Below are 461,373 nucleotides of genomic sequence, written 5' to 3'. Positions count from 1 at the left end.
TGAACTTGACGCCATCGCCGCGGCCGTCATCGGCGGCACGTCGCTCGCCGGCGGCGCTGGCCGCATCACTGGAACGGTTATCGGCACCATCATTCTCGGCGTCATGACATCAGGCTTCACCTTCCTCCGGGTGGACGCCTATTACCAGGAGATCGTCAAGGGTCTCATCATCGTCGCCGCTGTTGTCGCCGACGTTTACCGCCAGAAGAAGCGCGCAAAGCGTTAAATCCTCCTCCCTCCCGGACTTGGGGCAAGCTTTCGGGCTTGCCCCTTTTTTTATGGCCGGATGAATGAGGGATCGGCGAAGGTTCAGACCTTGCTGTTGCGGTAGTCGTGAACAGCCTTGCCAAATGCCTCGAACAGCGCGCGCGAGGGCGCATCCGTCTCGGCCCAATATTCCGGATGCCATTGCACGCCGACGGCAAAGCCCTTGGCGTCGATGACGGAGACGGCCTCGATGGTGCCGTCCGCGGCCGTCGCTTCCACCTGCAGGCGCGGCGCGGTCTCGGCAATAGCCTGCCGGTGCAGCGAATTGATCTGGATTTCGCCCGACATGCCGAGATGCTGCGCAATGCAGGAGCCTTCGCGCACATGCACCGGCTGACGGATGGCGAAGGCGACATCACGGTCGTCATGTTCCGGCTTGCGGTGGTCCCATGTTCCGGGCTGTTCCTGAATTTCGGAAGCCAGCGTGCCGCCAAGCGCCACGTTCAGCTCCTGAATGCCGCGGCAGATGGCCAGCATCGGAATACCGCGCTCAATGGCGCGACGGATGAGCGGCAGGCTGGTGGCGTCGCGGGCCGGGTCGAAGGGGCCATCACTTTCCTGCGCCTCTTTGCCGTAGAGGGAAGGGTGCACATTGGTGGCGGAGCCGGACACGAGCAGGCCATCCACCCGGTCGAGAATGGCGTCCACCTCGTTCCCGTCCTCGAAGGCCGGAATGATGAAGGACATGACGCCTGCCACTTTCAATGCGGCTGAGACATACTGGTTCTGTGCGGCGTGCCAGTCGGCTCCGGTGAAATGCCTGATGTCGGCGGGGACGGCGATGATGGGTTTTGGCATGGTGGCTCCGGGACGAATCTCCGAAATTTGTGCGACTGCCGGTGGGCCAAGTCAAGCGTGTGTTTTGCGTTCCATCGGTCATATATGCGCCTAAAGTATAAGGCGCCGCCCGGATATTTCAGTTGCAAATAAAATACGAAGGGGAAGTCCTGAAAATTCCCGAAACAGTCGGTTTTTCCGAGATTAATTCTTGGAACGGGTGCTTGTCAGCCGGGCTGGAACCGTGCTTACTTCGCTACGATGCCTGAACAGCGACGAGGGGAATTCAAAGCTGCGGGCAGCGTTCATATCTGGGAGGATATAGATGGATCGCCGTTCCTTTATGAAAAAAGGTGCGCTTGCGGGAGCTGCCACGGCTGCTCTGGCCGCGCCTGCCATTGCACAGCAGAATACCAAGATCAACTGGCGCTTGACGTCGTCGTTTCCGAAATCGCTCGACACGATCTATGGCGGTGCCGAGGATATTGCCAAGCACGTCGCGGCCGCAACCGACGGCAATTTCACCATTCAGCCCTTTGCCGCCGGTGAAATCGTGCCCGGCCTGCAGGCGGCCGATGCCGTGTCTTCGGGCACAGTCGAAATGTGCCACACCTGCTCCTATTATTACGTCGGCAAGGACCCGACCTTCGCCATCGGCACGGCTATACCCTTCGGCCTCAATGCCCGCCTGACGAATTCCTGGTTCTACGAAGGCAACGGCAACAAGCTGCTCAACGAATTTTATGCCAAGCATAATCTCTACGGCATGATCGCAGGCAATACCGGCGCCCAGATGGGCGGCTGGTTCCGCAAGGAAATCAATACCGTCGACGATTTCAAGGGCGTGAAGATGCGCATTGCCGGTCTCGCCGGCAAGGTGGTGGAAAAACTCGGCGTCGTGCCACAGCAGATCGCCGGCGGCGATATCTATCCGGCGCTGGAAAAAGGCACCATCGATGCGGCTGAATGGGTCGGTCCTTATGACGACCACAAGCTCGGCTTCCAGAAGGTCGCGAAGTATTATTATTATCCGGCCTTCTGGGAAGGCGGCCCGGTCATCCATTCTTTCGTCAATCTGGACAAGTGGAACAGCCTGCCGAAGAACTATCAGATGGTGCTGCAGGATGCCTGCGCTTTCGCCAACACCAGCATGATGGCGAAATACGACGCGAAAAATCCGATCGCCATCAAGCAACTAGTGTCGGAAGGTGCGGTGCTCCGGCCCTTCAGCCAGGAAATCCTCGAGGCCTGCTACAAGGCCGCGCTGGAAGTTTACGCCAACATTTCGGCGTCCAACCCGGATTTCAAGAAGATCTACGAGGACCAGGTCGCCTTCAAGCGCGAGGGCTATCTGTGGATGCAGCTTGCGGAATACACTTTCGATACGTTCATGATGATCCAGCAGCGTAACGGCAAGCTCTGATTATTCGGTAACGGCGGCGGACCGGGCAAAGGCCTCGGAGATTTCGGTCTCCGGGGTTTTTGTTGTGTGCTTATGCCTTCACGAGCCCGTCAATAAAGGATGATTTACGATCAGGTCCGTGGGAGCAGAAGCGGCAGGCTCCGAGACCAGCTGGAGTGTCGGCGGGGATTGGCCACGCCGACCTCGGCAAAGGCCCTGCTCTTACGTGTGGAGGTGATGCGATGTGGAGAACGCTGAGCATTGCAGTCGGCATTAGGAGAAACCGGACAGGCTGGTCAGTGACTGTCCGGTTCAATTCTAAAGAAAATAAACGGAAGGCGGGGGGGCACCCTGTCTCCACTCTGCAATCACAGGCGTTTCGCCAACTCCTCACAAGATGCGCGTTAAGGCCCGATCTTTGGCGGTTCGCCGAGATTAGGCACCCCGGGCAACCCGCCCGGCTGGCCGAAATTGGGCATGGTGTTGCCGCCCTGGTTGCCGAAGGCGGGAATCTCGATCTTGATGGAGTTCAGATCGACCGCAGGTGCCTTGTCCAGCCAGTAGGTGACCGATTCCGGCCAGAAGATCACGATGGCAACGAGGATGAGCTGCATGCCGAGCCACGGGATGGCGCCCATGTAGATATCCGATGTCTTGACCGAGCGCGGTGCGATGGAGCGCAGGTAGAACAGGGCAAACCCGAAGGGCGGATGCATGAAGCTCGTCTGCATGTTGATGCAGATCAGCACGCCGAACCAGATCAGGTCGATGCCGAGCGACTGGGCGATCGGCGCCAGCATCGGAATGACGATGAAGGCGATCTCGAAGAAATCGAGGAAGAAGGCGAGGAAGAAGATGAAGATGTTGACGAAGATCAGGAAGCCGATGGGGCCGCCCGGAATGCCCGACAACATGTGCTCGATCCACAGCGAACCGTCCATGCCCTGGAAGACGAGTGAGAAGCAGGTGGCGCCGACCAGAATGAACACCACCATCGACGTGATGTGCATGGTGGAATGCATGCCCTGTTTGACGAGATCCCAGCTGAGGCGGCGGTGGGCGGCAGCCAGCACCATGGCGCCGACGACACCGAGCGCACCCGCTTCCGTCGGCGTTGCGAGGCCGAGGAAGATGGTGCCGAGCACCAGAAAGATCAGCACGATGGAGGGGATCATGCCTGCCAGCACGCGGAACACCAGCGCCCGGTTGAGCTCACCGCGTGCCTCCGGCGGCAGCGCCGGCAGGTCCTTGGGCCGGACGATCGACATCAGCAGGATGAACAGCATGAAGATCGTCACCTGCAGGATCGAGGGGCCGATCGCGCCAAGATACATGTCACCAACTGACTTGCCGAGCTGGTCGGCGAGAACGATGAGGACGAGGGAGGGCGGAATGACCTGTGTGATCGTTCCCGATGCCGCGATGACGCCGGTGGCAAGCCGCGGATTATACCCGTACTTCAGCATGATTGGCAGCGAGATGACGCCCATGGTGATGACGGAGGCCGCAACCGTGCCGGTGATGGCGCCGAGGATCGCGCCGACGATGATGACGGCGTAGGCAAGACCGCCGGGAATGGCGCCGAACAGCTTGCCGGTTCCCTCAAGCAGATCCTCCGCAAGGCCACATCGCTCAAGGATCGCGCCCATGAAGGTGAAGAAGGGAATGGCGAGCAGCAGGTCGTTCGAGACGATGCCGAAGATGCGCAACGGCAGGGCCTGAAGAAAGGCCGGAGAAAAATGCTCGGTGAAAATGCCGATGACGCCGAAAACGAGGCCGACGGTGGCGAGTGAGAAGGCAACCGGGAATCCGTAAAGCATGAAGATGATCATGCCGAGGAACATCAGTGGTGGAAGAATACCATATTCAAACATGGGAAATATCCTGAAGGTTCAGATCGGCGTGATCATTGCAGGGGCTTTTCGTACTTCGTATCCAGCGCATAAAGCCCGTTGAGGGCGCCGACGCGCTTGATGAGTTCGGAAAAACCCTGAAGAACCAGCAGGGCGAAACCGGCGAAGATGACAAGTTTCACGGGCCAGCGGATGAGACCGCCGGCATTTGAGGACATTTCACCCTGATGCCAGGACAGCGTGAACATGGGCCAGGACAGCCAGGCGAGGTAAAAGCAGGCGGGTATCAGAAACAGCACGATGCCGATGATGTCCACCCATAGGCGGCTTCGCGGAGAGATGGCACCATAGATGATGTCGACCCGCACATGTTCGTTCATGCGCAGCGTATAGGATGCGCCGATCAGCACGATGAAGGCGAACATGTACCACTGGATTTCCAGCCAGCCGTTTGAACTATAGTTCAGTGCGTAACGGACCATGGCATTGCCGGCGCTGACGAGGCAGCAGATGAGCACGAGATAACCGGCAACCTTGCCCAGAGCTTCGCTCACGAGGTCTATCAGCGCGCTTAGTTTTAAAAGCGATTTCATTACTTTCCCCTCTTCCCTTTTGCGGGCCCTTTGCGGGTTTATGGCGGAGAGCAAAGTCCGGTATCCCTACGGCGGCCGCGCCTCCACGCGCATCCGTTGCCACAGGTCCCAGAGTTCCTCCCCACAGAATCCCGTGTATGGTCAGGCGGTTCGAAAAGCAACCAAAACCGCCATGAAACAGCGCGGCAAAGCCCCCTTTTCAACCGTTTGCGAAAGAATGTTGCCCTATGGCACGCTTTGCCCGGGGGAGTAGTCATGATGTATGCCGTTGCCGCTCTTTCGCGCGGAACGCATTGCGCTTTTCGGCGACTTCATGTTACGTCTGGCTCCGGAGAATCCGGCATGGACCTGTGATCGTCCGCGGGCAAATCGTCTCGCAGGACAGGCATGGCGGATGGAGCAAAGGGGAAGCGGAATGAGCGAACATCACACGGGTCCGGTCGAAGTTGGCGCCGAGATGAACTACGCCGAGCACGAAAAGACCTATAACGGTTTTCTGGCCATGACGAAGTATGGCACCATGCTGCTGTGCGTGCTGATGCTGGCCATGACCGCAGGTTTCTTCACATCCGCGGGCTTCCTTGGCGGTCTGGTCGTTTTCCTGGCGCTTTCGGCTGCGGGTTTCGTTCTGCTGCGCTAAGCGATTTCGTTCATGAGCGGTTCCCGGTATGGGAACCGGGGCGATGCCGGATAACCGGAAAGGCCAAGCCATGAAGCGTCTGGTATATTGCCTGTTCCTGCTGATGGCGATTGCGCATCCTGTCTGGTCGCGCGATCTTTCGCCTGCTGAACAGGATGGTCTTCGCATGCAGATAGAGCGGTTCAGCACGGCGTTGAATGCGCAGGATTTCGGAACTGTCAGCAAGACGGTGCCGCCGAAAGTCTTTGAATTCATCGCAAGCGAGGCGGGTATCACCGTGGAGCAATTGCGCGGCGCCTTGACGGCGCAGATGCAGATGGCGCTCGCGGCGGTCAAAATAACCGAATTCACCATGGATACGCAGGCGATCAGCCTCGCGCAAACGCCTGATGGAACGCCCTATGCGCTGGTTCCGACGAAAACGGTCATGGAAACCGGTGGCCAGACCATCGAGGCGAAATCCCATACGCTGGCACTGATGGATGGTGCGGAGTGGTATCTTCTGCGGATCAGCGACCAGCAGCAGGTCACTATCCTGCGCAAAGTCTATCCGTCCTTCGCAGAGGTGACGTTTCCTGATGATTCCATGCAGTAGGTGAAGTAGGCGGGGCCTTTCCTCTCAGGAAAAGCGCCCCGGCCGGAACGGGTCGATCGAGATTGCCGTCTCCTCGCCACTGGCCAGCTGCGTCACCAGACGGGCCGTGGCTGCCGATTGTGTCAGCCCAAGATGGCCATGGCCGAAGGCATAGATGACGGAGGGCGTGGCACGGGCCGTGCCGATGACGGGAAGACAGTCCGGCATGGACGGGCGGAAACCCATCCATTGCTGCCCACCCTCCAGCTTCAGTCCGGGCAGGAAACGCCCGGCCTTCTTCAGCATCGCTTCGGCGCGCCGGAAATTCGGTTTCAGTTCGAGCCCGCCAAGTTCGACAGCGCCGCCGACACGGATGCCAGTCGATAGCGGGGTGACGACGAAGCCATGATCATTGAAATAAAGCTGGCGCGTGAGGTTGAAAGCTCCAGCGGGCAGGGTGGTGTTGTAACCGCGTTCGGTCTCCAGCGGCACGATGTTGCCGAGCGTTGCGGCAAGCTTTCTCGACCAGGCACCACCAGCGATCACCACTTTGTCGGCGTCGATCTTGTCGCCGTTTTCGAGCGTCACGATCGTGCTTTCGCCCACGGCATCGATGCGTTCGGCCTCACCCTTGCGCAGGCTGGCGCCACGGGCAATCACCAGATCGAAAATGGCGCGGGTGAAATCATAGGGGTCGGAGACTTGCAGGCCATCGGGAGAGAATATGGCGTGGCGGAACTGCGGCGCGAGACCCGGCTGCAACGCATCGATCTCGTTGCGGCCGACACGCTCAAAGGTGAAACCGGCACTTTGTTTTTCGTCCCAGTCCCTGCGAGCGGCGTTGAGGCTTGCCTCGCTGTCGTAAAGATCGAGCGTTCCGGTTTTTGAAATGAGGTGTGAAAGCTCCGGCATGGCGGCAACATGGACCATTTCCAACGCCGCCAGCCGGTTGATTTCCGTGAGTGACTTCAGCCCGTGGCGGAAGTTCCGCTCGGCGCTGGCGCGCCAGAAGCGCCACAACCAGGGCGCAATTTTCGGCGCATAGGCCGGTGGCACACTGAGAGGGCCAAGCGGATCGAACAGCCAGCGGGGCGCTTTTTTCATGATGCCGGGCGCAGGGATGGGAATGATCTCGGGAAAGGCCAGAATACCGGCATTGCCGGAACTCGCCCCCCGGGCAACCTCGCCGCGTTCCAGAAGCACGACGTCGCGTCCGGCATTTTGCAGATAAAGCGCGGCCATGGAACCGATAATGCCGGTGCCGACCACCAGCACATCGCATTTCAGGGTTTTGGTCATCGGCGCTCCTGCAATACAAGTCTTTCACCCGCCATAACAATGAATGCCGTTTGGATGAAAGGCCGCATCGCGTCGTTGACGCAGAAATATCAGCACTGTGGCAAATAAGCGGTTCGAAATAAACAAGGCGAGTATTTCAGCGGCAAAGCATATCGACAGTCGACAGAAGACTTGGACCTATAGTTATGAACCATCATTAATCGCAATTTAACGGTGTCCGGCTAGTTTCGCTCGCAGGCAGGCTGGCCGGTTTCATCCTTATATTTAAGGAGTGAAGGGGTCCGCATATTGGTTACTGTTGGGGTTTCAAGCATATGTCTCACTTTTCCAAATTCGGTCTGGATGCTTCTGCGGTGCTTGACGCGCTCAGCCGTTCACAGGCCATCATCGAGTTCGATCTGACCGGTAAGATTTTGAAAGCGAACGATAATTTCTGCAAGGCTGTGGGCTATCAGCCGTCTGAAATCGTCGGTCGCTCCCACAGCATGTTCCTGTCTTCCGAAGACGCTGCCTCGCCGGAATACAAGGCATTCTGGGCAAAACTGTCGCGCGGCGAATACGATCAGGGTCAGTACCGGCGCCTGGCTAAAAATGGCGATGAAATCTGGATCGAAGCCTCCTACAATCCGGTGTTCCGTTTCGGCAAACCTTACAAGGTGGTCAAGATCGCAACCGATATCACCGTGATCAAGCGCAAGAGCGCTGAGGATGATGGCAAGCTTGCCGCGCTCTCCCGGGCGCAGGCCATGATCGAATTTACACCAGATGGGAAAATCCTCGGCGCCAACGAAAATTTCCTCGCGACGCTTGGTTACACGGCGGAAGAAATCATCGGCAAACATCATTCGATCTTCTGCGAGCCGGCCTATGCCCATTCCCAGGATTACCGAGATTTCTGGAAGGAACTTGGCAAGGGCCGGTTCTCGACCGGGCAGTTCATGCGACTTGGCAAAGATAACAAGCGGGTCTTTATTCAGGCATCCTATAATCCGATCATCGATGACCGTGGTCGCGTCTTCAAGGTGGTGAAATTTGCTTTTGATGTGACGGAAAGGGTGCATGCCGTTGAGGAGCTTGGGGCTGCGCTCGAGCGCCTGTCTCAGTGCAATATCCGCGTCACGCTGGATAAACCTTTCGTCGGCGAATTCGAAAGGCTGCGGCAGGATTTCAACAAATCCATAGCCGAATTCCAGAAGACGCTGGAGAATGTTCTCGGCCAGACTGGTGATCTGACACGCAGCAGCCAGGAAGTCAGCGAAGCCTCCGTCAATCTCGCCGAACGGTCGCGTGAGCAGGCGGTGGCGCTCGAAGAAACCTCGGCCGCACTCGAAGAAATCACCGCGACCGTTCGTTCCTCGACGGAAAACATGAAAGAGACGCGCAAACTCGTTCAGAGCGCGCGGTCCTCCACCGTTGCCTCCACCGAGGTCGTGGAGCGCACGGTCGATGCCATGCAGCGCATCGAGACGGCATCGCGGGAAATCAGCCAGATCATCGGCGTGATCGATGAAATCGCCTTCCAGACCAACCTTCTGGCGCTGAATGCCGGCGTGGAAGCCGCGCGTGCGGGCGAAGCGGGCAAGGGCTTTGCCGTGGTTGCGCAGGAAGTGCGTGAACTCGCACAACGTTCGGCCAAGGCCGCCAAGGAAATCAAGGCGTTGATCAACAATTCCGGCAGCGAGGTTCTCGAGGGCGTGAAGCTGGTTGGCGAGACTGGTGAGGCGCTGAAGCAGATCGATGCACTGGTGCGGCACATTGATGGCAATGTCGATATGATCTCCAAGGCGGCGGACGAGCAGGCCGCCGGAATCAGCGAGATCAACAAGGCCGTCAACCGGCTGGACCGGATGACGCAGGAAAATGCGGCGATGAGCGCTCGCACGACGGTCATCAGCACGACACTGGCACAGGGCGCCGATGCGCTGGCACAGCTTGTCAGCCTGTTCAAGCTGAACCGCCGCACTGCTTCGCGCGAAGACGGGCCGTCCATACGGCCGGATACTTCAAATACCGTCCGGCGCGATCAGACCTCCGCAAGGGCGGCCGCATAAAGGGAGCGGCCCCCGGTCCGCTTTTCATGAACAGGATTTGGTGGACGCGGATGCCTTTGGTCGGGCATCCGCATGTCGTTATCCCCGCAGGGCCGGTCGCGTGATACCGAGGTGGTCACGCAGCGTAGACCCTTCGTAATCCTTGCGGAACAGGCCGCGCTCCTGCAGAAGCGGCACGACCTCGCGGTTGAATTCCTCCAGCCCGCCGGGGAAGTAGGGCGGCATGACGTTGAAACCGTCGGCCGCACCGTTTTCGAACCATTCCTGCATCCGATCCGCAATATCCCTGGCCGTGCCCATCACGATATGGTGACCGCGGCCGGCAGCGACGCGCAGCGCCAGTTCCCGGATCGTCAGCTTTTCGCGGCGTGCCAGTTCCGTTAAGAGTTCCGCGCGGCTGCGCAGCTGGTCGGAGATCGGCAGGTCCGGCAGCGGGCCGTCAAGATCGTAATCGGCAAGGCTGTGGCCGATGCGTTCTTCAAGCAGTGGCATGGCGCTCTTGATGTCAGTCCAGCGGTTCAGCTCCTTCAGTTTCTCGCCGGCCTCTTCGAAGCTCCTGCCGATGATCGGCATGAAACCCGGCATGACGGCGACGCTTGCCGGATCGCGGCCGAATTTCGCCACGCGGGCTTTAAGGCTCGTATAGAAGGCCTGCGCTTCGGAAATCGCCTGCTGGGCGGTGAAGACGATATCGGCCGTGCGGGCGGCGAGATCCTGTCCCGGTCCCGAAGAGCCTGCCTGAATGAGAACGGGGTGTCCCTGCGGTGAGCGCGGAATGTTGAGCGGGCCCTTGACCGTGAAATATTTGCCTTCGTGGTCGAGAATATGGACCTTTTCGGGATCGACATAACGTCCCGCCTGCTTGTCCTTGACGAAGGCATCGTCATCCCAGCTGTCCCACAGGCCGCGAACGACATTCACATATTCTTCCGCCACCGCATAACGCTCGTCATGCTCGGGATGGCTTTTGGAAAAATTCGCGGCCGTGCGGGCATAGGAGGTGGTGACGATGTTCCAGGCCGCGCGGCCATGGCTCAGATGGTCGATGGACGCGAAGGCGCGGGCGGTGTGATAGGGCTCGCCATAGGTGGTGGAGGCGGTGGCGGCCAGACCGATCTTGTCGGTTACCATGGCAAGCGCTGACAGTAATGTCAGCGGCTCGAAGCGGGCGATCATCGACGGATGGGCATCGACACCGCTTGTCAGCCCGTCGGCGAGGAATACCATGTCGAACTTTGCGGCTTCCGCCATTTTCGTGACGCGGGTAAGCAAGTCGAAATTCTCGCTGCCGGCCTCCGCATCGGGGTGACGCCAGCCGGAAACGTGGTGCCCGGCACCCTGCAGGAAAAGGCCGAGATGCATCTGTCTTTTGCGGGTCGTAGTGGTCATGGGGATCATGCCTTCATATCGGTCAAGTTATATTTGAGACACCAGAAGCGCTTCGAGCTTCCTGAGGTCGGCTGCGGTCTTCATGCTCCGCACCAGTGCCGGAATCCCGGCGAATTTCTCATTGCCGCCGGTGGCGTCGGCGAACTTCTCCGTCGGATCGTCAATGCCCGGCAAGCCGTCTGTGCGGCGCGAGAAGACCGTGCCGTCCTTTTTCGTCACATCGATGACCACAAAACGGGTGGTCGGATCGGGCGAGAGGCGGCGGGCGGTCTCATCGTGCCGGCGCGAGACTCTTGCCGAAAGTGCGAGCAGATCGGCACGCGCCGGGCGTTCGTCGAAATGGCCGATGCCGAGCGCTCCATCGGCAAGGGCTGCAGCAAAGACATATTCGGGGCTGAAGCGCGCATCGATGCCGGTGGCGGGTGTGGCCGGGCCGACGAGGGCGGCATCGCCGCCCGGCGGGAAGGTGATGATAACAGTTTCAATCTCGTCCGGTGTCAGATCGTGGGCGCTGCGCAGCGCAAGCGCGCCGACGGCGACGGGGTGGGCGGCGGTGCAGCAGGGAAAGGCCTTGAGGGTGAGGCCGGGCGAAACGATCTGCCAAGGCGCGCCCCAGCCGGAAAGAACCCGTTTCGGCTGCTCGGCGCCGAAGGCGAAGGCGGAATAAAAGCCGATGGGATTTTCGAGAAAATCCGGCGCGCCCTGAAAACGTGATCGTGCCAGCCGCGCAGCGGTAAGGCCGGCGCGTGTGGCAAGCCCGGCATGCAGCGGCTTGGCATCGAACCCGAATTGCAGACGAAGGCCGGCCGATTGCGTGGCGGCGAGGCCGAGTGCCACGGCCGTGGTTTGCGGATCGAATTTCAGAAGATGGGCGATCGCCGCCGCAGCGCCGATGGGGCCAAGAGTGGCGGTGGCGTGGAAGCCGTTTTCGTAATGTTTTGTGCCGAGTGACAGGCCAATCCGCGCCATGGTCTCCAGCCCGACGATATAGGCGGCGATGAAGGCATCCGCCGTCGAACCTTCCTCGACCGCGACAGCCAAAAGGGCTGGGATGATGGCGACGGTAGGGTGGCCGCGCACGCTGCCATGGACATCGTCATAATCAAGCACATGGCCGGCATGACCGTTGATGAGGGTGGCGGTAAAGGCATCCGTGCGCAGATCGTGGCCAATGATGCCTGCTGTGCCCGATGTGCCCGGAATAAAGGTGTCGATCAGGATTTTCGTGCTTCTGTCGGCAGCGCCGCCCAGCACGCAGGCGAAAAAATCGATCAATGCCGTGCGGGCGATCCTCACCGCTTCGTCGTCACGCAGCGGATCGGAGGCGGCGATGGCCTCGGCCAGATGAAGGGTGAGTTTTTCGTCGGCGGTCATGACGTCAGATCCCTTCGCCGTCGGTCACCCGTGCCACCTGTCCTCCGAGACCTTTGACGAAGGCGTTGATACGCGGGTTGGTCGACCTGTAGAAGATGTGTTCCGGTGTGCCCTGATCGACGATCAGGCCATTTTCGGTAAAGACGATATTATCACTGATTTCCTCGGCAAAGCGCATCTCGTGGGTGACGAGAATGCTGGTCATGCCATCATTGACGAGATCGCGGATGACGGCGAGCACTTCGCCCACGGTTTCCGGGTCGAGCGCAGAGGTGACTTCATCGAACAGCACCAGTTCCGGCCGCATGGCGAGTGCGCGGGCAATGGCCACACGCTGCTGCTGGCCGCCGGAAAGCTGGCCGGGATAGGCATCGACTTTCTGGGAAAGACGGACTTTTTCCAGCAATTCGCAGGCATGACGCTCGGCTTCCGCCTTCGGCGTGCCGAGAATCTTGATCGGCGCGATGGTGATGTTTTCCATCACAGTCAGATGCGGGAAGAGGTTGAACTGCTGGAAGACGATGCCGATGCGCTTGCGCAGCGCGATGCGCTCAGCCTCGGTTTTCAACTGGTCGACCCGGGTGCCGCCAACGGTGATCTTGCCGGATTGCGGGATGAGCAGGCCGTTGATGCAGCGCAGGATGGTGGACTTGCCCGAGCCGGAAGGTCCGATGATGGAGACGGCGTCGCCCTTGTTGACCGTGAGGTCGATACCTTTCAGGACCTGGTTATCACCGAAGGAGAGATGAATCCCTTCGAGTTCGACAAGCGCTTCTGTGACAGGGGCTTTTGCGGCGGTTTGTGGTGCGGGTGCGGACATGGCTTGTTCCAATCAGCGGGAAGCGAAGCGCCGTTCCAGGCGCTGCGTGAAACGGGAGACGGGATAGCAGAACAGGAAGAACGCCATCAGGACGGTGAGATACACCACGACGGTGAAATCATTGCGCTGCACGGCGGTGCTGGCGTCGGTTGCCGCATGCAGAAGCTCATGCACGCCGACCAGCGAGGCGAGCGCCGTGCCCATGGTGATGGATGCATAAAGGTTCATCCATGGCGGCAGCGAACGTTTCACGCATTGCGGCAGGATGATCCAGCGCAGCGTCTGGTTACGGGAAAAGCCAAGACCCTGCGCCGCTTCCCATTGGGCGGTCGGAATGGACTGGATGGCGCCGCGGGTGATTTCGGCGATATGGGCGCTTGCCGGAATGGCAAGCCCGACCACGGCCTTGATCCAGTCCGGGAAGGGAATGTAATTGCCGAAGGCGACGATCTCGAAAGGGAAGATGTAAGTCGCCGCAAAAATCAGCACCAGATGCGGGGCGTTGCGGAAGACCTGTACATAGGTCAGCGCTGGCGCGCGCACGAGACGGTAAGGCGCAAGCTCCATGATGCCGAGCAGGACACCGATGAAGGTGCCGATGGCGATCGCCAGAATGCTGATCAGCACATTCATGGCGAACCCCTTGGCCAGATAGGGCAGCCATTGCAGCAGCACCTGACCGAGTGAGGGGTCGAGGATCAGCCACAGAATGACTGATATCACCACGCCAAGCAGCAGAATGGTGCCGAAGGGCGGCTTCTTTGCCGCCCGCGTTTGAGAAACAACCGCGCTCATTGGCCAAACCCCGGAACCGCAAGACGTCGTTCAAGCCAGAGACCGGCCCGTGCGACGATGAAATTGATGACGCTGAAGAAGAGGAGGATGACGAGCATCAGCTCGACCACATTGTCGCGCTGGGTCCAGATCAGGATCGAGGCATAGGTGATTTCGCCCACCGCAATCGCAGAGCCGACCGTGGTGAGCTTCACCAGGTTGACGAGATTGTTGATGATCGAGGGCAGGGCGGTACGGATCGCCAGCGGAAACTCCACGTAACGCAAAATCTCCAGTGAACTGAAACCAATGGCGCGCGCCGCCTCAATGGTGGTGGCCGGCACCGCCTCGATACCGCCGCGCAACGCTTCGGCATGGAAAGCGGCAATGTGCAGACCGGTGATGGCAACGACCCAGAAAAAAGGTGTCAGCGGATTGTTCTGCGCACCACCCAGCGCATTGGAAATCAGCATGTTGAGCACGAGGAAACCACACATCAGCTGCACCAGCGTCGGCGTGTTGCGGGTCAGTTCCACATAGGCGCGCACGGGACCGGCTAGCCAGGTCTTGCCTGATGTCAGCATGGCCGCGAAAATGAAGCCGAAGACGAGGCTGAGCGGCAAAGTGACTGCGACGAGGATGAGCGTCATCTTCATGCCATCAAGCCAGATCTGAACCTCGTAACCGCTGTTCAGAAAATCATAGTTGAGGCCGAGATGCGCGGCGAGTTCAATGAAGCGCGCTGTAAATGAATCCTGCATCGGAAATCCATGCTGTTATTGCGGGTGCCGCCGGGCGGGCGGCGCCAGAATGGCCTGCCTTGTTATAAAGCAGAAAAGAACGGCAGGCGAAACCGGCCGTTCTCTAGGGTTGGCGTAAAACGCGTTTAAGGCAGACGCCCGCCATCACGTTAAGGTGACGGGACGAGCCAGATTGCCGGTCGCTTTATTGCGCGGCGGAAAGCTTCTTCTGCTGCTCTTCCATGTAGCCGATGCTGGGCAGGCGGTTGGCCTTGGCGAATTCGATCATCTTGCCGGAAGCGTGCAACTCCTTGACAATCTTGTCGAGTGCGGCCTGCGTGTCGGCCTCGCCCTTGCGCAGCCAGATCACGGAATCGGAAGGGATGAGATCGGTGGGGATAAGGATGCCGTAATCCTTCCACTCATCGGCGCGGTCCTGAAGCATCAGGCTGATCGTACCGTTGACGTGAACGGAGACGTCGCAATTGCCGCCCTTCAGCGCCAGCAGCGATTCCGGCTGGCTCGGCAGCGCCTTCACCTGCGCGCCGTACTGTTCAATCAGCGGCTGGGTGTAGTTCGAGCCCTGCGACACGCAGGCGATCTTGCCCTTCAGGTCCGGCCAGTCCTTGATGCCACTGTCCTTGCGGCCGATGGCAGCGCCGCCCTGGCGGTCATAGGGGGTGGGCACGTAATCGAGCGTTTTGGCGCGCTCTTCCGTGTACTGCATGTTGGCGATGAGAATATCCACCTTGCCCTGCTGCAGGAACTGCACGCGGTTGGGCGGGGTCACGGTTTCGGTGACCAGCTCGACGCCGAGACCGGCGGCCAGCGCCTTGGCGACATCGATGTTGAGACCCTTCTGTTCCTGCGTCTTCGGATCGATGAAACCGAAAGGCGCGCCGGAGAGGATGACGCCGACGGTGAGCTTGCCGCGACCCTTGATGCGGTCAAGCGTTGCATCCGCGTGGGCGGCAGTCGCCATCGAAGCGATGACGACGGTTCCGGCAATGAGTTTTGCGGCAAATCTGGAGAAAGAGAGGGCCATGGGTATTTCCTTTTGCTTGTGGCTGGAACCTACATGACGGACCCGCAGAGAGCGAGAATTGGTATTGCGCAAAAAATACTATGAAGAGAAATGAGTTCCAATAAAGTCTGCAGGCGGAAAAAATATCCTAATAATTTAAAATCGTAGAATCTTGTTCTTTAGGTTTTAGAGGGGTGCGGCTTGTTTCAACCAAAAGGCGAGAAGCAAGCCGCACGGGCTGTCAGTTATCGCCCGGCGTTATAGGCCGCGATCGCCGCCATGTTGACGATATCGCTATCTTTCGCCCCCATCGAGGTGATTTGCACGGACTTGTCGAGGCCAACGAGGAGCGGACCGATGACGGTGGCACCGCCCAGTTCCTGCAGCATCTTGGTGGAGATGGATGCGGAATGGATGGCGGGCATGACCAGGACGTTGGCCGCACCGGAAAGGCGGGCAAAGGGATACTGGCTCTGCATGCGGTGATGGTTCAGCGCCACATCCGCCGACATCTCGCCGTCCACCTCGAAATTGACATTGCGCCTGTCGAGGATTTTCACCGCCTCGCGCACCTTGTCGGAGCGTTCACCGACCGGCTGGCCGAAGGTGGAATAGGCGAGCATGGCGACGCGCGGCTCATAACCGAAACGGCGGGCGAGGTGGGCCGCCTCTTCGGCGATATCGGCAAGGTCTTCCGCATTCGGCATGTCATGCACGGCGGTGTCGGCCACGAAAACGGTGCGGTTGCGCGAGACAACAAGGGAAACACCGATGACGCGATGGCCGGGCTTGGTGTTGATGCAGCGACGGATATCCTCCAGCGCTGTCGAATAATTACGGGTAACGCCTGTCACCACGGCATCCGCATCGCCCATTGCCACCATGCAGGCGGCGAAGTGATTGCGGTCGTTGTGGATCAGGCGCTGCACGTCGCGCAACAGGAAGCCGCCGCGCTGCAGCCGCGCATAGAGATAATCGACATAGGCATCGACACGGCTGGAGAGGCGGGCATTGGTGATTTCGATATTGGTGCGGTCGAGATCGATGCCGGCGCGTTCTGCATTGGCCTTGATGATATCGTCGCGGCCGAGCAGGATGGCGGTGCCAAGCCCTTGTGCGGTAAACGAAATCGCTGCGCGCATGACCTGCTCTTCTTCCGCTTCGGCAAAGACCACGCGCTTGGGCGAACGGCGCACGCGCTCGTAAAGGCGCTGCGTCGTCGAGGCCATCGGGTCGCGGCGGGCGGAGAGTTCGCGGGCATAGGCGTCGAGATCGGGTATTTCGCGCTGGGCGACGCCGGTTTCGATAGCGGCCTTCGCCACGGCGACCGGAATGGCCGAGATCAGACGCGGATCGAACGGAACCGGAATGATATATTGCGGCCCGAAACGCGGGCGGTTGCCCTGATAGGCGGCGGCCACATCATCAGGCACATCTTCACGGGCAAGATCGGCCAGCGCCTGTGCAGCGGCAATCTTCATAGCATCGTTGATCTGGCGGGCACGCACGTCGAGCGCGCCACGGAAGATATAGGGGAAGCCGAGGACGTTATTGACCTGGTTCGGGTAATCGGAACGTCCGGTCGCCATGATGGCGTCGTCGCGGATGCGCGACACTTCTTCAGGCGTGATTTCGGGGTCCGGATTGGCCATTGCGAAAATGATCGGCTTCGGCGCCATGGAGCGGATCATCTCTTCGCTGAAAGCGCCCTTCTGCGAGAGGCCGAACACCACGTCCGCGCCCCTCATGGCTTCCGCCAGCGTGCGGTTATTGGTCTTCACCGCGTGGGCGGATTTCCACTGGTTCATGCCTTCCGTGCGGCCCTGATAGATCACGCCCTTGGTATCGCAGAGTGTGATGTTTTCCGGGTTGAAACCCATGGCCTTGATGAGATCCATGCAGGCAATCGCCGCAGCGCCCGCACCATTGCAGACCAGCTTCGTGGTCTTGAAATCGCGGCCGGTCAACTCGATGGCGTTGATGAGGCCGGCGGCGGCGATGATGGCGGTGCCGTGCTGGTCGTCATGGAAGACGGGAATATCTATCAGTTCGCGCAGGCGGCTTTCGATGATGAAACATTCCGGCGCCTTGATGTCTTCGAGATTGATGCCGCCGAAGGAGGGGCCGAGATAACGCACGCAATTGATGAATTCGTCCGCGTCTTCGGTATCGACCTCAAGGTCGATGGAATCGACGTCGGCGAAGCGCTTGAACAGAACCGACTTGCCCTCCATGACCGGTTTGGAGGCAAGCGCGCCGAGATTGCCGAGGCCGAGGATCGCCGTGCCGTTGGAGATGACGGCGACCATGTTGCCGCGCGTCGTGTAATCGTAAGCACTCGCCGGATTTTCGGCGATGGCTTTCACCGGCACGGCCACGCCAGGGGAATAGGCAAGCGACAGGTCCCGCTGCGTCGCCATCGGCTTGGTCGGCGTGATTTCCAGTTTGCCCGGCCTGCCTTGCGCGTGGAAATCCAGGGCTTCCTGATCCGTTACCGATGTTCTTGTGCTGGCGGGTTTCGTCGTGTCGGACATGGGCTGAGCGTGCTTTCCTGTCGTTATCAGTATAAAAATATTCGTTGTTGTTATGGTATTTTTTGCAGGCCTGCCAAGCCTTGAATGTTGTTCAGTGCAGCAAATTTAAGCGTGATGAAATTTACGGCCGATTTAATCGATTAAGTCCGCATGTTCGTTGTCAAAGGCTTGGCTGATAAGCCTGGCGGGCCATATTCACGAAGGCATCGACGTGGAGGGCAAGCGGACCGCGCCGGACGACCAGCACGCAGTCAGACCATGCGTCGGCGCTGTCGAGCGGCACGCCGGCAATGCCGCGTGTGGAACGCACGGTGCTTTCCGGCAGGATGGAAATTCCCGCACCCGCTTCCACCAGGGCAAGGATGGTATTGATATTGGCGATACGCATGCCGATTTGCGGTTCGCAGCCAGCATCCTCAAAAAGCGTGAGCGCGCTGCTGCTGAGGCCGAGGCCGATCTCGTCGATAGGCAGCAGCAGTTTTTCCCGCACGATATCGCCAGCCGAAATTCTGGGGCTGGAGGCCAGCGGATGACGTTCCGACAGCGCAACGCACAGTTTCGAGCGGTCGAAGGGCATGGCCCTCAGGGTCTGGGGCAACGGGGGAAGGGGCGCACGGATGAAAGCAATATCGGTCTTGCGCGTTTCCACCTGCTCGATCAGCTGTTCCATCGTCATGCCGGGCAAAAGCTCCAGCGTCACATCCCTGTGCTCATCACCATAGCGGGTGATGAGCGTCGGCAGCTTCCGCTCGGCCATCACACTGGTACCGTAACCGATGCGCAGCGTGCCGAGCTCACCGCGCCGGATCTGCTGCGCCTTTTCGAGCGCGCCTTTGGTGCGGGCAAGGATTTCTTCCGCCTCGATGAGCATGGATTGCCCGGCCGGAGTGAGTTCCACACCGCGATTGATGCGGTGAAAGAGCTTGAAGCCCAGGTTCTCCTCCAACTGCCGGATGCGCTGGGTAACGGCTGGCTGGGCGATACCGAGTTGGAGGGCGGCGGCCCGGAAGTTTCTGGCCCTAGCGGCTTCCACAAATATGGTGAGCTGGCGAGTATCCATGGCGGAGAGGTCTTTGTGTTGTCGGGCTTTGCGTGATATAAGTGCAGCTTATCAAAATTGCCTGTCTTTCGCATTGTCATCTTGTCGCAGGCGACGTTATACCGCAACTCAGGATCGTGAGCGTCTTTACCGCCTGTGCAGGTGAGGGCGATCCGGACCGGGGAGGATTTGTTCGAGCATATTGTCCGTCGTCCATGGGGCCGGCGGGAACCTGCAGTGAATGGGTCGAAATGACAGTCACGACGGAAATCTTCCCCACTATTGTTCCCCGTTCAGCCGCGCCGCCACCGGCGCATCTTCGCCTGGCCGCATTGGCGGCGAACTGTCCGCGCTCTGCCGGACACTGAACGATCATCGGGCCTCAGCCTTTTAGGCGGCTCTTCTAACCGGACATTCACTCATGGGTAATCCAGCAACTTCATTGTCGCTCCCGGCCAGATTATGGCTGTTGGTGCTCGGCGCGGTCATCATCGCTGCGGGCCTGTTCTTCGCCATTGGCGGCTGGCAGCTCGCAGCCCTCGGTGGCAGCCCCTATTTCATCACCGCAGGTATCGCGCTTATCGTTTCCGGCCTGCTCATCCTGTTGCGCAAGCCTGCAGGCGCGCTTCTTTTCGGTCTCGTTTTCATCCTCACCGGCGTCTGGGCGGTATGGGAAGCAGGCGTTCACTTCTGGCCGCTGATTTCCCGCCTGCTGGCCGTCGGCGTGGGGGCAACAGTCGTTGCCCTGTCATACCCGCTGTTGCGCCGTGCAGCCGGCAAAACGCCGGCATACGGCTCGTCCTTTGCGGTAGCCGCCATTCTCGCCATCGCTTCCGGCGCTGGCTTTGCCGGCATGTTCGTGGCGCATCCGACCGTTGCCTTCAATGGCGAGCCGACGGCGCTGACGCCCGTAAAGCCGGAAACGGAACAGAAGAACTGGGAACATTACGGCAATACCGCAGGCGGCAGCCGTTTCGTTGCGCTTGATGAAATCACCCGCGACAATGTCAAAAACCTCGAAGTTGCCTGGACCTACCACACCGGCGACACCCCGATCAGCCCCGGTGCAAACGGCGCGGAAGACCAGCAGACGCCGCTGCAGGTGGGTGATACCGTGTTCCTGTGCACGCCGCACAATAATGTCATCGCTCTGGACGCGGATACCGGCGCTGAAAAGTGGAAGGCGGAAATCAATTCGAAATCCTCCGTCTGGATGCGTTGCCGCGGCCTTGCCTATTTTGATGCCAAGGCGCCGCTGAAGCAGCCGACTGCACCGGGCTCCACGCCCGTCACGCCGGCGTTGGTGGCCGAGGGTGCACTTTGCCAGCGCCGTATTCTGATGAACACCATCAATGCGGAACTCATCGCGCTCGATGCCGACACGGGCGCGTTTTGCCCTAACTTCGGCACGAATGGCCGCGTCGATCTGAAGATCGGTATGGGAGATGCGCCGGACCCGCAATATGTGCTGACCTCGGCACCCACACTTGCCGGCACCACCGTCGTTGTCGGCGGCCGTATCGCTGATAACGTACAGGTGGATATGCCTGGCGGCGTGATGCGCGGTTTCGACGCGGTGACGGGTGAACTGCGCTGGGCTTTCGACCCCGGCAACCCTGATATCACCAAGCTGCCGCCTCCGGGCCAGACCTATACACGTTCCACGCCAAACGTCTGGGCATCCATGTCCTACGATCCGGACCTGAACACGGTCTTCATGCCCGTCGGCAGCCCTTCGGTCGATCTTTATGGCGCGACACGCACGCCGCTCGACCATAAATATGGTGCCTCCATGCTGGCGCTCGACGCCACGACCGGCCGCGAAAAATGGGTGTACCAGACGGTTCATAACGACCTCTGGGACTTCGACGTGCCGATGCAGCCGAGCTTCGTCGATTTCCCGAAGGCTGACGGAACGACCGTTCCGGCGCTCGTCTTCGGCACCAAAGCGGGGCAGATCTATGTGCTCGACCGCGCGACCGGCCAGCCGCTGACCAAGGTGGAAGAGGTTCCGGTCAAGGCCGGCAATATTCTCAATGAGCCCTATGCACCCACTCAGCCGCGTTCCGTCGGCATGCCGCAGATCGGTGCGCAGACACTGACGGAAGCCGATATGTGGGGTGCGACCCCGTTCGACCAGCTTTTGTGCCGTATCGCCTTCAAGGGCATGCGTTATGAGGGCCTTTATACGGCGCCCGGCACGGATCTCTCGCTCGCCTTCCCAGGTTCGCTCGGCGGCATGAACTGGGGCGGTCTTTCGATCGACCCGACCACCAACACCATCTTCGTCAATGACATGCGTCTTGGTCTGTGGATCGAGATGAAGGAAGCTGCCCCCACCAAGGCCGTTGCCAGCGGTGGCGAAAGCGTCAATACCGGCATGGGGGTCGTTCCCATGAAGGGCACGCCCTATGCGGTGAACAAGAACCGCTTCCTGTCGGCTCTCGGCATCCCTTGCCAGGCTCCGCCCTATGGCACCATGACCGCAATCGACATGAAGACGCAGCAGATCAAGTGGCAGGTGCCGGTCGGCACCGTCGAGGATACGGGTCCGCTCGGCATCAAGATGGGCCTGCCGATCCCGATCGGCATGCCGACGCTCGGCGGTACGCTCGCCACCCAGGGCGGTCTCGTCTTCATCGCCGGTACGCAGGATTATTATCTGCGCGCCTTCGATACGGCGACCGGCAAGGAAGTCTGGAAGGCCCGCCTTCCGGTCGGCAGCCAGGGCGGCCCGATGAGCTACAAGTCTCCCAAGACCGGCAAGCAATATGTCGTCATCTCGGCTGGCGGTGCACGCCAGTCTCCCGATCGTGGCGACTACGTCATCGCTTATGCGTTGCCGAACTGATCCTTGTGGTCCAACGGTTTGAAAAGGAAACCCCGGGAGATGATTCCGGGGTTTTTCTCTGTCTGCATTCAGGATAACCGCTTTTTCGCGCGGAACCTCACCCTCGTCCTCGCGTTAGGAAAACGGGCCTGCCGGCAATACCCCGCCGTTCACCAAGCTTTCACGAGGCGTATTTATGAGCTTGAACTTATCCGCCCGTGAACCGATGATGGCGGTATTTCGAAATATGTATATTGTCCGGCGCGCCGGGAAATTTTTTAGAGTTGGAAAGGTTTTGTTGTGAACGAACAATCTCGAAAGATCACGCCGGTTCTTCTTGCTGGCGGTGCTGGCTCGCGGCTTTGGCCGGTATCGCGCGATCAGTTGCCCAAGCAGTTCCAGCCGCTGGTCGGCAATCTTTCGACCTATCAGCAGACCTTGAAGCGGGTTGGCGACAAGGGACTTTATTCAGAGCCGCTGGTCATCACCAACGAGGATTTCCGTTTCTTCGCCCGCCGTCAGGCGGAAGAGATCGATCTGCCGGCAACAGTGGTACTTGAACCCGCCCGTCGCGACAGCGCCGCCGCCATGGCCGCCGCCGCCGTGCTGGCCGAGCGCCGTGAGCCCGGATGCTTGGTGCTGGCCCTTGCCGCCGATCATGTGGTGCTGGATGTCGACACGTTTTCCGATGCCGTGAAGCTCGGTGCGAAAGCCGCCGACCAGGGCAATATCGTGGTCTTCGGCCTGGTGCCGACTGAGCCGCGCACCTCCTATGGTTATATCAAGCCGGGTGATGCGATCGACGGCGAAAAAGACCTCAGCACCGTCGATGCCTTCGTGGAAAAGCCTGACGTGAAGACGGCCATCTCCTATCTGGAAAAGGGTTATCTCTGGAACTCCGGCAACTTCCTGTTCCGTTCCGATGTGATGATCGCCGAACTGAAGGCTTTCGCACCGGAAATTCTGGCGGCGGTGACGCAGGCGGTCGAGCAATATGAAAGCGACCTCGGTTTCGTACGCCTGCATCAGGCAAGCTTCGAAGCTTCCCCCAAAAATTCCATCGATTATGCGGTGATCGAGAAGACCAAGCGCATGGCTGTCGTGCACGGCCATTTCCGCTGGTCTGATATCGGCAGCTGGGACGCGATCTGGGAGATCGCCGAAAAGCACGACAATGACAATGCGCTCGAGGGCGATGGCGTCTTCATCGATTCCGAGGGCTGCCTGATCCATTCCACGCAATTGCTGACGACGGTGGTTGGCGCCAAGGATCTGGTGGTGGTGGCCACCAAGGACGCGGTTCTGGTGGTGCCCAAAAACCGGGTGCAGGACGTGAAGGGACTGGTCGACACGCTGAAGGGCGGGGACCATGCGCCGCAGACCCAGACCCACAAGCGCGTCTACCGCCCATGGGGTTACATCGAGCACATGTATGTCGATGAGCGCTACCGCGTCGGCCACATCACGGTCGATCCTGGCCATCGCATCTCTTTCCAGAAACACTACCACCGTTCCGAACACTGGATCGTCGTCAAGGGCACAGCGACTGTCACGATTGGCGAGGAAACCCGGCTGCTGACGGAAAACCAGTCAGTCTACATCCCGATTGGTCAGCCGCACCGGCTGGCCAATGAGGGCCAAATCCCGCTCGAGCTCGTGGAAATCCAGACTGGCGCCTATATCGGCGAGGATGATGTCATCCGCATCGAGGATGATTATAAGCGTCAATAGTAGATAGCCTTTTAAGATAGCACGGCAGAGGCGAGGCGGGAGGTATTCCGCCTCGCTTTTATGTTTTCAAGGACGAGCACCTGCTACTCAAATGCGGATGCAGCAGTGGCCTCCCTTTCAAAAATGGAGGGAACGACAGGACGTAGCATGCCGCCGCGCGCGGATTTTGCCGGATTTCGGGTCGCGAGGGATGTCTAAAATAGCCACATCGAGATTCGCATTTTAAGCGGTTGCTTAATCAAAAATCTTCGCATACGTTCCAACTGCAACGTTTCAGTGAGGGAGGAGACTCATGCGAATGCGTGTTATTTCTGCGGCCTTTTTGGCCAGTGTGATGATTCCAGCGGGTATTGCCGGGGCCACCGATCTTGAGGTGACCCATTGGTGGACATCGGGCGGCGAAGCCGCCGCGGTGGCCGAACTGGCCAAGGCTTTCGATGCGACAGGCAATAAATGGGTGGACGGCGCCATTGCCGGTTCGGGCGGTACGGCCCGGCCGATCATGATCAGCCGTATCACCGGCGGTGACCCGATGGGCGCTACCCAGTTCAACCACGGCCGGCAGGCGGAAGAGCTGGTGCAGGCCGGTCTGATGCGCGATCTGTCCGACGTTGCCGCAAAGGGCAATTGGAAAGATGTAATCAAGCCGGCAAGCCTGCTCGACAGCTGCACCATCGACGGCAAGATTTATTGCGCGCCGGTGAATATCCATTCCTGGCAATGGCTCTGGCTTTCCAACGCCGCCTTCAAGAAGGCCGGCGTAGAGGTTCCGAAGAACTGGACGGAATTTGTCGCAGCCGCACCGGCGCTCAAAAAGGCCGGCATCCAGCCGCTCGCGCTCGGTGGGCAGGCATGGCAGGCCAACGGCCTGTTCGACACGCTGACGCTTTCGATCGGCGGCAAAGACCTCTATCAGAAGGTCTATGGCGACAAGGATGCCGAAGCGGCGGCCGGCCCTGATATGGCCAAGATTTTCGCGGCGGCTGTTGAAGCGCGCGACATGGCCAAGGGCACCAATGTTCAGGACTGGAACCAGGCCACCAACATGGTCATAACAGGCAAGGCTGGCGGCCAGATCATGGGTGACTGGGCGCAGGGCGAATTCCAGCTGGCCAATCAGAAGGCCGGCGTGGATTATTCCTGCCTGCCGGGTCTAGGCCTCAATGACTATATCACCACTGGCGGCGACGCCTTTTATTTCCCTGTTCTGAAAGACGAGGCGAAGACCAAGGCGCAGGACGTACTGGCTGAAACCATCGTCGATCCGAAGACACAGGTTGCTTTCAACCTGAAAAAGGGCTCGCTGCCGATCCGTGGCGACGTGGACCTCAATGCAGCCAATGACTGCATGAAGAAGGGTCTGGCAATTCTGGCCAAGGGCAATGCGCTCACCAGTACCGACCAGCTGATTTCCGCCGATACGCAGAAACAGAAGGAAGACCTGATGGCGGAATTCTTCGCCGGCTCGATGTCTGCGGCAGATGGGCAGAAGCGCTTCGCGGACCTTATCGGTTCTGCTGACTGATTGTGATCTCTCCGGGTGGGGAGCGGTTTGCCGTTCCCCATTCCAACGTCCGGTCCGTGCAATAATCACCAGCATGGGCAGGAGTTTCATGCGGTAAGGTTTTTTGCCTGACCGTTGACTGTAACGTTACAGGAGGAGGTAACATGGCAGCTCAAACACGCTCCAGGCGTCCCAATCAGCTTTTCCGCAATCTGAATTCGAAGATTGCCTCCGTTCCCATGATCTTGACTGCGATGGTGATTTTCCTCGGTGGCACGGTCTGGACGGTGATTTATTCCTTCACCAATTCCAAGCTTCTGCCGCGGGCGAGCTTCATCGGTTTTGACCAGTATGAGCGGCTGTGGGCAGCACCACGCTGGATCGTTTCCATCCAGAATCTGGCGATCTACGGCATTTTGTCTTTGATTTTCAGTCTCGTCATCGGCTTCGTGCTGGCGGCGCTGATGGACCAGAAAATCCGCTTCGAAAACACCTTCCGCACCATCTTCCTTTATCCCTTCGCTTTGTCCTTCATCGTCACCGGCCTTGTCTGGCAATGGCTGCTGAACCCGGAATTCGGCATCCAGTCCGTGGTTCGCTCGATGGGCTGGGAAAGCTTCACCTTCGATCCGCTCTATAATCCACAGATCGTCATCTACGGCATCCTGATTGCGGCGCTCTGGCAGGGCACGGGGCTCGTCATGTGCCTGATGCTGGCCGGTCTTCGCGGCATCGACGAGGATATCTGGAAGGCGACGCGCGTCGACGGCATTCCGATGTGGAAGACCTATATCCTCATCATCATTCCCATGATGCGGCCGGTCTTCATCACCACCCTCGTCATCATCGCCAGCGGCATCGTCAAGGTTTACGATCTTGTCGTGGCGCAGACCAGCGGCGGACCGGGCATCGCGTCCGAAGTGCCGGCAAAATACGTCTATGACTACATGTTCCAGGCACAGAATCTCGGGCAGGGCTTTGCCGCCTCGACCATGATGCTCATTACCGTTGCGATCATCGTCATTCCATGGGCCTACCTCGAATTTGGAGGCAAGAAGCGTGGCTAATATCAGCACCTTGAATACAGTCGCCGCCACCACCGATGCGGTTGCCGGTGATCTTTCCGGTCCGCGCGGCAGAAAGCCGAGAAAGACCTTTTCCCGCCGCAACATCATTCTTTACGGCACGCTTTTTGTCGCCGCCGCCTATTACCTGCTGCCGCTTTACGTGATGGTCGTCACCTCGCTGAAGGGCATGCCGGAAATCCGGCTCGGCAATATCTTTGCGCCGCCGGTGGAAATCACCTTCGAACCCTGGGTCAAGGCCTGGGCGAATGCCTGCACGGGCTTGAACTGCGACGGGCTTTCGCGCGGCTTCTGGAACTCGGTGCGCATTCTTGTGCCCTCCGTCGTCATTTCCATCATCGTCGCTTCCGTCAGCGGTTACGCCATGGCCAACTGGAAGTTCAAAGGGTCGGAGCTGTTCTTCTCGATCCTGATCATCGGCGCCTTCATCCCCTATCAGGTGATGATCTATCCGATCGTCATCGTGCTGCGTGAGCTGGGCATCTATGGCACGCTGACCGGCCTCGTCATCGTGCACACCATCTTCGGCATGCCGATCCTGACGCTGCTGTTTCGCAATTACTTCGCGTCGCTGCCGGAGGAATTGTTCAAGGCGGCACGCATCGATGGCGCCAATTTCTGGCAGATTTATTTCCGCATCATGCTGCCCATGTCGCTGCCGATCTTCGTCGTCGCGATGATCCTGCAGGTGACCGGCATCTGGAACGACTTCCTGTTCGGCGTGGTGTTCACGCGGCCGGAATATTACCCGATGACGGTGCAGCTCAATAATATCGTCAACTCCGTGCAGGGCGTGAAGGAATACAACGTCAACATGGCCGCAACCCTTCTCACCGGGGCCGTGCCGCTGATCGTTTATTTCGTCTCCGGCAGGCTTTTCGTCCGCGGCATTGCCGCAGGCGCAGTAAAAGGTTGAGCTTTATGAACAAAAGCGTTTCCATTCGCGATCTTTCCCTGTCCTTCGGTGCCGTTACCGTGCTGAAAGACCTCAATCTCGATATTTACGACGGCGAATTTCTCGTGCTGCTCGGCTCTTCCGGCTGCGGCAAGTCGACACTTCTCAACTGCATTGCCGGGCTTCTGGAACCGACTGACGGGCAAATCTTCATCAAGGATCGCAACGTCACCTGGGAGGAGCCGAAGGATCGCGGCATCGGCATGGTGTTCCAGTCCTATGCGCTTTATCCGCAGATGACGGTGGAGAAGAACCTGTCCTTCGGCCTTCAGGTCGCAAAGATTCCGAAGGATGAAATCGAGCGGCGCGTCAAAAGGGCGGCTGGCATCCTGCAGATTGAGCCGCTGCTAAAGCGCAAGCCGGCCGAGCTTTCCGGCGGCCAGCGCCAGCGCGTGGCCATCGGCCGGGCGCTGGTGCGGGATGTGGATGTGTTCCTGTTCGATGAGCCGCTTTCGAACCTCGACGCCAAGCTGCGCTCGGAACTGCGCGTGGAAATCAAGCGGCTGCACCAGTCGCTGAAGAACACCATGATCTATGTGACGCACGACCAGATCGAGGCGCTGACGCTGGCGGACCGCATCGCCATCATGAAAAGCGGCGTTATCCAGCAGCTGGCCGACCCGGTCACCATCTATAACAAGCCGAGAAACCTCTTCGTCGCCGGCTTCATCGGCTCACCGTCGATGAATTTCCTGCGTGGCGAGCTGATCGAAAAAGACGGCAAGGTCGTTTTCACCACCAATGGCGTCACCTTTTCGCTCGACGGTTATCATGCGGAAACACCGCTTGCCGCCGGTCGCGCCGTGGTTCTCGGGGTGCGCCCGGAACATGTCCGCGTCGATGCCGATATCGTCAGTGGCGAAGTGCATGAGGCCATCGTCGATATCGAGGAGCCGATGGGCGCCGATAATCTGATCTGGCTGAAACATGCCGGGCATACGCTCTCTGTGCGTGTCGGTGGCCACCGGCGGTTTTCGCCGGGCACCAAGGTCCGCCTCGGCCTCGACCTGACAATGGCCTCGCTGTTCGACGCGCAGAGCGAGGATCGGCTTTAGACGCTGCAACTATTCCCCCACACAATCCCAAGCCCCACATCTCTATGGAGGAGACAATGACAGAACTCGGTTTCCAGCTTTATAGCGCCCGCAATTTCCAGCCTTTTTCCGATATTCTGAAGAAGGTTTCGGCGGCGGGTTATAAACAGGTCGAAGGTTACGGCGCTATGTACGCCTCTCTTGATGATGCCGGGCTGAAGGGCCTGCGCGCTGAACTCGACGCCAACGGTCTTTCCATGCCAACGGGCCATTTCGGTCTCGACCTTCTTGAAGGAGACCCGAAAAAGGCGTTGAATATTGCCAAGGTTCTGGGCGTGGAGGCGATCTATTGCCCTTATCTGATGCCGGATCAACGTCCAACGGATGCGGCCGGTTGGTTCGCCTTCGGCAAACGCCTGCAGGAAGCCGGCAAACCTTTCGTCGATGCAGGGCTGGTCTTCGGCTGGCACAATCATGATTTCGAGTTCAAGGCGCTTGCCGATGGCTCCACGCCGCAGGAGCAGATTTTTGCCGGTGGGCCGGATCTGAAATGGGAGGCGGATATCGCCTGGATTATCAGAGGCAATGCCGATCCGTTTGCCTGGATCGAAAGTTATGGCAAACGCATCACTGCCGTGCATGTGAAGGATATCGCACCATCAGGTGAAAATGCGGATGAAGACGGCTGGGCCGATGTCGGCCATGGCACCGTGGACTGGAAGGGCCTCGTCACTGCGCTAAAGGCGAAATCCGCCACGAAACATTTCGTGGTCGAACACGATAATCCAAAAGACATCGACCGGCTGATAGCCCGCTCGATCGCCTCGTTCAAAACCTACTAAGTCTCACATTTCGGAGTTTCATCATGGCCAGAGATCTTGGCGTCGGCATCATTGGATGCGGCAATATCTCGTCTGCATATTTCTCGCTGGCACCGCTCTTCAAGGGCATCAAGGTGCTTGCCTGCGCCGACCTCAACCGCAACGCAGCGGAACTGAGGGCGGAAGAATTCGGTGTTGTCGCGCAGTCCATCGAGGAACTGCTCGCCAACCCCGAAATCGATGTGGTGGTGAACCTCACCATTCCCGCCGCGCATTTTCCGGTGTCGAAAGCAGCCCTGGAGGCGGGCAAACACGTCTATTCGGAAAAGCCGCTGGTGCTCTCGTTGGAGGAGGGCGAGGAGTTGCGGCGTATCGCCCGCGAGAAGAAGCTTTCCGTCGGCTGCGCGCCGGATACGTTCCTCGGCGGCGCACATCAGCTTGCCCGGCAATATATCGATGAGGGCAAGGTCGGGCGCATCACGTCAGGCACCTGCCATGTGATGAGCCCCGGCATGGAGATGTGGCACCCCAACCCGGGCTTCTTCTTCCTGAAGGGCGGCGGGCCGATCCTCGATCTCGGGCCCTACTACGTTGCCAATCTCATCAACCTCATCGGCCCGGTCAAGCGCGTCGGTGCGCTGACGTCAATGGCAAACCCCACCCGCACGGTGACCAGCCAGCCGCTGAACGGCGAGATCATCCCTGTCGAAACACCGACCAACATCCACGCGCTCTTGGAATTCGTGAACGGCGCGACGATCACGCTTTCAGCGAGCTGGGACGTGTGGTCGCATCGCCACGCCAATATGGAGCTTTACGGTACAGAGGGCTCAATCTACGTGCCGGACCCGAATTTCTTCGGCGGCGTGGTGGAAGCGAGTGGGCGCGACAAGAATATCCAGCCGCTGGAAGACTGGGCGCATCCCTTTGGCATCGCCAATCAGGAAAGCCCGAACGGCCCGCGCGCCAATTACCGCACGGCCGGCCTTGCCGATATGGCGATTGCCATTCTGGAGGGCCGCGATGCCCGCTGCTCGCTGGATCGCTCGCTGCACGGCATCGACGTGATGACCTCGATCCTCAAATCCGGGGAAGAGGGCCGCTTCATCGAGATGACCACGACCTGCACCCAGCCGGCGGCCCTCGGCATCGAGGAGGCGCAGGCGCTGCTGCGCTGATGTGACGGCTGATCAAACAGGCGGTGGGGGAGACTCCGCCGCTTTTTTGTTTTCAGCGGCAACGGCGCATCCGCGCTCTCATCTTAAAGCTCTTCACAATCCCTTCGCTTTGGTTTAAAGCCGCGCCGTATCCGGTCGCAGCCCACCCGGTCAAAACAAGGGATCCCAACTTATGAAAACCATCGTCATCTGCTCCGGCGGATTGGACTCCGTTTCGCTTGCGCATAAAATTGCGGCTGAACACGAACTTCTCGCTCTCGTTTCTTTCGATTACGGCCAGCGCCACAAAAAGGAACTGGATTTCGCCGCCGATTGCGCCAAACGGCTCGGCGTGCCGCATCATGTCATCGATATCCGCCCCATCGGCGCACATCTCACCGGCTCGGCACTGACCGACGACATCGCTGTGCCCGACGGACATTATGCGGAGGAGACCATGCGCTCCACCGTGGTGCCGAACCGCAATGCCATCATGCTCACAATCGCCTTCGGGCTCGCCGCTGCGCAGCAGGCGGATGCGGTGGCGATCGCCGTGCATGGCGGCGACCATTTTATCTACCCCGATTGCCGACCGGGCTTTATCGACAGCTTCAATGCCATGCAGGCCCATGCGCTTGAAGGTTATGCGAACGTTACCCTGTTTGCGCCCTATGTCACCGTTTCCAAGGCGGCGATCGTTACCGATGGCGTGAAATACGGCACGCCGTTTGGTGAAACATGGTCCTGTTACAAAGGCGGCTCTCGCCATTGCGGTCGCTGCGGCACCTGCGTGGAGCGGCGCGAAGCTTTTCATCTGGCGGGTGTCACCGACCCCACCGATTATGAAGACCCTGATTTCTGGGTGGCCGCCACCCATGCCTACGCGGCGCAGGAGGTGCGCTGATGTTCCGCATCACCAAGGAATTTCATTTTTCCGCCTCGCATCAGCTGAAAAGCCTGCCGTCGGATCACCAATGCAACCGCCTGCATGGACATAACTACATTGTCGAGGTGGAACTGAGCGGCGAAGAGTTGAACGAGCACGGTTTCGTTCGTGATTATCACGAGCTTGCGCCGCTGAAGCGTTATATCGACGATCATTTCGACCATCGCCATCTGAACGACGTGCTCGGCCATGACCGGGTGACTGCGGAATATCTGGCGAAGCATTTCTACGACTGGTGCAAGGATAGTCTTCCCGAAACCAGCGCCGTGCGGGTCAGCGAAACCGCCAAGACCTGGGCGGAATACCGGCCATGACGGCGGCTGCACGGAAGGTCGCAGTGAAGGAAACCACGATCCGCATCAGCGAAATCTTCGGCCCGACCATTCAGGGCGAGGGACTGCTGATCGGGCTGCCCACCGTCTTTGTGCGCACCGGCGGCTGCGATTACCGCTGTTCCTGGTGCGATACGCTGCATGCTGTCGATAGCGATTACCGCGATACGTGGAAGCCCATGGCGGTTGATGCGATCTGGCAGGAGGTGCGGCGGCTTTCCGGCGGCGTGCCGCTGACGGTGTCGCTGTCAGGCGGTAATCCCGCCATTCAACCGCTTGGTGCTTTGATCGCGAAGGGGCAAAGCGAGGGGTATCATTTCGCGCTGGAAACGCAGGGCAGCGTCGCAAAAGACTGGTTTGCCGATCTCGACCATCTGGTTCTGAGCCCCAAGCCGCCATCGAGCGGGATGGAAACGGACTGGCGGGCTTTCGAAGACTGTCTTGCTGCTGCCGGTAAGCGACCACAGGTGGCACTGAAGATCGTGGTATTCGACGATACGGATTATGCCTATGCCAAAGCGGCATCGGCGCGGTTTCCGCATCTGGCCGTCTATCTCCAGCCCGGTAACCACACCCCGCCGCCGCCGGATGACGACGATGCGCGCGTGGACATCGATGGGGTCATGGACCGGATGCTGTGGCTGGTGGACAAGGTGAGCGAAGACCGCTGGTTTTCCGCCCGGGTACTGCCGCAGCTGCATGTTTTGCTGTGGGGGAATAAGCGCGGCGTTTGAGGGGGTATAAGTTTCCCTCCGTCATGCCGGATTTGATCCGGCATCCAGCCACGGCGCGTCTGCGCCGTGAAAAGAGTCTTTTGCGATCAAAGACTTGATCGCGCTGGGCCCCGGATCAAATCCGGGGTGACGGAGAGAGAGGAGCGCGCTTTGCAGCGATCCATGCGGCGGCTTGCCCCGCCGCACTTCCGCAAATCAAGCCGAAACGGCCAGTTCCCGCCTCTCCCGATCCGCGATGATCGACAGATCAAGTACCTTCTGCAAATTGGCGGCATGGCGGAAGTCGGGATCGGCGACGCCGCCTTCCATGACCGCCTTGGCGAATTTTTCGTAATTCGTCGCCACCGGATCGACATCGATGGTCTTCCAGATCGCCTTTTCTACATCTTCACCGATGCAGGTACGCAGGCTTGAATATTCCGGCGTGTGGATGACTTCCAGCGCACCCTTGTCGCCATGGATGCGCAGGCGAAGTTCGTTGAGGTGGCCCGTTGCCCAGCGGCTGGCGTGGATGACGCCCATGGCGCCGTTTTCCAGTTCGGCGGTCATGGTGAAGCTGTCATTGGCGTCGAGGTCGTAGACGCCGATCTTGTTGCCCTCGTATTTGTCGAAGGTCTTCAGCCGCGTGAAGATGCGCTCCACATCGCTGCCCGCGCCGTAAGAGGCGAAGTCGAGAATGTGGATGCCGACATCGCCCAGCACGCCGTTCGAGCCGTGCTTGGTGGAAAGCCGCCACAACCACTTGCTCTCCGTCATCCAGTCGCCCCAGGCCTTGGAAACCAGCCAGCTCTGGAGATAGGAGGCTTCCAGATGCCGCACCTTGCCGATCTTGCCTGCCAGCACCATCTCGCGCGCCGCCTGCAAGGGGGCGACGTTGCGATAAGTGAGGTTGACCATGGCGACGAGGCCGGCTTTTTCGGCGGCATCGGCCATTTCGGCAGCCTTGGCGTAGTTTTCCGCCAGAGGCTTTTCGCAGAAGACGTGCTTGCCGGCTGCAAGTAGCTTCAGACTGGTCGGGTGATGGATGCTATCAGGCGTGACGTTCGCCGCCGCATCAAATTCGCCCCAGGCAATCGCGTCATCCAGAGAGGTGAAGGAGAGCGGGATGTTGTGGCGAAGCGCAAAGCCCCTCACCACCACATCGTCCACATCCACCGCCGCCACCAGTTCGACGCCGGGGATTTGCGAGAAATATGTGGCATGGTTGTTGGCCATGCCACCGGTTCCGAGAATGAGAAGTCTCATGCCAGTTATCTCCAAGCCCTTACCTGTAACCTGCTTCGCCTGCCTTGTGCAGCTTGGGGCCGCGTTCCTCGATCGGCTCCAGCGCCTTGTCGACGGGGACATTGGGGGCAGCGTGGACGCTCGTCAGTGCGCCCGCCGGATTATAGGCCCATTTCACCGAATTGCTGATGACCTTTTGCACATTGGCGTCGTGATAGGTCGGATAGGTCTCGTGGCCGGGGCGGAAATAGAAGATGTTGCCAGCACCACGGCGCCAGGTGAGGCCCGAGCGGAAGACTTCGCCGCCCTGGAACCAGGAGATGAACACGGTTTCCAGCGGCTCCGGCACGGAGAACTGCTCACCATACATTTCCTCGTTTTCCAGCTCGAAATGTTCGGGCAGGCCGGCGGCAATCGGGTGGCGCGGATTGATCGTCCACAGGCGTTCACGCTCGCCCGCCTCACGCCATTTCAGCGCGCAGGGCGTGCCCATCAGCCGCTTGAACGGCTTGGAGAAGTGGCCGGAATGCAGGACGATAAGGCCCATGCCTTCCCAGACGCGTTTGGCGACGCGCTCGACGATCTCGTCCTGCACCGCGCCATGGTCCTTGTGACCCCACCAGACCAGCACGTCGGTCTTGTCGAGGCGCTCCTGCGACAGGCCATGTTCCGGTTCCTGCAGCGTGGCGGTGGTGGCGTTGATCTCGGGGTTCGTATTCAGCGCGTCGGCAATGGTGTTGTGCATGCCGTTTGGATAAATCGAACGCACCGTCTCATTGATGTGTTCGTGGATATTTTCGCCCCATACAACGGTGTTGATGGTCATTGTCATGCTCCTCGGTGAAAGCCGGGACCTTGGGTGATCCCGGCGAAAGTTGAAATTTCAGGCGGCACCCCGGGCGGGGTTGCGTGCAAGCGCGCGGCCTTCGGTATCGAAACGATGGATCTGCGTCGCATCCGGCACGAGGGCGATGCGCTCGCCTGCCTTGCGGTCGGTCACGCCTTCCTCGCGAACGACGACGGGTTCACCGGCGCCGATCTCGACATAGATGTAGCTGTCCGATCCGAGCATTTCCGAATGCACGATTTCGCCGCTCCAGCCGCTGCCGTCGGTGGTGATGGTGATGTGTTCGGGGCGGATGCCGATTGTTTTAGCGCCTTCCACCTCGGCATATTTCCCGGAGAGGAAGTTCATCTTCGGAGAGCCAATGAAGCCTGCGACGAAGGTGTTAACAGGGCTTTCGTAAAGCTCCAGCGGCGTGCCGATCTGCTCGACCCGGCCGTCACGCAGCACGCAGATGCGGTCGGCGAGCGTCATGGCCTCGACCTGATCGTGGGTAACGTAGATCATCGTCGTGTCATGCATCGAGCGGTGCAGCTTGGCGATTTCCAGGCGCGTGGCAACGCGCAATGCCGCATCAAGGTTGGAAAGCGGCTCGTCGAACAGGAATACCTTCGGATCGCGGACGATGGCGCGACCGATGGCGACACGCTGGCGCTGGCCGCCGGAAAGCTGTTTCGGCAGGCGTTCCAGATAGGGCGTGAGTTGCAGCATTTCGGCTGCCGCTTCCACGCGCTTCTTACGCTGTTCCTTGTCAGCGCCTGACAGTTTCATGCCGAAGGCCATGTTCTCGAACACGGTCATATGCGGATAAAGCGCATACGACTGGAAGACCATGGCGACGCCGCGCTTGGCGGGCGGCAGGCGGTTCACCGTCTCGCCATCGAAGGAGAGTGTACCGCCGGAAATTTCCTCCAGCCCGCAGATGAGGCGCAGAAGCGTGGACTTGCCGCAGCCGGAAGGGCCAACGAAAACCATGAACTCGCCGGAGCGGATATCCATGTCGATGCCCTTGATGACATCGAAGGCGCCGAATGATTTGCGAAGATCGCGCAGTTGAATGGTGGTCATTGATTTTCTCCTAGCCTTTGACGCCGCCGGCGGTGAGGCCGGAGATGATGCGTCGCTGGAAGATCAGAACGAGGACGACGAGCGGGGCGGTGACGATGACGGAGGCCGCCATGATCGTTCCCCAGGGTATTTCGAACTGCGAGCCGCCCGACAGGAGCGCGATGGCGACAGGCACCGTGCGCTGCTCGTTCGATGAGGTGAAGGTGAGCGCGAAGAGGAACTCGTTCCACGCCGCGATGAAGGCGAGAAGCCCGGTCGTGACGAGCGCCGGCCACATCAGCGGCATGAAAACCTGGGTAATGATGACCCATGGCGTTGCGCCATCGACGATGGCCGCTTCCTCGATTTCGATCGGCAGGTCACGCATGAAGGTTGTCAGCACCCAGACCGTGAAGGGCAGGGTGAAGATCATGTATGAGAAAATCAGCGCCAAGGGCGTGTTGAAGATGCCCGCCCAGCGGATCAGTTCGAACAGGCCGGCGAGAACGGCGATCTGCGGGAACATGGAAACCGACAGGATGGTGAGCAGAAGCAGTGAGCGGCCCCGAAACCGGACACGCGCCAGGGCATAGGACGCCGTTACCGCAAGGAACAGCGATAGTACGACGACGGAAGATGCAACGAACAGCGAATTGCCGAGATTGCGCAGGAAAGTGCCGTTGCCGATGACGAAGCTATAATTGGTCAGCGAGAATTCACGCGGCCAATAATTGACCTGGAACAGCGCCGAGCCGGATTTCAGGCTGGTCAGGATCGCGTAATAGAACGGGAATACCGAGATCACCATGATGACGGCGACCAGCGCATAAAAGGCGGTGGTTTTCAGGATGCTTGGCAGGGTCATCGCGCGGCTCCATCGGTGTTGACGCGCCCGAGCCACATATAGATGACCGTGATCGAGGCGATGATGAGGAACAGCATGGTGGAGGCGGCAGCGCCGTAAGCGAACTTGTCGAAATCGAACAGGTTCTCACGCGCCAGAACGGACATGGTGCGGGTCTGGGCGTTATTCGGCGTAAGAATGTAGATGAGGTCGAAAACGCGCATCGCATCCAGCATGCGGAAGATGACGGCGACCATCAGCGCGGGGCGGATCATCGGCAGGGTGACGCGGAAGAACACCTTGACCGGGTGGATGCCATCCACCTTGGCCGCCTCATACATGTCCTTCGGCACCATCTGCAGACCGGCGAGAATGAGCAGCGCCATGAACGGCGTCGTCTTCCAGATGTCGACGATCAGCACGGCGACCATCGCGGTGTCCGGATTGGCGGTCCATGCGATCTTTTGGGAGATCAGCCCGAGATTGAGGAACAGGTCATTCAATATGCCGAACTGGTCGTTCAGCATCCATGCCCACATCTGCGCCGAAACGATGGTGGGAATGGCCCATGGCACGAGAATGGCGGCGCGCACGAGGCCGCGCCCTTTGAACTCGGCATTCAGCACCAGCGCGACGATGAGGCCGAGCACGGTTTCGAAACTGACGGAGAGAATTGTGAATTTCAGCGTGTTGAGAACCGCGCCCCACCAGGCGGGATCGGCCAGCAGGCCGCGATAGATCGTGCGGCCGCTGCTGAGCGTGATCCAGGTGAGGTAGTTCTTGAGGCCGACGAATTGCGCTCCCTCAAGGTTGGTGAGTGAGGCGTCGGTGAAGCTGAACCATACGGTGCGTACCAGCGGCCAGCCGGCCACCAGCGCCAGCACCAGAAATGTGGGGGCAAGGAACAGCCAGGCGGATTTCAGTCGTTCCGAATGCAGATCGGAGCCGGTGCCGGAGGCCGCGACCGGTCTTTGTAGAGCGATGTCGTTCATGGGATATCTCACGGTTGGAGCGCGGGAGACGGCCAAGTGAGACCGCCTCCCGCGCGGGCCGGGTTACCAGCCGTTGCCTTTGAGATCGGTCAGTTCAACCTCGAGCAGTTCGAGATTTTCAGCCGCCGTGCCGTTACCGGAGAGCGTGTTGTGCACAGCACCCCAGAACTTGGCCGAAACCTCGTTATATTTCACCTTGGCCGAGGCGGACGGACGCGGAACGGCGGTCTGGAAGATCGGCTTCCATGTCGGCATGAAAGGCTGGGCGGCCGCGACATCCTTGTCGTCGTAAAGCGAGGCGATCGTCGGCATGTTGGACAGCTGAACCGCACGCATCTTCTGGGTTTCCTTGGATGCGATAAACTTCACGAGCTGAATAGCCGCTTCCTGATTGTCGGAATATTTCGATACAGCAAGGTTCCAGCCGCCGAGTGTCGAGGCAGGGGCTTCACCTTCTGCGCCAGCCGGCAACGGGGTGACGCCGAACTTGTCCTTGATGGCGCTGTCGGCACCGTTTCCAAGGGCATAGGCATAGGGCCAGTTGCGCATGAAAACGGAATTACCCGTCTGCCAGACGCCGCGCGCTTCCTCTTCCTTGTAGGCGAGAACGCCCTGCGGCGCGATGGTGCCAACCCAGCCCTTGGCGGTTTCGATGGCTGCCGCGGCCTTCTCATTGTTGATGGAGATATCGCCGTTGCTTTCAACGATATGGCCACCGCCGGCGGATGCGATCCATTCCAGCGCGTTGCAGGTCAGGCCTTCATAGGCGCTGCCCTGGAAAACAAAGCCCCAGAGGTCCTTCCGGCCGGCCTCGCGCTCTTTGTCTTGAACTTCCTTGGCGGTTTCGCCCAGTTCCTTCCAGGTTTTGGGCGGCTGCTTGCCGTATTTTTCCAGAAGGTCCTTGCGATAGAAAAGCGCCGGCGCATCGGTGAACATCGGCATGGCGACGAGCTTGCCGTCCACCGTCTGCGAGGCGACGATGGAGGGGAAATGATCGCCGATGACGTCCTTGGTTGCTGCGGTCAGATCCACGAACTGGTCGGCCAGCTGCGGCGCCCAGATCACGTCGGTCTGGTAGACATCGACATCCTTGTTGCCGGCGGCAAGCCACAGCCGGTACTGGCTGAACTGTTCGCTTGATGAAGAAGGCATCGTGACGAGATTGACCTTGTGGCCGGTCTCTTTTTCGAAAGCGGCGATGCGTTCGCGGAAGAACGCGACGTTCTTGCCGGTCGAATTGGCGGCGATGGAAAGCTCGGCCGCCTGAGCCGAAACGGCGGCAGAAAATACGCTTCCGCACAGGAACAAAGTCTTCATGGAAATATTCATTGTCAAACTCCTCCGTTGACGCTCCCGATTGTCCTCAAAATTGAAAGCGCTTTTGACTGACGCGAGGCTCTCAAAAGCTGAGCAATCTGTCAATACTCTTTCTATTTCCCCGGAAATCGGCCGTTTTTGTTCGAAATTTTTCGGTGTTTGCCTTTCGGAATGATCAACTGTAAGGTTTCAGGTGGAGGAAAATTGAAATCGTTTTCAATTTTTGTCGGCTTGAAAAATCCGCGGCGGCGACGCATGCAGGGGCAAATTGGCAAAAAACATGAAGCTCAAGGAATTCGCAGCAAAGGTTGGGCTCTCGCCCACCACCGTCAGCCGGGCGCTTGGCGGCTACCCCGAAGTGCGCGAGGAGACGCGCCAGCGGGTGATGGAGGCTGCGCTGAAATATGGCTACCGGCCGAATGCCAACGCCGTCAGGCTGGCAACGGGCAGGGCAGGCGCCATCGGCGTCGTCATGGGTCGTTCGGGCGGCGGGCATTTCTTTTCGGAATTCATGGGCGGTATGGCGACCCGGCTGGAACGGGAAGAAACAGACATTCTCGTCAGCGTCACCGTCGACAATAATCTCGATGAGGAACTGGCGATCTTCAGCCGGCTGGCGGCGAGCGGCCGCGTCGATGGCATCATCGTGCATTCGCCGCGCCCGGAGGATGAGCGTATTGCGCTGCTGAACCGGCTGGGCGTGCCCTTCATCGTGCATGGGCGCTCAAAGACGGCTTTTGAGCATGCGTGGCTTGATATTGACAACCACGATGTGACCTATCGTCCGACGATCCATTTTCTGGAGCGCGGCCATCGCCGTATCGCCCTTATCAACGGTCCTGTCGGACGCACCTTCGTGCAGGATCGTGAACAGGGTTTTCGCGATGCGCTGGCGACCCACGGAATCACGCCCGATCCGCGTTTCATTATGAGTGAGCACTTCAGCGAGGAGACGGCCTTCCGCTTCGCCCGCTCGCTTCTGGAACAGACGCCGCGCCCGACGGCCTTTGTGGCAGGCGCGATGATGACAGCGCAGGGTGTGTATCGCGCCGCCACGCAGATGGGGCTGACGATCGGCAAGGATGTCTCCGTCATCGCCCATGATGACGTGTTTCCCTATCTCACACCGGAGAGCATGATGCCGCCGCTCTCCACCACCCGCTCGTCCATGCGCATGGCGGGCATGCGGGTTACGGACCTGCTTTTGCAGATCGTTGGTGGCCGTCCTGTCCGCGAAGTTCAGGAATTGTGGCCGGTCGAGCTGATCTTGCGTGAATCGGTCGGCCCAGCCTGAGCCGGTTGCCATAGCTCACTGATTCCACTCCATTTTGTGAACGTCAGTTGATAACGTTCGCCTTTCGTCATCTATACGTTAATCCCTTCTGATGTATAATCGGAACAGTCACGGCGGTATGGAACAGGCCCCGTGCCGGCGCGTTGAGGGGATGCGTCGAAGGAGGATGACGGATGTTTGAATTTTTAAAGCCGCAACAGCAGACTGTGATCGACGACGTCGAGGCGACCGGCACCTATGCCGATGCGCTTCTCAACGTTCCAAGCCCGGAACTCACCCGTTCGACCGCTCGCGAGCATGGTCATGAAGCTCATTCCCGCGATTATTGCGAAAACCGCGATATTTCACGCAGCGCGCTCGGTTTCGTCTGAGCGGTAGCAAAAACCTTCCTAAAAAACGGAACGGAGCCGCCGTCCCCGCGTTTTCCTGTACGACCCGCAGGGCGGCGCGACCTGTACCGAAGGGACCTTACCGGCATTTGACCGATGGGCGAATTGGATGTTGCGCCGCCTGAATGGCGACGGCGCAAAGGCGTTGTCCCGAGAGATTGGAGCGTTGCCGCAATAGGCTGGCGCGTTCATGTCAGGAGGCCGCAATGCCGACCGTTCCCTTCGAGCCTTATCCCGAACCGCCGATGCCCGTGCCGCCGCAGCCGGATATTCCACCTGTGGAAGAGCCAGAGCCCGACCGCTTGCCGGATGAAGTGCCGACGCCCAATCCCGATGAAAATGACGAGCCGCCGAAGATCTTTTAGAAAACCGGCGGTACGGGTGATTCCTAGAGTGGCCCACTCTCGAATTTCTTACTGACGAAAGCCGAGCCTCTCAACCCGAAACGCCAGGGATAATCTACAGCACGGCTGATGCCGATGCGTCTGCCGGTGCTGATGGCCGCGGCTTCCTTCGGCAACCGTAGGAAAAACGGTGGTGCGTTGAGCGGTGCGCCGTCCATCTCCCCGGTAATCGCGAGCGCCTGAGAGAGCTTGCCCGGACCTGAGCAGAGAAGTTTCAGCTCGTCAGTTCCCCGCCGCAGTTTCATCATCTCTATACCGGTTAGCGGCTCGATGGCTCGCAGAAGCACGGCAGAGCCGGGGGCGCAGACGAAGTTGGCGCACCAGTGGATGCCGTAGGACCGGTAGACATAAAGATGGCCGGCCGGGCCGAACATTGCCCTGTTGCGCGGGGTCTGCCCGTTGAAACTGTGGGATGCCGGGTCGTCCGGATGATAGGCTTCGGTTTCCACGATGGTGCCGCCGGTATTGCCGATGCGGAATTCCGCACCGATGAGGGCGCGGGCCACGTCAACCGCATCGCGCAGGAAGAAACTTTCCTGCATTTCCAGACCAAAGGCCTCGTCCATCCGGAACCCCTTCCGCTCTGTGTCGTTCTGAAGTCAGCTTCTATTTGTTTCCAGCATCGGTTTTTGCCGGTGCTTTCCCAGCCGGAGGGCATGTCATGCAACTTTCGACGACCTATGTAAAACACAATAACGGAGTTATCTCCGTCGAGTTCATCGGCAGCGACGGCGATCAGGTTTCCGTTCGGCTTGCCGATGGTCTCGAAGGGATCGACGATGCGGAGGCGATCAAGCGGGCGAGTGCCGTGATGGTGCAGCTGACCGCATTCGGAACGCGCCACGGCGCAGATGCACCCGCGCAATTTTCCGCCCTTGGCACGGCGCAGGATGAGGCCCCGCGTGGCCAGGCCAGCGCCCGAACATCGAAGGACCGCGACATCCTGGAAGAGGAGCTGGAGGAGGGTCTCGAAGACAGCTTTCCTGCGAGCGACCCGGTCTCGGCGACGGTGACGTCGATCGCGTCCCGAAAGGGAGGGCTGTGATCGTGGCTGATCGTAAAGTGGCGCTCATCACCGGTGCCGGCTCTGGCATAGGGCGGGCTGCCGCACTTCATCTGTCTGCGGCGGGTTTCTCGCTCGGCCTGCTCGGTCGCACCCAATCGGAATTGAATGATGTCGCACGCGAAACAGGCAATGCATCCGGCTCTTCAAAGGTTCTTGTCGCCGATGTGGCGGATGAGGCAGCCATGCGACATGCGGTCGCAACGCTTGTCGAGGATTTCGGTCGTCTGGACGTCGTCGTGGCCAATGCCGGTGTCAACGGGGTGTGGGCACCCATCGATGAGTTGATGCCTTCCGAGTGGGACGATACGATCCGCATCAACCTGCGCGGCACCTATCTCACCATCCATGCCAGCGTGCCGCATCTGAAGGCAACGGGCGGTGGCTCCATCGTCATCGTCTCGTCGATCAACGGCACCCGTACCTTCACCTCACCCGGTGCGACCGCCTATTCCGTGACCAAGGCCGGGCAGCTTGCCATGGCGCAGCAACTGGCGCTGGAGCTTGGCCGCCACCGGATTCGCGTCAATGCGGTGTGCCCGGGAGAGATCAAGACGGCGATCGACGAGAACACCGACATCCGCGGGCGGGAAAGGACGGAGGTGCCGGTCCGTTTTCCGGCGGGTGACATTCCGGTGACGGGCGGCGTTGCAGGAACGAGCGAGGATGTTGCCGAGTTGATCGGTTTCCTCGCCTCGGATGCATCACGTCACATTACCGGTACGCCGGTGTGGATCGACGGCGGTCAAGGCCTTCTCCGATAATCTAGCTCCGAGCGCTGCTCCGTCGGCATCACGGGCTTGTGTGCCTATGATTAACGAAAGGGTAACGTCTGTTCACGAGACTTTGTCCATGGCGAGGTTGCCGTGTTGTGGCCACCTTCGGTAGTTAAGCGTCTGCCCGAAAGGCGGGCAAATCAGGCGGGTAGAACGATCCATGGGCATGCAGGCATTGCTGGGTTTCGCGGTTGCGGGGTTGCGGCAAAAACTTAGGACAGGGGCAAGAATAGCTGCGGTCGTCGCGATCGGTGGCACTCTTGCCGCGTGTACCTCGATGGGCCTCGACAGCGTGAAGAAAGACCCGCCGAAGCTGTCCTCCAAGATGATGGCGCAGATGTCTGCCAAGAGCATGCGTCCCGAAAGCCCGGTTCTCGTTCGCATTTTCAAGCAGGAAAGCGAGCTTGAGGTCTGGAAGGTCGACAAGACAGGAAATTACGCGCTGCTCAAGGCTTATCCCATGTGCCGGTGGTCCGGAAAGCTCGGTCCCAAGATGAAGACGGGTGACCGGCAGGCGCCTGAAGGTTTTTATCATGTCTCGGCCGGCATGCTTAACCCGAATTCGCAATATTACGTTTCCTTCAATCTCGGTTATCCCAACCGGCTGGAATCCGCGCTGGGTTACACCGGTGAGGCGCTGATGGTGCATGGCGCCTGCTCGTCTTCCGGCTGCTACGCCATGACCGACAGCCAAGTGGGCGAGATTTATGCCATCGTCGCGCGGGCACTTCAGGGCGGGCAGGATCGCTTTCAGGTGCAGGCCTATCCCTTCCGCATGAGCGCCCGCAACATGGTGGCGCATCGTGACGATCCCAACATGCCCTTCTGGAAGACGCTGAAGGAAGGTTATGATTATTTCGAGGTGACGCGCCGTCAGCCCAAGGTTTCCGTCTGCGGCCGCCGTTATGTCTTCAACAGTGAATTTGACGGCGGCGAGCCCGCCGATCCGCTGGCGGCCTGCCCACCCGCCATCAACCAGCTGGATGCGCAGGTGGCGTCTAAGCTGGCTGAAGAGCAACAAAAACTTGCCGCGGCGATGAGCGAGGGAACTTCTGCCCCGCTTAGCGCGTATGTAGACGGCGGCATGCATCCGAGCTTCCGGGCCCTCCTGAAATCCAGCGGCGCCAAGGTCATGGCATCGCAGGTTTCCGGCACGAAGTACCCTATCAGCCGTCCTGAGGCGGCGCTGGCAGACCCCTTTGCCAGCGTGAGATGATGTAAATGAGGTTTTTCAATTGAACGAGACGACGACCCGGCGGGGTTTCCTGCTTGGAGCAGGCGGTTTGGCGCTTGCCGGCCTTGCAGGCTGCAACACCACGGCGCGTGAGGCCACGAAGCCTGCCGCACCTGCCGAGGATCCGATGTATGCGCTGATGTACGGCCCCAAGCCGGACGAGCAGTTTCCGCTGCCGGAGATTCCCTATAAGCGCATTCCGCGCCAGTTCCTGCGGCAGATGGTGGCGAACCCGACCGGCGAGCGTCCCGGCGTCATCGTGGTCGATACCGCCAATCATTTCCTCTATCTCACCTATGAAGATGGTCAGGCCATGCGTTATGGTGTCGGCCTCGGCCGTGCCGGTTTCGAATGGGCCGGGCGCGGTGTGATCCAGTACAAGCGGCAATGGCCGCGCTGGACGCCGCCCGACGAGATGATCGCCCGCCAGCCGGAACTGGAACCCTATAGCGGCCGCAATGGCGGCATGGAGCCGGGCCTCAAGAACCCGCTAGGCGCGCGTGCGCTCTATATCTTCAAGGACGGTAAGGACACGATCTACCGTCTGCACGGCTCGCCGGAATGGTGGACCATCGGCAAGTCGGTATCGTCAGGCTGCGTGCGCCTGCTGAACCAGGATATCGTCGATCTCTATAGCCGCGTGCCGGACGGCACGCCAATCGTGGTGACGGCGCTCGGCCCGGCACAACAGGGCGTGCCGATCGGGCAGGCGGGCGTTCCGGTGGCGCAATATGGCAATGGCGTGATCGGCGACGGCCTGTCGCAACCGGCACAGGCCTATTGACAACAACAGGTCCGCTTCAAGGCGCAGACGAATTGAAAAATGCCGGCTTGAGGCCGGCATTTTTCTGGTAGAAATTCCCTCGTTTCACAATCGCTTCATGCAACCCGGCGTGCCTCTTCCCCGCCGCCGGCAATTTCCATATCCAGATGGAAACGCGATACGAGCGCGCGCAACCTCGCCGTTTCGGCGGCGAGTGTCGCGGAGGCGGCGGTGGATTGTTCCACCATGGCCGCATTTTGCTGGGTTGCCTGATCCATGGCGTTCACCGCCGCGTTGACTTCGGCAAGACCGGTCGATTGCTCGGCGGACGATGTGGCGATGGCATTCATATGGCGGTCGATGCCGGCGATGCGTTCGCCTATATCCTTCAGCGCCGTGCCGGTCTCAAGAACCAGCTTCACGCCGCTTTCCACCTCCGCGGATGATTGCCGGATATGATCGCGGATTTCGCTTGCGGCCTTTGCCGCGCGCTGGGCGAGATCGCGCACCTCCTGCGCCACCACGGCGAAGCCCTTGCCGGCTTCGCCGGCGCGGGCGGCCTCCACCCCGGCATTCAGCGCCAGGAGATTGGTCTGAAAAGCGATCTCGTCGATCGCGCCGATAATGCCGGTGATCTGCCGTGACGAGGCCTCGATGCGGCGCATCGCCTCTTCGGCATGCGCTACCACCTCGGCCGATTGCAGTGCGCTCTGGTTGGCATCGGTCGCGGCAAGCCGCGCTTCGGCGGCGCGCTTGTTGGCGTTCGACACATTGACGGTGATTTCATCGAGTGCGGCCGCCGTCTCTTCGAGGGAAGCGGCCTGATTTTCCGTGCGGCGGGAAAGGTCGCCGGCGCCGGCGGCGATCTCCCGGCTGCTGCCGTCGATCGTGCCTATGCCGTCGGAAATGGCGAAGAGGGTCTCGGCCAGTTGCCGGACCGAGCTGTTGAAATCGTGACGCAGGGCCTCAAATTGCGGAGCGAAGGCCTCATTAAGCTGGAAGGCCAGATCGCCGGAGGCGAGCCGCTTGAGACCCGCTGCGAGACCGGAAGTTGCGATGCGCAGTCTTTCCGAAGCGTCCTCTTCGGCCTGACGGCGGGTCGCCTCCTGATCGGCTTCCGCCTGCCGGCGTGCCATTGCCGCCTGTTCCTCGAGCACCCGGTTGGCGATGGCCGCCTGCCGGAAAATCTCGACTGCGCCGGACATGGAGCCGATCTCGTCCTTGCGATCGATGCCGGACGGCGGCTGTGATGTGTCACCGCCCGCCAGGGACTCCATATTCTTCGACAATTGCAGGATGGGGCGGATGATCGATTTGCGGGTGAGAAGGAAAAGCCCGGCAGAGAAAAGCGCTGCGAGAACCAGAAGTCCCTTCAGGATGAGATTAATCGCCGCCTTGGTCTTTTCGCTTTCGGCCGATGCCGCGTCGGAGAGCGCCTGAATCTGGTCGCCTGCGGCTTCCATCGCATTTTCGAGCGCGGAGAATTGCCGCATGAATTCCGGCATCAGCTTGATGGCCTCTTCCGGGCTTGAGCCGGCAAGGCCGATCACCGCATTGGCAGCATCCATATAGGTGAAAAGCGGTTTTTCGACGCCATCTACGACGGCTCTGACATTGGTGCCGGCCGACAGTGACTTGTTTGCCTCGATCATCTCGCGGAAACTGGCCTCGTGTTCGGCAAGGTCGGCTTTAACGGCCTTGAGGTCGAGACCTATTCTGGTGTCGGCGGAAAGAATGGCAGCAAGCACGTCGGACCGCAGCGCGTCATGCATCATATCCGCCTGCATGTGGTTGCGAAGCACATTGGCCGAAAGCGCCACATATTCACTGTTACGATTGAGCTTCTCTGTCGCCCATATGCCGACGCTGGCGGCGCTGCCGGTGATGGAAAAGATTGCAATGCTTGCCAATATTATCTTTTTTTGAATCGATGCCATCGGAGCGTTCCCGCGCTATTGTTATACTTCAGGAACATAATGGAACATGCTTAAAAAATGATATATTTTCCCTCAAAATTGATAAAAGCAAAAAAAGGCTGCAATTTGTATTGCAGCCTTTTCCCTATTAGAGATTTACACTCTTTATTGTGCGCGCTTGAGTGCCTCGCCAAGGATGGAAACAATATCGTCGAAATGGGATTTTTCGGCGATCAGCGGCGGTGAAAGGGCGATGATGTCGCCGGTGACGCGGATGAGCAGGCCGCGCTCGAAGCAATCCACAAAGACATCGTAGGCGCGTGCGCCGACAGCACCTTCGCGCGACTGCAATTCAATGCCGGCGATGAAGCCGATGGTGCGGATGTCGATGACATTCGCCGCGCCTTTGAGTGAATGAATGGCGTCATGCCAGACATCCTGCAATTCGGCCGCGCGGGTGAAGAGACCCTCATCGCGATAGATATCAAGGGTCGCAATGCCGGCGGCACAGGCGACCGGATGACCGGAATAGGTGTAGCCGTGGAACAGCTCGATCTGGTTTTCCGGGCCGTGCATCAGCGCATCATGTACCTTGCGGCTGGTGAAGACGGCGCCCATGGGGATAGCGCCATTGGTCAGGCCCTTGGCCGCGGTGACGATGTCAGGCGTAACACCGAAATAGTTGCTGGCGAAGGATGAGCCCATGCGGCCGAAACCGGTGATGACCTCATCGAAGATCAACAGGATGCCATGCTTGTCACAGATCGCACGCAGGCGCTCCAAGTATCCCTTCGGTGGCACCAGCACGCCGGTCGAGCCGGCCACGGGCTCCACGATGCAGGCGGCGATGGTTTCCGCGCCATGCAGGGCGACCAGCCGCTCCAGATCGTCGGCAAGCTCCGCGCCGTGTTCCGGCTGACCCTTCACGAAGCTGTTTTTCGAAAGATCATGCGTGTGGCGCAGGTGATCGGCGGGGATCTGCGGGAAAACGCGACGGTTGTTGACGAGGCCGCCGACGGAGATGCCGCCGAAACCGACGCCGTGATAACCGCGCTCGCGACCGATGAGGCGGCTGCGAGTGCCCTGGCCGATGGCGCGCTGATAGGCGATGGCGATCTTCAGCGCCGTATCGACCGATTCCGAACCGGAGCCGGTGTAGAACACGCGGTCGAGCTTGCCGCCTTCCGGTCCCGGTGCGATTTCCGCCAGCCGTTCGGCGAATTCAAACGCAACGGGATGGCCCATCTGGAAGGAGGGCGCGTAATCCATGGTCGAGAGCTGGTGCTTTACGGCGGAGGCGATCTGCTGGCGCCCGTGGCCGGCATTGACGCACCACAGGCCTGCCGTGCCGTCGAGAACCTGGCGGCCATCATTGCTGGTGTAATACATGCCCTCGGCACTCGTCAGCAGGCGGGGATTGGCCTTGAACTGCCGGTTGGCGGTAAAGGGCATCCAGTAGCTGTCGAGTGAGGTGGAATTGGATCGGCTGGGGTTGTCCATAGTGGTTCTCCTGTTCGTTGCCGCCGATTGAAAGCTATTTTAGCGACTGAACAAGCCCTTTTCTCCCTGTGGCCAAGCTATTGAAAATGCTGTAGGCGTGAAGGCATATTTTCGATATTTCGAACAAGAGCAACGGGGGCTCATGCATGTCGGTGGATATAGGCGGGCGTTTGCGGCATTTGCGGCTGCGCCACAATATTTCCCAGCGCGAACTGGCGAGACGCGCCGGTGTTACCAATTCGACGATTTCGCTGATCGAGAGCAATACCTCCAACCCATCCGTCGGCGCGCTGAAACGTATTCTCGACGGCATACCGATCGGTCTTGCCGAGTTTTTCGCTTTCGAGCCGGAGACCAGCCGTAAGGCCTTTTACCGGGCGGATGAACTCGTTGAGATCGGCAAGGGGCCTATCTCCTTCCGGCAGGTGGGTGAGAATGTTTTCGGCCGTAGCCTGCAAATACTGAAGGAATGTTACCAGCCGGGCGCCGACACCGGCAAGGTTCCGCTGGTTCACGATGGCGAAGAGGGCGGCATTATCCTCTCAGGGCGGCTGGAAGTGACGGTTGAGGAGGAAAGGCGGGTGCTGGGTCCGGGCGATGCTTATTATTTCGAAAGTCGCAGGCCGCACCGCTTCCGCTGCGTCGGTCCCGTGCCCTGCGAGGTGATCAGCGCCTGCACGCCACCAACCTTCTGATTCCACCGGATTTGGTGCGTTGTGACGCTCCGGAGACGGCAAAATCCCGCCAGGCCAAGAAAAACGCTCGCCAGCTACGGCATTTTTGCGTGGCTGCTATGACAAGATGCGGTTCCTTGCCACTCTTTTGCCGTCTTTGCGCCTCTGTTGCGATTTTTCCATCGCTTTTTATTGGCGCAGCGGCAATGGCCGGCAAAAAAATCCCGGCCAATATGTCAAATTTTATATGCATTGCCACAATCTTGCTGCGATGCAAAAAACTTTAATAGTCTGTCACGGACATAGCTCTTCTTCGCGTTCCTGTCTCATCTCCGCAAGTCATAAGAAACACATAAGAAAAGACTGTCGACGGTGCAAAACCCAATACATGAGGCGGCGATACCCATGCTCTCAACACATGGCCATCGGCACATTTGTTGCTTTTTTATGCAACCGTTAATATTGCCCGGGGGTTGATCGGCCGCTCGCGCAAGAAATCGCATAGACGGTTATGGGCAATGTGCCTTACAAAAAATCTATTAGCATCAAATTCCGAACACAGACTTGTTATCTCTTTTAGACGGAAAGACGCGCCTCCGGGCACCGACCAATCGCAAAACATAAATGGAGTTCTCTCTATGAAGTCCGCGACCCAATCGGCTGAACAGACATTCAGCAGCTCCGAAGATTTCGATGTCAGTTTCCCTATCGGGGGCATCGCAAAACGCAGCTTCGATATGACATCGGCTGCGCTTGCGCTGCTCATCTTCAGCCCGATATTCCTGTTGATTGCCGTACTGGTGAAACTTTCCGATCCCGGTCCGATCTTTTATGGTCACCGGCGTGTGGGACATAATGGCCGCTATTTCCATTGCCTGAAATTCAGGACGATGGCGATGAACGGCGATGAGATGTTGCGGCAATATCTTGCCGCCAATCCGGAAGCCGCCGAGGAATGGCGCGCGACCCGCAAGCTCAAGAACGATCCGCGCGTCACCGCTGTTGGTGCCGTGCTGCGCAAGCTCTCCCTCGACGAGTTGCCGCAGCTTCTCAACATCATCCGTGGTGAAATGAGCGTGGTTGGTCCGCGCCCCGTCGTCGACGAGGAGCTGAGCTATTATGAAAACGCTGCCGCTTATTATCTCAGCACCCGTCCGGGCCTGACCGGCCTGTGGCAGATCAGCGGCCGCAATGACGTATCCTACAAGACCCGCGTGGCTTTCGACACGCAATATGTCCAGAACTGGTCGATGCGGCGGGATGTGTTCATCATCGTCAAGACCATTCCTGCCGTGTGCATGTCACGCGGAAGCTACTGAAAACCGATATTGAGTTCGGCTTTATCGATCTTCGTTTCGACACGCACCCTGACCGGGATCCCAAGTCCGGTTTTCGGGTGCGTTATTGGTGCTAACAATACCGGCCGCTTTTGCGGCGCTGCGCGACCGGCCATGTCCGGTTGCGCCACGGCCTGATCGCCCGCGCGGCGATCCGCTAACAGGGAGTTTCCCGATGAACGGCCTTTTTGCCGCCCGCCGCCCGTTTGTGGCTCTCGTCCTTGCCGCTTCCGTTGCCTTTGCCGCGCCTTTATCCGCAATGGCGGCGGAAGGCGCCCAATATAAGCTTGGTACCGCAGACAAGCTGCGTATCCGCGTTGCCGAGTGGCAGCCGGCCGATGGCAGCATCCGCAACTGGGATGTCATCAACGGCGATTATTCCGTTGGTCCCTCGGGTACCTTGTCATTGCCCTTCATCGGCCAGCTCGATGTTGCCGGCAAGACGCCCTCCGAAGTCAGCGATGAGATAGGTGCGCAGCTTCAGAGCAAATTCGCCCTCCGCAACCTGCCTTCAGCTTCCGTCGAGATCGCCCAGTTCCGGCCGATCTTCCTGAGCGGCGATGTGCAGACACCGGGCGAATATCCCTATGCACCCAATATCACCGTGTTGAAGGCCGTCAGCCTTGCCGGTGGTCTGCGCCGTTCCGACGCCGGGCAGCGTTTTGCCCGCGACTTCATCAATGCTCGTGGTGACGCCGCCGTCTACGACAACCAGCGGGCAAGGCTGCTCGCCCGCCAGGCGCGGCTGATTGCCGAGGTCAAGGGTGATCAAGCCATCACCAAGACTCCGGAAATGGAAAAGATCACCGAGATCGATACGCTTCTGGCCAGCGAAAGCGCGCTGATGAAATCGCGCACCGATCGTTACACCCTGCAGCTCAAGGCGCTGACGGACCTGCATGCGCTTCTGGAAAGCGAAGTGGAATCGCTGAAGAAGAAATCGGAGACGCAGAACCGCCAGCTCCAGCTCGCCAATGAGGATCGCGACCGCGTCAACCGGTTGAACGAGCAGGGGTTGGCACTGTCGCAGCGGCGTATTTCCGCAGAAGAGCGCGCGGCCGAGGTGGAATCCACCCTTCTCGATATCGACACGCAGTCGCTGCGCGCCAAGCAGGACATCAACAAGGCGACCCAGGACGAGATCAACCTGCGCAACGACTGGGTGGCCCAGCGCTCCAAGGAATTGCAGGATACGGAAGCGGAACTCGACAAGCTCAATCTGCAGCTGACCACAAGCCGCGAGCTGATGTCGGAAGCGCTGGCGCAATCGGCCGAGGCGATCCGTTTTGATCCCTCGGGCAAATCCGCCACCATCGGCTATGTCGTGGTGCGCGAGGAAAATGGCAAGCCGAAGGAGCAGAAGGTGGATGAAAACACGCTTCTCCAGCCCGGCGATGTCATCAAGGTCTCGTCTGAAATCCTGATGCAGTGAGGTTTCAATGCGGATCGCCAAATCGGCGCTGATCGATCCCGAATGCAACGAGGTTTACGGAATGGCGGCCATCGCGCTGTCATTCTTCGTTTTCGCCTATTCGTCGCGCTTCGGAATGGTTTCGGTTCTGGCCTATTATGGCTTGTGGCTGCCGCTTGTCGTGGTGGATTACCGGCGCGTGCTCGGCAATTATCCGCGTTATCTCTGGATATTCGGTTTCGGCATTTTGACCGTGCTGTCCAGCTTCTGGTCGGAAGCCGCCTCGGTGACCATGCGCGCCTCTATCCAATATATGACGCATATCGTCTGCGCGCTGATCGCCATGCGGGTGATCTCCATCCGCACGCTGACACGCGGCGCATTGATCGGCATCACCCTTGTTCTGCTCTATTCGCTGCTGTTCGGTATCTATCTCTTCGATGCGCTTGACGGTACCTATAGTTTCGTCGGTGCTTTTTCGTCCAAGAACCAGCTCGGCTTTTACGCCTCTCTGGGCGTCATCTTCGCTGCCTCCTCGGTGCTGGTCCTGAAACAGAGGGGCATCTGGCTGCCGATCGCCGGCGTTACCGGGCTGTTATCGGCCTATAGTCTCGTCGCGTCGCAATCGGCCACATCCGCCATCACCACGGCGGCGGTGGTGGCCCTTATCATCGGTTTCATTCCAATCGGCATGCTATCGCCGGCAAATCGCAAGATGACGTTCTTTGCGCTTGGCGGCCTCGGTGCATTGCTGGTCATCGCTTCCCTGCAATTCGGCCTGCTCGATGCCATTCTCGGCATTTTCGGCAAGGATTCGACGCTGACCGGGCGAACCTATCTCTGGCAGCAGGGCATCGAGGCGGGAAAACAGACACCCATTCTCGGTGTCGGTTATCAGGGGTTCTGGGTGGTGGGTTTCGCCGATGCCGAACGGCTGTGGAACGATTTTTTCATTACCGGTCGCAGCGGCTTCCATTTCCACAATACCTATATCGAGACGGTGGTGGAAAACGGCATGGTTGGCGTGCTGCTGCTTGCCATGGTGCTCTACGGAACGCTGCTCGGGCATTTGCGCTCGGTGCTGATGCGAAAGAGCGATCCGCAGGGCGTCATCCTGTTCGCGATCTGCGCCCAGTTCGTTGTCCGCTCCTTCGTGGAGATCGACATCATCTTCCCTTACCAGATCGGCTCGTTCCTGCTTTATTTCGCGGCCGGGAAACTGTGCCTGCCGGCGAGGTCTGTGCAGGGTGGAATGCAATTATCTGGAGTTCGTGACGCCTCCTCCCACCGTCATCCCGGCCTTGAGCCGGAATCCAGCCAGCCCAAGTCCCTGGGCTGAAAAGACTTCTCCCGCGCGCAGGCAGTGTTCCGGCACAAGGCCGGAATGACGGAAGAGAGCTACTTCCAGCCGTCAACTCTATAAATAATTTGCTGAAACATGCGGGCTGGCGTGGATGAAACTCCACATGTCCTTGCTGACCGCGACGATATCGGCGATCGACTTTTCGAGGTGCTCGATTTCCTTCTCATCCATGCGCTCGACCTTGCCGTAACGCACCTGACTGTCATCCTCCACCAGCCGCATCAGTTGCGTGCTGGCGACATCGCCTTTTTCATCGAAGGAATAGATGCAGTGATTATATTTGTTGCGCGTCCTCGCTTCCTTCTTCAGCCGCGCCATGATGGAGAGGATGGTCTTGCGGTCCTTCGCATCGGTGGAAGGAAGCTTCGCCAGGCGCTCGATCAAATCCATGCGCGCCCGCGTGGTATTGAGCGTCAGGAACACGACAATGGCCGCTTCCTTCTCCACTTTCAGGAGATGGACGATCAGATAGATCATCAGGCTTTCCGTGTTGGTCCACACGTAGTTCAGCCTGCCCACCAGCAGCAATACATCCGACATCGCCGCCATGCCGCTTCTCCCGCCCTGACGAATAGACCGATATTATATGTCGACCTATCCGGGAATGACAGTATTACGCCGCTGTTATTTCTTCATCTTTCCTTGAAGGCGCGCGACATGCTGTCGGCGATCGGCTTGGTCAGATATTCGAAGAAAGTCCGCTCCGAAGTCTGGATGAGAACGTCGGCCGGCATGCCGGGCACGGGGTGGAAATTATGCACCTTGGCGATTTCCTCGTCGGAGATCTGCACGCGCACGATATAGACGTCTTTCACCTGAAGACCGGCATTTTCCTCGATACTGTCTGCCGAAACATAAAACACCTTGCCGTTCAGAACCGGCGTGGTGCGGCGGTTGAGCGCGGAGAGGCGAATTGCGGCGGTCTGGCCCTCATGCAACTGGTCGATGGAGGTTCTGAGCACCTGCGCTTCCAGAATCAGGGGAACATGGGCCGGCAGGATTTCCATGATCGGCTTGCCCGTCGTGATGACGCCGCCCGGCGTATGGTAATAGGCGCGCACCACGGTGCCGTTGACGGGGGAGCGGATGACGGTGCGTTCCAGCACTTCGGCTGCGCCGCGCACCTGTTCGCGCACGCTGTCGAGATCGGATTCCGCGATCTCCAGCGCGTCCAGTGCCGCCTGCTTGTTGGCATTGACGGCAATGACTGCTTCCTGGTTGAATTTGGCGATTTCCGCCTCGCTCTGGTTCATTTCCCCGGTCAGCCGGGCGATATCGCCCATGGCGTCGGCAATGGCGCGTTCGAGCGCCAGCATGTCGGTCTTGCGGATGACGCCATCCTTGGCGAGCCTTTCCTTGGAATCCCGTTCCTGGGTCAAAAGCGCCAGTTGCCGGTCGAAGGACTGTTTCTGCCCGTCATAGCCCGCAAAGCGAAACTCCAGCGACTTGATGTTCTTGTTGATCAGATTCAACTGTTCTTCCAGCTTGACGAGCTTGCTGTGGAACACGACGTTCTGGCTCTGGATGATGGATTTGATATCGGGATCGCTCGCTTCCTTCATGACGATCTCGGGCACCTTGAAGCTCTTTTCGCCCTGGGCTTCGGCGCGCAGGCGCGTGACGATGGTTTCGAGGCGAAGGCGCCTCAATTGGAACATGCGTTCATTGGCAAGCGCCGTCGTCTTGTCGAGGGTCAGAAGAACGTCTCCGACCTTGACCGTGTCGCCCTCGCTGACCATCATTTCCTTGATGATGCCGCCTTCCAGATGCTGGACCACCTTGTTGTTACCGGTGGCGACGAAGCTGCCCTGGGCGATGATGGCGGAGGAGAGCGGCGCGGTGCCGGCCCAATATCCGAAACCGCCGAAAGAGGCGAGCAGCACCGCAAGACCGATTGAGCTGTGCAGCCGTATCGAGCGCGGCACTTCGCTGTACCATTCCAGCTGGCCCTGGGGTTTGATTTCGGCGATGGCGTTTTTCTTCTTGAACATGATGATCCTCAACCCTCGATCTGCGGCGACTGGCTGGCCGGGCGGCCATTGCCGGAAAGCGCCTTCAGCACGTCCATCCTTTCGCCGAACATGGCGACCGATCCGTCCTTCAGCACCATGATCTTGTCGACGCATTGCAGGAGCGCCGGTCGCTGGGTGATGGTGACTGTCGTGATGCCCTGTTTCTTGGCGTGCAGCAGCGCCTTGGCCAGTGCCTGTTCGCCCTGCGTATCGAGGTTGGAGTTCGGCTCGTCCAGCACCACGAATTTGGGATCGCCGAAGAAGGCGCGGGCAAGCGCGATGCGCTGTTTCTGGCCGCCGGAAAGCGGCGCGCCATCGGCGGCGACGACGGTCTCATAACCCTGCGGGAAACCGGCGATCAACTCGTGGACGTCGGCCAGCACCGCAGCTTCGTAAATCTGCCGGTCCTCGATATCGTCGCGCATACGGCAGATATTGGCCTTGATGGTGCCGGGGAAAAGCTGCACATCCTGCGGCAGATAACCGATGCTTTCGCCGAATTGCCGCTGATCCCAATTGCGCAGATCCATGAGGTCGAGACGGACATTGCCTGAGGTGGGTAGGATGGAACCCACCAGCATCTTGCCGAGCGTCGTCTTGCCGGAGCCGGAATTGCCGATGATGGCGAGCGATTCCCCCTTTTTCAGCGAAAAGGAAATCCCGTTCAAAATCACCTTCTTCTGCGGCGGGGGCACGAAAAGGATGCGCTCCACATCGAGACGCCCTTCCGGATTGGGCAGACGCAGGCGAGGGAAGTTGAGCGGCGAATTGATGAGAAGCTGCTTGATGCGGCCATAGGCGGCGGCGGATTTGTTGAACTGATGCCAGCCTTCGATTGCGCCTTCGATGGGGGCGAGGGCCCGGCCGGAAATGATGGAGGCTGCGATGACCATGCCGCCCGTCAGTTCGCCTGATAGCGACAGATGCGCACCCCAGCCTAAAAGCGCTATCTGGGTGACCATGCGCGCTGCCTTGGAAACGCCCGAGAACATGATGTTGCGGTCCTGCGCAGCCACATGGGATTTCAGGGAACCAGCGGTTTCACGACCCCACATCTTCACGGCTTCAGGGATCATGGCGAGCGCATTGATGATCTGCGAATTGCGCGACATGGAATCGAGGTGGAAATTGGCGCGGCTGAGATAGCCCGAGGCTTCGGAGAACTGTCGTGCAGTGAAGCGCTGGTTGAGCCAGGCAATGCCGAAAAGCACCACGCAGCAAACCATGATGATGATGCCGAGATGCGGGTGGACGAGATAGACAACCACGATGAAGAGCGGCATCAGCGGTGCGTCGAGAAAGGCGATCAGGGTTCCCGATGTCAGGAAGGAACGCAGCTGCTGAAGGTCCTGCAATGTCTGGTAATCCTTGCCGCTGCCGTGGAGCGAGGCGCGGGCGGCCGCAGACAGGATCGGTGCCCCGAGCTGCACTTCGAGCTCGACGGCGGTGCGCATCAGGATGAAGCGGCGAATGGCATCCATGAAGGCCTGCAGCAGAACCGCGCCGAGAACGGCGACTGTCAGCATGACAAGCGTGTCCATGGAGCGGCTGGTCAGAACCCGGTCGGAAATCTGGAACAGATAAAGCGGTATGGCGAGCAGCAGGATGTTGATGGCGACGGTGAACAGCATCACCACCACCATGTTTCGTCTGACCGCAGCGATACCCTTGGCGAGACTTGCGGCGAAATTGATCGGTTCGCTGCGCTTATGGAAGCCGCTATGGCTTCCACCGCCGCCGCCACCACCGCCGCCATGATCCTCCGGCTCCTTTCCGCCGCCACCGCCGCCGGTAACGGGCCTGCGCTCATTTTCGCGGATCGGCCCGTCATTATTGTCGATGGTTTTGACGAAAGGTAGATCGGGCGCAGTTTTCAGTTCCGTATTGTCGGTCTTTGCTGCCGGTTCCGGGGTTGGCTCGGGTTGCCGGCCCGGTCGGGCCTCGGGCTCTATCGGCGGAACATCCCGCATCTGCGGGGACTGAATGGTCGTCTGGGAGGTCTGTGGCGGTGTAGTCGCGGCGACGGGCACCGCTGCCTTTGACGGTTCATCCGCGCCGGACAATTGGCGCAGGTTCTCAACGGCTTCATTGATGGCTGAAATACAGGCGTCCGTCAGTTTGCTGTCTTCTGCCTCTTGATCCAGCGGCAAGTCGAGCGAACGTCCGTCGGCAATGGTTTTTCTTGAAATATGATCCATTTATATCGGTCCCCTCGATGATCTTGCGGCATCTGCGGTTTTGCTGGCAGCATTGCCGCCGGCAAAACCTATGCGGTGACCGCTTGCATGACGTCGGATGAATGGGCGTTCGACCACGACATGTCGTGACCGGCATTGATGACGCCATTGGATTCGTTTTCGATGGTTGCGGGGTCGTCGTGCAGAAATGCGATGACCTCATTGGCCAACTGGCCCGGCTGGGCGGGCTGCGACGTATCGTTTTCGATGATGCCGCCCTGTATCAGTATCGCATCGGAATAGACGCCGCCGGCGACATAGGTGGTGGAGCCGAAACTGTCGTAATCGATTATCTGCGCCAGATTGATCACGGCGTTGCTGCCGGTATCGATATGAACGGTGGCATCGTCGTTGTTTTCGAGAACCTTTGCCGCGGCCTGGGTCACGTCATCGGAATCGCCGAGTACGCTGACCTGTTTGATGATGCTGACGTCATAAAGGTTGCCAGTGATGTAGAGGACGTTCAGTCCCTCATAGCCGGCAAAGTTCGCGTCATGAGCCAGCGCATTGGGCATATTGGGGTCACGCTCGTTGATCGCGTTCACCGTCTGCTGCATGTAATCCGGCATGGTCTCGAACCGGTCGTTGCCGCCGACATTGTGAATCGAGGCGTCATTCCAGAGCAGGTTGTTACCGGATTGAATGGTGGCGCCATCAGGCGCATTGGAATTGGCGCGTGCCCAGTCATTGTCATAAAGCACGGCGATCTGGCTGATGAGGTTCATGTCGAGCACATTGCCGCCGACGATGATCAGATCGTATTGCATGCCGATGCCGAGGAAATTGGCGATGTTGAGGGCGGCATTGCCCCCCGTCAGCAGGCTGACGCTCGCGCCTGAAGTGGTGATCGTCATCGTGTCGTTGTCGCTGACGAACTGGTACTGCTCGATCCAGTGGACGAAGGAGACATCCCCCTCCAGCACGCTGACACGCCAGGCCGTTGGGAATATTGGCGGTTCACCCGTCTCATGGCTGTCCGCTGCGGCATTTTCCGCGCCGGGATAGATGCTGCGCTGGAAGCTGGCGATATTATAGGCGGCTGTTTCGGCCTGATCTTCGGAGCGGGTGAAGACGGACGAAATCTCGTCCCGGTCGCTATAGATATAGGCTTGGGTGATAGCGTCGATCTGGTGATAGTCGCCCATGACCGCGGTCACTGAGGTCATGACGCCGGTATTGACCAGCGTGGCGATGTTGGCGACGACATTGGCGCCTGCGGCCACATCAAGGCTGTTGCCGGCAGGGCTGTCCTCATGCAGCGGCACATCGCTCTTTTCCGGCTCTTCCGGTGGCTTGGCGATACCGCGATCGGGCATGTAGTCGTCAAGAACAGGCTTTTCGCTGGCTGCAACGCCGTTGATGTAGAGGCCGTTGATATCGTTACCCGCCAGAACGAAATCCTGGTCGGCACCGGTGCCGAGCGAGGTCACGTCGTTTTCGCGGGCGTGGTCGATGTAATCATGTGCGGATTTGGCGAGCGCCTGCAGTGCGTCGTAACTGTCGGTGCGCTGGAAACCGGCAAAAGGCGTGAAGACGGACGCTTCATTGTAGAACTCGACGGTGCGTGCGGTCACGAAACTCGTGTCGCGGGCCACATTGGGACCGTCAGTCATGTTCAGATAGTCGTCATCCTGAAGGATATTGACTTGTGCGGCATGGGCGATCACTGAGCCGGGGCCCGTATGGATCACCAGTTCGCGCTCGTCCTCGAAGGAGAGACGACCTGGAAAACGGAAGTTGGCGGCGGAAATATCGACGGGTATCGCATTTGCAAGCTGCTGCATGTCGTGTTCGACCATGCGCGCGAAATGCGGTTGCAGATAATCGAAATCATAATAGCCGGCGCGATATTTGACGCCGGGATCGTAATCCTCAAGCGGAACGTCGTAGTTTTTGTCGAGAAGCTTTGCGGCTTCATCGTCCGGCAGACGGTCCGGATTGGAATGCGCCGGGCCTTCGCTGTAGTTGCTTCTCAGACGCGCTTCCTCGATCACCGTGTCGAACAGGCCGATGAAATGCGCGATCATGTCTGAAATTCTGTCGATAGACATTGCAGGTCCCTCCCTGATCATCGCGGCAGGACCTTGGAGTGGCGGGCACACATCTCAGAGGCGGTGCTTCATTTCGCCAAGTCAGGTCTTTTAACCGCGAACTGCACCGGCGGGTGCCGGTGCAGCTCTTTTCGTAGAGAGGTGACTATCAGGAGTGATCTTCACCGACATCGGACACATGCGAGTTACCGCCTGTGATCGTGACATCAACGGCATTGGAGAGCATGTTGGCGCCCTGCACCAGTTCCAGATGGAAGCCGGAATTTGCAAGGATTGCCGATGCATCTGCAGTGCTGGTACCTGCTGCGTCGTCGCCGGCCTTGAGGTCCCATCCCTTGCCGTCGATGCCTTCGGCGCCATAGGCGTCGCCTGCATTGGCGCTCAGGTGGTTTTCAGCGCCACCGTTCTGCATCTTGATGTCATAGGCGACATCCTGATCGGCCAGGTGGTTGGCCTGTACCATGCTGAAGCCAGTGTCGTTGCCATCGCCATTCAGCGAGGAGTTGAGGATATTGTCGACGTCGAGGGTGAAGGAGAAGTCGTCACCCAGGTTGAAGGTGAGATCCCCACCGGCGATGCCGAGATTGCCGACATCCTTGACGCCGGTGATGTTCCCGAAGTCGTCATCCGACTTGTAGAAACTGTCAGCGGAATTGAAGCTGTCGGAGGTCGTCGTGGTCTTGGTGGAGGTGTCGTTGTCGGAATAGGAGAACGTCTTGTTGTCCGTATCCGTGACCGTCTTCACATTGGTGTCGTTGTCGCTGTACGACTTGCTTTCGTAGCTCCAGTCGTAATCGGTCTTGATGTCGGTATTGGTTTCAGTGCTGGTCTTGGTCGTCGTGTCGTTATCGCTGTACGACTTGCTGTCATAGCTCCAGTCATAGTCGTTGTCGCGATTGTCACCATTGCCCACAGCGACGTCCACCTTGGCGTCGATATCGACATCCGTGTTGGTGCTGTTGTCGCTGTTGTCGTTGTTGCGGTTTTCGCCATTTGCGGTGCCGACATTGCTGTCTTCAACCTTGGCGTCATTGGTCGAGGTGTTGGCAAAACCCTCGGAAAGCGCGCCGATCTTGGTGATGTCGTCGCCAGCTGGCTGTGGATTGTAACCCATTTCGATTTCCTCCGAAAAAGCTCGGAGCAGCTTTCGAAATCCCTCTCATCTCAAACGGGATTTTTTCGCGCTTGCTCCGGTCGCACATATGGATTGATATTTGCAGATGCACTCGGTACGCATCATCTGCGGCTCGGTATCGGCCCGTGACCGGGCTCTCGTCGTTCAGCCCTTTGTGCGCTACTCGGTAAAAAGGCGCACAAATCCGTTCCTCGCTCCAAAGGGGAGCGCGGTGGCTTCGTCTTTTTTTGCTTGCATGTTTCTTGAAAAGGGACCGGCGTTTTCAAACACACGTTAAAGCCGGCAATGTCTTTTCATCGGTCGCCGTTGAGCGACGGTCAGACTGTGCCGCAGAAAAATTGCGCTTCCTAGATATCAATTCGGGCTAAACACATCGGCGTTTTACTCCGAATATATATGTCGCCGGGGCGGTGATAGGGGGCTGTTCGTCAAGTCGGAGGCAAAGAAAGCCTGTTTGGGCAGGGCAGGACGGCTGTTTCTGAAAACATGGTTTATTTCGGCGGGAAAGCGCCCGCATCCCAAAAAGAAACAGCTTCGGACGTCGTTCGCCGACGAGCTATGTAAATGGATATCAACTAAAAGTTATATTTTACCGGATTGCAAAACCACAGCGAAAGCTTTTCCGATGTGTTTGTTTTTGCAGCGGTTCCGGGATGAATGATTCTATCTCGCTGTAACCTGTTTTGTATGTCAATTGTAAAAAATAACCCGTTTGGGCCATTTATTTACACAGCTTTTCGTATTAGCTTGCGTTAATTAACGGGTAATTAATGATAGTTGACATGGCCTGAGGTGGGAAAAAGCCCCTAAGTATCCAGGGGGAGGCCCGACGGACGACAGACTGCACAACCAAAAAGAAAGTAATGCGTAAGCGCTTTAGGGAGGCGTCAATGTTCATGGGAACGTCAGATTATTCAGCAAAACAAAAAAATGCCGTTGCTCCTATAAATGGAACTTTATTGATCATAGCGGACCCGGATCTGTTTTCCGAGTGCCTCACGGAGGCGTTGGGCAAAAAGTTCCCCACGTTCGCGGTGGTGAGCATAAAGTCGTCGGCGGAGATCGATGATGATTACGGCAATAGTGTCCGCCTCGTCTTGCCTTACCGGATGTCGGGTGAACGGCTTCACACCGTTCTCTCGGAGGTTCGGGAAAAGCACCCCGACGCGCCGATCGCACTTGTCGTCGAAACCATCGATAAATTCGAGGAGCCGCTGAAGCGGCTGGTGGGGATGCGCGTCATCGATGGCGTGCTGCCGCTCAATCTCCGGCTCGATGTCTTCATGGCCGCCGTCGATCTGCTGATGAAGGGGGGAGAGCATTTTCCCGCCGCTCTTCTTGGCAAGCTCACGCCTTATTCGCCGTCCGTCAGCGGCAAAAGCGTTCAAAGCAATGCCGTGATCGCCAACCGCGCCGATGCCCTTGCCGCAGGTAGGAGCGAAGCGGCGGCGCTGACGACACGCGAAGTGCAGATCCTCGACCTTTTGTGCAAGGGCACGCAGAACAAGATCATCGCTGATCGCCTGCATCTGTCCGAGAACACGGTCAAGGTTCACGTTCGCAACATCTATAAGAAAATGAACGTGCGCAACCGCACGGAGGCGGCATCGCGCTTCTTCCACAAGGATGAAGACGCAAGCTTCTCCGGCTGGAAGAACTGAGCGTCAGGCCGGTCTTGGCCGACCGGACGCCAGTTGCTTCCAAGGTTTCTGCCCGAGGCTCAGGGCCTCAGGAAGCAGCGGGATTTCTGCCCGAATCCGCTCGGTGAGCAGATATAGGGAGAAGAACCGAAATAGGCGTGCCGTGATACGGCGGGCGTATCCGAGGCATCGGCAACAAGCGTAACGGCGGCGTTGCCCGTTTTTTGATAACCGTAGGACGCCTTCGCCGGAGCAACCCGGCTCTTGATCGTGGTGGTATCGGAAGACGCGGTCTTGATGAGAACGGCGTCTTCGACAACGGAGCATGACGCCGTCGCGAAGGTGAAAGTCACGAGTGCTGCGGCAACAAGCGCGAAGCGACAATGGCGGGCTGCTTTGCCGCTATGGGAATAAGGCATTTCATTCGTCATGTGTGTCCCCTGAAATCGACTGTCTGTCGCATCTCGCCGGGCGGTTTTGTTCCCGGTGGACCGAGCCTTACAAAACCAGGATAGCCCCGACTGGTTGAGCGAAGCTTGCGCTAATGCTCAATAAGAAAGGCATAATGGAGGCATAGTTAAAAAGTATTAAATCAAGGGGCTATTTTGAGTAATTTTGGGTAATCAATTGTAATATTTCGACAAAATGAAGTTGACCTGTTTTCCTCTGCGCCTATCATGAAAGTTGAAATTTATCGAATCGAAATATTAAAACCTCCAGAAGAAGTAAAAACCGGAGGATGATATTCAAGATATCGCACAATCGGGAGTTTGATCCAGTTTAGTTGAATCAGCCGCGCTGATTCCTCATGGGGAGGTGTGTGTAATGCGTAATTTCGTTCCCAATGATCATGACAACGGTGTCACCATCTACTCTGAATGGAGGCCCGGGCAACGGGTTCTCGTTAATGGTGGCGCCGGTTTCCTCGGTTCCCATCTCTGTGAGCGTCTGCTCAGTTGCGGTCACGAGGTTATCTGTCTCGACAATCTTTCGACCGGCCGCACCGCGAATGTGGAGCATTTACGGAATAATAAGCGGTTCTTGCTGGTCGAGCACGATGTGCGCAAGCCCTATGACATTGACGTATCGCTGATCTTCAACTTTGCCTCGCCGGCATCGCCGCCCGACTATCAGCGCGATCCCGTCGGCACGCTTCTCACCAATGTGCTCGGCGCGGTCAATGTGCTGGAGGTGGCGCGCAGATGCGGTGCAACCGTCGTGCAGTCCTCGACATCCGAAGTCTATGGCGATCCCCATGTCAATCCGCAGCCGGAAACCTATTTCGGCAATGTAAATACAATCGGGCCGCGAGCTTGTTACGATGAGGGCAAACGCAGCGCCGAAACATTGTTTTTTGATTATCATCGCTGCTACGACGTCGATATCAAGGTGGGGCGCATCTTCAACACCTATGGGCCGCGCATGCGCCCCGATGACGGACGCGTGGTTTCGAACTTCATCGTCCAGGCGCTGAAGGGCGACGACATCACCATTTACGGCGATGGCAGCCAGACCCGTTCCTTCTGCTATGTCGATGACCTGATCGACGGTTTCCTGCGCTTCTCGGCCAAACCGAAAGATTGCAACGGACCGATCAATCTCGGCAATCCCGCAGAAATTCCGGTGCAGCAGCTGGCCGATATCGTCATCCGCATGACGGGTTCGCGGTCGCGCATCATACATCTGCCCGCCGCGATCGACGATCCGCAGCAGCGCCGCCCCGATATTTCGCGGGCAAACGAGCTGCTGAGATGGCAGCCGCGTGTACCGCTCGAAATCGGCCTGGAAAAAACCATCGTCTATTTCGATGCGCTGCTCGCCGGCAGACAAGTGGCGGAGGCCGTATGAGATGCCCCGCACAATCCTCGTCACGGGCGGGGCCGGATTCATAGGCAGCCACATCTGCAAGGCGCTGGCACGATCCGGCTTCAAGCCCATCGCTTACGACAATCTCTCGACCGGTCATGCGGATTCCGTTCGCTGGGGGCCGTTCATCCAGGGTGACATTCTTGATGGCGCGCTGCTGAAAGCGACGCTTCGCGAGTTCTTGCCGGCCTTCGTCATCCATTGCGCGGCCAACGCCTATGTCGGCGAATCCGTCGAGGATCCACGCAAATATTACCGCAACAATGTCGGCGGCAGCCTGTCGCTGCTGGATGCCTGTCTCGACCAGAATATTGGCGGGCTGGTGTTTTCCTCCAGCTGCGCCACCTATGGTGTGCCCCAGCAATTGCCGATCCGTGAGGAAACGGCGCAGATGCCGGTCAATCCTTACGGGCGCACCAAGCTGATCTTCGAAATGGCGCTGGAGGATTATGCCGCCGCCTATGGTCTGCGTTTCGTGGCCCTGCGCTATTTCAATGCAGCCGGCGCCGATCCGGACGGTGAGCTCTACGAACGCCATGAACCGGAGACCCATCTGATCCCCCGGGCGCTGATGGCCGCCGCTGCACGGCTGCCGCAACTCGATGTTTTCGGCGCGGATTACGACACCAGCGACGGCACCTGCATTCGCGACTATATCCATGTGAGTGATCTCGCCGATGCCCATTTGGCCGCCGTCAATTATCTTGCCGATGGTGGCGAGACGCTGCGTGTCAATCTCGGCTCCGGTCACGGCACATCGGTCGGCGATATCATCCGGGCGATCCACCGGGTGACCGGGCAGGAAGTACCGGTGCATTTCGGCGCAAGGCGCGCCGGCGATCCGCCCGCGCTCTTTGCTGACATAAGACGCGCGGAAGAGACGCTGGGCTTCACCCCGAAGCGTTCGGACATCGACACCATCATCCGCACGGCCGGCCCCGGTTTCGGACTGGAGGTGCGGTCATGAAGACGCACTCGACGCCATCAGTGCCATCGGCCCGCGCGATCGCTGCGACCGGCGATCTGCGGATGCAGCCGGTTTTCAGCGGCTGGAACCGCATGGCCTATCGTCTCGGCATTGGTGGCTGGCTGGTGACCCTCGCTTATTTCTGGATCTGGTGGCTCGATCGCGATCGCGTCATCGACTGGCCCTATTATACGGTCGTCACGATAACGCTCGCGTGGATCACGCTTCTGCCGTCCTATTTCATCTTCATCTTCCTGAATGCGAAGATCGTCGATCCGCAGTCGCCGCTGCCGCGGGGCAGGGTGGCTATGGTTGCCACCAAGGCGCCGTCGGAACCCTTTGCCGTGGTGGAAAAGACACTGCTCGCCATGCTGGAGCAGAAAGGACTGGAATTCGATGTCTGGCTGGCCGATGAGGCCCCGGATGCGCACACACTGAAATGGTGCGGGGCGCACGGCGTTTTCGTCTCCACTCGACAGGGCGTTGCCGACTATCATCGCAAGACCTGGCCGCGGCGCACGCGTTGCAAAGAGGGCAATCTCGCCTATTTCTACGATCACTATGGTTACGAGCGTTATGATTTCGTCGCCCAGTTCGATGCCGATCATGTGCCTGAACCGGATTATCTGCGTGAGATCATGCGTCCCTTTGCCGATCCGACAGTGGGATATGTCTCGGCCCCGAGCATCTGCGATGCCAATGCCGACCAGAGCTGGGCCGCGCGTGGTAGGCTTTATGCCGAGGCGAGCCTGCACGGCGCGCTGCAGCTGGGCTACAACAACGGCTGGGCACCGCTTTGCATCGGTTCGCACTATGCCGTGCGCACGAAGGCCCTGCGGGAGGTCGGCGGCCTTGGGCCGGAGCTTGCCGAGGATCATTCCACCACGCTTCTGATGAATGCCGGTGGCTGGCGCGGCGTCCATGCCGTCAACGCCATCGCCCATGGTGACGGGCCGGTGACCTTTACCGATCTCATCGTGCAGGAATTCCAGTGGTCGCGTAGCCTGATGACCATTCTGCTGCAATATTCGCGGCACTACGTTCCGAAGCTGCCCCTGCGGCTGAAGTTCCAGTTCCTGTTTTCGCAGCTCTGGTATCCGTTGTTCTCCGGCTTCATGGCCCTGATGTTCGTGCTTCCGGTCGTTGCACTGGTACGAGGCCATGTGCTGGTTAACGCGTCTTATCCGGCGTTCCTGACGCATTTCCTGCCGGTTTCGCTGATCATGATCGTGTTTGCCTTCTTCTGGCGGGCCACGGGCGCCTTCCGTCCGCATGATGCGAAGCTTTTCAGCTGGGAAGCCATGGTGTTCCTGTTCCTGCGCTGGCCCTGGTCGCTGATGGGTGTGCTGGCGGCGATACGCGACACGGTCCGTGGCGAGTTTGTCGATTTCCGCATTACGCCGAAGGGCACGCAGGCAAAACCGCCGCTGCCGCTGCGGGTTGTAGCGCCTTACATGGTGCTCGCGGCGCTCAGCCTTCTCGCCATGGTTCTGGCGCCGCGGGAAAACGGGGCGGAGGGGTTCTTCATCTTCGCCGCCATCAATGTGGCGATTTATGCGGGTCTGTCGGTGTTTCTGCTCATCCGCCATGCAATGGAAAACGGTTTGCCGAGGCTGCCGGCCCTGCGTGGGGGAGCAAGTGCTGCCGCCTGTTCCCTGCTGCTGGTGGTCGGAAGTGCTGCCGAACTCCGCTCCCATGCGATTGGTGGGCTGGAAGCCCTGTCGCACGGGCAACCCTATGTCAGTTTTACCGAAACGCGGTTCACGGTCGCCGGTGCGGGCGTGGAAGGCGCGAGGTCGGTACGCCTGAAACTGCGCATCGTCCTGCCGATATCGCGTGGACCGCAGGAAATGCAGGCGGAACCCATCGTTGTGCCGCCACCGGCGGTGGCAACGGGAGAAATCATGCTGGCCGACAATAGGGTCGGACAATGAAGGAGGAGGCTGTGATGAAAACAACAATAAGCAAATGCGGATTCTCCGCTTTCGTACTGTGTCTTGCAGTGGTTGCGCCAAGCGCCGTCCATGCTGCAGGCGGCACGAAGACGCCGAAACCGCTCAGAACCAGTGAAGTCGTGGACATGTACTTCGACAAGACCTGGAAGTGGGATACGGGCGGCGGACGCTTCATCGCCGACGGCCGTAGATTCCTCGCCGCAACGGAAGAAAAGGGCAAGAAGTCCGTCGGTGAAGGCCGCTGGACTGTCGATGCCAACGGCACACTGTGCATGCGGGCCACCTGGAAAGCCGAGGCGGGAAGCGGCAAGGCCGATACCTGCTTCGACCACGGCCGCATCGGCAAGGTGCTCTACCAGCGCAAGCAGGGCGGGCAATGGTACGTGTTCCGGCACAATCCGCCACGCCCTGGCGATGAATTCCTCAAGCTCGTCCGCAAGGACGATGTAACGCCGCAGATCGCCGCTTACGACAAGGCGATGACGGCAACAAGGTAAGGAGTAAGGTGTCATGCAGATAACAAGAAGAACACTTCTGTTCGCAAGTGGTGCCGCCGCAGCCTTTACCGCCGGCATGTATCCGGTGCTCAAGCTCGACGCACAGGGTGTCGCCCCCATGACCTCTACGGGCATGAAGACACTTGCCGACAAACGTCCGACGTTGCATGCGGATGGCATTCGTTTCGGCGCCTATGACCCGCATGGTGATTTCACCGGACAGACCGGGGTGGCAACGGAACATCTGTTCCTGCCCTGGGAAGACGTGGATCTCGACAGTCTGGCGCTTGCGGATGCCTATGCCATGGAGCGCAAGCGCAACGTGCTGATCACGGTCGAACCATGGTCCTGGGACGTCAACTGGCGGCTTTCGTCCGACGAGTTGCGGCGCAAGGTGCTGAGCGGCGATTACGACAAGAACATGCAGGCGATCGTCGCCCGCATGTCGGCGATGAAGAGCCCGCTGATCCTGCGCTGGGGACAGGAAATGGAAGACACGTCCGGCCGCTTCTCGTGGTCGGGCTGGAACCCGCGTGATTACATCACCGCCTATAAACGAATGGTGGACATGACCCGCAAGGCGGTTCCCGGCGTCAAGGTGATGTGGTCACCCAAAGGTCTGGATGGCCTGCGGGCCTACTACCCCGGCGACAACTACGCGGATCTCGTCGGTCTCTCGGTCTTCGGCCTCGAGGATTATGACAAGATCGAATATGGCGGGCCGAAGACGTTCACGGACCTGCTGCGCAAGGGCTATGGACTTGTCGAGACCTTCAACAGGCCGGTCTGGGTTGCCGAACTGGGCTATGAAGGCGGCGATTCCTATGTTCGTCCGTGGATGAACGACGTGACGTTGAAACAGGCGGATTTTCCGAAGCTGGAAGAGGTCGTCTATTTCAACGACAAGGATGTGCATTCCTGGCCGCACAATCTCGGCAAACCGGACTGGCGCGTCGTGCGTCCGGCCAAGGCTTGACTGATCTCTGAAACCGGCGAGCGGCCAATGCCGCTCGCTTGGTGGGCGAGTTTATTGCTCCGCTGCCAGCACGGCCTCGGCCTCATAGATGGCGCAGACGATGTGATAGAATGTACTTGCCGGCGCGGGCTCGTCGAGCATCGGCTTGTCGGCTGGCCATTTGTCGAACCACAGGCCCCTGACCGGCGTGTCGAGGAAAGGTTGCAGCGCGCCGATGGCACGCAGGCCCGAGGTGAGGTAGCGCTGCCGCTCCTCGCCATCAGTGACGCTCGCAAGCCGCACGGCCGCTTTCAGCCATTCCGTCTGCGGCCACAGCCGCGCCAGCCCGTCATGCACCGAAAAATCGTCGTAAAGGCTCATGATCGCCACCTTGCGGCGCGGGCAAATGCCGTGCTCTTCGCCGATCTCGAACAGGCGTCTTGCCTTCCCGATCGCTTCGTCGTTTCCGCGCAGGCTGCCCCAGCGCACCAGAAGCCAGGCCCATTCGAACTGGTGGCCCGGCTCCATGATGCGACCCTTCTCGCCCTCATGGGGTGTCCAGTCATGGGCGAAGAACTCGCGTAGCCCGCCATTGTTGTCATCAATGAAGCGGGTGAGTGCAAGGCCGGCAATCTCATCGGCCAGCGCCGACCAGGGGCCTTGCGGGTCCTGCGCTTCCCAGGCCAGCATCGCCTCGAAAAGATGCATGTGCGGATTGGAACAGAGCGGGGTGCGCGGTGGGTTTTCTTCCTCAAAGCCAGCGACGGGATGCCTGTAGTCGCGCTCGAGGACGGCGAGGATATCAAGCGCCCTGCCGCGCATCTCGTCCTTGTGTTCGGGAAGGCTTGCGGCCGCCTGTGCCGCGGCGAAAAGCGCGAAAGCCTGATTATAAAGATCGAAGGAGGGATCGATCAGCCGGCCAGTCTGGTCGGCAAGGTTGCCGTAGAGGCCGTTTTCAAGCCGATAGACCTTCTCGAACCAGGAGAGGCCATGCGAGAGCGCGTCTTTCCACGGCCCCTGCCAGCCATGCTGGCCGGCGGCGGCGAAACAATAGGCTTGACGCGGCTGCACGCGGGCGCGGCGGTCATCGGAAAAAACCGGTTTCGCATCCTGGCTGAGACGCTCGTAAAAACCGCCATCCGGACGCGCCGATCCCGCCTCCCACCACAAGGGCAGGGCGTCTTCGTCAAGCCATTTCCGTAATGTTCCGATCTCTTCGGCAAGCGCCTGCGAAATGCTCGGAAATTGCACTGTCATACGATAACTCTCTGTTTTTACAGTTTAATTAAAAAATTGACCAATAAAAATACGTAATAATAGACGCAAGTAGACCATGGGACATATTGCGCTGCAACCGTAAAATTATCGGCCCGACAGGAAGCCAACCCCTGGCGCCGCCATTGGTTCCCCGCTCGTTGGTGCAGATATGGGCCGCAATAGCGATTCGCGATTCATAAAGTGTCAGAAATTACAATGCAAATTTGAGATTGCTTATTCGTAGTCCTCACGTATTTCGTAACAATGATCTGGTCATTAGTGATTCGGTTTCCTTTTAACCTGGGCGGTGTTGGGGAAATAAAGGGGCGCAAGGCAGTGAGATTTTCTGCCTATACTTCATTGCTGTTCTCCGTTGCGGTTCTTTCGGCCTGCAATACTCCCGCGGGCGTTCGGTCGTTCGGGGGCGCGCAGATGGCATCTCCTTCCGAAGCGCTGATTTTCCCGCCGCCCGGTGGTCCCGAAATCGTCGCCGTGGTCAATCGCACCTATTCCAACGCCGTAGCGCAGCAGGTCATCTTGCGTTCCGAGGCCGCCACGCCGGGGCAGAATTATCTCAAGGCCGAGTTTTTCGGTCCGCAACAGGCGGGCGATACCGATCGTGACGCTCTGACTTTCAAGGGGTTCAGGGCGTCCTCCGTCGCCCGGGAAATCCGCGCCGAGTTTCCGGGTGAAAACATCGCCATGTCGGCAAATTATCTGCAGAATGGTTATGGCGCATTTTCCTATGCTGCCGGTAGCGGCCGCGGTGGTGATACCTGCCTTTTTGGCTGGCAGGACATACGCTCGCCGGAAAGCATGCGGCAGGATTATCGCAATCTCGGACGCATCAAGGTGCGGTTGCGGCTTTGCCAGTCGGGCGCGACTGTCGAGCGGCTGCTGGCGGTCATGTATAATTACACGATCACCGGCACCTACGCTTCGCCAAGCTGGAACCCCTATGGCACGCCGCAGGCGGTGGATCAAAATCTCGGCCGACCCGGCCACCCGGTCTATCCCCTGAAGGCGCAGGATGTACCGATGCTGCCGGGCGGCGAGGTGACGGCCAGTGTGCCGCCCCGGCCGGCGCGTCGCGTGACGGCCGTCGTGCCCGCGCAGCCGGAACCACAGCCGCTGCCGCCCGTTGCTGCTGTCAGTATTCCTTCGCCCACATCGGCGGGTGCGCCATCCCAGCCTGCGCGGCCCTCGGTGGCAGGCGGGCAGGTTGATGGCAGGCAGATCAATAGCCGTCCGGTAGAAAGCGGCCCGCAACTGTCGCAGGTTCCGCAGGTGTCCATTCCCTCGCCAGCTTGCCTGTCCGGTTCGGGAGCGGCAACCGGATGCAGGTGATCGGCGGAGCCAACGGGGAAGGGAGCGCCGAGGCGCATATCACGAAATTTCCGGGCCGAAATTCCGGACGGGGAAGAGAACGGAAAGTTTCTGGATGAACAAGGCCATTACCGTCATTGTCTGGTTGCTTGTGTCGCTTTGCGTTCTGGCCATCATCACGATGCCGGTGAGCCTGCAGACGCATCTGGTCGCGACCGCGATTTCCCTCATCCTTCTGGCGACGATCAAGAGCTTCAACGGGCAGGGGGCCTGGCGGCTGGTGGCGCTCGGTTTCGGCACGGCCATCGTTCTGCGTTATGTCTACTGGCGCACGACGAGCACGTTGCCACCCGTCAACCAGCTCGAGAACTTCATTCCCGGCTTTCTGCTTTATCTGGCGGAAATGTACAGCGTCGTGATGCTGGGCCTCAGCCTTGTCATCGTGTCCATGCCGCTGCCGTCGCGCAAGACGCGACCCGGCTCTCCCGACTATCGGCCGACGGTCGATGTCTTCGTGCCGAGCTATAATGAAGACGCCGAACTTCTCGCCAATACGCTGGCGGCGGCCAAAAACATGGATTATCCGGCCGACCGTTTCACCGTCTGGCTGCTGGATGATGGCGGCTCGGTGCAGAAGCGCAATGCCGCCAACATCGTCGAAGCGCAGGCCGCGCAGCGCCGCCATGAGGAACTGAAGAAGCTCTGCGAAGATCTCGACGTGCGCTATCTGACACGCGAGCGCAACGTCCACGCCAAGGCCGGCAATCTCAATAACGGCCTCGCCCATTCCACCGGCGAACTGGTGACCGTGTTCGACGCCGATCACGCGCCCGCCCGTGACTTCCTTCTGGAAACGGTTGGTTATTTCGAAGAGGACCCCCGGCTCTTCCTGGTGCAGACGCCGCATTTCTTCGTCAATCCGGATCCCATCGAGCGCAACCTGCGCACCTTCGAGACGATGCCGAGCGAAAACGAGATGTTTTACGGCATTATCCAGCGTGGTCTCGACAAGTGGAACGGTGCGTTCTTCTGCGGCTCCGCCGCCGTGCTTCGACGGGAGGCGCTGCTGGAAACGGACGGTTTCAGTGGTGTCAGCATCACCGAGGATTGCGAAACCGCATTGGCGCTGCATTCGCGCAGCTGGAACAGCATCTATGTCGACAAGCCGCTGATCGCCGGGTTGCAGCCGGCCACCTTCGCAAGTTTCATCGGCCAGCGCAGCCGCTGGGCGCAAGGCATGATGCAGATTTTGATTTTCCGTCAGCCGCTGTTCAAGCGTGGTCTCTCGTTTACGCAGCGCCTCTGCTACATGTCGTCGACGCTGTTCTGGCTGTTTCCGTTCCCGAGGACCATCTTCCTGTTCGCGCCGTTGTTCTATCTGTTCTTCGACCTGCAGATTTTCGTGGCGTCGGGCGGCGAGTTCCTGGCCTATACGGCGGCCTATATGCTCGTGAACCTGATGATGCAGAACTATCTCTACGGCAGCTTTCGGTGGCCGTGGATTTCGGAACTGTACGAATATGTGCAGACCGTTCACTTGCTGCCGGCCGTGGTTTCTGTGATCTTCAATCCCGGCAAGCCCACCTTCAAGGTGACGGCGAAGGATGAGTCCATCGCCGAGGCGCGGCTCTCGGAAATCAGCCGGCCGTTCTTCGTCATTTTCGCGCTGCTGTTGGTGGCGATGGCCTTTGCCGTATGGCGCATCTACAGCGAACCCTACAAGGCGGATGTCACGCTGGTGGTTGGCGGTTGGAACCTGCTCAACCTCATCTTTGCGGGCTGCGCGCTGGGTGTCGTCTCCGAGCGCGGCGACAAATCGGCGTCGCGACGCATTACGGTCAAGCGGCGGTGCGAGGTCCAACTGGAGGGCAGCGATAGCTGGGTCCCCGCTTCTATCGATAACGTGTCGGTGCACGGCCTGCTGATTAATATTTTCGACAGTGCCACAAACATCGAAAAAGGCGCGACGGCCATCGTGAAGGTCAAGCCGCATAGCGAGGGCGTGCCGGAAACGATGCCTTTGAACGTGGTGCGAACGGTGAAGGGCGAAGGTTTCGTCTCAATCGGCTGCACCTTCTCGCCGCAGCGAGCTATTGATCACCGCCTGATCGCCGATCTGATCTTCGCCAATTCTGAACAGTGGAGCGAATTCCAGCGCGTGCGCCGCAAGAACCCGGGGCTCATCCGTGGCACGGCGATCTTCCTGGCGATCGCGCTCTTCCAGACGCAGCGCGGCCTTTATTATCTCTTGCGCGCAGGTCGCCCCGCTCCCAAAAGCGCCAAACCTGTCGGAGCCGTGAAATGATCGGCCGCAAACCCATCCGGGATTCTTTGACAGTATTGATATGCGCGGTTGCCACCGGTGCGATGGCGCAGTCCTCGCCTTTCGATATGACGCCCGAAAGGCCGGCGCAGACTTCGCCCGCACCCGTGCCGCCCACTATTCCGCCCGTCGCGCCACCGCGGCAACCACCTGTCCAGATGCCAGCCCCGACGCCGGGCCAGCCCTCGGCTCCGCCGCCCTTTGCGGTTCAGCCGTCGCAGCGCCCGGCCGCTCCGCCATCGCCGCCCGCTTTGGTTCCTCCGCGCCAGGAAGGTGTAAGACCGGTTCCGGCGGCGGCCTCGTCGCCTAATGCGGACAGCCGGCGTCGGTATATCCTGCCCTATGAAAAGCTCAGCCTTTCCGGTGAGATCGATCGCCGGCAATGGAGCATCTATCTGACGCCGGAGCAGGCGAATGCCGCCGTTTCTCTCAATATCGGCTATCAGAATGCGATCGTGGTCGCGCCGGAAAGCTCGAATTTTCAGGTGAGCCTGAACAATGTCGCGCTGGATGCGGCACGGATCGAAGCGCCTGACGGCGAAGGCATTGTCGCCCTGAAGATACCGCCCGGCGTCTTGCAGGTGGGCTCAAACGTCGTGACGCTCGGTGTGCAGCAGCGCCACAGAACCGATTGCACGATCCAGTCCACCTACGATCTGTGGACCGATGTGAACCCTTCGAACACCTATATCGGCTTTGACTCGGATGTCGCCGGCAGCTTTGCCAATATCGACGATATTCAGGCAACCGGGCCCGATGGCAAGGCGATGACCTCGATCGAGATCGTTGCGCCGGCACTCGGCAATCCGGCATTTGCGGATTCTCTCCTGCGTCTTTCGCAGGCGCTGGCGCTCAGAACCCAGATGCCGAACCAGACGATCCGTTTCGTTACCGCCCCTTCCACCGAGCACAAGGCGGGCACGCTGACGGTTTTCGTCGGCACGGTCCGGGAGATTGCCGGCGTGGCTGGAGCGCTGCCGCCCGAGGCGTCGGCGGGGGCCTTTGCTGGTTTTGGCGCTGCCGGTCCCGGCAATTCCTCGCCGCTTTTTGTCAGCGGCCCGACGCCGCAGGCAGTCCAGTCGGCCATCGAGACGCTGTTCTCCTCGATATCGCGCACGCCCGGCGCCCAGAGAACGACGTTTTCGACCCGCAGCTGGCATGCTCCGGATGTGCCGCTTGTCATGTCGGACCGCCGTATCGCGCTTTCCGAACTTGGTCTGCAGAGCACCGAATTCAGCGGCCGGCGTTTCCGCACTGAGTTTTATGTCGGCATGCCCGCCGATTTTTATGCGTCGGCCTATGGCGAGGCGTCGCTGCTGCTCGATGCAGCCTATTCCTCGCAGGTCTTGCCCGGCAGCCATGTCGATATCTACGTCAATGACCAGATCGCCTCGACCGTGCCGATCTCCAACAATGGCGGCGGCATTTTCCGGCATCTGCCGATCAATGTGACGATGCGCCATTTCAAGCCGGGGCCGAACAAGGTGACCCTTGAGGCGGTGCTGATGACGGCGCAGGATCAGGCCTGTGCGCCAGGCGCACCCGCCAGCGCGACCCCGCGTTTTGCCCTGTTCGACACTTCGGAAATTCACATTCCTAATTACGCCCAGATCGGCCGCAAGCCGGATCTCGCTGCGATGGCGGGCGCCGGCCAGCCCTACCGCACCGGCGGGCCGGTTGCATTGTCGCTCGACCGCTTCGATACCGACACCATGTCTGCAGCCGCTACGCTGGTCAGCCGGCTTGCCAGCGTTTCGGGACATCCGATTGATATCGAGACCGTTGCCTCGCCGCTGGTGATCGGTGACCGCGATGCGCTTTTCGTGGGTACGATCTCGCAATTTCCGCAAGCATTGATCAGTCAGTTCAATCTCGTTCCCTCCAGCCAGATATCCTGGAAAATGGGAACCGGCGTGCAGGTTCCCGCCCAAAACAGCGACACTCTGTTCAACGATTGGCGGGAGCGGGTGGATGGCGGCATCTGGCAGGGGCAGGTGTCCTCTTTCGAGGAGTGGATGAAGCGGAATTTCGATCTGAGCTCGGATACGTTGCGCTTCCTGCCGGCGGCGGAACAGCCCTATGCGCCGCCCGGCAATGTCTCCTTCATGCTGACCCAGGGCCTCAGCCCCTCGGGCGATGGGGTATGGACGCTGGCGACGGCACCGACATCGGCGGAACTTCTCGACGGCATGCAGGCAATGACGCGGGAAAACCGCTGGCGCGACGTCACCGGGCGTGTTGCCGCCTACGATGCCGCAGCCGAAAAGATCGAAACGGTGGAAGTGGAGCGGCCCAATCTTTATGCTACCCGGCCATTTTCAGTCTCGAACTGGAGGCTGATCGCAGCCAACTGGCTGTCGTCCAACGTTCTTTCCTATTCCTTGGCATTCATTGGCTTCGTGTCACTGCTCGGCCTCGCGACCTTCGTGATGCTGCGCCTGATGGGGCGGCATAGATGACGAACGGGATTTCGAAAATTGCCGGGATTTTTTGCCTGTCGGTCATGATGCTTTTTGCCGGCCTCTCGGCCAGCCGCGCCGCTTCGATCTCGCCGGATGCATGGGCCGCCTATAAGGGTGCGTTTCTCGATCCCGGCGGCCGTATCATCGATACCGGCAACGGCAATATCAGCCACAGCGAAGGGCAGGGCTATGGCATGTGGCTCGCCGTGCTTGCCGACAACCTGTCCGACTTCGAGCTGATCTGGAGTTTCACACGCACCGAATTGCTGGTGCGCGATGATGGGCTTTCCGCCTGGAAATGGGATCCGCGTACCAGACCGCATGTAACGGACATCAACAATGCCACGGATGGCGACATCCTGATCGCCTATGCGCTGGCGCTGGCGGCAGGGCAATGGAACCGGCAGGATTATGCCGAAGCATCTGCCGCCATCGCATCCGTCATCCTCAAGAAGACCGTAGTGCAGCGGGGCGGGCGTACGCTGCTTCTGCCAGCCGCCAGCGGTTTTGGCGAGGGTGACAGGGCCGATGGGCCGGTGGTCAATCCGTCCTATCTGATTTTCGAAGCCTTTCCGGTTCTCAATCTCGTCGCGCCGTCGCCACTCTGGAAAGCGGTGGCCGATGATGGCGCGGTGCAGATCGGCGCCTTCGCGTTCAGTGACAGAAAACTGCCCGCCGACTGGGTGTCGGTGAAAACGAAACCGCAGCCGGCATCGGGCTTTCCGCCGGAGTTCGGATACAATGCGGTGCGCATACCGCTTTATCTGGCACGGGCGAATATGGGCTCGCCTGAGTTGCTTTCCCGGCTGAAAGACGGAATGACGCTGGAAAGCGGTGCTGCCGGCACCTTCGATCTGAAGAGCGGCGCGGTGAAGGATGTTCTGTCCGATCCCGGTTATCGCATCATACCGGCGCTGGCCGCCTGCATGGCCGGTGGTCCGGCCGTTTCCGCCGAACTTAAAAGTTTCCAGCCAACACTTTATTATCCTTCCACATTGCATCTTCTGGCATTGTCGTTTCTGGCAAGGAATAACGGGGAATGCCGATGAACAAGCCACTGTCGACCTCGGCTCTCATCCTGCTTCTGATTGCGCTTGCCGCCTTCCACTGGCGCGACAGCATTCTCGGGCGTGTGTCGGACGTGCATACATCGGCGGTCGGCGACAACCGGGCGCTACAGCGCATTTCACCGTCGGCCAATCCGGCGCAGATCAGTGCTTTCGTCAAAAACCGTGAGATGGCGCAGGCAACGATGCCTGTCACCACACCGCCAGTCACCGTTCCTGCGAGCGATCCGTTGCCGGTGACGCAGGCTGGCGGGCAGCCGCCGCAAACACAGACGGCGCAGGCCCCGCGCGCACCCCAGCCTGCATCGGCCGATATGCCCGAGGTCGATCTCAGCGCGCTGCGCTATTTTGCAGCCCGTGGGGATACGCAGCGCCTTCAGGCCGAAATCGCGCGTCTTCGCACGCTTTATCCCAACTGGACGCCACCGGCCGATCCTCTCGCCATTCCCGAAAACGGCGACCCCAAGCTCGACGCCATGTGGCAGCTTTATACCGACGGCCGTTATGCCGAGGTGCGGAAGGCGATTGCCGACCGCCAGCAGGCCGAGCCCGACTGGCAGCCACCCGACAATCTCATGGGCATGCTCTCACTTGCCGAAGCCCGCCAGCGGCTCGTCAATGCGTCCGATCTCAGGCAATATTCAGCGGTGGTGGATACGGCAGCAAACAATCCCGGCCTGCTGACCTGCGGCGAGGTCGATGTCCTGTGGCGGGTTGCCGATGCCTTTGCCAATACCGAGCGGATGGCACGGGCGCGCGACGCTTATCTCTACATCCTCAACAATTGCACGGCCGCCAGCGACAGGCTCGCAACGGTGCAGAAGGCATCGGCGCTTTTGCCGGCCGAGATGATGGCCGAGTTGCTCGCCAAGGAAAAACCGGGTGCGGACGGTCAGCTGGAATTCGAGCCGGTCAAGAACGATCTCGCCCGCCAGTTCGTGGCCAAGGCGGGGGAAAAACAAAAAGAGGGCGAAAAAGAGAGCGTAACCGTAACCGTTCCCTCCGCCTATCTGATGCGGCTTGAAAGGCTTGCCGAGACCGACAAGCTCGCAAGCGACGCCCTGCTGCTCGGTTGGTACAATATCCGCCAGAAGAACATGGCGGAGGCAGAAAAGTGGTTCCGTAGGGCGCGTGAGGAAGAAAACAGCGCGTCGGCCTCACAGGGTTTGGCGCTGGCGCTGATCGATCGTAACGAGCCGCGTGAGGCCGAAGACGTGATGTATAAATGGCGCACGGCCTCCGATGATGCGCTTGCGACCTATCTTGCGGCGACAGCCAACCTTCTGGCGCTGGAGCCGCCGGTCGTTCTGCCACCGGATGTGCTGCAGCGCATTGCCGGCGAAACGGTGGCGCGCAAGGATGCGGCTACCGCGCAGCAGTTCGGCTGGTATTCGCTTGCTTTCCGGCAGACGCCGCTTGCTTTGCAATGGTTCAGCACGGCCCTTGGCTGGAAACCCGACGATGAGCCTTCAGCCTATGGCATGGCCGTCAGCTATCACGATCTGCGCAATCTTGCCGGTCTGCGTGGCGTCCAGCAGCAATGGGCGAGCCGCTCTCAACGTATCGCCGATGTGGGGACGGCGCGGATGGTGGACCAGTCCGGGCAGGTAGTTGCCCCCGTTAGCACACCGCCTGTTGCCCAGCAGGTTACGGCACCCTTGCCGACCTATGCGCCTCAGGTCGGGACGGCGGTGGTCTATGACCAGCCTGTCGTCCAGCAGCAGCTTGAGCCATCGCGCAAGCAGGCGCGCCGGCCGACGCAGACGCAGGCGCAAAGGGAAACCAGCGCCGCGTCCCGCCCACGGTCCTGCGCCGCCTATCCCGATCCGCAGCGTCTGTCGCCGCAGCAGGCGCTCGACCTCGGCTGGTGTTTGATGGAAACGAACCGCCCGGCAGAGGCGCTGAAAGCCTTCGAATCCGCGATTGAAGGCGGCCAATCGACGGTGAAAAGCGATGCGGCCTATGGCCAGAGCCTTGCCTACCTGCGCATGGGGCTGACGGACCATGCAGCCGTCTCGGCGACGAAATCGCGCATGGATCGCCCGCGGGCGACCGAATTGCAGGTCTCGATCCTTGCCGACAGGGCAGTTTCCGCTTTCCAGACCAAACGTTATGCAGAAACGCTTCTGCTGCTCGACCAGCGGGCGCGGTTGGCAGACGAGCGCGCGGACCTGATGGTGCTGCGTGGCTATTCCTACCTTGCCATGCGCCGGTATGGCGATGCGGCGCAGATTTTCGAAAGCCTGACAGCCATCGGAAATCAGGATGGCATCAAGGGGCTGGCGGCCGTGCGCGCGGCCCGGCCGAGCAACGGCCCGCAGGGCGGCTGACGGCGACGCAAGGCTGGCCGTTGCTATTCCACGTTTGTCAGATTGCGGATGATGCGCATGAAGATGCGCGCGCCGATGCCGATCAACGCGTCAGGAAAGTCATAGTCGGGATTGTGCAGGTTGGGATAATCCCTGCCTGCCCCGAGAAAGAACATGGCTGATGACGAGACGGAGTGGAAACGGCCGAAATCCTCGGAGGCTCGCATGGGAAGACCTTCCGAGTCATGCGGGATTTTCTCCTCGTCGAGTGCCTGCCTTATATGCCCGACCGCCTCGGGCGTATTTTCGCAATGCAGGAAAATATCGTCATAGGTGATGTCGAGTGTCAGCTGGTGCTCGCCTGCCACCTTTTTCGCCAGTGATTCCGCAGCTGCGCAGAGCTTTTCCATCCGGTCGTCGGTCAACGTTCTGAGCGTCGCCCAGATTTCCGCATCGGCAGGAGAAATACCGAAGGCGGCTTCGCCCATCACGGCATGAGTGATTGTCACCATTGAAAAATCGGGTTCGGGCGGGAAGCCGGAACCCAGTTCGGCCAGAGCCGGCATCATCAGGGATATCGCTCGCATCGGTGAAACGCCGTGTTCCGGTGACGAAGCATGCGCCGTCTTGCCCGAAAGGCGGATCTTGATGCCGCGCGATGCGCAATTGACCGGCCCTTTCAGCACACTGACATGGCCGAGTGGCAGGCCGGGCAGGTTATGCAGTGAGAAGGAATAGTCCGGTTTTATTTCGTGAAAACGCGGGTCGGCGAGGACGGCGGCGGCACCTGCGCCGGTTTCTTCTGCGGGCTGGTAGAGAAGGATGACGCGACCGGTTTGCGGCCTTTGTCTGGAGAGGCCGAGCGCCAGTGCCGTCAGGATGGTGGAGTGACCATCATGGCCGCAAAGATGGCCCTTGCCGTCGGTGCCGGAGCGATAATCGGCCTCGCTCTTTTCATGAATCGGCAAGGCATCGAGTTCCGAGCGAATCAAGATCGCCGGACCGCTTTTACCGCTGTCATAGACTGCCGCCACGCCATGGCCGCCGAGATCGGCAAGAAGCCGGTCGGGTTTTGTCTGCGCGAGGAAAGTGCGGATACGCCGCGCGGTTTCCTTCTCCTCCCCGGAAATTTCCGGATGGCGGTGCAGATCATGGCGAAGCTCGACGAGATCGAGCATGTCCTTGTTGGTCAGAAACATCTGAATTCCTTGCAAGTCGGCGGACGGGTTTCTCCTGCCGCAACTTACAGGGCGATGCCTTTAATGCAAAACTTTTGGCGGGTGCCAGCGCTTGGCCGTCGTTTTCGGTTTGGCAGCGAGCGTGACGACATCGGGCGGAAGCGGGGCCGTGGTCTTTGCCTGTTCCAGCCGCGCAAGGGCGGCACGGGCTTTTTCGGCGTATTCCAGATGCGCCGCATCGTCGGAATGATAATGCTGCAGTCTTTCCAGGATTTCTGCCGCCTCCATCTGTCGTTCGGCGGCAATCAGTGCCACCGCGCATTTGTAAAGTGCTTCGCGGTGGAAGGGCGCGCGGTTGGTCACTTGGCGGAAGGCCTCGGATGCCTCGTGATAGTGCTGCTGCGCCAGCCGCGTCTCGCCGATGCGCAGCCACAGGACGAGTGGTTCCTGGCCTGCTGCCAGAAGGCTGAGAAAGGCAATTTCGGCTTCCCGGAATTCACCGCGGTCGAAGGCGAGATTGGCAAGCCCGAACTGCGCGCCGAGATGGTCCGGCGCTGCGGAAAGAACCTGACCGAAGGCAATGTTGGCCTCGCTTTTCTTACCGCTCTTGTAGAGTTTCAGGGCCTGTTCGTAGACGAAGCGGACGCTGCGCGGGTGGAGCGTGCCGCCGAGATTGTCGCCCGAGCGGGTGCGGAAAAGTGTGCAGCTTAGCTTATGCTCTTCCGGGCCGAAGAAGTATTTATAGGGCTCGTTGCCGCGCAGGAAATCATAGGTCTTGAAGCCCTGCTCGATCGCTCTGCGGATGCAGTGACCATGCAGCACGAGACCGGGGGAAGGTGTTTTCCAGTTCTCGTCGCGGCCTGTGATGTAGAACAGGACCGATTTTTTCTGCCGGTCGATGATGTTGGCGAGTGCGCCGAGCGGCTGATCGCCGAACCAGAGCACCGGCACTTCCAGATCGCCGCGCAACCAGACATCCATCAGCATCTGCCGCGTCGCGCCGATCAGGAGTTCAGTACGTTCCTTGCCCTTGTGTGGCGCCCAGCGAATGCGCCAGAAATCGAACAGGATGTCCATGTCCCGTTTGATGGTATCCTTTGTCGCGAAGGTGAAACGGTATTCGTCACCGCCCTCCACCTTTCGCAGGAAGCGTCTGAGCTTCTGCCGGGTCTGGCTGCTCATATGGCTTTCGAGATAGCCGTCGAACGTCTCGGGCAGGCTCACCACCGGGCAGATGCAATTGTTGATGTTGTAGGAGTTAGTCGGCATGTTATCGCGGAACATGACGAGCGGTCCCTGAAGGGCGCGGATCATCGCATCGCGCCTTTCCGGCGGGCCGGAGAGGTAGTCGAGCTTTAGCTCGGTCCAGTTCTGCTGGCGTATAAAGGAGCAGAAACCGGCAACGGCGTGGTTTTCGTAGTCCGGCAGGGAGATGAAGCCGGTGTAATCCGCCGCCGCATTGCCGGCCATGACGATGCTGTCGTGAAAGCGGCCGGTCTTCTTGTCCGGTTCGGTAACGATGCGGAGCGGGAAAAACGCCACATAGGGCGAGCCTTCCGGGCGCTCGCGCAGTGCCAGGATGAACCAGCGCCTGCGGCGCGGCATATAATCCCTCAGCCAGCCCCAGGACAGGAAATGCCGGGCGTGGGGATCGGCCATGAACACCGCGTCCCAGTTTTGCCTGATCGCCTCGAAGCCGGCGTCGGTGTCGATGATATCGATGCGCATTGTTGCCCCCTCCCAATACTGATCACACATTCGGGAGGCTTCATTTTATGGGTAAACGGCTGGCTTCAAATATTCCCTTCGGGTGAAAGCCCGGCATCAAATGGGATTAACCCATTGCCCTTAACCGATTGGCCGCGCCGCGACAAAAAAGACCTTGTCAGCCGGTTGCAGCACTCTAACATGCGGCGCTGAATGCATGTCCGGATCAACGGGCCGCATGGCACGGGAGTTCTCATATGGCTGTTCCTTTCATGCTTCTGACCGGCGCAAGCCGCGGAATAGGGCATGCCACCGTCAAGCTTTTTCAGGAAAAGGGCTGGAGGATTCTCACCGTTTCTCGGCAGCCCTTTTCCGAGGAATGCCGGTGGCCATCGGCGCGAGAGAGCCATATCCAGGCCGATCTCGAGAATTTGTCGGGGATCGATGACCTGGCAGACGAGGTGCGCTCGCGCCTTCCGGAAGGCAAACTTGCCGCCCTCGTCAACAATGCCGGCATTTCACCCAAGGGCGAAGGCGGCAGCCGTCTCGGCGTGGTGGACACCACGGCCGACATCTGGACACGCGTGCTCAACGTCAATCTCGTTTCCACGGCGCTGCTCGCCCGCGCGCTTCTGCCGGAACTGGAGGCCGCGAGAGGCTCTATCGTCAATGTCACCTCGATTGTCGGCTCGCGTGTACATCCGTTCGCCGGCGTGGCCTATGCTACATCGAAGGCAGCCCTTGCGGCGTTGACCCGCGAGCTTGCGCATGAATTCGGCCCGCGTGGCGTGCGCGCCAACGCCATTGCGCCGGGCGAAATCAATACCGCCATTCTGTCTCCCGGAACGGCAGAACTCGTGGATGCGCAGGTGCCGCTCGGCCGGCTCGGCACCACAACAGAGGTGGCGCAGACCATCTATTTCCTGTGCTCGGAACAGTCGAGCTACATCAACGGCGCGGAAATTCACATTAATGGCGGCCAGCACGTCTGACGCCACAGCCATCAACCGAAACGGAGCCCTTATCGATGACCATCCTGCCCAATTCCGTCGAGGCACGCGATATCGCCTATCAGATGCACCCGAACGTCAACCTGCGCAAATTCGAAAAGACCGGCGGTCTGGTGATCGAAAGCGGCGAGGGCATCTATGTCACCGATAGCAGCGGCAAGCGCTATATCGAGGCGATGGCGGGGCTTTGGTCGGTGGCGCTCGGTTTCGGTGAACAGCGGCTGGTGGAAGCGGCAACGAAGCAGATGCAGAAGCTGCCCTATTACCACACCTTTTCCTATAAGACCCATGGCCCGTCCGTCGATCTGGCCGAACTGCTGATCGAGCTTTCACCGGTGCCGATGTCCAAGGTGCATTTCACCTCCTCCGGCTCCGAGGCCAACGATCTCGTTGCCAAGATGGTCTGGTATCGCTCGAATGCGCTGGACAAGAAGCACAAGAAAAAGATCATCGGCCGCATCAAGGGCTATCATGGCGTGACGATCGCATCCGCCTCGATCACCGGCCTGCCGCGCAACCATGAGAGCTTCGACCTGCCGCTCGATCGTATGCTGCATACGGCCTGCCCGTCTTATGTGCATTTCGGAAAGGAAGGGGAAAGCGAGGCGGATTTCACCGCGCGTATCCTGAAGGAGCTGGAAGACCTGATTCTCCGCGAAGGTCCCGAAACCGTTGCCGCCTTCTGGGGTGAGCCGGTGATGGGTGCCGGCGGTGTTCTCCTGCCGCCGGAAGGGTATTGGGAAGGCGTGCAGGCGATCCTGAAGAAATACGACATCCTGCTTGTCGTGGATGAAGTCATTTGCGGTTTTGGCCGCACCGGCAAGATGTTTGCCTGCGAGACCTATGACATCAAGCCCGACGTGCTTGTCGTCTCCAAGCAGATTTCGTCGTCCTATATGCCGCTTTCGGCGATCATCATGAACGACAGTTTCTACCAGCCGATCGCCGATGAATCAGACCGTATCGGCTCCTTTGGTCATGGTTACACCGCCTCTGGCCATCCGGTCGCGACGGCGGTGGGCCTCGAAAACCTGAAGATCATTCAGGAGCGCGATCTCGTCGGAAATGTCGCCCGGCTGGAGGGCAAATTCCTCGATCATCTGAAGGCGCTTGCCGATCACCCGCTTATTCATTCCTCGCGCGGCATCGGCCTTCTCGGTGCGCTGGAGGTGAAGCCATGGGAGGACACGAAACCGGGCGATACGACGCTGGCGCTGGCCGCGGCGATCGAGAGCGAAGGTGTCATCACCCGGCCGATCGGTGAATCCATCTGCTTCTGCCCGCCGCTGATCATCACGGCCGAGCAACTGGATGAGCTGTTTGCCGGCGTCAAGCGCGGTCTCGATAACGCACTGGCGGCAAGGGGCTGAGGACTTGGGAATCGCATCGGCCGGTATCCGGCCGATGCTTTCTATCCCCTGTAGGCCACAAGCACCGCACCGCAGGCAATCAGCACGACGCCGAGCCAATTGGGCAGCGACAGTCTTTCTCCCAGAAACAGTACCGCAAAGACGGCGACGAAGACGACGCTCAGCTTGTCGATGGGCGCGACGCGGGCGGCATCGCCAATCTTCAGCGCCCGGAAATAACATATCCACGATGCGCCGGTCGCCAGACCCGAAAGCACGAGGAACAACCAGGTCCGCCCGGAAATGCTGGAGGGTTGCTGCCAGTTGCCGGTGATATAAACCATCAGGCCCGCGGCGGCGAGAATAACGATGGTGCGGATGAAGGTGGCGAAATCGGAATTGACGTTTTCGATGCCGATCTTGGCGAAGATGGCGGTCAGTGCCGCGAAAGCCGCAGATAGCAGCGCCCAGAATTGCCAGGCCAGAAACACGTTCTTCATGCGGCCACTCCGTTTATCGTATTGCGCCCTGTCTGGCTCTATAGCATCGTCAGGTCGATAAAACTGTTTTCGTTCAGGGCCGGAACGATGAAAGGCCGGTGCATCCACAGGATACACCGGCCTTCATGCGAGGCCTGTCCGGACGGACCGGAGCAGGCAGGACCTTGGGAGGTCGTATTATTCGGCGGGCTGAACCGAAGCCGGAAGCTGGTCCACATCCGCGATGCTCGTGAATTCTTCCTTGCCGCTCAGGACGCGCGAGAGCTGGTCCTGATCGAGTTCGCCTTCCCAGCGGGCAACGACGATGGTGGCAACCGCATTACCGACGAAGTTGGTGAGCGCGCGGCATTCCGACATGAAGCGGTCGATGCCGAGGATCAGCGCCATGCCGGCGACCGGAACCGAAGGCACGACTGACAGTGTGGCCGCAAGCGTGATGAAACCAGCGCCGGTGATGCCGGCAGCACCCTTGGAAGAGAGCATGGCCACGAGCAGCAGCAGGATCTGTTCGCCGAAGGACAGGTGGATACCGGTTGCCTGGGCGATGAAGAGGGCGGCCAGCGTCATGTAGATGTTGGTGCCGTCAAGGTTGAAGGAATAACCGGTGGGAATGACGAGGCCGACGACGGAGCGCTTGCAGCCCGCCTTTTCCATCTTGCTCATCAGGCCGGGCAGGGCGGCTTCGGAAGACGATGTGCCGAGAACCAGCAGCAGCTCTTCCTTGATGTAGCGGATCAGCGCGACGATGGAGAAGCCGTTATAACGGCAGACTGCGCCCAGAACCACGAACACGAACAATGCGGACGTGATGTAGAAGGTGCCGATCAGCATGGCGAGGTTGGTGACGGAGGAGATGCCGTATTTGCCGATGGTAAACGCCATGGCGCCGAAAGCACCGATGGGGGCGGCTTTCATCAGGATCGCGACCAGCTTGAAGATCGGGTACATCATGGCATGCATGAAATCGGTGACGGGCTTGCCCTTTTCACCGACGATGCCGAGCGCGATGCCGAACAGAACCGAGAAGAACAGCACCTGCAGAATGTCACCGCTGGCAAATGCGCCGACGATGGTGGTCGGGATGATGTTCATCAGGAAGCCGGTGATGGTCTGCTCATGGGCCTTGTCGGCGTAGGTCGCGACGGCCTTGGCATCCAGCGTGGACGGATCGATGTTCATGCCGGCACCCGGCTGCACGGTATTGGCGACGATGAGGCCGACAACCAGCGCGAGGGTGGAGAAGACCAGGAAGTAGATCATGGCCTTGCCGGCCACGCGGCCAACCTTCTTCATGTCATTCATGCCGGCAATGCCGGTTGCGACGGTGAGGAAGATGACGGGAGCGATGATCATCTTGACGAGGCGGATGAAGCCGTCGCCGAGCGGCTTCAGCTGTTCGCCGAAGGCCGGATAGAAATGGCCGAGCGCGATACCGGCGATGATGGCCACGAGAACCTGAAAATACAGGTGCTTGTAAAATGGCTGCTTGGCGTGGCCTGCGGCCACGGCTGTCGTATCGATCATGTTTTTTCCTCCTCGGCCTCACCCTGCCTTTATTGGCCTCCCGGGATCGCCGTGTCGTTGACGGCTTCGTGCCGATTGCGGAGTCATGTGCAATGCGCATGCCAGACTTGCTTATTTGCCGTAACCGGCTGATTTCAAAAGTAGTTTTTATTGAAGCTTCGCCGGCTCGCGGCCGTTTGTGCGGAATTCCGGACAAAATCTCTTGCGGTCCGTGTGTAAATCCGCACAATCATCCCATGACCTATCAGGATCAGGCACCTCATTCCCAGGCGAAACGGCGGGCGCAATGGCTGGCGCTGGCCGGCCTGTGGCTGCTGGTCAGCCTGGGTGCTCTGCTGGTGGCCGATGAATTCGCCCGTCGCCAGGCGATACGTACCGCCGCCTCCGAGGCCTCCACGGATGCCGAACTGAAGATCGCGCTTTTGAACGTCGCGCTGGAGCGGCCGCGCGCCATTCCGCTGGTCCTGTCGGGTGATCCCGATCTCGCCGCCGCGCTTGATGGCGGTGGTCCGCCCGCCCTCGACCGGCTGAACCGCAAGCTGGAAGGCCTGATCGAAGGCACGCAGTCGTCGGTGATCTATGTCACCGGGCCGACCGGGTTGACCATTGCCTCCAGCAACTGGCGGCAGGACGACAGCTTCGTTGGTTCTAATTATGCCTTCCGCGAATATTTCCAGGCGGCGATGAAGACGGGCATGTCCGAACATTATGCGCTGGGCAATGTCAGCCGCCGGCCGGGTCTTTATATTTCCCGCCGCATCGATGCCGGCGACGGGCGGCCGCTCGGCGTCGTCATTGCCAAGGTGGAATTCAACCGCTTGGAGGCAGACTGGAACATCGGCGGCAAACCGGTCTATGTGGTCGATAGGAACGGCGTCGTGCTGATGACGAGCGTGCCGGAGTGGCGTTTCAAGACCGTTGCGCCCATCGACGAGGCGCAGCGGAAGATCATCGCCGAAAGCCTGCAATTCGGCAATGAGACGCTTGCGACCCTGCCATTTAGGGCGGCCCGGTCGTCGGGCGATGGCGTTCCACTCGTCCATGTCGATGGACCGGGGCGCGAGCGCGGCGATTATCTGCAGCTGGAAATGCCGGTGCCGACGACTTCATGGACCCTGCATTATCTGCAGCCCGTCGCACCGGCGCTGAATGCCACAATCCGCGAGGGCAGGGTGGTGGCGCTGGCGACATTGATGCCGCTGATGGCGCTTTCCGCACTCTGGCTGTGGCGCAGGCACAAGGCGCTCAGGGAAAAAGAAGAGGAACAGCGCGCCCGCACTGAACTGGAAATGAAGGTGCAGGAACGAACCCGTGACCTGACGAAAACGCGCGATCATCTGCAGGCCGAAATCACCCTGCATGAAAAGACCACCGGCGAGTTGCGCAATGTGCAGCACGAACTGGTGCAGGCCAACCGCCTTTCCATTCTGGGCCAGGTGGCGGCAGGCGTGGCGCATGAAATCAACCAGCCGGTGGCGACCATCCGCGCTTTTGCCGACAACGCCCGCACGTTGCTGAAACGCGATCGTCTGGCCGAAGCCACCGAAAATCTGCAAGACATCGCCGCTCTCACCGAGCGTATCGGCACCATTACCACCGACCTTAAGATACTGGCGCGCAAGGGCCGCACCGCTGCCGAACCCGTGAGCGCCAGGCTGGTTATCGAAGGCGCGGTCGTGCTGTTGCGCAGCCGTTTTTCCGGGCAGATGGATGCGCTGGATATCGCCTTGCCGGATCAGGATCTGAAGGTGCTAGGCAGCCGTATCCGGCTCGAGCAAATCCTCATCAATCTCCTGCAAAACGCGCTGGAAGCCACGGAAACGATTGACACCGCGCATGTCGAGGTGCGCGTGCGGGAGGAGGGCGACATGGTCGTGATTTCGGTCAGCGATAATGGCACCGGCATTCCGGAAGCCATCCGTGCCCAGCTTTTTTCACCTTTCAATACATCAAAGGAAAGCGGCCTCGGCCTTGGCCTCGTCATCTCCAACGATATCGCTTCCGATTATGGCGGTCGTATCGAGGTGATGAGCAGCGGGGCGGGCACGTCTTTTTCCGTATATCTGAAGCGAGCGTGACATGACGGCGAATGGAACCATATTCCTTGTGGATGACGACTCGCAGCTGCGCAAGGCGATGGTGCAGACGCTGGAACTCGACGGATTGCCGGTCACCTCCTTTTCCCGCGCCGAGCAGGCGCTTGCGGCCCTGAATGAGGATTTTGACGGCATCGTCATCACCGATGTGCGCATGCCGGGCATGACCGGGCTCGAATTCTTCGACCATGTCCGCAAGATCGATGCCGATCTGCCAGTCATCCTCATCACCGGCCATGGCGATGTGCCGATGGCCGTCGATGCGCTTCACAACGGCGCCTATGATTTCATCGCGAAACCCTTTCCCGCCGAACGCATGGTGGAAAGCGCACGTCGCGCGCTGGAAAAGCGCCGTCTCGTACTGGAAAACCGCGCGCTTCGCCGGGCTGCGGGACAGGCGGAGGACGATCTGCCGTTGATCGGCCAGACGCCCGCCATGGAACGCCTGCGCACCACGCTGCGTCACATTGCCGATACGGATGTGGATGTGCTGGTCGCGGGGGAAACGGGCAGCGGCAAGGAAGTGGTGGCAACGGCGCTACACCGCTGGAGCAAGAAACGCGCGAAAGGCAATTTCGTGGCGCTGAATTGCGGCGCGCTGCCGGAAACCGTGATCGAAAGCGAGCTTTTCGGCCACGAGCCGGGGGCTTTCACCGGTGCGCAGAAAAAGCGTGTCGGCCGCATCGAACATTCCAGCGGCGGCACGCTGTTTCTGGACGAGATCGAAAGCATGCCGCTTGCGGTTCAGGTGAAGATGCTGCGCGTGCTGGAAATGCGTGAAGTTTCGCCGCTCGGTTCAAACGAGGAGAGGCCTGTCGATATCCGCGTGGTGGCGGCGGCCAAGGTCGATCTCGGTGATCCGGCCGAGCGCGGCAGCTTCCGCGAGGATCTCTATTACCGGCTGAACGTGGTGACGCTGTCCATTCCGCCGCTGCGCGAACGCAAGGCGGATATTCCGCTGTTGTTTTCCCATTTCGTCACCAAAGCCGCCAACCGTTTCAACATGCCGGTGCCGCAGATCAGCGCCGGCACGTCCCGCCGCCTTCAGGACCACGACTGGCCGGGCAATGTCCGAGAACTCGGGCATTTCGCCGAAAGGGTGGTGCTGGGGCTGGAGGCAGAACCGGTGGCTGCGCCCGCCTCGCAAGCCGCAATTCCCGCTTCCGGCACCCTGCCGGAGCGCATGGATGAGATCGAGGCGCGTATCATCCGCGAAACACTGGAGCAGTCCAACGGAGACGTGGCGGAAACCATCGCAACGCTCGGCATTGCCCGCAAGACCTTTTACGACAAGCTGCAACGTCACGGTATCAACCGGACGGATTATGTGAAGAACGGCACGGCGTGAAATGGCGCGGATGCAGACGGAAAAGCCGCGAACGTTTCAGTCCGCGGCCTGACAATAACGGCTATATCCGTGTTGAAGGTCTTCCCGATCAACCCGCTACGCAGAAATGGCGCTGGCCGTCATAATCCGTATACGTGCCGGTGCGGGAGTTGAAGCTGCGGTAACGCTGCGAGCAATAGTCGTACCAGGCGTTGGTCCAGGGTTCGATGGTGCGATAGGTGGCGCGCTGGCCATAAACCGGGCGGCTGTCATAAACAGGCTGCGGGCGGTAAACCGGTGCCGGACGATAGACCGGAGCGGGCCGATAAACCTGCTGCGGCTGATCGTAGCGGTAGTCGGGCTCTTCATAGACATAGCTCGGCTCATAACGGCGGGGCGGGTCGATATAGACGCGTTCATCATCCACCGGTGCCGGGCGGGACATTGCGGAGCCGACGGCGACACCGGCAGCAAGACCGAGCACACCGCCCAGAATGGCGGCGTCCCGACGGTTGCGGCGGTCCCAGTCGCCGGCGGATGCGCTGCTGAAGGGAACGATCGTGGCGGCGGCGACAGCGATCGTCAGAACTGTTTTAGCTGCAAAGGACGACATGGTGTTTTCTTCCATCCAAGTGGCAGGGCGCTGCCAGTTGCAAATTCGATGGTTAAGGAAATACCGCCCGGCTGCTGAACGGGCGCTGAATGAATTGTGGCGGACCGGCGGCGGCTCGCAATTCCTGTTTGCGCGCGCCGTACTTCGCGCTAGAACTTGAGAGTAAACAGGACGCCCCGATGAGCCTTTCCCATATAACCGTCAATCCCGATTCCTCGCATGAAGACCGTGCACAGGCCATTCGCGATACGCTGCGTGATGCCATTGTCGACCGGCGGCTCGCACCGGGAACGAAGCTGTCGGAAGCGGAAGTGGGAACCCTGTTCGAGGTCAGCCGCACGGTGGTGCGCGCAGCCCTTCAGATGCTGGCCTACGAGGGTCTGGTCAAGGCCGAGCGTAATCGCGGCGCCTTTGTTTCCAACCCCACGCCGGATGAGGCGCGGCAGGTTTTCGCCTCACGCCGGCTGATCGAACCGGGTGTCGTGGATGCGGCAATTGAAAAAATCACGCCCACGGCGGCGAAGCGGCTGAGGGAACATCTGGTTGAGGAAAGCCGCCATCAGCTTGAGCGCGGCCCAACCGCCAGACGTGCGGAGATCAAGGCGTCGGGCGATTTTCACCTGATGCTCGCCTCGCTTGCCGGCAATGCCATTCTCGAAAAATTCATGGATGAGCTGGTGGCGCGGTCATCGCTGGTCATCGCGCTCTATGGTCGCTCGGGTGTCTCGAGCTGCGGTCATAATGACCATGCCGACCTTCTGGATGCGCTGGAGGCGAAGGATGCGGCAAAAGCCCGTGCGCTGATGCTGCGGCATCTCGACCATATCGAAGCCGATCTCGACCTTCGCATGAAGGAAGGGCTGGCGCTCAAGGACGCGCTGGCGCTTTGATTACTGCCCATCCCGCCTGGCCGGCGGGACGGGGCTCTTCTACTTCGCCTCAGGCGGCGTAACGGCTGATGGCCAGATCGTGCGTGTCGATCTCCGGCTTGTTCCCGCTGATCAAATCGGCAAGCACCCGGGCCGAGCCGCAGGACATGGTCCAGCCGAGTGTGCCGTGACCGGTGTTGAGATAAAGATTGCTGTAGCGGGTGGCGCCGATGACGGGCGTGCCATCAGGCGTCATCGGGCGCAGACCGCACCAGAATTTCGCCTGGCTCTGATCACCCGCGCCGCCGAACAGGTCTTCCACCGAATGGGCGAGCGTTTCCTGGCGTGCGGCCGGCAAATCCTTGCTGAAACCGGCGATTTCCGCCATGCCGCCGGCGCGGATGCGTGAGCCGAGACGGGTGATCGCCACCTTGAACGTCTCGTCCATGACCGTGGAGACGGGCGCGCGCTCCTCCTTCACAACCGGAACCGTGATGGAATACCCCTTCACCGGATAAACCGGCAGGGTCAGCCCGAGTTGCCGCACGAATTGCGGCGAATAGCTGCCAAGCGCCGCCACGAAAATATCCGCCTCCATCAGCCCGCGCGTGGTTTCCACGGCCTTGATGCGGCCGCCTTCAACGATGGGGCGCATGATGCCGGTATCGTAAAGGAAGGTGACGCCCGCCTCTTCGGCCATGCGGGCAAGCTCCGTGGTGAACATGAAGCAGTCGCCTGTTTCGTCGCCGGGCAGTCGCAGGCCGCCGACGATCTTTTCCTTTGCGGGTGCAAGGCCCGGTTCGATGGCGGCGCAGCCATCGCGGTCGAGAATCTCGAAAGGCACGCCGCCCGCCGTCAGCACGTCCACATCCTTGCCAATGGCGTCGAACTGCTTCTGGGTGCGAAACACCTCCAGTGTGCCCTGCATACGCTGGTCGTATTCGATGCCGGTGTCTTCGCGCAGCGCCATCAGGCAATCGCGGCTATATTCGGCAACGCGCACCATACGGCTCTTGTTGATGGCATAACGTGCCGAGGTGCAATTGCGCAGCATCTGGCTCATCCAGCGCCAGGCGGCCGGATCGGCTGTCGGACGGATGATCAGCGGTGCATGTTTCATGAACAGCCATTTCATCGCCTTCATCGGAATGCCGGGGGCAGCCCAGGGCGAAGAATAACCGGGGGAAACCTCGCCGGCATTGGCAAAGCTGGTTTCAAGTGCTGCGGCCGGCTGGCGGTCAATCACCGTCACCTTGTGTCCGGCTTTGGCCAGATACCAGGCAGATGTCACGCCGACGACGCCGGCTCCGAGGATAGTGACGTTCATGATCGTCTCACTTGTGATTGACTGATGTTGAAGCGGTTGCCGGGCTCATGCCCGGCTGAATGTAGTTGCGGCGGTAACGGCGACCGAGGCCGGTCAGGATCTCATAGGCGATCGTACCCGCGTCCTCGGCAATGTCTTCCAGCGTCTGGTCTGGCCCGATCATCTGCACGAGGCTGCCCTGGGTCAAATCTCCCTCGGGCAGGGCGGATATGTCGAGAATGATGCTGTCCATCGAAACGCGCCCGGCAATCGGCAGACGAACGCCATTATACCATGCCGCGCCGCGATTGCTGAGCGAACGCGGCAGGCCATCGGCATAGCCGGCAGCGATTGTCGCAAGCCGCGTCGGACCGTTCGCCGTAAAAGAGCCGCCGTAACCGACCAGCGAGCCGGCGGGGACGGTGCGGGTCTGGATGACGGCGAGATCAAGACGGACGACCGGCTTCATCGGGTTGGGGCCGGCAGCGGAAGGCGCACCGCCATAAAGCGCGATGCCGGGGCGCAGCAGAGCGTTATGATAATCACTGCCGAGAAAAATGCCGCCCGAATTGGAAAAACAGACCGGCGTCTCGGGAAAGGCGGTGGCGGACTTGCGCATCACGGCGAGCTGCGCGGCATTGGAGGCATGATCCGGCTCGTCGGCGCAGGCGAGATGGCTCATGACGAAGGCGATTTCAATTCCATTGAGCAACTGCGGCTGGGCGGAGAGGATTTCAAGCTCTTCGGGGGAGAGCCCAAGGCGGCACATGCCGGTATCGATCTGCACGGCGGCAGTGAGCGTCTTGCCGAGCTTTTTGGCATGACTCGACCATTGGGCGATCTGTTCCAGCGAATTCAGAACCGGGGTGATGGCCATGGTGGCGCAGGAGGTCTCGTTGCCGGGCTGAAGGCCGTTGAGGACAAAAATCTGCGCTTCTGCCGAAAGCCGGAGCCTGAGCGCCAGCGCCTCATCGATATGAGCAACAAAGAAATTGCGGCAGCCTGCCTCGAACAGGGTCTGCGAGACGATATCGGCGCCGAGACCATAGGCATCGGCCTTGACGACTGCCGCCGTTTGCGATGCTGGCGCCATCGCCGCAAGGGTTAGATAGTTGTCGCGCAATGCGCCGAGATCGATGCTCAGATGGCCGCTTGCACCACCGGCTGCCTGCTGGCGGCTGATCTGCATATCCATGGTCGTTCACCCTCATTTTTATCCTCTGAGGGTATTGCAACGATTACCGAATTTCTTGGCGATTATTCGAAGGAAATGCGATAGAATGTGAAATCACGCAATTTTCGTCGACCAATTGGAATTTTCTATGTCGTCACTTGATGCGACTGACCGCCACATCATCCGCATGCTTCGGCTGAATGCCCGCATCAGCAACGCAAAGCTTGCCGCAGAGGTCGGGCTTTCGCCGTCCGCGTGCTTGCGCCGTGTCGATATTCTCGAGCGGGAAGGCATTATTCGCGGTTATACCGCCCTGACCAGCGGCCTTGCCGGTGGCGAGGTGATTTCGGTCATCGTCCAGATCACGCTCGACCGGCAGACGGAGGATTTTCTCAACCGTTTCGAGAATGCGGTGCGGCGGTATCCGGAAATCCGCGAATGTTATCTTATGACCGGCGGCTCGGATTACTTTCTGCGCTGTGAGGCGGAAAGTGCGGGGGATTTCGAGCGGATTCACAAGGAGATCCTGTCGAAACTGCCGGGGGTTTCGCGCATTCATTCGAGCTTTGCGATCCGGAATGTGCTGGCGACGCCGAAGGCGCGGTGAGGGGGCGGAGTGTGCGGCCACCCCCCTCTGTCCTGCCGGACATCTCCCCCTCAAGGGGGGAGATCAGATGGGGCGGTCGCTCGGTCCCAAGCGGCGATTTCACTACAGGATACCGGGGCTCACTGAATGCGGGGAGCAAGCCGCTTGTCGATCTCCCCCCTTGAGGGGGAGATGTCCGGCAGGACAGAGGGGGGTAAGTCCCGCGCCCCACCCATCGATATCACCCCCACCACCGATAAAAATGATGCACCGGCCCCCGCCCGGACCCAACGGCAAGCCCCCGCCCGGCATCGAGCGCCCCGTTAAGATAATCCTTCGCAAGCCCAACCGCCTCCCGCAATTCACATCCCATCGCAAGATGGGCCGTAATCGCAGCGGCCAATGTACAACCGGTGCCGTGGTCGTTTTTCGTCTCCACCCTCGGCGCAGAAAGCGCCTGCATGGTACCATCCGCAAACAGATAATCCGTGCTTTCAGGCCCATCGCCGTGGCCGCCCTTGATGAGTACGGCCTTCGCGCCGGCCTTCAGGATCAGCTCCGCCTGGCGGGTAATCTCCTGCTCCGTCTCCGCAATATGGGTCCCGGTCAGCAACGCTGCTTCGGGCAGGTTCGGCGTGACGATGGCGGCGAGCGGCAGAAGCTCGCGCCGCAACGTCTCGATGGCATCTTCATGCAGCAGCCGGTCGCCGGAGGTCGCGACCATGACGGGGTCGAGCACCACCGGCTGCGATTGCTGCCGAAGCCGTTCCGCGATGGCGGCGATGGTTTCTATCCGCGAGACCATGCCGATCTTTACCGCATTGACGGCAAGATCGGAAAAAACCGCATCCATCTGCGCGACGATGGTGGCGACCGAAATATCCTCCACGGCCGTCACGCCCCTGGTGTTCTGGGCGGTGATGGCGGTAATGACGCTCGCGGCATAGGCGCCAAGTGCGGAGAAGGTCTTGATATCGGCCTGAATACCGGCGCCGCCGCCGCTGTCGGAGCCGGCAATGGTCAATGCAATTGAAGTCATGGTTCTCTCGCTTTCAGCGCCGCGTCAATTACGGAGCGGAAGTCCTTGGCTGCGCTGGCGATATCGGCTGCACGGAAGATGGCGGAAATGACGGCGACCCCATCCGCGCCGGCGGCCACGACGGTGGGCACACTGGCAAGATCGATGCCGGCAATCGCGCCCACCGGCATATCCGGCTGCCACTCCTTCAGCAGGGCGCGCAGCGTCGTAAAGCCTTCGATGCCGACCGGCTTGTCCGGGTTGACCTTTGAAACGGTCTCGAACACGCCGCCGATACAGGCATAGTCGATGGGCATGGAGGCCGCCCTTTCGGCATCGGCGCGGTTCTTGACGGTGAGGCCGATGATCGCCTTTTCGCCGAGAATGCGCCGTGCGGTCTCTGCGTCCATGTCGTCGGCGCCGAGATGCACGCCATCGGCCCCCGAAGCGAGCGCCACGTCCACCCGGTCGTTGATAACAAGCGGTACGCCGGTGCCGGCGATGGCCTCGCGGATGGCACGGGCATTGTCGATCATCTCCCGCGTCGAGCCGTGCTTGTCGCGATATTGCAGGATGGTTGCCCCATTGAGCGCAGCCGCCAGAGCCAGCTCCGGCAGCGGCGCGACATCGGCAAGACTGGCATCAACCAGCGCGTTGAGGCGGTAATCAACCTTGTTCATGCTCAATCCTCGCATGATTTATGATGTCTTCACCGGAGATTTCGGAAAGCGCATCCAGAAACGCCGGTTCGAATGTGCCGGGGCCTTTGGCGTGTTTTGCGGCCAGTTCGGCGGAAACGCCTGTCACGGCAAGGGCGGAAGCCGCCGCCGTCAGCGCGTCTTTTTCCACTGCCATGAAGGCGGCGATGACGCCGCCGGAAAGGCAACCCGTGCCTGTCACCTTCGCCATCCAGGGGTGACCATTGACGATCCTGACATCACGCGTCGTATCGCCGAGATGATCCACCGGTCCGGTTTCGATCCGCACCACATCAGGTGCATCGCCGATCAGGCTCATTTCTGCGCGGTTGCCACGGACGATCGTGGGGGAAAGGGCAATGAGTTCACGCGCAAACTCCAGCCGCGAGGGTGAATAATCGACATGAACGGGGTCGACGATCCACGGCTTGCCGGATTTGTTGGCGATCTCGATCGCCAGCCGGATGACCTTGCGTCGTTCGGCGTCCAGCGTGCCGAGATTGACGGTCAACGCATCTGCCTTGGTGACGAAGCTCTCGATTTCTTCCAGCGAGGTCGTCATCGAGGGAATGCCGCCGATGACGGTGATGCCGTCGGCGGTGAATTTCTGTACCACGGTGTTCATCAGGCAATGCACGCGCGGGCGCGTCTGCCGCACGCGCTCCAGAATTTCGGCGGCCTTTGCCGCTGTCGGAAAATTGCCGGTCATGGCTGTTGCAGCTCCACGGCGATATCGTCCGCTGGGGGGACCTGCTTGATCAGCTGCATCTCCTGCATGAAGGCGCCGAAACGGGCGTAGCGGGCACGGTCGAGTGCTGCGGGGCGCTTGGCGAAACGTGGCAGCGTGTCGAAAAAGGCCTGTTTGTTCAGGGCATCGTCAAGGTTCGGATAGGCCTTGATGAAAAGCTGCCAGGCGTCCTGCGGATGGTTGGTGATGAAGATCGCGGCCTGTTCCACAGCGGAGAGGAAACGCGGCAGGCGGCTGTCCTTTACGAGATCGCGGTGGGTGACAAAGATCAGCTCGTCATAGGCCGGCACGCCATGTTCTTCGGGGAAGAAGGAGCGGCCCTCATGCCCTTCGAGCTTCATCTGAGTCAGTTCGAAATTGCGAAAACCGCCGAGCGTGGCATCCACCTTGCCGGCGATGAGGGAAGGCGAGAGCGAGAAATTGACGTTGACCAGTTCGACGTCGTCCTTCGTCAGCCCGTCCTTCTCCAGCATGCGCTTCAGCATCGCATCCTCGAAACCGGAAACGGAAAAACCGACCTTCTTGCCCTTCAGATCCTTCAGGCTCTTGATCGGCCCGTCGGCGAGAACCGTGACGGTGTTGAGCGGGGTTTCGACCAGTGTGCCGAAACGCACGAGCGGCAGGCCGGCTTCGTGGTCGAGATAGAGGTTCGGCTGGTAATGCACGCCGATATCGGCCTGTTTTGCCGAGACGAGGCGCGGCACGGCGGAAGGGTCAGCCGGAGGAACCAGCTCCACTTCCAGTCCCGCATCGGCAAACAGGCCGCGCTCCTTGGCGATCACCATCGGTGCATGATCGGGGTTCACGAACCATTCGAGCAACACGGTTAGCTTGTCGGCGGCCTCAGATTGCATGGGCGCAAGCACGCTTGCCGCTGCGATGGCGAGGGAAAGAAGAGTTCGTTTCATGGTGCCGAAAGTCTCCGTAAATATCTGAAAGGAATGGTGTGTTCTGTTTCTTTGGCCCAGGGGGCGAGATTGGCTGTCGCCAAGTCGACGATCAGTCTGAGCAGCACGGCCATGACGGCCAGAATGGCCATGGCGGCGAACATGGTATCGGTCTGCATACGGGCATTGGACTGGATCATCACGAAACCGAGCCCGGCCGATGCGCCCACCCACTCGCCGATGACGGCGCCGAGCGGGGCAAGTGGCGCCGCCACCCTCAAGCCCGAAATCAGCGAGGGAAGCGCCAGCGGCACGCGCAGCCGGGTGAGGATCTGCCAATGGCTCGCTTCGGTCAGCGAGGCGGCGTCGAGGATGGCGCGATCGGTGCGGTTGAGGCCATCGGTGAAGGCGGAGGCGACGGGAAAGAAGATGATGACTGCGGTCATGACGACTTTCGAGGCCACGCCGAAGCCGAACCAGAGGACGAGGATGGGGGCGAGCACGAAGACCGGAAAGGCCTGCAACACCAGAACCATGGGCCAGACGAGGCGGCCGAAGCGCGGGATGGCGGCAATGGTGAAGGCGACGAGAACACCGGCGGTAATACCTGCCGCGAGCCCGAGCGCCATTTCACCAAACGTCACCAAGGCCTGTCCCAACAGGAAGCCCGGCTGACGCAGGAAGGCGGCGGCGACATCGGCGGGCGATGGCAGGATATAGCGCGGCGGCGCAAACAGCCATGTCCCCGCCTGCCAGAGAAGGAGCAGAAGACCGACACCGCTCAGCGCATGGGTGGCACGCATGAGCCGGGCCTCAAACGCAAACGCACCATGTGCGAAGGACGGAAGGTTTCAGCATCATCGGTCGTCTCCAGATGTGACAATCTCGAAGATCAGGCATAGCGGAGAAGAGAAAGGGCAGCGCCTTCAAGGCGCGACAGTTCCGTTCCTACGCCGGCATGACCCGGATCAGGTTCAAGGGTCCGGCTCATCGCCATCTCAGCACCGTCAGGTGCTCCCCTCGGAAGAGCTTGTTTTGTAGGTCAAGTTTTAAAAATGTCAACGGTCCATGGCTGGCCGGCTATCGGTGGCCGACTGTTATGGTGCGGCGAGAAATATAGTTATTAGTTATATCGAATTTATCGACAATTAGTTATGTCATTAAACTATATCGCAATGACGTTCGGCTAGCTATGGCCCCGCATTCATAGAAGCGCGGAGACGAACTTGAAAAGCATCTGGCGGGACAAGTCTGGAAATTTTGCCATCCTCAGCGCCTTGCTGATAATACCGCTCATCGGATCCGCCGGCGTTGCGCTCGACATAACGCGCGGCCTGGGCGTCAAATATGATCTGCAGATGGCCGCGGATTCCGCAGCTCTGGCGGCGGTTGCCGATAGTTCGGCAAGCGCTCAGGCCGCAAAGAGGATGGTAGGCGACGGCGTCATTGCTGTCGGCGAGAAAGAGGCCGCAGCCTTCTTTCACGAAAATCAGCGGGGGAACCCGGACTACAGGCTTCTGTCTCTCGATGTATCGGTGATCAAGCGCGGGACCATTATCGAGTCGTCAGTGAGCTTCAGGGCTGCGGTGAATACGACGCTTTCCCAGGTGCTGGGCAAGGATTTGGTCACGGTTGCGGGCGGTGCGACGGCCAAATACGAAACGGAGACTTTTACCGATTTTTATCTCGTCCTCGACAATTCGCCTTCCATGGGTGTGGGCGCCACGCCCGCCGATGTCGCGGTGATGCAAAAGACGATCGGATGCGCTTTCGCCTGTCATCTAACCACAAAAGACGGCACGTCAGATCCGAACAGCACCTATTTCAGGATCAAGAACAAAGACCCCGACTCCAAGGATCGCATCAACGCCACCACGCGCATCGATGTGGTTGCCAAGGCAACCGCGAGCTTGATGGATACAGCAGCGAGCACGCGCAAGAGCAATGACCAATATCGCATTGCCGTCTATACGTTAGGGAAGACCGCAGATGATGCCTTACCGGGCAGGGACCTGCTCGAAGTTGTGTCGCGCACGTCGGATTTGAAAGCGGCCAAGAAAAAGGTCGCCGAAATCGAGCTCATGTCGGTTCCCAGTCACGGACATAACCGTGACCAGCACACCAATTTCGATCGGGCCCTTACCAAGATAGAAGACAAGATGGGAACCTCCGGCAGCGGTGCCAGTTCCGCCACCCCGGAGAAAGTCGTATTCTTCGTTTCAGATGGCGTGGGTGACAGCTACAAGCCAGATAAGTGCACAAAACAAACGACGCAGGGAGGCCGGTGCCAGGAGCCGATCGACACAAGGCTTTGCACCGAGCTCAAGAAAAAGGGCTTCCGGATCGCCGTGCTTTACACCACCTACCTGCCATTGCCGGGTAATGGCTGGTACAGGCTCTGGATACAGCCGTTCGAGACGGAAATCAGCACGCGCATGCAGGACTGCGCTTCTCCGGGGCTGTTTTTCGAAGTCAGCCCTTCCCAGGGCATCAGCGAGGCGATGTCGGCGCTTTTCAAAAAGGCGATCAGCACGCCGCGCCTGACGAGTTGAGCCTTGCGCCCGGCAGCGTTTTGCCCTCTGCCTGTGCTTCCCATTGCCATGACGGAAACATTTTCGATTGCAATGTTAGTTATTTAGGAAATTAGATTTATCGAAAATTAGTTATCCTTTGAAACTGCATTTCAATAGTATTTGTTTAAGTCTCGCCTCCACAAGGGTTTCGGGGGCGAATTTGAAAAATATCTGGCAGGATAAAACAGGGAATTTCGGTATTCTCAGCGCCTTGCTGATGGTGCCGTTGATCGGGGTTGCCGGGGTGGCCCTTGATGTGACGCACGGCATGACCGTCAAATCGGACCTGCAGATGGCGGCGGATGCGGCAGCGCTTGCGGTGGTTGCCGATACGTCCGCGAGTGTTCACAAGGCGAAGGAAATGTCGGGCGATGGCGTCATCACGCTGGGCGGCGATGAAGCCTCGGCCTTCTTCGACGCGAACAAGCGGGCCAATACCGACTACAAGCTCCTGTCTCTCAATGTGTCGGTGATCAAGCACGGAAACGCCATCGAATCCTCCGTCGACTTCAAGGCATCCGTCGGAACGACGCTTTCGCAGATACTTGGAAAAGATCTCATCACTGTTTCGGGCAGCGCGACGGCCAAATACGAGACGGAGACCTTCAGCGACTTCTACGTCCTGCTTGACAACACCCCTTCGATGGGTGTCGGCGCCACGCCGACCGATGTTGCCACCATGGTTGCGAATACGAGCGACAAATGCGCTTTCGCCTGTCATGTCGTGAAGGACGGGGTGGTGGATACGAACAGCTATTATTACAAGGCCAAAAGCCTTGGGGTGACCACGCGCATCAACGTGGTCGCAAAGGCGACAGCGAGCCTTATGGATACGGCAAAGTCCATGCGCAAAAGCAGCAATCAATATCGAATGGCAGTTTATTCCTTCGGAGAGAAAGCCGAAGATACAAAGCTGCTTGAAGTCGTGCCGCTGACATCGGATCTGGCGATAGCGAAGAAGAAAGCCGCTGAAGTCGACCTGATGTCGATCCCCAAGCAAGGGTTCAACAACGACCAGCAGACGGATTTCGACCGGGCACTGACCCAGATTGGCGACAAGATCGGCTCTTCGGGCACGGGTGCGAGTTCGGCGAGCCCGGAGAAGATCGTTTTCTTCGTGACCGATGGCGTTGGCGATAGCTACAAGCCGTCCAGCTGCACCAAAAAAACGACTGGCGGTCGCTGTCAGGAGCCGATCGACCTCAAATATTGCACGAAGCTCAAGGAAAAGGGTTTTCGCATCGCGGTGCTCTACACCACCTACCTGCCGCTGCCGACCAACGACTGGTATAATAGCTGGATCAAACCGTTTCAGCCGGAAATCGGCGCACGCATGCAGTCCTGCGCTTCGCCGGGGCTGTTTTTCGAAGTCAGCCCGTCGCAGGGCATCAGCGACGCGATGACCGCCCTTTTCAAGAAGGCCATCACATCACCCCGCCTGACGGGGTGATGACAAGGACAAAACTTTTAGGCCTTCAGCCGATGGCGCGAAGCTGTTCGAACAGCCGGTGATGGCTGCTATCGGAACGATAGAACACCGCCGGCTCGCCGAGTGGTGCTTCGACGGTGATGTCTCGCCCGCCGGAATGACGCTTGCCGCTCCATAGATGCACCCATTCGCCGTCGCCCGGAAGGTAGAGTGAGCGCTGCGTTTCGCCCTCTTTCCAGACGGGTGCGACAAGCATGTCCGATCCGTAGAGATAGCAGTCCTGAATGGCGTAGGTCTGCGGCTCATTCTCGTAATGCAGGAAAAGCGGACGCTGTACCGGCAGGCCCGTCTTCGCCGCCTCGGCGGAAAGCGATTTCAGATAGGGAGCGAGCGCGACATAGGTCGCCGTCATGCGGGCGAAATGGGCGAGAACCGTTTCATCCTGATCGATCTGCAGATTGTCCCGCGGCCGGTTGCCCTCATGGGTGCGCATGACAGGGGTGAAGGCGGCCATCTCCGTCCAGCGCATGATGAGTTCGGCCGTCCGGACATTGCCGAACAGGCTGGTATAACCGCCGATGTCTGAGTGATGATAGGCATTGCCCATGAGGCCGGAGGAAAGCGCGCCGCAGATGACGGTGACAAGTCCGTCGTGACGGGAGAAGTCGACAGACTGGTCGCCGCCCCAGATCAGCGGGCAATGGGCCTGCACGCCGGTGAAGCCTGCGCGCATGAAGAACAGTGCCTCGCCGGTCTTGCCGCGACTTTCGACGCCCTTCGCATTGACCTCGGCCCAGAGCGTGGGCCAGGCATTGTGCATCAGCTTGGCGTCGACGCCGTTCGACAGTTTGATGTCGATCGGCAGATATTCGCCGAAATCTGCCATCCACCCGGAAAGGCCGAAATCCAGCATGTTTTTGCCGATAATTTCTTCGGCGAACCAGTTGGCGGCGGCCGGATTGGTGAAATCGACCACGCCGCAATCGAATTCGCCGAAGTCCACCAACGCCGTCTTTCCATCCGCATCGGTGGCGAAATAACCCGCCGCTTGAGCGACGGGAAACAGCGGGCCGTCCACGCAGAGATAGGGGTTCACATAGCCCAGGAAACGAATGCCCTGATCGGCCAGCTCGGCGATCTTCTGGCGCAGATGCGGGTAGCGGGTCTCATTCGCCTGCCAGTCCCAGAAGAGGCGCGCGCCGAAGGACGTCTGGCGAAGCCCAACCCAGTCCTCGCACCACAGGCCGGAGACCTTCGTTCCGGCAGCACGGATTTTCTCCAGCCGGGCAAAGGAGTTGACGCCATCCTTCAACCCGATGATCGCGCCGTTATAAACCCAATCAGGCAATTCCGGCTGGCGTCCGAACCGCAGTGACAGGGCGGAGACGATATCGGTGAAACTGTCACCCGCGAAGAATTCGATCTTTTCGGGGATCGCCCAGATTTCGATCTCATGGAAATCGCCATTGCGGAAGTCGAAGACCGAATAGGCGGTCGTTCCCACATGCAGCGCGTATTTGCGCGACGAGAGCCAGGTCGGCTGCGGATAGTTGGTGTTGTAATAATCACCACCCGCCTTGCCGCTGACATCAGACTTGAAGGTGATTTCGGTGGTCTTGTCTCGGCCTACCCCGGGCTCAGAGGTCCAGAGAGGGAAGCGCCGGCCGCGCATGTCGAAATAGGACATCTGCTCGCCGCCGCCCCAGACATGCTCGTCCGTTTCCGCGACGACGCGTAGCCAGAGGCGGTTGACCGTCTCATCCAGCGCCGTCAGCCTGATAGCGTTGCCGTCGAGCGTCAGGCGAAGGCGCGGCGCTTGTCCTGGCGAGGATGAGAGCGTGACTCTGTCGCCGCTGACCTCGGCATGGCGCAGGGCGGTTCTCTCGATGACATAGTCTTCGATATCGAAATTGCCGCGATACATATCCATCCGCTCCTTGCCGAAACCGGCGAAGAAGGCCGGATTATCGGGTGAATGGGAAAGGATGGTGCGGTTGCCGATCGCGAGCGTGAAGCCGTCTTTGGTCGTTTCGAAATGCATGACTTAACCTTTTTAGCCCTTGAGACCACCGGCGGTGAGGCCCGAGACAACCCGTTCCTGGAAGATGACGATCAGAATGGCGACCGGTACGATGCCGACCACCAGCGCTGCCGAAATGACCGGCCAGGGGAAGGCGAATTCACCCTGGTAAAGCTGGATGCCGACGGGCAGGGTGCGGAGCGCCGGGTTGGAATTGAAGGAGAGCGCCAGCAGGAACTCGTCCCAGGCATTCACGAAGGCAAGAATGCCGGCGGTAAAGACGCCGGGCGCGCAGAGCGGCACCACCACCTTGAACAGCGCGCCGATACGGGTGCAGCCATCTATCATGGCGGCGTTTTCGAGATCGCGCGGAATGCTTTCGAAGAAGGAGACAAGCATCAGCGTGCAGACCGGCAGCGAAAGCACCGTGTAGGGCAGGATCAGCGCCGTCCAGCTGTTGAGCAGGTTGAGCGCGCGCATGATTTCGAACAGCGGCACCAGAAGTGTGACAAGCGGGAAGGTGGAAACGGCGATGATGAGCGAGAGGATCAGCGCCCGGTATTTGAGGTTCAGTCGCGCAAGTGCATAGGCCGCCAGCACCGAAATCAGGATGGTGAGTGCGGTGGAGAGCAGCGCCACCATGAAGCTGTTGAACAGGAAGAGATGCAGCGGCTGATCGGAAAAGGCCTGCATATAATTGGCAAGCGTCGGCGCGTGCGGAAACCAGGTGATGGGTTTCACGGTCAGTTCCGCTTCGGTCTTCAGCGAGGTGAAGAGAATCCAGATCGCAGGGAAGAGGCCATTCACCAGAAGAATGGAGGCGGCGATGAAGCGCAGCGGCTTGCCCGAGAAGAAGGAGGACAGACCGGAGGAGGCGGCAGCGGTGCTCATGGGTTAGTCCTTCGTCCTGATAATGCGGAGGTAAACGGCGGTGACGCACATGGAGAGCGCAAACATCATGACCGCCAGCGCCGAGCCGTAACCGAGATCGAGGAAGGAGACGGTGTTCTGGTGAATATACATGGCAAGGGTCGTGGTGGATGTGCCCGGGCCGCCTCCGGTCATCATGTAAGGAATATCGAAGGTCTGAAGCGCCGTGATCGTGCGGAAGATGAGCGCGACGACGATAGAGGGTTTTAGCAGCGGCAGAGTAATTTCGAAGAACTGCCGGATCTTGCCGGCGCCATCCACATCCGCTGCCTCGTAAAGCGAGCGCGGAATGGTCTGCAGCCCGGCGAGGATCATTAGCGCCATGAAGGAGGAGGTCTTCCAGATGATCGTCAGGCAGATGGCCGCAAAGGCCCAGTTTGGCGAGTTGAACCAGATGATGCCTTCAATGCCTAGTCGGTTCAGCACATCATTGACCACGCCATATTCGTAATGGAAGAACCACGCGAAGATAAGGCCGGCAAAGGAGAGTGGCAGCGCCCAGGGAATGAGAAGCGAAAGCCGCATCGGCCATTGCATCGAGAAAGGCAGGTTGGCGAGTAGCGCGAGGCCAAGGCCCATGAAGAGCGCGCCGGGCACCGTGATCAGCGTGATGAGAACCGTATTCCAGGTCGTTTCCCAGAAGATCGGATCGTCGAACATGGCGGTGTAGTTTTCAAAGCCGATGAATTCGGCCGGCACGCCTGAGGTCAGCGACAGGCTGAAAAACGAGGTATAAACGAGCCGCGCCACCGGATAGATGATGATCAGCGACAGGAGAATGGCAGCAGGCGCCAGCAGAAGCACGGCAAGCGACCGGTCGCCGAGATCGAGCCACCGCGTCCAGCGCGGCAGCTGCTTTTCGTCCACCCGGACCATGGTTCTTTCCGGCATTGTCACACCTGCCACTCCCGCAACTGGATTCACGTCATCGTCTCCCGATCGGACCGGTTGATATCCGGCCCGTTTATCGCGCCGCTCGGGCGCGTTTATTCCTGTCTGTCGAAGCAGCCGGAAAGGGCATGGCAGTCATGCCGCTTTCCGGCCTTGAAGTTTAGCGCAGAACGCGCCGCAGACGGCTTTCCATCTGCTTTGCGCCGTCCTCTGGCGTCATGACGCCGGCAAGTACGCCGTTGACGGTGGTGCGGATCGTCTCGCTGACCTCGTTGTAACGCGGCGTCACGGGGCGGGCCTTTGCCGTTTCCACGACTGGCAGGGCATCCGCGAACCACGGGATTGCCTTGGTCACATCGGCATCCTTGTAGAGTGCGGCATAGGTGGGCAGAAGGGCAGCGTTGATCGCCATGAACTTCGACACATCCTGACCGGAGAGATATTCGACAAGTTTCTTGGCTTCATCCTGCTGCTTGGAATAGGCGGAAACGCCGAATTCCCAGCCGCCGAGGCAGGTCGTCTGCTCGCCACCCTTGACGGCCGGCAGGCGGGCGACGCCGACCTTATCGTTCACCTGCGATTCCTTGCCCTGAAAATGCGTCCAAGCGTAGGACCAGTTGACGGCGAAGAGAACCTTGCCGGCCTGGAATTCCTTGCGAGTGTCGTCGGTCGCGACTTCGGAAATGTTCTTCTTGGAAATGCCGTCGTCAACAAAGCTCTTCCAGAGCTTCAGCGAATCCACCGCAGCCTTGTTGTCGAAATTCAGCTTGCCGTTTTCGACCAGAGACTTGCCCTCGCTCCAATAGGGCAGGAGGAAGGTGCAGACCGCGCCTTCGATCGCCTTGCCCTGGAAGGACAGGCCCTGAAGATCGGGGTTCTTTTCGCCTTCCATGACCTTCTTGGAGGCTTCCTTCAGCTCATCCCAGGTGGTCGGCGGCTGGATACCGTATTTGTCCAGCAGGTCCTTGCGGTAATAGAGGAACATGGAGTCGGCGAAGGCAGGCAGCGCCACGATCTTGCCGTCCACCGTGTTTGCTTCGGCATAGGTCGGCAGATAGGCCGACATGTCCTTGCCGGAAAAATCGCTGGTCCAGCCGGCGGTGGCGAATTGCGCGGGACGGATGACGTCGAGCATCAGCACGTCGAGGCTCGAATCCTTGGCGGACATCACGGTGTTGAGATATTGCGCCTGCATTTCCGAGGTATTGCCGCCGGTCTCGATCGCCACCTTCACGCCTGGCGTCTTCGCCTCATATTGGTCGAGTGCCTTGCGCCAGACATCTGGCTGATGCTGGCTGGACACGAAAATTTTCAGTTCGGCATCGGCAAACGCCTGTCCCGAAAAAGCAAGCATGGTTGCGCAAAGCGCTGCGCCAACGAGGGCTTTGCCCCTGATGGTTTTGAGTGTCATGTGTTCCTCCCGTTATTAAACTCTTGGCCGCAGCGTTTTTCGCCCGGCAATCAGTGAATCGAGCGTTCCGTCGCCGCGTCGAAAAGATGGACCTTGGACGGATCGACACCGATCCGCAGTTCCTCGTTCGGCGTTGGCCGAAGCTGCGGCGGCATGCGCGCGGTCAGCGCCGCATCGCCAAGGCTGAAATGGACGAGCGTGTCCGAGCCTAGCGGCTCCACCACCTGCACCCTGACGGCAAGCTGGCTGTCGAAGCCCTCGGCGGGGCCGAAATGTTCCGGGCGAATGCCAACGATGACTTCGCGGCCTTCGAGTCCCGTTTCACGCGATGGTCGGATGGCCGCCATCGGCAGGGAATTGCCGTCGAAAAATGTCAGCCGGTCGCCATTTACCTTGGCGCGGGCGAAATTCATGGCGGGTGCACCGACAAAACCACCGACGAAGACGCTTTCCGGCCGGTTATAGACCTCGTCGGGCGTGCCAACCTGTTCGATATCGCCGCCGCGCAGGATGACGATGCGGTCGGCGAGCGTCATGGCTTCCACCTGGTCGTGGGTGACGTAGATGATCGTCGTGCCGAGCTGCTGATGCAGGCGCTTGATTTCGGTACGCACCTGTCCGCGCAGCTTGGCGTCGAGGTTGGAAAGCGGCTCATCGAACAGGAAGACCTGCGGGCGGCGCACGATGGCGCGTCCCATGGCCACACGCTGGCGCTGCCCTCCTGAAAGCTGACCGGGCCGGCGGTCGAGGAGATGCTCGATGCCCAGCATCTTTGCCGCCTCGTCGATGCTGGCATTGGCCTGCGACGCGCTGACACCGCGCACCTTCAGGCTGAAACCCATGTTTTCGCGCACCGTCTTGTGCGGATAAAGCGCATAGTCCTGAAACACCATGGCGATGTCACGCTCGCGCGGCGGCAGCCGGTTGACGACACGGTCGCCGATCATGACCTCGCCGCCGCTGATGCTTTCCAGCCCCGCGACCATGCGCAGCGTCGTGGATTTGCCGCAGCCGGAAGGGCCGACGAACACGACGAATTCGCCATCGTTGATTTCAAGGTCTATGCCCTTGACGATGCGAAGCGCACCGTAACTCTTGTCCAGCTTGCGCAGGCTGACCGAAGCCATATTTTCCTCCTCACGACCGGCGCGCCCGGAATTTGAATGGACGCAATAGCCGGTATCAACCTTCAAGTTCCCCGTATCGCGTCTCCGAAAATCGATCCCGATTGTCTGGCGATATCGTGGGATGGCGAAACGCCTGTCTCCCTGAGGTCGTGATATTACCTTTCATAAAAAGGAAATCAATAGTGTATCAATTTTATTTCTGACAGAAATCAAAAACTACTAACTTGTTGATTATAAGAAATATAACTACAAAATCATCCGCCGGGCAGGCCGCAACTTGCTTGCCTCCCGTCAAATTCCTTCATCCATGTGGATCACGCGAAATTTGCGCAATCTCAACGTATGCGAGAAACGTAGCGGGCGACGGTATGGTCAAACCAGGTCCAGGAAACCTCGGCCACCGCGCCATCCTGCGCCTGGCTGAGGCGCAGCACCCGCGGCACAGAGGTGCCAGCTTTCTGGCCAAAGACCTCGGGCGTCCATTCGGGCACGTCACCGAGATCGATGCGATCCTCCGCCTTCGATATCCAGAGATTGAGGCGGGTGCGGTAATAGAGGTAGAGGGATTCCGACATGTTCTCGATGGCGATTGTGTCGACATAGGAGCCATCAAGCCAGATCTCCTCGATGGCTGCAGGTTTGCCGGCGATGCGTCGCAGACGGCGTATCCTGTGCCCTTCCGCCGAGGTGCCGAAGGCGGGCAGGTCGGCGGGCTTGGCAAGGCGGGCCACATCCAGAACCTCCGCAGTCGGCAGGCCGCCGCCCTCGATCAGTTCAAGCCGGAAGAAGGCGTAGACGCTTTGCGGGTCACTGACGGCACGGATGTAATTGCCTGACCCTTGCACGCGCTCGAGAAGGCCGCGCTCCTGCAATTCGGCGAGCGCCTTGCGTAGCGTGCCGACGGCAATGCCGAGATCGGCCGCCATATCGCGCTCCGGCGCCAGCTTTTCGCCGTCGATCAGCCGGCCGGCAGCCACCTCGCGCACCAGCATTTCGGCGATCTGCATATACATGGGCAGGCTGCCGCCAGTGTGTTTCATGATGCAGTTCCTCCCCCGAAACAAAAATTGATACATCATTGATTTACATATTTCTTGATGTTATGCAAGAAAAACGAGAGCGGCCCTGAGGAGGAATTGCATGACCGTCGTACCCGTTACATCCGCTGATCTCGATGCTGCTGAGGTCTCCTGGTTTTCCGCTTTGTGTTCCGATGATTACGCCTATCTGGGCGTGCCGGATGGTAGCCTGCGCTCCAGCTTCGAACATTGCTCCGATATCGTCAAAAAAGCCGAGGAACTCGGTTTTCGCAACATTCTCTGCCCTTCGTCCTATCAGGTCGGGCAGGACACGTTGAGCTTCGTTGCCGGCTGCGCGCCGATCAGCGACCGCATCAATTTCCTGGCGGCTATCCGCTGCGGCGAAATGCAGCCGATCATGCTGGCGCGGACCGTGGCAACGCTCGACCACATGCTGAAAGGTCGCCTGACGCTCAACGTCATCAGCTCGGATTTCCCCGGCGAAGTCGCCGACAGCGCTTTCCGTTACAAGCGCAGCCACGAGGTCGTCGAGATTTTGCGTCAGGCCTGGACGCGCGACACCATCGACCATGACGGTGAAATCTACCAGTTCAAGGGTGTGTCGACTGAACCGGCAAGGCCCTACCAGCAGAATGGCGGCCCGCTTCTCTATTTCGGCGGTTATTCGCCGGATGCACTGGAACTCTGCGGCGCACAGTGTGACGTTTATCTGATGTGGCCGGAAACGAAGGACCAGCTGGCAGACCGCATGCGCGCCGCCCATGAGCGCGCCGCCGCCCATGGCCGCACGCTGGATTACGGCCTGCGCGTTCACATGGTGGTGCGCGATACCGAACAGGAAGCCCGCGAATATGCCGAACATCTGGTCTCGAAGCTCGATGACGAATATGGCCAGCTGATCCGCAACCGCGCCCATGACAGCGGCTCGCTCGGCGTCTCGCATCAGGCGCGCGCCCGTGAACTGGCCGACAAGTTCGGTTATGTCGAACCCAATCTATGGACCGGTATCGGCCGGGCGCGCTCCGGCTGCGGTGCGGCGCTGGTCGGTTCGACGGATCAGGTTCTTTCGGCATTGGAGGAATACCAGAAGATGGGTATCCGCGCCTTCATCCTCTCCGGTTATCCGCATCTTGACGAGGCGGAACATTTCGGCACCAAGGTGCTGCCGCAGATGAAAACCTGCTCCCTGCCGCATGCTTACGGCCGGGTGCCTTCTGAAACGCCTGCCACGCCGCTCGGCAACGGGGAACGCCACTGATGGAACGTATCGCTCTTTCTGAAACACTCGAACTCAGCCGCATCGTCTACGGCATGTGGCGTATCGGTGACGACGCCGATACATCGCCGGCGCATGTGCAGGCGAAGATCGAGGCTTGCCTGGCTCAGGGCATCACCACCATGGATCAGGCGGATATCTACGGCGGATACACGGCGGAAGCCATTCTCGGCGGCGGCCTGAAGGCTGCGCCCGGACTGCGCGACAAAATCGAAATCGTTACCAAATGCGGCATCGTCGCGCCGGCCGGACGTCACTCCGCCGCCCGCGTCAAACATTACGATACGACGGCTGGCCACATCAATGCCTCGGTCGAAGCATCGCTGCGCGACATGGGAACGGATCATGTCGACCTGTTGCTCATTCACCGTCCGGACCCGCTGATCGATGCGGAAGAAACCGGCAAGGCGCTCGATGCGCTGGTCGCCTCCGGCAAGGTCAAGGCGGTGGGCGTTTCCAACTTCCGCCCGTGGGACTTTTCGCTGCTGCAATCGGCCATGAGCAACAGGCTCGTGACCAACCAGATCGAAATGAGCCTTCTTGCCACCGATACCTTCACCAATGGCGATCTCGCATACCTGCAGGAAAAGCGCGTTTCGCCCATGGCCTGGTCGCCGCTCGGTGGCGGTTCGCTGTTTTCAGGCGCGCATGGTGGGACAATGGCTGCCCTGCAGCGCATCGGCAAGGAACAGGGCATCGACGCGACGGCTGTCGCGATCGCCTGGCTGCTGCGCCATCCGGCAAAGATCGTGCCGGTGCTCGGCACTAATAATATCGAGCGGATCAGAACCGCTGCCGATGCGCTCAGCGTGACGATGGACCGCCAGACCTGGTTCGAACTCTACACCCTTGCGATTGGAAAAGAGGTGCCGTGATGACAGTGGCAGAGGCGATGAAAATGCCCAATGAGCACGTATTCGTTCCTGGCGGCGACAACAGCCGCAGCTTTCGCAATGCGCTCGGCGCTTTCACGACAGGCGTGACTGTGGTGACGGCCACGACGCCGGAAGGTCCGATCGGCATGACGGTCAACAGCTTTGCGTCGGTTTCTCTCGATCCGCCGCTGGTATTGTGGTCCCCGGCGAAAAGCTCGTCACGCCATCCGGCTTTCAGTGAGGCGACCCATTTCGCCATTCATGTGCTGAGTGCCGATCAGGATGTGCTGAGCGCCCGCTTTACCCGCAATGGCCGTGCTTTCGATGATCTGGAATGGGAAATCAACGACGAAGGCGTGCCGGTCATTCCCGGAACGCTCGCCCGTTTCGAATGCCGGCGTGCTGCGGCTCATGATGGCGGTGACCATACGATCATCATCGGTGAGGTGCTGCGCGCCGCCCATCGTGATGGTGATCCGCTGTGCTTTTCTGGCGGGGCCTTCGGTCGTTTTTCCCGGCAATAACAGAGCTTCGCCGGGACCGTCACTTCCAGGTTCCGGTGGAGTATCGTTACTCAACCGATCTTCTGGCTTATTTTACGGAGCACGCCGGTCGTGCTCCGTTTTGTCTTTCTCCAGGCAGTAAAAAATAGATTTTACGCTGTTCTTACTGGAAATCATCTTCCAAACTGGCTTAGTTGACTTTATTCGAGGCGATCGATTCGCCGAATCGAAGAAAGTCCGCTTTCTGCGTGGATAAGGGAGATTGAATGTCCGCTTGTTTCTGCCATGGCTCGGAAGGTCAAAGCCGTCCGACAGCGGAAATGCGCGGAGCGACGGTGCGCAGGTTTGTTACCGGCGGTGGAGCGGTTTTTTTTACCCTTTCGGTTTTTGCTGCGCCCAATGCTGCAGCCGAAACATTACTTTGGACAGGTTCCGGCGGCGAGGACTGGTCTACGGCCGCGAACTGGGCGCTCTCGCGACGTGTGCCTGACGCTGGTGATAATGTTTTCATAGATAGATTCGGGCCGGCGATCACGATCGGCACAAGCGCCGAAGCGAATGAAGTCTCCATTGGCGTCAGTATCGGCGGGAACGGCACGCTGGTGGTGCTGGGCGCTTTGGAGACGAAATCATTCTACCTTGGTGTCGCCGACGGGTCTTCTGGCGCCGCGACTTTTTCCGGTGCGACCTGGAAAAACGACGATGACAAGATCGTTTCTGTCGGCGGTAGCGGTACGGGTGTCCTTGTGCTTTCGCACGGTACGACGGCATCGTCTGGAACGGTCAAAATCGGTGGAATCGGGACGGGAAACGGCTCCCTCACGCTTGATAATTCATCCAGCCTCACAAGTTCCGATACTGTTTTCGTGGGTTTCGGCAGCGGGTCGTCGTCCGGCAGCGGTGGAGCCGGCAGTCTGAATGTGCTTGCAGGCAGCAAGCTGGATAGTGTCCGTGGCGTTGTCGCCGAGGATGAAGACACAACAGGAACTGCAATCGTTTCAGGCCAAGGCAGCCGCTGGACAACCTCGGGCGAGATGGTGGTCGGCGACGCCGGTGTCGGCACACTCACTATTACCGGCGGCGGAACCGTCATCAGCCAGACGACGACGGTGATCGCCAATCTGGAGTCGGCGGACGGCAGCGCCGTCACGGTCAGCCGTCTGGGCTCGTCGCTGCAAAGCCGTGACACGCTGATGATCGGCAATGGTGGAGCCGCGACGCTTCTGGTCGAGGCGGCAGGCTCCGTCGACAGCGGCAACGCGGTTATCGGCCGCCATTCGGTAAGTTCGGCGACGGTGACAGGTAACGGTTCGAACTGGAAGACCGGCGATCTGCAGATCGGCGGCGATACATCCGACCCTAGCGGGACGGCGGGCAACGGGAGGCTGAATATTGCGGCGGGTGGCACGGTGCAAACCACAGCTGCGCAGCTTGGCGCGGTTGCCGGGGCAACAGGCGCTGCCGTTGTCGACGGTCGGGGGTCGGCATGGACCATCGGTAGCGGTGCTCTCGACATCGGCGCCAAGGGCGCGGGATCGTTGGCTGTCACCGGCGGCGGCCTCGTCGACGCTCGAAACATCGTGCTCGCCACCAATGCCGGCAGTAGCGGCTCGGCCCGGATTTCCGGCGCAGACAGCACGCTGCGCAGTGGTGGCGGCCTCACCGTGGGGCGCGGCGGCAATGGCGCGTTGGTGGTCGAAACTGGAGGCACTGTCGAGAGCAATAACAGTGTCGTCGCTGCGCTCAGTGGTTCCTCTTCGTCTGTCACCATTACCGGTGACGGTTCCAGCTGGAAGGTGACCGGCACCCTGATAGCCGGTTATCAGAATACATCCTCGGCCGATGTCACGGTCAGTGCCGGTGGAGACATTCGGGCGGGGCAAGTGATGCTTGGCGATCTGGCCGGCTCTTCCGGGACGATGACCATCACCGGCGCAGGCTCGAATGTTACTGCCTATGTCGATAGAGGCCTCGGCACTTCCGGTCGCCTCACTGTCGGGCAATCCGGTTCCGGCGATCTGACGGTCACGAATGATGCATCGCTTGATGCCTATCAGCTTTATGTCGGTTCTTCGGCGGGGTCGGATGGAACCGTGTTCGTCAGTGGCGCAGGTTCGCGCGCTTCGGTCAGTGACATGCTGGTGATCGGCGCTGCCGGAAGCGGCTCCGTCGAGGTGACGGGCGGGGCGGCGTTTGCAGCACCCACCATCGTGATCGCCTCGGCGGCGGGTTCGACCGGGGTTTTGAACATTGGCGCCGCTGCCGGGCAGACCGCTCGTTCGGCTGGCGCGGTGGATGCTCGGACAATCAGCTTCGGCGCTGGTAATGGCAGGATGGTGTTTAATCATTCCGAGACGGCTTATTTGCTCGCCGCCGATATTTCTGGGGCGGGCAGCGTCGTTGCGCAAAACGGCATCACCCGGCTTTCCGGCAATAACAGCTATTCCGGCGGCACCACGATTTCGGGCGGCACCTTGCAGGGGACGGCGCGAAGTTTCGGCGCCGGCGATATCGTCAATAATGCACGGCTCGTCGTGGATGGGGCCGGTACGTTTTCGAACGTGATGAGCGGCAGCGGCAGTTTTGAAAAGACCGGTGAAGGTAATCTGGTTCTGACGGCGGACAACACCTATTCGGGCCCGACTGCGGTTTCGGCTGGAAAACTCAGCGTCAATGGTTCGCTCGCAAGCGTCGTTTCGGTGGCGGGCGGTGCGACGCTCGGCGGCTCAGGCACGATTGGTGGCCTGATGGTCGGCTCGCGCGGCACGCTTGCACCGGGCAATTCGATCGGCACGCTGACCTCTACGGGTAATGCGACATTCGCGAGTGGCTCGACCTATGCCGTTGAAATAGACGCCAATGGCAATTCCGACAGATTAGCCGTGACCGGCACCATCACCATCGATAACGATGTCAACCTTGTCGTCACTCCCTTGACGAACCATTCGGCCTTCAGTCTGAAGACGCGATATTCGATCTTGAGCGCGACGGGCGGGATTGCCGGCACATTCTCCAACATCGATGAGAATTTCGCCTATTTGACCGCCGGCCTCACCAAGAGTGCCGATGGCGGTGTCACCTATCTGTCCTTCAGCCCGGCATCCATGGGTGCCGGTTTCCTTACTGCTTCAACCTCGACAGCCAATGCGCGCGCCGCCGCCAATGCCGTAGAGGCGCTCGCAGAAAGCGCGCCTTTGTACGAGGCGGCCGTCTTTCTTCAGCAGGGCGAAACGCAATCAGCCTTTTCACAGCTTGCGGGGGAGATTCACCCGTCGCTCGCCATGGCCCTGATCAATCGCAGCGGGCAAACCCGCGATGTCATTCTCAACCGGCTGCGCAGCGCCTTCGAGGGGGTCGATGCGCGGCCGATCCTGCCGGTCGCTTATGCGGAAGGCGGTCAGAACCCCCTAGCCTTTGACGAAGGGGCGCTTACCTTCTGGTCAAGTGGTTTCGGTTCTCGCGGACGTATCGATAGCGACGGCAATGGTTCATCTGCCGATATGAGAGGCGGTGGCGTTCTCTTTGGCCTCGATGGAGAACTGAGTGATGGCTGGCGTGCCGGGGTGGCGGCCGGTTATGGCCATGACGATATCAACCAGACCGCGCTTGTCGCTTCGGCCGATGTGGACAGCTACTATCTGGCCACCTATGCGGGTACGACGATCGGCCCCGCCTCTTTGCGACTTGGTGCAATCCACGCTTTTCAGGATGCCGAAACCCGCCGGTCGATTTCCTTCTCCACGCTGGAGGAGAGCCTTTCCGCGAGCTATGGCGGTTCCACATCGCAGGTCTTTGCCGAAGCCGCCTGGCGGTTCGATTTTGACCTCACCCATATCGAGCCTTATGCGAATATTGCCTATGTGAACACTCGAACGGATGCCTTCCAGGAAAAGGGCGGCATTGCGGCGGTTTCCGCCGGCTCCGCACGTTACAATCAGCTTTATACGACACTCGGTGCGCGGATCACCCGTGATATCGCGCTTGAAGGCATGCTTGGCCGCGCGATGTTCGATCTGGCGTGGCGTCACAATTATGGCGATGCGGCCGTGGGCAGCAGCCTGTTCTACGAGGGTGGTGGTGCGTTCTCGGTCGCGAGTACCGCGAGTCCGCGCGATGAGGCGATATTAAATCTGGGGCTGAGCTACGATCTGACGCCATCGGCCACTTTGACATTCCGTTATGGTGCGGTTTTCGGGGCTGGCGTTCTGGATCAATCCGCTGCCGCCGAACTTGGAGTTCGTTTCTGATGGGACACAATCAAAGCTGCATCGCGAAAGCGGGGCTTGCGGTTTTTCTTTGCGCCGGTGCCGCGGTGGGTGATGCGGCTGCGCAGGAGGCGGCGAAAACGCCATTGCACGAGGTTCACGGAAGCTGGCAGCTTGCCTGTGCGGCTGCTGCAAAAAAAGACGGTGCCGATATCGCACCCTCCACAGGGGGAGAGACGAAGCCGGCTTGCGCCATCGCCCAGGTTCAGCTTGAGGAAAAAACCCGCAAGCTGGTCGTTTCCGTGGAGTTCCGGCTGGACGATGCCACGACGCCCGAGAGACTTACCGGCACCATGGTGCTGCCGTTCGGTCTGGCCGTCACCAAGCTGTTTTCGGTGAAATCGGGAAATATGCGCTTGCAGGAAGTGCAGGTCAGCACCTGCCTGCCGGTGGGCTGCATCGTGTCCTTCACGCCCTTCATCGAACTGATCTCGGCGCTGAAGGCGGAGCAGACGCTCACTATCGAGGCGCCTGATCTGCAGGGCCGCACCGTGTCGTTCCAGCTGCAGGGCAAAGGTTTCCCCGAGGCGCTGAAACGCCTCGGGGAGGTGCGTTAGGCTGCGACCGAATCCGGTTCGGTCTTGCCTTGCGGTTTTTCCTGTTCGGCATGGGGCTCAACGTTTTTCCTGCGGGAAAATAACCCGGTGAGGAAACGGCCGAAGCGGTCCATCTCCACGAAGATCACAGGTGTGATGAACAGCGTCAGCAATTGCGAAACGATGAGACCACCGACCACGGCGATGCCGAGCGGCTGGCGCAGTTCCGAACTTGCGCCGGAGCCGAGCGCGATGGGCAGCGCGCCCAGCAATGCGCAGAAGGTGGTCATCATGATCGGCCGGAATCGGCGCACGCAGGCTTCGTGAATGGCGGTTGCGGGCGGTTCCGCTTTTTCGCGCATCAGTTCCACCGCCACGTCGATCATCATGATCGCGTTTTTCTTCACGATACCGATCAGCATCAGCAGGCCGATGAGTGCGATGATCGAGAAATCCATGCCCATCACCTTCAGCGCCACCAGCGCCCCGAAGGCGGCGGCCGGCAGGCCGGAGAGGATGGTCAGCGGGTGGATGAAGCTTTCATAGAGCACGCCCAGCACCACATAGATGGTCAGCACCGCCGCCAGAATGAGGATGCCGGTGTTGCCCTGGCTCTGCTGGAAGATCGCCGCCGTGCCGCCATAGCTGGTGAATACATCCTGCGGCAGGCCGATCGTGGTCTTGATCTGGTCGATCCGGCTTGTGGCATCGGAAAGTGCCACGCCATCCGGCAGGTTGAAGGAAATCGTGGTGGAGACGAGCTGGCCTGTCTGGTTAATGGTAACCGGTGCCTGTGTACGGGTCAGCGAGGCGAAGTTGGACAGCGGAACCAGAACCCCGGATTTCGCGGAAAGAATGTTGATATCGCTGAGGAAATCATCATTCCAGGGCTTTGAGCTGTCGAATTCCACGATGACGTCGTAACTGTCGCCGGTCGACTGGATTTGCGCCGCCGTATAACCGCCGAAGGACATTTCCAGTGTCTTGCGCAGCTGGTCATTGGTGATGCCGAAGGCCGCCGCTTTTTCTGAATCGACAGAGATCGTGGCGGCAATCGCACCATTCTGGGCGTCGGAGGTGACTGACGTAAATGTATGGTCGCGGCGCATCGCCTCCATCAGCTTGTTCGACCATTCATTGGTCGTATCGGCGTTCAGGCCCTGAACGACGAGCTGGTACTGGCTGGCAGAACTGCGTCCGCCGAAACGCAGGCTCTGCTGTGGGTTGATATAGGTGCGGATGCCCGCCACCTTCGACGTGGCCTGCCCCAGTTCGGTCAGCACCTGACTGAGCGGCGCGCGTTCTTCCTTGGGTTTCAGTTCAACAAACATCGAACCGTTGTTCAGCGGATTGCGTGAATTGCCGCCGACGATGGAGGTGACATGCACGACGGCCGGGTTCTTGCGAATCTGATCGGCAACCTGCGCCTGAAGATCGCGCATCGCCGTGTAGGAAATATCCTCACGCGCCTGTGTCGAGACCGAGAGACGGCCGATATCTTCCTGCGGGAAGAAGCTCGAGGGCAGCGTTTCGAACAGGTAGAGCGAGGCAGCGACCGAGGCGAGAAACGAGGCAAGCACGATGCGGCGGTGGGAAAGGCACCAGCCGACGGCCTTGCCGTAAAGGCGAAGCGTGCGCTCGAAGCCAGCATCGAACCAGCGGATGATGGCCGGCGGCCGGGAGGAATGGCCCGACAGGCGAGAGGCGAGCATGGGCGTCACCGTCAGTGAAACCAGCGCCGAGGCCATGATTGCCAGCGTGACGACCATGCCGAACTCGTTGAAGAGCCTGCCGATCACGCCGCCCATCAGCAGAATGGGAATGAAGACGGCCACCAGCGAGACGGACATGGACAGGATGGTGCCGCTGACCTCTGCCGCGCCTTGCAGGGCCGCCTCCCGCATCGGCAGGCCTTTTTCATGCAGGCGCAGGATATTTTCCAGCATGACGATGGCGTCATCCACCACCAGGCCTACCGATAGCGTCAACCCCAGCAGCGAGATATTGTCGATGCTGTAGCCTAGAACATACATCATGCCGAAAGCGGTGATGAGCGACAAAGGCACGGCAAGGCCCGGAATGATGGTCGCCGTCAGGTGCCCGGTGAAGAGATAGATGACCGCAACCACCAGCCCGATGGTGAGGAACAGGGTGAACTGGACGTCCGAAATTGCATCCTTGATGGCGGTCGAAGCGTCATTCATGACGTGAATATTGACGGATGGTGGCAATTGCTGATGAAGCGCCGGCAGCTTGGCCTTGATGGCATCGACCACTTCGACGGTATTGGCATCCGGCTGCCGCTGCACGGCGAGAATGATGGCCTGTTCGCCATCGAACCAGCTGCCGGCATTGGTATTGTCGATGCTGTCGGTGACATTGGCGATATCGCCGAGATGGATCGGCGCACCATTATTCGTCGAGACGACCAGCGAACGGAAGGCGGCTGCATTGGTGCGCTGGGTATTGGCCTCGATGGTCAGGCGCTGATTGTCGGTCTGCAGGGCGCCCACGGGCACCTGATTATTCGCCTGGGCGATGGCCGTTGTGACGGTATCGACACCGAGCCCTCTTGCCTGAAGCTGCGTCGGATCGAGGCCGATGCGCACGGCATAGGTTTGCGCACCATAGATGCTCACCTGCGCGACGCCCGAGATGGTGGAGAGAAGCGGCGAGATGATGTTCTCGGCGATCTCATCCACCTTGCTGGTCGGCATTTCCTTGCTGTTGACGGCGAGCAACAGCACCGGCGCATCGGCCGGATTGGTCTTGCGATAGCTCGGCGTCGTCGTCATGTTGCTCGGCAACTGCCGTTGCGCGCGCGAAATGGCGGCCTGAACATCGGCCGCCGCAGCGTCGATATCGCGGTTGAGATCGAACTGCAGCACGATCGAGCTGTTGCCGAGCGTGTTGGTGGCGCTGATTTCGCTGACGCCGGGAATGGTCTCGAACTGTTTGACCAGCGGTGTGGTGACCGATGTGGCCATGGTTTGCGGCGAGGCGCCTGATAGCGACGAGGACACGTTGATCGTCGGAAAATCCACCTTTGGCAGGGCGGCGACCGGCAGCAGGCGGAAGCCGGCAAGCCCGGCCAGCACGAGGCCGATGGCGAGAAGTGTGGTGGCGACGGGTCGGTTGATGCAGAAATTAGGGATCATTGGCCGCCAACCTGTTCCTGCGGAATGTTGGCGGCCACATTGGCAGCCGCACCGCCCTTGTCGGAAAATTGCTCGACCACGAACTGGCCATCGGCAAGTTCGGACTGACCCTCGACGATGATATGTTCGCCACCATTGAGGCCGCTGGCAATGGCGGTGAGATCGCCATTCGAGCGGGCAACTTCCACCGGTGTCATATGGGCATGGTGATCGCTATCGACGGTATACACGAAATTGCCCTTCGGCCCGGGCCGCACGGCGACCGTCGGCACCACGATCATTTCATCGTCCGAGACGAAATGGGCCGTGACGTTCACAGACTGGCCGGGCCACAGAAGACCACGATCATTCTTGAACTCCGCTTTTGCCAAGACGGTGCCCGAGGTCTGGTCCACCGTATTGTCATAAAAACGCAGGACGCCACGCATGGGTTCGCCACCCGTCGCCGCCGGATCGACATCGACAGCGGTATCTTTTGTCACGCCTTCACGCAGTTGCGGCAGGTAGCGCTGGGAAAGCCGGAAACTGACCGAGATCGGGTCATATTTGGTGATCGTCACGATATTGATGCCTGCGCTGAGATAAGCGCCGGGGCTGACAGTGATATCGCCGAGCCGCCCGTCGAACGGGGCCCGGATTTCCATATGTTCGAGCGTCACCTGATCTGAGGCGAGCGTTGCCTTGTCGGCGTCGATCTTGGCGCTGGCGCTGTCGCGCGCTGCCCGTGCCTGATCCAGCACCTGCTGGGATTCTGCACTTTGCTTGACCAGATTGGCGGCGCGCTGGAAGGCTGCTTCCGTCTGCTCCAGCGTCGCCTGGTCGGCGGCGATATTGGCCTTGTCCTTGTCGACGGCGGCAAGGGCAATACGATCATCCAACTTGAGGATCAGATCGCCCGCCTTGATATGCTGGCCGTCCTTCGCGCTGATTTCCGTGACGAGGCCGGCCTGAAGCGGCGCGATATTGGTGATATCGGCCGCAACCGCCCACCCCGTCGCCGTTGCATCCATCGGCAGCGTCGCCTTGGCGACGGCGATGGTGCTGACCGTGGGTGGCCCGCCATTGCGCCTTCCGCCACCTTGTCTTTGTCCCGACTGCCGGGCGGGCTGGCCGTTCTGGGAGGACTGCGTTGCAGTTTCGGCGCCGGGCTGCGGAGACGCACTGGAAAATTGTTTGAGATAAGGGATTTGATCGAGCGGCAGGCGATCCCTAAAATACCAGGTAGCGGCGGCTGCAATGGCAAGAACGCTAAGGGCGGTCCAGAAACGTTTCATCTGACGATTCCGCGTAATGAGAGTACATGTTTCCCGAACATGTGCGGCAAGCCTTGGGAGCAGCTTTCCCCCACAAGACACCCAATGCGCTGTGAAATCACCTTAAACTTTTGTAATGGCGGCGACAATGCCCACAGCTGCATCGCCTTGCCACGCAGGGGCTGGAGCACTTTCGGGCAAGTCACCCGGTCCGAAGCCCCATGCCCGGTCATCGCCATGTTCGCCGCCGGGGCCGGCCAACGAAAAAAGCCGCCTCGTTTCCGGGCGGCTTTGATGGGGCGGCGGGATGACGAGCGTCAGAAGGCCCGGATGGCGTTGCGTGTCGTAAGCACATCCTCTGCAACATTGCCCGTGGTTGCCGGAACGGAGCCGACGAGATCCAGGAACTTGTAAAGTTCTGTCGCCTGCGAATTGGTGACGTAGATGATGTCGCGATCCTGCATCGGGAACTTCGTGGTGGCAAAGAAGGTCGACGGATCGCGCAGGTTGGCGCGGAAGATGACCGGAATCTCCTGCCCGGGGAATTTCGACGTATCGATGCCGAGCTTCACGAGAAGATCGCGCCTCACGGTACGATAAATATAGACCTGCGCGGGGTCCGCACGGGAATCGAGCAGGCCGCCGGCTTTGCCGAGCGCATCCGAAAGCTTCAGACTGGCGTCCTCGAACTCGAAACGTCCGTTCAGGCCGGAAGCGCCGAAGGCGAGATAGGTGCGGCGCTCACGCTCCACCATGATTGTGTCACCCGGAACCACATAGATGTTTTCCGATGGCGTGCTGACGAGGTGGTTGTAGTTGATGCGGGCGGTCTTGCCGCGGCGGATCAGCGTGACGTAGGATTCGATATTCGGCGCACTCAGGCCCTTTGCATAGGAGATGACGTCGAGAACACGATCGCCCGCTTCCGAAAGCTGAACCTTTGTCGGCTCCTTGACGTCGCCCAGCACGGAGGCCTGTGCGGAGCGGCTGGAAATCTTGGTGATGAGAACCTGCGGTTCGATGGCGCGGTTGGCGAGCCGTTCCTCGATTTCACTCTGCACATCCTCGACATTGCGGCCGGTGGCGCGGATCTTGCCGGCATAGGGAACGCTGATATTCCCCTCACGGTCCACCGTCTGGTTCGGCAGGCTGATGAAATTGCCGGGACGGCTGCCGGCGTCATTTGGAATGAACAGGCCACCCGCCTGGCTTTCGAAGATCGCAACCTGCACCACGTCGCCGACACCCATCGGCAGCGCCGGCACGCCACCCTTGCCGCCGCCGAAGCTGCCGAGCAGGGTGGTGTTGGTGGTGTCTCCGACGTAGTTGAGAACGGCGCTGTTGACATCGATCAGGGCGTAATCGACGCCTGCGGTCTTGTGTTTGTCCTTGGACGCAAATTTTACGGAAGCGTTGGATTCGATCGTCGCCGCATCAGGGCCGGAGGCCGCAGTGACCGTGCAACCCGAAAGTGCTGCAGAGGCAAGCAGAATCGAAACATTCAATAAACGCATTTGGTCCTCAAAATGAATTCCGTCCGAAAAAGTGGAAATAATCCGGACACCGTATAATTTTTTAAAAACAAGCACTTCTTACATGATGCCGGTAAAGGAAATCCAAACCGGTATTACATCCCTTCAGCGGAATCGCATTCCGAGATGTTTACATCTCCCAATCAAGCCTATGCCTAATTTAAAGCGATGCTTCAAGTTCTTCATCTCTCAATCGCACCAGAAAAATCCGGAACAGGTGCGATATTTGAATTCCCTGATGGTGTCAGTATTGTCGCTCTTCAATATTCAATTTTCGTCATAATCTCTTTGATTGCTGCATTGCGCTAGTGCAGTTTTGTCACGCTTGCACGGTTTCTTTTTCAGCTGACTTCAGTGGTGCCTAATCAATTGTTCTATATATTTTTTTTACGGTGTCAGGAATAGGTGCTTCTGAAACAAGGAGCTTCAGGATGACGTTTAGTCATTTTTTAGTTCCGGAATGGCGAATGTTGCGTCTGCGTTAATCGGTTTCTCCGGCTGCTCTGAAGCAACATCGCGTCGGCGATGCGCCGAGGCAGGCAGGGCCACCCATTCATATATCCCGAAACGTATAGCGGCCATTTGAACAATGGTGGGCAGGGCAATGCCAATGATCGTCGTGATCGCCAACAGGCTAGCCATGTCTGTTACGTGGAGCAACTTTACCGCGATAGCCCGGCCAAAGCCGATTGCGATGATATGCATTACATAAACGCCGACGGACAGCTGGCCCAGTGTCTTGAGCATTAGCGAAATCGCGTTCTCGCGAATAACCAATCCTTGTGAAATTGCGATAACCAAGAATATGCCAAGGATCGCGGATAAAAAAGGAAGCCGTTCGGGGATTTCAATTTGCCACGAGAAACAGGTGGAAATCGCAAAGGCGGTCAAAAGCGCCAGAAACGAGCGCGTCGTGTATCGCCACTGCTGAAAGCCATATTGCTTGGCAACAATGCCAAGCGTGAAATAGATGAAGCCGTAGGCGATGTCCCACTGGACCGGCTGGCTGTGCAGATAAATGAAGATGAAGAGGACAAGCGCGACTACCATGCGGACAAGGGCGGGTACCCTTGCGAACAGATAGGATGCGAGTTGGCAGAAAAAGAGTGCGTAGAGAAACCAGAAGGGGCTAATCGGACTCCATAGAATTTCCAGCACTCTAGTGAAATCAATAGTCGTGTTTGTGAGACCCAAATGCCCCATTATCACCATTAGGCTACCATGCAGGACCGACCAAAATAGATAGGGATACGCGATATTTTTTCCGAGCTTGGCGAAGAAATCCTTAGGTGCGGTATTTTGTCCGGCGAAGAATAATCCCGACACGAAGAAAAAAAACGGCATATGGAAGGTGTAAATTGCATAGTCGGCAAAGCCGATGAGGCTGAAGTGCGGGGGCGCGCCAGAACCATTTAGGCCTCTTTCCGCGTGGCCGAAAACAACAAGGACAATACACAGGCCTTTGGCAATATCATAACTGTTGTCGCGCGGTGTTCTAGGTCCCATGTGAGCCCTCAACAGGAGTTGTTATTGAGGACAGATGCAGACTGAGGGCGCTGCGTCATCACGCCCGCTCAGCCAGTGCGAAATTCACGGTATCTGCGAATTCCCTGAGGAAGCGCTCGCGCGAGAAGCGGGCGGCATTGTCGATGCAGGCGCTCTTGTCGAAACTGTCGGAATTCTCGACGAATTCCTGAACCGCTGCACAGATTGCCTCCGGTGTCTGCTCGCCGAAATAAAGGCCGGTCGGCTGGTTTGAGGCGCCGAGCGGAACGACGGTTTCCAGCACGCCGCCCTTGCCATAGGCGATGACCGGCGTGCCGAGCGCCTGGGATTCGACCGGCACGATGCCGAAATCGTCTTCCGCGGCAAAAACGAAAGCCTTGGCTTCCGCCATGTATTTGTGAAGCTCCTCATTGCCGACAAAGCCGAGGATTTCGACATTCGGCGCAGCGATTTCGCGGATGCGTTTCATGTCCGGACCGTCGCCGATGACGACAAGCCGCTTGTCGGGCATCTTCGCAAAGGCCTCCACGATCAGGTGCACCTTCTTGTAAGGCACCAGCCGTGAAGCGGTGACGAAATAATCGCCTTTCCAGTCGGAAGGGGAAAGATGCGCGGTATCGACAGGCGGATAGATCACCGTAGAATCGCGCCCATAACATTTGCGCACGCGGCTGCGGATGAATTTGGAATTCACCGTCATCAGATCGACGCCATGGGTGGTGCGGATATCCCACATGCGGATGTAGTGGAGAATGGCGCGCGCGATCCACGAGGCGAAGCCGCGATTGAGCCGGGTTTCCTTGAGATATTGATGCTGGAGATCCCAGGCATAACGAATGGGGCTGTGGATATAGGAGACGTGAAACTGGCCCGGACCGGTGATGACGCCCTTGGCGACCGCATAGCTGGATGAGATGACGAGATCATAGCCGCTGAGATCGAACTGCTCGATGGCGAGCGGCATCAGCGGCAAATAGGAGCGATATTTTTTCCTGGCGAAGGGCAGCTTCTGGATGAAGGAGGTGTTGACCGGACGCCCGCCGAGAAAGCCCCGGTCGCGCTCGCTCATGAAATCGACGAGGCAATAAAGGTCCGCGTGAGGATAAATCTCGAGAAGGTTGTGAAGCACTTTTTCGGCCCCACCTCTGTCGGTGAGCCAGTCATGCACAATTGCCGTCTTCATAATTTCCTCAATAATTTCAACGTAATAAAAAAGTATTGTCTGCTTTTGAATAAGCTCGGCGGTATTGAATATCAGGTCTGTCTGCAGCCCTTAAAAACACGGCTGCGGGAAGGTGAATAAGGTAACGATAAATAAGAATGGGCAGTTGTGTCTGTCCCAGTCCAATCTTTAATAGCACTTTGTTCGCAAGTGCGAAACATCCAACCTGCGTAATTCTCCGCTGCCGTTTCCCTTCGAACGCGCCCAGCAATGTCAGCGGTGCCGTTTCGCTTCTTTTCGTTTCCCTGAAAAATCCTGTTTCCAGTTCGCCGATACCGGAAATCCGTCATTGCGCCGCATGGTCATTGACAAGGCGTCTTATCGAGATATTCTGTTATAAAGATGCATATAACATAATAATGGAACATCGAGTTAGAACGAAGAGCTGGGAGCTTGACCATGAGACGTAAACTTGCATTTCTCGCCACCGCCGCACTGTTGCTGGCGCCGGGTGTGATGATGGCTGCGGAAAAGGGTGGCGTCATCAACGTCGCGACGATCGGCGAGCCGCCGACACTCGATCCCATGGCCTCGACCGCCGATCTGGTCGGCATCGTCACGCAGCATATTTTTGAGACTCTCTACACCTTCGACAAGGGCTGGAAGGTGACGCCGCTTCTCGCTGAAAGCCTGCCTGAGATCAGTGCGGACGGAAAAACCTACACGATCAAGCTGCGCCAGGGTATCAAGTTCCATGACGGCAGCGACATGACCTCGGAAGATGTCGTCGCCTCGCTCGGCCGCTGGATGAAGATCGCCTCGCGCGGCAAGCAGGCCGCCGGTTTCATCGACAATATTTCCGCGCCCGATGCCGGAATGGTGACGATCACCCTCAAGCAGGCCTATGCGCCGCTGACCTCGCTTCTGGCTTTCAACAACTCCGCCGCCATCATTCTGCCGGCTGAAAAGCAGGCCGAGCCGATGGCCGAGTTTGTCGGCACCGGACCCTATATGCTGAAGGAACGCAAGGCGGATCAATATATCCAGCTCGTGCGTTTCGACGGCTACAAGTCCCGTGATGGCGAAAGCGATGGTTATGGTGGTGCACGCCATCAATATCTCGATGAAATCCGCTTCGTTCCGGTGCCTGATCCGAATACCCGCGTGGAAGCCGCTGTTTCCGGCCAATATGACTATGTCGATTCCATCCCGGTGGAATCCTTCGACAAGGTGAAGTCCTCGTCGGCCTCGCAGCCGATGATGCTAAAACCATTCGGTTTCCCGGTCTTCGTGTTCAACACCAAGGAGGGGCTTGCTTCCAAGCTCGAGGTCCGCAAGGCCGTAACCGAAGCGCTGAACATGGAAGACATGCTCGCAGCCGCTTTCGGCAGCACGGATTTCTACGCGCTGGACGGTGCCTATTACCCCGACAATTTCTCCTGGCACACGGAAGAGGGTGTCGAGGGCAATTATAATGTCGGCAACCCGGAGGCCGCCGCCGAAAAGCTGAAGGCAGCCGGTTATAATGGCGAGCCGTTGCGCATCCTCACCAGCCGCCAATATGAGTTCCATTACAAGATGGCGCAGGTGGCGGCGGAATATCTGAAGCTTGCCGGTTTCAAGGTGGATATGCAGGTGGTGGACTGGGCGACGCTGACGCAGCGCCGCGCCGATCCGAAGCTTTGGGACATCTATATCAGCCACAGCCCCTTCCTGCCGGAACCGGCGCTGATGGGCGCGCTGTCCACCAGCTCGCCGGGCTGGTGGGATACGCCGGCACGCAAGGCGGCAGTAGACGCCTTCACGTCGGAAGCCGATCCGGAAAAGCGCCTCGCGCTTTGGGCCAACGTGCAGAAGACGATCTATGCCGAGCTGCCGCTCATCAAGATCGGCGACTTCAATGCCGCAGCGGCCAAGTCCAACAAGCTTGATGGTGTCGACCCGGCTCCGTGGCCGTATTTCTGGAACGCTTCGGTTACGAAATAGGATCAGCTTGGTCTCGGGGTGCTGGGTGCTATAGCCGCACCCGTCATCCCGGCCTTGAGCCGGGATCCAGCGCGATCAAGTCCTTGATCACAAGGGACTCTTTCACCACGCGGACGCGTGGTGGCTGGATGCCGGATCAAGTCCGGCATGACGGAAGTAAGCGTTTTTCCCGATCCTGAGCGCCGGAATTGCCGGCACCCATCTTTAACTCAGTTCAACCGTCGCCTGGTCGCGGCCTATCACACGCTTCGGAGCCTTGATACGTGATACGGTATATTTTCCAAAGACTTGCAGGAATGATCGTGGTGATGTTCCTCGTCGTCACCATCGTTTTCGTCATCCTGCGCGTCACCCCCGGTGATCCGGCCGCCGTGATGCTGGGGCCGGATGCTTCGGCGCAGGATATTGCCGAGCTGCGCACCCGCCTCGGTCTCGATCAATCACTCGGCGTGCAATATGTCTATTATATCGGCCAGTTGCTGAAGGGCGATCTCGGCCAGTCGATCTTTCTCAACATGCCGGTTGGATCGGCGCTGCTGGACCGGGCGGAACCAACCTTTTTCCTGACGATCTTTTCGCTGCTGATTGCCAGCGTCATCGCACTGCCCATCGGCATCTATGCCGCTTACCGGCGCGGTTCCTTCGTGGACCAAGCCGCGACCACCATTGCGATGCTGGCGGCGAGCATTCCGAGCTTCTGGCTCGGCCTCATCCTCATGCAGTTCTTCGCCGTCCGGCTCGATCTGTTTCCGGTGTCGGGATATGGCGGTCCGGGCGCAAGCTTCCTTGAGCGCATGTATCACCTGACGTTGCCGGCGATTGCGCTCGGCCTCGTTTCCTCAGCGCTCATTCTACGCTTCACCCGCGCCTCGATGCTGGATGTTCTCGGTGACGATTATGTCCGCACCGCCAGAGCCAAGGGCGTTAGGGAGCACCGGGTGGTGATGAAACATGCGCTGAAGAATGCGCTCATTCCCATTCTCACCGTGCTTGGCCTCACCGCCGCAGTGCTGATTTCCGGCGCTGTCGTCACGGAAACCGTCTTCGGCCTGCCGGGTGTCGGCAATCTTGTCGTGTCGGCCGTGCTCCGGCGTGATTATCCGGTCATTCAGGGCGCGCTTCTCGTCATCGCCGGGCTTTACGTGCTCATCAATTTTGCAATCGACATGCTCTATTTGCTGGTCGATCCGAGGGTTCGTTACTGATGGCCAATATTGTTTCCACCACCCCGCCGGCGCGCAACCCGACCATCCTGTTCATTCGGCGTCTCCTGAAACGCAAGACAGTCGCTGCCGGTCTCATCGTGCTTTTCATCTTCGTGCTGCTGGCGGTTTTCGCGCCGATGATTGCGCCTTATTCGCCGTCGAAACTGTCGATCGTGAACCGGCTGAAGCCGCCGAGCGAATTGTACTGGTTCGGCACCGACGAATTTGGCCGCGATGTGTTTTCCCGCACCATCTATGCCGGAAGACTGTCGCTTCTGGTTGGCGCGGCCGTTGTTTTTCTCTCGTCGGTCATCGGCATCACGCTCGGCCTGCTTGCCGGCTTCTTCCAGAAGCTGGATACGCCGATTGCGCGCCTGATCGATGCGATGATGGCATTTCCGGATATTCTGCTGGCCATTGCGCTGGTCGCGGCACTCGGCCCGTCGCTGACGACTGTCATCATCGCGCTTGCAGTCGTTTATTCGCCGCGCCTTGCCCGCATCGTGCGCGCCTCGACACTGGTGATCCGTGAGTTGCCCTATGTGGAGGCGGCGAAGGCGCTTGGCATTTCCACCTTCCACATCATGACGCGGCATGTGCTGCGCAATCTGGTCTCGCCCATCCTCGTGCAATGCACCTTCCTTTTCGCCAGCGCCATGCTGGCCGAGGCGGGGCTTTCGTTTCTGGGGCTCGGTGTCAGCCCCGAAATACCCACCTGGGGAACCATGATCTCGGCAGGCCGCCAATATATCGGCCAGGCTGACTGGATGACCTATTTCCCCGGCTTTGCCATCATTCTTTCCGTGCTGTCGCTGCAAATGGTCGGCGACGGGCTGCGGGACATGCTCGATCCAAGACTGCGAAGGGATTTGTAATATGTCGTCCGGCGAACAGGCAAAAACGCCTTTTCAAGCTCCCATTCTTCTCACCAATGTCAAACCCGTCGGTTTCGGAAAGGGTGCGTCACATGCCCCGACCGATATTCTGATCGGCGGCGACGGCAAGATCGCAGCCGTTGGCTCTGCCCTGCAGGCGCCTGCGGATGCGCAGCGTATCGATGCCAAGGGCGCCTTCATTTCGCCCGGCTGGGTCGATTTGCATGTGCATATCTGGCATGGCGGCACCGATATCTCCATTCGTCCCTCCGAATGCGGCGCGGAGCGTGGCGTGACCACGTTGGTGGATGCCGGTTCGGCTGGCGAGGCGAATTTCCATGGTTTCCGCGAATATATCATCGAACCTTCGAGAGAGCGCATCAAGGCCTTCCTCAATCTCGGTTCCATCGGCCTTGTCGCCTGCAACCGGGTGCCGGAACTGCGCGACATCAAGGATATCGACCTCGATCGTATCCTCGAATGTTACGCCGAAAACAGCGAGCATATTGTCGGCCTGAAGGTGCGGGCGAGCCATGTCATCACCGGCTCCTGGGGTGTAACGCCGGTCAAGCTCGGCAAGAAGATCGCCAAGATCCTGAAAGTGCCGATGATGGTGCATGTGGGCGAACCGCCGGCACTCTATGACGAGGTGCTGGAAATCCTCGGCCCCGGTGATGTCGTGACCCATTGCTTCAACGGCAAGTCGGGCTCCAGCATCATGGAAGACGAGGACCTGTTCAACCTTGCCGAACGCTGCGCCGGTGAAGGCATCCGGCTGGATATCGGCCATGGCGGCGCCTCCTTCTCCTTCAAGGTGGCGGAAGCGGCGATTGCACGCGGCCTGTTGCCCTTCTCGATCTCGACGGATTTGCATGGCCATTCGATGAATTTCCCGGTCTGGGATCTGGCGACGACCATGTCGAAGCTCCTGTCGGTTGATATGCCCTTCGAAAATGTCGTCGAGGCCGTTACCCGCAATCCGGCCTCCGTCATCCGCCTCGATATGGAAAACCGTCTCGATGTTGGCCAGCGCGCCGACTTCACCATTTTCGATCTCGTGGATTCCGATCTGGAAGCGACCGATTCAAATGGCGATGTGGCGCGCCTGACGCGTCTGTTCGAGCCGCGTTACGCGGTCATCGGTGCCGAGGCGATTGCCGCCAGCCGTTATATTCCAAGGGCGCGCAAGCTGGTGCGCCACAGCCATGGTTATTCCTGGCGCTGAACCCGAATGGAATGGCGGGGCATACCCTCCGCCTTCCGCAGACATTACGGGATACCCGTCCCGGCATTATGAGGAATTCGCGTGAAACAGTCTTCGCTTGATGCAGAAGGGCACCTTTCGCCCTATGACCGGCTCGCTGCGCTCGGCATCTCCCTGCCGCCGCCGCCGCCGCCAATTGCCAATTTCGTCACCCATGTGGTGGAAGGCAACATGCTTTATCTCTCGGGCCAGGGGCCGCGGGAAGAAAACGGCCGTCTCTATGCCGGCAAGGTGGGCGCGGAAATCGGGCTGGAAGAGGCCTATAATCATGCGCGTCTCACCGGCATCAATCTGCTTGCCGTCATGCATGAAGCGCTGGGTGATCTGTCGCGTGTGAAAAAAGTCGTCAAGCTGCTCGGCATGGTCAATGCCGTCAGCGATTTCCGCGATCATCCGAGCGTTATCAATGGCTGCTCCGATCTCTTCATCGATGTGTTCGGCGATGCGGGGCAACATGCCCGCTCCGCCGTGGGTTTCGGCTCATTGCCGGGCAACATCACCGTTGAGATCGAAGCGATCGTCGCGCTCAAAGGTTGAGGCTATTCAGTGGTTGCGCCAGCCCATCAGCTTTTCGATCCGTTCCGCCGAGACCCTGACCTGTTCGGTGTAATGGTTTTCGTCCGCCAGCACCTTCTGTTCCGGCAGCACGATGGAAATCGTCGCAACGCATTCGCCCCTGTTATCGCAGATCGGCGAGGCGATGCAGGCGACGGCGTAATCGGATTCGGCGACCTGTATCGACAGCCGGTCATGGAAAGCGGCGCCTGCCGATTGCGACAGGGTCTCCGGGTTGATTTCCGCGCGGCCGGTGGGCGAGGTGCGGGCGCAGCGCTTGAACAGTTCGACACGCTCCGCCTCCGGCAAATGACCGACGAGCAGGCGGCCCGACGCCGTCCAGTTCAGGGGAACGCGGGTGCCGACGCGCGATGCGACCTGAAAATGGCTCGGACCATCGGCCATGGCAAGCACCAGCATATGGTCGCCATCGCGGCCGCAAAGCTGCACGGTCTCGCCCGCATGGCGGCACAGATCGTGCATTTCGTGGGTGGCGACACCCATGAAATCCAGCGAGCGGGCATAAGCAAGGCCATAATGGTAAAGCCGCGCGCCGAGCCAGATGTTGCCATCGGCGTTGCGCGCCAGCATGTTCTTTTCGACGAGATCGTCAATGATCACATAGACGGTGGAAAGCGGCGCCTTAATCGCCTTGGCAATCGCGTAAGCGCCGGCTGGCGATCCGGTTTCGTAAAGGTAATCAATAACCTGAAGCGCACGGTCGATGCCGCTGACGCGCGAGCGCTTGGCCGTCTTCGCGTCCGGATTTTCCTCCGTGGGAGACACGGCGGTTGAAGGCATTTCGTCCAGTCTATGGGCGTCCAATTTTGGCTCCTCATCGGTTTTGAGAAGCTATTACATTATTATGGCATATATGTCGATGCCTATCGCATCGCAAAGACAGGAGAAAGACATGACCGAGGATATCAGAAGCAGGATCGGCCTTCGCCCGGTCATCAACGTCTCGGGCACCATGACCTCGCTCGGCGCGTCGATTGTCGTTCCCGAGGCCGTGCAGGCCATGGCGGCCATCCTGCCGCAATTCGTCGAGATCAATGATCTGCAACGCAAGGCAAGCGCGATCATCGCGAGGCTGACGGGCGGCGAGGCTGGTTTCGTCACGGCGTCCTGTTCCTCCGGCATCAGCCTTGCGGTGGCGGGCGCCATTACCGGCAATAATCTGCTGGCCATCGAAAAGCTGCCCGATGTCGCGCCTGAGAAGAACGAAGTTCTGGTGCAAATGGGGCATGTGGTGAGCTATGGCGCGCCGGTGGATCAGGCAATCCGCCTCGGCGGCGGCAAGGTGGTGCTGGTCGGCCAGGCGACATCGACCCATCGTTTCCACATGGAAAACGCCATTACCGAAAAGACGGCTGCGGCGGTTTATGTCGTCTCGCACCATGTGGTGAATTACGGTCTGCTGCACCTTTCCGAATTCGTCGAGATTGCCCACGCCAAGGGCGTGCCTGTTATCGTCGATGCGGCGTCCGAATATGACCTGGAGCTGTTTCTGGCGACGGGCGCGGATGTTGTCCTCTATTCCGGCCACAAGTTCCTTGGCGGTCCCACTTCCGGCATCGTCGCCGGCAAAAAGGAACTGGTGCGCAATGCTTTCCTCCAGAATATGGGCATCGGCCGCGGCATGAAGGTCGGCAAGGAAAGCATTTACGGCGTCATGGCGGCGCTGGAAACCTGGGAAAAGCGTGACCATGACGGCATTCGCGAGCGCGAAACCGGCTATCTCAACCTCTGGAAAAAGACGCTGGACGGACGCCCCGGCGTGACGGCGCTGATCGAGCCCGATCCGACCAACAATCCGCTCGACCGGCTGCGCGTCATCATCGATGCCGAAGAAGCGCATATCACGGCATGGGACCTGACGACGGCGCTGGCCAGAGGCAATCCGCCGATCATTGCCCGCGATCACGAGGTTGAACACCGTTATTTCTATCTCGACCCCTGCAACCTGCATCCCGGCCAGGAAACCATCGTGGCTTCCCGCCTGGCGGAAGAACTGGATAAGGCGCGCGCCTCCAACGAGGTGATCGCTACACCGTTCGAAGACCGCAGCCGCCACCGCTTCGACGGCATGCTGCGCTGGCCGGACTAATAACGACTGCATATGGAACGAGCGGGTGCCGCGAGCTTCTTCTCCCCGCCGGGGAGAAGGTCGCGGCAGCGGGATGAGGGGGCAAGGGTGCTGTCAATCGCTGACGTTGCCCCCTCATCCGACCCTTCGGGCCACCTTCTCCCCGGCGGGGAGAAGAAACAAGCCGCCACGCCGTGCCTGAGTTCAAACGAGAAGAAAAGAAGGGAACGATCATGACCATGCCGCAGGCAGTACCGCTTAGTGTAGAAGATGCCGTGCTTTCCGTCCGCAATCTCACCACGTCCTTTCACGTGGATGGCGGCTGGAAACCCGTGGTGCGTGATATTTCCTTTGATGTCGGGCCGGGCGAGACGGTTGCGATCGTCGGTGAAAGCGGGTCGGGCAAAAGCGTGACATCGCTTTCCATCATGCGACTGCTGGATCGGGAAAGCAGCAGGGTTCAGGGTGAAATCCTGCTCGGCGGTCGCAACCTGCTCTCGCTTTCCGAGGACGCCATGCGGCGGGTGCGGGGCAATGAGGTGGCGATGATCTTTCAGGAGCCGATGACCAGCCTCAATCCGCTGTTCACCATCGGCGACCAGATTTCCGAAGCCCTGCTGTGCCATCAGCCGATGTCGAAAGTGGATGCGCGGGCCGAGACGATCCGCCTGCTGGAAAAGGTCCGCATCCCCTCCGCCGCCTCGCGTTTCGATGAATATCCGCACCGCTTTTCCGGCGGCATGCGTCAGCGCGTGATGATTGCCATGGCGCTCGCTTCCCGGCCGACGCTCCTGATCGCCGACGAGCCGACGACGGCGCTCGATGTGACCATTCAGGGCCAGATTCTCGACCTCATCAAGACGCTTCAGGAAGAGGAGGGCACCTCCGTCCTGTTCATCACCCACGATATGGGCGTGGTGGCTGAGATCGCCGACCGTACCGTCGTCATGTATCGTGGCGAGCAGGTGGAAGTGGGCGCGACGGCAGATATCTTCCATCGCGGCAAACATCCCTATACCCGGGCGCTTCTGTCCGCCGTTCCGGTTCTGGGGTCGATGAAGGGCGAGGAAAGGCCACTCCGGTTTCCCATCGTCAACACCACCACGGGGGAAACGCAGGAACCGGCACGCCCGGCCGATACCGTTGATGTCAGCGCCCAGCCGGTGCTGAAGGTGGAGGGTCTGACCAAGCGTTTCGACATTCACTCCGGCCTGCTGGGACGGCTCAGCGGCCGCGTCCACGCGGTGGAGAATGTGTCCTTCGATCTGAGGGCCGGGGAGACTCTATCGCTGGTGGGCGAGAGCGGCTGCGGCAAGTCGACCACCGGTCGTGCCATCATGCGGCTGATCGAGCCGGATGCCGGTTCGGTGGTGGTGAACGGCGAGAATATTCTCGCCCTCGACAAGATGGGCATGCGCGAAATGCGCAAGACGGTGCAGATGATCTTTCAGGACCCTTTCGCCTCGCTCAACCCGCGCATGACAGTGGGTGCGGCGCTTGCCGAGCCGTTTCTGGAGCATCGCATGGGCAGCGCCCGCGAGGCGAAGGAGGTAGTGGCCGACATGCTGGAAAAGGTCGGTCTCTCGCCGGATATGGCGGCGCGTTACCCGCACGAGTTTTCCGGTGGCCAACGCCAGCGCATCTGCATTGCCCGCGCGCTGGCGCTGCAGCCGAAGGTCATCGTCGCCGATGAAAGCGTCTCGGCGCTGGATGTCTCGATCAAGGCGCAGGTCATCAACCTGATGCTGGATCTGCAGCAAAGTCTCGATCTTGCCTTCCTGTTCATATCCCATGACATGGCTGTGGTGGAACGCGTCAGCCACCGGGTGGCGGTGATGTATCTCGGTGAGATCGTCGAAATCGGCCCGCGTGCTGCCGTTTTCGACAATCCGCAGCACGACTATACCCGCAAGCTGATGGCCGCCGTGCCGGTGCCGGACCCGGACCGCCGCAACACAAGGCGCGGTGCGGCGAATGACGAGCTGAAAAGCCCGATCCGAGCGGTCGATTATGTCGTGAAGCCGCGTGAGTATCGCGAAGTCTCGCCCGGCCATCTCGTCGCCTGTTAAAGTCCCGGCACATCCGACGTTGCGAAGGGGACGCGATAACCGCGCTTAAAACTTTCCCGCTGTCCAAGCTGGCGATACCACCGCTGTACCGCCGGAAAATCATCGAGATTGATTTTGTGGCGCGCGAAACGCGAGACCCATGGCCAGATGGCGATATCGGCGATGGAAAAATCTCCAGCCACATATTCCCGCCCCGTTAAACGGTCGTTCAATGTCCGGTAGAGGCGCTCCACATCCGCGGTAAAACGCGTCTCGGCAAAGGGGGCCTCTCTGGCATGATAGGTCAGGAAATAATGGGCATAACCGAGTGTCGGGCCGAAATTGGCGGCCTGCCACATCAGCCATTCGGTGACTGTCAGTCGCTCGGCGCTAGAGGCGGGCAGGAGCCGGCCGGCCTTTTCGGCGAGATAGAGGAGGATCGCGTTTGATTCCGTCAGGACGGTGCCGTTGTCATTGTCGACGATTGCCGGAATTTTCGAGCCGGGATTGATGCGGATATAATCGGCCGCGAACTGCTCGCCTTTTTCGATGTCGATGGCGTGGCTGCGATAGGGCAGGCCGAGTTCTTCCAGCGCAATCGAGATTTTGAGGCCGTTGGGCGTGATCCAGGTGTAGAGGTCGATCATAGGCTAGTCGAACATCGCTTCATCGAGCGGCAAAGCGCGCCTGCCTTTCTTGCCCGTCACATCGGAAAGGTCGGTGTAAAGACCACGCAGGGTCAGAACCAGCTCGATAATGCGCGGGTCGGTGACGCGATAGATCACCGCCTTGCCTTCACGCGAACCTTCGATCACACCGGCGTCGCGCAGTTCGGCTAGCTGCTGGGAAAGTGTGGGCTGTTGAATGCCGAGTTCGTATTCAAGTGCTGAAACGGACGCTTCCGTTTCCATGAGGTAACAGACAATGGCCAGACGGTTGGCGTTGGCGACAAGCTTCAAAAGTTCGCTTGCTTCCACCACACTGCGGCAGATGAGATTGGAAACCGGTTTCGTCACAACTAAAGGCCCATGTTTCAGACTATAAAAAAGTAAAATGTATAACGATAAATTTCAATGGTTTGATGGCGCGAACTTTCTGGCGGTTTCAGAATTTTTAAAATCTACCGGATTGATAGATTTCTCTTTCGCTTTCCGAAAGAGGATCGCCAAAACGTTCCTCGAAAACACTCTATAAAAAAGTAGATTGATTGCGAAATGAGGTGTCGACATGAAAATCGGGGTCCATCCCAACAATCTGCATTTACGGCTCGCCCGGCTCTGGCCCGGCGCTTTCGAGCAATTTAATCCGGAATTCGTGACCTATCGCGAAGGACGCGATACGGCGGCTCTGCTGGAAAAGGGCGACATCCATTTCGGTGGCACCGGCTCGACGCCGCCCATTGAAGCGGACGCGCGCGGGCTTGCGGCGGTCTATATCGCCGCTTCCGCGCCAAGGCCCGCCAATGGCGCAATCCTCGTGCGGCGCGACAGCCCGATCCGCTCAGCCGCTGATCTCTCGGGAAAGCGCATATCGCTGATCGATGGGTCGTTTCACACCTATCTTCTGGCGCGCAGCCTGGAAGGGGCGGGTCTTGGTCTTTCGGACGTGACGCGGATTGAAAGCGGTGACAGCGACAGCCTGCTTGACCTCGTGGAAGGCCGTGTCGATGCCTGGGTAACGATGTCGCCACGGCTGGAAAAGGCTCTGACCCATGAGGAGATCAGCCTTCTGGTCCGTTGTGGTTCTACCATTCCCAACCGATCGCTGTTCTGGACGCTGGCGCGTCACAATATAGCGCAGGAAACACGACAGGCGATTGCGGCCGAACTGGACCGCGTCGGCCGCGCCGTCATGGCGGATATCGACAGGGCTGCAGCGCTGCTTGCCGCCGAACCGGGCAGTGAGGGTGATGCGGCATCCTGGGCGAAGGTGCTGCGCTCACGCGATCTTTCCGTGGTGCCCGCCGCTGAAAATATCCTTGCCGAACAGCAGGAGGAGGCCGATACGCTTTACAGGCACGGCCACTTCTCTTTACCGGTCTCTTTGCCGGTTCTGGCCGGGCAAAACCCGGCCCCGCAATCAGCCAGCGTCGGAGGCGACAGATGAATGTTTTCTGGTACATGTGCGCGCCCGACGGCGCCTATCCCTGGCACCCGGAAGGCTCCCGCAAGGTCGATCTCGGTTATTACAGGCAGCTGGCGATGGCTTACGATCAGCTGGGTTATACCGGCGCGCTGTTTGCCACCGGCGCGCATGATGTCTGGGTTCTGGCGGGTGCGTTGCTCTCCTATACCGAGCGGCTGAAGCTGCTGGTCGCCATCCATCCGGGCCTGATTGCGCCGACGCTGCTTGCCAAGATGGCGGCGACGCTTCAGGAGTTTTCGCGTGGCCGTCTGCTGATCAATGTCGTCTCTGGCGATGCGAAAATGCTCGGCGCTTACGGCATGACCATGCCGCATGACGAGCGTTACGATATGGCGGATGAATATCTGCAGATCTGGCACCGGCTTTTCGCCGGCGAGACGGTGGATTTCAAGGGGCGGCATTTCCAGACCGAGGGGGCGAAGCTCGCACTGCCGGTGGGGCAGGGCATAGAGCCGCCGCCCTTGTGGTTCGGCGGTTCTTCGGACAAGGCCATCGATGTTGCCGCCAAACATGTCGAGACCTATCTCTCCTGGGGTGAAACGCCCGATCAGATCGGCGCGAAGGTCGACCTCGTCAAGGCGCGGGCGGAGCAGCTTGGCCGCGAACTGGAATATGGCATTCGGCTCTATGTCATCGTGCGTGACACGGATGAAGAAGCATGGGCGGCGGCCGCCGACCTTTACGGGCGCATGGATGAGCGCGCGATTGCCGCCAACCAGCGTTTTGTCGGCAAGACCGATTCCGTCGGCCAGCAGCGCATGACGGCGATGCATGGCGGGCAGAAGCCGGAAAACCTGCACGATCTGGAAATCGCTCCCAATCTCTGGGCCGGCATCGGGCTTGTCCGTCCGGGCCCGGGAACCGCGATTGTCGGTTCGCCGGATACTGTCATCCGCACGCTGGAGGCCTATAAGAAGGCGGGTGTGAACACCTTTATCCTATCCGGCATGCCATTGCTGGAGGAAGCCTTCCGCTTCGGCGAAAAGGTTCTGCCACGTCTCGATGTATCGCGGGAAGTGTCAGCGGCGAAACAATTCACCTGGTCGACCCTGTTCGACCGCGACCTCTCGGCCAAGGCCTCCTGAGCATGGTGCGGGAGTGGAGAAGAACAACATGACGGCAAGTCCGGCAACAACAATCGCGCAACGGCGCTTTGGTCCACAACGTGTGGCCGAACGGGCGCTTGCCGTTCTGGACAAGGCGCTCGGTGCGGTTGCCGCCGCAATCCTTGCGACGCTGCTTGTGGTGGTGCTGGTCAATGTCGCCCTGCGATACCTGTTCCATACCGGTTTCATCGGCGCGGAAGATCTGGGTATCTGGCTCAATGTGGCGATGATTGCGGTCGGCGCGCCGCTCAGCCTCAAGAGCGCTCTGGCCATGCGGCTGGATGTATTCGTGCGCTTCCTGCCGGAACGCTTTCATGCCGCAACCGAAGTTCTGGCCGATGCCTTTTCCTTCGTCGCAGCCCTCATCCTCGCCTTCGGCGGGGTGGAGATCGCGGCCATGCTGGGCGGCACGTCGCCAACGCTTGGCCTGCCGGAATGGGTGCGCTTCGGTTTTCTCGGAGCGGGCGGCGCGCTGATCTTTGTCTATCTGGCGCTTCAACGGGTTGGTGAAGGCAAGGCGCTTGCCGTTCTGCTCTCCGTCGCCATCGCGGTCGTTTCTTATGTCGGCCTGCCGGAACTGTTTATCGATACGAGCCTGCCGCCAAGCCTGTTTCTGGCGCTGACGGCGGCACTGGGGCTGGTGCTGGCGGCACCGCTCGCCCATGCCTTCCTTGCCGCCGCTTATGTGGCGATCGCCTTCGGCAGCACCTTGCCGGAACCGGCCATCGTATCCTCGACGGTGACGGGCATGTCGAAATTCCTGCTGCTGGCCATTCCCTTCTTCCTTTTGGCCGGAAGCCTGCTGACGGAATCGGGCGTCGCCAACCAGTTGGTCCGTTTCGCCGCCTCCATGGTCGGCCACCGGCGGGCAGGGCTGGCACAGACGACGCTTCTGACCAGCGTGCTGTTTTCCGGCGCATCCGGCTCTTCGGTCGCCAATGCCGCCTTCGGCGCGTCCACCTTCCAGCCGGAACTCGTTAAGCACGGATATCCGCCCGCGCAGGCGGGCGCGATCATCGCCGCCACCTCGGTGCTTGATAATGTCATCCCGCCCTCCATCGCGTTTCTCATCCTCGCAACGGCCACCAATCTTTCGGTCGGCTCGCTGCTGGTCGGCGGTTTCTTTGCCGGCGGGTTGATGGCGATCTGCCTTGCGGTGGCGATCCATTTCAGTGTGCGAAGCGTCGATACCTTGCCGCGCGCGACGGGCGCCGAGCGCTGGCGCTCGGCCATCGCAGCCATACCGGCCTTCGGTCTTGGCGTGATCGTCGTGGTCGGCATCCGCATCGGCATTGTCACGACCACGGAAGCCGCAGCGCTTGCGGCGCTTTACACGCTACTTCTCGGCTTTGGTTACCGGCTGGGGGCAGGGCGCATTTTTGCAACCTTCCGACAATCCGCTGGAGAGGCAGCGGCCATCGGTCTTCTGATCGGTACGGCCGGGCCTTTCGCCTTCCTCTTGGCGGTTGATAATGTCTCAGGCCTCGTCACGGATTTCGTGACGTTGCTCGGCGGCAGCAAGATCGCGGTGCTTCTGCTTTCCAACCTCATCCTGCTCGTGGTGGGACTGGTGCTGGATATCGGGGCGGCCATCCTGCTGTTCGGGCCGATCCTGCTGCCTGCTGCCGTGGCGGCCGGCATCGATCCGATCCATTTCGGCGTCATCCTGGTGGTCAATCTAATGATCCATGGCCTGACGCCACCGCTCGGCATGCTGATCTTCGTGGTCAGCGGCGTCACCCGCATTCCGGCCACCGCACTTTTCCGCGCCGTGGTTCCTTATCTTGTCTCTCTTCTCGTTTCCCTGGCCATTCTGTGCGCCTGGGCCATTTTCTTCTAAATCCGGGGCTTTATTCATGACTATTATCGATCGCCGCAATCTCCTGAAACTCTCCGCCATCGGTGCGGCGACGCTGGCCGCACCCGCCTTCGTCCGTACGGCAAATGCCAGAACCCGCAGCATCACCGTTGCCTCGCTGTTTGCCGACGACAAGCCGGAGACGAAAATCTGGGTGAAGATCAGCGAACTGGTGGAGGCGAAGTTGCCCGGCCGTTTCCGTTTCAACATCGTCAAGAGCGGTGCGCTGGGCGGTGAAAAGGAAGTGGCGGAAAATATCCGCCTGGGCTCGGTTCAGGCGAGCCTTTCCACCGTTTCCTCGCTCTCCGGCTGGGTGCCGGAACTGCAGATTCTCGATCTGCCCTTCCTGTTCCGCGATGCCGATCATGTGCGCAAGGTGGTGACGGGCGAGACAGGCACTGATCTGAAGACGAAGCTCGCCGCCCAGCAATTCATCGCTGCCGATTTCATCAATTACGGCGCGCGCCATCTGCTGACCAAGGAACCGGTAACCCGCCCGGAGCAGCTGGAAGGCAAGAAGATCCGCGTCATCCAGAGCCCATTACACACCAAGCTGTGGAGCGCCTTCGGTACGACGCCGGTCGGTATTCCGATCACGGAAACCTATAATGCGCTGGCGACAGGCGTGGCCGATGCCATGGATCTCACCAAATCCGCCTATGCCGGCTTCAAGCTTTATGAGGTCGTTCCCTATCTGACGGAAACGGGCCATATCTGGGCGTCAGGCGTCGTCTATTATGGTGCGACCTTCTGGAACCAGCTGGACGACGAAGAGAAGAAAGTTCTCTCGGAAGCCTCCAGCGAAGGTGCGCAATATTTCAATCAGCTGATCGTCGAGGACGAGGTAAAGTCGGTCGCACTTGCTCTTTCGAAGGGCGGGAAGGTTCTGCAGCCGGAGGCTCTGGATGAATGGCGCAAGGGCGCGCAGGGCGTCTGGCAGGATTTCGCCGGTATCGTCGGCGGTATCGGGAAGATCGAGACGATCCAGTCGGCCTAAGCTTATCGGGCCGAACGATGAACGGGGGAGGCGCGTGAGCGTCTCCCCCTTTTTTTATTAGCGGATATCCTGCGGCAGAACGTCGGAAGGGATGTTCTGGTAGGAAACCGGGCGCATGAAGCGGCGGATCGACATGGTGCCAACAGAGGTGGCGCCGAAGTTCGTGGAGGCCGGGTAAGGACCGCCGTGAACCATGGCTTCGGACACTTCCACGCCGGTCGGGAATCCGTTGGCGAGAACGCGGCCGGCCTTGCGCTCCAGGATCGGCAGCAGCTTGCGGCCGAGTTCGGCATCGCCGGCGTCGAGATGCATGGTTGCCGTCAGCTGGCCTTCGAAGCTCTTGGCGACCTCAAGCATTTCTTCGGTGCTGTCGACCGTTACGATCAGGCCGAGCGGTCCAAATACTTCTTCTGCGAGTGCGTGGTTGGCAACCCAGTCCTTGCCGGAGACCCGGTAGAGATAGGGCGTCGCATTGCGCAGATTGCAGGTGGTGGTCAGCACATCGCGCACGCCATTGCCGGCAGCGATACGGTCACGGCCGTCGCGATAGGCGGCGGCGATGCCATCCGTCAGCATGACCTGCGGGCCGACTTCGGAAAGAGCCGCGCGGGCGGTTTCAGCCACGGCGTTCGCCTGCTCGGAGAGAATGACGGCGATGCCGGGATTGGTGCAGAACTGGCCGGCGCCCATGGTGAGCGAACCCGCCCAGCCCTTGGCGATGGCTTCACCACGGGCGTTAACCGCTTCCGGCAGCAGGAACATCGGGTTGACCGAACCCAGTTCGCCGAAGAAGGGGATCGGTTCGGGGCGCTGGGCGCAAAGATCGAACAGCGCGCGGCCGCCGGCAAGCGAACCGGTGAAGCCGACCGCCTTGATGCGCGGATGCTGCACGAGCGCGGAACCGACATCGCGGCGACCGCCCTGGATCAGCGAGAAAACGCCGGGATGCAGATTGTGCTTCTTGACGGCGGCCAGAACGGCTTCGGCAACGATTTCGCCGGTGCCGGGATGGGCGGAATGGCCCTTGACGACGACGGGGCAACCGGCAGCCAGTGCAGCAGCGGTGTCACCACCGGCCGTGGAGAAGGCGAGCGGGAAGTTCGACGCGCCGAAGACGGCGACCGGGCCGATCGGGCGCTGCATCAGGCGGATATCCGGGCGCGGCAGCGGCTGGCGATCCGGCAGCGCTTCGTCGTGCCGGCGATCAAGATAGTCACCCTTGCGGATATGCGAGGCGAAAAGACGGAGCTGGCCAACGGTGCGGCCACGTTCGCCCTGCAGGCGTCCTGCGGGCAGGCCGGTCTCGGACGAGCCGATTTCGGTGATGGCGTCGGCGCGTGCTTCGATCTCATCGGCGATGGTGTCGAGGAAAGCGGCGCGCTCTTCGCGGGTGGTGTAACCGTAGCTCCAGAAGGCCTCTTCGGCTGCTTCTGCGGCTGCATTCACCAGATCGACGGTGCCGACCGAAAAATCGAAAGCTTCGCCATGTGCAGGTTCGCTGCGGAATTTCGCTTCCGTTGCGACCCATTCTCCTGCAACCAGATGTTTGCCGTGCGGCTTGAAACTCATTGTGCTCATCCCTGAAAATCTGATCCTGTGTGGAAAATCCACCCGACACCGTGACATCGCACCGAAAGGCGACAGCGTGAACGCCATCAGCCGCGATCCGCGTCCGGTTGCCTTCTGCCTTAGCCCGTGTGGGGCCTGAACGAAAGCCGGTTTTTGAACTATCTGAGCAAAAAGTGTGATTAATTGGGCGAGGCGTGAAAAAGTCCCGCTTCCGTTTCCCAGGGCGGCACTCTATTGTTACGCCATGATGACAAACAGACTCCCGAAATATGTCGCCTGGTCGGTTCTCCTGCTGATCGTGATCGTTACAATCTGCCCGATCGGCTTTCGTCCGCACACGCTGACAAGTGTTGGTCTCGACCGGGCCGCCGCCTTCGCCTTCTGTTCGGCGGCCTTCGTGCTGGCCTATCCGCGTTACTGGCTGGCAGTCATCCTCGCGGGTATTTTCGCGGCTTTCGGTATCGAGGCACTGCAATTCCTGTCGCCCACACGTCACCCGCATCTGATGGACGCCGCCGTGAAAGCCGCTGGAGCGATTGCCGGCGGACTGGCGACCTTCTCCTATCTCATTTTTCGGGCACGGTTGGCCGCAGGCTGACGAAACGGCCCACGGTCAATTTCCCGGCTCAGCCTTGCCGTTCGCAAGGCCGAAACGGCTGTGCGAAAGCGTGCGTTCGATGCCACGCAGTTCCGCCAGCCCCTTCAGCCGGCCGATGGCAGGGTAACCGGGCTGCGCGCCGCGCGTCAGGTCGTCGAGTATTTCCTGGCCGTGGTCGGGCCGCATCGGAATGGTATGGTCGTCGCGGCCCTCCGCCCGGCGTCGGGCCTCTTCGGTAACGAGTGCGGCGATGACGGCGACCATATCCGTCCCGCCTTCGAGATGCTCGTCCTCGAAGAAGGAGCAGGGTATGGTGTCGGTATCGCGCGTCACATTGCGCAGATGCACGAAATGAATACGATCGGCAAAACGGTTGGCAATGAAGGGTAGATCGTTATCCGCCCGTGCGCCGAGGGAACCGGTGCATAGCGTCACGCCATTGGCGCGGCTGTCGACTTGGGACAGCATATGGGTGTAGTCCGCTTCCGTTGAAAGAATACGCGGCAGGCCGAGCAACGGCCATGGCGGATCGTCGCCATGGGCGCAGATGTTGATGCCGACGTCTTCGGCAACCGGCGTCACCGCGGACAGAAAGTCGATCAGGTTCTGTTGCAGTCTTTCCCGGTTGATGCCGTGATAGGAGCGCAGTTTTTCGAGAAGCTGGGCGAGCGTGTAACCATCCGCCGAACCGGGCAGGCCAGCACCTATATTGCGCCCGAGCGCGGCGATTTTGGTGTCCGGCATCTCGGAGAAGCGTTTTGCCGCTTCCTCCAACAACCAGTCCGGATAATCGGCCTTCGCGTCGGGGCGCTTCAGAATATGGATGTCGAAAGCGGCGAAATCGGTGAGATCGAAACGCATCGCCCTCGCGCCATGTCTGGTTTCCCAGCGCAGGTCGGTGCGGGTCCAGTCCAGCACCGGCATGAAATTATAACAAACGGTGCGGATGCCGGAGGCGGATAGGCGGCGCAACGTTTCCTGCCAGTTGGCGATATGGGTTTTCCAGTCGCCGGTTTGGGTCTTGATATCCTCCGAAACCGGCACGCTTTCCACGACATCCCAATAAAGCCCGCCGGCCTTGATCGCCTCATGCCGTCTGGCGATCTCGTCCACCGGCCAGACATCACCGGTGGCGATGTGATGCAGCGCGCTGACGATACCTTCTGCGCCCGCCTGAGCCGCATCCTGAACCGTGACCTTGTCGACTGGACCGAACCAGCGCCATGTATGTCTCATCTTTAATCCTCAAATATCAGTCTGCGGAAAATGTCAGTTGCACCTTGCAGGCGGCGGAACGGTCTCCGGCCTGTTCGAATGCGGCTTTTGCCTCGCCAAGCGGGAAGCTGTGGGAAATGATCGGCCGCACGTCGATCTTGCGGGTGGAGATGAGCTCGGCGGCAATGGCGAATTCGTCGTGGAAACGTTGCGAGCCGCGCCAGACAATTTCCTTCCCAACCAGCGCATTGAGCGGAATGGTGATGTCGCCCGTTACACCCACCTGCACGATGGTGCCGCGGGGGCGCACGCAGGCGAAGGCGCTGCGAAGCGCAGGACCGGCTGCGGAGCAATCGAAAATGACGTCGAAATAGCCCTTGTTGTCCTGATAGGGCAAAAGCGCCTCAGTGTCCTTCGCGACATTGATGGTGCGGTCGGCACCCATGGCGGGTGCGCGTTCAAGCGCTGCATCGGTGAGATCGGTGGCGACGATGATGCCGGCGCCGGCATGGCGGGCGGCGGCTATCGTCAAGAGACCGATGGGGCCGGCGCCGGTCACCAGTACCTTCGCGCCTGCCAGATCGCCAGCCTGTGCGACGGCATGCAGGCAAACCGCAAGCGGCTCGGTACAGGCGGCCTCGGCGGGCGAGGTGGCGTCTGAAAATGTCGCGCATTGTTTTGCCGGAACCACCAGCCGGTCGCGGAACATGCCCTGTTCGTGCGGCAGGCGCATGGCGCTGCCCATGAAGCGCATGTCGAGGCAGTGGATCGGCTGGCCCTTCAGGCAGAAATGGCAATGGCCGCAGGGCTGCGAGGGGTTGACGGCGACGAGCTGACCGATGGCAAGCCCGCTGACACCTTCTCCCAGTGCTCGCACATGACCGGAAGCCTCGTGGCCGCAGATGATCGGCTCGCGCACCCGCACGGGGCCGAAACCACCATCCTGATAATAATGCAGATCGGAACCGCAAATGCCGCCTGCCGCCATGGCCAGCAGCACTTCACCGGGGCCGGGGCCCGCCACCTCCTGCGTTTCGACGCGGATATCTTCACGGGAGTATAGACGTGCCACGCGTGTCTGCATGACGATGCCCTCATATTTTATGGAATGATCGAACCCGCGCGGCGAACCGCGCGGGCAGGGGATGTTTGTCTTAGCGGATCAGGCCCATTTCGGTCGGCAGCCAAAGCGTGATGGCCGGAATGAAGGTGATCAGCAGCAGAGCCACGAACAGCGGCACCAGCCAGGGCAGAATGGCGACAGTGGTGCGTTCGACGGAGAGTTTCGCCACGCGCGAGAGCACGAACAACACCATGCCGAGCGGCGGGTGAAGCAACCCTATCATCAGGTTAAGCGTGATGATCAGGCCGAAATGCACCGGGTCGATGTTGAACTGCAGCACCAGCGGCAACAGGATCGGCACGAGGATGGTGATCGCCGCAATCGTATCGAGGAAGCAACCGACGAACAGCATCAAGAGGTTGACCAGCACGAGGAAGATCCACTTGCTGTCGGTGATCGTCAGGATCGCTGCCGACAGAAGCTGTGCCGCCTGACTGACGGTCAGCAGCCATGCGAAGACGGAGGCCGCCGCAACGATGAAGAGCACCGAAGCGGTTGTTTCGATGGTGTCGAAGGTCGATTTCGCCAGTGTCTTGAAGGTCATCGTCCGATAACGGACAAGCCCGAGGAACAGCGACCACAGAACGGCGGCGACGGCTGCCTCCGTCGGCGTGAACCAACCCATGGTCATGCCGCCGATCAGGATGACAGGCGTCATCAGCGCCATGACGGCGGAGAAGTCGAAATACCAGTCGCAGGCAAGCAGGATGACCAGCACGATCAGGATCGACAGGTTGAGCGACAGGCCGAATGCCGTGAGGATATAGATGCCGAGCGGCACCATCATAACCACGAAGACTTCGATCGATGCACCGAAGATGGTCCTGAGACTGAAGGGCGTATCGGAGCCCCAGCCCTTGATATAGGCAAAGACCGCAACCGTGATCATCATCAGCAGCGTCATGACGACGCCGGGCACGATGCCGGCCATGAACAATGCGCCGATCGAGACATTGGCCATCATGCCGTAGATGACGAAGGGCAGAGACGGCGGAAAGATAGGCCCGAGCGTTGCGGAAGCGGCGGTGACGCCGACGGCCGCTTCGACCGGATAACCGTGATCCTTCATGGCCTTGATTTCGATGGTGCCGATGCCGGCGGCATCGGCAAGCGCCGTGCCCGACATGCCGGAAAAGATCACCGAGCCGATGATGTTGACCTGTGCGAGACCACCCTTCATCCAGCCGACCAGCGCGACAGCGAAGGAATAGATGCGTCCGGTCACACCCGCCGTGTTCATCAGGTTGCCGGCAAGGATGAAGAAAGGAACCGCTAGAAGCGGAAAGCTTTCCACACCCGCGATCAGGCGTTGCGCCGCGATGATATCAGGCGCGACGTTGTAAAACACGATGTAGAGCAAGGAGGCCGAGGCCATGGAAATGGCGACCGGCAGGCCGATTACCATCAGCAGAAGAAATGAGCCGATAAGAAGCAGCATCTGATCAATCCCCCGCGCTCTGGAATTCTTCGGGCCGTTCCAGAACGGAATAGCCGCGCTGCATGTTGGCGATGAACACCTGCACGGACCGGAAGAACATCAAGACAAATGCCGCCAGGACCGTGTAGAAAACGATGTTGCGCGGCAGCGCGACGGTCACCATTTCTTCATCCGCGACAATTTCCAGATAACGCCACATCAGCCAGGATGTGTAGGCGAAGAACAGGATGCGCAGCACATCGACAAGGATCGACATGGCGCGGGCCACCTGTGGCGGCACATAATGATAAAGCACATCCACCTGGATGTGGCGCGACATGCGCACGCACATGACGGAGCCTAAAAACACCACGCCGATCAGGCAGTTGACGGCAATTTCCTCCGTCCAGGCGTAGCTGTTGTTGAGCACGTAGCGGGTGAAGAACTGAAGGAACACACAGCCGGTCATCAGCCAGAAGAGGCCGAGCGTGACCCAGTCCTCGAATGAATAGACCTTGAGATCGACCTCAGGCGGCGCCTCGTCGAACGTGTGGGCGAGTTCCTCAGGCGTAACCTGAGTATGGATTTCCTGCGACATTGAGATATCCCGTCTGGAGAGAAAGGGCGGTGCGGCAAAGGGAGCCGCACCGGATCTTGGCTCACTTGACGGCGCGAATGGCTTCCCAGTCGGCCTTGTCGTAACCGAAGTCCTCGAACTTAACTTTTTCGATGACGTTCTTCTCGAAGTCGGCCTTGTCGACCTCAGCCACGGTCAGGCCACGCTTCTTGAAGTCTTCCACGAGGCTTTTCTCGCGTCCCTCGATGGTCTTGGTGGTCCGCTCGGCGGCCTGCTGCATGACCTCGGTGAAGATTTTCTTGTCTTCATCGGAAAGCTTGGACCACAGGTTCTTCGAGATCACCGTGTTGAGATGGTCGACGATGTGGCCCGTCAGCACGATGTTCTTCTGCACTTCGAAAAACTTCTTTGCCTCGATGGTGGTCAGGGGGTTTTCCTGCGCATCGACGGTGCCGTTCTGCAGCGCCAGATAGACTTCCGCAAATGCAATCGGTGTCGTGTTGGCGCCGCAGGCGCGGGGCATTGCGAGATAGGCGGGAACGTCGGGAACGCGCATTTTCAGCCCCGCCATGTCGGCGCAGGCGGCAATCGGCTTGTTGGATGTGGTGTGGCGCGTGCCGTAATAACTGACAGCGGCGATGTGGTTGCCGGTCTTGTCTTCGTAACCCTTGGCGAGACGTTTGAAGATATCGCTCTTGGTATAGGCGATCAGATGGCTCGGATCGCGGAAGATGTAGGGGAAATAGGTGACGCCGATCGGCTTGAAGTCACGCGCGGCGAAGCTCGAGCCGGAGATGATGATATCCACCGTGCCGATCTTCAGGCCCTGGTTGATATCAGCTTCCTTGCCAAGCTGAGAGGCCGGGAAGACATCGATCTTGTAGCGACCATCGGTGCGCTTGGCGAGTTCTTCCGCAGCCCAGACCGAATCCGTGTGGAACGGCTCGGAGGTTTCGTAAACATGGGCCCATTTCAGCGTGGTCTGTGCCTGCGCAGCCAGTGCGGAAAGCAGGATGGCGGCTGTTGCGCCCATCAAAGTCGACAATCTGATTTTCATTCTTAACTCCTCCCGAATTAAAGCCAGATGTGTTGTTTTTTCCGTCGCCGGTCGCGGCAACGGTCACTCTTCTCCGATCGTTTCCTCCCCGAAACTCTCGGAAAATCTCTTTTGCGACAGCGTCAGATGCTGCCGCATCGCCTCGCGAGCCCCTTCCGGATCGTTGGCGGCAATGGCGTCGCGGATCGCGCGGTGTTCCTGCACGGCGAGGTTCCAGGTGTGCGGGCCTTCAAAATAGCTGGCGAGCTTTTCAAAAAAGGGCGACAGGCTGCGCTCGTCATAGATCAGGCCGGTAAAGCGATTGAGCGCCGAATTGCCGATGATGTCGGCAATGGCGGTGTGGAAGGCCCGGTCGAAATTGAGCGCCTTTGGCGAGCTGTCGAGCGCGCCGGCCATGCGTTCGATGATGTCGTCGAGCTTGGCGATGCATTCCGGCGTGGCAAGCCGCGCGGCTTCCTCGGCAATCGCGCTCTCTATGATGCAGCGCGCCTGCAGGATTTCGAATGGACCATGCGCGTCCGGCACCGGCGCCTTTTCCCTGGCCTGTCTGGTCGCAGAGCTGACGTAAACGCCGGAACCCATGCGGATATGGATGTGGCCCTCCACTTCCAGAACGATGAGGGCTTCGCGAACGGTCGGGCGGGAAACGCCAAAGCGTTCCGCAAGGTCCCGTTCCGCCGGCAGGCGCTGACCTTCGGTCAGCTCCCCGCTTTCGATGAGCAAGCGAATTTGTTCCGCGACCAGCCGGTAAAGGCGGCGCGGCTCCAGAGCCACAAACATGATATCCCTCCCAGCGCGAAGGTCTCCCCCCGTTCGCGCAAGCGGTAAGATGGTCTTACCAATTTTATTAGGACGCATTTCTGCGGGGCTGTCAATTAGCCGTTTTGGAAAAGCTTATGGTTATTCTTGAGGACGGTTCAGCGGGTCGGTGGTCGCCGGCAGCTCTTCAGCCTCCGCTGCTTGCCAGCTTCAGGCTGCCATTCTCACCAATCACCACATCCAGCTCGCCGTAACCGCCGATGGAAAGATGCGGCGTTTCGATCGGGTGGGAATGGGTCACGTTGATGACCACCACCGCAGCCCCCATGCGTTCACCGGCTTGAATGCCGGCTGGAGCATCCTCGAAGACCACGCAGCTTTCCGGCGCAACGCCAAGCCTTTCGGCGGCCTTCCGGTAACCTTCGGGATCGGGCTTGCCGTTGACCACATCGTCGGCACAAATCATGACGGGTGGCGGTGTGATGCCGGCTGCGGTGAGCCGACGCTCAGCCAGTTCGCGAACGGCTGAGGTGACGATGGCCCACTTTCCCGCCGGCAAAGACGCAAGAAAGTCTGCGGCGCCCGGTATCTGAATGATGCCCTCAACATCATCCATCTCGGCGCGCAATATCATGTCCGCCTGTTCATCCACATCGAGACCGGGGACCGCCTCACGACGGATAACCTCAGATGCCCGCATGCCGTGAATGCGCTGCAGGAAAGCAATCGGCTCAATGCCGTTTGCAACGGCCCACTCCCGCCAGACGCGCTCGACGACAGCGATCGAATTGACCAGCGTTCCATCCATGTCGAACAGGAAGGCCCCAAACTCTTGCGAAAATATCTGGTTCTGCGGCGGGACTTTGCTGTGCATCTCATTCTTCCGTTGGAACTATCGGTACAGCCCGTATCTACAGTATCGGGAGACATAACGGAATCGCTTTTCGGCTGCCAAAGGCAGATGGTTATCTTCTGAGCGTTGCAGGCACGTTGTTCCAGAATCGGACGCTGCGTGATGCCCGCGAGTCGAGCCGGGAAAGTGGGGGAGGTGGGGAGAGCTTAACCGCAAGAAGGCGTCAGCTTGCAGCAAGGATGCACTGCTATCATACGCCTTCATTCGCGAGGCAGTTACATGAATTCAAGCTTTAACAGGTGTTTTTGAATGTTTTGCATGAAGGCTTTTGCGTGAGGAATTTTATTAACGAATTCACCGCGTCAGGGCGCGCGTTAACCATTTGTTAACCATATTCGAGGTACCTAATTGTCAACGATTTGTTTACCAAGATGACCAAAGTGCTAACAGACCAGCGTTCGATCCGTATCAAAGGCCGCTCCTTCCTCGCGGTCGTCCTGTCCCCCGAATCTCCGGTCGATCAATGGCTGGAAAGGCTTGATGATCTGGCCGCTCGTTCGGCCGGTTTCTTCCTGTCGCGGCCTGTGGTTCTCGACGTGTCGGAGCTGTCGCTCGACAAGGCGGGCCTGAAGGAATTGCTGGCGGCGCTGAGAGAACGCAATGTCGGCATCATGGGTATCGAGGGTGTTCGCCCGTCGATGATCGAACCGGGCATGCCGCCTTCGTTGAAGGGTGGCAAGCCAGCTTCCGATGTCGAAGTGGAGCCGGTCGCCGTCGCTACCGAATTGCCGGAAGGTAAACCGCACGCTTCGGGCGAGGTCCGGGCCGTCGTGCAGTCACTGGTCATCAATGAACCGGTTCGCTCCGGTCAGTCGATCATGTTTCCCGAGGGGGATGTCACCGTCATCGGCTCGGTTGCCTCGGGTGCGGAAATCATCGCTGGCGGTTCGGTGCATATTTACGGCGCGCTGCGCGGGCGGGCCATGGCCGGTTCGCTCGGCAATGTCTCGGCACGCATCTTTTGCCGCAAGCTGGAGGCCGAGCTTCTGGCCATCGATGGCGTCTACAAGGTCGCCGAGGACATTGACGACAAGCTGCGTGGCCAGCCCGTTCAGCTCTGGCTGGAAAACGATACGATCAAGGCCGCAAAACTCGGCTGATAACAGAGAAACGAACAGGAACAGGAGAGAGCCATATGGGGAAGGTAGTCGTTGTAACTTCCGGCAAGGGCGGGGTCGGCAAGACCACCTCGACCGCAGCGCTTGGCGCCGCATTGGCGCAGAACAAAGAGAAGGTCGTGGTTGTCGATTTCGATGTCGGCCTGCGCAATCTCGATCTGGTCATGGGTGCTGAACGCCGCGTGGTTTATGACCTCGTCAACGTCATTCAGGGCGACGCCAAGCTGACGCAGGCGCTGATCCGTGACAAGCGCCTCGAGACGCTGTTTCTGCTGCCTGCCTCGCAGACGCGCGACAAGGACAATCTGACGCCGGAAGGTGTCGAATGGGTCATCAACGAGTTGAAGAAACATTTCGATTGGGTGATCTGCGACAGCCCGGCCGGCATCGAGCGCGGCGCGACGCTGGCCATGCGCCATGCGGATGTCGCCGTCGTCGTCACCAATCCGGAAGTTTCCTCGGTGCGTGACAGCGACCGCATCATCGGCCTGCTCGATTCCAAGACACTGAAGGCCGAGCGCGGCGAGCGCATGGAAAAGCACTTGCTCCTGACGCGTTACGATTCCGCCCGCGCCGAACGCGGCGACATGCTGAAGGTGGATGACGTTCTCGAAATCCTCTCTATACCGCTGCTCGGCATCATTCCCGAAAGCACGGATGTGCTGCGCGCTTCGAACGTCGGTGCGCCTGTCACGCTTGCGGATGCCCGTTGCGCGCCCGCCATGGCCTATTTTGACGCCGCCCGCCGCCTCTCCGGCGAGGATATCCCGGTCGTCATCCCCGGCGAGAAGCGTGGCATCTTCTCCAAGATCTTCGCAAGGAGGGCTGCATGAGCATCTTCAGTATCTTCCGCAAACAGAAGTCGGCACCGCTTGCGCGGGAGCGCCTGCAGGTGCTGCTCGCCCACGAAAGGGCGTCGTCGGGAACCGATCTCGTCGCCGTTCTCCGGGAAGAAATTCTCGCCGTCATCGCCAAGCATGTGCAAATCGATGGCGACCGTGTGCATGTGAAGATGGATCGCGACGAACATTTTTCCATATTGGAGATCGACGTCGAAATCCCGCTGAGTGCCGATCTGCGCGCTGCGTAAGAAATTTCATAAAAACGCCGCCCACCTTGGAGCGGCGTTTTTTATTCCGCTGTCGTATCGACTGGTCTTCGAAACGCCTCGGCCAGATCGCCAGGCAGAGGACGCTGGAGGTTCATCCCGTTCGGCGGGATCGGCGCGTTGAACCATTTGTCGTAGATTCTCTCGATTTCGCCGCTTGCATAAATCTGCCCCAGCGCTTCGTTGACGGCGTCCCGGAAACCGGTATCGCCGTGCCGCAGCATCAGGCCATAGGGCTGTGGCGGGGCGAGATATTCGTTCGAAATGACATAATCTTCCGGCCTGCCGGTCTCGGCGACAAAGGAACGCAGGAGAATATCGTCCATGACGAAGGCAGAGGCGCGGTTTTCCGTCACCATGTCGAAACTGCCCTCGGTGCTGTCATTCTGCAGGACGGCGATGTTCATTCCCAGTTTGCGATTGAGCACGTTGAGCTGGCTGATATTGATGGTGCCCGTCGTCACCACCACCGTCCGTCCGGCGAGATCGGCGACGGTGTTCAGGCCGCTCGATTTCAGCGCGACATAACGCGTGCCGGTGATGAAGTGGCTGTAGGAAAACCAGACGGCCTTGCGTCTTTCCTCCGTATTCGTGCTCGCCACGCATTCCATGTCCATGGTGCCGTCATTGAGAAGCATGATGCGGTTGCTGGGCGTGCGTTTAACGAACTCGACCTTCAGCTCCGGTAAGCCCAGCTTTTTCTTGATCGAATCCGCCACTCTCAGGCACAGTTCGATACTGTAGCCGATCGGTTCCGGGGCGGTGCCCAGATAGGAAAAGGGAACGTTGCGGTCGGCATAGCCGAGCCGGATCGTGCCTGTTCTGGCAATGGTTTCAAGTGTTGGCGGTTGGGCATCGTCGCTGGCCGCCTCTGCGGGCAGAAGACTGAGGAAAAACAACAAAAGCCACAATGTCGATCTCTGCATCGCGCATCTCCAGCTAAAATAATCCGTTAAAACATCGTCATCAAATCAATGCGGTTTGGCGTCTTGCGCTTTCAGTCCTGGTATTCACTCGGATGGTCGTAGGCCTGTTTCAGGGAGGCGGCCATCGGCAGGTTCAGGTTCATGCCATTCGGCGGAATGGGTTTGGTGAACCATTTTTCATAAAGGCCGTGAATGGTTGAACTGGTGAAGATATGCCGAAGACTATCATTGACCGCCGCCTTGAACGCCGGGTCGTTCCGCCGGAAAACCAGACCGTAGGGTTCGGGAGCGCTCAGGGTTTCTTCGGAAAGTGCATATAGGTCCGGATTTTCCGAGGTCGCCGCCAGCGCCGCCAGCAATATGCCGTCCATCACGAAGGCGGAGGCCTTGCCGGCAACAACAAGCTCGAAGGCTTCTTCATTGGTCTTGGTCGGCATTACCGAGATATTGAGGTTCTTCGCGCGGTTTATGGCGTTTAGCTGTTCGATATTGACGGTGCCGGAGGCGGATGTGACGGATCGCCCCGCGAGATCGGCAAGGCTTTTCAGATTGTCCTGCTTGCGGGAGAGAAACTGCGTTGCGGTCATGAAGTTGGGATAGGAGAAATCGACGATCTTGCGGCGTTCGCTATTATTGGTGGTGGCGGCGCATTCAATGTCGATCTGGCCGCTGCGGACAAGGATGAAGCGGGTCGCGGGCGTTGCCTTGACGTATTCGAGTTCGATCTTGTCGAGCTTGAGCTTGCTGCGAATATCCTCGCTGATCGCCCGACAGAGATCGGTCGAAAAGCCGGTAACCTCGCCATTGGGCAATTGATAGGAAAAGGGCGGCTCCGCCTCGCGATAGCCGATGCGGATTTTTGCGGTTCTGGCAATCTGCTGAAGCGTGTCGCCTGCTTCGGCTGCCTGCAAGGCAGTAACAGGGGCAAAGCATGTGAGGAAAAGGCAAAATACTGAAAGGCGCATATTATGTCCTTTTGGCCGGCGGCCGGTTTCTCAAATCGCTTTTTGTGGTGGGTGATAGGCGTTGCGTACTGACTGACCGACATCGTCGATCTCGTCCTTCGCGACCGGGGTGATAACGGCGCGATTCCTGAGTATCCGGGCAAGCGGCGCGGGTTCGGCAAAATAGTAGCCCTGCGCTTCATCGCACCCCGAAAGCTTGAGGGCCTCGAGCTGATCCATGTTTTCAACGCCCTCGGCGGTCACCTTCAGGCCGATCTGCTCGGCCATGTCGATGATGGTGTTGACGATGGCCGAACACATGGGATTGGCGGGCAGGCCGGAGACGAATTCGCGGTCGATCTTGATCTTGTCGAAGGCGACGTGGGTCAGCGTGCTGAGCCCGGCATAACCGGTGCCGAAATCATCAAGTGCTAAACGGACACCTCTTTCCTTCAGCAGTTTCAACGCTTTCGTACTGCTGTCTCGCTCCAGCATCGCGGTTTCCGTGACTTCCAGTTCGAGCCGCTCGGCCGGGAAGCCGGATTTTTCGAGTGCGCGGTCGACAACAGGGACAATATCATCATTGGAGAGCTGAACGGCGGACAGATTGACGGCGAGCCTGATATCTTTCGGCCAGCGCATCGCATCTGCGCAGGCCTGCGCCAGCACCCATTCGCCCAACGGCTTGATGAAGTTGTTTTCTTCCGCAAGGGTGATGAAGCGGTCCGGGGTGATGAGGCCGAGTTTGCTGTGCCGCCAGCGGGCCAGCGCCTCATAAGCGACGATGCGGCCGCTCTGCAGATTGACCACGGGCTGGTAATGCAGCTCGAATTCGTGGTTTTCAAGCGCGGATTTCATGTCGATTTCCAACGCATGCTTGTGCTTTGCCGCCATGTCCATGCCCGGCTCGTAGAAGACGAAATAACCGCAGCCCATGGATTTTGCACGGTAAAGGCCGAGATCGGCATGTTGCAGGAGCTGCGTGGCGGATGTGCCGTGACCCGGCGCGCAGGCGATGCCGATGCTGGTATCGATGCTGATATCGCTGCCTTCGAGGTTGAATCTGCGCGAGACCGCATGCACCACCCGCGCTGCCAGCATCGCCGCGTCGCTCTCGCAATCGCCTTTTGTGGTTTGGATAATCGCGAATTCGTCGCCGCCGAGACGGCTCACCATGTCGTTTTCACCGAGCACGGAAGAAATGCGCGAGGCCACCGCCACCAGCAAGGCATCGCCGGCGGCGTGTCCCAGCGTGTCATTGACGGCCTTGAAGCGGTCGAGATCGAGCAGCATGACATTGAATGGCTGGCCTGACGCGGCAAGATGTTCGAGACGGTTTTCCAGCGTCTTCATCAGCAGCACGCGGTTGGGCAGTCCGGTCAGTGCATCGTGATGCGCCATATGTTCGAGCTGCTGCGCCATATCGCGTATCTGCCGCAGGCGTCCGCGTTCCAGAACCGCTTCACGCAGTGTTTCAATGGCGGTCGCCATGTCGCCGATTTCGTCCCGTCGTTCCTGAAACGGTGTGACGACATCGGTTTCTTCACGGGCAATTCGAAGTGTTGCCTGCACCAGCGCCGGGACCGGTTTGAGGAAATGCCGGGCAATGACGGTCACAAGCACGCCGGTAACGGTCAGGACCACGATCAGCGCGGCGAGCGAATTATAGATCAGCTTGCGCTGTGCGCCGTAAAGCGCGTCCGAACCGCCGATACTGACGGCGACCGCGCCGATGGGTTTCTTCGTTTCCGTGCTGATGATCGGCAGCAGGCCGATATAGTGGCTGGACTCGCCGATGGTGGCAAAACCGGTGGAAAAACGCGCGGCAACCGCATCTCTGGAAAAGATGGGATCGGTGGCAAGCGGCTTTTCGCCGTCATCGGTGGCGTTGTCAAAGGCGGTAGCGATCTGGCGAAAGCCGGAATCTGCCTCGTCATAACGGAAAAGCCAGACGGCATTCTTGGTCTGTGCGCCAATAAGCGCGAGAACGTCACTGGGGTTGAAGCCGGTGACGAGAATGGAATCATCATCGCCAATCGGTTTGTCGGTCAATATGCCATTGACCTGCCCGTCCGCATCGGCGGTGACGCTGACATAGGTGTAGATGCTGCGAAGCGTGGCGCTGGCAATCTGCGAGTTGACGCGGGCCTGGTTGAGCCATTGCTCGCCCGCAGCGGCGACGAACATGTACCAGCCGACGAGTGCGCCAATGCTGTAGGAAAAGATTACGCCGCCCAGAAAGATGAGGGTTATCTTGCTGGCAAGTGACCGCCGCCGCGAAAACCGGCCTGTTTCCGGTTGCGTCGGTGAGCGAAGCTTCTGGCCCGGTTCAACCTGTCTATCTGTCCCCTGATAGGCAGTCTCTTCCATTCGCGATAGTCCCCCGCGATGTCGCGTTATGATTGTTTTATGGAATTTTTATAGGGCATGTATTTCAGCGGTGTCTGCTAAATAATTCAACAAAGTTTAGATGCGATTAAGAATTAGTCCGTCTTTTTATAGTCGTTGCTGATATACGGCGTGACAGGCCTATACCTGTGGTTGAAAAAACTAGCCTGCCGGAAACGGAGCGCGGGCTCAGGATTTTGCGCCGCCCGGATGACCGTGGCTGTGGTGATTGGCCTTGCCAAGTGGCCGAGAAACGGCATGTTGGGCGCGACATGCGGGTTTCAGGGAAGATATCATGGCTCATCGGGGCAAAAACATCGCGCAGCTTTCCATTCTTATCCAAAGCGGCCATCTCGATCCGCGCGCTTTGGCGGAGGAGACGCTCGATGCGATCAGCAAAGAGGATGACCAGGCGATCTTTGTCAGCCTGACGTCAGAGCGGGCCATGGCGGAGGCGGAAGGTGCCTCGAAACGCATTCGTGAGGGCCGTTCCTGCGGCGTACTTGATGGTATTCCGGTGGCCTGGAAGGATCTGTTCGATCTCGAGGGCATTGCCACCACCGCCGGATCGAAGGTGTTGGCTGATGATGCGCCCGCATCCCGCGATGCGGATGTGGTGGCGGCCCTGAAGCAGGCAGGAATGGTTTCCATCGGCCGCACCAATATGAGTGAGTTCGCTTTTTCCGGTCTTGGCATCAACCCGCATTACGGCACACCGCGCAATCCTGTTTCCACGGACGGCCATCGCCTGCCGGGCGGTTCGTCATCGGGGGCGGGCGTTGTCGTAGCAGCCGGTCTGGTGCCGGTGGCGATCGGTACGGATACGGGCGGATCGGTGCGCATTCCGGCCGCCTTCAATGGCGTGGTGGGGTATAAGGCGAGCCGTGGCCGCTATTCGATGCGCGGGGTTTATCCTCTGGCGAAAAGCCTCGATTCGCTCGGACCGCTTACCCACACCGTGCAGGATGCCATCTGGGTGGATGCCGCGATGCGCGGCAGGACGGCTGCCGATCTGGTGCGCATGCCTTTGTCTGGCGTGTCGCTGGTGGTGCCGGAAACGGTGGTTTTTGATGGCATCGAGGCGGGTGTCGCGGCCGCATTCGAACAGGCGGTGGAGCGGCTAGCGCGCGCCGGCGCTTCGGTGCGGCGGCAGGCATTCCCGGTCTTTTCGGAATTGTTCGATCTCATCAGGGAAAAGGGCGCGCTGGTGACGGCGGAAGCCTTTGCCCTGCACAAAACCCGTCTGGAAGGTGCTGAAGCGGCGCGCATGGACCCGCGCGTTGTCGTGCGAACAAGGCTCGGAGCGAATATCTCCATGCCTGACTATATCGCCATCATCGAGGCGCGCGAACGGATGACGGCGGCGTTTTCCGCCATGATCGGCAGGGACGAGCTTCTGGTGTCACCGACATTGCCGCATGTCGCGGCGAAGGTGGCGCCGCTCGTGGAAAATGACGACGCCTTTTTTGCGATGAACGCCAAGACCTTGCGCAACACCCAGATCGGTAATTTCCTGGACCATTGTGGCGTGTCGATCCCCTGTGGAACAGGCGACGCGGGAATGCCGGTCGGCCTGCTGCTTTCCGGCCTGCATGGGACGGATGATCACCTGCTGGGTATGGCGACGGCGGCGGAAGAGATTATACGCGACTGGTGAGATGGAGGAGCGGTCTTTCAAGACCGCTCCCGCTGCAACCGTTACCGCGCCGCCCAGTTCGCGCCGCGGCGGAACATGGTCTTCATCTGCGGCACGGAAAATTCCTTGGCCTGATGGCCGAGTGCCGAATAAAAGACGCGGCCCTTGCCGTATTTGCGCTTCCAGACCACCGGCATCACCACGCCGTCGATCCACCACGCGTGATCGCCGGTGAATTTCGTTGTCGCCAGAACCTCGTTCGAGGGGTCGACATGCATGTAATATTGTTCCGACGTATAGGGGAAATCGGAAATACCCTCCATCAGCGGGTCGTCCGGCCGGGTGATGTTGACCGTGTAATCGATGATATTACCGGGATGGGCGACCCACTGGCCGCCGATCATGAACTGATATTCCACACATTCGCGGAAACTGTCGCCAGCGCCGCCATGGAAGCCGGCAATGCCGACGCCGTTTTCGACGGCGGCTGTCAGGTTCTTGATCTCTTCCTTCTCGATCTTCGACATGGTGACGATCGGCACCACGAGGCTGAGATCATGTACTGAGGGATCGGCAAAGGCTTCCGTGCTGTGCTCGACATAGACCTTGAAACCGTCTTCCTCCAGCATGTCCTTGACGATGGTGGCGCATTCCTGTGGCTCGTGGCCGCTCCAGCCGCCCCAGACGATGAGTGCTTCGCGCATTTATTTCCTCCTCAGGATTATTTGCCGAGCTGGCCGTCGACCAGCGATGTTTCAAGCGGAGCAGGGCGCTCCACCTTGGTGGTGATGGAAACGGTGGTGCCGCTGTCCGATGCCGTCTGGAAGGCTTCCATGACTTCCAGCACATGCAGGGCAAGGTCGCCGTTGGCGCGGTGCGGACGGTTCTCGCGGATGGCATAGGCCATGTCGGCGACGCCGATGGAACGGTAATTGCCGTCAGCATAGGGCGAAGAGAGTGCCTGCGGTTCGAACTGGCCGCCCTTTTTCAGCAATTGCACCTCGCCGCCGAAGTGGTTGGGGTCGGGCACGATCAGCGTGCCTTCCGTGCCGTAAATTTCCAGCGGCACATGTTTATGGCCGGCGACATCGAAGCTCATGCCTACCTGCACCACGGCACCATTCTCAAAAGCCAGAATGCCTGACACATGTGTCGCGACATGGACCGGGATTTTCTCGCCGTTCTTCGGTTCACTGGTGATGAGGCGCTCGTTGCGCGGTGCAATGGCAAAGCCTGCGACCTTGGCCACCGGGCCAAACAGGTTGACGAGGTCGGTGATGTAATAAGGTCCCATATCCAGCATCGGCCCGCCACCAACCTCGTAATAAAAGGCGGGGTTGGGGTGCCAGCGCTCATGGCCGGGGCACATGAAAGTGGCCGTTCCGCCAACGGGCTGGCCCAGCACGCCTTCGTCGATCAGGCGGCGTGCGGTCTGGTGTCCGCCGCCGAGGAATGTATCCGGCGCCGAGCCGATGCGCAGACCCTTGGCCTTTGCCGCATCCGCAAGGTGTTTGCCTTCCGCGAAATTGATGCCGAGCGGTTTTTCGGAATAGGCATGTTTGCCGGCGTCCAGCGCCCGCAGACCCACTTCCACATGCGCCTTGGGGATCGTCAGGTTGACGATGATTTCCACCGAAGGGTCAGAAAGAAGCGCGTCGACGCTCGTTGCCTGAAGGCCGAATTCTGCCGCGCGGGCCTTCGCCACCTCCTCGTTCATATCCGCAAGACCGCGAATATCGAGAATCGGAAACGAGGCCATGGCCTTGAGATAGGCGCTGGAGATGTTGCCGCAGCCGATGATGCCGATACCGACCTTTTTCATGTGATTCCTCCCGTAAATCAGAAATGCCGAATCCCGTGCTCAACCTTGTGGGCTAAAGCGCCGGCCCCGTGGTGTTCCATGGCGATTCGTAAAGTTCGTAAAGCGCGACGGCCGCAGCCCCCTGCGCCCATAATTCGTCGCTCGCAACGTCGAAAACCAGCTCGGCTACGCCGGCCAGCGATGGCGGCACGGCGGCGTTGTAGCTGTCGCGGATGCTGGTGATGAAGGGTTCGCCAAGCTCCAGACTGGAGCCGGTGATGATGACCCGCGGCGGCGCAAACAGCGTGACGATATTGGCAAGCGTCAGGCCGAGTGCGGCACCGGCGCGCAAGGCTGCCGTGATCAGCTCATTGTCTTCAGCCGCAATCAGCGCATGGGCATGCTGCATGCCGCGACCGAGCCGGATGGCCTCGGCAAAACGCCCGTCCACCGGGCGCGAGCCAAGAATGGCATTTTCGCCCGCCTGGCTCGCCAGCCGCACCGTGCCTTCATTGGCGAGGCCGATGACGAGATCGCCGAGATTGTGGCTGAGGCCGCCCGCGCCGCGAAAGAGCTGGTTTTGATGCAGCACGCCAAGCCCGAGCGTCTGTTCGAGCGAAATCAGCACCATGTCTTCCAGATCGCGCGCATGGCCGAACCAGTGGTGGGCGAGCGTAATGGCGTGGGCGTCGCTTTCGATGATGGTCGGCGAATTCAGCCGCGCCGTCATTTCCTCGGCGAAGTTGACATTCACTTCCCGGAGAATAGGGCTGCTGCGGATTTTGCCGGTGCGATGTTCGATGACGCCGGGTAGGCCAAGACAGACCATGTCCACATCCTCGAGCGAAAAGCCCGCATCGACGACGCAGCGGCGCACCCCGTCCTCCACCAGATCGGCGATGACGCCAATCGGCTGGCGGTCGACGCGGATCGGCAAGGAAAGGGTAGACAGCACGTTGCCGCAGAAATCGGTGACGACGAAAACCATGCGGTTTGCGGCGATCTTGGCGCCCACCACACGGGCGGCATCCGGGTTCAGCTCCAGCATCACGCGTGGTCTGCCGCGTGCGCCTTCGGTGCGGATATCGCCGATATGGCGGGTGAGGATAAGCCCGTCATCCAGCAGCGAGGCGGTGATCGCCGACACGGTCGTGGTGGAGAGTTGCGTTCTTTCGCTGATTTCCACCCGCGAGATTGGTCCATGGCGGCGGATGCTGTCCAGCACGCTCAGCCTGTTGATCGCGCGCATCAATTCTGGGTCTGCGGTCTTCATAGGGTCCTGCGATCAATGCCGTTACGTCCCGATTTATATCGGAATGCGGATTAAATAACGGAGTGGGGGTGGGGTGTGTCAAGCACAAAGCGCAAAAAATCGGCGCCGCGCCTTGACAATGAGCGAACCCTGATATGAATTAATCCGCATTGGGGAATAAATGAGGAAATCCCCGAGGGAGGATCACCATCATGACGATTTGGCACGCAGGCGCAAGCCTGAGCGGCAGGCTGACAGGCTTTGCCGCAACGACAAGCATTGCTCTCATGCTCGGCGCCGCCAGCGCCTCGGCCGCGACGGTCGTTAAATGGATGCATGTGGAACTGGACCCCAAATCCGTGGCTGTCTGGGAGGAAATTGCCAAGGAATATGAGGCCAAGCACCCCGATGTCGATGTTCAGCTGCAGTTCCTCGAAAACGAGGCCTTCAAGGCAAAATTGCCGACGCTGCTGCAATCCAACGACGTGCCTGACTTCTTTTACAGCTGGGGCGGGGGCGTCCTTGAGGAGCAGTCCAAGACCGGCGCGCTGAAGGACCTGACCGAAGTTTTCGATGCCGATGGCGGCAAGTTGCGTCAGGCCTATAATGCCTCCGCAATCGATGGTCTGTCTTTCGATGGCAAGGTCTGGGCCGTGCCTTACAAGGTCAGCCTCGTCAGCTTCTTTTATAACAAGGAGCTGTTTTCCAAGGCCGGCGTGAAGGCGGAAGACATCAAGAGTTGGGATGATCTCGGCACAACGGTCAAAAAGATAAAGGAAGCCGGCATCGTGCCGATTGCCGGTGGCGGCGGTGAAAAATGGCCGATCCATTTCTACTGGAGCTACCTCGTCATGCGCAACGGCGGCCAGGCCGTCTTCGATGCCGCCCGCAAGGGCGAAGGCGAAGGCTTCATGGACCCGGCCATCATCAAGGCGGGTGAGCAGCTGGCCGAGTTCGGCAAGCTCGAGCCCTTCCAGCCCGGTTATCTCGGTTCCACCTGGCCACAGGCGCTCGGTGTCTTCGGCGACGGCAAGGCCGCCATTATTCTCGGCTTCGACAATACCGAAGCCAACCAGCGCAAGAATGCCGGCGACGGCAAGGGGCTTGCCCCTGAAAATATCGGCCGCTTTGCCTTCCCGGTCGTTGAAGGTGGTGCTGGCAAGGCCACCGACACCCTGGGCGGGTTGAACGGCTGGGCGCTCACCAAAAACGCTTCCAAGGAAGCGATCGATTTCGCAACCTTCCTGACCAGCAAGGAAAGCGAGGAGAAAATGGCGACCGCCGGCATGATCCTGCCGGTTGCCACGGGTGCTGCCGGTGCGGTGAAGAACCCGCTGCTGGCAGATTCGGCCAAGCAGCTTGCCGCTTCCACCTGGCACCAGAACTTCTTCGACCAGACATTGGGTGCCGCCGTCGGCCGTGTCGTCAACGATGTCTCGGTTGAGATCGTGTCCGGCCAGATGACCGCGGAGGAAGGCGCCCAGCAGATTCAGGACGCATTCGAACTGCGCTGACCTGACGATTTCCATGGCGGCGCCGCCAAATATGCGGCGCTGCTTATCTGCCTCCATGAAAGCGGATAGAGATGACGGATATTTCCATGACTTCTGCGTCCATACCGGCGCGCGGCGCGACAAAGGCCAAGCGCAAGCAAAGTTCGGTCGCGCATGACCGGGCGCTGACCCTGCTGGTGTTTCTGCCGCCAGCACTTCTGCTCTTTACCCTGTTCGTCATCCTGCCCATGGGCGAGGCGGCGTGGTACAGCCTTTACCGCTGGAACGGTTACGGCACGCCGACCGATTTCGTGGGTTTGAAGAATTTTCAGGTCCTGTTCGGCAATGCCGCCTTCTCGCAGGCCCTGATCAATAACGGACTGATCATCCTCATCTCGATCCTGATCCAGATTCCGCTGGCGATCTGGCTCGCCATGATGCTGGCGCACCGCATTCCCGGCGTCGTCGCCTTCCGGCTGGTGTTCTTCCTGCCCTATGTTCTGGCTGACGTCGCGGCAGGTCTGATCTGGCGTTTCGTTTATGATGGCGATTATGGACTTTTCGCCGCCATCTCCAATTTCTTCGGCTTCGCCAATCCTTATGTGCTGGCCGACAAGGATGTGGCGATCTATGCCGTGCTCGGCGTCATCGTCTGGAAATATTTCGGTTTCCACATGATGCTCTTTATCGCCGGCCTTCAATCCGTCGACAAGAACGTGCTGGAAGCGGCTGAAATCGACGGCGCGTCCGGCTGGCAGAAATTCCGTTACGTCACGTTGCCGATGCTCGGCTCCACGGTGCGCCTGTCCGTCTTCTTCGCGGTCATCGGCTCGCTGCAGCTTTTCGACATGATCATGCCGCTTACCGGCGGTGGCCCGTCCAACTCCACGCAGACCATGGTCACCTTCCTCTACACCTACGGCGTCATGCGCATGCAGGTGGGGCTTGGCAGCGCGGTCGGCGTCGTTCTCTTCGTCATCTGCGTGACGCTCGCCTTCGGTTACAAAAGGATTTTCATGCGCCATGACTGACACATCCACTTCCATGCGCATGCCGCTGCAAACCAAGCTTTATCTTTATATATCGCTGAGCCTGATCGCGGCCATCGTGCTCATCCCGTTGCTCACCACCGCACTTGGCGGCTTCAAGACGCTGGGAGACCTGCGCGTGAACCCCTTCGGCATTCCGGCCGAATGGCAATGGGCCAATTACGGGGACATTCTGCTCGGCAAGCGCTACTGGCTGCAGATCTTCAATTCACTTGTTATCGCGCTCTTGACGGTGTTCCTGACGCTAACGGTTTCGGCCATGGCGGCCTTCACCTTCGCGCACGTAAAATTCTTCGGCTCGTCCTTCCTGCTCAATTATTTCCTGCTGGGGCTGATGTTCCCGGCGGCCACCGCGATCCTGCCGCTCTTCATCCGCATTCGCGATCTTGGCCTGCTCGATACCTATTGGGGCGTGGTCCTGCCGCAGGTGGCCTTCGGGCTTGGCATGAGCATTCTTCTGTTCCGCAATTATTTCCGTAATCTGCCCGAGGAGCTGTTTCAGGCCGCCTTCGTGGATGGCTGCGGTTATCTGCGCTTCTTCTGGCACATTTCCATGCCGCTCTCGCGGCCGATCGTGGCGACTGTTGGCATCGTCTCGTTCGTCGGCAGCTGGAACAGCTACATCCTGCCGCTGATCATGTTGAATTCGGAATCGAAATATCCCTGGCCGCTTGGCATCATGGTCTATCGCGGCGAATTCGGCACCGAATGGCAACTCGTGCTCGCCTTCATCACGCTGACGATCCTGCCGACCGTCATCGTCTTCTTCCTCGCACAAAAACACATCATCGCGGGCCTGACGGCCGGTGCCGTCAAATCGTGACGTGAAAGGAGCAAAACATGGCTTCCGTCGAACTTAGGGATATCCGCAAGTCCTATGCCTCGCTCGATGTCATTCACGGCATCTCGCTTGATATAACGGACGGCGAATTCATCGCGCTGGTTGGGCCTTCCGGCTGTGGCAAGTCCACGTTGCTGCGCATGATCGCCGGGCTGGAGGAAATCACCGATGGGGATATCCTCATCGGCGACAAGGTGGTCAATGGCATGACCCCGCGTGAGCGCAACATCGCCATGGTGTTCCAGTCTTACGCGCTTTATCCGCATATGACGGTGGCCGAAAACATGGGTTTCAACCTGAAGCTTGCCGGCCAACCGAAAAACGTCATCGAAGAGCGTGTGGCGGAAGCCGCCCGCATGCTCGATCTCGGCAAGCTTCTGGACCGCAAGCCCTCGCAGCTTTCCGGCGGCCAGCGTCAGCGCGTCGCCATGGGGCGCGCGGTGGTGCGCAACCCTGCAGTCTTCCTGTTCGATGAGCCGCTCTCCAACCTCGATGCCAAGCTGCGCGTGCAGATGCGCAGTGAAATCAAGGCACTGCATCAGAAGGTCGGTACGACCTCCATCTATGTCACCCATGACCAGATCGAAGCCATGACGCTGGCAGACCGGGTGGTGGTGCTCAATCACGGTCGCATCGAACAGCAGGGCACGCCGCTCGAGCTTTACAAGACACCCGCCAATCTCTTCGTCGCCGCCTTCATCGGTTCGCCCGCCATGAACCTCATCGAAGGCGTGGTCGATGGCGAGGGCGACCAGCCCGCCGCCCGGCTGAAGGATGGAACCGCGATCCGCATTGCCGCCTCCAGAAAGGTCAAACGCGGCCAGCCGGTGACGATTGGCTTGAGACCGGAACATATCGGCTCGATCATCGGCGGCGATATCTCGCTCTCCGGCAGGACGGTGCTGGTGGAACCGACCGGCGCGCAGACCCATGTGGTCTTTGAACTGGCGGGTGATCAGGTGACGGCGGTGGTGGATGGCGAGCAACCGGTGAAGGTCAATACGCCCTTTGCCGCCACCGTGCATCATGAACGTGTGCATGTCTTCGACAGGGCCAGCGGCCTGGCGCTTTAGGCTTGTTTCGTTTTTTAGTGAAATAGCGAAATTCTCTCGCTCCCCGGCATTTGGGGCTTGTCTGAAAATTATGAGCGGTTAGCTTGGCAAAATGGGAGCCAAAGCGGTTTTACCGCTGAACTGTATCGATACAGGAGGAGATTTTTATGAAAACGATCAAGGGACCGGGTCTTTTTCTCGGTCAGTTTGCCGGTGATGCTGCGCCTTTCAATACATGGGACGGCATTACCAAATGGGCCGCAGAAAAGGGTTATGCCGGCGTGCAGGTTCCCACCTGGGCCGGGCAGTTGATCGATCTGAAAAAGGCCGCGGAATCCAAGGATTATTGCGATGAATTTGCGGGTGTGGCGCGCCAGAACGGCGTTGAGGTGACCGAGCTTTCCACCCATTTGCAGGGCCAGCTGGTTGCCGTTCACCCCGCCTATGACGAGGCCTTCGATGGTTTTGCAGCACCTGAAGTGCGCGGCAATCCGAAGGCTCGCCAGCAATGGGCGGTGGAGCAGGTGAAGCTTGCGCTGAAAGCCTCGAGAAATCTCGGCATCAACGCACATGCGACCTTTTCGGGCGCTCTTGCCTGGCCCTTCATCTATCCGTGGCCGCAGCGCCCGGCCGGTCTTGTGGAAACCGCCTTTGACGAGCTGGCAAAACGCTGGACGCCGATCCTTGATTACGCCGATGAGCAGGGCGTGGATGTCTGCTACGAAATCCATCCCGGCGAAGATCTGCATGATGGCATAACCTTCGAGATGTTCCTGGAGCGGGTGAAGAACCATCCCCGCGCCAACATGCTCTACGACCCCTCGCACTACGTGCTGCAATGCCTTGATTATCTCGACAATATCGACATCTACAAGGATCGCATCAAGATGTTCCACGTCAAGGATGCGGAGTTCAATCCGACCGGACGGCAGGGTGTTTATGGCGGTTATCAGGGCTGGGTGAACCGTGCCGGCCGGTTCCGCTCGCTGGGCGACGGGCAGGTGGATTTCGGTGCGGTCTTCTCGAAAATGGCGGCCAATGATTTCGACGGCTGGGCCGTGGTCGAGTGGGAATGCGCGCTGAAACACCCTGAAGATGGCGCGCGCGAAGGTGCTGAATTCGTCAAGGCGCATATCATCCGCGTTACGGAAAAAGCCTTTGACGATTTCGCATCTGGTGGCACCGACGATGCGGCCAACCGCCGTATGCTTGGGCTTTGAAAGCATTTCAGGGGAGATATTATGGCTATTGAAGGAAAGACAACCGACAGGGCGAACAAGCGGATTCGCCTTGGCATGGTCGGCGGTGGTTCGGGTGCCTTTATCGGCGGCGTTCACCGCATGGCGGCGCGGCTCGACAATCGCTTCGATCTCGTGGCAGGGGCCCTGTCCTCGACACCGGAAAAATCTCTCGCTTCCGGCCGTGAACTGGGGCTCGACCCTGAGCGTTGCTATGGCTCGTTTGAAGAAATGGCCGAAAAGGAAGCGCTGCGCGAAGATGGTATCGAGGCAGTGGCCATCGTCACCCCTAACCATGTGCATTATCCGGCGGCGAAGGCCTTTCTGGAGCGCGGCATCCATGTCATCTGCGACAAGCCGCTGACCTCCAATCTGGACGATGCGAAGAAGCTGAAGGACGTGGCCGACAAGGCCGATACGCTTTTTATCCTGACGCATAACTACACCGGTTATCCGATGGTGCGGCATGCGCGCGAGTTGGTGGAGGCCGGTGAACTCGGCACGATCCGTCTGGTGCAGATGGAATATCCGCAGGACTGGCTGACGGAAGCAGTGGAACAGACCGGCGCGAAACAGGCGGTCTGGCGCACCGATCCGGCCCAATCCGGCGTAGGAGGTTCCACCGGCGATATCGGCACCCATGCCTATAATCTCGGTTGCTTCATTTCCGGTCTGGAAGCGGATGAGCTGGCGGCGGATGTGCACACGTTTGTCGAAGGACGCCGTCTGGATGACAATGCCCATGTGATGATGCGCTTCAAGCCAAAGGGCGGCAAGCAGGCCGCCAGGGGCATGCTCTGGTGCAGCCAGGTGGCGGTCGGCCATGAAAACGGATTGAAGATCCGCATTTATGGCGACAAGGCCGGTCTCGAATGGACGCAGGCCGATCCAAATTATCTGTGGTTCACGAAGCTCGGCGAGCCGAAGCAGCTGATCACCCGCGGTGGTGCCGGGGCAGGGGCCGCAGCCGCCCGCGTCACCCGCATCCCGTCGGGCCATCCGGAAGGATATCTCGAAGCCTTCGCCACCATCTATACCGAGGCTGCACATGCCATCGAGGCGCGCCGCACCGGTTCGGCACTGGACAAGGCGGTCACCTATCCGACGGTGGATGACGGCGTCAAAGGTGTTGCCTTCGTCACGGCCTGCATCGAGTCAGGTAAGAAGAATGGCGGCTGGGTGAAGCTGTAAGGCGACGTTGCTGCTTGGTTTCTTCTCCCCGCCGGGGAGAAGGTGGCTCGAAGGGTCGGATGAGGGGCAAGGTTGCCGGATTTCGGAGAGCTCGCCCCTCATCCCGCTACCGCGGCTTCTCCCCGACGGGGAGAAGAGGCAAGCGGAACTCGCTCGCTTCCTCTGCGGCGATCACCTCCGAGTTCCGTAGCCCAGTCGGACACCACCTGACGGCCACATCAATTAACGCGTGTCGACTGCTGCTGCGTCCGCTCTGTCACCGGGCAACCATCCTCGATCTTGGTCCAAGAGGAAACGTTGAGCTTCATCTCGCAGCGTGCAAGATAAGAAACGCCATCGACCTTCAGGCAGGATGTCTGGCCGAGTTCGAACATGGTGCCGCGATTACGGCATTTGCAATTATGGGCATCCGCCAAAGCGGGGCTAAGGGCCACTATCAGGCCGGGTACGAGCACTCCAAGACGCATGGCTGAGGCTCCCAAGGATATGCGTCAATTTATACCTGTCCGGCGGCATAGTCAAAACGGCCTCTGCCTGATGATGCCGCGACCGGACGGGAGAGCCGGCTCGGACGCTTCCGCATTCACCCGATCAAAATCGCCCTGATATCATTCACATTCGTCAGGGTCGGACCGGTCACGACAAGATTGCCTGCCTCCTTGAAAGCGGTATAGCTGTCGTGGTTCACCAGCGACTGGCGCGGATCGACACCGGCGGCGCGCATACGCTCCAGCGTATCCGGTGTCACCACGGCACCCGCCGCATCTTCGACACCGTCTATGCCGTCGCTGTCGCCGGCAATAGCCCATATGTCGGCTGCGCCTTTCAGCGTCAGCGCGAGGCTCAGCAGGAACTCCGTGTTGCGGCCGCCCTTGCCTGTCGGTCCCTTGCCGCCAATGCCCTTGTTCAACGTGACCGTGGTTTCTCCCCCAGAGAGCAGCACGGCCGGGCCTTTGACCGGCAGACCCTTGCGGCTGGCGGAGAGGGCGATGCCGGCCATGACAGCACCGACATCTTTTGACTCACCCTCCAGCGAATCTCCGAGGATAAGTGGCGTAAGTCCGAGCTTCACAGCCTCATCCGCCGCCGCCTGCAGGGCGAGCGAAGGAGCCGCGATCAGCCGGATATCCTCTTCGATATCGCCGGACTTCGGGGTTTCCTCACCCTTTTCCAGCACCTTGCGCACATTTTCAGGAAGATCGAGTGCATATCGGGCGACGATTTCCCGCACGGTCGCGATATCGCTCGGATCGGCAACCGTCGGGCCGGAGGCGATCTCGGAGGGGTCGTCACCGGGAACGTCGGAAATCAGCAGCGAAACAACTTTCGCCGGTTTGGCGGCCAGCGCCAGCCGCCCGCCCTTGATGCGGGAGATATGTTTGCGTACCGCATTCATTTCGGAGATGGTCGCACCGCTGGCCAGAAGGGAACGATTGACAGCCATCTTGTCGGCAAGCGTCATGCCTTCGGCCGGGGCCACCATCAGCGCGGAACCGCCGCCGGAAATCAGCGCGATCACCATATCGTCGGCAGTCAGTCCTTCGACGGTGGCGAGAATGCGTTTCGCCGCTTCCGCACTTTTGTCATCAGGTACGGGATGGGAAGCCTCGATGATCTCGATACGGGAGGTTGGGACGGCATGGCCATAACGCGTCACCACCACACCGGAAAGATCGACATGCGGCCATGCCGCTTCCAGCGCTGCGGCCATGGCGGCGGAGGCTTTGCCCGCACCCACCACCACACAGCGGCCCTTGGGCGGAGAGGGGAGATGCTGTTGCAACACCCTTGCCGGATCGGCGCTTGCGACTGCCGCCATGAAAATCCGGTTGAGGGCGTCTTTGGCGCGGCTGTCGTTCCATGCGGTCATCGGTTCATACTCCAATCCAGAGCGCGCCAAGCGCCAAAAGGGCGGGCAGCGCCTGAATGAACAGGATCTTCATGGTATTGGCGGTGATGGCGCCGAAAATACCGGCTACCAGAACGCAGGTGAGGAAGAAGACGTTGAAGCTCAGCCCGGTATCGCCCTGCATGAGCCCATAGATCAGCCCGGCTGCCAGAAACCCGTTATAAAGCCCCTGATTGGCGGCCAGCACTTTCGTCTGCCGGGCAAAATCCGCCGAAAGACCGAAGGCCTTGCGGCCGGCCGGCTTCTCCCACAGCAGCATTTCCAGAATGACGATGTAAATATGGATGGCCGCAACCACGGCAATCAGAATGCTGGCGATCATCGGCGGTTCCTCCAAACCATGATGCCCTCCGCCGTGGTTTTCAGAGGGCGAACGGACCATTCCGTTTTAACGGCGAGGCGAAGGGCTGCAAGGCCAGAATCTCCTCTTTCCGTGCAAACTGTTGAAGACCGGCAGCCTGTTGCTTGACTCTTTGCTGAAATAGGAACAAAACAAGAACAATAAAGATGAATAACTGGAATTGAAACCTGTCATGCCATGCAAAAACGCGCGGACCAGTTGCTCGTTGTCGAAGAGCTGCGTGAAAGGCTGGAAAGGATCGGTAACGGCCCTGAGCGGCTGCACGAGACCTTGCCTTTCGGCGTGGATGCCATCGACCATCACCTGCCGGGAGGCGGGCTGAAGCTTGGTTGCCTGCATGAGCTGAGCGGCGGCGGCAATGGCGCTGCCGATGGCGCGGCGGCAGCGCTGTTTGCAGCCGGTGTGGCGGCACGGCTTTCCGGTAAGGTTTTATGGTGTGTCACCCGTCGGGACCTGTTCATGCCGGGTCTGACACAGGCCGGCCTGTCGCAGAACCGGCTCATCATAGTCGAATGCCGCGATGAAAAAGGCGTGCTCGACTGTTTTGAGGAGGGACTGCGCTGCAATGGTTTCGGCGCGGTGATGGGTGAATTGGCAAAGTTGCCGATGACCGCCTCGCGACGGCTGCAACTGGCAGCGGAAACCTCTGGCGTGACCGGCATTGCCATCCGCCGTTTCCGGCGTCCGGCCGATGCGGCGCTGTTCGGCGAGCCGACGGCGGCCGTCACCCGCTGGCGTGTCTCTGTGCGGCCCTCTTCGCCCCTGCCGGTGCCGGGGGTGGGCAGGCCGCGCTGGCTTCTGGAACTCTTGCGATGTCGCGGCGGCGAAAGCGCTGAATTTGAAGTGGAAGCCTGTGATGCAAAGGGTCGTCTCGCTCTACCTGCCGACATGGCCGACGGATCGCTTCCGGCGTCTTTCGGGCAAGGACGCGCCGCCGGTTGAAAAGCCGCTGGTCATGATCGGCCGTCAGGGCAGCCGCCGGCTGGTGCTGGCGCTCGACAGGGCGGCCAAGGCAGCGGGCATCCGGCCCGGCACGCCGGTCAGCAAGGCGCAGGCGCTGGTGCCGGGCCTGCTCGTCGAAAATCTGGACGCGGCGGCCGATGCCCGCGCCCTGCAGCAACTGGCCTTTCATTTCCTGCGCATCTATGCCCCGATCGTCGCCGCTGATCCGCCTGACGGGCTGGTGCTTGATACGGTGGGTGCGGACCATCTGCATGGCAATGAGACGCTGATGCTGAGCGGCATGGTCAACCGCCTGCATGCCGCAGGCTTTACCGCCCGCGCCGCCATTGCCGATAGCTGGGGTGCGGCCCATGCGCTGGCGCGTTTTGGCCGTGAGGAGATCAGCATCATACCGCCGGGCGGCCAGAGAGCGGCGATCAGCGGTCTGCCGCTTTCCGCGTTGAGGCTGGAGGAACGGATCGTTTCCGGGCTGAAGGTGCTCGGTTTCCGCACCATCGGTGAGCTTGCCGAAGCCCCGCGCGCGCCGCTCACCCTGCGTTTCGGCCCCGAACTCGTCCGCCGTCTTTCCCAGGCTTTCGGGGAGATCGGCGAACCCATCGAACCGGTGCGGGTGGCCGAACTGGTGGAGGTGCGGCGCGTCTTTCCCGAACCGATCGCGGCGGCGGAGACGATTGCCCGTTATAGTCAAAAGCTGGTAACGGCGCTTTGCGCCGCGTTGGAAAAGCGCGGTCTCGGCGCTCGCCGGGTCGATCTGGTGCTGCACCGGGTGGATAGCGGTCTGCAGGCCATACGGGCTGGCACGTCCAGACCGGTACGTGATGTCAAACAGCTTGTCCGGCTCCTGACCGACCGTATCGACACCATCGATCCCGGCTTCGGTATCGAGATGATGGTGCTGACCGCCACCCATGCCGAGCCGCTTGTCGCCGCGCAGGCCCGCTCCTCGCTTCTGGAGGAGGAGCGTGCGGAAATAGCCGATACGGTTGATGTCATCCTTAATCGCGGCCACAGGGTCTATCGTTATGCGGCGGTGGCAAGCGACGTGCCGGAACGCTCCATTGCCCCTGTTGCGGCGCTTGCGCCTGAGGATACGCTCGGTTGGCCCGGCCACTGGCCGCGCCCGGTCAGGCTTTTTGCAAGGCCGGAACCCATCGAGACGCTGGCGCTGCTGCCGGACTACCCGCCGCGTTATTTCCTCTGGAAGGGCGTGCGCCATAATGTGCGGCGCGCCGACGGGCCGGAGCGCGTGTTCGGCGAATGGTGGAAACGCGACCGGGAAAAGGCCGCCGTGCGCGATTATTTCACGGTGGAAAATGAAGGCGGAGAACGCTTCTGGATTTTCCGCTCCGGTGATGGCGAACATGCCGAAACGGGTTCGCAGGGCTGGTTCATCCATGGGGTCTTTGCATGAATACGCCCCGTTATGCCGAACTTCAGGTGACCACGCATTTTTCCTTCCTGCGCGGGGCAAGCTCCTGCGAAGAGCTTTTCGAACAGGCCAAAAGCCTCGGCATCGAGGCGCTTGGTATCGTGGACCGCAACAGTCTTGCGGGCATTCCCCGCGCTTACGAAGCCGCCAATAATCATGGCATCCGCCTCGTCATTGGCTGCCGGCTCGATCTGGATGACGATCTTTCCGTGCTCGCCTATCCCATGGATCGCCCGGCTTACGGCCGGCTTTGCCGGCTGCTGTCCGTCGGCAAGAAAAGGGGAGGCAAGGGCAAATGCCGGCTGGCTTGGGACGATCTCGTTGCCTATGGCGAAGGCCTGATCGTCGTGTTGCTCGCTGACCTCGCGGATGATCTTTGCGCACTGCGGCTGCGACGTCTCAAAGCTGCTTTTGCCGACAGGGCCTATATGGCCCTTAGCCTCAGACGCAGGCCGAACGACCAGATGCGGCTTTTCGAACTGTCCGACATGGCTCAAGCCTCGGGCGTGCCGACCGTGGTGACCAATGACGTGCTGTTTCATGTGCCCGAACGGCGCATGCTGCAGGATGTTGTCACCTGCATAAGGCACAATTGCACCATCGACGAGGCGGGTTTCCGCCGCGAGCGGCATGCCGACCGCTATATGAAACCGCCGGAAGAAATGCACCGGCTGTTTGCCCGTTACCCCGAGGCGCTCTCCCGCAGTCTCGAAATCGCGAAGCGCTGCACCTTTTCGCTGAAGGAACTGGTCTATCAATATCCCGAGGAGCGGAGCCTGCCGGGACTGACGGCGCAGCAGGCGCTGGAGAAGATGGTATGGGAAGCGGTGCCGGGGCGTTATCCGAAGGGTTTGCCTGAGAAGGTGGAAAAGGCGTTGCATCATGAGCTTGGCCTGATCGGCAAGCTGGAATACGCCCCTTATTTCCTGACGGTGAATGCCATCGTCCAATTTGCGCGGGGGAAGGATATTCTCTGTCAGGGACGCGGCTCGGCGGCCAATTCCGTGGTGTGTTACGTGCTTGGCATCACCGCCATTGATCCCCTCAAGGTTGACCTCCTGTTCGAACGTTTCGTCTCGGAAGAACGGCGCGAACCGCCTGACATCGACGTTGATTTCGAACATCAGCGGCGCGAGGAAGTCATCCAGTGGGTTTATGACACTTACGGTCGCGACAAGGCCGCGTTGTGTTCGGTCGTCACCCGTTATCGAGGGCGCGGGGCGCTACGCGATGTCGGCAAGGTTCTAGGCCTGCCGGAAGACCTGACGAAACTCCTCTCCTCGCAGGTCTGGCGCTGGAGCGAAGGGGTGGGCGAAAAGCAGGTGAAGGAACTGAATCTCAATATGGAGGATCGCCGTCTTCAGCTTGCCTTTGAACTTGCCAATCAGCTCGTCGGCACACCGCGCCACCATAGCCAACATCCTGGCGGCTTTGTTCTGACCCATGACCGGCTGGACGAGTTAGTGCCGATCGAACCCGCTGCCATGGACAAACGACAGATCATTGAATGGGACAAGGACGATATCGATATCATGAAGTTCATGAAGATGGATTGTCTGGCGCTCGGCATGCTCTCCTGCATGAAGCGCGGCTTCAATATGCTGGAGGAGCGTTATGGAGTGAAATACGACCTCACTTCCATGCCTGATGATGATCCTGCAACATTTGAAATGATCAAGAAGGCCGATACGCTTGGCACCTTCCAGATCGAAAGCCGGGCGCAGATGTCGATGCTGCCCCGCCTGAAACCGGCAAAATTCTACGATCTCGTTATTCAGGTCGCCATTGTTCGCCCCGGTCCCATTCAGGGGGATATGGTGCACCCCTATCTTCGTCGCCGCGATGGAAAAGAGGAAGAGCATTATCCGAAAGAGGAGCTGAGAGGTGTGCTTGGCAAAACCCTTGGCGTGCCGCTGTTTCAGGAACAGGCCATGCGCGTCGCCATCGAATGCGCCGGTTTCTCCCCCGGCAAGGCGGATCAGCTCCGCCGAGCCATGGCCACCTTCAAGAATGTCGGCACCATCTCCAAATTCAGGCAGGACCTGATCGACGGCATGGTCGCGCGCGGTTATGAAAAGGAATTCGCCGAGCGCATCTTCAAGCAGCTCGAAGGGTTCGGCAGTTATGGTTTCCCCGAAAGCCACGCGGCCTCCTTCGCGCTCATTGCCTATGCCTCCTCATGGCTGAAATGCCATCATCCCGATATTTTTTGTACTGCCATTCTCAACTCGCAGCCGATGGGGTTTTACGCTCCGGCGCAGATCGTGCGCGATGCGCGTGACCATGGCGTGGAAGTGCGCCCGGTCTGCGTTAATAACAGTCGCTTCGATTGCACGCTGGAGCCCACGGGCAAAAAGAACGATAAGGGTGAGGAACGGTTTGCCGTGCGGCTTGGCCTGCGCATGGTGAAGGGGCTCTCCAACGATCACGCCGCGAAAATCGTTGCAGCCCGGCAGGATAGGGCTTTTGCTTCCGTCGATGATCTTTGGCGAAGGGCGGGTGCTCCGGCTGCTGCTCTCGTCTGTCTCGCGGAAGCCGATGCCTTCCTGCCGTCGCTTCGTCTTGCCAGACGCGAAGCGCTCTGGGCGATCAAGGCCCTGCGGGATGAGCCGCTGCCGCTTTTCGCCGCCGCTGCCATCAGGGAAAACGCCGTTATCGAGGAGCTTCAGGAGCCCTCCGTTGCGCTTCGGCCCATGACTGACGGTGGTGAGGTGGTGCAGGATTACGGCCATGTGGGGCTGACCCTGCGCGAACACCCCATGACCTTCCTACGGCGCGATCTTTCCCGCCGGCGCATCGTCACCTGCGCGGAGGCGGTACGTGTCCGCGATGGCACATGGCTGGAAACGGCGGGTCTGGTGCTGGTGCGCCAGCGCCCCGGTTCGGCAAAGGGCGTGATCTTCATGACGCTGGAGGATGAGACGGGCATTGCCAATGCAGTGCTGTGGGTCAAAACCTTCGAAAAATACCGGCGCGTGGTGCTGTCCGCCGGCATGGTCGGCATTTACGGCAAAATCCAGCGGGAAGGCGAGGTGGTGCATCTGGTCGCTCACCGGCTGACCGATCTTTCGGAGGCGCTGGACAGCGTGGGCGAGCGTAACCACGCCTTTCCCCTGCCGCACGGGCGTGGTGACGAGTTCCACCATGGCATGCCGCCGGAAGATCATCGCGCGATCAGCAAACGTCCCCAGCCTGTCCTGGAGGATGACGACGCCGTCGAGCGGATAAAGGTCATTTCACGCAATTTCCACTGAGAAGCCTTTATGCGGCATCTTCCAGCAGGGCCTTATCCTTCTTGCGAAACTGGCTCGGCGGCGCGCCTATCACCCGTTTGAACGCACGGCTGAAAGAGGCCTCGGAATCGTAACCCAGTCTTTCCGCGGCGAGTGTCACGCGCATGCCTTCCCGCAGCCACAGCCTTGCCTGGTGCATGCGTACCCGCACCACGTAACGTGCCGGGCTTTCGCCAACAATACGGGTGAAACGTTCGGCGAAGCTGGAGCGGGATGCGCCCATCAGCGAGGCGAGTTCCTCCACGCTCCAGTCCTTTTCGGGGTTGAGATGGATGGCGGCCAGCACCCGCCCAAGTTCGGGGTTGCGCACGGCGGCCAGCCAGCCGCTGGAATCGCCGCAGCCATGCTCCACCCATGTGCGGATCAGGGTTGCGGTCAATACATCGGCAAGCCTTGCCAGAATGCCACCCGCGCCGACGCGGTTCAGTTCCACCTCGCGCGTCATGGCCTCCAGCAAATGCGGAATGGCCGGGTCACTTTTGGCCAGATCGCTGGTCAGCATAACATCCGGCATCAGTTGCAGCAGCGGATGCAGATTGTCCATGTTGAAACGCATCGAAGCGGTAAAGGCCACGGTATCACCGCCGGCGCTCGCGCATTGCAAGTCGAAAACACCCTGACAGACTTCCTTTTTGCCGAAATGGTCAAAGGGAGACGGCATCACATTCTCACCACTGCCCAGCACATGGGCGTGGCCACGGGGCAGAAGAACGGCATCGCCGCATGTCAGCGTCAGCCATTCCCCGGAAGGTTTCTGCAGTTTCGCCTGACCGACCCCGATGAAATGAAACCGCGCCGCGTCCTGTTCGGGAAAAGCCGTCGCCCAGGGTGTCGCCATGCGGCAGCGGCCATATTCCACGCCGTCTAACCTCAAGCCACGCAGCATTTCTGTCAGGGCATCATTCATGGCTTTCTCGCAAATTCGGACAATTGGTTAAGGAATATGGATTTTTTAGCATGGAAACGCCGGGCTGTCACGCATAGCTTGCGAAGCATTGATTTGCAGTTGTTGATCCGGCCTCCCACCGGCTTTCACCGCGCGCCTCCGTCTTCGCCTTTCTGTTTCAGGGCGTATTCGGGGAATGCGCATCAGGAGATTTTCATGAATAACCGGACCATAAACGAACTCGAATATGTGCCGCGTCCGGCAGAGCCGGATGCGAAGTGGGCCGCCGTGGTTTCGCTTGCCCTTGGCGTCTTCGGGTTGGTGACGGCGGAATTCCTGCCGGTCAGCCTTCTGACGCCGCTTTCGGCCGATCTTGCCGTCAGCTCCGGCATTGCCGGTCAGTCCATCACCGTCACGGCGCTGGTTGCGGCGGTTGCCGGCCCCGGCATCGTCATCGGCACACGCAGTATCGACCGCCGCTGGACGTTGCTTGGGCTCACCACGCTGCTGATCATTTCCAGCACGCTCGCCGCCCTTGCTAATGGTCTCGTCATGCTGTTCACCTCGCGCGTTTTGCTCGGCATCGGCCTTGGCGGCTTCTGGGCCATGTCGGCGGCGCTGGCGCTCCGGCTCGTGCCGCCTGATAAAATGCCGCGCGCCATGGCCATCATCCTGACAGGGGTTTCCGTCGCCACCGTCTGTGCCGCACCGGTCGGCGCGTGGATCGGCGCGACGCTCGGCTGGCGTGCGGCCTTCGTCGTTGCGGGTGCGCTCGGCGTCATCGCCCTCGTCGTGCAATTGCTGACCGTGCCCTCGCTGCCGCCGGCCGGTGCTCCCGGGCTTTCCACCATGTTCCGGCTGTTGCAGCGTCCGCAGGTCCGCATCGGTCTTCTGACGACGCTCTTCATCGTTGCGGGCCACTTTGCCGGCTTCACCTATGTCCGCCCGTTCCTGGAAGATGTGACGGGGCTTGGCGTAGAGGTTATTTCTCTCGTGCTTCTGGCTTATGGTATCGGCGGCTTCTTTGGCAATCTCTTCGGTGGTTTCCTCTCCGAAAAGAACACGGCATGGGCGGTAACCTTCGCCGCGACCCTGATCGCCGCATCGGCTTCCGTTCTGGTCATTGCGGGTGCATCGCCCCTGATTGCGGGCTTTGCCATCGCCGCCTGGGGTTTTGCCTTCGGTGCGCTGCCGGTCAGCGTGCAGAGCTTCATCACCAGGGCTGCTTCCGATGAGGCGGAAAGTGCCGGTGCGCTGCTGCTCACCACGTTCCAGATCGCCATTTCCAGCGGTGCGGTTCTGGGTGGTCTGCTGATCGATCTTCATGGCGCGACCATGGTCTTCGTCTTCGTTGCGATCTCCGCCCTTCTCGGCGCATCGCTGATGGCATCACGCCGGGGCGTGGTGCCACAGGTCGAGGCCTCGCAGGGCTAAGATACGGCTTGAAAAAGCGGACCCGCATTCGTGCGGGTCCAAAGAGTTGCAAAGACGTTGCCGCTCTGCCTAGGCGTCGCGCCTTCAAACCGTCTTGATTGCGTTCTGCGTCCGGTCCTTGCCCACCTCGATCACATGCCGCATCGCTTTCACCGCCGCATCCGCATCGCGCGCGGCAATCGCATGCACGATGCGCAGATGGTTGGAGGCGATCTCGGCGATGGTGCCGGGCGAGGCGGCGGGCGAGGAAAGCTGGAAGGAAATCGCAAGGGCCGCTTCAATCAGCCCGCTTGCCGAGCGCATGAAGGGATTGCCGGACATATGCGCCACGGCCAGGTGAAATTCGAGATCGACCTTGGCGATGGTTTCCGGCGTATGTTTCGGATTGTCGAATTTGGCGGCGATGACATAGAGCGACACGATATCGTCATTGGAGGCCTGCAGGGCCGCCGCAGCTGCCGCTGCCGGCTCCAGCGCGAGGCGGATTTCCGCCAGATGCTTGACGAATTCCTGGTCGATGCCGGCTTCGCAGCGCCAGCCCAGCACGTCGGGATCGAAGAAGTTCCAGCTTGAACGATCAAGAACGCGGGTGCCGACCTTGGCCTTTGGTTCCACCAGCCGCTTGGCCGCCAGTGTCTTCATGGTTTCGCGCAAAACTGTGCGCGAAACGCCGAAACGCATGGAGAGTTCGGCATCATTGGGCAGCAGTGAACCTTCCGCAATCCTGCCCGAGACGATGGCGCTGCCGAGTTCGGAGACCACATGGGCGTGGCTGTTCCGGCGTTTTCGTCCGCTTATCGTCGTTTCGAGCAGCCCCAACAAAGCCTCCGTTTTCGGTTATGCCGGATGTGGTCCGGCCAGTCTCCTGTTTGAATACCAGATGATTGCGCGCTGCAACACGATGAAGACGAAAAGCAGCACGCCAATGACGATTTTCGTCCACCAGGAGGACAAGGTTCCGTCAAAAACGATGTAGGTCTGGATCAGCCCCTGGATCAGCAGGCCGATGAAGGTTCCTGCCACCAGTCCCGTGCCGCCTGTCAGCAGCGTGCCGCCGATGACGACTGCGGCGATGGCATCCAGCTCCACGCCAACAGTCGCCAGCGAATACCCTGACGAGGTATAGAGCGTGTAGACGATGCCGGCTAGGCCGGAGAGGAAACCGGAAAGCGCATAGATGCCGATCGTCGTCGCCCCGATCGGCACGCCCATCAGTTCGGCCGATTGCGGGTTGCCGCCAAGCGCATAGATGTTGGCGCCGAAGCGTGTGCGGCTGGCAATCAACATGCCGGCGGCAAAAACGATGAGCATCAGTATGGCGAGCGCCGTCAACCTGCCACCGCCCGGAAAGCGGAAATAGAAGCCCTGGATCTCGTCGATGAAGGGGTGCGAAATCGGCACCGATTGCGTGGAGATCAGATAGGCTGCACCGCGCGCCAGAAACATGCCCGCCAGCGTGACCACGAAAGGCGGTATGGACAGGAAACGTATCATCGCCCCCATCAGGCAACCGAACAGCGTGGACACCACGAGCACGATGGCGAAGGCCAGAAGAGGATGAATATTATAGGTGCCGACCATCACGGCGACGAAAACGCTGGTGAAGGCGATCACCGAGCCGATGGACAGATCGATGCCGCCCGACAGGATCACGAAGGTCATGCCAACGGCAGCGATGCCGAGAAACGCATTGTCGGTCAGAAGATTGCCGATCACCCGTGTCGACAGGATCGCCGGATATTGCAGCACGCACAGAAGATAGGCGATGAGGAAAATCGTCAGTGTGGTGAGAAAGGGAAGATTGCGGCTATGGATCATCGCGCTGTACCTTCCTTGGTCATTCCGTTGGCAGCGGCCGGTTTTGCGTGCGGCTTGGGCGTTCTGACGAAGCCCAGAACCGCCATGATCGCCGGCGATTGCAATGTCAGCACCACCATGATGATGCCCGCCTTGATGATGAGGTTGAATTCCGGTGGGAAACCGGAAACCAGAATGCCGGTATTGATGGTCTGGATGATCAGCGCGCCGATCAGCGATGCGGTGATGGAGAAGCGGCCGCCATTCAGCGATGTGCCGCCGATCACCACCGCCAGGATGGCGTCGAGTTCCAGCCACAGCCCGGCATTATTGGCATCCGCGCCACGAATATCCGCAGTGACGATCATGCCGGCAATCGCCGCACAGAGGCCGGAAACGGCATAGACAAAAAACAGCAGGAAGCGTGCCCGAACCCCGGCAAGTGCCGCGGCACGGCGATTGATGCCGGTCGCTTCGATCAGGAAACCGAGCGCACTTTTGCGCACCAGAATGCCGATCACCAGAGCCGCTGCTACCCAGATGATGACGGGCAGGGGAACGCCCGCAAAGGAACCGGAGCCGATGGCGGAGAAGCTGTCATCGTTGAAGGTGAGAATGACACCTTCGGTGATGAGCTGGGCGATACCGCGTCCGGCCACCATCAGGATCAGCGTGGCGATGATCGGCTGGATGTCGAGAAGGGCGACCAGCACCCCGTTCCACAGGCCGCAGGCAATGCCGACAGCAAGCGAGACGGCAAGGACAGTGGGAATGGAATGGCCGTTGCTGATGAGCGTGGCGGCAACGGCACCGCAAATGGCGATCACCGCGCCGATCGACAGATCGATACCCTTGGTCGCGATCACCAATGTCATGCCGATGGTCAAAAGTGCGACGGGAGCGGCGCGCACGAGAATATCGATCAAACTGCCGTAGAGCCTGCCATTCTGAAGCGAGACATTCAGAAAACCAGGCGAAATGATTGTAATCGCTGCCAGAATGATGAAGAGGGCGGCGAGCTGGGGTGCAAGTCTCTTCGGGCGTCGTGTCAGGGCCACCATCATGCCGCCTCCGTTTTCGCCGCATCGGCGATCGCCCGCATGATGTTGTCGGCGGTGACTTCGCCCCCCTTTAATTCGCTGACGTGGCGGCGGTCGGACAGCACGACGACGCGATGGGCAACGGCGGTAAGCTCTTCCAGTTCGGAGGAGATGACCACGAGCGACATGCCCTCGGTACAGAGTTTTTCGATCATTTTGAGAATTTCTGCATGTGCGCCGATATCGATGCCGCGGGTCGGTTCATCGAGGATCAGAAGCCGGGGATGGGTGGCGAGCCAGCGTGCCAGAATGGCCTTCTGCTGGTTGCCGCCGGACAGGAATTTTATCGGCCGGTTGGGATCGGCCGGGCGGATATCGAGCGATTTGATGAAGCTTTCGGCAAGCTCCGCCTTCTGCCGGCGTGAAAGCGGCCGCGCCCAACCCTGACGGGCCTGAAGCGCCAGCGCAATATTGTCGGTCACCGAAAAATCGCCGATGATACCATCAGTCTTGCGTTCTTCCGGGCAGAAGCCGAAGCCGGCGGTGATGGCGGCTTCAGGTGAGGAAATCGCCACCGTCTTTCCGTCGATCGTGGCCTTGCCGGTGTCGGGCTTGTCGACGCCGAACAGCAGGAAAGCCGTTTCGGTACGGCCGGAGCCGAGAAGACCGGCAACGCCAACGATCTCACCGGGGCGAATGCCGAGATCGAACGGCGCGATGCTGCCGCGCTTGCCATAACCTTCAAAACGGATCGGCGGTTCGCCATCGACAACCGTATCGTCCGCCGCCTGATGCTCGTGGGTGATGTGCTGAAGTTCTCGGCCCAGCATCATCGCGATGAGTTCGGATCTGGGCAGGCTGCCGATATCGCGCGTGCCGACGAGGCGGCCGTTGCGCAGAACCGTCACGCGGTCGGCGATATCATAGACCTGATTGAGGAAATGCGTGATGATGATGATGCCGATGCCGCGCGCGCGCAGGTTTCTCAGCACTCCGAACAACATCTCGACCTCATGGGCATCGAGGCTGGCGGTCGGCTCGTCCAGCACCAGCACTTTGCCGGAAAGATCGACGGCGCGGGCAATGGCAATGATCTGGCGGATGGCGACGGAATAGCTGGAAAGCAGGGCGTTGACGTCGATGGAAAGCCCGTATTGGGAAAGTAGCGCCCGGGATTGCTTCTGCATCGACGCCCGGTCGATCATGCCGAAGCGGTGCGGCTGGCGGCCAAGAAACAGATTTTCCGCAACCGTGAGATTTTCGAGAAGGTTCACTTCCTGATAAACGGTGCCGATGCCGAGTGCCTGTGCCTCGCCGACATTGGCGGGCGAGATCTCGCTTCCGTCGAGAAAGATCGAGCCGCTGTCGCGGTGGTACACGCCGGTCAGGATTTTGATGAGGGTTGATTTGCCCGCACCGTTTTCGCCGAGAAGCGCATGGATTTCACCGCGTCCGAGCGAAAAATCAACGCCGTCCAGCGCCGTGATCCCCAGAAAGGATTTACCGATGGCGCGTGCTTCCAGAAGTGGTGCCGTTTCGGACATTGATGAGGTCCCGGATAAGAATGCGACGACGGAGCGGCACGGGGAGGTGCCGCCCCTTTCGAAGAAATGGCTTAGTAGCCCAGGCCCTTCTTCGCCTCGTAGACCTTCATCGGGTCATCCGACGCCGTGTAGAGCTTGGATTCGGTCTGAATCCACTTTGCCGGCGCCTTCTTGTCTTTCAGATAGGCTTCAAGCGCGTCGAAAGCGGGGCCCGCCATGTCGGGCGTCAGTTCCACCGTGGCGTTGGCTTCACCGGCCGCCATGGCCTTGAAGATATCAGGAACGGCATCGATGGAGACGACCTTGATGTCGGTTCCGGGCTTCAGACCTGCTTCCTTGATGGCCTGGATTGCGCCGACGGCCATGTCGTCATTATGGGCGTAGACGGCACAGATATCCTTGCCGCCGCCTTCAGCCTTGATGAAGCTTTCCATCACTTCCTTGCCCTTGGTACGGGTGAAGTCACCCGTCTGCGAGCGTGCGATCTTGATGTTTTTGTGCGAAGCAATGGCTTCTTCGAAGCCCTTCTTGCGGTTGATGGCAGGGGAAGAGCCGGTGGTGCCCTGAAGTTCGACGACCTTGCAGTCCTTCGAACCGACATCCTTGACCAGCCAGTCGCCGGCAACCTTGCCTTCGTGAACTTGGTCCGAGGTGACCGCGGTCAGATAAAGATCGTCAGGCGCTTCGATCTGGCGATCGAGCAGGATGACGGGGATTTTTTCTTCCTTTGCTTCCTTCAGCACGGCGTCCCAGCCGGTTGCGACGACAGGTGCGATCAGGATCGCATCGACGCCCTGCGCGATGAAGCCGCGAACGGCCTTGATCTGGTTTTCCTGCTTCTGCTGAGCGTCGGCGAATTTCAGCGTGACGCCGCGTTTTTCGGCCTGCTGCTTGGTGACAGTGGTTTCAGCCGCACGCCAGCCGGATTCCGAACCGATCTGCGAGAAGCCGACGGTGAGCGATTTTGCGGAAACACTGGATGCAAGGCACAGCGAAACGGCGACAGTGACTGTCGCGAGAGCTTTTCTCATCTTATTCCTCCCAGAGATGATGTCAGCGTGACGGCCACACTATGAGCATATAGTAATACTCTTGAAAAGAGGCATTTTCGCATATTTTAATTTTAAAGTGGCTCCAAAATCATGGGATTCCGAAATAAATCGATAAAAATCAATAATATAAGATATTCACGTTTTCTGATTCGAGCAGTGGGCATCGCCACTTTGTCAAGTGCTATATCGCTTGACAGAATGCGATAATGTCTAATAGTAATACAAATAAGAAGATGATTTTTGTCGGGATTTTGGGTCGCAGGACCCATGATTGAACCGGCGAAAGAGGGAGGGAGATTCCGTTGCGCAATCCCGCGATGGCCGTAAATACCGAAAAATATTCGGTTAAAGCCGAAGAGCAGCCCGATGCCACTCGTCTGGGCTCGCACTGTCGGTTATGCGTGATCTCCGAGACGCTGATTCCATTTTTCTTGCGCGCAACATAAGCTTGTCGCATTTCGTAATATTTTACCGTTGGCCACTTCCGGCTGGAGACCCGCATCATGACGACATCTGATAATCTTCCTGCAACTCAGGGCAAGCTCCGCTCGCGTGCCTGGTTCGACAACCCTGCCAATGCGGACATGACCGCGCTTTATCTCGAGCGTTACATGAATTTCGGTCTCAGCCAGGCCGAGCTTCAGTCTGACCGCCCGATCATCGGTATCGCGCAGACCGGTTCGGACCTTTCGCCCTGCAACCGTCACCATCTGGAACTCGCTAACCGTCTGCGCGAAGGCATCCGCGAAGCGGGCGGCATCGCGATTGAATTCCCGGTGCATCCGATCCAGGAAACCGGCAAGCGTCCGACCGCCGGTCTCGACCGTAACCTGGCTTACCTCGGCCTCGTGGAAGTGCTTTATGGCTATCCGCTCGACGGCGTCGTTCTGACCATCGGTTGCGACAAGACCACGCCTGCCTGTCTTATGGCGGCGGCCACCGTCAATATTCCGGCCATCGCCCTTTCCGTCGGCCCCATGCTGAACGGCTGGTTCCGTGGTGAGCGCACCGGCTCCGGCACCATCGTCTGGAAGGCCCGCGAACTGCTGGCGAAGGGCGAGATCGATTATCAGGGCTTCGTCAAGCTCGTTGCCTCGTCTGCCCCGTCCACCGGCTATTGCAACACCATGGGCACGGCAACGACCATGAACTCGCTGGCCGAAGCGCTCGGCATGCAGCTTCCCGGCTCCGCCGCCATCCCGGCCCCTTACCGTGACCGCCAGGAAGTCTCCTATCTCACCGGGCTGCGCATCGTCGAAATGGTCAAGGAAGACCTGAAGCCTTCCGATATCATGACCAAGGATGCTTTCATCAACGCCATCCGCGTCAATTCCGCCATCGGCGGCTCCACCAATGCGCCGATCCATCTGAACGGGCTTGCCCGCCATGTCGGCGTCGAGCTGACCGTGGATGACTGGCAGACCTATGGCGAAGACGTGCCGCTGCTCGTCAACCTGCAGCCAGCAGGTGAATATCTCGGCGAGGATTATTACCATGCCGGCGGCGTTCCCGCTGTCGTCAACCAGCTGATGACCCAGGGATTGATCATGGAGGACGCCATGACGGTCAACGGCAAAACCATCGGCGACAATTGCCGTGGCGCGATCATCGAGGACGAGAAGGTCATCCGCCCCTATGAGCAGCCGCTCAAGGAGCGTGCCGGTTTCCGCGTGCTGCGCGGCAACCTGTTCTCCTCGGCCATCATGAAGACAAGCGTGATCTCGGAAGAGTTCCGCGGCCGTTACCTCTCCAACCCGAACGATCCGGAAGCCTTCGAAGGCCGCGCCGTGGTGTTCGATGGTCCGGAGGACTACCATCACCGCATCGACGATCCGTCACTGAATATTGACGCCAACACTATTCTGTTCATGCGCGGCGCCGGTCCGATCGGTTATCCGGGTGCGGCGGAAGTGGTGAACATGCGCGCGCCGGATTATCTTCTGAAGCAAGGCGTCAGTTCGCTGCCCTGCATCGGTGACGGCCGCCAGTCCGGCACGTCGGGCAGCCCGTCCATCCTCAATGCTTCTCCGGAAGCGGCGGCCGGTGGCGGTCTGTCGATCCTGCAGACGGGTGACCGCGTCCGCATCGATGTGGGCCGCGGCAAGGCCGATATCCTGATATCCGGTGAAGAACTGGCGAAGCGTTACGAGACGCTGCATGCGGAGGGTGGTTACAAGTTCCCCGACCACCAGACGCCATGGCAGGAAATCCAGCGCGGCATCGTCAGCCAGATGGAAACCGGCGCGGTTCTGGAACCGGCCGTGAAGTATCAGCGCATCGCCCAGACAAAGGGCCTGCCGCGCGATAATCACTAAAGGCAGGGCCGTTTCGGCCGGCCGCTTTCAAAAATCAGCCCCGGGGCGTCGTCCCGGGGCTGAAATATTTTCGGACATTCGACAAGCATCGCTCTTCAAAACCGCCGCAATGTTCCTGATGTGTGAGGCATACAGCGCCTCGTCGCCCGCCTGCCTACTCCTTCGAGGGGGAGAGCGGCTTTCCCAGATAAGGCAGGAAGAACATGTAGAGCCCGCTGAAGACAAGCAAGGTCAGCGGAAGAAGCGGGGCATAAACGATCACCGGCGGTGTCGGGCCGAAAGCCATCGAAGCGAAGTTCGCCAGAATGGTGACGGTCAGCAGAATGCCCAGCCACCGATGGCTCTGCCTTATCCAGTTTCGCAAGATCAAAGTCGCCCCCGAGAAAAAGCATCCATGATGGAATGTGACACACGGTTGCCTCAACGGGCCTGAACGAGCTTCCAGCCATTGCCGGAAGGGTCGCGGAAACTCGCATCCACTGATCCATAGCGGGCGATTGGTTCCTGGGTGAATTCGACACCGCGTTTGTGCATGGCGTCAAAGGCCTTCTGACAATCCTCGACCACCAGAACCAAAGGCGGCATGGCGCCCTTGGCCACGGCTTCGTTCAGATCCTGCGCCGTCGCCTCGTCAACGGTCGGGGCCTGCGGCCGAAACAGGCCGAGCTGGAAATCCGGCTGGTCCGGATGCTGCACGGTCAGCCAGCGATAATCGCCGTTGCGTGCGTCCGTATGCACACGAAATCCAAGTTTTTCGACATAAAATTGCAGCGCCTCGTCCTGGTCATGAACGTAAAGCCCGACGACTTGAACACCATTTTTCATGAGCTATCTCCCTTTCACTCACCGTGCCTACCGCCTTTCGCCTGTCGGCGCTTCTCCGAAACTGCGATTGTGAGATGGGGGCGGTGGGCGGCGCTGACGAAGCAATGGGGAACCTGTTCGAGATCGGCAGGGGAAAGCCGCATTTGTCGCCGCACTTCTCTAGGGTTCTCCCCGGTTACATCGCGGAAAACGCGGCCAAATGTGCCGATGCTGTTCCAGCCGGTCTGCAAGGCGATGTCGATGACTGGAAGATCGGTGTCGCGCAAAAGCGCCACGGCGCGCTCCACCCGGCGGGTCAGCAGATAGCGGTGAGGGGGTATGCCGAAGGCATCGCGAAACGATCTTGCGAAATGCGCCTGCGAGGCGCCGCTGACTTTTGCAAGGCGTGAAACGGGCCATGCCTCATGCGGTGCCGCGTCCATATGATCCCTGGCGCGCAGCAGGCGGCGCAGGAGCAACAAGTCTCTGTTTGCAGAGTTCTTTTCATTTCCAGAAGGCATGTGGCAATCATTGAATGAACCTGCCGTCCTTGGCAAGGTTCATGCCGGCGAGCCGCTGCGGGTGATTTAGATCACCGGATAAAGCGACCAGAAGAACAGTTCATATTCCTGGTCACGGTCGTCATCATGCTGTTCGTCGTCCGGTCTGCGCGGTGTCTTGTCCTGAAACTCGGTCTCCACCCGCTCATTGATGACGGGCATTCTTCGGCCGATGCCAAAGAGGTCAAAGGAGAGCATGTTGAACCCTGCTACCATGGCCAGTTCCCTTCTTCACGCGAGTTAACGGTGTGTTAAGTTTCGCGCGTTGCCATGATTTCGTCAAGATTGGCCGGGGAATTTGTCTACTATTTTTAACAACAATGCCGTGATTGGCATTCCAACGGTGCCGGATTTCACGCAATGAATGTTTACCCGTGCCGTCAAACGTCTTTCGAAGCGGCTTCGGAATAGCTCTTTGCGGCCGCTTCCAGCGCGGAATCGGTATTTGCGGCATGGCCGAGGGTCTTCAGGGCGTTTGCGACGGCGGCGATATTGGCTTTCACCGCCTCCGGATGCGCGCGCCGGCCGGTGTGGTTGAGCCTTATCAGCCGCTCCGTGCCGGGGCCGACGCCGGCGGAAATATCCGCGCCATGCTGTCTGGATACAGCGGCGTGAAACGCTCCGGCTTCGACGGTATCCGGCAGGATCGCCGTGGAAACGAGGGCTGACGCGTGCGCGTCTTCCACCCAGTTGGCGATCCCGAGCTCCCTGATGCCATGACGGGTGGCCGCTGCTGCCCGCTCGTGGCGCGCGTTGGCGGCATCCAGCCCCTCCGCCTCGATCCTGTCGAGCGCCGCCTCCAGCGCATAAAATTCCAGAGGTGCCGGCGTTCCGGGCAACGCGCCGCGGCCCGCATCCACCCAGAGCTTCTTCTGGTCGAGAACCGAAAGCACGGAATTGGTGGGCGCCTTGTCGTGCGAAAGAAGTTCCCACGCTTTTGGGCTGATCGAAATGGCCGATATGCCGGCCGGGCCGGCCAGCGCTTTCTGCGGGCCGATGACGGCGATATCGATGCCAAGCCGGTCAACGTCAAAGGCGTGGCCGCCAATCGAGGCCACGGCATCAACCAGCGTGACGACGCCTCTGTCTTTCGCGAGCGCGGCAATGGCGGGCAGGGGGTTGAGAATGCCGCTTGCCGATTCCGCATGCACGATAGCGAGAAGATCGAACCCCGGCCCTTCATCCAGCGCCCGTTCCACCTCGGCGAGCGTCACCGGCTTTGCCGGGCTGGCCGTCAGGTTGCGTACCGTCGCGCCGCCCCTCTCCAGCCAGCCGCCGAACCATGCGCCATAGGGGCTGGTGACGATGTTAAGCGCCTTCAGCCCCGGCCGCGCGAGGCTGGTGGCCGCCGCCTCGAGCGCGAGTACAGCCTCGGCCTGTATCAGCAGCACATCGTTTTTCGTGCCCATCAGGGCGGCCAGCCGATCGGCCAGCACGGCGTAACGCTCGGCGGGGAAGGCGGGCGGGTCGAGAAGCAATGCGTAATCCGGGGCGGGCATGTCTTATCCTTGCATGGTGGTGGTGAGCCGCGGTGCGGCGTCGATCAGGCTTCTGGCGATCGAGGATTGCGGGGCGGAAATGATAGCTTCGGTCCCGCCGATTTCGACGATCCGCCCCGCCTCCATGATGGCGACACGGTGGCAGACGGCGCGGATGACCGCGAGATCGTGGGAAACGAAAATACAGGAAATCGCCGTTTCCTGCTGGATTTCCACCAGTAGTTCGAGAATCTGCCGGCGAACCGAAACATCGAGCGCCGAAACCGCTTCGTCCATAATGAGAAGCGACGGCTTGAGCGCAATGGCGCGGGCAATCGCCACACGCTGCCTCTGCCCGCCCGAAAGTTCGAAGACGGAGCGACCGGCATAGGCACCGGGCAGGCCGACACGCTCGAGAAGGCGGCGTATTTCCGCCGGGCGCTCGCGTCTCTGAACGATGCGGTGAATGCGCAGCGGCTCGCTTATGGCATCCTCGACGGTGGCGCGTGGGTTGAAGGCGCCATGCGTATCCTGAAACACCATCTGCATCTGCTGCCGGGCGGTGCGCAATGCACTGCCGCCAAGCGAGAGCCAGTTGCGGTTTTCGAAACGGACCGTGCCTTCGTCGGCGGGGATCAGCCGCATGAGGATGCGCGCCAGTGTCGATTTCCCGCAGCCGGAGGGGCCGGCAAGGCCCAGCGTCTCGCCGCGCTTGAGCGAAAACGAGATATCGGAAAGCGCCGCCACCGTTCTTGCGCCGGTGCGGTAGGTCTTGGAAAGGCCGTCCACGCTCAGAAGGGTTTCATTCATGGCACGGCCTCGCTGACGAGCAGCGGGGTCGAAAGATCGAGATAATCGGCAAGCAGCGCCCGGGTATAGGCATGCGCGGGCGCGGAAAGCACCCGCCGCGCCGGGCCGTGTTCCACCAGCTCGCCGGCGCTTAAAACAGCGATGTCGTCGGCAAGGCTTGAGGCAAGGCCGATATCATGGGTGATGAACACAAGCGTTCTTTCTTCCTCGCGCACGAGATCGTCGAGAAGGGTGGCGATGGCCGCCTGGGTTACCGTGTCGAGCGCGCTCGTCGCCTCGTCGGCAATCAGGATCGAAGGGCGCGCTGCAATGGCGGCGGCAATCGCCACACGTTGCCTCTGCCCGCCGGAAAGCTGGTGCGGATAGGCGGAGAGCAGATGGGAGGGATGCGGCAGCCGCACCCGTTCCAGAAGATCGCGGGCAAGATCGCGCCCCTGCCGCCAGGAGAGACCGAGATGCCGCACGGCGCCTTCCGCCACCTGTTCGCCGATGGTCAGAACCGGGTTCAGCGTCGCGCCGGTATCCTGAAAGATCGTGCCGATATCGCGGCCCGGCAGCGGTCTGCCGGTGAAAAGACCGCTGTCGCGGCTCCAGGAAATATCGCCCGAAACCTGCGCGCTTGCGGGCAGAAGCCCGGCGATTGCCTTGCCGAGTGTGGATTTGCCCGAGCCGCTTTCGCCGATGATCGCCAGCCTTTGTCCCTGCCGTATCGTCAGTGAAACCTTGCGCAGCGCCGGTGCGTCGGCCGCTCTATAACGGACGCTGAGATCGTCGATCCGGCAAAGGGCGTTGCCGCTCATGGTGCCTGCCTCCTCGTCGCCATCGCCTTGTTGATGCCTTCTCCGAGAAGATAGACGCCGAGCACCGTGACCAGCAGGCCGATGCCGGGGATGACGGACAGGAACGCGGCTGAGCGGAGCACGTTGCGTCCTTCCGCGATCATCGACCCCCAGGTGACGATATTGGGATCGCCAAGCCCGAGGAAGGACAGCGCCGCCTCGGTGAGGATAGCGGCGGCGACGATGATGGCGGCGAGCGCCAGAACCGGCGGCAGGGCATTGGGCAATATTTGCCGGAAGGCGATTTCCAGCGGATGCATGCCGATGGCGCGGGCGGATTGCACATAATCGCGCTCGCGGATGCTCAACACCTGCGCCCGCATCAGCCGCGCCGGATCAGCCCAAGCACCGAGCGCTATGGCCAGAATGACGATGGGCATGGAAGGGCCGATGGTGCTGACGAAGGCGAGCGCCAGCAAGAAATTCGGCACGATCTGGAAGGCATCGGTGACGCGCATCAGCGCTTCATCGACGAGACCGCCGGCAAAACCGGCGATCGTGCCGATGACGGTGCCAATCACAAGTGCTGCGGCGGCCGCACCGATGCCGACGAGAAGGGATGCCTGCGCGCCGTGGGCAAGTTCGGCCAGCACATTGCGGCCCAGCCGGTCAGTGCCGAGCGGCAGGGTCGCATCCGTGAAAGGTGCAATCAGCGGCTCGCTGATAATGGCCAGCGGATCGCCGGGAAACACAAGCGGAGCGGCGAGCGCGGTCACCACAAGCAGTGCGAGAATGATGAAGCCAGTCACGCCTTCGAAACTGCGCAGGAGCCGGAGAGCGAAACTCATGCCGCACTCTCCCCGCTGCCGATGCGCGGATCGAGAACGGAATAGAGAATATCGACGGCGAGATTGACGAGGATGACGAAGACGGCGCTGGTTAGGATAATGCCCATCAACAGCGGCGTATCTCGGCCACTGACGGCCTCCTGCGCCAGCCGGCCGAAACCGGGAATGGCAAAGACACTTTCGATCACCACGCTGCCCCCCAGCATGGTCGCGGCCTGCAGGCCAAGCACGGTAACGAGCGGAAGCGCCGCGTTGCGGGCAACGTGACGCAGCACGACCCGCCCTCTGGAAAGCCCCTTGGCCTCTGCAAACAGCACGAAATCCAGCGGCCAGACGGCCGCCATGGCGGTGCGCATGACGCGCAGGAACAGGGCCAGATAGATGAGGCCGAGGCTGGCGACCGGCAGGACGAGATGGCGGGCGATATCCAGCGCCCTTGCAAAACCCTGCTTGCCCGAGGCGATTGTTTCGATGCCTGAGGTCGGCAGCCAGCGAAGCTGCACGGCAAAGACGATGGCAAGCACGAGGCCGAGCCAGAAACCGGGCGTGGCGTAAAGTGCAAGCGAAAGCGTTGAAAGGACACGATCCGTCAGCCCGCCGAGGCGCGCGCCGGCGATGATGCCGAGCGCGGTGCCGGCGATGAAGGCGAGTGCGGTCGCGCTGCCCATCAGGAGCAGTGTATTCGGCAGCCGCTCGAGGATCAGCCCCAGCACCGGCCGGTCAAAGGCGAGCGACCAGCCGAAATCGAGCCGCAGCACCGAACTGGCATAAAGCCAGAAACGCGCCAGCATCGAACCATTGAGGCCATATTGCTCGCGCAGCGCATCCCGCAGCCCGGCATCGCCGCCGCCAATGGAAACGAGATAGGCATCCACCGCATCACCGGAGGCATTTTCAAGCAGGACGAAGGTGAAGATGAGAACGATCAGCAGCACCGGAATGGCGCTGATCGCCCTTCGCCGCAGCAATGTCGCCGTGCGTCTCACGGCGCTGCCTCAGCTATCGACCGCCGTATCCGCCCAGTTGGAAACCGCCCAGCGCGGATTGCTGGCGACATGTTTGACCGTGTCGCGCGCCACCGTGATGAAACCCCATTCGGCGACATTGATCAGCGGCAGATCGGCGACGACCTGTTTCTGGAAATCCTTGTAAAGTGCTGTCCGCGCAGCCGTATCCACGGTTTGCGCTGCCCTGTCGATCAATTCGTCCAGCGTCTTGTTCTCGTATCCGCCCTGATTGGAAAAACCAACGCCTGCCGGAATGCCGGAGCGCACGAGAATGGTGGTCGAGATCGCCGGATCGCCGCGGAACACCGGCGGTGCAATGGCGAGATCGAAGGCGTGGTCGGTATAGACGGCCTTCTGGTGTGCGGCGGCGTCATTATTGACCAGCTCGGCATCGATACCGATCTCCTGGAGCGCCTGACGCAGATAGGAGCCGAACTGCTTGGTTTCATTGAAATAGGGTGCGGGCAGCAGCTTCAGCGAGAAACGCGTCCCGTTCGGTCCGCGCGCATAACCGGCCTCGTCCAGCAGGGCGTTGGCCTTGGCGACGTCGAAATCATAGGTCTCGACATCGTCGGTATAAAATTCCGGGGCGTTTTTCGGCACCGGCCCTGTCGATGCCGTGGCATAACCCAGGAACACCTTGTCGATGACGAATTTCTTGTCGATGGCATGGGCGATGGCCTTTCTGACCTTGAGGTCGGCCAGTTCCTTGCGGCGGTGGTTGATTTCCACCACCAGCTGATAGGTCAGCGCCTCGTAGCCGTCGGCGATCACCTTGATGCCGGGCTGCTTGGCAATGCGGGCAAGATCAGCCAGCGGCACGGCGGAGAAGGCGGCCAGCTGGATTTCTTCCGCTTCCAGCGCCGAGGCCGCGCCCGCGCGGTCCGGCAAGACGCGATAGATGATCTCGTCGAGCTGCGGCTGGTTCTTAGCCCAGTAATTGGGATTGCGGGTCAGGCGGTAATATTCGCCGGGCTTATATTCGGCAAACACGAAGGGACCAGTGCCGACCGGTTTGGTATTGGCCTGATTGGCGGCAATATCAGTGCCCTCATAGAGATGTTTCGGCACGACGCTGGTGACCACCGGCAGCGCATTGCGGATGAGCTGGAACGGCGTGGGTTTGGAGAAATGGAAGACGGCCGTGTGGTCATCGGGCGTTTCCACCTTTTCGAGATTGGCGAAGACCAGCCGCCCAAGGTTCTGCAGCGGTTTCCACACGGAGAGCGCCGAAAACGCCACGTCCGCCGAGGTGAAGGGCTTGCCGTCATGCCAGGTCACGCCCTCGCGCAGCTTGAAGGTGGCGCTGAGGCCATCATCCGATCCCTGCCATTCGGTGGCAAGCCGCGGTTCCAGCCCGTCCTTGCCATTAAAGGAGGCTTCCGCCAGCGGCTCGACGATCTTGCTGGCGATATAAAACACGCCATTGGAGGCGACGATGGCCGGGTTGAGGTTTTTCGGCTCGGAATCGGCCGCGACGATCAGCCTTCCCCCGGATTTTTCCTGCGCTGCGGCAATTCCTGCCAATCCCGTGGTTGCGGCAAGAGCAAGCGAGGTCTTGAGAAGCGAGCGGCGGGACAGCTGGACAGGCGACATGAATTTCACTCCGAAATGAGGGCGAGACGGCGTTGTTGCGACAATGGCGGTCAGGCCGATCCTAAAGCCGCAACCTCGGCAGTGTCCACGTTAAATCACTGGCTTTACAGCAATGTTTTTACGTTGCGGCGCTGTTTGGGGAAACAGTATGCTTTACACGCAATCAGCTTGCGAGACTGCTGGAGGCGATCCTCAATACTCGACGTTATCCTCGGGCTTGTGAGGGAGGCTTCATTGCAAGGCCCCACAGCCGCCTTGCAATCTTGCGGGCACCCCGGGCGGTATGCTCGTCGCGACTGCACAGCACACAGCACTCCCACCTATTTCGCCGCCTGCCGCCACAACTGGCCGACAATGCGGCTTTCCGTGTGGGCAGATTCGGAAAACACCTCGTCCGCCAGTTCAAGGCCTTCGGCACGCAGCGCCTGCTGCCGCTCTATGATCGCTGCGAGTAGCAGGGCCAGCCGCTCGCCATTGCCGAAACGGTCCGGCTCCCGGTCGGCGATGGCGGCGAGGACGGAGAGATCATGCTCGTGGCCGAGAATATCGACCAGCCGCTTGGTGTCGGCGCGCTTGGCGCGCATGGCGGAGGGCCAGATGCGGCGCATCAGGCCAAGATGCATCCAGTAGGTCTGGCCCGCCTTGCGCAATTCATGAAAATGTTCGACATCCGCCTGCTCGCGACAACAGGAGAGCGCCTTGCGCGCTTTGCCCCTCTGTTTCGCCCAGCTGGTTTTCACCAGTCTTGCGGTCCTTTTCACGTCGTCCGGCAGGGAAACGGCTTCCAGCCTTTCGCGTCCCGCCTCGCAGCCAGTGATAGCCGCTGCAATCGCCTCATCGAGACCTGCTTCGTGGTCAAGGGCATCGTCGCGGCGTTCGCGCAGCATGATGGTGACTGACCGCAATGCCTCGCCCTGCGTGTCGGAAAGCGCAAAAGCCTCGAGATATTCTGCGGTTTCCACGAGCGCCGTCGCATCGCGCGCAAAGGCGAGCGAGCGGGCGATATCTCGGAAGCGGGCATTTTCCTCGCGGGCGAAATCGGGAGCAGCCTTGCGGATCAGGCGGTAGAGCGCCCGCAGCCGCTTGAAGCGCTTGCGGGCATCGTGCACGGCCTCACGCGATCCCGATGGCTGGTCGCGCAGGATGGTGACTGCATCGCCGATCAGCTCTAGTCCGGCCCGGCGGATCTCATCGCCGAAGGGCTTTTTCGGATCAATTCTGAAAGGCATCCGACAGGTCTCCGTTCGGACAGTCCATGGCGAGCGACTGGTTGGAGAAGCGCTTGTCTCCTGTTACTTCCCTGCCCAACCAGGATGGCAGATCGGGAGTGGCGTTCTCATCATTCATCTCGACTTCCGCCACGACCAGGCCGCGATATTTTCCTTCGAAAACATCCACCTCCCAGGTGAAACCGCCATGGTCCACGGTGTGGCGCGTCTTCTCGATCACCACGCCCGGTGCGCTCGCCATCAGCTCTTCCGCGTCTTTGAGGGGAATTGAATATTCATATTCATCGCGGACAAGCGCGCTTGCGCCGATCTTGATGGTCAGTGTCGCATCACGCCCGTCGACGATCCTGACCCGGACCGAGCGATTTTCCAGCGAAGCGACATATGCCTGCTGAAAAGCCATGCTATGCGTCACCTCATCGCGCCATTCACCGCCTGCAACAAGAAACTTCCGTTCGATTTCCTTGGCCATGCTGTCTCCGCAAACTGGGGGGCCAGATTATCGCAAGAGGACGACATGAAGAAGCGAATTGATTGAAGTATCTGGACAAAAAATGGCCCCGCCATGCCTCGACATCAAAGCCGGGGCAGGCTAATCGGTAAACGGGATTTCAATCGTTTCAATCGCGCAAGGAGGCTCGTCTTGGCCCAGGATTCCGAAAAACTTCTCTCCATCCTCAAACTGCAGCCGGTCGTGCCGGTGCTGATCGTGGATGATGCCGCTTCCGCCGTGCCGCTCGCGCGCGCTTTGGTCGCAGGCGGCCTGAAGGCAATCGAGATCACCATGCGCACACCGGCGGCGCTCGATGCCATCCGCGCGGTTGCCGCGGAAGTGGAAGGCGCCCATGTCGGTGCCGGCACCATCCTGAACGCCAAGGATTTTGAAGCGGCGGCCGAAGCCGGCTCCACCTTCATCGTTAGCCCCGGCATCAACAAAAGCGTGCTGGAAGCCGCGCGCGGTTCCAAGGTGCCGCTGCTTCCGGGTGCGGCCACCGCCAGCGAAGTCATGGCGCTGCGCGACGAGGGCTACAAGGTGCTGAAGTTCTTTCCGGCCGAACAGGCCGGCGGCGCGCCTTACCTCAAGGCGCTGTCTTCGCCGCTTGCCGGCACGGTATTCTGCCCGACCGGCAGCGTGTCGCTGAAGAATGCCAATGACTACCTGTCGCTGCCGAACGTCGTCTGCGTCGGCGGCTCCTGGGTTGCCCCGCGCGAACTGGTGGCGACCGGCGACTGGGCAGGCATCACCAAGCTTGCCGCCGAGGCGGCTGCCCTGCGCGGCTGATTTGTATCCTGTCAAACCCGTTCACGAAGGCGTGAGCGGGTTTGACATTTATATTCGGCCCACGGCTTCCTATCTCCCCTGTAGATTTGACCCTTACAGGAGATTTTGATGTTCGACGCCAAGAAGCTTCTTGAACAATTCCTCGGCTCGCAGGTGCCGGGCCTTTCGGGAAGCGTCCGTGACAGAGCCGGGCAGGCCGCCGATATCGCCAAAAACAATCCGATGAAGGCCGGAGCGCTCGCCGCCGCCATTTTCGGCACCAAGACTGGCCGCAAGCTCGCCGGCAATGTCGCCACCATCGGCGGTGTCGCTGCCATCGCAGGCCTCGGTTATCTCGCCTACAAGAATTACAAGTCCGGCCAGGCTCCGGACGCTGCACCGAAACCCGAGCCGGAGCTTCTCGCCCCGCCCACCGATTCCGCCTTCCATCCCCAATCGCCCGCCCTTTCCAATGATTTTGCGCTGAAGCTCATCCAGGCGATGATCGCTGCCGCCAAGGCCGACGGTCACATCGATGAAAAGGAGCGCGCCAATATCATGGACAAGGTGCAGGTCTCTGGCCTCGATAGCGAAGCCGAGCGGTTCCTTGAAAAGGAACTCGCCGATCCGCTCGACATCGACGCGCTGGTGGCCGCTGCCCGGACGGAAGAGCAGAAGGTGGAGCTTTACACGGCTTCGCGGCTTGCCATTGAGGCGGATACGCGGGCGGAGCGGGGATATCTTGATCTTCTCGCCGGGCGTCTGGGGCTGCCGGATGCGCTGGTGGATCATATTGAGGCGACTGTGGTGGCGGCGAAGGTGTAAGTCGGAGTTTGGGGTTCACCCCCCTCTGCCCTGCCGGGCATCTCCCCCTCAAGGGGGGAGATCGACCCGAGGCGTGCTCTCGGCCATCCTCAACGTTGCGAGTGAGCGAGCGTTACCTGCTGGCTGATCTCCCCCCTTGAGGGGGAGATGCCCGGCAGGGCAGAGGGGGGTGAGCCACAGGCTCTGACGCCATCTTCATGCCCCATATCCACTGTTGTCATCCCGCCCCGCTTGCCCTAATCCTTCTCCCAGCAAATGGGGAAGAGAATGCGCGATCTGAATGATTTTAGAGGATGTCCGGCGCCCAAGCCGGTAGTGCTGAAGGGCCGTTATGTAACCGCCGAGCCGTTCGATAGCGAAAAACATCTCGCAAAACTCTGGGCCGCGCTCGGCGGCGAGGGCGTGAATGCGCTGCTCAAATATTTCCCGCAAAGCGCCTTTCCCGATGCCGAAGCCTTTGGTGACTGGCTGATCGGTGCGGGCGAAAAGCTCAACTGGGTCACGCTGATCTTCATCGAAAATGCCACCGGCGAGGTCGTCGGTATGGCGAGCTACATGCGGCCCGATCCCGCCAATGGCGCGGTCGAAGTCGGTTCCGTTGCCCACGGCGCGAAGATGAAGCGCTCGCCGCTCGCGACGGAGGCGCATTACCTGATGGCGAAACATGTGTTCGAGGATCTGGGGTATCGCCGTTACGAGTGGAAATGCCACAATGAAAACGAGCCTTCCAAGATCACCGCGAAACGCTATGGTTTCACTTTCGAGGGCGTTTTCCGCCAGCATATGGTCTCGAAGGGTAAAAACCGGGATACGGCGTGGTTCTCGATGATCGACGGCGAATGGCCGCTGATCGGCAAGGCCTTCGAAGCCTGGCTTTCGCCTGACAATTTTGCGGCCGATGGCAACCAAAAGCGCAAGCTTGAGGATATCCGCGCGGAGCTGACCGATGCCAGCGCCTGAGAAGCCGACATCTGCAAAGCCGACCAAGGGCAAGAAGGATTGGTCGCCGGCCATCGCCGCCGCCCTCATCATCATCGGCTTCGGGATCGTCTTCTTCGTCATGCCGAAGATCATGTTGTGGCTGGGTGATTATTCGCCCTGGCTTGCAGCCGGCTTCGGCACGGTGGCCGTGCTGTGTTTTTTCCTGCTGTTCTGGCTGCGCGCCCGTTACCAGCGCCGCCGCGACGGGTAGAGCACTAAAATGCTTCAGAACTGAAGCGACGCGCCGAGCAGTAACAGCCCCATGATCAGCACGAAAAGCGCGCCGGCGATTTCGATCGCGTGGCTGATACCGGCGGCCTTGCGGCTGCCGGGACCGGCGAAGCGCACGGCAAGCCCCTTGGCGGAAACGGCCATGATGGCGAGAGCCGATACCGTGATGGCGGTGCCGAGCGACATGGCGAGCACGGAAAGCACGCCGCCGAGATAAAGCCCGTTCAAAAGCGCAAAGCTCATGACGATGATCGCACCCGAGCAGGGCCTGAGCCCGACGGCGATGATGGCCGACCATGCCTCGTGCAGGCTGAAATTTTTGCCCTTTAACAGCATGGGGTCAGGCGCGTGCGACTTTCCGCAGGCGGTGCAGAGATCGCCGGTGCCGTTATGGTCGTGATCTGCGAAAACCGGTTTGCCCTGGAAACGCAGCCCCGTGCCCATGCCGGTGGTTCGGGCCATGGCGGTCTCGCCCGCCGTGGCGAAGACGGGAACCGGTTCGCGCCGGATACGCAGCGACCAGAGCTTTCGCACCAGCAGCCAGGCGCCGAACAACGCCACCATGGCGAAGCTTGCGATCTCCATCGCCTGCGTCGCCTTGGTCATGGTGATGGAGGTGCCGCGCAGCACCAGCCATGCCGCGCCCACAAGGCCGATGGCCATCAAACCCTGAATGAGCGCCGAAACGAAGGAAATCAGTATGCCGCGTCTCAGCTGCGTTTCATTGGCGATCATATAAGACGAGATGACCGCCTTGCCGTGGCCGGGGCCAGCGGCATGGAACACGCCATAAGCAAAGGAGAGGCCGATCAGCGAACCGAGCGCCCAGCCATCCTCACGCATGGCCTTCAGCGCGCCGGTCAGCGCCCGGTAGAACATCTGCTGGTGCACGTTGATCCACTGCATCAGCGGTGCAAAAGGTCCACCGACGGAAAAAGACGGTTCGGCCGAACCGATGCCGAGCGGGGACTGCGCATGGGCCGCGTCGGCCACCGCGATGAGGCCGATGGCGACGGCGGCAAGGCTTGCCCTGCGGCTCAGCATGATATCTCCAGCCGGGTGGCGAAGAGCTTGGTCATGTCGGTGCCGGTCGGATCGTTGAAGAAGGCGTCGGTGAGCGAACTCTGGTTCTGCGAGATCACCTCGTCGGGATCGGGGCGCACGATATGGTGCTTGCAGGCATTCAGATCCTTGCCCTGCGTCGCGATATCGCCGTCCTTGGCAAAATCGATCGCCGTATACATGGTCGGATCCCAGGCGCCGAAACTGAGCTTGCCCTTGATGGCCAGAGGCTTGGTCGGCTTTACCGAGAAGAACATCAGGATCTGCTGATCCTTATAGTCCACATGAATGGCGTCAGGTTTCCCAAATTCGACCGGTTTCCCGTTGGCGGTGATGAAGGTGTAATAGGAGTATTCAGCAAGCGATTCCTTGACCGTATTGCCGATTTCGGCCAGTTCGTCCTTGTCCAGCTTAAGGTCGCTGTTCTTGTCGTAGTCCATCACCACGCTTGCCGAGAACATCTCGTCGAAACGCCAGATATTACGCACTTCCTGGATGGTGCCGTTCGGCCCCTCGACAACTTCCATGCGGGCTTCCGCAAAGATGTGCGGATGGGCCGAGGCGGCCAGGGGAATGGAAGTCAGGCCAGCCGCAAGGAGCAATAGTCGTCTGTTCATTATCCGGTCTGTCCCGCCTTCGAATCTCGAAGGCACGACTCTAGCAGAAATTGGGACCGAATTTCGACCTGATCCCGCGCGGCTCCCGAGAGATGTCAGAAGGTGCCGCTGAAACGCGATGTGATGCTGGAGCCGTCATAAGCAAGGTCGGTATCGCGCTCGCCATGCAGCAGGCGATTGAATTCCAGTTCGAGCTTGCTGTTCTTGCCGGTATCAAAGGTCAGCGTTGCCACCAGCCTGCGCTCGCTGCTGTCGTAATTGTAGTAGATCCAGTCTTTCTGAACGCGCCGCAGGGCAAGATCGAGCCCCACTTTTTCGGTGAGCCTGCTTTTCATGACGAGCTGCCAGCGGCGGTGAAATTCGGCGATGGAATCGTCCGGATCAAAAAGCGCATAATCCTGCGAGTAACCGACGCCGAAGGCGAGGCGTTCCGAGGCTTTCATCTCCGCTTCGGCGCGCAGATAAGGCCGGGTGCGTTTCACCTTGTCGCTTATCTCGTCGCCGGAGATGCTGGTGAGACCCGCCTCGGCCAGAACCGCGAAACGTTCGGAGAACTTATAGCCATAGGCCAGCGAGCCACGCAGCGTATTGGCCGGGAAGCGCTCATATCTTTCCTGCTGGCCTTCCGGCACGAGAATGCGGTCATAGGCAATGGTCAGTCCGGCTTCGCCGCCGGCGAGCGGGCGCACATGTTCGGCCTTCAGCGATAAAAGCGCCTCGTTCGCTTCCAAGCGGGTGGGCATGAAATATGCCGGGCGGAACCGCGCCTTGCCTTTCATCAGGCTGGCATAACTTGCCGTCAGCGTGTTCTTGCCGCCGAGAGCGAGGATGCCGAGCTGGGAAGAGGCTTCCAGCTTGTGATCCAGCCGCCGGTAACCGATGTCTTCTTCCGGCAGATGCAGGAATATATCGCCCGCATCGCTGCGGGTGCCGCGCAGCTCGACGGCCCATTCCAGCTTGTCGGAAAAGCGTTTCGTCAGCCCCAGTGCCGCGATGGTGTTGTGTTCATTGGCGAAGCTATAGCGGGGGAGGCGGACCTCTTCATGCTCGAGCGAATAACGCAGCTCCGCACCCTCAAGCACGACCTTGCCATTGAGCCCCAGGCCGGCGCGCAGCGAAATTGCGCTCAACCGATTGGTGTCGGCGAAATAATTGCTGTCATAGGCGATGCCGGACTTGTAGGTGACATTATGCTCATCGGCGCTTTCACCCGCCCGCGCACCGGGGGCGCAGGTAAGCCCGAGAACAAGCGCGATATATCCCCCCAGCCGCATTCGCATCTCCGGTCTCTAATTAAGCAATATCTTATATTTGGATGGTTAATAAAGTGTCTTGCGCCGTTTTACTGTTGTAACGCCGCTGCAGGGCATCGATGCTGAAATGGAGGCAGGGGAAGAGAAAGCTTGATATGTAAAATTCTATTAAAATCACCAGTATTAAAGTTAATTATTTATTGTAATATTAGCCTTTGCTTGAATTAGAATCCTCTAAATATACAGTTCAGTTACGCCAGATGGCGTGATCAAACATAAGAGGAGAGAGAAATGATTGCTAAATTTGCTTGTGTCGCCGCTATTCTTACTGTCGCTTCCGTTGGTCAGGCCAATGCGGGCGGTCTTCTGGGTGGCATCCTGTCGGGTAACAGCAACAAGGGCGGCGCCCTTGTCGTCGTCTCGCCGAGCATCGATCTCGGGGTCAACGGTATCCTGTCCAATAACGGGATTCTGAACGGCAACAAGACCGGCATCCTGAACGGCCTGCTGAACGGCAACAAGACGTCCGTCGATGTCATCGACAACAAGAATGACGGCGGCAAGAAGCGCCGGCACTGAGGGACGAAGAAAGGGATCGCGAAACCCCAGGCTTTCGCCATCCCGCTCTGAAGCAATGGCTCGGAAATCGACAGGGATTTTCGACACAGACGGTGCGCGCAGCACATGGACCGGCAAAGACCCGAGTTGCGCATGTATGGCGCATGGCGCTGCCGGCAATAACAAACGGCGCATCGCATGACTGAAAGGGGGCCTTTGGGCTCCCTTTTTTTGTTCAGTATCATCGGGGAGTGGGAGATTTTCATTCCGAACCCATAGCAGTTTCGTGTGCTTACCGATCAAGTAATGCTGCTTATCTTTGTAGTTATATTTATATATACTAATTTATTTATTTTAAATAAATGAAAATATGAGATGTATATGGAATTTTTATTTAAAAATACTTTAATTGGTCCGTTTTTGTTACTTGATTTTAACTTATGATTGTTTCAATTAGCGCGTGTCTCGGACTCGCCATTTTCGATTGTACTTTCGGTGGCGGGTATGTTCACGGTCCGCATTTCGGCGGTAAGAGGTTTTCAAGGAGCTATTTATGTTGAAACAATCATTTCTCGCCCTCGCCGCGCTCGGCGTTCTTTCCAGCATAGCCGTTGCCGCTGACGCCGTGAGCGATGTTCCGGCTGCGCCGGTCGTCGAAGATGTTGCACCTGCCTTCTCCTGGGGCGGCTTTTATGCTGGTGTTTCGGGTGGCTATGGCTGGGAGCGCGTAACGGCGTCAGTCGATGGCGAAACCGTTAAAGGAAACTTCAACGGTGGGCGTTTTGCAGGCTTTACCGGTTATAACTTCGAGGTAGCCCCGTCCGTCATTCTTGGCGGTGAGGCCGATGTCGGTTACGCTTGGGGCAACAAAACCGTTGATGGTGATAAAGTATCCGCGGGTCTAAACGGTTCGGTTCGCTTGCGTGCGGGCTATGCCTTCGACCGTGCCCTGATTTACACTGCAGGTGGTTACACGGCGACGGATAGCGAAGTGAAGAGCGACGCATTCGGCAAAAGCAGCAGGGTACTTCACGGCTGGACTGTTGGCGCAGGTGTGGACTATGCCTTCACCGATAATGTCTTTGGTCGGTTGGAATATCGCTATAACGACTTTGGCAAAGAGACTTACACAATTGCCGGCGAATCTTTCCGCGGCGGTCTTAGCGACCATGTTGTCAACGTCGGCCTTGGCGTGAAGTTCTGATCAGCTGTTCGTCATTGCAGATTACGGGCAGGACCTCCCCGGCGTCTGCGAGGCTCTGGCATCAATATGGATAACAACCAGCCCGGTAAAGAGGCTATTCCCGGGCTGGTATTTTTGAACGGCCAAGACAATAGTTTTTCGAGGAACGGAGACCTTCTGCGATGGGTGGGGTGCGCAGCACAGGTGCGCGACCCTGCTTCGCAGGGAACGAAAACACACAACGCCTTCCGGCTGGGCTTGAACAGCACACCCTTTTGATGTGATGGTGGCTCCAATCCACTCCCGCTGCCCAGTCTCCAGTCGATTCCCATGCTACAGAAAAGCACGTCGCCGGGCGCTTTTGATCGTCAGGCCTATTTGATCGCGCTGCTGGTTTTCATCGCCGGCAGCACCAATGCCGCCATTGTGCCGTTTATCGGTTTCTACATCATACAGGTGCTTGGCCATCCGCCGGCTACGCTCGGTCTTTATAGCGTGACGGCGGCGCTCGCCTCGATCATCGCCAGCCGCATCTATGGCGAGCGGGTGGATGCCGGTGTGCGGGTTAGGCCGTTGCTGCTGCTGTCCGTCGCCGGGGCCTTTGTGGCAGCGGCTGCCGCCAGTTTCGGGCATCTGGCGCTGCTGGTGGCGGTAACCGCGACGGGTATGGGGCTTTCCAACGCGGCCACAACGCTTGTCTTCAGTTATGGGCGTTATCACGGACGGGTCGAGGCGCTCGATACCATCGCTTATAATGCTTTCCTCAGAATGATGGTGTCGCTGGCATGGATGCTGTTGCCGGCCGCCGCCTTTCTGATCGTCGATTTTGCCGGCGCAAAGGCCGTATTCGTGAATGCGATGCTGATGGCGGCCATCTGGGGCGCGCTCGCGCTGGCCATCGTGCCGCGCAGCCAGACCTGCCCGATGGAGCGGCGCAATGAAGGGACTGGAGAGGGCGCGCCCAACCTGCCGCTGCTGATGGCGGCGGCGGCGAGTTTCTGCATGTCCTTTGCCCATGCGCTGTGCGCCTCGGCTTTACCGGTGTTTCTGGTGCGTGAGGTGGGCCTGCCGGATTATGCGCCGGGCCTGTCGCTCAGCGTCAAATGCGCCATGGAAGTCCTGCTTATCCTGCTTGCACCGCGCATCATGCGCCGGGTCAGCGCACGGCTGCTTCTGAGCGGTGCGGCGGTGACGGCGATCATCGCCTTCAACATCATTGCTTCGGTAAAAACTCTGCCGGCCATGCTGGTCGGTGCTGCGATCGAAGGGGCCTATTACGGCCTTTTCGCCGGCACCTGCCTCACCTTCGTGCAGGGCTTTGCCCGAGGACGCACTGCGCGGGCGACGGCGCTCTACATGAATTCGATCTTTCTTGCGGCACTTTTTGCCGTGCCGCTGATGGGGTTCGTATCGCAATATGCAAGCTTCGGCACCTCGATCCGGCTGGCTTCCGCCGGCGCCGGTGCGGCGCTGCTACTGCTCTTTTTGACGCGGCGGCAGGTGGCGGAATAGGGTATTCCGGCGGAAGTGAGGTGGATTCATCTGGCCTTCAGCCCGCACAACCTCATTCCTGTATTGAGGACAGGAATGAGGGTTATCGCGGCCTTCAGGCCGAAATATCAATAATCCCGCAATCGCCCGCTTCCGAGGCAAAGGCGAGCAGATTGCCGGTGGCGCTCCAGTCCATGGCTGTGATCGCGCCCTTGCCGGGGCGGCGCAGCAGGGCTTCCTTGCCGTCCGCGAGCCGCACGCCGAGGATCATGCCGTCGATGAAGCCGATGGCGAGCACGTCTTCAACGGGGTGGAAGGCGACATTGGTGGCCATGATGTTGGCGCGGCTGCCGAGTTCTTCCGGGGCCTTGCCCATCGGGCCATCCTTGCCGGAGAACGGCCAGACGATGGCGGCCGGCGCGCCCGAAGAGGCGAGCCATTTGCCCTTTGCCGACCAGGACACGGATTTGACCTTGGCGGGATAACCCGTCATGCGCATGTGGCGCGCTTCCATGCCGCCTTTGGTGGCTTCCATCTTCCAGCCATGCAGGGCGTTTTCCTGCATGGTGGTGACCAGGAACTTGCCGTCGGGCGAGAAGGTGACGCCGTTATGCGCACCCTTCCATTCGAGATCGACGGGATCGCCCGCGGTTGCCACCCAGTGGAGTGTCACGCCGTTATAACGGGCAACGGCAATGCGCAGGCCCTTCGGCGCAAAGGCGATCGCCTCCACTGTGCGCTCTTCCTTGAATTCCTTGACCGTGCCGTCAGAAAGCCGCACGAAGCTGGACTTGCCGACGCCATAAGCAACCGCCTTCTGCGGCCCGCCGGCAACCACGCTCACCCATTTGCGCGGCACATTGGCGATTTCGCTGATGCTGCCATCATGGCCGATGCGCAGAACGCGCCCGTCTTCGCCGCCGGAAAGCAGCGTGGCGCTATAGGGGTCACGCACGCAGGTCAAAAGCCCGTCATGCGCCTCAGTCACCTTCTCGCCGCCATCCAGCCGATGAATGGTGCCGGCAGCGGTGGCAAACAGCGGAATGTCACCGAGAAAATGGGTCGAGACCACATGGCCTTCGATATCAAGCGGGGCAACAGTCGGCATGGGGCATCGGTCTTTCGTATGTGTGTCTGATGGGACGACGACGCGCCGGCCCGGCGGTCGCCATAGTTCTATGAGGATTGTTTGCGCCCGTCGAGTCGTAAGTCTTATCCGTCATTCCGGCGATTAGCCAGAAGCTGGAACGATCAAGCCATTGATTGGAAAATGCTTATCGCTCACGATACGGATGCGCCGCAGCATCACCCCGGCTCAAGACCGGGGTGATGGAGGGACGAGGATCAGGCCGTCGCGAGGCAGGCGTTGAAGCTCTTTTCCAGCTTCTCGCGGTCCAGTTCGCGGCCGATGAAGACGAGGCGGCTTTCGCGCTTTTCGTCTTCCTTCCAGGGGCGCTGGTGATCGCCCTCGATGATCATGTGCACGCCCTGCACCACGTAACGTTCCGCATCGCCCTTGAAGGCGATGATGCCCTTGAGGCGCAGAATGTTCGGGCCGTCGGTCTGGGTGACCTTCTGGATCCAAGGGAAGAACCGCTCGGGGTTCATCTCGCCGCCGCGCAGCGAAACAGATTGCACAGTGACGTCATGGATCGGGGAGACCGCGCCATGGTGGTGATCGTGGCCATGATCATGATGGTGGTGATGATGCCCGTGATCGTGATCATGATGATGGTGGTCATGGCCGTGATCGTGGTGATGATGGTCGCAATCGGGGCCGCAGGCATGATCTTCATGGCCGTGCTCGAGGAAATGCGGGTCGTTTTCGAGCGCACGTTCCAGATTGAAGGCGCCCTGATCGAGAACCCGTGCCAGATCGACGCCGGAACGGGTGGTCTTGTAGATGCGGGCTGAAGGATTGATGGCGCGCACGATATCTTCGATGCGGGCCACTTCCTCAGGCGAAACGAGGTCGGTCTTGTTGACGACGACGACATCGGCAAAGGCGATCTGGTCTTCGGCCTCGCGGCTGTCCTTCAGGCGCAGCGGCAGGTGCTTGGCATCGACGAGGGCAACGACGGCATCAAGCTCGGTCTTGGCACGCACATCGTCATCCATGAAGAAGGTCTGGGCGACGGGCACCGGGTCGGCAAGGCCTGTCGTCTCGACGATAATGCCGTCGAAACGGCCGGGACGGCGCATCAAGCCTTCCACGACGCGGATAAGGTCACCGCGCACCGTGCAGCACACGCAACCATTGTTCATTTCGTAGATTTCCTCATCGGATTCGACGATCAGATCGTTGTCGATGCCGATCTCGCCGAATTCATTGACGATGACAGCGTATTTCTTGCCGTGGTTCTCGGAGAGAATGCGGTTGAGAAGCGTCGTCTTGCCGGCGCCGAGATATCCCGTCAGGACGGTGACTGGAATGGGCTTGGCTGTTGCTGTTTCGGTCATGGAAACCTCGTGTGGAGCAAGGCCGGTTGCGGCCTTAAGGAGAAGTGTCGTCGTCCATATAGGCGCGATATCAGGGCAGTTCAAAGAGATTTTGGCCGAATCCGGCCAAGTGGCTCAAATTTTGTTATGAAATAACGTTATGTCAAAAGCGTGGACATCTTCAAGCAGTTCGACAAGGCCGTTGACCGCGTGGGAAATGAGCCTTTCGCCCTTTTCCGCAGAGGCGGCGGCGGCGTTTCCGGCAACGCCGTCAGGGTTGAGATCGCTCATCAGCCAGCCGAAGGCGTGGGGGCCATAGGCGCGCAGATGGCTGAAGCGCTGCGCGAAATCGCTCTGGCGCGAGGGGAAATTCGCGGCCTTTTCCATCGCCACAAATTCGGGATGAAGCGCCAGCATGACGGAGGTTTCGATATCGCCGCCATGGATATCGACCGCCTTGTCCTCCGACCTCACGATATCGGCCGGCATGCCGAAACGGGTCCAGCTGGTGGCGACCGCCAGCATGCCGAAGCGGGCGCGGGCCTCGGTGGCGACGATGGTCATCAGCGGTGAATTGCCGCCATGGGCGTTCAGCATCACGAATTTGCGCACGCCTTTTTCATATTCCGCCTTCGCAATGCCGAGCCAGCGCTCGATGGCCTCGTCATAACGCAGGGTCTTCGTGCCGGGAACATCCATGTGCTCGATTGAATAACCGACGGGCTCCACCGGCAGGAAGGAGACCGGCAGATGCGCCGGCAAAACGGCGGCGAGGCGCGAGACGATGCCCGCCGCAATCAGCGTATCGGTCTCGAAGGGCAGGTGAGGGCCATGCTGTTCTTGCGCTCCGAGCGGCAGGACAGAAATTGCACCTGTTGCGTGAAGATGAGGGTCTGTTACGTTTTCGTCGTGATAATGCGTGTATGAGTTTGGCATCTGGCAGTCCGCGCGTGCATTCGGTAAGGATTTCCAGCAACATATATCGGTTCCGCCACAGGGTAAAAGGCACTCGCATATGAGCAAGGACAAATCCGGGCATAAGGACAAAAGCGCCAAGAAGGAAAAGGGCAGCAAGAAGGTAAAGGACGTCAAAAAAAGGGATGAGAATTTCAACCCGGAGGAACTGGCGCAATCCATCACCCAAGCCGCCCGCTCCATGCGCACGGCGCTGAGCCACAGCCTTTCCGAAAGCGGGCTTTATGCGGGCCAAGACGGCGTCATCCTGGCGCTGGCGCAGGAAGGCAGCCTGACGCCGGGGCAGATCGCCCAGAAACTCGGCGTCAAGGCGCCAACCATGACGCGCACCATCGGCCGCATGGAGGCCCAAGGTTTCGTGGAACGCAGCGGCGACGACGAAGATGGCCGTGTGACGCTCGTGAAGCTGACGGAAACAGGCCTGAAGAGCGTCGAGCACATCAACACATCAATAGCGGATTGCGGAGCGCGCGCCATAGAGGGGCTTTCGGCCAAGGATATTCGCAACGTTGTTAAACTTCTCAAGGCAATCGACGCCAATCTTCAATAATTTGTTGAAATTTTTAAACGTGCCCTCTGTTTTTATGGATATTCCTTAAACAGGTTGCGGATTTTGTTTAAATTGTTTAATTGCGATTTAAACAGGGACATCCGTCGCTGACATGCGTTTGGGGAGGAATGCCATGGCACAAAAGGTTAAACTGTCGACGATTGCCGAAAGTCTTGGTCTTTCGACCGCCACCATTTCGCTGGCATTGCGCGACAGTCCGCTGGTTGCTTCCGATACACGCGACAAGATCAAGGAACAGGCGCGGGCGCTGGGTTATATCTACAACCGCCGCGCCGCCAGCCTGCGCACTTCGCGCTCCGGCATTGTCGGCGTGGTGTTCCACGATGTGATGAACCCCTTTTACGGCGAAATCCTGAAAGCCATTGAAAGCGAGCTGGACCGCAGCCGCCAGACCTTCATTCTTTCCAACCACTATGATTCGGTGGAAAAACAGCGCACCTTCATCGAAACGCTGCTGCAGCTCGGCTCTGATGGAATCATCATGTCGCCGGCGATCGGCACGCCGATCGAAGATATGACGCTGGCCGAAGAAAACGGCATGCCCGCCATCCTCGTGGCCCGCTCCATGGACGGCGTCGACATGCCGACCTATCGCGGTGACGACAGCTACGGCATTTCGCTTGCCACCAACCATCTGATCAGCCTCGGCCACCGCACCATCGCCATGGTTGGTGGCACCGACCAGACCTCGACGGGGCGCGACCGTTACCAGGGTTATGTCAACGCGCTGCGCAAGGCCGGCATCGAAGTGGATCCGAACCTGCGCATTCCTGGCCCCCGTTCCAAGCAGGGCGGTTTCGAGGCCGCCGTGCATTTCCTCTCACTGCCGCAGAAGCCGACTGCCGCCGTCTGCTGGAACGATCTCGTCGCCATCGGTCTCATGAACGGCATTTCCCGCGCTGGCCTGGTGCCGGGTGTGGATATTTCCGTCACCGGCTACGACGATCTGGAAGAGGCGGCGATTGCCACGCCGGCTCTGACCACGGTTTCCAACGGTCAGGCCGAGGTGGGGCGTCTCGCGGCCCGCGCGCTGCTGGACAGGCTGGCGGGCAGCCATGAGCCTGACGGCATTCACCTCATCAAGCCGGAAATGCGTATCCGGCAATCGACCGGGCCGGTGCGGCCGCGGGTTTGAGTACATCGCCCGGGAGCATGGATGCGGCAGGCTGCATGTTTCTGGTTGTTCGCGACGTTTCCTTCTTCCGTCATTCCGGCCTTGAGCCGGAATCCAGCCACCGCGTGTCCACGCGGTGAAAAAGACTCTCTCAGCCCCAGGACTTGGGCTGGCTGGATGCCGGATCCAGTCCGGCATGACGGAAATGGGGCGCAAAAAAATCGGCATGAAACTTCCGTCTGCCCCCATAGCATCCCCTTATTGCCCTTTTCACGGCCGCCGTTGTTTGAAAAGATCCCCGCCCAGGGGAGTGGGATGGCGAAAGGTTCGCCTGAAACCCGCTCCGGCTATTGGAATGTTATCAGGAGGAATATCCGCTCATGTCTGACAAAAAGGCCGTTGTTCTCGTTCCCGGCAAGATAAACCCGCGCGTTCTCGAGCGCCTCGAAGGCAAGGTTGAGATAGTGGCCGTGCCTGCCGGTGCCGAGCCGGTTCTGCCTGATGGTGCGGCGGAGCGCGTCAATGCCATCGCCGTTTCCGGCGTCGTCAACGCCAAATGGATCGATGCGCTGCCGAAGCTCGAGATCATCGCCAATTTCGGCGTGGGTTATGACGGCGTTGACGCCAGACATGCCGCTACGCGCAACATCGTGGTGACGAATACGCCTGATGTGCTGAACGACGAGGTGGCCGATACCACGATTGCGCTTTTGATCAACACCGTGCGCCGGCTCTATCAGGCCGAAACGTGGTTGCGCGATGGCAAATGGGTTGGCGAAGGCCCGTTCGCGCTGTCGCCGTTTTCGCTGCGCGGCCGCAAGGTTGGTCTCTTCGGCATGGGCCGCATCGGCCAGGAAATCGCCAAGCGGCTCGAGCCCTTCAAGGTTGAGATCGGTTACCACACCCGCAGCAAGCGCGATGAGCTCTCCTACACCTATTACGGCTCGCTGAAGGAGATGGCGCAGGCCGTCGATATTCTGATCTGCATCGTGCCCGGCACGCCGGAAACCCACAAAGCGATCAATACCGAAATCCTGACGGCGCTTGGGGCCCAGGGCGTGTTCATCAATGTCGGCCGCGGCTCCAGCGTCGATGAGGATGCGCTGCTGCAGGCGCTGGAGAGCGGTGCGTTGGGTGCTGCCGGTCTCGATGTGTTTTATGCCGAGCCGAAGGTGCCGGAAGCATTTTTATCGCTGCCGAATGTTTCCCTGTTGCCGCATGTCGCTTCCGCCTCGATCCCGACGCGCAACGCCATGGCCGATCTGGTGGCGGATAATATTCTCGGCTGGTTCAGGGATGGCAAGGTGCTGACGCCGGTGCCGGAGACGCCGGTCAAGGGGTAATAACTTACCGCCACACGCCGTCACCCCGGACTTGATCCGGGGTCTAGCATGATCAAGTCTTTGATCATAAAAGACTCATGTCACGGCGCAGACGCGCCGTGGCTGGATGCCGGATCAAGCCCGGCATGACGGAAGAGACGTTTTCGCCCTTTGTCGACGTCCTATTCCGCAATCTCCTCCGTCCTCACCCATCGCCCTTCGGCAAAGGATCGGGCCATGGCGTGGATACTGCGCTCGATCTTCAGCCCTTCCTCGAAATCGATGATATGGGCCTTCTTGCCCTCGATCGCCGCAACCAGCTCCCGGCATTCGATCACCTTCAGATCGTTGAAGCCGAGGCCGTGGCCGGGGGCGGGGATGAAGCGATCATAGGGCTTGTGGTGGGGGGCGGTGAGGATGGTTCTGAAACCCTGCTCTTCCGGGCGTCCGTCCGTGGTGTAGAGCTGGAACTCGTTCATCTGCTCCTGATCGAACAGGATCGAGCCTGTTGAGCCATAAATCTGGATGGCGATGCGGCCCTTGCGGCCCCAGGCGGAGCGGTTGGCGATGAGCACGGCGGAAATGCCGCCTTCGAGCTTCAGGAGAACGCTGGCTAGATCATGCGTCTCGACAGCGCGTTCGCCGCCGCCGGCAAGCGGACGGGTCTCATAAGGTTTGACCATGTCGGTGATGGCGCTTTGCGCGTGGCCGAACAGGGCGTAGAGCAATGACAGCGGGTGCACGGCAAAATCATCCAGCGCGCCATAACCGGAAGAAGCCTCGCTCTTCCAGTAGAAGGGCTGGGTAGCGTCGGCCATGAAGTCCTCGTCCATTTCGGCGCGGACGTGATAGACATTGCCGATCGCGCCTTCGTCGATCAGACGGCGGATATGGCGGATGACGGGGTTCTGAATGTAGTTGTAACCCATCGCCGCCGCCTTGCCGGACCGGCGGGCGGCATCGCGCATCTTCACCGCATCTGCAAAGGCGGGCGCCATCGGTTTTTCGCACCAGACATGCTTGCCGACCTCAAGGGCGGCAATCGCCATTTCCGGGTGGAAGGCGTTGGGTGTGGTGACCGAGATCACGTCGATCTCGGGATCGGCCAGCAGGTCGCGCCAGTTGCCTGTCGAGCGGGCAAAACCGAACTCAGCGGCTTTCTTCGCCGCCAGCTCCGGGTTGACTTCCGCCAGCGTCACGAGGCGGGGGCGTTCCACGTCGCCGAAGACACTCGTGACGTTGTTCCACGCGAGCGCGTGGCATTTACCCATGTAACCCGTGCCGATAAGGCCCACGCCAAGAGCGGCCATGGTCTCTCCTCCCAAATTTTTAAAGTGAAATATAACTGTCAGGGATTGTCGCGCTTGAAAATCCAGTCGTGATCGGGATGATTCTTGAAGCGCCATTTGCGCATCGGCCCCGCCATCACGTTCAGATAATACATCTCGTAACCATAGGGCGCGCCACAGGGGTGGTGGCCCTTGGGCACCAGCACGACATCGCCGTCAGACACGGCCATGGTCTCATCAAGCGAGCCATCTTCGGTGAAGACGCGCTGGAAACCGAAACCCTGCGCCGGGTTGAGGCGATGATAATAGGTCTCTTCCAGATAGGTCATGTCAGGATAATTATCCTCGTCATGCCGGTGCGGCGGATAGGACGACCAGTTGCCCGATGGCGTGAAGACTTCCGTTACCAGCAGGCTGTCGGCCACGTCGCGCTCTTCCATGGCGATGGGGAAGATATAACGCGTATTGGCGCCCTTGCCGCGTTCCGTCAGCTGCACGCCGGCCGGGCCGATCTGCTGCGCCTCGCGGCTGCCTTTTTCGCCGGGTGCGGTGCAGACGCCGACGGTGCAGTCACTCGTGGCCGTCAGCGACCATTCGGAGCCGGCCGGAACATAAACGCAATGCGGCGGCTTGCGTTCGAACACGTTCAAGCGGTCGCCGAGTTCGCCGAAGTCCTTGCCCCCGGCGGAAACCGTCGCCTTGCCTTCGACGAGCACGAGGATGACTTCGGTATCGCCGGTGTTCTCAGCGGCGGTTTCGCCCGGCTTCAGGCGGTAAAGGCCGAAACCGACATAACCCCAATCCGCGCTTTGGGGCGTGATATCGTGCACCTTGCCGCTGGTCGCGACCGGCTTGCGCAGAAGTGAGGTCATGGTGGTGTTCCTTTTTGGTCAGTCGTTCGTCGGTTATTGCCGTCTCGTCACCCCGGCCTTGAGCCGGGGGTCAGCCGACGCGCGTCCGCGCGGCGGGGAGAGTCTTTTCAGCCCAATGACGGGGGCTGGCTGGATACCGGCTCAAGGCCAGTACGACGGGCGCGGGGAAGGCCGCGCCCGTTCGTCAATTCCGTTCAAGCAGCCTCAGCCTTGTCCAGCCCCGCCTCGCGCGCAAAAGCCTTCAGGGATTTCAGCCCAAGGCTCTGATATTCGAACGGGTTGCGTACGTCAGGGTCCTGTTCCGCCTCGATCACCAGCCAGCCGTTATAGCCATGCTCGGCCGCCACCTTCAGCACGGGCGGGAAGTTCACGCCGCCTTCGCTGTCGCCCGGCACGGTGAACACGCCGCGGCGAACGCCTTCGAGGAAGGAGAGCCGCTCGCCCCGAACCTGATCGGCAATGACCGGACGCACGTTCTTGGCATGGATATGGCCGACGCGGCCCATATATTTCTGCGCGACGCGCACGGGATCGCCGCCGCCGAACAGGCAATGGCCGGTATCGAGTAGCAGATGCGTCTTCGGGCCGGTATGCTTCATCAAGAGGTCGATCTCGTCTTCGCTCTCGACCACCGTTCCCATGTGGTGGTGATAAACGAGGGTGATGCCCTGCTCGGCGGCAAAGGCGGCAAGAGCCTCGACACCTGCGCCGAATTTCGCCCAGTCCTCGGCCGCAAGGCGCGGACGGTCAACCAGCGCTGTGTCATCAGCGCCGTGAATGGCATTGGAGGTCTCGCAGACGATGATGACCTTCGAGCCCATGGCCTTCAAGAGATCAAGCGCCGGCTGCATGGCCTTCTTCTCGGATTCGATGTCGTCAGTCAGAAGGTTCAGCGAATGCCAGCCGGAGACGAAGGAGAGGCCGCGCGGCGAAAGCACGCCTTTCAGGCCTTCCGGCTCCGTCGGGAATTTGTGCCCCTTCTCGATACCGTCGAAACCGATCTTCGCGGTTTCATCGAGGCATTGCTCCAAGCTGATATGCGCGCCGAGCGTGCGGTCGTCGTCGTTGGACCAGGCAATCGGGTTGGTGCCGTAACGGATCATCTTACTGTCTTTCCTTGACATGGTTTTCATAACGGGCGCGGGCCGGGCCGATTTCGGCGCGGTCGGAAACTTCAGGCACCGCGACATCCCACCAGTGACCACCGGCCTGCGGGGTCGGATAGGGGTCGGTATCGATGACGATGACGGTGGTGCGGCTGGAAGCGCGGGCGGCGGCGAGCGCCTCTTCCAGCTCGGTTATGGTGGAAACCTTGCGCGCATCCGCGCCCATCGAACCGGCATGGGCCACGAAATCGATGGCGATCGGGTTGACGTTGGTATGGGCGTAGAGATTGTTGAACTCCGCGCCGCCGGTTTCCATCTGCAGGCGGTTGATACAGCCATAGCCCCTGTTGTCGGTGATGACGAGGGTGATCTTGACGCCCATGGCAACCGATGTGGCAAGCTCGGAATTCATCATCATGTAGGAGCCGTCGCCGACCATGACGATCACGTCCCGGTCCGGTTCCGCCATCTTGATGCCGAGACCGCCGGCCACTTCATAACCCATGCAGGAGAAGCCGTATTCCATGTGATAGGAGAGGGGCAGCTTGGATTTCCACAGCTGGTGAAGCTCGCCCGGCATGGTGCCCGCCGCGCACATGACGACGGTATTGTCGCGCGACTGGCGCTGCACGGCGCCGATGACCTGCATGTCGGTGGGCAGGCTGTTGGCGTTGTCCTCGCCCGGTGCCGCCGTGTCGGCATCGGCCTTTTCGAACCATGCAGCCTTGAGACCGGCATCCGGTGCCGCAAAACGGTGGCTACCAAGCGCTGCGGAGAGTTTCTCAAGCCCGATCTTCGCATCCGCCGTCAGGCTGATGGCATCATGCTTGGCGCTGTCATATGGCTGGACATTGAGCGCCAGGATCTTGCGGTTCGGGTTCTTGAACAGCGCCCAGGAACCCGTGGTGAAATCCTGAAAACGGGTGCCGACGCCGAAGACCAGATCGGCCTTTTCGCTGATGATATTGGCGCTTTCCGCACCGGTAACGCCGACGGGACCGAAATTCAGATCATGATCCCATGCGAGCGCCGATTTGCCGGCCTGCGTTTCGACGACGGGAATGGAGTGGGTTTCGGCAAAGCGCTTCAGCGTCTCGGTTGCGCCGGCAAAATGCACGCCGCCGCCGGCGACGATAATAGGGTTCTTCGCTGCCTTGAGCGTAGCGACCGCCTCTTCGAATTCCACGACATCCGGCTCGGGACGACGTTGGCGCCAGACCCGCTTTTCGAAGAAACTCTCGGGGTAATCATAGGCTTCCGCCTGCACATCCTGGCAGAAGGCGAGCGTGACGGGGCCGCAATCGGCCGGGTCCGTCATGGTGCGCATGGCGCGGGGGAGCGCCGTCAGCAACTGCTCCGGCCGCATGATGCGGTCGAAATACCGGCTGACCGGGCGGAAGCAGTCATTCACCGTCATGGTGCCATCGCCGAAATCTTCGAGCTGCTGCAGCACGGGATCGGGGCCGCGATTGGCGAAGACATCGCCGGGGATCAACAGCACTGGCAGGCGGTTGACATGGGCAAGGGCTGCCGCCGTCACCATGTTTGCAGCACCCGGGCCGATGGAGGAGGTGACCGCCATGGCGCGGCGGCGGCGCAGTTGCTTTGAATAGGCAATGGCCGCGTGGGCCATGGATTGCTCGTTCTGGCCTCGATAGGTCGGCAGTTCGTCGCGGATACCATAAAGCGCTTCGCCGATGCCGGCGACATTGCCATGACCGAAAATGGCCCACATGCCGGCAATATAGGTTTCGCCATGCTCGTTCATCTGCGCTGCCAGGTAACGAACCATGGCCTGCGCAGCCGTCAATCTGATTGTTTTCACGCTGCCTCTCCCTTTTTGGCGCGCGCCTCATCCCAAATACGGCACAGGCTGGTGTAACGCTGCGTCATATCCTTCACCGCTTCCTCGTCGGTTGTCTTGCCAGAAAGCCAGCCACGGGCGGCGTCCGCAAAGATCGTGCGGCCAACGGCGAAACCTTTGACCAGATCGAAACCGGCCGCAAGGCGGAAGCTTTCCTCCAGCTCGCTTTGCGGGGCGTCGAGACCGAGAACGACGATGCCTCGCACATAAGGATCGTTACGATGCACGGCGTCGCAGGCATTCTTCCACGCGGCGCGGGTCTTCATCGGCTCCAGCTTCCACCAGTCGGGGTAAACGCCAATCTCGTAAAAACGCTCGATGATGCGGGCGGCGGTCAAATCGTCGGTCGGGCCGACCTTGGAGGGAATGACCTCCAGCAGCATTTCCAGCCGGTTGCGCCGTGCCGCCTCGAACAGGCGCATCACGGTCTCTTCCTGCGCAGCGCGCATCTCTTCGGTGTCATCGGGGTGATAGAAGCAGAGAACCTTGACGACATTTTCGAGCGGCCATTCCGACAGGCCGCCGAAATCCTTGCCGAGATCGGGTTCCAGCGTCAGCGGGCGCGAGCCCGGCCATTCCACAGGGCGGCCAATCCAGAGGCCAGAACCGCTGGCGGCAAAGAGCGCATCGCGGCCAAGGCGGCCATCGCAGAGAATGCCGTATCCCGCCTCACCACCGGCAACTTGCTGCGCAGCCTGAAGGCAGAGCTTCTTGAAAGCGCCGATCTGCTCGTGCTTGACGCCAAGCTCATCGGCGATGGCTTCCAGCTGCATGCGGTGATCAAAGGCGAAGACGCGCATCGTCTCCCATTCACCCTTGCGGTTGGTGGACCAGTGCACCTGCTCCAGCGCCTCGTCCTTGCGCAGCGCCTTGTTGCGAATGCCTGCCTTGAAGAAATATTGCAGCTCTTCCCAGCTCGGATAGGCGGGTGTGCAGCCATGGCGGGAGACGGCGAAAGCGCCGCAGGCATTGGCGTATTTCAGAGTCGTCGGCCAGTCCTCGCCGCGCAGCCAGCCGCGGAACAGCCCGGCCATGAAGCCGTCACCGGCGCCGAGAACGTTGAAGACCTCGATCGGGAAACCTTCGCCAGTCTCGCCATCATCAAGGCTGGCAGGAATATCGCCGGCGAAAACCGAAGCACCCATCGGCCCGCGCTTGCACACCAGCGTCGCATTGGAAACCTTGCGCACGGCCTTCAACGCCGCCAGCGTATCGGTGGAGCCGCCGGCAATGTGGAATTCCTCTTCCGTGCCGACGATCAGATCGAAGAGATGCAGGGTGGATTGCAGCTTGGCGGTGACCTTCTGCGATTCCACGAAGCGGCTCTCACCGTCGCCATGGCCGGCCACACCCCAAAGATTGGGGCGGTAATCGATATCGAGCGCGGTCTTCGCACCGTTTTCACGGGCGAGTTTCAGCGCCTTCAGCACGGCCGCTTCCGTTTTCGGATGCGACAGATGCGTGCCGGTGGCGCAGATGCAGCCGGCGTCGGCGATGAAGGCGGGATCGATGTCTTCTTCGCTGAGCGCCATGTCGGCACAGTTTTCGCGATAGAAAATCAGCGGGAACTGGTTCTGGTCGCGAATGCCGAGCAGCACCAGCGCGGTCAGCCGCTCCGGGTCGGTCTTCACGCCGCGCACGTCCACACCTTCACGCACCAGCTGTTCGCGGATGAAACGGCCCATATGCTCGTCACCCACACGGGTGATGACGGCGCTGTTCAATCCAAGGCGCGCAGCGCCGGCTGCGATATTGGTGGGCGAGCCGCCAATATATTTGGCAAAGGAGGCCATGTCCTCCAGACGGCCGCCGACCTGCGAACCGTAAAGGTCGACAGACGAGCGTCCGATCGTGATAAGATCAAGTTTTTTCAAAAGGTTCCTCCTTAGCACCGCACGCTGGCGCGGTCTGCCTCATGTGTGTCGAGCGGATCAGGCAACCATGCCGCCGGCCATTGCCATCCCGCTCCGGTGAGCCTCCTCCGCTCACTTGTCCCGTCACGAGACGGACAGTCGTGGAATGTCCGTTTCATGGATTTGGATCATAAATTCTATTTTTTCCATTTTCAATAAAAATATTCAGGCCGTCTTGCGTGTTCCCACAGCAACTGCCAGCGTGATGGCGAGACAGAGCGTGGCCGAAAGCGAGCGGAATGCGCCGAAATCGATCTCGGTGACGGTCAGCAGCGTTGCGCCGGATTTTCGGAGCGGATTGACGGCGGAATCGGAGAGCGCCACGACCGGAATACCGTTGGCGCGGGCGTTTTCCGCCAGTTCCAGCGTCTCTGTGGAATAGGGGGAGAAGGTGATGGCGATCAACGCGTCGTCGCGGGAGATGGCGCTGATATTGCTGAGCCCGCCAACGGCGCTGTGCAGCACCGCCGGCACCTTCATCTTCTCGAAGGCATAGGCCAGATAGCTGGCGATGGGGAATGAGCGGCGCAGGCCCATGATGTGCACGGTCCGCGCCTTGGAGAGCGCTGAAACCGCCTCGTCAAGCTGCTTCGTATCGACCGATTTTAGCAGCATTTCGAGCGAAGAACGGCCGGCTTCAACGAATTCCGCCAGCAGACCGGAGGCGCTCTCGTCGCCCTTTTCACGCAGGTGGTCGAGTCGCGTGGCATAATCCGGCCAGCCGCCGACATAGGAATCACGAAACAGACGCTGCATTTCCGAAAAGCCGGAAAAGCCCATGATCTGACAGAAACGCATGAAGGCCGAGGGCTGCACGCCGGCGCCATCCGCCATTTCGGCGACGGTGGAAACGGCGATGCGATCCTGATTGGAGGCGACATAGTCGGCGCATTGCCGCAACCGCTTCGGCAGGCCCTCCGCCACTTGGAGCAACCGCTCCTCAAAAGCCTTCACCGAATCTGGCGCCTCGATTGCCGTCATTGTCGTTCCTTTGTGCAGACTGAAATCGTGTGCACTTTAGCCCCAATGGAATTTTTATTCCATTGAGTTTTTTGGAAGCCGACGAATGAGGGTGAGGGGGCTTAGTGCAGCCCGCCAACCCCGAGATGCGTATCGATAATACCAGGGTTCTCAGAAAGCTCGCTCGACGGTCCTTCCCAGACGATGCGGCCGCGTTCCATGATGATGGCGTGGTCGGCGAAGTCTATGGCCATCTGGATGCGCTGTTCGATGAGAAGAATGGTCATTTCGCCGGATTGGGCGAGCTTGGAGAAGGCGGCCATCAGTTCTTCGCAGATGACCGGGGCGAGGCCTTCAAGCGGTTCGTCAAGCAGCAGCACGCGCGGCTGGCCGAGAATGGTGCGGGCCGTGGAGAGCATTTGCTGTTCGCCCCCGGAAAGTTGCGAGCCGAGATTGCGGCGGCGCTCTTTGAGGCGCGGAAACAGGGTGTAGGCTTCTTCGATGGCCGATTTCGGCCGGGTCTTGAGGCCGACGAAGAGGTTTTCCTCGACGGTCAGCGTCGGGAAAACATCCCGCGTTTGCGGCACATAACCAAGGCCGGCTTTGGCGCGGGCAGCACTCGGCAGGGCGGCGATGTCCTGCCCGCCGATACGGATATCGCCGGCAAAGCGTTTCGTCTGGCCGGCCAGCGTGGCGAAGAGGCTGGTCTTGCCGACGCCGTTGCGGCCGAGCACGGCAAAACGCGAGCCCGATGGCACGGAAAGCGACAGGCCCTCAATGACCCTTGTCGGGCCATAACCGGCGGTCAGATTGGCGATTTCAAGCGGCGCTGCGGGCATCGGCGTAACTTCCCAGATAAGCTTGGCGGACTTCCGCATTGCTGGTGACGTCTTCAGGCGAGCCGTCGAAGATGACGGCGCCGGCCGCCAGAACCACGACGCGTTTGGCGAAACGGAAAACCAGATCCATGTCGTGCTCGATCATCAATATGGCGAGGTCGGCGGGGAGCCTGTCGAGCGCCTGTTCAATGCGCGCCGTTTCCGTGGAAGGTACGCCGGCAGCCGGTTCGTCGAGCAGCAGGATTTTCGGGCGAAGCGCCATGGCAAGCGCGATCTCGATCAGCCGCTGCTGACCATAGGCGATTTCGCGCACCCTTGTTTCGGCAAGCGGCAGAAGGCCGAGCGTACCGAGAATATCGTGGGCTTCGCTCATGACCGAGGGCATGGCGCGATAACGGCCGAAAATCCGGCCGGTTTTGCCTTCGCGCTGGAGAATGGCCAGCGCCACATGTTCTTCCGGCGTCATATCCTGAAACAGCCGGGTGACCTGGAAGGAGCGCACAAGGCCGCGCTTCACCCGCTGGCTGGCGCTGAGGCCCGTCACGTCCTCACCGGCGATGCGCACCGTGCCGGCCGAAGGCTTGATATTGCCGGTGACGAGATTGACGAAGGTGGTCTTGCCGGCGCCATTCGGGCCGATCAGCACCGTGCGGTCTCCCGGCGAGAGCGACAGCGAAACGTTGTTGGTGACGACGAGGCCGCCGAAATTCTTCTGCAGGCCGGAGACTTCGAAAATGGCGCTCATGTGCGACCTCCCCGCAGGCGGGCGATGATCTGTTCACCCGCGCCGTAAAGCCCGCGTGGTGCGAAGAGCACGACGGCAATCAGCAGTAGACCGACAATGGTGAGCCAGTGGAACGGATTGGCGGCGGAAACGACATCTTCGAACCACATGAAGGTGACGGTGCCGATCAGCGCGCCGTAAAGCGAACCCGCGCCGCCGAGCACCAGCATGACCAGCGCTTCGGCCGAAAGCGTGAAGCTGAGGCTGTCGAGGCCGACGACCTGGGTGGAAATGGCATTCAGTGCGCCGCCAATGCCGGCGACGACGCCCGATATCACGAACATCTTCAAAATCGTGCCGTTGACAGCGCCGCCCATGGCCTGAATGCGGATGCTGTCCTGCTTGACGCCGCGGCATAGCATGCCGAAGGGCGAGTGCACCACGACCCTGAGGGCGAGGAAGACGAGGAGCAGCAGACAGACGCCGTAAACATAGGCGGTGCGGCCGAAAAGATCGAATTCGAAGGTGCCGAACAGGGCGTCTGGGGAAACGCCTGATAGCCCGTCGCTGCCGCCGGTCCAGCCCGACGCCTTGTTGGCCGCCTCGTGGAACAGGTGAACGACGGCGATGGAAAGCACCAGTTGCGGCAGACCGTGGGCGCGCAGCAGCACCGTGCCGGAAAGCAGCCCGGCCACGCCGCCCGCTGCCGCGCCGATGACGGTCATCAGCAGCGGATCGGTGATCTCGAAATGTGCGGCGGCGATGCCGGCGGCATAGGCACCGGCGCCGAAGAGTGCGGCATGGCCAAGCGTTGCAACGCCGCAATAGCCGGTGACAAGATCGATCGACAGCACCAAAAGCGCAATGGCGATGATGCGGGTCAGAAGCGCCAGATTGTCAGGGAAGAGATAATAACCGGCAATTGCTGCGGCGATGATGAGGAGCGGCCCCGCGATAGCACGCAGGGGCGAGCGCGCCTTTGGGATATCTGCCGTTTCAGTCACGTCGTTCATGAGCACCGCCATCTCATTTCGCCCTTCCAAGAAGGCCGCGCGGGAACAAGGTGATGATCACGATGACCGCCAGATAAAAGAAGAACTCGCCATATTCGGGGGCGAGATACCGCCCGGTCGTATCGATCGCGCCGAGCAGCAGGCAGGCGATCAGCGCGCCGGGAATGGAGCCTGCGCCGCCGACGGAGACCACCACGAGGAAGGTGACCATGTAGCGCAGCGCGTAATAGGGTTCGACCGGTAGCAGCTCCGCGCCGATGACGCCGCCCATCGCGGCAAGGCCGACGGCGATGGCGAAGCTGACGGCATAGATGATTTCCGTGCGCACGCCGAGTGCGGCGGCCATGGCGGCATTATCGACCGCCGCCCGCAGCTTGATGCCGAAGGCGGTCTTTTCGAAGGTGAACCACAGCGCACCGGCCACGGCCAGCCCGCAGGCAATGGCGAAGATGCGGTGGGTGGCGATGGTGCGGAAGCCGAGGTCGGTCGGGCCGGCGAGCTGCTGCGGCAGCGGAATGGTCTTCAAAGTGGGTCCGAAGACGAAATTGGCGATGCCGATGATGCAGAAGGTGATGCCGATGGTCATCAGCACCTGCGTCAGCTCAGGCGCGCCATAGATGCGGCGATAAAGGAAACGCTCAAGCGGAATGGCGATGACGATCGTGCCGACGATGGCGACGAGGATCGCCGCCGCATAACCAAGGCCGAGGCCATGGGCGGCATAGGAGGCGAGATAACCGCCAATCATGGCGAAGGCGCCATGCGCCAGATTGACCACCCGCATCAGCCCCATCGTGACCGAAAGGCCGATGGAGATGATGAACAGGACCATGCCATAGGCAAGCGCATCGATGAGGATGCTGAAAACCGTCTGCATGCTGAAAAACTCCTCCCGGTGCTGTCTGCCCATCCGGGCTGGAGACGGGCCGCTTCTGGCGGCCCGACAACGTCGCTAAAGCAGCCTTTTATTTCGCAGCGGCGAGACCCGGATCGCCCTGCTTTTCGAAGGTCTGGACTTCCTTGTTGTAATAGGTGCCGTCAGCGCTCTTGGCCACTTCGCGCAGATAGATGTTCTGCGTGATGTGGCGGCTTTCCGGATCGATGCTGACAGGACCGCGCGGGCTTGTCCAGGACAGCCCCTTCACCGCGTCCACCGCCTTTTCCGCATCCTGTTTGCCGCCGGTCGCCTCGATCATCTTGCTGATGACATACATGCCGTCAAAGGCGCCGACCGCAGGGAAGGACAGTTCCTTCGGATTGCCGATCGCCTTGGCAGCGGCTTCCACGAAGGTCTTGTTCTCAGGGGAATCATGCGAGACGGCGTAATGGAAGGTCGTCTGCATGCCAAGTGCGGCCTCGCCCAGTGCGGGCAGGTCGGATTCCTGTGTCAGGTCACCCGGTGCGAAGAGCTTGACGCCTGAAGATTTCAGGCCGTTATCGTTGAAGGCCTTGACGAAGCCGAGCGTCGTCGGGCCCGACGGCAGGAAGGCGAAGACGCCCTGCGCGCCGGAATCCTTCACGCGCTGCATGATGGGGCTGAAATCATTGGTGGAAAGTGGCATGCGGATGGTTTCCACCACCTCGCCGCCGGCAGCGGTAAAGGCGGCCTTGAAGGCGTTTTCGGCATCGACGCCAGGGCCGTAATCGCTGACCAACGAAATGACCTTCTTAACGCCGCCGTCAAAGGCCACCTTGGCGATGGGGGTGGAGGTCTGCCAGGTGGTGAACGAGGTGCGCACCACATAGGGGCTCTTGGTCACGATGGCCGAAGTGGCGGCATTCATGATGACCATCGGCACATTGCCCTGCTTCAAAAGCGGCGTCACGGCCATCGCGTCAGGGGTGAAATAGAAGCCGGCGAGATATTGCACGCCTTCCTTCACCACCAGCTCCTGCGCCAGCGCCTTGGACTGCGCGGGATCGGCCTGCGGCACGTCGCGATAGACGACCTCGACCGTGTCATCGCCGACCTTGTTGCCGTGAAGGGCAAACCAGGCGTCAATGCCGGCCTTGAAGTTCTTGCCCTGCAGCGCAAACGGGCCGGAGAACGGACCGACCACGCCGACCTTGATCGTCTCGGCATAGGCAGCAGTGCTGAAGCAGATGGCCGCGATTGCGACGGTGATCCGAAATTTCATGGTTTCCTCCCAGTTGATCCGTGGCTCCCATCCACCGATCCAGACTTGCCAGATTGATGATTAAGAATATCAAAGTAAAATGAAATAAGGGGGGTAATAGATAACCTGACGGTTATCAATACCCGCGTGTTTGTTCTCTCCTGCCGATCGCTCGCCACGCCCTGGCATATGAGCCCCGGTGGCCTTCGCACCTCGGTTCGGCTCGATGTCCGAATGATGGCGGACGCTGCGACCGCCGTCGCAAAGGCGCGGGTTTTGTCGATGAGAACAGTTTCGCGCAAACTCAACGCGGGATAGTGCCGGTGTGGAGACGAACCAATGCCTTAACCAGTTCTAAGGGGATTGTTCGTAGTCTCGCGAAGCATATTGTGAACTTTATTCGGTGTCTGATGGGCGAATATCAAAATAGAGTTGTTGAGTTGATGCGAGATCGTGTCGGCGAAAGTATACTCAACAACAAGATCGAGCGCCGCGAAGCATTTCTTCGCAAGGCGCTGGCGCTGTATCGCGTCATGGGCGGAGACGGGCAAGGCATGCACGCTGCGGTGGAGGATGTGGTCAATCTGCAAAAGCCGAGTGTTGATGTCGCTATTGGCGACGTGATGCATGAGCTGGCAGCAATCGGTCACGTTGCCGATCTCGATATTATCCAAGCCGGGTACAACAAGCTTGATGCCGCTAATATGCATATTCTGAGCAAGGGCAAGAGGCTTTTGCAGAAGCAGCGGGACCAAAAACTCGCCGGCACGGCAGGAAAATAGGCCGCCCATCGAGGGCGGCCTGCAATATCAGGCCACTTCCCTGACGAGAATCTCCTGCCAGGCATCATAGGCCGAAAGCACCGTTTCCATCTGTGCGGTGTGGCCGGTGATGAAGTCGTTGCCATAGATCGTTTCATCGGGATATTCGGTAATCAGCGTCATCGGCACGGTGTGGCGGTCGTCGATGGACGACAGGCACGGAAAGCCGTTGATGATGCGGAAACCGGTTTCCCCGGCGTGGATTTCATAAAGCGCGATCTGGCGGTTGTTGTAGTCGAGCAGGCCGGGAATGGCGCCGAGATGGCGGGTCACCTTGTCGAGCAGGGCTTCCGCCTGACTTTCCCAATCCGCATGGTGGCGGATGATGAGGAAGAAACCCTTGGGTAACGTCCACATGGCGAAATTGCGCGGCACGTAACCGGAAAGAGGCCGGGTCCATTCATGCGAGGGATAACCGTGCAGGTTCACATGCAGGCTGGCGCCGCTGATCTCCTGCGCCTTGAAGCGGATTTCCTTCTCGTTCAGATGCGCGCCTGAATTTTCCGCCGTGCGGTATTCGAGATCGTCGCCCAGCGCCGTATAACGTGCCGCATGGTGCATATGACGGGGATTGTCGACGCGAAGCCGCTGGTGCAAAGCGTAACCATCAGGGTTTTCCAGCGGCGAGATGGTGAAATGCGCGCCCTTCCGCTTAGCGAGTTTGCGGGCCGCACGGATTGCGCCGACGATGCCTGTCGTCTCGTTGGGGTGCTGGCCGCCGCTCACCATCACGGCGGCATCGCTGCCGGCGACATAACGGGCGGCAAGGATGCGGCCGGAGCGGGAGCGGGCCTCGAAGGCCGCGCCGCCAATCTCCGAAAGCAGTTTGGCTAGCTGGTCTGCTGCGACCGGTTCGCGGGCGGTATCGATCTGCTGTTCGCGGCCATCAAGGAAGGTGGTGGTGAGCGGACGGGTCTCGATGCGGACGGAGACTTGGCCTTGGCTTTTGGCGATCTCCGGCACGATCTGGCCGGGTTTCAGGCCCCGGTCGCCGAGTGGCCGGCCGGACTTCTTCTGGAAGAATTCCAGCAGGGAGAAATAGAAATCCTCATGCAGGGCTTCTCGCAGGCTGACGACCTCATCGCCGAGGGAGAGCGGCAGATCTTCGGCGGGATGCGCGACACGGATGTTCAGTTCCTCGAAATAGGGCTCTTCATTGCCCCAATCGTGGTTGGCGACGGCATGGATCGCCGCTTCGAAAAGCCGCTCGTAATCCGTCTCCAGCCGTTCGCCTGCTTCACCAGAAACGCGGAACCAGCCGGTGGGAGAGACATTGGTTTCCCCGACGATATCGGTATGAACCCGGTTTGGGGCTAGAACCTTCAGGGTTTCCTGCTTGCCGTTACGGCTCAGTGCCACGTCGTAATGGAAGGCGTCGTCGTCGCGGGCGATGAAATCGATCTTCGCATCGCCCACCAGTGACGCCAGCGGATAGGCCTCCAGCCGGAAGCGGTTGGCGGGGGCGTTGGCGTGCACGGGGTAACGCACCTCGATGGTATCAACGCCATCCAGATTGATCTCTTCCAGAAAGGTGAAGAGAAGCGGTTTATAGGCGCTGCGGATGCGGGCGCTGACGCCCTTTTTCTTCAGCCTCTCTTCGGCCTCGCGGCGGCTTTTGGCGTCATCAAAGGTCCATGCCTCGAAGGACTGGCCGGGTGTCGCGCGGCTGACGAGGGCATCCAGAGTACGCTCGAAGGTCTGTTCGAAAATCTGGCTCATCTGGGTTACCTCGAGGTTCTGCCGGTGGGGTCAAGGCTGTCGCGCAGCCAGTCGCCGAGAAGGTTGAGGCCGAGCACAGTCAGCAGAATGGCAAGACCGGGGAAGACGCTGACCCACCATGCCGTCTGCAGATAGGTGCGGCCATCCGCCAGCATGCCGCCCCAGCTCGGAATGGTCGGATCGACGCCGAGGCCGAGGAAGGTGAGGCTGCTTTCCAGCAGGATGTTATTGGCGACATTAAGTGTCATCAGCACGATGACGGGGCCGATGAGGTTCGGCAGCAGGTGCTGGAGAATGATGCGCCAGTCCTTCACGCCGATGGCGCGGGCGGAAAGAATGAATTCCCGCTCCCGCAGTGTCAGCACCGAGCCGCGCACGAGGCGGGCATATTGCACCCATTGCGAGATGATCAGCAGGATGATGGTGTTGGTAAGGCTGCCGCCGACGATGGCGATGAAGGTGATGGCGAGCAGGATGAAGGGCATGGCGAGCTGGATATCGGCAAAGCGCATGACCAGCATATCCCAGAAACCGCGGTAATAACCGGCGACCAGACCTACGGCGACGCCGAAGACTACGGCGCCGATGACCGAGGTGAAACCGACCAGCAGCGAAATCTTGCCGCCGGCGACGACGCGGGCAAGCACATCACGCCCAAGCGGATCGGTGCCGAGTGGATGGGCGGCATTGGCAAATGGCTTGGCAAGGCGCGCCATCAGGTCGATCTTGTCGGCTCCGCCCGGAAACAGCACGTCGGAAAAGAGGACGGCAAGGCAGATGATTGTCGTGAGCGACGCGCCGAGGACGAATTCGAGATTGGTGAAGCGCGCGAGACGCGAGGTTTTGGCAGCCATCGTCACTTACTCCGTGCGGATGCGCGGATCGACAAGCCCGTAGGCGATATCGACCAGAAGGTTGATGCCGACGATCATCAGCGACAGCACGGTGATGACGGCCTGTAGCACGGGATAATCGCGCGCCCCGACCGCATCGAAAGCCAGCGTGCCGAGGCCCGGCCAGTTGAAGACGCGCTCGATGACGACGATGCCGCCGAGCAGCCCGCCAAATTGCAGGCCGAAATAGGTGATGAGCGGAATGGCGCAGTTGCGCAGCGCGTGTTTGTAGAGAACCTTGCTTTCACTCAGACCCTTGGCGCGCGCCACCATGACATATTGCGAGCGCAGCGTGTCGAGCATGGCGGTACGCACGAGGCGGACATTGGTGGCGGTGAGGATAACGCCCATGGTCACTGATGGCATGATGTAGCTGGCAAAACCGCCCATGCCGCTGGGCGGCAGCCAGCCGAGCGTGATGGAGAACAGCAGCACCAGCATGGTGGCCAGCCAGAAATTCGGGAAGGACAGGCCGACGAGCGAGAAGATGCGGATTACCTGATCGGCCGTCTTGCCGCGCGAGGTCGCCGCCTTGATGCCGAGCGGAATGGAAAGCGCGATCGACACCGCCATGGAGATGAAGGCGAGCAGCAGCGTGGCGGGCAGGGCATCGGCGATGAGGCGCGAAACCGGCGTGCTGCCGGTGAAGCTGCGGCCGAAATCGAGTGTCACGAGGCCCTTCAGGAAACTGAAATATTGCACGAAGAACGGCCGGTCGGTGCCGAGCGCCGCGCGAATGCGCGCCAGATCGTCTTCCGTCATGCTGCCGCCGCCCTGGAACATGGTGACAGCCGGATCGCCGGTGAGGCGAATGGCGAAAGAAACGAGAAGGGTGATGGCGATGACGACAAAAATCGCCTGCAGCAATCGCTTGATGAGGAAACCGGCCACGTTTTTTACCTTGAAGAGAGACCCGGCCTTGCCCGCATTGCGGCGGGCAAGGTGTGTTGATCAGAAAACCAGCCTGATTATTCGACGGTGACGTCGGTCAGCTTCAGGCGGTTATCCGGCGGTGCGACGAAACCCTTGACCCGCTTGTTGATGCCGTAAATGGCATTGGTGTTGTAAAGCGGAATTTCCAGCGCGCGTTCGGCGGTATAGCTGCCGATTTCCTTGAGGATCTTTTCGCGCTCGGCACGGTCGGTCAGCGGACGCTGGGATTCCAGCAGCTTGTCCAGCTTTTCGTCCTTGTCGTAAGGGTTCCACTTTTCGCCCGAGTGGTACATGGAATAGGCCGTGTTGTCGTAATCGAAGGTCCAGCCGCCCCATTTCTGCTGGAACATCGCGCCGGTCTTACCCTGCGGGATGATGTCGTTCAGCAGAACGTTGGTTTCATAGGGCTTGATGGTGGCGGTGATGCCGACCATGGACAGATAGCTGGAAATGACCTGCGCCACTTCATTCATCGTCGCGTCATTGCCGCGGATATCGATCTGCAGCGCCGCGCCTGCCTTGACGCCGGCTTCCGCGAGCAGCTTCTTTGCACCTTCGGGATCGTAAGGCAGCGGTTTCAGATCGGCGTCGTAACCGAAGGACAGCGCGCTCTGGAAGCTGGCGATTTCCGATGCCTGACCGGCGAGGATCGACTTGACGATCGTGCCGCGGTCGACCGCCATGATGATGGCCTTGCGCACCTTCGGATCGGCGGTGATGCCGTCACGGGTGTTGAAACGCAGCGCATCCACCGTCGGGCCGGGAACGCTGACGATCTGAAGCTTGGAATCGCCTTCGATGACCGGGATCATGCCGATCGGAATGGTCGGCGGAATGACGAGATCGACGCGGCCGGCCTGAAGTTCGGCAACGGCGGTCGAGGGCTCAGCGATGAAGCGATATTCAAGCTCGGAGAGTTTTGGCGCGCCGCCCCAGTAATCCGGGTTGGCTTCGAGCTTGATGTTGTTTTTCGGTGCATAGGAAACGAATTTGAATGCGCCGGTGCCAACGGGGTTGAGGTTGAAATTGTCCTCGCCCTTTTCCTGAATGTATTTCGGCGGCACGATCATGCCGCCATAACCGGCAAGCTTGGTCAGCAGCACCGGATCCGGCGCCTTCAGCTTCATGTCGACAGTGTAGTCGTCGATGACATCGACGCTTTCAATGGCGACATAGTTGGAGCGCTGTGGGCCCTTGGCACCCTGTTCGCCGAGAAGGCGCTCGAAGGTGAACTTGACGGCGGCGGCGTTGAAGGGCTCGCCATTGTGGAACTTGACGTTCTGGCGCAGCTTGAAGCGGATGCGCTTGCCCTCATCCAGCTCTTCCCAGGATTCGGCAAGGCCGGGCACAACCTTCAGGTCCGGGCCGCGATAGGTCAGGCCATCGAAGATGTTGGTGGCGACGGCCGCCCACTGCACGAGGAAGGTGTCGATCGGATCCCAGCTGCCGGGGTCCTGCGGGCTGGAAATGGTCATCTTGCCGGTGGCGAAAGCCGGTGCGGCGGTGAAGGCCGTGGCGGCCATGGCAAGTGCGACGAACGTTGTCGTCATCCCCTTCTTGATCATTGTCATCTACCTGTTCCTCTTCAGATGGTTGCAGTTCTGGTTGTTATTCAGGCGCTCTTCGCGATGAAGTGGCCCGGATTGATTTCCTCATGGGCGAGAATGGCCGGCTCGTCGCCGACACGGCGCACGGGATTGGGTATTTCGCCCTCGATCATGGCGATGCGGCGCTCGATGGTCGGATCGGCAACCGGCACGGCCGAAAGCAGACGGCGGGTATAATCATGCGTCGGCGTTTCGAACACCTGCCGGCGGCTGCCCATTTCCATGATCTGGCCAAGATAAAGCACGGCGACGCGGTGGCTCATCTTTTCCACGACAGCCATGTCATGGCTGATGAAGAGATAGGCGAGCCCGCGCTCGGCCTGCAAATCCATGAACAGATTGATGATCTGCGCCTGAATGGAGACATCGAGCGCCGAGAGCGCCTCATCGGCAATGATGAGCTTCGGATCGGAAGCGAGCGCACGGGCAATGCAGACACGCTGGCGCTGGCCGCCGGAAAACTCGTGCGGATAACGCGTGGCGTGTTCGGAGCTAAGGCCCACACGTTCCAGCAATTCATCCACGCGCCGGCGTACGGCCTTCTGATCATTGATCAAACCATGGGTGTTGATCGGCTCGGCAATCGAGAACCCAACCGTCTTGCGCGGATCGAGCGAGGCGAAGGGATCCTGGAAGATATATTGCACTTCCTGGCGCATGCGGAAGCGTTCCGCCGCTGACATCTGCGAATAGCTGCGGCCATTAAAGGCAATCTCGCCTGATACCGCCGATTGCAGCTGCTGGATGGTGCGGCCGATGGTGGATTTGCCGGAACCGGATTCACCCACCAGCGCCAGCGTCTCGCCGGCATGAATATCGAAGCTCACCTTCTGCACGGCGCTGCAACGGTGCGTCGCCTTGCCGAATAGGTTCTTGCGGATATCGAAACGCACGAACAGGTCCTTGACCGACAGCAGTGGCTTGTCGTCATATTTCGCGGTGTTTTGCACGCGCTCTTCACCGATGACCACCGGCTGGCCATCCTGTAGCACGGTGAGCGGCAGTCGCTTCGGGAACGCTTCGCCCTCCATGCTGCCAAGACGCGGAACGGCGGAAAGCAATGCGCGCGTATAGGGGTGCTGCGGGTTGGTGAAGATATCCTTGACCGGACCTTCCTCGACCTTCTTGCCCTTCCACATGACGACGACGTCATCGGCCATTTCCGCCACCACGCCCATATCATGGGTGATGAAGACCATGCCCATGCCGAGCTTCTTCTGCAGGTCGCGCATGATGTTGAGGATCTGCGCCTGAATGGTGACATCAAGCGCCGTCGTCGGCTCGTCCGCGATCAAAAGCTTCGGCCGGCAGGCGAGCGCCATGGCGATCATCACGCGCTGGCGCATGCCGCCGGACAGCTGGTGCGGATACCGTTTCAGAAGCTCGGCCGCATCGGGCAGGCGCACCATTTCGAGAAGTTCGCGGGCTTGCGCCATGGCAGCCGTCTTGCCGAGCTTCTCATGCAGAACAAGCACTTCGCAGATCTGGTCGCCGATGGTGAAGACGGGGTTGAGCGAGGTCATCGGCTCCTGGAAGATCATGGCGATCTCCTTGCCGCGGATCGATCGCATCTCTTTCTGCGAAGCCTTCAGCAAGTCCTTGCCTTCAAACAGGATTTTGCCGGTGGGGTAGGTCGCGCCCATCATATCCGCAAGACGCATGGTGGAGAGCGAGGTGACCGATTTTCCCGATCCCGATTCGCCGACGACCGCAACCGTGCGGCCGGGCTCGACGCGGAAGGAAATATCGTCCACGACGCGGCTGTCGCCAAACTCGACGCTCAGGCCTTCGACGGACAGGAGGGCGTTTGCGTTTGCGGCAGTCATATCATCGTCTCCGGCATGGCCTGCGCAGCAAGTCTGGCGCAGTCATCTGAAATGGAAAAGGGGAAAAGGTCGCAGGGAAGCATGCGCTGAGCAACGCCATGCGGAAAGAACAGGGATGTCACGCGGGGCTGCATATTTCAGGCCGCTTTGCCTGAGGAAGGCGCCTTGGCCGTCGCCCAGCAATATAAGGCCGGCGATGCCGTCGAAGCGCCGCTGGTGCCCTCACAGGCACCATCAGGATAATTTGCGTCGGCCGCAGATTCGACGATGCGCATGAAACTCTATTCCCCCACCCTTGTTTTGTCGAAAAAGCTAACAAAACAGAACAATCATGTCCAGAGTGTTGAACAATTTTTGTGTACTGCTCTACAAATGTGCAGGCGCATCGATTTTGAGCGTCAATTTGCACCGAAGGCCGCGAAAGATGCCTGTGTCGCGGAATTGCTGTCACTAAAAGCCGTTTTCCTCTGCGCAGGCAGGCGGATAAATTTATGGTGAGCTTGCAAAGCTGAGGGAGCGTGGCGATATCCACGTTCCATCCAATCGGGGTGAGCGCGGAGAGCGCTGCCCGCGGGGTGGATGAAGAGCGATGAGGAATGGAAATGTCAGGCATGAACAACGAGGCAGGCAGGGTCAGGCTGAGCGGTTTTCTGCGGTGCTTATCGGAAGATGATGTTGAACTGGTGCGGCACCATCTTCCAGAACATATTCGCCTGACGAGAGCGGAACCCGGTTGCATTTCTTTCGAGGTGTCTCAGACCGACGATCCGCTGATCTGGCGGGTGGAGGAGCTTTTTGCCGATCGTCCTGCCTTTGATTTTCATCAGCAGCGGACGCGGGCATCTGCCTGGTTCACAGCGACCTCCGCCATTCCACGGGATTATGAAATAACGACTTTGGCTTGAATGAAAACGGGCCGCAGCGGCATTTCTGCCGACTGCGGCCCGATCGGATTTTGGTGCCGGGACTTATTCCTTCGGCATGCCAACCGGCGGCGCAAGGCGTCGCTGGGCGGCGATGCGGAAGGGGGCGTTCATTGCGCCATAACCGCTGTAAGCCCCGCGCCGTTCGATGATTTCGAAGAAGAAACCTTCCCCGAAGGTGCGGCTGTAGATCTGGAAATATTCGCCATTGTCGTCGCGGTCATAAAGAATGCTCGCTTCCCGCAGCGCATCGGAAAATTCCGGTTCCAGGCCCAAGCGGGCTTCGAGATCATCGTAATAATTGCGTGAGATCGGGAGGGCGTGGAAGCCGCGCGCCTGCATCGCCCTGGCCGTTGCGAAAATGTCGTCGGTGGCGAAGGCGATGTGCTGGATGCTGGTGCCGAAACCTTCAGCCAGAAATTTGCCGGCGAAGGTCTTGCGGTTGTCCGCGCCATTCATGGTCAGGCGGAAATGCGGCGAGGGCACGCTTTCAATCGCCTGGCTGCGCACCAGCCCGCCCGGATCGACCACATCGACCATCGGGGTACGCCGGGAGGAAAACAGCGAGGTGTAGAACAGAAGCCAGGTCAGCATTTCATCATAATGCGTTGTTTGCGCGAGATGATCGATGCGCGTCAGGCCGGCATCGCTCACCGCCTTCTGCCCCTGCGTCGGCACAAATTCCTTGTCCCAGATGGAGGCGAGCGCCGGCGAAGCATCGAGGAAATAGATGACGCCATTGCCCACGCCCTGAATGGCGGGAACGGCGACTTCGCCTGTCTTGCGCGGTTCCGCGAAGGTCGGTGCGCCGAGCACTTCGGCCCGCGCCAGCGCTGCCTTGGCATCGTCGACCTTCAGTCCGAAGGCATAGGCATTGGTGCCGTGGATAGAATAGGAGGCACCGGCGAAGCTGTCGCCGTCATCGCCGGTATTGATGACGATGCGGATATCGCCCTGGGTATAAAGATCGACCGTGCGGTTGCGGTGTTGCGCCGCTTTTTCAAAACCGAGCGTGGCGAGCAGCGCTTCCAGATTGGCCTTTTCCTCCGGCGCCGTGGTGAATTCGACGAATTCCACGCCCTGCGTCTCTACCCGTTCCGGCATGGCAGGCACATCGATGCGGATATCGGGTTCGAGACGCCGCACCTGGTCCATGAGGTTGATCAGCGAGCGGTGGCCATCTTCGGCAAGCAGCCGGGCCGAGCCGCCGCGGAACTGGTCGTTGAAGATTTCCAGCGACAGCGGGCCGCTATAACCGGTCGCGGCCACCGCGCGCATGAAATCCACGACAGGCAGATCGCCTTCACCCGGCATGTTGCGGAAATGGCGGCTCCAGTAGAGCAGGTCCATGTCGATCAGCGGCGCATCGGCCAGCTGCACGATGAAGATCTTGTCGCCGGGGATGGAGCGGATCGAATTGGGATCGATCTTGCGTGACAGCGTGTGGAAACTATCAAGGATGATGCCGACATTGGCGTGATCGGCGCGGCGTACCACCTCCCAGGCATCGCGGTGATCGCTGATGTGGCGGCCCCAGGCCAGCGCCTCGTAACCGACACGCACACCATGTTTTGCGGCCAGTTCGCCCAGTTGGTGGAAATCGGCCGCGGCGCGGTCGATGCCGCCGAGCGAGACCGGCGAGACATTCGAGCAGATCAGCATCAGATCGGTGCCGAGTTCGCCCATGATATCGAATTTCCGCTCAGCCCTCTCGAAAGCACGGGCGCGGTGCGGCTCCGGCATGCCCTCGAAATCGCGGAACGGCTGGAAAAGGGTAATGTCAAGCCCGTGATCGGCTGCCAGCGCCTTCACCTCGCGCGGGGAGGCGTCATAGGTCAGGAAATCATTCTCGAAAATCTCTACGCCGGAAAAGCCGGCCTTGGCGATGGCCGCCAGTTTTTCGGGGAACTCGCCGCTGATGGACACGGTTGCGATGGATGTGCGCATTGGCATGCCGTGTCTTCCTGTGTCATAGCTCGCCATATTGCCTTCCTTTTCAGCCTTATGTACTAATTGGTTAATAAGCAGGGCGTGACCTTAAGGCCGCCCGCCGCATCGATGGAATGGATGATGACCAAAAGCGCGACTTCGAACCCAACCCGAGAAACCCGGCAGGCGAAGCGCGATCCGGAAGGGGTTCGCCGCGACATTCTTTCCGTCGCCATGGAGGAGTTTTCGCAGAACGGCCTCTCCGGCGCGCGCATCGATGAGATCGCGGCGCGCACGCGCACGTCCAAGCGCATGATCTATTATTATTTCGGCGACAAGGAAGGCCTCTACAAACGCGTCCTGGAGGCGGCCTATGCGCAGGTGCGCGGCGGCGAAGGCAACCTTGAGCTGGATGATCTGGAGCCTATTGCCGCACTCGAGAAGCTCTGTCGGTTTACCTTCGAGCATCATCGCCGCAACCCCGCGTTCGTCCGGATGGTCATGACGGAAAACATTCACCACGGCAGGCACATCAGGGTTTCGGAAGCGATCCGCAACGTCAACCGACCGGCCATCGAAATCATGCGTCGAATATTGAAGCGCGGGCAGGATACTGGCCTGTTCCGGCCCGGATTGGACGCTCTTGAACTGCATTGGCAGATCAGCGCATTGTCGTTTTACAACGTCTCGAACACCGAAACCTTTTCGTTCAATTTTGGCGATACGCTTTTCAGTGAGGCCGGCCAGGAAGCGCTGTCCGCGCATGTGGCGGAGATGTTGCTGCGCTATGTGCTGAAGCCCGAGCATATTACGCGGATCGGGAAAGACGGTTGATAAGGTGGCGTAGCGCCACCCCGTAACCTTCGATGCCGAGACCGGCGATCACGCCTTCGGCACGGGTCGAGACATAGGAATGGTGCCGGAAGACCTCGCGTTTATGGATGTTGGAAATATGAACTTCGATGACCGGCGCCTCGAAAGCGTTCAGCGCATCGAGGATCGCCACTGACGTGTGGGTAAAGGCGCCGGGATTGATGACAATGCCTGCGGACTTGCCGCGGGCTTCGTGGATCCAGTCGATCAGCTCATATTCCCGGTTGCTCTGGGCAAAAAATAGAGCGTGGCCGGTGGCTTCGGCGATTCCACGGCAATCGGCCTCGACATCGGCGAGTGTCTCGTAGCCGTAGATTTCCGGCTGGCGCTGGCCGAGCAGGTTGAGGTTCGGGCCGTTCAGGATCGTGAAAAGGCTCATGCCACACCCTCCGCCATGCAAAGTTCGGTGAAATGCGCTGTCATGCGCTTCGCATCCGGCTCGTGGCCGCAGAAGAGGCGAAATGCGCCGACGGCCTGGAACACGGTCATGCCGCCGCCGGGCAGGGTGCGGCACCCCTTGCTGGCCGCGGTCGCCAGAAGCTCGGTCACCAGCGGCATATAGACGATATCGGCGACCCAGTGCTTTTGTTGGATCAGCTCGGCCGCAACCGGCATGCCGGGATGGGCCGGCATGCCCATCGGCGTGGCATGGATGAGACCATCGGCAAAGGGCAGCGAGTCGGCCGGGTCTTTGACCGCGAAGGCACGGCCTTCGCCAAAACGGGCATTGAGCTCGTCGGCCAAACGGTCTGCTCGTGGAAAATCCCGGTCGACAATATCGAGCCTGATAATATCGAGCTTCAATGCGGCATGGGCCACCGCAACGCCGGCCCCACCCGCGCCGACCAGAAGTGCCCGGTCGCGCTTCGCATCCGGCAGGCCGCGCACAAAGCTTTCGTAAAAACCGTACCAGTCGGTATTGTGGCCGATGCGGCGTCCGTCCCGGAAGACGACGGTGTTGACCGCGCCCAGCATGCGGGCATCGTCGGAGAGTTCATGCAGATGCGGAATAACGGCCTGCTTGAAGGGATGGGTGATGTTCGTCCCGGCAAAACCGCGCGCCTCCAGCTCGTCGAGAAGAGCGGGAAGAGCACTCTGCGGCAGTTTGCGGACGGTGACATCCACAAGCTCATAGGAATAATCGAGGCCGTGGGCCGCACCTTCGCGCATATGCAGCGCGGGCGATTTGGAAAGCTGGATATCGGCGCCTATCAGGCCGACCTTGAAGGATGTTTTTTCTGTCATGATCAGGTGTCGCTCATCGGACGGTGTGGGAGAGGCGGGACAATCCCGCCCGCCTTAAGAGCGCGCGAACCTCAGTGGTGGGCGAGAATTTCGCCGAGGAACGTGCGCGTACGCTGGTGCTTGGGATCGCGGAAGAATTCTTCCGGCGGGCCTTCCTCGATGATCTCGCCTTCCGACATGAAGACCACGCGGTCGGCCACCTGCCGGGCGAAACCCATTTCATGGGTCACGCAGATCATCGTCATGCCGTCACGGGCAAGGCCGATCATGGTGTCGAGCACTTCTTTCACCATTTCCGGGTCGAGCGCCGAGGTTGGCTCGTCGAACAGCATGGCCTTCGGTTCCATGCAGAGCGCCCGGGCGATGGCTGCACGTTGCTGCTGCCCGCCGGAAAGCTGTGCCGGATATTTGTCGGCCTGGTTAAGGATACGCACGCGCTCGAGATATTTGCGCGCCGTCGCCTCGGCATCGGCCTTGGAAAGACCCTTCACCCGCATGGGGGCAAGGGTACAGTTTTCCATGATGGTCTTGTGCGGGAAGAGATTGAAGCTCTGGAACACCATGCCCACTTCGCGGCGAACCGCATCGATGGCGCGGCTGGAATCCGACAGCGTGGTGCCCTCGACGGTGATCTTGCCCTCCTGGATTTCCTCCAGATGATTGATGCAGCGGATAAGGGTGGATTTGCCCGAACCCGACGGGCCGCAAAGAACGATCTTCTCGCCCTTGCGAACCGTCATGTTGACGCCTTTCAGCGCATGGAAGGCTCCATACCACTTTCCAACCCCTTCAAGGGCGATCAGCGGAGCCTGTGCGGCGGAGGATTGCGACATGGAACTTTCCTTCATGCTTTGCAGCAGCGTTTAGTTGATGGTGTAGGGAATGTCGGGAAGCGAGGCCGGGAAGTCCGGAACCGGGCGCTTCATCCATTTGGCATAGACTTTTGCGAGATCGCCATTGGCCTTGGCCTTGTCGAGCCAGGCGTTGAGCGCTTCGTTCCAGTCCTTTTCACCGGGGCGCGTGGCGGCGCTGTTGTAGAGGGTCACGAGGTCGAACTTCACCTCGTAATCCTTGCCGCCGGCCGCCGCGAGACGGTCGCCATAAAACTGGTTGCCGCCGATCGCCTCGATCTGGCCCGACAGGATCGCCTGGATGGTGGCGGCGTCGTCATCGAAGCGCAGAATATTGGCCTTGGTGCCGGCACCTGCGGTCAACGCCGTATCCATCGGACTGGATTTCGGCGCGCCGACGGTCATTCCCGTGAGATCGTCGAAATTGGCGATCTTCCTGTCTTTCGTGGCATAGACCGACATGACGTTATGCGCGTAAGGCTGCGCATATTGTACATTCTTCGCACGTTCCGGCGTCATCCCCATCGACGCGAACAGGGCATCGACCTTACCGGTGCGGAGCGAAGGAATGCGGTTGGCTACGGCAAGCGGCACGAATTCCACTTTCAGTCCAAGATACTCCGCAAAACCCCTGGCCAGATCGGCATCGTAGCCTTCCTGCACGCCGGATGAATTGATGAAGCCCCAGGGCGCATTGTCGCCCTGAATGCCGATCACGATCTTGCCGCTGGCTTTTGCTTCTTCCAGCGTTCGTGCATTTGTCCCTGCAGGCGTCAGGATCGGCAGCAATGCTGCCAATCCGACTGCGAGGGCCGTGCGCCAACGTGTCTTTGTCTCAAAGATTCCCATTGGTTGCTCCTCCCAATATACCTGTCCCGGTGTTTCACTTCACGGTGAAAGGAATATCCGGCAGGCTTTCAGGGAAGGCCGGAATGTCACGCTTCATCCACTTGTCGTAGATCTTGGCGAGCTGGCCATCCGACTTGATCTTGTCGAGGAAGGCATTGATGGTCTCGTTCCAGTCCTTTTCGCCTGGACGTGTGCCGGCGCCGTTATACATCGTCGTCAGATCGAACTTCGATTCGTATTTGCCCTCGGCGGCCTTGTTCAGCCGGTCGCCGTAAAACATGTTGCCGCCGACCGCTTCGACCTGGCCGGAAATCAGCGCCTGAATATTAGCGGCGTCATCATCGAAGCGCAGAATATTGGCCTTGGAACCCGCGCCGGCGGTGATGGCCGTATCCATGGCGCTCGATTTCGGCACGCCGACGTTGAGGCTGGTCAGATCGTCAAAGCCGGCGATCTTTTTGTCCTTCGGGCCGTAGACGGAAAACACGTTGCCGACGTAGGGCTTGGAATATTGAATGCTCTTGGCGCGTTCGGCGGTCATGGCCATGGTGGCGAAAAGCACGTCGACCTTGCCGGTCAAAAGTGCCGGGATGCGGTTGGCCACGGCGAGCGGCACGAATTCCACCTTCACACCGAGATACTCGGCAAAGGCCTTGCCGATATCTGCATCGAGACCATCCTGCACGCCGGTGGAATTGACGAAGCCCCAGGGCGAGTTATCGCCCTGAATGCCGATGACGACCTTGCCCTTGGCCTTGGCCTCTTCCACCGTGCCGGCGAAAGCATCGACCGGTGCGACGAAAGGCAGGGCAACCGTTACCGCGGCGAGCGCGAGCAGGGCGCGGCGTGAGAATTTCATATTGGTAGTTTTCATCTTTTGCTCCTCCTTACAAAGCTGATGAGATGATTTTTGATGATTAGCGGGACGCGGCCTGCAGCCGCTTTTCAACGCCGGCGCCCCACAAGGAAAGCGGCCAGCAGATCAGGAAATAGATGATGCCGACGATGGCGAAGACGGTGAGCGGACGGAACGTCTGGTTGGAGACGATCTGGCCGGCGCGCGACAGCTCGACGAAGCCGACGATTGCCGCAAGCGAGGTGCCCTTGATGAGCTGCACGAGGAAACCGATGGTGGCCGGCAGCGAAATCTTGAAGGCCTGCGGCAGAACTACGTCCTTCATGCGCGACACGTAGTGCAGGCCGAGCGCATTGGCGGCTTCCGTCTGGCCCTTCGGTACCGCCTGGATGCCGCCGCGCCAGATTTCACCGAGAAAGGCGCTGGCATGCAGGGTAAAGGCGATGGCGACCGCGATCCAGGCATCGACATTGAGGCCCGCAAGCGCCACGCCGTAATAAACCACGAAAAGCTGCATCAGGAGCGGCGTGCCCTGGAAAACGGCGATGAAAGCCGTGCTGGCACGCTGGATTGCCGGGCTGTCCGCGACGCGGGCAAGCGCCACGCAAAGGCCGAAGACACCGCCGCCGATGAAGCCGATCAAGGTCAGCGCAAGGGTCCATTTCAGGCCTTGCATCAGGAAGAAGAGTTCGTTGGGACCGATGGATGCCATTGTCTTCTCCTCACTTGACCGGATAGCTGAAGGATGCGCGCGAGATGAGCGCGAAAATGCCCATCATCAGCGAGGAAATGACCAGATAAAGCAGCGTGATCGAGAAATAGACCTCGAAGGAACGGAACGTATCCGCCTCGATCTTCTGCGCCACCGAGGTCAGCTCGTAAGCCGCGATCGACGTACAGACCGAGGTGGTCAGCGTCAGCATGATGAACTGGCTGGTGAGCGAGGGATAAACCGCCCGCAGCGCCGGCTTTAAGATGATGTGGCGGAAAATCTGCGCGCGGTGCAGGCCGAGTGCCAGCCCCGCTTCCACCTGGCCCTTGGGAATGGAATCAACCCCGCCGCGAATGATTTCAATCGCATAGGCGCCACCGTTGAGAGCGAGCGCGATGATGGCGGTGACCGTCGGGTTGAGCTTGATGCCGATCTGCGGCAGGGCGAAGAAGATGAAGAATATCTGCACCAGAAACGGCGTGTTGCGGATGGCTTCCACAAAACCGATGACGAGCCCGCGCAGCAGCTTGAAGCGCGAACGGCGGGCAACGACGCCGAGAACGCCGATGACTGTCGCGAGCGACATGCCGGCAATCGCCAGGCCGATTGTCGCAAGACAGGCCAAAAGCAGCTCGGGCAGGCGCTCGATGACCGCCGAAAAATCGAGACTGTAAGACATTCTTCCTCCCAACCCGTTCGGGTCCGGACAGGCGTTTTTGCCTTGTCCGCATCGCTCTGGAGCCTTGCGGCGTCAGAGCCCTCCATTTTTATTTGCTCCTGCCGTCGGAGGCCTTAGGTCCTCGTCACCGGCATGGTGTTAATCCTAATGTTTGTACCAGTTAGTTCATTTTTGTGTCAAGTATTTTGTCCGGTTAAAAAGCAGCTTTTGTGCTGTTTTTTCATTTCTTTTATTTTCAATTAAATGGTTTATTATCAATGGCTAAGGAGCAAAACCACAAGCGCTTTCCACGCGCGGTCAACTCGCCTCCGGCATGCTTTCTGGCAGTGCCGGAATCCCCTTTTCGTGCTCAAAACAAACCCGCCCTGCGGCTAGTTTTCGTCTGTGCCGAGCCTGTCTATCTGCGCTGCCAGTCGTTCGGCGATCAGCAACGAGGCACCCGTTGCCGTCACCATTTGCGGAAGCGACAGCCATTCCAGCATCCAGCCCGCGCCGGATCGTTCCTGCTCATGCACGAGCGACTGGTGCAGCGCGGAGATTTGCACCGCATTAAAGCGGGCGAGCGCCACCAGCGTTTCGGCATTGACCGGATTTTGCTTGTGCGGCATGGCCGAAGAACCGCCGCCGCCGGACAGGCGGATTTCCGTACCGAGTTCGGCCATCAGGGCGATATCCTGCCCGAACTTGCCGAGCGCTCCGGTGACGAGCGAGAGAATATTGCTGAATTCGGCGATACCGTCGCGCTGGCTCTGCCATTGCGGCCTGTCGGCAAGGCCGAGCCGCCTGGCGAGATCGGCGCGTACGGTTCCGGCCTTGTCGCCGAACTTTTCCAGCGTGCCGGCAGCGCCGCCAAATTGCAGGGCAAAACCGCTCTGCGCGAAGGTTTCGAGCCTGAGCAGGTGGCGCTCAAGCGGCGCGATCCAGCTTGCCGCGCGGTCGTCCACCGTGATGCCGATGGCGGCCTGCATGCGGGTATAACCGGTAAGCGCGTTATGGCCGTCGCGGGAGGCGAGGTCGCCCAGCGTGTCGATGAGACGGCCAAGCCGGACGGCGATGATTTCGGCTGCAGCCTTCAGCCGGAGCATCAGGCCGGTATCGATGACATCCTGGCTGGTTGCGCCGAAATGCACCTTTTCCGCCGCCTTGCCGGCGACGGTTGCCCGCATCTGCCGCACGAGTTCAGGCACCACCACGCCGTCTTTCGCGACGCCATGACGAAGGGCGGTCATATCGGCGGCAAACTCCGAAAGCCCCGAGACGATTGCCTTCGCCACATCCTCGGAGATGATGCCTGTCCCGGCTTGCGCCTGCGCCAGAGCCGTCTCGAAACGGACCATGGCGTCGATATCCGCCCTTGCCGAAAACAGCTCGACGATCTCACTATCGCCGAAAAGGCCTGACAGGAACGGATGCTCGAAGGGGGAAAGGCTCATTGTCCGTCTCGCTTTCTTTTGCGCATATCGTCGTCGCAAAACCGCTGCACACTTTTGCGCGATATGCGTCAGATATCGAAAAACACGGTTTCGCCTTCGCCCTGAAGGCGGATATCGAAACGATAGACGTTGCCTTCCTCCTTTTTGGCGACAAGCGTGGGGATGCGGCTTTTCTGCTCGATGCGGGCAAGAACCGGGTCGGCCGCATTGGCCTCCTGTTCCTCCGGGAAATACATGCGGGTCTGCAGGCCGATATTGATGCCGCGGGCAACGATCCAGAAGGTGATGTGCGGCGCCATCGGCCGGCCATCGCGGAACGGCACCGTGCCGGGCTTGATGGTCTCGAAGACGAATTCGCCGGTGTCCATGTCACCCGGCGAGCGGCCCCAGCCGATGAAGTTCGGGTCGGCCTTGCCGCGGGTTTCGCTGGGGCTGTTGTAATAACCGTCGGTATCCGCCTGCCAGATTTCGATCAGCGCGTCCTTCAGCGCCATTCCTGCGCCGTCATAGACCGTGCCGCGCACACTGATGCGCTCACCGCGCGCCTTGTCGTTATAAAGCGGACCGGAACCCAGATCCTTTTCGAAGACGCCTTCGATGCCGACGAAATTCGGCGTGCAGCCGATATGCACATAGGGGCCTGCCGTCTGCGAGGCGGTTTCCTTGAAATAGTTGAGCGGCTGAACCATGCTCAGTTGCCCTCCATGCGGTTTTCGAAAAGGGTCGAGCGGCGGCCGCGCAGAACGATATCGAACTTATAGGCCAGCATATCCATCGGCAGTGTCGCATTCATGTCCAGCGGCGCGATCAGCCTTTTGATCGCATCCTCGTCCGGAATGGTCTTTACGATCGGACATTTCCAGATCAGCGGATCGCCCTCGAAATACATCTGAGTGATCAGCCGCTGCGCAAAGCCATGGCCGAAGACCGAGAAATGGATATGAGCCGGCCGCCAGTCATTGACGCCGTTCGGCCAAGGATAAGCGCCGGGCTGGATGGTCTTGAACCAGTAATAGCCGTTCTCATCCGTGATCGTCCGGCCGACGCCGCCGAAATTCGGATCGATGGCGGCGAGATAACTTTCCTTCTTGTGGCGGTAACGACCGCCGGCATTGGCCTGCCAGAATTCCACCAGCGCGCCATCCACGCCGCGGCCGCGCTCGTCCAGCACCCGGCCATGTACCAGAAGGCGCGGGCCGATGGGCATTTCGCCGGGGCGGGCATAGTTGAGGATGAGATCGTTATCCAGCGGGTTCAGCATGCCATGGCCGAAGACGGGGCCGGTAATCTCGCTTTTGGTGCCCTCAAGCGAAATCAGAGCGCGCTGCGGCGAGCGCAGGATCGAGGTCTTGTAGCCGGGCGCATAGGCGAGTGGATGAATATCACGGTTGCGCGCGAAGAAAGGCCCGGTTTCAGGCGGCTGATTGCTCATTTCGTCTCCTCCCCATCGCCAGAATTATCAGGAGAACTATCGGCCTTCATGCTAGCCAGGGCAAGCTTGGCAATCTTGAAAGCATGGTTGGCGGCGGGAACGCCCGCATAGATCGCGACATGCAGCAGCGCCTCGCGAATATCCGCCTCCGTGGCGCCGGTATTGACGGTGGCGCGCACATGCATGGCCAGTTCCTCATCCTGCCCCAGTGCTGCCAGCAGGGCGATGGTGACGATCGAGCGTTCGCGCTTCGTGAAGTGGTTGCCGGACCAGACCGTGCCCCATGCACCCTCGGTGATGAGTTGCTGGAAAGGCTGGTCGAAGCCGGTCGTCAGGGTCTGTGCGCGGTCGACATGGGCGTCGCCCAGCACCGCGCGGCGGGTTTTCATGCCCTGTTCGAAACGTTCGTTGTTGTCGATATGGTCCGCCATCGGTCAATGCTCCGGCAAGGTCTTCAGAAAAATGGAAGCCGCCCGCGCGTAGGCGAGCGGTTGTTCAAGGCAGGGAATGTGGCCGCAGCCGGCGATGGTGACGAAGCGGCTCGCGGGGATGAGGCCCGCCAGCGCCTGCACCAGCTCCGGCGGGGTGGAACCGTCCTGATCACCCGCAATACAGAGCGTCGGCGCGGCGATGCGCCCGGCCGCTTCGGTAAAATCCGCATCGCGAATGGCGGCGCAGGTGCCACTGTAGCCGGCCTCCGGCTGTTGCGAGAGCATGTTGCGGGCACCGGCATAGGCGGCGTTCTCAGGCTCGCGGAAGGCGGGCGTGAACCATCGCTCCATGACAGGATCGACCAGCGAGGCGAGGCCATCGGCGGCGATCTTGTCGATACGGGCATTCCACATCTCAGTCGTGCCGATCTTGTGGGCGGTATTGCTGAGCACCAGTGCACGGACGAGATCGGGCCGGTGCGCATAAAGCCCCTGCGCAATGAGGCCACCGACCGACAATCCCCAGATGACGGCGTTTTTCACGCCGAGATGATCGAGAAGCGCAATCAGGTCGCCGGCGTGATCGTCTATCGAATAGGGAGTGCGCCCGACATCGGAAAGCCCATGGCCGCGCTTGTCGTGCAGCACATAGGCATAGTCATCGCCGAGCGCTTCGATCACCGTATCCCAGATGCGGAAATCGGTGCCGAGCGAATTGATGAAGGCGATGACAGGCTTACCGCTGTCCAATCCCTTGACGCGATAATGGATCACAGTCTCGCCGCAGCGCAGAAAATGCATGGCATGCTCCTCCTGCTAAGAATATTGCAAGCCGGTTCCGGTTAAGTAAAATGACATTATCGATGAAAATCATAACCACTGGATTATATGAGCTATGGTCGACCAGCGTATCAAGTTTCGCCACCTGCAGACTTTCGTGGAGGTGGCCCGGCAGAAAAGCGTCATCCGCGCCGCCGAAATCCTGCATGTCAGCCAGCCGGCGGTGACGAAGACCATTCGCGAACTGGAAGAGATTCTCGGCGTCTCGCTTTTCGACCGGGAAGGGCGCGGCATTCGCATCAGCCGCTACGGGGAGGTCTTCCTGCGCCATGCCGGTGCGACGATGACGGCGCTGCGGCAGGCGGTCGATTCGGTATCGCAGGAGGCGGCCCGCGCCGGCCCGCCGGTGCGAGTTGGCGCTCTGCCGACCGTGTCCGTCCGCATCATGCCAAAAGCGATGGCCGGTTTTCTCGCGGAAAAGACCGGTAGCCCGGTGAAGATCGTGACGGGTGAAAACGCCGTTCTGCTGGAGCAGCTGCGGGTCGGCGATCTCGATCTCGTCGTTGGGCGTCTCGCCGCGCCGCAGAAAATGGCGGGCTTTTCCTTCGAGCATCTTTATTCGGAAAAGGTGCGCTTCGTGGTGCGCGCCGGTCATCCGCTTTTATCGCCTGGCCTCTCGGTGTTCGATCACCTGCATGAATATCCGGTGCTGATGCCGACGCGGCAATCCGTCATCGGCCCCGTCGTCGAGCAGTTTTTGATCGCCAACGGCGTTCCAGCGCTGCCGATCCGCATCGAAACCGTATCGGACGCCTTCGGCCGCGCCTTCCTGCGCACCAGCGATGCTATCTGGATCATCTCGGAGGGCGTGGTGGCGGCGGATGTGGCTGACGGCATTTTGGCTATCCTGCCAGTCGAGACCGGCGATACCAGCGGCCCGGTGGGGCTGACGGTCCGGGCCGATACGCAGCCCTCGCTGCCGATGTCGCTGCTGATGCAGGCCATCCGCGAGGCGGCGGGCGAGTTGCTGGATGGGAAGACGGAGGCCACCCCTCAGTAAGGAAGCCCGACATAGTTCTCCGCAAGCGCGGTGGAGGCGGCGCGGGAGTGAACGAGATAATCCAGTTCCGCCTCCTGGATGCGCTGGCCGAAATCCTCCGTATCGGGAAAACGGTGCATCATCGTCGTCATCCACCAGGAGAAACGCACAGCCTTCCAGATGCGCGACAGCGCCTTCTGCGAATAGACATCAATGCCGGCTTCAGACCTGTCGCGATAAAACTCGATCAGCGCCTCGCTCAGATAATGCACATCGCTGGCGGCGAGGTTCAGGCCTTTGGCGCCGGTGGGCGGCACGATATGGGCCGCGTCTCCCGCCAGAAACAGTCGCCCGAACCGCATCGGCTCGCTGACGAAGGACCGGAGCGGCGCGATGGATTTTTCAAAGGATGGGCCAGTGACCATGGCATCCGCATGGTTTTCCGGCAGGCGGCGGCGGATTTCATCCCAGAAGCGCTCGTCGCTCCAGTCTTCCAGCCGGTCATCCAGCGAACATTGAATGTAATACCGGCTGCGCGTATGCGAGCGCATGGAACAGAGGGCAAAACCGCGCGGGTGGTTGGCGTAGATCAGTTCGTGGTTGACCGGCGGCACATCGGCGAGAATGCCGAGCCAGCCGAAGGGATACACCTTCTCGAATTCCTTGATCGCACCTTCAGGCACGGACTTGCGGCTCACCCCGTGGAAGCCGTCGCAGCCGGCGATGAAGTCGCAATCGATCCGGTGGCTTACGCCGTCTTTCTGATAGGTTACATAGGGGCTTGCGCCATCGAAATCATGCGGCTCGACATTGGCGGCGTCGTAGATGGTGACGAGGCCCGCCGCCTCGCGCACATCCATCAGATCATGGGTCACCTCGGTCTGGCCATAGACCATCACGCGTTTGCCGCCCGTCAGATCGAACAGATCGATGCGGTGGTCGCGGCCGTCGAAGGTCAGCGAAAAACCGTCATGCGGCAGGCCTTCCCGGTGCAGGCGCTTATCCGCGCCAACCTTTTCCATCAGCTGCACGGTGCCTTCTTCCAGCACGCCGGCGCGGACGCGGCCGAGGATATAATCCTTGCTGACCCGGTCGAGAATAACGGTCTCGACGCCTGCTCCTGCCAGAAGCTGGCCAAGCAGCAGTCCCGATGGGCCGGAGCCGATGATGACGACCTGTGTGCGCATTCTTTCCTCCCGAACTGGTCTCCCATCGAGAAATTGACCATGGCGGCCCACAAGCTCAATGGACTTTCCGGTCCGTAAATTGCACAATCCGACCATTATACGGAGGAGTGGGGTGAGATGCGGGTTGCTGCCAATGACGGGCTTTATGGCGATGAAGCCGCGCAAGGCACCGATTTTCGCTTCCATTGCGAGACGCTTTTCTCGAGAAGCAGCCTGCACCGTTTCGAAATCGGCCTGCACCATCATTCCGCCTTTCTGCAAATCTTGTACATTTTCGGCGGCGAGGGCGATGCGTTGCTGGACGGCCGCATCGAGCCGATCCGCCCGCCGGTCGCCATCATTGTGCCCCCGGGTTTCGAACATGGCTTTCGTTTTTCCCGCGATATTGGCGGGGTGATCGTTACCATGCTGCCCGGCGCGCTGCCGGCATCGGTGCAGGCCTTGTTACTGCGCAATTTCCAGCAGCCGGTGCTTCTGCCCTTGCGGGATTTCACCGAGAAAGAAGGCCTGCGCAGCGGGTTCGAACGGATTTCCGCGGAATATGAGGTGCGCGAGATTGGTCGCGATGCGATGATCGAAGGCCAGCTCGCCACTGTGGTCTCGCTTCTTTCACGGGCGGCGCGGCCGCTTCTCGAAACGAGCGGCGAAGGTCTTGCCGAACAGCGTTTCGAACGGCTGCTATCGCTGATCGCCCGCCATATCCGCGAGCCGCAGAAAGCCGGGTTTTATGCCAGGAAGCTCGGCCTTTCCGAAACCCATCTCAACAGGCTCGTCCGTTCGGTCTCCGGCCTCAGCCTGCAGCGGCTGATCGCTAAGCGTCAGATCGAAATCGCCCAGCAGGAACTGGTCTTTACTGTCTCCAGCGTGCAGATGATCGCCGAAGGGCTTGGTTTTGCCGATCCCGCTTATTTCAACCGCTTCTTCAGGCGGGAGACCGGCATGACGCCGCGTGCCTGGCGTCTCGCTGAACAGCGCAAAATGGGTGATATAGGCGCGCGGTTGACACCGTCCCAGTCTCAGACCAGCATTCGCGCCAGCTCCCGCTGAACGGAAAGAAGCGCCGGCAGATAACGCTCCACCAGATCCTCCATTGAGGCGACTGAAGCGGCAAGCCCGACATTGAGGGCGGCAACTGTCTGGCCGCGCATGGTTTTCAGCGGCACCGCGATGGAGCGAAGGCCGATCTCCACCTCCTGATCGATCAGCGCATAACCGCGATGGCCGGTCGCCTCGATTTCGGCGAGCAGAGCGTCCATGCCGGTAATGGTCTTTTCCGTGCGCGCCACCAGCCGGGAGGCTTCGAGAATGTCGCGCTGCCGCTCGGCCGTCTGAGCCGAAAGAAGAACCCGGCCCATGGAAGTGCAATAGGCGGGCAGGCGCGAACCCGGCATCAGCGCAATCGACATGACCCGCTGCTGGGCGGCGCGCGCGACGTAGACGATTTCGGTCTCGTCCAGAATCGAAGCGGAGGTACTCTGGCCTATCTCTTCCGAAAGACGGTCGATGAGCGGCTGCACGATCTTCGGCAGCGGCATGGTGGCGAGGCAGCCGGTGCCAAGCCGCAGCACCTTCGGCGTCACGGTGAAGAACTTGCCGTCATAAGCTGCGTAACCAAGCTCCGAAAGCGTGAGCAGACAGCGGCGCGTCGTGGCGCGGTCCAGCCCGGCAATCTCGGCGGCATCGGAAATGGAAAGCCGCGGCCGCTCGGCGCTGAAGGCTTCGATGACCCGCAATCCCTTGGCGAGACCGCCCATCATGTCTCTTTCGCTGACGGCCATGTCACGACTCCATTTGTGCGATATACGAACAAAAATCATATAGCGCACAAAATCCTTGCCGTCGAGGCAGTTTCGGCTTTACCTCATGGCCACGCAGCCTTGCCGGTTCCATCCGCTTGGCTGGATGGAGGTTTTGAGAATGGACAAGACAATCAAGAGTGCGGAAGAGGCGCTTGCCGGCATCGGCGACGGTGCGACGATCATGATCGGCGGTTTCGGCGGCTCCGGCGCGCCCATCGAGTTGATCCATGCGCTGATCGACAGGGGACCGAAGAACCTCACAGTCATCAACAATAATGCCGGTAACGGGCGCATCGGCATCGCGGCGATGATCGACGCAGGCATGGTCAAAAAAATGATCTGCTCCTTCCCGCGCTCTTCCGATCCGCGCGCCTTCACCGACAGATATCTGGCCGGTGAAATCGAGCTGGAACTGGTGCCGCAGGGCACGCTTGCCGAGCGCATCCGCGCTGGCGGTGCGGGCATTCCGGCCTTCTACACCCCGACGGGCTTTGGCACGGAACTGGCCAACGGCAAGGTGATCGCGGAATTTGACGGCCGCTCCTATGTGCAGGAACGCTGGCTGAAAGCCGATTTCGCCATCGTCAAGGCCGAGCTTGGCGATACCTACGGCAACCTCACCTACAACAAGGCGGGGCGCAATTTTAACCCCCTGATGTGCATGGCCGCGAAGACCACCATCGCGCAGGTCTCCAGGATCGTCGCCGCCGGCGAGATCGACCCGGAGCATGTCGTGACACCAGGCATTTTTGTGAACGGCGTTGTGGAAATCCCCGATCCGCAACAGGAAGAAGTCCTCATTCGCGCCGGAGTAGCCTACGCATGACCACGACCATCGACACCCGCGAAGACATCAAGCTTTCCAACGCCCAGATTGCTTGGCGTGCGGCACAGGACATCGAGGACGGCGCCTACGTCAATCTCGGCATCGGCTTTCCGGAAATGGTGGCGCGTTACCAGCCGCCCGGCCGTCAGGCGATCTTCCATACCGAAAACGGCATCCTGAATTTCGGCGAAGCGCCACCTGAGGGAGAAGAGGACTGGAACCTCATCAATGCCGGCAAAAAGGCCGTGACGCTGAAGCCGGGTGCCGCTTTTTTTCACCACGCCGACAGCTTCGCCATGGTGCGCGGCGGGCATCTGGATGTGGCGATCCTCGGTGCCTATCAGGTGGCGCAAAATGGCGATCTCGCCAATTGGCGCGTCGGCTCCAAGGGCGTGCCGGCCGTCGGCGGGGCCATGGATCTGGTGCATGGCGCCAAGCAGGTCTTCGTCATCACCGAACATGTCACCAAGAATGGCGAGCCGAAGCTCGTTGAGAAATGCGCCTTCCCGCTGACCGGCGTTGGCTGCATCACCCGCATCTATACCAGCCATGCGGTGATCGACGTGGTGGACGGCCGTTTCGTGCTGCGCGAAAAGCTGCCGACGATGACGTTTGAGGAATTGCAGGCCATGACCGGCGCGCCGCTCAGTGTGGATGGCGCGGTAGCCGATCTCGTTGCACCGGAACTTTGAGGAAACACCGATGACCGAAGCCTATATCTGCGATTATATCCGCACGCCCATCGGCCGCTTCGGCGGCGCGCTCTCTTCCGTGCGGGCCGACGATCTCGGCGCGGTGCCGCTGAAGGCGCTGATGGAGCGCAACCCTTCCGTCGATTGGGAGGCCATCGAAGATGTGATCTTCGGCTGCGCCAATCAGGCGGGCGAGGACAACCGCAATGTGGCGCGCATGTCGCTGCTGCTTGCGGGCCTGCCGGTTTCCGTGACCGGAGCGACGATCAACCGGCTGTGCGGCTCCGGCATGGATGCTGTCATTGCGGCCGCCCGCGCCGTCAAATCGGGCGAGGCGGAACTGATGATCGCCGGCGGCGTGGAAAGCATGAGCCGCGCGCCCTTCGTTTTGCCCAAGGCGGAGAGCGCCTTTTCGCGTAATGCCGAAATCTACGACACCACCATCGGCTGGCGCTTCGTCAACCCGCTGATGAAAGCGCAATATGGCGTCGATTCCATGCCGGAAACGGGTGACAATGTCGCGGTCGATTATCAGGTCTCGCGCGAGGATCAGGATGCCTTTGCCGTGCGCAGCCAGCAGAAGGCGGCTGATGCACAGGCCAATGGCCGTCTCGATAAAGAGATCGTCTCGGTGACGATCCCGCAGCGCAAGGGCGATCCGCTTGTTGTCGCCAAGGACGAACATCCACGCGCGACCAGTCTCGAAGCACTGGCGAAGCTCAAGCCCGTCAACAAGCGCGAAGGCGCGACGGTGACGGCGGGCAATGCGTCTGGAGTCAATGATGGTGCGGCCGCGCTCATCATCGCTTCGGCGGAAGCGGCGAAGAAATATGGTCTCACCCCCATTGCCCGCATTCTCGGCGGTGCCGCCGCGGGTGTGCCGCCACGCGTGATGGGCATCGGCCCGGCGCCTGCCTCGGCCAAGCTTTTGGCCCGGCTGGGGTTGAAGCAGGAACAGCTTGACGTGATCGAGCTGAACGAGGCCTTCGCCAGCCAGGGCCTTGCGACGCTGCGCCAGCTCGGCATTGCCGATGACGATGCGCGGGTGAATGCCAATGGCGGCGCGATTGCTCTTGGTCATCCGCTTGGCATGTCGGGTGCCCGCATTGCCGGCACGGCAGCGCTTGAGCTCTCCTTGAGAGGGAAGCGGTTGGCGCTTGCAACCATGTGCATTGGCGTCGGGCAGGGTATTTCCGTGGCGCTGGAACGGGTGTGACGGGATAACGACATTCGGCATCGTGATACGGTGTGAATGCCGTGCCGGAGTTTCCTTACGCGTCACAGCGGCTATTCAGGCCACTCGGCAGGCGGTTTTCCCGCCTTTTGGCATATGCCACACTCCTCATTCCTGTGACAAGCACAGGGATGAGGAGAGGCGTGGTGGACTAGTAAAGCAGGCGCCGCGCTGGGCGCGGCCTAAGCATTCCTGCCGTGACGCTCCCCGCTCATATCTCTTCGCGCATGTTGGATTCCATCATGATCCGTGAGATGTTTTGCGAGATATGACGGGAATCTTTCCGCCTCCGGGGTGTCCACATGAAGCGTCCGACCATCACCGATGTTGCAAAAGCCGCCGGCGTCAGTGTCGCCACCGTCGACCGGGTGCTGAACGGTCGCCTGCCGGTGCGGGAGGAAACGGCGCGACGGGTGTTCGAGGCGGCGGAGAAGATCGGCTTTCATGCCGCCAACATCATTCGTCAGCGCATGCTGGCCGATATGCCGTCCTACAGTCTCGGCATCACCCTGCGCAAGGAACGGCACGCCTTTTACCAAACCTTTGCCGACGAGCTGGAGCTTGCGGCGCGCAACATCCGGGACCGCCACATCACTCTGCGCATCGAGTTCGCCCAGTCGGGTGAGCCAAGTGAGCTTGCAGCGCTTCTGAATGGCATGAAAGGCCGCGTGCAGGCTGTGGCCGCCACGGGGCCGGATCACCACGATGTCACGGCCGCCGTCGAGGCGCTGAAGGCCAAGGGCATACCGACGTTTTCGCTGCTGTCAGATTTTGCCCAGGGCGTGCGGGAAGCCTATCTCGGCGCCAACAACATGAAGGTCGGGCGCACGGCGGCGTGGATGATCTCCCGGCTGGCGCGCGGCAAGGGCAAGGTGCTTCTTCTGCTCGGCGGCCACCGTTTCCATGGCCATTCCCTGCGTGAGACGGGATTTCGCAGCTACATGCGCGAATATGCGCCGGAATTCGAGGTGATGGACGCGCTGATTACGCTGGAGACGCGTCGCCTGACCTATGAACTGGTCATGGACACCATCGCCAAGCACCGGGATCTCGTCGGCATTTATTGCGTCGGCGGCGGCATGGAAGGGGTGATCGAGGCGTTGCAGCAGGAAAACCGGCAGGAGACCATCGTCTGTCTTGTCAATGAACTGACGCCCGAATCCCGTCAGGCGCTGCTGGAACGACGCATCAGCGGCGTCTTCCAGACCCCGCTGCGCGAACTCTGCACCGATCTTCTGGCCACTATGGTTCACAGCATCGAACACGGCATGGCGGAAACGCCGGGGCAGCGTTTCGTGCCTGCTCATCTGTGGGTTCCTGAGAGCCTGTGATGGTTTGATAGATTCTATCATAAATCTAGCGCCTGTTTCTATCAGGCTTGATGGTTTCGCCGGTCTCTGACGCGTTGACGCCGCGACCGGACTAGGAAATCTTGGCCACCTGTGGAGCGGGTAGGAGGCCGACCTCCACGACATTAGATTATTTCAGGGTTGCTTGACGCCGCAAATTTTCCTTTGCGGCGAAGGGGCAGCTTTTGCCGGAAAGCCATGACAGCACAACGTTTGCGAGATGGTGCAACCGGTTCTTTTCAAAGGGTTTTGGAGGAGGACGACATGAAAAGACATTTCGCAATTGCAGCTTTTGCCGCCATGCTGGCGACGAGTGCATCGGCTCAGACCGTCGGGGTTTCGATGGCGCTGTTCGACGATAATTTCCTGACGGTGCTGCGCAACGGCATGGTCGATTATTCCAAGGGCATGAGCGGCGTTTCGTTGCAGGTCGAGGATGCGCAGAACGATGTCGGCAAGCAGCTGAGCCAGGTGCAGAACTTCGTCGCCGCCGGCGTTGACGCCATCATTGTCAATCCTGTCGATACGGACGCGACAGTGGCGCTTTCGCAGGCTGCTGCCGCCGCCGGTATTCCGCTTGTCTATGTCAACCGCCAGCCGGTCAATCTCGATAGCCTGCCGGACAAGCAGGCCTTTGTCGCCTCCGATGAAAAACAGTCGGGCACCCTGCAGACGCAGGAAGTCTGCCGGCTCTTGAAGGAGGCGGGCAAGACGGAAGCCAAAGCGGTGGTGATGATGGGTGAGCTTTCCAACCAGGCGGCCCGCATGCGCACGCAGGATATCAAGGATGTGGTCGCCACGCCCGAATGTAGTTTCATCAAGCTTGTCGAGGAACAATCCGCCAACTGGTCGCGCACGCAAGGCTCGGATCTGATGACCAACTGGCTTTCTGCCGGCGTGGAGTTCGATGCCGTCATTTCCAACAATGACGAAATGGCCATCGGCGCTATCCAGTCTCTGAAGGCGGCAGGCCGGTCGATGGACAGCGTCATCATCGCCGGCATCGACGCCACGCAGGATGCTCTTGCCGCCATGGCGGCGGGTGATCTGGATGTCAGCGTTTTCCAGAACGCCGCCGGTCAGGGCAAGGGTGCCCTGGATGCGGCGCTGAAAATCGCCAAGGGCGAGACCATCGACAAGAAGGTCTTCGTGCCCTTCGAACTGGTGACGCCTGACAACCTCAAGAACTATCAGGCCAAGAATTGAGCCATGGCCGTGTCCAGGCGGCTTCTCCGCTCCCGGGGAGTGCCGCCGGGCAGGCCGAACGCGCCGGAGCCGGGACATGACCGGCTCCGGCGAAGGGTGCCGTTCGAACTCGTTACCCCGGAAAACATGTCCGCCCACGCGAAATAAGCCGGTGCTTCGGCCCCCGTCCATTTATCCCTCCACTGGAAACAGCCATGAAACATACGCTCGATCCCCACATGTTCCGGCACCTTTCGTTGCCGGAGACCTGCCGCAAGGTCGCAGACCTCGGTTATGAGTACGTCGAACTTTCGCCCCGCCCGGATTTCCTCTCCTGGTGGACACGCCCGAAGGTCTATCCCGAACGCGTCGCTGAATTCAAAAGGGCGCTGAAGGACCACGGCGTCGGCCTTGCCACGCTGCAACCCATGTATCGCTGGGCGAGCCCCTATCCGGACGAATGGGAGGTGGCGATAGACAACTGGAAACGCGCCATCGAGATTGCCGTCGAGATGGAATGCCCGATGTTCGTTTCGGAATTCGGCCGTGGCGGCTCGCCGGATCGCAGCCTTAACGATCGTTCCGGCCTGCATCGCCCGGAAACCTGCGAGGCGCAGTTCTTCCGCGCCATGGATATTTTGGTACCGATCCTCGAGCGGGAAGGGCTGGTGCTGTCGCTGGAGGCGCATCCCGAAGACTGGATCGAGGAGATCGCGCCTGCCATCGATATCATCAAGACCATCAATTCCAAGGCGGTAAAGGCCTCCTTCATCGCGCCGCATACGTTCTTTTACGGGCCGGACATGGTGGCTAACCTGCGCGAGACCGAAGGACATCTGGTGCATGTGCGCCTTGCCGATACCTATGACCACAACAAGTCGTCGCAGCTGCGCTACATCGTCAATCCGCCCGGCTCCAAGGTCAGGGTGCACCAGCACACCGATTTCGGCCAGGGCGAGATCGACTGGGAGACCTTCTTCGCAACGCTTGCCGATATGAAATTCGATGGCGTGCTGTCGAACTGCGTTTTTGCCTGGGAAGATCGCGTCGATGAAAGCGCGCGGTTCATGCTCAGCGAAACCCGGCGATACGTCGCCAAATACTGGAAATGAGGTTTTTCAGATGACTGTGAGAATTGGTGTCGTCGGCACCGGCGCAATCGGGCGTGATCATGCCCGCCGTATCAACAAGGTTCTGGGCGGCGCGAAGATCGTTGCGCTGAGCGACGTCAACCGCGCCTCGGCCGAGGCGGTCAAAAATGAGATCGCCCCGGATGCCGTCGTTTTCGCCACCGGCGAAGAGCTGATCGCATCGCCTCATGTGGATGCCGTGCTCGTCACTTCATGGGGCGCGACCCATGAGCAATATGTGCTGGAGGCCATTGCCGCCGGCAAGCCGTGCTTTTGCGAAAAGCCGCTGGCGACCACGGCGGAAGGGGCGAGGCGCATCGTCGAGGCCGAGGTTGCGTATGGCACGCGGCTGGTGCAGGTGGGCTTCATGCGCCGCTACGATGCCGGTTACGTGGCGCTGAAAAAAGCCGTGGATACGAAGATCGGCGCGCCGATCATGGTGCATGCCGCCCACCGCAACCCGGCGGTTCCTGAGCAATATGTGACGCCCATGGCGATCCACGACACCATGATCCATGAGATCGACGTGCTACGCTGGCTGCTCGATGACGATTATGTTTCGGCAAGGGTTCTCTTCCCCCGCTCCGCCGCCCGCAGCCACGCAAGGCTGAAGGACCCGCAGATCGTCATTCTGGAAACCGCCAAGGGCACGATCATCGACGTCGAAATCTTCGTCAATTGCCATTATGGCTATGATATCCAGTGCCAGGTGGTGGGTGAGGACGGCATTGCCAGCCTGCCAGATCCGATGTCCATTCAGACGCGTCTTGGCGCGAAGTTGCAGAATGACATTCTGACCGACTGGAAAGATCGCTTCATCGCGAGTTACGATGTTGAATTACAGGATTTCATCCACGCGGCGGCGAAGGGAACGGCATCGGGACCGAGTTCCTGGGATGGCTACGTGGCCGCCATTACCTCCGATGCCTGCGTTGCCGCGCAGGAAACGGAAGGGGCCGCGGTCGCCATCGAGCTGCCAGCCCGTCCTGCCCTTTACAAGTGAGGTTTTTATGCGTTTTGCCATCAACCACATCACCGCGCCGAAGCTTTCCCTCGAGGAATTTTTCGCGACCGCCCGCAGGCTCGGTCTCACCGAAGTCGAAATCCGCAACGACCTGCCTGATATCGTTGGCACAATGAACCCGGCTGCGGTGAAGGCGGCCGCCGAAAAAGCGGGCGTGTCGATCATCTCGATCAACGCGCTTTATCCCTTCAACGTCTGGTCGGGTGACCTGCCGAAACGGGCGGTCGCCATGGCCGATTATGCGGTGGCCAGCGGTGCCAAGGCGCTGGTGATGTGCCCGCTCAATGACGGCACGGCGGTGCCCTTCGATGATCTCGTGACCGCGCTGAAGGCCATGAAGCCGATCCTCGAAGAACGCGGCCTGACCGGCCTTGTCGAACCGCTCGGCTTCCCGGTCTCGTCGCTGCGCACCAAGGCCGAGGCCATCAAGGCCATCGACGCTGCTGGCGGCGGCGATGTCTACAAGCTGGTGCACGACACCTTCCACCATCACCTTGCGGGCGAGACCGTGTTCTTCCCCGAACGCACCGGCCTCGTGCATATTTCCGGCGTTACAGACCCTGCCGTCTCCGTCGCCGACATGCTGGATGCCCACCGCGTTCTGGTGGATGGCGACGACCGGCTGGAGAATATTGCCCAGATCAGGACGCTCGAGGCGGCCGGTTACAAGGGGCCTTACAGCTTCGAGCCTTTTGCGACTGAGGTGCATGAACTGAATGACCCTGCCGCTGCCGTGCGGGATAGTATCGGGCATATCTCCCAGGCGCTCTGACCGCAGCACCGCCCGCGGTTCGCCGCGGGCGGCGCTGATGGCCGGGGATAAACGAACGGCAAAAACCCAAAGAAATCAATTCCGGATTTACGGATGATGCTGTAGTCTTCCAGCGACTAGAGAACAGCAAACAGGCACGGGTATTCTTCAGACCGACTGCGTGACGCAGGCTTTCTGCCCGCACCGTCCGAAGAAGAGTGGTTGGATTTCCCCTTTATGAAAATAGACCGGAAAACGACGCTTAAGGACGTGGCGCGGGAGGCGAATGTTTCGCTGAGCACTGCTTCGCATGCCATCAACGGCACTGCGCCCTTGACCACGCAGGTTCGCGAGCGGGTACTGGAGGCGGCGCGCACGCTCGGTTACCTCGAAAACCGCCGGCAGAAGGCGACGATCGCCACTTTGCGCGTCGTGCTTCTGGCCATGACCAATGACGCAGCCCCTCAGAGCGACCTCAACATGGTCAGCTGGACGATGCTGAACGGTTTTCGGCGCGAATGCGAGCGGCGCGGCATTCGCATCGTTCCCTATGTCAGCGCGACGAGCCGGATTGATCCGGTCGCCGTGGCGGGGGCTGCGGATGCCGACAATGTCGATGGTATCGTGGTTCTCAATGATGACAGGCCGCAGCTGGTTGAGGCGCTGTCGGCGCTTGGGCGGCCTGTGGTGCTGATCAATGGCGAAGACCCGGCCATGATCGTCGATACGGTGACGGCCGAAAACCGTTTTGGCGCGCGGCTCGGCATCGAGCATCTGCTGTCGCTCGGGCATCGCAATATCCTGCATATCACCTGGAAGGGGCGCACGACGATCCGCCGCCGTTATGATGGTTTTAGCGACGCGTATCTCGCGGCGGGCCTTGTCGTGCCTTCGGATATGGTGGTCGAGGTCGACAGCTATGAGCCGCAATGGGGCGAGGCCGCCATTCGTCGGCTGCTGGCCGAGGAACGTCCGCTCAGAAATGCGACGGCGATCTTCTGCGCCGCCGACAATCTGGCGCTCGGCTGTCTGAAGGCGCTGACGGAAGCCGGAATACGGGTTCCCGATGATGTCTCGGTGCTGGGTTTCGACGATATCATGCCAGCGGCCTTCAGCGCGCCGCCGCTCAGCACCATTCAGTTGCCGGCTGACCGGTTGGGCGGTGCGGCGCTTGCGCTGCTGGAGCAGCGGCTGGTGGCAGCCGATCCGACACGTCCGGCGCATCGGCTGGAACTTGGTTGTCGGCTGGTGTTGAGAGGCAGCATCGCGCCGCCCCCCAGGTGATGTCGGGGATTATTTCATTCCCGTGCCGGCAATGCCTGTTGTGATGTAACGCTGCAGGAACAGGAACACGACGGTGACGGGTGCCAGGCTTAGGAAGGTCATGGCGAGAATATAGTGCCATTGCACCGAGAACTCGCCCTGAAAGGCGTTCAGTCCCACTTGCAGCGTGAAGTTCTCGCGGCTGCTGAGAACGATCAGCGGCCAGAGGAAGTCGTTCCAACGCCAGAGCACCGAGAAGATGGCGAGAACCGCGAGAGCCGGGGCTGTCAGCGGCAGGATGATGCGCCAGAAGATGCGGAATTCGCTTGCCGCATCCACACGGGCGGCCTCGATCAGCTCGTCGGGAATGGTCAGCATATATTGCCTGAGCAAAAACACGCCGGTCGGAGTCGCGACGGTGGGGATGATGACGCCCCAGAGATTGTCCACGAGGCCGACGCCGACGATGACGAGATAGGCCGGCACCATGACGACGGTGAGCGGGATCATCAGGGTGGAGATGATCAGCACGAAGATCGCCTTCTCGCCGCGGAAGCGGTATTTCGACAGTGCGAAGGCCGCCATGGCGTTGACGATCAAGGTCAGAACAGTCGCGACGAGGGTGACGAAGACCGAGTTCTTGAGGAAGGTCAGGAAGCTGAACTGGGTCAGGGGATCGGTGAAGTTCTCCGTCGCGATGGTCAGTTTCTGAACCGGCGTTATTTCGCGTGTATCGACGCTGACGGGCGGGCCGGGATTGGCGGGGTCCACCATCTGAGCTTTGAGGCCGACACGGCGGATCATGGCCATTTCCCGCTCCACGTCATCGATGGTGGCTTTCCATAGGCTGAGCGGTTTATCGTACCCTTGCACCTCCACCTGCACGGCGGCGCGGGGCAGAAGGCTCGGCGGAAACCGGGTGATTTCGGCTTCCGGCTTCAGCGATGACATGGCGGCCCAGACGACCGGGATGAGAACGGCGAGCGTGCCGCCGATGAGCCAGACCCAGGAGAGGATGTCGGTGAGGCCGATCCGGCCGGGGCGGCGGGTACGCGTGAGGAACGCGACGGCGTTGGACATGGTCAGGACTCCATCTTTTTGCCAAGGCGCAACTGCACGAGGGTGAGTGCGAGAAGCACAAGGCCCATGAGAACCGATGCGGCGGAGGCAAGGCCAAACAGCCTCAAATCGCTGCCAAAGGCCATCTGGTAGATATATTGCACCACGAATGTATTGGCCGTGCCCGGCCCGCCGCCATTGGTGAGAACCCAAGCCTCATCAAAGATTTGCACCGAGCGGATCATCAACAGGATGAGCACAACGAGCAGGTTGGGGCCGAGAAGCGGTAGGGTGATGCGGAAAAGCGTGCGCCGTGGCGATGCGGCATCGATGGCGGCGGCCTCATAGAGATCCTTCGGGATCGCCTGAAGGCCGGCGAGCAGGATCAGCGTATAAAAGCCCATATGGAACCAGACCGAAACGACGACCACGAAGAAGCGCGACCAGCCGACATCCAGCAGGAAGATTTCCGGCGGCACGCCCAGCATCTGGAAAAAGGCGTTGAGCAGGCCGTTGCGGTCCAGAAACCATTTCCAGATGAGGCCGATGACGACGGGCGACAGCAGCACCGGGTAAAAGAACATGGCGCGGAAGAAACCGCGCGCGGCGATCGCCCGGTTGAGGATCAGCGCCGTGATGAGCGCGACCAGCAACGTGGCGACGACATTGAAGGCGACGAACCACAGCGTGTTCCAGATCGCTGTCCAGAACAGCGATTCCCGGCAGCTTCCAGGGTCCATATAGCTCTGGCAATCCAGCAGCTTGCCGAAATTCTCCAGACCGACAAAGGGGCGGTCGGAGATCAAAAGTTCCGTACCGCCGGTAAAGGCGTAGCCGACGGCAATCGCAATCGGCAGGAAGGTGAAGATGCCGAAAAGAACGAGGTTCGGCATCAGGAAGATATAGGGCATGCGCCTTTTGCCGATCAGCCGCTCGATGAAGTTGAGCGGAACTTCGGCGATTGCCATCACGGCATCGAGCGCACGGTCGGACAGTCTCGCAAGCGTCGGATTGGCCATGCTAACCTCTCCTTTCGCTCTCAAGACGCGGCAGCGCCAGTTCGGTGGCGGGATCAAAGACATGCACCTTTTCCCGTGCCGGCATGATCTTCAGAACGGAGCCGGAAGCGGGCGCGAAATGACCCGCCTGATGCACGATGATCTGCTCCTTCTCACCCTTGATATTGCCATAGAGATAGGTCTCGGTGCCGAGGCTTTCGTGGTACTGCACCTCGAAGGGCAGACCGGTATCCGCGATGGTGAAATGCGAGGGGCGAATGCCCGCCAGAACCGCCTGTCCGGGACTGACCGCGGCCGGATCGGCAAGGCAGGGGAGCGACACACCGTAGCCGGCATCGATGGCAATGCTGCCGTCTTCGCCCTTGATAATGGTGCCCTTCAGCATGTTCATGCGTGGCGAACCGAGGAAACCGGCAACGAAGAGGTTGCGCGGATTGTCGAAAAGCTCAAGCGGGCTGCCCACCTGTTCGATACGCCCGGCGCGCAGCACCACGATCTTGTCGGCCATGGTCATGGCTTCCACCTGGTCGTGGGTGACATAGATCATCGTGGTCTTGATATCGCGGTGTAGCCGCGTGATTTCGGCGCGGGTCTGCACGCGCAGTGCGGCATCGAGGTTCGACAGCGGTTCGTCGAACAGGAAGATGTCAGGCTCGCGCACGATGGCGCGGCCGATGGCGACACGCTGGCGCTGGCCGCCGGAAAGCTGTTTCGGCTTGCGGTCGAGATAAGGCTCGATGGCGAGCATACGCGCGGCCTCATTGATGCGGCTTTCTATTTCCGCCCGCTTGAAACGCAGGTTTTCCAGGCCGAAGGCGAGGTTCTTGCGCACGCTCATATGCGGATAAAGCGCATAGGACTGGAACACCATGGCGATCTTGCGCTCGGCCGGCGACAGCGCGCTGACATCGCGTCCGCCAATGCCGATGGTGCCGGAGGAGACGTCCTCAAGCCCCGCGATGATGCGCAGCAGGGTGGATTTTCCGCAGCCCGAAGGGCCAACGAAAACGACGAACTCCCCATCCTCGATCTCAAGATCGATATCATGCAGGACATGAACGGCACCGAATGCCTTGTTGAGGTTCTCTAGCTTCAGACTTCCCATTACCTGCTCCCTTCGGGCAAGCTCGCCGTCGCGACGATCTCTTCGATATTCCAGCCCTCGGGCAAGGGCGTCATTCTCCTGATGGCGACATCATGCGCCGAAAACCCGTGAACGCCCGCAAGGTAAATCGCGGGCATGCCGCCCGGATAATCCTCCATGCCGACGATCCGGCCCTGTGCATCCTGCGTCCAGGCATTGGCGCGGCCAGCCGCATCGGCGCTTGGCGCTATGTCGGCATTGGTGGGGCGAAGGTCATATTGCAGGCCGGTGCCGAGCTTGCCGGGCTGCTGCGCAAGCGTGATGCGCTCCAGCCGGACATTGTGAATGCCGGCCGCCGAGGTGGAGACAATGTTGATTGCTCCCTCCATCGAACCGCTCAAGTCTTCCACGACCAAATTGTCCACGCTGCCGGCCTGCCGTTCGGGGCGACGGTCGACGACCGTGACGGTCACCGCTTCACCGGAGCCCCAGAAACCACCCGGCGTTTCCTGGCACTCGGCCTCGATCCGCGAAAAGCGGATGTTGCGCATGGCGCCGCCATCGCGGGAGAACAGGCCCATGCCGCGATTGGACTGCACGACCTTGCAATCCTCGAACACCACATTGATGAAATCGCCGAAGGATTCGGTGCCGAGTTTCAGCGCGCAGCTCATGCTGGAAACGGTGCAGCGGCGCACGGTGATATCGGCGCAGACCCCCACGGCCTTGCCATCCGGCCCGGCGCTGGTTTTCAGGCAGATGCCGTCATCGGCGGTCGAGATAAAGCAATCCTCGATCAAGGCGCGCCGGCAGGCATCGAGCACGATGCCGTCGGTATTCGGCAGGCGGCGGTCGTTTTCGATGCGCAGGTTGCGGAAATGGAGGTCCTCGCAATCGACCATATGCAGCGTCCACATGGGGGAGCCGCTGACGTGGAGGTTTTCGAGGCGCACGTTGCGGCAGGCTTCCAGCACCATCGCGCGTGGGCGTTTTTTCGCCGGGATATAGGTTCCCATGGCCGCGTCATCGCCGATGATGAAGTTTTCACCGCCGGCCTCGATACGGCCGGGACCGGTGACGGCGATATTGCTTGCGCCCTTGGCAATGATCATCCCGCGATCGGAGTCTTCGGCAATCACCGAAACCCGGGTGAGCGCATAAGCGTCGTAATCGGAAACGGGGGCAAGCACCGCATCTTCGGCAAGGTGCAGTTCCACGTCGCTTTTGAGATGGAGGCCGGCGCTGACATGACGCCCGGCCGAGAGAGACACCCGCCCGCCGCCTGCCGCTGACACGGTGTCGATCGCCTGCTGGATGGCCGCCGTGGCATCAAGGCCACCTGCCGCAACTGTGATGTCCTGACTGATGTTCATAATGCTCACGATGCCCTCGGCCTTTTCAGAAAAACGTCGATCAGAAGCAGCATGGTCAGCGCCTGCCCGTAGGGCGTGGGCAGGTTGGGAATACGGCGGTAGAAATCGAGATCGTGGCCCATCGGCGTGCCGTCGGAAACGCCGTGAACGACGCCTTCATCGTCGATATTGCCAAGCACCGCCTTCAGAGCGCGTTCCGCATGCGGCCGGTTCTCTTCGCCGAGAATGCCGGCCTCGATGCCGCGCAGGATGCCGTAGGCGATGCCGGCGGTTGCCGATGTTTCGACCGGCGAGGTCGGGTCATCAAGCAGCGTATGGAACATGCCGTCTTCACGCTGATATTTTCTCAGCGACCGCACCTGGCTCGAAAGCACGTTGGCGAGGAAACGCTTGTCCTTTTCGGCAAGCGTCGGCGCCAGCTCGAAAAGCTCGGGAATGGCGACGGTGATCCAGGAATTGCCGCGCGCCCAGAAAGCGTCCGCGAAATTGTGGCGGCCGTTGAAGGTCCAGCCGTGATACCAGAGCCCGGTGATGGGGTCGGAGAGATACCGCGCATGGATCATGAACTGGTAGACGGCCTCGTCGATCCAGTCCTGGCGTTTGCAGACCACACCGGCGCGGGCGAGGAACAGACAGGCCATGAACAGCGTGTCGTCCCAGAGTTCGCCCTCGTTCAACCGCTCCTTGACGACATGCTGGAAGCCGCCATCTTCTGTTTTCGGCAATTCATGCACCAGCCAGTCGGCCCAGTCTTCCACCAGCGCGCGGAAATCCGGCCGGTCGACATGTTCTGTCAGGATGACGAGCGGCAGCATCGGCGCGGAACTGTTGATCTGGCGCGGCGGCAGGCCGCGGTCGATCTGCCAGCCATACCATGTCACGAGGTCGTCCAATGCCTTCTGGTCATTGGCGGCGAGCGCCCGGCGCAGGAAGCCGTAAAGGCCCACACCCACTTCCCAGTCCCATTCATCGAACTGGATCTTGCCATCGGAACCGCCGCTGACCAGACCTTCCTGAATGCCCTTGAGGCGGCTGAAGGCGGCGGCGACATTGTCGATGGTCGTCCTGAGAGTGTCTTTTTCCATGCTTGGCTGGGTCATCTGTCAATTCCGCTAGGAGTAAAAGGGGCGTGCCGCGCCATCCGAGGTGGGATCGGCGCTGTCGAAGGTGATTTTCGGTTGCGGTTGGTCATGGTCAAAGGCCATGGCCTGTCCGCCGATGGTGAAGCTGCCGTCCCAGGTGAGCGTTAGGTCTGGCCCGCCGGGTGGTGTGACTGTGAGCAGCCGGTTTTCGGCATCGAAGGTGATCTGAGTGGCGAGAATTTTCTCTCGGAAGCCGGCGAACGCCTGCCCGTCGCCGCAGCCGATGACGCCGATCCAGCCGGCGCGGCGGCCGGGCGATCTGATCTCGCGGTTGGCGGTGGCGCCAGCGGTGATGGGCTGAAGCCCGTTCGTCGCATAAAGTGCCGCAAAACCACGGCCCGAACGGGTGATGACCCAGTTGCCGTCCATTACCACCTCGTCCAGCCCGTCGCGGCCGAGATAGGCATGGGTCCAGTCATTGCGGTGATCGTCCGTGTCGAAGATCAGCATTGCGATATCGCGGTGCTGCGCCACGCGCGGCAGGATGCCGCTGCCGGCCCAGTAGGAGGGGCGTTGCGTACCCCAGGGATCGTCCTCGCCGGGATGATTGACCCAGAGCCGCGCCATCGGATGGCCGGCAAGCTTGATGTCCATGACGTGTTGCTGGTGACCCTTGCGGCCGGTCTTGTGGTCCACCACGGTGGAAAGCTGGGCGGCCTCGTTCTTGAACAGCACGAGCTTGCCGGGCTCCAGCCCCTGCGCATAACGTGCCTCGACCATGCGGCCAGTCTCGAGTTGGGAGAGGGCGGCAAGATGCGCCGGCGGCAGGTAATCGCCGCAGCAGAACATCGGCAGCGAGGCGACGCCATTGTTGAGCCAGCCAATGCCGAAAGCGACCTCAGCAAAGGGCGCCAGCTCCGTCAGCGGCCCGGCGCGCAGTTCCTTGTCATAGGCTCGCCCTTGCGAACCGGAGGGAACGCCGCCGAGCGTGTGCAGCGCGATCATTTCGAAAATGAGATCAAGCTGGTAGCGCGCGCGGGCGGCAAGCTCCGGCCCCGCCCAATGTTCGATGGCGAGGAGGCCGATGAAATCCACGGGGTAATAGGCGGCCGAATTCCACTCCGCGAGGCCATGCGCCTCGACGCTGTCGAACCAGCGCTCCAGCCGGTCCGCTGCCAGCGCCGCCTGCTCTCTGCCGGTGCGGCCCGAGGCGGTGAAGGTGGCGTCGGGCCGATAGTGCCCGGCGAGCAGCTGGCTGGTATGGAAGCAGAGGACGTGGTTTTCGCTCCAGAACCACATGACGTCGTTGCCCGGCTCGTCCACCCAGTAGCGATAACCGAGGATTGAGGCATCGATGCGCGCCCGCATGTCCGCCGGCAGCCGGTCACCATGGGCGCGCACCAGCCAGAGCAGTGGTATCATGATGAAATCGGAGCAGTCTTCGCGTCGGTCGATGGAGTGCAGCGTGGCATCAACGATGCCGCCGATCGTCTTGATGTCATCGCTGCCGGTGGCGACCATGGCGAGCGCGCGGCCGATCCGCCAGGCGCCGAAACGGGCGCTGAAGGAGAGGGCCGCCTTCTTCCGCTCGTTGATATCGCCGAAGGATGCTTCCGGCGCGATATCGCGCATGAAGGCGGCGTCGATGACGCGGGTGACGGTGCCGGATCCCGATCCGAGGGTGATCCTGACGCCATGATACCCGTCCGCGATGCCAATCGTCTCGGGGATCGTCAGCGAGGATTGCCCGGCCTTCAGCACGGTGTTGACATCGGCGAGTGCGGCGCGCTCATGGCCATGGCTTTTGACAGCGATATACACCGGCAGGTCGTACGCAGGTGCTGCGCCGAAGACAAGCTCGAGCGCGCTGCCGGAAAACACGTCGCGGGCGGGGTGCACGTCGCGCACCAGCGCGGCGAGACGTTTCGTCTCTTCGCGGTCGAGAGGGACCGGCAGCACCACGGTCAGCGGTACGGCGTCGATGACCTCGAGCTCGAAGAACCAGATGATGTCGCGCTCCGCCAGGTCCTCGCAGAGCAGCAGCACCTCATTGTCGCCCGCCGCAAGCGATAGCGTAACATCACGGCTGCTTTCGACATTGCGGATGAAGGGTTCGAAGCGCAGCTGTTCGACGCCGTTTACCCAGATGCGAACGCCGCCGCAGGTGCGAAGCCGCAGATGCGCCTGCCTTGCCGCATCGCTGCGGAAGGTGCCCTTCAGCCAGCGCTGCACATGGGTGGGAACGTGCCAGAAGCCGGTGAATTCGACGCGGCGGTTGGAGCCGGGCAGGTTGAGATGCGACACCGGCCAATCCGTGTCGGGCGTGATGTCGCGGCCGATCATGGTCTGCTGGAAGGCCTTGCGGCAGGGCAGGTCGCCGACATCGACGAAACCGTTGATGAAGCGGTAATTGACCCGATCCTCTGCCGGAGCCGGCGTGCCCGCAAACGATCTTTCCATCAGATCCGAAACGATCCAGGCCGTCACCGTTTCGCCATTGGCGACGCTATAGGTCGGCTGCGAGGCGCTTGCCGCAAATGCTGCATTCGTCATATGGATCGCCTCCCGTCGATCTATTATGAAATTATTTTCATGAACTGATCTTCGCTTTTCCGCGTCGATTTGTGCGATTTACGCAAAACAAACAGCTTGACGTTTATTCTGTCAAGTCGCAAAACATTATAAATCGAATTTGGCAGAGGAGCTTTTGTTCGGTTTGTGAAAATGTTTTCATTGGGAGGATGAGCATGATGAAATTGTTTTCAGGGGTAAGCGCCCTTGTATTTGCCTCCGTCGCCGGTCTTTCGGCCGCCCAGGCAGAGACCCGCACGATCACGTTTCTTTTTACGGATGACGACCAGGGCTACGTGCAGCGCATGGCTGCGCTCAGCAAGGAGTTCGAGGCAGCCAATCCGGATGTGAAGATCAATTTCGTATCGTCGGGTTATGATGCGGTTTCCAAGCAGCTGCCGGTGCAGCTGGCGGTGGGCGAGGGTCCTGATATCGCCAAGATCACCGACTGGCAGCTGGCGCCCTATTATCTCGACATGCGGCCTTACATGAAGGATGCGGAAGCCTTCGCGAAACTGCACGGTTCCAGCCTCGATCAGCTTCGCCTGCCCAATGTCAACGATCCGAAGTCGATCAACGGCTATATGGCGTCGCAGACGCTGAACCTGCCCTTCGTCAATAAGACGCTGTTCGAGCAGGCCGGCGAACCCTTGCCCGGCCCGACCGCGAAATTCAGCGAGATCGTCGAGGCATCCGCCCGTGTCGCCAAGGCGACCGGTGTGCAGATCCCCTTCACCATGGACCGTTCCGGCCACCGTTTCTCCGGCGGCGCCTTCTCTTATGGCTCGACCTATGTGAAGGACGGCAAGTTCAGCTTCCCTGACGATGCAGCCAAGAAATATATCGCCGATCTCTTTTCATGGACGCAGAATGGCAGCTTTCCCAAGGAAATGTGGGGCGCGGCCGGCGGTTCGCAATACAAGAACATGGGTGACGAGTTCGTCAACGGCAATGTCGTGACGTATCTGGCCGGTAACTGGATGGTCAATCCGTTCCAGAACAAGATCGGGGATACCTTCGAGTGGACCGCGATCAATGCGCCTTGCGGCGATGCTGGCTGCTACGCCATGCCCGGCGGCACCGCGATCGTCGGCTTCAAGCGCACCAAATATCCTGAAGACGTGGCCCACTTCATCGAATTCCTCGGCTCCGAGAAGGTGCAGCGGGAAATCGCCGAAAACTACGTCATCCTAACGGGTGCGGAGATCGCCAATCCGCAATACAAGCTGAAGAGCGAAAACGCCAAGGCGGCGATGCAGGTCTTCCTCGACAACAAGAAGAACGTGCCGCAGGCCGCCCGCGAATTCGAGCGCGCCAAGGGCGGCAGCGCCATGTATCAGCAGATCGTGCAGCGCATGAGTCAGCTGATCGTTGGCGAACTCACGCTCGACCAGACCTACAAGGTTCTGGAAGACGATATCGCCAAGATCAATGAGGCCGTCGCGGTCAAGAAATAATCGCCACTCGTCCGGCCTTGCCGGAAAAGCGAAGCCATCGAAGACCATGCCCGGAGCCTCTCTCCGGGCATATCCATCCCCTCATTGCAGGCGGATATTGCCGCATACGCTGTCTCGATCAGCCCCATCGAAAAACTGAAATAAGCGCCGTTTAAACCTGATGACGAGGCGCGCGGAAAACCGCGTCGCCTGTTTTCGTCACGCGTCACTCGCTGCAAATCATAGGATTCGTCATGGCCAAACTGAATATGTCGTCTTTTCCGTCTGTACGCGCAACGCTGCTTGCCTCCGCCGCATTGCTGGTTCTCGTTCAAGGCGCTCAGGCATTCGATCGCAACGGACCGGCGGGTCAGGGGTATGCCATCACGGTGCCGGAGCCCGCCGCGACCTATCCGCTGCCGCTTGCCGACAATTATCGCAACCAGACGGGCAAGAATGCCAAAGGCGAGGAGGTTCGCGCCTATGACGATCGGGACAATCCGATCATCGACATCCTCTCCGGTTTCAACCGCATCTGGACACTCGGCGATCAAAAATGGGCGGATGGTGGCGCCAATGGCGATGGTCCGACGGATTTCAGCCATGTGAAGATCGTCAATCCCGCCGTATGGCAGGAAAACATGCGCTACGTGCTGTCCGTAACGGGCAACAACCGCACCCGCGCCGCCGCTGTCGAAGCCTATATGAACGACCGCCGTTCGCAGGGTTACAGCGTCATCGACGGCTTAGGCCCGCTTGCCGGCTGGTATCGCGAAGGGGCGGGCGCGACGACGACGATCAATCATACGCTTGCCGATTTCGACCCGAACGAGGTTATTACCCGCAAGGAAGACGACAAAGGTACCGAGGCCGGTGCGGCCGATAGCGAGCTGAAGGATTTCATCGCTTTCATGAAGGTGATCCGCGGCCCCGAAGGCACGACATCGCCGGCGAAATATTTCTATTCCACGCCACGGCCCTGGCGCATGAACGACAAGGGCGAGGTGATCGAGACCGGCAAGGAAACCATCGGCGACCGTAGCTTCGAAAGCCATGACAGCGATCCGGGCGTCATCGTGCCGGCGCTGAAATATGCCCGCGAAAATCGCGGCCGTGGCAAGGATGGCGGTTTTCCGAGCGGGCACACCAATGCCGCCTATCTCGCCGCCATCGCTTATGCCTATGCCGTGCCGGAGCGCTTTTCCGAATTGCTGACGGCGGCTTCCGAACTGGGTGAAAGCCGCATCGTCGCCGGCATGCATTCACCGCTCGACGTGATCGGCGGCCGTATCACGGCAACCGCCATGGCCGCCGCCATGTTGCGGGATCCGAAAAATGCCGAGGTGAAGAAGGCCGCGCATGACGCCGTGCAAGCCTATTTCGCCAAACGCCTGCCGCAGGGCCAGTCCCTCATCGATTTTGCCCATGGCTCAAAGCCTGACGTCGACCGTTTTGCCGATGCGGCGAAGAATGGCGCGGATTATCGCCGGCGCATGACCTTTTCCTTCAGCCGCGATAAGGTCGCAGGTGATGCGCCGATGGTGGTGCCGAAGGGGGCCGAGGTTCTGCTGGAAACACGACTTCCCTATCTAGATGCCGCAGAGCGGCGCGCCGTGCTGTTTTCCACCGGCATCGAGGCCGGTTATCCGCTGCTTGACGACAGCAATGGTTGGGGCCGGATCAATCTGGTGGCCGCTGCCGGTGGTTATGGCGCGTTTAACGGCGATGTCCAGGTGACGATGGATGCCGCCGCCGGTGGTTTCAATGCCGCAGACCGGTGGACGAACGATATTGCCGGGGCAGGGCGTCTCGTCAAATCCGGTAGTGGCACGCTGACGCTCAGCGGCAACAACAGCTACAGCGGCGGTACGATCGTTAAGGACGGCACGCTGGTGGCGTCCTCCGCCGATGCACTGGGAACCGGCGGCGTGCTGGTCAGCGGCGGCACGCTTTCGCTCGGCGGAGAGACGGATCTTGTCATCGGCGGCGACTATGCGCAGTCGGGCGGCACGCTGGCGGTCGATCCGAAAAAGGCTGCGCTTCGGATCAAGGGCAATGCGGTGCTGGACGGCGCTACGCTGAAGCTCGTTTTCGATGGCGGCGCGCCGGCCGCCGGCACGCGGCTCGACGTGATCTCCGCCAACGGCCTGAACGGGACATTCGCGACGATAGATGCGGGCAATGTGAAGGTGCGGCCGGTCTATACCGGTTCGGCACTGTCGGTGGTGGTCGAATAGGCCGATGCAAGAGGCCTGCCGGGCGCGGTTTAAGCCGCCGCGCCCGGTGGTTTCCGTTTAGGAGTGCTGCCGCCGCATCAGCAGGAAGATGACAGGTGCGGCGAGCAGGGAGACGATGGCGGCCAGCGCGAAGGAGGCCTGATAGCCGAATTTTTCGGCAATCGCGCCGGCCCCCAGCCCGCCCGCCATGCTGACGATGCCATCCATGCACTGGAACAGGGTGAAATCGACGCCGGCCTGTCGTGGGTCAGACCAGCCCATGAAGCAGGCGTAAAGCGCGACGAAGCCGATGGACATGATACCCGAAGAGCTTGCCACCGCCACCGCCATGACAACCCATTGCGAGACATCACGGTGGGTGCTGAAATAAGCGAAGACGAATAGCAATGCCGTCTGCACGAAGATGGCGACCAGCAGCACGCGTGACGGGCCATAGAGCCGCACCAGCGTACCGCCGAGCAGCGCGCCGGCGAAACCGACGATCATGCTGCCGACGCCATTGAGCGCGCCGATGGTCGCGAGATCAAAGCCATAATCGACCAGAAACGGGCCGAGCATCGCCAGCCCCCATTTCTGCGCGGCGACATAAACGGCCGCGACCAGAAGGCCGGTGCGGACTTCCCGCCGCTGCAACGCATTTCTGATGGATGGCAGGTGGTCGCGGGTCTGCGTCACCGTCTTTGCCGCCGGACCCAACAGGAAGGGCAGGGCCAGCAGGATGACCAGCCCGGCCATGACCAGCGTGGCGCTCATCCAGCCGGAGCGCTCCACCAGCACCAGAAACAGGCCGGCGCCGATGGCGGAGCCGAGATAGGAGCCGCCTACCTGGGCGGCATTGCCCCAGCCATGATGCTCTTCCGCCAGCGTTTCGACCGCATAGCCGTCGCAGGCGATGTCGACTGTCGCCGTCACCAGCGCGATTACCGACAGGATGGCGATTGCGACGGAAACCGGCGACGGGCCGGTGAAAGCAAGAACAGCGAGGCCGCAGGCGCAGGCGGTGATGCCAGCGCCGACGATGACCCGCGAGCGGTTCCTGCCGACCGGCGGCAGGCGGTAACGCTCCACATGCGGCGACCACAGGAATTTCAACGCCCAGGGCAGAACGACGAGATAAAGCAGGCCGATCTGGTCCAGCGGCAGCCCGGCGGTTCTGAGCACCGCCGGCAGGCCGAGAAAGGTCAGCCCGCCAATCACGCTCTGGCCGACATAGAGCCCCCCGACTGCCACGAAGACGGCGGCCGGCGACGGCTTTGTTGCGACGGGGTTCTTCTGCAGCATCAGAAACGATACCGGATGCTGCCGACGATCTTGCGGCCTTCGTCATAATAGCAGAAGCCCGTGGTGCACACCTGCTTGACCTCATCGAGAAGGTTGGTGGCATTGATCTGCAGCTTCACGCCTTCCAGCGAAGGCAGGGCCTTGCCGAGATCGTAGCGCAGCGAGGCATCGACGAAGGTGCGGGCCTCATTGTCGAGAATGGGCGTGTGCTGGTTGTCGCCGAAGCTCGATCCGACATAACGCAGGCCCGCGCCGATGCCGAGGCCTTCGAGCGCGCCATCCTGGAACTCGTAATCGGCCCAGAGCGAGAAGGTGTGATAGGGGGAGGAATTGAGCTGCTTGCCCACCGTTTCCGACGTCAGTTTGGTGATTTCAACGTCGTTATAGGAATAGGAGCCGATGAGGCTCCAGCCATTGTCGAGCGAGGCCGTGGCTTCGAGTTCCACGCCGCGCGAGCGCAGGTCGAGCTGGCGCAGCAGGTTGATGCCAGACGAGGTCTCATAGACCGTCGCATTGTCCTGATCGAGATTGAAGAAGGCGGCGCTCAGCAGGGCGTTATATTGCGGCAGGGCGTATTTGACGCCGAGCTCATATTGCTTGCCGACCGTCGGCTGCGCCTGGCCCGTAACCGTTCCCGTGGTGATGATGACGCCGGGATTGGCGACGAAGGAGGTGCCGTAGCTGACATAGGGCATCACGCCGCTGTCAAAGACATAACCGAGGCTGGCGCGGCCGGTCGTCTTGGTTTTATCGCCGTCATAGGTGGGGGCCGTTGCGTCTCCGACGGTCTGGGCCTGATATTCGGTATCCAGCCAGTCGTGACGAATGCCGGCCGTCAGGCGCCAGCGGTCGATTTCGACCTGGTCCTGCGCATAGATGCCGAGCGTGTTCATCCGCTGCTTCAGTATCAGCGATACGTCGGGCACATAGGTGAAGGTGTCGGTGAAGGGGCTGGCGCCGTTGCCCTGTTTCGAGGTGTAGGACATATGGCTGAAGTCGATACCGGTCAGCAGCGTGTGTTTTGCCGGGCCGGTCTCGAATTCGGTCTTCAGGTAATTATCAGCGGAAACGCCTTCATTCTCCTCGATGGTGATGCCGGGATAATTGGCGAAGACCCATTGCTGGTCGGCCGAAAGCCCGGAATACCGCGCCTTGCTGTAGAAGGTGACGTTGTCGTTAATTTCGTGCTCGAACTCATAGCCGATACGCCATTGTTTTTGTTCGAAATCATTAAAACGGGAATCGCCACCATAAACCGATGTCGCACCGATGGAAGTGCCGCTCGCGCCATATTTGTTGATGTAGCCCCAGGTGCCGCCGGTGGTGCTGTCCATATATTCGCCAAGCAGCGTCAGTTTGGTGCCGGCATCCGGCTGGAATGTGAAGGCGGGCGCGATGAACAGCCGGTCGTCCTTGATGGTGCTGATTTCGTTGCGGCTGTCGCGGGCCACACCTGTCAGGCGGTAAAGCATGGTCTTGTCGTCATTGACGGCGCCGGAAAGATCGAAGGCGCCCTGCACGCGACCAAAGGAGCCATATTGAAGTTCAACCTCACGCAGCGTCTCTTCGGTCGGGCGCTTCGAGACGATGTCGACGATGCCGCCGGAGCTGCTTGCGCCATAGATGGAGGCGGCAGGGCCACGCAGGATGGAGACGGCTTCCACGCCATAGGGTTCCAGCCGGGCGCTGCCATTCTGGCTACTGACCTGCCGCAGCCCGTCGCGGAAGATGCCGGTGGTGCTGAGATCGGTGCCGCGCACCTTGAAGGCATCGAAACGCGGCTCCGCACCATATTGGCCGATGCGCGCGCCGGGCGTGTAGTTCAGTGCTTCCGAGAGGTTCTGCGGCTTCAGGTCATCAAGCTGCTTGCGGCTGACGGTGGTGATCGACTGGGCGGTTTCGGCAATTGGCGTGTCGGTCTTGGTGGCGGTGCGGCCGGATTTGCCGACATAGCCCTTGCTTTCCAGAATGCCCTTGGCGCCTTCGAGACCATTGCCCTGCACGGTGATGGGGGCGAGCAGGGTGGTGCCGGCGGCGGCGGAGCCGCTGCTTTCCGCTGCCTGGCTGGCGGGATCGAAAATGCGGACCGTGTTGCCGCCGGCCAGAGTATAGTTCAGTCCCGATCCGGCCAGAAGCCCGCTGACGGCGGCTGGGACACTGAGCGTGCCCTTGACGCCAACCGTGCTGCGCCCCTTGGTGATGGCGGACGGATAGACCATGCGCAGATTGGCCTGACGGCCGAAGGTGAGGAGGGCGTTTTCCAGCGGTCCGGCGGGAATGGAGACCGTGACCGTTGCGGGCGCACCGCTTGCGGCAGGCGGTGTCTGCGCTCTGGCGGCGCTGGCGCCGGGACCTGCCGCAACGATGCCCCCGATGATCGCCGTCGTCGTCAGCCAGAACCAACCGCGTGCCTGCTTGCCCAAATTCATGTCATTCCCTCTCACTCGTGATCTCATGCCACCCGCCAAAACGGGTGCTGATTGACTAGAGTGAAAAGGCAGCCCGCCTCCTGACGTCGGAGCCGCAAAAAATTACGTTTTATCGCGAGCGGACAAAAACCAGCATGTCCGAAAGCCGCGACACCGAGACGGGAAGGCTTTCTTCGAGAATGGTGAGTGCCTGATCGGTATCCTTCAGGTCGAAGATGCCGGATACGCGCTGTTTTGCCGCCGCCTCATCGAGGATGACGATGCGGCCTCGGCGATATTGCGAGAGAATATCCAGAACCTCGCGCAGCGGCTGGCTGGAAAAGATGAGCTTGCCCTCACGCCAGGCCATGCTGCTGGCGACATCCTTGCGGGCGCGCAGCAGCTTGCCATTGTCGCCAAGCGTCACGGTTTCGCCGGGGGTGAGAACGGCGACATCGGTATCCGTCGTCACCTCGACGCGGCCTTCCTCTACCTGCACCTCCTGCGGCAGCGCGCCGCTGCCGGCGCGCACCGAATAATGGGTGCCGAGCGCCTTTGCCGTCATCGATCCATCTTCGACGATGAAGGGGCGCTCCGGGTTTTTCGCGACATCGAAATAGGCCTCGCCGCGAAGCAGGGTGATGCGCCGTTCGTTTTGCGAATAATGCACGGTAATCGCCGTGTCGGTATTCAGGCTGATGCGGCTGCCGTCTTCCAGCGCCAGCATCCGCGTTTCGCCGATTTCAGTGTAATAATCCGCCTGCCAGCGGTCCGTTAGTCCGCTTTTCTCCGCAAACAGGGCCGCAAGTCCGATGAGGCAGAGACCGGCCACACCCGCCAGCATCGCCCCGCGAGGCCCGCGCCGTTTTTTCGGTTCGGCCGGTGCAAGCTCGATCTCGCCGAGTTCTCCCCAGAGATGTTGCATGTCCTCATAGGCGGCGGCATGGGCGGCGTCGGCCCGCAGCCAGATATAGAACGCTTCACGCTCTGCTTCCGTCGCGTCTGCGGATTGCATGCGCGCCACCCACAGAGCGGCTTCCTCGGCCAGGCCGTGATCTGTCAAGCCGTCGTCGTTCAGGCCGTCCGGGCGCTTATTCATGTCCTGATCTGCCGTTTTCTTTGCGTGCTTTGCATATTCCCTTTCCCTTATAGAGTGAAAAAGGATGCGAACACCTGATGCCGGATTACATTTTTATTTGTGCGCGGAGCTGACGGCAGTGCAGCAGCGCCTTGATGATGTGTTTTTCCACCATGTTGCGGGAAATGCCGAGCCGCGCGGCGATCTCGCCATTGGACTGGCCATGCAGCCGGCTGAGCACGAAGACCTGCTGGCAACGTTGGGGCAGTGCCTCGATGGCCCTTGCCATCAGGATGAGATGCTGCCGGGCGGCCACGATCCGTTCCTGCCCGGGTTCCTCGCAGACTACGGCAAGACCTGCCTCATAGGGTACGAATAACGGCCTCTCACGCGACTGGCGGATGACCGTAAGGCGCGCGACGGACCGCGCGATCTGGAAGAGATAAGCCTGCGGATTGTCGATGAACGTCGCATGCGAGACTTCCAGCGCCCGCAGGAGGGTTTCCTGCATTGCATCGGCGGCATCTTCACGGTTCTGCAGCCGTCGGCGGAAAAACCGCATCAGGCGGTTTTCTTCCTTGGCATCGAGAACCTCAAACAGGGCTTTGCTCATCAATCGACCCGGTGACGTATCGGCGTGACGCAAGAGGCGGGCGAGGGATATGCGCACCGCATCACGTCGATATAAACATGACTATTGCTGTCATATTTACTGTCTTCGGGCGCTTGCTGCCAACCCGTAAAAAACCGGGGGGGGCGGATCAGGCTCACGTTTCCGTGATGATTGTTGCGGGATTACATCAGCCTGTAGGGGTTGCCCGCTACTGGAAGTAGCGCACCCGAAGCGGCAGCAGCGCAGCGCCAATCGCGGATGGATCGCCCTGCGTCTCGCTGAGAACCAGCTTCGCCTCCTTCGGGCCGACGCCGTAACGGTGTTCGCGCTGGGAGGGCATGTGCGTGCGTTCGATCATCATGCGGCCGAGCGCACGCGGCAATTGCCCGCCAAAGACAATCGCCTGAGGATCAAGTACCGCGATCAGGCTTGCCACCAGCCGGTCCACCTGCGGCATGGTTTCGGTCAGCCATTCCTCGACGCCTGGCCACGCCGGATCAAACTGTCGATAGAGTGTTTCAATCGAATGGATATCGACCCTGTTTTTCTGCAGGGTGGCGATCAGATATTGCAGTGCCGGGCGTTTGGGCGATTCATCGGGGCTGTATATGCCGCTGAATTCGCCGGCATTGCCATGGAAGCCGTGGAACGGTTGCCCGCCGAGGATCAAACCGCCGCCGAAGCCGTAATTGAAGGACAGATAGGCGAAGGTCTGGCACCAGGAACCGACACCGCGAAGACTTTCGCCGATCGCGCCGGTGGTGGCGTTGTTCTCCAGCCAGACAGGCAGTTGGAACCGTTTCTCAAGGATAGGCTTCAGGTCCATCAGCGACCAGTCGCGCAGGGGTTCGGGCGCATTAAACGCGCGGTCTTCCGACACGAAGAAGCCCGACATGGAAAAACCGAGACCAAGCAGGCGCTCGCGCGGAACGCCATGTTCCGCCAGCAGCCGTTCGAGGGCCAGCGCCAATGCGGCGAGTGTCCTCTCCCGGTCTTCCGGAAGCATGGCAAGTTTTTCCTCGACAATCACGTCGCAGCGGAAATCCGCGATGCAGATCACCACGGAGTCGGTGTTGATGGAAATGCCAAGCGAATAAGCCGCTTCCGGCACGAGTTCGATGGTGGGGCTAGGCTGGCCGCGCGTGCCCTTGAGCGGTGCGCCGGTGCGCAGAAGCCCGCGCTCCAGCAGGCCGTCGATCAGTCGGTGTACGGATTGTTGCGTCAGGTTCGTGTGACCGGTGATCGAGGCGCGCGCAATGGGACCCTGGCGGCGCACGATATCCAGAATGAGACGCTCATTCTCGCTGGCAAGCGGCTGACGGTCGAAGGTTTGGTGCGGCGTCTGATCTGTTGTCATGACCTTTTGGATAACGGCTGCGCGAGGCGGCGGCAACATGGAGCATCCGGTCGCGCTCGCATTTTTCACTGGACTGTCACAAATATTACACTTAGAGTGTATTAATAAGGGGTCGGTCAACAACAGCTCCCGAGGAGGAACCATTCAATGCGCATGAAATTTCTTGCGATCGCCGCGCTTGCGCTGGCGACGACGGCAGCGCCGTGTCTATCGGCTGACAGCAACATGAAAAATCTCGACTTCGATCTGTCCAAGGTCACCCGCGACAATTTTTACGACATCGTCGTTCCCGCTGCCAAAGCCGAAGGCACGGTAACGATGTATAATTTCGCCGGCAGTTTCGCCGATACTTGGAAGGAACTGATTACCCGTTTCGAAGCCAAATATGGCATCAAGGTCGCGTACAGTGACGTGAAGGGCGATCAGGCGAACCAGCAGCTGATCGCGGTACAGGCGGCAGGGCAGGATTCGCCTGTCGACGCCTATTTCGCCGGTGGTGGCAGCTATCCGCTGCTGTCTGCCAAGGGTGTCGTCGGCAATATTGCGCTGACGAGAATCCTGCCGAACATGGCCAATTACAATCCGGAAATGGCCGAGACCGTTTTCGGAAAGCCGCATGGCGGCAGCTTCCCGCTGGTGCACCTCAACCAGACCGCCATCGGTTATGACTCTGCCTTCGTGAAAGCCGAGGATGTGCCGAAGAGCTTCGAGGATCTTCTCGTCTGGGCAGAAAAGAACCCCAAGCGTCTCGGCGTCACCCTGCCGGCCAAGGGTGGTTCGGGCGGCGGCTTCATCTATTCGGTCGCACTCAATTATCTTACCGGGGACTGCCGCAAGCAGCTGACCGACTATACCCAGACGCTGCAGCAGGCCGAAGACTGGGCGATGGAGTCCGAGTGCCTCACGCCCGTCTGGGATTATTATCGTCGTCTTCTGGCCGTGGCCGAACTGACCAACGGCAATGCCGATACGCTCAACCTCATCAACAACCAGCAGCTTTATATGGGCACCGTCTGGGAAGATCAGGTCATGAGCTTCCTCGGCACCAAGCAATTACCCGACAGTTTCCGCGTCACGCTTCTGGAAAAGGGTCAGGTCGGCTCTGGCGACGCGATGTTCGTGCCTGCCAATGCGAAGAACGTCGCCTCGGCGCTGCTTCTGATCGACATGGCGATGAGCAAGGAATTCCAGCTCTGGAAGCTGGAAAACAAGGCCTCCCGCTCTCCGCGCACCGATGTCACCAACGATCTGATGCCGAAGGCCGTGCAGGAGCATGTTCTGCCGCAAAGCGTCTATCCGCGCCTGTCGCTGCCGGCTTTCTGGGACATGTCGACAGCGCTTGCCGAAGCGCTCGATGAAAAAGTCCTCAACCAGTAACGCCGTTGGGATCACCGGACTGTGCGGCCGCAAGTGCCAGCACGGTCCGGATACCCTTGGTCAAAAAATATGAGGGAGGCTCGTCATGAGTGAACTCGAGATCAGCAATATCAGCAAGGATTACGGCGCGAGCCGGGCGCTTCATCCCGTGTCGATCACCGTGGAACGGGGCGAATTCGTCACTATTCTCGGCCCTTCCGGCTGCGGCAAGTCCACGCTTTTGCGCATCCTCACCGGCATCAGCCAGCCTTCGGGCGGTGAAATCCGGCTAGGTGGCAAACGCATCGATCAGGCGCCGCCGGAAGCGCGCGACATCGCCTTGGTTTTCCAGTCCTATGCGCTCTTCCCGCATATGTCGGTCGCCAAAAATCTCGGCTTCGGGCTGAAGATGAAGAAGGTCGCGAAGGATGAGCGGGTCCGCCGCATCGCCCATGCGCTTGATATCTGCAATCTCACCGGGCTGGTGGATCGCATGCCCCGGCAATTGTCCGGCGGCCAGCAGCAGCGTGTGGCGCTGGCGCGCGCCATTGTCATGCAGCCAAGCCTGCTTCTGTTCGATGAGCCACTCTCCAATCTCGATGCTAAACTCCGCGATACGCTGCGCCACGAGCTGACCGAGCTTCACCGCCGCATTGGCGCGACCAGCCTTTATGTGACACATGATCAGGCTGAGGCGATGGCGATGTCGGACCGGATTGTCGTCATGAATGCCGGCCGGGTGGTCGAGATCGGCACGCCGCGTGAGCTTTACCGGTCGCCGAAACATGCCTTCACCGCCGGCTTTCTCGGCCAGACCAATCTTCTGCCCGTATCCGCCGAGGGCCAGCAGGCGCAATTGCCTTGGGGCCAGTCCGTGACATTGGATCAGGCGGCGGCCGGTAATGTGCAGATTTCCGTTCGCCCGGAAAACATCCACATCCGCGCCGATCAGACCGGTGACGGCACGGTTTCCGCCGTTTCTTTCATGGGCGCCAATGCGCTCTATACGGTCGAGATCGGCGGCCGCCAGATAAGGGTCAGCCAGTCCGGTGCGGAAACTCTGATTGACGCCGGGCAAAGGGTCGCGCTGCAGTTTCCCGGTTCGGTCCATCTTCTCGATGACAGGATGGCGGAGGAGGCGGCATGATGGCCGGGCTCCTTCGAAACAGGCGCTCCCAGCTTCTATTCCTGCTTTTGCCGGGTGTTGGGTATCTTCTGGTCTTCTTCGGCGGGCCGCTGCTCTCGGCGCTGATCGGCAGTTTCCGGCAGGAGGATGGCGGCTTCACGCTGATGTTCTACCAGCGGATTTTCACCCGCGCGTCGATGATCCGGGGGCTCACGACCTCTATCTATTACGGCGTCATGCCGGTCATCGTCTCGCTTGCGGCCTCGGTGCCGCTGGCGCTTCTGATCCGCAAGAGCTTTCTCGGTCGAAAACTGTTCAGCGGCCTTTACAAGCTGCCGATGGCGGTGCCGGGCATCATCGTCGGCCTGATGGTGATCGTCGTCTTCGAAAGGGGCGGTTTTCTCGACCGGCTGGTCGCGCCGCTCGGGCTCGAACTGCCTAAGCTCGTGCGTGATGACTGGGGCATCGGCGTCATTCTCGCCAGCGTCTGGAAACAGATACCCTTCGTGACGCTGATCATCACCAGTGCCTTTGCCGCCATTCCCGAGGATATCCGTTATGCCTCGCGCACGCTTGGCGCTTCGCGGTTGAAGACCTTCTTCTTCGTGGAAATACCGCTTGCCATGCCCGGCATCACCGCCGCCATTCTTCTCACCTTCATCGGCTCCATGGGCTCCTACGCCATCCCTGACATCGTCGGCCCGCCGACGGCCCGGCCGCTTTCGGTGCTGATGATCCAGGAGTTCAACCAGGGCCGCTTTAATCAGGTCTATGCCATGGGCATGGTGCTGAGCCTCTTCGCGGTCTCCGTCCTCATTCTCTATTATTCGCTGACATCCCGCATCGGCCCCGGCCAAACCCGCGGAGACGCATGATGAGCGCTATCACCATTGAACCTACCCTCACTCCTCGTCGCCGTGCCTTTACGCCAGAGGACAGGATTTTCGTCTCCATCGGGCTTTATGGCGCGCTGACGCTCGCCATCGCCGTGCCGCTGGCGCTGATGTTCCTGTGGAGCATTGCCGACGGCTGGTCGCCGCCGCTTCTCGTGCCGGAGCACTATACCTCGGCGCGCTGGGCGGGCATTCTCAGTGATGCAAGCCTCGTCCGCGCCGCGATCAACAGTATCCTGATTGCCATTGTCGTCACCTTCCTGACGGCGGCCATCGCGTTACCCACGGCCTGGGCCATGGCGCGTTTTCCCTTCCGGCTGAAACGGCTGGTGGAGATTTTCATTCTGGCGCCGATCATCATTCCGGGGCTGGTTGTCGCCGTGGGCATCGGGCAGGTGTTTCTTCTGTTCGGTCTCGCTTATTCGGTAACGGGGGTCATTCTCGTGCAGATCGTCGGCACCCTGCCGCTGATGATCCGGCTGATGACGGCGGCACTGGAAACCATTCCCGATGACCTCATCCACGCCGCCCGCTCGCTTGGCGCGGGAACGGTCGGCATTGTCCTCCACATCATATTGCCGCTAGCGGTGCCAGGTCTTCTGGCTGGTGGGCTGATGTCTTTCATCGGCAGCTTCGAGGAATTCGACAAGTCCTTCATCGTTGGTGCGCCCGTTGTCGAGACCTTGCCGATCAAGCTCTACATGTATCTCGACCCCTATTCGATGCAGCTGCCGCTCGCCGCCATCGTCTCCTTCATCCTGCTTCTTCCCGCACTCATCGTCTTCATCATCGCCGGCCGCATCCTGCGCGACGATCTGATGGCGGCGGGCATGGGGAAAATCTGATCCGGGCGCTCAAACCCGGTAATTGCAACGTCCGAAAGTGAAAACCATGCACCAGACCTTTGCCACCTCCCGAAAGATCTCCACTCCCTGCAATGTTCTCGCGCTCTGCTCGCGCGACAATCCAGCCATCCTGACCATCGCCCATCGTGGTTTCTGGACTGCCACTGCGGAAAATTCGCTCGCCTCCGTCCGCGCCGCTGTCGCGGTCGGCGTCGAGATGATCGAGATAGACACGCAGGCGACAGCCGATGGCCGCCTCGTCGTCATTCACGATGAAACGCTTGACCGCACCACGACGGGCAAAGGGACCGTGAGCGCGCTGCCTTTCGAGGTGGTTCGCGCAGCGAAGCTGAAGGCCGGTGCTGGTGGTGACGGCGCTGGTCTGACCGATGAATGTGTGCCGACGCTGGAGGAATTACTGGAAGAGGCGCGCGGCAGGATCACCGTCAATATCGATACCAAATTCACCCGCGATCTGCCGCAGGTCATGGAAACCGTGCTGCGGCTCGGCGTCGAGGATCAGGTGCTGGTGAAAACCGATATCGATCCTGAGGCGAGCCGTTTCGAGGTGCTGGAGACCGACTGGTTCGGCAAGATCCCGCATATGCCGATGTTCCCGGTGAGAAAGGGCAGGTTCGCCGAGGATCTGCGCCGGATCGAAGCCTTGAAGTCGCCGATGATCGAAGTGAAATTCACTGACATTGCCGATCTGGCCGAAGGCCGTGCGGAGATGGAGCGTCAGAATATCCGCCTCTGGATCAACTCGCTCGATGTTTCCCATTGCCTTGATTTTAATGATACGCGGGCGCTGTCCGATCCCGAAGCCGTCTGGGGTGCTCTTGCCGAGGCGGGCGTGGGCGCGATCCAGACCGATGAAGTCGAAGCGTTCACCGGCTGGCTGAAGACGGGCGCCGGCGAGACGGGCAGGGCGTGGACACGATGAGCGAGCGTCTCGACCGCGCCGTCGCCATCATCGAGGAAGCGATGGGCCTTGCCCTTCGCTTTTTCGAGGCGCGCGACGCCATTGCCACCCGGACGAAGGGTCTTCAGGATTTCGTCTCGGAAGCCGACACCACGGTCGAAAAGCTGGTCCGTGACCGTCTGGCGGAAGCCTTTCCCGGTGAAACCGTGCTGGGCGAAGAAATGGGCGGTGTGGCCGATGACGCCTACTGGATCATCGATCCCATCGACGGCACTGCCAATTTTCTGCGCGGTTCGCCGCTCTGGGGCATCTCGCTCGGCTTCGTGCGCAATGGCCGGCCGGAACTCGGCGTCGTCGCCATGCCGATCTTTAAGGATATCTATGCCGCGGCCGACGGGACCGGACTGATGCTGAACGGCAAACCACTTGCCCGCCATGTACCCTTCGACGATGTGCAGGTCATGTCGCTTGGCGACAGCGCCGCCGCCGATGCGGAAGAAGTCGCTGCTCTGAATGTAGGGCTCCGGCATGCGGGCTGGGTGGTGGAATCCATCCGTTCGACGTCGATCGGTCTCGCCTTTGCCGCACGCGGCATCTTCGACGGCCATCTACAGAAGCTGACGACCATGTGGGATATCGCCGGCGGCTTCGTTCTCGCGCGGGAAGCCGGCCTGGATGTCCGTATCGGAACCCGCCCCGGCAGTGGCATTCCGTGGGTCGCTGTGGGAACGCCGGCGCTGATGACGGTGACGGAAGGGCTCTGGCCGGAGATTGCTGGATAAGTGCAGGCCGAAATTGGGTGAACTTTTTGAAAAGCAGATGCCGGATGCTCTGAGACACCCAGCATCTTGCTGTTCTCTGAACCTCAGTTTTTGTGGACCAGAGCAACGGCGTCCGCGCCTGCTGGAAAATGGAGCTGCCCCGACGTGTCATGCACCGCGCCCCACACCGCTTCGGCAACATCGGTTTCACGGGTCGTCAAAGCCGGTGTGGCAAAAGCCTCGAGAACTGGCCTTGCGAAGGCCGCGTAATCATCGGGAAGCAGCTGCTCAAGCGGCAGGATGGCGTTGTTCGTGAAACCGGTTGTCGGGGCGTAACCTGGCTCTACCAGCTTCACGTTGATGTTGAAATGAGCCAGTTCATGCGCGAGGGAACCGGTAAAACCCTCGATTGCCTGCTTGCTGGCGGTGTAAGCGGCGGCAAGCGGGAAAGAAGCAAGCGTAACACTGGACGTGACGTTGATGATCTTGCCGGACTGGCGCTTTCTCATCTGCGGAATGACAGCCTGCGTCATGGCCATTACACCGAAGCTGTTGGTGTCGAAGATCGTGCGAACTGCCGACATCGGCGTTGCCTCAAAGGCGCCGACCATGCCGATGCCCGCATTGTTCACCAGAACGTCAATCGGGCCGGCGGCATCAACCGCCGCTGCAATGCTCTCCTCGTCCGTCACATCCAGCGGCAGCACCCGCAACCGGCCGTTATCGCCGGCGAAGCGGGCAGCTCCCGGGCGCCGCATGGTCGCGATAACATTCCAGCCGCGTGCGAGGAACAGTTCGGTAATCGCTTTGCCATAACCCGACGACGTGCCGGTAATGAGGATGGTGTTGGTCATCTTAAATCTCCTTTGTTGATGCGCAGGAGATAGACGGTCGTGATTAGATGATATATGCTCAAACGGCTATTATTTGTTATTGATCGTCCAATATGGATCCTTTGAGCGATATCGTCGACCTTTTGCGACCCAGCGCCGCCGTCTCGAAGCCGATTTCCGGCAAGGGCAGATGGGGAGTGCGCTATCGCGCCCATGATGCACCGGGTTTTGCGCTTGTTCTGGCCGGTGCGGCTTGGGTGATGATGGAAGGCCGTGATCCTCTCCGGTTGGAACGTGGCGATTTCCTGCTTTTGCCCACGACGCCCGCTTTTTCGCTTTGCAGTGAGACCGATGTGGAATGTCTTCCGGTCGAACCGCAAGATCAGCCCGTCCGCCATGGCGAGCAGGAGGGGATGCCCGATTTTCTCGCGCTGGGCGGAAGCTTCACGTTTGAACGTATCAACGCTTCGCTTCTCCTGTCGCTGATGCCCGGTCTGATCTACGTGCCGGCCGCGGAAAAGGGGGCATCCCGGCTGGCGCGGCTGATCGAGTTGTTGTCTGAGGAATGCGCAAGTGAAGATCCGGGCAAGGAACTGATCATCCGGCGCATGCTGGAGGTTCTTCTGGTCGAGGCGCTGCGCCAGCCGGACGTTGGCAATGAAGCAATTCCTGCGGGATTGGTGAAGGGAATGCGTTTGCCAGGGCTTGCGCGTGCATTATCGGCCATGCATGCGGATGTCCGTACGGGCTGGACGGTTGCGGAACTGGCGGGGATCGCTGGCATGTCGCGCTCGGCATTCTCGGCGCGCTTCCTTGAAATGGTGGGCTGCGCGCCGATCGAATATCTGGCCCGCTGGCGGATGGCGCTCGCCAGAGACGCGCTGATGCGCGGTGTAAAGTCCCTCGATCATATCGCGGAGGAGATCGGTTATGAATCCGCCAGCGCATTCAGCACAGCTTTCCGCAAAAGAAACGGTGTCGCTCCGGGAATTTTTGCCCGCGCAAATGGGGACAGACGCCGGCAGGTAGGTTTTCTCTAGGCGCGCTCGCTCCACAGGTGCAGACAGCCGTCAACTTAATCCGTTACTGGGTAAGAAGGCTGCTGTCTAACAGCGGCTAGGCCCAACCCTTCAGCGCCCGGCCGGAATAATAGCTTGGCGTTGTGGCGCGGTAGATCGGTATGCTGGCGGCGCCGAGATGGGGTAGGTCGCTCATCATCGATTTGCGTATTTCCGGGGGCTCGACGAAAAAATCCTCGCCCAGCATTTCAAGCGAGCCGATGCGCTGCACGATATGTTCAAGAATCCAGTCGGGTAGCGATCCGCCAAAAATGATGGCACCGGGGTCGATCGTTCGGGCAACGGTCAGTGCGAGCAAACGAAGCTGGTCCGTCGCCCTTTCAAGCCAGGCAGCCACGGCCGGGTGATCGGAATAACTTTCATCAATATCCTTCAAACGCCTGATGTCCATGCCGTGAGCGGCCAGAGTGTCGCAAAGGTCCTGTCCCGAAGGACGCGCATGGGGTTTTGGAAACAGGCCGCCAAACTCACCCGCATTGCCGTTCGTCCCGCGATAGAGGTGGCGCTGCACCACCACCGCTCCGCCTATGCCATATGTGAGCCAGATCATTGCAAAATTACGGATGCTTCGGCCCGCTCCATAATAAAGCTCCGAGAGAATAACGGTATTGCCGTCGTTTTCATGAAAGACCGGAAAATCGAAATAGGGCTGGAAGTCTTTGTCGACATCGATGTCATGCCAGCTCTCGAATTGTCTGATGCGGAAGACATGGCCACGGTCTCTTTTGAAGTGGCCCGGAAAGCTGATGCCGCAGCCAAGCACATCCTTCTTTTTGACCTTTGCTTTTTCAAGCGCCTGGCGTGCGGCGGCCTTCGCCGTCTCCATGATGTGCTCGAAGCTGTAGTCCTCCAGGTCAGATCTGACTTCGTGCCGTATCGTGCCATTGAGATCTGCGATGCAGACCCGCAGGTCATCCGGATTGAAGTAGACCCCGATTGTGAAAAGGCCGTTCGGATTGATCTCGATCGCGGTAGACGGTTTCCCACGCTTGCCGTCGTTGCGCGCTTCCTCAGCCTCGATGATGAGGCCGGATTCAAGAAGGCTGGATGTCAGACGCGTAAGGGTCGGTGCCGACACATCCATCTCGCGCGCCAGCTCTATACGGGACATGCCACCCTTGCCGCGCAAAATCTCGAGCAGACGCCGTTCATTGTAGCCGAGGTCGATCAAGCTATTCTCCCGCGAGATGTTACGTCGGATGAATAGCGCAAACGACGCGATTGTACAGCAAATTTCCCGTTGTGAGTTGAGGGGCGATGCTGCGGTAATATTAGAATGCATTTGTTTATCAGCGGGATAGTTCATTTTAATTTTTGTAATGAATTCGCGCTTGACATATTAATTTACGTAAAGAAAATAAATTGCAGACAGCGAGCTGCGACGACAAAACCAGTAAAAAATTAAGTCGCGGGACATCGTGGTCAGGGAACAAAAAAACGGAGAGCCCTTTATGCGTCAATCATGCACTATTTTCGCGCGCCTTGTTGCTGGCGCAACCTTCCTTGCCAGCGCGGCTTTCGCCCACGCGGAAGGCACTGTCGTGGTCTATTCGGCAGCGCCGCAGCAGCTCATGGACGAGTTGTTGCCCCTGTTTGAAAAGAAGACCGGCACCAAGGTCGAACTTGTCAAGGCCGGGTCCGGTGAGTTGATGAACCGCATCAAGGCGGAAAGCGGCAAGGCGGCAGGCGACGTGATCTGGAGCGTTGATGGCACCGTCATCGATTTTTCCGCCGATCTCTTCGAACCTTACAAGCCTGTCGAGGCAGCATCGATCAACCCAGCCTTTTCGCCGAGCACCAACTGGGTTCCTTTTACCGCAGTCGTCACGGCCTTCATCGTCAACAAGGAAGCGCTGAAAGGCGCGCCGGTTCCGACATCGTGGGCCGATCTTGCCAAGCCAGAATATAAGGGCCTGATTTCGTCCGCCCGTGCCGATCAGTCCGGCTCCGCCTATATCCAGATGGCGACGGTTTTGCAGGATTTCGACAGTGAGGAGAAGGGCTGGGAAGTCTATACCGGCATTCTCGGCAACTCCGTTCTGTCCACCTCTTCAGGCGCGGTTCCGCGTTTCGTCAATGATGGCGAGCAGGCGGTTGGTATCACGCTCGAAGACGCCGCCCTGCGCTACAAGCTTGGCAGCGCCCCGGTAGAGATCGTTTATCCGAAAGAAGGCACGGCAATCGCGCCTGACGGCATGGCGCTCGTCAAGGGCGGCCCCAACGCCGAAAACGGCAAGGCGTTCATCGATTTCATCGTCTCCAAGGAAGCGCAGGAAGTGGTGGTAAAAGCAGGTCGGCGTTCCGTCAGAACCGATGTTCCGGCCAATGCGGCACTTGTTCCGCTGTCCGATGTTCCGGATGCGAAATACGACTTCAAGTGGGCTGCGGACAACCGCTCGCGCCTGATGGAAAAATGGAACGAGATCCTACTCGACGTCCAATAAGACGTTAAGGCGGCGGCGAAGGCCGCCGTCCCCACGGTATCGCATTCATACTCGCATTTTGTCTCGTCCGCCGTGGTCGTGTGCCGCGCAGGATATGTCATGGAGCAGCACATGGCCGCCGTAGAAATTACCAGCATCAAAAAAAGTTACCGGGATGTCGTTGCTCTCTCCGACATCAATATCTCCATTCCATCAGGATCGTTTTTTACGCTTCTTGGACCGAGCGGTTGTGGCAAGACCACGCTTCTGCGTACGATTGCCGGTTTTCATCAGCAGGATAGCGGCAGCATCAGCATCGAAAGACAAGCGATAGAACATGTGCCGGCCCATAAGCGCGATGTCGGCATGGTGTTTCAGGATTACGCGGTGTTTCCGCATATTTCGGTGTTTGACAACATCGCCTTCGGCCTGAAGCAGCGCAAGGCGTCTTCAGCCGAGATCCGCGAGCGGGTCGGCAAGATTCTCGATGTGGTGCAGCTTGCTCCCTATGCCAATCGAATGCCGCACGAACTCTCCGGTGGTCAGCAGCAGCGTGTGGGTCTCGCGCGCGCACTCGTCATCAACCCGAAAGTGCTGTTGATGGACGAGCCGCTGTCCAACCTCGATGCCAAGCTTCGCGTGGACCTGCGGCGGGAGCTGCGTGAAATCCAGCAGGCCATGAACATCACCACCGTCTATGTCACGCATGATCAGGAGGAGGCGCTTGCCATGTCCGATCTGGTTTGCGTCATGTACGGCGGCGTCATTCAACAGGCCGCACCGCCGTGGGAGGTCTATAACAATCCGGCCAACCGCTTTGTCGCATCCTTCGTGGGGGCAAACAACTTCCTGACGCTTGACCGTTCGGGCGAGCAGACATCCATATCCGGCCTCAAGGTGACGCTGCCGCAGGCGGATGCGATTTCCCCGCAGCGGAAGATCGTCGCCGCCATCCGCCCGGAGGCGATTTCTGTCGGTCCTTCCGCAATCGGTGGTGACGAGCGCATCGAACTGCCGGTGACCATAAGGCTGGTCAGCTTCACGGGGCGGGAGATGAACGTCGCTGCTGTGCTCTCGTCGGGTGAGGAAATCGAGGCGATCACCAAGCCATCTCCGGAGATTATCGCACTCCAGCCCAACCAGAAGACCACTTTCTCCTGGCGCGCGGCCGATGCGAAGCTGTTCGGCGAGGGTGTAACCGGGGAGCGCCTGTCATGACGGATATGGCTGCGACTGCAACGCCGGGCGGTTTCCGCCTGCGACTGCCAGGTTTCTGGACAAGCGTGACGGTGTTTGCCGTCATCCTGCTGGCGATCTTCCTGATCCTCCCGATTTTCAGCGTCTTCTTCATCAGTTTCTTCGATGCCAAAACCGGTGCGTTCGGTCTCAGCAACTATGCGGAAGTGTTCACACGGCGTTTTTATACCGTCGCACTCTGGAATACGCTTCTCATCGGTGTGCTGGGCATGCTGGGCGCTTGCCTTCTCGGTATTCCGCTTGCTTTCTGTACCTCCCGTTATCGCATCAAGGGGCGCACTTTCATTGCCACCTTCGCGGTTCTGGTTCTGTGCGCACCGCCGTTCATTGGTGCTTATGCCTGGATTATGCTGTTCGGTGCCAACGGTGCGGTCACTAATCTCTTGTCCTTCGCCGGTATTTCATTGCCGACGATCTACGGGATCCCGGGCATCGTAATGGTCTTCAGCCTGAAGTTCTTTCCCTACATCTTCCTGATGACGGAGAACGCGCTGAACACCATCAACAAGTCCTATGAGGACGCGGCGGAAAATCTCGGCTGCACGGCGTTCGAACGTTTCCGCAAGATCACCTTGCCGCTGGTTTTTCCGGCAGTCAGCACCGGCGCGATCATCTGCTTCGTGCTGTCCATCGCCGACTTCGGAACGCCGGCAATCCTCGGCAAGGGCATCAGAACGCTTTCGACCATCGCCTATGCGCAATACACCTCCGAAATGGCGGGAACACCGACCATGGCGGTGACGATTTCCATGGTGATGATTGCAATTTCGATGGCGGCACTTCTGTTGCAGCGGCACATTCTTGCCAAGCGCCGTTACGCCAGTTCGCTTACCAACAGGCCGGTCAAGCAGTCCACGCGCCCGCTGAAATCGTTCATCGTCCACGGCTTCTGTTATCTGGTCGTCTTCATCGCCATGCTGCCGTCGCTGACTGTCATCTACACCTCGTTCCTCGCAACCAGCGGCCCTGTCTTCACCGGGGGCTTCGGGTTGGACAGCTATGCCCGTATCCTTCGCGATTCACCGCAGGCGATTGCCAATAGTTTTACATTCGCGCTGGCCGCCGTGGTGCTTATTGCCATCGTTTCCGGGCTGCTGTCCTTCATTGTCGTTCGACGTGACAATGCGGTCTCCGGCTCGCTCGATCTTCTTCTGATGGTGCCATATCTCATTCCTGGCGTCGTCATGGCGATCGGCTACGTGACGACGTTCCGTTATCCGCCCTTTGACATCACCGGGACGGCGCTCATCATCGTCCTTCTGGTGTTTATCCGCCGGCTGCCCTATGGCGTCCGCTCGACGACATCAATCCTCAGGCAGATCAAGCCATCGATCGAGGAAGCTGCGGTCAATCTGGGGGCGTCACCGGCAAAGACCTTCCTGTCGGTGACAGTGCCGTTAATGCTGCCCGGTCTCATCATCGGTTCGCTGATGAGCTTCATTACCGCCATCAACGAACTGTCCTCGACGCTGATCCTCTACACGGCACGAACGATCACCATGCCGGTCCTGATTTATATTCAGGTGATCGACGGGGAATTCGGCACGGCGGCGGCGCTGTCCACCCTGCTTCTGGTCAGTACCGGGATCTGCGTCTTCGTGGTTTTCCGCCTGTCCGAAGACAAGGAAGCCTCCTTCGTCTGACCGCTTGAAACCCTCATGAAAGACGATAGCACGGTGACCGGCATGTCGCCGCCTGCTCCCCTCTGCAAGGAAACAATACGATGAATATCGCGAGCTTTTCGCAATCGAAATACAAGAATGCCGCAACGCCGGGGGACGATGTGGCAATTCTTCTTCCCGGACGGGTTCTCGCCGTTTTTGACGGTGCGACCGACCCGACCGGCGTGAATTATGGCGGGCTGAGTTCCGGTCGGATCGCCGCTCTTGCCGCCGCAAAGGCGGTGGCGGAGATGAGTATTCAGGGTATTTTGCAAAGTTGCGAGGCAGCCACGCTGTTCCAGACCGTCAGCGATATCCTGAAAAGTGAGGCTGAGCGCATCAATGCCAGCCATCCACCATCCACCACGCTCGCCATCGTTGCCGATATGGGTGATAGCTTTCGGCTGCTTCTGGCTGGCGATTCCGGTGTTCGTATCAATGGGGACAGGCTGCTGCAGCATGCCAAGCTCATAGACCGGGTCAGCACGTCGGCGCGCATCCACGTCTTCAAACAGCTTTTCGCGTCAATTGGGGATGGTGATGCAGCGGAGGCCAAAACCCGCGCCACCATATTTTCCGGCCTCCGAGCGGCTGTCAAAGCCGAGATCATGAGTGCGACCGACGCGGAAAAAGTGATCATCGCCGCCGCAGCCGCAAGCGGCCTTCAAAACGACCTCGAAGCCGTCGAAGAGTTTCTGATGGGCGGTATTCGCGTTCAGCCACATTATGCAAATAGACAAGGCCATGTTTTGGGATACGCCTCGATCAATGGCGGGATGGTGATGGAGGAGGGGACGGTCGACCTGTCGCTCACCAAGGACACGATCAACAGCCTGGAAATCTTTACCGACGGTTATCTCTCACTGCCCACCGGGATCGACGTCGTCGACTGGGAAGCCGAATTCGCCCGCGTCGAAGCGGCGGATTTTCACAAACTCAACGACTATCCATCGGTAAAGGGATCAACATCGAGCGAATTCAGCGACGACAGGACGGTTGTATGCCTGAAGGCGCGATGAGAGAGATTCGTGCCGACAGCTATTTTGTTACCTCCGCACCCTTATAATTGCGTTCACTCCAGAGCAAGGCTTTGTGCAACGGATCGAACCTCGCTTCGATGATCGTGCCGACGAAGAGGATGTGATCGGCGACATCAATGGAGCCAACGAGTTCGCAATCCATGGAGAGCAGTGCCTTGGCAAGCCTAGGGCTTCCCGAAGGCCAGACATCCCAGCTGCCGACGGAAAACCGGTCCGGCAGGTTTCCTTTTCCGGCAAACACGTCGGCGATCTCCTCCTGTCCTCTGGACAGCGCCGTGACGGAAAATTGCTGGCTTGCGGCGATGAGATCGACCATGCGGCTGCTGGCGTCGATGGAGATCATCAGAAGCGGCGGCTCCGCGCTGAGCGGCATGAAGGATGTAATCGTGCGTCCGATGCGTTCTCCGGCATAGGAGGTCGTGGCCACGGCGACCGTGAAGGCGAGGCCCGCCATGGCGTCCTTGAATTCACGCGGTGAGATCGTCGGAGAGGTGGAGGTTTTCAGCGGAACATGCGCGTGATTGATCACACCGCCATCGATCAGCCTGAGATTATGAGACATGCAGTGCCGGGCTAACCGCCCGCTCCCGGATTTTTCGAAAAAATGGAAAACTTGGCCGCAGCACCGTTCATGATGTCGGCATTATCAGGCGGCGTGCTTTTCTGGTGCACGCGCGGCCAGATGCCGGAATAGTGGCGATTGAGGTCGAGCCAGACATGCAGCCCGGCCTCGGTATCAGGCCTGATCGCCGCGGCCGGACATTCACGCTCGCAAATCCCGCAGTCGATACATTGATCGGGGTGAATGACGAGCATGTTCTCGCCTTCGTAAAAACATTCGACCGGGCAGACCTCCACGCAGTCCATGTATTTGCAGGCGATGCAGTTTTCGGTGACGACATAGGGCATGGAGATGCTCGAATGGAGTTGCAGCCGGACGGCGGCTGTCCGGCTGCGCCTGACCCGACCGGCCGCCCAGAGCAGCGGGGCCGGCCGGGTTGGTGGGGCTCAAATCAGAGACGGGCGGCGACTGCCTGCCAGTTCACCAGATTGTCGAGGAAGTTTTCGATATAGGCCGGACGCTTGTTCCGGAAATCGATGTAGTAGCTGTGTTCCCACACATCGCAGCCAAGGAGCGCATTCTGCCCGAAGCACAGCGGGTTGACGCCGTTTTCCGTGCGGGTGATCTTCAGCGCACCATCAGTATCCACCACCAGCCACGCCCAGCCCGAGCCGAATTGCGAGGCGCCGGCGAGGGCGAAATTCTGCTTGAACAGCGCCACCGAGCCGAAAGACTGCGTCAGTGCATCTTCCAGCGGTCCGGGTATCGTGTGTTTTTGTGGCCCCATGATCTCCCAGAAGAGATTGTGGTTCCAGTGCTGGGAGGCATTGTTGAATATGCCGGACTGCGCGACCGCACCTTTTTCATAGGTGCCGCGCACGATGTCCTCGAGACTGCTTTTTTCCCATTCCGTGCCCGTGATCGCCTTGTTGAGATTGTCGACATAGGCCTTGTGATGGAGATCGTGATGGAACTTCAGCGTCTCCTCGGACATGCCCGAAGGGGCGAGCGCATCATGGGCATAGGGGAGGTCGGGAAGCTGGAAAGCCATGGGGTATCCTTTGTCAACTGTTCGCTCAAGAGCATGGAAAGAGCCTTGCGAAAACAAGGTGACAATACTTCTAGGACCTCAATCACGGTTGAGGTCAAGCGGTTTTTGGGGGATGAATCCATTGCCCTGCGGGCTTATAAAATATGCACCCCGATGGCGCGGATTACGGCTCGTCGATGTTCAGCATGGCGACCCATTCTTCGAGGGCCCTCCGTATTGCAGAGCCCGCATCTTCCCCGCGGACGAACGCCCAGCATGTATGTGCGCCTTGCCACACGGCGGCCATCTGCCACCCGAGCCGCTCCGCTCTCTCCTTGTCGCTGGCAAGGCGGCGGCCAAGCGCGTGGGCGAGGGTGTGTCCCCAGAGGGCTCCTCTCGCCCGCAGCTTCGGATTGCGAATATCTTCCCTGAGCAGCAGCAGCCCGTCACTGGCGTTCTGTTCTGCGGATTGAGGCGGCATGAGGCGTATGAGAAGGGATATGGCGCCCAGCGGCGTCAACGGTTCCTCCTCATCGGCCCTCTCCGTTTCCGCCTGCAGTCTGTCCCAGGCGCGCAGAAGCACGGTTTCGACAAGGTCTTCGCGTTTGCCGTAACGCTGCACCAGGGTTGCCGCAGATAAGCCGCAGGCCTTTGCGGCTGCGGCAAAAGTCAGCCCATCAGGGCCTGTCTGCAACATGAGGGGCAGCAGGGCATCCAGCACCTGATCATCTGAAATCGACTTGTGTCTTGGCATGAAAATATATAAACATATATTCATTTATAAATCAAGGAGGATGATATGGCGGTCATTCGCGGATATATCGCGGCGAGCCTGGACGGGCGGATCGTTTCTGGAGACGGCTCTCTCGACTGGCTCTTCAAATATGACGATATGGACCTCGGCGAACACGATTACCGGTTGTTCCTGAAGGAAATTCGAACCGTGGTCATGGGGCGGGCGACCTATGATTTCATCGCCAGTGAACCGTCGCCCTGGGCCTATGGAGATCAGCGCGTCATCGTCGTCACGTCGCGGCCGATCGAGGCGCCCAAGGGAGCTCTGGAGGTGCGGAGCGACGTGGACTCGTTGATCAGGGAATTGCGCGCTCTCGATGACGGCGATGTCTGGATGCTGGGCGGTGGAAAGCTGCAGATGGCCTTTCTGGAGCGTGGCGCACTGGATGAAATCGAGATTTACGTCATCCCCGAAATCCTCGGCTCCGGCCGGCCTCTCTTTCCTCTGACCGGTTACCGGGCAAGCCCGACGCTAATCAGTGCAACAGCAATCGAAAAGGGCTGCGTGAGATTGCATTACCGCTTTTCATGACGCTCAGGCGGCCATTGACAACGCATAACGCCAGCGGAGGGCCAAGCATTGCCTGCAACGCTAACCGAACAAGTCCGGCCTGCGTTGCCGCCATCACTGATACGCTGAAAGCCGTCGAGTATCTGCGTGACCCTGCCAACCCCATGGACCCCTCATCCATGGTTGCGGGCGGCTATGCCGATTTGGAAATGCGGTTGGTCAATGGCGCGTTTGGTGGCTTGTCGAATCAGGATCTCGCCGCAGTCGTCTATGCAGAACGTCTTCGGACCATCGAGTTGCTGACGCGATACCCGGATTCCGTCCAGGCGGCTCTCAAGGGTTTTGTTAATCAGTCAATTGTCAACGCAGCCATCGCTGTTCTCACATTTGGCATTGCTGAAAAGATTGGAGCTACGGGACCGAAGGGCAACGCTGGTCAAACCTCTGGTGAGGCTACAAATAACCAAAACGGCACGACATCAGGTACATCCGCTGCAAGCAACGCAAATGCCCAGGCTGCGCTGAAGGCTAAATTGTCAGGCTTGCAGAAAGCACAACAGTCAGCTGTCGTCACAAAAACGCGCCTGATGGTAGAGTTCGTTACTATACGCAGGAAGTTCAAGCGCGAACTGACGGCCCCACGCGCGGTGCATCGTTTGTCACGGAGTACAATCCCTCCACAGGCTCAACAAGGCAGTGGATGGAAAGCTACGATCATTCAGGGAAAGTCATTCGAGTTCATCCCAAGAGCATTGATGGGAGACCGGTAAACGCACAACATTATCCTCCAACGGGGGCAGAACTGGAAGGATGGAAATGACACTGGCACCTGGCGAATTAGCTGTAATGTTTGAGAGGGAACTGCTCGGTGGTTTCAATCCGACGAGAGTTTCGAGACTAGCAACCCGCATTTATCAGCAACATGGCTTGGAACTTACACCGTGAACTGCCCCCCATTTCGACCGGACAGTCGGCATAAGCAGAAAGGCTCAAGCACAGGCTTGAGGACAGGCTTATGTCTAACGAGTATCGACACGTTGAATTGCTGACGGGTGATGTTCGCCGCAGGCGGTGGACAACCGAGCAAAAGCTGACAATCATTGAGCAGAGTTTCGAACCCGGCGAGACGGTATCTTCGACCGCTCGCCGTCATGGCGTCGCGCCCAATTTGCTTTATCGGTGGCGCAGGCTCTTGAGCGAGGGAGGTGCTGCAGCCGTGGATTCTGACGAGCCGGTTGTCGGGAATTCGGAAGTGAAGAAACTGGAGGATCGCGTCCGGGAGTTGGAGCGCATGCTCGGTCGCAAGACGATGGAGGTCGAAATCCTCCGCGAAGCCCTTTCCAAAGCGGACTCAAAAAAACGGATATCGCGGCCGATCTTGTTGCCGAAGGACGGTTCGCGATGAAGGCCGTCGCAGACACGCTAGGCGTCTCCCGTTCCAACCTCATCGAGCGGCTGAAAGGCAAATCAAAGCCGCGCGGAGCCTACCACAAGGCCGAGGATGCGGAGCTTCTGCCCGCCATTCGCAGGCTGGTGGATCAAAGGCCGACCTACGGCTATCGGCGGATCGCCGCGCTCCTCAATCGCGAAAGGCGAGCCGCCGATAAGCCTGTCGTCAACGCCAAACGGGTTCACCGCATCATGGGCAACCACGCCATGTTGCTGGAGAAGCATACGGCCGTTCGCAAGGGCCGCATCCATGACGGCAAGGTCATGGTCATGCGCTCAAACCTGCGCTGGTGCTCCGACGGTCTGGAGTTCACTTGCTGGAATGGTGAGGTCATTCGTCTCGCCTTCATTATCGACGCCTTCGACCGCGAGATCATTGCCTGGACGGCAGTTGCCAATGCGGGCATCTCCGGCTCGGACGTGCGCGATATGATGCTGGAGGCGGTCGAGAAACGCTTCAACGGAACCAGAGCCCCACATCCAATCGAACATCTGTCGGACAATGGGTCGGCTTACACCGCGAGGGATACGAAGCTGTTCGCCCAGGCGCTCAACCTGACGCCCTGCTTCACGCCGGTGGCCAGTCCGCAGTCGAACGGAATGTCAGAAGCTTTCGTCAAAACCCTGAAGCGAGATTACGTCCGCATCTCGGCACTACCGGACGCCGAAACGGCGCTCCGTCTCATCGACGGATGGATCGAGGACTACAATGAAATCCATCCCCATTCCGCTCTCAAGATGGCTTCCCCTCGGCAGTTCATCAGGGCTAAATCAATCTAGCCGACATGTCCGGCGAAACGGGGGCACTCCACACCGAAAATGGACGGCATAATCCTCACATTAATGGCAATGGAGGAGGGGCCAGAGTTTCAACTAAGTGAAACCGAATTTTTAAGCCTAATCAAAGAGATTAAATCATTGTAGTAAAAACCATCGGAGATTTAGTCCCATTTAAACCAATATGGAAACACTTGGACCGAGGAGCAGGAAGTCGGCCTCCGTGCTGTCGGCGCTGAACCGCCCCAAGCTTCTGGACCAGCAGATGGCAGAGTCTCCGGCCTATCGACTCAGTCCGAGCCCCTGAGACCGTGCAAGCTGCCGTCTCAGCGTATGGTCATGGCTGAGTTCAGCATGGCGTGTACGATGCACCACGCGGGCGATTGTCTGGATCTGCTCGGCCTGCTTTGCGAGCTCCGGACGTGTCTCCAGCTCCTCTGCAAACCTGCGAGGATCGGAACTACCAAACCGCCGCGTGAGTGCTTCGGCCACGACCTTGGCCTCATCGAGCGCGGCTCGGCCCTCAAGTGACGATCGCAGCTCTGTCATGAACTTGCTTCGTCTCTCGACCGGCATCTTCTCCACTTTGGCAAGGATTTCGGCGCTGCGCGAGGTCAGGCCAGGGACCTCGATCACATCACGCTTTTCGCGCTGCCATTGTTCGCTCGCGCGCTCTTCGCCCAGACGGCGCTCCCACGCCTCGGAGATATAGCCGATATGGGCAGAGAGAGACCTGGCATATTGCAGCGCCTCTTTCCGTTCCTTGTTGTTCCCGAACAGGCCCGACTTGCCGCGTAGCTCTCCGAAGCGCTCTGGCTGCTCGGCCATGGCCTTTGCCATGATTTTTCCGTTGCCGTCCTTCTCGGTCATCGCGGTGCGCAGTCTCGCGGTGACCTCGACCGGGTCACGGAACACGTGCCGCGCAACTGACTCAACCGTATCGAACCTCTGATCGATGACGGACGCCGCCCTTTCCCGGGCTATTTGTTCGATGCTGCGGTCGTAGCGCGTAATCGCTGGCACCAGCGGACCGGGCTTACCGGGTTCCAGCGACGATTGCTGGCCGGCAGTTTCTGTTTGGGCAGGGACGGCGTCCTCTTGCGACATGAGATCGGACCACCGGATGCGGCGATATCCTTTATTGTCCTCTATCCGGTCGTCGCGCCGACCGTCATCGATTTTTGGTGCGAGATCATGGAGCGGATCGTGCTGGCGAACAGGGCCGGCCAGATCGCCGGCACGTTCCTCGTGAACCTGCTGACGCTCTGATGGCCGATCCTGCTGCTCCCGTTGCAGATGTGCCGACGCGGATGAAAGTTCTTGGTCGCCACGTCGGCGGGAAGCAAGTTCGATCTCGCTTCTCACCCCAAACTCTTGCCCGACCCACGGGTCGCTTGCGATCCCGCGCCGCTCGGCAAAGTCGCTGATGTAATCCAGCGTGGTTTCCTTCGCGCCGGAACGCGACAGGCGGCTTGTCAGCTTCTGGTAGGCCAGTTCATCACCCTTGACGACACGCCACGCATTGCGCTCGGCCTGCGTACCGTCCGGAAGCGTCACAGGCGTGGCCCCTTTATGCTGAAGGCCAATCCTGTCCCCGATCTTTGGCGAGGCCTCCTGCATGGCCCGCTTGAGATCAACACCCCACACCGTGCGCCGCTCGCCCTTGTCATCCTCCAGCGTCACAAAATAGTTTTCTCGCGCCTGGCGGTTATGCTCGTAGGGCGCAACGCCGTGATCAACCAGCCGGCCCGCCTTGGTGAACTCCTGGATGTCTGCATAGAGCTGCACGCTGTCGCGATGCCTTGTCATGGCGACATAGGTCAGATGCCGGTCCATGGTGCTGGACGCCAGCACAAAGGCGCGATCGACCGTCGCTCCCTGGTTTTTATGGATCGTCGTCGCATAGCCGTGATCGATCGCCTGGTAGCTGTCTGTTGGAATGCTGACACTTTCGCCACCTCGACCATCGAGCCGGGCGAGGATCTTGTTTGGTTCCACATGCTCGACGGCGCCAAGCATGCCGTTTTTGACGCCGAGGTCGCGGTTGTTTTCGAGGAAGATGATCCGGTCACCGGGGCCGAAGGCGCGTTTGCCGTTATTGGTCTGGAAGGTTAGTTCGCGACCGGCCTCTCCATCCCCACGGTCCGCACCGTCGCCCAGCCCGTGGCTGTGCTCCAGCAAATGGCTGCGCTGAAGTTCGCCACGGATGGCGGCATTGAGGGCGCGCACATCGGCTCGGCGATGCGCCATGGCAATCCGGGTGCCATCGGCACGCTTCTCACTATCGGCAACATAATCATGCACGATCTCTGCCATCGCTGCGTCGCGGCTTTCTGCAAAGTGGATGTCGCCGTGTTCGCGGTAGGCGGCCAGACCCTCGGCCGTCTTGTGGGTCGCAAAGGCAACCGATGCCTGTCTCTGCCAATCATGACGCTGGCGGCGAATGTCGGAAAGTTCGACATGGCCGATCTGCTCGGCAATCGCCCTGAAGGGTGCACCGGCCCCGATCGCCTGCAACTGCTCATGGTCGCCGACAAGAACGATCTTTGCACCGCGCTCTTCAGCCTCGCCGATGAACCGGGCGAGCTGCCGGCTCCCGACCATGCCGGCCTCGTCGATGACGAACACGTCACTGCTGCCGATCATATCCCGGCCATGGTCCCAGCTGTAAGTCCATGACGCCAGGGTGCGGCTCGGGATGCCAGAGCTTTCCTCAAGACCCTCGGCGGCCTTTCCGGCAAGCGCCGCCCCATGGACCTGATAACCTTGAGCCTCCCACGCCGCACGCGCGGCTGCCAGCATGGTGGACTTCCCAGCACCAGCAAACCCGACCACGGCCGCGATGCCTTCAGGCCCCGTAATATGTTTGATCGCATGACGCTGTTCGTCCGACAATCCTGCTGGCAGATCGCTCGCAGCAAACGTGCCGTCAGAGCTTTTCCGAAGAGAGCGATCCTGCCTTTCCATTGCACGCTCGATATGGCGCGGATCGACACCGTGGGAATGCGCCTGATGTAACCGTTCCGCCGATCGCGCCATGCCCACTTCCAGATCAATCATCTCCCGCGTCGAATAGCGCGCTTTGGACACGTCGCCTGTCTCAGGATCGATGCGCTCAGCCTGAAGCTCCACAAGCGCTGGTGATGCCATGACAGCCGCAAAAGCGTTTCGGAACGTCTGTGCGTCATCGTTGATGTAGCGATGCAAGGTTTTGGCAATATCGTGTCGATCGAACACGCTCTTTTCATTGCTGATCAGCAACAAAACCTGTTCCGGTTTTTCGCCGATCAGCGCGGCATTTCGCCGTGCTGCCTCGTTATCCAGCCGGCCGCGCTCGACTGCCATTCCTTGCTGGCGCATTTGCGACGCATGCACGCCCATATGCCCGGTCGGCGACAACTCAAAACCGCGCTCGGCATGCGAGCGATGATCGATGCGAACGTCCAGGCCTTCGCGCTGAAGCGCACGGATGGCGATGCCTTCCCATGCCTGCCTGATATCGCGGAGCTGCATGTCGGTTGTCGCCATACCGTTTGCCAACAGCCGTGTGTTCTTGTGCTCAAGAAGAGTTTTCTCGCCAAGGCCGGCTTTGCCAACTTCTCGCGTCGTCATCAGCACATGCGCATGGTAGTTCCTGATATCACCATGCTCACTTGGCGAATGGATTGCAAAATCCACGGCCGCGCCATAGCGGTTTGCCAGATCCTGGGCAAAGGCGCGTGCAGCCTTCAGTCGCCCTTCTGCCGAAAGCTCATGCGGAAGCGCGATTTCGAATTCGCGGGCGACGCGGGCATCCTTTCGCTTTTCTGCAAACTCAGCGGCGTTCCACAAAGCCGAACGATCCAAAGCCCAGTCGGCAGAAAGACCTTGCGGCAGCACGATCTCTTTATGCTCGACACCCTCTTTGCGGGTGAAGTCATGCACAAGGCCATCGCGATGATTGGTGAGCAGAACCGCGCAACGATAGGCGGCAGATGCCACAGCGCTGCGGCCGGATGAGCGCGAGACAGGTTTGGTGCTGAGATGATAAATCGCCAAACGAAATCTCCGGTCCTCAACGGGGAAATTCAGCGCTCCAATGCGGTGCAAGTCGTAAGTGCGCCCTTGTCTGTTTACCGGTGGCGAGGCTAGCAACAACGAACGGGCATTTCGACTACTAAAAGTAGTAGTCGCCAAGCGGTCATTGCTCGTGTTTGAATAGGGACACAAATGCATCAATCCGCGGAGGGCGACATGCGCAAACCGATCGCACAATGGATGAGGGAGCTGGAAGAGCGGACGAAAACATTGCAGGCGCGACTGGACAAACGGGAGAGGGCGCAGTCAACGCGTCGGAAGGCTTTGCCGGTTCGTTCGTGCTGGCGCAGTTGCAGAAGGAGGATCAATGCAGTCGTCGTGCCCGTGTAGCATCAATAGCTCCGTTCAGATCAGAGTCGTTTGTCCCAAGGGTGCATGTGGATAGTCCGGTAAGACAAACATTCGATTGGTGGCTACCAAAAATCGGAGTTTCAAAGAACTTTGCAATGGCCCATACAGGATACCGTCCAGAAACGGAGCAGACATGAAGACCAGCCTTGAACATTTGCCGGAACGAAAGCAACGCGAACTCGCACGCGTCGTCGGAATTATCCAGGAAGAGTTTGCTGATCTGGTCGAGCGCTCCAAGTCTGACGCCAAGAAGGATGGGCGGATTTTCAAAATCATCCTGTTCGGTTCTTATGCGCGTGGCACCTGGGTGGATGAACCGCATACATCGAAAGGCTATCGCTCGGATTTCGACATTCTCGTCATCGTCAGCAACAAGGAGTTGGCCGATCCCAAATACTGGGACAAGGCGACAGACCGGCTGATGTGGGACAAGGAGATCGAGACGCCCGTGGGCCTCATCGTGCATGGCGCTCGCGAGATCAGCAATTTTCTAAATGATGGCCAATACTTCTTTGTTGATCTCGCTCGCGAAGGTGTTGTTCTTTATGAATTCGACGACCGGCCGCTGGCTGAAGCGAAACCGCTCAGCCCGGCCGATGCACTCAGGGTGGCCGAAGAGCATTTTCGAAGGCATTTTCCTGATGCGCGAGACTTTGCTGATGTAGCAAAATATCTCGTTGTGAAAGGCAATCTGCACCTAGCCGCCTTCAATCTTCATCAGGCAGTGGAGAGCGCCTACAACTGCTACCTGCTGACGCTGACAAATTATTCGCCAGCGTCGCACAACCTCAAATTCCTGCGTGGACTTTCCGAAAGTCGTGACCACCGTTTGATCGACATCTGGCCGCGCGACCGTCAGCGATTTACCACGTGGTACAACATCCTGAACGAGGCCTACGTCAAGGCACGCTATTCGAAGCGTTTCGAGGTTTCCGAAGAGGCGCTGACCTGGCTTCAGGAGCGGACCGCGGAACTTCACAGGCTGGTTGAGACGCTCTGCCGTGAGCATATCGAAAAGCTCGAACAGGCCGCCGGACAAGCGGCAAATTCGAGCGACTGAACTTCATCGGTGGCAGAACAATCCTTAGCTCAGGTAGCAGCCACCGCAGCGTGATGAACAACAGGATCCAACCTACTCTCACAATCGCTATGTCGATCTCCTCATAGAAACTGGTCTGTCTTCCAGGAGCAAAGCCGTGGTCAACAGCGGCAGTTCCGGTGCGACTGCAATCGAAAGGAATAATCGTGGCAAGGAAAACCATCGAACAGCGCCTGGCTGAACTTGATGCGCAGCGTTCCGCCCTCAAGGCCCGTCTCTCGAAAACCGAGCGCAACAACGATATGCGCCGCAAGGTCCTGATCGGGTCGCTCATTCTGCATCACCTGGAGACCTCGAATGATCAGGAGTTCAGCGCGCAACTCGGTGAATGGCTGCGCCGCGAACTACCGGGCTTTCTGACACGCGACAATGACAAGGTACTCTTTACGGATCTGATCGGACCAATACAGCCGGGCACAGGAGAGTGTGGCGACAGTACGCAGGGTGCTCCATGAACCGATCGCGACTTGTCCGGGGCGCATTCAAAAACATGATGCGAGCCGCCGCGCGTGATCCGCTTTGGGCATTTCTGGCTTTGATTGCCATGCCCTTCCGGATCTGGAAACGGCTCCTCGGATTTATCTTCATCCTTATCATCGTCACGTTTGTGATAGGCATGGGCGGCCGTCATTTCCTCGAGCAAACGGGTTTCGGGCGGGGGGCGGTTGTCTACATCATCCCCGATCTCGTCACCCTGCTGGCGCTTGCCGCTATCACCTTCCGGTTCATCACCAGTGCGCTGATTTTGCATTTCGGGGATAGTGATGCAGAAACCCATGGCTCTGCCCGCTTTGCGACAGACAAGGAGATAGCTGCTCTTACCGCGTCCGGCTCAGGCCTGTTGATCGGTCGTGATACGAAAACCGCGAAGCCCCTGCGCTATGATGGCGCGGCCCATCTCCTCACCATGGCGCCGACCCGTACCGGCAAGGGCGTGGGTGCCATCATCCCAAACCTGCTGACCGCCGATCGTTCGTTGATCTGCGTCGATCCAAAAGGCGAGAATGCAAGGATCACCGGCCGTGCGCGCCAGAAATTCGGACCGGTTCATGTGCTCGATCCTTTTGCTGTCACCGACAAACCCTCGGCAGCCTTCAATCCCCTGGCCATGCTTGATCCCCAAAACCTCGATGTCGCAGAAGACGCCAGTGCGCTTGCCGACGCTCTCGTGTTCGACGAACCGGGAATGGCGGGCGAGGCGCATTGGAACGAAGAGGCAAAAGCGCTGATTGCCGGGTTGCTGCTCGAGATCGTTTCGGCGGAACCTTTGCGACGCCGGCACCTTGAAACGCTTCGCGACTATCTCACCCTTGCTCCGGAACAGTTTGCAGCGTTGCTCAAGCGCATGCAGGAAAGCGATGCGGCAGGCGGTCTTGTCGCGCGTGCCGCAAACCGCCACCTCGGAAAATCCGATCGCGAAGCCGCAGGCGTTCTGTCCGCAGCCCAACGCCATACGCATTTTCTCGATTCACCGCGCATGACGGACGTCCTCAGCCGCTCGGATTTTCGGTTTGCCGATCTCAAGCGCAACAACATGACAGTGTTCCTCGTCCTTCCGCCTGATCGTCTCTCGACCTATTCGCGCTGGCTGCGCCTGCTTATCTCCCAAAGCCTGCTCGAAATGGCCCGCGATCCGATAAAACCGGCGACACCGGTTCTCTATCTGCTCGATGAGTTCGCATCGCTTGGGCATTTGGCGCCAGTCGAACGCGCGATGGGCCTAATGGCGGGTTATGGTGTCCAGCTTTGGCCCATCCTCCAGGACATCCATCAGCTGCGTGCCACATATGGCCACCGCGCCGGAACTTTTCTGTCAAACGCAGGCGTGCTGCAGGTCTTCGGGGTCAACGATCATGACAGCGCCCGCCTCATCTCTGATTTGCTCGGACAGGAAACGGTCGTGTTCCAGACGATGGCGAGAGCGCTCGATTCCGATAAGACCGGCATTTCCTACAGCCAACAGCATACCGGTCGGCCGCTGCTCACCCCTGATGAGGTGCGCAATCTGCCGGCAAAAGGACAATTGCTGTTCCTGGCCGGGCAACGACCAATTTTTGCTGAAAAGCTTGCCTACTTTGCCGATCGAGAGTTCAGGGAGATGTTCGATCTAGTCTAACGGGAACCGCGACAAACAGGCAGTCTGGCATCTGCCCGCAACTTTGTATCGGAGGCCCTTGGGCTCTCTTCGGCGCAACGGGAAGCGGATAGATGAGCGTTTGTCCAAATTGCAGTCCTGCGGCGACGGCGGCATCGCGGGGTGGTGGGGATGATTAGCGTATAGAACTCGCACCGATGAGGCGCAACTCCGCTATAGTGCCCTTGGCGGTCTACCTTATGCCAATCATGATTCACAGGGTGAGGCTCATGTCGGCTAGATAGGGCCAACCGCGCTGTTGACCTAGAGGTCTTCGATTTTCCTGGATTCGCGTCGTATCGTTTTTAAGCGCGAGGTATTAGCGACGGAGTAGTAACCTTGATAGAGCACCCCAGGAGTCTAGACCGGGTCTCGTATTTCATTTTGGGAGTGTAGACATGAAAACGCTGGCAGCCGTTTCGGCTTTCCTGGGCAAGACTTTTGCCGTCTGGGTAATCCTGCTTGCCGTCCTCCGCTTTTTCTTTCCGGATACGTTCAAGCAGATCGCGCCCTGGATCGTCACGCTTCTGTCAATCATCATGTTCGGCATGGGTCTCACACTTTCGGTCGATGACTTCAGGGAGGTCGTGAAAAGGCCGTTCGACGTGACGATCGGCGTGCTCGGCCAGTTTCTCATCATGCCGCTTCTGGCCGTGCTGCTGACGCTTATCATTCCCATGCCGCCGGAAGTCGCGGCCGGCGTCATTCTGGTCGGCTGCTGCCCGGGCGCCACTTCTTCCAATGTCATGACTTATCTCTCCAAGGGCGATGTCGCGCTGTCGGTCGCCTGCACCTCGGTCACCACGCTCGCGGCGCCGCTGGTGACGCCATTTCTCGTCTGGCTGTTCGCAAGCCAGTTCCTGCCCGTCGACGGTTGGGCGATGTTCCTCAGCATTGTCAAAGTCGTTCTGGTTCCGCTGGCGCTCGGTGCCGCCCTGCAAAAGCTCCTGCCCGGCCTTGTCAAGACCGCCGTACCGGCGTTACCGCTCGTCAGCGTCATTGGCATCGTCCTCATCGTTTCGGCGGTGGTGGGAGGATCCAAGGCGTCCATCGCGCAGTCCGGCCTGATGATTTTTGCCGTCGTCGTTCTGCACAATGGCCTTGGCTATCTGCTCGGTTATCTCGGGGCAAAGGCAACGGGCCTGTCGCTTGCCAAGCGCAAGGCCATTGCGATAGAGGTCGGCATGCAGAATTCGGGCCTTGGCGCAGCACTTGCCACAGCCTATTTTTCGCCTCTCGCTGCCGTTCCGAGCGCCATTTTCAGCGTCTGGCACAATATATCCGGCGCAGTCCTGGCGAACTGGTTTTCGAGCCGGGTAGACACAAACTCCGCAAATAGGGCCGCGTGAAGCGCCACATCGGTCAGGTCGCCTGCAGTACAGGCGGCCTGATCCGCCTTGGAACGATATGGCCTGACGATCAGGTCGGTGGATTAAGCCGGGCAAAGCCGGCTTGTCGCTGATACGGGAAGTGCGGGTAGGGCGCTGTCGTCTCGCTGGCTTTATCCAGCGTCGCTACCTGTGCCGATGTCAGCTCCCATCCCACGGCATCGAGGTTCTGGCGAAGCTGCTCCTCATTGCGCGCGCCGATAATGACAGTGGAAACAGTGGGGCGTCTGAGCAACCAGTTGAGGGCGACCTGAGGCACGGTCCGGCTTGTCTCTGCCGCGACAGCGTCGAGCGCATCGATCACGCGGTAAAGATCTTCATCATTGACCGGCGGGCCGAAGCCGGCGGTTTCATGCAGGCGGCTGCCCTCAGGCAGCGGTGCGCCGCGGCGGATTTTTCCGGTTAGCCGCCCCCAGCCAAGCGGGCTCCAGACCATGGCTCCAAGGCCCTGATCCGCGCCGAGCGGCATCAGATCCCACTCGTAGTCGCGGCCAACAAGCGAGTAATAGACCTGGTTGACCACATAACGCGGCCAGCCATATCGATCGGCGACCGCCAGCGATTTCATGATCTGCCAGCCTGAAAAATTCGAGACGCCAGTATATCGCACCTTGCCCGACCGGACGAGCGTATCGAGCGTCGATAGCACTTCCTCAACCGGCGTGAAGGCGTCGTAGGCGTGGAGCTGAAGGATATCGATATAATCGGTCTTAAGGCGACGCAGGGCGTCATCTACCGCGCGAAGCAGCCGGAAACGGGACGATCCGGCGTCGTTTGGCCCGTCACCCATCGGCAGGCTGGTCTTGGTTGAGATGAGAACGCTGTCACGCCTCCCCTTGGTGGCTTCGCCAAGCACTTCCTCCGATGCGCCATTGGAATAGACATCGGCGGTATCAAACAGGTTGACGCCTGACTCCATGCAAATATCGATCAGACGTCGGGCTTCTGCGGCATCTGAATTGCCCCAGTTGCTGAAGAGCGGGCCGGAACCGCCGAAGGTTCCGGTGCCGAAACTCAAGACCGGCACTTTCAGACCGGACTTGCCAAGCTGGCGATATTCCATGGGTCGTTCCTTTGTTGCTTCGAAATGGTCGTGAGCGTGGCCCTCTGCCCGCCCAATCGTGATCTGACAGACGAAGACTGCGCTGTGTTGCAATCGCTGTCGGAAGATAGACGCTTGCTCTTCAATGAAATAGAATGCCGAAAATATTATCACTTGTGAGATGAAGTCATCATGGCGCGACTGGAGATCAACCGGGCAGGGGAGATGGAGATCTTCGTGCGGGTCGTCGAACTCGGCGGTTTTTCCCGCGCGGCCGCGGCGGCGAACATGACACCTTCGGCAGTGAGCAAGCTGATCGCACGGCTGGAAAACCGCCTGGGCGCGCGCCTGCTCAACCGTTCCACGCGGCAGCTTCAGATCACGCCGGAGGGCTGCGCCTTCTATGAAAGGGCCACCCGTATCCTCGCCGATCTCGAAGAGGCCGAACGCGCCGCAGGTGAGGGCGAGCAGCCTGTCGGCCGCGTGCGGATCAACACCAGCGCGTCCTATGCAACGCATATTCTTGCACCCATCCTGCAACGGTTTCTTGCGCTTCATCCGGGTATCACGCTCGATATCGTCCAGACGGATATGGTGGTTGATCTTCTCGCGGAACGCATGGATGTCGCGGTGCGCGCCGGGCCGCTCAAAAGCTCAACTCTCGTTGCCCGGAAACTCGGTGAGACAGGGATGACCATCGCTGCCGCCCCGGATTATCTGGAGCGCTACGGCGTGCCGCAAACCATAACCGATCTGGAAGATCACAATCGGCTCGGATTCGGCTACGCCCGGTCCGTCGATGGCTGGCCGTTGCGGGACGCAGGAAAGACCGTCGTCATTCCGGCGACGGGGCGCGTGCAGGTGAGCGACGGCGAGGGGCTTCGCCGTCTCGCCCTTGCCGGCGTCGGTCTGGTTCGCCTTGCCGCTTTCACCGTGCGGGAGGATATCGCCGCCGGCCGTCTCATACCGATCCTCGATCATATCGATACGGGTGAAACGGAGATGTTTCATGCCGTTTATGTCGGCCAACGGGGACCGCTTCCAGCACGTATTCGGGCTCTGCTCGATTTTCTCGGCGAGTATGGGCGGGTAAAATGACCCTCCCTGGGCCCCAAAAGGCGCGAGTGGGATCAGGGCCTCAGGCTGCCGGAAAACGGCAGCAGCCGGAGGAGCGAAGGCTATCGTTTCGGACCTGAGACTGTGAAAGCACCAGCCGATTCCAGCGTTATGCGCGTCTCGCCAGCAAGTGCGCTTGGTATCGCACCGCAGAGGCTACCCGTCGTCACGACATTGCCCGCCTTGAGCATGTCGCCGGTGTTGAATGCCGAATTGGCGAAGGCGACAAGTGGAGCAAGCGGATCACCATTCGGATGCTTTACCTTGGCATCGAACAGCGACACCGGTCCCTCGGTAACGGTGAGCTGCAGCAGGTTCTCGCCGTTCCCGGTAAAGACCTCCACGATGCCTTCGTCCAATTCCGGGCCGATGACGAAGCCGTGGTTGGCGAGGCGATCCGCGAGAAAGAGCGGAAACGGCACCTGGTTTTTCTCCACCAGCCTGTAGCGAAGAAGTTCAGCGCCGAGGTGGACCTTGTCAATAAATCCCGTCAGGTCGGCCCTGGTCATCCGTCCAGCGGTTAAAGCAGGGATGTCGGCGGAAAGCGTGAAGCAAATCTCAACTTCAACACCTTCGGTGCCATCTTGAGGAAAACAAGCGAGATCGGCGTCGTTGACCCTAACACAATCGAAAATCGGAGCCCCAACAGCCTGGCCATCCGGCCGGATCGCCAGTTTCCAGCCGGCGACCGGCTTTGCCCAGTTTTCAGTAAAGGCCTGCTGGACTGCCATGGCCGCTGAAAGGGTGCCGGGAACGAGACCCTCCGCCTCAAGCTCTACCAGAGGAATTCTCGCGCCCTGCCGGCTTGCCTCTGCAAAATTCTCCGCCAGTTTTCGAATCGCCGTCATTCCGCTTATGTCTCCTGATGATCTCATACGCGGGATGCTGTCACGATTTGGCGCAGTCTGCCAAGGCCATCAAGGCTGAGTACAGTTCCGGCTTTGCGGAGGGCGATCCCTAAGCATCGCTGCGGAATACTCACGACTTTTTTCAACAACATGAGGGAGCCGGCCAATCATCATTAGGGCTAGGGCGGGCGGAACGATGGTGGATCGCGCCGTTTTAACGAGGGAAGCACGCGAAGCACAAATCGCGTAGTGGCAAATGCCTTCCAACCATCTTTTCTCTAGGAGAAGTAAAGTCGAGCGGCATTGCCGCCCGACTTCTTTCGTTGGTTACGCGACGTCCACTTCGAATTGGATGCTGTGGAGGCGCTTGTAAAGACCGTCATTGGCCAACAATTCACGCCGGCTGCCCTGTTCGACCACTTCACCATTGTCCATGACGACGATCTTGTCGGCGCGATTGATGGTAGAAAGACGGTGAGCGATGACGATAGAGGTTTTATTAAACGTCAAACGTTCCAAGGCGTCGCGGACAAGAGCCTCCGATTCCGAATCCAGTGCACTCGTCGCTTCATCGAGAATCAGAATATCCGCGTCTCGCAGCATTGCACGAGCAATGGCCACACGCTGTCGCTGACCACCTGACAGGCCGGAGCCGTTCTCGCCGAGCCTGGTGTCGTAGCCGTCTTGCATCTTCATGATGAAATCATGCGCATTTGCAGCCTTGGCCGCAGCGATGATCTCTTCCTCCGTTGCATTGTCACGGCCGACCGAGATGTTGTGCCTGATGGTGCCGGAGAACAGGAAGGTTTCCTGGCCCACGTAAGAAACATGTTCGCGCAGGCTGGCGAAAGAAACGTCGCGCAGATCCATGCCGTTGATTTCAACGGAGCCGTTCTGTGGGTCATAAAGGCGCATCATGAGGTTGATAATGGTAGATTTGCCGCTGCCAGAAGGGCCCACCAGCGCAGTCATTTTACCTCCTTCGAAGAGGACGCTGACATCCCTGAGAACCGGCTGGCCGGAAACGTACTCGAAGCTGACGTTCTTGAGTTCGACATCGCCACTTGCCTTAGGCAGCGCGACTGCGTCTTTTTTCTCGGTCAACGTCAGAGGTGCATCAAGGACCTCGAACATCATACGCACGCCGATCATCCCACTTTCGATCTGGACCCGCATACGCGCCAATCGCTTGGCAGGCTCATAGGCTAAAAGAAGTGCTGTAATAAATGCCATCAGATCGCCGGGGGAGCCACCTTTTTCCAGCACAGTGTAACCGGAAACGGCAATGACCACAGCTATGGCAAGGCCAGACAGCGTCTCCATAATTGGGCTCGTCGCCGCTTCCAGCTTGGCTATGCCGTTGGCACGCTGCTCTACGTCGGAAACTGCTTTGTTCATGCGCTGACGCATCAGCTTTTCAAGCGAGAAGGCTTTGATGACTCTCACGCCGATGCTGGTTTCTTGGACGACGGCGACGATCTCACCAAGCGACGCAAGCTCAGCCTCCATGATCTTTCGGACGCGCCGCAGCACGAGGCGGACGCTGAATATCGCCAACGGACCGATGATCATGGAGATCGCGCTCAAAAGGAAATTTTGCGCAAACATCACGATGATCAGACCGATGAGCGAAAATAGATCGCGCACGAAAGATGTGACGATTGTGTCAATGACGCTCCGTGCAGCCTGGGCGTTATAGGTCACGCGGATGAGAAGCTCAGAAGATGGCAAATTTTGAAAAAAGGACACCCCCTGTTTCAAAAGCCGGTCGTAAATCTTGCGCTGCTGCTCTGCGACAATACTATTTCCAGCCTTGCTGAGATAGAAGCTCTGGACGAAAGTTGCTAAGCCCTTCACAATGAAAATTGCGGCGACAGCAAAGGCGATCTCGAGGACGACGTCAAATCCTTGCTTCAAATACACGCTGTTGACGATGTCGCGCATTATCCACGCGCTCAAAGAGGTCGACGCGGCCACCACAACCATCGCCGCTATCGCCGCGGAGTACCAACCAACGTGTTTTTTAAAGTTCTCTTTGAAGAGCCGCGTCAGCAACTTCTTGTCGTTTGGCGACAAAAACGATCCGATCAAGGAAGCATCCTATTCAGTTTTGGTAAATGAGCCGCTTGCCGGAGTTTTCAAAAATGGCTCACCTCATGTGCAAATCCAGCCGTTGAGGGGGCAGTGATTTTTTTCCGGCATTCCGAGTTACCGTGTTGCAGCGCTGCAAATACGTCGAACTCCCAATGCTGTCAATATTCGACGGCCATCTCTGCCATTGTGCCTTGCATTTTACAATTTGGCTTCCTGCCGCTTATTGCACTAAATCTACGGGCAAGAAGGAGCCGAGGAGTCGGAAAAATCGGGTTTTAATAGTCGGCCGCCCAATTTCAGTCGGTGTTGTCTGCCGGCTTTATGTGATCAAATGCGGTGGGCCAGAGAAGATCTGGGTTTTGCCCCTGAGCATCGACGGAGGTGGAGACTTGAAGGTGTTTTAAGGCCAGCTATAAGCTGCGCGTTTCGATTACGTACGATTGTGTGGTTCAGCGCAAAATTGATCTCAATGCGGCCGGTGCTTATTCCAGTGGAGTAGGCCTCAGGCACAGTTCGAAGCGTGTTTGCGATATAAACGTGTAAGTCTGGGACTTGTATCTGAGGTCAAGAAAGCGATATTGACTGTGAATGGGGTGACCGCCATACCACCGTGGGTATGTCTACGAAACGGGATGTGTGAATGCAATTCGAGGCGTTTTCGATATTTGGCTTGAAAAAGGTAATACCTACCCGTTTCGGTGATAGCAGGGGTTACTTTAGCGAGGTTTTCAGGAGTGAGTGGTTTCGCGAAAATGTAGCGGACGTGGAGTTCGTGCAGGATAATGAATCGCTCTCTGCGCGGGCCGGAACTGTACGCGGCCTTCATTTTCAGACCGAGCCTTTTGCACAGGGCAAGCTTGTCCGCTGTGTTCGCGGACGGTTGCTCGATGTGGCAGTCGATATTAGAACGGGATCGCCCACCTTCGGACAATGGGCCTCCGTCGAGCTTTCGCCCCAAAATGGAGAGCAGCTGTGGGTTCCCTCGGGATTTGCCCATGGCTTCATGACGCTGGCCGATGATACGGTCGTTTCATACAAGGTAACGGCGCCGTATAGCGCAGCTAACGACCGCGGCGTCAAATGGGATGATCCCGCTATTGGAATAGAGTGGCCTCGGACGTACGACGTTGTGCTTTCCGACAAAGACGCCAAGCACCCGCTGCTGTCGCAATTGCCTAAATATTTTACTTACCCAAAAACTGGAAATTGATAATGCGCGTTCTAGTTACCGGTGGCGCCGGATTTATCGGCTCGGCACTCGTCCGTTATCTTGTAAGCGAGATCGGCGCGGATGTTCTCACCGTCGACAAGCTGACATATGCAGGGAACCTCGCATCGCTCAAACCGATCGAAAATGCGCCCAATCACCGCTTCCTTCAGGCCGATATATGTGACCGGACCGCGATGAATGACGCCTTCGCGACATTCCAGCCAGACTATGTGATGCATCTGGCCGCCGAAAGCCATGTCGACCGCTCCATAACCGGCGCCGCTGATTTCATCCAGACCAATATTAATGGCACTTTTACGATGCTGGAGGCGGCGCGGCAGTACTGGAGCGGCCTTGAGGGTGACGCAAAGTCTAACTTCCGCATGCTGCATGTTTCGACGGACGAGGTATATGGCTCTCTGGGCGACAATGGTCTTTTCGAAGAAACGACCCCTTACGATCCGTCGTCGCCATACTCCGCCTCGAAAGCCGCAAGCGATCATCTCGCCACGGCCTGGCAGCGCACTTACGGCCTTCCGGTCGTCATTTCCAACTGCTCCAACAATTACGGTCCCTTCCACTTCCCGGAAAAGCTCATTCCGCTGATCATTCTCAATGCTTTGGAAGGCAAACCGCTGCCGGTTTATGGCAACGGCACAAACATTCGCGATTGGCTTTATGTGGAAGACCATGCCCGCGCCCTGTGGCTCATCGTTCAAAAGGGTCTGGCCGGCGAGAAGTACAATGTCGGCGGGAGAAACGAACAGAAGAATATCGACGTGGTGAACTGCATCTGCTCGATTCTCGACGAACTGCGTCCTCGATCCAAACCCTATGCCGAGCTCATCAAATACGTCACGGATCGCCCTGGTCACGATGCGCGCTACGCCATAGACGCCACGAAGCTCGAAACCGAGCTTGGTTGGAAAGCGCAGGAAAACTTCGCTACCGGCATTCGGAAGACCGTGGAATGGTACCTCGATAATGCGTGGTGGTGGCAGCCGCTTCGCGAGGGTGTGTACTCCGGGGAACGCCTCGGCGTTCTGACGAAGGGCTGAGCGGATGCGGCTGGCAGTCACAGGCAAAAACGGTCAGGTCGTTAGCGCCCTCCGGGCATTGGCGAGTAACGAGCTGGAGATCGTGACGCTCAGCCGGCCGGAACTCGACCTTGCGCAGCCTGAAACCGTTTCGAAGGCGCTACGGGACGTGAAACCCGATGCCGTAGTATCGGCTGCCGCCTATACCGCTGTCGATAAGGCAGAAAGCGAGCCGGACATCGCCTTTGCCGTTAATCGGGACGGAGCAAGGGCCGTCGCGCAGGCGGCGAGAGACCTCGGCATTCCCGTCATTCATCTTTCTACGGATTATGTTTTCGACGGTACCAAGGCCACCGCCTATGTCGAAAGTGATCCGACAGGCCCGACATCAATCTACGGCCGCTCAAAGCTCGAAGGCGAACAGGCTATTTCGGAGGTTACCGGCAACTACGCCATTTTGCGGACAGCTTGGGTTTATTCGGAGTATGGCAACAACTTTGTAAAGACCATGCTCCGGCTGAGCGAGAACCGTGACGAGATCAATGTGGTCGCGGACCAGTTTGGATGCCCTACCTCAGCCAACGACATTGCAGCGGCGACCATAACGATTGCCAGAAAACTCGTTGCAGACTCCGCCGTAGGTCTACGTGGGATATTTCATTTGTCTGGAACCGGTGAAACGAACTGGGCGAATTTCGCGAAACAGATATTCGCATTCGCTGAAGAACACGGCGGGAAGTCGATGATCGTCAAAGACATCACGACTGCACAATACCCTACACCAGCCCGGCGTCCGGCAAACTCGCGGCTTGATTGCAGCAAGTTAGAAGAAGTTTATGGAATAAGACTGCCGGAATGGGAAAAATCAACGCGCGCGGTCGTTTCCGCTCTTGCGCAGAGTAAAAAGGAAAAGCCATGAAGGGCATCATTCTCGCTGGCGGCAGCGGCACGCGCCTGCATCCGATGACATTGGCGGTCTCGAAGCAAATTTTGCCGGTCTATGACAAGCCGATGATCTATTATCCACTGACGACGCTGATGCTGGCAGGCATTCGAGAAATCCTTATCATCTCGACGCCGCACGACATGCCGCTATTCCAGAACCTCTTGGGTGACGGATCGAAATGGGGGCTTTCCATAGAGTATGCCGTTCAACCGAGCCCCGATGGGCTAGCGCAGGCCTACATGATCGGCGCGGACTTTGTGTCGGGCTCGCCGTCCTGTCTCATTTTGGGCGACAACATCTATTACGGCCACGGACTGCCAGAGCTCCTGCACGAGGGCACGAGCGTTAAAGATGGCGCGACGGTTTTCGCGTATCACGTCAATGATCCCGAAAGGTACGGTGTTGTTGATTTCGATAGCGAGATGCGTGCCCTTTCGATCGAGGAAAAACCCGCCAATCCCAAGTCGAATTGGGCCGTTACCGGGCTTTATTTCTACGACGCGGATGTGGTCGATATCGCCGCTAATCTTAAACCTTCGGCGCGCGGCGAATATGAAATTACAGACGTCAATCGGATCTATCTTGAGCGTGGCAAGCTGAAGGTATCGATAATGGGTAGAGGTTACGCCTGGCTTGATACCGGCACTCCCGACAGTCTTCTCGAGGCAGGTGAATTCGTGCGGACGCTGGAAAAGCGACAAGGCTTCAAGATTGCTTGCCCAGAGGAGATCGCCTTGACAAAGGGCTTCATTACGAAATCCGAGTTCTCAGTACTGGCAGAGAATGCTGGCAAAGGTGATTATGGCATATATCTGAGGAGACTTGCCTCTTATTAATTCTTTCGAGTCTATTGATGCGAACTGCGCCACGGCGTTCTACGACAGAAGCTAATAAACAAATTCGCCAACAGGCGTGGGATGATGCGCCTAACTTCTGGGGTCAAAATGGCTAGCTTGTCGCTCTCGGACGTAACGGTTGTATCTGTTTGCTATAAGAGCGATGCGCTAGTAGCGGATATGATCGCAAGCATCCCAGAAGCAACACCAATCGTTCTTGTTGACAACGGGAAAACAAACAGTTTCGCGAACCTGCCTGCAGATAGGGACATCAGGATCGTTCAGTTGAAGGAGAATCAGGGGTTCGGACGCGGTTGTAATGCAGGCGCAGCCCTTGTGCAGACACCTTGGATACTGTTTCTGAACCCCGACGCCCGGTTAACAACTGGCTCAATTGAGGCGTTGCTGGAAGCAGTCGCCCGTCATCCCCTGGGCGTCGCCTTCAATCCAAGAATCTCAAACTCGGACGGGAGTGAATACTTCAAGCGGAGGTCTTGGCTATTGCCGCGCAACCGCTACATGAAAAAGGGCTGGCCAATGGCGGACACTGTCGTTCCGGTCTTGAGCGGCGCTGCATTTTTTGTTTCGAAACAAAAATTCGTTGCTGTGGAAGGCTTTGATCCAGCAATATTTCTCTATCATGAAGACGATGACCTATCATTGCGTCTTACGAAACTAGGACAACTCGTATTCGTACGAGATGCCCTTGTATATCACACCGCGGGGCATTCATCGGGACGATCTCCAGAAATTGCTCGGCTCAAGGCGTTTCATATGGCGCGATCAAGAATTTATGCTGGAAAGAAGCATCAGCGGCCGCTTGTAGTTTTTTCGACTCTTATGCAAGCCGTTGCTCTTTTTGCGTCCCCCGCGATCATATATTCGGCCCGACGGCGCGCAAAAGCAGCCGGCTTCCTCGCTGGAGCCGCATCCACGATATTTTCTCCGCCGCCAAGTGCCGACTCCAGTCTTTGAGTTGAGAGGGTACACAACGATCTCATATACTTGACGCGGAGCGTGCTCTACGAGCCGCTGCTGTGGACAACAGACAACCGTTTCGAATCCAACTTTTCAAGGCTTCTTGAGATCATTCTAGTCGTTGCGGAATTATCGACCGGCCAAAGAGTTGAAATAAGATGTTCGGAATGACTTGCTATCGGCGGTAGCGTTGTAATGCACTTCGGGCACAAAGCTTCCAAGTAACGGTCAATCGTATGTTTCTGAGTGTCATTTCCCACAATCTCGAAACGCGCTAGCATTTCCAGAGCGCTTTTGTTGTAGATACCAAACACCATCCCGATCACACTATTAAGGTGCAAGAATTCCTCTCCGCCGAAGTTGGCTACTTTCGTTACAACGGCATCGTCGGAAAGATCGCTGAGTAGACCGGAAAACACATCCCAGTCAGAACTCTGGGATAGGTACTGCTCAACTATCTGGAGCCTTTCCCTTACTTCGATTTGGAAACCTGCGTCATCCTCATATATCATCAGATTAGAGAAATCTTGGCGAAGGGCCTGAGACGCGAGAAACTTATAGCTTCTGGCACAACCCTTCCAACCATCAATGTCCCTCAAGCCATTAAAGAGCCAAGCATCGGGCAGAAGATTTCTTTTTGCGAAGTTGTAACGCTCTGTCTGCTCAGGAAGTGCAAGAACGGCTCTAGCCGATGGCATACGCAAATCACGACAAAGGTCAAACACTTCTTCCGGTGATATCGCACCGATCCCGTTTAACACCCGCACGAGATGATATGTCATTCCGGAAAAGTCGGTATCTTTGTCAACTGTCGCCGGTCCGTCCCAACCATCCAAGGCTTTTTGAATTTTCGACAAGTATGATTGGATATCGCCCACGGGGACAAAATCGACCAAGTCTGCAAAGTCTGTCCGGTCCAGTTGGTCTACTGACTCCTCCGATACTACGCGGGCCCCAAAAGAAAGAGCTTCGCTTAACCTCGTTGTCTCCAATAATGCGCCTTCATAGTAGTGTATATTAGCGACTACTTTGGTTCTTTTCAGTAGGTCTTGGAGGTCGTCGCCAAAAAGGTTCGATTCGACTCGAATATTGAATTTCTCTGATAGCGCATTCAAATAGCGCCCGCGCCGCTCCGCCGCTATTGAACCATAAAATAGGACGTCAATATCTCGCTCCACCTCGTTTTTCTCGGGTTGGAGCTGTAACGGTCTGATCGGAACGTAATATAGCTGCTTGGACGGCAGCGATCTTTCGTGAAGGGCGGCAATGTTGTCAGAGGAATAATCGATCACAGCCAAACTTTTGCTGAGTCTGCCCAAATACTCGTCAGTGGCCCAAGAAGATGCCCTAACCTGTTCCATCTGGAAGATTATCGTCTTATTGGCAGGTGGCATCAATGCAAACATCTGAGGTGCCACGACAACGTACAGGTCATGCTCAAATTTTTCAGGCATTACAGTGGAGCTTGAGAACTTAAATCGGCTGTGCTTCAGCGCCTCCTGGATTAGTTGAGCGATTATTTTTGTATGGGGCGTGGTTACGATATGCAACGTTTCCGCTCGCGCAACCGTGCCCGACTTCAATATCTCGCGGAGGAAGTCAGTGTATTCTAAGTTGAAGTGTAATTCTGGGCTCGCGTCGTAACGTGAGTACCACTTTTGAAAACAGGGCCGTACGCGACCGTCCTTCTTCAGCAAAATCCGTTTCGTTGATTCTCTGGGCAGCCCTAATTTCCGATCCTTGAGGACAAGCTTGCGCAGCCATCCCCGAGGACGGCCATCCCGGTGAAATGCAAGCCGCATTAGCTTTAAGCCTCTGGCCGGGCTATTAGATACCGATACGTTATTTTCGCCCTTCAAATTTAGTTCATCGCTCAAATGTTGCAATTTTTCGTCAAGGGTGGCCGCAATCGACATTGCGGCACTGAGTTTGCCCACCAGGCCGTCAATCATTTCAGCGGCACTCATTGTTCCTGTTAACAAAGCAATCCCGGCGCGCATTTCCTCGACAACCTTGCTATGCTGATGAGCTCTTTCGATGATTGCTTCACTTCTGTACACAGTTTCTTCTAAAATCCCTCCGCGCACCTTTTCGTCCCAGCCTTGATTGTCTGAAGCAACAGCGATTAAATATAGGGGGTCTGGAAGACCTGGTGTAGGCACGACGGATTCGATACCGTAGGACTGAATTTCTCCCTGTCCCTCTTCTTTAAAAATCGCAGAACCGTAGACAATTCTTTGGCCCATCATGGCCACATACTTGAAATGTTTCGTGAGCAATTCTTGAAATTCGTTACGATATAACTCTTTGACATGAAATTCATTTCTGAAATTGCGTAAATCTGAATATGTTTTTTTGTCAGGACTGGATATTATAAGAACGCCATCAGCCTTCAAAACGCGTCGCACTTCCAGCATCATTTGTTCGTGCTCGTCGTGATGCTCTATCGTTTCGAAGCTTACGACGATGTCTATCGAGTTATCCTCGATCGGGATCTGTGAGCAAGATCCTTGTAAAAATGTGATGTTTTCGGCATCGTAAGTTTCCGAAGCATGGCTGATTGCCTCGGGGTCGATATCCACGCCGAAGACAAATTCGGCGTTTTTTGACAACAATGAGGATCCGAAGCCTTCGCCACATGCAATATCGAGTACCGTTTTGCCTTTAACGGCGTCGAGACACATGCGGTATCTGTGCTCGTGCTCGAGTGCAATGCTCCCTCCCACGCCGGGAATATACCGCTCGCCTGTGAATTCCATATCCCATCTTTTCCTGAATTCCGGTGTGGCAACGAAAGCCTGATGTGCGCGCCAACGACCCGATTTGTGTCAAAAATAAAACGCGACCTCTAGCTTAACGGCGCATTTTTTGTTTCGGTAGTACTAGATAATTCGCATTGCTTTGCATAGCCTCGGTTCTTGCACGCCCGCTCTGGTTGGCCGGCGATACCTTATTATTTTCACCAAGTCGAGGCAGATTGCGTAGGGGCGCGCCAATTTAGCGTGTTCTCAGGTCTTCGGTTCAAGGGCGAGCATACAAATTGCGTTACGCAGCCACTATTTGGGTTTCCTTCTCCCTCAATCGCTGGGATTAAACACCTCTCACCTTACCAACCCCAATTTTCGAAACGCTGTGACCTGCCACTGAAGTTTCATCCGGCTTTGATTAGAGCCTCGGCGGGGTTGAACCGCCCCAGGTTTCTGGACCAGCGGAGGCTAGAGTTTTCCGGCTTCATTCAGGGAGGCGGGCTGGTTGAGCCTCCTGATTTCATCAGCGAGATCGGCACCTTATTGCCGATCGCACCATGCGGCCGAAACTCATTATAGTCTATACGCCAATCCTCCATCTTTTCGCGGGCATCCGCAAGGGTCAGGAATCAGTGCTGATTCAGACATTCGGCGCGGAAGCGGCCATTGAACGCTTCAATGAACGCATTGTCGGTCGGCTTGCCCGGGCGTGAGAAGTCCAAGGTGACGCCTTTGGCGTAGGCCCAAAGGTCAAGATCGCGAGACACGAACTCAGTCCCCTGATCGACACGGATCGTCTTCGGGTAGCCAACTTTCCGGCATACCCGTTCCAAGGTTTGCACGACATCTTCACCTCGATAGCTGTGACGTGGATCAAGCACCGGCACATAGCGCGAGAAGGTGTCGACTACCGTGAGCACCCGCAGTTTCTTGCCGGTCGCGAGTTGGTCGTGAACGAAGTCCATGGCCCAGACATCGTTCGGTCCAACGGCCATTTGCCGATCTTCCCGCAGCTTGGCTTTGACCCGTCGCTTCGGCGTCTTGTTACGCAGTTGCAGGCCCAAGTCTCTGTAAATGCGATAGGTTCGCTTGATGTTGGTCCCTCAACCCTAGCGCTCCAACAGTACATGCACGCGACGATAGCCGTAGCGAACACGTATCTCGCAGATCTCACGAATCTGACGTTCCAGACCGGCCTGATCGGCACGGCGAGAGGTGTAATGGTAGGTCGACCGATCGAAGTTCAGTGCCCCACAGGCACGCCGGATCGAGATCATCCAATCCCGGCACATGCCTTTCACCATCTCGCGTTTCCGAGCAGGCCTTAGAGCTTTCGCCGAATGACATCCTGCAACATCTCACGGTCCAGCGTCAGGTCCGCGACGATCTTCTTCAACCGCGCATTCTCGTCCTCGAGCTGCTTTAGCTTCTTCATCTCCGGCGGTAACATGCCCGCGTATTTTTTCTTCCAGTTGAAATAGGTCGCCTGGCTGATCCCTGCCTTCCGGCAGATCTCCGCCACCGACACTCCTTCATCACCCTGCTTCAGAATGAACGCCTTCTGTGCGTCCGAAAACTGTGATGCTTTCATCGTCTTCCGTTCCTTTCCCAGCCAGGAAAATGCTCCGGAAAACTCTAACCAAAAACGGTCCAGTTTGAAGGGTTCAGATCAGGTTCAGATCAAGGTTCAGATCAGTTCAGATCAAGTTGGGACAACGCCCGCCGCAGCGGACGTTGATTTAGGGTTCGCAATTCACCGGCCAGTTTAATTTCGGTCAGAGGCAGCGGAGATCGCCTCTATAGCCTTAGGGTTGGAGGCTACCCCTCCGACCTGAAGGTTGATGCTTTTGTCGTATTCGTCATCGAACGTGAAAAACAACATATGGTCTATGCCGGACCCAGGTTCTTTGTAGAGCCTGATCGCTCTTTCTACTTCCTCGACCACCCGGGCTTTCACTAGCAGTTCAGGCTGTTCGGCTTCGGGGCTACCATCGGCGGCGAACTCAAGAAATCCATTCGAGCTGGATTCGGTGATCACCATCGTTTCAAACTTGGAGTAGCCAGAGGCTTTCGCTTCGTCTTGCAAGAGCTTAATCGTCCCCTTCACTCGGCAGTTATAGAAGCGAGTTAGCCTTTCGTTGTCATTGTCCCTCAGATGGTCGCCAGCCGACATGGGACCAGACTGCATGAATGAGAGTGTGGACCTGAATTTGCTCATCTTTACATTGGCAAAGTCCGCGCATTCTGGAATCCCCGACTCCGACGCCAAGACGGACATTGCGTCCTCGTAAGCCCCGTCGAGCAATGCCGTGGATACGTAGAGATCGAACGCCAGAATATCAAAGCCAGCAGGGATGCCGCCACCGTCGTAGATGTTCCCAGCGGTGTCGTAGGTCGTAAGGCGGAAGTTGTTTATGACTTCCTTCCATTTATCGAATTCGGCACGTGCGGTTTTAGCTTCGCTTCTCGGAAGGGTTTCGATGCGAGCTTGTTCAGATTGGGCATAGCTGTCAATAGTATCCACGTACGCAAGCGCGGCTTTCTGTGCCGCGGCGGAGAAGCGTTTGTTGAACATGGCGCCAGCGAAAATTACACCGATTTTGATCTCGGGGTATCCATTTTCGGCGAAGACCGACCTGACAAGGCTTGCGACCCGCTGAAGCTCCGTTTTAGAGACGCCATTAAGATATGGCTCATCTACCAAGAAGACGCTGTAAAGCGCTGATTTGTGGGGCGCAATGGCATCCAGATAAGGTTTCAAGAATTCTCGAATTTGATCGTCTGAAACAAAATCGCGGAGCTTGTTCGTATTCATGCCGGGAAGAGCCTTTTCTTTTCGGCTCCCATCCTGGGCTGCGTATGAAGTAACGAGATTTCCGGCTGGGCGCGGCTTGGAAATTAGGGGGCCAATGTCGAGATTGATCTTTAGCCCAGACTCCGCTGCCACTCGGAAGTTTTCAGCGATGTGTGCTGGCCCGTCGATGGCGTTTATTGTTGCCATATCTACTGTCGCGGCAAATTCCGCGCGCACACCGCTGGGGCTGAAATAACCGACGCCAGCGTTTGACGCTGTTTGCCCGAACAGGCATCCAATAGCTGTCGCAATCCCTAGGACTCGTCTCATGCGATAGCTCCCGTTTTCTTTTTCAGCGTGGTTTTCACAAAGTCCAGGCATGGCTTTTCCACTGCACGCCAAGACGCATATGCTAGCGGCAGGACAATAGCGAAGGTGATCAGTATCAGAACCAACGCAGACTTGATTCCAACATTGAATATGAGAGCCTGCTGCACTGGGAAGGAATACAGGTATATGCCGTAGGAAACATCCCCGATCTTACGGGAAATCGCTTTGCTTGACGTTGAACCTGTGCGGCAAATCGAGATCACTGCGAACGAATATAGCGCGGGTAGGCCGAATTGTTGGAATGTCCCAGAGGAAGACAACATTAGGCATGCAAATAGCAGAAGTGCCGACAGCTCATATTTACGATCAACGGTAGAAGCAGGCATCAGCGCAACGCACATCCCGAACACGAAATAAATGCCGGCCGAGTAAAGCTGATAAAATGATATATTGTAGAAGACAAAGTCTTCCGTTGTTAGCCGAACAATCGTTGCGATGGCAAAAATGGAAACAAGCACTACCACCCGGAACCGCGATGCCAACGCTACAGATAGCGCGACACAATACATCAAAAATTCGGCTGATATGCTCCATAGAGAACCATTAAAAGCGGAGGTCACCTTCGAATCTTCGAATGTGCCGGGCAGGAAAAACTGAATTCGAAGAATAAGATTCTGGAGGTAAGCGATCGTGGATGGGTGATCAAAATACTTCGCCATCGAAAGCCGGGACAGGAAAGCCCCGAATACAATTGAAAGAAAGATGCAGACCCATAACGCTGGCATTATCCTGGCCAAACGGCGAGCGAAAAACCTGACTGGGTTCGAGTCACGCATTGTGCTTTGAGTGATTAGGTAGCCGCTCAACGAGAAGAAGCTGAAGACCCCCATCACGTGCACAGGTATGCCAAACAGTAGCGGCGGCGCTTTACCCAGCAGCACGTATGAGTGGCCAACCACTACCATCGACGCTGCAAGCAGCCGAAACAAGTCAAATGAGTTCGACCGGTGATCACTGACCGGAATTTTTTGTGTCGTGTTCATGCGCCCCTCACGCGAAATACTCCAAAGCCTTAGATAAATCAGCGACGGGTTGCAACGATCGACGAGGTTTTATCTTGCGATTTGGGGTGTGCTTTGCGCCACCCGATCTGAAAGCGGAATATCGCGGCGTCAAATCGAGGGATGCCGGATGTCCGACCGTTTCATCATATTGCCACAACATCACAGCCGAATGGGAAGGCGGTTGGAGCAACCACAAGGCTGATCCCGGCGGCAAGACCATGTACGGCGTCACGGAGGCTGTCTACCATGTGTGGCTTTAAGTACGCGGCCTCCCGATGAAGCCGGTTTGCAACATCTCTCTGTCCGAAGCTCTCATCTATCGTGAGAAATATTGGAATCCCACGGCGGTCAAATTCAACCTATTCCCCGGCGTCGATCTCGCTGTCTATGATGCTTCGGTCCACTCCGGTGTTTCGCGCGGCATTAAATGGCTGAAGTCTGCGACCGGCAGCAATGACCACGCGGGAACAGTGAAACGCATCTGCCGCGCTCGCCTCTCGTTCATGCAGTCTCTTGCGATCTGGAAGCAGTTCGGCAAGGGTTAGGGCCGCCGGGTCGCGGACATCGAAGCCAAGGGTGTTGCAATGGCGCTCGCCGCCATGGGCGTCGCCAAGCATCGCGCTGCGAACGCCCGGGCGGAAGCATATAAAGAGGTGGCCGCATGAGCGCCCTTGCTTCAATCCCGATCGACGCAGCCGTCCGACTCGGTCCATCGACCGTCAAAACGATCCTTGAAAAGCAGGTTGGTGGTGTTGCCGGCGAGATCGGCGGCAGCGTCATCTATGCCATCGCCGGCGCTACCAGACGCGCAGATCGACGCCGCCGTCAGGCATGTTGAGACAATCGCGCCGGAGCTGATCCTCGCCGAAGTCGAACAGCAGAAAGAGGCAAACCGGCCCATGCTGGCCGAGATGAACAAGGACACTTCTTTCGGCTGGCTATGGCGTCCGGCAGGCATGTGGCCGACGCTGGCTTGCATCTCCTGGTATGTCGCCGTCAGGCCGTTGCTGAATGCCGCGCTGTGGTCGTTCGGGACGGCAGTGCAAATCGAAATCGGCCTCAATATGCCGACATTCCTCACAATTTTCATGACCTACGCCGACCTCTACATGGGCGGGAACACGGTCATCTGCGCAGTTAAGAAAGAAGGCTGATGACTGCTCTGAAACAGGTGGAGGGCGCGTGGCGGCGCCTCGGTTCTATGATCAACACCGGCTTGATATTGACAGCAGCACTTGTCGCGATTTGGCAAGGGGGCAGTTATGTTGAGCGCGTGGAGAACGACATCAAGTCGAACTCTGCGGATATCACTCGCGTGGAAAGAGAGCAGTTCAGGAAATGACCGTTCATGAAGACCTGCACAAGAACCGTCTAGCCGAAGTAAAGGCTGTCGAGGTGCGTGCCGATGAGCGGCTGAAAAGCATTGAGACTGATGTTCGCAAGCTCAACGGTATCACCGACAACCTAAACTATCGTCTCACCAGCAACAAGCAAGCGACAAGCGGGATCACAGAGGCGGTGAAGGAAATCCAGAAATCCTTCTCCCTTCAGTCAGGCGATTTGCAGGAGATCAATCTTGGACAGGATAGAGAAGGGGCAGCGCCAGTGATCCGGGCGCGCCAGATCGCAAGGTCCCGTGGTCGAAAATGAAGCCGGCGGGTGCGCGGATCACAAATCATCTCCGCTACGACGGCGGCATTACGATACCAACTATCGCCGCGGGTGCCGAGGGAACGGCAACCATCAGCGTTGCAGGTGCAGCCATCGGCGATCACGTTGTGTTCAACCCGAACGAGTCGCTTGCCAGCAATATTGGCATCATGGCGGTTCGGGTTTCTGCGGCGGATACTGTGTCCGTGCCGTTAGAAACTTTGGCGGCGGCAGCTTTACTTCGGTGCCGATGGCCTGCATTGCGCTGGTCACGCGTTCAGCGTGACGCGTTCCCTTGAAAAACCGGGAACGGGTGGCAATTGAGGAACGCGGCTCAACGATTTCAAAGGGCGACCCAAATTTACCGTGAGGCCCAGATCATGAGCCGTCAGGGTATCGATCTCGACCGATCAACGCTGGGTGACTGGGTCGGCCGAGCATCTTTCGAATTGCGTCCCGTCTTCGATGCGTCGATCGCCAACCTGAAGCGCTCGACCAAGTTGTTCATGGACGAGACCCGTGCTCCGGTTCTCGATCGCGGCTCGCGTAAGACCAAGACCGGATAGTTCTGGGCGCTGGCGCGGGATGATCGTCCATGGGGCGGCGGTGCTCCGTCCGGCCGCCTTGACCTACGCTCCCGGGCGCGGTGGCATTCATGCCGAGCGGATACTGCAGGGCTTCTCAGGCATCCTGCAGGTGGATGGATATGCTGGATACAACAGGCTGATCGCGCCAGACCGCGTCTGTGCGGACACCAGGCTTGCCTATTGTTAGGCCCAGGCCCCTAGCGCAAAGCGAAAAGGACGGATTTTGCGATTGAGAGGAACCATCGAAACTTAATTGTCCTAGCGCCTACTTCAGCTGACACCCCAATATCAAAAATGATCATTCCACCGTTACCGATTTTGCCAGATTGCGCGGCTGGTCGACATCCGACCCCATGAAGACGGCGGTGTGATAGGCGAGCAGCTGGATCGGCAGCGAGAAGACCATCGGCGCTATAAGCCCGTCGACATTGGGCAGCGTGATCGTCGCCATGGTGTCGAGCTTGGAGGCTGCTGCCCCCTTCTCATCGGTGATGAAGATGATGCGGCCGCCGCGCGCTGCGACTTCCTGCATGTTCGATATGGTCTTTTCGAAGAAGCGGTCGTGAGGCGCAATGACGATAACAGGCATGTTCTCGTCGATCAGCGCGATCGGCCCGTGCTTCAGCTCGCCGGCGGCATAACCTTCGGCGTGGATATAGGAAATTTCCTTGAGCTTCAGCGCACCTTCCAGCGCCAGCGGGAAGCTGGTGCCGCGGCCGAGATAAAGCACGTCCTTGAAGCGCGACAGATCGCGCGACAAAGCCTCGATCTGCGGCTGGATGATGTTCAGCACCTTGCTCATGATGCGCGGCATCTCGATCAGATGCTGCACCAGTTGCTTTTCCTCACCCGGTTTCAGCGTGCCGCGCGCCTTGCCCGCGGCAACGGCAAGCGAAGCGAGCACGGCAAGCTGGCAGGTGAAGGCCTTGGTGGAGGCGACCCCGATTTCCGGACCGGCGAGGATCGGAAAGATCGCATCCGATTCACGCGCCATGGTCGATTCGCGGGTATTGACCACCGCGCCGATCTTCAGCCCCTCCTGCTGGCAATAACGCAGGGCCGCCAGCGTATCGGCGGTTTCGCCCGATTGCGAAATGAACAGCGCCGCCTGCGTGGGGACGAGCGGGATCTCGCGGTAACGGAATTCCGAGGCGACATCGATTTCCACTGGCAGGCGGGCATAACGCTCGAACCAGTATTTGCCGATCAGGCCGGAAAGATAGGCCGTACCGCAGGCGGAAATGGCAAGGCCGGAAAGCTTGGCGAAATCGATCGCCTTGTCGGCATCCTTCACGGTCTTGGTGGAGAAATCCACGTAATGGCTGAGCGCATGGGAAATCACTTCCGGCTGCTCGTAGATTTCCTTTTCCATGAAGTGGCGATGATTGCCCTTGTCGACCACAAAGGCCGTCGCCTGCGAGATCTGCCGCTCGCGCTTTACCGGTTTGCCGGAGAAATCGATGATTTCCGCACCTTGCCGGGTGACGATGGCGCAGTCGCCATCCACCAGATAGGTGATCTCATTGGTGAAGGGCGACAGCGCGATGGCATCCGACCCCAGGAACATTTCTCCGCGGCCGTAACCGACGGCAAGCGGCGGGCCGGAACGGGCCGAAAGCAGCGTGTCGGGATCATCCTTAAACATGACGACCAGCGCATAGGCGCCGGTAACGCGGTTCAGCATCTTCAGCATCGCTTCGCGATGGCCAAGCCCTTCGCTGGTATATTTCGCCAGAAGCTGCGCCACCACTTCGGTGTCGGTCTGGGTGGTGAAGGTAGCGCCCTCGGCGGTCAGCTCCTCGCGCAGCTCGGCAAAGTTCTCGATGATGCCGTTGTGAACGACGGCAACGCCCTCAACGAAATGCGGATGGGCATTGGTCTCGTTCGGCACGCCATGCGTCGCCCAGCGTGTATGCGCAATGCCGACGACACCCGGCAGCGGCTTTTCCGAAACCAGCTTTTCCAGATTGAACAGCTTGCCTTCGGCCCGGCGGCGATCCATCGCGCCATTGTCGATGGTGGCGACACCCGCCGAATCGTAACCGCGATATTCGAGACGCTTCAGCGCATCGACAAGCCGTTCAGCAACGGGCTGGGTTCCGACAATTCCGACAATTCCGCACATATATATCTCCAGACGGCGATCTCTTCGCCGAAACTTCCAGAGTATTTCCGCCTTTCCCTGAAATGCGAAAATACTCCCCTTTTTTGTTCTGACGCTTTTCCGGACGTAAAACCGCTGCGCAGTTTTGCTGGAAATGCTTTAACCGTTTCCGTGAAATCGGCAATTATGCCGCCGGTCACTTTCGGTATCGCTCGGTAACGTCCCTCAGGACGATTTTTTCGTGGCTTCCTTAAGCGCTTTCGCCCGCTCGCGCACAATGGTTGCACGGCCCGGCTTGACCTCCTGGCGCGCGCGCCCGAAAGCCAGCGCATCGGCGGGCACATCATCGGTAATGACGCTGCCGGAGGCGATATAGGCCCCCTCACCGATCGTCACCGGCGCAACCAGCGAAGAGTTGGACCCCACGAAGCTGTTCGCACCGATCCGCGTTTCGGCCTTGTTATAACCATCGTAATTGCAGGTAATAGTGCCAGCACCGATATTGCTGCCCGCGCCGATGAAGGCATCACCGATATAGGTCAGATGATTGACCTTGGCGCCTTCGCCGATTTCAGCCTTCTTGACCTCGCAGAAATTGCCGACCTTGGCATTGGCATGCAGGTTCGCACCCGGCCGCAGCCGCGCATAAGGACCAACGGTCGCACCCTTAGCGACGTAAGCGCCTTCGAGATGCGAGAAGGCATGGATCACTGCACCCGGCTCGATTGTCACGCCGGGTCCGAAGACGACATTTGGTTCGATCAGCGCATCCTGCCCGATATTGGTATCGAAGGACAGGAACACGGTCTCAGGCGCGATCATCGATACACCATCCACCATCAATTCATGGCGGCGGCGCTCCTGCCAGAGCTTTTCGATAAAGGCCAGTTCGGCGCGGTTGTTGCAGCCGACCAGTTCATTTTCCGGCGCATCGATGGCAACCGCACGGCGGCCGAGCGAGCGGGCTATCTCGACGATGTCGGTCAGATAATATTCGCCCTTCACATTGCTGTTGCCGATCCGGCCGAGCAGATCGAGCGCATTGCGGCCATTGACCGCCATCAGACCGCTGTTGCACCAGGTCACCTTGCGCTCTTCGTCGGTAGCGTCCTTTTCCTCACGGATCGCTACCAGCTCGCCATTCTCGACCAGAAGCCGGCCATAACCCGTGGGTCGCTCGGTGTGAAAACCGATCACGGCAACGTCGGCACCGGCCGCAATCGCCTCACGCGCCCGGTCGAGCGTTGCGGAAGTGATGAGCGGCACGTCGCCATAAGCGACGATCAGGTCGTCAAAACCACGCTCGATGGCGGCGCGGGCGGCGAGAACCGCGTGACCGGTGCCCTTGCGTTCCGTCTGAAGGAAGGCTTCGACCTCAAGGCCCGGCAGGCTCGCGGCCGCAGCGACATTATCGGCATCGCGCCCGACGACAAGCGCCACCGTGCCGACACCCGATCCAGCCACCGCCTGCACCACATGCGTGATCATCGGACGCCCGGCGACCGGATGCAGCACCTTGGATTTCGACGATTTCATGCGCGTGCTGTCGCCCGCTGCGAGAATAACGGCTAGAGAGCTGCGCTCCATAAGACCTCCAACACCTGCCACCCGCCGCAGGGCGGATGGGACAAGGGCATATGTTTGATCAAGCATTTTCAACGCCAGCGGAAAAGACGGTTGTCCACTGGATTTTTGTCAACATTAAAACCTCCTCATTTCGTAACTATTCTTGACCGCAATCATTATGAGATACCCGCTCAGTCTCTGGAGCAAAACAAGTAACATCGGTCAGACGCGTGGTCCTATGCCGTAGCGCCTTGGGCACGCAGCGTGAACGAGAGGGACCTAATGGAGCCAAGTTGAAATTTCGTCAATTTTCGGGGGAGACGCAGATGCCTTTCATGAAGCAATTTTATCGGCGCGATTGGGGGCAGGAGCAATAGTGCGGCTAATTATAGTTCAGTTACTCGGCACTGGCGAAGCAGATTACGGGTTGCCAGCAGCGCATTTCGGAGCGTTACCTAGTTTTTCAGCAATTCTTGGGCCGCATGCATGCGGCGACCTTGCCGACCAATGGAAAAACCAAGTCCAGAGCCACCTTATTCAGAGGTCATCATGACTTCGGCGCTAAAAGGGGAAGGCGATCGACTGAAGTTTATTTCCACATGGCGCGCATGCGCGCACCCACATCGATCCGAATCTGCTGCGCGCTGCGTTCCGAAGCAGCGGCTGAAACCAACGGCCACGTTGCCGTCTCGAAGAATTGCAGCAATGTCGCCGGTATGAAGCGGGTTCTTGCGGCATAAACATGACGGTCGCCCTGCTGGTTCTGGCCACCGGTGAAGAAGCGTTGCGGGGTGATCAGCGACAGGTTGTCCTTGGCGCGAGTCATGGCGACGTAAAGCAGGCGGCGTTCTTCCTCCAGTTCCTGGCTGGTGCCGACCCCGAGGTCGGAGGGTATGCAGCCATCGACCACGTTCAGGATGAAGACGGACCGCCATTCCTGGCCCTTGGCCGAATGGATGGTCGAGAGGCTGAGATAATCCTCGTCCAGAAGCGGCACGCCGGCCTGGTCGCTGGTGGCGTCGGGCGGGTCAAGTGTCAGCTCGGTCAGAAAACGCTCGCGTGAAGGATAGCCGCCGGCGATTTGCTCGAGTTGCTGCAGATCGGCCTTGCGGGTGTCGGCATCCTCATGGATACGTTCGAGATGGGGCTCGTACCACAGGCGTGCCAGGCCGATTTCGCCTGGCCAGCCGTTTTGGCTCCGCCTCAGGCCCAGCAGCAATTGTGTGAAAGCCGTCCAGTCGTCACCGGTTTTCGGCGGCGGTGGAATTTCGGCAAGGGCAAGCAGCGGCTCCGGGTCCGGGGCGATCGTATCGAGGATATTGCCGGCTTTCTTTGGCCCGATGCCGGGCAGCATCTGTAGCAGCCGGAAACCGGCGACGCGGTCGCGCGGGTTCTGTGCGAAACGCAGCAAGGCCAGCATGTCTTTCACATGGGCACTGTCGAGGAATTTCAGGCCGCCGAATTTGACGAAGGGGATATTGCGGCGGGTGAGCTCGACCTCGAGCGGGCCGCTATGGCTGGAGGTGCGGAACAGCACGGCCTGCTGTTTCAGCGTCGTGCCGGTTTCGCGATTGGCGAGGATCTGGTCGATGATGAAATTCGCCTGTTCGGTTTCATCCTTCACCGTCACGAGCTTAGGTCGCTCGAGAGACTGCCGCTCGGTCCACAGGTTCTTGGTAAAACGTTCCCGCGCCAGATCGATGACGCCATTGGCGGCGGCCAGAATCGGTTGCGTCGAACGATAGTTGCGATCCAGCGTGATGATATCGGCCGCCGGGCTGAAACATGCCGGAAAATCGAGGATGTTGCGCACCGTCGCGGCCCGGAAGGAATAGATCGACTGCGCGTCGTCGCCCACCACGGTCAGGCCGCGGCCACCGGGTTTCATCGCCATCAGCACGGATGCCTGCAGCCGGTTGGTATCCTGATATTCATCCACCATTACATGGTCGAAACGGTTGCCAATATCATCAGCCAGAATGGGATCGCTGACCATCTGCGCCCAGTAGAGCAGGAGATCGTCGTAATCGAGCACGTTCTGGATCTGCTTGGCCTCGACATAGGCTGCAAACAGCTCCCTCAGTTCGCTTTCCCAGTCGGAGACCCATGGATAATGCTGGCGGAGGATGTCTTTTAACGGCGTCTGGGAATTCACGACGCGCGAATAGATCGCAAGGCATGTCCCCTTCGTCGGAAAGCGGCTTTCTGTTTTGGAGAAACCGAGTTCGTGCCGGACAAGGTTCATCAGGTCGGCGCTGTCTTCGCGGTCGTGGATAGTGAAATCGATATTGAGCCCGATCTGCTCGGCGTAGATGCGCAACAGGCGTGCACCAATGCCGTGAAACGTGCCGGACCACGCCAGGGCATCGGTCATGATTGCCGAATTTGCCCCGATAACCTGCTTGCAGATCCGCTCGACACGCCGTGACATTTCGGAGGCAGCCCGTCGCGAAAACGTCATCAGCAGGATGCGGCGGGGATCGGCGCCATTCACGATCAGATGGGCGACGCGGTGGGCGAGCGTGTTGGTCTTACCGGAACCGGCGCCCGCAATTATCAAGAGCGGACCGGCCGTCTCTCCAGCTGCCAGGCCGACGCCGTATTCCACCGCCTTGCGTTGCTGCTCGTTCAACTTGTCCAGATAGGCAATCGCCATCCTCGCATTCCCCAATATTCAGGCATCCATGAGGGTCGCCTCAGAAATTGCCACGGCGGTGTCGGTCCACCGGTCGCATCGTTGTTGCGATGATTAGCAAAGACTCACTTATGAAGCTAGAACAAATGCTGAACGCATGACCTCTGCCGTTTTTGCCCGACTACGACCTGGTATCATGCTCTATGCCGCCTGCGTTTCGGCAGAAATAATGATCGTCGAATCCTTAGGGAGAATGGAGACCAGCCGAACTGATCGGGATGCGTGCGGCCTCCTGAGGCCGCATCGCCTCTGCTGCTTTCACAGGAAGCTGCTCTCGAACAACTCAGCAGAGTAGGGCGCATGGGTCACGCCAGCTTCAAGGTCCGCCTTGGTCAACTCATCGACAAAATTTCCGTTCTGCATCACGAGAACCCGGTCGCACATATGGGCGATGACCGCGAGATCGTGGCTGACGAGAACGAAGGTCAGGTCGCGTTCTTCGCGCTGGTCGGCGAGCAGGTTCAGGACTTCCGCCTGAATGGAGACGTCGAGTGCCGATGTCGGTTCGTCGAGCAGCAGGATCGGCGGCTCAAGGATCAATGCGCGGGCGATTGCCACGCGCTGGCGCTGGCCGCCCGAGAGTTCGTGCGGAAACCGTTCGGCGAAATGTGCGGGCAGGCCGACCTGCTGGAGGGCAGCGGGCACTTTCGACCAGCCGTCGCCGAGACCCATGGCGCGGATCGGCTCGGCCAGCGCCCGGCCGATGCGATGACGCGGATGCAGCGAACCGTAGGGATCCTGGAATACCATTTGCGCCAGTTTCAGCTCGTCGCGGCTGCGCAGCTTGCCGACCGGCTTGCCGTCGAAGCTGATCGATCCGGTCCAGCCGGCTTCCAGCCCCGCCAATGAGCGCAGCAAAGTCGACTTCCCGCAACCGCTTTCGCCGACGATGCCGAGTGTTTCGCCTTTATTGACCTTTAGGCTGACGCCGCGCACGACGTGGTTTTGGTGTTCCTTCGCGCCGTAGACGACATCAAGCTTGTCCACCGTGATCATCGCAGCACCTCCGCGTCGATTGCCTGACGGTCCAGCACCTTGAGGCGCCGGACGGGATTGCGGGGATCGGGCATCGCCGCGATGAGGCCGCGCGTATAGGGATGCTGCGCCTCTTCAAGCTTCGTCAGCGTCTCCACCACGCGCCCGCCATACATGACCAGAACGCGCTCGCAGAAGGCTGCGACCATGCGGATGTCGTGGCTGATGAGGATCAGGCCGGCATCGTTCTCGCGCACCATCTCGTCCAGCAGCAGCAAGACATCCTTGCGCACGCTGACATCGAGAGCCGAGGTCGGCTCGTCGGCGATGACAAGCTTCGGTTTTGCCAGCAGCATCATGGCGATCATGACGCGCTGCCCCATACCGCCCGAAATCTGATGCGGGTAGAGCCCCATCACCCGGTCGGGGTCACTGATGCGGACGCGCAGCAGCATGTTGCGTGCAGCGTCTCTGGCCGCCGCACCTTTAAGCGCCAGATGCAGTTCTGCCGCCTCCGCGACCTGTTTTCCGATCGGCAGCACCGGGTTCAGCGAGTAACGCGGATCCTGCATGATCAGCGCCATCTCACTGCCACGGACAGCGCCCATCTGACGCTCGGATTTTTCGAGTAGTGGTTCAGACAGGAAATCCATGCGCTCGGCAGTCACCGTGGCGCTTTTTGGCAGAAGCCGCATGGCGGCCCGGCCGGTCGTTGATTTGCCTGAGCCGGACTCACCGACGATGCCGACCCTTTCGCGGCCGACGTCGAAACTGACATTGGAGACGGCCGGAATGGCGTTACGGCCGAACCGGACATTGAGGTTGCGGACCGAGAGGATGGGAGAGCTATCAGGAGCGGGCATGGCGCGGATCCAGGAGGTCGCGCAGCGTATCGCCGGCGATGTTGAAGGCAAGGCTCGTCAGCAGGATGGCGATGCCGGGCATGACGGCGACCCACCAGTAGTCGAGCATGAATTTGCGGCCGCTCGAGATCATCGCGCCCCATTCTGGCAGCGGCGGTTGCGCGCCGAGACCGAGGAAGCCGAGCGAAGCGGCGGTCAGGATGATGCCGGCCATGTTCAGCGTCAGTCGCACGATGACGGAGGGAATGCACATGGGTGCAATGTATAAAAACAGGATGCGCAGCGGCGAGGCGCCATAAAGACGGGCGGCGGCGACGTAATCGGTATTGCGAACGACCAGGGCTTCCGCGCGGGCAAGGCGCGCAATCGGCGGCCAGGCCGTCAGCGAGATGGCGATGATCGCGGTTCCGAGACCGGCACCCATGGCGGCCGCAAAGGCAAGGGCCAGAACGAGTGACGGGAAGGACAGCACGATATCGGTGGCACGCATCAGGATCGCATCGGTGCGCCCGCCGAAGAAACCGGCCATGACGCCGATGGCAAGGCCGATCGGACCGACGATGATCGAGACCGACAGCACGGTCTGGATGGTGATGCGGGTGCCATAAACGAGCCGGCTGAAAATATCACGCCCGAATTCGTCGGTGCCGGCCAGATGCGCCCAGCTCGGAGGCTGAAGCGCGTTTTCGAGAACCTGGCTGGCCGGGTCATAGGGGGCGATCAGCGGCGCAAAAATGGCGACCAGAACCAGAATGGCGAGAATCGCGAAGCCGAACATGCCAAGCGGCTCGTCGGCGAGCTTGCGCAGCGTGCGCCCCGTGGTGGTTGACAGGCGGGAGAGGGCGCTGCGGCGAGGAACGGGATTGGTGTGGGTGATGTCGGTCATCGTGCGACCTCCCGTGTCCGCGGATCGAGCGTTGTATAGGCCAGATCGGCAAGGAAATTGAGCAGCATGAAGATGAAGCCGATGACGATTGTGGCCGCAAGGATGGCATTCATGTCACCGATGAGCAGCGCGTTCGTCATATATTGGCCGATACCAGGCCAGGAAAAGACGATCTCGGTGACGACGGCGCCTTCCAGCAGGTTGCCATAGGAGATTGCGAGAACGGTAATCAGCTGCACGGCGATGTTGGGAAGCACATGCCGGGTTATCGTTCGCGCCGGGCTGACGCCCTTGGCCCTTGCCGCGATCACATAGTCCTGGCTGAGCTGTTCAAGCGTGAAAGCGCGGGTCATGCGGGTAATATAGGCCATTGCCATATAGGCCAGAATGATGGCAGGCAGGATGATGTGCGACAGCGCGTTCCAGAAGATTTCCGTCTCGCCCGCAAGCAGGCTGTCGACAAGCATCAGCCCCGTTTTCGGCTCGACGAGACCCTCGTAGAAGACATCGACGCGACCGGGTCCGCCGACGAGATTGAAGTTGGCGTAGAAAATCACCAGGCCGACGATGCCGAACCAGAAGACCGGTATCGAATGTCCGACCAGCGCAAAGACACGCGCGAACTTGTCGATGAACGTATCCCGGAAGAGGGCGGCTGCAAGGCCGAGCGGAACGCCGATGATGGTGGATATGATGATGGCGAGCGTGGCGAGCTCGAAGGTGGCCGGGAAGGCCTGTGCCAGATCGCGGGTCACCGGGTTCCCGGTCAGGATCGCAATGCCGAAATCGCCATGGAGCAGGCCACGCAGATAAATGAAGAACTGCTGGTAGAGCGGCAGATCGAGACCAAGCCGCGTCCTCATGGCCTCATAGGCTTTGGGATCGGCAAGCTCGCCGACGATCGCGCCGACCGGATCGGTCGGCATGACGCGGCCGATGATGAAGGTGATGCAGAGCAGAATGAAGAGGCTGACGAGCAGTTGCAGGAAACGATGCCCGAGCCCACGCAGGGAAATTTCCGTCATTGCTGACCGCACTTTCCTGCAGGAAGACCCTCAGTGACGGAAAACGCAAACGCCGCTCGCCGCAGACGCGCAATTCTCCACTGCAAAAACTCTTGATGGTACTTCATCCCAACTCCTCCCTGAGCTAACATGAAAACATATGACGTGCTGCCATGTCATCATATGAGTAACGAAGGGATTCGTATTCTGCAAGAGGGAAGAGTGGCATGATTGGCGATAAGGCGAGGCCGCGGGAGAGGCGGGCACAACAGATCATCGATAATCTCAGCGCAGAAATTCGCAGTGGAAAACTGAAAAATGGTGACCAGTTGCCCACTGAACCGCAGCTTGAACGGACCTATGGCGTGAGCCGGACGGTGGTTCGAGAGGCGATCGCCGATCTTCGGTCTGCGGGTTATGTCGTTCCCATCCAGGGCAAGGGTGTTTTCGTTAGTAGTGCCAGTGAATGGACCGGTGTGAAGCTAACGCAATCGGAAGTCGGCACGATTGCCGAAACGCTGGAAATGCTGGAATTCCGGCTTGCGACGGAAGGCGAAGCAGCAGCGATCGCCGCTTATCGCCGGACGGCCCAGCAAGAGGCTGCAATCTCTGCGGCGCATAGGAAAATGGCCCGCGCCATCGACGCCTGTGAAACCACTGTCGATGCCGACTACGAGTTCCATTCCGCCATCGCGATTGCCACGAATAACCGCTTTTATCTTGAGGCTCTTCGCCAGTTCGGTTCCCGCTCTATTCCGCGCGGGCAATTTCCGACGCTGCCGGAAACCGGCAATGCGAATTATCTGCGTAAGGTGCAGGCAGAGCATGAAGCTATCCTGCGGGCCATCGTAGAGCAGGACCCCGAGGCGGCACGAAAAGCCATGCGTGAACATATGCTCGCAAGCCAGCGGCGATACAGGTTGCTCTCAGAAGCGCAATAGCATCTCGACACTCATCTTATTTCATGCGATGTCATATGATGACTTGCATGGAGAGAGGAGAGAATCGATGTATGTCGGCACACAGGTTGCTGCGCGCGATGATGAGGATTTCAAGGTTTGGGCGCAGCTTGGCGTCAAAAACATAAGCGCTGACCCGCCCGGAAAACCCGCTAGCTGGGTTCTGGATGACTTCGAGCGTCTGCGCGACAAGGTAGAAAGCTTCGGCCTCGTTCTGGACATGGTGCAATTGCCGCTGCCGTCCCGTCCCATCGAACAGGCATCATATCCGGATATCCTACTGGCGGGGCCGGATCGCGACCGGCAGATTGACGCCGTCTGCACAATGATTGAAAGCATTGCCCGCGCCGGTATCCCTGCGGCGAAATATAACCTCAACCTCATCGGCATTCCCCGCACCGAGATGGAACGCGGACGTGGTGGCTCGCTCAATGAGGCATGGCGCTGGGACAAGGCGGACCACGATGCGGCGCCGGGTCTCGCCGGCATACTGTCCGAAGACGAGAACTGGGAACGGATCGACTATTTCCTGGAGCGCGTCGTGCCGGTTGCCGCAAGCAACAAGGTGCGCCTCGCCTGCCACCCGCATGATCCTTACACGCCGCCGGGCTACAAGGGCGTCACCCGTGTGCTTGGCACCGTCGAGGGGCTGAAGAAGTTCGTGCAGATGCGCGAAAATCCCTATCATGGGCTGAATTTCTGCCAGGGCTCCATCGGCGAGATGCTCGACAATCCACGCGAGGAGATCGATGACATCATCCGCTGGTTCGGCAGCCGCGACAAGATTTTCAACGTCCATTTCCGCAATATCAGCGGCGGTAAGCTGTCCTTCATGGAAACTTTCCCCGATGAAGGCGATATGGATATGGTGCGCTCGCTGAAACTCTATCACGAGCTCGGCTATCGCTACATGATCATGCCCGACCATGTGCCGACGATCGCCGGCCGCGATCCTGTCGGTGTCGCTTTCGGTTTTTGTTACGGCTACATCGCAGCGCTGATCGAAGCGCTTGATAACAAACATCTCTGACTTTTTCGGGCCGGCGGCGCTTTGCAGTGCCGCCGGCCTTTTTCCATCTTGAATGACCGATCTGTAGGAGGAGCAGGTATGAGAAAATCTTTGATCCGTCTCGCATTCACAACGGCTTTGGGCGCGATGCTGATGCAGGCGTCCCCAGTTTTCGCCAAAACACCGAACGACCAGCTCATTGTCGCAACGTCGCTGGCGCAGGTGCTGTCACTCGACCCGCATCAGGCCACCGAAGCAAAAGCCAACGAAATCATGGCCAATCTCTATGACCGGCTGATTTCCGTCGACAGCTCGGGCAAGGTTTCCCCGCAGCTCGCCGAGCGTTGGGAGACGGACGAGAAGGGCATCACCTTCCATCTGCGCGAAGCGAAATTTGCTTCCGGCAACCCGGTGACGTCGGCTGATGTCGTATATTCGTTCAGCCGCCTGTTGAAGATGAACCAGGCGGCTGCCGCGAACCTCAAGCGCGTCGGCTACAACGCCGATAATGTCGACAAGCTGGTAACCGCCCCGGATGAAAAGACGGTACGAATTGGCCTTTCGGGGGAGACGACCTCTGAACTGCTGCTCTATCGCCTCGCCATGGTCATCGCCAGCGTCGTTGATAGCAAGGAGCTCAAGTCGCATGAAGTCGATGGCGATTGGGGCAATGGATGGCTCAGAACCAATTCCGCCGGCTCCGGGCCGTTCACGCTCAATCGCTGGGCGCCGAATGAGATCATCATTCTGGAGGCGAACAAGGATTATGTGGCTGGCAGCCCGAAAATGCGCCGCGTCATCGTGCGGCATGTGCCGGAAAGCCAGGTCGAGCGCCTGATGCTGGACCGTGGTGACATCGACATCGCCAGCGCGCTGACGGCGGCCGATCTCGCCACCTTCAACAATAAGGAAGGCTTTCAGATCCAGCGCGTGCCGACGGGCGGTTTCTACGTCCTGTCCATGAATGCCGGCAAGGAGCCCCTGTCGAATCCGAAGGTTCGTGAAGCGATTGCCTATGGTATCGATTACAAGGGGATGGAGAAAACCATCATGGGTCCTTACGGCCGGGCGCGGACCGTGCCGGTGCCGGAGAACTTTGAATATGCCATCCCGAGCCCGGACTGGAAACTTGATGTTCCCAAGGCAAAGGAGCTCCTCAAGGAGGCCGGTTACGAAAACGGCTTCACGCTCAATCTGAAGACGATTGCGCAGACGCCGCGCATCGACCTTGCCACTGCCATACAGGCCTCGCTCAGTCAGATCGGTATCAAGGTCAATATTCAGCAGGGCAATGGCTCCGATGTGATCGCAGCGCATCGTGCCCGCGATTTCGATCTGCTCATCCCGCAGACCGGCGCTTATATGCCCAATGTGCTCGGATCGATGGAGCAGTTTTCCAGCAACCCCGACAATTCGCTTGCCGCCAACAATGCCGGCAATTTCGTCTGGCGCTCTGCCTGGGACATCCCGGAACTGACGGCGCTCACGGCCAAGGCTTCGCTGGAGCCGGATGCCAAGAAGCGGGGAGAAATCTATACGCAGATGCAGGAAATGTTCGTCGCGCAGAAACCGGCAGTCCTGCCGCTTTTCGAACGATACGAGCCGATCGTGCTGAATGCGCGCGTGAAGAATTATGTCGGGCATCCAAGCCAGACGACCCGCCTGGAAAACGTGACGAAGGAATAATGGGACAGGCAAATGCTTCCCAGAAATAAAAGACGGGCGGTTTTACCGCCCGTTTTTTATTTCAGTTTGTCTGGCAGCTCGGGGGTGACAGCGGCTCTTTGGCTTGGACCTCCAACCACGAGTTCGCGTGTATTTGCCCCAAAAACGCAATTATCGCGATTGTTCCGTGAATTTTTGGGGTTTTCTCCACGCCTCCATCGGACTAGACCCGGCTCTTACCATTCCTTCCACCGGGTGCGAGCTGCAGGCTTCGCCCGCCACTCTCTCGCAGATGCGTTGATGACCATGAACCTTTCCCAGATAAAACTTCCCTCACGCCCGCTCAGCCTCAAGCGCGGCGTCATTTCGGTGCCGGGCGTCTATTATTTTTCCATTCCGGTGCTTGTGGCGATCCTCGCCGTTATGCTTGTCGCCGAAGGGCCGGGCATTTTGCGCGATTATCAGATTAGCAAGGACCCGCTGGAGATCGAAAACGGCGATATCAGCGGCAGCTGCAAGACACGCAAGGCGATCTTCACGACCTGTGAGGCGGATCTCTCCTACGATCATGGCGGCGTCAGCTACAAGAAGGACGTCGAGGTGATGTTCGTCGATTTTCATTCCGGTGACTACGAAACCGGACTGGTCATTTCCGCCAGGAACCCGGAGCTCGCAACCATTTCGCTGGGCCTCGACATGCTCTGGAACCGCATCATCACGCTTGGCGTGTTCGTTGCCCTGCTTGGTTTCGGCAGTCTCGCGATGTTGTTCACGCTTATCCGTGTGCTACGGGTTCGCCTGCAGCTGCGGCATGCAGCACCTTTGACCGTCATCCCGGTTGCACTGACGGCGGTGGCCGAAAAACGCAGCCGTCTTTTTGTCACCTATGCCGATACAGTGAGGGACGACAAGACCAAGCGGCAATCCTTCTCCCATCTGGAGCGGGGGCGCATTCCCGTTGTCGTCGGCCACACCGGCAAACACGATGTGGCGCTGGCGGTCCTGCATGGCAACAGCGCGCTGCCGGTTCTCATCGATGATCAGCTGGAGCGGATCGACCTTACGGACCAGGAGAGGGCGGAGGCTCTCGCTTCGCTTGCCCCGCTGCTTGCCAATGAGACACAGGCGGGGGCCGCGGCCCAGGGCGCGGCGATAAAGAAAGGACCGGGTCTCCTGCGCAGACTGGGAACGTTCATTGCCATCCTGGCCGTCATCATTGTCGCGGTCTTCGGTTACTGGCTGTGGTATGTCACCAGCTCTCCGTCGCAATTCAATTCACCCGGAATGGACATCAACAACATGTTGCCGGCGGCACTCAATGAGTGGGGTTGTGCGCGTCTGCAGGAACGTTTCTCCGACGGCCCGGCGCCTTTCGGATGCACCGCGGCCGATTATCGAAGCTGGAAGTGAAGCCTCGGGCCACCATTTTCTTCGGGCGGGTTTGCCAAAAGTGTTACAGCTTGGCACGCTGGCCCGAACACTTTTTACTGCGCGAAAAAATATTGATACAATTATCAGTAGTTGCATTAGAGATTTATAAATAAAGCACTCCCATAGTGCCACCGTGGGCGGTTCTTCAGAGGCTGGGAGAGTGCATCATGTTCACGGTTTTGGAATGCGTTGCCATACAGCACGACCACGCGGTCGTTCTTCTTGCAGCTGTTATCTGCTTGCTTGGCATGTTTGCTTTTTTTCACCTTCTGTTGCGCGCGGAGGAAAGTCCGGCGGGTCGCAAACCCTATTGGGTGCTGGTTGCGGCCTTTGCTGCGGGACTGAGCGTCTGGGCCACCCATTTCGTTGCCATGCTGGCCTATAAGGGCGCAGTTCCGATTGGTTACGACTTCTTTTTTACGGCTCTTTCGGCCCTTCTGGCCGTTCTCGGTTTCTGGCTGGCGCTCAAGACCCGCTCGCAGGTCATTTACAAGCCGGTCATCGTCGGAACGCTGGTCACCCTGTCGGTTGCCGTCATGCATTTCGTCGGAATGGCGGGCATGGATGTCGCGGCCACGATCAGCTATCGGTGGGGCCCGGTTCTCGGTGGTTTTGCCGTTGCTTGGGTGGCTTTTGTTCTGGCCTTTTTCCTTTTCCATCGTCCAGGCTCATGGAAGCGCATCGCAGCGCCGGCCGGAGCGGCGATCTTCGGCATCTGCGCGCTGCATTTCACCACCATGTCGGCCACGGTACTCACGCCGGATCCATCCGTCTCCGGGCCTGATCCCGACAATGTCGCCAGGCTGATCATGATCTGCGCCATTTCCGGCGTCACCTTCCTGATCCTTTCCTCCACCGCCGTCGCCGCTCTGGTGGATCGATACCTTGTCGATCTCAAGGGGCTGGTGGATGCGACGCTGGACGGCCTTGCCGTCGTCCGTGACGGGCGGATCGTGGAGCTGAACACCCGTTTTGCCGGCCTTCTTGGCCGGGATGAAGCAACGCTTGTCGGACAGAACCCCGATGATCTTTTCAAGGCCATCGATGGTCAGCCCACCTATCTGCCGCGTCCTGCGCCAGTGGAGGCGATCCGCGAGCGGGGCGGGCAGGCGCAGGTCTTCGAACTCGGCGTACGCACGATCGAATATCGCGGCCGCCCCTGCGAGGTGATGGCCATTCGCGACCTGACGGAAAAGCGGGAAGCGCAGCGCGAAATCGAATATCTCGCGCGCCATGATGTCCTGACTGGCCTCTCCAACCGCACCATGTTCCAGACCCGTCTTCACCAGCAGATCGACAATTGCGGTGAAGAGGACGAATTTGCGCTGCTGGCGCTCGATCTCGACCGGTTCAAGGCGGTCAACGACATATTCGGCCACGCCGAAGGCGACCGCGTCTTGAAAAAAGTCGCCGCCATTCTCGATGAATGTGCAAGGGCAGGCGATGTGGTCGCCCGTCTTGGCGGCGATGAATTCGTCATATTGACGACCCGGCATACCAAGGCGGACGAAGCGCGCCTGCTGGCCGAGACGATCCTTGGCATGTTCGGCCTGAAGATGAATGTCGCCAGCGACCCGACCGCCGTCGGCGTCAGCATCGGCATTGCCGTGTTCCCGCGGGACGGGCAGGACCATGAAAGTATCATGCATGCCGCCGATCTTGCGCTTTACCGCGCAAAGATGGGTGGGCGCGGTATCCTTGCCTTCTACGATCCCTTGATGGACCAGGAAGCCCGCGAGCGCCGCCAGCTCGAAACCGATTTGCGGCTTGCCATCAACCGGGACGAGCTGCTGTTGAACTATCAGCCGGTCCTGTCAGTCGAATGCGGTCAGGTCGTCGGTTACGAGGCGCTGGTGCGCTGGCAGCACCCGACAAGGGGCGTGGTCCCGCCGGATGTCTTCATTCCGATTGCGGAAGAGAGCGGGATCATCATCTCGCTCGGCGAATGGGTGCTGCGCGAGGCCTGCCGTCAGGCAAGCACCTGGGCGCCACATCTGAAGATCGCGGTGAATGTCTCGCCCTTGCAGTTTTCGCTGGCCAATCTCGGCCATGTGGTCTGCACCGTCCTGATGCAGACCGGGCTTTCGCCGAACCGGCTGGAGCTGGAGATCACCGAGGCAGCGCTTCTCAAAGACCGCAAGGCGACGTTGGTTATCCTCAACCAGCTGAAGGCGCTCGGCGTTGCCATCGTCATGGATGATTTCGGCACGGGCTATTCTTCACTCAGTAACCTGCAGAGCTTCCCCTTCGACAAGATAAAGATCGACCGCAGCTTCATCGCCGCCATGAGCGAGGATGACAATGCCCGCGCCATCGTGCGCGCGGTGATCGGCCTTGGCCGCAGCCTCGATCTGCCGGTGACGGCGGAAGGGATCGAAACGGACGCTCAATACCGCATGGTCGTCGATGAGGGTTGCGCCCAGGCGCAGGGTTATCTTTTCGGAAAGCCGGATGTGGCCCCGGCTCCTGCCGAAAGCACCGCCAAGCGGAAGAAACACTCCGTGTAGTGAAAGATGCGACGGCGCAGGGTGCCGTCGCCCTTCCTTTCCCATATTCGATGGAACGAGAGCGAAGGCAGATCGTTAGGGTTGCGTGTGGTGCGTCCACGCTGCGGTAGCCTCATGGGCACCGAAGATCAGCCTGACCGGGCGGTATGATGCCCGTGTTATGGACGCGCCACGGATGGACCTCTATCGATGGGAGATATCGTGATGACAGACCGCCTCGAGCCACAGGATCCGCGCAGCCAGTATCCGCGCCCGCCGTTTTCGACCCCCACCCAGGAAATGCCGGGTCTGGTGACGAATATGACGCCTTTCCCTGATCATGGTGAAAAGAGCTACAAGGGCGCTGGCAAGCTTGCCGGGCGGAAAGCGCTGATTACCGGCGGCGATTCCGGCATCGGCCGCGCGGTCGCTATCGCTTTTGCCCGGGAAGGGGCCGATGTCGCGATATCCTATCTGCCGGAAGAAGAATCGGACGCCGAGGAGGTCGTGGCGCTGATCGAGGCGGAAGGCCGCGTGGCGGTGGCACTGCCTGGCGATATTACCCATGAGGCTTGGTGCCGCGAACTGGTCGAGAAAGCCGTCAGCGATCTCAACGGGCTGGATATTCTGGTCGTCAACGCCGCAAGGCAGCAATATCGCGAAGACATCGAAGAACTCTCGACCGATGATTTCGACCGCACCATGAAGACCAATCTTTATGCGTTGCACTGGATTGCGCAGGCGGCTGTTCCCTATCTGAAGCCGGGTTCGTCTGTTATCACCACCGCCTCCATCCAGGCCTATGAACCATCGGCCATCCTTCTCGATTACGCCACGACCAAAGCCGGTATCGTCGCTTATACCAAGGCCCTCGCAAAGCAGCTGATCGAAAAGGGCGTGCGCGCCAATGCGGTGGCGCCCGGTCCGTTCTGGACGGTTCTTCAGCCGAGCGGCGGCCAGCCGGATGAGAAGGTGAAGAATTTCGGCAAGGACAGCGATTTCGGCCGCCCGGGACAGCCGGTGGAACTGGCGCCCGTTTATGTGCTGCTGGCCTCGCAGGACGCAAGCTTCATCAACGGCGAGGTCTATGGCGTGACCGGCGGCAGGGGCATTGCCTGAGGCGGCTTCCGCCATCGCCGGGCGGGCTTTGAGGGTTTCGACATGAAACAACAGTCAGAACGTTCAGACAAAGGCCTGAAAAGCTTCGATGTCCGCGACCGGCTGATATTGGCGCTCTATGCGCAATTGAAAGCGGAACGGCAGACGCGCGAAGCCATGGAATGGGTCATTCGCAATGGCGGGCTGTCGCCGGAAGTGCTGGAGGCCATGGCCTCCGATCCGGTGCCGGTTCTGGCAGAAGAGGATGTACCGGCGATCGAGCGAATTCTCGCCGGTGGCCGGCCCGGTGAAGCCTTATTCCGTCACGGTGGCGAGGGGCGACAATCATGAACCGTCGGGCGAGCTGGAAAGGGCATCTGTCGTTTGCCGATTTCAACTGTGAAATCGGCCTTTATTCCGCGATGACCTCGGCGGAGAAGATTTCGTTCAATATCGTCAACCGCAAGACGGGCCACCGCGTTGAACGGCAATATGTCGATAGCGATACGGGCGAGCCAGTGCTTCGCGACGATCAGGTCAAGGGATATGAACTCGACAATGGCGACCACATCGTCATTGAGGGTGACGAGATCGCAAAGCTGATGCCTGATAGTGACAAGGTCATCCACGTCAAACATTTTCTGCCCTGTGACGAGATCGACAAGCTCTATTTCGACAAGTCCTATTATCTCGCGCCGACCGGGGAGGGTGGCGAAGAGGCGCTGACGCTTCTTGCCAAGGCGATGGACGACGAGAATGTCGTAGCACTCGGCGAAGCCGTGCTTTTCCGCCGCAACCGTATTCTGCTGATCCGACCGAGTGGCAAGGCGCTTGTCGCGACCACACTGAATTTCAGCTACGAGGTTCGCTCGGAGACATCCGTCTTCAAGTCGATCCCCGATATCGAATTCGATGATGAAATGCTGGAACTTGCCGGCCACATCATCGAAAAAAGGGCGGGTACATTCGAACCGGCCGACTATAGCGACCGGTATAATGATGCGCTGGCGGAACTGGTGAAAGCCAAGATCGAAGGCCGGGAAATCGCCAAACCGCCTCAGCGCAAGGAGGACAATATCATCGATCTCAAGGAGGCCCTGCGCCGCAGTGTCGGTGCCGGAGCAGGCAGCGGGAAAAAGGCCACGGCGGCAGGCCGTAAGGCCTCGCGGAAAGCGAGCTGATCCATGGGGTTGCAGACCTATAACGCCAAGCGCAGTTTCGACAAGACGCCGGAGCCCAAGGGTACAAAGGCTGAAAAACCGGGATCGAGCTTCGTGATCCAGAAACACGATGCCCGCCGCCTGCATTATGATTTTCGCCTGGAAATGGATGGGGTGCTGAAAAGCTGGGCGGTGACGCGCGGCCCGAGCCTCGATCCTGAAGACAAGCGCCTTGCCGTGCATGTGGAAGACCATCCGCTGAGTTATGGCGACTTTGAAGGCGTCATCCCCAAGGGACAATATGGCGGCGGCACCGTGATCGTCTGGGATCGCGGCAGCTGGCAGCCGATTGGTGACGCCAGGAAGGGTTATCGCAAGGGCCATCTGGAATTCGAGCTGGAGGGCGAAAAGCTGAAGGGCCGCTGGCATCTGATCCGCATGCACGGAAAGCCCGGCGAAAGCCGGGAGAACTGGCTGCTGATCAAGGGTGACGATGAGGAGGCAAGGCATAAAGGCGGTGCTGACATTCTCAGGGAAAGGCCGGAATCGGTAAAGACCGGCCGCAGCGTCGAGGAGGTCGCGAAAAACCCGGAGGATACCTGGAATTCCAAGCCGGTCTCAAAAAAGGCCGCCGCATCGACATCCGGCCAGAAACAGGCGCATGCGCTGCCCAAAGGAGCACGCAAACAGGCCTTGCCATCCTTCGTGCCGCCCGCACTCGCCACGCTGAAGCCGAAACCGCCGGAGGGATCACGCTGGCTGCACGAAATCAAATTCGACGGTTACCGGCTGCAGGCGCGTGTCGATCAAGGTAAACTTCAGCTGCTGACCCGTAGCGGGCTGGACTGGGCGGAGAAATTCGGCACCGCTGTGACGGCGGCACTCAAGGCGCTGCCGGCGGAAACCGTTCTGATCGACGGCGAAATCGTTGTCGAACGCGATAGCGGCGCTTCTGACTTCTCCGCCCTGCAGAAAGATCTGAGCGAAGGGCGCGACGACCGTTTTGTCTTTTATGCCTTCGATCTGCTCTATCTTGACGGCAGTGACCTGCGCGGCGCGGCATTGAGCGAACGAAAGGCGTTGCTGGAAAAGCTGTTGCCGGGCGGCGATCCCCATCTCCGCTATAGCCAGCATTTCGAGGAAAGTGGCGCGCTGGTGTTGGACCATGCCTGCCGGCTCAGCCTCGAAGGCGTGATTTCCAAGGTCAAGAGCAGCAAATACGTTTCCGGTCGTAAGGGCGAATGGGTAAAGTCCAAATGTTCAATGCGGCAGGAATTTGTCATTGGCGGTTATACCGTCTCCTCGACCTCGGAACATGCCATCGGTTCGCTGGCACTCGGGGTCTATGAAAAAGGCAAGCTGCGCCATGTCGGCCGTGTCGGCACCGGTTATTCCGGCGAAGTCGCGGAGATGATATTTTCTCGTCTGAAGCCGCTGGAACGCGAGGACAGCCCCTTCCGCGACAAGCTGACAGCGCTTGCCCGCCGCGATCTCCATTTCGTGGAGCCGGAACTGGTGGCGGAAGTGGAGTTTCGCGCATGGTCGGGAGATGGCAATCTGCGTCACGCATCCTTCCGGGGCCTGCGCGAGGACAAGCCGGCAGGCGAGATTGAACGCGAGGAGAAAGCCGTGTCTGATACCAATGCGCCGCAGTCGAAGGTCAAGTTCACCCACCCCGACCGGCTCTATTGGCCGGATGATGGCGTGACCAAGGAGGGGCTTGCGGACTATTATGCGCAGGTCTGGCGGCACATGGCGCCCTTTGTCGTCAATCGGCCGCTTGCGCTGCTGCGTTGCCCGGAGGGCATAGAGGGCCAACGGTTTTTCCAGAAACACGCCTGGCGCGGCATCAACAAGGCAATCGAACAGATCAAGGATCCCAAGGACAAGGGCGGCGAACCGCTGATCCGCATCACCGATTTCGACGGCATGATGGCGCTTGTGCAATCCGCCGCGCTTGAAATCCACCCTTGGGGCGTCACCACCGCCAATTGGGAAAAGCCTGATATGATCACCATGGATATCGACCCCGGCGAGGACGTGGCTTGGGACGCGGTGATCGAGGCGGCGCACGAATTGAAACGGCGCTTTGAAGAGGCCGGACTTGCCGCCTTCGTCAAGACCTCGGGCGGCAAGGGGCTGCATGTGGTCGCACCACTGAAACCACAGGCGGGCTGGGCGCCCGTCAAGGCCTTCGCCAAAGCCATGGCGGCGGATATGTCGAAGGCCGAACCGGAGAAATACCTCTCTGTCGCCACCAAGGCGAAACGTCAGGGCCGCATTTTCATCGATTATCTGCGCAACGGCAGGGGCAATACGGCGGTTGCAGCCTATTCGACGCGCGCCCGACCGGGTGCCGCCATTTCCGCGCCGCTCGAATGGTCGGAACTCACTGCGGATATCGGCCCTATGCACTTTACAGTGAGCAATATCGGCGCGCGCCTTTCCGCGCTTAGGAAGGACCCATGGGACGGCTTTTTCGTCGCTGCGGAGGTTCCGCCAAAGAAGGCGCGGTAAATAAGCTGCCAAGATATGCAGCCTCATTCCACCCTGAATTCGGGGGCTGGGAGTCTGCAGGCCATAAGAGTTGACCAGTAGCTCAGCGCGGCAATACTTCTCAGCCTGCGGCCCGCACCATAGCAGAATGCAGCAGGCCGGACAGCGTCTCCACGACACGTTGCTGCTGCGCCTCGGTTAGGCCGCACCACAGGGGCAGGCGAATCAGCCGTCCATGCAGATGATCCGTAACCGGAAGCGATCCGTCATAACGGCCGAGCCCGGCGGGTGAGGAATGCAGCGGTACATAATGAAATACCGCATTAACGCCAGCGGCGGCGAGTCCTGACAACACCGCGCCGCGATCAATTCCGTCGGCAAGCAGGATGTAGAACATATGTGCGTTATGCGTGCAATGAGGAGGCACAAAGGGGCGGCGTAAAAGTCCCGCCCCCTCAAGCGTCTCTGTCAGAGAAAAGTAGCGGTTCCAGGCGGTGAGTCGGGTAGCAGTGATGCTGTCGGCCTCCTGCAACTGCGCCCACAGGAATGCCGCAATCAACTCTCCGGGCAAAAAGGACGATCCAACACGGCGCCAGGTGTATTTGTCCACCTCGCCGCGCAGGAACCGGCTGCGATCTGTCCCTTTTTCTCGGACAATTTCAGCCTCGAGCACCTTTGCGGGATCGTTCACGATCAACGCTCCACCTTCACCCGAGATGACGTTCTTCGTCTCGTGGAAGCTGAAGGCGCCATAAGTGCCCAGGCTGCCCAGGGGTTGGCCACGGTAGAAGGAGGCGACACCTTGCGCCGCGTCCTCAACCACGGCGAGGCCGTGCTTTGCGGCGATGGCGTTAATCTGGTCCATCTCGGCGCCAATACCCGCATAGTGCACGGGTGCAATGGCACGGGTGCGAGATGTGATCGCTGCCTCAATTTGGGTTTCATCAAGATTAAGTGTGTCCGGCCGGATATCGACAAACACTGGCACTGCCCCGCGCAAGACAAAGGCGTTCGCCGTTGAAACGAACGTGAACGACGGCATGATAACCTCGTCTCCCGGCTGCAGATTCAAAAGGATGGCCGCCATCTCCAAAGCCGCGGTGCACGAATGCGTTAGCAATGCGCCGGGTGCGCCCGTACGCTCGCGCAGCCATTGATGGCAGAGCCGCGTGAACGCCCCATCACCGGCAAAGCGGCCGTTGGCGTGGCATTGAGCGATATAATGCAATTCCCGCCCTGTCATGTAGGGCCAGTTGAACGCGATAATATCACCCTGTTGCTGAACCATTGCCTTCACTTTGCTGCTCTTACGGATTCCACGCTATGGTCAAGGACATACCGTCTCGACGAGGGCTGCTTTGTCCGACGTCGGGACGATATAGACCGCAACCGCGCCGGTCAAGAATGCGGCTTGCGCACCCGCAGCATCCCAGCGCGGTAAACCCGAAAGTGGCAGAAAATATCTGATACCCGCCTCCGACAAGAGTCCGAGTGCTACATCGGCGTTCTTGGCCGCGTCCACACGCTTAAGCAGGCTCAGGCGGTCTGCGACCGCCGCCGCGTGGCAGTTGGAGCGCAAAGCCTTGAGGTCCCCACGCGCGAGATAGGCTTGTACGTCGACAAGGCCCATTAGTTCGCTCAGCGGTCCGATTCGCTCCTGCGAGGTCGCTGCATCCGCCGCCAGGACATCACTCGGCTTGGCCCCTGCGGCCAGGAAGATTGCAGCTTCCGGTATCCCTTTTGTAACCTGCTGGCTGTGGAATGCCCGCGCCCAGGGCATGGCGACGACGTTCGGCGCGTCGATGGGGCGACCTGTCAGCAGACCGCACACCATCCCGGCTGCAATGGCTGATAGTCCAGCTAACGGTCTAACGCTTCTTGGCGGTAGAGCTTTGGTCAGCCAGGCGGCGGTAAACCCGACAAACAACCAATAGAGCTCAACGAAGTGGCGATGCTTATACTCGCTGCTGTCACCGTTGCCTCCGGGGGGAGCGAAAAGGATCAACAGGACATAAATGCTCAAGGTGATCGGGGGCAGCAAATCCATCGGCTCCGCGCCGACCCGGCGCAGCTTCCCGAAAGCCGCCACGGGCGCTGCCAGCAGAAAAACTCCGAGGCTCAGCGCTACAATCAGCACCAGTTGCGCAGCCCGACCAGCAAAATCCGTGCCGATCCATGGCGCGACCCACTGGCCGTAATGCTCCGACCAAGTGACCGCTAGATCCATGTATTCGAGCACCCGCGCCCATGCCAGCCATTCGGCCCGGAGGTCGGGAAGCAGCATTAGGATGGCGGGCAGCGCGAGCGCGATCACCGCGACGGCTAAAGCAATTTGTTGGTGCCTACGCGGCGTAACCGCCCAGAGCCATACCGCGAACAGTGGCGGTGCGAGCAGCATGAACATCTGTACGCGCTCAAGGATGGCAATGAGCGCAAGCCCTGCGCAAAGCAGCAGGATACGGCATCGATGCTCCACTCCGGATAGTGCGGCGGCGAGACAGCTCGCGGCGATGAAACACAGGCCCATTCCGTAGCCAGATCCTGGGGAGCCAAACAGTAGCCATGCCACGTCGAACCAGCCTGAACGCAGCATATAGTCGGCTGGATCCGGCACGACCACAAGAAGCGCGAGCGCGATGATTGCCGCCGAGCGATCCGCCAGCTGCGTAACCAGAGCATAAAGCCCCAAGGCACCGACCAGCAGGCCGAGGGGCAAAAGATTTGCGGTTGCGGCCATCAATCCGGAGATCCGAGTCGCTTCGACGATCGCTGCTGGGGGCAGGAAGGGCGCGTAATGATAAGCAACCAGCGTCGCGCCCACCATTTCGGGATCCGACGGACGATCCTGAAAACTTGCAAAAGCCTGAATGCTGATACCGTGCAGAAAAAAATCATACCAGCTTGTGAGGATTCCGCGGGTTTGGATTGCAATAGGACTGCATATTGCTGACAAGGCGATCGCCCCGATACAGGCCGCGATGACGACTAACCAGCCGAGATCTGTCAAATCCTCTAGGGTGTTTGTTCGAGCGAATAGCACTAGAGCGGGCAGTGCTGGAACAGCTAGAAGGAGGATGCCGGTCAGTGGCGATAGTCCGATGCTTCGCGAAAGCACGAACAGCGTCACGGAAACGATGCCATATCCAATAACGAACGCCGCGGGAAGATGTGCCTTAATCGGCATATCCACCCATCGAAGCACAGCATCGCCGGTTGCCATGACTCCCAGACTGAACGCCATCACGACGCCCGCCAAGGAAAGGGTCACATCCGCACCGCCCAGATACAGCGCCGTAAGCTGGAAAAGCGCGACGGCTACGGAAAAACCCATCGATATGCTCATAGCGGCTTCCGTGCCACAACGAGGCGTGACCCTCCTGCAGGAAACCTGACGCCGAGCCGCATAAGAGCCAGTTCTGCGGTCATCGTCGCGCGCAGGGCAGTGGAAACAAGCGCTGGCATGCGATGCTCGGCCGCCGGGTCCTTTTCAAGCGCGCGGCGGTTTCGCCCGGACCGCCGCACCGCGAACATCATCGGTAGCAAGATCGTCACAAAAGACGACGACATGACTACCATAAACCCTGCGCGACGCAGTTTTTCCTCAAGTTCGCCCCGCCTGTAGCGCCGCTGGTGGCAGGCAATGTCATCGGCAAGGCTCCATAGAGACGGATGCTGTGGAACGGACAGTACGGCATGCCCGCCCGGACGCAAAGCACGGTGGATTTCTGACAGTACCCGCTCGTCCTCAGCTATGTGTTCCAGCACGTCAAACGCGCCGATACCGTTAAACTCGGTGGTGTAGGGCAGCGCGCGGGCGTCAATCTGCAGTAGCTCGACTTCCGGAACACGCCGGCGCGCAAACGTCAGGCCTCGATCAAACAGCTCGCTGCCGGTGAACTGCGTCAATGGAAAATCGTGCTTCAGGCGCGACAGGACAAAGCCGGTGCCGCAGCCGATTTCCAGGAAACGCTCAGGCGAATCTAAAAAACGCTGGATGACCCAAGACAGAATATCATTACGGCCCTGAAACCAGAAGCTCGAAGCCTCGCGAGCAAAAAGATCGTGGAAATGGTCGGCGTTGAACCCCTCCCCGTCGCTCGCCATGGCGGGGGCGAGGATCGGAATACCGTCCCTGCGCAGGACTTGATGACCGCAGACAGGACACAGCGTATCGAAATCGGCGCGCTCTGCAGCGCAGGCAGGGCAAAGCCTCATGAAGACCTCTATTCGCTAGAATGGCGGAAAACAAAGTGACGCTGAAGTACGAAAAGAACCGCGGCGACAATGACGATTGCTATTCCCTGCACAAGCCAGTGAGGATAGCGTAGTTTATCGACGAAGGTCTCCAGAAGGATCAAGTTTAAAACCCATCCCGCCAGATAAATCAGCACGAAGCGCAAGCCAGCCGGGCCCATCCGCCCATGGTCCACGAAGGTGAAGCTGCGGTTTACGAAGAATGCGATGCCGGTTGCGGTCGCGTACAGCGCCGTCATCGTAACCTTCGGCGGCAGACCAAGCGTGGTTAGTCCAAGATAGGCCAGGTAACCCAACCCGTTGGAGGCAATCCCCACGACGCCATAACGCAGAAGAGGCGCCAGTTCTTTCATTCTTCCCACACCGCAAGGCCGAAGCCGCTGCGCCCGAAACCGTTTCCATTGTACAGCATCAGACGTTCACCGCCGTGATCGAAAACGAAAGGGTATTCTACCATTTCGGAGTCCCATCCGTCGTGTGCGACGTCCAGTCCGCCGTCCAAGTGCTGCAGGGTCCATTCCGCTCCGGGGCGGCGAACGGCGTGGCCTATTCGGTAGGTTTTACCCGGAGCGCCGCGGAAAGAATACCACATCTGCAAGACGCCTTGGGCATCCTGGACCACGGTGGGCCTTGAAAACGCTTGCGCAACGCCCAAAAAATATGGAAGGGTCTTGCCGTCGCGTCGCCAATTGATTCCGTCCTCCGACCGCGCTTCCCGCAAAACATGCAACATCTCCCCATTGCCCGCGTCCCACGTAACGGTGGAACCGTACCACATCAGGTAGCCGCCGACGGTGCGATGAACCCACGGGTAGGACAGGCTTATAGGATCGACGGTGTCCGATCCGATGTAAGGGCCTGCCGGATCAGGGGTCAGCGAAAGGTCGTCACCTAAACGCAAACGACCGATATCGCCACGCCAATGGCCGTCATTTGGCGCCTGCCACCCCATGAACAGAACATAGCGAGCGCCCGTCGCGTCTTTATGAAGACAACCTACGCTGATCCCATCGGCATCGAAGCGTCCCTCCGGTCCATGAGCGATCACGGGTTTGGTTATTACCCTTTCCACTGTGCGGCGCACGACGTCGATGTCTACCGCCCCCACCGAGGAGCGGTTTGCCGAGTTCCGTGCGCTGAAAAACACGCGGTAAAGGTCGCCTTCCAAATTTACAGCCAGGGGATTGGCGGCATGGCTACGCAATTGCGGATGATGGGGAAGCATCGTCTCGGCATCAAACAGACGTCCTCGCCTGCGCCACGCCATCAGATTGTCCTAAGTCGGGAAGAGGGCACGCGGGATCGCTCTGTTGCCGTAGGGGAATAGACACCGCCAGCCTCCATATCGGCGAGTACTACCGTTCCCGCACCCAGGACGCACCGCGCACCCACGGTTACGTGGTCGCGCAGAGTGCTGTTAACGCCGATAAAGCAGTTCTCCCCGATCGTCACTCCCCCGGAGACGACCACATGGGACGAAATAAACACGTTATCGCCGATCGTTGAATGATGGCCGATGTGGTTACCGCTCCAAAGAGTAACGTTTCGACCTATCGTGGCGAAGGGCTGTATCGTGTTGTTTTCGAGCACGAAGGCATTCGGCCCGAAATGCCCGTCGTTCAGGACCGTTGCACGGGATGAGACATAGCTGGTAAGCTCGTAGCCTGCCGCCTCTGCCGCCGCCACCTTTTCCGCCCTAAGATCGTTTAGCTTGGCGTAGGCCAGCGCAACAAACATGGCGTGCGTCTCGGGTGCAAAATGCGCGCTCACTTCCTCGAAGGCCAACACGGGCAGACCTTGGAAGTGATCTTCTCGCAGATAAGAACCGTCAACGCAGAAGGCTACAACATGATGGTCGCTGTCTCGCGTAAAGTAAAAGTGCGCCAATTCAGCGATTTCGCCGGTGCCGAACAGAATTAAGGGGCGGGTCAAGTAAGCCTCCTCAGGCCGATTTTCGGACCAGAATGGTGAATTCCCATAAGTCGTAATCATGCAGCAATGCTACATTGCGGGCATAGAAGCGCTTGCAGCGATCAAACATCGCGATGGGATCTGCGTAATGTAAGTCCGTCCGCATCCGCTCGGCATCCGAGTAGCTGGTGAGGCAATTGAAGGCGAAGCCCTTTGTCGAGGCCGCGTCGATCGTATCCAACGTCGCAAGGATATAGTCCTGCCACTCCTGAGGATTACGCTGCATTCGGACATTGAAGATGCCTGAGGCCACCGTGAAGTCTGCCACTTGGGTGGGTTTTGCGGCCTGCAGAATGGTAACCCCTACTTTGGGTAGCACATCGCGGGCGGCTTGCACCATGGCCGCGGAGACATCGTAGCCGATGTACTGGAAATCAGTATGGCTTTCCGACAGGAAGTTATGGAATGCGCCATAGCCGCAACCCAGGTCATTAACCGAAAAGCCGCTGACCGGCAGCAACCTTGCCAACTGGACAAAACGGTTGCGTTGGCCTTCTTCGCCAAACCAGTCTACGCCGCGTGGGGTAGCTCCGTGCTCCTTCAAAGTCCGGGTATAATATGCGGCGACGTCGGCCGTCAGATCATTTTTCGACGCGGCCATACACCCTCCGTACAATGGTGTAAGGACGCCGCTTAGTCTCGGTAAATATCTTCGACAGATAAATGCCGATAACCCCTAGGAACAGGATATTCAACCCGCCGACCAGCCAGATTGACGCGACAACTGATGTCCAGCCCGACTGAGGCATCGAGAGGAAAAGACGGTTGATGACCAGCCACAGGATGTAGGCTAGAGCTAGGAAGGAAATCGTCACCCCGACATGGAAGATGAAGACCAGCGGTGCGTTCGTGAAGGACGTGATTGAATCGACAAAAATTCCCAATTTACGCCGAAACGAATAGCTTGTAGCCGACAGCGACAGTTTTGCCACCTCGACCGGGGTCTGAGTAAAGCCGGTGATCTGCCAGAGACCAGCCAAAAAAATCTCGCGCTCGCGGTGCAGGAGCAGAGCGTCGACATACCGGCGGGTCATCAGCCGCGCTGTGACCAGATTGCGCGGCAGGTCGAGCCCGGTGCTCCAGTTGAACATGCCGTAGAATGCCTCGCCCGACCACTGTTCGAATACGCCGCCCTTGCGGTGAGTCTGTACACCATAGACGACATCCGATTGTGCGCTCTGCATGGTTCGATCAAAGTCCGTCAGCCATGCCGGGTCTTCTTCGAGATCGCTATCGATTAGGAAGATTTTCTCCCCTCGAGCATGATCCAACCCGGTCATCATTGCCTTGTGATGACCAAAATTGCGCGATAGGTCGACCACCACTATGTGCGAATCCGCGTCCGCAGCGGCGAGCGCAAGGTCGAGACTGTCGTCGGGTGAGCCATCGTTGACGAGAACAATCTCGTAGCTGTCACCGGCTAAGGCACGAGCGGCGGCAGTTACTCGATCATGAAATTCGCCCAAACCTGCGGCAGATCGATATAGGGTGGCCACCACGGAGAGCTGAGGTCTGTCGATCATGCGGACCTTCTGGCGCGCAAAATGCGTCCAGCCTCAGGACCGCAGTTGAAGATCAAGTCCAGGACCGAAACGCGATGTTCGAACGCGCCCCATAGCTGCGGATAGTGAGGGTACGTGGAATAGTCGAACCATTCCACCGCGATCCCGCGTTCGGCAAAGGGCGCGTCCTCAAGATAGGACCGCGCAGCCGGCCCGGAAACATAGACATCGGCCTGCGCTTGGATGCAAAGGTCGGCAAGACGGGCTGACCGATCAGGTAATAAATTATAATCTTCACAGCGAAGAATCGGCGTAGTGATATTTAGACGCGCGCAGATTGCGCGCAGGAACCGTTCATTCATTGACGAGAGCATCGCCTCCGGCAGAGCGCTGTAGAGCGGAGCGAGCCATTCCGACTCGGCAGCGAAGTACGGCGCACGACTATAAGCATTTACAATGCTTCGCCAATGGCTTTGCGCCCAGTCTGTCCCGGAGATGTGAGTCTCGTTGATAGACTGATGATAGCGACCCTTGACCTCTACCGGCACGGTGAGCCAAGTCAGGCCTTGCGCAGTTTTGATCTGGTTTCGGTTACGCCAGTCGCGACGGGTGTATTGTACAGAATCGAACAGCATGAAAACATCAACGCTGTCGATAAGGTCAAAATAGCCTTTCCACGGGATATAATTCGATTGTACGATCGCAATTTTACACAAAGAAAGTTATCTCAACCAGCCTAGGCCGCTAGACCTAAAGCAACCCATCAAGGACATTTATTGCGGAACATGTGGGCTGTCAACCAACACGTTGTCTGAACTAATTAGCCAGGCAATGATTATTTGTGTCAGAGATCGTTGGGTGTTGGACGGCTCTAGCTTCCAGTCTGCGCTTGATTGATTATACGGCGCGCGCCGTTCCGCGCTCAAGAAGGACCCATCGGACGACTTTTTCGCCGCTGCGGAGGCTCTGCCAAAGAAGGCGCGGTGAGAACGCCGGGCTTCACCGACTTTTTTCGGCGGCGATACTTTTCTTCAGCGCGTCGATGATGTTGATGACATTGCCACCGGTTTCCGCTTTCGTCCCGGTTTTCTTTTTGGGTGCGGGCATTTCGTCGCCCTTGCTCTTCAATAGCGACTTGATTTTTTTCTGGATCGGATCCTGGACCAATGCAGGCTTCCATTCCGTAATTTGATTGGAAATGCGTTTTTCCATCGCTTGCAGCAAAGGCGTTTCGATTTTCATCTTCGGCTCCAGCGCGTCGATGCTTTCGCGCACTTCCTCGCCGTAATGCAGCGTCCAGAGAACGATGCCCTTGCCGGAAGGTTCGAGCAAAACCGCCCTTTCGCGGCGATAGATCACCAGACGCGCAATGCCGAAAACGTCGTTCGCCTTCATGGCTTCGCGGATGACGCTGAAGGCTTCGGTCCCGATCTTGTCTTCCGGTCGCAGGAAATGCGGGCGATCGTACCAGATCCAGTCGATCGAGCCCTTGGGCACGAAGGTCTTGATATCGATGGTGCGGGTGCTTTCCAGCGCCACGGCATCGATCTCGTCATCCTCCAGCAGAACGTAATCGTCCTCGCCGCGCGGAAAACCCTTCACCTGGTTTTTCGCGCTAACCGGCCTATGGGTGACGCTGTCGACATAACGGCTTTCGACGCGGTTGCCGGTTTTGCGATTGAGGATGTGGAAGGTGTATTTGTTGCCTTCGGTGGTCGCGGGCGTCAGCGAAACGGAGGCCGTCACCAGCGACAGCTTCAGATAACCTTTCCAGAAAACCTGCCGTGCCATTTTTCGCGATCCGCTTCGCCATTGGTCTCCCGGAACAACAGCCGCAGGGCGATTTTTGTTCCGGGAGGATGGCAATCGGCAGCTATCAGCCGAACAGCGACGTCAGCCCATAAACACCGGCGGAGATGAGTGCGGCGGCCGGCATGGTCACGATCCAGGCGATGACGATATTGCCTGCTAGCCCCCAGCGCACCGCCGAGACGCGGCGGGCGGCGCCCACGCCGATGATGGCGCCTGTTATCGTGTGGGTGGTGGAGACCGGAATGCCGAGCCATGTGGCACCAAACAGCGTCAGCGCACCACCGGTTTCGGCGCAGAAACCCTGCATTGGGTTGAGCCGGGTGATCTTGGACCCCATCGTGTGCACGATGCGCCAGCCGCCGAACAGCGTGCCGAGCGCCATGGCCGACTGGCAGGAAATCACCACCCAGAAGGGCACGTAGAAGCTCTGTCCCAGATACCCCTGGCTGAAGAGCAGCACGGCGATGATGCCCATGGTCTTCTGCGCGTCATTGCCGCCGTGGCCGAGCGAATAAAGCGAAGCGGAAATGAACTGCATGACACGGAAGGTGCGATCGACGGCAAAGGGCGTCTGCCGAACAAAAAGCCACGACACGGCAAGAACGAGAAGCAGCGCCAGGAAAAAGCCGATGGCAGGCGACATGAAGATGGCGCCAACGGTCTTCAGCAGGCCCGACCAGACGATGGAATTAAAGCCCACCTTCGCAAAACCCGCACCGACGAGACCGCCGATCAGCGCATGCGACGAACTGGAGGGAATGCCGAAAATCCAGGTGACGATGTTCCAGACGATCGCACCGATCAGTGCCGCGAAGATGACCTGCGGTGAAACGATCGCCGGATCGATGATGCCGGTTCCAAGTGTTTCCGCCACATGCAGGCCGAAGAACAGGAAGGCGATGAAATTGAAGAACGCCGCCCAGGCGACCGCATATTGCGGCCGTAGCACACGGGTGGAGACGATAGTCGCAATGGAATTTGCGGCATCGTGCAGGCCGTTCAGGAAATCGAAGAACAGCGCGATGGCGATGAGGCCGACAAGCAGCGGCAGGGCAAGTGCGACATCCATCAGACGTTCTCGATCACAATGCCGCTGATCTCATTGGCCACATCCTCGAAACGGTCGACGACCTTTTCGAGTTCGCCGTAGATTTCGCTGCCGATCATATAGGCCATGGCATTGCCGCTCGCGCCATGGCGGCGGAAGAGATCCTTCAGACCCTGATCGTGGAGATCATCGGAGCGGCCTTCGACGCGGGTCACCTCTTCGGCGATGGCGGAGAGGCGCTGCGCGTTCGCGCCGACCTTGTTGAGAAGCGGAATGGCTTCCGCGATGAGGCCGGCCGCGCGGACGATCTCGTGACCCATTTCTTTCATCAGCGGGTCGAATTCGCTCTGTTCGAACAGGCGGATGGTCTTGACCGTCTTGTGCATCATGTCGATGGCATCATCCATGGACTGGATGAGGTCCTTGATGTCGCCGCGATCGAAGGGCGTGATGAAGCTGCGCCTGACCGCAAGCAGAACCTCGCGGGTAATATCGTCCGCCTGGTGTTCCAGCGCGACGATGAGGTCACAGTTCTTCTCGACGTCGACGCCGCTCAGGAGTTGATCAAGGGCCTCGGCCGCTTTGATGACGGTTTCGGAATGTTTGCTGAACATGTCGAAGAAACGGTCCTCGCGCGGCATCAGCTTGCGAAAAATACTCATCATGCGAATTGGCCCTCAATGGCGCTTCATTAGTTGTGGGGGGTGATTGTCATAAAACTGTCATAAATGCACGCGGGGCATTGATGCAACCCGGAAAATAGGCACTATCAACGGATATGAAACCCGCCAAGAAACGCCGGAAGACCCGCCCGGCCCGTCCACTGACATTGCTCCAGCAGCTGGCTGCTGTTCCGGAAAAGCTCTTCACCGGCGCGTTCCGGCAGCAATATGCTGCGCTCTGCTTCCGTTATGCCGGCAATGGGGAGGGCATAGAAATCCTGCTTGTGACCTCCCGTACCAGCGGACGCTGGATCATTCCGCGCGGCTGGCCGATGAAACGCAAGAAGCCGCATCAGGCGGCGGCCATCGAGGCATGGGAGGAAGCGGGTGTGCGTGGCCGGGTAAAAAAGGACGCCATCGGCCGCTATACCTATCTCAAGATGCTCGACAATGGCGATGTCGTTCCCTGCATGGTCGATGTATTCCAGATCGAGGTGACGGAGGCTGATGCAAGTTTCAAGGAAAGCGGTGAACGCCTTTCGGAATGGGTGCGCCCCGACGAGGCGGCAAGGCGCGTTCGCGATATCGAGTTGAAATCGCTGCTGGTCGATTTCAAGCCCAAAGGCAAACGGAAGCGTCAAGACAGCGGGAAGCCCTGAGCGCAACGCCGAAGATCGGCTTAGACCGTTGACGCCGTTCCATTTTTTACTCCTGTTTCTGCCACCTCGTCCGGCGCCTTCGGCAGCAGGCGGGCGAAAAGCCGCGTGATGCTGTCGATATAGGACAGGATGGCGGGCACCACGATCAGGGTCAGGAGCGTAGAGCTGATGAGGCCGCCAACCACGGCATGCGCCATGGGTGCGCGCTGGGCGCCGCCCCCGCCGACGGCGAGACCGAGTGGGATCATGCCGAAGATCATCGCCAGCGTCGTCATGATGATCGGTCGGAAGCGGATGACGCCGGCATTTGCCAGCGCCTCATTGAGGGTGAGGCCGCGCCGCCGCTCGCGATTGGCGAAATCCACCAGCAATATGCCGTTTTTGGTCACGAGGCCCATCAGCATGATGAAGCCGATCAGCGAGAACATATTGATGGTGCTGCCGGCCACCATGAGGCCGATGAGGACGCCGACGAGCGACAGCGGCAGCGACACCATGATGGCAAGCGGCTGCAGGAAGCTGCCGAATTGTGAGGCGAGCACGATGTAGATGAAGATGATGGCCATGCTGAGCGCGGTCACCATATGGCCGACGGTCTCCTGCATGGTTTCGGCCTCGCCGCCGAAGCGGATGCGATAACCGGCCGGCAGATCGCGGCCGGCGGTCAGGCCCTGCAAGGTCTCCGTGACATCCCCAAGTGTGCGGCCGGCGATATTGGCCGACACCAGTATTTCGCGGCGATTGTCGATGCGGCGGATTTCCGCCGGTGCCGCCACGATGCCGATATCGGCGACCTGATCGAGTCGTACCATCAGCGGCGCGCCATTTGTTCCCGTGCGGCCGGTCGCGATCATCAACTCCCCGAGACGTGCCGCATCGGAACGGCGTTCGACGGGCAGGCGAATGACGATATCGTAGCTGTTGCCATTCGCATCGGTCCATTTTGAAACATCCTCGCCGCCGATGAGGGGAGACAGGGCGGCAGCGAGATCGGCTCGGGCAATGCCGAGATCGCTTGCCGCCGCGGGCTTCAGGCGGACCGAGAGGATGGAGGTCACGTCCTTGGCGCTGGAGGTCACATCCACCAGGCCCGGAATTTTTTTCATGTCTTCCATCAGGCCAGCGGCGATTTTTTCGAGGACCGCCCGGTCGTCGCCGAGGATGCTGAGCTGCACCGGACTTTCGCCGCCGCCAAGACCATCCTGCAGGATCGTGATCTCGATACCGGGGATGGCCGACAGGCGCTTGCGGACCGGTTCCGCAAGGGAAAGCGGGGTCTGCGTGCGTGCCGAAAGCGGCACCAGCCCCACCAGAATGGTGGCGCGATGTTTGCCGGCCGCACCGCCGGTATTGACGGTGGAATAAAGCATCTCGACTTCAGGAAACTCCCTCAGTGCCTTTTCGACCTGCCTGAGCTTTACCGTCGTATAGTCGAGCGAAGAGCCGACCGGTGCGGTGAGATTGATCTGGAAGCGGCCCTCATCGGCATCGGGCACGAATTCCGTGCCGACCAGCGGCACCATGAACAGGCTGCCGATAAAAATGCCTGCAGTAACAAGCAGGGTGACAAGCCGGTGACGCAACGTCCAGCCGATCGCGCGCCGGTATTGCCCGGCCATCCATTCGAAGGCGTGGTCAAAACGGGCGATCAGGCGGCCAATCGGGCCACGCTTCGCATCGGCCTGCGCATCCGGATCATACCAGATACTTGATAGCATCGGATCGAGCGTGAAGGCGACGAAAAGCGAGATCAGTACGGCGGCGGAAACGGTGACGCCGAACTGGTAGAAAAACCGGCCGACGATACCGTCCATGAAGGCAACCGGCAGGAACACAGCCACAATTGTCGCCGTCGTCGCTATCACCGCAAGCCCGATTTCACTGGTGCCGTCGAGGGCGGCGCGCAGATGGGATTTGCCCATGTGGAGATGGCGGGTGATGTTTTCGCGCACCACGATGGCGTCATCCACCAGAATGCCGATGGACAGTGTCAGCGCCAGCAGGCTGAGCGTATTGAGCGTGAAACCGAGGAAATCGATCACGGTCAGCGTGCCGATGATCGCGATCGGCAGCGTCAGACCGGTGATGACCGTGCTGCGCCAGGAATTGAGAAACAGAAAGACGATGGCGACGGCGAGTGCTGCACCCTCGATCAGCGTGGTCTGCACCTGGGTTACGGATTCCTGGATCGGTATCGATGAATCCGTAACGATGCGCAGCTGTATATTTTGCGGGCCAAGCTCGGCATTGAGCGCATCGAGGCGCTTCCTCACATCGCTCACCACCTGCACCGTATTGGCGTCCTGAACCTTGACGATGTCGATCGCCAGCGCCGTCTGGCCATTATAAATGGCACGGTTTTCGGCATCGGCCGCCCCTTCTGACAGCGTGGCGACGTCGCGCAACGGGATGGCCACGCCGCCACGCGTTGCCACGACCATATCCAGCAAGGCCTGTGGTTCCTCGATGCGGCCTTGCACTTGAATAGTACGTTCGGAGACGGGATCGACGACGCTGCCGGCCGGGCTGTTGCTGTTTCCGGCCCGCAGCGCAGTCACCACCTCGTTGACGCCGATCCCCAGAGCGCGCATCCGCGTCTCATCGATTGTCACATCGATCTGTCGTTTGCGCCCGCCGACCAGCGTTGCCTGCCCGACGCCCGCAACGGCCGTCAATTGCCGCACCACCTTCTGCTCGGCGAGAGTGGTGAGTGCAGGCACATCGAACGCCGTCGAACTGATCGCCAGCGACAGGATCGGCTCGGCGGCGGGATCGAACCTCGATATGACGGGCTTTTTGGTGTCTTCCGGAAAATTCGCCTCGATGGCGGCGATCTTGTCGCGCACCTCCTGCGCGGCGGCGGAACTCTGAACTTCGAGCTTGAACTTCGCAACGACGACGGAGCGCCCCTCATAGGAGGTGGACGTCACCTCATCGAGGCCACCGATGGCGTTCAGCGCATCCTCGACCGGGCGCGTCACCTCCATTTCCACCGTCTCCGGCGTCGCGCCGGGATAGCTGGTGACGACCACCACCACGGGAACGTCGATATTGGGATATTGATCGAGCCCGAGCCGTTGCAGCGAAAAGGCGCCCATGACCAGAAGCGCTACCATCATCATGGTGGCGAAGACGGGATGGTTGACAGATATGCGGGTCAGAAACATCTCAGCCTGCCTTGTCGATGGTGACGGCCATATCGGGGCGCAATTCGGGAAGTGGCGCAGTCAGGATCGTCTCACCATCCGCAAGACCCGCGCCGATCTCGATCAGGCTGCCGCCGTTCCAGCGTGGCCCCACGGCAACCGTCTGGCGGCGCAGATGGCCGTCCTGCACCTTAAGCACATGATAACCCGTCTCATCCTTGCGAAGCGCGATGGCGGGAACGACGAGCGCATCGTTTTTTTCACGCAGCAGAATAGATCCGCCGGCGAACATTCCGCCCCACAACTGCCCATCGCGATTGGCAAGCCTGAGATAGACGGCGACGACGCGTGTGCCGTCCTCGGCCACCGGGCTGATGCGCTCGACCGTGCCTTTGACGATCTGGCCGGCGAGGCCGTCAATCTCCAGTTCCGCCGTCTGGCCGCGGGCGACGCGTGGAATATCGCGGGTGGCGACGAGAACCTTCGCTTCCAGCTCGCTGCTATCGACCAGCGTCAGAAGCTCGCCATCCGCGCCGATACGCGCGCCCGTCTCTGCCACGCGCCGGGTGACGGTGCCGTTAAATGGCGCGCGGATTTCGGCGTTGCGAAGGGCGAGGCGGGCAATATCCACCTGCGAAGACAGGCTCTGCACCCTTGCCGTCTTTACCACGACATCGCTTTTCGCCTTGTCGAGTTGTTCCGTCGAGGCGATGTTCTTCGCAGCCAGCTGCTCGGTTCTTGCCAGGGCCTGCATCGCCAGCATCAGCTCGGCCTCGGCCGCATCCCGGTCGCTTTGCCGCAGAAGCAGTGTTGATTGCAACTCGTCGGTTTCGAAACGCACAAGCATGTCGCCTGCCCGAACCGCCTGTCCCTCCCGGACGTTCATCTCGAGAATTTTTCCGGCCTCGTGGGCGCGCATCACCACGCGGCTGACGGGCTGAAGCTCGCCGCTGATGCTGAGCCGCTCTGCCATCGGGCGCGTGCCGATCGTTGCGATTTCCTGTGCCGCCAGTTCGAAAGGGATGCCGGCCGGGCTCATCGCGGCCGCTGCCACGATACCCTTGACGCGCTCATTCGCATCCACGCTTCCGCGTGCCGGATCGAGAGCGGTGACGACGAGAACACAGCCCGCAAGCGCGGCCCCTGCCTTGATCGTTCTCTTCACCCATTGCAGCGCCATATCGTGATCCTTCCTGTCGCAGGACCGCCGGTTGAGGCGGTCGCATCGCCTGTCTTGCAGGCGGATGACCTCTGGATAGGCAACCACAATTGCAGCAGCATTACCCGGCTGCGGCCTCTTCGCCGCAATACTGCCGCAACCTTTCTGGCAGACAACGGATAGCAAAGGGACGGTGATCCATGAGACTTCTGTTGATCGAAGATGAAAAGGAAATGGCGGATGCGTTGTCGGCGACGCTCGGCAAGCAGGGCATCGTCATCGACCATACGATGCGGCTCGGTGACGCGATGGAGCTGACGCGCCAGCACATTTACGACGCCATTCTGCTCGACCGCCGGCTGCCGGACGGGGAAGGGCTCGCCTTCATCCCGAAACTGCGCCGCGCCGGTGTCGATACACCGATCATCCTGTTGACGGCGATGAACGAACCGGAGGACCGCATCGCAGGGCTGGATGGCGGCGCGGATGACTATCTCGGCAAGCCGTTTCTCGTCGGTGAGCTACTGGCGCGGGTGCGTGCTGTTCTGAGGCGGCCATCAGGTCTCGCACCGGCCGAGATTGCGGCCGGCCGGATCGTGATCGACCCGCTGCATCTCAGCGTCACCATCAATTCGCTTCCCTTCGATCTTCCCAGACGCGAGCTTCTGGTCCTCGTTGCGCTCGCCAAACGCAAGGGCAAGTCGGTACTGCGCTCCACCCTCGAAGCGGCCGTCTACAATTACGAGGAGGAAATCCAGTCCAACGCGCTCGACGCACATATATCGCGGCTGCGCAAACGCCTGCTCGATGCTTCAGCCGGGGTGAGCGTGCACAATATTCGCGGCATCGGTTATCTGCTGAAGGAAGACGCATGAAAGCGCAGGGCAAGTCCAATCCGTCGCTTTGGTGGCAATTGAGCTGGCAGCTCAGCATCGTCGTTTCCGCCATGATCGCTGTCGTTATCGTCGGGCTCTGTGTTTATGGATTGATGATCCTGTCGCCCAATATCGCGCTTTGGGGCGATCTGTCGGACGCACTTGACGAGTCGCTGTCGCTTGATCCGCAAAAGGGACTTGTGGTTGTCGATGGCCCGACGCTGCGGGCCCTGACGGCGGAGAACGGTACGCTCTGGTTCGCGGTTTCTACGCTGGACGGGCGGGTGGCCACCTATGGCGTCGTGCCGACCGCATATGCCGAATTGTCGCGGTATCTCTATCTGTTGACGGATGCCGATATTCGCGGTGGCAAAGGCACCGCCGAGGGTGCCATGGTCGAGAGCCTGGAGACGAGGTGGGGTCCGGTCAGGGTCATGTTCGGCGGAAGCACGCATGTGAGAGCGCAGTTTCTGACGCTTCTTGCCGAGACCTACAAGATTTACGTCCCGTTGCTGGCGGTTATCCTGCCCGCCGTGTTCTTTTCCGTGCCCCGCATCGTGCGTCAGGCACTTGCGGGTCTCAGTTCCGTCGTCAAAAAGGCACCCGAGATCGACCCCCGACGTGGCGGTTCGAAACTTCCCGTCGAGGATGTGCCGCGGGAAGTTGTCCCGCTCATCCTTTCCTTCAACAGTATCCTCGAGCGACTGGAAGAGCAATTCCGGGCGCGCCAGCGGTTCCTCATCGATGCGGCGCATGAGCTCAGAACGCCGATTGCGATCATGCAGACCCGGATCGAGGGTTTGCCCGGGCCGGAGCGACAACGTTTGTTGGCGGATGTGGCGCGCCTCGGTGAGACCGCCGAGCAGCTTCTGGCCTTCGAACGCAATGACCAGGTGAACGATCGGCGCGAGCGGGTGGACCTCGTCGATATAACCCGTACGGTCGTCGCCGATCTCGCACCGCTTGCGCTTTCGGCCGGTTACGACATCGCCTTCGAAACGGCGGTCGTCGCCTATGAGTTACAGGGCAACCCGTTCACCCTGCCGCGTGCCATCAGCAATATCGTGCGCAACGCCATCGATCACGGCGGAAACAAGGGGATGATCCATGTGTCTGTTCTCGCTGACGGTGAGATCGTGATTTCCGATGAGGGGCAGGGGATCGCCGAAGACCAGCAGCAGCGGATTTTCGAGCCCTTTTATCGAATCACGCCGCGTAGCACCGGCGCCGGACTTGGCCTCAGCCTCGTCAAGCAGATCGTCGCCAATCACGGCGGAAGGGTCTTTCTGGAGAGCAGCGCTTTCGGAAGCACCTTCCGGCTGCGTTTCTGAGCCTGGTTTGCGGCTGTCCACGGGTGGCAATTGTAATGCTGCCGCAATTTTGGCTGTCGTACCGTGCGGGGCATAAGATCAACCAAGCAAGCGGAGTACGTGCAGTGCAACAACGGTGGAATCTGTTACCCCGGGCTTTCGGTGAGAGGGGTCGCCGCAGCCGCGGCGCCGCCTTCGCGACCTTGCCCATTGCGATCATCATGTCCGGCTGCAGCTCGGTGCCGCTGAAAGAAGGCGGTACGCTGACGTCCTATGCTCAACTCAGCCCTGCCAAAGGCAAGTTCACCAGATCCCGGACTTTCGTTGACGCCTACGGGCTGGCCGGCATCAAAACCGTCGCCATCGTGCCGACCACCTTCTCCTTTGCCGCTTCGTCGCGGGTCACATCGGAAAAGGATCGTATACTCGTTTCGAATGCGCTGGATCGCGCCATCTGCGTGGCGCTCAGTGACAAATACCGGATCGCCGCCCTCGGTCAGCCGGCGGACATGACGGTGCGCACCGTCGTCACCGATCTGGTGCCGACCAACAAGACCATGGCGGGGGTGTCAACCGCGGTTACGCTCGGCAGCGGTTTTGTCCTGCCCGTCAGCGTGCCGCGTCTGCCTGTCGGGCTCGGCGGACTGGCCGTCGAGGCTGAGGCGGTGGACAGTGCCGGCGTGCAACGCGCGGCAGCCGTCTGGTCCAAGGGCGCAAATTCCATCACCAGCAAACCCCGTGTGTCGGAAATCGGCGATGCCTATGGGCTTGCCGCCGATTTCTCCAATTATTTCGCGCGCATTCTCGTGAAGGGCAAAGTCTCCGAGGGGCTTGACCTCTCCGTGCCTTCCGGCCATCGAATTCGCTCCGCGCTGGGCGGAAAACCGAAATATGTTGAATGTGATGCCTATGGCCGGTCACGCGGCTTGCAGGGCATGGTGGCCGACAAGTTCGGCGCGCCACCCGAATGGACCGACAAACATGCAAGGGCAGGGTCGCGATAGGGCATCCGCCCCTTCTCACATCGCGCGCGTTGCGATGCGCGCGATCATCCGATTAAAGCCATTACGGCGCGAGACCGAGTTTCTGAAGGCCGCATTCGCGGACGATCTCGGAAATATGGGCGAACTGCGCCGAAAGCGGATTGCTCTTGCGCCAGACGATGCCGATGGTGCGGGACGGGCGCGGCTCCGCCAGACGGAACACAGAGACGGTGGATTGCCGCGTTTCCATATCGACCGCCATCTGCGGAATGAGCGTGACGCCGATACCTGCACCAACCATCTGTACCAGCGTCGACAGCGAACTGCCTTCCATCAGCACGCGCGGCGGTGCATTCGTGGTGCTGCAGAAGGAAAGCGCCTGATTGCGGAAACAATGGCCTTCTTCCAGAAGCAGCAGGCGCATTTCACCCAGCTTGTCGGCGCTCGGCACCGGCATGCCGGCATCCTCCATCGGCCGCACCAGAATGAATTCTTCCGAAAATAGCGGCACTTCTTCCAGCGCGGGTTCCGAGACGGGCAGCGCGACGATTGCCATGTCGAGACGGGCTTCGAGAAGGTCTTCGATGAGCTTCTGCGTCACCGCCTCGCGCGGGCGTGCTTCCAGTCCGGGATAGTGCCGCGTTAGTGTCTTGATCACCTGTGGCAGAAGATAGGGCGCGACGGTGGGAATGACGCCGATGCGCAGGCGGCCGCTGAGAGGGCCATGCCCTGCACGCGCCAGATCCTGCAACTCGTCCACCGAACGCAGGATCGAACGGGTACGCTCGGCAAATTCCTCACCAAGCGCCGTCAGCCTGATCTGGCGGCTGCCGCGTTCGACGAGCGGCGCACCGATCAATTCCTCCAGTTCCCGGATCTGCAAAGATAGTGCAGGCTGGGAGATGGAGCAGGCTTCCGCCGCGCGCCCGAAATGGCCGATCTTGGCCAGCGCATCGAAATAACGAAGATGTTTCATGGAAAGGGCAATCATAAGCTCAGCATATCGCAGCCTTTAGAATATACAATTGGAAATTATGGAACCCGGCTGTTAGTCATCGTCATGACAGAAAGAAACTGTAGCTGTGAAAGATCACCGGCGTCGCAGCAGGCTCTTTGATGACCTGCCGCTGCCTCCGGCTCGGATGCTGCATATGTCGAACTGATAATTTGTTTAATTGCTAAACCCATCGGAGGGCGAAATGGACGCAACTTCAAAACCGGCTGGCAAGTGTCCCGTCATGCATGGAGGCAATACGGCCTCTGGCAAATCGGTGACCGAATGGTGGCCGAACGCGCTGAACCTCGACATCCTGCATCAGCACGACACCAAGACCAATCCGCTCGGCACCTCCTTCAACTATCGCGAAGCCCTGAAGACGCTCGATGTCGAAGCCCTCAAGGCCGATCTGCGTGCGCTGATGACCGACAGCCAGGACTGGTGGCCGGCCGACTGGGGCAGCTATGTCGGCATGATGGCCCGTGTGACCTGGCATGCGGCGGGTTCCTATCGTGTCACCGACGGTCGCGGCGGCGCCAACACCGGCAACCAGCGTTTTGCGCCGCTCAACTCCTGGCCGGACAACGTCAACACCGATAAAGGCCGCCGCCTGCTGTGGCCGATCAAGAAGAAATACGGCAACAAGATTTCCTGGGCTGACCTCATCGCGCTCGCCGGCACGATCGCCTATGACGTTGCGGGTCTCAAGACCTTCGGTTTTGCCTTCGGCCGCGAAGACATCTGGGCACCGGAAAAGGACACCTATTGGGGTGATGAAAAGGAATGGCTGGCGCCGAGCGACGGCCGCTACGGCGACGTGACCAAGCCCGAGACGCTGGAAAACCCGCTTGCCGCCGTGCAGATGGGCCTCATCTACGTCAACCCGGAAGGTGTGAACGGCAAGTCCGATCCGCTGGCAACGGCGGCGCAGATGCGCGAAACCTTTGCCCGCATGGGCATGGATGACGAGGAAACCGTTGCCCTGACGGCCGGCGGTCACACCATCGGCAAGTCGCATGGCAATGGCAGCGCCGCCAATCTCAGCCCCGACCCGGAAGCGGCAGGCCCGGAATATCAGGGTCTCGGTTGGATCAACACCAAGGGCCGAGGCATTGGCCGTGACACCGTGGTGTCGGGCATCGAAGGCGCGTGGACGAGTGAACCGACCAAGTGGGACAACGGCTTCTTCGACATGCTGTTCAAGCATGAATGGACTTTGACGCACAGCCCCGCCGGCGCATCGCAATGGGCGCCGATCACCATCGCCGAAGAAGATAAGCCTGTCGATGTCGAGGACGCTTCGATCCGCACCATCCCGATGATGACGGATGCGGACATGGCCCTGAAGGTCGACCCGATCTACCGCGAGATTTCGCTGAAGTTCAAGGACGATCAGGACCATTTCTCCGATGTCTTCGCCCGCGCCTGGTTCAAGCTGACGCATCGCGACATGGGGCCGAAGTCCCGTTATATCGGCCCGGATGTTCCCGCTGAAGACCTGATCTGGCAGGATCCGGTGCCTGAAGGTTCCAAGAGCTACAATGTGGCTGCGGTACAGGCAAAGATCGCCGCTTCTGGACTGCCGATTGCCGATCTGGTTGCAACCGCCTGGGACAGCGCCCGCACCTTCCGTGGTTCGGACAAGCGCGGCGGCGCCAATGGTGCACGCATTCGCCTCGCGCCGCAGAAGGATTGGGAAGGCAACGAGCCCGCCCGTCTTTCCCGTGTGCTCTCGGTTTTGGAGCCGATCGCCCGTGAAACCGGCGCAAGCATCGCCGATGTCATCGTTCTGGCCGGCAATTACGGCGTGGAACAGGCGGCGAAAGCGGCCGGCTTCGATATCGCCGTGCCCTTCGCGGCCGGTCGTGGTGACGCTTCCGCCGAACAGACGGATGCCGACAGCTTCGCTCCGCTTGAACCGCTGGCGGATGGTTTCCGCAACTGGGTCAAGAAGGACTACGTGGTCAGCCCTGAAGAGCTGCTGCTCGATCGCGCGCAGCTTCTCGGCCTCACCGCGCCGGAACTCACCGTCCTCATCGGTGGCCTGCGTGTCATCGGCGCCAATTACGGTGGCGCGGCGCATGGCGTCTTCACCGACAAGCCCGGCGCTCTGACGACGGACTTCTTCACCACGCTGACGGATATGGCCTATTCCTGGGTCCCGACCGGCAACAATCTCTATGAGATTCGTGACCGCAAGACCGGCGCAACCAGATATTTTGCGACCCGCGTCGATCTCGTGATCGGCTCCAACTCCATCCTGCGCGCCTATGCGGAAGTTTATGCGCAGGACGACAATAGGGAAAAATTCGTCCGCGACTTCATTGCCGCCTGGACGAAGGTGATGAACGCCGACCGTTTCGATCTGCTCTGAGCGGAAGGCCGCTTAGCCGAAAAGACAACACCTCCCCGAGCGATCGGGGAGGTGTTTTTATAGCGACTTCCTCTCGATCGAGGAGCGCGAATATTCATCCATTCAACGACGGTCAGACGACGGAACATGCCGCTCGGGTGACGACTTTTCAGTTCGTACCGCAGGCGTCTTGCCACTCTTCTCGTTTTCATGGGCATCCGGGCCGGCGACAATCACGCCACGGCCCTGTTCTTCACGCTTCTTGTCGGCGAAATCGCCCGCTTCTTTTTTTTCGTTCATCACTGTCTCCCTTCGCGTTGTTTCGTCCATCACTCAACGAATGACGGAGAGGTGGGTTCCAGACAGACCATCCTGGAGATGCGGAACGCTGCCGATCCCGTGCCACGCCATTAGTGGAAATTCAGGGCCACGCGGCAAAGGAAGATGGTGAAATATCTTGCGCGCGCATCGCTGCCCTGCGGAATCGGCCGGGAGATTTGCCCTCCTTGCGGGTGAAGAAGCGGTTGAAATAACCCGGATCCTGAAATCCTAAACGAAACGCGATTTCAGCAACTTGCAGGGAAGAGTTCAGAAGAAGCTCGCGCGCTTCCGAGAGCAGTTCACGATGAATGTAAGCCTGCGGCGAAAGGCCAGTCGCGTTTTTGATGATTGAGCCCAGCCGGTCGCGGCTGATGCCGAGGTGGCGGGCATAGTCGTCAACGCTCCAATGCTCGCGTTTGTGTTGCGCGATCAGCAGGACAAAACGCTCCGTCATGCTCGACGGCGCGGAAACCGCGCTGATTTCTGCTGTGGCATGCTGGCATATGCGGATCAGCGTGACGGAAAGAAGGTTGGTGATGATCGTTTCCGTGGCTACCGTAGGCTTGAGGTTTTCAGTGGCGATGGTTTCCAGATAGCCCGCCAGCTCCGCATGATCCTTCTCCGTAAGTGTTTCGGTCAGAACACGTTGCAGGCCTTGGCGAAGGGTGATTGCGCTTGTTCCTGTCGGCATCGCATGCGCAAGGCCGATCTCGGTGGCGGAAAGCAGCGACGCCCGGCTTCCCGCTTCCAATCGCAGACGGCCGGCATGGCCCGCGGGCAACCAGGCCAATCCCTGTGCAGGTAGGACAAGGCTTTCACCGTCGCCAAGGATTTGCGCATGGCCGGTGGCGAGCAGGATGAGATGAGCATTGCCCGGCTTGAGTTTGACCTCGCTCACGCGCAGCGATGAATTCAATATCCGCGCCAGCGTGGCCTGGCCGTTGCCGGCATTGTGATCTTGAAACGCCATTCATCCCTCAAAAGTACAATAACGAACCATATTAGTGCATTTTATCAGGAGCTGTCGTTGCTAAACTTCGGTCATAACGGGCGGAAGACCTTGAGGAGAAGGTTGCTCGACAGGAGGAGACATATGCAGACTGTCAATCTTTTCATCGGCGGCGACCATTGCGCAGCCGCGAACGGCAAGCGCTTTGGACGGAACAACCCGATTACCGGCGATGCCGTGACAAGTGCAGCCGCAGCGGCGGTTGAAGATGCGACGAAAGCGGCCGATGCTGCCGCTGCCGCTTTCCCGAAATGGTCCGCGACCACGCCCGGTGAACGCCGCCGTCATCTGCTTGCGGCCGCCGAGGCGCTGCGCGCCGCAGGCCCGCAGATCATTCAGGCGATGAAGGAGGAGATCGGCGCGACAGAAGCCTGGGCCGGTTTCAACGTCATGCTCGCCAGCGATATGCTGGTGGAGGCGGCCAGCCTTACCACGCAGATCAAGGGAGAAGTGATCCCCTCCAACCGTCCGGGCACCATGGCCATGGCGCTCCGCCAACCCGCCGGCGTCGTGCTGTCGATGGCGCCCTGGAATGCGCCGGTCATTCTCGGCGTGCGCTCCATCGCCACCCCGCTCGCCTGCGGCAACACCGTTGTCATGAAGACTTCGGAACTTTGCCCGCGCACCCACGCGCTGATCATCGAAGCGGTTGCCTCCGCCGGACTGCCGAAAGGCGTGCTGAACGCCATTTCCAACGCGCCGGAAGATGCGGCGAAGATTGTCGAGACGCTGATTGCCCATCCGGCAGTCAGAAGGGTGAACTTCACCGGTTCCACCCGCGTCGGCCGCGTCATCGCGGAAACGGCGGGCCGTTACCTGAAACCGGCCCTGCTGGAGCTTGGCGGCAAGGCGCCCTTCATCGTGCTTGATGATGCCGATATCGACGCGGCGGTCGCTGCCGCTGCCTTTGGCGCCTACATGAACCAGGGCCAGATTTGCATGTCGACCGAGCGTATCATCGTGCTTGACAGCGTGGCCGATACATTCGTCGAAGCTTTCGCGAAAAAGGCCGCCAGCCTGACGGCGGGCGATCCGCGCGAGGGCAAAACGCCGCTCGGCTCACTGGTCAGTGCCGAAGCAGCCTCGCGTATCCGGACGCTGGTGGATGATGCCGTCTCCAAGGGGGCGCGGCGGGTTGCCGGTGGCGGCGGCGATGGCACGATGCTTGATGCGATTGCCGTCGATGGCGTCACCCCGGCCATGCGGCTTTATTCGGAGGAAAGCTTCGGTCCGGTCGTATCCATCATCCGGGCCGGCAGCATCGATGAGGCCGTGAGTATCGCCAACGAAAGCGAATTCGGTCTTTCCGCCGCCGTTTTCGGCAGGGATCAGGCGCGGGCTCTTTCTGTTGCCGCGCGGATTGAAAGCGGCATTTGCCACGTCAACGGTCCGACCGTTCATGATGAGGCGCAGATGCCCTTCGGCGGGGTCAAGGCTTCCGGTTATGGCCGTTTCGGCGGCACGGCGGGTATTGCCGAATTCACTGAGTTGCGCTGGGTCACGTTGCAGGACGGGCCGCTGCATTACCCGATCTGAACTTCCCTGATACCGTGGCGGGCGGCGTCATCGCCGCTCGTCGATCAGCCAGCCGGTGAGTTTTCTCACCGCGTCGTCGTTGCTTTTGGGGCGCATCAGCCAGTAACCGCGGCCCGGAGCATCAAGGCTCGGGCCTGCCGTCACCAGCACGCCGGCCTCAAGCAGGGGATCGACAAGCCCGGCCCAGCCGAGCGCGAAACCCTGTTCGCCGATGGTTGCCTGCACCACCATGGTGTAATTGTTGAAGCTGATATCGCCGCCATCATGCTCGGCACCGCGATGCACGCCGAAATGCTTGAAATAGGCAGCCCAGTCGAACCAGTGCGCTTGCGAGGTGTTTTCGAGGTGGATAAGTTTATGGCGTGAAAAATCAGCGACGCCCGCCGGTGCCGGCGTTTCCGCGAGGAGCGCCGGCGAGCAGACCGGCGTGACCTTCTCCGAAAGCAGCAATACCGCTCCTTCGCCCGCCTCCTGCCGCGTGCCGAAAATCACCATTACGTCGCTGTCGTGTTTGCCCTGGCCGAGCGGATCCTGCGTGGCGACGATCTGGATGTTGATGTCGGGGTTGAGCGCGCGAAAACCATGCATGCGCGGGATGAGCCACAGGGACGAAAAGGCATAGTCTGTGTGCAGACGGATGGTCTGGCGTTCCTCCGTCCGGCGGAGCTGCTGCGCCAGAAGGTCGATGGCATCGACGTTGCGCGAGACGATCTCGAACAGCCTCTGGCCCTCCGTGGTCAGTTCGATACCGCGATGTCTGCGCTGCACGAGCGCCACACCCAGTTCCTCCTCCAGCCGGCGAATCTGATAGCTCACAGCAGGCTGGGTCAGCCGCAGGGATGCCGCCGCCGCCGTCAGGCTGCCGCGGCGGGCGACCTCGGTGAAAATGCGCATCCATCCCAGATCGAGCGGTCGGTCTGACATTAAAATTCCTTATATCAACTATCGAAAAATACCTGCTTCACAGGCAAAAGCAACGTGGTGTTCAATAAACTGGATTGATAAAAGGGGAGCCGCAATGAAAACCATTTCTCATCTGCATCGCATCGCCGCCGGTCTCATTCTGTCCGTGGCGGCCTTCTCCACCCCGCTTCAGGCGGCCGATGACGCGGCCTGCAAGACGATCCGCCTTAGCGATCCCGGCTGGACCGACATCACCGCCACCAACGGCGTTGCTTCCGTCTTGCTGGATGCGCTGGGTTATGAGGCTGACGTCAAGACGCTCTCGGTGCCGATCGGCTATCAGGCGATGAAGAACGGCGAGATCGACGTCTTTCTCGGCAACTGGATGCCGGCCCAGAAATCTTTCGTGGATGACCTGAACGCCGCCAAGGCGGCTGAGGTGCTGACGAAGAACCTCGAAGGCGCCAAGTTCACGCTGGCAGTGCCGGCCTATATGGCGGAAAAGGGCGTCAAGGATTTCGCCGATCTTTCCAAACATGCCGACGAGTTCGAAAGCAAGATTTACGGCATCGAGCCCGGTGCGCCCGCCAACCAGAATATTCAGAAAATCATCGACGCCAATGATTTCGGCCTTAAAGGCTGGCAGCTTGTCGAATCCGGTGAGCAGGCCATGCTGGCGCAGGTGGAACGAGCGGGCAGGGATAAGAAGGCCGTGGTCTTCCTCGCCTGGGCGCCGCATCCGATGAATGAGAAGATCGATATCGCCTATCTCTCCGGCGGCGACGCCTATTTCGGCCCGAATTTCGGCGGCGCGGAAGTCTATACGCTCGCCCGCACCGGCTGGCCGCAGCAATGCCCGAATGCAGCGACGCTCTTCAATAACCTGAAATTCGATATCGGTATGGAAAACAGCCTGATGGGCTCCATTCTCGGTGGTGAGGATTCCAAGGCAGCGGCAGCGGCATGGCTGAAAGCCAACCCGAAAGCGCTGGACGGCTGGCTGCAGGGCGTTACCACGCTGGATGGCAAGCCGGGCGCTGACGCCGTCAAGGGCAAGCTTGGCCTCTAAACCGGAAAGTCGAAATGCCGCGCCCTAATATCCTGATCCTGATGGCCGACCAGTTCAACGGGACGTTTTTTCCCGATGGCCCGGCCGATTTTCTTCACGCGCCACATCTGAAGGCCTTGGCGGAGCGGTCTGTCCGCTTCGCCAATACCTATACGGCAAGCCCGCTCTGCGCACCGGCCCGCGCCTCCTTCATGTCCGGGCAATTGCCGAGCCGCACGCGGGTTTATGACAATGCCGCTGAATTCGCTTCCGATATCCCCACCTATGCCCATCATCTGCGGGCGGCGGGTTATTACACCGGCCTTTCGGGAAAGATGCATTTCGTCGGGCCGGACCAGCTGCACGGTTTTGAGGAACGGCTGACGACGGATATCTATCCGGCCGATTTCGGCTGGACGCCTGACTATACCAAGCCCGGCGAACGGATCGACTGGTGGTATCACAATCTCGGTTCGGTCACCGGTGCCGGTGTCGCCGAGATCACCAACCAGATGGAATATGACGACGAGGTCGCCTATAACGCTACCCGCAAGCTTTACGACCTGTCGCGCCGTCTCGATGACCGGCCGTGGTGCCTGACGGTCAGCTTCACCCATCCGCACGACCCCTATGTGGCGCGGCGGAAATTCTGGGACCTCTATGAGGATTGCCAGGCGCTCGATCCACAGTCGCAGGCGATTGCCTTCGATGAGCAGGACCCGCATTCGAAACGGCTGCTGGAAGCCTGTGATCACGAGGCGTTCGAGATCACAGATGAGCAGATACGCCGGGCCCGGCGCGGGTATTTCGCCAATATCTCCTATATCGACGAGAAGATCGGTGAAATCCTCGATGTCTTGAAGGCGACGCGGATGGAAGAGGACACGATCATCCTCTTCCTGTCCGACCATGGCGATATGCTGGGCGAGCGCGGCCTGTGGTTCAAGATGTGCTTTTTCGAGGGCTCCGCCCGCGTGCCCTTTATGATTGCAGCGCCCGGTTGGCAACCGGCCCTGATCGACGCGCCGGTCTCTACGCTGGATGTCACGCCGACGCTTTGCGGTCTGGCCGGGCTCGATATCATCTCGCTCAAACGCTGGACCGATGGCGAGGATCTCGCAGCGCTTGCCGCGGGAACCGGCGGGCGCGGCCCGGTGCCGATGGAATATGCCGCCGAGGGCTCCATCACCCCGCTCGTCGCCATCAGGGACGGCCGCTACAAGCTGTCGGTCTGCGAGGCTGATCCGCCGCTGCTCTTTGATCTCGAGGCCGATCCGGAAGAGCGCACCAATCTTGCCGGTGATCCAGCATTCAGCTCCGTACTTTCATCGCTTTCCGCGGAAATCGGCCGACGCTGGCAGTTGCCTGTCTTCGATGCCGCCGTGCGGGAAAGCCAGGCGCGACGCTGGGTGGTCTACAAAGCGCTGCGCAACGGCGCCTATTATCCGTGGGATTACCAGCCGCTGCAAAAGGCCTCGGAACGCTATATGCGCAACCACATGGACCTTAACGTGCTTGAGGAAAACCAGCGTTTTCCGCGCGGAGAGTAGCGCGGGCAGGATGCCTCAAGCGGCGGCGATCACTCTGGGTGCGCCGCCCGCCGCCTGCACGGCGAGGCTACCTGCCGCGATGCCGGCTTCAAGGCATTGCTGTTCGTGCTGCGCCTGAAGCCACGCATCAAGAAAACCGGCATTAAAGGCATCACCCGCGCCGGTCGTATCGACCACCGGGACCTTCTGAGCTGCCCTATGGTGAAGCCCGGTGGCAGAAGATACCCATGCACCTTCCGCGCCACCTTTGAGGGCGACGATCGGAAAAGACTCCGCCAATGCCCTGATGGCCGCTTCCGGTTCCGAATGTCCCGTGATCGCTTCGGCCTCTTCAAGATTGGGCAAAAACACGTCGACACCGGCACAGGCGCGGAGCAACCCCTTGTCGTAGATCAGCGAAGCATCCCAGCTTGGATCAAGAGAGACGGACAATCCGCTTGCCTTGGCGCGCGCGATGAGATCGGGGATTTCATGCAGAGTGGCGAATTCTGCGATGTGCAGATGCCGCGCCTTGTCCCACCCAAAAGCGGCATCCAGCGTCGAAGGACGGGCGGCACCGGCGCGGCGCGTTAAAAACGCCCGGTCCTGCCCGACGACCGTTGCCACCGTGACCTGTGGTCCCGCATCCGCCGCATGTTCCAGAAACAGCAGGTCCACGCCACTTTGCGCCATTTTCTCACCGATATCGCGCGAAAACGTGTCGGTGCCGAGCCTTGCCAGCAGCGCAACCGGCCGGCCGATATGGGCGAAATGTGCGGCGGCAATGAAGGCTCCGCCGCCGGCGGCGATTTCCATGTCGCGGGCAAACAATTCTCGACCGAGCACCGGCAATTCATCGAGCCCGGTGAAGATGAGGTCGCAATAGATCCGGCCGATACTGATGACGGCTGCTTTTTCTGTTGTCATCATGCGCGGCCCAGAAGCTTTTCCGTCTTCGCATCGAAAAGATAGAGCGCACCTGTCTCCGCCTGGCATTGCAACCGGCTGCCAACAGCGGGAATGGATTTACCCCTGGCCGTGGCAATTACCGAGGTGGTGTCGGTATCCAGATGAACGAGCGTCTCCGGCCCCAGCGGCTCGACCGCCGTTACCGTTCCCTCAAGTGTAAACGTTCCCTGGGCTGCGCCGTTCTCGCCGACCAGCAGATCATGCGGCCGGACGCCGATCAGAAGCTCACCCGTGGCGGAGGGGGCGACGCTGTTGGTTGTTCTTGAACCCCGCAGCAGATTCATGGAGGGGCTGCCGATGAAGCGGGCGGTGAAGACATCAACAGGCGTTTCGTAAAGCTCCGTCGGCGTACCAACCTGGAGGATATGACCGTCCTTCATCACCACGATCCGGTCCGCCATGGTCATGGCTTCCACCTGATCATGGGTGACGTAGACGGTGGTTGTCTTAAGACGTTGGTGTAAGCGCTTGATTTCAATGCGCATCTGAGCGCGCAACTGGGCATCGAGATTGGACAGCGGCTCATCGAACAGGAAGGCGGCGGGGTCACGCACCATGGCGCGGCCGATGGCGACACGCTGCCGCTGGCCACCCGAGAGGGCCGCAGGACGACGGTCGAGCAGGGCTTCCAGCCCCAGCACCCGGCCGGCCTCTTCGATGCGCCGGTTCTTTTCCGTCTTGTCGAGCTTTGCGGTGTAAAGTCCGAAACCGATGTTCTGCCGAACTGTCATATGCGGATAGATCGCATAGTTCTGGAACACCATGGCGATGTTGCGCTGTTTCGGTTCTTTCTCATTGACGACGTTGCCGGCGATCTTCAGCGTTCCGTCGGAAATCTCCTCCAGCCCAGCGATCATGCGCAGCGTGGTGGATTTTCCGCAGCCGGACGGGCCGACGAATACGACGAATTCGCCGTCTTCAATGGCAAGGTCTATGCCCTTCACCGCCTCGACCTTGCCGTAGCGCTTCACGAGTTGATTGAGTTCGATTGTCGCCATTATCGCGCTCCCGTCAGGGCGGTGAATTTCTCTGCCAGTTCGGCGGCCTTCGCTGCCTCATGATCGGCGAACCGCTGTGCTTCCGCCGCAAAGGCGCCGAGCCTGTCGCGATAGGCCGCTGTCGCCTCCCGCATTGGTTCGGGTGCCGGGCCGCCGAAGCGGCTGCGCACCGCGACGAAGTGTTCCGGCGAGACGATCTGTCTGAACTTTTCCTCATCGATGCCGGTCTCGCGTCCTGTCAGCTCGCTGAAAGCCCTAAGGAACGGCTGGTAACCGTCATTCGGCAGATCGCCCTTCAGCGCAACGACGCTTTTGGCGACGGTCGCGGCAATTTCATGCGCCTGGCGGAACGACAGATCCTCGATGCGGACAAGCGAATCCGCCAGTTCCGTGATGGTGATGCAGGATCGACGAATATTCTGGTCAACCCGTTCAGGGTCGATGCTGATCTGGCCAACGAGGCTGGCGAGAAGATCGAGAACCCGGCCCGCAGAAGCGAAAGCTTCGTAACCCATCTCCTGCGTCTCACCTTCGCTGTCATTCATGTCGGTGAAGGGCGTATTATGCATCACATCCAGCACGGTTCGCGCCCGGCCGAATGTCTGGCTTGCGAGGTGGCGCAGATGTTCGATCGGCACCGGGTTGCGCTTCTGCGGCATGATCGAGGAAATCTGCACCAGCGAATTCGGTACATAGATCTGGCCAACCTCAAAACTCGTCCAGAACTGGAAGTCCTGAATGAGCCGGCCGAGATGCAGGAACATCAGTTCGATCGCGCCATAGGTCGCGGTCGTATAATCCACGGCGGCGATGCAGGAATAGGAATTGCGCAGCGGCGCGGCAAAGCCCAGCAATTCGGCAACGCGTGCCCGATCGATGGGAAAGCCCGAGGTGGTGATGGCGGCAGCGCCCATCGGTGAAAGATCAACGATGCGGCGTGCCTCCGCGAAGCGGTCGATATCCCTGATCAACACTTCGATGGCGGCGGAAAGGTAATGGCCGAAGGTGGTGGGCTGGGCCGGCTGCCCATGCGTATAGGCCACGATCAGCGTGGATTGATTACGCTCGGCGGCATCGATCAGCGCATTCAGCAAAACCCGCGCCTTGGCGGTGAGCGTGTCGATCTTGTCCTTCAGGCCGATCTTGAACAGCGTGTGATCGATATCGTTGCGCGAACGGGCCGTGTGCAGGCGGCCGGCGACATCGACGCCGATGCGGGCTTTCAGTTCCTTCTCGATCAGGAAGAAGAAATCCTCGACTTCGCCGGTATAGACGAGCTCGGAGGGCTCGATGGTCCTGTCGATATCCTCAAGCGCGCCGGCGATCTTCGCTGCGGTTTCGGCATCGAGAATATCGGTTTCTCGCAGCATGACGAGATGAGCGCGGTCTATGCGGCGGAAGCCGTCGACATGGTGGTTCTTGGCGCCGTCAAAAAGCGGGCGCAGCACGGTTTCCTTGTAAACTGGATCGGGGAACTTGCTGGTATCCGACTGGCGCGGGTTGATATCGGCCATGATATTATCCTTTCAGGCCCGCCAGCATCACACCGCGAACGATGTAGCGTTGCAGGACGATGAAGACGATGAGGGTAGGGATGGTCGCAATGGCTGCGCCCGTCATGATCATTTCCCACTGGATCTGCTGTTCCACAGCAAAGCTCGAAAGCCCGACCGGCAGCGTGTAAAGCTCCTTGCTGGTCGTGACGATCAGCGGCCAGAAGAAGGCCGTCCAGTTGCCGAGGAAGGTGAAGATCGCGAGTGCGGAGAGCGCCGGCGTGACCAGCGGCAGCGCGACTTTCCACCAGATCTGGAACTCGTTCAGCCCATCCACCCGCGCCGCCTCGAGGAAGTCGTTCGGAACCGTCTCGAAGAATTGCTTCATCAGGAAGGTGCCGAAGGCCGTCATCATGCCCGGGAACATGATACCCCAGTAGCTGTCGAGCCAGCCCAGCTGGCTGGACATCAGATACCAGGGAATGACAAGCATTTCCGTCGGTATCATCAGTGTCGACAGGATCGCGAGGAAGATGAAATAACGGCCGCGAAACTCGAATTTCGCCAGCGTATAACCGACCAGACTATCGAAAAAGCAGTTGGACACGGTGACGAGGACTGCAACGAACATCGAGTTAAAGAACCAGCGCAGGAAGCGGCCGTCAGCCATGACGGTGATGTAGTTTGCAAGCGTCGGCGCGGCCGGAATGAGACGTAGATCGTAAACCTGATCCGCCGTCTTGAACGAGGTCGCGAACATGAAGAGCAGCGGCGAAACCATGATCAGGCCGCCGATGAACAGCAGCGTCCAGGTCAGAATGCGGCCGGGGCGGATACGGGCGTGGGAGAGTGGCGACGCTTCGCTCATTTCTTTTCCCTCAGGACCCATAGCTGGATCAGCGATACGACGAGAAGAATGGTGAACAGGACAACCGTCTGCGCAGCGGCATAGCCCATCGCATAGGAGTTGAATGCGGTCTGGTAAATCATCAGCACCAGCGGTTTGGTGGAACCGAGCGGCCCGCCCGGATCATTGGTGGTCATGTTATAGACCTGGTCGAAAATGCGCAGGAAGCCGATCGAGGAAAATACCACGAGGAAAACGGTGGTGGGTTTCAGGAGCGGCAGCGTGATCTTGCGCAGAATTGCCCATTCACCCAAACCGTCGATACGGGCGGCTTCGTAAAATGTCGTCGGGATGGCGCGCAGGCCGGCCATGAAGATGATGATCTGGAAACCGAGGCCCGCCCAGATGGCGGTCACCATGACCGAATAAAGCGCCTGATCGGTGGAGCGGATGAAGGGCTGCTGCGGAATGCCGATGAGGCCGAGCACGTCGTTGATGATGCCGATGGGCGGCGGCTGATAGAACCAGCGCCACACCCAGGCCATGGCAGCGGCCGTGGTCAAGTAGGGCAGGAAATAAAGCGCGCGGATGAAACCGTGCAGAATGCGCACCCGGTCGAGATAAAAGGCGATGATAAAAGCCAGAACGAGGCTGATCGGCGTGCCGACGATGAGATAGGCGAAGGTATTCTTGAACACCTTCCAGAATTGCGGGTCCTTGAACAGCTTGACGTAGTTGGCGATGCCGATGAACTTCGCCGGCCTGAGCAGGTCCCAGTTGGTGAAGGACAGGTAGAAAGCCTGCAGCGTCGGGTAAAACCGGATGACGCTGTAAAACAGGATGGGGATCGCCAGAAAGCTCCAGATCCACAAAAGTCTTTTCGTACGCATGGAAAGACGGTCTCCGAAGGAGCCGCCGGGGCGGCCGGATGCCGCCCCCTGTTGATCTATCGCTGTCATGGTCGGACCTTGATGTTAAGGTTTCGCCGCGTCGATGATTTCCTGCTCGGCTTCGGCTGCCTGCTTGATGGAATCTTCGACCGACTGACCTTCGAGCAGCACCCGGTTTGTCATGTCGATGGCGTTCTGCCGCTGGGCGGCCTCATCCATGAACAGCGTCGTATGGGCATATTCCAGACCCTTCAGGAACGGCGCGTAGACCGGGTCCTTCAGGTTTGCTTCGGTCAGCGCCGCAGAACGCCGTGCCGGCAGCTCGCCCACCGTCTTCAGCCAGATCGCCATGGCTTCCGGCGAGGAGACATAGGCGAGGAACTTCTTCGAAGCCTCAAGCTCTTCACCCGTGGTCTTGGCGCTGATGCCGTTGGCGAAATAGCTCGCATAGTTGGAGCGGATGTTCTTGTCATTGGTGGGAAGCTCGGTCACGCCCCACTCGAAATCCTTGATGGTGCGGAACGAGCCCAGCCGGAAGGTGCCGTCGATGGTCATGCCGGCCTTGCCGGCGCGGAAGGCGGCCTGGCCCTCATCCATGAAACCCACCTGGCCGATCTTCTTCTCAAGCTGCAGGCTGGTATAAAATTTCAGCGCCTGAATGCCCGGCTCGCTATTATAGGTCACTTTCTGGTCGTTGTCGGCATAGGGCTCGCCGCCATATTGGCGAATGAGCACTTCACGCCACCATTGGTGATCCTGGCCGCCCATGTCGAGCGTGGAACCTGCAACCGTCAGGTTTCCGGCGGCATCATGCTTGGCGATTTTTTCCGCGGCAGCGACGAATTCATCGAGCGTCTTCGGCGGATTGGCGGGATCAAGCCCGGCCTCGGTGAAGAGCTTCTTGTTGTAGAAGAGCGCGAGCGAACGAACCGCCGTCGGCAGGCCGTAATAATCGTCGCCGCGCTTCATGGCGCTGACGATCGGGAAGAATTCGCTCTCGATCTTGTCATGCGGGAAGGTATCGGCCGGCAGCGGCTGCAAGATGCCGCCGGCTGCGAATTTGTCCAGCCAGCCATAGAAAAGCTGCATCACGTCAGGGCCCTTGCCGGAAAGATTGGCGGCGATGACGCGCGTCTGGTAGTCGGCGTAAGGAAAGGTCACCTGCTTGACGGTGATATCAGGATTGGCCTTCTGGAATTCCGCGATCAGCTCATCCATGGCCTTCACGCGTGTGTCGAAGACATATTGCCAATATTCGATTTCAACCGCCTGCGCGGCGTTGAATGCAAATGTGCTGAAACCGGCAACCAAGCCGGCGAACAGAGTTGCCCTGCGCATGTAAGCCTCCTTTTCCTCCGTCCGGTCTTCCAGATGCGGAGCGATCGTTCCCTTTATCCGCGCTTTCGCGCGCGCTCATCGATTTGCCGGCAACGGAGTTTCCTCTTCCGCCCCAAACAAGCGTAACCCCCGGGTCGCCCTCTACGGTTCTCTGAAGGCGGGCATTTGTCAATAAGATAATTTACTTGAATTATTATATTGCGCTTATCGTCAATTCGACGCTATGAATTTTCTAAGAGACGGGAAGTTGAAGAGATGACGGTGCACACGGTGGACGCTTATCCCGTAGCAATCGGAAAAAATCCCGAGAGAAGCCGGGAGCACAACAGGCGAGTCGTCCTTGACCTTGTTCGGCGACACGGATCGCTCGGGCGCGCCCAGATTGCCAAGATCACCCATCTTACCCCGCAGGCGGTCGCCAATATCGTCGATGAATTGGTGGGCGAGGAGTTGCTGAAGGAACTCGGTCGCCGCCGCACGGGGCGGGGACAACCGCCGATCCAGTTCGCCGTCAACCCGGACGGCGGGGCGACGATTGGCGTCGAGATCGCCGCAGACCACATGGTCACCGTCGGCCTCGATCTCGCTGGCGTGTTGCGTACGCAACGTGTCACCCCTCTCAAGGATACGACGCCGGAAGCCATCCTCAAAACCTTTGCGGCGGAACATGCCGCGGTTGCAAAGAATGTCGGCTGCCGGCTGCTCGGGACCGGCGTTGTCATGCCCGGCCCGTTCGAGATCGATGGCATGACCTCAGTTGGGCCGACAACACTTTCCGGCTGGGTGGGTATCGATGCCCGGCAGATGCTGAGCGAGGCCTGCGGCCAGCAGGTGGTGGTGGAAAACGATGCGACGGCTGCTGCCGTCGGCGAACGCCTGTTCGGCGCGGGGCTGGCGATCCCGAATTTCTGCATGATCTATTTCGGCGTCGGTATCGGCCTCGGGATCATTCAGGATGGCGCGCCCTATCGCGGCGCATTCGGAAATGCGGGCGAAATCGGCCATGTCACCGTTTCACCAAAGGGAAGGCCTTGTCCTTCCTGCGGGCAGAGAGGATGTCTCGAAGCCTATGCCTCGGCTTACGTCCTGAAGGAAAAACTTGGGCGCGCCGGTGTTGCGGATACGGAGCTTGACGATCTCGAGGCCCTGTTCAAGGCCGGCCATCCGGTGGTGTTGGAGTGGGTCGACGACGCCGCGGCCCATCTGGCGCCCATGGTTGCCATGCTCGAAAATATTCTCGATCCGCAGACGGTCATTCTCGGCGGCGCGCTGCCTGAAGCCATCATCAGCGAGATCATTCAGCGCATGGGACATCTGCCGACCTCGGTCGCAAGCCGCAGGCAGCGGGAACTGCCGCGCGTCATGCACGGCAAATCCGGACAGTTGACGGCAGCACTCGGCGCTGCCGCCCTGCCGCTGTTCGATATCGTCACACCAAAACTCGAGACGTCCTCGGGCGCCGCAACGCAGGTGCCCGGCTGAATATTGGAGGAGACCGCCCATGCTTAACCCCCGGGAGCGCATCGAACGGCAGATGGCCGATCCGTGGCTCGTTCGCCTGCACCGCAAGCTGAGCGCGCTGAAATCCACCGTCACGGTCATGCATACCGGCGCGCATCCCGATGATGAGCAGAACGGTCTGCTCGCCTATTTCCGCATGCAACTCGGCATGCGGATCATCATCGCCTGCTCCACACGCGGCGAGGGCGGTCAGAATGCGCTGGGGCCGGAGCGGCTGGGTGCGCTCGGCGTCATCCGGTCACGGGAGCTGGAGGAGGCCGCGCGTGTCATCGATGCTGACATCAGCTGGCTCGGCCATGGCCCGGCCGACATCATCCACGATTTCGGTTTCTCCAAGGATGGCGACCAGACCTTCGGCCGCTGGGGGCAGCAGCGCATCGTCGAAAGGCTGGTGCGCGCCTATCGCAAGGAGCGGCCTGATATCGTCATTCCGACCTTTCTCGACGTGCCGGGACAGCACGGTCACCACCGCGCCATGACGCGCGCGGCGAAAAGCGCGATCACGCTGGCCGCTGATCCTTCAGCCTATCCGGAGCATTTCGCCGAGGGGCTCAAACCTTGGCAGGTGGCGAAGTTCTACCTTCCGGCATGGTCGGGCGGGGGCGATACCTATGACGATGAAGTACCGCCGCCGGAAACAACGCTGACGGTGAACGCGCCGGGCAAGGAACAGGCAACCGGTGCGCAATATGACCGCATCGGCGAGTGGTCGCGTTATTACCACGCGTCACAGGGAATGGGCCATTGGCCGAAGCAGGCGCAGGAAGTCTGGCCGCTGCATCTCGAACTTGCCAGCGGTGCGGGGGGCGAAGAAAGCTCGATCCTCGACAATCTGCCGTCTTCCCTTGCCGATCTTGCCGCTTTCCCGGGACTGAATGCCGAAGTGGCGAATGCGCTGGTCGCGGCGGAACGGACCATTGCCGAGGCGATCTCGACCTTTCCCGACAGGCAACGGATCACGGCGCAACTCCTGAACGCGGCTGCGCTGTTGCAGACGGTCGATGAGACCGCGAGTGCGGATTTCAAGGCGTTGCACGGGCACAGGATCGCACGCAGACGGGCGCAGGTTGATGCGGCCATTCTGACTGCACTCGATCTTTTCGAGCGGGCCTATGCCGAACCGGCAGAGATCGTTCCGGGGGGAAGCTCGGCTCTTTATGTGGAACTGGCCGATGGGGCGGCTGAATTTGAAGTCGAGGTCGACCCGGTCCTGCCTTCAGGTGTTTCGTCGTCGGTTCAGTCGCGTGGCCAGACACTGGTGTTTTCGCTTGCCGCCGATCAGGATACCCCGGTTTCCGGGCTCTACCAGCCGGACTGGAAAGCAGCGGGTGGTAATGGTCATGCATCTGTGCGCCTGTCCGCAAGGGTTGAAGGACGCGACGTCTCGGCCCTTTACGATCTGGAGGAGCCGTTTTTTGTTACACCCGCGCAGTCGCTGACAATTTCACCCGAGGCGCTTCTGGTTCCGCTTGGGCAGGGGCAGGGCGCACAGGGCTTTGAGGCGCACATCAAGGGTGCTGATGCACCGGTATCCTTTCGCACTGTCGGTGGCTGGAGCGTGCGCAAGAGTGGTAACGACTGGGTGGCCGAACGTACGGGGGAAATGGCGGCCGGCCTTGCTGAGATCGAAGCGAGCGTCGGTTCGCAACCAGCCTTCCAGATTACCCCCATCGCCTATCCCCATATCGGCAGGGCAAGGTTTCTCGCCCCTTCCGCCCTCAAAATCCTCTCGCTGGACCTCAAGCTTCCTGAGGGCGCGCGTGTGGGCTATGTCGGCGGCGGTGCCGACAGGGTGGGCCTCTGGCTTGCGCGAATGGGCCTCGATGTCACCGAACTTGACGCACAGGCGCTCGGCGGTGATCTCTCCACCTTCACTACCATTGTCGTGGGCATATTCGCCTTCGGCATCCGCAGGGATCTCGCCGCGGCAACGGAAAGGCTTCATCGTTTCGTGGAGAGTGGTGGGCATCTGGTCACGCTCTATCATCGTCCGACGGATGGCTGGAACCCGGAGACAACGCCGGTCCGGCGTCTTGAAATCGGCAAGCCGTCACTGCGCTGGCGGGTGACGGACCCAAAAGCGGAGGTGACGGCTCTGCTGCCCGATCATCTGCTGCTGACAGGCCCCAATGTCATCGACGCCGCCGACTGGGCGGGCTGGGACAAGGAGCGCGGGCTCTATTTCGCTTCGCGCTGGGATGATGCCTACGAGCCCCTACTTGCCATGCATGATGTCGATGAACAGCCGCTGAAGGGCGCGCTGGTTTCCGGCGTCATCGGCAAGGGCAGGCACACCCATACCAGCCTCGTGCTGCATCACCAGATGGACAAGCTTGTGCCGGGGGCATTCCGCCTGATGGCCAATCTCGTGCAGCCGGCGTGAATGGCGACGGCCAAAGCGAGAAACAGGAAAACCCGCGCGAAACGGATACGCGCGCGGGTATAGGCTGGCTGTTGCTGGATATGACCCTTGTCTCAGGTGGCATGACCGCGCTCGTCAAGGCGCAGGGTGTCACCTATCCCGCCTTCCAGCTGGTTTTTATAAGGGCGATGATCGGTCTGATCTTCATCCTGCCGCTGATCTGGCGGCACAGGGGAGAGATGGCGCGCGTCAAATATCCCTGGCGTAATCTTTTCCGCATCTGCTGCAATGCCATCGCACTCACCAGCAATTTCATCGCCATCACCCTCTTGCCGCTTGCCACCGTCAATGCCGTCGGTTTTTCCCGGCCATTGGTGACGATGGCAATGGCCGTTGCTTTTCTTGGCGAGACCGTGAGCCGTTTTCGCTGGACGGGAGCCTGTCTTGCATTCCTCGGCGTTCTGGTTGTCATCGGGCCTGATGGCGCGGAGTTTGGCGTGGGCGTGATTGTCGTTCTGGTATCGGTGGTGTTCGGCGCGCTCGCGGTGATCCAGACCCGGGCGCTGCGGCAGGAGAACACCACGGTCATGATGGTGTTTTATACGGTCGGGTTGGCCGTCATCACAGCCATTCCGGCACTCTGGACATGGAAGCCGGTGGCGTCGTTCGATTGGATTCCGTTGCTTGCCATCGGATTGCTGGCGCAGCTGGGGCAATATTGTTTTCTGCGGGCGTATCGTATCGCCGATGCCAGTGTGCTTGCGCCCGTCGGTTATCTGTCGATCCTGTTCGTGACCGCTGTCGGATATTTCCTGTTCGATGAGGTGCCCGAAACCCGCGTCGTGCTCGGCGTCGTCATCATCCTCGTTTCGCTGCAATCGACCGCGCTTGCGGAATACCTTCTACGGCGATTGCGACGCAAACGGTGACTGTTACCGCTGCTGCGCTAGGAGGCGGATCCGGATCCAGCTCAGGGCAGAAGCCTTGGCGCGATCGTAGAAGGCGCGGGCAAAGCGCACATAGCGCATGATCCAGGCGAGCCACCCGTATGTAAGCAGCTTTTCCCGGCCCGCGTGATAGATGCGCTCTACAATCAGGAAGGTCGAGAGATGGGCCAGGATCGCCAGAACCAATCCCGACTTGAAAGCGCCGTGGGCGATGAGGATGAGACCGACGATCTTCATCGGTTCGGCAATCGCAAAAGGAACGGCAAGACAGAGAAGAATGGCAAGGCGCGGCAGCCGCGCGATCCGGTTTTCCAGCCGCTGGATCAATGTCAGGCTTGATATGGCCTGGATGATCGGCCGATAAAGCGGGCGGAAAATGCCGTCGAGAACAAGGGCGAAAACGATGATGGCCCTGATCGGAAAGACGAGGATCGTCCTGATTTTGCTGTTCACCTCGACGTTCTCCAAAAAGGGCGTAACGCCCATCCCTAATCGCCTGAAACATGTCAAAACCAAGTCGCGTTTCCTTCAACTCTGCCGAACGCTCGCATACATGCCGGTGGTGCGGAATTCGCTCGGATTGATGCCGTAGAGCCTGCGAAAGACCTTCGAGAAATAGTTCGGATCCTCGAACCCACACAGCACTGAAACCTCCTTGATAGGAATGTTCGCGGCGGTGGTGAGAAGTTTGGCTGCACGCCGGAGCCGCCGCTGCAAGACGAATTCCGCCGGCGGCAGGCCTTCGCTTGCCGTGAAGATACGGGAAAAATGCGCCCGGCTGAGGCCCGCGACGGCTGCAAGGTCGCTCACCGAAAGCCGCTCGCCGAGATGGCTGTCGATGTAGCTCAGCACCTGCTGCAGGGTACGATATTCACCGCCGAAGGAGGGGTGCGAGCCGAAGACGTCGTCATAAAGCGTCATCGCCGCCTCATAGGCGACGGCGGAAGCGGCCCCCGGCGTTTCCGCGCCGTTCACGAGGCGCGAGCAGCATTCGGCAAGGTGATCGATGGTTTCGGGCTGGAGTTTGAGGATCGGGCCGGTGACGGAAAGAATGTTGCGGTGGATGCGCAGGGCTTCCTCGCCATTCATGGAAATCCAGAAGAATTCCCATTCCTTGCCGTCTTCCAGCCAATAGCGATGATTGTGGGGGATGAGCAGCAGCAGGGTTTCGCCCGGCCTCACCACATAGTGGCGGTTCTCGTAACGCAGGTTGCCCTGTCCGCTGATACAATATTGCAGGACCGTGAAGGGCGTCTGGCCGCGTTTGCGCCCGTCCCAGTCGTAATTGCCGCCTCGGCGAATTTCATAACCGCTGCTGGTCGGCATGGTGTGCAGCGTCTGTCGGCCACGCGGCAGCGAGACGGTGCGCATGCCAGGCCCCTGATCGATCAAATCACGCAGCACAAAATTACCCATGAAAGCATAATCCTTCTCTGGTCCTATCCGTCTTTATACGCATAATCCCGATCCGAGGAGACAGCCAGCGGGATATTGTTGCTGAAAAATTGGGAGGAAGGCCGGTTTTCCGGGATTCTCACGGGTATTTTTCTGCAGCGCCATTTCATGATCCCCAGGCCCGTTTCACCCGTTCGATTTGCAACAGAGGTGGTGTTATGAGTTTCAAAATCGCTATTATTGGCGCAGGCAGCGTCGGTTTCACGAAAAAGCTGTTCACCGATCTCCTGTGCGTGCCGGAATTTCGCGACATCGAAGTCGCGCTGACGGATATCAGCCAGCACAATCTCGATATGATCAGGGCGATCCTTGAAAAGATCGTCGAGGCCAATGGTTTCCCCGTCAAGGTGACGGCCGATACCGATCGCCGCCGGGCGCTGGCGGGCGCGAAATACATCATCAGCTGCGTGCGGGTCGGCGGGCTCGAAGCCTATGCGGACGATATCCGTATTCCGCTAAAATACGGCATCGACCAGTGCGTGGGCGATACGATCTGCGCCGGCGGCATCCTCTATGGCCAGCGCAACATTCCCGTCATTCTGGATTTCTGCAAGGATATCCGCGAAGTTGCCGCACCGGGCGCAAAATTCCTGAACTATGCCAACCCCATGGCCATGAACACCTGGGCGGCCATCGAATATGGCAAGGTGGATACGGTCGGTCTCTGCCATGGCGTTCAGCACGGCGCGGAACAGATCGCTGAAATCCTCGGCGCGAAATCCCTGTCCGAGTTGGATTACATCTGCTCTGGCATCAACCACCAGACATGGTTCATCGACCTCAGGCTCAACGGCCGAAAGATCGGAAAAGACGAGCTGGTTGCCGCCTTCGAAGCGCATCCGGTCTTTTCGCAGCAGGAAAAGCTGCGCATCGATGTGCTGAAGCGCTTCGGTGTCTATTCGACCGAGAGCAACGGCCACCTCTCCGAATATCTGCCGTGGTATCGCAAGCGGCCTGACGAGATCGCCCGCTGGATCGACATGTCCGACTGGATCCACGGCGAAACCGGCGGTTATCTGCGCCACTCCACCGAAACGCGCAACTGGTTCGAAACCGAATTCCCGCAGTTCCTTGCCTCGGCCGCCAAGCCGATCGATCCGGCAAAGCGCTCCAACGAACATGCGAGCCACATTCTGGAAGCACTGGAGACGGGACGTGTCTATCGCGGTCACTTCAACGTCAAGAACAACGGCGTCATCAGCAATCTGCCGGCCGATGCCATCATCGAATCCCCCGGTTTCGTCGACCGTTTCGGCATCAACATGGTCTCCGGCATAACTCTACCGGAAGCCTGCGCGGCAACTTGCATGGCCTCGATCAATGTTCAGCGCATGTCTGTCCATGCGGCGGTGAGCGGCGATATCGATCTCCTGAAGCTCGCCGTGCTGCATGACCCGCTGGTGGGCGCCGTCGCGACCCCGGAGGAGGTTTGGCAGATGGTGGACGAAATGGTCGTCGCGCAGGCACGCTGGCTGCCGCAATACGCCGATGCCGTGCCGGCGGCGAAGGAGCGGCTGGCGAAATCCACCGTAAAGACGCGGGACTGGGCCGGTGCTGCTCGCCGCAATGTGCGCTCCATTGAGGAGTTGAGGGCCGAAAAATCAGCTCTGAAAAAGGCTGTCTGAGGAAAAGCATGGAAACAGGCCGGCGGCGGAAGGGAGTCCGCCGTCCGGTCATAACGATCACAGAGGGTGGGCGGTGGAAGAGCTGCCATTTGGGAGGAATGACGATGTTACTTCAACGCAGGATCCGTATCATCTCGGCACTGGGTCTAGGTGTTTCGATGATCGCACTCAATGCGAATGCCTTCGAGACCAGCACGCCGCCCGAACCGCCGCAATTTCCGGCCGAAGGCAAGATCAATTATGTCGCGCGCGATTCGATCCTCGAATTCAAGGCGCTGCCGAGCTATAGCGAACCCGACTGGATCACCGAAAAATTCGAGAAGGCCGGCAAGCTACCGCCTTTGAAAGAGCGCCTGCCGGAAGAACCGCTGGTCTACAAGACCGGAAATATGCCCGACGGCGTCGGCGTTTATGGTGACACCATGCGCCATGTGGTTGGTGGCCGGCCCGAGGGCTGGAACTACATTGCCGGCCAGAGCCAGGGCTGGGGCGGCATCGATATCGCCCTTTCCGAATGCCTGACGCGCACCGCGCCGCTCTTCCAAGTGGATGCCAAGGACACCGAACCGCTGCCCAATCTGGCGAAAAGCTGGGAATGGTCTGAGGATGGCCACAAGCTGACAATGCATCTCGTCAAGGGCGCGAAGTGGTCGGATGGCGAAGCCTTCAACGCCGATGACGTGATGTTCTATTGGGAAGATGCGGTCGTCGATCCCAATGTCTCCCCGCTCGGCGGCGGTGCATCGCCCGAGGCTTTCGGTGAGGGAACGACGCTCAAAAAGATCGATGACTATACCGTCGAATGGACCTTCAAGGCGGCTTTTCCCAAGCAGTATCTCTACACCATGGCCTATCCGAGCTTCTGCCCCGGGCCGTCGCATATCTTGAAGCCCCAGCATCCGAAATATTCCAAGAACACCTATAATCAGTTCAAGAATGCTTTCCCGCCGGAATATATGAACATGCCGGTCATGGGCGCATGGGTGCCGGTGTCATATCGGCCCGACGATCTCATTGTTTTGCGTCGTAATCCCTATTACTGGAAGGTGGATGAAAAGGGCCAGCAGCTGCCCTACTTGAACGAAGTTCATTACAAGCTTTCCACCTGGGCGGACCGCGATGTGCAGGCCGTGGCGGGATCGGGCGATTTCTCCAATCTCGAACAGCCGGAAAATTTTGTCGCCTCGCTGAAACGCGCCGCCGATCCCAATGCGCCGGCACGCCTTGCCTTCGGGCCGCGCCTCATCGGTTATAATCTGCAGATGAATTTCTCCGCCAATGGCTGGGGCAATCCGGACGAGCGCGGACAGGCGATCCGTGAGTTGAACCGCAACGAGGTGTTCCGTCAGGCCGTCACCTCTGCTCTCGATCGCAAGGCGATCGGTGACTCGCTGGTAAAGGGGCCGTTCACGGCGATCTATCCGGGCGGCATTTCGTCGGGCACCAGCTTTTATGATCGCGCCTCCACGGTCTATTACCCCTTCAACCTCGAGGGTGCCAAGGCGGCACTGGCGTCTATCGGCCTGAAGGACACCGATGGCGATGGTTTCCTGAATTTCCCCAAGGAAACGCTGGGTGGCCGTAATGTCGAGATTACCCTTCTGGTCAATAACGGTTACGCGACGGACAAGAGCCTTGCGGAAGGTCTCGTCGGCCAGATGGCGAAACTCGGCCTGCGCGTCGTCATCAACAGCCTCGATTCCAACCAGCGTGACGCGGCCCATTATGGCGGGCAGTTCGACTGGCTGGTGCGCCGCAACTCCACCGAGCTTTCCTCCGTGGTGCAGAATACCGAGCAGCTTGCCCCTGTCGGCCCGCGCACCAGCTGGAACCACCGCGCACCGGAGGGCAAGGAACTCGACCTGATGCCGTTCGAGAAGGAGATGGCCGACATCGTGCGGAAATTCATCTCCTCGCAGGACAATGCCGAACGGGCGGACCTGATGAAGCAATATCAGAAGGTCTATACGCAGAACCTCTATACGATTGGTCTCACCGAATATCCCGGCGCGCTCATCGTCAACAAACGCTTCTCCAACGTGCCGCAGGGTACACCAATTTTCATGTTCAACTGGGCTGAAGACGCCATCATCCGCGAACGCCTGTGGGTCGCGGCCGATAAGCAGGGCAAGTACGAACTCTTCCCGCAGCAGCTTCCCGGCAAGCCGGGCGAGGGCGGACCGATCAACTAGAACTCCTCCCGGAGAACACCCGGTACCGGTCGCGCGTGAAGCGCGGCCGGAGACACGAAGGCGGTCCTTTATTCATCACGGCCGCCCAAACGGAGGAAAACCCTCGATGCTGAGATTTCTGACGATACGCGTTGCATCCGCCATTCCGGTGCTTTTGATCCTGAGCGTGGTGACTTTCGCCATCATCCAGGCGCCGCCTGGCGACTATGCCGATTACATCCGCTCGCAGCTGATGAACCAGGGCGGGGCGTCCTTCGAACAGGCGGAAGCGCAGGCACAGGCCTATCGTATCGAACACGGTCTCGATAAGCCGCTCGTCATTCAATATTTCAATTGGATCGGCGGCATCGTGACGCGCGGCGATTTCGGTTACAGCTTCTATTACAACAAGCCGGTTGCCGATGTGGTTGGCGAACGTCTGCCGCGCACCATTGCGCTGGCGCTGGTCTGCCACATCTTCGCATCGATCCTCGGCATCGCCTTCGGCATCTGGGCGGCGACACGACAATATTCCTGGGTCGACAATCTGCTCTCCACCATCGCCTTCCTCGGCATGACGATCCCGCGCTTCCTGATGGCGCTGATCCTCGTCTATCTCATGGTGTTTCATTTCGACGTGTCGGAGATCGGCAGCTTCTTCTCGCCGCAATATGGCGGTGCACCGTGGTCCTGGGGCAAATTCGTCGATCTCGTCAGCCATGTCTGGCCGGTGGTCGCCATCGCCGTCTTCGGTGGGCTGGCTTACAATATGCGGGTGATGCGCGGCAATCTGCTCGATACGCTGAACGCGCAATATGTCGAGACGGCACGCGCCAAGGGTCTTTCGGAAGGTGCGGTCATCATGCGCCACGCGGTGCCGAATGCCGTGCACCCGCTGGTCATGTATCAGGGCGTCGTGCTGCCCTACATGTTGAGCGGTGAAATCGAGACGGCCATCATCTTTGCGCTGCCGACCGTCGGTCCGGCCATCGTCGGCTCCATGGCCGTGGGCGACGTCTATGTCACCGCGACCTTCATGATGGTGCTGGCCGCGACGCTGATCGTCGGCAACATCATCGCCGACATGCTGCTTGCCATGCTTGACCCACGCGTTCGCGAATTCGGGAGGGCCTGAGATGATGGCGTTTGACGAAGTGAAAAACGAAACCGCCATCACCCCCAAGCCTGAACGCGGCACGGAGGGTAATGAGTCCTATCCCGCGCTGGTATGGCGGCGTCTCAGGCGCTCATTCACCGGCATGATCGGGCTGGTGCTGGTGGTGCTGCTGATCCTGATTGCGATTTTCGCCGATTTCTTCGCGCCGATGAACCCGCTTGAAACCAATGCCAGCTTCTCGCCGCCGCAGGTGGTGCGGTTTTCGGACAAGGACGGAAAGTTCAGTCCGTTCCCCCGCGTTTACGCGACTGCCGAAACGGAAGAGCTTGATCCGGTCACCTTCCAACCCATCGTCGGTCCGGATTACGACAATCCCGTCTATCTCGGTTTCTTCGTCAAAGGCGCGGAATACAGGCTTTTGGGTCTCATTCCGATGAGCCGCCATTTCTTCGGCTCGACGGACGGCAAGCCGGTGCATCTTCTCGGAACCGATAAATTCGGACGCGACGTGCTGTCGCGCGCCATCTACGGTTCGCGTATCTCGCTTGCCATCGCGCTCAGCGTTGTGGCCATCGTCACCGTCATCGGCACCAGTGTCGGTCTGATATCTGGCTATTTCGGCGGCCCGCTGGATGCCTGGGTGCAGCGTTTCGTGGAAGTGGTGCTCGCTTTCCCGCAATTGCCGCTTTATCTCGCGCTGACCTCGCTTATTCCGGTCACCGCCCCGACAACCGTATTCCTCGTCTTCGTGGTCGGCGTCATGTCGGCGCTCGGCTGGGCGCAGATGTCGCGCGAGGTACGCGGCAAGACGCTGGCGCTCGCGCGTATCGATTATGTGCGCGCCGCCATTGCCGTCGGGGCCACCGACAGGCGCATCATATTCCAGCACATTCTGCCGAATGTGATGAGCCATGTGATCGTTGCCGTCACCCTGCATATTCCAAGTGTCGTGCTCTTGGAATCCTTCCTCGGTTTCCTCGGCTTTGCGGTGAAGCCGCCGCTGATTTCCTGGGGGCTGATGCTGCAGGATACCGCGACCTATTCCGTCATCGGTTCCTATCCATGGATTCTCGCCCCGGTCGGTTTCGTGCTTGTCACAGTCTTCGCCTTCAACGCGCTGGGCGATGGCCTGCGCGATGCCGTCGATCCCTATTGAGAGGAGCGTGTCATGGTTGCTTTGCAGAACAACGCCTACGCCCCGGCCCTTCGTTTCGACGTCGATGACCGCGAGGATGACGCCATCATCGATGCCCGCAACATTGCTGTGTCCTTTAAGGTGGAACACGGGACTGTTGAGGCCGTGAAAGACATTTCCTTCCAGCTTTATCGCGGCGAGACGATCGCCATTGTGGGCGAATCCGGTTCCGGAAAATCGGTGACCGCGCGCACGGTGATGGGTCTTTTGACCAAGCGGGCTTCCGTTTCGAAATCCGCGACCGTGCGGTTTAACGGCGATGACATATTGAAGTTCTCGAGCCGCCAGCGCCGGGCGTTGCGTGGAAACCGCATCTCGATGATCTTTCAGGAACCGATGAGTTCGCTCAACCCGATCTACACGATCGGCAGCCAGATCGTCGAGGCGATCCGCGTTCATTCGAAACTGAGCAGGAAGCAGGCCGAGGCGAGGGCGCTCGATCTCTTGCGGCAGGTGCAAATCCCAGAACCTGAAGCGCGGATGAAACAATATCCGCATCAGCTGTCCGGCGGCCAGCGGCAGCGCGTGATGATCGCCATGGCGCTCTCCAACGATCCGGACGTGCTGATTGCTGATGAGCCCACCACCGCGCTTGACGTGACGGTGCAGGCGCAAATCCTCAACCTTATCCGCGATCTTCAGCAGAAGCGCGGCATGGCGGTGGTGCTCATCACCCATGATCTGACGATCGTGAAGCAGTTTTCCGACTACGTCTACGTCATGCAGCATGGCGAGATGCGCGAGCACAACACCACGGAAAAGCTGTTCGCCGGGCCGCAGCACCCCTACACAAAGAAGCTGCTCGGCTCCGAACCGCATGGCACGGCGAAACCGCTGCCGGAAAATCCCGGCGTGCTGCTGACGGCAAGCGGTGTACGCGTTTCCTTCATGATGCGTTACGGCGGTTTGTTCAAACCGGAACTGAAAGAACTGATCGCCGTCGACAGCCTCGGCCTGACCCTCAGGCGGCACGAGACGCTGGGGCTGGTTGGTGAATCCGGTTCCGGCAAGACCACTTTCGGGCAATCGCTGCTGCGGCTGAACGAGCCGGTGGGCGGCGAGGTGGTCTTTGACGGGCAGAGGGTCGATGGCCGCTCCCGCGCCGAAATGCGGCCTTTGCGTTCGCGTATGCAGATCGTCTTTCAGGACCCTTTCGCCTCGCTCAATCCGCGCATGACCATCGGCCAGATCATCGAGGAAGGTCTTGTCGTCAACGGTCTTGGGCGAACCAAGGCCGAAAGGCTGGAGCGGGTGCGCGACGCGCTTGAGGCGGCCGGCATGCCCGGCAATATCCTCTCGCGTTTCCCGCACGAATTTTCCGGCGGCCAGCGCCAGCGTATCGCTATTGCCCGCGCCGTGGCGCTGGAACCGGAATTCATCCTGCTCGACGAGCCGACCTCGGCGCTCGATCTTTCCGTGCAGGCGCAGATCATCGATCTCCTGCGCAAGCTGCAGGATGAGCGGGGCCTGAGCTACCTGTTCATCTCGCACGACCTGAAGGTGGTGCGCGCACTTTGCCACCGCGTCATCGTCATGCAAGGCGGCAGGATTGTCGAGGAAGGGCCCGTCGAGGACGTTCTTACCCACCCAAAAACCGAATATACTCAGCGGCTTGTAAGGGCCGCCTTCGAAATCGCTTGAATTCCCAATGCCGGAGGTAGACATGGCAAGAAATCCCAGGATCACATTTATCGGCGCAGGTTCCACGGTGTTCATGAAGAACATCATCGGTGACGTGCTGCAGCGTCCGGCCCTGTCCGGCGCCACCATCGCCCTGATGGACATCAATCGCGAAAGGCTGGAAGAAAGCGCCATCGTCGTCAACAAGCTGATTTCGACATTGGGCGCAAAGGCCAAAGCCGAGACCTATACTGACCAGAAAAAGGCGCTTGCCGGTGCCGATTTCGTCGTCGTCGCCTTCCAGATCGGCGGTTACGAGCCGTGCACGGTCACCGATTTCGAGGTGCCGCGCAAATATGGCCTGCGCCAGACCATTGCCGATACGCTCGGCGTCGGCGGCATCATGCGCGGTCTTCGCACCGTACCGCATCTGTGGAAAATCTGCGAAGATATCCTCGCCGTCTGCCCCAACGCCATCATGCTGCAATATGTGAACCCGATGGCAATCAATACCTGGGCGATTGCCGAGAAATACCCGACGATCCGGCAGGTCGGCCTTTGCCATTCCGTGCAGGGCACGGCGATGGAACTCGCCCACGATCTTGATATCCCTTACGAGGAAATCCGCTATCGTTCGGCCGGCATTAACCACATGGCGTTTTTCTTGGAATTCGAACATCGCCAGCCCGACGGCAGCTACAGGAACCTCTATCCCGATCTCGTGCGCGGTTACCGCGAAGGCCGTGCCCCCAAGCCCGGCTGGAACCCGCGCTGCCCCAACAAGGTGCGTTATGAAATGCTGACGCGGCTCGGTTATTTTGTCACCGAAAGCTCGGAGCATTTCGCCGAATATACGCCCTATTTCATAAAGGAAGGCCGCGAGGACCTGATCGAGAAATTCGGCATTCCGCTCGACGAATATCCCAAGCGCTGCATCGAACAGATCGAACGCTGGAAGGGGCAGGCGGCGGCCTATCGTTCGGCCGAGAAGATCGAGGTCAAGCAGTCCAAGGAATATGCCTCCTCCATCATCAATTCGGTCTGGACCGGCGAACCCTCCGTCATCTATGGCAACCAGCGCAACAATGGCTGCATCACCTCGTTGCCATCGGATTGCGCGGCGGAAGTGCCATGCCTCGTCGATCATAACGGCGTGCAACCCACCTTCATCGGCGAATTGCCGCCGCAATTGACCGCCCTGATGCGCACCAACATCAATGTGCAGGAACTGACGGTTCGGGCGCTGATGACCGAAAACCGCGAGCACATCTTCCACGCGGCGATGATGGACCCACACACGGCGGCGGAACTGGACCTCGACCAGATATGGTCGCTGGTGGACGACCTTCTGCTCGCCCATCGCGACTGGCTGCCGGAGTGGACGCAAGCGGAGGTGAAGCGGGCGCGGGCGGTGTAAGGCTTGATCGCGGTGGTATAAGCAAGGCCGCAGGTTCACCCTGCGGTCTCAGCGCGATAGCGCAAAGTGCAAGGTCTCTCCTCCGTCATGCCGGACTTGGTCCGGCATCCAGCCACGGCGCGTCTGCGCCGTGAAAAGAGTCTATCGCGATCAATGACTTGATCGCACTAGACCCCGGATCAAGTCGGGGGTGACGAATATCGATTGCGCGGTCTCGTCTGCATCTACGGTTCACTTGACATGTGTCAAAGCCTTGAGGCGCTCCCTCATCTAAAAAAGCCCCAGAGCCGGTCTTTCTCCCTGCAATAGGGGAAATATCAGGTACGAATTATGAACGTAAAGGTGGCTGGCTTCTTCGGTTTCATCGTATTACGGTTGAAACTCTAGGGGTTATGGGGAAGACGGATGTCTAAAAAAGGCTTGCTCATTGGTGTGGCGATTGTGGTTCTTGCCGTTGCTGCCTATTTCGCCTGGTCGAAGCTGACGGCAGAGGGGCTGCCCTCCGGTTTCGTGGCGAGCAACGGCCGGATCGAGGCGGTCGAGATCGATATCTCCACAAAGACCGCCGGCCGCCTTCAGGACATCATGGTGCGCGAAGGCGATTTCGTGAAGGCGGGGCAGGTGCTTGCCCAGATGGATACCGCCCAGCTGGAGGCCAAAAAGCGTCAGGCGGAAGCGCAGCTTCGCCGCGCGAAGATCGCGATCGATACCGCCCACAGCCTCGTTGCCCAGCGGGAGGCGGAAAAGACCTCTGCGCTTGCGGTGGTGGAGCAGCGCAAGGCCCAGCTTGATTCCGCTTCCAAGACCTATGCCCGCTCAAAACAGCTGCTGACCGGCAATGCCGTGTCGCAGCAGATCGTCGATGACAGCGAGGCGGCAGAACAGTCCGCCCGCGCCACGCTTGCCTCGGCGCAGGCCTCGCTTGCGGCTTCGGATGCGGCAATCAACGCCGCCAAGGCGCAGATCGTCGATGCGGAAGCGGCTGTGGATGCCGCGCAGGCCGATATTGAGAGCATCGAGACCGATATAGCCGATGCGACGCTGAAATCGCCCCGCGACGGCCGTGTGCAATATCGCATCGCTCAGCCCGGCGAGGTGCTCTCCGCCGGCGGACGGGTTCTGAACCTCGTTGATCTCGGCGATGTCTATATGACGTTCTTTCTGCCAACGGCCGAGGCCGGCCGCACGTCCATGGGCTCCGATGTCCGTCTGATTCTCGACGCCGCGCCGCAATATACCATTCCCGCCAGGGTTTCTTTCGTCGCCGATGTCGCGCAATTCACGCCAAAGACGGTTGAAACCGAGGAGGAACGCCAGAAGCTCACCTTCCGGGTGCGGGCACAAATCCCGCAGGAATTGTTGCAGAAGTATATTCAGTACGTCAAAACCGGTCTTCCCGGCATGGCCTATGTCCGGCTTGATCCGAAGGCCGCGTGGCCGGAGAACCTCGAACGCAATCTCGTGAAGTGAGGGTGGCCGCGATGGTCACGCCCTCCGCGACGAATACTAAAAACGATCCAGCCGCGCCGGTCGCACGGTTGACGGATGTACGGCTGGCTTTTGGCCGCACGGTTGCGCTTGCCGACATATCGGTTGAAATTCCAGCCGGACGGATGATCGGCCTTATCGGGCCTGACGGTGTCGGTAAATCCAGTCTGCTGTCTCTGGTTTCCGGCGCACGCGCCATACAGAAGGGCAAGGTGGAGGTTCTGGGCGGCGATATGTCTGATCCTCGCCACCGCGAGGATACCTGCCCGCGTATCGCCTATATGCCGCAGGGCCTCGGCAAGAACCTTTATCCAACCCTCTCGGTCTTCGAAAATATCGACTTTTTCGGTAGACTGTTCGGGCAGGATGGCAAGGAGAGGAAGGCACGCATTGCCGAGTTGCTGAAAAGTACCGGCCTTGAACCTTTTGCCGACCGGCCGGCCATGAAGCTTTCCGGCGGCATGAAGCAGAAGCTAGGGCTCTGCTGCGCGCTGATCCACGATCCTGACCTGCTCATTCTCGATGAGCCGACGACGGGCGTCGATCCGCTGTCGCGCCGGCAATTCTGGGAGCTGATCAGCTCCATCCGTGCCGGCCGTCCGGGTATGAGCGTGATTGTCGCGACGGCGTATATGGAAGAGGCCGCCGGTTTCGACTGGCTGGTCGCCATGGATGGCGGCAAGATTCTTGCCACCGGCTCGCCCGCCGAACTGCTGGACCGCACCTCCGCCGCCAATCTCGATGCAGCTTTCATCGCGCTTCTTCCGGAAGAAAAGCGTAAGGGTTATCACGGGGTGCATATCGCGCCGCGCAAGGTGACCGGCGAGGGTGATTATGCCATCGAGGCCTCGCATCTCAGCATGCGCTTCGGTGATTTCACCGCTGTCGACAATGTCAGCTTCAAAATTCCGCGCGGCGAGATTTTCGGCTTTCTCGGCTCGAACGGCTGCGGAAAATCCACCACCATGAAGATGCTGACCGGGCTTCTGGCCGCCAGTGAAGGCGAGGCGAAGCTTTTCGGCCATAAGGTGGATGCCAGCGACATGGCGATCCGTCACCGCGTCGGTTACATGAGCCAGGCATTTTCGCTCTATTCCGAACTCACGGTGCGCCAGAACCTCGATCTTCATACGCGGCTGTTTAAGCTGCCGGAGGAGAAAATCCAGCCGCGTATCGCCGAAATGGTGGAGCGCTTTGATCTCGGCACGGTCATGGAGACGCTGCCGGACGACCTGCCGCTCGGCATCCGGCAAAGGTTGTCACTTGCGGTCGCGATGATCCATTCGCCTGACATTCTCATCCTCGACGAACCGACCTCCGGTGTAGACCCGGTGGCGCGGGACGGCTTCTGGCAGATTCTCGCCGATCTCTCGCGTAACGACAATGTCACCATCTTCATCTCCACCCATTTCATGAATGAGGCGGAGCGCTGCGACCGGATTTCGCTGATGCATGCCGGCAAGGTGTTGATCAGCGATACGCCTGACGCGATCACCAAAAGCCGGAATGCCGCAACGCTGGAAGAGGCTTTCGTCGCCTATCTCGAGGATGCCTCGGGTGTCAAAAAGGCGGAACCGGCAATTGCGCCCGCTTCCGCAGCGGAGGTGGTCCCGACGCTGCATGTTGCACCGGCCCGCAAGCGGTTTTTCGATGTCAGGCGCATGTTCAGCTATACCCGCCGCGAGGCGCTGGAACTGCAGCGCGATCCCATTCGCGGCACGCTGGCGGTGCTCGGCAGCGTCATCCTGATGTTCGTGATCGGATACGGCATCAATCTTGATGTCGAGGACCTGACCTTCGCGGTACTGGACCGCGACGATTCCACCATCAGCCGTGATTATGTGCTCGATATAGCCGGTTCCCGTTATTTCATTGAGAAAGAACCAATCCGCGACTATGCCGATATGGATCGGCGCATGCGTGACGGGGAACTCAGCCTTGCCATCGAAATCCCACCCGGTTTTGGCCGCGATGTCCTGCGCGGCAAGACGGTGGAGGTCGGCGCCTGGATCGATGGCGCCATGCCGCAGCGGGCGGAGACCGTGCGCGGTTACGTGCAGGGCATGCACCAGGCATGGCTGGCGCGCAAGGCGAGCGAAATCTACGGTAGTGCCGCGACGCAAAGCAGCTTCAGAATCGAAACGCGCTATCGTTACAATCCCGATGTCAAAAGCCTCGTCGCCATGGTGCCGGCCGTCATTCCGCTGCTCCTCATGCTCATTCCGGCCATGCTGGCGGCGCTCAGCGTCGTCCGGGAAAAAGAGCTTGGCTCGATCGTCAATCTTTACGTGACGCCGACGACGCGGCTGGAGTTCCTGATCGGCAAGCAGCTTCCTTATGTCGCCCTCGGAATGCTCAATTTTCTGCTGTTGACCGCATTTGCGATTTTTATCTTCCGGCTGCCGTTTACCGGTAGTTATCTCGCTTACGCAACGGGCGCTTTGCTCTTCGTCATCATCGCCACCTCCATCGGTCTCGTCATGTCGTCATTCATGAAGAGCCAGATCGCGGCGATCTTCGGCACGGCCTTGCTGACGCTCATTCCGGCGACGCAATATTCGGGCATGATCGATCCCGTTTCGTCGCTGCAGGGGGCTGGGGCCTTTATCGGCGATATCTATCCCGCCACCTATTTCATGACGATTTCGCGCGGCACCTTCTCCAAAGGGCTGGATTTTGGCGGGCTTTCCGGGTCGTTCCTGCCGCTTCTCATCGCTGTTCCGCTGCTGCTCATCGCCGGTGCCGCTCTTTTGAGGAAACAGGCGTCATGAGGTTGTTTTCGTCCAACATCTTCCAGCTCGGCATCAAGGAACTGCGTGGGCTTGCGCGTGATGGCATGCTGCTGCTGCTGATCATTTACGCCTTCACGCTGCAAATCTACACCGGCTCCAGCGCGTTGCCCGAAACCCTGAACAATGCCGCCATCGCGATCGTGGACGAGGATCAGTCGCCGCTTTCCGGGCGTATCAGCACGGCGTTTTATCCGCCCTATTTCGCGCCGCCGAAGCAGATTTTCATTGCGGAGATGGACAAGCGCATGGATGCGGGGCTCGATACCTTCGCGCTCAATATCCCGCCGGATTTCCAGCGCCGGCTGATGGCTGGCCAACAACCCGCGATCCAGCTCAATATCGACGCCACCCGCATGAGCCAGGCCTTCAGTGGCGGCGGTTATGTGCAAAGCATTGTGACGAGCGAAATTCAGGAATATATGAACCGCTATCGCGGCGCGACTTCGGTGCCGGTGGAGCTGACGCTGCGCTCCCGTTTCAACCCGGAACTGGACAAGTCCTGGTTCGGCTCGATCAACAACATCATCACCGCCATCACCATGCTGTCGATCGTGCTGACGGGGGCGGCGCTCATTCGCGAGCGTGAACATGGCACGGTCGAGCATCTGCTGGTCATGCCGGTCACACCGCTGGAAATCATGCTCAGCAAGGTCTGGTCCATGGGCCTCGTCGTGCTGGTAGCCTCGGCCTTTTCCCTCTTCGTTGTCGTCAGGGGGCTGCTCGCCATCCCCATCGAAGGCTCGTTGCCGCTTTTCCTGCTCGGAACGGCATTGCAGCTCTTTGCCATGACGTCGATGGGGATTTTCCTTGCAACAGTGGCGGGTTCCATGCCGCAATTCGGCATGTTGCTGATCCTGTTTCTGCTGCCGTTGCAGGTGCTGTCCGGCGCCATGACGCCGCGCGAAAGCATGCCTGATATCATCCAGTACATCATGCTGCTGGCACCCAACACCCATTTCGTCATTCTGGCGCAAGCGGTGCTTTTCAGAGGGGCAGGGCTGGATGTGGTCTGGCCGCAATTGCTGGCTCTGCTCGCCATCGGCTCGGCGCTCTTCATTTTTGCGCTTCGCCGCTTCCGGCGGTTCCTGCGCTGAACCGCGAAAAAGCCCGTTTCCCGTCATTTCCGAACGAGTTGAATTAATTGTGTTCGGTAACGGTATGTTCGCCTTGCGGGAATATGCCTATGAGACGGCTGGGTAAAAGAGGGCTTTGTTCAGGAGTAGCACAATGAATATCGCAGCACGTCTGTCGCTGGCGGCCATGATCGCACTGGCCGCGACACCATCTTTGGCATCGGAAGATATGGCTTCGGAGACGAGCGAGGCGATATTCGGTTTCGGTGGTGTGCTGACGAAAGAAGACATGCTGAAAAGCGCTGCCCTTGTTCCCGTGAAATACGAAAAGAATGCCATTCTGGGCGGCGGTTACCAGTTTTATCCCTATAGTCTCGGCAATGTGAAACTGGGTGGCGAAATCGGCATTGCTGCAAGATTCGGTAAAGGCTTCACCGGCGAGGTGTGGACTGGCCCGGTCGCGCGTTACGAGCAGATCAGGCTCGGTGAGCGGCTGTTTATCACGCCGAGCTTTACCGCCGGCCTCAGTCTCGTCACGGACGCACAGCCGGGCCGCGAGCGTGAGCAGGAAATCAAGGATGATGGTAACGCCAACGTCCTGTTTTACCTCGGGCCTGAAATCAACGTCTCCTTCAGCGAGGATTCCTCGACGGAATTCTTCTGGCGCCTTCACCACCGCTCAGGCGGTGGCAAGACATTGGGCAATATGAAGGGTGCGACAAACGCCAACGTCTTCGGCGTGCGCCACAAGTTCTAAGGCGCGGGGCGTGTAGACGTCCCCTCCATGTGGCTGAATTTTCAGCCGCCCTTCATTTTCGGGAAAGAGGTGAACGGGAACCCTTGCACGCAGCGCATGGGTGGATTGCCTTATTCTGCCTGTTAATTCGTTATCGAAAGGCGCATATAGAGGGCATCAAAGGACGCCGGAACGAAAACGTTACTGACGTCACCTAAACCTCAGAAAGGGTCATGTCATGAACGTAGCACGCAGCTTTAATAATTGGCGCAAATATCGTCAGACCATCAACGAACTGGGCCGTATGAGCACCCGTGAACTGCACGATCTCGGTATCGATCGCAGCCAGATCACCAGCGTTGCACGCGCCGCCGTCGGCAAGTAATACAGGCGATATCGTCACTTATGAATGCTTCAACGCCCGCCTCGCGGGCGTTTTTGTTTTTGGACCCTTCGTTGTCTGGTTCTCCAGCTTGGCGATGCCGGTGATTACGCGCGGAGTTTTCTCGTGCTGCAGGCAAATGGCTTTCTACGTTCCGCCGTCAGGATCATGCAGCCTTCTGCGAATATTCGACGGGATTTTCCATCGGAAAAATCGCCATGCGCGGGGCGCATATCTGTGCTGCAACCTTGTGCCTGTGAAACGCGCAGAAAAATGCTATCTTCCAATCATCGAAACGGATGTACCTCCTCCCACATCCTTTCGGTAATGCGGGTGATCCTACTCCTCCTCCCAAAGGATTGCCCCGGGGACAGCGGTTTTCCTCCTCCCATATCGCTGTTCATCTTTTCAGAAAGCCTGCCGCACCTCCTCCCGCGGCAGGCTTTTTTGTTTTCGGGCTTTTCTTTCGTTTTCAGGCAATCTCTCAGTCGAAAGCCATCATGCCGATGGGCGTTACGGCATGGGTGCCAGCGCGTTTGGCAAGCGCGTAGGAGAGGCATTGTTCGACCGCGTCCTGCGGCACGGGCTTGGCGATCACACCGGCGCCAATGCCGAGATTGACGACAACTTCAGGGTTTGCCGTCATGAAGATCACCACGACGCCGTGATCTTCCGAGAGACGCCGCCCGATCTCCGGGCCGGTCTGTCCATCGGCAAGGTTGACGTCGACGAAGGCGATATCGGCACGGCTACCGAGCGCCACGGCTTGATCCAGCCGGTTGGCGATACCGATGACATTGGCCTCTTCTTCCGCCTGCAAAATCGAATCCTCGATATCCATGGCAATGAGAAACTCGTCTTCCACGATCAGCACGCGCGGCTGCTCCGTGCGGAAACCCGGTTCGTTTTGCAAGACGTCTGCCGACATATGCCTGCCTCCATTCCGTGCGCCTCAGCGCGGTCGGCAAGCAAACACTTCTTAGCGCAACTCGTTCCAAAGTGAGATAAACATAGTGAATGGAGTGTAAACGGCGTGCCTTTTCGGCTATCACCACTCTATAGCGAAGCAGTTGATTCGGTTCGGTTTTCATCCGGGTAAGGGGTCGGAGAACCTCACCGTGGAGCATCTTTCGCCCCCTGGAACGCCAGTCTTTCGCCATTCTGGCGCAATAGGCTGGCATGAAAATTCAAAGTGTTACAGCCTTCTTCTCCTGTCGGGGCAGAGGCGCTGGGGCTTTGCCGATCATTCGCGTGCCGCAATCAAAAACGGCGCCGGACCCTATGAGTTTAGAAAGAGAATAAGACGATGACCCAGTCTCCGCGCGCCACGATTGCCCGCAACACGCCCAATATCGCCGTCGTCGGCGTCGGTGGCGGTGGCGGCAATGCGATCAACAACATGATTGCCGAGGGCATTAGCGGTGTGGATTTCATCGCTGCCAACACGGATGCGCAAGCGCTGAAGAAAACCAATGCGCCGCGGCTCGTGCAATTGAGTTCCGAGCTGACGGGCGGTCTGGGCGCAGGCGCCGATCCCGAGGTCGGCCGTCAGGCGGCGATCGATTCCCTCGACGAGATCATGGATCACTTAAGCGGTTACGACATGTGCTTCATCACCGCCGGTATGGGCGGCGGCACCGGCACCGGTGCAGCTCCCGTTATTGCCGAGGCCTGCCGCGCAAAGAACATCCTCACGGTCGGCGTCGTCACGCTTCCCTTCAGCTTCGAGGGCGCACGGCGTATGCGGGCAGCCGAATATGGCTTTGCCAACCTGCTCAACACCGCCGATACCGTCATCGTCATTCCCAACCAGAACCTGCTGCGGATCGCCGATGCCGGCACCACCTTCGAAAATGCGCTGAAGACCGCCGACAAGGTTCTGTCGCTTGGCGTGCGCTGCATCACCGATCTCATACTGCGCGAAGGCCTCGTCAATCTCGATTTTGCCGATGTGCGTTATGTCATGAAGAATGGCGGACGCGCGCTGATGGGCACGGCGCAGGCCAAGGGTCCGAAACGCGCCTCGGAAGCGGCAGCGGCGGCCATCGCCAATCCGCTGCTCGGCGAGCCCTCGCTGAAGGAGGCGCGTGGCGCGCTGGTGGCCATCTCGGGTGGCAATGATCTGACGCTTTATGAAATCGACGAGGCGATGACGCTGGTGCGCGAAGCGGTGAGCGAGGAGACCGACGTGGTGATGGGCGCTTCCTTCGACCCCACGCTTGACGGTGCTTTCAAGATTTCCGTCGTGGCCACCGGCCTGCGTAACTGATGCCGTGTTCCTTCTCGCACCGGGGAAGGCAACAAGGTGCAGGCTCCTAGCGCTCTTATAGGTCGCGCTTCCGCAGCGAATGCCGCATAAGAGGCATCCACGCCACAAACAGAATGATTAAAAGCCGCCGCGGGTAATTTCCGCGACGGCTTTTGGTTGTTTTTGAACAATTATTCCGCCATTCGAGGAGGCAGAGCGACCGCGCGGCGTTGATAACGAAAAAATATAATAGTACTCTTTATGTCGACAAGAGGGATTTGGTGATGACGGATATAATTGCTTCTGCCGAGCGCAAGCGCGGCTCCGGCGTGAAGATGGTCTATGATCTGCTGCGCGACGAGATTCTCGATCTGGTGCTGCCGCCAGGCAGCCCCATCGATGAGGTCCAACTTGCCGAACGATTCAAGATGTCGCGCACGCCGATCCGTGAGGCCCTGGTCAGGCTTTCGGGCGAGGGGCTGATCGATACGCTGCCGAACCGCTCGACCATGGTGTCGAATATCGATTTCCTCAACATGCACACCTATTTCGATGCGCTGGTGCTGATGTACCGGGTCACCACGCAGCTTGCCGCGCAATATCACCGTCCGGAAGATCTGGCCGGCATCCGGGCGCATAATGCGGAATTTGCCGTTGCGGTGGAAGAGCAGAATGCGCTGGCGATGATTTCCACCAACGCCGCCCTTCACCTTGCCATCGCCGAGGCCGGCCGCAACCCCTATTTCACCAGCCTTTTCAAACGCCTGCTGGACGAAGGGCGTCGCATTCTGCGGCTTTATTACCAGTCCTACGAGGATCGTCTGCCTAAACGTTTTGTCGATGACCACGAAGAAATGATTTCGGCCATTGCCGCGCGCGATATCGCTCTTTCCGAAAAACTGGCACGCGAACATGCCGAACAGATCGTGCGTCAGGTGCAGAAACTGCTGGTGCGAAATGAGCGGCTGGAAATAAGTCTGTAGCTTGTCGATTTCTTGTCGACAAATAAAATACAAGATAGTAATGTCCTTGTTGAAAGGGTGGCGCATTGCTGCGTCCATTCCTGAGAACCATGTGCCTTAGGAGCTAATAATGACGGCCAGCATTTTTTCCGGCGTGATCCCCGCCTTGATGACCCCGTGCAGGCAAGACCGCACCCCTGATTTCGATGCACTTGTCCGCAAGGGCAAAGAGCTGATCGCCGATGGCATGTCCGCCGTCGTTTATTGCGGCTCGATGGGCGACTGGCCGCTGCTCACCGACGAGCAGCGCATGGAAGGCGTGGAGCGTCTGGTGAAGGCCGGCATCCCTGTTATCGTCGGCACCGGCGCGGTCAACACGGCATCTGCCGTGGCGCACGCTGCCCATGCCCAGAAGGTTGGCGCCAAGGGCCTGATGGTCATTCCGCGCGTTCTGTCGCGCGGTTCGGTCATCGCCGCCCAGAAGGCCCACTTCAAGGCCATTCTTTCCGCTGCCCCTGAAATTCCGGCCGTCATCTACAACAGCCCCTATTACGGTTTCGCCACCCGCGCCGATCTCTTCTTCGCGCTGCGCGCCGAGCACAAGAATCTCGTCGGCTTCAAGGAATTCGGCGGCCCTGCCGATATGCGTTATGCCGCTGAAAACATCACCAGCCGTGATGACGAAGTGACCCTGATGATCGGTGTCGATACCGCCGTTGTGCACGGATTCGTCAATTGCGGCGCAACTGGCGCCATCACCGGCATCGGCAATGTGCTGCCGAAGGAAGTCATTCATCTCTGCAAGTTGTCGCAGGCCGCCGCCAAGGGTGACGCGGATGCCCGCGCTCGCGCACTGGAGCTGGAGCAGGCGCTCGCCGTGCTCTCCTCCTTCGATGAAGGCCCGGATCTGGTTCTCTATTTCAAGCACATGATGGTGCTGAAGGGCGACAAGGAATACACGCTGCACTTCAACGAAACCGATGCTCTGACGGACAGCCAGCGTGGTTATGTCGAAGCGCAGTTCAAGCTGTTCAACAGCTGGTATGCCGACTGGAGCAAGCTTCCGGGCGCGGTGCAGGCCTGCAAGGCTGCCTGAGGAATCGCTGCTATGCGTTTAGGCCCGCATTTGCGGGCCTAAATGTTGCTGACGCCGCTTTTTTCCGCGAAGTCTTAGCATCCGCACTCCGTCACCCCGGACCTGTTCCGGGGTCAAGCGCGATCAAGTCCTTGATCGCAAGAGAGTCCTTTCACGGCGCAGACGCGCCGTGGCTGGATGTCGGATCTAGTCCGGCACGACGGAGGAGAGGTTTTCCGACGCTGACATTCCTTAAGGCCTTCATCTGCGGGCCTATTTCATTTCCGATCCTCAACGCGGTCAGGAGACCGCATCCAGCCCCTTTTCCAGCAGCCGGTCGAGGCCGGCCATTTCCGCAGCGGAAAGCGTAACGCCTTCGCTCTCGGATTTCGCGCGGGCGGCAAAGCGGCGGCCGGAGGGCAGGCGGGCGCCCTGGCCGATAATGGCGTCGAACAGCATTTCGGCGCGCTGGAAGGGGTCGCCCGGACGCCCCTTGGCGAAGGCTTCCGGGGAGAAGGCAACGATCAATTCGCCATGGAAAGGCGCAAGCGTGGTGGTGCCGAGATAATCGAGCACTTCGGGGCTGGTGAGATCGCCGATCATGATTCCGGCGAGAAGCTCGATCATGGTGCCGATGGCCGAACCCTTATGGCCGCCAAAGGGAAGCATGGCGCCGGCAAGCGCCGCCTCGGGTTCGGTGGTCGGGTTGCCCTCGGCATCCACCGCCCATCCTTCCGGCAAGGGTTTTCCCGCGCGCCGGTGCAGTTCTATCTCGCCACGGGCGGCAACGGATGTCGCGAAATCAAAGACGTAAGGCGACGTGTCCTTGCGCGGCCAGCCGAAGGCAAAGGGGTTGGTGCCGAGCAGCGGCTTGGTTCCACCTGTCGGTGCGACGGTGGAATAGCTCGGGCACATCACAAGCCCTGCCAGTCCGTTCGAGGTCAGTCCCTCGACCTCGGGCCAAAGTGCCGAAAAATGCGTGCAGTCATTGATGACGAGTGCGGCGACGCCCAGGCGTTTCGCGCGCTCCGCCAGAACCGGCAGGCCAAGCTCGAAGGCGGGGTTGGCGAAACCGCCCATGGCATTGACCTTCACAATGGCCGTGCCGTCGTCCTCCGCCACCTCCGGTATCGCATCGGGCTTCACCTTGCCGGCCTTGACCGTGCGAAGCGCGCCTTCGATGCGGTAAATGCCATGCGATTTGCAGGCGTCCCGCTCGCCGGCGGTGATGACGCGTGCCAGCGCTCCCGACTGCACGGCATTCAGTCCAGCCCGGCGGAAAATCGACTCGACCCGCTGGAAAAGCGCCTCAATGGTCAAGGTGGTCGTGTCGTTCATCATAGTCCTCCGATACGGGCTCGCACATTTTGAATACATAAAGTATACAAAGGCGGGAGTAATGCAACGTGTCTTTTGGTAAGCCGCACAAGCAAGTGCAAATCGACGCTCAGCCGGAAAGGGCGAATGCGACATAGCCCGACGTTGTCCCACGCACAGTTTTTCTTCCAGCTCGCTTAACAAACCTCATTCGTTCGCACATGCAAAAAAATTCTTTTTGTATACTCATTGTATTTTTATATTGATTTATCGCTGTCATGGGGAAATAGTGGCCTCGCCTTCAAGGGCAGACCAATTCTGGGAGCAAATAAAGAATGAAAAAATCGGTCATTTTCGCCGGCCTCTTGGCCGCTACTTCCGCTATCACCCCGGCCAAGGCCGACAAGCTTGACGACATTATTTCGTCCGGCACCCTGCGTTGCGCCGTCGTGCTCGACTTCCCGCCGATGGGTGCGCGTGATGACGCGAACAATCCGATCGGATTCGACGTCGATTATTGCAACGACCTCGCCAAGGCGCTGGGCGTCACGGCTGAAATCGTCGAAACGCCGTTCCCGGAGCGTATTCCGGCGCTGATGTCCGGCCGCGTGGATGTCGGTGTTGCCTCGACCTCCGATACGCTGGAGCGCGCCAAGACCGTCGGCATGACCGTGCCTTACTTCGCCTTCGAAATGGCCGTTACCGCCAACGACAAGTCGGGTATCAAGTCCTTTGAGGACATGAAGGGCAAGACGGTTGGCGCAACCGCCGGCACCTTCGAAGCCATAGCGCTTGAAAAGTCGGTCAAGGAATGGGGCGTAGGCGAATTCCGTCCGTACCAGACGCAGGCAGATGTGTTCCTCGCTCTCAGCCAGGGCCAGATCGACGCCACGGTTTCCACCTCGACGGTTGCGCAGTCCAACGTTAAGGGCGGCAAGTTCACCGGCATCTCGGTCGTCGGCAAGGCGCCTTACGACATCGATTATGTCGCGCTCTTCACCAACCGTGACGAATACGGCTTCATCAACTACCTGAACCTCTTCATCAACCAGCAGGTTCGCACCGGCCGTTACGCCGAACTCTACAAGAAATGGGTTGGCGGCGAGGTTCCCTCGCTCACCGTCAACGGCGTTTATCGCTGATCAGGACTTTTCGTAAACGGCGCGGTCAAAATGATCGCGCCGTTGATCGTTTCTGAAAAGGCGGGACGCTTCATGTTCAATTATACATTCCACTGGAATCAGGCGCTGAAGGCTTTGCCGCAGCTTCTGGACGGTGCGGTGGTAACGCTGCAGATCGCCATTCTGTCGATGGTGATCGGCCTGACCTTCGCCATCGTGCTGACGCTGTTCCGGCTCTCCGGCAACCGCATTCTCGGGGCTCTCGCCTCCGTCTGGGTAGAAATCGCCCGCAACACGCCGGCGCTGTTCCAGATTTACATGGCCCATTTCGGGCTCGGCAATTTCGGCATTCACCTCAGCCCCTATACAGCACTTCTGGTCGGCATCGCCTTCAACAATGCCGGTTATCTCGCGGAAAATTTCCGCGGCGCCCTGAAAGCGATACCGGACACGCAGACGCGGTCGGGTCGTTCGCTCGGCATGACCTCGATGCAGACCTTCCGGCTCATCATTCTGCCGCAGATGCTGCGCGTTGCGTTCCTGCCGGCCACCAACCAGATGGTCTGGGCGATCCTGATGACCTCGCTCGGTGTCACGGTTGGCATGAATACGGATCTCGCCGGTGTGACGCAGGCGCTCAATGCGCGCTCGTTCCGCACCTTCGAATTCTTCGCGCTCGCCGCGGTCATCTATTACGTGATCGCCAAGATCGTCACGCTCGCCGCCAGATTGCTGGCCGCGCGTCTGTTCCGTTACTGAGAGAGGTGAGCCATGTTTGAAACCGCTCTCACCTGGAGTGATCTCGCCTTCCTGGCCAAGGGTGCCGGCATGACGCTTGCCGTCACCGCCGTTGCCGTGACGGCAGGCACCATCATGGGGATCATCTTCGGCATCATCCGTTTCCAGTTCGGCCCTTACTGGTCGCTGCCGCTGACCTTCGTTCTGGATATTTTCCGCTCCGTGCCGCTGCTCATCCAGTTGGTGCTCGGCAATGCCTTCCAGTCGATCGCCAAGCTCGGCTGGCCGCCTTTCACCACCTCCTGCGTGGTGCTGTCGCTTTATACGGCGGCCTATTGCACCGAGATCGTGCGCGGCGGCATCGGCGCCGTGCCGTCCAATACGCGCCGCGCCTGCCGGTCGCTCGGCATGACTTGGTCGCAGGACATGCGTTACATCGTGCTGCCGCTCGCCACCCGCGTGTCGCTGCCCTCGTGGATCGGGCTGACGCTCGGTGTCATGAAAGATTCGGCCCTCGTCCTGTGGCTCGGCCTCATCGAGCTTCTGCGCGCCTCGCAGATCCTCGTGACCCGCCTGCAGGAACCGCTGACCATCCTGATGATCTGCGGCGCCATCTATTTCCTTATCAGCTTCCCCATCGCCCGTTTCGGCGGGTATCTCGAAAGACGGTGGTCCCCCAATGATTGAGATCGAAAACGTCCGCAAATCCTTCGGCCCGCTGGAGGTTCTGAAAGGGATCAACCTCACCGTCAACAAGGGCGAGGTCGTCACCATCATCGGCGGTTCCGGCTCCGGCAAATCGACGCTGCTCACCTGCATCAACGGCCTAGAGCCGATCGATAGCGGCAAGATCGTCATCGACGGCACGGAAGTGCATGCCAAGTCGACTGACCTTAACAAGCTGCGCCGCAAGGTCGGCATCGTCTTCCAGCAATGGAACGCCTTTCCGCATCTGACGGTGCTGGAAAACGTCATGCTGGCGCCGCGCAAGGTACTCGGCATCTCCAAGGAGAAAGCTGAGGAGATCGCGGTGAAGCAACTCACCCATGTCGGCCTTGCCGAAAAGCTGAAGGTCTATCCGAACCGCATGTCGGGCGGCCAGCAGCAGCGTATGGCGATTGCCCGCGCACTTGCCATGTCGCCGGAATATATGCTGTTCGACGAAGTGACTTCGGCGCTCGATCCGATGCTGGTTGGCGAAGTGCTCGATACGCTGAAGATGCTGGCGGATGAAGGCATGACGATGATCTGTGTCACCCACGAAATGGCCTTCGCTCGCGATGTCTCGAACCGCGTCGCCTTCTTCCATCAGGGCGTGATGGCGGAAATCGGCACGCCGGACCAGCTGTTCGGCGCGCCGCAGCATCCAGAAACCCAGAAGTTCCTGGCGAGCGTCCGGTAATGCCTGCACATGATGTCATCGTCATAGGGGCCGGCGTCGTCGGCCTCTCGGCAGCGATCGCCGCGCAGGGCCGCGGCCTCTCGGTCACGGTCATCGATCGCGAGGGACCGGCTGCGGGCGCTTCGGCAGGCAATGCCGGCGCTTTCGCCTTCACCGATATCCTGCCGCTCGCTTCGCCGGGCATTCTCTGGAAAGCGCCGAAATGGCTCATCGATCCGCTGGGGCCACTCAGCGTGCCACCGGCCTATGCGCTGAAGATCGCGCCATGGATGTTCCGCTTCTGGCGGGCCTGCGCTGCGTCCAACGTAGAGAATTCCACCGCCGCGCAGACGGCGCTGATGGACCTTTCCAAAGCAGAGCTTGAGCCGTTTCTTAAAAGGACCGACACCATTGCCATGCTTCGCAAAGAGGGCAACCTTCAAGTCTATGAAAGCGAGGCCGAATTCGAGAGCTCGCTTCCCGGCTGGAAGGCGCGCGAACGCCATGGCATCGAGTTCGGGCATCTAAACGCCGAGCAGATGGCCGAGATACAGCCCGGCATTGCTTCGCGTTTCACCTGCGGCACGTTCACGCCCGGCTGGTATTCCATCGCTGATCCCAAGTTCTATACGCAGGCGCTGGCCGACCATTTCCGCACCATTGGCGGCCGTATCGAATGCCTTGATGTCGCTTCTCTCAGACCACGGGAAGATGGCGTCGAGGTGGTGAGCCACGATGGCCGCACCCGCAAGGCTGGCAGGGTAGTGCTGGCGGCCGGTGCGTTCTCGCATCGCATTGCCCGTTCGCTTGGGGAAAAAATTCCGCTGGAAACCGAACGGGGGTATAATACCACCCTGCCTTCAGGCGCTTTCGATCTGCGCACGCAGGTCACCTTCGGTGGCCATGGTTTCGTTGTCACCCGGCTTTCCTCTGGTATCCGCGTCGGTGGCGCGGTGGAATTGGGCGGGCTGGAGCTTCCAGCCAATTTCGCCCGTTCCGAGGCGCTTCTGGCCAAGGCGAAAGCCTTCCTGCCCGGCCTGAAAACCGAGGGCGGCAAGCAGTGGATGGGCTTTCGTCCGTCGCTGCCGGACAGCCTGCCGGCCATCGGGCAAGCGCGGCACACGGCAAGGGTGGTTTATGCTTTCGGCCACGGGCATCTGGGGCTGACGCAATCGGCGGGCACGGCCCGCATCGTTGCCGATCTTCTGACGGGGCAAAAACCCGCCATCGATACAAGGGCATTTTCGCCACAACGTTTCTAGAGAATTTTGGCTTTTCTTCGAAACGCAAAAATTCTCTAGCTTTTTTCACGCATTTTCCGGGCGTAAAACCGCTACGCAGTTTTACTGGAAATGCTTTAGGGAGATTTTCGATGTCTTCTGCCGTTTCGCCAGTCACCGCTCCCGAGGCACGCAGCATTCTGGCCGGTGCCGCCGAAGGCAAGGTCATCGCCACGACTGAGGCGCTGAGCTTCTGGGGCGGGGTCGATCCCGCCACCGGCAAAGTGATCGATGTGCATCACCCGCTGCATGGCGTCTGTCTCACCGGCGGCGTGCTGTTCATGCCGACCAGTCGCGGCTCCTGCACCGGCTCGGGCGTTCTGCTCGATCTCATCCTCACCGGCCGTGCGCCTTCGGCGCTGGTTTTCTGCGAGGCTGAAGATGTTCTGACGCTTGGTGCCCTCGTTGCAGCGGAAATGTTCGACAAGGCTCTGCCGGTCCTCCGCCTCGATGCAGAAACTTTCGCCCGCTTTTCCCAAGCTGCCCATGTTAGCATCGATGCGAATACCATCAAGGCCGACGGTGTTTCACTTGCCATCGCTCCGCCGGCGACGGCGCATCTCGACCTTGAGGACGACGATAGGGCTATGCTTGAAGGGCGTGACGGCATCGCCGTGCGTCAGGCGATGCGCATCATCGTCGCCATGGCGGCCCAGCAGGGCGCGTCGGCGCTTGTCGATGTCACCCAGGGCCATATCGACGGCTGCATCTATGCCAGCCCCGCCAACCTCACCTTCGCGGAAAAAATGGCCGACATGGGCGGCAATGTGCGGGTGCCGACCACCATGAACGCCATCTCGGTGGACAAGGCCAATTGGCGCGCACAGGGCGTGCCGGAGGATTTCGGCGATCCCGCCGCAAGACTGGCCGACGCCTATGTGCGCATGGGCTGTCGTCCCACCTTCACCTGTTCGCCTTACCTGCTCGACAGCGCGCCGAATGCCGGCGAATCGATCGCCTGGGCCGAATCGAATGCGGTGATCTTCGCCAATACGGTGCTCGGCGCCCGCACCGCCAAACATCCTGACTTTCTCGACCTCTGTATTGCGATGACGGGCAGGGCGCCGCTTTCTGGCGTTTATCTGGAAGAAAACCGCCGGCCGCAGCGCATCGTCGATGTGGCTCTGCCAGCCGGCATTGATGACGCCTTCTGGCCGCTCGTCGGTTATCTCGCCGGCAAGGCCGCACCGGATTGTATTCCGCTGCTGCGTGGTCTCGGGGCCGCAAAACCCTCCCGGGATGAACTGAAAGCACTCTGCGCCGCCTTCGGTACCACCTCCGCTTCACCCATGCTGCATATCGAGGGCGTGACGCCGGAAGCGGGACTTGCGCCGCTCGAAACCGCCGGGACCGTGGCCATTTCGCTTGCCGATATGGCCACCGGCTGGTCGCTTCTAAACGAGGGGCCGGAAGAGGTCCAGCTCGTCGCCATCGGCAGTCCGCATGCCTCGCTGGAGGAATGTCGGGCGCTGGCGGCCGTGTTCGCCGGCCGCAAGCGCCATACGGATGTCGCCGTCATCGTCACCGCCGGTCAGCAGGTCATCGACGCGGCCGGCAAGGATGGCACGCTGCAGAGCCTGAAGGACAGCGGCGTGCAGGTGCTGCCGGATCTCTGCTGGTGTTCGATTTCCGAGCCCGTCTTTCCAACGAAGACCCGCGCGCTGATGACCAATTCCGGCAAATACGCCCATTACGGTCCGGGCCTCAGCGGCCGCGCCGTGCGCTTCGGCAGCCTTGCCGATTGCGTCGAAAGCGCGCTGACCGGCCGGGCGAGTTCCCGCCTTCCATCCTGGCTTTCCTGAGGAGTTTCGAATGCGCAGCATAAAGACCGTTCATGTCATTTCCGCCCATGCGGAAGGTGAGGTGGGGGATGTGATCGTCGGTGGCGTCAGGCCGCCGCCGGGTGAAACGATCTGGGAACAGAGCCGTTTCATCGCCCGGGATGAGACCCTGCGCAATTTCGTGCTCAACGAACCGCGCGGCGGCGTGTTCCGCCATGTGAACCTTCTCGTGCCGCCGAAACATCCTGACGCGGATGCCGCCTTCATCATCATGGAGCCGGAAGACACCCCGCCCATGTCCGGCTCGAACTCCATCTGCGTTTCCACGGTACTTCTGGATGGCGGCATCGTGCCGATGCAGGAGCCGGAAACCCATATGCTTTTGGAAGCACCCGGCGGGCTGGTGAAGGTGCGCGCCGAATGCCGCAACGGCAAGGCCGAGCGCATTTTCGTGCAGAACCTGCCGAGCTTTGCCGCGAGGCTCGATGCTGAACTCGAGGTCGAAGGTCTTGGTAAGCTGAAAGTGGACACTGCCTATGGCGGCGATAGCTTCGTCATCGTCGATGCCGAGGCAATGGGTTTCAGCCTGAAGCCGGAAGAGGCGCATGAGATCGCCCGCCTCGGCGTGCGCATCACCAATGCCGCCAACAGGGTTTTGGGTTTCGACCATCCCGAAAACCCCGACTGGAAACATTTTTCCTTCTGCCTCTTCGCCGGCAAGGTGGAGCGCACGGCGGAAGGCCTCAGGGCAGGGGCGGCCGTCGCCATCCAGCCGGGCAAGGTGGATCGCTCGCCGACCGGCACGGCACTTTCAGCCCGCATGGCGGTGCTGCATGCACGCGGCGAGATGAAAGAAGGTGAAACGCTGACGGCGGTATCCCTGATCGGCTCGACCTTCACCGGCCGTATCCTCGGAACCACAACAGTCGGCGAGCGTCCGGCCATCCTGCCGGAAATCTCCGGTCGTGGCTGGATCACGGGTATTCACCAACACATGCTCGATCCGTCCGATCCGTGGCCGGAGGGCTACCGCCTGACGGATACGTGGGGTGCGAGGTAAGGCGATAGGTCACCACTCCTTCATCCCTGTGATAAGCATAGGGATGAATGACGAGAGGGGATCAACCAGCCACTCTCTTCGTCGTCTCGCGTACGATCAGTTCGAACCCGACATCCACCCGCGCGCCTTCCGGCACGACAGCACCCTTCTCCGGCTCCAATATAGAAAGCAGCAATTCGCCCGCCTTGCGGCCGATCATCTGGGCATCGACCCGGATCGTTGAAATCGCCGGGTAACATTGGCGGCTGATATCGAAATCGCCGAATCCGAGGATGGAAATTTGATCGGGCACGGGAATGCCGCGGCGATGACATTCCATCAGCGCGCCGACGGCGGAAATATCGGAGACGGCGAAAATACCCTCGACATCGGGTGCCTTAGCAAGCAGCGAGCCGAGCGTTTTTGCCCCGTGATCGTAGGAGACCGGCGCACTGCCCTCGCGGATGATGAGATCATCGGAAATGCCGGCTTCGCGCAACGCGGCGGCAAACCCGACAAGACGGCTTTCGCCGCGCCAGTCGTTCACAGCGCCATCGGCTCTGGAGCCGAGCGCGCCTATACGCTTTAAGCCAAGTGATATCAGGTATTTGGCGGCGTTTCTTCCTACTTCGTAGTTGGAAAAGCCAACCGCGTGGTCGATCGGGTGTTCCGGAACATCCCAGATTTCCACGATGGGAATACCGGCACGCATCAAAACCTCGCTCGCCATCTTGGTATGCACCGTGCCGGCAACGACAATCGCGTCGGGACGCCGCTCCATCATGGTGCGAATGACGCGCTCTTCTTCCTGAAGATCGTACATCGTGTAGCCGATCAGCAATTGATAATCGGCGGCGCGCAGCGCTTTGGCCAACCCCTGGGCGCTGTCGGCGAAGTTGGAGTTGGTGAGTGTCGGCAGGATGGCGGTGATGAAATTGGTGCGCCGGGAAGACAGCGAACCGGCGATTCGATCAGGCACGTATCCGAGCTTCTCGATGGCCTTCATCACCTTCTGGCGTGTCTCTTCCGACACCAGCGCAGGATCGGCCAGCACCCGCGAGACAGTCATCTTGGAGACGCCCGCGAGTTTCGAGACGTCGCTCATGGTTGCTTTTTTTGACGTGACTAACGCTGCGGCCAAGGGCGTGCGCTCCACCAAAGCATGTCTCCCTAAATTCGAACCGTTTCAGGACAAGACATACACGAAGATATCAGGGGAAAGCACGCCGTATGATTTGAGATCAGTGCGGCGTGCACCGGATTCATGCGACGCGGCTATAGACCAGATGGTAAAAACGTCCGTCGCACATGCTCATCATCTCGTCCGTCAGCACCCGGCCTTCCAGCCGGACTGGCGAGGCCAGTGCTTCCTCCACCGCTTCCATCGAAGGATAGTCGATTTCCTGCACCATGATGATCGAGGCGGCATCCGGGTCGGTGCGCTCGGTTCGCATCACCCGCACGGCCTGCGCATTCGGCATACGTTTCCAGACCGGCAGCAATTTCTCCTCGACGATACGGAAAAACTCCTCCTCCCGGCCGGGGTGTATCCTGCCTTCGAAAATTGCCGAGCGTGTGTACATGGTTTCCTCCCGAATGAATGCCCGATGCAACAGTTCTGTAGATCAGACTTGCAATGATACCGATAACATGCATTATTGATCCTGCCAAGAACGTGAAACGGTGTCGACAAGAGGAAAATCGATAACCAGCCGAAATTGTTGAATTTTAAGGAAAATTCACGTGGTTTTGAGCTTTCGCGGTTTCTTGGGAGGAGTTTTTAGTCAATCGCGGTGAAATGTTATCGAGAACATTTTTCGCTTTGCGCAAGGCCGCTGTTCCGCTTCGGGCAGCCATTATTTGGGTTGGAGGAGAAACCATGAGCATTTCAAGATTTCTGAAAAACATGACCGTTGCCGTCGGTGTTGCCGCAGCTTCGCTTGCCGCGACCACGTCCGCCCATGCCGTGTCGCTCAGCGAGATCACGGCGCGCGGCAAGGTTAAGATCGGTGTTCTGACCGGCGCTCCGCCGATGGGCATGGTGGACGAGAAGGGCAATCCTTCCGGTTATGACGTGGATGTTGCCAACCTCATCGGTTCTTACCTGTCGCTGCCGGTTGAGCTGGTGCCGCTGACGCCGCCTGCGCGCATCCCCGCACTTCAGACAGGCAAGGTCGATTTCCTCGTTGCAACGCTTGCGCCAACCGGCGAGCGCGCCAAGACCGTCATGTTCACGCAGCCTTACAGCGCCTTCAACATGGACATCATCTCCGGCAAGGACCAGAAGTTCGAAAATCTCGACAGCCTCAAGGGCAAGCGCGTTTCGGTCAATCGCGGCTCCTCGCAGGAAACCGCGCTACGCAAGGCCAATGTCGAAGGTCTCGAAATCGTCGTTTACGAAGACGATTCCACCAGCGCCCAGGCATTGCTTGCCGGTCAGGTGGATGCCGTGGCGCTGCCGTCCACGGTTGGCGAAGCGATCATCAAGCAGCGTCCGGAAGCCGGTCTGCAGGTTGGTTTCACTTTCTTCCAGCAGGGCAATTCCATGGCGACGAAGATTGAGGATTTCGAGCTGCGCCAGTGGCTCAACACCTCCATCTACCTCATGAAGATGTCGGGCGATCTTGACCGCATCTCGGTGAAGTGGACCGGTCGTCCGCTGCCGCAATTGCCAAGCTTCTGATTGAGCCTTTCAACGCGCCCGCCGGAGGAAAATTTCCGGCGGGCCGGGAAATGTCAACGGAGTGACGCATGTCCTATACTTTTCAATTCGGCGCGCTCGCCCAATATCAGAATGAAATTCTGAACGGCATATGGCTGACGATCAAGCTGTCGGTCCTCTCCATCGTGCTCGGCTGCGCTTTCGGCATTCTTCTCGCTTCGCTACGCTCCATTAATGGAGGCGTCGTTCGCATCATCGTGGATGCTTATGTCGAAGTGATCCGCAACACGCCGTTTCTGGTGCAGCTTTTCATCGTCTATTTCGGCCTTCCGGGCCTCGGCTTTCGCGTCGGTGCGGATACGGCGGCGCTGATCGGCATGACGATCAACCTTGCCGCCTATTCGACGGAAATCATCCGCGCCGGCATCGAGGCGGTGCACAAGTCGCAGATCGAGGCGGGCGAGGCTCTTGGGTTCACCAGATATCAGATCTATCGCCACGTCATCATCGTGCCTGCCATTGCCAAGGTCTATCCGTCGCTGTGCAGCCAGTTCGTGCTGATGATGCTGGCATCGAGCATATGTTCGGCCATTTCCACCCATGAGCTTGCGGCCGCCGCTGCCTTCGTGGAATCGCAGACCTATCGCTCCTTCGAGGTCTATATCGTCGTCACGCTAATCTATCTTGCACTGGCGCTCAGCCTGCGGCTCATCCTTGCCCTTGTCGGCATGTGGCTGTTTGGCCGCCGTGTGGCCCGCAAGACGATGACCGCTTTGCCGGAGGTGCAGTCATGACCCTTAGAACTTTCGGCTGGAACGAATTCGGCTTCCTGCTCACCGCCCTGCAATGGACCGTGCTTCTGACGATCATTGCGCTTATCGGCGGCGGCATCGTCGGCTTCTTCATCGCGCTGGCCCGCACGTCGGATAGCAAGCTGCTGCGCATTGCCGCCGGTACCTATATCCAGGTGATCCAGGGCATTCCGGTGCTGATGATCCTCTTCCTGTCCTATTACGGCCTCAGCCTTGCCGGACTGGAACTGCCGCCGCTGATCGCCGCCGGCGCGTCAATGACGATCTATACGTCAGGTTATCTCGCCGAAATCTGGCGTGGCTGCATCCAGGCGGTGCCGAAGCAGCAATGGGAAGCGTCGGAATCGCTGGCGCTCACCCGCGCCCAGCAATATCGTTACGTCATCCTGCCGCAGGCGATCCGCATTTCCCTGCCGCCGACCGTCGGTTTTGCCGTTCAGGTCGTCAAGAATACGTCCATCGCATCGATCATCGGTTTCGTCGAACTGGCAAGAGCGGGGCAGCTCATCAACAATGCCACGTTCCAGCCGTTCCGCGTCTTTGTCGCGGTGGCCGTGCTTTATTTCATCGTCTGCTACCCGTTGTCCCAGCTGTCGCGTTGGCTGGAAAGGAGGCTTCATGCCGGAAGTAATCGTTGAAAACGTTCACAAGAGCTTTGGCGCTCTGGAAGTCCTCAAAGGCGTGTCGCTGACGGTCGGTCGCGGTGAAGTCTTTGCCCTCATCGGCCGCTCGGGTTCGGGCAAGAGCACGCTGCTGCGCTGCATGAACGGGTTGGAGAAGATCAATTCGGGCCGCATCGAAATCGCCGGTCATGCGATCGGCGAAGATGCCAAGGCGCTGCGCAAGCTGCGCACCGACGTCGGCATCGTCTTTCAGAGCTACAATCTTTTCCCGCATCTGACGGTCGGTGAGAACATCATGCTCGCGCCGCGCATCGTCAAGGACGTGGCGAAATCGGAAACCAGGGATATCGCCCGCGAGGTTCTGCAACTCGTCGGCCTGTCGGAGAAATTCGATTCCTATCCTGACCAGCTGTCCGGCGGCCAGCAGCAGCGCGTGGCGATTGCCCGCTCGCTCGCCATGCGGCCGAAGGTGATGCTGTTCGACGAGGTGACCTCGGCGCTTGACCCGGAACTGACCGAGGAAGTGTTGACCGTCATGGAAAACCTCGCCAAGGGCGGCATGACCATGATCCTCGTGACCCACGAAATGGCCTTTGCGCGCCGCGTGGCGACCGAAACCATCTTTATGCACAAGGGCAAGATCTGGGAGCAGGGCCGCTCGTCCGAACTCTTCGCCAATCCGCAAACGCCGGAACTCCGGCAATTCGTCAAGGCCGATGTGAAGTAGCTCACCGGCATAAAGGAAGATCCATGACCACTGAAATCGTGCAACTGTGCCCGCTTATCCCGGCGCTGGAAGAAGAACTTGCGCAGCGCTTTACCGTGCATCGCCTGTTCGAGGCCGCAGACAAGGCAGCATTCCTTGCTGAAAAGGGTGCTGCAATCCGCGGCGTCGTCACCGGCGGCCATATCGGTCTGCCGGCGGATGTTGGCGCGGCACTCCCCAATCTTGAAATCGTCGCCATCAACGGCGTCGGTTTCGACAAGGTCGACTTGGCGGAAGCCAAGCGGCGCGGTTTCCGCGTCTCCAATACGCCTGACGTATTGACGGCCGATGTTGCCGATCTCGCGCTTGGTCTGGTTCTGGCGCAGGCGCGCAAGCTGCCGCAGGCGGACCAGCATGTGCGCACCGGGCGATGGCTGAAGGGCGATATGGGGCTTTCAACCCGTGTGGCCGGCCGCCGCTACGGCATTTTCGGCCTTGGCCGCATCGGTCAGGCAATTGCAAAGCGGCTCGAAGGTTTTGACGCGCGCATTTCCTACACCGCCAGAAACCGCCGCGATGTCGCTTATGATTATTATGACAGCATCGAGATGCTGGCCGCCAATTGTGATGTGTTGATCATCGCTGCCGCCGCCACCGCAGAAACGCGCCATATCGTCAATGCGGATGTGCTGAAGGCGCTGGGACCGCAGGGTGTGCTCGTCAACGTGGCGCGCGGTTCACTGGTGGATGAAAAGGCGCTGGTTGAGGCGCTTTCGAAGGGCACGATCGGTGGCGCGGCGCTGGATGTCTTCGAGGACGAGCCTCGAGTGCCGGAAGCGCTATTTGCTTTCGATACCGTCACGCTCGCCCCACACGTCGGCAGCGGCACGCACCAGACGCGGCGCGCTATGGCCGATCTGGTTCTTGCGAATCTCGACGCGCATTTCGCGGGCAAGGAGCTGCCGACCCCGGTGGTGTAAGCCCTCTTTCCCTATCGACCATCAAACGGCGCGGCTTTTGTCGCGCCGTGTCGTTTCATCCTGTCGCTGCTCATCGATGGTAAAAGCAGTATTCCCCGCAATCTCTATTCGCCGTTCATCATTATATAATATGTATAATTCTACTATTCCGCTTCCTTATAAAGTGATGAGGCGGAGAGGTGCGTTCCAAAGGCCCGAAGACACCCGAAGAGAACCGGATGTCGCGAAAAAAGCGCGACATAACGTCATCTGCCTCTCCAGCAATGGGCGAAAATGCCAATCCCTCCGGCCGGCACACGCTTCTGGAAGCGATGATCGACCATGTGCCGGATTTCATCTATGCCAAGGATCTGGAAGGGCGCTTTCTTTTTGCCAACCGCGCCATCGTCACCGAAAACGGCTTTGAAAGCGTCGAGGAGCTGATCGGTCTCACCGATTACGATATTCATGGCGAAGCGGCGCGGCGCGCCGGCATTCCCGATACCGAAGCGCGGGTGATGCGTACCGGTGAACCGGATCTCGGTTACGAGGAACGCGCCATGCGGGGCGATATCGACCGCTGGCTGATGATGTCGCGTGTGCCGTTGAAGGACAAGTCCGGCAAGATCATCGGCGTCGTGGGTGCCTCGCGCGACATCACCCAGAAAAAGGCCTCTGAGCGATTGCTTCAGGCGCAGGCGCATATTTTGGAAATGATTGTGGCGGCGGCTCGTATCGAGGATTTCCTCGAGGAATTCGTCAAGGCGATCGAAAATCTGGCCACCGGCCTTGCCTGCGCCGTGCGGGTGTTCGAGGCGGCGGTGGGGGAGCCATCCGTTTATGTGTCACCCGCCCTTGCGCAGCAGGCAGGGTTGATCGCGCTGATTTCCAATGTCAGCGATCCCGCAAGTCTCGCCCATGCGGCGGAGGATACGGCCTTCAGTTTCGATATTCCCGCCAGTGAGGGCCAGGCGCATGGTTTCGTCTGGTGCAAGCTTGCCGGCCGCAAGCCGGATGAAGCGCTGGTGGAATTTATCGGCGCTGCGGCGCGCATGGCGGGTCTGGCGATAGACCGCAAAAGGGCAGCGGAACACATCGCCTTTCTGGCGGATCATGACATGCTGACCCGGCTGCCCAACCGCCGTTTCCTCGATACCCGGCTGCCGGAGATATTGGCGGCGGCGGTAAAGGTGAACAGAAGGGTCGGTATCGGTTTCCTCGATCTCGACAATTTCAAGCAGATCAACGATACGCTCGGCCACAGCATCGGCGATGCGCTGCTGTCGAAAACCGCCGAGCGCATTGCGGCGAGCCTCAGGCAAAACGATCTTGTTCTGAGGGTCGGTGGCGACGAGTTCGTCATTATTCTCGAAGAGCGCAAGGATGATGTCGAAAACCGTCTGCAGCGCATCCGGGCTGCAGTCTCGCAGCCATTGCGCATCGGCAACTACGATATCAAGGTTACCTGCAGCATCGGCATGGCCTTTTTCCCGGAACACGGGGAAACCACGGCGGAAATCGTCGCGGCGGCCGATCTCGCCATGTATGAGGCCAAGCATAACGGACGCGACAGCATCGCCACCTTCACGCCGAACATGGCGGATGATCTGAGGAAGAAATTCACCCGGATCGAGGAGTTGCGCAAAGCCGTCGAAAGGGACGAATTCGTCCTGCATTTCCAGCCGCAGGTCGATCTTGCAAGCGGCCGGATCAGCGGCGTGGAGGCGCTGGTGCGCTGGCAGCATCCTGCGGAGGGTCTGCTCGGCCCTGCGGAATTCATCGGACTTGCGGAAGAAACCGGCCTGATCGTGGAACTGGGGGCAAACATCCTCAAAAAGGCCTGTCGCCAGGCGCAGGCATGGGTTGCCGCCGGCCTCTCGCCCGTCAAGATGGCGGTCAATATCTCGCCACGCCAGTTTCAGGGCGGGTTGGTGCAGCAGATCAGGTCGGTGCTGAAGGAAACCGGCCTTGCGCCCTCCCTGCTGGAAATCGAGATCACCGAGACGCTGATCATTCAGGATGTCGAGACATCGGTGCGGATCATGCGCGCCATAAAACAGATGGGCGTCAGCCTGGCGCTGGATGATTTCGGAATCGGTTATTCCTGTCTCGGCATGCTCAAGACATTCCCACTGTCCTGCATGAAGATAGACCGGTCGTTCCTGACCCACCTGCCGGAAAAAACCAAGGACAGCGCCATCGTCACGATCATGATCCAGCTTGCCGGATCGCTTGGCATCGATGTCATTGCCGAAGGTGTGGAAACCGCCGAGCAGGCGGCGTTCCTGCGCACGGCCGGCTGTCCTTACGGTCAAGGCTATTATTTCAGCCGTCCTCTTCCTGCGGATGCGATCGAGGCGATGCTGGGGAACACGACGACATTCCCCACCGGCCTCTCCAGCGACGGGCCATAAGCCCCCACCTTTAGCAGACTTGCCGGAGAGGCGGGCATGCCGCCATGTCCGCTGCAACGCGCTGTCTTATTGCCGCGCGCTTTCCTTTCTCGCTCCGGGCTTCGCAACGAAAGTCTTCGCCGCCTCATCTCGCATGTATGTGTATTCTCGGCCCCATTCAGGATTGCGTGAGGCGCGCACCCATGTTTCTTAATGTAATAATATATTCATTTATAAAATTAAACCTTAGTAATAAATAAATTTATTTCGAAATAAAACACAAAATTACTATATTTTAAACTGTGAATTTGTTGTAATTTTACTACTTAATCCGAAAGTGTACTTATATTGTATTTCAATTTGCTCGATTTGAATTGCGACTCCGCAGTGGTTTCTGTCATTTGCTCAATCAGCGCAGGGAAGCGGGCGGCAGGGAAAGACCAGCCCTCAAATTTGCGCATTTGTTGAAAAATTTTTGACTGGAGATTACAAATGAACATCAAGAGCCTTCTGATCGGCTCCGCTGCTGCTCTCGCAGCAGTATCCGGCGCACAGGCCGCTGACGCCATCGTCGCTGCTGAGCCTGAGCCCCTGGAATACGTTCGCGTTTGCGACGCTTTCGGCACCGGCTTCTTCTACATTCCCGGCACCGAAACCTGCCTCAAGTTCGACGGTTACGTCCGTTTCCAGACCGATTTTAGCCGCCGCAAAGCTGGCGACTCCGATTGGGACAGCTTCACGCGCGCCCAGTTCAACATCGACACTCGCACTGACACCGATCTTGGCGCTCTGCGCGGTTACATCGGCTTCCGTGGCGATGCCGACCAGGACAGCAGCCGCGGCGTTGTCGTCGATCAGGCCTTTATCGAACTTAGCGGCCTCAAGGTCGGTTTTTACTACAACTGGTGGGATGATGGTCTCGCTGGCGAGTATGACCAGCTCAGCTCCAACAAGACCCGTCTGAACGCCATCCGTTACACCTACGATGCTGGCTCGTTCTATGTTGGTGTTGCTGTTGAGGAGCTGGAAGGCATTATCGCCGGCAATGACGTCGATGGCACCGGCTACACAGCCACCAACAAGACGAACAACCTCGGTGTAGCCCAGGCAAACTGGACGACTGCAAACGGAAAGATTGCCACGGATAATAACGTCGGCATCAGCGCGATCATTGGCGCTAAGGTCGGTGGCGTTAAGGCAAACATTCTCGGCGGTTACGACACCAACGCCGAGAACGGCGCCATCCGCGCCATCCTGACCGCTGACCTCGGTCCGGGCACGTTCGGTCTCGCCGGCGCATGGGCTTCGGGTGCAAACGCCTACTATGAAGAATCCGAGTGGACGGTTGCCGCGGAATACTCCATCAAGGCAACCGAGAAGCTGACCATCACCCCCGGCTTCCAGTACTTCGGTACGCTGGATATCGGTACGGACGGCAAGTTCACGGGCGACCGTGATGCATGGCGCGCTGGCGTAGCTGCTGGCTACAAGATCACGTCAGGTCTTTCTACCCTCGCATCCGTTTACTATCAGGACGTAGACGGCACGAAGGGTGTTAACGGCGGTGGCGACAGCTGGACCGGTTTCGTTCGTCTGCAGCGTTCGTTCTAATTATCCGCATAAAAAGCATAAACCGGGTTAGACAACTCAGATCCACCCCGTTTTCCAACGGGTGAGTGACTAGCTCCAGTCAAAGTTCCTGACATGATGTCAGGTTTGCTCCCCGGACCACTCCAGGCCGGGGAGTTTTTGTCGTGACAAGAATTTGGGAAGGGGCTCGCCGCCGCCTCTTAATTTAGTGATCTTGACCGGGCTCATGGTCGGTCGTGCGGTAGCTCGCATCCGCCGGGGGACGGGGAAGGTGCACCGGTTCGTCGAATGTGCGCAGCAGGCGGCCCCAGCCGGGATCGTGCATATGTGCTTTCAGGCCGGCCCGTTCGGCCAGCGCCACAGCTTCCTCCTGGCCAAAGGTGATGGCGGCATCAACATCTGATGTCAGCACGCGTCCATTTTCCATCAGCAACTTACCGTCCACAAAGACGGTATCGACATCGCTGCCGAGAACCTGATGCACCAGACGATGCACCGGCATCCACATCGGCATCAGATGTGGCTTGCGCATATCTATGATGACGACGTCAGCCTTCTTGCCGATTTCGAGCGAACCGATCTCGTTTTCCATGCCGATGGCGTAGGCCGCGTCGATCGTAATCATTTCAAATATTTTGCCGGGTGGTAGCAGGTAGCGGTCGTGATTGTGCAGGAGATGCTGCGTGAATTGTGCCAGACGCGCTGTCTGTAGCATGTCAAAATGGCGGCTCGGGGCAGCACCGTCGGTGGTGATGGCGACGCGAATGCCTTTCGACATCATTTCCATGATGGGCGTTGCGCGGCCCGGTGGTGCGTGGGTCACGCGGGTGCCGGTCTCGGCCAGTATGTCGATCTCGTCATGGGAGATGCCCCAGCAATGCTGAAGGTGAATGTCAGGGCCGAGCAGAGCATTTTCCTTGTCCTGAAACGCCATGCGGATCTGTCCGGCAAAGGCGTCGGAATGAAGCCTGACCCCGGTCTTGCGCGCCATCTCGCGTATCCGGCGGGCCTGCATCCTGTCGCCCTTGGTCAGTTTCACCGCCTGATCAGGCGTCGATGCATTGGACGGCTCGACGGACGGTACGATGGTGAAAGGCGTCAGGAAAACGCTGATGCGGCCATCGGCGCTTCCATGCAATGCCTCGATCACCGCTTCACTGCCGTCCATCATCTCGTCGAAGCTCACGTCGCGACGTTCGGGCAGGCCGCTTTCCCATCGCGTGACCGGATGGGGCCAGGGCAGGCCCGACGGTCCGACGCAGATGATTTCGCGCAGCCCGAGTTCATTATAGGCGCGGGCATGATTGATGGCGAAGACGGGATCATCTGCGCGCGGCATTGAGGTGATGATGCTCGCCCCGGTCGTCACCCCGGCGCGCAATCGTTCAATGCCGGAAATCAGTCCGTCGGCATACCAGTAGTCGCGGGTCACGTAGTGATAATAGGTCGGGGTGATGATTTTCATCCACATCGCATTGGTGTCCGCCGCGATGCTGCGAAGAAGCGCGTGGCCTGCGTGGCCATGGGCATCGATCAGGCCGGGGATGATCAGCTTTCCCCTGCAGTCGATGACCTCCTTGTCACGATGGCGGGGTTCCAGTTCATCCACGGTGCCGATGTCGACAATCCTGTCGCCCTTGATAGCCAGTGCGCCGTCTTCAATAATGCGCCGCTCCTTGTCCACGGTGACGATCGTCCCGTGCAGCAGCAGAAAGCCTGTCATATTCCGTCCTCCCTCTTTTGAACTCGTATCCAAAAACTTACAATTTTGAGTACGATAATTGTCAACAATATTATTGACAATAAGCTTGAGCGAAACAATACTCCCTTTGCCCGACCGGACCGCCTGCCGGTCTTCCAACGATTTATAAAAAGGGGGGATCAAATGTCCCGTATCAGAAGTTTTGTCCTGGCGGCCATGGCCGCCGCCGCCATTGCCGTTCCTGCCCATGCGGAGACTCTCCGCTGGGGCGGCCGCGCCGATCTCTATTCGCTGGACCCGTATTCGGTGCCATCCACGTCCAACCTCGCTTTTCTGAACCATATTTACGAGGGCCTCGTTCGCTACGGACCGGACTTCCAGATTGAGCCGGCACTTGCCACCGAGTGGAAACTTATCGACGGAAAAGCGTGGCGCTTCACCCTGCGCAAGGGTGTGAAATTCCATGATGGTTCAGATTTCACCGCCGACGATGTCGTGGCGTCCTTTACACGAGCTTCGGACGCGACATCGCCACTGCGCGGCAATATTCCTGTTTTTGCTGGCGTCAAAAAGGTGGATGATTACACCGTCGATCTGGAGGTCAGTGCTCCGACGTCGCTTTTCCTCAACGACATCACCAACATCTTCATCTTTAATGCCAAGTGGCTGAAAGATAACAACAGCGAGAAGCCTACCGACTTCGCGTCGAAGGTTGATGGCTACACCACCATGCACACCAACGGCACCGGCCCCTTCAAGCTGGAAAGCCGCGTTCCCGACAGCAAGACAGTTCTCGTGGCCAATGAAGGCTGGTGGGACCAGAAAAAACACAATCTCGACCGCATCGAATTCGTGCCGATCGCATCCGCGGCAACACGCGTCGCGGCACTGCTATCAGGTGAAATCGACCTCATCGATTCCGCCCCGATCCAGGATTTGCCGCGCCTTGAATCTTCGCCCAATATCTCGGTCAAGAAGCGCACCGAGCTTCGCACGCTTTTCATCGGCTTCAACCGCCGCGAAAAGCTGGAAGACGGCAAGCCGAACCCCTTCAACGATCTGCGTGTCCGCCAGGCCTTTGAAGCATCCGTGGATCGTGACCTGATCAACAAGAAAGTCATGCGTGGTCTCGCAAGACCGTCTGGCTCGCTGATTGCCCCGGAAATCGCGGGTTATGCCAAGTCGCTCGATACCTTTGAACCCGCCGATCCGGCCAAGGCGCAGAAGCTGCTTGCCGATGCCGGCATGAAGAACCTCGCCTTCACCTATACCTGCATGAATGATGAGAGCGTCAACGAAGAGGATATCTGCTCGGGCGTTGCCAACATGCTGAAGCGCGGCGGTTTCCAGCCGACCATCGACATCGCACCGCGTTCGGTACAGTCTCCCAAGCGCAATGGTGGCAAGGCTGACGTTTTCAACCTTAGCTGGGCGAACGAGCCAACGCTGGACGCTTTCTCGATGCTGTCGCAGATCCTCTCTACCCGCAAGGGTGCGATGGGCGTCTCCAATTATGGCGGCTGGTCCAACCCGGAAATTGACAAGCTTGTCGCGCAGGCAGCGCAGGAGCAGGACAATACGAAGCGTCTGGCGCTTGAAGAAGCCGCGCTGAAGATCGCCAAGGACGAGACCATGCTCGTGCCGTTGCATCAGCAACCCATTGCCTGGGCGATGCTGGCCAAGGTCAAGAGCGTCGACTTCCGTGCCGATAACAAGCCGCGTCATTGGCTGACCCAGCTCGACAAATAAGAAGGATTGCAGGTGAGGCGCCGGTCAACCGACCGAGCGCCTCGGTTGTTTTCAGCAGGCATCCCGTCTGACAGCGCGATGGTCTGCGTCAGAAATTGTCGACAAAGTCGCAATGGTTTCGCGGTTCTTGCATGCCGCTTAACCCATGGCCCGTCTCTGGAAGAGAATGATCGAACCTGAAAGCCTGCATGGCTCAGGCTCGCGTCCGAGAGGTAACAATGCTGGTTTTCATCATCAAGCGTCTGGGAAATGCCGTGCTGGTCATGCTTTCCGTCGCGCTTATCGCCTTTCTCATTTTTCGGCTGGCGGGTGATCCCGTCGAGCTGATGGTCGGCGAACAGACCTCGCAGGAGGACCGCGCTGCACTGCGTGAGCGGCTCGGTCTCAATGACAGCCTGCCGACGCAATATCTGCGATTTGTCAAAGATGCGGCACAGGGCAATTTCGGTGTTTCCTACCGCAATGGCCAGCAGGTGCTGCCGCTGATCGCGGAAAGGTTTCCCGCAACGCTTGAGCTGGTGCTGGTTGCCACTGTCATATCGCTGGTCGTCGGCCTGCCTCTTGGGGTTTTGACGGCGATCCGGCGCGGGAAATGGTATACGGAAGGTCTGCAATTCCTGTCGATCGTCGGCGTTTCCCTGCCAAGCTTCGTTGTCGGCATTCTTCTCATTCTGGTCTTTTCTGTTTCCCTCGGCTGGGCGCCCGCCTTTGGCCGCGGCGATGTCGTCCAGCTCGGCTGGTGGTCGACGGGGCTCTTGACGTCATCCGGACGCGCGGCCCTCATTCTTCCGGCCATTGCTCTTTCGCTGTACCAGATCACGCTGGTCATGCGTCTGGTGCGGGCGGAGATGCTTGAAGTTCTGCGGTCTGATTTCGTGAAATTTGCGCGGGCCCGCGGCATACCGCGCTGGCGGATCTATTTCCGTCATGCGCTGCGCAACTGTCTGATGCCGGTGGTGACCCTGACGACGATGAATGTCGGCTCGCTCATCGCCTTCGCGCTTATCACGGAAACGGTGTTTCAGTGGCCGGGCATGGGCATGCTGTTCATTCAGGCAGTCACCTTCCTCGATATTCCCGTCATGGCGGCCTATCTCTGCATTATCTCGTTCATCTTCGTTGTCCTCAACACGTTCGTCGATATCGCCTATGCGGTGATCGATCCGCGTCTGCGCACCGCGCGCTAACCGAAGGGAGCCGGTTTCATGACAGACCTCTCACAAACGGAAAAACCCGCCCGCCGGTCGCTTTTCAGCCGCATGCGTGACAGCGATCTTTATTGGTCGTTCAGCCGTAGCAAATCGGCCAAGATCAGCGCGCTCGTCCTCGCAATATTGATCCTCGCGGCCATATTCGCGCCTTGGATCGCGCCCCAGAACCCTTATGATGGCGCATCGCTCGACATGTGGAAGGCCGAGCTGCCGCCGATCTGGCAGGAGGGCGGCGAGTGGCCGTTTCTGCTGGGAACGGATACGCAGGGACGCGACATGCTGTCCGCCATTCTCTATGGCACACGTATCTCCATCGTCATCGGTGTCGCCTCCGTGGCGCTCTCGCTGGTCATCGGCATGACGGCAGGTCTGATTGCCGGTTATTTCGGCGGTTTTGCCGATGGCCTGCTGATGCGCATCGGCGATATCACGCTGTCTATTCCGACCATTCTCGTCGCGATCCTCGTTTCCACCGTCGTGCGGCAGATGCTGCCCGACAGCCTGCGGGAGGTGGGGGCATCCGCCGTCCTCATTCTCGCCATCGCGCTTTCCGCCTGGGTGCAATATGCGCGCACGGTGCGCGCCCAGGCGATCGTGGAAACCGGCAAGGACTATGTGCAGGCGGCAAAGCTGATCGGCGTGCCCGCCCGCCGCATCATGGCGGCGCATATCCTGCCCAATACGCTGACGCCGATCATGGTCGCCGCCACACTCAATTTCGGCATGGCGATCCTCACGGAAGCAACTCTGTCCTTCCTCGGCATCGGTATGCCGCCCAGCCAGCCGTCGCTCGGGACATTGATCCGCATCGGCAACCAGTTCCTGTTCTCCGGCTCCTGGTGGATCGTGCTGTTCCCGGTTTTCCAACTCTGCCTGCTCGTCGTCACCGTCAACCTTCTGGGTGACTGGCTGCGCGATGCGCTCAATCCGAAACTGAGGTGAGTTCCATGCACGATCTTCTTCTGCGCAACGTACGGCCCATGGCGGGCGAAGCCTGCGACATCATGATCAGGAACGGCAAGATAACCGGTTTCGGAAAGTTCGACGCCGAACCCGGCCTCCCGGTCGAGGATGGAAAGGGTTCAATCGCCGTTCCCGGTCTCATTGATGCGCACACGCATCTGGACAAGACCACCTGGGGCATGCCCTGGCACGTCAACAACCGTGCCGCCATCCTGCGCGAGCGGATCGATTTCGAGCGGGAAAACCGCGTTCAGATCGGCATCGATCCGCATCGCCAGTCCATGCGCCATGCCATCGGGCTCGCGGCCAATGGCGGCACCCATATTCGCAGCCACGTCGATATCGACCCGACCCACGGGTTGAAACTGGTCGAAGGCATCTGGGAAACACGCGAGAAGCTCAAAGGCATCATCGACATCGAGGTCGTCGCCTTCCCTCAATCCGGCGTCATGGTCATGCCCGGCACGGTGGAACTTCTGGATGAAGCCCTCAAGCAGGGTTGCGAGGTACTTGGCGGCATCGATCCCTGCGGCATCGACCGCGATCCGAAGGGCCAGCTGGACATTCTTTTTCAACTGGCAACTAAACACGGCGTCCCGATCGATATCCATCTGCACGAAGCCGCCGACCTCGGCGCCTTCACCATGGAGCTGATCTTCGAGCGTATTCGGGCAAACGGCATGCAGGGCAATGTCGCCATCAGCCATGCCTTTGCACTCGGCATGAATGACTATCTGCGCGTCGGCAGGCTGATCGACGAGATCGCGCGGCTCGATGTTGCCATCCTGACCACGGGTGCGCCATCGGCAAGCGTGCCGTCGATCATGCGCCTCAAGGAAGCGGGCGTGAGCGTTGGCGGCGGCTGCGATGGTATCCGCGATACATGGGGTCCTTGGGGACAGCCGGACATGCTGGATCGGGCCAAGATCATCGGCATGAAAAACGGCCTGCGCTCGGATGTTGAACTTGCGCATGTGCTGCACGTCGTTTCCAAGGGTGGCGCCGATGTCATGGGCCTCGAAGATTATGGCATGGAGATCGGCTGTGCTGCCGACTTTACCCTGTTGACTGGCGAAACGCTGGCGCATGCCGTTGTCGATATCGCGCCGCGGCCGCTGGTGGTCAAAGGCGGCCGTGTGACCGCCAGAAACGGCAAAGCGATCGTGGAGGCGCCGTGATGAGCGATGTTCTCAACTCCCTGCGACTCGGCGAAATGCCGGAAGGCCGCACCTTGCTGACAGCCAGCTGGGTTGTCGGGCATAAAGACGGATCGCACCGGCTGCTCAAAAACGGTGAGGTTGTCTTCGAGAATGGCGAAATTCTCTTTGTCGGACACGGATTTCCGGGCGAGGTCGCCCGGCGTATCGATTTCGGCAATGCTCTCGTCAGTCCCGGTCTGATCGATCTCGATGCACTCTCCGATCTCGATACGACGATCCTCGGCATCGATCATCATCCGGGCTGGGCCAAGGGCCGTGTCTGGCCGCGCTCCTATGTCGAAGCCGGTCCTTACGAAATGTATTCTCCGGAAGAGCTTGCCTTCCAGAAGCGCTTCGCCTTCGGCCAGTTGCTCCTCAACGGCATCACCACCGCGGCGCCAATCGCATCGCTGTTTTATCGCGCGTGGGGGGAGACCGTGGCGGAATTCGAGGCGGCCGCCGATGCAGCCGGTGAACTTGGCCTTCGTGTTTATCTCAGCCCCGCCTTCCGCTCCGGCGGCATGGTGCTGGAAGAGCCGGGCCGCATGGTGCCGGTCTTTGATGAAGAGCGCGGTTTTCAGGGCCTGAATGATGCGGTCGCCTTCATCGAAAAACAGAGTGGAAGACACGGCGATCTGGTGCGGGGCATGCTTGCACCGGATCGGGTGGAAACCTCTACCCTGGCACTCTTAGAGCGTACCGACGCGGCCGCCCGCGAACTGGGCTGCAAGTTCCGTCTTCATATGGCGCAGGGCGTCATGGAGGTCGATACGGTTCGCAAGCTTCACGGTTCGACCGCGCCGGTCTGGCTCGCCAAAGCCGGGCTCCTCAGCGAAAGGCTGATCGCGCCGCACGCCACCAATGCCACGGAGGAAGATCTGGCGCTTTATGCGGAGAACGGCGTGTCGATCGTCCACTGTCCGCTGGTTTCGAGCCGTGGCGGCAGCACGCTCTCATCCTTCTCCTCCTGCCGCAAACGCGGCATCAACATCGCGATGGGAACGGATACGGCGCCGGCGGACATGTTGATGAACCTGCTCGTCGGTCTGATCACCTGTCGCATCAATGACGGTGCTCCGGACCAGATCCGCTGCGCCGATCTCTTCGATGCGGCGACGCTCGGCGGTGCGCGTGCACTAGGGCGGCCCGATCTCGGTCATCTTTCAAGCGGCGCAAGGGCTGACATCGCTGTCTTCGATCTCGACGATGCCGTCATGGCACCGAGCGTCGATCCGATCACGACGCTTGTGACCGGTGGCTCAGGCAAGGTCACAAGGGCCGTTTTTGTCGATGGCCGTCTTTCCATGCGCGAAAGACAGGTCGCGCATATCGACATGCAGCGTGCCCGTGAACAGGCGCAGGCGCAGTTCGACCGCCTGATTGCCAAATATCCCGAACGGAGCTGGGCCAATCCGCCCGTCTCCGAAATCTTCCCTCCGAGCTATCCGGTGGAGGTCGCCCCACATGGTTGAAATGAACCAATCGGTTATCGATGTCCGCAATCTCAAGGTCGAGTTTCCCGGTCGTCGCGGCACCGTTACTGCGCTGTCCGATATCAGTCTTTCGATCCGGCCCGGTGAAATTCTGGGTGTCGTCGGTGAATCCGGTGCCGGTAAGTCCATGACGGGCCTTGCCATACAGGGCCTGCTCGAAAAGCCCGGCCGCATTGCCGAGGGCGAAATCTGGCTCGGGTCGCGCCGTATCGATCAACTCGATGACCGGGCGATGGAAAGCATTCGCGGTCGTGAGATCGGGGCGATCTTTCAGGACCCGCTGACCTCGCTCAATCCGCTCTTCACGGTCGGTGCCCAGCTTGTCGAGACAATCCGCCAGCACCTGCCGCTGTCGAAGGCGGATGCGCGTGCACGCGCCATTCAGTTGCTTAGGGATGTCGGCATTCCGTCGCCTGCGGATCGTATCGATCATTATCCGCACCAGTTTTCCGGCGGCATGCGCCAGCGTGTCGTGATTGCGCTGGCCCTTTCTGCCTCGCCGAAGCTCATCATCGCCGATGAGCCGACGACCGCACTCGACGTCTCGATACAGGCGCAGATCATTTCCCTGCTGCGGCGGCTGTGCAAGGAAAAGCAGACGGCGGTCATGCTCGTCACCCACGATATGGGTGTCATCGCCGAGGCCGCCGACCGTGTCGCCGTGCTTTATGCCGGCCGGCTGATCGAGGTGGGGCCGGTCGAGCAGGTGCTGCACGAACCGCGCCACCCCTATACGCAGGGCCTGATGGCTTCCATCCCGTCGCTTGGCGCGCGGGTGGAGCGGCTTAACCAGATTGACGGGGCGATGCCGCGTCTCGATGCGATCCCGCCCGGATGCGCGTTTAATCCCCGCTGTGGTTTTGCGGGGCCTCGCTGTCTGCGGGACAGACCTGAACTCGAAACCGTCGGCAACGGCGCCAGTGCATGCTGGCTGAACGCAGGAGGCACAGCATGACACAATCAACATCCCATAAGCCGGCCTTGACGGTGAAAGGCCTGACGAAAACCTTCGACGTTTCGGCCCCGCTGCTCAATCGTATCATCGAGCGCAAACCCCGGCAGTTCGTGCAGGCTGTCAACGATATCGATTTCGCCGTTCCGGCCGGCGGCTGTCTCAGCATCGTCGGTGAAAGCGGCTGCGGCAAATCGACCGTCGCCCGACTCGTGACAGGACTTTTCCGACCAAGCGCCGGCGAGTTTCGTTTCGCGGCAGGTGGCAAGGGCAAACCGCTGTCAGCTCAGATGATCTTTCAGGATCCCTATGCCTCGCTCAATCCGCGCTGGCGGGTGAAGAACATCATCGCCGAACCGATCCGCGAACTGAAGCTGCGCGCGACGAAGGCGGAGACGATGGAGCGCGTGGAGGAGCTTCTCAAGACCGTGGGCCTTTCAGCCTCGGATGGCGAAAAATTTCCGCATGAATTTTCCGGCGGCCAACGCCAGCGCATCTCCATTGCCCGCGCATTGGCGAGCGAGCCGGAATTCCTCGTCTGCGACGAGCCGACATCGGCACTCGATGTGTCGGTGCAGGCGCAGGTGCTGAACTTGATGCGCCGGTTGCAGGACGAGCTCGGCCTTACCTATCTCTTCATCAGCCACGACATGAGTGTTGTCCGCCACATGTCGGACCGCATTGCGGTCATGTATCTCGGGCGGATCGTGGAGGAGGGCGATACCGAAGAGCTTTTCGCCAATCCGCGTCATCCCTATACCCGGCTGCTTCTCCAGACGATCCCCAATATCAAGACGCCGCAGCGGGACCGGGAGATTGTTGCGGGTGAAGTGCCGAGCCCCTTGAAGCCCCCTTCGGGATGCGCGTTTCATCCCCGCTGCCCGCTGGCGACGGCGCAATGTTCGACAGAGGTGCCGAAGGTGAAAAGCCTCGCCAACGGCACGCGTGTCGCCTGTCATCTGGTTGAAGATGATACGCAATGGGCGGGCGAACGACAGCGCGCCTGAGAGGGGGATCAGCCGAGCGCGGCGCGAAGGTCGTGGGAAAGGTCGCGGATTTCGCTGAGATCGAGTTCCGCTTCCACATGCTCGAGGTGGTGGGTCATCAGGTGGATGGCCCGCGACGGATCGTTGTTGGCAATCGCATCGACGATTTCGGCATGTTCGTCCGGGCCGCAATTGAAGCGATCCGTGTTACGGTAAACGGCGGTAATCAGCGACGAGCGGGAAATGAGGTCGCGCATGGTGGTAAAGAGGAAATCAGAACCGAGCGTTTCCGCCAGCAGAAGGTGGAACCCGCCGGAAAGCTTGATGATATCGGTCGTGACGTTCCTGGTATTGGCAACGCGCTCCTTGGCCACATGGTCGCGCAGCTTTTTCAGATCGGTTTTGGTGGCGGACTTGCACAGTCTTTCGACGACGCATTGCTCGACCGTACGACGCACGAAGAAGACATCGCGGGCTTCCTCGACCGAAGGTTTGGAGACGAAAGCGCCGCGATTGGGAACGATGGTGACGAGCCCGTCACGCTCGAGAACGGACAAGGCCTGGCGGATTCGTGCGCGGCTGACGCCAAAAATTGTCGCCAGTTGCTCTTCTTTCAGCTGCACGCCCGGACGCAACCGGCGCTCGGCAATCGAAAGCCATACTTTCTCGACAATCTGCTGCGTGGACGGGCCGGCCTGCTCGCTCATTCGACATACTCCCCAATCGCCTTAGAGAAGCGTGATGTGAATGAAAAAGTCAACCGTATCAACGGGATTTTGGTTGCAACATTGTCAACAATATGAAAGATAATTGTATACTAAATTAGGATGCCGATCATGGAATTCGATTTCAGCGCGCTTGAGCCCCAGAGCCGCTACCGCCTTCTGACGAATTTTATCGGTCCGCGACCGATCGCGCTTGTGACGACCCGTTCGGAAGCGGGCCATAACAATGCAGCACCGATGAGCTTCTTCAACGTCTTTTCGCATGATCCGCCCATCGTCGTTCTCGGCATTCAGCCGAAGCTGAGCGGCGAGGAAAAGGATACGATGGTGAATATCCGACGCACTGGCGAGTTCGTCGTCAATATGGTGGATATGGCGCTGTCGGAGCAGATGCTCATCTGCGGTCTCGGCTTTGACAATGAAGTTGACGAAATGTCGATGGCCAAACTTACGGCCATGCCCTGCAACAAGATCGACGCGAGTTATGCGGCGCAATCACCGTGCGCCTTCGAGTGCCGAGTGGAGCGGCTGATCGATTACCCCCGCCGCACGCTGGTCCTAGGCGAAGTGGTGCATATGCATGTGCACAATGAGTGCCTTGATGAAGAGGGGCGGTATGTCGATGCCGATCGCTACCAGCCGATCGCCCGGCTTCACGCCGACAACTACATCACCTCGGACCGCCAGTTCGTTCTGAAGGCGCCACCAATCACCGATTTCACCGCGCCTGACGGCAAGTGAAGGCTTTTCAGGATGCGTGCGATGCATATTCGTTTGATCAATCCCAATTCCACCGCCTCCATGACCGCGCAGGCCCTCGATAGCGCCTTGCGGGTCAAGCAGAAGGAGACCCACGTCTCTGCGGCAAATCCTGTCGATACCCCCGTCAGCATCGAAGGGCAGGCGGATGAGGCGATGGCCGTTCCCGGGCTTCTGGCGGAAATCCGCAAGGGTGAGGGGCAGGGCGTGGATGCCTATGTGATCGCCTGTTTTGACGATCCGGGACTTCATGCCGCGCGCGAAGTGGCGCAGGGGCCGGTCATCGGCATCTGCCAGGCGGCTGTGCAGGTGGCGATGACGATCAGCCGGCGTTTCTCGATCATCACGACGCTGCCAAGGTCCATACCGATCATCGAAGATCTGGTGGAAGATTATGGCGCCCAGCGCCATTGCAGAAAGGTCCGCGCGATCGACCTGCCGGTTCTCGGGCTTGAAGAGGATCCGGAGGTTGCGGAGGCACTGCTTCGCCGCGAAATCGAGGCCGCCAAGCGTGAGGATGCGGCGGAGGCGATCATTCTAGGCTGCGCCGGCATGTCATCGCTCTGCGACCGCCTGCGGGACGCCACCGGCGTGCCCGTCATCGATGGCGTCACGGCTGCGATCAAGCTTGCCGAAGCTCTTGTTGGTGCCGGTTACAGTACCTCCAAGGTCAATGCTTACGACTATCCACGCGTGAAGGGGCCGGCCCTCGTCGCCTGCGCCTAGCTTGCAGGAAAATGCCGGCAGCCATTTGCGGGCGCTGCCGCCACGTTCTAGTGTTCTCCCGCGCGCACCCGTCAAGTGATCGCGCCGCGGGGGAGAGCGTATGATCGACAAGCTGGAATTTTTCATTGCATTGGCGCGGGCGGAACATTTCGGCCGGGCGGCGGAGGAGTGTGGTGTCTCCCAGCCCAGCCTGTCGGCCGCAATCCGGCAATTGGAAGATCAGCTGGGTGTCGTTCTCGTGGTGCGTGCGGCCCGTTATCAGGGGCTGACACCGGAGGGCCAGCGTGTGCTGGAATGGGCGCGCCGTATCGTTGGCGATACCCGCACCATGCGTGAGGAAATGCGGGCAGCCCGCAAGGGGCTTGCCGGACATATTCGCCTTGCCGTCATTCCGACCGCGCTTGCAATGGTGCCGCGATTGACGGAATCCTTTCAGGCGCGCCATCCCGATGTCACCTTTTCCGTAACCTCACGCACCTCGCTTCAGGTGCTGGGGCAGATCGAAAATCTCGAGATCGACGCGGGAATCAGTTATCTCGACAACGAACCCCTGGGGCGAGTGACCACCGTGCCGCTCTATTCCGAGCGCTATCACCTCATCACGGCAGGTGGAACGCCGCTCGCCGATCAGGAAAGCGTTACCTGGAAGCAGGTTTCGGGTCTTAGGTTATGCCTATTGACGCCGGATATGCAGAACCGCCGCATCATCAATAAACACATGGCAGAGGCGGGTGTGGAGGCAAAGCCGACACTGGAATCCAACTCCATGATCGTGCTCTTTTCCCATATCAGAACCGGACAATGGGCTTCAATAATGCCGCGCAACCTTGCGGAATCATTCGGTTTTCCAAAGCAGATAAAGATAATTCCGATCACCGAGCCGGACGCCGAACATCTGGTGGGCCTGATTGCCACGCACCGGGAACCGCACACGCCGCTCGTCTCGGCGCTGCTTCATGAGGCCCGCCTGCGCGCAGCTGAAAAAGCGTTTGATAGGAATTTCCTATCAAACGACGGAAACTGATTATTGACCTGATCCTGCCGATCTCGCCATTCTTTCAGCCAATGCGGGGCTGCGACGGGATTTCACCATATCCCGCTCGTCATTCCTTGCCCCTGTCGGTTTGGGAGGACTGGCTTATGAATATCAGAGCGGTTGCCGCAGATGAGGCGACCCGTGTTTCCGCTGTCATCGACGATTTTCTCCATCTGGAGGGGCCTTTGCTGCCCATCCTGCACGCCGTGCAGGAAGAATTCGGCTACATCCCGGAAAGCGCCAAGCAGATCATCGCGTCTGCGCTGAACATATCGCGCGCGGAAGTTCATGGCGTTGTCACCTTCTATCCCGATTTTCGCGATCATCCCCACGGCCGACACGTCTTAAAGCTCTGTCGCGCCGAGGCTTGCCAGTCGATGGGTGGCGAGCCTCTTGCGGAAACCATCAAAAGTCGCCTCGGTCTCGATTGGCATGAAACCGCGCCTGACGGTTCCGTCACGCTGGAACCGGTTTTCTGTCTCGGGCTCTGCGCGCAGGCGCCGGCCCTGATGCTTGATGGTGAGGTCCATGCGAGACTGGACGAAGACTGTCTTGGCGACATTCTGACGGAGGCGCGCCGATGAGTGTCACCGTTTTTGTTCCCGGCGATTCCGCCGCACTTGCCGTCGGCGCAGACCGTGTTGCCGAAGCCATTGCCCGAGAGGCGGCAAGCCGCAACCTCGACGTCCATATTGTCCGCAACGGTTCGCGTGGCATGCTCTGGCTCGAAGTGCTGGTGGAAGTGCGCACCGCGCATGGCCGTATTGCCTACGGGCCGGTAAAGGCCGCCGATGTCACGTCGCTATTCGATGCGGATTTTCTTGCCGGTGGTGAACATCGTCTCTGTCTTGGGCCGACGAAGGACATTCCATTCCTGAAGAACCAGACGCGTCTGACCTTCGCCCGGTGCGGCGTGACCGATCCGCTTTCGCTTGAGGATTACCGCGCCTATCAGGGCATGAAGGGCCTCGAGAAAGCGGTCGCCATGGCGCCGCTCTCCATCGTCGCGCAGGTCACCGAAAGCGGCCTGCGTGGACGCGGCGGTGCGGGCTTCCCGACCGGTATCAAATGGAAGACCGTTGCGGATGCGGTGGCAGACCAGAAATATATCGTCTGCAATGCCGATGAGGGCGACAGCGGCACTTTCGCCGACCGCATGATCATGGAAGGCGACCCCTTTGTGCTGATCGAAGGCATGGCGATTGCCGGGCTTGCCGTTGGCGCGACGAAGGGCTTCATCTATACCCGTTCGGAATATCCCTACGCCATCAAGGTCATGGAAAAGGCGATCGAGATCGCAAGGCGTGAGGGCATTCTTGGAACCTCCGTCCTCGGCTCCGGCCGCGCTTTCGACATGGAAGTGCGCATGGGCGCCGGCGCCTATGTCTGCGGCGAGGAGACCTCGCTTCTCAACAGTCTGGAAGGCAAGCGTGGCACGGTGCGCGCCAAACCGCCGCTGCCGGCATTGCAGGGCCTGTTCGGCAAGCCGACCGTCGTCAACAACGTGATTTCGCTGGCTTCCATCCCGGTCATCATGGATCGCGGCGCCGCTTTCTATCGCGATTTCGGTGTCGGCCGTTCGCATGGCACCATCCCCATCCAGCTTGCCGGAAACATCAGATATGGCGGGCTTTACGAGACTGCCTTTGGCTTATCCCTCGGGCAACTGGTGAATGATATCGGTGGCGGCACGATCACCGGCCGCCCGGTCAAGGCGGTGCAGGTGGGCGGTCCGCTCGGCGCTTACTTCCCCGTGTCGCTGTTCGACACGATCTTCGACTACGAGGCTTTTACCGCAGCGGGCGGCCTCATCGGCCATGCCGGTATCGTGGTTTTCGATGACACGGCAGACATGATGCATCAGGCCCGGTTCGCGCTGGAATTCTGCGCCGTCGAAAGTTGCGGCAAATGCACGCCCTGCCGCATCGGCTCGACGCGTGGGGTCGAGACTGTCGACAAGATCGCGCTCGGCATCGAGCGGGAGAAAAACACGGCGCTGCTCGAAGATCTCTGCGACACGATGAAATTTGGCTCGCTCTGCGCGTTGGGCGGTTTCACGCCCTATCCCGTCATGAGCGCGCTCAGACATTTCCCTGATGATTTTGCCCCCATCCAACGTGTTGAAGCGGCGGAGTAAGACCATGGCCCTTGTAACCGAATTCGACTACGGCACCCCGAAATCCAACGCGACGGATATGGTGACGCTCACTATCGATGGTCGGCAGGTGACCGTTGCGGCGGGAACCTCGATCATGCGCGCCTCGCGCGAAGCTGGCATCGATGTGCCGAAACTCTGCGCCACCGACATGGTGGATGCTTTCGGCTCCTGTCGCCTCTGTCTTATCGAGGTGGAGGGCCGCAATGGCACCCCCGCCTCCTGCACTACGCCGGTTGCTGCCGGTCTTGTCGTGCATACACAGACCGAGCGGCTGAAGCAGATCCGCAAGGGCGTGATGGAGCTTTATATCTCCGACCACCCGCTAGACTGTCTGACCTGCGCCGCCAATGGCGATTGCGAATTGCAGGACATGGCGGGCGCGGTCGGCCTTCGCGATGTGCGTTATGGCTATGAGGGCGACAATCACGTCAAGTCCCGCACCGGGGAGGGCGATCTCAATGCCCGCTGGATGCCGAAGGACGAAAGCAATCCGTATTTCACCTATGATCCGTCCAAATGCATCGTCTGTTCCCGCTGCGTCCGCGCCTGCGAGGAAGTGCAGGGCACCTTTGCGCTGACGATCGAAGGCCGTGGTTTCGAGAGCCGCGTGTCGCCCGGCGCGCACGAGGCGTTTCTCGATTCCGACTGCGTTTCCTGCGGCGCCTGCGTGCAGGCCTGTCCGACCGCGACGCTCACCGAAAAATCGGTGATCGAGATCGGCCAGCCGGAACATTCGATGGTGACCACCTGCGCCTATTGCGGCGTCGGTTGCTCCTTCAAGGCGGAAATGCGTGGCGAAGAGCTGGTGCGCATGGTGCCGTGGAAGGACGGGCAGGCGAACCGTGGCCATTCCTGCGTCAAAGGCCGTTTTGCATATGGTTACGCGACCCACAGGGATCGTATTCTCAACCCGATGATCCGCGAGAACATCGGCGATCCTTGGCGGGAAGTGAGCTGGGATGCGGCCTTTGCCTATGTCGCTTCGGAGTTTCGGCGCATTCAGGGCAAGTATGGCCGGGAATCCATCGGTGGCATCACCTCGTCCCGCTGCACGAACGAAGAAACCTTCCTCGTCCAGAAACTCATCCGTGCCGGCTTCGGCAATAACAATGTCGATACCTGCGCCCGTGTTTGCCATTCGCCGACGGGTTATGGACTTGGTCAGGCTTTCGGCACCTCCGCCGGTACGCAGAATTTCGACAGCGTCGAGGAATCCGACGTGGTGCTGGTCATCGGCGCCAATCCGACCGATGGCCATCCGGTGTTCGGCTCGCGGTTGAAGAAGCGGTTGCGCCAGGGTGCTAAACTGATCGTCATCGATCCGCGCCGTATCGATCTCGTGCGCACGCCGCATGTGGAGGCGGCTTTCCACCTGCCGCTGAAGCCCGGAACCAACGTTGCGGTGCTGACGGCGCTGGCGCATGTGATCGTCACCGAAGGGCTGTTCAACGAGGCCTTCATTCGCGAGCGCTGCGACTGGTCGGAATTCGAAGACTGGGCAGCCTTCGTGGCCGAGCCACAGCACAGCCCGGAAGAAACCGAAAGCTACACCGGCGTTCCAGCGGAAGAATTGCGCGGCGCGGCCCGGCTTTATGCCAAGGGTGGCAATGGCGCGATCTATTACGGTCTTGGTGTCACCGAACACAGCCAGGGTTCGACCACGGTCATGGCGATCGCCAATCTCGCCATGGTCACGGGAAACATCGGCCGCCCCGGTGTTGGCGTCAATCCGCTGCGCGGTCAGAACAATGTGCAGGGGTCCTGCGACATGGGGTCTTTCCCGCACGAGCTGCCGGGCTATCGCCATATCTCCGACGATGCGACACGCGATGTGTTCGAGAAACTCTGGGGCGTGAAGCTCAACAACGAACCGGGGTTGCGTATCCCCAACATGCTGGACGCCGCCGTCGATGGCAGCTTCAAGGGCATCTACATTCAGGGCGAGGACATTCTCCAGTCCGATCCGGACACCAAACATGTGTCCGCCGGCCTTGCCGCCATGGAATGTGTTGTGGTGCATGACCTCTTCCTGAACGAGACGGCGAATTATGCGCATGTGTTCCTGCCGGGTTCCACCTTCCTCGAAAAGGATGGCACCTTCACCAATGCTGAGCGCCGCATCAACCGCGTGCGCAAGGTCATGTCGCCGAAGAACGGTTATGCCGACTGGGAAGTGACCCAGAAGCTGGCGCAGGCCATGGGCCTTGCCTGGAACTACACACATCCCTCCGAGATCATGGACGAAATCGCGGCAACGACCCCAAGCTTCGCCAGCGTTTCCTACGCCTATCTGGAAGAGAAGGGTTCGGTGCAGTGGCCCTGCAACGAAAAATTCCCAGAGGGTTCGCCGATCATGCATGTGGATGGTTTCGTGCGTGGCAAGGGCAAGTTCATCCGCACCGAATATGTGGCGACGGATGAACGCACCGGTCCGCGTTTCCCGCTGCTGCTCACCACCGGCCGCATCCTGTCGCAATATAATGTCGGCGCGCAGACACGCCGCACCGAGAACGTGGTCTGGCATGAGGAGGATCGTCTGGAAATCCATCCGCACGATGCCGAACAGCGCGGCGTGAAGGACGGCGACTGGATCAAGCTCGTCAGCCGGTCGGGAGACACGACGCTCCGAGCGCTGATCACCGATCGTGTCGCGCCGGGCGTGGTCTATACCACCTTCCATCATCCCGGCACGCAGGCGAACGTCATCACCACCGACTTCTCCGACTGGGCGACAAACTGCCCGGAATACAAGGTGACGGCGGTTCAGGTCTCGCCCTCCAATGGGCCGACGGAATGGCAGGAAGAATATGATGCGCTCGCGCGTCAGTCCCGCCGGATCGCCGGCAAGCTCGAAGCTGCGGAATAATCGCTGGCCGGGCCTGGTCCCGGCCTTCTCATTCACGGAGGCGTTGGCCGAGGAGCTGGCGCGGGGAGTAGGCCATGTTGCTCAATCACACGGATGAAAAGCTGGTGAGGATGGCGAACCAGATCGCGACGTTTTTCCTGTCGCAGGCGGAAGATATTCGTGTGGACGGCGTTGCCACGCATATCAACAAGTTCTGGGAACCGCGCATGCGTCGCCGCTTCTTCGAGATGGTGGATGCCGGCGCGGGCGATTTCTTGCCGCTCGTGCTTGCGGCGTCCAGAGAGATTAGAAGACCCGATGCGCCGGCAACCGATGCCGTGGGGCTCGGCGACGATGCCAAGGGCGCGCCGGGCGGGAAGGGACCAATTGCGGGCGAATCCCTTTCGGAGCCGAGCGTGCCGGAAACGACGCGCGCGTGATCCGGGCGAAAGCCGATAAAGCTTGTCGCCGCACGGAGGACGTTCGGCGGTATTGATATTCGCCTGGCGGGGCGAATGGAAAATGTCCTGACATCCACGAGGGAGGAAATGTCGATGGCAGTAGCAGACGCAACGGCGGGAGAGGTGGCGCAAGCCGGGTTTCTGGACCGCGAACGAATAATCGCAAGACCGGGTTTCAATCGTTGGCTGGTGCCGCCGGCAGCTCTGGCCATCCATCTATGCATCGGCATGGCCTATGGTTTCAGCGTGTTCTGGCTACCGCTGACGAAAGCACTGCCGGCGACCGATCCGAGCTGCTCCGGCCTGACCCTGATGGGCGCGCTATTCACCACGCAGTGCAACTGGCGCGTGGCTGATCTCGGCTGGATTTATACGCTGTTCTTCGTGCTACTCGGCTGCTCGGCAGCCATCTGGGGCGGCTGGCTGGAACGGGTGGGACCCCGCAAGGCGGGCTTCGTCTCCGCCTGCTGCTGGTGCGGCGGCATTCTGGTGGCCGCAATCGGCGTCGCCACCCATCAGCTCTGGCTGATGTGGCTTGGTGCTGGCGTCATCGGCGGCATCGGCCTCGGCCTCGGTTACATCTCGCCGGTTTCCACCCTGATCAAGTGGTTCCCGGACCGTCGCGGCATGGCGACAGGCATGGCTATCATGGGCTTCGGCGGTGGTGCGATGATCGGTGCGCCCCTCGCCAATTTGCTGATGAATACCTTCAAGACCGAAGCGTCTATTGGTGTCTGGCAGACCTTCGTCGTCATGGCGCTGGTCTATTTCGCCTTCATGATGGCGGGCGCCTTCGGTTACCGTATTCCCCCGGCCGGCTGGCGTCCGGAAGGCTGGACGGCGCCGGCGGCCAAGAGCGCGATGATCACCACCCGTCACGTCCACCTGCGTGATGCGCACAAGACCCCGCAGTTCTGGCTGATCTGGGCGGTTCTCTGCCTCAACGTTTCGGCCGGCATCGGCGTCATCGGAATGGCCTCGCCCATGCTGCAGGAAATCTTCGCCGGTTCGCTGATCGGCCTGCCGGGTGTCGGTTTCGCCGATCTCGATGCGGGACAGAAGGCGCAGATTGCGGCGATCGCGGCAGGTTTCACCGGGCTCCTGTCCCTGTTCAACATCGGCGGCCGTTTCTTCTGGGCGTCGATGTCCGACAAGATTGGTCGTAAGAACACCTATTTCTGCTTCTTCGTTCTCGGCATCATTCTTTATGCGCTGGCACCGACGCTGGCGACGATGGGCAACAAGGCGCTCTTCGTGCTCGCCTTCGGCATCATCCTCTCCATGTATGGCGGTGGTTTCGCGACCATTCCCGCCTATCTCGCCGATATTTTCGGCACGCAGTTCGTGGGGGCAATTCACGGCCGCCTGCTGACGGCATGGGCGACGGCCGGCATCGCCGGACCCGTGGTCGTCAACTATATCCGCGAGGCACAGATCGCGGCGGGCGTTGCTCCGGGGCCTGCGCTCTATACCAGCACGATGTATATTCTGGCGGGCATGCTGGCGATTGGTCTGGTGGCCAATGCGTTTGTGCGGCCGCTATCGGACAAGTGGTTCATGCCGGACGCGGAAGTGGCGGCGCTTCAGGCAAAGACCGCCGCCGCCAATGCCGGCCCCACAGGTTCCTTCGGCATCGGCCGCGGCGGGCTGGATGCCAAGTCGGCTCTTGCCTGGGCTGCCGTTGGCATTCCGCTTCTCTGGGGCGTGTGGGTCACGGTGAAGAGCAGCCTTGCGCTGTTCGGCTGAGCCTCCGTCACGGCTCGTGCAGCATTGATGCGCGATCAGAAAGAATATGCCGGCTGATGGCCGGCATATTACATGACCGGAGCGCAAGACAGGGGCGGTTTGGACCATGTTGCATCGACCGCATTCGCTAACAACTCCGGTCTTGGCGCAGGTTTAAAGCCAATCGCAGAAAGCTTGCCGTTGAGGCTTCCATCAACGCCAGGTGGCAAGCAGCCCTTCAAGTGTCGCGCGATCTTCTTTGTCCAGACGCGCAAGCCCCGGCGCGCGCACCGGGCCAACCTCAAGCCCCAGAATTTCCATGGCTTCCTTCACTACGGTCACATTGGCGCCGTTGCGATATCTGGTCCGCAGCCGTTCGAACAATTCGATCTTTTCAACGATCTTCCGTGCGGCCGGGAAATCGCCTGATGTCAGGGCGTCATGAACCTGCAGGGAAAATTGCGGTGCGACATTGACGAGACCCGAGGTGAAACCGCGTGCGCCGGCGGCGGAAAAGGCCGGCGCCCAGCTTTCCGCCAGGCCGCAGACATAGAGCGCGCCGTTCGGATCGGAGGCGGCTATCGCGCGCGACAGAAGCATGATGTCCGTCGTCGCGAACTTGATGCCCGCAACATTCGGGTGGCTGGACAGCCTCACCATGTCATCGACCGAAAAACCGTCCGCGCGGACATAAGCAACCAGCGGCAATTCGCTGCCCTCCGCCAGACCGATAAAATAGTCGATCTGCGATTGCGGGGCTGCAAAAGGGTCGACCGGCTGATGTGACATGACGGCGGACGCGCCCATCTCTTTCGCCTGGCGGGCCATAGACAGCGCCTCCCGCTGCGAGCGGCCGATTGCCGCCGTGACCGGGGCCTTCCCGTTGACACCTTTTATCGCGGCCTCATAGACCGTCAGAATTTCTGCGGGCGTCAGGGCGTAGAATTCGCCGGTATTGCCCGCCGCGACGATATTGTGGATGCCTGCCTTGGCAACGCGGGCGTAAACCTCGGCGGTGACACCAGCGTCCACTTCGCCGCCTGCATCATAAGCCGTCACGGGAACGCCGGAAATGCCCTGCAGCGCCTGGCGAAAATCGAATGTCGTCATCAATTTGTTCCTCAAGGTAGAAGGGCGTCTCAGATGGAGAATTTGTGAACCGGTGTGCCCGCGACAGGGGCGTCGAATGACACGAGCGTTCCTGCGGTGGTAATTCCGTTCGTTTCCGTCACGAGACTGGTGAGATAGATCGTTTTGAGGTCCGGACCGCCGAAACATGGCATGGTCGGCCCCTTGAACGGCAACCTGTAGACCTCGAACAACTCTCCATCCGGTGAAAAGCGGTTGAGGCGGCCCGCCTGAACGCCGGCGCTCCAGTAACAGCCTTCGTTATCGGTCGCCGCGCCATCCGGCCTGCCTTCGTCGGGGGCAAAATCATGGAGGCGTTCGGCGGGGCCAAGCTTGCCGGTGGCGGCATCGAAATCGAAAGCCTGATACATGAGGCCGCTGCTGTCGGAATGATACATCCGCTTTCCATCCGGGCTCCAGGCAAGGCCGTTGGATGTCAGCATGTCGCCATCGATGATGCGCTCTACCGCCCCGTCAGGAGCAACACGGTAGAGACGCGCATTGCCTGTCGGCACGGCGGCCTCGTCGCGGGTTCCCACCCAGAAATGGCCGTCCGGACCGACCTTGCCGTCATTGAGGCGGCTGTCGGCCCGTCCTTCATCCGGGTCGCACAGAAGTTCGAGCTTACCGGTGGCCGGATCGAGAAGGTGCACGCCGGTTTTGAGGCCAGCCACGATCATGCCGTTGTCGCAAAGCCCGAGACAACCCACCTGCGCGGGCACATCGTATCTGTCCAGCTTTCCACTCTGCGAGAGGCAGAAAATGGCGGGGGCGAGAATATCGACGAACCACAGGTCGCCGGTTCGCTCATCCCAGGCCGGCGATTCGCCGACCTTCAAGGGAATATCGATCAGGGAACGGAGCTTCGGTTCTATTATGCGCGGCTGGCTCACTGGTTCCTCTCCCTCATCGTCCTCTGTAATGCTGTCTTCGAAGTTGCAGGACGCGGCCTAACTGCCGACGCCCTGAAACATGCGGGCGCGGGCCTTTAATATGTGGTCTTTCATTGCGTCATGCGCGGCCTGCTCCTGCCGCGCAAAAATCGCCTCAACGATTGCGGTATGTTCGTTCTGCACCTCGCGCACATGCTGCGGCGTCCGTTTGAGGCTGAGGCTGCGTGTCACCGATTGACCGATGGCGAAATGAGGTTTGAACCAGATCCGCACGGTGATGTGGAACTGGTTATGGCTCGCCTTCGCGATGGCTTCGTGCAGGGCAAAGTCTTCCTCCGCACCGAGTTCGGTGCGCTCCAGACACTGTTCCAGTGCTGTAATCGCCTGCTCGATGCGCAACTTGTCGGCTGGTTGCCAGTTGCGCGCCGCAAGCTCGGCGGCTGCAGATTCGAGGCCGGACCGGAATTCGAAAAACCGCTGTACGTCAGCAAGCGAGCCGACAGGGACCTGCTGCAACACGGACGAATCCGGCTGCTGGCGCACATAGGAGCCCGATCCCTTCTGGGATACGATGAGTCCATCGTTTCGCAGCCGCTCCAGCGCTTCACGCACAACTGGCCGGGATGCGCCGAATAACGACGCCAGATTCTGTTCCGATGGCAACCGCTCGTTTACGGGAAACCGCCCGTCCGAAATCATGCCCACGATCTTTTCGTAGATGATGTCGCTCAGCCGAGTCTCGCCTCGAGCGGCGGCAGATGCGGTTTGATTGTCCATCAGCAGCCCTTTCGTTGCAAATCGCTGAAGTTAATGGATTTTCCTGCATTTCAATCGCAACAGAAATACGGGGGTTTTTGTGAGCGAGAGCACGGTCGTGCCGATTTTTTCTTCAGTCCTGATCCTGAAAACCGGTCTACGAATAAAAAATATGTAAAAATCTGTCAATACTTGTAATCATCTGAAAACGCCCATATGGTCTGCCCCTGCCGATGGAGGATCGGTGCGCTGGCTGGCCGGGAGGGCTGTCGCGGTACAGTGAGAACTGTTTCGCTGCCGGTGATTTTTTGGGAGGATTATCGATGCGCGATGGCGATGCATTTTCACAGGGCGTGACGCGCCGAACCTTCATGGCGGGGCTTGGGGGCGTCGCTGCCCTTTCCGTCATCGGGACCTCGGCCAGGGCTGCCACCGGCAAGGAGGCCCCGGCACTTGAGGCACTGGTAAAGGACGGCAAATTGCCGCCCTTAGCAGAGCGCCTGCCGAAAAATCCGATGGTGGTGACACCGCATGAAAAGATCGGCACCTATGGCGGCACATTGCGTCGCGGTCTGCGCGGCTCGTCGGACCATAACGGCATCCTGCGCATGGTCGGCAATCAGGGGCTGGTGCGCTGGAACATGGACTTCACCGAGGTTCTGCCGAACCTGGCTGAAAAATGGGAAGTCAACGACGACGCCTCGCAGTTCACCTTCCATCTGTTGCAGGGCGCAAAATGGTCTGACGGACATCCCTTCACCGCAGATGACGTTGTGTTCGCCATAGAGGACTGCATCAAGAACAAGGAGCTTTACAGCGCAACCCCGGCGCAGCTTTCCGTGGCCGGCAAGGCCGTCGACGTCGAAAAGGTCGATGATTTCACGGTAAGGTTCAAATTCGCGGCACCGAATGCGCTCTATCTGGAAAACCTCGCCACGCCGCTTGGCCAGCACCCGACGCTGTTTCCCAAGCATTATTGCAGCAAGTTTCTGCCGAAATACAACACGGCGCTCGATGCCGATGTGAAGGCTGCGGGCGTCTCTAGCTGGACGGAACTGTTCCGGGCCAAGTGCGGCGACATCGAAATTCCGTCCCGCTGGTCGAATGTCGACAAGCCGACGCTCGACCCATGGGTGGTGAAGGAACCTTATTCCGGTGGCGCGACCCGAGTGGTCATGACCCGTAACCCTTACTTCTGGCAGGTTGATACCGAAGGCAACCAGCTTCCTTACATCGACGAAGTCAATTTCGGCATCTCGCAGGATGTCGAATCGCTGATGCTGAACGTCATTTCCGGCAAGATCGACATTCAGGAGCGCCATATCAGCGTTCTCGCCAACAAGCCGACGCTCTCGCAAAACATGAAAAAAGGCGATTATCGCCTGCTGACACTGGTGCCGTCTGCCTCGCAGCAGTGCCAGATCTACCTGAATATCACCCATAAAGATCCGGCAATGCGCAAGATGTTCGCCGACAAGTCGTTCCGTCAGGCGCTGTCCGTCGCGCTCAACCGGCAGGAAATCATCGACATCGTCTATTTCGGCCAGAGCGAGGGATATCAGGCCGGGCCGCGCCCGACACACCCCTGGTATAATGAAAAGCTGGCGCGCCAGTTCACCGAATATGATGTCGACAAGGCCAATGATCTTCTCGACAAGGCCGGCTACGACAAGAAGAACGGCAACGGCATCCGGTTGCGGCCTGACGGCCAGCCGATCTTCTTCTCGATCGATGTCATTCCGACGCTCTATCCCGATCTGGTCGATGCGCTGGAACTGGTGAAGGCGCAGTGGGCGCAGATCGGCGTCGATATCAAGGTCAACACCATCGAACGCGCGCTCTATTACACGCGTGGCGATGACAACGCCCATGATGCGGCTGTGTGGCCCGGCCCCGGCGGTCTCGATCCAATGCTCGACCCGCGCGATTTCTTCGCCTTCCATCCGCAGGGTTCGCGTTACGCCATCCCTTGGGCGCTCTGGTACACATCCAACGGCCAGAAGGGCGAAGAGCCGCCGGAAAGCCAGAAGAAACGCTTCAAGCTGTTTGATGAGGCGCGTTCGACGGCCGATCTTGCCAAGCGCGGCGAGAAGATGAAGGAAATCTTCGATATTGCGGCGGAAGAGTTCGAGACAATCGGCCTCTGCCTTGCGGTGGGTGGTTTCGGCATCATCCGCAACAATCTGCGCAATGTGCCGGAAACGGAGCCCGACAGCTGGTCCTGGCCCAATCCCGGCCCGGCGCTGCCGCAACAGTTCACCTTCACAAGCTGACAACGCCATATGGGCGTCGCCGCCTAAAGCGGCGACGCTTCTCAGGTTGTTTCGACCACCCACGACCCGTCTCCTCAAGGGGAGGCGGTGCGTGTTGCACAATGTGATTGCGAGAGCGACATGCTGCTTTTTATCGTAAAACGCCTGCTGTGGATGATACCGTCCCTGTTTGCCGTCAGTTTCCTTGCCTTTGTCCTGATCCAGCTGCCACCCGGCGACTATGTGACGACTTATATCGCCACCTTGGCCGCTTCCAACGAGGTCATCGACCACAATACGGCGGCGCAGCTGCGTGAACGCTTTGGCCTCGATGACCCGATGATCGTGCAATATCTGAAATGGATATGGGGCATCATCAGCCGCGGTGATTTCGGAATCTCCTTCGAGTGGCAGCAGCCGGTTTCCGGCCTCATCTGGGAGCGCATGGCGCTGACGCTGGTTCTGGCCATTGCCAGCCTTCTCGCAACATGGGCCATCGCGCTTCCGATCGGCGTCTTTTCCGCCGTGCGCAAATATTCGATCGGCGATTACCTCTTTACAGCCTTCTCCTTTTTCGGCCTTTCCATACCGTCATTCCTGTTGGCGCTGGTGCTGATGTATGTCGCGGCGGTGGAGTTCGGGGCCGATGTCGGCGGGCTATTCTCCGCGGAATATGAAACTGCGTCCTGGAGCATCGCCAAGATGATGGACCTGATGGCGCATATCTGGCTGCCGGTCGCGATCCTTGCTGTGTCTTCCACGGCCAGCCTCATCCGCGTCATGCGTGCCAATATGCTGGACGAATTGCCCAAGCCCTATGTGACCACAGCGCGTGCGAAGGGACTGTCCGAATTCAAGCTGCTGACGAAATACCCGTTGAGAATTGCGCTCAACCCGTTCATTTCCACCATTGCGTGGCTGTTGCCCAATCTTATTTCGGGCTCCGTGGTTGTCGCCATCGTCCTCAACCTGCCCACGGCCGCGCCGCTGCTTTTGCAGTCCTTGATGGCGCAGGACATGTATCTCGCCGGCGCTTTCGTGCTTCTGATCTGCGCGCTGACGCTGATCGGGTCGCTGATCAGCGACATCCTGCTTGCGCTGGTCGATCCGCGCATCCGTCTCGAATAGGAGGGCGTCATGAGCGATATCGCCGTCACCACCAATACCCGGCCGGACCGCGCCGCCGTCGCCTCGCAGTGGCAGCTCATCTGGTGGGCTTTCAAACGCCACAAGCTGGCCATGGCCGCCCTGTTCGTCACCATCGCCATGTATATCGTGGCGCTCTTGCCCGGTTTCTTCGCCATCAACGATCCGGTGCTGCAGAATGCCCGCGCCACCTTCCATCCGCCGCAGCGCGTGCATTTCATCGATACGACCGACGGTTTCTCGCTCGGACTGCACTATTATCCGCTGAAGCTGACGCGCAACCCCGAAACGCTGGCGGCCGTGTTCGTCGAAGATACGGCCAAGAAAATCCCGGTCCAGCTTTTCGGTCGCGGTTACGAATATTCCGTGTTTGGCCTGTTCACGACGGATATCCATCTGCTGGCCTCCACCGACAAGACGCGGCCGCTCTTTCTCTTCGGCGCGGATCGCCTCGGCCGCGATGTCTTCAGCCGTGTGGTGCAGGGGTCGCAGATTTCCCTTTCCATCGGTCTCGTCGGCGTGTTTTTCTCGCTGCTGCTGGGCGTCGTTCTCGGCGGTATCTCCGGTTATTACGGTGGTCGCATCGATTTCGTCATGCAGCGCGTGATCGACTTCGTCCTGTCGCTGCCCACCATTCCCATCTGGCTGGCGCTGGCCGCCGCCCTGCCGCAGGGCTGGCCGGCAACGCTTCAATACATGATGATCACCATCATCCTCTCCCTGACCGGCTGGGCGCAGCTTGCCCGCGTGGTGCGCGGTCGGTTCCTGTCGCTCAGAACCGAAGAGTTCGTGGCCGCCGCCCGGCTGGATGGCGTGCCGGAAGGACGCATCATCTTCCGCCACATGCTACCCAGTTTTTCGAGCCATATCATCGCCTCGGTCACGCTGGCCGTTCCGGCGATGATCCTTGCGGAAACCTCGCTATCGTTCCTTGGCCTTGGCCTTCAGCCGCCGACGATTTCCTGGGGCGTGCTGCTTCGCGAGGCGCAGAACATCCGCTCGATAGCAACCGCGCCGTGGCTGTTCCTGCCCGGTGTCGCTGTTGTCGTTGCCGTGATGGCGCTCAATCTGCTCGGTGACGGTCTGCGCGACGCAGCCGACCCCTATAACAAGTGAGGCCCCGGATGAGCGATATTCTCTCCATGAAGCCAACCAAGCCACTGCTCGAAGTCCGCAATCTGGTCACCGAGTTTCCGGTCAGAAACGGCATTTTCCGGGCGGTCAACGATCTGTCCTTCTCCATCGATCCCGGCAAGACGCTCTGCGTCGTTGGTGAAAGCGGCTCCGGCAAATCCGTCACCGCCCGCTCGATCCTGCAGATCATCGACAGCCCCGGCCGCATCGCGTCCGGCTCGATCATCCTCAACCGCGCCGATGGCACGTCGCTCGATCTGGCAAAGCTCGATCCGCGCAGCCGGGCCATCCGCTCGGTGCGCGGTGCTGACATCGCGATGATCTTTCAGGAGCCGATGTCGTCGCTTTCACCCGTGCACACTGTTGGAGACCAGATTACCGAGGTTCTGCGTCTGCATCTGAAAATGAGCAAGGCACAGGCGAGGGCCGAAGCAATCGAGCTGTTGCGGCAGGTGGAAATTCCCAATCCTGAAAAGGCGCTGGATCGCTACGCCTTCCAATATTCGGGCGGCATGCGCCAGCGCGCCATGATCGCCATGGCGCTCGCCTGCAAACCGCAGCTTTTGATCGCCGACGAACCGACGACGGCGCTTGATGTGACGACACAGGCCGAAATCCTCGACCTGATATCGAGGCTGCAAAAAGCGCATGGCATGGCGGTGCTGTTCATCACCCACGATATGGGTGTGGTGGCGCAGATTGCCGACGACGTGCTGGTCATGCATCATGGCGTTGCCAAGGAATATGGCACCGTGGATGAGATATTCCACAATCCGCAGGACCCCTATACTCGCATGTTGATCGGCTCGGTGCTGAAATTGGAGCAGAAAGCGGAAATCCGGCTCGCCCGCCCGCCGCTTGATCTTGCCGCAGCACCCATCCTTGAGGTGAATAACCTCTCCATGCATTTCGGTGAGATGAAGGCGCTGGACGGCGTCTCGATCAAATTGCTGCCCGGCGAGACGCTCGGCATCGTCGGCGAAAGCGGTTCCGGCAAGACCACGATGGGCCGCTCGATCATGCGCCTTTACGATCCGACCGGCGGCGAGATGCGCTATCGTCGGGCGGATGGCACGGTGGTCGATCTGGCCAAGATCGAAGGTGCCGAGCTGAAAGCCGCACGGCGTGAGTTGCGCATGGTCTTTCAGGATCCGTTCGGCTCGCTCAATCCGCGCATGACGGTGGCACAGGTGATCGGTGAGCCGTTGCTGGTCAACGGCATTGCCAGGGGCAGGGAACTGGATGAGCGTGTCTGCGCCCTGATGGAGCAGGTGGGGCTGGAGCCGGCCGGGCGTGAACGCTACCCGCACGCCTTTTCCGGCGGCCAGCGCCAACGCATCGGCATCGCCCGCGCCATAACGCTGAAGCCGCGCATCATCGTGGCGGATGAGGCGACCTCGGCGCTTGATGTTTCGGTGCGGTTCCAGGTGCTGGATCTTTTGATGCGCCTGCAGGACGAGCTGGGGCTCGCCTACATCTTCATCAGCCATGACATCGGCGTTATCCGCTACATGTGCGACCGCGTCGGGGTGATGTACCGCGGCAAGCTTGTCGAAGTGGGAGAGGCCGAAAAGGTCTGCAACGCGCCCGACCATCCCTATACGCAGGCGCTTCTTTCCGCCATTCCGCGCCCGGACCCGAGAGACAGGGATCGTACCCGAAGGTTCCGCTACGTCGAACCATCAGAGATCAAGAATGGGGCCGTCGCGCGATGACGCCGCGCCTGTTCGTTCTACTATTCATGAGGAAGACTAAAGCATGAAAATCGATCGCATGCGGGTATTCGTCACCCGCGACAAGGACCGTCCCCGCGTCATCGTCGCTCTCGATACGGATGACGGCCTGACCGGCTGGGGGGAATGTTACAATCACGGCCCCGATCTCGCCTTGCCGCCGGTTCTGGACTACCTCTACGGCTTTCTTGCCGGGCAGGATCCGACGCGGGTCGAATATCTCTACAATCTCCTTCTCCAGCAGAACCGCTTTCCGCCCGGCGCGCTCGGTCTCTCGGCCATCTCGGCGCTCGATCATTGCCTCTGGGACCTTGCCGCCAAGGCAGCGGGCGTGCCGGTTTACAAGCTGCTGGGCGGCGAAGTGCGCGACCGGGTCAAGGTCTATGCCGGTGTCTACACGGCCCCAGACGCACCGGCGGCAAAGGAAGAATTCGACCGTCTGAATGAGGACTGGGGCTTCACAGCCTTCAAGCTCAGCCCGTGGCGCGTCGATATCCACGCCCATCGCTGGGGTGAAGTGGTGCGCAGTTCGGCCGAATATTTCCGCTCGCTGCGCGAGACCGTGCGGCCAGACTACGACATCGCGTTTGATGCCCATGCCAAGATTTTCGAGCCTGCCGCCGCCCGCCAGCTTGGCAACGCGCTTGCCCCTTACGATCCGCTGTTCTTCGAGGAGCCTTTGCGCCCGGAAAACATCGAGATGTGGGGAGACCTGAAACAGGGGCTGAACTGCACGTTGGCAACGGGTGAAAGTCTCTATAATCGCAACGAGTTCCTGCGACTTCTTCAAGTGAAGGGTGCAGATATCATTCAACCCGATATCTGCGTCGTCGGCGGCATTTCGGAGATGCGCCGCATCGCCACGCTTGCGGAAGCCCACTTCGTCAGCATCGCGCCGCATAACCCGATGGGCCCGCTCGCCACCGCCGTCAACGTGCATTTCTCCGCTGCCCAGCAGAATTTCCGTATTCTCGAATACCGGCTACCGAAAGGACAGTGCTACGTTTACGGCGGCACCGATCTTGAAAAACGCGAGGATGAAACCCGCTATGTTGTCGATCCCTATCTGCCGAAGGACGGATATCTGGAACTGAGGCCGGATCGCCCCGGCTGGGGCGTCGAGATGGATGAAAAAGCCATGCAGGAAGATGGCTATATTCATTGGCAGAGACGGGTGCCGAAACGGCCCGACGGCTCCTATGCCTTTGCCTGAAACGGTTGCGATAACCTGCGGGCAGCTTTCTGCCCGCATCTGCCCCGCATGGGGCGGCAGGATGACGCATCTGCGCCACTCGGAATACGGCGATATTCTTGTGCCCACGACCGAGCCGGAATTCGAGCCGTTCAACTGGCCGAGAGCCGGTGCCTATCCGCTGTTTCCCTACCACAACCGGCTCTATGGCGGCTCGTTCGTGCATGCGGGTAGTCGCCATGATCTTCTTCCACATCCAGCCCTAGCGCCCGACGCCATGCATGGGCCGGCGCACCGCCGCCCTTGGGAGGTTTCCGATCTGTCTTCAAATCGGGTCGCGTTGGTCCTCGACTACGAGGCTGACGGGGAATGGCCATTTTCCTTCCGCGCCGAGCAGTCTTTCCTGCTTGAAGACGCTGGCCTCACCGTGGAGCTGTCGATCACCAATCTCGCGGATGTGCCCGCGCCGATGGCGCTGGGCTGGCATCCTTATCTGGCAGCCGGGCTGCGCGGCGATGCGCGGACGGACGCCAGGCTGCAATATCCTCTGGACGCGCAGAACGTGCCTACCGGCCAAGCGGCAATACCTCGCCCACAAGCTGCCATTCCGGCTGCAACGGGATACACATTGCATTTCACCGATTGGTCAAATGCCCATGTCCAATTCGACAGGTTTTCACTGCTGATCGAGGCCGATCCCGTTTTCGGCGATCTCGCCGTGCACCGCATGGATCGCTATCTCTGCCTTGAGCCCGTTTCCATGGCCGCGGGAACACTTGGTTTACCGCAGGCGCAGCGGGAAGGGCTGGGTCTCAGGATAGTAGCGCCCGGCGAGCATCTGTCGGGGCGCATCCAGCTCTCGATCGAGGACGCCGATAACAACTAGGCTCCGCGCCCGCATCGTTCCCATTCAAAAAAACGCGATGTGCCCATATTTTGAGCGCTAATTATTGTCGCTCAAAAATGAGCTTGACCTCCGCAAAAATTTCTCACCAAAATGAACCAATATAAGATTGGTTCGATAAATGGTGCGACGTGACGGTAAACCCTAACGACAACTCCAATTACGCTCTGGCGAAGCTGCGTGAATATATTCAGACGCAGGATCTTACGAAAGACGGCCGCCTGCCCACGGAGCGGGCTTTTGCGGAGACTTTTAATGTCGGTCGCCGTTCGATCCGCCGTGCTCTCGAGGTTCTGGAAGCTGAGGGCCTGATCTGGCGCCGGCAGGGGGCCGGGACCTTTGTGGGTGAAAAACCCGACGATTGGTCCGCTCAAGTCACCGAATTGGTTGCCGGCACCGATTTCATGGAAATCATGGAGGTGCGTCTGCGCATCGAACCGCAGCTGGCGCAGCTTGCGGCCATGCGCGCCAAGCCCGCCGAGGTGGAGCGCATGCGCGCCCTTGTTGAGAAGACCGGGCAGAGCACGGATGCCGATGCCAAGGAATTGTGGGATGGTTCGCTCCACCGCCAGATCGCCCAGAGCGCCGGCAACAAGCTCTTTCTGTCGATCTTCGATGTCGTCAACCGCATCCGCCAGGACGATGCGTGGCAGTCGATCCGCGAGCTCGCCCGGCGCAGCGGCACGAACGGCAGGGCGTCTTTCGAACAGCATATGGCCATTGTCGAAGCTATCGCCGACCGCGATCCGGCGCGCGCCGGTGAAGCCATGCGCCAGCATCTTCTCATGCATCAGGAAAGGCTGATCCGCGCCACCTCGCTCGGCTTTCTGGAGGAGAGCGCCGGGGAGGGCAATGCGGCCGAGGCCGATAATTCGCTGACCGAGGCCTCCTGAGGCCACGGATGAAAACTGTCGTCCCGGAAGGGGCGGCCAATGACAAAAAGTCAAAATAACCAGACCAGAGGAACGAACATGAAGAAAATCCAGACACTCACCGCCGCGCTTTTGGCGAGCGCATTCCTGGCCGCACCGGCGCTATCGTCCGAATTGCGCATCGGCCTTAACGATGACGCCGATGTGCTCGACCCCGCGCAATCGCGCACCTTCGTTGGCCGTATCGTCTACACCGCCATGTGCGACAAGCTCGTGGATATCTCGCAGGACATGAAGATCGTGCCGCAGCTTGCCACCGAATGGGCCTGGTCCGAGGGCGGCAAGGTGCTGACCATGAAAATCCGTGATGGTGTCAAATTCCACGACGGTGAGACGCTGGATGCGGCTGCAGTCGTCGCGACCATCGAGCGCAACATGACGCTGCCGGAATCCCGCCGCAAGAGTGAGCTGTCCTCTGTCGAGAAGATTGAGGCGACGGGACCGCTGGAAGTCAAGTTCACACTGAAGACACCTGACGTTACCCTGCTGGCGCAGCTTTCCGACCGCGCCGGCATGATCGTCGCGCCGAAGGCGGCCAAGGAACTGGGCGCGAATTTCGGCTCCAAGCCGGTCTGCGCCGGGCCTTTCAAATTCGTCGAGCGCATCCAGCAGGACCGTATCGTGCTCGAAAAATTCGCGGACTATTGGGACAAGGACAAAATCCTTGTCGATAAAATCGTCTATCTGCCGATCCCGGATACGACCGTAAAGCTCGCAAACCTTCGTGCCGGTGACCTCGATATCGCCGAGCGCATTTCGGCGTCAGATGCGGAATCCGTCAAGAACGACCCCAAGCTGACCTATGCCGATGTGATCGGGCCGGGTTACATGGCGATGTATGTCAACATCAACAATGGCGCGCGCGCCGACAATCCGCTCGGCAAGGACAAGCGCCTGCGCCAGGCCTTCTCCTACGCGATCGACCGCGAGGCGATTGGCCAGATCGTCTTCGAGGGTACGTCCAAGGCCGGCAATCAGGCTTTCCCGCCGACAAGCCCCTGGTTCAACCAGAACTTGGCCGTGCCGCCGCGCGATATCGACAAGGCCAAGCAGCTGATGAAAGAGGCGGGTTACGAGACGCTCGATGTCGAGCTTCAGCACGCCAATAATACCACGCAGACGCAGATGATGCAGGTCATCCAATCGATGGTGGCGGAAGCCGGTTTCAATGTCACCCTGAAGGCGACGGAATTTGCGACGCTTCTTTCCGAGCAAACCGCCGGCAACTACCAGCTCAGCCGTTCCGACTGGTCGGGGCGTATCGATCCCGACGGCAACCTGCACCAGTTCGTCACCTGCAAGGGCGGCATCAACGATGTGAAATATTGCAACCCTGAAGTCGACAAACTGCTGAACGAGGCGCGCGCCTCTACCGAAGATGCAGTGCGCAAGGAAAAATACGATGCCGCAAGCGTCATCCTCAACGATGACATGCCGATCATCTATCTCGGCCACCAGCCCTATGCCTATGCCATTTCCAACAAGGTCAAGGGATGGGCGCCTTCGCCTGATGGTATGATCCGCCTTCTCGGCGTTTCCAAGGACTGATCGCTTCGAACAGGCCGCACGGCTTGCCGTGCGGCCG

Annotated in this window: 397 protein-coding genes, 2 pseudogenes and 1 riboswitch (1 of these 400 running past the window's edge); of the genes and pseudogenes, 206 read left to right on the top strand and 193 right to left on the bottom strand. The window is 59.6% G+C overall.

Features of this window, described 5'->3' with window-relative positions; translation table 11 throughout:
- A protein-coding gene (locus tag CFBP5499_RS17545) for an ABC transporter permease (RefSeq protein WP_080829650.1) crosses the window boundary here: on the top strand, positions 1–226 show its final stretch. 803 nt of this gene lie to the left of the window's left edge; the window shows 226 of its 1,029 coding nt (coding positions 804–1,029); its start codon lies beyond the left edge, outside the window; the stop codon is at positions 224–226.
- Positions 227–309: 83 nt separating this feature from the next.
- Here CFBP5499_RS17545 and CFBP5499_RS17540 read toward each other — a convergent pair whose 3' ends face one another.
- The gene (locus tag CFBP5499_RS17540) at positions 310–1,065 is read right to left on the bottom strand and encodes a gamma-glutamyl-gamma-aminobutyrate hydrolase family protein (protein WP_080829651.1); all 756 of its coding nucleotides are present in this window, start codon (positions 1,063–1,065) and stop codon (positions 310–312) included.
- Between the two features lie 304 nt (positions 1,066–1,369).
- Here CFBP5499_RS17540 and CFBP5499_RS17535 point away from each other — a divergent pair, with 304 nt between their 5' ends.
- Entirely contained in the window at positions 1,370–2,467 is a 1,098-nt protein-coding gene (locus tag CFBP5499_RS17535) for a TRAP transporter substrate-binding protein (RefSeq protein WP_080829652.1), read from the top strand.
- A gap of 383 nt (positions 2,468–2,850) precedes the next feature.
- Here the strand turns inward: CFBP5499_RS17535 and CFBP5499_RS17530 are convergent, their stop codons facing one another.
- Together CFBP5499_RS17530 and CFBP5499_RS17525 are read right to left on the bottom strand one after the other, a co-directional pair.
- Positions 2,851–4,320, bottom strand: coding sequence for a TRAP transporter large permease (locus CFBP5499_RS17530; protein ID WP_080829653.1), 1,470 nt, complete (start codon positions 4,318–4,320; stop codon positions 2,851–2,853).
- 32 nt (positions 4,321–4,352) lie between these two features.
- On the bottom strand, positions 4,353–4,892 hold the full coding sequence (locus CFBP5499_RS17525; protein ID WP_006315177.1) for a TRAP transporter small permease subunit: 540 nt from the start codon (positions 4,890–4,892) through the stop codon (positions 4,353–4,355).
- 415 nt (positions 4,893–5,307) lie between these two features.
- On the opposite strand from CFBP5499_RS17525, the gene CFBP5499_RS17515 reads away from it, so the two are divergent.
- Both CFBP5499_RS17515 and CFBP5499_RS17510 read left to right on the top strand, forming a co-directional pair.
- Complete coding sequence (locus CFBP5499_RS17515) at positions 5,308–5,532, top strand: aa3-type cytochrome c oxidase subunit IV (RefSeq protein WP_173988563.1); 225 nt, start codon at positions 5,308–5,310, stop codon at positions 5,530–5,532.
- A gap of 70 nt (positions 5,533–5,602) precedes the next feature.
- Positions 5,603–6,127 carry a hypothetical protein gene (locus tag CFBP5499_RS17510; protein WP_175416814.1) on the top strand — a complete coding sequence of 175 codons (525 nt, stop codon included), beginning with the start codon at positions 5,603–5,605 and terminating at the stop codon, positions 6,125–6,127.
- A 24-nt stretch (positions 6,128–6,151) separates the two neighbouring features.
- Here CFBP5499_RS17510 and CFBP5499_RS17505 read toward each other — a convergent pair whose 3' ends face one another.
- Complete coding sequence (locus tag CFBP5499_RS17505; protein WP_080829656.1) at positions 6,152–7,405, bottom strand: NAD(P)/FAD-dependent oxidoreductase; 1,254 nt, start codon at positions 7,403–7,405, stop codon at positions 6,152–6,154.
- A 314-nt stretch (positions 7,406–7,719) separates the two neighbouring features.
- Here CFBP5499_RS17505 and CFBP5499_RS17500 point away from each other — a divergent pair, with 314 nt between their 5' ends.
- On the top strand, positions 7,720–9,456 hold the full coding sequence (locus CFBP5499_RS17500; RefSeq protein ID WP_080829657.1) for a methyl-accepting chemotaxis protein: 1,737 nt from the start codon (positions 7,720–7,722) through the stop codon (positions 9,454–9,456).
- Positions 9,457–9,534: 78 nt separating this feature from the next.
- Here the strand turns inward: CFBP5499_RS17500 and CFBP5499_RS17495 are convergent, their stop codons facing one another.
- From CFBP5499_RS17495 to CFBP5499_RS17460, 8 genes are all read right to left on the bottom strand, one after another.
- The gene (locus CFBP5499_RS17495) at positions 9,535–10,854 is read right to left on the bottom strand and encodes an LLM class flavin-dependent oxidoreductase (RefSeq protein WP_175416813.1); all 1,320 of its coding nucleotides are present in this window, start codon (positions 10,852–10,854) and stop codon (positions 9,535–9,537) included.
- Between the two features lie 18 nt (positions 10,855–10,872).
- Positions 10,873–12,219, bottom strand: a complete 1,347-nt coding sequence (locus tag CFBP5499_RS17490) for an MmgE/PrpD family protein (RefSeq protein ID WP_080829658.1) — start codon at positions 12,217–12,219, stop codon at positions 10,873–10,875.
- A gap of 4 nt (positions 12,220–12,223) precedes the next feature.
- Positions 12,224–13,039, bottom strand: a complete 816-nt coding sequence (locus CFBP5499_RS17485; RefSeq protein WP_080829659.1) for an amino acid ABC transporter ATP-binding protein — start codon at positions 13,037–13,039, stop codon at positions 12,224–12,226.
- A 12-nt stretch (positions 13,040–13,051) separates the two neighbouring features.
- Positions 13,052–13,834: an amino acid ABC transporter permease gene (locus tag CFBP5499_RS17480; protein WP_080829660.1), complete on the bottom strand. Its 783-nt coding sequence runs from the start codon at positions 13,832–13,834 to the stop codon at positions 13,052–13,054.
- A complete protein-coding gene (locus CFBP5499_RS17475; protein ID WP_130932557.1) occupies positions 13,831–14,574 on the bottom strand; it encodes an amino acid ABC transporter permease in 744 nt (247 codons plus the stop codon). The genes CFBP5499_RS17480 and CFBP5499_RS17475 overlap by 4 nt, the downstream gene beginning before the upstream one ends.
- Positions 14,575–14,758: 184 nt before the next feature.
- On the bottom strand, positions 14,759–15,598 hold the full coding sequence (locus tag CFBP5499_RS17470) for a transporter substrate-binding domain-containing protein (protein WP_080829661.1): 840 nt from the start codon (positions 15,596–15,598) through the stop codon (positions 14,759–14,761).
- 224 nt (positions 15,599–15,822) lie between these two features.
- Positions 15,823–18,111, bottom strand: coding sequence for an NADP-dependent malic enzyme (locus CFBP5499_RS17465; protein WP_080829662.1), 2,289 nt, complete (start codon positions 18,109–18,111; stop codon positions 15,823–15,825).
- 160 nt (positions 18,112–18,271) lie between these two features.
- Entirely contained in the window at positions 18,272–19,171 is a 900-nt protein-coding gene (locus CFBP5499_RS17460; RefSeq protein ID WP_080829663.1) for a LysR family transcriptional regulator, read from the bottom strand.
- 400 nt (positions 19,172–19,571) lie between these two features.
- Here CFBP5499_RS17460 and CFBP5499_RS17455 point away from each other — a divergent pair, with 400 nt between their 5' ends.
- The 11 genes from CFBP5499_RS17455 (at position 19,572) to queE (ending at position 32,279) form a co-directional block, all read left to right on the top strand.
- Positions 19,572–22,001 carry a glucose/quinate/shikimate family membrane-bound PQQ-dependent dehydrogenase gene (locus CFBP5499_RS17455; RefSeq protein ID WP_175416812.1) on the top strand — a complete coding sequence of 810 codons (2,430 nt, stop codon included), beginning with the start codon at positions 19,572–19,574 and terminating at the stop codon, positions 21,999–22,001.
- A 279-nt stretch (positions 22,002–22,280) separates the two neighbouring features.
- Positions 22,281–23,711, top strand: a complete 1,431-nt coding sequence (locus tag CFBP5499_RS17450) for a mannose-1-phosphate guanylyltransferase/mannose-6-phosphate isomerase (RefSeq protein WP_080829665.1) — start codon at positions 22,281–22,283, stop codon at positions 23,709–23,711.
- Positions 23,712–24,003: 292 nt separating this feature from the next.
- A complete protein-coding gene (locus CFBP5499_RS17445; RefSeq protein ID WP_080829666.1) occupies positions 24,004–25,236 on the top strand; it encodes an ABC transporter substrate-binding protein in 1,233 nt (410 codons plus the stop codon).
- 143 nt (positions 25,237–25,379) lie between these two features.
- A complete protein-coding gene (locus tag CFBP5499_RS17440) occupies positions 25,380–26,282 on the top strand; it encodes a carbohydrate ABC transporter permease (RefSeq protein ID WP_080829667.1) in 903 nt (300 codons plus the stop codon).
- A complete protein-coding gene (locus CFBP5499_RS17435) occupies positions 26,275–27,216 on the top strand; it encodes a carbohydrate ABC transporter permease (protein WP_080829668.1) in 942 nt (313 codons plus the stop codon). The genes CFBP5499_RS17440 and CFBP5499_RS17435 overlap by 8 nt, the downstream gene beginning before the upstream one ends.
- A gap of 5 nt (positions 27,217–27,221) precedes the next feature.
- Positions 27,222–28,310 carry an ABC transporter ATP-binding protein gene (locus CFBP5499_RS17430; RefSeq protein ID WP_080829669.1) on the top strand — a complete coding sequence of 363 codons (1,089 nt, stop codon included), beginning with the start codon at positions 27,222–27,224 and terminating at the stop codon, positions 28,308–28,310.
- Between the two features lie 56 nt (positions 28,311–28,366).
- Entirely contained in the window at positions 28,367–29,131 is a 765-nt protein-coding gene (locus tag CFBP5499_RS17425; RefSeq protein ID WP_080829670.1) for a sugar phosphate isomerase/epimerase family protein, read from the top strand.
- A gap of 23 nt (positions 29,132–29,154) precedes the next feature.
- Positions 29,155–30,288 carry a Gfo/Idh/MocA family protein gene (locus CFBP5499_RS17420; RefSeq protein ID WP_080829671.1) on the top strand — a complete coding sequence of 378 codons (1,134 nt, stop codon included), beginning with the start codon at positions 29,155–29,157 and terminating at the stop codon, positions 30,286–30,288.
- Positions 30,289–30,460: 172 nt separating this feature from the next.
- Positions 30,461–31,171 carry a 7-cyano-7-deazaguanine synthase QueC gene (queC, locus tag CFBP5499_RS17415; RefSeq protein ID WP_080829672.1) on the top strand — a complete coding sequence of 237 codons (711 nt, stop codon included), beginning with the start codon at positions 30,461–30,463 and terminating at the stop codon, positions 31,169–31,171.
- Positions 31,171–31,527, top strand: coding sequence for a 6-carboxytetrahydropterin synthase QueD (queD, locus tag CFBP5499_RS17410; RefSeq protein WP_080829673.1), 357 nt, complete (start codon positions 31,171–31,173; stop codon positions 31,525–31,527). Before queC ends, queD begins: the two co-directional genes overlap by 1 nt.
- On the top strand, positions 31,524–32,279 hold the full coding sequence (queE, locus tag CFBP5499_RS17405) for a 7-carboxy-7-deazaguanine synthase QueE (RefSeq protein WP_080829674.1): 756 nt from the start codon (positions 31,524–31,526) through the stop codon (positions 32,277–32,279). The genes queD and queE overlap by 4 nt, the downstream gene beginning before the upstream one ends.
- 195 nt (positions 32,280–32,474) lie before the next feature.
- On the opposite strand, the gene CFBP5499_RS17400 is transcribed toward queE, so the two are convergent.
- The 6 genes from CFBP5499_RS17400 to CFBP5499_RS17375 all read right to left on the bottom strand — a co-directional run bounded on the left by CFBP5499_RS17400 (position 32,475) and on the right by CFBP5499_RS17375 (position 38,559).
- Complete coding sequence (locus tag CFBP5499_RS17400; protein WP_080829675.1) at positions 32,475–33,524, bottom strand: Gfo/Idh/MocA family protein; 1,050 nt, start codon at positions 33,522–33,524, stop codon at positions 32,475–32,477.
- A 19-nt stretch (positions 33,525–33,543) separates the two neighbouring features.
- On the bottom strand, positions 33,544–34,329 hold the full coding sequence (locus CFBP5499_RS17395; RefSeq protein ID WP_080829676.1) for a ThuA domain-containing protein: 786 nt from the start codon (positions 34,327–34,329) through the stop codon (positions 33,544–33,546).
- 57 nt (positions 34,330–34,386) lie between these two features.
- Positions 34,387–35,415 carry an ABC transporter ATP-binding protein gene (locus tag CFBP5499_RS17390; protein WP_080829677.1) on the bottom strand — a complete coding sequence of 343 codons (1,029 nt, stop codon included), beginning with the start codon at positions 35,413–35,415 and terminating at the stop codon, positions 34,387–34,389.
- A 10-nt stretch (positions 35,416–35,425) separates the two neighbouring features.
- Positions 35,426–36,259 carry a carbohydrate ABC transporter permease gene (locus CFBP5499_RS17385; RefSeq protein ID WP_045018509.1) on the bottom strand — a complete coding sequence of 278 codons (834 nt, stop codon included), beginning with the start codon at positions 36,257–36,259 and terminating at the stop codon, positions 35,426–35,428.
- Positions 36,256–37,230 (bottom strand): carbohydrate ABC transporter permease, encoded by a 975-nt coding sequence (locus CFBP5499_RS17380; RefSeq protein ID WP_080829678.1) that lies wholly within the window; start codon positions 37,228–37,230, stop codon positions 36,256–36,258. The genes CFBP5499_RS17385 and CFBP5499_RS17380 overlap by 4 nt, the downstream gene beginning before the upstream one ends.
- 63 nt (positions 37,231–37,293) lie before the next feature.
- A complete protein-coding gene (locus tag CFBP5499_RS17375) occupies positions 37,294–38,559 on the bottom strand; it encodes an ABC transporter substrate-binding protein (RefSeq protein WP_080829679.1) in 1,266 nt (421 codons plus the stop codon).
- 268 nt (positions 38,560–38,827) lie between these two features.
- On the opposite strand from CFBP5499_RS17375, the gene CFBP5499_RS17370 reads away from it, so the two are divergent.
- From CFBP5499_RS17370 to CFBP5499_RS17360, 3 genes are all read left to right on the top strand, one after another.
- On the top strand, positions 38,828–39,841 hold the full coding sequence (locus CFBP5499_RS17370) for a substrate-binding domain-containing protein (protein ID WP_080829680.1): 1,014 nt from the start codon (positions 38,828–38,830) through the stop codon (positions 39,839–39,841).
- A 173-nt stretch (positions 39,842–40,014) separates the two neighbouring features.
- Entirely contained in the window at positions 40,015–40,212 is a 198-nt protein-coding gene (locus CFBP5499_RS17365; RefSeq protein WP_010972953.1) for a hypothetical protein, read from the top strand.
- Positions 40,213–40,436: 224 nt separating this feature from the next.
- Positions 40,437–40,595 carry a hypothetical protein gene (locus tag CFBP5499_RS17360; protein ID WP_080829681.1) on the top strand — a complete coding sequence of 53 codons (159 nt, stop codon included), beginning with the start codon at positions 40,437–40,439 and terminating at the stop codon, positions 40,593–40,595.
- Positions 40,596–40,618: 23 nt separating this feature from the next.
- Here CFBP5499_RS17360 and CFBP5499_RS17355 read toward each other — a convergent pair whose 3' ends face one another.
- Complete coding sequence (locus tag CFBP5499_RS17355; protein WP_080829682.1) at positions 40,619–41,200, bottom strand: DNA-3-methyladenine glycosylase; 582 nt, start codon at positions 41,198–41,200, stop codon at positions 40,619–40,621.
- A 95-nt stretch (positions 41,201–41,295) separates the two neighbouring features.
- Between CFBP5499_RS17355 and CFBP5499_RS30075 the strand changes: the two genes are divergently transcribed.
- From CFBP5499_RS30075 to CFBP5499_RS17335, 4 genes are all read left to right on the top strand, one after another.
- Positions 41,296–41,679 carry a hypothetical protein gene (locus CFBP5499_RS30075; protein WP_175416811.1) on the top strand — a complete coding sequence of 128 codons (384 nt, stop codon included), beginning with the start codon at positions 41,296–41,298 and terminating at the stop codon, positions 41,677–41,679.
- A gap of 2 nt (positions 41,680–41,681) precedes the next feature.
- On the top strand, positions 41,682–42,461 hold the full coding sequence (locus CFBP5499_RS17345; protein ID WP_371507028.1) for an SDR family oxidoreductase: 780 nt from the start codon (positions 41,682–41,684) through the stop codon (positions 42,459–42,461).
- A gap of 172 nt (positions 42,462–42,633) precedes the next feature.
- The gene (locus CFBP5499_RS17340) at positions 42,634–43,689 is read left to right on the top strand and encodes a L,D-transpeptidase family protein (protein WP_175416810.1); all 1,056 of its coding nucleotides are present in this window, start codon (positions 42,634–42,636) and stop codon (positions 43,687–43,689) included.
- A 19-nt stretch (positions 43,690–43,708) separates the two neighbouring features.
- Positions 43,709–44,491, top strand: a complete 783-nt coding sequence (locus CFBP5499_RS17335; protein ID WP_080829684.1) for a L,D-transpeptidase — start codon at positions 43,709–43,711, stop codon at positions 44,489–44,491.
- A 95-nt stretch (positions 44,492–44,586) separates the two neighbouring features.
- Here CFBP5499_RS17335 and CFBP5499_RS17330 read toward each other — a convergent pair whose 3' ends face one another.
- Both CFBP5499_RS17330 and CFBP5499_RS17325 read right to left on the bottom strand, forming a co-directional pair.
- A complete protein-coding gene (locus CFBP5499_RS17330; RefSeq protein WP_080829685.1) occupies positions 44,587–46,407 on the bottom strand; it encodes a methyl-accepting chemotaxis protein in 1,821 nt (606 codons plus the stop codon).
- A 144-nt stretch (positions 46,408–46,551) separates the two neighbouring features.
- On the bottom strand, positions 46,552–47,886 hold the full coding sequence (locus CFBP5499_RS17325) for an aspartate aminotransferase family protein (RefSeq protein ID WP_080829686.1): 1,335 nt from the start codon (positions 47,884–47,886) through the stop codon (positions 46,552–46,554).
- A gap of 146 nt (positions 47,887–48,032) precedes the next feature.
- On the opposite strand from CFBP5499_RS17325, the gene CFBP5499_RS17320 reads away from it, so the two are divergent.
- The 4 genes from CFBP5499_RS17320 (at position 48,033) to CFBP5499_RS17300 (ending at position 52,647) form a co-directional block, all read left to right on the top strand.
- Positions 48,033–48,581: a cupin domain-containing protein gene (locus CFBP5499_RS17320; protein ID WP_080829687.1), complete on the top strand. Its 549-nt coding sequence runs from the start codon at positions 48,033–48,035 to the stop codon at positions 48,579–48,581.
- Between the two features lie 617 nt (positions 48,582–49,198).
- The gene (locus CFBP5499_RS17310) at positions 49,199–49,879 is read left to right on the top strand and encodes a sugar transferase (RefSeq protein WP_080829688.1); all 681 of its coding nucleotides are present in this window, start codon (positions 49,199–49,201) and stop codon (positions 49,877–49,879) included.
- A gap of 193 nt (positions 49,880–50,072) precedes the next feature.
- Positions 50,073–51,329, top strand: a complete 1,257-nt coding sequence (locus CFBP5499_RS17305) for a polysaccharide biosynthesis/export family protein (protein ID WP_080829689.1) — start codon at positions 50,073–50,075, stop codon at positions 51,327–51,329.
- A gap of 7 nt (positions 51,330–51,336) precedes the next feature.
- Entirely contained in the window at positions 51,337–52,647 is a 1,311-nt protein-coding gene (locus tag CFBP5499_RS17300; RefSeq protein ID WP_080829690.1) for an O-antigen ligase family protein, read from the top strand.
- A gap of 78 nt (positions 52,648–52,725) precedes the next feature.
- On the opposite strand, the gene CFBP5499_RS17295 is transcribed toward CFBP5499_RS17300, so the two are convergent.
- From CFBP5499_RS17295 to CFBP5499_RS17275, 5 genes are all read right to left on the bottom strand, one after another.
- Positions 52,726–53,220, bottom strand: coding sequence for a hypothetical protein (locus tag CFBP5499_RS17295; protein ID WP_080829691.1), 495 nt, complete (start codon positions 53,218–53,220; stop codon positions 52,726–52,728).
- 83 nt (positions 53,221–53,303) lie between these two features.
- Positions 53,304–54,662: an HlyD family type I secretion periplasmic adaptor subunit gene (locus CFBP5499_RS17290; RefSeq protein WP_080829692.1), complete on the bottom strand. Its 1,359-nt coding sequence runs from the start codon at positions 54,660–54,662 to the stop codon at positions 53,304–53,306.
- A gap of 8 nt (positions 54,663–54,670) precedes the next feature.
- On the bottom strand, positions 54,671–56,881 hold the full coding sequence (locus CFBP5499_RS17285) for a type I secretion system permease/ATPase (protein WP_080829693.1): 2,211 nt from the start codon (positions 56,879–56,881) through the stop codon (positions 54,671–54,673).
- A 68-nt stretch (positions 56,882–56,949) separates the two neighbouring features.
- Entirely contained in the window at positions 56,950–58,971 is a 2,022-nt protein-coding gene (locus CFBP5499_RS17280; protein WP_080829694.1) for a hypothetical protein, read from the bottom strand.
- A 148-nt stretch (positions 58,972–59,119) separates the two neighbouring features.
- Complete coding sequence (locus CFBP5499_RS17275) at positions 59,120–60,085, bottom strand: fibrinogen-binding protein (RefSeq protein ID WP_080829695.1); 966 nt, start codon at positions 60,083–60,085, stop codon at positions 59,120–59,122.
- A 911-nt stretch (positions 60,086–60,996) separates the two neighbouring features.
- Between CFBP5499_RS17275 and CFBP5499_RS17270 the strand changes: the two genes are divergently transcribed.
- Entirely contained in the window at positions 60,997–61,767 is a 771-nt protein-coding gene (locus tag CFBP5499_RS17270) for a helix-turn-helix domain-containing protein (protein WP_080829696.1), read from the top strand.
- A gap of 59 nt (positions 61,768–61,826) precedes the next feature.
- Here CFBP5499_RS17270 and CFBP5499_RS17265 read toward each other — a convergent pair whose 3' ends face one another.
- Positions 61,827–62,177 (bottom strand): hypothetical protein, encoded by a 351-nt coding sequence (locus CFBP5499_RS17265; protein WP_080829697.1) that lies wholly within the window; start codon positions 62,175–62,177, stop codon positions 61,827–61,829.
- Positions 62,178–62,571: 394 nt separating this feature from the next.
- Here CFBP5499_RS17265 and CFBP5499_RS17260 point away from each other — a divergent pair, with 394 nt between their 5' ends.
- Genes CFBP5499_RS17260 through CFBP5499_RS17240 form a run of 5 tightly spaced genes read left to right on the top strand, consistent with a single transcriptional unit; the run spans position 62,572 to position 68,007 of the window.
- The gene (locus CFBP5499_RS17260; RefSeq protein WP_080829698.1) at positions 62,572–63,594 is read left to right on the top strand and encodes a UDP-glucuronic acid decarboxylase family protein; all 1,023 of its coding nucleotides are present in this window, start codon (positions 62,572–62,574) and stop codon (positions 63,592–63,594) included.
- 1 nt (position 63,595) lies between these two features.
- Positions 63,596–64,579 carry a UDP-glucose 4-epimerase GalE gene (galE, locus tag CFBP5499_RS17255; protein WP_080829699.1) on the top strand — a complete coding sequence of 328 codons (984 nt, stop codon included), beginning with the start codon at positions 63,596–63,598 and terminating at the stop codon, positions 64,577–64,579.
- On the top strand, positions 64,576–66,513 hold the full coding sequence (locus tag CFBP5499_RS17250) for a glycosyltransferase family 2 protein (RefSeq protein WP_080829700.1): 1,938 nt from the start codon (positions 64,576–64,578) through the stop codon (positions 66,511–66,513). The genes galE and CFBP5499_RS17250 overlap by 4 nt, the downstream gene beginning before the upstream one ends.
- A 14-nt stretch (positions 66,514–66,527) precedes the next feature.
- Positions 66,528–67,031: a DUF995 domain-containing protein gene (locus CFBP5499_RS17245; RefSeq protein ID WP_080830220.1), complete on the top strand. Its 504-nt coding sequence runs from the start codon at positions 66,528–66,530 to the stop codon at positions 67,029–67,031.
- Between the two features lie 13 nt (positions 67,032–67,044).
- Positions 67,045–68,007 (top strand): glycoside hydrolase family 26 protein, encoded by a 963-nt coding sequence (locus CFBP5499_RS17240; protein WP_080829701.1) that lies wholly within the window; start codon positions 67,045–67,047, stop codon positions 68,005–68,007.
- 51 nt (positions 68,008–68,058) lie between these two features.
- Here CFBP5499_RS17240 and CFBP5499_RS17235 read toward each other — a convergent pair whose 3' ends face one another.
- Complete coding sequence (locus CFBP5499_RS17235; protein ID WP_080829702.1) at positions 68,059–69,243, bottom strand: AGE family epimerase/isomerase; 1,185 nt, start codon at positions 69,241–69,243, stop codon at positions 68,059–68,061.
- 432 nt (positions 69,244–69,675) lie between these two features.
- Here CFBP5499_RS17235 and bcsN point away from each other — a divergent pair, with 432 nt between their 5' ends.
- The 5 genes from bcsN (at position 69,676) to CFBP5499_RS17210 (ending at position 78,751) form a co-directional block, all read left to right on the top strand.
- On the top strand, positions 69,676–70,590 hold the full coding sequence (gene bcsN / locus CFBP5499_RS17230; protein ID WP_080830221.1) for a cellulose biosynthesis protein BcsN: 915 nt from the start codon (positions 69,676–69,678) through the stop codon (positions 70,588–70,590).
- A gap of 94 nt (positions 70,591–70,684) precedes the next feature.
- Complete coding sequence (gene bcsA, locus CFBP5499_RS17225; RefSeq protein WP_080829703.1) at positions 70,685–72,874, top strand: UDP-forming cellulose synthase catalytic subunit; 2,190 nt, start codon at positions 70,685–70,687, stop codon at positions 72,872–72,874.
- Positions 72,871–75,351 carry a cellulose biosynthesis cyclic di-GMP-binding regulatory protein BcsB gene (locus tag CFBP5499_RS17220; protein WP_080829704.1) on the top strand — a complete coding sequence of 827 codons (2,481 nt, stop codon included), beginning with the start codon at positions 72,871–72,873 and terminating at the stop codon, positions 75,349–75,351. Before bcsA ends, CFBP5499_RS17220 begins: the two co-directional genes overlap by 4 nt.
- A complete protein-coding gene (locus CFBP5499_RS17215) occupies positions 75,348–76,403 on the top strand; it encodes a glycosyl hydrolase family 8 (protein ID WP_080829705.1) in 1,056 nt (351 codons plus the stop codon). The genes CFBP5499_RS17220 and CFBP5499_RS17215 overlap by 4 nt, the downstream gene beginning before the upstream one ends.
- Positions 76,394–78,751, top strand: a complete 2,358-nt coding sequence (locus CFBP5499_RS17210) for a cellulose synthase (protein WP_175416808.1) — start codon at positions 76,394–76,396, stop codon at positions 78,749–78,751. Before CFBP5499_RS17215 ends, CFBP5499_RS17210 begins: the two co-directional genes overlap by 10 nt.
- Before the next feature lie 23 nt (positions 78,752–78,774).
- On the opposite strand, the gene CFBP5499_RS17205 is transcribed toward CFBP5499_RS17210, so the two are convergent.
- Entirely contained in the window at positions 78,775–79,929 is a 1,155-nt protein-coding gene (locus tag CFBP5499_RS17205; RefSeq protein ID WP_080829706.1) for an amidohydrolase, read from the bottom strand.
- 60 nt (positions 79,930–79,989) lie between these two features.
- Positions 79,990–81,636 (bottom strand): GNAT family N-acetyltransferase, encoded by a 1,647-nt coding sequence (locus CFBP5499_RS17200; RefSeq protein ID WP_080829707.1) that lies wholly within the window; start codon positions 81,634–81,636, stop codon positions 79,990–79,992.
- A gap of 236 nt (positions 81,637–81,872) precedes the next feature.
- Between CFBP5499_RS17200 and CFBP5499_RS17195 the strand changes: the two genes are divergently transcribed.
- Positions 81,873–82,607, top strand: a complete 735-nt coding sequence (locus tag CFBP5499_RS17195) for an SDR family NAD(P)-dependent oxidoreductase (protein ID WP_173988481.1) — start codon at positions 81,873–81,875, stop codon at positions 82,605–82,607.
- A 35-nt stretch (positions 82,608–82,642) separates the two neighbouring features.
- Positions 82,643–83,995, top strand: a complete 1,353-nt coding sequence (locus CFBP5499_RS17190; protein WP_080829708.1) for an aspartate aminotransferase family protein — start codon at positions 82,643–82,645, stop codon at positions 83,993–83,995.
- A 41-nt stretch (positions 83,996–84,036) separates the two neighbouring features.
- Here the strand turns inward: CFBP5499_RS17190 and CFBP5499_RS17185 are convergent, their stop codons facing one another.
- Positions 84,037–84,474: an EamA family transporter gene (locus tag CFBP5499_RS17185; RefSeq protein WP_080829709.1), complete on the bottom strand. Its 438-nt coding sequence runs from the start codon at positions 84,472–84,474 to the stop codon at positions 84,037–84,039.
- Between the two features lie 177 nt (positions 84,475–84,651).
- Positions 84,652–85,998, bottom strand: a complete 1,347-nt coding sequence (locus CFBP5499_RS17180; protein ID WP_080829710.1) for a dicarboxylate/amino acid:cation symporter — start codon at positions 85,996–85,998, stop codon at positions 84,652–84,654.
- Between the two features lie 236 nt (positions 85,999–86,234).
- Here CFBP5499_RS17180 and CFBP5499_RS17175 point away from each other — a divergent pair, with 236 nt between their 5' ends.
- Both CFBP5499_RS17175 and CFBP5499_RS17170 read left to right on the top strand, forming a co-directional pair.
- Positions 86,235–88,076 (top strand): sensor histidine kinase, encoded by a 1,842-nt coding sequence (locus tag CFBP5499_RS17175; protein ID WP_130932558.1) that lies wholly within the window; start codon positions 86,235–86,237, stop codon positions 88,074–88,076.
- 1 nt (position 88,077) lies between these two features.
- The gene (locus tag CFBP5499_RS17170; protein WP_080829711.1) at positions 88,078–89,442 is read left to right on the top strand and encodes a sigma-54-dependent transcriptional regulator; all 1,365 of its coding nucleotides are present in this window, start codon (positions 88,078–88,080) and stop codon (positions 89,440–89,442) included.
- A gap of 88 nt (positions 89,443–89,530) precedes the next feature.
- Here CFBP5499_RS17170 and CFBP5499_RS17165 read toward each other — a convergent pair whose 3' ends face one another.
- Positions 89,531–90,034 carry a BA14K family protein gene (locus tag CFBP5499_RS17165; protein WP_080829712.1) on the bottom strand — a complete coding sequence of 168 codons (504 nt, stop codon included), beginning with the start codon at positions 90,032–90,034 and terminating at the stop codon, positions 89,531–89,533.
- 179 nt (positions 90,035–90,213) lie between these two features.
- Here CFBP5499_RS17165 and CFBP5499_RS17160 point away from each other — a divergent pair, with 179 nt between their 5' ends.
- Positions 90,214–90,924: a GntR family transcriptional regulator gene (locus CFBP5499_RS17160; RefSeq protein WP_080829713.1), complete on the top strand. Its 711-nt coding sequence runs from the start codon at positions 90,214–90,216 to the stop codon at positions 90,922–90,924.
- Between the two features lie 49 nt (positions 90,925–90,973).
- Here the strand turns inward: CFBP5499_RS17160 and CFBP5499_RS17155 are convergent, their stop codons facing one another.
- On the bottom strand, positions 90,974–92,230 hold the full coding sequence (locus tag CFBP5499_RS17155; RefSeq protein ID WP_080829714.1) for a D-amino acid dehydrogenase: 1,257 nt from the start codon (positions 92,228–92,230) through the stop codon (positions 90,974–90,976).
- A 7-nt stretch (positions 92,231–92,237) separates the two neighbouring features.
- On the bottom strand, positions 92,238–93,404 hold the full coding sequence (gene alr / locus CFBP5499_RS17150) for an alanine racemase (RefSeq protein WP_080829715.1): 1,167 nt from the start codon (positions 93,402–93,404) through the stop codon (positions 92,238–92,240).
- Between the two features lie 127 nt (positions 93,405–93,531).
- Between alr and CFBP5499_RS17145 the strand changes: the two genes are divergently transcribed.
- Positions 93,532–93,990, top strand: coding sequence for an Lrp/AsnC family transcriptional regulator (locus CFBP5499_RS17145; protein ID WP_080829716.1), 459 nt, complete (start codon positions 93,532–93,534; stop codon positions 93,988–93,990).
- A 220-nt stretch (positions 93,991–94,210) separates the two neighbouring features.
- On the opposite strand, the gene thiD is transcribed toward CFBP5499_RS17145, so the two are convergent.
- From thiD to CFBP5499_RS17115, 5 genes are read right to left on the bottom strand one after another with little or no spacing between them, the layout of a single operon-like run.
- On the bottom strand, positions 94,211–95,008 hold the full coding sequence (gene thiD / locus CFBP5499_RS17135) for a bifunctional hydroxymethylpyrimidine kinase/phosphomethylpyrimidine kinase (protein WP_080829717.1): 798 nt from the start codon (positions 95,006–95,008) through the stop codon (positions 94,211–94,213).
- Positions 95,005–95,667: a thiamine phosphate synthase gene (gene thiE, locus CFBP5499_RS17130; RefSeq protein WP_080829718.1), complete on the bottom strand. Its 663-nt coding sequence runs from the start codon at positions 95,665–95,667 to the stop codon at positions 95,005–95,007. Before thiE ends, thiD begins: the two co-directional genes overlap by 4 nt.
- Entirely contained in the window at positions 95,654–96,394 is a 741-nt protein-coding gene (locus tag CFBP5499_RS17125; protein WP_080829719.1) for a hydroxyethylthiazole kinase, read from the bottom strand. The genes thiE and CFBP5499_RS17125 overlap by 14 nt, the downstream gene beginning before the upstream one ends.
- Positions 96,391–97,341 carry an ABC transporter substrate-binding protein gene (locus CFBP5499_RS17120; RefSeq protein ID WP_175416807.1) on the bottom strand — a complete coding sequence of 317 codons (951 nt, stop codon included), beginning with the start codon at positions 97,339–97,341 and terminating at the stop codon, positions 96,391–96,393. The genes CFBP5499_RS17125 and CFBP5499_RS17120 overlap by 4 nt, the downstream gene beginning before the upstream one ends.
- The gene (locus CFBP5499_RS17115; protein WP_080829720.1) at positions 97,338–98,123 is read right to left on the bottom strand and encodes an ABC transporter permease; all 786 of its coding nucleotides are present in this window, start codon (positions 98,121–98,123) and stop codon (positions 97,338–97,340) included. Before CFBP5499_RS17115 ends, CFBP5499_RS17120 begins: the two co-directional genes overlap by 4 nt.
- Positions 98,124–98,248: 125 nt before the next feature.
- Positions 98,249–98,351, bottom strand: a riboswitch (TPP riboswitch).
- Positions 98,352–98,546: 195 nt separating this feature from the next.
- Between CFBP5499_RS17115 and CFBP5499_RS17110 the strand changes: the two genes are divergently transcribed.
- Both CFBP5499_RS17110 and CFBP5499_RS17105 read left to right on the top strand, forming a co-directional pair.
- A complete protein-coding gene (locus CFBP5499_RS17110; RefSeq protein WP_080829721.1) occupies positions 98,547–99,872 on the top strand; it encodes a pilus assembly protein TadG-related protein in 1,326 nt (441 codons plus the stop codon).
- A gap of 181 nt (positions 99,873–100,053) precedes the next feature.
- On the top strand, positions 100,054–101,343 hold the full coding sequence (locus CFBP5499_RS17105; protein ID WP_080829722.1) for a pilus assembly protein TadG-related protein: 1,290 nt from the start codon (positions 100,054–100,056) through the stop codon (positions 101,341–101,343).
- Between the two features lie 25 nt (positions 101,344–101,368).
- Here CFBP5499_RS17105 and CFBP5499_RS17100 read toward each other — a convergent pair whose 3' ends face one another.
- The 6 genes from CFBP5499_RS17100 to CFBP5499_RS17075 form a co-directional block, all read right to left on the bottom strand.
- Complete coding sequence (locus CFBP5499_RS17100) at positions 101,369–103,363, bottom strand: alpha-glucosidase (protein WP_080829723.1); 1,995 nt, start codon at positions 103,361–103,363, stop codon at positions 101,369–101,371.
- Positions 103,364–103,375: 12 nt separating this feature from the next.
- The gene (locus CFBP5499_RS17095) at positions 103,376–104,233 is read right to left on the bottom strand and encodes a carbohydrate ABC transporter permease (protein ID WP_080829724.1); all 858 of its coding nucleotides are present in this window, start codon (positions 104,231–104,233) and stop codon (positions 103,376–103,378) included.
- 3 nt (positions 104,234–104,236) lie between these two features.
- The gene (locus tag CFBP5499_RS17090) at positions 104,237–105,148 is read right to left on the bottom strand and encodes a carbohydrate ABC transporter permease (protein WP_175416895.1); all 912 of its coding nucleotides are present in this window, start codon (positions 105,146–105,148) and stop codon (positions 104,237–104,239) included.
- A gap of 175 nt (positions 105,149–105,323) precedes the next feature.
- Positions 105,324–106,574, bottom strand: a complete 1,251-nt coding sequence (locus CFBP5499_RS17085) for an ABC transporter substrate-binding protein (RefSeq protein WP_080829726.1) — start codon at positions 106,572–106,574, stop codon at positions 105,324–105,326.
- A 50-nt stretch (positions 106,575–106,624) separates the two neighbouring features.
- Complete coding sequence (locus CFBP5499_RS17080) at positions 106,625–107,701, bottom strand: ABC transporter ATP-binding protein (RefSeq protein WP_080830226.1); 1,077 nt, start codon at positions 107,699–107,701, stop codon at positions 106,625–106,627.
- Between the two features lie 335 nt (positions 107,702–108,036).
- Positions 108,037–108,741 carry a GntR family transcriptional regulator gene (locus CFBP5499_RS17075; RefSeq protein WP_080829727.1) on the bottom strand — a complete coding sequence of 235 codons (705 nt, stop codon included), beginning with the start codon at positions 108,739–108,741 and terminating at the stop codon, positions 108,037–108,039.
- A 100-nt stretch (positions 108,742–108,841) separates the two neighbouring features.
- Here CFBP5499_RS17075 and CFBP5499_RS17070 point away from each other — a divergent pair, with 100 nt between their 5' ends.
- The 5 genes from CFBP5499_RS17070 (at position 108,842) to CFBP5499_RS17050 (ending at position 116,217) form a co-directional block, all read left to right on the top strand.
- Positions 108,842–109,999 (top strand): LLM class flavin-dependent oxidoreductase, encoded by a 1,158-nt coding sequence (locus CFBP5499_RS17070; RefSeq protein WP_080829728.1) that lies wholly within the window; start codon positions 108,842–108,844, stop codon positions 109,997–109,999.
- Positions 109,999–110,892 carry an aldo/keto reductase gene (locus tag CFBP5499_RS17065; protein WP_080829729.1) on the top strand — a complete coding sequence of 298 codons (894 nt, stop codon included), beginning with the start codon at positions 109,999–110,001 and terminating at the stop codon, positions 110,890–110,892. Before CFBP5499_RS17070 ends, CFBP5499_RS17065 begins: the two co-directional genes overlap by 1 nt.
- Entirely contained in the window at positions 110,892–111,416 is a 525-nt protein-coding gene (locus CFBP5499_RS17060; protein WP_080829730.1) for a flavin reductase family protein, read from the top strand. The genes CFBP5499_RS17065 and CFBP5499_RS17060 overlap by 1 nt, the downstream gene beginning before the upstream one ends.
- A gap of 245 nt (positions 111,417–111,661) precedes the next feature.
- Positions 111,662–115,642, top strand: coding sequence for an autotransporter domain-containing protein (locus CFBP5499_RS17055; RefSeq protein WP_080829731.1), 3,981 nt, complete (start codon positions 111,662–111,664; stop codon positions 115,640–115,642).
- The gene (locus CFBP5499_RS17050) at positions 115,642–116,217 is read left to right on the top strand and encodes an invasion associated locus B family protein (protein ID WP_080829732.1); all 576 of its coding nucleotides are present in this window, start codon (positions 115,642–115,644) and stop codon (positions 116,215–116,217) included. Before CFBP5499_RS17055 ends, CFBP5499_RS17050 begins: the two co-directional genes overlap by 1 nt.
- Here the strand turns inward: CFBP5499_RS17050 and CFBP5499_RS17045 are convergent.
- From CFBP5499_RS17045 to CFBP5499_RS17025, 5 genes are all read right to left on the bottom strand, one after another.
- Positions 116,214–119,354 carry an efflux RND transporter permease subunit gene (locus CFBP5499_RS17045; protein ID WP_080829733.1) on the bottom strand — a complete coding sequence of 1,047 codons (3,141 nt, stop codon included), beginning with the start codon at positions 119,352–119,354 and terminating at the stop codon, positions 116,214–116,216. The two genes, CFBP5499_RS17050 and CFBP5499_RS17045, sit on opposite strands and share 4 nt — an antisense overlap.
- A complete protein-coding gene (locus CFBP5499_RS17040; protein WP_080829734.1) occupies positions 119,351–120,628 on the bottom strand; it encodes an efflux RND transporter periplasmic adaptor subunit in 1,278 nt (425 codons plus the stop codon). The genes CFBP5499_RS17045 and CFBP5499_RS17040 overlap by 4 nt, the downstream gene beginning before the upstream one ends.
- A gap of 296 nt (positions 120,629–120,924) precedes the next feature.
- Complete coding sequence (locus CFBP5499_RS17035) at positions 120,925–122,121, bottom strand: polysaccharide biosynthesis/export family protein (RefSeq protein ID WP_080829735.1); 1,197 nt, start codon at positions 122,119–122,121, stop codon at positions 120,925–120,927.
- Positions 122,122–122,577: 456 nt separating this feature from the next.
- Positions 122,578–123,645 (bottom strand): acyltransferase family protein, encoded by a 1,068-nt coding sequence (locus CFBP5499_RS17030; RefSeq protein WP_080829736.1) that lies wholly within the window; start codon positions 123,643–123,645, stop codon positions 122,578–122,580.
- Between the two features lie 58 nt (positions 123,646–123,703).
- Positions 123,704–124,828, bottom strand: coding sequence for a glycosyltransferase family 4 protein (locus tag CFBP5499_RS17025; protein ID WP_080829737.1), 1,125 nt, complete (start codon positions 124,826–124,828; stop codon positions 123,704–123,706).
- Between the two features lie 438 nt (positions 124,829–125,266).
- On the opposite strand from CFBP5499_RS17025, the gene CFBP5499_RS17015 reads away from it, so the two are divergent.
- The 5 genes from CFBP5499_RS17015 to CFBP5499_RS16995 all read left to right on the top strand — a co-directional run bounded on the left by CFBP5499_RS17015 (position 125,267) and on the right by CFBP5499_RS16995 (position 130,674).
- Positions 125,267–126,793 carry an ABC transporter substrate-binding protein gene (locus CFBP5499_RS17015; protein WP_080829738.1) on the top strand — a complete coding sequence of 509 codons (1,527 nt, stop codon included), beginning with the start codon at positions 125,267–125,269 and terminating at the stop codon, positions 126,791–126,793.
- A 263-nt stretch (positions 126,794–127,056) separates the two neighbouring features.
- On the top strand, positions 127,057–127,998 hold the full coding sequence (locus CFBP5499_RS17010) for an ABC transporter permease (protein WP_175416806.1): 942 nt from the start codon (positions 127,057–127,059) through the stop codon (positions 127,996–127,998).
- Positions 127,998–128,873, top strand: coding sequence for an ABC transporter permease (locus CFBP5499_RS17005; RefSeq protein WP_080829740.1), 876 nt, complete (start codon positions 127,998–128,000; stop codon positions 128,871–128,873). Before CFBP5499_RS17010 ends, CFBP5499_RS17005 begins: the two co-directional genes overlap by 1 nt.
- Before the next feature lies 1 nt (position 128,874).
- Positions 128,875–130,098 (top strand): amidohydrolase/deacetylase family metallohydrolase, encoded by a 1,224-nt coding sequence (locus CFBP5499_RS17000; protein ID WP_080829741.1) that lies wholly within the window; start codon positions 128,875–128,877, stop codon positions 130,096–130,098.
- Positions 130,099–130,179: 81 nt separating this feature from the next.
- Positions 130,180–130,674 carry a RidA family protein gene (locus CFBP5499_RS16995; RefSeq protein ID WP_080829742.1) on the top strand — a complete coding sequence of 165 codons (495 nt, stop codon included), beginning with the start codon at positions 130,180–130,182 and terminating at the stop codon, positions 130,672–130,674.
- Positions 130,675–130,680: 6 nt separating this feature from the next.
- Here CFBP5499_RS16995 and CFBP5499_RS16990 read toward each other — a convergent pair whose 3' ends face one another.
- Positions 130,681–131,517 carry an IclR family transcriptional regulator gene (locus CFBP5499_RS16990; RefSeq protein WP_065117648.1) on the bottom strand — a complete coding sequence of 279 codons (837 nt, stop codon included), beginning with the start codon at positions 131,515–131,517 and terminating at the stop codon, positions 130,681–130,683.
- An 88-nt stretch (positions 131,518–131,605) separates the two neighbouring features.
- Here CFBP5499_RS16990 and CFBP5499_RS16985 point away from each other — a divergent pair, with 88 nt between their 5' ends.
- Together CFBP5499_RS16985 and CFBP5499_RS16980 are read left to right on the top strand one after the other, a co-directional pair.
- Complete coding sequence (locus tag CFBP5499_RS16985) at positions 131,606–132,802, top strand: aminotransferase class V-fold PLP-dependent enzyme (protein WP_080829743.1); 1,197 nt, start codon at positions 131,606–131,608, stop codon at positions 132,800–132,802.
- Between the two features lie 212 nt (positions 132,803–133,014).
- A complete protein-coding gene (locus CFBP5499_RS16980; protein WP_080830227.1) occupies positions 133,015–134,850 on the top strand; it encodes an ABC transporter ATP-binding protein in 1,836 nt (611 codons plus the stop codon).
- On the opposite strand, the gene CFBP5499_RS16975 is transcribed toward CFBP5499_RS16980, so the two are convergent.
- Together CFBP5499_RS16975 and CFBP5499_RS16970 are read right to left on the bottom strand one after the other, a co-directional pair.
- Positions 134,847–135,476, bottom strand: a complete 630-nt coding sequence (locus CFBP5499_RS16975; protein WP_080829744.1) for a glutathione S-transferase family protein — start codon at positions 135,474–135,476, stop codon at positions 134,847–134,849. The two genes, CFBP5499_RS16980 and CFBP5499_RS16975, sit on opposite strands and share 4 nt — an antisense overlap.
- A 3-nt stretch (positions 135,477–135,479) precedes the next feature.
- Positions 135,480–135,845, bottom strand: coding sequence for an ArsR/SmtB family transcription factor (locus CFBP5499_RS16970; RefSeq protein ID WP_035220809.1), 366 nt, complete (start codon positions 135,843–135,845; stop codon positions 135,480–135,482).
- A 211-nt stretch (positions 135,846–136,056) separates the two neighbouring features.
- Between CFBP5499_RS16970 and CFBP5499_RS16965 the strand changes: the two genes are divergently transcribed.
- From CFBP5499_RS16965 to CFBP5499_RS16950, 4 genes are read left to right on the top strand one after another with little or no spacing between them, the layout of a single operon-like run.
- A complete protein-coding gene (locus CFBP5499_RS16965) occupies positions 136,057–136,935 on the top strand; it encodes an ABC transporter substrate-binding protein (RefSeq protein ID WP_080829745.1) in 879 nt (292 codons plus the stop codon).
- On the top strand, positions 136,932–138,059 hold the full coding sequence (locus CFBP5499_RS16960) for an LLM class flavin-dependent oxidoreductase (protein ID WP_080829746.1): 1,128 nt from the start codon (positions 136,932–136,934) through the stop codon (positions 138,057–138,059). The genes CFBP5499_RS16965 and CFBP5499_RS16960 overlap by 4 nt, the downstream gene beginning before the upstream one ends.
- A 28-nt stretch (positions 138,060–138,087) precedes the next feature.
- Positions 138,088–139,920 carry a TRAP transporter large permease subunit gene (locus CFBP5499_RS16955; RefSeq protein WP_080829747.1) on the top strand — a complete coding sequence of 611 codons (1,833 nt, stop codon included), beginning with the start codon at positions 138,088–138,090 and terminating at the stop codon, positions 139,918–139,920.
- Between the two features lie 16 nt (positions 139,921–139,936).
- Positions 139,937–140,935, top strand: coding sequence for a TRAP transporter substrate-binding protein (locus tag CFBP5499_RS16950; protein WP_080829748.1), 999 nt, complete (start codon positions 139,937–139,939; stop codon positions 140,933–140,935).
- Between the two features lie 57 nt (positions 140,936–140,992).
- Here CFBP5499_RS16950 and CFBP5499_RS16945 read toward each other — a convergent pair whose 3' ends face one another.
- Positions 140,993–142,504, bottom strand: a complete 1,512-nt coding sequence (locus CFBP5499_RS16945) for an aldehyde dehydrogenase (NADP(+)) (protein WP_080829749.1) — start codon at positions 142,502–142,504, stop codon at positions 140,993–140,995.
- Positions 142,505–142,748: 244 nt separating this feature from the next.
- Here CFBP5499_RS16945 and CFBP5499_RS16940 point away from each other — a divergent pair, with 244 nt between their 5' ends.
- Entirely contained in the window at positions 142,749–143,102 is a 354-nt protein-coding gene (locus CFBP5499_RS16940; RefSeq protein WP_175416805.1) for an antibiotic resistance protein VanZ, read from the top strand.
- Positions 143,103–143,117: 15 nt separating this feature from the next.
- On the opposite strand, the gene uxuA is transcribed toward CFBP5499_RS16940, so the two are convergent.
- The 7 genes from uxuA to CFBP5499_RS16905 all read right to left on the bottom strand — a co-directional run bounded on the left by uxuA (position 143,118) and on the right by CFBP5499_RS16905 (position 150,124).
- Positions 143,118–144,338, bottom strand: coding sequence for a mannonate dehydratase (gene uxuA, locus CFBP5499_RS16935; RefSeq protein ID WP_080829751.1), 1,221 nt, complete (start codon positions 144,336–144,338; stop codon positions 143,118–143,120).
- Between the two features lie 16 nt (positions 144,339–144,354).
- Positions 144,355–145,401, bottom strand: a complete 1,047-nt coding sequence (locus tag CFBP5499_RS16930) for an L-idonate 5-dehydrogenase (RefSeq protein WP_080829752.1) — start codon at positions 145,399–145,401, stop codon at positions 144,355–144,357.
- A 70-nt stretch (positions 145,402–145,471) separates the two neighbouring features.
- Positions 145,472–146,878, bottom strand: coding sequence for a TRAP transporter large permease (locus CFBP5499_RS16925; RefSeq protein WP_080829753.1), 1,407 nt, complete (start codon positions 146,876–146,878; stop codon positions 145,472–145,474).
- Between the two features lie 4 nt (positions 146,879–146,882).
- Entirely contained in the window at positions 146,883–147,455 is a 573-nt protein-coding gene (locus tag CFBP5499_RS16920; protein ID WP_020809476.1) for a TRAP transporter small permease, read from the bottom strand.
- A 61-nt stretch (positions 147,456–147,516) separates the two neighbouring features.
- A complete protein-coding gene (locus CFBP5499_RS16915) occupies positions 147,517–148,491 on the bottom strand; it encodes a sialic acid TRAP transporter substrate-binding protein SiaP (protein WP_080829754.1) in 975 nt (324 codons plus the stop codon).
- Between the two features lie 63 nt (positions 148,492–148,554).
- A complete protein-coding gene (locus tag CFBP5499_RS16910; protein WP_080829755.1) occupies positions 148,555–149,271 on the bottom strand; it encodes a FadR/GntR family transcriptional regulator in 717 nt (238 codons plus the stop codon).
- Positions 149,272–149,437: 166 nt separating this feature from the next.
- Positions 149,438–150,124 (bottom strand): HAD family hydrolase, encoded by a 687-nt coding sequence (locus CFBP5499_RS16905; protein WP_080829756.1) that lies wholly within the window; start codon positions 150,122–150,124, stop codon positions 149,438–149,440.
- A 410-nt stretch (positions 150,125–150,534) separates the two neighbouring features.
- Between CFBP5499_RS16905 and minC the strand changes: the two genes are divergently transcribed.
- From minC to minE, 3 genes are read left to right on the top strand one after another with little or no spacing between them, the layout of a single operon-like run.
- Positions 150,535–151,263, top strand: coding sequence for a septum site-determining protein MinC (gene minC, locus CFBP5499_RS16895; protein WP_173990437.1), 729 nt, complete (start codon positions 150,535–150,537; stop codon positions 151,261–151,263).
- Between the two features lie 35 nt (positions 151,264–151,298).
- Positions 151,299–152,114 carry a septum site-determining protein MinD gene (gene minD, locus CFBP5499_RS16890; protein WP_080829757.1) on the top strand — a complete coding sequence of 272 codons (816 nt, stop codon included), beginning with the start codon at positions 151,299–151,301 and terminating at the stop codon, positions 152,112–152,114.
- A complete protein-coding gene (gene minE / locus CFBP5499_RS16885; protein WP_080829758.1) occupies positions 152,111–152,371 on the top strand; it encodes a cell division topological specificity factor MinE in 261 nt (86 codons plus the stop codon). The genes minD and minE overlap by 4 nt, the downstream gene beginning before the upstream one ends.
- A gap of 41 nt (positions 152,372–152,412) precedes the next feature.
- Here minE and CFBP5499_RS16880 read toward each other — a convergent pair whose 3' ends face one another.
- The 3 genes from CFBP5499_RS16880 to CFBP5499_RS16870 form a co-directional block, all read right to left on the bottom strand.
- Positions 152,413–153,315 carry an amino acid ABC transporter substrate-binding protein gene (locus tag CFBP5499_RS16880; protein ID WP_080829759.1) on the bottom strand — a complete coding sequence of 301 codons (903 nt, stop codon included), beginning with the start codon at positions 153,313–153,315 and terminating at the stop codon, positions 152,413–152,415.
- A gap of 71 nt (positions 153,316–153,386) precedes the next feature.
- Positions 153,387–154,280, bottom strand: a complete 894-nt coding sequence (locus CFBP5499_RS16875) for an amino acid ABC transporter substrate-binding protein (protein ID WP_080829760.1) — start codon at positions 154,278–154,280, stop codon at positions 153,387–153,389.
- A gap of 30 nt (positions 154,281–154,310) precedes the next feature.
- The gene (locus tag CFBP5499_RS16870) at positions 154,311–156,629 is read right to left on the bottom strand and encodes an EAL domain-containing protein (protein ID WP_080829761.1); all 2,319 of its coding nucleotides are present in this window, start codon (positions 156,627–156,629) and stop codon (positions 154,311–154,313) included.
- A gap of 313 nt (positions 156,630–156,942) precedes the next feature.
- Between CFBP5499_RS16870 and CFBP5499_RS16865 the strand changes: the two genes are divergently transcribed.
- A complete protein-coding gene (locus CFBP5499_RS16865; protein WP_080829762.1) occupies positions 156,943–158,304 on the top strand; it encodes an amidase in 1,362 nt (453 codons plus the stop codon).
- Positions 158,305–158,345: 41 nt separating this feature from the next.
- Here the strand turns inward: CFBP5499_RS16865 and CFBP5499_RS16860 are convergent, their stop codons facing one another.
- From CFBP5499_RS16860 to CFBP5499_RS16850, 3 genes are read right to left on the bottom strand one after another with little or no spacing between them, the layout of a single operon-like run.
- Positions 158,346–158,987, bottom strand: a complete 642-nt coding sequence (locus tag CFBP5499_RS16860) for a ThuA domain-containing protein (protein WP_080829763.1) — start codon at positions 158,985–158,987, stop codon at positions 158,346–158,348.
- 17 nt (positions 158,988–159,004) lie between these two features.
- Entirely contained in the window at positions 159,005–160,105 is a 1,101-nt protein-coding gene (locus CFBP5499_RS16855; RefSeq protein ID WP_080829764.1) for a Gfo/Idh/MocA family protein, read from the bottom strand.
- A gap of 52 nt (positions 160,106–160,157) precedes the next feature.
- Entirely contained in the window at positions 160,158–161,357 is a 1,200-nt protein-coding gene (locus CFBP5499_RS16850) for an ROK family transcriptional regulator (RefSeq protein WP_080829765.1), read from the bottom strand.
- A gap of 191 nt (positions 161,358–161,548) precedes the next feature.
- On the opposite strand from CFBP5499_RS16850, the gene CFBP5499_RS16845 reads away from it, so the two are divergent.
- From CFBP5499_RS16845 to CFBP5499_RS16820, 6 genes are all read left to right on the top strand, one after another.
- Positions 161,549–162,850, top strand: coding sequence for an ABC transporter substrate-binding protein (locus tag CFBP5499_RS16845; protein ID WP_080829766.1), 1,302 nt, complete (start codon positions 161,549–161,551; stop codon positions 162,848–162,850).
- 71 nt (positions 162,851–162,921) lie between these two features.
- The gene (locus CFBP5499_RS16840) at positions 162,922–163,860 is read left to right on the top strand and encodes a carbohydrate ABC transporter permease (RefSeq protein ID WP_063949982.1); all 939 of its coding nucleotides are present in this window, start codon (positions 162,922–162,924) and stop codon (positions 163,858–163,860) included.
- Positions 163,853–164,701: a carbohydrate ABC transporter permease gene (locus tag CFBP5499_RS16835; RefSeq protein ID WP_080829767.1), complete on the top strand. Its 849-nt coding sequence runs from the start codon at positions 163,853–163,855 to the stop codon at positions 164,699–164,701. Before CFBP5499_RS16840 ends, CFBP5499_RS16835 begins: the two co-directional genes overlap by 8 nt.
- Positions 164,702–164,718: 17 nt before the next feature.
- The gene (locus CFBP5499_RS16830) at positions 164,719–165,792 is read left to right on the top strand and encodes an ABC transporter ATP-binding protein (RefSeq protein ID WP_080829768.1); all 1,074 of its coding nucleotides are present in this window, start codon (positions 164,719–164,721) and stop codon (positions 165,790–165,792) included.
- A 146-nt stretch (positions 165,793–165,938) separates the two neighbouring features.
- A complete protein-coding gene (locus CFBP5499_RS16825) occupies positions 165,939–166,991 on the top strand; it encodes a sugar phosphate isomerase/epimerase family protein (protein WP_080829769.1) in 1,053 nt (350 codons plus the stop codon).
- 21 nt (positions 166,992–167,012) lie between these two features.
- A complete protein-coding gene (locus CFBP5499_RS16820; protein ID WP_080829770.1) occupies positions 167,013–168,200 on the top strand; it encodes a Gfo/Idh/MocA family protein in 1,188 nt (395 codons plus the stop codon).
- 218 nt (positions 168,201–168,418) lie between these two features.
- Here the strand turns inward: CFBP5499_RS16820 and CFBP5499_RS16815 are convergent, their stop codons facing one another.
- The 3 genes from CFBP5499_RS16815 to CFBP5499_RS16805 form a co-directional block, all read right to left on the bottom strand.
- Entirely contained in the window at positions 168,419–168,667 is a 249-nt protein-coding gene (locus CFBP5499_RS16815) for a hypothetical protein (RefSeq protein WP_173990462.1), read from the bottom strand.
- Positions 168,668–168,783: 116 nt separating this feature from the next.
- A complete protein-coding gene (locus CFBP5499_RS16810) occupies positions 168,784–170,070 on the bottom strand; it encodes a glycerate kinase type-2 family protein (RefSeq protein WP_080829772.1) in 1,287 nt (428 codons plus the stop codon).
- A 4-nt stretch (positions 170,071–170,074) separates the two neighbouring features.
- The gene (locus CFBP5499_RS16805) at positions 170,075–170,431 is read right to left on the bottom strand and encodes a DUF1304 domain-containing protein (RefSeq protein WP_130932559.1); all 357 of its coding nucleotides are present in this window, start codon (positions 170,429–170,431) and stop codon (positions 170,075–170,077) included.
- Between the two features lie 216 nt (positions 170,432–170,647).
- On the opposite strand from CFBP5499_RS16805, the gene CFBP5499_RS16800 reads away from it, so the two are divergent.
- The 3 genes from CFBP5499_RS16800 to CFBP5499_RS16790 are packed head-to-tail and all read left to right on the top strand — an operon-like array spanning position 170,648 to position 176,116.
- Positions 170,648–171,412, top strand: a complete 765-nt coding sequence (locus tag CFBP5499_RS16800) for an ImuA family protein (RefSeq protein WP_080829774.1) — start codon at positions 170,648–170,650, stop codon at positions 171,410–171,412.
- Positions 171,327–172,844, top strand: coding sequence for a Y-family DNA polymerase (locus CFBP5499_RS16795; RefSeq protein WP_175416804.1), 1,518 nt, complete (start codon positions 171,327–171,329; stop codon positions 172,842–172,844). Before CFBP5499_RS16800 ends, CFBP5499_RS16795 begins: the two co-directional genes overlap by 86 nt.
- Positions 172,841–176,116: an error-prone DNA polymerase gene (locus CFBP5499_RS16790; RefSeq protein WP_080829775.1), complete on the top strand. Its 3,276-nt coding sequence runs from the start codon at positions 172,841–172,843 to the stop codon at positions 176,114–176,116. The genes CFBP5499_RS16795 and CFBP5499_RS16790 overlap by 4 nt, the downstream gene beginning before the upstream one ends.
- Positions 176,117–176,123: 7 nt before the next feature.
- On the opposite strand, the gene CFBP5499_RS16785 is transcribed toward CFBP5499_RS16790, so the two are convergent.
- Positions 176,124–177,062 carry an AraC family transcriptional regulator gene (locus tag CFBP5499_RS16785; RefSeq protein ID WP_080829776.1) on the bottom strand — a complete coding sequence of 313 codons (939 nt, stop codon included), beginning with the start codon at positions 177,060–177,062 and terminating at the stop codon, positions 176,124–176,126.
- 195 nt (positions 177,063–177,257) lie between these two features.
- Between CFBP5499_RS16785 and CFBP5499_RS16780 the strand changes: the two genes are divergently transcribed.
- A complete protein-coding gene (locus CFBP5499_RS16780; protein ID WP_080829777.1) occupies positions 177,258–178,475 on the top strand; it encodes an MFS transporter in 1,218 nt (405 codons plus the stop codon).
- Between the two features lie 84 nt (positions 178,476–178,559).
- On the opposite strand, the gene CFBP5499_RS16775 is transcribed toward CFBP5499_RS16780, so the two are convergent.
- The 5 genes from CFBP5499_RS16775 to ytfQ form a co-directional block, all read right to left on the bottom strand.
- On the bottom strand, positions 178,560–179,294 hold the full coding sequence (locus CFBP5499_RS16775; protein WP_080829778.1) for a FadR/GntR family transcriptional regulator: 735 nt from the start codon (positions 179,292–179,294) through the stop codon (positions 178,560–178,562).
- A gap of 18 nt (positions 179,295–179,312) precedes the next feature.
- Entirely contained in the window at positions 179,313–180,293 is a 981-nt protein-coding gene (gene yjfF / locus CFBP5499_RS16770; protein WP_080829779.1) for a galactofuranose ABC transporter, permease protein YjfF, read from the bottom strand.
- Positions 180,290–181,333, bottom strand: coding sequence for an ABC transporter permease (locus tag CFBP5499_RS16765; protein ID WP_175416894.1), 1,044 nt, complete (start codon positions 181,331–181,333; stop codon positions 180,290–180,292). The genes yjfF and CFBP5499_RS16765 overlap by 4 nt, the downstream gene beginning before the upstream one ends.
- Positions 181,333–182,856, bottom strand: coding sequence for a sugar ABC transporter ATP-binding protein (locus tag CFBP5499_RS16760; RefSeq protein WP_080829781.1), 1,524 nt, complete (start codon positions 182,854–182,856; stop codon positions 181,333–181,335). Before CFBP5499_RS16760 ends, CFBP5499_RS16765 begins: the two co-directional genes overlap by 1 nt.
- 71 nt (positions 182,857–182,927) lie before the next feature.
- A complete protein-coding gene (gene ytfQ, locus CFBP5499_RS16755; RefSeq protein WP_080829782.1) occupies positions 182,928–183,887 on the bottom strand; it encodes a galactofuranose ABC transporter, galactofuranose-binding protein YtfQ in 960 nt (319 codons plus the stop codon).
- A gap of 524 nt (positions 183,888–184,411) precedes the next feature.
- Between ytfQ and CFBP5499_RS16745 the strand changes: the two genes are divergently transcribed.
- Positions 184,412–186,223 (top strand): IlvD/Edd family dehydratase, encoded by a 1,812-nt coding sequence (locus CFBP5499_RS16745; protein WP_080829783.1) that lies wholly within the window; start codon positions 184,412–184,414, stop codon positions 186,221–186,223.
- A gap of 154 nt (positions 186,224–186,377) precedes the next feature.
- On the opposite strand, the gene CFBP5499_RS16740 is transcribed toward CFBP5499_RS16745, so the two are convergent.
- From CFBP5499_RS16740 to CFBP5499_RS16685, 12 genes are all read right to left on the bottom strand, one after another.
- The gene (locus CFBP5499_RS16740; RefSeq protein ID WP_080829784.1) at positions 186,378–186,587 is read right to left on the bottom strand and encodes a hypothetical protein; all 210 of its coding nucleotides are present in this window, start codon (positions 186,585–186,587) and stop codon (positions 186,378–186,380) included.
- A gap of 56 nt (positions 186,588–186,643) precedes the next feature.
- On the bottom strand, positions 186,644–187,048 hold the full coding sequence (locus CFBP5499_RS16735; RefSeq protein ID WP_080829785.1) for a VOC family protein: 405 nt from the start codon (positions 187,046–187,048) through the stop codon (positions 186,644–186,646).
- A gap of 14 nt (positions 187,049–187,062) precedes the next feature.
- The gene (locus CFBP5499_RS16730; protein WP_233284208.1) at positions 187,063–187,509 is read right to left on the bottom strand and encodes a helix-turn-helix domain-containing protein; all 447 of its coding nucleotides are present in this window, start codon (positions 187,507–187,509) and stop codon (positions 187,063–187,065) included.
- 105 nt (positions 187,510–187,614) lie between these two features.
- Positions 187,615–187,803, bottom strand: coding sequence for a hypothetical protein (locus tag CFBP5499_RS30070; protein WP_175416803.1), 189 nt, complete (start codon positions 187,801–187,803; stop codon positions 187,615–187,617).
- Between the two features lie 164 nt (positions 187,804–187,967).
- Positions 187,968–189,086, bottom strand: a complete 1,119-nt coding sequence (locus CFBP5499_RS16720) for a pyridoxal-phosphate-dependent aminotransferase family protein (RefSeq protein ID WP_080829788.1) — start codon at positions 189,084–189,086, stop codon at positions 187,968–187,970.
- A 3-nt stretch (positions 189,087–189,089) separates the two neighbouring features.
- A complete protein-coding gene (locus CFBP5499_RS16715) occupies positions 189,090–189,875 on the bottom strand; it encodes an ABC transporter ATP-binding protein (RefSeq protein ID WP_080829789.1) in 786 nt (261 codons plus the stop codon).
- Positions 189,872–190,675, bottom strand: coding sequence for an ABC transporter ATP-binding protein (locus CFBP5499_RS16710; RefSeq protein WP_080829790.1), 804 nt, complete (start codon positions 190,673–190,675; stop codon positions 189,872–189,874). Before CFBP5499_RS16710 ends, CFBP5499_RS16715 begins: the two co-directional genes overlap by 4 nt.
- Entirely contained in the window at positions 190,672–191,502 is an 831-nt protein-coding gene (locus CFBP5499_RS16705) for an ABC transporter permease (RefSeq protein ID WP_080829791.1), read from the bottom strand. Before CFBP5499_RS16705 ends, CFBP5499_RS16710 begins: the two co-directional genes overlap by 4 nt.
- Positions 191,499–192,488, bottom strand: coding sequence for an ABC transporter permease (locus tag CFBP5499_RS16700; protein WP_080829792.1), 990 nt, complete (start codon positions 192,486–192,488; stop codon positions 191,499–191,501). Before CFBP5499_RS16700 ends, CFBP5499_RS16705 begins: the two co-directional genes overlap by 4 nt.
- Positions 192,489–192,497: 9 nt before the next feature.
- Complete coding sequence (locus tag CFBP5499_RS16695; protein WP_080829793.1) at positions 192,498–194,105, bottom strand: ABC transporter substrate-binding protein; 1,608 nt, start codon at positions 194,103–194,105, stop codon at positions 192,498–192,500.
- Between the two features lie 320 nt (positions 194,106–194,425).
- Positions 194,426–195,334, bottom strand: a complete 909-nt coding sequence (locus tag CFBP5499_RS16690; RefSeq protein WP_080829794.1) for a CHAD domain-containing protein — start codon at positions 195,332–195,334, stop codon at positions 194,426–194,428.
- A complete protein-coding gene (locus tag CFBP5499_RS16685) occupies positions 195,318–195,806 on the bottom strand; it encodes a CYTH domain-containing protein (protein ID WP_080829795.1) in 489 nt (162 codons plus the stop codon). The genes CFBP5499_RS16690 and CFBP5499_RS16685 overlap by 17 nt, the downstream gene beginning before the upstream one ends.
- A 171-nt stretch (positions 195,807–195,977) precedes the next feature.
- On the opposite strand from CFBP5499_RS16685, the gene CFBP5499_RS16680 reads away from it, so the two are divergent.
- The 4 genes from CFBP5499_RS16680 (at position 195,978) to CFBP5499_RS16665 (ending at position 198,612) form a co-directional block, all read left to right on the top strand.
- Positions 195,978–196,616 (top strand): 2-dehydro-3-deoxy-phosphogluconate aldolase, encoded by a 639-nt coding sequence (locus CFBP5499_RS16680; protein ID WP_080829796.1) that lies wholly within the window; start codon positions 195,978–195,980, stop codon positions 196,614–196,616.
- A 108-nt stretch (positions 196,617–196,724) separates the two neighbouring features.
- Entirely contained in the window at positions 196,725–197,420 is a 696-nt protein-coding gene (locus tag CFBP5499_RS16675; protein WP_080829797.1) for a tellurite resistance TerB family protein, read from the top strand.
- 267 nt (positions 197,421–197,687) lie between these two features.
- A complete protein-coding gene (locus CFBP5499_RS16670) occupies positions 197,688–198,380 on the top strand; it encodes a GNAT family N-acetyltransferase (RefSeq protein ID WP_080829798.1) in 693 nt (230 codons plus the stop codon).
- Positions 198,367–198,612 (top strand): hypothetical protein, encoded by a 246-nt coding sequence (locus tag CFBP5499_RS16665; protein ID WP_080829799.1) that lies wholly within the window; start codon positions 198,367–198,369, stop codon positions 198,610–198,612. The genes CFBP5499_RS16670 and CFBP5499_RS16665 overlap by 14 nt, the downstream gene beginning before the upstream one ends.
- A 14-nt stretch (positions 198,613–198,626) precedes the next feature.
- On the opposite strand, the gene CFBP5499_RS16660 is transcribed toward CFBP5499_RS16665, so the two are convergent.
- From CFBP5499_RS16660 to CFBP5499_RS16650, 3 genes are all read right to left on the bottom strand, one after another.
- On the bottom strand, positions 198,627–199,676 hold the full coding sequence (locus CFBP5499_RS16660; RefSeq protein WP_080829800.1) for a nickel/cobalt transporter: 1,050 nt from the start codon (positions 199,674–199,676) through the stop codon (positions 198,627–198,629).
- On the bottom strand, positions 199,670–200,311 hold the full coding sequence (locus tag CFBP5499_RS16655) for a DUF1007 family protein (RefSeq protein WP_173990500.1): 642 nt from the start codon (positions 200,309–200,311) through the stop codon (positions 199,670–199,672). Before CFBP5499_RS16655 ends, CFBP5499_RS16660 begins: the two co-directional genes overlap by 7 nt.
- Before the next feature lie 95 nt (positions 200,312–200,406).
- On the bottom strand, positions 200,407–201,585 hold the full coding sequence (locus tag CFBP5499_RS16650; protein WP_080829802.1) for a hypothetical protein: 1,179 nt from the start codon (positions 201,583–201,585) through the stop codon (positions 200,407–200,409).
- Between the two features lie 270 nt (positions 201,586–201,855).
- Between CFBP5499_RS16650 and CFBP5499_RS16645 the strand changes: the two genes are divergently transcribed.
- The 3 genes from CFBP5499_RS16645 (at position 201,856) to CFBP5499_RS16635 (ending at position 204,817) form a co-directional block, all read left to right on the top strand.
- Positions 201,856–202,143, top strand: a complete 288-nt coding sequence (locus tag CFBP5499_RS16645) for a hypothetical protein (RefSeq protein ID WP_080829803.1) — start codon at positions 201,856–201,858, stop codon at positions 202,141–202,143.
- 532 nt (positions 202,144–202,675) lie between these two features.
- Positions 202,676–203,326 carry an outer membrane protein gene (locus CFBP5499_RS16640; RefSeq protein ID WP_080829804.1) on the top strand — a complete coding sequence of 217 codons (651 nt, stop codon included), beginning with the start codon at positions 202,676–202,678 and terminating at the stop codon, positions 203,324–203,326.
- Positions 203,327–203,635: 309 nt separating this feature from the next.
- Positions 203,636–204,817, top strand: coding sequence for an MFS transporter (locus CFBP5499_RS16635; RefSeq protein WP_080829805.1), 1,182 nt, complete (start codon positions 203,636–203,638; stop codon positions 204,815–204,817).
- Between the two features lie 94 nt (positions 204,818–204,911).
- On the opposite strand, the gene CFBP5499_RS16630 is transcribed toward CFBP5499_RS16635, so the two are convergent.
- The 3 genes from CFBP5499_RS16630 to CFBP5499_RS16620 all read right to left on the bottom strand — a co-directional run bounded on the left by CFBP5499_RS16630 (position 204,912) and on the right by CFBP5499_RS16620 (position 208,171).
- A complete protein-coding gene (locus CFBP5499_RS16630; protein ID WP_080829806.1) occupies positions 204,912–205,904 on the bottom strand; it encodes a WD40 repeat domain-containing protein in 993 nt (330 codons plus the stop codon).
- Positions 205,905–206,140: 236 nt separating this feature from the next.
- Positions 206,141–207,256 carry a CobW family GTP-binding protein gene (locus CFBP5499_RS16625; protein ID WP_080829807.1) on the bottom strand — a complete coding sequence of 372 codons (1,116 nt, stop codon included), beginning with the start codon at positions 207,254–207,256 and terminating at the stop codon, positions 206,141–206,143.
- 114 nt (positions 207,257–207,370) lie between these two features.
- Positions 207,371–208,171 (bottom strand): creatininase family protein, encoded by an 801-nt coding sequence (locus tag CFBP5499_RS16620; RefSeq protein ID WP_080829808.1) that lies wholly within the window; start codon positions 208,169–208,171, stop codon positions 207,371–207,373.
- 79 nt (positions 208,172–208,250) lie between these two features.
- Between CFBP5499_RS16620 and CFBP5499_RS16615 the strand changes: the two genes are divergently transcribed.
- From CFBP5499_RS16615 to CFBP5499_RS16600, 3 genes are all read left to right on the top strand, one after another.
- Positions 208,251–208,760 (top strand): MarR family winged helix-turn-helix transcriptional regulator, encoded by a 510-nt coding sequence (locus CFBP5499_RS16615; protein WP_080829809.1) that lies wholly within the window; start codon positions 208,251–208,253, stop codon positions 208,758–208,760.
- Between the two features lie 133 nt (positions 208,761–208,893).
- Positions 208,894–209,916: a LacI family DNA-binding transcriptional regulator gene (locus tag CFBP5499_RS16610; RefSeq protein WP_004433466.1), complete on the top strand. Its 1,023-nt coding sequence runs from the start codon at positions 208,894–208,896 to the stop codon at positions 209,914–209,916.
- Between the two features lie 359 nt (positions 209,917–210,275).
- Positions 210,276–211,238: a 2-hydroxyacid dehydrogenase gene (locus CFBP5499_RS16600; RefSeq protein ID WP_080830231.1), complete on the top strand. Its 963-nt coding sequence runs from the start codon at positions 210,276–210,278 to the stop codon at positions 211,236–211,238.
- A gap of 161 nt (positions 211,239–211,399) precedes the next feature.
- Here CFBP5499_RS16600 and CFBP5499_RS16595 read toward each other — a convergent pair whose 3' ends face one another.
- The 11 genes from CFBP5499_RS16595 to CFBP5499_RS16545 form a co-directional block, all read right to left on the bottom strand.
- Positions 211,400–212,527, bottom strand: coding sequence for a Gfo/Idh/MocA family protein (locus tag CFBP5499_RS16595; RefSeq protein ID WP_080829810.1), 1,128 nt, complete (start codon positions 212,525–212,527; stop codon positions 211,400–211,402).
- 38 nt (positions 212,528–212,565) lie between these two features.
- Positions 212,566–213,378, bottom strand: coding sequence for a 5-deoxy-glucuronate isomerase (gene iolB, locus CFBP5499_RS16590; protein WP_080829811.1), 813 nt, complete (start codon positions 213,376–213,378; stop codon positions 212,566–212,568).
- Positions 213,379–213,572: 194 nt separating this feature from the next.
- Entirely contained in the window at positions 213,573–214,481 is a 909-nt protein-coding gene (iolE, locus tag CFBP5499_RS16585) for a myo-inosose-2 dehydratase (RefSeq protein WP_080829812.1), read from the bottom strand.
- 1 nt (position 214,482) lies between these two features.
- A complete protein-coding gene (iolD, locus tag CFBP5499_RS16580) occupies positions 214,483–216,309 on the bottom strand; it encodes a 3D-(3,5/4)-trihydroxycyclohexane-1,2-dione acylhydrolase (decyclizing) (RefSeq protein WP_080829813.1) in 1,827 nt (608 codons plus the stop codon).
- Positions 216,306–218,222, bottom strand: a complete 1,917-nt coding sequence (locus tag CFBP5499_RS16575) for a bifunctional 5-dehydro-2-deoxygluconokinase/5-dehydro-2-deoxyphosphogluconate aldolase (protein WP_080829814.1) — start codon at positions 218,220–218,222, stop codon at positions 216,306–216,308. The genes iolD and CFBP5499_RS16575 overlap by 4 nt, the downstream gene beginning before the upstream one ends.
- 204 nt (positions 218,223–218,426) lie before the next feature.
- Positions 218,427–219,242, bottom strand: a complete 816-nt coding sequence (locus CFBP5499_RS16570) for a MurR/RpiR family transcriptional regulator (protein ID WP_080829815.1) — start codon at positions 219,240–219,242, stop codon at positions 218,427–218,429.
- 101 nt (positions 219,243–219,343) lie between these two features.
- Entirely contained in the window at positions 219,344–220,060 is a 717-nt protein-coding gene (locus CFBP5499_RS16565) for an ABC transporter ATP-binding protein (RefSeq protein WP_080829816.1), read from the bottom strand.
- Positions 220,041–220,805 (bottom strand): ABC transporter ATP-binding protein, encoded by a 765-nt coding sequence (locus CFBP5499_RS16560; RefSeq protein ID WP_080829817.1) that lies wholly within the window; start codon positions 220,803–220,805, stop codon positions 220,041–220,043. Before CFBP5499_RS16560 ends, CFBP5499_RS16565 begins: the two co-directional genes overlap by 20 nt.
- Positions 220,802–221,809: a branched-chain amino acid ABC transporter permease gene (locus CFBP5499_RS16555; RefSeq protein WP_080829818.1), complete on the bottom strand. Its 1,008-nt coding sequence runs from the start codon at positions 221,807–221,809 to the stop codon at positions 220,802–220,804. Before CFBP5499_RS16555 ends, CFBP5499_RS16560 begins: the two co-directional genes overlap by 4 nt.
- Before the next feature lies 1 nt (position 221,810).
- Positions 221,811–222,674: a branched-chain amino acid ABC transporter permease gene (locus tag CFBP5499_RS16550; protein WP_004445147.1), complete on the bottom strand. Its 864-nt coding sequence runs from the start codon at positions 222,672–222,674 to the stop codon at positions 221,811–221,813.
- Between the two features lie 88 nt (positions 222,675–222,762).
- Positions 222,763–223,935, bottom strand: a complete 1,173-nt coding sequence (locus CFBP5499_RS16545; RefSeq protein ID WP_080829819.1) for an ABC transporter substrate-binding protein — start codon at positions 223,933–223,935, stop codon at positions 222,763–222,765.
- 389 nt (positions 223,936–224,324) lie between these two features.
- On the opposite strand from CFBP5499_RS16545, the gene CFBP5499_RS16540 reads away from it, so the two are divergent.
- A complete protein-coding gene (locus CFBP5499_RS16540) occupies positions 224,325–224,696 on the top strand; it encodes a hypothetical protein (RefSeq protein WP_080829820.1) in 372 nt (123 codons plus the stop codon).
- A gap of 27 nt (positions 224,697–224,723) precedes the next feature.
- Here CFBP5499_RS16540 and CFBP5499_RS16535 read toward each other — a convergent pair whose 3' ends face one another.
- From CFBP5499_RS16535 to CFBP5499_RS16515, 5 genes are all read right to left on the bottom strand, one after another.
- Complete coding sequence (locus tag CFBP5499_RS16535; RefSeq protein ID WP_080829821.1) at positions 224,724–226,454, bottom strand: M14 family metallopeptidase; 1,731 nt, start codon at positions 226,452–226,454, stop codon at positions 224,724–224,726.
- A gap of 5 nt (positions 226,455–226,459) precedes the next feature.
- Complete coding sequence (locus CFBP5499_RS16530) at positions 226,460–227,308, bottom strand: ABC transporter permease (RefSeq protein ID WP_080829822.1); 849 nt, start codon at positions 227,306–227,308, stop codon at positions 226,460–226,462.
- Positions 227,309–227,314: 6 nt separating this feature from the next.
- Positions 227,315–228,238: an ABC transporter permease gene (locus CFBP5499_RS16525; RefSeq protein ID WP_003505487.1), complete on the bottom strand. Its 924-nt coding sequence runs from the start codon at positions 228,236–228,238 to the stop codon at positions 227,315–227,317.
- 77 nt (positions 228,239–228,315) lie between these two features.
- The gene (locus CFBP5499_RS16520; RefSeq protein WP_080829823.1) at positions 228,316–229,851 is read right to left on the bottom strand and encodes an ABC transporter substrate-binding protein; all 1,536 of its coding nucleotides are present in this window, start codon (positions 229,849–229,851) and stop codon (positions 228,316–228,318) included.
- 41 nt (positions 229,852–229,892) lie between these two features.
- Complete coding sequence (locus tag CFBP5499_RS16515) at positions 229,893–231,713, bottom strand: ABC transporter ATP-binding protein (protein WP_080829824.1); 1,821 nt, start codon at positions 231,711–231,713, stop codon at positions 229,893–229,895.
- Between the two features lie 602 nt (positions 231,714–232,315).
- Between CFBP5499_RS16515 and CFBP5499_RS16505 the strand changes: the two genes are divergently transcribed.
- Positions 232,316–232,618 carry a putative quinol monooxygenase gene (locus CFBP5499_RS16505; protein WP_080830232.1) on the top strand — a complete coding sequence of 101 codons (303 nt, stop codon included), beginning with the start codon at positions 232,316–232,318 and terminating at the stop codon, positions 232,616–232,618.
- A 63-nt stretch (positions 232,619–232,681) separates the two neighbouring features.
- Here CFBP5499_RS16505 and CFBP5499_RS16500 read toward each other — a convergent pair whose 3' ends face one another.
- Entirely contained in the window at positions 232,682–234,583 is a 1,902-nt protein-coding gene (locus tag CFBP5499_RS16500) for a bifunctional sugar phosphate isomerase/epimerase/4-hydroxyphenylpyruvate dioxygenase family protein (protein WP_137066475.1), read from the bottom strand.
- Positions 234,584–234,706: 123 nt separating this feature from the next.
- Here CFBP5499_RS16500 and CFBP5499_RS16495 point away from each other — a divergent pair, with 123 nt between their 5' ends.
- The gene (locus tag CFBP5499_RS16495; RefSeq protein WP_080830233.1) at positions 234,707–235,399 is read left to right on the top strand and encodes a TetR/AcrR family transcriptional regulator; all 693 of its coding nucleotides are present in this window, start codon (positions 234,707–234,709) and stop codon (positions 235,397–235,399) included.
- On the opposite strand, the gene aroQ is transcribed toward CFBP5499_RS16495, so the two are convergent.
- The 12 genes from aroQ to pcaD all read right to left on the bottom strand — a co-directional run bounded on the left by aroQ (position 235,374) and on the right by pcaD (position 244,727).
- Positions 235,374–235,817 (bottom strand): type II 3-dehydroquinate dehydratase, encoded by a 444-nt coding sequence (gene aroQ / locus CFBP5499_RS16490; RefSeq protein WP_080829826.1) that lies wholly within the window; start codon positions 235,815–235,817, stop codon positions 235,374–235,376. The genes CFBP5499_RS16495 and aroQ overlap by 26 nt on opposite strands.
- Entirely contained in the window at positions 235,814–236,683 is an 870-nt protein-coding gene (locus CFBP5499_RS16485; protein WP_080829827.1) for a shikimate dehydrogenase, read from the bottom strand. The genes aroQ and CFBP5499_RS16485 overlap by 4 nt, the downstream gene beginning before the upstream one ends.
- A 71-nt stretch (positions 236,684–236,754) precedes the next feature.
- Entirely contained in the window at positions 236,755–237,516 is a 762-nt protein-coding gene (locus CFBP5499_RS16480; protein ID WP_006316555.1) for an amino acid ABC transporter ATP-binding protein, read from the bottom strand.
- Between the two features lie 30 nt (positions 237,517–237,546).
- On the bottom strand, positions 237,547–238,383 hold the full coding sequence (locus CFBP5499_RS16475; RefSeq protein WP_080829828.1) for a transporter substrate-binding domain-containing protein: 837 nt from the start codon (positions 238,381–238,383) through the stop codon (positions 237,547–237,549).
- Between the two features lie 34 nt (positions 238,384–238,417).
- On the bottom strand, positions 238,418–239,257 hold the full coding sequence (locus CFBP5499_RS16470) for a transporter substrate-binding domain-containing protein (RefSeq protein WP_080829829.1): 840 nt from the start codon (positions 239,255–239,257) through the stop codon (positions 238,418–238,420).
- Between the two features lie 43 nt (positions 239,258–239,300).
- Complete coding sequence (locus CFBP5499_RS16465; RefSeq protein WP_080829830.1) at positions 239,301–239,951, bottom strand: amino acid ABC transporter permease; 651 nt, start codon at positions 239,949–239,951, stop codon at positions 239,301–239,303.
- Positions 239,952–239,961: 10 nt separating this feature from the next.
- Positions 239,962–240,630 carry an amino acid ABC transporter permease gene (locus tag CFBP5499_RS16460; RefSeq protein WP_006316551.1) on the bottom strand — a complete coding sequence of 223 codons (669 nt, stop codon included), beginning with the start codon at positions 240,628–240,630 and terminating at the stop codon, positions 239,962–239,964.
- A gap of 371 nt (positions 240,631–241,001) precedes the next feature.
- On the bottom strand, positions 241,002–242,063 hold the full coding sequence (locus tag CFBP5499_RS16455) for a 3-carboxy-cis,cis-muconate cycloisomerase (RefSeq protein WP_137066349.1): 1,062 nt from the start codon (positions 242,061–242,063) through the stop codon (positions 241,002–241,004).
- A 68-nt stretch (positions 242,064–242,131) separates the two neighbouring features.
- Positions 242,132–242,752, bottom strand: a complete 621-nt coding sequence (gene pcaG, locus CFBP5499_RS16450; RefSeq protein ID WP_080829831.1) for a protocatechuate 3,4-dioxygenase subunit alpha — start codon at positions 242,750–242,752, stop codon at positions 242,132–242,134.
- Positions 242,753–242,754: 2 nt separating this feature from the next.
- A complete protein-coding gene (gene pcaH / locus CFBP5499_RS16445; protein ID WP_080812824.1) occupies positions 242,755–243,495 on the bottom strand; it encodes a protocatechuate 3,4-dioxygenase subunit beta in 741 nt (246 codons plus the stop codon).
- Positions 243,492–243,926: a 4-carboxymuconolactone decarboxylase gene (gene pcaC, locus CFBP5499_RS16440; protein WP_080829832.1), complete on the bottom strand. Its 435-nt coding sequence runs from the start codon at positions 243,924–243,926 to the stop codon at positions 243,492–243,494. The genes pcaH and pcaC overlap by 4 nt, the downstream gene beginning before the upstream one ends.
- Positions 243,927–243,929: 3 nt before the next feature.
- Positions 243,930–244,727, bottom strand: a complete 798-nt coding sequence (pcaD, locus tag CFBP5499_RS16435; RefSeq protein ID WP_080829833.1) for a 3-oxoadipate enol-lactonase — start codon at positions 244,725–244,727, stop codon at positions 243,930–243,932.
- 94 nt (positions 244,728–244,821) lie between these two features.
- Here pcaD and pcaQ point away from each other — a divergent pair, with 94 nt between their 5' ends.
- A complete protein-coding gene (gene pcaQ, locus CFBP5499_RS16430; RefSeq protein WP_080829834.1) occupies positions 244,822–245,766 on the top strand; it encodes a pca operon transcription factor PcaQ in 945 nt (314 codons plus the stop codon).
- Here pcaQ and pobA read toward each other — a convergent pair.
- Positions 245,760–246,932 carry a 4-hydroxybenzoate 3-monooxygenase gene (pobA, locus tag CFBP5499_RS16425; protein WP_080829835.1) on the bottom strand — a complete coding sequence of 391 codons (1,173 nt, stop codon included), beginning with the start codon at positions 246,930–246,932 and terminating at the stop codon, positions 245,760–245,762. The two genes, pcaQ and pobA, sit on opposite strands and share 7 nt — an antisense overlap.
- A 117-nt stretch (positions 246,933–247,049) precedes the next feature.
- Between pobA and CFBP5499_RS16420 the strand changes: the two genes are divergently transcribed.
- Positions 247,050–247,979 (top strand): helix-turn-helix domain-containing protein, encoded by a 930-nt coding sequence (locus CFBP5499_RS16420; RefSeq protein ID WP_080829836.1) that lies wholly within the window; start codon positions 247,050–247,052, stop codon positions 247,977–247,979.
- Here CFBP5499_RS16420 and CFBP5499_RS16415 read toward each other — a convergent pair.
- A complete protein-coding gene (locus CFBP5499_RS16415) occupies positions 247,949–248,710 on the bottom strand; it encodes an IclR family transcriptional regulator (RefSeq protein WP_080829837.1) in 762 nt (253 codons plus the stop codon). The genes CFBP5499_RS16420 and CFBP5499_RS16415 overlap by 31 nt on opposite strands.
- Positions 248,711–248,849: 139 nt before the next feature.
- Between CFBP5499_RS16415 and CFBP5499_RS16410 the strand changes: the two genes are divergently transcribed.
- The 9 genes from CFBP5499_RS16410 to CFBP5499_RS16370 all read left to right on the top strand — a co-directional run bounded on the left by CFBP5499_RS16410 (position 248,850) and on the right by CFBP5499_RS16370 (position 258,206).
- Entirely contained in the window at positions 248,850–249,557 is a 708-nt protein-coding gene (locus tag CFBP5499_RS16410; RefSeq protein ID WP_080829838.1) for a 3-oxoacid CoA-transferase subunit A, read from the top strand.
- Entirely contained in the window at positions 249,554–250,249 is a 696-nt protein-coding gene (locus CFBP5499_RS16405; protein ID WP_080829839.1) for a CoA transferase subunit B, read from the top strand. The genes CFBP5499_RS16410 and CFBP5499_RS16405 overlap by 4 nt, the downstream gene beginning before the upstream one ends.
- 10 nt (positions 250,250–250,259) lie before the next feature.
- Positions 250,260–251,465, top strand: coding sequence for a 3-oxoadipyl-CoA thiolase (gene pcaF, locus CFBP5499_RS16400; protein WP_137066347.1), 1,206 nt, complete (start codon positions 250,260–250,262; stop codon positions 251,463–251,465).
- 320 nt (positions 251,466–251,785) lie between these two features.
- Positions 251,786–252,814, top strand: a complete 1,029-nt coding sequence (locus CFBP5499_RS16395) for a LacI family DNA-binding transcriptional regulator (protein ID WP_080829840.1) — start codon at positions 251,786–251,788, stop codon at positions 252,812–252,814.
- A 282-nt stretch (positions 252,815–253,096) separates the two neighbouring features.
- Entirely contained in the window at positions 253,097–254,038 is a 942-nt protein-coding gene (locus tag CFBP5499_RS16390) for a sugar ABC transporter substrate-binding protein (RefSeq protein WP_080829841.1), read from the top strand.
- 194 nt (positions 254,039–254,232) lie between these two features.
- Entirely contained in the window at positions 254,233–255,129 is an 897-nt protein-coding gene (locus CFBP5499_RS16385; RefSeq protein WP_080829842.1) for a sugar phosphate isomerase/epimerase family protein, read from the top strand.
- Positions 255,130–255,139: 10 nt separating this feature from the next.
- A complete protein-coding gene (locus CFBP5499_RS16380) occupies positions 255,140–256,150 on the top strand; it encodes a Gfo/Idh/MocA family protein (protein ID WP_080829843.1) in 1,011 nt (336 codons plus the stop codon).
- 7 nt (positions 256,151–256,157) lie between these two features.
- Positions 256,158–256,943 carry a TIM barrel protein gene (locus CFBP5499_RS16375; protein WP_080829844.1) on the top strand — a complete coding sequence of 262 codons (786 nt, stop codon included), beginning with the start codon at positions 256,158–256,160 and terminating at the stop codon, positions 256,941–256,943.
- 216 nt (positions 256,944–257,159) lie between these two features.
- Positions 257,160–258,206: a LacI family DNA-binding transcriptional regulator gene (locus CFBP5499_RS16370; protein ID WP_173990569.1), complete on the top strand. Its 1,047-nt coding sequence runs from the start codon at positions 257,160–257,162 to the stop codon at positions 258,204–258,206.
- Positions 258,207–258,215: 9 nt separating this feature from the next.
- Here the strand turns inward: CFBP5499_RS16370 and CFBP5499_RS16365 are convergent, their stop codons facing one another.
- Genes CFBP5499_RS16365 through CFBP5499_RS16340 form a run of 6 tightly spaced genes read right to left on the bottom strand, consistent with a single transcriptional unit; the run spans position 258,216 to position 266,355 of the window.
- Positions 258,216–259,265 carry a carbohydrate ABC transporter permease gene (locus tag CFBP5499_RS16365; protein ID WP_130932561.1) on the bottom strand — a complete coding sequence of 350 codons (1,050 nt, stop codon included), beginning with the start codon at positions 259,263–259,265 and terminating at the stop codon, positions 258,216–258,218.
- Positions 259,266–259,267: 2 nt separating this feature from the next.
- Positions 259,268–260,263 carry a carbohydrate ABC transporter permease gene (locus CFBP5499_RS16360; protein WP_080829846.1) on the bottom strand — a complete coding sequence of 332 codons (996 nt, stop codon included), beginning with the start codon at positions 260,261–260,263 and terminating at the stop codon, positions 259,268–259,270.
- Between the two features lies 1 nt (position 260,264).
- Entirely contained in the window at positions 260,265–261,368 is a 1,104-nt protein-coding gene (locus tag CFBP5499_RS16355) for an ABC transporter ATP-binding protein (protein WP_080829847.1), read from the bottom strand.
- Positions 261,368–262,720: a glycoside hydrolase family 28 protein gene (locus tag CFBP5499_RS16350; protein ID WP_173990652.1), complete on the bottom strand. Its 1,353-nt coding sequence runs from the start codon at positions 262,718–262,720 to the stop codon at positions 261,368–261,370. Before CFBP5499_RS16350 ends, CFBP5499_RS16355 begins: the two co-directional genes overlap by 1 nt.
- Positions 262,721–262,725: 5 nt before the next feature.
- Positions 262,726–263,820 (bottom strand): glycoside hydrolase family 88/105 protein, encoded by a 1,095-nt coding sequence (locus tag CFBP5499_RS16345; RefSeq protein WP_080829849.1) that lies wholly within the window; start codon positions 263,818–263,820, stop codon positions 262,726–262,728.
- A gap of 12 nt (positions 263,821–263,832) precedes the next feature.
- Complete coding sequence (locus CFBP5499_RS16340; protein WP_080829850.1) at positions 263,833–266,355, bottom strand: hypothetical protein; 2,523 nt, start codon at positions 266,353–266,355, stop codon at positions 263,833–263,835.
- 194 nt (positions 266,356–266,549) lie between these two features.
- Here CFBP5499_RS16340 and CFBP5499_RS16335 point away from each other — a divergent pair, with 194 nt between their 5' ends.
- Both CFBP5499_RS16335 and CFBP5499_RS16330 read left to right on the top strand, forming a co-directional pair.
- Positions 266,550–267,830, top strand: coding sequence for an ABC transporter substrate-binding protein (locus tag CFBP5499_RS16335; RefSeq protein ID WP_080829851.1), 1,281 nt, complete (start codon positions 266,550–266,552; stop codon positions 267,828–267,830).
- A gap of 233 nt (positions 267,831–268,063) precedes the next feature.
- Positions 268,064–270,046: a phosphatase PAP2 family protein gene (locus CFBP5499_RS16330; RefSeq protein WP_080829852.1), complete on the top strand. Its 1,983-nt coding sequence runs from the start codon at positions 268,064–268,066 to the stop codon at positions 270,044–270,046.
- A gap of 57 nt (positions 270,047–270,103) precedes the next feature.
- Here the strand turns inward: CFBP5499_RS16330 and CFBP5499_RS16325 are convergent, their stop codons facing one another.
- From CFBP5499_RS16325 to CFBP5499_RS16305, 5 genes are all read right to left on the bottom strand, one after another.
- Positions 270,104–271,327: an MFS transporter gene (locus tag CFBP5499_RS16325; protein ID WP_080829853.1), complete on the bottom strand. Its 1,224-nt coding sequence runs from the start codon at positions 271,325–271,327 to the stop codon at positions 270,104–270,106.
- Positions 271,327–273,756, bottom strand: a complete 2,430-nt coding sequence (locus CFBP5499_RS16320; RefSeq protein ID WP_080829854.1) for a TonB-dependent siderophore receptor — start codon at positions 273,754–273,756, stop codon at positions 271,327–271,329. Before CFBP5499_RS16320 ends, CFBP5499_RS16325 begins: the two co-directional genes overlap by 1 nt.
- Before the next feature lie 109 nt (positions 273,757–273,865).
- On the bottom strand, positions 273,866–274,834 hold the full coding sequence (locus CFBP5499_RS16315) for a FecR family protein (RefSeq protein WP_080829855.1): 969 nt from the start codon (positions 274,832–274,834) through the stop codon (positions 273,866–273,868).
- An 85-nt stretch (positions 274,835–274,919) separates the two neighbouring features.
- Positions 274,920–275,426, bottom strand: coding sequence for an RNA polymerase sigma factor (locus tag CFBP5499_RS16310; protein ID WP_080829856.1), 507 nt, complete (start codon positions 275,424–275,426; stop codon positions 274,920–274,922).
- Between the two features lie 208 nt (positions 275,427–275,634).
- A complete protein-coding gene (locus CFBP5499_RS16305) occupies positions 275,635–276,783 on the bottom strand; it encodes an ROK family transcriptional regulator (RefSeq protein ID WP_080830236.1) in 1,149 nt (382 codons plus the stop codon).
- A gap of 147 nt (positions 276,784–276,930) precedes the next feature.
- Between CFBP5499_RS16305 and CFBP5499_RS16300 the strand changes: the two genes are divergently transcribed.
- The 6 genes from CFBP5499_RS16300 to CFBP5499_RS16275 all read left to right on the top strand — a co-directional run bounded on the left by CFBP5499_RS16300 (position 276,931) and on the right by CFBP5499_RS16275 (position 282,707).
- Positions 276,931–278,160 carry an extracellular solute-binding protein gene (locus CFBP5499_RS16300; RefSeq protein ID WP_080829857.1) on the top strand — a complete coding sequence of 410 codons (1,230 nt, stop codon included), beginning with the start codon at positions 276,931–276,933 and terminating at the stop codon, positions 278,158–278,160.
- A gap of 85 nt (positions 278,161–278,245) precedes the next feature.
- Positions 278,246–279,286 carry an ABC transporter ATP-binding protein gene (locus CFBP5499_RS16295; protein WP_080829858.1) on the top strand — a complete coding sequence of 347 codons (1,041 nt, stop codon included), beginning with the start codon at positions 278,246–278,248 and terminating at the stop codon, positions 279,284–279,286.
- Positions 279,286–280,140, top strand: coding sequence for an ABC transporter permease (locus CFBP5499_RS16290; RefSeq protein WP_080830237.1), 855 nt, complete (start codon positions 279,286–279,288; stop codon positions 280,138–280,140). Before CFBP5499_RS16295 ends, CFBP5499_RS16290 begins: the two co-directional genes overlap by 1 nt.
- Entirely contained in the window at positions 280,137–281,003 is an 867-nt protein-coding gene (locus CFBP5499_RS16285; protein ID WP_371507029.1) for an ABC transporter permease, read from the top strand. Before CFBP5499_RS16290 ends, CFBP5499_RS16285 begins: the two co-directional genes overlap by 4 nt.
- 46 nt (positions 281,004–281,049) lie before the next feature.
- Positions 281,050–281,946, top strand: coding sequence for a glycerophosphodiester phosphodiesterase family protein (locus tag CFBP5499_RS16280; protein WP_080829860.1), 897 nt, complete (start codon positions 281,050–281,052; stop codon positions 281,944–281,946).
- Complete coding sequence (locus CFBP5499_RS16275; protein WP_080829861.1) at positions 281,943–282,707, top strand: inositol monophosphatase family protein; 765 nt, start codon at positions 281,943–281,945, stop codon at positions 282,705–282,707. Before CFBP5499_RS16280 ends, CFBP5499_RS16275 begins: the two co-directional genes overlap by 4 nt.
- 83 nt (positions 282,708–282,790) lie before the next feature.
- On the opposite strand, the gene CFBP5499_RS16270 is transcribed toward CFBP5499_RS16275, so the two are convergent.
- Positions 282,791–283,540, bottom strand: coding sequence for an SDR family oxidoreductase (locus CFBP5499_RS16270; RefSeq protein WP_080829862.1), 750 nt, complete (start codon positions 283,538–283,540; stop codon positions 282,791–282,793).
- A 92-nt stretch (positions 283,541–283,632) separates the two neighbouring features.
- Between CFBP5499_RS16270 and CFBP5499_RS16265 the strand changes: the two genes are divergently transcribed.
- Entirely contained in the window at positions 283,633–284,559 is a 927-nt protein-coding gene (locus tag CFBP5499_RS16265; RefSeq protein WP_080829863.1) for an AraC family transcriptional regulator, read from the top strand.
- Positions 284,560–284,635: 76 nt separating this feature from the next.
- Here CFBP5499_RS16265 and CFBP5499_RS16260 read toward each other — a convergent pair whose 3' ends face one another.
- Complete coding sequence (locus CFBP5499_RS16260) at positions 284,636–285,769, bottom strand: ROK family transcriptional regulator (protein WP_080829864.1); 1,134 nt, start codon at positions 285,767–285,769, stop codon at positions 284,636–284,638.
- A gap of 280 nt (positions 285,770–286,049) precedes the next feature.
- Here CFBP5499_RS16260 and CFBP5499_RS16255 point away from each other — a divergent pair, with 280 nt between their 5' ends.
- The 4 genes from CFBP5499_RS16255 (at position 286,050) to CFBP5499_RS16240 (ending at position 290,958) form a co-directional block, all read left to right on the top strand.
- Positions 286,050–287,042: an ABC transporter substrate-binding protein gene (locus tag CFBP5499_RS16255; RefSeq protein WP_080829865.1), complete on the top strand. Its 993-nt coding sequence runs from the start codon at positions 286,050–286,052 to the stop codon at positions 287,040–287,042.
- A gap of 111 nt (positions 287,043–287,153) precedes the next feature.
- The gene (locus CFBP5499_RS16250) at positions 287,154–288,239 is read left to right on the top strand and encodes an ABC transporter ATP-binding protein (protein WP_080830238.1); all 1,086 of its coding nucleotides are present in this window, start codon (positions 287,154–287,156) and stop codon (positions 288,237–288,239) included.
- The gene (locus CFBP5499_RS16245; protein ID WP_080829866.1) at positions 288,236–289,921 is read left to right on the top strand and encodes an ABC transporter permease; all 1,686 of its coding nucleotides are present in this window, start codon (positions 288,236–288,238) and stop codon (positions 289,919–289,921) included. The genes CFBP5499_RS16250 and CFBP5499_RS16245 overlap by 4 nt, the downstream gene beginning before the upstream one ends.
- An 80-nt stretch (positions 289,922–290,001) precedes the next feature.
- Positions 290,002–290,958 (top strand): hypothetical protein, encoded by a 957-nt coding sequence (locus tag CFBP5499_RS16240; RefSeq protein WP_080829867.1) that lies wholly within the window; start codon positions 290,002–290,004, stop codon positions 290,956–290,958.
- A 19-nt stretch (positions 290,959–290,977) separates the two neighbouring features.
- Here the strand turns inward: CFBP5499_RS16240 and CFBP5499_RS16235 are convergent, their stop codons facing one another.
- The 4 genes from CFBP5499_RS16235 to CFBP5499_RS16220 form a co-directional block, all read right to left on the bottom strand.
- On the bottom strand, positions 290,978–291,541 hold the full coding sequence (locus CFBP5499_RS16235; RefSeq protein ID WP_175416800.1) for a flavin reductase family protein: 564 nt from the start codon (positions 291,539–291,541) through the stop codon (positions 290,978–290,980).
- An 11-nt stretch (positions 291,542–291,552) separates the two neighbouring features.
- Positions 291,553–291,888 (bottom strand): ferredoxin FdxA, encoded by a 336-nt coding sequence (gene fdxA, locus CFBP5499_RS16230; protein WP_080829868.1) that lies wholly within the window; start codon positions 291,886–291,888, stop codon positions 291,553–291,555.
- 104 nt (positions 291,889–291,992) lie between these two features.
- Positions 291,993–292,592: a superoxide dismutase gene (locus CFBP5499_RS16225; RefSeq protein WP_080829869.1), complete on the bottom strand. Its 600-nt coding sequence runs from the start codon at positions 292,590–292,592 to the stop codon at positions 291,993–291,995.
- A 163-nt stretch (positions 292,593–292,755) separates the two neighbouring features.
- The gene (locus tag CFBP5499_RS16220; protein WP_080829870.1) at positions 292,756–293,325 is read right to left on the bottom strand and encodes a TetR/AcrR family transcriptional regulator; all 570 of its coding nucleotides are present in this window, start codon (positions 293,323–293,325) and stop codon (positions 292,756–292,758) included.
- A 45-nt stretch (positions 293,326–293,370) separates the two neighbouring features.
- Here CFBP5499_RS16220 and CFBP5499_RS16215 point away from each other — a divergent pair, with 45 nt between their 5' ends.
- The 3 genes from CFBP5499_RS16215 to CFBP5499_RS16205 all read left to right on the top strand — a co-directional run bounded on the left by CFBP5499_RS16215 (position 293,371) and on the right by CFBP5499_RS16205 (position 296,106).
- The gene (locus tag CFBP5499_RS16215) at positions 293,371–293,898 is read left to right on the top strand and encodes a dihydrofolate reductase family protein (protein WP_080829871.1); all 528 of its coding nucleotides are present in this window, start codon (positions 293,371–293,373) and stop codon (positions 293,896–293,898) included.
- A 14-nt stretch (positions 293,899–293,912) separates the two neighbouring features.
- Positions 293,913–294,647: a hypothetical protein gene (locus CFBP5499_RS16210; RefSeq protein WP_173990627.1), complete on the top strand. Its 735-nt coding sequence runs from the start codon at positions 293,913–293,915 to the stop codon at positions 294,645–294,647.
- Positions 294,648–294,892: 245 nt separating this feature from the next.
- Positions 294,893–296,106, top strand: a protein-coding gene (locus tag CFBP5499_RS16205; RefSeq protein ID WP_137066218.1) for an IS3 family transposase whose coding sequence is annotated in 2 segments (ribosomal slippage) — positions 294,893–295,229 and positions 295,229–296,106 — 1,215 coding nt in all. Because the reading frame shifts where the segments join, the coding sequence is not laid out codon by codon here.
- Between the two features lie 279 nt (positions 296,107–296,385).
- On the opposite strand, the gene traA is transcribed toward CFBP5499_RS16205, so the two are convergent.
- A complete protein-coding gene (gene traA, locus CFBP5499_RS16200) occupies positions 296,386–300,141 on the bottom strand; it encodes a Ti-type conjugative transfer relaxase TraA (RefSeq protein ID WP_080829872.1) in 3,756 nt (1,251 codons plus the stop codon).
- 523 nt (positions 300,142–300,664) lie between these two features.
- Between traA and CFBP5499_RS16195 the strand changes: the two genes are divergently transcribed.
- The 4 genes from CFBP5499_RS16195 (at position 300,665) to CFBP5499_RS16180 (ending at position 305,113) form a co-directional block, all read left to right on the top strand.
- Positions 300,665–301,591, top strand: a complete 927-nt coding sequence (locus CFBP5499_RS16195; protein WP_080829873.1) for a nucleotidyltransferase and HEPN domain-containing protein — start codon at positions 300,665–300,667, stop codon at positions 301,589–301,591.
- 185 nt (positions 301,592–301,776) lie between these two features.
- A complete protein-coding gene (locus CFBP5499_RS16190) occupies positions 301,777–302,085 on the top strand; it encodes a mobilization protein (protein ID WP_130932562.1) in 309 nt (102 codons plus the stop codon).
- The gene (locus tag CFBP5499_RS16185) at positions 302,082–303,746 is read left to right on the top strand and encodes a type IV secretory system conjugative DNA transfer family protein (RefSeq protein ID WP_080829875.1); all 1,665 of its coding nucleotides are present in this window, start codon (positions 302,082–302,084) and stop codon (positions 303,744–303,746) included. Before CFBP5499_RS16190 ends, CFBP5499_RS16185 begins: the two co-directional genes overlap by 4 nt.
- A gap of 416 nt (positions 303,747–304,162) precedes the next feature.
- Positions 304,163–305,113: a bile acid:sodium symporter family protein gene (locus CFBP5499_RS16180; protein ID WP_080829876.1), complete on the top strand. Its 951-nt coding sequence runs from the start codon at positions 304,163–304,165 to the stop codon at positions 305,111–305,113.
- Positions 305,114–305,183: 70 nt separating this feature from the next.
- Here CFBP5499_RS16180 and CFBP5499_RS16175 read toward each other — a convergent pair whose 3' ends face one another.
- Positions 305,184–306,215 carry an aldo/keto reductase gene (locus tag CFBP5499_RS16175; protein ID WP_080829877.1) on the bottom strand — a complete coding sequence of 344 codons (1,032 nt, stop codon included), beginning with the start codon at positions 306,213–306,215 and terminating at the stop codon, positions 305,184–305,186.
- 171 nt (positions 306,216–306,386) lie between these two features.
- Between CFBP5499_RS16175 and CFBP5499_RS16170 the strand changes: the two genes are divergently transcribed.
- Entirely contained in the window at positions 306,387–307,292 is a 906-nt protein-coding gene (locus CFBP5499_RS16170; RefSeq protein WP_080829878.1) for a LysR family transcriptional regulator, read from the top strand.
- Between the two features lie 80 nt (positions 307,293–307,372).
- Here the strand turns inward: CFBP5499_RS16170 and CFBP5499_RS16165 are convergent, their stop codons facing one another.
- Positions 307,373–308,158 carry a 2-keto-4-pentenoate hydratase gene (locus CFBP5499_RS16165; RefSeq protein WP_080829879.1) on the bottom strand — a complete coding sequence of 262 codons (786 nt, stop codon included), beginning with the start codon at positions 308,156–308,158 and terminating at the stop codon, positions 307,373–307,375.
- Between the two features lie 327 nt (positions 308,159–308,485).
- On the bottom strand, positions 308,486–310,249 hold the full coding sequence (locus tag CFBP5499_RS16160) for an ABC transporter ATP-binding protein (protein ID WP_080829880.1): 1,764 nt from the start codon (positions 310,247–310,249) through the stop codon (positions 308,486–308,488).
- A gap of 643 nt (positions 310,250–310,892) precedes the next feature.
- On the opposite strand from CFBP5499_RS16160, the gene rfbC reads away from it, so the two are divergent.
- The 5 genes from rfbC (at position 310,893) to CFBP5499_RS16135 (ending at position 315,256) form a co-directional block, all read left to right on the top strand.
- Entirely contained in the window at positions 310,893–311,462 is a 570-nt protein-coding gene (rfbC, locus tag CFBP5499_RS16155; RefSeq protein WP_080829881.1) for a dTDP-4-dehydrorhamnose 3,5-epimerase, read from the top strand.
- Between the two features lie 2 nt (positions 311,463–311,464).
- Complete coding sequence (gene rfbB / locus CFBP5499_RS16150; protein ID WP_080829882.1) at positions 311,465–312,520, top strand: dTDP-glucose 4,6-dehydratase; 1,056 nt, start codon at positions 311,465–311,467, stop codon at positions 312,518–312,520.
- 4 nt (positions 312,521–312,524) lie between these two features.
- Entirely contained in the window at positions 312,525–313,418 is an 894-nt protein-coding gene (rfbD, locus tag CFBP5499_RS16145) for a dTDP-4-dehydrorhamnose reductase (protein WP_080829883.1), read from the top strand.
- A complete protein-coding gene (gene rfbA / locus CFBP5499_RS16140) occupies positions 313,415–314,281 on the top strand; it encodes a glucose-1-phosphate thymidylyltransferase RfbA (RefSeq protein ID WP_080829884.1) in 867 nt (288 codons plus the stop codon). Before rfbD ends, rfbA begins: the two co-directional genes overlap by 4 nt.
- 108 nt (positions 314,282–314,389) lie before the next feature.
- Positions 314,390–315,256, top strand: coding sequence for a glycosyltransferase family 2 protein (locus tag CFBP5499_RS16135; protein ID WP_080829885.1), 867 nt, complete (start codon positions 314,390–314,392; stop codon positions 315,254–315,256).
- 47 nt (positions 315,257–315,303) lie between these two features.
- Here the strand turns inward: CFBP5499_RS16135 and CFBP5499_RS16130 are convergent, their stop codons facing one another.
- The 4 genes and pseudogenes from CFBP5499_RS16130 to CFBP5499_RS16105 form a co-directional block, all read right to left on the bottom strand.
- Positions 315,304–318,018 carry a class I SAM-dependent methyltransferase gene (locus CFBP5499_RS16130; protein ID WP_080829886.1) on the bottom strand — a complete coding sequence of 905 codons (2,715 nt, stop codon included), beginning with the start codon at positions 318,016–318,018 and terminating at the stop codon, positions 315,304–315,306.
- 476 nt (positions 318,019–318,494) lie between these two features.
- Positions 318,495–319,597 (bottom strand): annotated as a pseudogene (locus CFBP5499_RS16120) (IS3 family transposase).
- 174 nt (positions 319,598–319,771) lie between these two features.
- Positions 319,772–321,130, bottom strand: a complete 1,359-nt coding sequence (locus CFBP5499_RS16110; protein WP_080829888.1) for a hypothetical protein — start codon at positions 321,128–321,130, stop codon at positions 319,772–319,774.
- Complete coding sequence (locus tag CFBP5499_RS16105) at positions 321,127–322,173, bottom strand: acyltransferase family protein (RefSeq protein ID WP_080829889.1); 1,047 nt, start codon at positions 322,171–322,173, stop codon at positions 321,127–321,129. Before CFBP5499_RS16105 ends, CFBP5499_RS16110 begins: the two co-directional genes overlap by 4 nt.
- A 74-nt stretch (positions 322,174–322,247) precedes the next feature.
- Here CFBP5499_RS16105 and CFBP5499_RS30500 point away from each other — a divergent pair, with 74 nt between their 5' ends.
- The 7 genes and pseudogenes from CFBP5499_RS30500 to CFBP5499_RS16080 all read left to right on the top strand — a co-directional run.
- Positions 322,248–322,454 carry a glycosyl hydrolase 108 family protein gene (locus tag CFBP5499_RS30500; RefSeq protein ID WP_233284538.1) on the top strand — a complete coding sequence of 69 codons (207 nt, stop codon included), beginning with the start codon at positions 322,248–322,250 and terminating at the stop codon, positions 322,452–322,454.
- Positions 322,455–322,469: 15 nt separating this feature from the next.
- Positions 322,470–322,739, top strand: coding sequence for a hypothetical protein (locus CFBP5499_RS30495; protein WP_233284207.1), 270 nt, complete (start codon positions 322,470–322,472; stop codon positions 322,737–322,739).
- Positions 322,740–322,855: 116 nt separating this feature from the next.
- Positions 322,856–323,032 (top strand): hypothetical protein, encoded by a 177-nt coding sequence (locus CFBP5499_RS30060; RefSeq protein WP_158523299.1) that lies wholly within the window; start codon positions 322,856–322,858, stop codon positions 323,030–323,032.
- A complete protein-coding gene (locus CFBP5499_RS16095) occupies positions 322,977–323,348 on the top strand; it encodes a 3TM-type holin (RefSeq protein WP_080829890.1) in 372 nt (123 codons plus the stop codon). Before CFBP5499_RS30060 ends, CFBP5499_RS16095 begins: the two co-directional genes overlap by 56 nt.
- Positions 323,348–323,536, top strand: a complete 189-nt coding sequence (locus CFBP5499_RS16090; RefSeq protein ID WP_080829891.1) for a hypothetical protein — start codon at positions 323,348–323,350, stop codon at positions 323,534–323,536. The genes CFBP5499_RS16095 and CFBP5499_RS16090 overlap by 1 nt, the downstream gene beginning before the upstream one ends.
- Entirely contained in the window at positions 323,533–323,844 is a 312-nt protein-coding gene (locus CFBP5499_RS16085; protein WP_080829892.1) for a hypothetical protein, read from the top strand. Before CFBP5499_RS16090 ends, CFBP5499_RS16085 begins: the two co-directional genes overlap by 4 nt.
- A gap of 359 nt (positions 323,845–324,203) precedes the next feature.
- Positions 324,204–324,615 (top strand): annotated as a pseudogene (locus tag CFBP5499_RS16080) (IS66 family transposase); the annotation flags it as partial.
- A gap of 114 nt (positions 324,616–324,729) precedes the next feature.
- On the opposite strand, the gene glmS reads toward CFBP5499_RS16080, so the two are convergent.
- The 7 genes from glmS to CFBP5499_RS16040 form a co-directional block, all read right to left on the bottom strand.
- Positions 324,730–326,556, bottom strand: a complete 1,827-nt coding sequence (glmS, locus tag CFBP5499_RS16075; protein ID WP_080829894.1) for a glutamine--fructose-6-phosphate transaminase (isomerizing) — start codon at positions 326,554–326,556, stop codon at positions 324,730–324,732.
- 204 nt (positions 326,557–326,760) lie between these two features.
- Positions 326,761–328,122: a bifunctional UDP-N-acetylglucosamine diphosphorylase/glucosamine-1-phosphate N-acetyltransferase GlmU gene (gene glmU / locus CFBP5499_RS16065; protein ID WP_137066341.1), complete on the bottom strand. Its 1,362-nt coding sequence runs from the start codon at positions 328,120–328,122 to the stop codon at positions 326,761–326,763.
- 568 nt (positions 328,123–328,690) lie between these two features.
- The gene (locus CFBP5499_RS16060; protein ID WP_080829895.1) at positions 328,691–330,757 is read right to left on the bottom strand and encodes an ATP-dependent helicase; all 2,067 of its coding nucleotides are present in this window, start codon (positions 330,755–330,757) and stop codon (positions 328,691–328,693) included.
- Positions 330,758–331,054: 297 nt separating this feature from the next.
- Positions 331,055–331,792, bottom strand: a complete 738-nt coding sequence (locus tag CFBP5499_RS16055; protein WP_080829896.1) for an ABC transporter ATP-binding protein — start codon at positions 331,790–331,792, stop codon at positions 331,055–331,057.
- The gene (locus CFBP5499_RS16050) at positions 331,789–332,634 is read right to left on the bottom strand and encodes an ABC transporter ATP-binding protein (RefSeq protein WP_080829897.1); all 846 of its coding nucleotides are present in this window, start codon (positions 332,632–332,634) and stop codon (positions 331,789–331,791) included. The genes CFBP5499_RS16055 and CFBP5499_RS16050 overlap by 4 nt, the downstream gene beginning before the upstream one ends.
- Complete coding sequence (locus CFBP5499_RS16045; protein ID WP_080829898.1) at positions 332,621–333,520, bottom strand: ABC transporter permease; 900 nt, start codon at positions 333,518–333,520, stop codon at positions 332,621–332,623. Before CFBP5499_RS16045 ends, CFBP5499_RS16050 begins: the two co-directional genes overlap by 14 nt.
- Positions 333,517–334,545, bottom strand: a complete 1,029-nt coding sequence (locus tag CFBP5499_RS16040; RefSeq protein WP_080829899.1) for an ABC transporter permease — start codon at positions 334,543–334,545, stop codon at positions 333,517–333,519. Before CFBP5499_RS16040 ends, CFBP5499_RS16045 begins: the two co-directional genes overlap by 4 nt.
- Before the next feature lie 206 nt (positions 334,546–334,751).
- Between CFBP5499_RS16040 and CFBP5499_RS16035 the strand changes: the two genes are divergently transcribed.
- The 9 genes from CFBP5499_RS16035 to ligD all read left to right on the top strand — a co-directional run bounded on the left by CFBP5499_RS16035 (position 334,752) and on the right by ligD (position 346,849).
- Positions 334,752–335,465, top strand: coding sequence for a FadR/GntR family transcriptional regulator (locus CFBP5499_RS16035; RefSeq protein ID WP_080829900.1), 714 nt, complete (start codon positions 334,752–334,754; stop codon positions 335,463–335,465).
- 67 nt (positions 335,466–335,532) lie between these two features.
- Positions 335,533–336,513 carry a mannonate dehydratase gene (locus CFBP5499_RS16030; protein WP_080829901.1) on the top strand — a complete coding sequence of 327 codons (981 nt, stop codon included), beginning with the start codon at positions 335,533–335,535 and terminating at the stop codon, positions 336,511–336,513.
- A 126-nt stretch (positions 336,514–336,639) separates the two neighbouring features.
- Positions 336,640–338,178: an ABC transporter substrate-binding protein gene (locus CFBP5499_RS16025; RefSeq protein ID WP_371507033.1), complete on the top strand. Its 1,539-nt coding sequence runs from the start codon at positions 336,640–336,642 to the stop codon at positions 338,176–338,178.
- 285 nt (positions 338,179–338,463) lie between these two features.
- Positions 338,464–339,567, top strand: coding sequence for a hypothetical protein (locus CFBP5499_RS16020; RefSeq protein WP_130932585.1), 1,104 nt, complete (start codon positions 338,464–338,466; stop codon positions 339,565–339,567).
- Positions 339,568–339,755: 188 nt separating this feature from the next.
- Positions 339,756–342,095 (top strand): bifunctional diguanylate cyclase/phosphodiesterase, encoded by a 2,340-nt coding sequence (locus tag CFBP5499_RS16015; protein WP_080829903.1) that lies wholly within the window; start codon positions 339,756–339,758, stop codon positions 342,093–342,095.
- 204 nt (positions 342,096–342,299) lie between these two features.
- Positions 342,300–343,193, top strand: coding sequence for an SDR family oxidoreductase (locus tag CFBP5499_RS16010; protein WP_080829904.1), 894 nt, complete (start codon positions 342,300–342,302; stop codon positions 343,191–343,193).
- Positions 343,194–343,235: 42 nt separating this feature from the next.
- On the top strand, positions 343,236–343,523 hold the full coding sequence (locus tag CFBP5499_RS16005; RefSeq protein WP_080829905.1) for a hypothetical protein: 288 nt from the start codon (positions 343,236–343,238) through the stop codon (positions 343,521–343,523).
- Positions 343,520–344,353 carry a Ku protein gene (locus CFBP5499_RS16000; RefSeq protein WP_080829906.1) on the top strand — a complete coding sequence of 278 codons (834 nt, stop codon included), beginning with the start codon at positions 343,520–343,522 and terminating at the stop codon, positions 344,351–344,353. Before CFBP5499_RS16005 ends, CFBP5499_RS16000 begins: the two co-directional genes overlap by 4 nt.
- A gap of 3 nt (positions 344,354–344,356) precedes the next feature.
- Entirely contained in the window at positions 344,357–346,849 is a 2,493-nt protein-coding gene (ligD, locus tag CFBP5499_RS15995) for a DNA ligase D (protein WP_080829907.1), read from the top strand.
- A 100-nt stretch (positions 346,850–346,949) separates the two neighbouring features.
- Here the strand turns inward: ligD and rffA are convergent, their stop codons facing one another.
- From rffA to CFBP5499_RS15935, 12 genes are all read right to left on the bottom strand, one after another.
- Complete coding sequence (rffA, locus tag CFBP5499_RS15990) at positions 346,950–348,116, bottom strand: dTDP-4-amino-4,6-dideoxygalactose transaminase (RefSeq protein WP_080829908.1); 1,167 nt, start codon at positions 348,114–348,116, stop codon at positions 346,950–346,952.
- A gap of 39 nt (positions 348,117–348,155) precedes the next feature.
- A complete protein-coding gene (locus CFBP5499_RS15985) occupies positions 348,156–350,171 on the bottom strand; it encodes a hypothetical protein (RefSeq protein WP_080829909.1) in 2,016 nt (671 codons plus the stop codon).
- Positions 350,168–351,043 carry a class I SAM-dependent methyltransferase gene (locus CFBP5499_RS15980; protein ID WP_080829910.1) on the bottom strand — a complete coding sequence of 292 codons (876 nt, stop codon included), beginning with the start codon at positions 351,041–351,043 and terminating at the stop codon, positions 350,168–350,170. The genes CFBP5499_RS15985 and CFBP5499_RS15980 overlap by 4 nt, the downstream gene beginning before the upstream one ends.
- Before the next feature lie 8 nt (positions 351,044–351,051).
- Entirely contained in the window at positions 351,052–351,435 is a 384-nt protein-coding gene (locus tag CFBP5499_RS15975) for a GtrA family protein (protein ID WP_080829911.1), read from the bottom strand.
- Positions 351,432–352,349 carry a hypothetical protein gene (locus CFBP5499_RS15970; RefSeq protein WP_080829912.1) on the bottom strand — a complete coding sequence of 306 codons (918 nt, stop codon included), beginning with the start codon at positions 352,347–352,349 and terminating at the stop codon, positions 351,432–351,434. Before CFBP5499_RS15970 ends, CFBP5499_RS15975 begins: the two co-directional genes overlap by 4 nt.
- Complete coding sequence (locus CFBP5499_RS15965) at positions 352,349–353,014, bottom strand: acetyltransferase (RefSeq protein ID WP_080829913.1); 666 nt, start codon at positions 353,012–353,014, stop codon at positions 352,349–352,351. Before CFBP5499_RS15965 ends, CFBP5499_RS15970 begins: the two co-directional genes overlap by 1 nt.
- Before the next feature lie 10 nt (positions 353,015–353,024).
- Positions 353,025–353,654, bottom strand: coding sequence for a class I SAM-dependent methyltransferase (locus CFBP5499_RS15960; RefSeq protein ID WP_080829914.1), 630 nt, complete (start codon positions 353,652–353,654; stop codon positions 353,025–353,027).
- Positions 353,635–354,576, bottom strand: coding sequence for a glycosyltransferase family 2 protein (locus CFBP5499_RS15955; protein WP_080829915.1), 942 nt, complete (start codon positions 354,574–354,576; stop codon positions 353,635–353,637). The genes CFBP5499_RS15960 and CFBP5499_RS15955 overlap by 20 nt, the downstream gene beginning before the upstream one ends.
- Positions 354,573–355,271 (bottom strand): WbqC family protein, encoded by a 699-nt coding sequence (locus CFBP5499_RS15950; protein ID WP_080829916.1) that lies wholly within the window; start codon positions 355,269–355,271, stop codon positions 354,573–354,575. The genes CFBP5499_RS15955 and CFBP5499_RS15950 overlap by 4 nt, the downstream gene beginning before the upstream one ends.
- 283 nt (positions 355,272–355,554) lie before the next feature.
- Positions 355,555–356,346: a Ku protein gene (locus CFBP5499_RS15945; protein ID WP_080829917.1), complete on the bottom strand. Its 792-nt coding sequence runs from the start codon at positions 356,344–356,346 to the stop codon at positions 355,555–355,557.
- Between the two features lie 85 nt (positions 356,347–356,431).
- Positions 356,432–357,436, bottom strand: a complete 1,005-nt coding sequence (locus CFBP5499_RS15940) for an inorganic phosphate transporter (RefSeq protein WP_080829918.1) — start codon at positions 357,434–357,436, stop codon at positions 356,432–356,434.
- A complete protein-coding gene (locus CFBP5499_RS15935; RefSeq protein ID WP_080829919.1) occupies positions 357,436–358,080 on the bottom strand; it encodes a DUF47 domain-containing protein in 645 nt (214 codons plus the stop codon). The genes CFBP5499_RS15940 and CFBP5499_RS15935 overlap by 1 nt, the downstream gene beginning before the upstream one ends.
- A 113-nt stretch (positions 358,081–358,193) precedes the next feature.
- Here CFBP5499_RS15935 and CFBP5499_RS15930 point away from each other — a divergent pair, with 113 nt between their 5' ends.
- A complete protein-coding gene (locus CFBP5499_RS15930) occupies positions 358,194–358,736 on the top strand; it encodes an NUDIX hydrolase (protein WP_080829920.1) in 543 nt (180 codons plus the stop codon).
- 20 nt (positions 358,737–358,756) lie between these two features.
- On the opposite strand, the gene CFBP5499_RS15925 is transcribed toward CFBP5499_RS15930, so the two are convergent.
- The gene (locus tag CFBP5499_RS15925; protein WP_080829921.1) at positions 358,757–361,903 is read right to left on the bottom strand and encodes an efflux RND transporter permease subunit; all 3,147 of its coding nucleotides are present in this window, start codon (positions 361,901–361,903) and stop codon (positions 358,757–358,759) included.
- Between the two features lies 1 nt (position 361,904).
- Positions 361,905–363,062, bottom strand: a complete 1,158-nt coding sequence (locus CFBP5499_RS15920; protein WP_080829922.1) for an efflux RND transporter periplasmic adaptor subunit — start codon at positions 363,060–363,062, stop codon at positions 361,905–361,907.
- Positions 363,063–363,241: 179 nt separating this feature from the next.
- On the opposite strand from CFBP5499_RS15920, the gene CFBP5499_RS15915 reads away from it, so the two are divergent.
- The 3 genes from CFBP5499_RS15915 (at position 363,242) to CFBP5499_RS15905 (ending at position 366,230) form a co-directional block, all read left to right on the top strand.
- On the top strand, positions 363,242–363,916 hold the full coding sequence (locus CFBP5499_RS15915; protein ID WP_080829923.1) for a response regulator transcription factor: 675 nt from the start codon (positions 363,242–363,244) through the stop codon (positions 363,914–363,916).
- Positions 363,913–365,247 (top strand): sensor histidine kinase, encoded by a 1,335-nt coding sequence (locus CFBP5499_RS15910; RefSeq protein ID WP_080829924.1) that lies wholly within the window; start codon positions 363,913–363,915, stop codon positions 365,245–365,247. Before CFBP5499_RS15915 ends, CFBP5499_RS15910 begins: the two co-directional genes overlap by 4 nt.
- A gap of 104 nt (positions 365,248–365,351) precedes the next feature.
- The gene (locus tag CFBP5499_RS15905; protein ID WP_175416799.1) at positions 365,352–366,230 is read left to right on the top strand and encodes a DUF3313 domain-containing protein; all 879 of its coding nucleotides are present in this window, start codon (positions 365,352–365,354) and stop codon (positions 366,228–366,230) included.
- Positions 366,231–366,291: 61 nt separating this feature from the next.
- On the opposite strand, the gene CFBP5499_RS15900 is transcribed toward CFBP5499_RS15905, so the two are convergent.
- Positions 366,292–367,200 carry a hydrogen peroxide-inducible genes activator gene (locus tag CFBP5499_RS15900; protein WP_080829926.1) on the bottom strand — a complete coding sequence of 303 codons (909 nt, stop codon included), beginning with the start codon at positions 367,198–367,200 and terminating at the stop codon, positions 366,292–366,294.
- A gap of 208 nt (positions 367,201–367,408) precedes the next feature.
- Between CFBP5499_RS15900 and katG the strand changes: the two genes are divergently transcribed.
- The gene (gene katG / locus CFBP5499_RS15895; protein WP_080829927.1) at positions 367,409–369,580 is read left to right on the top strand and encodes a catalase/peroxidase HPI; all 2,172 of its coding nucleotides are present in this window, start codon (positions 367,409–367,411) and stop codon (positions 369,578–369,580) included.
- A 102-nt stretch (positions 369,581–369,682) separates the two neighbouring features.
- Here katG and CFBP5499_RS15890 read toward each other — a convergent pair whose 3' ends face one another.
- Both CFBP5499_RS15890 and CFBP5499_RS15885 read right to left on the bottom strand, forming a co-directional pair.
- Complete coding sequence (locus CFBP5499_RS15890) at positions 369,683–369,859, bottom strand: hypothetical protein (protein WP_080829928.1); 177 nt, start codon at positions 369,857–369,859, stop codon at positions 369,683–369,685.
- Between the two features lie 121 nt (positions 369,860–369,980).
- Complete coding sequence (locus tag CFBP5499_RS15885; protein WP_080829929.1) at positions 369,981–370,850, bottom strand: helix-turn-helix transcriptional regulator; 870 nt, start codon at positions 370,848–370,850, stop codon at positions 369,981–369,983.
- A gap of 123 nt (positions 370,851–370,973) precedes the next feature.
- Here CFBP5499_RS15885 and CFBP5499_RS15880 point away from each other — a divergent pair, with 123 nt between their 5' ends.
- The gene (locus CFBP5499_RS15880) at positions 370,974–372,425 is read left to right on the top strand and encodes an aldehyde dehydrogenase (protein WP_080829930.1); all 1,452 of its coding nucleotides are present in this window, start codon (positions 370,974–370,976) and stop codon (positions 372,423–372,425) included.
- 27 nt (positions 372,426–372,452) lie between these two features.
- Here CFBP5499_RS15880 and CFBP5499_RS15875 read toward each other — a convergent pair whose 3' ends face one another.
- A complete protein-coding gene (locus CFBP5499_RS15875; RefSeq protein WP_080829931.1) occupies positions 372,453–373,349 on the bottom strand; it encodes a choline sulfate utilization transcriptional regulator in 897 nt (298 codons plus the stop codon).
- Between the two features lie 94 nt (positions 373,350–373,443).
- Between CFBP5499_RS15875 and choX the strand changes: the two genes are divergently transcribed.
- Positions 373,444–374,397 carry a choline ABC transporter substrate-binding protein gene (gene choX, locus CFBP5499_RS15870; RefSeq protein ID WP_080829932.1) on the top strand — a complete coding sequence of 318 codons (954 nt, stop codon included), beginning with the start codon at positions 373,444–373,446 and terminating at the stop codon, positions 374,395–374,397.
- Between the two features lie 14 nt (positions 374,398–374,411).
- The gene (gene betC, locus CFBP5499_RS15865) at positions 374,412–375,926 is read left to right on the top strand and encodes a choline-sulfatase (RefSeq protein ID WP_080829933.1); all 1,515 of its coding nucleotides are present in this window, start codon (positions 374,412–374,414) and stop codon (positions 375,924–375,926) included.
- Positions 375,927–375,941: 15 nt separating this feature from the next.
- Here betC and CFBP5499_RS15860 read toward each other — a convergent pair whose 3' ends face one another.
- Genes CFBP5499_RS15860 through CFBP5499_RS15835 form a run of 6 tightly spaced genes read right to left on the bottom strand, consistent with a single transcriptional unit; the run spans position 375,942 to position 382,440 of the window.
- Positions 375,942–376,835, bottom strand: coding sequence for a carbohydrate kinase family protein (locus tag CFBP5499_RS15860; RefSeq protein WP_080829934.1), 894 nt, complete (start codon positions 376,833–376,835; stop codon positions 375,942–375,944).
- Positions 376,832–377,872, bottom strand: coding sequence for an ABC transporter ATP-binding protein (locus CFBP5499_RS15855; protein WP_080829935.1), 1,041 nt, complete (start codon positions 377,870–377,872; stop codon positions 376,832–376,834). The genes CFBP5499_RS15860 and CFBP5499_RS15855 overlap by 4 nt, the downstream gene beginning before the upstream one ends.
- Positions 377,872–379,386 carry an argininosuccinate lyase gene (gene argH, locus CFBP5499_RS15850; protein WP_080829936.1) on the bottom strand — a complete coding sequence of 505 codons (1,515 nt, stop codon included), beginning with the start codon at positions 379,384–379,386 and terminating at the stop codon, positions 377,872–377,874. The genes CFBP5499_RS15855 and argH overlap by 1 nt, the downstream gene beginning before the upstream one ends.
- A 4-nt stretch (positions 379,387–379,390) precedes the next feature.
- On the bottom strand, positions 379,391–380,233 hold the full coding sequence (locus tag CFBP5499_RS15845) for a carbohydrate ABC transporter permease (protein ID WP_080829937.1): 843 nt from the start codon (positions 380,231–380,233) through the stop codon (positions 379,391–379,393).
- Positions 380,230–381,171: a carbohydrate ABC transporter permease gene (locus CFBP5499_RS15840; protein WP_080829938.1), complete on the bottom strand. Its 942-nt coding sequence runs from the start codon at positions 381,169–381,171 to the stop codon at positions 380,230–380,232. Before CFBP5499_RS15840 ends, CFBP5499_RS15845 begins: the two co-directional genes overlap by 4 nt.
- A gap of 15 nt (positions 381,172–381,186) precedes the next feature.
- Positions 381,187–382,440, bottom strand: a complete 1,254-nt coding sequence (locus CFBP5499_RS15835; protein WP_080829939.1) for an extracellular solute-binding protein — start codon at positions 382,438–382,440, stop codon at positions 381,187–381,189.
- 255 nt (positions 382,441–382,695) lie between these two features.
- Here CFBP5499_RS15835 and CFBP5499_RS15830 point away from each other — a divergent pair, with 255 nt between their 5' ends.
- From CFBP5499_RS15830 to CFBP5499_RS15820, 3 genes are read left to right on the top strand one after another with little or no spacing between them, the layout of a single operon-like run.
- Positions 382,696–383,922 (top strand): ROK family transcriptional regulator, encoded by a 1,227-nt coding sequence (locus CFBP5499_RS15830; protein ID WP_080829940.1) that lies wholly within the window; start codon positions 382,696–382,698, stop codon positions 383,920–383,922.
- A 19-nt stretch (positions 383,923–383,941) separates the two neighbouring features.
- Positions 383,942–386,344, top strand: a complete 2,403-nt coding sequence (locus CFBP5499_RS15825) for a PIG-L family deacetylase (RefSeq protein WP_080829941.1) — start codon at positions 383,942–383,944, stop codon at positions 386,342–386,344.
- Complete coding sequence (locus CFBP5499_RS15820) at positions 386,341–387,252, top strand: DMT family transporter (RefSeq protein ID WP_080829942.1); 912 nt, start codon at positions 386,341–386,343, stop codon at positions 387,250–387,252. Before CFBP5499_RS15825 ends, CFBP5499_RS15820 begins: the two co-directional genes overlap by 4 nt.
- Positions 387,253–387,255: 3 nt before the next feature.
- Here the strand turns inward: CFBP5499_RS15820 and CFBP5499_RS15815 are convergent, their stop codons facing one another.
- Entirely contained in the window at positions 387,256–387,723 is a 468-nt protein-coding gene (locus tag CFBP5499_RS15815) for a hypothetical protein (RefSeq protein ID WP_080830241.1), read from the bottom strand.
- A 75-nt stretch (positions 387,724–387,798) separates the two neighbouring features.
- Complete coding sequence (locus CFBP5499_RS15810; protein ID WP_080829943.1) at positions 387,799–388,686, bottom strand: AraC family transcriptional regulator; 888 nt, start codon at positions 388,684–388,686, stop codon at positions 387,799–387,801.
- A gap of 197 nt (positions 388,687–388,883) precedes the next feature.
- Here CFBP5499_RS15810 and CFBP5499_RS15805 point away from each other — a divergent pair, with 197 nt between their 5' ends.
- The 11 genes from CFBP5499_RS15805 to CFBP5499_RS15755 all read left to right on the top strand — a co-directional run bounded on the left by CFBP5499_RS15805 (position 388,884) and on the right by CFBP5499_RS15755 (position 404,344).
- Positions 388,884–390,350, top strand: a complete 1,467-nt coding sequence (locus CFBP5499_RS15805; RefSeq protein ID WP_080829944.1) for an alpha-glucosidase/alpha-galactosidase — start codon at positions 388,884–388,886, stop codon at positions 390,348–390,350.
- A gap of 104 nt (positions 390,351–390,454) precedes the next feature.
- A complete protein-coding gene (locus CFBP5499_RS15800; protein ID WP_080830242.1) occupies positions 390,455–392,542 on the top strand; it encodes an ABC transporter substrate-binding protein in 2,088 nt (695 codons plus the stop codon).
- A 106-nt stretch (positions 392,543–392,648) separates the two neighbouring features.
- Positions 392,649–393,656 carry an ABC transporter permease gene (locus CFBP5499_RS15795; RefSeq protein WP_080829945.1) on the top strand — a complete coding sequence of 336 codons (1,008 nt, stop codon included), beginning with the start codon at positions 392,649–392,651 and terminating at the stop codon, positions 393,654–393,656.
- 1 nt (position 393,657) lies between these two features.
- A complete protein-coding gene (locus CFBP5499_RS15790) occupies positions 393,658–394,794 on the top strand; it encodes an ABC transporter permease (RefSeq protein ID WP_080829946.1) in 1,137 nt (378 codons plus the stop codon).
- Between the two features lie 12 nt (positions 394,795–394,806).
- The gene (locus CFBP5499_RS15785; protein WP_080829947.1) at positions 394,807–396,474 is read left to right on the top strand and encodes an ABC transporter ATP-binding protein; all 1,668 of its coding nucleotides are present in this window, start codon (positions 394,807–394,809) and stop codon (positions 396,472–396,474) included.
- Positions 396,475–396,496: 22 nt separating this feature from the next.
- Positions 396,497–397,870 carry an alpha-glucosidase/alpha-galactosidase gene (locus tag CFBP5499_RS15780; protein ID WP_080829948.1) on the top strand — a complete coding sequence of 458 codons (1,374 nt, stop codon included), beginning with the start codon at positions 396,497–396,499 and terminating at the stop codon, positions 397,868–397,870.
- Between the two features lie 405 nt (positions 397,871–398,275).
- Positions 398,276–399,340, top strand: a complete 1,065-nt coding sequence (locus CFBP5499_RS15775) for an HlyD family secretion protein (RefSeq protein ID WP_080829949.1) — start codon at positions 398,276–398,278, stop codon at positions 399,338–399,340.
- Between the two features lie 11 nt (positions 399,341–399,351).
- On the top strand, positions 399,352–402,129 hold the full coding sequence (gene rbbA / locus CFBP5499_RS15770; RefSeq protein WP_080830243.1) for a ribosome-associated ATPase/putative transporter RbbA: 2,778 nt from the start codon (positions 399,352–399,354) through the stop codon (positions 402,127–402,129).
- A complete protein-coding gene (locus CFBP5499_RS15765) occupies positions 402,126–403,244 on the top strand; it encodes an ABC transporter permease (RefSeq protein WP_080829950.1) in 1,119 nt (372 codons plus the stop codon). The genes rbbA and CFBP5499_RS15765 overlap by 4 nt, the downstream gene beginning before the upstream one ends.
- 133 nt (positions 403,245–403,377) lie before the next feature.
- Positions 403,378–403,980, top strand: coding sequence for a hypothetical protein (locus CFBP5499_RS15760; protein ID WP_175416798.1), 603 nt, complete (start codon positions 403,378–403,380; stop codon positions 403,978–403,980).
- Positions 403,981–404,197: 217 nt separating this feature from the next.
- Entirely contained in the window at positions 404,198–404,344 is a 147-nt protein-coding gene (locus tag CFBP5499_RS15755) for a DUF1127 domain-containing protein (protein WP_077983920.1), read from the top strand.
- 481 nt (positions 404,345–404,825) lie between these two features.
- Here the strand turns inward: CFBP5499_RS15755 and CFBP5499_RS15750 are convergent, their stop codons facing one another.
- On the bottom strand, positions 404,826–405,269 hold the full coding sequence (locus tag CFBP5499_RS15750; RefSeq protein WP_080829951.1) for a response regulator: 444 nt from the start codon (positions 405,267–405,269) through the stop codon (positions 404,826–404,828).
- A 378-nt stretch (positions 405,270–405,647) separates the two neighbouring features.
- Here CFBP5499_RS15750 and ftsZ point away from each other — a divergent pair, with 378 nt between their 5' ends.
- The 3 genes from ftsZ (at position 405,648) to CFBP5499_RS15735 (ending at position 408,647) form a co-directional block, all read left to right on the top strand.
- Positions 405,648–406,610 (top strand): cell division protein FtsZ, encoded by a 963-nt coding sequence (gene ftsZ, locus CFBP5499_RS15745; RefSeq protein WP_006312408.1) that lies wholly within the window; start codon positions 405,648–405,650, stop codon positions 406,608–406,610.
- Positions 406,611–406,873: 263 nt separating this feature from the next.
- Complete coding sequence (locus CFBP5499_RS15740) at positions 406,874–407,572, top strand: GntR family transcriptional regulator (protein ID WP_080830245.1); 699 nt, start codon at positions 406,874–406,876, stop codon at positions 407,570–407,572.
- 109 nt (positions 407,573–407,681) lie between these two features.
- Positions 407,682–408,647 carry a dihydrodipicolinate synthase family protein gene (locus tag CFBP5499_RS15735; RefSeq protein WP_080829952.1) on the top strand — a complete coding sequence of 322 codons (966 nt, stop codon included), beginning with the start codon at positions 407,682–407,684 and terminating at the stop codon, positions 408,645–408,647.
- Between the two features lie 279 nt (positions 408,648–408,926).
- Here the strand turns inward: CFBP5499_RS15735 and CFBP5499_RS15730 are convergent, their stop codons facing one another.
- Positions 408,927–409,964 carry an Ldh family oxidoreductase gene (locus CFBP5499_RS15730; RefSeq protein ID WP_080829953.1) on the bottom strand — a complete coding sequence of 346 codons (1,038 nt, stop codon included), beginning with the start codon at positions 409,962–409,964 and terminating at the stop codon, positions 408,927–408,929.
- A gap of 314 nt (positions 409,965–410,278) precedes the next feature.
- On the opposite strand from CFBP5499_RS15730, the gene CFBP5499_RS15725 reads away from it, so the two are divergent.
- From CFBP5499_RS15725 to CFBP5499_RS15695, 7 genes are all read left to right on the top strand, one after another.
- Positions 410,279–411,085: a transporter substrate-binding domain-containing protein gene (locus tag CFBP5499_RS15725; protein ID WP_080829954.1), complete on the top strand. Its 807-nt coding sequence runs from the start codon at positions 410,279–410,281 to the stop codon at positions 411,083–411,085.
- Between the two features lie 72 nt (positions 411,086–411,157).
- Entirely contained in the window at positions 411,158–411,823 is a 666-nt protein-coding gene (locus CFBP5499_RS15720; protein WP_080830246.1) for an amino acid ABC transporter permease, read from the top strand.
- A 12-nt stretch (positions 411,824–411,835) separates the two neighbouring features.
- Entirely contained in the window at positions 411,836–412,489 is a 654-nt protein-coding gene (locus tag CFBP5499_RS15715; protein WP_006312400.1) for an amino acid ABC transporter permease, read from the top strand.
- Positions 412,482–413,204, top strand: coding sequence for an amino acid ABC transporter ATP-binding protein (locus tag CFBP5499_RS15710; protein ID WP_004444624.1), 723 nt, complete (start codon positions 412,482–412,484; stop codon positions 413,202–413,204). Before CFBP5499_RS15715 ends, CFBP5499_RS15710 begins: the two co-directional genes overlap by 8 nt.
- Positions 413,204–414,445: an NAD(P)/FAD-dependent oxidoreductase gene (locus tag CFBP5499_RS15705; RefSeq protein WP_080829955.1), complete on the top strand. Its 1,242-nt coding sequence runs from the start codon at positions 413,204–413,206 to the stop codon at positions 414,443–414,445. The genes CFBP5499_RS15710 and CFBP5499_RS15705 overlap by 1 nt, the downstream gene beginning before the upstream one ends.
- 110 nt (positions 414,446–414,555) lie before the next feature.
- A complete protein-coding gene (locus tag CFBP5499_RS15700; protein WP_080829956.1) occupies positions 414,556–416,265 on the top strand; it encodes an aconitase X in 1,710 nt (569 codons plus the stop codon).
- 10 nt (positions 416,266–416,275) lie between these two features.
- Positions 416,276–417,304: a trans-3-hydroxy-L-proline dehydratase gene (locus tag CFBP5499_RS15695; RefSeq protein ID WP_080829957.1), complete on the top strand. Its 1,029-nt coding sequence runs from the start codon at positions 416,276–416,278 to the stop codon at positions 417,302–417,304.
- Between the two features lie 61 nt (positions 417,305–417,365).
- Here the strand turns inward: CFBP5499_RS15695 and CFBP5499_RS15690 are convergent, their stop codons facing one another.
- Entirely contained in the window at positions 417,366–418,388 is a 1,023-nt protein-coding gene (locus CFBP5499_RS15690) for a LacI family DNA-binding transcriptional regulator (protein WP_080829958.1), read from the bottom strand.
- 157 nt (positions 418,389–418,545) lie between these two features.
- The gene (locus CFBP5499_RS15685) at positions 418,546–418,866 is read right to left on the bottom strand and encodes a hypothetical protein (protein WP_080829959.1); all 321 of its coding nucleotides are present in this window, start codon (positions 418,864–418,866) and stop codon (positions 418,546–418,548) included.
- A gap of 296 nt (positions 418,867–419,162) precedes the next feature.
- On the opposite strand from CFBP5499_RS15685, the gene CFBP5499_RS15680 reads away from it, so the two are divergent.
- The 7 genes from CFBP5499_RS15680 to CFBP5499_RS15650 all read left to right on the top strand — a co-directional run bounded on the left by CFBP5499_RS15680 (position 419,163) and on the right by CFBP5499_RS15650 (position 427,049).
- Complete coding sequence (locus CFBP5499_RS15680) at positions 419,163–419,966, top strand: transporter substrate-binding domain-containing protein (RefSeq protein WP_080829960.1); 804 nt, start codon at positions 419,163–419,165, stop codon at positions 419,964–419,966.
- Positions 419,967–420,034: 68 nt separating this feature from the next.
- Positions 420,035–420,739, top strand: a complete 705-nt coding sequence (locus CFBP5499_RS15675) for an amino acid ABC transporter permease (RefSeq protein ID WP_080829961.1) — start codon at positions 420,035–420,037, stop codon at positions 420,737–420,739.
- Positions 420,736–421,395, top strand: coding sequence for an amino acid ABC transporter permease (locus CFBP5499_RS15670; RefSeq protein ID WP_080829962.1), 660 nt, complete (start codon positions 420,736–420,738; stop codon positions 421,393–421,395). Before CFBP5499_RS15675 ends, CFBP5499_RS15670 begins: the two co-directional genes overlap by 4 nt.
- Complete coding sequence (locus tag CFBP5499_RS15665) at positions 421,376–422,107, top strand: amino acid ABC transporter ATP-binding protein (protein ID WP_065116843.1); 732 nt, start codon at positions 421,376–421,378, stop codon at positions 422,105–422,107. The genes CFBP5499_RS15670 and CFBP5499_RS15665 overlap by 20 nt, the downstream gene beginning before the upstream one ends.
- Positions 422,108–422,130: 23 nt before the next feature.
- Complete coding sequence (locus CFBP5499_RS15660) at positions 422,131–423,066, top strand: 2-hydroxyacid dehydrogenase (RefSeq protein WP_080829963.1); 936 nt, start codon at positions 422,131–422,133, stop codon at positions 423,064–423,066.
- Positions 423,067–423,284: 218 nt separating this feature from the next.
- The gene (locus CFBP5499_RS15655) at positions 423,285–425,459 is read left to right on the top strand and encodes a putative bifunctional diguanylate cyclase/phosphodiesterase (RefSeq protein ID WP_080829964.1); all 2,175 of its coding nucleotides are present in this window, start codon (positions 423,285–423,287) and stop codon (positions 425,457–425,459) included.
- A gap of 471 nt (positions 425,460–425,930) precedes the next feature.
- Positions 425,931–427,049, top strand: a complete 1,119-nt coding sequence (locus tag CFBP5499_RS15650) for a porin (RefSeq protein ID WP_080829965.1) — start codon at positions 425,931–425,933, stop codon at positions 427,047–427,049.
- 184 nt (positions 427,050–427,233) lie between these two features.
- Here CFBP5499_RS15650 and CFBP5499_RS15645 read toward each other — a convergent pair whose 3' ends face one another.
- Positions 427,234–428,751, bottom strand: coding sequence for an amidohydrolase family protein (locus tag CFBP5499_RS15645; protein ID WP_080829966.1), 1,518 nt, complete (start codon positions 428,749–428,751; stop codon positions 427,234–427,236).
- Between the two features lie 162 nt (positions 428,752–428,913).
- On the opposite strand from CFBP5499_RS15645, the gene CFBP5499_RS15640 reads away from it, so the two are divergent.
- From CFBP5499_RS15640 to CFBP5499_RS15610, 7 genes are all read left to right on the top strand, one after another.
- Positions 428,914–430,479, top strand: a complete 1,566-nt coding sequence (locus CFBP5499_RS15640) for an ABC transporter substrate-binding protein (protein WP_080829967.1) — start codon at positions 428,914–428,916, stop codon at positions 430,477–430,479.
- A gap of 218 nt (positions 430,480–430,697) precedes the next feature.
- Positions 430,698–431,666 carry an ABC transporter permease gene (locus CFBP5499_RS15635; RefSeq protein ID WP_006311327.1) on the top strand — a complete coding sequence of 323 codons (969 nt, stop codon included), beginning with the start codon at positions 430,698–430,700 and terminating at the stop codon, positions 431,664–431,666.
- An 18-nt stretch (positions 431,667–431,684) separates the two neighbouring features.
- Entirely contained in the window at positions 431,685–432,632 is a 948-nt protein-coding gene (locus CFBP5499_RS15630; protein ID WP_080829968.1) for an ABC transporter permease, read from the top strand.
- A 5-nt stretch (positions 432,633–432,637) separates the two neighbouring features.
- The gene (locus CFBP5499_RS15625; protein ID WP_080829969.1) at positions 432,638–433,831 is read left to right on the top strand and encodes an amidohydrolase family protein; all 1,194 of its coding nucleotides are present in this window, start codon (positions 432,638–432,640) and stop codon (positions 433,829–433,831) included.
- Positions 433,831–435,324: an amidohydrolase family protein gene (locus CFBP5499_RS15620; RefSeq protein ID WP_080829970.1), complete on the top strand. Its 1,494-nt coding sequence runs from the start codon at positions 433,831–433,833 to the stop codon at positions 435,322–435,324. Before CFBP5499_RS15625 ends, CFBP5499_RS15620 begins: the two co-directional genes overlap by 1 nt.
- A complete protein-coding gene (locus CFBP5499_RS15615; RefSeq protein WP_130932565.1) occupies positions 435,317–436,300 on the top strand; it encodes an ABC transporter ATP-binding protein in 984 nt (327 codons plus the stop codon). The genes CFBP5499_RS15620 and CFBP5499_RS15615 overlap by 8 nt, the downstream gene beginning before the upstream one ends.
- Positions 436,297–437,304, top strand: coding sequence for an ABC transporter ATP-binding protein (locus CFBP5499_RS15610; protein WP_080829971.1), 1,008 nt, complete (start codon positions 436,297–436,299; stop codon positions 437,302–437,304). Before CFBP5499_RS15615 ends, CFBP5499_RS15610 begins: the two co-directional genes overlap by 4 nt.
- Positions 437,305–437,312: 8 nt before the next feature.
- Here CFBP5499_RS15610 and CFBP5499_RS15605 read toward each other — a convergent pair whose 3' ends face one another.
- Positions 437,313–437,990 (bottom strand): GntR family transcriptional regulator, encoded by a 678-nt coding sequence (locus CFBP5499_RS15605; protein ID WP_080829972.1) that lies wholly within the window; start codon positions 437,988–437,990, stop codon positions 437,313–437,315.
- Positions 437,991–438,119: 129 nt separating this feature from the next.
- Between CFBP5499_RS15605 and CFBP5499_RS15600 the strand changes: the two genes are divergently transcribed.
- From CFBP5499_RS15600 to CFBP5499_RS15565, 8 genes are all read left to right on the top strand, one after another.
- Positions 438,120–438,749: a flavin reductase family protein gene (locus CFBP5499_RS15600; protein ID WP_080830248.1), complete on the top strand. Its 630-nt coding sequence runs from the start codon at positions 438,120–438,122 to the stop codon at positions 438,747–438,749.
- Positions 438,750–438,770: 21 nt separating this feature from the next.
- Positions 438,771–439,493 (top strand): aspartate/glutamate racemase family protein, encoded by a 723-nt coding sequence (locus CFBP5499_RS15595; protein WP_080830249.1) that lies wholly within the window; start codon positions 438,771–438,773, stop codon positions 439,491–439,493.
- A 100-nt stretch (positions 439,494–439,593) separates the two neighbouring features.
- A complete protein-coding gene (locus CFBP5499_RS15590) occupies positions 439,594–440,517 on the top strand; it encodes a LysR family transcriptional regulator (protein ID WP_080829973.1) in 924 nt (307 codons plus the stop codon).
- A 116-nt stretch (positions 440,518–440,633) separates the two neighbouring features.
- Positions 440,634–441,113: a formate dehydrogenase subunit gamma gene (locus tag CFBP5499_RS15585; RefSeq protein ID WP_080829974.1), complete on the top strand. Its 480-nt coding sequence runs from the start codon at positions 440,634–440,636 to the stop codon at positions 441,111–441,113.
- Positions 441,110–442,666 carry a formate dehydrogenase beta subunit gene (locus tag CFBP5499_RS15580; RefSeq protein ID WP_080829975.1) on the top strand — a complete coding sequence of 519 codons (1,557 nt, stop codon included), beginning with the start codon at positions 441,110–441,112 and terminating at the stop codon, positions 442,664–442,666. The genes CFBP5499_RS15585 and CFBP5499_RS15580 overlap by 4 nt, the downstream gene beginning before the upstream one ends.
- A 4-nt stretch (positions 442,667–442,670) precedes the next feature.
- Entirely contained in the window at positions 442,671–445,553 is a 2,883-nt protein-coding gene (gene fdhF / locus CFBP5499_RS15575) for a formate dehydrogenase subunit alpha (protein WP_080829976.1), read from the top strand.
- A gap of 74 nt (positions 445,554–445,627) precedes the next feature.
- Positions 445,628–445,972: a formate dehydrogenase subunit delta gene (locus CFBP5499_RS15570; RefSeq protein ID WP_080829977.1), complete on the top strand. Its 345-nt coding sequence runs from the start codon at positions 445,628–445,630 to the stop codon at positions 445,970–445,972.
- 114 nt (positions 445,973–446,086) lie between these two features.
- Entirely contained in the window at positions 446,087–447,739 is a 1,653-nt protein-coding gene (locus CFBP5499_RS15565; protein WP_080830250.1) for an OFA family MFS transporter, read from the top strand.
- Positions 447,740–447,931: 192 nt separating this feature from the next.
- Here CFBP5499_RS15565 and CFBP5499_RS15560 read toward each other — a convergent pair whose 3' ends face one another.
- Genes CFBP5499_RS15560 through CFBP5499_RS15550 form a run of 3 tightly spaced genes read right to left on the bottom strand, consistent with a single transcriptional unit; the run spans position 447,932 to position 450,516 of the window.
- Entirely contained in the window at positions 447,932–448,828 is an 897-nt protein-coding gene (locus CFBP5499_RS15560) for a dihydrodipicolinate synthase family protein (RefSeq protein ID WP_080829978.1), read from the bottom strand.
- Positions 448,829–448,857: 29 nt separating this feature from the next.
- Positions 448,858–449,739: an SMP-30/gluconolactonase/LRE family protein gene (locus CFBP5499_RS15555; RefSeq protein WP_080829979.1), complete on the bottom strand. Its 882-nt coding sequence runs from the start codon at positions 449,737–449,739 to the stop codon at positions 448,858–448,860.
- A 57-nt stretch (positions 449,740–449,796) separates the two neighbouring features.
- Positions 449,797–450,516 (bottom strand): FadR/GntR family transcriptional regulator, encoded by a 720-nt coding sequence (locus CFBP5499_RS15550; RefSeq protein WP_080829980.1) that lies wholly within the window; start codon positions 450,514–450,516, stop codon positions 449,797–449,799.
- Between the two features lie 302 nt (positions 450,517–450,818).
- On the opposite strand from CFBP5499_RS15550, the gene CFBP5499_RS15545 reads away from it, so the two are divergent.
- The 8 genes from CFBP5499_RS15545 (at position 450,819) to CFBP5499_RS15510 (ending at position 461,336) form a co-directional block, all read left to right on the top strand.
- The gene (locus CFBP5499_RS15545; protein ID WP_080829981.1) at positions 450,819–452,768 is read left to right on the top strand and encodes an ABC transporter substrate-binding protein; all 1,950 of its coding nucleotides are present in this window, start codon (positions 450,819–450,821) and stop codon (positions 452,766–452,768) included.
- A 120-nt stretch (positions 452,769–452,888) separates the two neighbouring features.
- On the top strand, positions 452,889–453,875 hold the full coding sequence (locus tag CFBP5499_RS15540; RefSeq protein ID WP_137066339.1) for an ABC transporter permease: 987 nt from the start codon (positions 452,889–452,891) through the stop codon (positions 453,873–453,875).
- Positions 453,876–453,884: 9 nt separating this feature from the next.
- Entirely contained in the window at positions 453,885–455,009 is a 1,125-nt protein-coding gene (locus CFBP5499_RS15535) for an ABC transporter permease (RefSeq protein ID WP_080829982.1), read from the top strand.
- Between the two features lie 8 nt (positions 455,010–455,017).
- Complete coding sequence (locus CFBP5499_RS15530) at positions 455,018–456,742, top strand: ABC transporter ATP-binding protein (RefSeq protein WP_175416797.1); 1,725 nt, start codon at positions 455,018–455,020, stop codon at positions 456,740–456,742.
- A 43-nt stretch (positions 456,743–456,785) separates the two neighbouring features.
- On the top strand, positions 456,786–457,973 hold the full coding sequence (locus CFBP5499_RS15525; RefSeq protein WP_080829983.1) for a galactarate dehydratase: 1,188 nt from the start codon (positions 456,786–456,788) through the stop codon (positions 457,971–457,973).
- Positions 457,960–458,838 (top strand): aldose 1-epimerase, encoded by an 879-nt coding sequence (locus tag CFBP5499_RS15520; RefSeq protein ID WP_080829984.1) that lies wholly within the window; start codon positions 457,960–457,962, stop codon positions 458,836–458,838. Before CFBP5499_RS15525 ends, CFBP5499_RS15520 begins: the two co-directional genes overlap by 14 nt.
- A gap of 149 nt (positions 458,839–458,987) precedes the next feature.
- Complete coding sequence (locus CFBP5499_RS15515) at positions 458,988–459,749, top strand: FadR/GntR family transcriptional regulator (protein WP_080829985.1); 762 nt, start codon at positions 458,988–458,990, stop codon at positions 459,747–459,749.
- 78 nt (positions 459,750–459,827) lie between these two features.
- Complete coding sequence (locus CFBP5499_RS15510) at positions 459,828–461,336, top strand: ABC transporter substrate-binding protein (protein ID WP_080829986.1); 1,509 nt, start codon at positions 459,828–459,830, stop codon at positions 461,334–461,336.
- The last annotated feature ends 37 nt before the right edge of the window (positions 461,337–461,373 follow it).

Origin of the sequence: Agrobacterium tumefaciens, assembly GCF_005221325.1 — a bacterium.
Classification (GTDB): domain Bacteria; phylum Pseudomonadota; class Alphaproteobacteria; order Rhizobiales; family Rhizobiaceae; genus Agrobacterium.
Note: the sequence above shows the minus strand (reverse complement) of the source record. Positions and strands in the feature narration are given on the sequence as shown.

Coding starts and splice junctions, on each gene's coding strand:
- CFBP5499_RS17540 (WP_080829651.1), bottom strand. CDS start 1,065: ATGCCAAAACCCATCATCGCCGTCCCCGCCGACATCAGGCATTTCACC.
- CFBP5499_RS17535 (WP_080829652.1), top strand. CDS start 1,370: ATGGATCGCCGTTCCTTTATGAAAAAAGGTGCGCTTGCGGGAGCTGCC.
- CFBP5499_RS17530 (WP_080829653.1), bottom strand. CDS start 4,320: ATGTTTGAATATGGTATTCTTCCACCACTGATGTTCCTCGGCATGATC.
- CFBP5499_RS17525 (WP_006315177.1), bottom strand. CDS start 4,892: ATGAAATCGCTTTTAAAACTAAGCGCGCTGATAGACCTCGTGAGCGAA.
- CFBP5499_RS17515 (WP_173988563.1), top strand. CDS start 5,308: ATGAGCGAACATCACACGGGTCCGGTCGAAGTTGGCGCCGAGATGAAC.
- CFBP5499_RS17510 (WP_175416814.1), top strand. CDS start 5,603: ATGAAGCGTCTGGTATATTGCCTGTTCCTGCTGATGGCGATTGCGCAT.
- CFBP5499_RS17505 (WP_080829656.1), bottom strand. CDS start 7,405: ATGACCAAAACCCTGAAATGCGATGTGCTGGTGGTCGGCACCGGCATT.
- CFBP5499_RS17500 (WP_080829657.1), top strand. CDS start 7,720: ATGTCTCACTTTTCCAAATTCGGTCTGGATGCTTCTGCGGTGCTTGAC.
- CFBP5499_RS17495 (WP_175416813.1), bottom strand. CDS start 10,854: ATGATCCCCATGACCACTACGACCCGCAAAAGACAGATGCATCTCGGC.
- CFBP5499_RS17490 (WP_080829658.1), bottom strand. CDS start 12,219: ATGACCGCCGACGAAAAACTCACCCTTCATCTGGCCGAGGCCATCGCC.
- CFBP5499_RS17485 (WP_080829659.1), bottom strand. CDS start 13,039: ATGTCCGCACCCGCACCACAAACCGCCGCAAAAGCCCCTGTCACAGAA.
- CFBP5499_RS17480 (WP_080829660.1), bottom strand. CDS start 13,834: ATGAGCGCGGTTGTTTCTCAAACGCGGGCGGCAAAGAAGCCGCCCTTC.
- CFBP5499_RS17475 (WP_130932557.1), bottom strand. CDS start 14,574: ATGCAGGATTCATTTACAGCGCGCTTCATTGAACTCGCCGCGCATCTC.
- CFBP5499_RS17470 (WP_080829661.1), bottom strand. CDS start 15,598: ATGGCCCTCTCTTTCTCCAGATTTGCCGCAAAACTCATTGCCGGAACC.
- CFBP5499_RS17465 (WP_080829662.1), bottom strand. CDS start 18,111: ATGTCCGACACGACGAAACCCGCCAGCACAAGAACATCGGTAACGGAT.
- CFBP5499_RS17460 (WP_080829663.1), bottom strand. CDS start 19,171: ATGGATACTCGCCAGCTCACCATATTTGTGGAAGCCGCTAGGGCCAGA.
- CFBP5499_RS17455 (WP_175416812.1), top strand. CDS start 19,572: ATGGGTAATCCAGCAACTTCATTGTCGCTCCCGGCCAGATTATGGCTG.
- CFBP5499_RS17445 (WP_080829666.1), top strand. CDS start 24,004: ATGCGAATGCGTGTTATTTCTGCGGCCTTTTTGGCCAGTGTGATGATT.
- CFBP5499_RS17440 (WP_080829667.1), top strand. CDS start 25,380: ATGGCAGCTCAAACACGCTCCAGGCGTCCCAATCAGCTTTTCCGCAAT.
- CFBP5499_RS17430 (WP_080829669.1), top strand. CDS start 27,222: ATGAACAAAAGCGTTTCCATTCGCGATCTTTCCCTGTCCTTCGGTGCC.
- CFBP5499_RS17425 (WP_080829670.1), top strand. CDS start 28,367: ATGACAGAACTCGGTTTCCAGCTTTATAGCGCCCGCAATTTCCAGCCT.
- CFBP5499_RS17420 (WP_080829671.1), top strand. CDS start 29,155: ATGGCCAGAGATCTTGGCGTCGGCATCATTGGATGCGGCAATATCTCG.
- queC (WP_080829672.1), top strand. CDS start 30,461: ATGAAAACCATCGTCATCTGCTCCGGCGGATTGGACTCCGTTTCGCTT.
- queD (WP_080829673.1), top strand. CDS start 31,171: ATGTTCCGCATCACCAAGGAATTTCATTTTTCCGCCTCGCATCAGCTG.
- queE (WP_080829674.1), top strand. CDS start 31,524: ATGACGGCGGCTGCACGGAAGGTCGCAGTGAAGGAAACCACGATCCGC.
- CFBP5499_RS17400 (WP_080829675.1), bottom strand. CDS start 33,524: ATGAGACTTCTCATTCTCGGAACCGGTGGCATGGCCAACAACCATGCC.
- CFBP5499_RS17395 (WP_080829676.1), bottom strand. CDS start 34,329: ATGACCATCAACACCGTTGTATGGGGCGAAAATATCCACGAACACATC.
- CFBP5499_RS17390 (WP_080829677.1), bottom strand. CDS start 35,415: ATGACCACCATTCAACTGCGCGATCTTCGCAAATCATTCGGCGCCTTC.
- CFBP5499_RS17385 (WP_045018509.1), bottom strand. CDS start 36,259: ATGACCCTGCCAAGCATCCTGAAAACCACCGCCTTTTATGCGCTGGTC.
- CFBP5499_RS17380 (WP_080829678.1), bottom strand. CDS start 37,230: ATGAACGACATCGCTCTACAAAGACCGGTCGCGGCCTCCGGCACCGGC.
- CFBP5499_RS17375 (WP_080829679.1), bottom strand. CDS start 38,559: ATGAATATTTCCATGAAGACTTTGTTCCTGTGCGGAAGCGTATTTTCT.
- CFBP5499_RS17370 (WP_080829680.1), top strand. CDS start 38,828: ATGAAGCTCAAGGAATTCGCAGCAAAGGTTGGGCTCTCGCCCACCACC.
- CFBP5499_RS17365 (WP_010972953.1), top strand. CDS start 40,015: ATGTTTGAATTTTTAAAGCCGCAACAGCAGACTGTGATCGACGACGTC.
- CFBP5499_RS17360 (WP_080829681.1), top strand. CDS start 40,437: ATGCCGACCGTTCCCTTCGAGCCTTATCCCGAACCGCCGATGCCCGTG.
- CFBP5499_RS17355 (WP_080829682.1), bottom strand. CDS start 41,200: ATGGACGAGGCCTTTGGTCTGGAAATGCAGGAAAGTTTCTTCCTGCGC.
- CFBP5499_RS30075 (WP_175416811.1), top strand. CDS start 41,296: ATGCAACTTTCGACGACCTATGTAAAACACAATAACGGAGTTATCTCC.
- CFBP5499_RS17340 (WP_175416810.1), top strand. CDS start 42,634: ATGGGCATGCAGGCATTGCTGGGTTTCGCGGTTGCGGGGTTGCGGCAA.
- CFBP5499_RS17330 (WP_080829685.1), bottom strand. CDS start 46,407: ATGGCATCGATTCAAAAAAAGATAATATTGGCAAGCATTGCAATCTTT.
- CFBP5499_RS17325 (WP_080829686.1), bottom strand. CDS start 47,886: ATGGACAACCCCAGCCGATCCAATTCCACCTCACTCGACAGCTACTGG.
- CFBP5499_RS17320 (WP_080829687.1), top strand. CDS start 48,033: ATGTCGGTGGATATAGGCGGGCGTTTGCGGCATTTGCGGCTGCGCCAC.
- CFBP5499_RS17310 (WP_080829688.1), top strand. CDS start 49,199: ATGAAGTCCGCGACCCAATCGGCTGAACAGACATTCAGCAGCTCCGAA.
- CFBP5499_RS17305 (WP_080829689.1), top strand. CDS start 50,073: ATGAACGGCCTTTTTGCCGCCCGCCGCCCGTTTGTGGCTCTCGTCCTT.
- CFBP5499_RS17300 (WP_080829690.1), top strand. CDS start 51,337: ATGCGGATCGCCAAATCGGCGCTGATCGATCCCGAATGCAACGAGGTT.
- CFBP5499_RS17295 (WP_080829691.1), bottom strand. CDS start 53,220: ATGGCGGCGATGTCGGATGTATTGCTGCTGGTGGGCAGGCTGAACTAC.
- CFBP5499_RS17290 (WP_080829692.1), bottom strand. CDS start 54,662: ATGTTCAAGAAGAAAAACGCCATCGCCGAAATCAAACCCCAGGGCCAG.
- CFBP5499_RS17285 (WP_080829693.1), bottom strand. CDS start 56,881: ATGGATCATATTTCAAGAAAAACCATTGCCGACGGACGTTCGCTCGAC.
- CFBP5499_RS17280 (WP_080829694.1), bottom strand. CDS start 58,971: ATGTCTATCGACAGAATTTCAGACATGATCGCGCATTTCATCGGCCTG.
- CFBP5499_RS17275 (WP_080829695.1), bottom strand. CDS start 60,085: ATGGGTTACAATCCACAGCCAGCTGGCGACGACATCACCAAGATCGGC.
- CFBP5499_RS17270 (WP_080829696.1), top strand. CDS start 60,997: ATGTTCATGGGAACGTCAGATTATTCAGCAAAACAAAAAAATGCCGTT.
- CFBP5499_RS17265 (WP_080829697.1), bottom strand. CDS start 62,177: ATGACGAATGAAATGCCTTATTCCCATAGCGGCAAAGCAGCCCGCCAT.
- CFBP5499_RS17260 (WP_080829698.1), top strand. CDS start 62,572: ATGCGTAATTTCGTTCCCAATGATCATGACAACGGTGTCACCATCTAC.
- galE (WP_080829699.1), top strand. CDS start 63,596: ATGCCCCGCACAATCCTCGTCACGGGCGGGGCCGGATTCATAGGCAGC.
- CFBP5499_RS17250 (WP_080829700.1), top strand. CDS start 64,576: ATGAAGACGCACTCGACGCCATCAGTGCCATCGGCCCGCGCGATCGCT.
- CFBP5499_RS17245 (WP_080830220.1), top strand. CDS start 66,528: ATGAAAACAACAATAAGCAAATGCGGATTCTCCGCTTTCGTACTGTGT.
- CFBP5499_RS17240 (WP_080829701.1), top strand. CDS start 67,045: ATGCAGATAACAAGAAGAACACTTCTGTTCGCAAGTGGTGCCGCCGCA.
- CFBP5499_RS17235 (WP_080829702.1), bottom strand. CDS start 69,243: ATGACAGTGCAATTTCCGAGCATTTCGCAGGCGCTTGCCGAAGAGATC.
- bcsN (WP_080830221.1), top strand. CDS start 69,676: ATGGCATCTCCTTCCGAAGCGCTGATTTTCCCGCCGCCCGGTGGTCCC.
- bcsA (WP_080829703.1), top strand. CDS start 70,685: ATGAACAAGGCCATTACCGTCATTGTCTGGTTGCTTGTGTCGCTTTGC.
- CFBP5499_RS17220 (WP_080829704.1), top strand. CDS start 72,871: ATGATCGGCCGCAAACCCATCCGGGATTCTTTGACAGTATTGATATGC.
- CFBP5499_RS17215 (WP_080829705.1), top strand. CDS start 75,348: ATGACGAACGGGATTTCGAAAATTGCCGGGATTTTTTGCCTGTCGGTC.
- CFBP5499_RS17210 (WP_175416808.1), top strand. CDS start 76,394: ATGCCGATGAACAAGCCACTGTCGACCTCGGCTCTCATCCTGCTTCTG.
- CFBP5499_RS17205 (WP_080829706.1), bottom strand. CDS start 79,929: ATGTTTCTGACCAACAAGGACATGCTCGATCTCGTCGAGCTTCGCCAT.
- CFBP5499_RS17200 (WP_080829707.1), bottom strand. CDS start 81,636: ATGCGCATCGATATCATCGACACCGACGCCGGCTTCGAGGCGATCAGG.
- CFBP5499_RS17195 (WP_173988481.1), top strand. CDS start 81,873: ATGGCTGTTCCTTTCATGCTTCTGACCGGCGCAAGCCGCGGAATAGGG.
- CFBP5499_RS17190 (WP_080829708.1), top strand. CDS start 82,643: ATGACCATCCTGCCCAATTCCGTCGAGGCACGCGATATCGCCTATCAG.
- CFBP5499_RS17185 (WP_080829709.1), bottom strand. CDS start 84,474: ATGAAGAACGTGTTTCTGGCCTGGCAATTCTGGGCGCTGCTATCTGCG.
- CFBP5499_RS17180 (WP_080829710.1), bottom strand. CDS start 85,998: ATGATCGATACGACAGCCGTGGCCGCAGGCCACGCCAAGCAGCCATTT.
- CFBP5499_RS17175 (WP_130932558.1), top strand. CDS start 86,235: ATGACCTATCAGGATCAGGCACCTCATTCCCAGGCGAAACGGCGGGCG.
- CFBP5499_RS17170 (WP_080829711.1), top strand. CDS start 88,078: ATGACGGCGAATGGAACCATATTCCTTGTGGATGACGACTCGCAGCTG.
- CFBP5499_RS17165 (WP_080829712.1), bottom strand. CDS start 90,034: ATGTCGTCCTTTGCAGCTAAAACAGTTCTGACGATCGCTGTCGCCGCC.
- CFBP5499_RS17160 (WP_080829713.1), top strand. CDS start 90,214: ATGAGCCTTTCCCATATAACCGTCAATCCCGATTCCTCGCATGAAGAC.
- CFBP5499_RS17155 (WP_080829714.1), bottom strand. CDS start 92,230: ATGAACGTCACTATCCTCGGAGCCGGCGTCGTCGGCGTGACATCTGCC.
- alr (WP_080829715.1), bottom strand. CDS start 93,404: ATGGATATGCAGATCAGCCGCCAGCAGGCAGCCGGTGGTGCAAGCGGC.
- CFBP5499_RS17145 (WP_080829716.1), top strand. CDS start 93,532: ATGTCGTCACTTGATGCGACTGACCGCCACATCATCCGCATGCTTCGG.
- thiD (WP_080829717.1), bottom strand. CDS start 95,008: ATGACTTCAATTGCATTGACCATTGCCGGCTCCGACAGCGGCGGCGGC.
- thiE (WP_080829718.1), bottom strand. CDS start 95,667: ATGAACAAGGTTGATTACCGCCTCAACGCGCTGGTTGATGCCAGTCTT.
- CFBP5499_RS17125 (WP_080829719.1), bottom strand. CDS start 96,394: ATGACCGGCAATTTTCCGACAGCGGCAAAGGCCGCCGAAATTCTGGAG.
- CFBP5499_RS17120 (WP_175416807.1), bottom strand. CDS start 97,341: ATGAAACGAACTCTTCTTTCCCTCGCCATCGCAGCGGCAAGCGTGCTT.
- CFBP5499_RS17115 (WP_080829720.1), bottom strand. CDS start 98,123: ATGCGTGCCACCCATGCGCTGAGCGGTGTCGGTCTTCTGCTCCTTCTC.
- CFBP5499_RS17100 (WP_080829723.1), bottom strand. CDS start 103,363: ATGCATTTCGAAACGACCAAAGACGGCTTCACGCTCGCGATCGGCAAC.
- CFBP5499_RS17095 (WP_080829724.1), bottom strand. CDS start 104,233: ATGAGCACCGCTGCCGCCTCCTCCGGTCTGTCCTCCTTCTTCTCGGGC.
- CFBP5499_RS17090 (WP_175416895.1), bottom strand. CDS start 105,148: ATGGTCCGGGTGGACGAAAAGCAGCTGCCGCGCTGGACGCGGTGGCTC.
- CFBP5499_RS17085 (WP_080829726.1), bottom strand. CDS start 106,574: ATGACACTCAAAACCATCAGGGGCAAAGCCCTCGTTGGCGCAGCGCTT.
- CFBP5499_RS17080 (WP_080830226.1), bottom strand. CDS start 107,701: ATGGCTTCGGTCAGCCTGCGCAAGCTGGACAAGAGTTACGGTGCGCTT.
- CFBP5499_RS17075 (WP_080829727.1), bottom strand. CDS start 108,741: ATGAAACACACTGGCGGCAGCCTGCCCATGTATATGCAGATCGCCGAA.
- CFBP5499_RS17070 (WP_080829728.1), top strand. CDS start 108,842: ATGACCGTCGTACCCGTTACATCCGCTGATCTCGATGCTGCTGAGGTC.
- CFBP5499_RS17065 (WP_080829729.1), top strand. CDS start 109,999: ATGGAACGTATCGCTCTTTCTGAAACACTCGAACTCAGCCGCATCGTC.
- CFBP5499_RS17060 (WP_080829730.1), top strand. CDS start 110,892: ATGACAGTGGCAGAGGCGATGAAAATGCCCAATGAGCACGTATTCGTT.
- CFBP5499_RS17055 (WP_080829731.1), top strand. CDS start 111,662: ATGTCCGCTTGTTTCTGCCATGGCTCGGAAGGTCAAAGCCGTCCGACA.
- CFBP5499_RS17050 (WP_080829732.1), top strand. CDS start 115,642: ATGGGACACAATCAAAGCTGCATCGCGAAAGCGGGGCTTGCGGTTTTT.
- CFBP5499_RS17045 (WP_080829733.1), bottom strand. CDS start 119,354: ATGATCCCTAATTTCTGCATCAACCGACCCGTCGCCACCACACTTCTC.
- CFBP5499_RS17040 (WP_080829734.1), bottom strand. CDS start 120,628: ATGAAACGTTTCTGGACCGCCCTTAGCGTTCTTGCCATTGCAGCCGCC.
- CFBP5499_RS17035 (WP_080829735.1), bottom strand. CDS start 122,121: ATGCGTTTATTGAATGTTTCGATTCTGCTTGCCTCTGCAGCACTTTCG.
- CFBP5499_RS17030 (WP_080829736.1), bottom strand. CDS start 123,645: ATGGGACCTAGAACACCGCGCGACAACAGTTATGATATTGCCAAAGGC.
- CFBP5499_RS17025 (WP_080829737.1), bottom strand. CDS start 124,828: ATGAAGACGGCAATTGTGCATGACTGGCTCACCGACAGAGGTGGGGCC.
- CFBP5499_RS17015 (WP_080829738.1), top strand. CDS start 125,267: ATGAGACGTAAACTTGCATTTCTCGCCACCGCCGCACTGTTGCTGGCG.
- CFBP5499_RS17005 (WP_080829740.1), top strand. CDS start 127,998: ATGGCCAATATTGTTTCCACCACCCCGCCGGCGCGCAACCCGACCATC.
- CFBP5499_RS17000 (WP_080829741.1), top strand. CDS start 128,875: ATGTCGTCCGGCGAACAGGCAAAAACGCCTTTTCAAGCTCCCATTCTT.
- CFBP5499_RS16985 (WP_080829743.1), top strand. CDS start 131,606: ATGACCGAGGATATCAGAAGCAGGATCGGCCTTCGCCCGGTCATCAAC.
- CFBP5499_RS16980 (WP_080830227.1), top strand. CDS start 133,015: ATGACCATGCCGCAGGCAGTACCGCTTAGTGTAGAAGATGCCGTGCTT.
- CFBP5499_RS16975 (WP_080829744.1), bottom strand. CDS start 135,476: ATGATCGACCTCTACACCTGGATCACGCCCAACGGCCTCAAAATCTCG.
- CFBP5499_RS16965 (WP_080829745.1), top strand. CDS start 136,057: ATGAAAATCGGGGTCCATCCCAACAATCTGCATTTACGGCTCGCCCGG.
- CFBP5499_RS16960 (WP_080829746.1), top strand. CDS start 136,932: ATGAATGTTTTCTGGTACATGTGCGCGCCCGACGGCGCCTATCCCTGG.
- CFBP5499_RS16955 (WP_080829747.1), top strand. CDS start 138,088: ATGACGGCAAGTCCGGCAACAACAATCGCGCAACGGCGCTTTGGTCCA.
- CFBP5499_RS16950 (WP_080829748.1), top strand. CDS start 139,937: ATGACTATTATCGATCGCCGCAATCTCCTGAAACTCTCCGCCATCGGT.
- CFBP5499_RS16945 (WP_080829749.1), bottom strand. CDS start 142,504: ATGAGTTTCAAGCCGCACGGCAAACATCTGGTTGCAGGAGAATGGGTC.
- CFBP5499_RS16940 (WP_175416805.1), top strand. CDS start 142,749: ATGATGACAAACAGACTCCCGAAATATGTCGCCTGGTCGGTTCTCCTG.
- uxuA (WP_080829751.1), bottom strand. CDS start 144,338: ATGAGACATACATGGCGCTGGTTCGGTCCAGTCGACAAGGTCACGGTT.
- CFBP5499_RS16930 (WP_080829752.1), bottom strand. CDS start 145,401: ATGCAGACACGCGTGGCACGTCTATACTCCCGTGAAGATATCCGCGTC.
- CFBP5499_RS16925 (WP_080829753.1), bottom strand. CDS start 146,878: ATGCTGCTTCTTATCGGCTCATTTCTTCTGCTGATGGTAATCGGCCTG.
- CFBP5499_RS16920 (WP_020809476.1), bottom strand. CDS start 147,455: ATGTCGCAGGAAATCCATACTCAGGTTACGCCTGAGGAACTCGCCCAC.
- CFBP5499_RS16915 (WP_080829754.1), bottom strand. CDS start 148,491: ATGAAAATCAGATTGTCGACTTTGATGGGCGCAACAGCCGCCATCCTG.
- CFBP5499_RS16910 (WP_080829755.1), bottom strand. CDS start 149,271: ATGTTTGTGGCTCTGGAGCCGCGCCGCCTTTACCGGCTGGTCGCGGAA.
- CFBP5499_RS16905 (WP_080829756.1), bottom strand. CDS start 150,124: ATGCACAGCAAAGTCCCGCCGCAGAACCAGATATTTTCGCAAGAGTTT.
- minC (WP_173990437.1), top strand. CDS start 150,535: ATGACCAAAGTGCTAACAGACCAGCGTTCGATCCGTATCAAAGGCCGC.
- minD (WP_080829757.1), top strand. CDS start 151,299: ATGGGGAAGGTAGTCGTTGTAACTTCCGGCAAGGGCGGGGTCGGCAAG.
- minE (WP_080829758.1), top strand. CDS start 152,111: ATGAGCATCTTCAGTATCTTCCGCAAACAGAAGTCGGCACCGCTTGCG.
- CFBP5499_RS16880 (WP_080829759.1), bottom strand. CDS start 153,315: ATGCAGAGATCGACATTGTGGCTTTTGTTGTTTTTCCTCAGTCTTCTG.
- CFBP5499_RS16875 (WP_080829760.1), bottom strand. CDS start 154,280: ATGCGCCTTTCAGTATTTTGCCTTTTCCTCACATGCTTTGCCCCTGTT.
- CFBP5499_RS16870 (WP_080829761.1), bottom strand. CDS start 156,629: ATGGAAGAGACTGCCTATCAGGGGACAGATAGACAGGTTGAACCGGGC.
- CFBP5499_RS16865 (WP_080829762.1), top strand. CDS start 156,943: ATGGCTCATCGGGGCAAAAACATCGCGCAGCTTTCCATTCTTATCCAA.
- CFBP5499_RS16860 (WP_080829763.1), bottom strand. CDS start 158,987: ATGCGCGAAGCACTCATCGTCTGGGGCGGCTGGAGCGGCCACGAGCCA.
- CFBP5499_RS16855 (WP_080829764.1), bottom strand. CDS start 160,105: ATGAAAAAGGTCGGTATCGGCATCATCGGCTGCGGCAACATCTCCAGC.
- CFBP5499_RS16850 (WP_080829765.1), bottom strand. CDS start 161,357: ATGAAGACCGCAGACCCAGAATTGATGCGCGCGATCAACAGGCTGAGC.
- CFBP5499_RS16845 (WP_080829766.1), top strand. CDS start 161,549: ATGACGATTTGGCACGCAGGCGCAAGCCTGAGCGGCAGGCTGACAGGC.
- CFBP5499_RS16840 (WP_063949982.1), top strand. CDS start 162,922: ATGACGGATATTTCCATGACTTCTGCGTCCATACCGGCGCGCGGCGCG.
- CFBP5499_RS16835 (WP_080829767.1), top strand. CDS start 163,853: ATGACTGACACATCCACTTCCATGCGCATGCCGCTGCAAACCAAGCTT.
- CFBP5499_RS16830 (WP_080829768.1), top strand. CDS start 164,719: ATGGCTTCCGTCGAACTTAGGGATATCCGCAAGTCCTATGCCTCGCTC.
- CFBP5499_RS16825 (WP_080829769.1), top strand. CDS start 165,939: ATGAAAACGATCAAGGGACCGGGTCTTTTTCTCGGTCAGTTTGCCGGT.
- CFBP5499_RS16820 (WP_080829770.1), top strand. CDS start 167,013: ATGGCTATTGAAGGAAAGACAACCGACAGGGCGAACAAGCGGATTCGC.
- CFBP5499_RS16815 (WP_173990462.1), bottom strand. CDS start 168,667: ATGCGTCTTGGAGTGCTCGTACCCGGCCTGATAGTGGCCCTTAGCCCC.
- CFBP5499_RS16810 (WP_080829772.1), bottom strand. CDS start 170,070: ATGACCGCATGGAACGACAGCCGCGCCAAAGACGCCCTCAACCGGATT.
- CFBP5499_RS16805 (WP_130932559.1), bottom strand. CDS start 170,431: ATGATCGCCAGCATTCTGATTGCCGTGGTTGCGGCCATCCATATTTAC.
- CFBP5499_RS16800 (WP_080829774.1), top strand. CDS start 170,648: ATGCAAAAACGCGCGGACCAGTTGCTCGTTGTCGAAGAGCTGCGTGAA.
- CFBP5499_RS16795 (WP_175416804.1), top strand. CDS start 171,327: ATGCAAAGGGTCGTCTCGCTCTACCTGCCGACATGGCCGACGGATCGC.
- CFBP5499_RS16790 (WP_080829775.1), top strand. CDS start 172,841: ATGAATACGCCCCGTTATGCCGAACTTCAGGTGACCACGCATTTTTCC.
- CFBP5499_RS16785 (WP_080829776.1), bottom strand. CDS start 177,062: ATGAATGATGCCCTGACAGAAATGCTGCGTGGCTTGAGGTTAGACGGC.
- CFBP5499_RS16780 (WP_080829777.1), top strand. CDS start 177,258: ATGAATAACCGGACCATAAACGAACTCGAATATGTGCCGCGTCCGGCA.
- yjfF (WP_080829779.1), bottom strand. CDS start 180,293: ATGATCCATAGCCGCAATCTTCCCTTTCTCACCACACTGACGATTTTC.
- CFBP5499_RS16765 (WP_175416894.1), bottom strand. CDS start 181,333: ATGGTGGCCCTGACACGACGCCCGAAGAGACTTGCACCCCAGCTCGCC.
- CFBP5499_RS16760 (WP_080829781.1), bottom strand. CDS start 182,856: ATGTCCGAAACGGCACCACTTCTGGAAGCACGCGCCATCGGTAAATCC.
- ytfQ (WP_080829782.1), bottom strand. CDS start 183,887: ATGAGAAAAGCTCTCGCGACAGTCACTGTCGCCGTTTCGCTGTGCCTT.
- CFBP5499_RS16745 (WP_080829783.1), top strand. CDS start 184,412: ATGACGACATCTGATAATCTTCCTGCAACTCAGGGCAAGCTCCGCTCG.
- CFBP5499_RS16735 (WP_080829785.1), bottom strand. CDS start 187,048: ATGAAAAATGGTGTTCAAGTCGTCGGGCTTTACGTTCATGACCAGGAC.
- CFBP5499_RS30070 (WP_175416803.1), bottom strand. CDS start 187,803: ATGGTAGCAGGGTTCAACATGCTCTCCTTTGACCTCTTTGGCATCGGC.
- CFBP5499_RS16720 (WP_080829788.1), bottom strand. CDS start 189,086: ATGCCCGCCCCGGATTACGCATTGCTTCTCGACCCGCCCGCCTTCCCC.
- CFBP5499_RS16715 (WP_080829789.1), bottom strand. CDS start 189,875: ATGAATGAAACCCTTCTGAGCGTGGACGGCCTTTCCAAGACCTACCGC.
- CFBP5499_RS16710 (WP_080829790.1), bottom strand. CDS start 190,675: ATGAGCGGCAACGCCCTTTGCCGGATCGACGATCTCAGCGTCCGTTAT.
- CFBP5499_RS16705 (WP_080829791.1), bottom strand. CDS start 191,502: ATGAGTTTCGCTCTCCGGCTCCTGCGCAGTTTCGAAGGCGTGACTGGC.
- CFBP5499_RS16695 (WP_080829793.1), bottom strand. CDS start 194,105: ATGTCGCCTGTCCAGCTGTCCCGCCGCTCGCTTCTCAAGACCTCGCTT.
- CFBP5499_RS16690 (WP_080829794.1), bottom strand. CDS start 195,334: ATGCCTTTCAGAATTGATCCGAAAAAGCCCTTCGGCGATGAGATCCGC.
- CFBP5499_RS16685 (WP_080829795.1), bottom strand. CDS start 195,806: ATGGCCAAGGAAATCGAACGGAAGTTTCTTGTTGCAGGCGGTGAATGG.
- CFBP5499_RS16675 (WP_080829797.1), top strand. CDS start 196,725: ATGTTCGACGCCAAGAAGCTTCTTGAACAATTCCTCGGCTCGCAGGTG.
- CFBP5499_RS16670 (WP_080829798.1), top strand. CDS start 197,688: ATGCGCGATCTGAATGATTTTAGAGGATGTCCGGCGCCCAAGCCGGTA.
- CFBP5499_RS16665 (WP_080829799.1), top strand. CDS start 198,367: ATGCCAGCGCCTGAGAAGCCGACATCTGCAAAGCCGACCAAGGGCAAG.
- CFBP5499_RS16660 (WP_080829800.1), bottom strand. CDS start 199,676: ATGCTGAGCCGCAGGGCAAGCCTTGCCGCCGTCGCCATCGGCCTCATC.
- CFBP5499_RS16655 (WP_173990500.1), bottom strand. CDS start 200,311: ATGAACAGACGACTATTGCTCCTTGCGGCTGGCCTGACTTCCATTCCC.
- CFBP5499_RS16650 (WP_080829802.1), bottom strand. CDS start 201,585: ATGCGGCTGGGGGGATATATCGCGCTTGTTCTCGGGCTTACCTGCGCC.
- CFBP5499_RS16645 (WP_080829803.1), top strand. CDS start 201,856: ATGATTGCTAAATTTGCTTGTGTCGCCGCTATTCTTACTGTCGCTTCC.
- CFBP5499_RS16640 (WP_080829804.1), top strand. CDS start 202,676: ATGTTGAAACAATCATTTCTCGCCCTCGCCGCGCTCGGCGTTCTTTCC.
- CFBP5499_RS16635 (WP_080829805.1), top strand. CDS start 203,636: ATGCTACAGAAAAGCACGTCGCCGGGCGCTTTTGATCGTCAGGCCTAT.
- CFBP5499_RS16630 (WP_080829806.1), bottom strand. CDS start 205,904: ATGCCGACTGTTGCCCCGCTTGATATCGAAGGCCATGTGGTCTCGACC.
- CFBP5499_RS16625 (WP_080829807.1), bottom strand. CDS start 207,256: ATGACCGAAACAGCAACAGCCAAGCCCATTCCAGTCACCGTCCTGACG.
- CFBP5499_RS16620 (WP_080829808.1), bottom strand. CDS start 208,171: ATGCCAAACTCATACACGCATTATCACGACGAAAACGTAACAGACCCT.
- CFBP5499_RS16615 (WP_080829809.1), top strand. CDS start 208,251: ATGAGCAAGGACAAATCCGGGCATAAGGACAAAAGCGCCAAGAAGGAA.
- CFBP5499_RS16610 (WP_004433466.1), top strand. CDS start 208,894: ATGGCACAAAAGGTTAAACTGTCGACGATTGCCGAAAGTCTTGGTCTT.
- CFBP5499_RS16600 (WP_080830231.1), top strand. CDS start 210,276: ATGTCTGACAAAAAGGCCGTTGTTCTCGTTCCCGGCAAGATAAACCCG.
- CFBP5499_RS16595 (WP_080829810.1), bottom strand. CDS start 212,527: ATGGCCGCTCTTGGCGTGGGCCTTATCGGCACGGGTTACATGGGTAAA.
- iolB (WP_080829811.1), bottom strand. CDS start 213,378: ATGACCTCACTTCTGCGCAAGCCGGTCGCGACCAGCGGCAAGGTGCAC.
- iolE (WP_080829812.1), bottom strand. CDS start 214,481: ATGATCCGTTACGGCACCAACCCGATTGCCTGGTCCAACGACGACGAC.
- CFBP5499_RS16570 (WP_080829815.1), bottom strand. CDS start 219,242: ATGACGGCAATCGAGGCGCCAGATTCGGTGAAGGCTTTTGAGGAGCGG.
- CFBP5499_RS16565 (WP_080829816.1), bottom strand. CDS start 220,060: ATGCCCGCAGCGCCGCTTGAAATCGCCAATCTGACCGCCGGTTATGGC.
- CFBP5499_RS16560 (WP_080829817.1), bottom strand. CDS start 220,805: ATGAGCGCCATTTTCGAAGTCTCCGGCCTGCAGAAGAATTTCGGCGGC.
- CFBP5499_RS16555 (WP_080829818.1), bottom strand. CDS start 221,809: ATGGCGGTGCTCATGAACGACGTGACTGAAACGGCAGATATCCCAAAG.
- CFBP5499_RS16550 (WP_004445147.1), bottom strand. CDS start 222,674: ATGCAGACGGTTTTCAGCATCCTCATCGATGCGCTTGCCTATGGCATG.
- CFBP5499_RS16545 (WP_080829819.1), bottom strand. CDS start 223,935: ATGAAATTTCGGATCACCGTCGCAATCGCGGCCATCTGCTTCAGCACT.
- CFBP5499_RS16540 (WP_080829820.1), top strand. CDS start 224,325: ATGGGCGAATATCAAAATAGAGTTGTTGAGTTGATGCGAGATCGTGTC.
- CFBP5499_RS16535 (WP_080829821.1), bottom strand. CDS start 226,454: ATGAGCCAGATTTTCGAACAGACCTTCGAGCGTACTCTGGATGCCCTC.
- CFBP5499_RS16530 (WP_080829822.1), bottom strand. CDS start 227,308: ATGGCTGCCAAAACCTCGCGTCTCGCGCGCTTCACCAATCTCGAATTC.
- CFBP5499_RS16520 (WP_080829823.1), bottom strand. CDS start 229,851: ATGACAATGATCAAGAAGGGGATGACGACAACGTTCGTCGCACTTGCC.
- CFBP5499_RS16515 (WP_080829824.1), bottom strand. CDS start 231,713: ATGACTGCCGCAAACGCAAACGCCCTCCTGTCCGTCGAAGGCCTGAGC.
- CFBP5499_RS16505 (WP_080830232.1), top strand. CDS start 232,316: ATGTCAGGCATGAACAACGAGGCAGGCAGGGTCAGGCTGAGCGGTTTT.
- CFBP5499_RS16500 (WP_137066475.1), bottom strand. CDS start 234,583: ATGCGCACATCCATCGCAACCGTGTCCATCAGCGGCGAGTTCCCCGAA.
- CFBP5499_RS16495 (WP_080830233.1), top strand. CDS start 234,707: ATGACCAAAAGCGCGACTTCGAACCCAACCCGAGAAACCCGGCAGGCG.
- aroQ (WP_080829826.1), bottom strand. CDS start 235,817: ATGAGCCTTTTCACGATCCTGAACGGCCCGAACCTCAACCTGCTCGGC.
- CFBP5499_RS16485 (WP_080829827.1), bottom strand. CDS start 236,683: ATGACAGAAAAAACATCCTTCAAGGTCGGCCTGATAGGCGCCGATATC.
- CFBP5499_RS16480 (WP_006316555.1), bottom strand. CDS start 237,516: ATGTCGCAATCCTCCGCCGCACAGGCTCCGCTGATCGCCCTTGAAGGG.
- CFBP5499_RS16475 (WP_080829828.1), bottom strand. CDS start 238,383: ATGGGAATCTTTGAGACAAAGACACGTTGGCGCACGGCCCTCGCAGTC.
- CFBP5499_RS16470 (WP_080829829.1), bottom strand. CDS start 239,257: ATGAAAACTACCAATATGAAATTCTCACGCCGCGCCCTGCTCGCGCTC.
- CFBP5499_RS16465 (WP_080829830.1), bottom strand. CDS start 239,951: ATGGCATCCATCGGTCCCAACGAACTCTTCTTCCTGATGCAAGGCCTG.
- CFBP5499_RS16460 (WP_006316551.1), bottom strand. CDS start 240,630: ATGTCTTACAGTCTCGATTTTTCGGCGGTCATCGAGCGCCTGCCCGAG.
- CFBP5499_RS16455 (WP_137066349.1), bottom strand. CDS start 242,063: ATGAGCCTTTCCCCCTTCGAGCATCCGTTCCTGTCAGGCCTTTTCGGC.
- pcaG (WP_080829831.1), bottom strand. CDS start 242,752: ATGGTTCAGCCGCTCAACTATTTCAAGGAAACCGCCTCGCAGACGGCA.
- pcaH (WP_080812824.1), bottom strand. CDS start 243,495: ATGAGCAATCAGCCGCCTGAAACCGGGCCTTTCTTCGCGCGCAACCGT.
- pcaC (WP_080829832.1), bottom strand. CDS start 243,926: ATGGCGGACCATATCGACAACAACGAACGTTTCGAACAGGGCATGAAA.
- pcaD (WP_080829833.1), bottom strand. CDS start 244,727: ATGCATTTTCTGCGCTGCGGCGAGACTGTGATCCATTATCGCGTCAAG.
- pcaQ (WP_080829834.1), top strand. CDS start 244,822: ATGGTCGACCAGCGTATCAAGTTTCGCCACCTGCAGACTTTCGTGGAG.
- pobA (WP_080829835.1), bottom strand. CDS start 246,932: ATGCGCACACAGGTCGTCATCATCGGCTCCGGCCCATCGGGACTGCTG.
- CFBP5499_RS16420 (WP_080829836.1), top strand. CDS start 247,050: ATGCGGGTTGCTGCCAATGACGGGCTTTATGGCGATGAAGCCGCGCAA.
- CFBP5499_RS16415 (WP_080829837.1), bottom strand. CDS start 248,710: ATGGCCGTCAGCGAAAGAGACATGATGGGCGGTCTCGCCAAGGGATTG.
- CFBP5499_RS16410 (WP_080829838.1), top strand. CDS start 248,850: ATGGACAAGACAATCAAGAGTGCGGAAGAGGCGCTTGCCGGCATCGGC.
- CFBP5499_RS16405 (WP_080829839.1), top strand. CDS start 249,554: ATGACCACGACCATCGACACCCGCGAAGACATCAAGCTTTCCAACGCC.
- pcaF (WP_137066347.1), top strand. CDS start 250,260: ATGACCGAAGCCTATATCTGCGATTATATCCGCACGCCCATCGGCCGC.
- CFBP5499_RS16395 (WP_080829840.1), top strand. CDS start 251,786: ATGAAGCGTCCGACCATCACCGATGTTGCAAAAGCCGCCGGCGTCAGT.
- CFBP5499_RS16390 (WP_080829841.1), top strand. CDS start 253,097: ATGAAAAGACATTTCGCAATTGCAGCTTTTGCCGCCATGCTGGCGACG.
- CFBP5499_RS16385 (WP_080829842.1), top strand. CDS start 254,233: ATGAAACATACGCTCGATCCCCACATGTTCCGGCACCTTTCGTTGCCG.
- CFBP5499_RS16380 (WP_080829843.1), top strand. CDS start 255,140: ATGACTGTGAGAATTGGTGTCGTCGGCACCGGCGCAATCGGGCGTGAT.
- CFBP5499_RS16375 (WP_080829844.1), top strand. CDS start 256,158: ATGCGTTTTGCCATCAACCACATCACCGCGCCGAAGCTTTCCCTCGAG.
- CFBP5499_RS16370 (WP_173990569.1), top strand. CDS start 257,160: ATGAAAATAGACCGGAAAACGACGCTTAAGGACGTGGCGCGGGAGGCG.
- CFBP5499_RS16365 (WP_130932561.1), bottom strand. CDS start 259,265: ATGTCCAACGCCGTCGCGTTCCTCACGCGTACCCGCCGCCCCGGCCGG.
- CFBP5499_RS16360 (WP_080829846.1), bottom strand. CDS start 260,263: ATGGCCAATCCGACGCTTGCGAGACTGTCCGACCGTGCGCTCGATGCC.
- CFBP5499_RS16355 (WP_080829847.1), bottom strand. CDS start 261,368: ATGGGAAGTCTGAAGCTAGAGAACCTCAACAAGGCATTCGGTGCCGTT.
- CFBP5499_RS16350 (WP_173990652.1), bottom strand. CDS start 262,720: ATGAACATCAGTCAGGACATCACAGTTGCGGCAGGTGGCCTTGATGCC.
- CFBP5499_RS16345 (WP_080829849.1), bottom strand. CDS start 263,820: ATGACCCAGCCAAGCATGGAAAAAGACACTCTCAGGACGACCATCGAC.
- CFBP5499_RS16340 (WP_080829850.1), bottom strand. CDS start 266,355: ATGACGAATGCAGCATTTGCGGCAAGCGCCTCGCAGCCGACCTATAGC.
- CFBP5499_RS16335 (WP_080829851.1), top strand. CDS start 266,550: ATGATGAAATTGTTTTCAGGGGTAAGCGCCCTTGTATTTGCCTCCGTC.
- CFBP5499_RS16330 (WP_080829852.1), top strand. CDS start 268,064: ATGGCCAAACTGAATATGTCGTCTTTTCCGTCTGTACGCGCAACGCTG.
- CFBP5499_RS16325 (WP_080829853.1), bottom strand. CDS start 271,327: ATGCTGCAGAAGAACCCCGTCGCAACAAAGCCGTCGCCGGCCGCCGTC.
- CFBP5499_RS16320 (WP_080829854.1), bottom strand. CDS start 273,756: ATGAATTTGGGCAAGCAGGCACGCGGTTGGTTCTGGCTGACGACGACG.
- CFBP5499_RS16315 (WP_080829855.1), bottom strand. CDS start 274,834: ATGAATAAGCGCCCGGACGGCCTGAACGACGACGGCTTGACAGATCAC.
- CFBP5499_RS16310 (WP_080829856.1), bottom strand. CDS start 275,426: ATGAGCAAAGCCCTGTTTGAGGTTCTCGATGCCAAGGAAGAAAACCGC.
- CFBP5499_RS16305 (WP_080830236.1), bottom strand. CDS start 276,783: ATGACAACAGATCAGACGCCGCACCAAACCTTCGACCGTCAGCCGCTT.
- CFBP5499_RS16300 (WP_080829857.1), top strand. CDS start 276,931: ATGCGCATGAAATTTCTTGCGATCGCCGCGCTTGCGCTGGCGACGACG.
- CFBP5499_RS16295 (WP_080829858.1), top strand. CDS start 278,246: ATGAGTGAACTCGAGATCAGCAATATCAGCAAGGATTACGGCGCGAGC.
- CFBP5499_RS16290 (WP_080830237.1), top strand. CDS start 279,286: ATGGCCGGGCTCCTTCGAAACAGGCGCTCCCAGCTTCTATTCCTGCTT.
- CFBP5499_RS16285 (WP_371507029.1), top strand. CDS start 280,137: ATGATGAGCGCTATCACCATTGAACCTACCCTCACTCCTCGTCGCCGT.
- CFBP5499_RS16280 (WP_080829860.1), top strand. CDS start 281,050: ATGCACCAGACCTTTGCCACCTCCCGAAAGATCTCCACTCCCTGCAAT.
- CFBP5499_RS16275 (WP_080829861.1), top strand. CDS start 281,943: ATGAGCGAGCGTCTCGACCGCGCCGTCGCCATCATCGAGGAAGCGATG.
- CFBP5499_RS16270 (WP_080829862.1), bottom strand. CDS start 283,540: ATGACCAACACCATCCTCATTACCGGCACGTCGTCGGGTTATGGCAAA.
- CFBP5499_RS16265 (WP_080829863.1), top strand. CDS start 283,633: ATGGATCCTTTGAGCGATATCGTCGACCTTTTGCGACCCAGCGCCGCC.
- CFBP5499_RS16255 (WP_080829865.1), top strand. CDS start 286,050: ATGCGTCAATCATGCACTATTTTCGCGCGCCTTGTTGCTGGCGCAACC.
- CFBP5499_RS16250 (WP_080830238.1), top strand. CDS start 287,154: ATGGCCGCCGTAGAAATTACCAGCATCAAAAAAAGTTACCGGGATGTC.
- CFBP5499_RS16245 (WP_080829866.1), top strand. CDS start 288,236: ATGACGGATATGGCTGCGACTGCAACGCCGGGCGGTTTCCGCCTGCGA.
- CFBP5499_RS16240 (WP_080829867.1), top strand. CDS start 290,002: ATGAATATCGCGAGCTTTTCGCAATCGAAATACAAGAATGCCGCAACG.
- CFBP5499_RS16235 (WP_175416800.1), bottom strand. CDS start 291,541: ATGTCTCATAATCTCAGGCTGATCGATGGCGGTGTGATCAATCACGCG.
- fdxA (WP_080829868.1), bottom strand. CDS start 291,888: ATGCCCTATGTCGTCACCGAAAACTGCATCGCCTGCAAATACATGGAC.
- CFBP5499_RS16225 (WP_080829869.1), bottom strand. CDS start 292,592: ATGGCTTTCCAGCTTCCCGACCTCCCCTATGCCCATGATGCGCTCGCC.
- CFBP5499_RS16220 (WP_080829870.1), bottom strand. CDS start 293,325: ATGCCAAGACACAAGTCGATTTCAGATGATCAGGTGCTGGATGCCCTG.
- CFBP5499_RS16215 (WP_080829871.1), top strand. CDS start 293,371: ATGGCGGTCATTCGCGGATATATCGCGGCGAGCCTGGACGGGCGGATC.
- CFBP5499_RS16195 (WP_080829873.1), top strand. CDS start 300,665: ATGAAGACCAGCCTTGAACATTTGCCGGAACGAAAGCAACGCGAACTC.
- CFBP5499_RS16185 (WP_080829875.1), top strand. CDS start 302,082: ATGAACCGATCGCGACTTGTCCGGGGCGCATTCAAAAACATGATGCGA.
- CFBP5499_RS16180 (WP_080829876.1), top strand. CDS start 304,163: ATGAAAACGCTGGCAGCCGTTTCGGCTTTCCTGGGCAAGACTTTTGCC.
- CFBP5499_RS16175 (WP_080829877.1), bottom strand. CDS start 306,215: ATGGAATATCGCCAGCTTGGCAAGTCCGGTCTGAAAGTGCCGGTCTTG.
- CFBP5499_RS16170 (WP_080829878.1), top strand. CDS start 306,387: ATGGCGCGACTGGAGATCAACCGGGCAGGGGAGATGGAGATCTTCGTG.
- CFBP5499_RS16165 (WP_080829879.1), bottom strand. CDS start 308,158: ATGACGGCGATTCGAAAACTGGCGGAGAATTTTGCAGAGGCAAGCCGG.
- rfbC (WP_080829881.1), top strand. CDS start 310,893: ATGCAATTCGAGGCGTTTTCGATATTTGGCTTGAAAAAGGTAATACCT.
- rfbB (WP_080829882.1), top strand. CDS start 311,465: ATGCGCGTTCTAGTTACCGGTGGCGCCGGATTTATCGGCTCGGCACTC.
- rfbD (WP_080829883.1), top strand. CDS start 312,525: ATGCGGCTGGCAGTCACAGGCAAAAACGGTCAGGTCGTTAGCGCCCTC.
- rfbA (WP_080829884.1), top strand. CDS start 313,415: ATGAAGGGCATCATTCTCGCTGGCGGCAGCGGCACGCGCCTGCATCCG.
- CFBP5499_RS16135 (WP_080829885.1), top strand. CDS start 314,390: ATGGCTAGCTTGTCGCTCTCGGACGTAACGGTTGTATCTGTTTGCTAT.
- CFBP5499_RS16130 (WP_080829886.1), bottom strand. CDS start 318,018: ATGGAATTCACAGGCGAGCGGTATATTCCCGGCGTGGGAGGGAGCATT.
- CFBP5499_RS16110 (WP_080829888.1), bottom strand. CDS start 321,130: ATGAGACGAGTCCTAGGGATTGCGACAGCTATTGGATGCCTGTTCGGG.
- CFBP5499_RS16105 (WP_080829889.1), bottom strand. CDS start 322,173: ATGAACACGACACAAAAAATTCCGGTCAGTGATCACCGGTCGAACTCA.
- CFBP5499_RS30495 (WP_233284207.1), top strand. CDS start 322,470: ATGAAGCCGGTTTGCAACATCTCTCTGTCCGAAGCTCTCATCTATCGT.
- CFBP5499_RS30060 (WP_158523299.1), top strand. CDS start 322,856: ATGAGCGCCCTTGCTTCAATCCCGATCGACGCAGCCGTCCGACTCGGT.
- CFBP5499_RS16095 (WP_080829890.1), top strand. CDS start 322,977: ATGCCATCGCCGGCGCTACCAGACGCGCAGATCGACGCCGCCGTCAGG.
- CFBP5499_RS16090 (WP_080829891.1), top strand. CDS start 323,348: ATGACTGCTCTGAAACAGGTGGAGGGCGCGTGGCGGCGCCTCGGTTCT.
- CFBP5499_RS16085 (WP_080829892.1), top strand. CDS start 323,533: ATGACCGTTCATGAAGACCTGCACAAGAACCGTCTAGCCGAAGTAAAG.
- glmS (WP_080829894.1), bottom strand. CDS start 326,556: ATGTGCGGAATTGTCGGAATTGTCGGAACCCAGCCCGTTGCTGAACGG.
- glmU (WP_137066341.1), bottom strand. CDS start 328,122: ATGGAGCGCAGCTCTCTAGCCGTTATTCTCGCAGCGGGCGACAGCACG.
- CFBP5499_RS16060 (WP_080829895.1), bottom strand. CDS start 330,757: ATGGCGATTGCCTATCTGGACAAGTTGAACGAGCAGCAACGCAAGGCG.
- CFBP5499_RS16055 (WP_080829896.1), bottom strand. CDS start 331,792: ATGATCACGGTGGACAAGCTTGATGTCGTCTACGGCGCGAAGGAACAC.
- CFBP5499_RS16050 (WP_080829897.1), bottom strand. CDS start 332,634: ATGCCCGCTCCTGATAGCTCTCCCATCCTCTCGGTCCGCAACCTCAAT.
- CFBP5499_RS16045 (WP_080829898.1), bottom strand. CDS start 333,520: ATGACCGACATCACCCACACCAATCCCGTTCCTCGCCGCAGCGCCCTC.
- CFBP5499_RS16040 (WP_080829899.1), bottom strand. CDS start 334,545: ATGACGGAAATTTCCCTGCGTGGGCTCGGGCATCGTTTCCTGCAACTG.
- CFBP5499_RS16035 (WP_080829900.1), top strand. CDS start 334,752: ATGATTGGCGATAAGGCGAGGCCGCGGGAGAGGCGGGCACAACAGATC.
- CFBP5499_RS16030 (WP_080829901.1), top strand. CDS start 335,533: ATGTATGTCGGCACACAGGTTGCTGCGCGCGATGATGAGGATTTCAAG.
- CFBP5499_RS16025 (WP_371507033.1), top strand. CDS start 336,640: ATGCTGATGCAGGCGTCCCCAGTTTTCGCCAAAACACCGAACGACCAG.
- CFBP5499_RS16020 (WP_130932585.1), top strand. CDS start 338,464: ATGAACCTTTCCCAGATAAAACTTCCCTCACGCCCGCTCAGCCTCAAG.
- CFBP5499_RS16015 (WP_080829903.1), top strand. CDS start 339,756: ATGTTCACGGTTTTGGAATGCGTTGCCATACAGCACGACCACGCGGTC.
- CFBP5499_RS16010 (WP_080829904.1), top strand. CDS start 342,300: ATGACAGACCGCCTCGAGCCACAGGATCCGCGCAGCCAGTATCCGCGC.
- CFBP5499_RS16005 (WP_080829905.1), top strand. CDS start 343,236: ATGAAACAACAGTCAGAACGTTCAGACAAAGGCCTGAAAAGCTTCGAT.
- CFBP5499_RS16000 (WP_080829906.1), top strand. CDS start 343,520: ATGAACCGTCGGGCGAGCTGGAAAGGGCATCTGTCGTTTGCCGATTTC.
- ligD (WP_080829907.1), top strand. CDS start 344,357: ATGGGGTTGCAGACCTATAACGCCAAGCGCAGTTTCGACAAGACGCCG.
- rffA (WP_080829908.1), bottom strand. CDS start 348,116: ATGGTTCAGCAACAGGGTGATATTATCGCGTTCAACTGGCCCTACATG.
- CFBP5499_RS15985 (WP_080829909.1), bottom strand. CDS start 350,171: ATGAGCATATCGATGGGTTTTTCCGTAGCCGTCGCGCTTTTCCAGCTT.
- CFBP5499_RS15980 (WP_080829910.1), bottom strand. CDS start 351,043: ATGAGGCTTTGCCCTGCCTGCGCTGCAGAGCGCGCCGATTTCGATACG.
- CFBP5499_RS15975 (WP_080829911.1), bottom strand. CDS start 351,435: ATGAAAGAACTGGCGCCTCTTCTGCGTTATGGCGTCGTGGGGATTGCC.
- CFBP5499_RS15970 (WP_080829912.1), bottom strand. CDS start 352,349: ATGGCGTGGCGCAGGCGAGGACGTCTGTTTGATGCCGAGACGATGCTT.
- CFBP5499_RS15960 (WP_080829914.1), bottom strand. CDS start 353,654: ATGGCCGCGTCGAAAAATGATCTGACGGCCGACGTCGCCGCATATTAT.
- CFBP5499_RS15955 (WP_080829915.1), bottom strand. CDS start 354,576: ATGATCGACAGACCTCAGCTCTCCGTGGTGGCCACCCTATATCGATCT.
- CFBP5499_RS15945 (WP_080829917.1), bottom strand. CDS start 356,346: ATGGCACGGCAGGTTTTCTGGAAAGGTTATCTGAAGCTGTCGCTGGTG.
- CFBP5499_RS15940 (WP_080829918.1), bottom strand. CDS start 357,436: ATGGATGTCGCACTTGCCCTGCCGCTGCTTGTCGGCCTCATCGCCATC.
- CFBP5499_RS15935 (WP_080829919.1), bottom strand. CDS start 358,080: ATGATGAGTATTTTTCGCAAGCTGATGCCGCGCGAGGACCGTTTCTTC.
- CFBP5499_RS15930 (WP_080829920.1), top strand. CDS start 358,194: ATGAAACCCGCCAAGAAACGCCGGAAGACCCGCCCGGCCCGTCCACTG.
- CFBP5499_RS15925 (WP_080829921.1), bottom strand. CDS start 361,903: ATGTTTCTGACCCGCATATCTGTCAACCATCCCGTCTTCGCCACCATG.
- CFBP5499_RS15920 (WP_080829922.1), bottom strand. CDS start 363,062: ATGGCGCTGCAATGGGTGAAGAGAACGATCAAGGCAGGGGCCGCGCTT.
- CFBP5499_RS15915 (WP_080829923.1), top strand. CDS start 363,242: ATGAGACTTCTGTTGATCGAAGATGAAAAGGAAATGGCGGATGCGTTG.
- CFBP5499_RS15910 (WP_080829924.1), top strand. CDS start 363,913: ATGAAAGCGCAGGGCAAGTCCAATCCGTCGCTTTGGTGGCAATTGAGC.
- CFBP5499_RS15900 (WP_080829926.1), bottom strand. CDS start 367,200: ATGATTGCCCTTTCCATGAAACATCTTCGTTATTTCGATGCGCTGGCC.
- katG (WP_080829927.1), top strand. CDS start 367,409: ATGGACGCAACTTCAAAACCGGCTGGCAAGTGTCCCGTCATGCATGGA.
- CFBP5499_RS15890 (WP_080829928.1), bottom strand. CDS start 369,859: ATGAACGAAAAAAAAGAAGCGGGCGATTTCGCCGACAAGAAGCGTGAA.
- CFBP5499_RS15885 (WP_080829929.1), bottom strand. CDS start 370,850: ATGGCGTTTCAAGATCACAATGCCGGCAACGGCCAGGCCACGCTGGCG.
- CFBP5499_RS15880 (WP_080829930.1), top strand. CDS start 370,974: ATGCAGACTGTCAATCTTTTCATCGGCGGCGACCATTGCGCAGCCGCG.
- CFBP5499_RS15875 (WP_080829931.1), bottom strand. CDS start 373,349: ATGTCAGACCGACCGCTCGATCTGGGATGGATGCGCATTTTCACCGAG.
- choX (WP_080829932.1), top strand. CDS start 373,444: ATGAAAACCATTTCTCATCTGCATCGCATCGCCGCCGGTCTCATTCTG.
- betC (WP_080829933.1), top strand. CDS start 374,412: ATGCCGCGCCCTAATATCCTGATCCTGATGGCCGACCAGTTCAACGGG.
- CFBP5499_RS15860 (WP_080829934.1), bottom strand. CDS start 376,835: ATGATGACAACAGAAAAAGCAGCCGTCATCAGTATCGGCCGGATCTAT.
- CFBP5499_RS15855 (WP_080829935.1), bottom strand. CDS start 377,872: ATGGCGACAATCGAACTCAATCAACTCGTGAAGCGCTACGGCAAGGTC.
- argH (WP_080829936.1), bottom strand. CDS start 379,386: ATGGCCGATATCAACCCGCGCCAGTCGGATACCAGCAAGTTCCCCGAT.
- CFBP5499_RS15845 (WP_080829937.1), bottom strand. CDS start 380,233: ATGAGCGAAGCGTCGCCACTCTCCCACGCCCGTATCCGCCCCGGCCGC.
- CFBP5499_RS15840 (WP_080829938.1), bottom strand. CDS start 381,171: ATGACAGCGATAGATCAACAGGGGGCGGCATCCGGCCGCCCCGGCGGC.
- CFBP5499_RS15835 (WP_080829939.1), bottom strand. CDS start 382,440: ATGCGCAGGGCAACTCTGTTCGCCGGCTTGGTTGCCGGTTTCAGCACA.
- CFBP5499_RS15830 (WP_080829940.1), top strand. CDS start 382,696: ATGACGGTGCACACGGTGGACGCTTATCCCGTAGCAATCGGAAAAAAT.
- CFBP5499_RS15825 (WP_080829941.1), top strand. CDS start 383,942: ATGCTTAACCCCCGGGAGCGCATCGAACGGCAGATGGCCGATCCGTGG.
- CFBP5499_RS15810 (WP_080829943.1), bottom strand. CDS start 388,686: ATGGGTAATTTTGTGCTGCGTGATTTGATCGATCAGGGGCCTGGCATG.
- CFBP5499_RS15805 (WP_080829944.1), top strand. CDS start 388,884: ATGAGTTTCAAAATCGCTATTATTGGCGCAGGCAGCGTCGGTTTCACG.
- CFBP5499_RS15800 (WP_080830242.1), top strand. CDS start 390,455: ATGTTACTTCAACGCAGGATCCGTATCATCTCGGCACTGGGTCTAGGT.
- CFBP5499_RS15795 (WP_080829945.1), top strand. CDS start 392,649: ATGCTGAGATTTCTGACGATACGCGTTGCATCCGCCATTCCGGTGCTT.
- CFBP5499_RS15790 (WP_080829946.1), top strand. CDS start 393,658: ATGATGGCGTTTGACGAAGTGAAAAACGAAACCGCCATCACCCCCAAG.
- CFBP5499_RS15785 (WP_080829947.1), top strand. CDS start 394,807: ATGGTTGCTTTGCAGAACAACGCCTACGCCCCGGCCCTTCGTTTCGAC.
- CFBP5499_RS15780 (WP_080829948.1), top strand. CDS start 396,497: ATGGCAAGAAATCCCAGGATCACATTTATCGGCGCAGGTTCCACGGTG.
- CFBP5499_RS15775 (WP_080829949.1), top strand. CDS start 398,276: ATGTCTAAAAAAGGCTTGCTCATTGGTGTGGCGATTGTGGTTCTTGCC.
- rbbA (WP_080830243.1), top strand. CDS start 399,352: ATGGTCACGCCCTCCGCGACGAATACTAAAAACGATCCAGCCGCGCCG.
- CFBP5499_RS15765 (WP_080829950.1), top strand. CDS start 402,126: ATGAGGTTGTTTTCGTCCAACATCTTCCAGCTCGGCATCAAGGAACTG.
- CFBP5499_RS15760 (WP_175416798.1), top strand. CDS start 403,378: ATGAATATCGCAGCACGTCTGTCGCTGGCGGCCATGATCGCACTGGCC.
- CFBP5499_RS15755 (WP_077983920.1), top strand. CDS start 404,198: ATGAACGTAGCACGCAGCTTTAATAATTGGCGCAAATATCGTCAGACC.
- CFBP5499_RS15750 (WP_080829951.1), bottom strand. CDS start 405,269: ATGTCGGCAGACGTCTTGCAAAACGAACCGGGTTTCCGCACGGAGCAG.
- ftsZ (WP_006312408.1), top strand. CDS start 405,648: ATGACCCAGTCTCCGCGCGCCACGATTGCCCGCAACACGCCCAATATC.
- CFBP5499_RS15740 (WP_080830245.1), top strand. CDS start 406,874: ATGACGGATATAATTGCTTCTGCCGAGCGCAAGCGCGGCTCCGGCGTG.
- CFBP5499_RS15735 (WP_080829952.1), top strand. CDS start 407,682: ATGACGGCCAGCATTTTTTCCGGCGTGATCCCCGCCTTGATGACCCCG.
- CFBP5499_RS15730 (WP_080829953.1), bottom strand. CDS start 409,964: ATGAACGACACGACCACCTTGACCATTGAGGCGCTTTTCCAGCGGGTC.
- CFBP5499_RS15725 (WP_080829954.1), top strand. CDS start 410,279: ATGAAAAAATCGGTCATTTTCGCCGGCCTCTTGGCCGCTACTTCCGCT.
- CFBP5499_RS15720 (WP_080830246.1), top strand. CDS start 411,158: ATGTTCAATTATACATTCCACTGGAATCAGGCGCTGAAGGCTTTGCCG.
- CFBP5499_RS15715 (WP_006312400.1), top strand. CDS start 411,836: ATGTTTGAAACCGCTCTCACCTGGAGTGATCTCGCCTTCCTGGCCAAG.
- CFBP5499_RS15710 (WP_004444624.1), top strand. CDS start 412,482: ATGATTGAGATCGAAAACGTCCGCAAATCCTTCGGCCCGCTGGAGGTT.
- CFBP5499_RS15705 (WP_080829955.1), top strand. CDS start 413,204: ATGCCTGCACATGATGTCATCGTCATAGGGGCCGGCGTCGTCGGCCTC.
- CFBP5499_RS15700 (WP_080829956.1), top strand. CDS start 414,556: ATGTCTTCTGCCGTTTCGCCAGTCACCGCTCCCGAGGCACGCAGCATT.
- CFBP5499_RS15695 (WP_080829957.1), top strand. CDS start 416,276: ATGCGCAGCATAAAGACCGTTCATGTCATTTCCGCCCATGCGGAAGGT.
- CFBP5499_RS15690 (WP_080829958.1), bottom strand. CDS start 418,388: ATGAGCGACGTCTCGAAACTCGCGGGCGTCTCCAAGATGACTGTCTCG.
- CFBP5499_RS15685 (WP_080829959.1), bottom strand. CDS start 418,866: ATGTACACACGCTCGGCAATTTTCGAAGGCAGGATACACCCCGGCCGG.
- CFBP5499_RS15680 (WP_080829960.1), top strand. CDS start 419,163: ATGAGCATTTCAAGATTTCTGAAAAACATGACCGTTGCCGTCGGTGTT.
- CFBP5499_RS15675 (WP_080829961.1), top strand. CDS start 420,035: ATGTCCTATACTTTTCAATTCGGCGCGCTCGCCCAATATCAGAATGAA.
- CFBP5499_RS15670 (WP_080829962.1), top strand. CDS start 420,736: ATGACCCTTAGAACTTTCGGCTGGAACGAATTCGGCTTCCTGCTCACC.
- CFBP5499_RS15665 (WP_065116843.1), top strand. CDS start 421,376: ATGCCGGAAGTAATCGTTGAAAACGTTCACAAGAGCTTTGGCGCTCTG.
- CFBP5499_RS15660 (WP_080829963.1), top strand. CDS start 422,131: ATGACCACTGAAATCGTGCAACTGTGCCCGCTTATCCCGGCGCTGGAA.
- CFBP5499_RS15655 (WP_080829964.1), top strand. CDS start 423,285: ATGTCGCGAAAAAAGCGCGACATAACGTCATCTGCCTCTCCAGCAATG.
- CFBP5499_RS15650 (WP_080829965.1), top strand. CDS start 425,931: ATGAACATCAAGAGCCTTCTGATCGGCTCCGCTGCTGCTCTCGCAGCA.
- CFBP5499_RS15645 (WP_080829966.1), bottom strand. CDS start 428,751: ATGACAGGCTTTCTGCTGCTGCACGGGACGATCGTCACCGTGGACAAG.
- CFBP5499_RS15640 (WP_080829967.1), top strand. CDS start 428,914: ATGTCCCGTATCAGAAGTTTTGTCCTGGCGGCCATGGCCGCCGCCGCC.
- CFBP5499_RS15635 (WP_006311327.1), top strand. CDS start 430,698: ATGCTGGTTTTCATCATCAAGCGTCTGGGAAATGCCGTGCTGGTCATG.
- CFBP5499_RS15630 (WP_080829968.1), top strand. CDS start 431,685: ATGACAGACCTCTCACAAACGGAAAAACCCGCCCGCCGGTCGCTTTTC.
- CFBP5499_RS15625 (WP_080829969.1), top strand. CDS start 432,638: ATGCACGATCTTCTTCTGCGCAACGTACGGCCCATGGCGGGCGAAGCC.
- CFBP5499_RS15620 (WP_080829970.1), top strand. CDS start 433,831: ATGAGCGATGTTCTCAACTCCCTGCGACTCGGCGAAATGCCGGAAGGC.
- CFBP5499_RS15615 (WP_130932565.1), top strand. CDS start 435,317: ATGGTTGAAATGAACCAATCGGTTATCGATGTCCGCAATCTCAAGGTC.
- CFBP5499_RS15610 (WP_080829971.1), top strand. CDS start 436,297: ATGACACAATCAACATCCCATAAGCCGGCCTTGACGGTGAAAGGCCTG.
- CFBP5499_RS15605 (WP_080829972.1), bottom strand. CDS start 437,990: ATGAGCGAGCAGGCCGGCCCGTCCACGCAGCAGATTGTCGAGAAAGTA.
- CFBP5499_RS15600 (WP_080830248.1), top strand. CDS start 438,120: ATGGAATTCGATTTCAGCGCGCTTGAGCCCCAGAGCCGCTACCGCCTT.
- CFBP5499_RS15595 (WP_080830249.1), top strand. CDS start 438,771: ATGCATATTCGTTTGATCAATCCCAATTCCACCGCCTCCATGACCGCG.
- CFBP5499_RS15590 (WP_080829973.1), top strand. CDS start 439,594: ATGATCGACAAGCTGGAATTTTTCATTGCATTGGCGCGGGCGGAACAT.
- CFBP5499_RS15585 (WP_080829974.1), top strand. CDS start 440,634: ATGAATATCAGAGCGGTTGCCGCAGATGAGGCGACCCGTGTTTCCGCT.
- CFBP5499_RS15580 (WP_080829975.1), top strand. CDS start 441,110: ATGAGTGTCACCGTTTTTGTTCCCGGCGATTCCGCCGCACTTGCCGTC.
- fdhF (WP_080829976.1), top strand. CDS start 442,671: ATGGCCCTTGTAACCGAATTCGACTACGGCACCCCGAAATCCAACGCG.
- CFBP5499_RS15570 (WP_080829977.1), top strand. CDS start 445,628: ATGTTGCTCAATCACACGGATGAAAAGCTGGTGAGGATGGCGAACCAG.
- CFBP5499_RS15565 (WP_080830250.1), top strand. CDS start 446,087: ATGGCAGTAGCAGACGCAACGGCGGGAGAGGTGGCGCAAGCCGGGTTT.
- CFBP5499_RS15560 (WP_080829978.1), bottom strand. CDS start 448,828: ATGACGACATTCGATTTTCGCCAGGCGCTGCAGGGCATTTCCGGCGTT.
- CFBP5499_RS15550 (WP_080829980.1), bottom strand. CDS start 450,516: ATGGACAATCAAACCGCATCTGCCGCCGCTCGAGGCGAGACTCGGCTG.
- CFBP5499_RS15545 (WP_080829981.1), top strand. CDS start 450,819: ATGCGCGATGGCGATGCATTTTCACAGGGCGTGACGCGCCGAACCTTC.
- CFBP5499_RS15540 (WP_137066339.1), top strand. CDS start 452,889: ATGCTGCTTTTTATCGTAAAACGCCTGCTGTGGATGATACCGTCCCTG.
- CFBP5499_RS15535 (WP_080829982.1), top strand. CDS start 453,885: ATGAGCGATATCGCCGTCACCACCAATACCCGGCCGGACCGCGCCGCC.
- CFBP5499_RS15530 (WP_175416797.1), top strand. CDS start 455,018: ATGAGCGATATTCTCTCCATGAAGCCAACCAAGCCACTGCTCGAAGTC.
- CFBP5499_RS15525 (WP_080829983.1), top strand. CDS start 456,786: ATGAAAATCGATCGCATGCGGGTATTCGTCACCCGCGACAAGGACCGT.
- CFBP5499_RS15520 (WP_080829984.1), top strand. CDS start 457,960: ATGCCTTTGCCTGAAACGGTTGCGATAACCTGCGGGCAGCTTTCTGCC.
- CFBP5499_RS15510 (WP_080829986.1), top strand. CDS start 459,828: ATGAAGAAAATCCAGACACTCACCGCCGCGCTTTTGGCGAGCGCATTC.